Source organism: Faecalibacterium prausnitzii (assembly GCF_019967995.1).
Lineage (GTDB): Bacteria > Bacillota > Clostridia > Oscillospirales > Ruminococcaceae > Faecalibacterium > Faecalibacterium prausnitzii_E.
In genome coordinates, this window is the sequence record NZ_CP065377.1 from 627476 (window position 1) to 1082777 (window position 455302).

A 455302-nucleotide genomic window follows, 5' to 3' on the forward strand; every position below is an offset into this window, starting at 1 on the left:
CCTTTGAAAAACCGCTTTTCGGCGGTCTTCTGGGGGCGTACGAATGAGCTGCAAGGCGCAGGCAGATGCAGACACCCAGCAGCCTCAAGAATATAATATCAGTGTTTTTTGCAAAAAGCAAGAGGGAACGGATGGATTTTACACAAAGGCGGGAAAGGTTTCTTAGTACAAGTGTCCAATTTTTGGAGAAAAAGCTTTTTCCGAAAAAAATTTCAAATCAGGGCTTGACAGGCATGACAAACTATGGTATCCTGTTGTCACGGCAAGGTTAGTTAAATCTAACCAAGGCTGCGAAACCCTCTGCAAAGGGTTCCGATTCCTCCATTCCATACTCTCTTTTTCTTTTGGCAGGGTGCGGCATTCTGGTTTGCTCCGCCCCTCCTGCGCGGCAAAGGCGGCTCTGGTACAGCGGCCTTTGCGAAAACAGAAAACAAAAACGGGACGCACAGCTTGACCACCTGTGTGCCCCGATTTTTGTTTGTAACGGTCTATTTCTGTGCATCCATCCGGTCCAGATGTTTCTGGGCAAACAGCGATGCCACGGCGGAGAAGCCGAAGACGAAGTAGTAGCTGGCGATGCGGAAGAGCATCAGGGTGCTCATGGCCTCGCCGCGTGTCATGAAGGAGCCGAAGACGAGGAGAAAAGCCGTCTCGATGGAACCCATACCGGCCACATTGGGCAGGGCATTGGAGAGGAAGAGCATCAGGCTGGCGAGCAGCTGCACCTGCCAGAAGCTGAGGCCGCAGGGCAGACCCATGAACCGGATGCAGAGATAGGGCAAGGTGTACATCAGAAAGAGCTTGAGGGTGTGCAGCGCGAAGATCTGGACGCAGCGGCCCCTGTCGGCGAGGAGGTGGCGGCTCTCGGTGCCGAGGGTGTCCAGCTGCTCCAGCCATTTTTCCCGGCGGGTCTGCCAGGAGTCCGTCCTGGGCAGGCAGCCCAACGCCCAGCGGGCCAGCCGCTGGATGAGGGGCGATACGCAGACCAGCACCAGCGCCACGATGATGGCGGCCACCACGGCATAGGCCATGGGCAGATAGTTCATCACGCCGGAGGTGTTGGCGGCGAGCCACCGGTGCTGCAGCAACAGCATCACGGTGGCGTAAAGCAGAACGGTGGTCTTGTGGAAGACGTATTGCAGGGTCATCAGGCCCACGCCGGGGCCAAGCGGCAGGCCGCTGCGGTAGAGGTAGTAGGACTGCATCGGCATGGCACCGGCACCCAGACAGATGACGTTGCCGAAGGTGCCCATGAACGACGATTCCAGCGCCTGCCGCACGGTGAAGCCGGGCATCCGGCTGCGGATGATGACCCGGCTGACCAGACCTTCCAGCACCGGGTAGGTCAGGCCCACGGCCAGCACGAGCAGTACCTGCCAGAGGCGCAGCTGTGCCAGCGCGGCAGAGATCTCGGCCCAGTGGCGCTGGAAGATCCAGAAGACGATGCCGGTGAGCACCACCAGAACGGTGAGCGAGAGGATCGTTTTTTTGCGGGACGGCTGCTGCGGGGTGGACTGGTCCATCAGAGAAGGCTCCTTTCGAAATCGTTGGTTGCAGTATACCACAGCAGCCGGAGCGGTTTGTGAACTTGTACGAAATTTTTCTCGTCAATTTGAGCGAAGTGATAAAAAAATCCTCCGTACAACCTCTCAGTCTCGCTCACGCTCGACAGCTCCCCTGGTAGGGGGAGCCTCTGGCGAAACCATTGACTTTGCGAGGACTGCCAAAGCCTCCCCTACAAGGGGAGGTGGCATTGCGAAGCAATGACGGAGAGGTTGTATGAAGGAAAAGTTAAAATTTTAATGTTGTTCCGTCAGCTCTTTCACCGCAGCGGTGAGAGTGTCGGCGAAGGATTGCTTGGAATAGTGCTTCTCATAGAGCCTGCGGCAGCCGGCCCGCATGGCGGCGAGCTTCTCCGGGTGGAGGATGGCCCACTCCAGAATGGAGGCCAGCTTTTCCGGGTCGTCGTCCGGGTAGGTGAAACCATCCACCCCTTCGGTGATGAGACCGGCGGTGCCGGTGTGTTCCGACACGATGGAAGGTTTGCCGAAGATGAGGCCCTCGGTGACGAAGGTGGGCATCGGGTCGTCGCGGGAGGCGCAGACGAGGCAGGTGCACTGCTCCATCAGATTCTTGATCTCATCCCGGCTGAGCCGCTTGCAGTAGAAGACGTTGGCCGGGTGTTCGGTGGTCAGGGTGCGGACGGCGTCCATCATCTCCTGGTCGGCAGCTTTGCCCACGAAGAGGAAGGTTGCTTTTTCCCGCACGGCGTCGGGCAGCAGGCGGATGGCCTTGCAGAAGATGTCCTGCCCCTTTCGGCGCTCGAACGAGCCGACCGTGGCGAAGAGGGGCTTGTCGGCGGGATAGCCCAGGTCGCAGCGGGGGAAATCCTCAGCGGCATAATCCGGCAGGCCGTAGATGAGGGGGCGGATGTCGAACTGGGGGCGGACCGAGTGCATGGCGGCGGCAGCGTGTTTGCCGACCGAGTAGAGCTGCACATTGGGCGCAATGTGCTTGGGGATCTGGTGTGCGATGTGGGGGTAGCCCGCAAAGGCATCGTGGAGCCACCAGAGCACCGGCACCGGCGCGTTGCTCAGGGCGCGGATAACGCGGGCCTCGACCACGGTGTTGGCCAGCACGAAGTCGGCGCAGAGCGCCAGCCCCCAGAGGGTGTTCGAGGAGGTGCAGCCCGCGCGGGTGATGACGGCGGCTCCGGCATCCACGAAGAGCTGGAGCGAGCCGGAATCGTCCGGGCCGAGGACCACGACCTCATAGCCCATGCTGCGGAGCACCGGCACGGCGCTGACCAGCACGATGGGAGCACCGGTCATGTCCAGCACATGGCTCATGACGAAGGCCCGCTTGCCGGAGGCGGAATAGGCATCCTCGGCGCAGATGTCCCGCTCGTAGTGGAGCAGGGCCTGCGGGATGCAGACCGGAGCCTGGCAGAGCTGCGCGGCCAGAGCCAGCAGCTCGGTGACGCTTTCGGGGTCCCGCGCGGCGGCGCGGCAGCGGGCCAGCAGGCCGCGGCTGACGAGGGCGAACTTGTTCTCGGCCAGATGCCCATGGCTCTGGTAGAGGGCCGTCTGCCCCGAAAAGCCGAAGACCGCATTGCAGACGGCGTAGTCCGCGCCGTCCCGCAGAGCCTGGGCGAAATAGGTCAGGGTGGTGGAGAGGCAGGCAACGTCCTCGCTGACGAGGAGCACACCGGCCACGGCGTCGGTCAGTTCTCCGGCCAGATGGTCCACCAGACGGAATTTGCGGTGGAGCTGGTCCTGCAGAGCCTGCGCCAGAACGCGGCTGCGCAGCGGCGCATAGACGAGCAGGTAGGTGCTCTGGGTGTCGGTGTAGGTCTGCTTTGCCAGCTGTTCCCGCTGCAGGGAAGTGTAACTGTTGTACATGCGCGTCCCTCCCGGCTCAGTGGCGGAACAGCCCCAGCAGGCGGCGCAGGGGCCGTGTCAGCTTCCAGCTGCTGCTGTTCAGGACGCCTTCCAGCGAAGTCTCGTAGGCCTGACGGCGGACTTCCGCCTCGGCGTTCTTCTGGTGCAGTTCGCCGATCTGCTGCTGCAGCGCGGCAATGGCCTGCTGCTGTGCGGCGATCTGGTCGTTGAGACCGGCGATGTGCTGGGCCTCGCTGTCTCTGGTCTTCTGGCAGAACCGGAGGCCCTCCAGCACGGTGTTGAAGAGCGGCTTGTCGGCCAGTGTTTCCAGCGGGCAGTAATGGTAGGAGACGCCCAGCTTCATCCCGGCGGGGAAATGGGTCACACCGTCCAGCAGATAGTTGGGGTCGCGGTCGAGGAAGAGGGTGCTGTCGCTGGGCAGAGTCAGGCCGTTGACCGGGCGGCAGAGCACCCGGTCGTCCGAAAAGCTCAGATTGGTGATGCAGCAGGGCAGTTCGCCCGGATCGAGCCGCAGGGCGCGGGCGGTCACGGGCAGCTCAAAGGTCGCGATGACAACACCCGTCAGCTCGTCCACCTCATAGTCCGGGGCGGTGAGGGTGTCTTTCTCCGAAAAGCCGAAGCCCGCATCAAAATAGAGGGTGGGCTGCAGCAGGGCGGGGGAGTCGGTGTGCTTCTCGTTCTGGGGATGGGCCGCAAGGTAGGATTGCACTTCCTGTTCCAGCCCAAGGCAGCGTTCTGCCAGGCGGGAGACACCCTCGTCCGAGAGTTTGAGCTGCTGTTCGAGATCCGCGATGCGGGCCTGCAGGGCAGCCGTAGAGGCAGGAGCTTCGTTGTTCATAACCGGATTCTCCTCATTTTATATAAATTCACTTCAGCGGGGAGACCCCGCAAAAATTCAGTGTCTGGCCGCATAACGCCGCGGTGCCGGGTCCGCACGTCGGGAGGCCGCATTCCGGGCAGCGGTGCGCTGGAGCTTCCAGTCGCGGCGGCGGAGCAGCAGCTCGCAGATCAGCAGGATCGAACCCATGGACACCGCAAAGTGGGTCGCAAGGCCCAGAGCCTCCCGGCCCGCAAACTTCTGCGCCATCAGATACCAGGGGATGGCGGTGAGCTCCACGGTGTGGACGCAGAAGATGTACAGCGACCGCTGGCCGATGGCCTGCACACCGTGGGTGATGAAATTGTCCACATGGCGCTGGAAAAAGAGCAGCAGCGACAGCATCCCCAGACCGGTCATCACATCCAGCAGGATGCTCACGGGGCCGAAGGTCCATTCGGCCATCGAGACACAGTCGGTGCTCTGGGTGGCCAGCACAAGGCCCGCCACAGCCAGCGCCGAGGCGATCATGCTGAGCTTGAGCTTCCAGGACAGGGGCTTGTCGAAGAGCTTGTGCTGCTTGGCCAGATACCCGACGTAGAGCGCCGGAACCGTGACCATGCCCTGGCCGATGCAGAAGGGGACCTCCCAGGTGATGCAGATGCCCCAGCCCAACAACATGGTGCCCAGCACGGCCCAGGGTATGTATGGTTCGGGGAAGATGTTCAGGATGACGTCCAGCAGGATCCACGCGATCATCAGCGAGAGCAGATACCACATCGGCCCGCAGGAGAAGAAGGTCTGCCCGGCGTAGAGGGAGGTATGGGGCAGGCCCAGCGCAAAACCGCCGAAGACCTTGAGGGTCTCTCGGACAGCGCCCTCGACTGAGCCGAAGGTGAGATAGTGGATGAGAAAATGGAAGAACGTCGTGGCAAGCCCGGTATAAAGGTAGGGCTTGAGCAGCGTTTTGAACTGCTGGTCGATGCACTTGCCGATGGACCGCTTGCGGAAACCGTAGCCGCTGGCGATGTAGAACGCCGCCATCAGGGACTCCCGGTAGGCGAACAGATAAAAGGTCATGGGCGTGATGGTCGTCGTGGCACCCACCGGATACAGCTCGGCGGAGTGCGCGAACACGATGGTCAGCATTCCGATGCCCTTGAGAAAATCAAACATGCCCAATGAATTGGCTGTGCGGGGTTTGGTACCCTCCATGAAATGCCCTCCTTTGCGCCGAGATCACCGGGGGAGTGGCAGATGCCGAATTCGGGCGCAAGATGTTAAAAGTTACAAAATCGTTATAAATAAGTATAATGCTTTTTTGAGGTTCTGTCAATCAAAGACGGACAGCCTGCAAAAAGCCCTCCTGGTGCAGAAAAAGTGTACCACACCCGCTGACCCTGCGCAATGAATGGGAGCAAATCCCATCTGTCTGCACAAGTTGGACGCAAGTTTATATTGCATGTTTGTGCAATTAAAACTTGCATTCAGCTCCGGAATGCGGTATACTGAGAACCATAGCCCCCAAACTTTGCCAAAAAGCGGGATTCATTGGGAAAAACGTCAAACAGATAAGGAGCGTATAAAATATGACCAGAGAAGAGTGCTGCGCCGTTGTTGCTGAAAAAGACATGCCGAGGACGGTCTATGATATGATCGTTGCCATGCAGGAAAAATACGCCGAGCGCCCGGCATTCCGCTGGGTGGACGACGCCACCAGGACCGTGCAGGAGAAGACCTACGGCCAGTTCGTGGAGGACATCCGCAGGATGACCAGCTATCTGCAGGCAAATGTTGCCGATGTGAAAGGCCAGCGCATCGTCATCCTGAGCCGCACCAACTACGAGTACGGTGTGGTGACCTTCGGCGCTGTGATGGCCGGTGCCGTCATCGTGACCCTGAACCAGAAAAAGACCTGGCCGGAGCTGGAGTATGAGCTGGGCCTGAGCGAGCCTGCTCTCATCTTTACCGACGGCATCGACTACGGCTATGCCGACGAGCTCAAGGCCGCCTACGGCGACAAGCTCCGCCCCATGAACGCCTATGAGGGCAGCGCCCCGGCCGAGCTGGCCAACCGCATCGACACCAATGCCCTGATGATGCTGATGTTCACCTCCGGTACCACCGGCCGCAGCAAGGGCGTCATGCTCAGCGAGAAGAACTACTTCAGCGCCGTGCGGATGTATGTTGCTGGCCAGGTGGCCGTTATGAGGAAGGCCCAGGAACTGGCCCCGAAGGATATGGACAAGCCCTTCAGCCACTTCACGCTGGTGCCCATGTTCCACCTGTCCGGCTTCATCTGCTACTTCGCCTACGGCATCCATGGCTGGACCCTGAACCTCTGCGCGGACCCGCGCGACGTGCGCCGCGATATGTCCATGATGCACAGCGACGCTATGTCCACCCCGCCGGTGCTGGTGGAGATGATCTACAACGAGATCCGCCGCGGCAATCAGGACAAGCTGAACGGCCTGTGGAACCTGAGCTGCTCTTCCGCCATCCTCGACCCGGAGATCCTGAGCTACCTCATCGCCCACGGCTTCTACATCAACCAGTGCTACTCCATGACCGAGCTGGCCGGCTATGGCCTGCTGAACATCGCGCAGGAGGGCGAGCACCTGCGCGCTCTGGGCAAGCCGGACGGCTTCTGCGAGATCAAGCTGGATGAGACCGGTGAGATCTGCGTCCGCGGTGATGCCGTCATGCTGGGCTACTACAAGGACCCGGAGGCTACCGCCGAGGCCATCGACAAGGACGGCTGGCTCCACAGCGGCGATCTGGCCCGCGTGGACGAAGACGGCTTCTACTACATCACCGGCCGCAGGAAGAACCTCATCATCCTGGACAGCGGCGAGAACGTCAGCCCCGAAGAGCTGGAGAAGCTGCTGGGCAAGTGCGCTGACATCAAGGAGTGCGTCGTCAAGGAGATGGGCAAGAAGATCGGTTCCGTCATCTGCTGCGAGCCGGACAAGGAGCAGAACGTCCGCGCCTTCGTCACCGAGCTGAACCGCACCCTGCCGCTGTACAAGCGCATCAGCGCGGTGGAGTGCACCGCAGAGCCGCTGCCCCGCAATGCCATGGGCAAGCTGCTGCGTAAGTAAGAGCGCATTTGTAGAAAATCTGTAAAGCTGTACGGCGAAATATTGCAATTCCCCTGAAAAACGGGTATTATAAAACTGCATGACGTCGGTACAGGCCGGGACCAGAATGGGGAAACCGGGCCGCGCGGGGCATCCCCTTGCGCTGTGACGCTGAAATCCATCATGGAAAGGAAGATTTTTTGATGCAAAGAGCAGAAATCGTGTCCCAGATCCTCGCGATCCTGGAGGACGTGGCAGAGATCAGCCCGGAGGACGTGAGCGAAGACAGCGTCCTGATGGACGACCTCGACCTGTCCTCGATGGAGATCCTGACCATTGTGGCGGATCTGGAAGAGACCTTTGGTCTGCGCATCCCCGAAAAGGAGCTGCGCAACTTTGTGACCATCGCGGACGTGGCAGATTATCTGGCGGATAACGCGGGGTGAACTGATTGAACGAGACGCAGTGCGCCGTTTTTCAGGGCATCGTGTATTATTACCGCGCCAATCAGGTGATCTGCCGCTATCAGATCGCCCTGCACGACCCTGTGGACCCGGCGCTGCTGCAGCGGGCCCTGGACGAGGTGCGCCCTCTGGCGGGGTGGTACTTCCAGAAAGTCGTGTGGGAAAAGCGGGAGGCGCATCTTGCGCCGAACGATGCGCCCTGCCGGGTGACCGTGGGAGAAGCCGCCCCTGCCATCCCGGAGGCAACGAACGATTATTTGTTTTCGCTCCACTGCGAGGGAACGACCATCTACTTCGACTGGTTCCATTTCCTTGCGGACGGACGCGGATTTTCACCGTTCATGACGCTGGTGCTCCGCGCCTACTGCAACCTGCGGTACGGCACAGCCTTTGCGTGTGAAATGCTTGCCGAGGACCCGCCCTATGACCCGGAGCTGCTGCTCAAAGAGTTCCCGGAGAGCCAGAAGGCGGGGGCCGAGCAGAACCAGCCCATCGACATCTTTGAGGGCAAGCCCGACCGCATCCGGCTCCGGCTGGACCGGGCCAGCCTCATCGAGGCGGCGGCGCGGGAGAGGGTCAAGCCCTTCACGGCTCTGATGGGCATCGTCTGCCAGGGCTGCGGGCAGTATCTGGAAAAGGACGAGCTTCTTTACAGCTTTGCCGCCGACCTGCGCGAGACGATGGGCCTGCCCAATGCCCGCTACAACTGCATCGTCACCTATCAGCTGCCGCTGAAGGGGGCGGCGGGTGCCCGGCTGAGCGCTTTTGCCAAGGCGCTGGATGCCGCCATCCGGGAGCATCTGAAGCCGGAACGTCTGCGCTACCGCCTGGCCGAGCAGATGGGCTTCGTCTGCCGGGTGTTCCAGCAGAAGGCTCCGCTGAAGATCAAACAGCGCATCTTCCAGATGGGCGAGTACCTCAGCGGGAGCCCGGCGGATTTCTGGGTGAGCTATCTGGGCGACCCGTTCACCCCGCGCAGCTCGGAACTGGAAGCCTACGTGGAGGATTTCCAGACCTGGGTGCTGCCGGACGGCGCGTCTCTCGCCATGGAAGTGACCAGTCTGCACGGTGTGCTGACCGCCTGCATCGAGAACAAGGTGCATCGCCCCGGCCTTGCGCAGGCGCTGGCCCGCGCATTTGCCGCCGAGGGCGTCACGGTGCTGGAAGCAGCGGAACTCGACGAACAATAAAAAAGGTGTTGCTGCGAATTTCTTGCAGCAACACCTTTTTGGTTTTCAGAAGGAACCGCCCGACGAGCCGCCGAAGCCGTCGCTGTCGGTGGTGGAACCGCCGGAGTCGCTTTCGGGCTGGGGCGGGTCGTAGACCTCGACGCGGTCGGTGTGGGTGTAGCGGTCGGTCTTGACCCGCAGTTTGAGCCCGGCACCGATGTAGTCGTCGGCCTCGGTCTTGAGCTGGGCCGTCTTCATCCGGCTGTACAGGATGCCGCAGACCACGGCGGCGATGAGCATCGGGATGCCCACCACGATGAGGATGCCGATCAGGCCGAGGCCGCCGTCCGGGTCGTTGTCGTAATCCAGCGGCTCGCCGTTCTCGGCGTAGAAGTCCAGTGTGCTGGCGCAGAGGTCGATGTAGGTCTGGGCAGCATCGGCGTAGTCGCCGTCCGACAGCAGGGGCACGACCTCGTCTTCCAGCTGCTCGATGCGGTAGTCGGTAAAGGCGGTGACGCCCCCGCCGTAGGTGATGGTGACGTACTTGCGGGAGCCGAGAGCGATCATGAACAGGATGCCGCTTTTTCCGCTGCCGGAGCCAAGGGCGTTCTGCACATAATAGTTCTTGGCGTAGGCGCGCTGGTCGGTGTCGCCGATGCTGTCCACCGTGAGGAAATAGACGTCGCAGTCATGCCCGGCGGAAGCGTCCTCGGCGCTGGATTCCAGCTGGGCAAGGGTGTCGGCGTCGAACAGGCCGTACTCATCCCGCACAAGGGGCGCGTCGGCCAGTGCCGGGCAGGCGAGACAGGCCGCAAGGACCAGAGCGGCAAGGAATGCGCAGAGGCTGCGCAGGCAATGGGTGTGAGGATTCATTCTGCGCACCTCCTTATAAGTAGAGCAGCCAGGTGAGAAAGGCCATCAGCGGCAGGCTGATGGCGGCGAACCACGCGGCCACTTTGGCTTTGTCCACAGGCAGGTCGCCGATGAGCCGCCCGGTCTGGCCGTTCATCGCGAAGAGAAAGTCGTTGTCCTTCCAGCGGGTGTGGAGCATCCAGACCGGCAGCAAGGCGTAATGCGCCTTGAGCTTGCTGAGGTTGATGTCCTCGTGCAGGGTGTTGACCTCCGAATAGCCGTGGGTGGTCTCGTGCAGGGCCTGGGCTGTGGAGTTCAGCATCCGGGTGCGGGCCCGCTCGGCGCAGGCGTCGGAGTCCTCGTCGTAGCGGTCGGCCAGAAAGCCCGGCAGATACGCAGTGGAAAAGGGCTTCAGTTCGCTGTAATCAAACGGCTCAATGGCGTCCATGTGGGCGTTGGGCATCTTGCTGGAGCCGTCCACCGGAACGCGGGTGAAGACGGCGGTGCCCTCGCGCCGGACGTCGTAGTGCTTGGTGGTGGTCACGTTGTAGTCGCCCTCGCGGTGGCTCTCGGTCGTCAGGCCCTCGTAGCTGCCCCGCGCATCGGCCTCGGCATCGTAGAGCCAGAAAGGGACATAGACGCCCTGCAGCTCAGCGATGTGGTTCTGGCTCTTGAACGCCTTGGGCAGAAAGGCTTTGCCTTTATAGTAGTGGGTCAGCTGGGCGATGGCGGCATTCTTGTCCAGCTTGAAGGGCAGGATGTACTCCGGCTTGAGCTTGCCGGAGAGCTTGCCGCCCAGCACGGTGGGGTTGCCGCAGTAGGGACAGTTGGTGGCGGCGGTGGTGGCGTCGCAGACAAGCTCAGCCCCGCAGGTGGTGCAGGTGTAGCTGGTCAGGCTGGCGGCCTCCATCTCATCCCAGACAGGAGCGGCTGCTTTGCGCCGCGCCGCTTTTTTCTGGTCTGCCTCGGCGGCGGAGTCGGCCTTTTTCTGCTTGGCCGCGTACTGCGCCTCGATGTCTGCCACCTCATACGCCGAGCCGCAGTAGTCGCAGACGAGCTTGCCGGTGGCGCTGTCGAAATGCAGGGGGCCGGTGCAGGCCGGGCATTGGTAATTCGTTACTTTATCAGCCATTCAGGATGCCTCTCTCATGCGCCGAAGGGGCTGCCGCATTCCGGGCAGAACTTCGGCGGGTGGGCCGGGTCGGCAGGGGTGAAGCCGCAGTTCGGGCACTTGCCTGCGGGCTTCGGCTTGCCGCACTCGGAACAGAATTTGCCGCTGTTCTTTGCGCCGCAGCTGCACACCCAGACGGTGGGCGCTTCGGGCCGGGGCTTGCCGCAGGCGGTGCAGAACTTGCCGGTGTTGCCGCTCTGGCCGCAGGAGCAGGCCCAGCCGGAAGCCGGGGCGGCCGGCGGAGCGGGCTGCTGGGCCCCCATCTGGTAGAGGGTCTGGGCGTTGACACCGCCCGCTGCTGCCGCCTGATTGACCCCCATGAAGGCCATGGCCGGGCCGGCGGCGGTGTTGGAAGCAGCCGCCTGCATGGCAGCGGCCTGTGCGCCCACCAGATGAGCGGCTGCGCGGGTGGGGTCCATGAAGGCGGCACTGCGCTGCAGGTCCTTGATCATCTGTTCGTCTTCTTCGCTGGCCTTGACGCCGGACACGCCCAGCGAGACGATCTCGATGCCGCGCAGCTTGCTCCACTTGGCGCTGAGGGCCTGGTTGAGGGCATCGGCCAGCTCGGTGGTGTGGGCGGGCAGGGAGGAGTAGCGGATGCCCTGCTCGCTGATGCGGGCAAAAGCAGGCTGCAGGGCGGTCATCAGCTCGGTCTTGAGCTGGCCGTCCAGCGCGTCGCGGGTGTAGGCGTTTTCCACATTTCCGCAGACGTTGGTGTAAAACAGGATGGGGTTGACGATGCGGTAGCTGTACTCGCCAAAGCAGCGGATGGCGATGTCGAGGTCGATGCCGGCGCGCTGGTCCACCACCCGGAAGGGCACCGGGTTGGGGGTGCCGTACTTGTTGCCCACCAGCTCCTTGGTGTTGATGTAGTAGATGCGCTGGTCGGCGGCGGCCTGCCCGCCAAAGCCGAACCGCTTGCCCATCTCGGCAAAGACGCCGTCGATGTCCTTCAGCCCGCCGCTGAGCAGGGAGGGCTGGGTGCCGGTGCTGTAGGTGTATTCGCCCGGCTCGGCGCACAGCTCTACCACCTTGCCCTGCTCCACGATCAGGGCGCACTGGCCCTCCGCCACGGCCACGACGGAGCCGTCGGAGATGATGTTCTCATTGCCGTGCTTGTTGGCAGAGCGACGGTCGGTGCGCTTCTGCCCCTTGACGGCCAGCACTTCGGCCGGGAGGGCATCGCAATAGAAAAACTCTTTCCACTGGTCGGCCATCACGCCGGAGGCCGCGTTCATTGCAGCTTTTACAAGACCCATATTCCAAATCTCCTTTGAAGTGGTTTTGGTTGCGGAACTGTTCCTAGTATAGCACAGAAGCACTGCAAAAGGAAACTGCCTCTTGCAATTTTGGCGCGATGGGTGTAGAATACTCCCGACAACAAAATACAGGGGAGCTCGTCATGCGGGCTGAGAGGAAGTGCTCAAACTTCGACCCTTTTACCTGATGCGGATAATGCCGCCGTAGGAAGTCATCACGATGCGTTTTCACAGGGGCTTCCGCAGAGGGAGCTCCTGTTTTTGTTTTCTGCCGCAGCCGCCTTGTGGGCGGCTCCGGGCCGAGGGGGAGCGCCCTGGGCCTTGAATCGACGCGATGGGAAGCCGTGTTCCGGCGTGAGAGGAGACCAGAAAGTCTCGACCGCTTTGCAATAGGAGGAATCCTCATGAAAGCACTCTCTACGAAAAAGCTGGCTCTGGCCGGGATGCTCTGCGCCCTGGCCGTTGTGGGCAGCGTGTTCAGCTTCCCCATTTTTGGCAGCAAATGCGCCCCGGTGCAGCACATGGTCAACATCCTGTGCGCTGTGCTGCTGGGCCCCTACTACGGCATCGGCGTGGCCTTTGTGGCCTCGCTGCTGCGCAACCTGCTGGGTCTGGGCAGCCTGATGGCCTTCCCCGGCAGCATGTTCGGTGCCTTGCTGTGCGGCATCGTCTACCACAAGACCGAAAAGCTGCTGCCCACTCTGGTGGGTGAGGTGTTCGGCACCTCCATCCTGGGCGGGCTGTGCGCCTACCCGGTGGCCATCCTGCTGATGGGCAAGAGCGCGGGCGATATCGCATTCTATGCCTACATCGTGCCCTTCCTCGTCTCGACCGCAGGCGGTGCGGTCATTGCAGGTGTGCTGCTGGCCGCGCTGCAGCGCTCCGGCGCTCTGCGCTCCATGCAGACCAGCCTGAGCTGAGGAGGGCACCGTGACAGCGTTTGGAGCTCTTTTCGACCGGGTGCGGGAAACCTCGCCCCTCGTCCACTGCATCTCGAATCTCGTCAGCGCCAACGACTGCGCCAACATTGTGCTGGCGGCCGGGGCGTCGCCCATCATGGCGGATGACCCGGAGGAGGTGGAGGAGATCACGGCGCTGAGCCGGGCCCTCTGCCTGAGTCTGGGCACCCCGAGCCCCCGCAAAGCCGAGGCCATGGTCAAAGCGGGCCGCACCGCCGCCCGGCTGGGCCTGCCGGTGGTCTTTGACCCGGTGGGCGTGGGCGCATCGCAGTTCCGCCAGAGCATCGCGGCCGAGGTGCTGCGGGAAGTGCCCGTCACCGTGCTGCGGTGCAACGCCTCGGAGCTGCAGGCGCTGAGCGGGCTTGCGCAGGTCTCACGCGGGGTGGATGCCGGCAAGACCCTGCCGCCGGAGGCCCTGCGGCCGCTGGCTGAGCAGTTTGCCGCGCAGCACCACTGCGTCGCGGCAGTGACAGGGGCCGAGGACATCGTGACGGACGGGAAGACGACCCACATCCTCCGCAACGGCACTCCGCTGCTGCGGCGGGTGACCGGGGCGGGCTGTATGCTGTCGGTCCTGACGGCGGCTTTCGTGGGGGCCAACCCCGACCGCCCGCTGGCCGCGGCGGCGGCCGCCGTCTGTGCGATGGGCCTTTGCGGCGAGACTGCCGCTGCCCGCCTGACCGGCGAAGAGGGCACCGGAACGCTGCGCATGTATCTGATGGATGCCGTGTCCAACCTGACCGGCGAACAACTTGACCAAGGAGCAAACGATGAACTGTACTGCTGAGATGTTGCGGCTCTATGCCGTGACCGACCGCGCCTGGGTGGGCGAACAGACCCTGCCCCAGCAGGTGGAAGCTGCCCTGAAGGGCGGAGCCACCTGTGTGCAGCTGCGGGAAAAAGATCTGGGCGACGCGGCCATTCTGGCAGAGGCGCTGGAGATCTCCGCCCTCTGCAAACGGTACGGTGTGCCGTTCATTCTGAACGACAACGTGGCGCTGGCCAGGCAGTGCGGGGCCGACGGTGTGCATCTGGGGCAGGAGGACATGGACCCTGCCGAAGCCCGGCGCATCCTTGGCCCGGAGGCCATCATCGGCGTGTCGGCCCACAATGTGGCCGAAGCCAGAGCCGCTGTGGAGGCCGGTGCGGACTATCTGGGCTGCGGGGCCATGTTTGCGACCGCCACCAAGACGAATGTGACCGCCCTGCCCAAAGAGACGCTGCGGGACATCTGCGCGGCGGTCCCCATCCCGGTGGTCGCCATCGGCGGCATCCATAAGCAGAATCTGCTCAGCCTCGCCCACTGCGGCGAAGCCGGTGTGGCGCTGGTCAGTGCCATCTTCGCGGCTAAGGATATCGAGGCTGAGTGCAGGGAATTGAGAGCATTGGTAGAACAGTTATAAAGTTGTCCTTCGTACAACCTCTCAGTCTCGCTCACGCTCGACAGCTCCCCTGGTAGGGGAGCCTCTGGCGAAACCGGAGACTTTGCAAGGACTGCCAAGGCCTCCCCTACAAGGGGAGGTGGCATTGCGAAGCAATGACGGAGAGGTTGTAGGGAGGAAATTATAATCTCGGCAGACCGGGGGCACCACCTTCTGCCGGAACAGACTTCATGCAAAGGAGCTTTGACATGAACACCGCAGGGTTTGTCTGCGGAGGCGCCGGAAACCACCCGTTTGATGGGCGAAGTCCGGCTCTTTCGTAACGATAGAAAAAAGAGCAAGAGCGTATCGACTTGTCAAACTGGAGGTAACAAGATGCAGAATTACACCACACAGATGGACGCGGCCCGCAAGGGCATCGTGACCAAGGAAATGGAGATCGTCGCCCAGAAGGAGTACCGCACCACGGAGGAGATCCGTCAGCTGGTGGCCGAGGGCAAGGTCGCCATCCCGGCCAACAAGCACCACACCTGCCTGAACCCGGAGGGCATCGGCAGCATGCTGCGCACCAAGATCAACGTCAATCTGGGCGTCTCCCGCGACTGCAAGGATTACAACATCGAGATGCAGAAGGTGATGAGCGCCGTGAACATGGGCGCAGAGGCCATTATGGATCTGTCCAGCCACGGCAACACCCAGCCCTTCCGCCAGAAGCTGACCCACGAGTGCCCGGTCATGATCGGCACCGTGCCGGTGTATGACTCGGTCATCCACTACCAGCGCGACCTCGCCACCCTGACGGCGCAGGACTTCGTGGATGTGGTCCGCCTGCACGCAGAGGACGGCGTGGACTTCGTCACCCTGCACTGCGGCATCACCCGCAAGACCATCGAGCAGATCCGCACCCACAAGCGGAAGATGAACATCGTCAGCCGCGGCGGCTCGCTGGTCTTTGCCTGGATGTGCATGACCGGCAACGAGAACCCGTTCTACGAGCACTTCGATGAGATCCTGGACATCTGCGAGGAGCACGATGTGACCGTCTCGCTGGGCGACGCCTGCCGCCCCGGCTGCCTGGCTGATGCCACCGACGTCTGCCAGATCGAGGAGCTGGTCCGTCTGGGTGAGCTGACCAAGCGCGCCTGGGCCCACAACGTGCAGGTCATGGTCGAAGGCCCCGGCCATGTGCCCCTGAATCAGGTCGCCGCCAACATGGAAGTCCAGAAGAGCATCTGCATGGGTGCGCCCTTCTATGTGCTGGGACCCCTCGTCACCGACATCGCCCCCGGCTACGACCACATCACGGCCGCCATCGGCGGCGCAGTGGCAGCAGCCAGCGGTGCAGCTTTCCTGTGCTATGTGACCCCCGCCGAGCATCTGGCACTGCCCAATGTGGACGATGTGAAGCAGGGCATCGTGGCTTCCAAGATCGCCGCCCATGCCGCTGACATCGCCAAGGGCATCCCCCATGCCCGCGACATCGACGACAAGATGGGCGATGCCCGCCGTGTGCTGGACTGGGATGCACAGTTTGCCTGTGCCATCGACCCGGAGACCGCCAAGGCCATCCGCGACGCCCGCCTGCCCGAAGACGACCACAGCGACACCTGCTCCATGTGCGGCAAGTTCTGCGCCGTCCGCAGCATGAACAAGGCTCTGGCCGGTGAATACATCGACATCCTGTAAGTTCTTCCTCTTTCAATAGAAACACAAAGCCCCCTGCACGCGGTATGTGCAGGGGGCTTTGCTGTTGGCTGGCGGTCAGTCTTCGAGCTGCGGTGCAGAAGAAGGCTTCTGGATGAGGTTCGTCATGCTCCGGAGGCTGATGCCGATGGTGGACAGGTTGTGCAGCATGGCTGAAGCGGCAGGCTGCAGGATGCCCAGAGCCCCCAGCGCGATGAGGGTGGAGTTGAAGCTGAGCACGAAGCGGTAGTTCGAGCTGACGCGGTGCTGCAGCGCATTGGCGATGGTCTTGAGGGTGACCAGCTCTTCCAGGCTGTCGGCCTTGATGGTGACATCCGCGATCTCGCGGGCGATGGCAGCGCCGGAGTTGATGGCGATGCCGATGTCCGCAGCCGAAAGGGCGGGGGAGTCGTTGATGCCGTCGCCGATCATGACGACGGTGTGGCCCTCAGCTTTGGCCTTCTGGACGAAGTTGGCCTTGTCTTCGGGCAGGACTTCCGCGAAGAACTGGTCCACGCCCACCTGCCGGGCAATGGCCTCGGCGGTGCGGTAGCTGTCGCCGGTCATCATCACGGCGTTCCGGATGCCCAGCTTGTGCAGCTGGCGCAGCACGGAAGCGGCTTCGGGGCGGAGGGGGTCTGCGATGCAGATGACGCCCACCAGCTGGCCGGAAGCGGCCATGTACAGGTGCGAATACTCGGCGGGCATCTGGTCGAACTTTTCCTGCTCGTCAGCGGGAACGATGCAGTGCTCGTCCTCAAAGACGAAATGGTAGCTGCCGATGACCACCCGCTCGCCGCCGACCCGGCTGGCAATGCCGTGGGCCACGATGTATTCCACTTCGGAGTGCATCTCTTCGTGGGCCAGACCCTGCTCTCTGGCGGCGCGGACCACCGCGTTGGCCATGGAGTGGGGGAAATGCTCTTCCAGACAGGCGGCCAGACGGAGCACATCGTCCTTCTCGCTGTTGCTGAAGGGGATGATGTCCACCACCTGCGGGGTGGCGCGGGTCAGGGTGCCGGTCTTATCGAAGACGATGGTGTCGGCCTTGGCCAGCGCTTCCAGATACTTGCCGCCCTTGACCGTGATGTGGGCTGTGCCGCACTCCCGCATGGCGGAGAGGACCGCCAGCGGCATCGAGAGCTTGAGCGCACAGGAGAAGTCCACCATCAGGATGGAGATGGCGCGGGTGACGTTGCGGGTGAGCGCATAGGTGACGACCGTGCCGGCCAGACACCAGGGCACCAGCTTGTCGGCCAGCTCCAGTGCGCGGTTCTCGGTGCTGGATTTGAGCTTTTCGGATTCCTCGATCATGGCCACGATCTTGTCGTAGCGGTTGGCGCCGCCTGCGGCCTTGGCGAGGAAGACGCATTCGCCCTCCTCCACGACGGTGCCTGCATAAACGGTGGCACCTTTTGCCTTGCGCACCGGCATGGATTCGCCGGTCAGAGCGGCCTGGTTGACCATGGCCTCGCCTTCGATGACGGTGCCGTCCAGCGGCACCATGTTGCCGGAGCGGACCACGATCTCATCGCCGGGCTGAACTTTGGTCAGGGGCAGGAGCACCTCGGTGCCCTGACTGCGCACCCAGACTTTGTCCACATTCAGAGCCATGCTGCGGGCCAGGTCGTCCAGACTCTTCTTGCGGGTCCACTCTTCCAGCAGAGAACCAAGGTTCAGCAGGAACATGACGGAACCGGCGGTGCTGAAGTCGCCGCGCAGGACGGAAACGCCGATGCTCAGAGCGTCCAGCACCTCGACTTCCAGCCTGCGGCGGAGCAGACACCGGACCCCTTTCCAGACAAAAGCGATGGAGCGCCAGACTGTGTAGGCGGCGCGGATGGGTGCGGGCAGGAACAGCTTGCGGAAGAAGTGGCCCGCCACGAGGTCGCACATCTTCTCCTGATACTCCTGATTGAGCTTCCGGCTGTCGGCGGTGGTGACAAGGGCGTCCAGCTCCGGCTGGTCGAATTTGTAGCGGCTCAGCGCCTGGACTGCATCGGCGCGTCTGCCGCGGTAATACAGGACCACATCGCCGGTCCGCTCGTAGACGGTGGCCTTCTCGATGGCATCGTGGTGGTTGAGATAGGCTTCCAGCACATCGGCGCGGTGCAGGGTCATCCGCACATTGCAGACATGCACGCGCATCCGGCCCCGGCCCTCATGTAAAATGGTGCATTTCATGGTTACGTTATACCTTCCTCAATAGAAAGAGCCGCCCGCAGGCGGCTCAAGCGCTCAAAAATTATTCAGCGTCCTCGGCGGCAGCAGCCTCTGCGGCTTCGTCCTCGATGACGGCGGCCTCTGCCTTGGCGGCGCGGGCCTCGTTGATGGCCTTTGCGTCGGCCAGGATGTCACCGGCCTGCTCCTGGACCTTGTTGACGGTCTCCATGGTGGAGTCCTTCATGCGCAGGACGGCTGCGGTGGTCTGGGTGTAGACCTTTTTGGCATCGCTGCTGGACAGGATCTTGAAGCCTGCCGAACCAAACACAACGCCGCCGACGAACAGTGCGATCTTTTTCACATCTACCATAATCGTTTTCCTACCTTTATTCATGTTATTGCAAGCCCCGGATGGGGCGAAAAACCGAACAGCCTTGCTGTTTCTGCGGATATTGTAGCACGGATTTTGGAATTTTCAAGGGATTTTCAAAATGTTAATCTATATAAACTTTTTACGTACCGTAGTTTGAAATGCCTATCCCTAGGTGGATTTTCCGCCGGACTACAGTTTGTAATCAAAAACAAACCGGCAAGCGCCGCTCAGCTGCCCCAGAAGCAAAAAGGCCCCGGCTCCGCCAAGGGCCGCAAAGGGCCGGAAGCGGGGCAGGGCCAGCATCAGGCAGTAGGTGAAAGCAAACAGGATCAGAGCAAGCGTCATGCGTTCTCCTCGTGGTCGGCGGGGGCGTCCGGGCCGTCGTGGTCGGCATCGATCATCCGGTAGCCCACGCCGAGTTCGTTCATGATGTAGTTGTTGTGGCCGGGGCGGCTGCCCAGCTTGCGGCGGATGTTGGCCATGTTGACCTGCAGCTTTTTGGTGCTGCCGCAGTCGGTATCGCCCCAGATGGCCCGGACGATGGCGGGGTAGGTCATCACCCGGCCCGCATGTTCGGAGAGGAAGGCCACGATGTTGTATTCGGTCTGGGTCAGCTTGATCTCCTCCCCGCCCACATAGACCTTGCGCCGCTCGTACTGGATGAGCAGGTCCTGCGCCTGAAAGACGCCGGTGGGGTTGGAGCTGAAGCGGTTGAGCCGCAGTGCGGCCCGCACCCGCGCCAGCAGCTCGCCGGTGCTGAAGGGTTTGGTGATGTAGTCGTTCGCGCCAAGGTCCAGCGCTTCGATCTTGTCTGCCTCGGTGGTGCGGGCCGACAGCACGATGATGGGCGTCATGAACTTCTGGCGCACATAGTGGATGAGCTCGCGGCCGTCGCGGTCGGGCAGGCCCAGGTCCAGGATGATGAGGTCGGGCAGATAGGAGGTGAAGATGGATTTGCCCAGCTCACAGGTGGGGGCTACATAGGTCTTGTAGCCGTTGGTGTCCAGCAGGGTATAGATGAAGCTGCAGATGGTGGGTTCGTCTTCAACGATGAGGATCTTGAATTTGTTGTTGCTCATTTCAGATGTTTTCCTCCAGATCAGTGGATTCGTCCGTGGATTCGGTCTCCAGCCAGAAGCGGATGGTGGTGCCTTCGCCGGGGCGGCTCTCGGCCTTGATCTCGCCGCCGTGGGCCTTGACGATGGCCGCGCACACCGCAAGGCCGATGCCCATGCCGTGCTTGCCGGGGCTGGCCGTGTCGTCGGCGGGCAGCATCCGGGTGAACAGCCCTTTCAGCCGCTCTTTGGGGATGCCGCAGCCGTCATCCGAGACTTCAAAGATGGCGTGGTCGCCCAGCGTAAAGACCCGGAGGGTCAGCCTGGTCATTCCCTCGGCGTGGAGCACGGCGTTTTCCAGCAAGTTCATCAGCACCTGCGAGATGAGCATCGAGTCCATCGGGATGACCACGAAGCTGTCGGGCAGGTCTACCGTGACGTTCACGTCCGGGTAGTGCTTCTGGAACCGCACCAGCACGGTGTCGATCAGCTCTTCCAGCACGGTGGGGGTCTTCTGCACCGAGACGGTGCCGGTGTCGAACCGGGTGACCGACAGCAGGTTCTCCACCATCCGGTTGAGCCACTGGGCGTCCGAACAGACTTCGCCGAGAAGTTTTAATTTCTGCTCTTTGGCCAGCGAGTCATAATTTTCAATGACCGTGGAGCAGGCACCGTAGATGGAGGTGAGGGGCGTGCGCAGGTCGTGGGAGACCGCGCGCAGAAGGTTGGCGCGCATCTTCTCGGTCTCGCTCTCCATCCGGAGCTGCTCCTGCAGCTTGATGCGGGTGGTAAGGGTGCTGGTCATGATGGAGACGACCAGCATCACCAGCGCGGAGAACAGGTTCTCCGGCAGGGTGAAGTTGAAGGCAAAGTAGGGCGAGCGAAAGGCAAAGTTGACCGCCAGCACACACAGCAGCGAGGCGGCCAGACCCCACAGATAACCATCGGTATACATCGAGATGAGAAAGACGGCCAGCACGAAGACCATGGAGGCTACGCCGTCGATCCGTCCGCTGAGCACCTGGATGCCGGACACCACCAGAAAGGCCGACGTGATGCCGGACAGCATCACCAGTGCATCGTGCCTGCGGGTGGAAGATCTCATAGAAATGTCTCCTTTCGGATGGATATTCGTTCGGTGTTCAAAGTATACCACACCGGCGGCTAAGAAACAGCAAAGGAGTCGGGAACAGGTGCCGAATGCCGCAGAGCCTGCCCCGATCATAGCACAAAAAGCGGAACGGTGCGAGCGCGGGCCGGGTTTTGCTGTTTGACATTTCCGCTGCAAAAGCATATCATAAAGGTACCTATTATAGAGAGGATGCAGAACACGATGTTTTACTTTGAGAACGACTACTGCGAGGGAGCCCATCCGGCCATCCTGCAAAAGCTGATGGAGACCAACTTTGAAAAGGTGTCCGGCTATGGCACCGACCCCTACTGTGCCAGCGCGAGGGAGAAGATCCGCGCCGCCTGTGCCTGCCCGGAAGCGGATGTGACCTTCATCTCCGGCGGCACCCAGACCAATGCCATCGTCATCGCGTCGATGCTGCACCGGTGGGAAGGGGTCGTGGCAGCTTCCACGGGCCATGTCAACGGCCACGAGGCCGGGGCCATCGAGTACACCGGCCACAAGGTGCTGGGCCTGCCCCACAAGAACGGCAAGCTGAACGCTGCCGACGTCCGCGACTTCTGCGCCACCTTCTACGCAGACGGCAACCACGACCACATGGTCTTCCCCGGCATGGTGTACATCTCCCACCCCACCGAGTACGGCACCCTTTACACCAAAGCCGAGCTGCAGGCGCTGCACGACGTCTGCCAGATGTACCACATGCCCCTCTTTGTGGACGGTGCCCGCCTGGGCTACGGTCTGGCGGCGGAGGGTACGGACGTCACCCTGCCCGACCTGGCCCGGCTGGCGGATGTCTTCTACGTCGGCGGCACCAAGGTGGGCGCCCTCTGCGGCGAGGCCGTCGTCTTCCCCCATGGGGCACCGGCACATTTCATGACCATGGTGAAACAGCAGGGCGCTCTGCTGGCAAAGGGCCGCCTGCTGGGGCTTCAGTTCGATGTCCTCTTCACGGATGACCTGTACCAGACCATCAGCCGGAACGCCATCGCCACGGCCAACGCCCTGAAGCAGGGGTTGGCCGCTAAGGGCTACCGCTTCTTCCTGGATTCGCCCACCAACCAGATCTTCATCGTTTTCTCCAACGAGCAGCTGGCGGCGCTGGAGGGCAAGGCCAAATTCGGCTTCTGGGAGAAGTTCGATGACACCCATACCGTCATGCGCATCGCCACCAGCTGGGCCACCCGGATGGAGGAGATCGACGGCCTGCTGGCCCTGCTGTAAGTGTCAAACATCGGTCCGTCTCTTTGTGCAGGATGCGGATTGCAATTTCCGGCACAGTATGATATCTTTATTCAGATGAAGGTCGCGCTGTGTGCAGCGCAGAAAGAAGGGTAATGATATGGGCTTTTTTGATAAGTTGTTCGGCGGCAAGAATGCAGCCGAGACGAAATTCAAGGGCGAAAAGAAGACGGTGATGATGCCGCTGGCAGGCAAGGTCATCCCGCTGGAGGAGCTGCCGGACGAGACGTTCGCATCGGCCATTCTGGGCGGCGGCTGCGGCATCGAACCCACCGGGGATACCGTTTACGCACCGTTTGACGGCACCGTCACACAGGTGCCCGAAAGCCTGCACGCGGTGGGCCTGATGAGCGATGACGGCATCGAGCTGCTCATCCATGTGGGCATGGATACCGTGGAGATGAAGGGCAACGGCTTCACCTCTCTGACGAAGGAAGGCTCCAAGGTCAAGGCGGGCACCCCGCTGCTCAAGGTCGACCTCGACGCCATCCGCGCCGCCGGTCATCCCACGGCAACGGCCATCATCGTGACCAACGGCGACGACCTGTCCGAAATGTCGGTCGTGGCCTCCGGCGACACCGCCATCGGTGTGCCGCTGCTCAAGTTCAAGGCATAAGTGTTCCCACCCGGAAGAGCTTCTTCCGGGTGTTTTTTTTTTGCGGTCAGCGTCTTAAAAGTATGACTATTGAAAGAAAATACCGAATTTGGTCTGTTTTTTTCTTGAAGCGGGGAACGGCTTATGATAGGATAGATAAAGTGCGGGCCTGGGCCCGGTATCACCAAGGATTGTGAGGAAAGGTATTATGGAAACGAAAAAACCTGGTATGTCTTTAGCAAAACGAATGGCCATTTCGCTGGTCTGCGGCCTGGCGGCGGGCCTCGCCTTCATGTTCCTGCGCGAGAGCCTCATCTCCGGCGGGAAGAGTGAAATCTGGACCACGATCAACGAGCTCCTGTTCCAGGATATCACCGCAGAGGGCGCAGAGCGCTCCTTCGGCATCTTCTATATCATCGGCCAGCTCTTTATCAAGGCGCTGCAGCTGGTCATCATCCCGATGGTGTTCACCTCCATCGCGCTGGCCATCGGCAGCATTGCCGACACCCGCACCATGGGGCGCATCTCGGCCAAGACCCTGTTCTGGTTCCTGCTGTGCTCTTTCCTGGCTTTGCTGCTGGCCAGCAGCGTGGGCTACATCACCTTCTCGATGGGGCTGTTCAACACCCACATCGAGGGCCTGACCGAGGCCACCGGCTCCACCGGCTCCAACCCGCTGAACGTGGTGCTGAACATCATCCCCTCCAACATCATCACGGCCTTTGGCAGCAATGGTGCAGTCCTGAGCGCCGTCTTCCTGGCAGTGGCCACCGGCCTGAGCATGAATGCGCTGGGCGAGAGCCGCACCGCCACCCTGCGCCGGCTGCTGGGCGAGGTGAATGACGTGGTGGTCGTCTTCCTGAACTTCATCGTCAGCAAATTTGCTCCTTTTGCCGTCTTTGTGCTGCTCACCCGCACCTTTGCCATCTACGGCATCAACTACCTCAAGCCGGCACTGGTCTATGTGGTGGTCACGGTGATCCTGCTGCTGGTCTTCCTGGTGGTGGCCTACCCGCTGGTGATCGCTCTGGGTGCCAAGCTGAACCCCATCACCTTCATCCGCAAGATCGCCAATGTGGCTGTGTTCGGTTTCTCGACCTCGTCCAGCGCCGCCACCCTGCCCCTGAACATCAAGGTCTGCGAGGAGGAGTTCGGCGTGGATGAGAGCATCGCCTCCTTCGTGCTGCCTCTGGGCATGACCATCAATATGGACGGCACCGCCATCATGCAGGTCATCGCCACCGTCTTCATCGCGGGCTGCGCCGGTTATACAGTCACTCCCGGCCAGCTGGTGGTCGTGGCCCTGCTGGCTCTGCTGGCCTCGGTGGGCACCCCGGCTGCTCCCGGTGCAGGTGCCGTCATCCTCTTCACCATCCTGTCCGGCGTGGGCTTCGTCAACGACGGCGCTCTGCTGGCCTACTCCCTCATTCTGGCCATCAACCGTCCCATCGAGATGCTCGTCACCTCGCTGAACGTCGTCGGCGATGCCGTCGCCAGCATCTGTGTCGCCAGGAGCGAGGGCCTGCTGAAGGAAGAGGTCTACAACAAGTAATGGGATGAGGCTGCGCCCCATCTGAAATCGAAAAAGGCTCCGTCCCCCTCGCTGCCTCAGCGAAACGGGACGGAGCTTTTCTTGTGTTTTGCCGAGAACAGCGTCCGTGGCAGCTCATTTCTTCAAAATTGAAATATTTTACGGTTTTATCACGAAATCGTCCTCATGGTCTGGCCGAAAAAATGGTATTATGGATGCAGACAAAAAATTTGAGAAAAGGAGAATTTCCCATGGCACAATTCGTGAACCTGAACCCCGGCTCCCTGCGCGAGCTGCACATTGGCAACGAGCGGCTGGTCTCCTACAACGTCGAGATGACCGAAGTCACCGGCGGCACCTTCTGGAAGGCCTACACTCCCGCTCAGATCGCGGGCACAGAGCCGTTCGTCCTCAAGGGCGGCTTCCTCGGCAACGCGACCGCAAGCACCGACCTGATGCAGTATTATGATCCCATCGACCTCTCTGACAAGAAGCTGCGCAAGCTGGCCAAAGAGATCGGCCCGGCCTGGGTGCGCGTGTCCGGCACCTGGTCCACCAAGACCTATTACGACTTCGACGGCCACACGAACGGCGTCATCCCGGAGGGCTACAACGCCATCCTGACCCGCGAGCAGTGGCTCGGTGTGCTGGATTTCTGCAAGGACATCGGCGCAAAGCTCCTGATCTCAGTGGCTGACTGTGAGGGTCTGCACCACGCCGACGAGCCCTGGAACCCCAGCCAGGCAGAGCAGATCTTTGCCCTGAGCAAGGAGTACGGCAAGGCCATCGACGCGGCTGAGTTCGTCAACGAGCCCAACCTGCTGGCTATGTCCGGCTGCCCCAAGGGCTACACTACCGAGCAGTATGTCCGCGATCAGGACATTTTTATCCGCTGGCTGCATGAGAACTACCCCGACTGCCCCTTTGTCGGCCCCTGCTCCACCGAAGGTGTGCTGAAAAAGCACGGCGAGAAGGCACAGGGCGGCGGAGTCGGCGATATCCTGCCCCAGTGCTCGACCGACGACCTGATGAAGGGTGCCCAGGAGAAGCTGGACGTTTACAGCTACCACTATTACAATGGCGTGTCCGAGCGTCTGGAGCCTGTGATGCCGTTTGCCCACTGGAAAGCCGACAAGGCACACACCGAAGAGTATCTGGCGGTCGCCTCCAATATGGCAAAGTTCCACGCCGAAAAGCGGGACATCTACTGCCCCGGCGGCGAGATGTGGGTCACCGAAGCAGGCGACGCGGGCGGCGGCGGCGACACCTGGGCTTCCACCTATCTGGATGTCTTCCGCACCCTGAACGAGCTGGGCAGCTTCTCGGTCGTGACCAGAGGCATCATCTTCCACAACACCCTGGCCTCCAGTGACTACGGCTATCTGAAGCCCGAAGTCTTTGACCCGCGCCCCAACTACTTCGCGGTGCTGCTCTGGAACCGCCTGATGGGCACCACCGTCTACGACGCCGCGGAGCCTATCCGTGAGGGTGCGCACGTCTATGCCCACTCCCGTGCGGACGGCAAGCCGGGCAAGGCATATCTGGTCATCAACAACAGCCTGACGGATACCACCACCGTCACCCTGCCGAAGGAAGCGGAGGTCTACCAGCTCTCCGCCGAGACCCTGCGCTCCCAGACCATGCTCTGCAACGGCAAGGCGCTGGTCCTTGGCGAAGGCGATGCGCTGCCGGAGATCACCCCGGCAGCAGCTCCGGCGGGCGAACTCGTTCTGCCTGCTGCGACCTGCACGTTTATTGTGCTGTGATCCTTACATTGTAAAATAGGATGAACGAAGCCCCACGATATTGCAATATCGTGGGGCTTCTTGTCAACCGTCGGAATCTGTGGTATCCTGTAATTGCCGTTCCCCCTGCCCCTCCACTGGGAAGGAGGTGAACTCGATGAATGCGGTAATTTCTTTCGCACTGTCCGTCGCAGCAGGTATTGTATCGTACTATATCTGCAAGTGGCTTGACGAACAGTTCTTTATGAACGGCAAGCACTGACCCAACGCAGCAAGAAGCCCTTCGGTACTCGCAATACCGAAGGGCTTCTTGTTTGCTTTCATGAACTCCATGAATGCAATCTCTTTCGCATTCTTATTATATGCAATCCGGGCGAGTTTGTCAAGAAGAGCACGAACGCCACGATATAGCAAAACGCGCGCGGGAACTCAAGAGGTTTCGTTCGGTTTCGTTCAGACCTGATGAGCGGCGATCCACTGCTCCATTTCCTCGGCGATGGCCTTGATGGAACCATCGGTGAAGGGAACCTTCAGACCGGCCGTCTCGCACAGTTCTGCGTAGCTGGCCATACCGGCGCGGCGCACCAGTCGGAGGTAGCGCTGCCAGGCGTCCTTGTGGTCCTTGAGGCTGAGCAGGAAGAACTGCAAAGCGGCCATGGTGGACAGGCAGTAGTCGATATAATAGAACGGGCACTCATAGATGTGGAGCTGACGCTGCCAGCCTGCGCCGCGGCCGTAGAAGGGCAGGTTGTCGAAGTCAATCCAGGGGCGGTACTTGTGTTCCAGCTCCAGCCAGACGGCGTTCCGCTCGTCGGGGGCCAGGTCGGGATTCTGGTACATCCGGTGCTGGAATTCATCCACGATACAGCCATAGGCCAGGAAGAGGAAGCTGTCCTCGGCGTGGAGCAGGGCGTATTTCTCGGTGTCCTTGCCGAAGAGCAGATGATGCCAGGGGGCCGTCAGGAACTCCATGGCCATCGAGTGGATCTCGGCGCTCTCCATACCGGGGCATTCCAGGTCGGCGGGGACTTTCGGGTCCCGCTCGGCCACATAGCCCTCAAAGGCATGGCCGCACTCGTGGGTCAGCACGTCCACGTCGGCGGAGGTGTTGTTCCAGTTGGCAAAGATGAAGGGAGCCTTGTAGGCGGGCAGGCTGGTCATATAGCCGCCGGACATCTTGCCGGGGCGGCTCTCGACATCGAACAGCTCGTTGTCCTGCATGAAGTCGATGAATGCGGCGGTCTCCGGGCTCAGCTCATGGTACATGGTGCGGGCGGCGGCCATCCGGGCGTCATAGCCCTCGATGGGCCTGGGGTTGCCGTCCCGGAAAGAGACCGGCAGGTCGGTGAAGGTCAGGTGCTCGATGCCGGTGCGCTTTTTGCGCAGCTCGATGACCTTTTTCAGCTGAGGGACCACATCGTTGGCCACCTGGTCGCGGAACTTCCGGATCTCTTCCGGGCCGTAGCCGATGCGGTTCATCCGCACGTAGGAAAGCTCACTGTAATCGTGGTAGCCCAAGATCTTTGCCTGCTCGTTCAGGTTCTTGACGATCTTGGTGTACAGCTCGTCCAGTTCGGCGCGGTGGGCGTCGAAGTAACCGGCCTCGGCCTCGTAGGCGGCGCGGCGGACGGCGGGGTCCAGATTCTCCTTATAAGGGCCAAGCTGGGGGATGGTCAGCTGCTTGCCGTCGAACGCGACCAGTGCACCGCCGTAGACCTGCTGGTACTGGCTGACCAGCGCGTTGTACTCCTTCTGGAGGTCGATGGTGCGGTCATCCATGCCCAGCACGGCGTTCTTCATGCCGGCCACGCAGGTGGTGCCGAAGGCCTCGGTCAGGGCATCGACGTGGGGGTTGGCCAGGAAGGCCCGGCTGATCTCCACGCTGGCGTTCTGCACGGCAGGGCCGTTGGCATCGAAGAAGTCCTGCTCAGCCTTCCAGGCGGCATCGCGGGTGTCGCAGGTGTAGTGGATGGAAGCCAGGTTGGCGGCGGTGTTGTAATCGGCAAATGCGCGGCTCTGCTCGTAGTAGACCGCGACCAGCGCTTCGCCGGAGGCAGCGGATTCGGCTTTGGCGGCCAGCTCTTTGCAGCGGGCCAGCAGCGCGTCGATGTCCGGGCGGGTGTAAGTCATCTCATGGAATTTCATAGACGGATACGTCCTTTCTGTATTAAGTTTGTTCCATCTTATCACGTTTTGCGCTGACAGTCAAAGAAAACTGTGCATGGCTTGACTTTTCACCACAGGCGCGTATAATAAAAGTGATGAATGTAAACGAGTTTCCATGGAGACTCACAACAGCAAGCAAGAAGCCCCCCGGAGCGGCAACTCCGAGGGGCTTCTGCTTTTTAGTGCTTACCGCTCTTGAACAGGTCGTCAAGCCACTTGCAGACGTAGTAAGCGGCTACGCTTGCTGCGACGGACTGGATGAATGTAAACACTGCTTCCATGGAGCTCACCTCCTTTCCATGAAAATGGGCCGGAGTGGAGCGGCACTTACAGGATATCACAAACTTCGACCAAAAGCAACGCAGGCAAGAAGAATGACATTTAGGCAGAACTCCCAAAAAAGAATGCCTCAAATTGTGAAATCTGTGGCAGAGGTGCGATTGAAACCGCCCGAAAAAAGGCATATAATAGCAGTATCAACAGAGTAAGACCATGCGCGTTAAGTGCCGCATCAACGGGGAGTTGTGCTGCGGACGAAGGGAGACCCGCGGTGCATGGTCTGCATCCCGCTGCTGCATGGACTTGGGTGCAGGCGAGACCGGCTGCGGCCCTGCCTGGAAGTGAAACTTGTTGGATTCACGCCCTCCTTTGTGCGGTTCGTCACAGGGGAGGGCGCTTTGTCTTCTCCTGCATCATCCGGAATGGAGGATCAACGATGAATCATTCCAAATTGTCCGTTCGTACCCTGACGATGCTGGCCCTGCTCACGGCCATGAGCATCATCTTTGCCCGCGTGTTCACGGTGTCCACCGGATTCCTGCGGTTCAACCTGGGCGCTCTGCCCACCCACCTGGCAGCAGTCTGGTTCGGCCCGGCGGGCGGTTTTGTCGTGGGCGCACTGGCCGACATGATCGGCGGCACCCTGTCCGGCTATTCCATCAACCCGCTCATCACGCTGGGAGCCGGTTCAGTGGGTCTGGTGTCCGGTCTGCTGTACCGGTCTCTGCATGAGATGCGCCTGGGCCTGCGGCTGCAGATCAGCATTCTGGCAGGCCATCTGGTGGGCTCTGTGGTCATCAACTCGCTGGCCCTCCACCTCTTCTACGGCTACCAGTGGGCGCTGCTGGCTGCCCGCATCCCCAATGCGCTGGTGCTGAGCGTGGTGAACACCCTCCTCGTCCGCATCCTGCTGGAAAACAAGGCGCTGACCGCTCTGGTCCGAAAAGCATAAAAAGCATAAACCAGACCCTCTCTGTCTGCATAGATGGAGAGGGTCTCTCTGAAGGAACGTGGCATCATGAACTATGAAGAAGCAATGCAATACATCCACGCGGTGCAGTGGGCGGGGCATAAGCCCGGCCTGACTCGCACCCGCACCCTTCTGGCTGCGCTGGGCGACCCCCACAAGCGGCTGAAGTTCGTCCATGTGGCGGGCACCAACGGCAAGGGAAGCACCGCAGCCATGCTGGCGTCCTGCCTGCAGGCGGCGGGGTATCGGGTGGGGCTGTACACCTCTCCCTTCATCAACCGGTTCAATGAGCGCATTCAGGTGAACGGCGAGCAGATCAGCGACGAGGAACTGGTGCGCCTGGTGGAAACGATCCGGCCCGCCGCAGATGCCATGGCCGATGTGCCCACCGAGTTCGAGATCATCACAGCGCTGGGCATGCTCTGCTTTGCCGAGCAGCACTGCGACATCGTGGTACTGGAAGTGGGTCTGGGCGGTGCGCTGGATTCCACCAACGTCATCGACCCGCCGGAGTGTGCGGTCATCACGGCGCTGGGCATGGACCATGTGAAGGAGCTTGGCCCCACCATCGCGGACATCGCAGCGGCCAAGGCGGGCATCCTCAAGCCGGGCAGTCCGGTGGTGAGCTACGGCGGTGTGCCGGAGGCCGACGCCGTCATCGCCCGCACGGCGGCAGAGCAGAACGCCCCGCTCCATGTGGTCGATTTTTCGAAGCTGACGGTGGAGGGCGGCGACCTGGACGAAGTGACCTTTGACTTCGACGGCCTGAACGGGGTGCGCCTGCCGCTCATTGGCAGCTACCAGCCCCGGAATGCCGCCGTCGCCATCACGGTGCTGCGGGTGCTGCGGGAAAAGGGCTGGAACATCCCGGAGGAGGCCATCCGGCAGGGGCTGGAGACCGTCCGCTGGCCGGGCCGGTTCGAACTGCTGCGGCACACGCCCGCCTTCCTGCTGGACGGCAGCCACAACGCCCACGGGATGCGGGCCACGGTCCAGAGCCTGAACGACCGTTTCCCCGGCCAGAAATTCGTCTTTCTGCTCAGCATCATGACCGACAAGGACGTGGACGAGATGCTGGAGCTTCTGCTCCCGCTGGCAAACCGGTTCGTGACGGTGGCAGCGCATACCCCGCGCGCCATGCCCGCCGAAACGCTGGCGGAGCACATTCGGGTGCGGGGCGGCACGGCGGAGCCTGCCCCGTCCATCGAAGCCGGAGTGGCCCGCGCAGTGGAGCTGGGCGGCACCGGCCCTGTCTGTGCGCTGGGGACGCTGTACTTCTCCGGCGAGGTGCGGGAAGCCTTTCGGAAAATTCAAACGTGAACCTTCGTACAACCTCTCGGTCTCGCCGCTTGCGCTCGACAGCTCTCCTGGTAGGAGAGGTGGCAATGCAAAGCATTGACGGAGAGGTTGTATCAGCGAAAACTTAAAAACAACAACGAAAAAGCGCTTCCCCATGCAGGTTGGGGAAGCGCTTTTTCTGTCCCGTACAGGACAGGGTAAATGATAAGAAGGTAAATGAAGAAAATAGCAATATAAATTAGAAGGATGAACACAAGAGCCGTGGGGGCAAAGCGCGTCGCAGCCGTTGTATCCCACTGCCACTCTTGTTGGATACAAGATAGCACTTTTCGAAGCAAAATGCAAGAGGTTTTTTGAAAAAAGTTCTGGAAATCGAACAAAAATCTGATATTTTGTCACAACGCACAAAATTGGCGGGACATTCTCGGCAAAACTGATAAAACAAGCTCCCCTAGCACCGGGAACATCCGCAAAAACACGTGGGTAGGGAAAGAATCTGCAAAACCCGCAGATGGATTCTTTACAACCGAAACCGGGTGTGTTAAGATGAATACAAGCATGTTAAAATGCGGTACTGCGGCCTGCAAAGACGGCAGGAGGGGAGCAGGGCCTTTTTGCGCCCGGCGGCCCGGAAAACGAAACGTGAGGAACTCTATGGAACGAACGATCACCAAAGAAAAAATCCGGTTCGGCGGGCGGGAGCCGCTGTTCACCCAGAAAGAGCTGCTGCTTCTGACCGGCCCGCTGCTGGTGGAGCAGCTGCTGGAAGTGACGGTGGGCATGGCGGATACGATGATGGTCTCCCGCTGCGGCGAAGCGGCCATCTCCGGCGTCAGCCTGGTGGATATGATCAACAACCTCATCATCGTGCTGTTTGCGGCGCTGGCCACGGGCGGTGCGGTGGTGGTCAGCCAGTATCTGGGGGCCAGAGAGCAGAAGCATGCGGATGCCAGCGCCGGTCAGCTCATCCTGCTCAGCGGCCTGTTCGGCGCGGCGGTGGGCGTCGTCTGCTTTGTGATGGCCCGGCCCATGATCCGCCTGTTTTACGGCTCGATCGAAGCCGATGTGCTGGACGCCGGTGTGCGCTACCTGAAGGTCATTGCCCTGAGCTATCCGTTCCTGGCGCTGTACAATGGCGGGGCCGCCCTGTTCCGGAGCATGGGCAACTCCAAGATCTCAATGCAGATCAGCCTGTTGATGAACGTTATCAACATCGTGGGCAACGCCGTCTGCATCTTCGGTCTGAAAATGGGCGTTGAGGGTGTTGCGTGGCCCAGCGTCCTCTCCCGCGTGGTGGCAGCGGCTCTGATCCTGCGCAAGTGCTATCATAAGGAGACCGGCAATGTGCTGAGCGTTCCCAAAACGCTGCGGCTGGATGCCGGGCTGTCCCGGCGTATCCTGGGCATCGGCATCCCGTCTGCCTTTGAGAATAGTTTATTCGAGGCAGGCCGCATCCTTGTGGTCAGCATGATCTCGACGTTTGGCACGGTGCAGATCGCCGCCAACGCTGTGGCCAACAACCTTGACGGCATGGGCGTCATCCCCGGCAAGGCGATCAGCCTGGCCATGATCACGGTCGTGGGCCGGTGCATCGGCGCGGGGGATCACGAACAGGCCATCTATTACACCCGCAAGCTGCTGCTCTGGGCGTACCTTACCATGAGCCTTTCCAATGGCGCGATCCTGCTGTTCGTGAAGCCGCTGGTGGGCATCTATGCACTTTCCGGCGCGACCATGGAACTGGCCGTTCTGCTGGTGCAGATCCATGCGGGCTGCGCCTTGTTCCTGTGGCCGACTTCCTTCGTGCTGCCCAACGCGCTGCGCGCTGCCAACGACGTGAAGTTCACAATGGTGGTATCCATCCTCAGCATGGCGTTCTGGCGGCTGGGCTTCAGCTACCTCATCTGTGTCCGGATGGGGCTGGGCGCGGTCGGTGTCTGGATCGCCATGGTGGTGGACTGGGTCTGCCGCGTGACCTGTTTTGCCGCCCGCTTCCACAGCGGTGCATGGAAGACGAAATATCAAGCATAACATCAAAGGAGCGATGTGATGAAACTCATCAGCTGGAACGTCAATGGCCTGCGGGCCTGCCTGACCCACGATTTTGCCGCGAGCTTTGCGGCGCTGGATGCCGATATCTTTTCGGTGCAGGAGACCAAGATGCAGCCCGGTCAGGCGGATTTCGCCCCGGAGGGCTACACCGAATACACCTATTCCGCCGAGAAGAAGGGCTACTCCGGCACGGCCTGCTGGTGCAGACAGCCGCCGCTGGCGGTGACGACCGGCATCGGCATCGAGGAACACGACCATGAAGGCCGGGTCCTGACGCTGGAATATCCGGCGTTCTACCTCGTCAACTGCTACACCCCCAACAGCCAGGACGGCCTGAAGCGGCTGGACTACCGGATGACCTGGGAGGATGCGTTCCGGGCCTATCTGCTGGCGCTGGATGCGAAAAAGCCGGTCATCCTCTGCGGCGACCTGAATGTCGCCCACACCGAACAGGACATCAAGAACGCGAAGACCAACCGGATGAGCGCGGGCTTCACCGACCAGGAGCGGGCCAAGATGACCGAGCTGCTGGAGGCCGGGTTTGCCGACAGCTTCCGGGTCCTCCACCCGGACGAGGTGAAATACAGCTGGTGGAGCTACCGCTTCCATGCCCGCGAGAAGAACGCAGGCTGGCGCATCGACTACTTTATCGTTTCCCGCCGCATTGCCGACAAGATCCGCGCGGCGGAGATCCACAACGAGATCTTCGGCTCCGACCACTGCCCGGTGGAACTGGTCATCGACCTGTGAGCTTCCATTCATTTTGAATCAACAAAGGAGAGTATCCATGCTCAAGAACTATCTGCTCGTCTTCTTCGTCTCGATGGTGCCCGTGGTGGAGCTGCGCGGTGCCATCCCCATCGGCCTGGGTCTGGGTCTGCCGGTGCTGCCCACCTACGTCATCTGTGTGCTGGGCAATATGCTGCCGGTGCCGTTCATCTATCTGTTCGCCCGGCGGTTCCTCATCTGGGGCTACCACAAGCCGGTCATCGGCCCCATCTGCCGGTTCTTCATCGTCAAGGGCGAAAAGGGAGGCCGCAAGCTGGAAGAGAAGGCCGGCAAAGGTCTGACCGTGGCGCTGCTGCTCTTCGTGGGCATCCCGCTGCCCGGCACCGGTGCCTGGACCGGTACGCTGGCGGCGTCCATCCTCGACATGAAGTTCAAGGATGTCCTCATCGCCTGCATGGGCGGTGTGCTGCTGGCCGGTATCATCATGGGCCTGGCCAGCATGGGCGTTCTGGGTGCGGCCAGCAGCCTGTTTGCGGTATGACCCTCTCAGTCATCGCTGCGCGATGCCAGCTCCCCCGAAGGGGGAGCCCTTGGCAGGCCGGGCAAACCCTGCTGTTCGCATGGGCCCAATTTGGCGCAAGGCAGCGGGCCCTGTCCGAATGGGCAGCGGCTGCGGGACAATGCTTGAACAAAGAACTCTTGTCAAACTGCCGTGAATCGAGACAGCAGAGCCCGGCCGTTCTCAAAATCAAAAAACCTTGCTCATCCAGCGCAGCCACCACCGACTCGCCAGTGGCTCCCCCTTCGGGGGAGCTGGCAAACCTGACACGGTTTGACTGAGAGGGTGAGGCTGGCAATCTTGCGCGAAATGTGTTAGAATAAACAGCAATGTGTCTGTTAAGACAAAAGAAAGGACGAACCAACCATGGATCAGGCTTTGAACCAGAAGATCGACGCATTCATTGCGGCGAACAAGGAGCAGTGGCTCAAGGATATTGAGGCACTTGTTTCCATCAACAGTGTGGAGAGCACCCCCGCAGAGGGCGCACCCTTTGGCCAGGGTGCACGCGCAGCGCTGGATAAGACGCTGGAACTGGCCGCAGGCATGGGCTTTGCCACCCGCAACTGCGAAAACTACATCGGCTATGCAGAGCTGCCCGGCGCAGACGCCGAGAAGTATCTGGCCACCATCTGCCATGTGGACGTCGTGCCCGAAGGCAACGGCTGGACGGGCGACCCGTTCCAGATGGAGGTCCGGGACGGCTGGCTCATTGGCCGCGGTGTGGCCGACGACAAAGGCCCCATGATCACCATCCTGTATGCCCTGAAGTTCCTCAAGGAGCAGGGCTATTCGCTCAAGTACCCCATCCGCGCTCTCGTCGGCGACAACGAGGAGACCAGCATGGCCGATGTGAAGTATTACCTCAAGCATTACCCGGCCCCGGTCTTCTGCTTCACCCCGGATGCGGAGTTCCCGGTCTGCAACGGCGAAAAGGGACACTTCGGCGCTGAGCTGGTCAGCCCGGTCTGCAACGGTGAGATCAAGGATTTCGTGGGCGGCGTGGCCAACAATGCCGTGCCGGACCGTGCCAGCGCGCTGGTCGAGACTGACATCACCAAGCTGAAGAACGCCCCCAACATCACGCTGGAGCCGGAAGGCAACGGCGTGCGCATCCGCGGCTGGGGCAAGTCCGGCCATGCAGCGACCCCGCAGGGCACCGTCAATGCCATCGGTCTGGTGGTGGACTACCTGCTGGACAACGGCCTGTGCAACGAGGCCGAGCGCGCCTATCTGGAAGCGCTGAAAAAGCTGCACTCTTCCACGGCCGGTGAGGGCATCGGTGTCGCCTGTGCCGACGGCCCCTTCGGCCCGCTGACCGTCATCGGCGGACGCATCTTCATGCGGGAGGGCAGATTCGTGCAGACGCTGGACAGCCGCTATCCCACCTGCACCACCGGCGACCGGATGGCAGAGCAGATCCGTGCGGCCATCGGCGAGGGCGCTTCCCTCGAAAACGTCGAGAGCGCGGAGCCGTTCTACATCGGGGCCGACACCCCTGCCATCAAGGCCTGCATCGACACCTACAACGAGGTCACCGGGGAGAACGCCACCCCGTTCACCATGGGCGGCGGCACCTACGCCCGCCACTTCCCCTATGCGGTCAGCTTTGGCCCGGAGCACAACGACGTCAAGCTGCCTGCTTTCGGCGGCCCGATGCACGGTGCCAACGAGTCGGCTCCCATCGACAAGCTGCTGGAGGCCATGAAGATCTACATCGTGGCGCTGCTGCGCCTTGAGGAGATCGACTTCTGATGGCGGCGAAGGTGCTTGTCATCGACGGGCAGGGCGGCGGTCTGGGCCGGCAGCTGGTGTCTGCCCTGGCAGCGGCCTGCCCGGAGGCAGAACTGACTGCTGTGGGCACCAACAGCCTGGCCGCGAACGCCATGCTCAAGGCGGGGGCTTCCCGCGCTGCCACCGGCGAGAACGCGGTGGTGGTCAACTGCCGCCGTGCAGACGTCATCGTGGGGCCCATCGGCATCGTCATTGCGGATGCCCTTCTGGGCGAGATCACCCCGGCCATGGCGGCTGCGGTCTGCCAGAGCGGGGCCAGAAGGGTGCTCGTGCCCATCAACCACTGCGAGAACTACGTGGTCGGTGTGCCGGATCAGCCCGTCAGCCAGCTTGTGGCGGCTGCGGCCCAGAAAGTGCAGGAACTTTGTTCCGCGATCGGTTGAGCGGACTTTTTTCAAACTTCTTGAAACAGGGAAGGCCGCATGTTAAAATAAGAGCGGAAAAGCTCTGGAGGAAATGCGGATGGAAACAAAGTGTGCAAAGCTGCCGCGGGTCAGCATCATCGTTCCGGTCTACAAGGTGGAAGCCTATCTTCGGACCTGTGTGGACAGCATTCTGGAACAACACTATGAGAATATCGAGATCATTCTTTTGGACGATGGTTCGCCGGACCGCTGCCCGATGATCTGCGAAGAATATGCACAAAAAGACTCGCGTATCCGGGTAATCCATCAGGAGAACCGGGGTCTGCCTGCGGCGCGGAACACGGGCCTGCGGGCAGCAAGCGGGGAGTGGATCATCTGTGTGGATTCGGATGATCTGTGGAAATCGGATCTGCTGGAATCGGTCATGGCGGTTGCGAGCGATGCAGTGGACCTGATCGCCTTCAGCTATATGCCGTATCCGGAAGGACAGCCGCTGCCGCAGCCCAGCCCGCTTCGCACGGGAACCTACCGCACCGGCGGGCGGGAACTGCTGAACGCGCTGCAGCTCGGTCTGCTGGATGAATATCACCGCGCCGTGCCGTATTATTTCGGAGCCTGCTGGATCGAACTGGTGCGGAGAGACTTTCTGGAAGAAAACCATCTCTATTTTGATGAGAGCCTGAAGCAGTGCGAAGATATGATCTGGAACCTGAACCTGCTGGAACGGGCGCATTCCGTGGGGCTTCTGGACAAAGACCTTTACTATTACCGGCTGCGTCCGGACTCCATGTGCCATATTCACGACAAGCGGCTGCCGGGCTATCTGGATACAGTCGATCAGCGGGTCGTGGAATTTGGTCAGCGGGAAAAGAAGGACGCAGACTTCTGGGCGGCCTACGATATCTGGCTCATGAAGACGTATGTTCGTCTGTTGGATAAGTGCTATTTCAACCCCGCAAATCCGGACGGCCCGGTCCAGGCCTGGCGCGCCTGGCGGAAGATGATCGACGACTGCCCGACGCTCCGGCACCTTTCGAAAGCGCCCCTCAAGGAATTTTGGAACAACCGGAAGCGTTATGTCCCACTGTTCTTTTTCCGGTTCCGGGTGCCGCTGTATCTGATGACACGGCTCACATACGGGAAATTGCAACGGCACGATCAGGGGTATGCGGACAGAGCCCGCCGCCGTGCGGAATGAGTTCCCATGTCGGCGCTTGAAAACACATCTTGACGGAAAAAAACATCCTGACCGGACGGATCCGGGTCAGGATGTTTTTTGCTGCGGCAGGATGCCGGTTATTTCGGGCTGCGTTTCCGAATGTCGTGGATGGTCGGCGGAACATCGCCCTGCGCGGCCTTCTCCATGGCACTGATGCGGCGGTCGAGGTCGGTGATGCGCTGGGCGACCACATCGGGCAGATCCTGCTGGTCGAGGTCGTCGGCGGGGTTGACAGCCTTGTTGTTGATGCGGACCACCTCGGCGGGTACACCGACGGCGGTGCAGTTGGCGGGCAGGTTCTTCAGCACCACGCTGCCCGCGCCGATGCGGGCATTGTCGCCGATGTAGACCGGGCCAAGCACCTTGGTGCCTGCGCCGATCAGCACGTTGTTGCCCAGCGTGGGGTGGCGCTTGCCGGTGTCCTTGCCGGTGCCGCCCAGCGTGACGCCGTGGTAGATGGTGCAGTTGTCACCGATCTCAGTCGTCTCGCCGAAGACGATGCCCATGCCGTGGTCGATGAACAGGCACCTGCCGATCCGGGCACCGGGGTGGATCTCGATGCCGGTCTTATGCCGGCCGCGCTGGCTGACCCACCGTGCCAGAAAAAAGTGCCCGCGCTCATACAGCCAGTGCGCGATGCGGTGATAGACCAGAATGTGAAAGCCGGGGTACAGCAGAATGACCTCCAGCACGCTGCGCGCGGCGGGGTCCTTGCGCTGGATGTTCCGTGCGTCCTCCAATAAACCCATGTGGGGAACCCTCCCTTTTCCAATGCCGCCCGCGGCGGCTCTCTCGTTTGAGTATTATGATAACACATCTGAACTTTAATGTACAGCATTTTGCTAGGGATTGCGGCCTCAAATTTCCGGTTCGGAGGGGGATTTTGGTTTTTCGGTAGAGTAGCTAAAATTTGCTGAGTTCGGCCCGAAACCTTTTTACAAAGAAAAAAGCCCGGAAGCATTGACACATTTCGCGCTTCTATGATAAAATATAACGAAACAAAATGCACGAACAAAGGAGACGCCGACATGCTGTCAAAAATGAACGCAAAACTGGAAAATCAGTTTGCTGCCTTTTTTGCAGTGGGTTCCGTGTTTCCTTTTTTGCGTGATTCGAACTTTTCCATTTGAGGAAAAGTTCTTTTTTTTGCCCAATCGAGCGCACACCAAAAACAGGGAGGTATCGTACCATGCTGCTTGTAAACGCTGTCAACACGGAAGGACGCCCCATGGAGCTGTTCGTCAGGGACGGAAAGATCGCGGCGGTCGGCCAGGATCTGGAGGCTCTGGCCGGGGAGAACGAGGTCGTTCTGGATGCCGGGGGGCTTACCGTGCTGCCCGCCTTCGTCGATCTGCACTGCCACTGGCGCACACCGGGCTTTGAATATAAGGAGGACATCGAAACGGGCAGCCGTGCAGCGGCTGCGGGCGGCTACACCTTCGTCAACCTGATGCCCAACACCAAGCCCGTCTGCTCTTCGGCTGCGCAGGCCGCAATGGTGGAGCAGAAGGCCGCAGAGGTGGGCCTGTGCGATGTGAACCAGACCGTCTCCATCACCGAGAACTTCGATGGCAAGACGCTGGACCACCTCAAGACCCTGCCCGCCAGCGTCCGGTTCATTACCGAAGACGGCCACGGTGTGCAGGACAACGCCACCATGGCGCGGGCCTTCGCCATCTGCACCCAGCGGGACATCACCGTGATGAGCCACGCCGAGGATATGGAGATCAGCCCCTGGGACTACCGCCTGGCCGAGGACATCGAGACGGTGCGCAACTGCTGGCTGAGCGAGTATTACCAGACCCGGCTCCACATGTGCCATGTGTCCACCCGCGGTGCCATCGAGGCCATCCAGATGGCCAAGCTGCGCGGGGCCCCCGTCACCTGCGAGGTGACCCCCCACCACCTGTGGTTCACCAAGGACACCTGCGACTACCGCGTCAATCCGCCCATCCGCACCGCAGACGATGTGGCCGCTCTTGTTGAGGCCATCCGCACTGGCGTGGTGGATGCCATCGCCACCGACCACGCACCCCACTCGGAAGAGGACAAGCTCAAGGGCATGGCCGGTATGGTGGGCAGCGAGACGGCCTTCGGCGTCTGCTACACCAAGCTCTGCAAGGAGGAGGGCCTGCCGCTGGAGCTGCTGGTCCACCTGATGAGCACCCGCCCGGCAGAGATCCTGGGTCTGGCCAAGGGCCAGCTGGAGCCCGGCTACGATGCCGACTTCGTGCTGGTGGATCTGGACACCCCCTATACGGTGGACAAGGACAAGCTCCACTCCAAATCCCACAACTGCCCCTTTGATGGCGCACAGCTCTACGGCAGGGTCTTTGCCACCGTCAAGGGCGGCGAGCTGACCTATCAGGCAGAAGCGTAAAAATAGAATCTCAAAACAGCATTCGCTGTTTTGAGATTCGCCTACATACATAAGAGTAAGAGAGCAACGGAGGAACCAACTATGACGAACATGGACAAACTGTACGAAGCTGTTGAGGCGCGCGGCCCGGTCTGCGTCGGCCTGGATACCGACTTCAGTTATCTGCCCGCGGACTTTGTGGACAGCACCCTGTCCAAGGGCGAGAACATCGTCCGCTTCAACAAACAGCTCATCGAAGCCACCAAGGCGGTCGCCGGCTGCTACAAAGTCCAGATCGCGTACTACGAGGCGCTGGGTCTGGACGGCATGAAAGCCTATGCCGACACCCTGAAGGCCGTCCGTGAGGCGGGTGTGCCCGTCATCGCCGACATCAAGCGCGGCGACATCGCCAAGACTGCTGAGATGTACGCCATGGGCCACTTCACCGGCGACTTTGAGGCCGACTTTGTCACCCTGGCCCCCTACATGGGTCTGGATTCCATCAGCCCCTATCTGCCCTACGCCGAAAAGCAGGGCAAGGGCATGTTCGTGCTCTGCCGCACCTCCAACGGCGGCGCCAAGGACTTCGAGTATGAGAAGCTGGCCGACGGCCGCCACGTCTACGACCTGGTGGGCGACAAACTGAACGCTCTGGGCAAGGACTACATGGGCGAGCACGGCTACTCCTCCATCGGTCTGGTCATCGGCGGCACCCACATCGAGGAGGCCACCGAGATCCGCGCCAAGTATCAGGACAGCTTCTTCCTCATCCCCGGCTACGGCGCACAGGGCGGCAAGGCCGAGGATATCGCCCAGTATCTCACCAAGGGCAATGGCGGTGTGGTCAACTCCAGCCGCGGCATCCTGCTGGCTTACAAGAAGCAGCCGGGCACTGCCTTTGACGAGGCTGCCTATAACGAGTGTGTGAACATGAAGGAGGCCATCGCCCATGCGTGCAGCCTGCTGTGAAGCCACCGTTCTGAGCCATGAGGTCATCGCGGCAGACATCCGCCTGCTGCGCGCCCTCTGGCCGGACCGCGAACATCTGCCCCACGCAGGTCAGTTCTTCACCCTGCGTGCCTGGGGTGCCGACGAGGCCCCCTTCCTCTCCCGGCCCATCAGCGTCCACAAGTGGGAGCCGGAGACCCAGACCATCGAGTTTCTGTATCAGGTCATCGGCGAGGGCACCCACAAGCTGGCCGCGCTGAAAAAGGGCGATACCTTCCAGCTGACCGGCCCGATGGGCAATGGGTTCGACATCCCGGCGCTGGCCGGACAGTATCGAAAGATCGCTGTGGTGGGCGGCGGCATCGGCACCGCGCCGATGTATCAGGTTACCCGCGAACTGGCCGCAGCAGGCGTCCGGCCCGATGTCTTCTTCGGCTTCCGGGATGCGCCCTACTGCATGGAGGAATACCGCTCCATCGCCAACCTCGTCAAGGTGTCCACCGACACCGGCGCGGTGGGCTTCCACGGCTTTGTCACCCAGCTGTATGACCCGGCGGATTACGACGCCGTCCTCGTCTGCGGCCCGACGGTCATGATGAAGAACGCTGCCCGCCTCTGCGCGGAGAAGGGGACCCCCTGCTTCGTCAGCCTGGAAAAGAAGATGGCCTGCGGCATCGGGGCCTGCCTCGGCTGCACCTGCGAGACCAGGGGCGGCGAAGGCAAGAGCGTGTGCAAGAATGGCCCGGTCTTTGATGCAACGGAGGTGTTCTTCTGATGGCAGATCTGAAAACGAACCTGTTGGGCTTTGTGATGAACAGCCCCATCATCGGCGCATCCGGCACGGTCGGCTACGGCGTCGAGTATGAGGAACTGGCCGATTTTTCCAGGATCGGCGGCATCTCCGGCAAGGGCCTGACCCTGCACGGCCAGTATGGCAACAAGGGAGAGCGCCTGTGGGAGACCCCCTCCGGCCTCATCAACAGCATCGGCCTGCAGAACCCCGGCGTCCAGCACTTCATTGACGTGGAACTGAACGAGATGCTGGAGCTGCGGCAGAAATACGGCACGGTGGTCATCGCGAACCTCGGCGGCCACAGCGAGGAAGAGTACGTCGAGGGCGCTGCGATGCTGAGCGACAGCGCCGTGGATATCGTGGAGCTGAACATCTCCTGCCCGAACGTCAAGGTGGGCGGCATGGCCTACGGAGTCAAGGCGGAAGCAGCCGGTGAAGTGGTCCGGATGGTCCGCGATGCCTGCAAAAAGCCGCTGATGGTCAAGCTCAGCCCCCAGGCCGAGAACATCCCGGAGATGTGCAAGGCCGTCGAGGCAGCCGGTGCGGATGCCATCAGCCTGACCAACACCTTCCAGGCCTGCGCCATCGACCTCGAAAAGCGCAAGCCGGTCTTCAACAATATTTTCGCGGGCCTGTCCGGCCCGGCGGTCCGCCCCATCGCACTGCGGATGGTCTGGCAGGCTGTGGGTGCCGTGAACATCCCGGTCGTGGGTCTGGGCGGCATTGCCACCGGCCGCGACGCGCTGGAGTTCATCATGGCCGGTGCCACGGCCGTGCAGGTGGGCGCTGCCAACTTTGCGAACCCCCGCGCCATGGAGACCATCGCCGAGGAGATGGCCGCATGGATGGACAAGAACGGCGTCAAGACGCTGGACGAGATCCGCGGCTGCGCCCGCAGCAATGGATAAAACTTTGGATTAACCGCATAAAAATGCAAATATTCACAAGAAACAGAAAATCAGTGAATAAATTTGCGTTTCCATAAAAAGCGTGGTACAATACTGCGTGATCGTACGAAAAACACGAACTGCAACAAAGAGAGGGAGAAGTACAATGAGTGAAGCACTTGAGATCCTGAAGAGCTGTGACGCATTCCTGGAGGGCCATTTCCTGCTCTCCTCCGGCCGCCATTCCAGCGCCTACTGCCAGATGGCCTATCTGCAGCAGTATCCCGACCGCTGCGCCGAGGTCATGAAGGCCGTGGCTGACAAGGTCAAGGAGCTGGACGTGGATGTCATCGTCGGCCCGGCCATGGGCGGCATCGTCTACGCTTACGAGCTGGCCCGCCAGACCGGCAAGCGCGCCATTTTCACCGAGCGCGTTGAGAATGTGATGACCCTGAAGCGCTTTGCCATCCATCCGGGTGAGAAGTGCCTGATCGCGGAGGACGTTGTGACCACCGGCATCTCCTCTCTGGAGACCAAGCGCGTCATCGAGGAGAACGGCGGCATCTGCGTGGGCATCACCTGCGTGGTAGACCGCACCAAGCCCGAAGCTCCGTCGCCCATCCCCATCGTGGCAAGCGCCCTCAAGCTGGACCTGCCCAACTACGCACCCGAAGAGTGCCCCATCTGCAAGGAGGGCAAGCTGCCGCTGGTCCATCTGGGCAGCCGCAAGATGAAGCAGGAAGCGAAGCAGACCCTGTAAGGCCGCGCATCTGTGTTGAAACAAGGAGTACCTATGAACGCATATCTTCTTTTGGCGAACGGCATGGTCTTTGCGGGCCAGTCGGTGGGCGCAGAGGGCGTCACCGTGGGCGAGGTCGTCTTTGCCACCGGTATGGTCGGCTTTGAAGAGACCCTGACCGACCCCAGCTATTATGGCCAGATCATCACCCAGACTTACCCCCTCATCGGCAACTATGGCATGAACCAGGGCGACATGGAGTCCGATCGCATCTGGGCCAGGGGCTACATCGTGCGCGAAGCCTGCACCACGCCCTCCAACTGGCGCTGTGAGGAGACGCTGGACAGCTTTTTGAAGAAAAACAACACCATCGGCATCGAGGGCATCGACACCCGCCACCTGACCCGCATCATCCGGGAGAGCGGCGTGATGAACGGCGCCATCCTGACCACCTTTGACCCCGCAGACCCGGCCAACAAAGCCGAGACGGACAAGCTGCTGGAGACCATCCGCGCCTATACCGTGACCGATGCGGTCAAGAACGTCACCTGCGCAGCGCCCGAAGTTTTTAACGAGAAGGGCGAGACCCACATCGTGCTGATGCACTACGGCTGCAAGCGGAACATTGTGCGGTGCCTGGTCAAGCGTGGCTGCAAGGTCACGGTCATGCCGGCCTTCGCCACCGCCGAGGAAGTGGCAGCTCTGAATCCGGACGGCATCATGCTGTCCAACGGCCCCGGCGACCCCGCCGAGCCGGTGGAGGTCATCGAGAACCTCCGCCATATCTTCGAACTGGGCATCCCCACCTTCGGCATTTGCCTGGGCCACCAGCTCTCCGCTCTGGCCGCCGGTGCCAAGACCATGAAGCTCAAGTACGGTCACCGCGGTGCCAACCAGCCCGTCACCGACTTTGAGTCCGGCCGCACCTTCATCACCAGCCAGAACCACGGCTATGCAGTCGTGGGCGACGAGCTGCCCGCCGAGATGGGCGAGGTAGCTCAGGTGAACGCCAACGACGGCACCTGCGAGGGCATCAAATACAAAAAGTGGAACTGCTTCACCGTCCAGTTCCACCCCGAAGCGAACGGCGGCCCCAAGGACACCGAGTTCCTGTTCGACCGCTTCCTGAACAACGTCAAAGCAGCAAAGGAGGCACGCTGAAATGCCTAAGGACCCCAGAATCAAAAAGGTACTGGTCATCGGCTCCGGCCCCATCATCATCGGTCAGGCCGCCGAGTTCGACTACTCCGGTACGCAGGCGTGCCGCGCACTGAAGGCAGAGGGCATTGAGACCGTTCTGCTCAACTCCAACCCCGCCACCATCATGACCGACCCTGACGTGGCCGACCATGTCTACATCGAGCCGATGACCCTCGAAGTCGTGGAGCGCATCCTGGAGATCGAAAAGCCCGACTCCGTGCTGCCCAACCTGGGCGGTCAGATGGGCCTGAACCTCTCGATGGAGCTGGCCCGCTCCGGCTATCTGGACCGCACCGGCATCCGCCTGCTGGCCTGCAAGCCGGAGACCATCGACCGCGCCGAAGACCGTGAGCTGTTCAAGGAGACGATGGAAAAGCTGCACCAGCCCATCATCCCCTCGGAGGTCGTTGAGACGCTGCAGGACGCACTGGCCTGCGCCGACCGCATCGGCTACCCGGTCATCGTCCGCCCCGCCTTCACCATGGGCGGCACCGGCGGCGGCATCTGCGAGACCCGCGAAAAGCTCATCGAGATCGGCACCAACGGCCTGCGCCTTTCCCCCATCCATCAGATCCTGGTGGAAAAGTGCATCGCCGGCTGGAAAGAGATCGAGTACGAGGTCATGCGCGACCACAAGGGCAATGTCATCACCGTCTGCAACATGGAGAACCTGGACCCCGTCGGCATCCACACCGGCGACTCGGTCGTCGTGGCGCCCTCCCAGACCCTGACCGACCACGAGTATCAGATGCTCCGCACCGCTGCGCTGGACATCATCACCGAGCTGGGCATCGAGGGCGGCTGCAACTGCCAGTTCGCCCTCAAGCCGGACAGCTACGACTACGCGGTCATCGAGGTCAACCCCCGCGTGTCCCGTTCGTCTGCACTGGCTTCCAAGGCCACCGGCTATCCCATCGCCAAGGTGGCCACCAAGATCGCCATCGGCTATACGCTGGACGAGATCACCAACGATGTCACTGGCAAGACCTGCGCCTGCTTCGAGCCTGCGCTGGACTACATCGTGGTCAAGTACCCGAAGTGGCCCTTCGATAAGTTCGTCTATGCCGACAAGTCTCTGGGCACCCAGATGATGGCGACCGGCGAGGTCATGAGCATCGGCAACAGCTTCGAGGCTGCCATGATGAAGGCCGTCTCCTCCATCGAGCTGGGCATGGATACCCTGACCCACAAGCCCTTTGAGGAGCTGACCGATGACGAGATCGTGGCACACCTGCATGTGCAGGATGCAGAGCGCGTCTTCTGCGTCTACGAAGCCCTCAAGCGCGGCATCGACCACCAGACCATCTGGAACATCACCAAGATCGACTGGTGGTTCCTGGATAAGATGCAGCACCTGGCCAACCTTGAAAAGGGCCTGGCCAACTGCCACGGCGTTCTGAGCGCTGCGCAGTACAAGGAGGCCAAGAAGTACGGCTTCCAGGATAAGACCATCCGGCGTCTGGCCGAGGTGGACGAGCTGCCCATCGCGAACTACCGCGCCGGTTTCAAGATGGTCGATACCTGTGCAGCCGAGTTCTCGGCCAACACGCCGTATTTCTACTCCACCTACGACGGCGACAACGAAGCCGCTGCGTTCATCGCGGAGAAGGAAGCCGCTGCCCCCGAAAAGAAAAAGAAGGTCCTCGTCTTCGGTTCCGGCCCCATCCGCATCGGTCAGGGCATCGAATTCGACTACTGCTCGGTCCACTGCGTCTGGACGCTCAAGAAGCACGGCTGCGAGGCTATCCTGGTCAACAACAACCCGGAGACCGTCTCCACCGACTTCGACACCGGCGACCGCCTGTACTTCGACCCGCTGAACCCGGAGAGTGTCGATAACATCATCGCCACCGAGAAGCCCGACGCCTGCGTCGTCCAGTTCGGCGGTCAGACCGCCATCAAGCTGGCCAAGCACATGGACGAGATCGGTCTGCCCATTCTGGGCACCCCGGCGGATGCCATCGACGAGGCCGAGGACCGCGAGCGCTTCGACGAACTGCTGGAGCGCTGCGGCATCCCCCGCGCCCCCGGCCGCACCGTCTTCAACCTGGAAGAGGCTCTGGCGGCTGCCGACGAGATCGGCCTGCCCGTCCTGATGCGCCCCTCCTACGTGCTGGGCGGCCAGAACATGATCGTCGCCTACACCAAGGCCGACGTCATCGAGTACATGGGCGTCATCACCGAGCACGTGGATATGGATCACCCCGTCCTGCTGGATAAGTACATCATGGGCACCGAGTGCGAAGTGGACGCCATCTGCGATGGCGAGAACTTCCTCATCCCCGGCGTCATGGAGCAGATCGAGCGCACCGGTGTCCACTCCGGCGACTCCATCTGCGTCTACCCGGCCCAGCATCTGACCCAGGCCGAGATCGACACCATGGTCGATTATACCGGCCGCTTTGCCCGCGAGCTGCACGTCACCGGTCTGGTGAACGTCCAGTACGCGGTCTCTAACGGCAAGGTCTATGTCATCGAGGTCAACCCCCGCTCTTCCCGTACCGTGCCATACATCTCCAAGGTCACCGGTGTGCCCATGGTCGATCTGGCTGTCCGCTGCTGCCTGGGCGAGAAGCTCACCGACATGGGCTACGGCACCGGCCTGCACCCCAACGCCCCCTATGTGGCGGTCAAGGTGCCCGTCTTCAGCTTTGAGAAGCTGCACGGCGTCGATACCCAGTTCGGCCCGGAGATGAAGTCCACCGGCGAGGTGCTGGGCATTGCGCCCAACTTCCACGACGCCCTGCTCAAGGGCCTGATCGGTGCGGGCTATACCTTCAAGACGCCCGGCCCCGCTTCCTGCTGCATCTTCACCGTGAAGGACAGCGACAAGCCGGAGTTCGTGGACATCGCCTGGAAGCTCAAGAGCATGGGCTACAAGCTCTACGGCACCTCTGGCACCTGCGCCTGGCTCAACAAGCACATGGTCCCCTGCAACGAGGTGCGCAACATGTCCGGCGAGTCGCCCAACATCGTGGACCTGCTCCAGAGCGGTCTGGTGGACTATGTCTTCTCCACCAGCGCCAAGGGCCGCGACCCCAAGCGCGACTCCGTCCGCCTGCGCCGCAAGGCCGTGGAGCTGAGCATCCCCTGCATCACCGCCGTGGATACGGCCAATGCGCTGGTGGAATGCCTGCGCAGTGAACACGAGCTCAAGAATATCCCTCTGGTGGATATTGCAACGCTGTATCATAAGAATTGACGGTCTGAATGTAACTCGTGCGCAAAAAGATGCGTTTCGTGCGCAATCCATCGTAATGAAGGGCCGCATTTGTTATAATCAACAACGCAAAATTTGCCAAAAGACGTTACTTTTGGACGTTCCAGGAGGATATCGATAAAAATGACTCGTTCCCAGATGATTGAGACCGTGGCGCGCAAGACCGGCTTCACCGAAGCACAGGTCGAGACCACGATGGACGCTTTGTTTGACCAGATCGCAGACTGCCTGCGCGCAGATGAAAAGGTGACCATCGCCGGCTTTGGCCGCTTCGAGATGCGCCCCCGCAAGCCGAAGGCTTACACCAACCCCAAGACCAAGGTCTCCAGCCGTTTGGAGTCCACCTCCATCCCTGGCTTCAAGGCCAGCGGCCGTTTCAAGCAGAAGCTCGAAGCAGGCCGTGCCGCTGACAAGAGCGTCGAAGAGACTGCCTGATCCCTGCAACAGAGATCTGCATCCAAGAGCTGTGCTCCCAAATGGGGGCATGGCTCTTTTTGTTACTGACAAGCGCGGCATTTCATGGTATACTGTAAGAAAATCGGAACGGAATGGAGAAGGATCATGCTGTACAGTGAACTGCATTGCAGCGAAGCCATCCACAAGGCTGTGGAGCAGATGGGCTTTGCGGAAATGACCGAAATTCAGGAAAAGACCATCCCCGTCATGCTGGCGGGGCGGGACGTCATCGCCAAGGCTCCCACCGGCACAGGCAAGACCTGTGCCTTCGGCATCCCGGTGGCCGAGCAGATCGACCCGGCCCAAAAGGTGCCGCAGGCGGTCATTCTGGCCCCCACCCGTGAGCTGGCCCAGCAGATCGCCGACGAGCTGACCGCCCTCACGGCCTTTATGCCGGGCGTTGCAGTCGCCTGCGTCTACGGCGGCGCCAACATGGAAAAGCAGGCCAGACGCCTTGCAGAGGGGTGCCAGATCGTGGTCGCCACCCCCGGCCGCCTGATGGACCATTACAAACACCACAGCATCGACCTCTCCCACGTCACCCAGATCGTGCTGGACGAAGCCGACGAGATGCTGAACATGGGCTTCTATAAGGATGTCCGCCACATCATCGAGCTGATGAAGGCCCGCAAACACCTGTCCATGTTCTCGGCCACCATCAGCCGCGAGGTCATGGACATCGGCTGGCTGTACCAGCACAACGCTGAGGAGATCACCGTCCAGCCCAGGGAGGAGAGCCAGCCCAAGATCACCCAGTACATGCTGGAGACCTCCGGTCGCAACAAGCTCTCCGACCTGGCCCAGATCATCATCGGCGAGGGTTACAAGCGGGTCATGGTCTTCTGTGATACCAAGTTCAATACGGCCACGCTGGCCAACCAGCTGGCCCGCCTCGGCTTCTCGGTGGACTGCCTCCACGGCGACCTCTCCCAGAAAGAGCGCAACCAGATCATGCAGAACTTCCGGGACGGCAAACTGGCCATCCTCGTGGCCACCGACGTGGCGGCCCGCGGCATCGACGTCTCGGACGTGGACGCCGTCATCAACTACGACGTCCCCGGCGACAACGAACATTACACCCACCGCATCGGCCGCACCGGCCGCGCCAAAAAAGAGGGCGTCAGCTACCTGTTCTATGTGCCGGAGGAAAAGAAGCGGGTGCAGGAGCTTCTCCGCCTGACCCGCAACACGGAACTGTGCACCCCGGTCCACTTCGATTTCAACCATGAGCGGATCGTGGTGGAGAAACAGGCCGACCATGCCGATCGGTTCCAGATCAAGTGCTATTTTTAAGCGCGAAAAGTCTTTCTCTCGGCGAGGGGAAGACTTTTTTGCTGAAACCCCTTGACCTTCCCCTTTCTGGAAGGTGTAAAGTAGGTGCGTAAGGAGGCCGCCGAGCGATGAAGATCAACGAAGTAGAAGCTGCCGTGGGCGTGACCAAGAAGAACATCCGCTTTTATGAGGAAGAAGGGCTCATCAGCCCCCGGCGGGAACCCGGCAACGGATACCGCAGCTACTCCGAGGCGGACGTGGAGCGCCTGCGCCGCATCAAGCTGCTGCGCAAGCTGGACGTCCCGCTGGCAGAGATCCGCCAGATGCTGGAAGGGGAGTGTACCCTTGCCGACGGCATGGCCCGCCAGATGGAACGTCTGTGCGCCCGCCGCACCGACCTCGACGAAGCCATCAGCTTCTGCGAGCGATTGCAGCGGGAACCCGGCAGCCTCAGTGAACTGGATGTGGAGCAGACGCTGGCGCGTCTGTCCACAAAAGAGGAACAGGGGGTGTCCTTTGTGAACATTGAACAGGTAGACCGGAAAGCCGAGCGCATCAAAGGGGCGCTGGTGGGCGCAGGTCTGTTTACCGCGATCATGCTGCTGACCATGGGCATTATCGCGTGGACCATCTGGATGGACCCGCAGGATATGCCGCCGCTGCCGCTGCTGGTGCTGCTGTTCGGCATCCCGGCGGGCTGCATCCTTGGTACGCTGAAGGTTTTGGCAGACCGGATCCGAGAGATCAGAAAGGGAGAAGAAGATGCTTATCGTAACTATTAACGAAGTCCCCGGCAAAAAGATGGAGGCCCTGGGCGTGGTGCGGGGCAGCACGGTGCAGAGCCGCAACTTCGGCCACGACATCATGGCCGGGTTCCGCACCCTTGTGGGCGGCGAAGTCACCGACTATGCCGAGATGCTCACCGAAGCCCGGCAGATCGCCACTGGCCGCATGGTCAAGAACGCCGAAGAGCTGGGCGCGGATGCTGTGGTCGGAATGCGGTATGCGTCCGCCAGCGTCATGCAGGGCGCAGCGGAAGTCATTGCGTATGGAACGGCGGTGAAGTTCGTATGAGCAGCAGAGAAAAACAGAGTTTTGGAATCTACTTTTTAACGGCATTCGGTCTGGCCTGGCTGTGTCAGGTGTATGCAAGCATGCAGCTCCTTCAGGGCAATGCTGCGGTATACCGTGCGCTGCTGTCCGTGAGCATGTTCTGCCCTCTGGCGGCCGTGCTTGCGGCGAAAAAAGTCTATCTGCATCAGCCCACCGGCATCGGCTGGAAGGTGCAGGGCAAGCGCCGCTATTGGCTGGCTGCCTGGTTTGGCCCGGCGGTGTTCACTGCGCTGGCAGCGGTGCTCTATTTTGCCGTGTTCCCGCATCGGCTGGACGTTTCGGGCAGCTGGCTGGTGGCGGCTTACGGCGGCGAGATGGACGCCCAGACTTTAAAAAGCCAGCTGGGGGTATCCAATGTCAGCTACATGTTGCAGACCGGCCTGCTTGCCGTGACGCTGGCTCCGCTCATCAATATGTTTTTTGCCGTGGGCGAGGAAGCCGGGTGGCGCGGATATATGATGCCCTGCCTGAAGGAACGGTTTGGCCTGCTCAATGGCCGTCTGCTGGGCGGTGTCATCTGGGGCGTCTGGCATTGGCCGCTGATGCTGCTGGTGGGTTATGAGTACGGCACGGACTATCTGGGCGCACCGGTACTCGGCCTTGTGGTATGGTGCGTGTTCTGCTTTGCCATGAACAGTCTGCTGGATCTTCTCTATGAAAAGACCGGCTGCATCTGGGTGCCGGCCATCGCGCATGGTGCATTCAATGCAGTTGCGGCATTGTTCACGGTGCTGACCTACCCGGCAGATGCCTATTATAATGTGCTGGGCCCCACGCCCATTGGTCTGATCGGGCTGCTGCCGGTGCTGGCAGCAGCCGTCTGGCTCACGCTGCGCGAGATGAAACAGGAAGAGAAAAGCTGAATCCAGGCTCCATGTCTGCATCCTCCGATGCTAGGCGTGGAGCTTTTCTATATAATAGGAAGAAAGCTTGAAACAGCAGCACATTGGCAGCAAAAAAGAGAGACCGATCTGATCCGGACGCAGCAATTTGAAGTTTTTTGAAAAAACTTGTAAAAAAGTGTTGACATCCACCCCGGTGTATGGTATTATACTTGAGCGCCAAGCGCTGAGACAAAAGAATGACTTCTGAAGTCCCAGCTGAGAAGCGAAAGAAAAGAACCAATAGACGCCGAGAAGTTCCGGTTTGTTCCGAGAAACTTGAAGCAGTCCAAGTTCAAAATGTTCGAAACGCTTCAAAAAAGTGCTTGACAAAAAATCACTTCTGTGATAAAATGATTAAGCCGTCAGCCAGTCGGCTGAGGCGCACAGGACCTTGAAAATTGAACAATATCGAAAAACTTGTAACGGAACCTATTTTCGTGTTGGAAAAACACGTAAAACAATTCCAAACAAAGTAATTCACACAGGACGCAAGCGATTGCGTGCTGAGCGAAGAAGATTTAACACTTTTTAAGTGATAAATATCATTTATAAAGAGTTTGATCCTGGCTCAGGACGAACGCTGGCGGCGCGCCTAACACATGCAAGTCGAACGAGAGAGAAGGAGCTTGCTTCTTCGATCGAGTGGCGAACGGGTGAGTAACGCGTGAGGAACCTGCCTCAAAGAGGGGGACAACAGTTGGAAACGACTGCTAATACCGCATAAGCCCACAGGTCGGCATCGACCAGAGGGAAAAGGAGCAATCCGCTTTGAGATGGCCTCGCGTCCGATTAGCTAGTTGGTGAGGTAATGGCCCACCAAGGCGACGATCGGTAGCCGGACTGAGAGGTTGAACGGCCACATTGGGACTGAGACACGGCCCAGACTCCTACGGGAGGCAGCAGTGGGGAATATTGCACAATGGGGGAAACCCTGATGCAGCGACGCCGCGTGGAGGAAGAAGGTCTTCGGATTGTAAACTCCTGTTGTTGAGGAAGATAATGACGGTACTCAACAAGGAAGTGACGGCTAACTACGTGCCAGCAGCCGCGGTAAAACGTAGGTCACAAGCGTTGTCCGGAATTACTGGGTGTAAAGGGAGCGCAGGCGGGAAGACAAGTTGGAAGTGAAATCCATGGGCTCAACCCATGAACTGCTTTCAAAACTGTTTTTCTTGAGTAGTGCAGAGGTAGGCGGAATTCCCGGTGTAGCGGTGGAATGCGTAGATATCGGGAGGAACACCAGTGGCGAAGGCGGCCTACTGGGCACCAACTGACGCTGAGGCTCGAAAGTGTGGGTAGCAAACAGGATTAGATACCCTGGTAGTCCACACCGTAAACGATGATTACTAGGTGTTGGAGGATTGACCCCTTCAGTGCCGCAGTTAACACAATAAGTAATCCACCTGGGGAGTACGACCGCAAGGTTGAAACTCAAAGGAATTGACGGGGGCCCGCACAAGCAGTGGAGTATGTGGTTTAATTCGACGCAACGCGAAGAACCTTACCAAGTCTTGACATCCTGCGACGGTGCTAGAAATAGTATTTTCCTTCGGGACGCAGAGACAGGTGGTGCATGGTTGTCGTCAGCTCGTGTCGTGAGATGTTGGGTTAAGTCCCGCAACGAGCGCAACCCTTATGGTCAGTTACTACGCAAGAGGACTCTGGCCAGACTGCCGTTGACAAAACGGAGGAAGGTGGGGATGACGTCAAATCATCATGCCCTTTATGACTTGGGCTACACACGTACTACAATGGCGTTAAACAAAGAGAAGCAAGACCGCGAGGTGGAGCAAAACTCAGAAACAACGTCCCAGTTCGGACTGCAGGCTGCAACTCGCCTGCACGAAGTCGGAATTGCTAGTAATCGTGGATCAGCATGCCACGGTGAATACGTTCCCGGGCCTTGTACACACCGCCCGTCACACCATGAGAGCCGGGGGGACCCGAAGTCGGTAGTCTAACCGCAAGGAGGACGCCGCCGAAGGTAAAACTGGTGATTGGGGTGAAGTCGTAACAAGGTAGCCGTAGGAGAACCTGCGGCTGGATCACCTCCTTTCTAAGGAGTCAGGCAGGAAGAAAGCATCGAAGATGGTTTCTTCCTGGAACAGGTGACAGAGACAAGCAGAGTAGATATTGTTCGATTTTGAGGGCCCTGAAAAGGGAACTCAAAGACGTACCTTGAAAACTGAATAATAACTGCGAAACAAAGATTATAGTAAGTTCTTTTTAAGAAATATTACAATTTCAAAAGGAAGGGTAACATAATCTTCGTTGGCAAGAGAGAATCAAGAGGATACCAAATGTTCTTAAAGAACGTTTGAAAGGTCAAGCGAACAAGGGCGCAGGGCGAATGCCTTGGCACTGGGAGCCGATGAAAGACGTGATAAGCTGCGATAAGCTTCGGGGAGCTGCAAATAAGCATTGATCCGGAGATTTCTGAATGAGGAAACTCACCTGGGTTCATACTCAGGTACGATCTACTGAACTTCAAAATAGGTAGATCGAGGGAACCGCCTGAACTGAAACATCTAAGTAGGGCGAGGAAGAGACATCAAACGAGATTCCGTAAGTAGTGGCGAGCGAACGCGGAAGAGGGCAAACCGGGAGTCGAAAGACTTCCGGGGTACGGACTGCATTTAAGACTTGAGTTGTTAACCGAACGGCATGGGAAGGCCGGTCAGAGAGTGTGAGAACCACGTAGGTGAAAACGACAAGAGCTGAGCAAGTTCCAGAGTACGGCCAGACACGTGAAACCTGGTCGGAAGATGGGGGGACCACCCTCCAACCCTAAATACTACCCAGTGACCGATAGCGTATAGTACTGTGAAGGAAAGGTGAAAAGCACCCCGGGAGGGGAGTGAAAAAGAACCTGAAACCCTGTGCCTACAAGCACCTAGAGCACGTCAAAGTGTGATAGGGTACTTTTTGTAGAACGGTCCGGCGAGCGATTGTATGCAGCAAGGTTAAGGTCTTCAGGACTGGAGCCGAAGCGAAAGCGAGTTTGAAAAGGGCGTTAAGTTGCATACAATGGGCCCGAAACCGGGTGACCTACCCATGGTCAGGTTGAAGTGGAAGTAAAATTCCATGGAGGACCGAACCGACCTCCGTTGAAAAGGCGGCGGATGAACTGTGGGTAGCGGAGAAATTCCAATCGAACCCGGAGATAGCTGGTTCTCCCCGAAATAGTTTTAGGACTAGCCTCAGGTTAGATATCTGGAGGTAAAGCACTGAATAGCCTAGCGGCCGAGAGGTTAGCGAAGCTTATCAAACTCAGAATGCCAGAATATTGATGCCTGGGAGTCAGACAGTGTCAGATAAATGTCATTGTCAAAAGGGAAACAGCCCAGATCTACAGCTAAGGTCCCAAAGTCAGGTTAAGTGGAAAACGATGTGAAGATACGCAGACAACCAGGATGTTGGCTCAGAAGCAGCCACTCATTCAAAGAGTGCGTAATAGCTCACTGGTCGAGCGTCTTTGCGCGGAGAATTTAACGGGGCTAAACCTGGCACCGAAGCTTAGGCAATGTAGCAATACATTGGGTAGGGGAGCGTTGTATACGCGGCGAAACAGTAGCGCAAGCGGCTGTGGAGTGTATAGAAGTGAGAATGCCGGAATGAGTAGCGCGAATGCAGTGAGAATCTGCATGGCCGAAAGCCTCAGGTTTTTGGAGGAAGGTTCGTCCGCTCCAAGTTAGTCGGGAGCTAAGGTGAGGCCGAAAGGCGTAGCCGATGCACAGACGGTAGAGATTCCGTCACCACCAAAAGAGTTAAGCACAGGGACACATAAGAAGTCTCAGAGCCGGGTGTTGGTTCCGGTAGAGATCGAGGGAAAATAGTACCGAAGTCTGGGATGGAAGATGGCGAGAAAAGCTGTGTGGATTTCTGAGGTGCCCGTACCGCAAACCGACACAGGTAGGTAGGAAGAAGATTCTAAGGCCAACGGGAGAAGGGTTGTTAAGGAACTCGGCAAATTGACCCCGTAACTTCGGGAGAAGGGGTGCTCCAGAGATGGAGCCGCAGAGAATCGGCCCAAGCAACTGTTTACCAAAAACACAGGTTTGTGCTAAATCGAAAGATGACGTATACGAGCTGACGCCTGCCCGGTGCTGGAAGGTTAAGAGGAGATGTGCAAGCATTGAATCGAAGCCCCAGTGAACGGCGGCCGTAACTATAACGGTCCTAAGGTAGCGAAATTCCTTGTCAGGTAAGTTCTGACCCGCATGAAAGGCGTAATGATTTGGGCACTGTCTCAACAGCCCGCCCGGCGAAATTGTAGTACCGGTGAAGATGCCGGTTACCCGCGACAAGACGGAAAGACCCCATGGAGCTTTACTGTAGCCTAATATTGGGTTTCGATGTTGCATGCACAGGATAGATGGGACTCTGGGAAGTGATTGCTTTGGCGGTCATGGAGAGGACGTTGGGATACCATCCTTGCGATATTGGAATTCTAACCTGCGGCTCTGAATCGAGTCGGGGGACATTGTTAGGTGGGCAGTTTGACTGGGGCGGTCGCCTCCTAAAGAGTAACGGAGGCGTTCAAAGGTTCGCTCAGCTTGAACGGAAATCAAGCAAAAGAGTGCAAACGCAGAAGCGAGCCTAACTGCGAGACTGACGGGTCGAGCAGTAACGAAAGTTGGAGTTAGTGATCCGGTGGTATGTGAGTGGAAATGCCATCGCTCAACGGATAAAAGTTACCCTGGGGATAACAGGCTGATCTCCCCCAAGAGTCCACATCGACGGGGAGGTTTGGCACCTCGATGTCGGCTCATCGCATCCTGGGGCTGTATTCGGTCCCAAGGGTTTGGCTGTTCGCCAATTAAAGCGGTACGCGAGCTGGGTTCAGAACGTCGTGAGACAGTTCGGTCCCTATCTGTCGTGGGCGCAGGATATTTGATGGGAGCTGTCCCTAGTACGAGAGGACCGGGACGGACGTACCTCTGGCGCACCAGTTGTTCCGCCAGGAGCATAGCTGGGCAACTACGTACGGATCGGATAAACGCTGAAAGCATCTAAGCGTGAAGCCGACCCAAAGATAAGATATCCCACTGATTTGATCAGGTAAGATCCCTTGAAGACTACAAGGTTGATAGGCACGATGTGTAAGTGGAGTGATTCATTCAGCAAGTGTGTACTAATAGATCGAGGGCTTGACCACAATTCGCTTGAGACTCAAAGAGTCAACGAAAAAATGTTAGCAGTGATTATTCAGTTTTGAAGGCACGTCCTTCTAGAAACACTGGACAAACAGTAGACCGTATGGTATACTGAACCAGTCATATAGTCGGTGACAATGACGGTGAGGTCCCACCTGTTCCCATTCCGAACACAGTAGTTAAGCTCACTCGTGCCCAAGATAGTTAGCTGGAAACGGCTTGTGAAAATAGGTAGTCGCCGACTTGATCGAAACGCTCTAAGAGAAATCTTAGGGCGTTTTTTGTTGCACAAAAATGCGGTATGATCTTTAGCAGAAATGCGAATGCAGCAGGGCTTGACAGAAGCACTACTATGTAATACAATGTAGACAAGCTACTACGTAATACAAAATAGCAGAAAGGAGGAGTCCCCAGTGGAAAACAACACACAGCTTCTCAAGGGTATTTTGGAGTTCTGCGTTCTGAAACTCATCAGCAGAGAGCCGACCTATGGCTATGAGATCGTGATGAATCTGAAACAGGTCGGTTTTTCAGACCTGAGCGAAAGCACACTGTATCCGCTGCTGCTTCGGTTGGAACAACAGGGAAAGGTCACAGTAGAACGCAGACCTTCCCCCAAGGGGCCAAGTCGGAAATATTACGTTGTAACGGAGGAAGGGCGGCTGGCGCTTTTTGAGTTTCGGCAGGATTGGAGACAGCTCTGTCAGCTGGTGGAAAAAATTTTTAAGGAGGAGCCAGATGAATAAGTATTTTGCATTGCGAAAGGCAAACCGGATGCGTACCAGACTGCTGACAGAAAAAAGTCAGGAGCAGCTTAAGGAAGTAATCCGCTATCTTCGTCGGGTCAGCTGGGACTCCTGCGGTATTGAACTTGTGCACAACGATCTGCTTGATATTTCCATCCAAGCCAATGCGGAAAATCAGGAACTGTTCGATTCGATTTCGGATGCAAAAACCTTTGTGGAGGAGGTCAAGCCAAGTTTGAAAACACTGAGAGCTGCGGATTACTTCTGGTTTCTTGCACCGCTGTATTTTTTCTTTGAGTGGGGCGTGGAAGGGCTGCTGCTTTACCCGGTAATTGGCGATTGGGTTTTTGAACTTTCTGTAGGCTATCTGATGCAGCTTGTTGTTGCAGTGACGGCTTTTTGCGCACTGTTCCGCCGGATGATGGAGCAGGTAGGCTTTCCGCCGCGAGATCATTGGCTGAAATATGCTACATGGCTAGTGCTTTATATCGTGACCCTGTATGGAACGGGCTGGTTCTTTACCCAGGTCGCGGGTAAGATCGTACTGCTGCGGCTTCCGATCCTTAGCTATTCGATTTTTTGTCTGCTTCTGGGTGCAGGACTGTATGCAATACATTTTTGGAGATATGGAAAAGACCCGCGTCTGACGGCTCGTCTATAAAGAAAAAATAAAGCAAAAAAGAAAAAGCGGTCCCGCGGCACTGTGCATAACAGTGTGACGGGACCGCATAATTTATTGGGTGGTGTACCGGTTACGATACGAGTGCCTGCTTAGCCCTTGCCGGCGCAGCCGAACAGCTCGATCTTCTCCTTGCACTTGTCGATGATGGCCTGAGCGCCGGGAGCCAGCAGCTTGCGGGGGTCGAAGCCCTTGCCCTGCTGATCCTTGCCAGCCTCGATGTACTTGCGGGTGGCCTCAGCAAAGACCAGCTGGCACTCGGTGTTGATGTTGATCTTGGAGACGCCCAGGCTGATGGCCTTTGCGATCATCTCGTCGGGGATGCCGGTGCCGCCGTGCAGGACCAGGGGGATGTTGTTAGTGGCCTTGTGGATGCGGTCCAGAGCCTCGAAGTCCAGACCCTTCCAGTTGGCCGGGTAGACACCGTGGATGTTGCCGATGCCAGCTGCCAGGAAATCAATACCCAGATCGGTGATCTTTGCGCACTCCGCAGGGTCTGCGATCTCGCCAGCGCCCACGACGCCGTCCTCGACGCCGCCGATGGAACCGACCTCAGCTTCGATGCTCAGGCCCTTGGAATGTGCCAGAGCGACCAGCTCCTTGGTCTTCTCCACGTTCTCCTCGATGGAGTAGTGGCTGCCGTCGAACATGATGGAAGAGAAACCGGCTTCCACGCAGGCCTTGCAGCCTTCGTAGGTGCCGTGGTCCAGATGCAGAGCAACGGGAACGGTGATCCCCATGGAATCGACCATTGCGCTGACCATCGCAGCAACGGTCTTGAAACCGGTCATGTACTTGCCGGCACCCTCGGAGACGCCCAGGATGACAGGGCTCTTCATCTCCTCGCAGGCGGTCAGCACAGCCTTGGTCCATTCCAGGTTGTTGATGTTGAACTGGGGCACACCGTAGTGGCCGTCGCGTGCCTTGATGAGCATTTCGGTTGCATTTACCAACATTATTCATTACCTCCGCAAATTCATATTATTGGGGTGAAAAGTCGTTTGAGAATGCGACTTTGCGTATCCCTTAACGAACCTGTAAGGCTAGTATACCCCAAACAAACTATAAAATCAATCCAAATTTTCAACATGGTTTCCCGTTCGTCAAAATGATGTTGGAGATTGTGGCAAAATGCGGGAACGAGACGTTCAAAAAATAGTCATATTTCCGACTTGAATTTTACAAAAAGTACGGCGGCTTCTGTACGGAAAATTTCCTCACGGTTGAAAACCAGGTGGAAAGTGTGGAATTCCACCCGGAAAGTGGGCGCAGATGCTTGATTTTTGAACACTTTCAACGGAGTTTTCAACATGTGGAAAAGAAAAGCCTGTTTTACAAAGTGTATATGGACTCGAATGTGGAAAACTTTTGCCGAAAAAAATATACCGATAAAATGACAAGGGGGCTGCCCTCTGCCGGCCGGAACAAAATTCAGGCGGGAAAAAAGGGGAATCCTATGGCAAAGGCGGGGCGGTTATGTTATACTTTACTATGACACTCTGTCGAATTTCGTAAACAGTGAAACAAAAAGGGCCTGTCCCTTTTCGATAAATGGAAGGAGAACACAATGGACGAACAGAAAATGCCGCGCCGCCCCCGCCGCGCTGCGGAGGACACGCCGAAGAATGAGAGCCTGGTCTACGGCAAGAACCCCGTGACCGAGCTGCTCAAGAGCGGCTCCGGCGTGGATACGGTGCTGCTGGCCGAGGGCATGGCCCCCGCTGTGGCGGCGTACTTCACCGCCATGGCCAAGGAGGCCGGGGCCACCGTCAAGCGGGTCCACCCCAACAAGCTCCGCTTGATGACCGGCACCGAGAGCCACCAGGGTGTGGCTGCGTTTGCCAGCGAGATCGAGTATGCCACGGTGGAAGACCTGCTGGCGGCGGCCAAGGCGAAGGGGGAGCCGCCCTTCCTCGTGCTGAGCGACGGCATCGAAGACCCCCACAATCTGGGTGCGGTGATGCGCAGCGCACTGCTCTGCGGTGCCCACGGCATCGTCATCCCCAAGCGGGGCGGCGCTTCCGTGACCCCCACCGTCATCAAATCCAGCGCCGGTGCTGCGGAGCGCCTGCCCGTGGCCCGTGTGGCCAACATCGGCGAGACCATCCGCCGCCTGAAGGACCAGGGCGTTTTCGTCTACTGTGCCGATATGGACGGTGTGCCCCTGCGCAAGAATAACCTCACCGGCCCCATCGCGCTGGTGCTGGGCAGCGAGGGCAGCGGCGTCTCGCAGCTGGTGAAAAAGCTCTGCGACGGCGTGGTGCGGCTGGATATGGCCGCACAGGGCACCGGCGTGGACAGCTTCAACGTCTCGGTGGCGGCTGGCATCATTTTGTATGAGATCCAGAGCCAGCGGGCAGGCGAATAAACGCGGACTGCTCCGCAGAGATTGAGCAGGGAGGTACAACGAATGGCGAAGAATGATGCCCGTAAAAACGGCTTTGAAAAAACGAACCCGGAGGACCTCGCAGCCAAGGAAGAAAAATTCCGCACTTTTTTCAGCACCAGTGTGGCGCAGGTGCCCGATGAGATGAAGCACCGGGATGACGAAAAGCAGGAGCCTGCAAAGCAGAAGACCCAGAGCAGCATCCTGGGCCGCATCCTGGGCCGCGCCAAGGAGGAGGCAGAGCCTGCCCCCGAAAAGCCTGCCATGCCGCAGGAACTTCCGCCGACGGGTGAGATCCGGCTGGGCGGGGAGGACGAGGCCGCGGAGCCGAAGGCCGATCTGGAGCTGGCCGCAGACTTCTTTGTGGCAGAGGAGCCGGAACCGCCGGTGCAGCCTGCCCCGGCCGCCCCGGCCAGCCGGAAGTCGGCTGCCGAAAAGCAGCCCGCCCCGCAGCCGCAGCAGCCGAAATATGAGAAGAACTATGTGCGCGGCCCACTGACCCCGCAGGAGCAGAAGGAACATGCCGAGATGCAGGAACTCAAGGCCCTGCTCTTCCCGGCCCCGAAACCGGCCCGGCCCGAAGCGGACACGCCCGCCCCGCAGGAGGTGCTGGGCGTCGAGACCGCCGCATTGGAGGCCGAGGAAAAGGCCTGCGCGGCCCTGCCGAAGATGGTCTTCGCCGAGGACCGGACCCGCAAGCCGGAGCCGGAAGAGGCCCGACCGGAGCCGACCCAGCCGTTCCGCTTCTTTGGGGAAGGCGACGACGAAGCCACGCCTGCGGCCCCCACGCGGGAGACGCCGCCCAGCATGGACGACAGCATGAGCATCCCGTTGGTGGGCCTTGAGGAGGAGCCGGAAGCGCCGGTCTCCGCACCGGATGCCGCGCCCGCCGAAGCTGCCCAGCCTGCGGAAGCGGCTGCAAAAGCCGCACCCGGCGACGCATCCGCAGCCGAGACGCCTGCGGCCCCGGCAGAGGAAGCTGCCGCAGAGCCTGCCGAAGAATCTACCCCCGAAACCGTGGACGAGAAGCTGCATAAGATGAGCGCAGAACTCACGCTGCGCTGTGTGCTCAGCGGCATCCTGGCTGTGGTGCTGCTCCACTTCGGTCTGACGGCGGCGGGCCTGCTGGCACCCATTGCCTCGCTGGACCCGGTCGTCGCTCCGGCGGCATTCTACGCCGCCAACCTGCTGGTGCTGGCTGCGGCGCTGGCCGTGGCCTACCCCGTCCTGCGGGACGGTCTGAGCGGCCTGAAAAAAGACCGCCGCCCCAGTGCAGACACCATGCCCGCGCTGGCCGCCTGCGGTGCGGCGCTGGAAGCTGCCATCGCCCTGCTCAACGCCAGGAGCTACCAGACGTCCAGCTGGACGCTGCTGTCCGGCATCGCGGCGCTGGGGCTGTTCATGGCCCTGCTGGGCAGCCGGGTGCAGCTGGCCGCTGTGAAAAACGGCTACGACCTGGCCACCAAAGACCCGGCCGGGCTGCAGGGGGCGTTCCGGGTCAAGGACAAAGACCTGATTCGGATGCTTGCCCGCAGTCTGGACGAAAAGGACCCCTGGGTCCTGCTCAGCCGCCCGGTCCAGTGGGACGACGCCCTGCTGGAACAGAGCTTTGGCGAGCGCGCCAGTGAGCGCCGCGCCCGCAAGACGTCGTACATCCTGCTGGGGGCTGCGGTGCTCAGCGGTCTGGCGTTCCTGCTGTTCGGCGGCGGGCTCAACGGCATGGCTGCGGCCATGACCGCCATGCTCTGCATGGGCGCTCCGCTCTCCTCCACGCTGGTGGCCGGTCTGGCCACCCTGCGGCTGCAAAAGAGCGCCGCCGCTGCCGGTGCGGTCATTCCCGGCTGGGCCGCGATCGAAGAACTGGGCGGTGTGGATACCGTGCAGGTGGACGCCGACGAGCTTTTCACTGCGGACAGCGTGAATCTGGAGGATATCCGCATCTTCAAGGGGGGCCGCATCGACCGCGCCATCCTCTATGCGGCCAGCATCCTGAACCAGAGCTGCGAGACTCTGCGCGGCCTGTTCCGCCAGATCATTGAGGACCGCACCGACATCCTCTACCCCGTCAAGGATCTGGAGACCCACTACGGTCTCGGCTTTGCGGCCTGGTGCGATAACAACCGTGTCCTGATCGGCAACCGCACCTATATGGAAAAGGAGGGCGTTCCCGTGCCCGAAACGGAGTACGAGGAAGAGCACTCCCAGCATGGGACCTTGCAGATCTTGTATCTGGCGGTTTCGGGCAATCTCCACGCCATGTTCGTGCTGCGCTCCACAGGCGGGCGGAATGCGGCCCGCGGGCTGGAAGTGCTGCAGAAGGAGAACATCCGCCTTCTGGTCACCTGCAAAGACCCCAGCCTGACCGCCAGGCACATCACCGACGCCTACCATCTGCCGGAGGGCATGATCACCCTGCTGGAACAGGACCAGTGCGATGCCCTGAACGCCGCCCCGGCGCAGCCGGAGAACGCCGCCCGCTGCTGTATGCTGCACGATGAGGGCTTCGTCAGCCTCATCGGCGGTCTCCGCGCCGCCGAGCAGGCCCAGAACGCCGAGACGGCTGCCACCACGGTGCAGCTGGTGTCGGTCTGGTTCTCGGTGGCCATCGGTGTGCTGCTGACCTATGCGGGCAGCATCGGCACCCTGTCTGTTGCCGCCGTGCTGATGTATCAGGCTGCGTGGAGCGCCCTCAGCCTGGCAGTCTGTGCGCTGAAGCAGCACTAATTGAAAATGATTCTCAAAATAAATAGGAATTATTCTTGATTTTGAGCTCAAATTCTGTTATAATACTCTCAGAAGGAACGCCCCGGTTGCAGCCGGAGGCGAGCACATACACACAACAATAAAGGAGAGCATGGATTATGGAACTCAAGGGCACCAAGACCGAGAAAAACCTGTGGGAAGCATTTGCAGGCGAGAGCCAGGCCCGCAACAAGTACACCTTCTTCGCCAGCGTAGCCAAGAAGGAAGGCTACGAGCAGTTGGCCGCGATCTTTGAGGAGACGGCCGCCAACGAAAAGGAACACGCCAAGATGTGGTTCAAAGCCCTGCACGGCGGCTCCATCCCCGACACCATGACCTGCCTGGAAATGGCAGCGGGCGGCGAGCACGACGAGTGGAACGAGATGTACCCCCGCATGGCGAAAGAGGCCAAGGAAGAGGGTTTCCCCCAGTTGGCTGCTCTCTTCACCATGGTGGCACAGATCGAAAAGGAGCACGAGGAGCGCTACCGCGAGCTGGCCGAGAACCTGAAGAACAATCAGGTCTTCGCCCGCGAGGAGCAGCAGGTCTGGCAGTGCCGGAACTGCGGCTACACCTACATCGGCAAGTCCGCACCCCTGAAGTGCCCTGTCTGCGCACATCCCCAGAGCTATTTTGAGCTGAAGAAGCACAACTACTAAGAACCAGCCGAAGAGGCTGCGATACTCCTTCCGTCATCGCTTGCGCGATGACACCTCCCTCAAAGAGGGAGGCTTTTCCGGCCTACCGCCACGCCAAGGCCCCCTCTCCGAGGGGGCTGGCACGGCAGCGCCGTGACTGGGGGAGGTTCGCAGCCTCTTTTTTTTGTTGCAATCCCACCGGAAATGTGTCATAATCGGAAAAAAGATAACAGAGGGGAGAGAACAGGATGGCATATCGGGCAGCGGTGTGCGACGACAGCGCAGCGGATGCGGACTATGTGCGAGGCATCGTGGCGCACTGGGCAGAGCAACGGGGCGTCGCGCTGGAATGCCGGGCCTTTTCCTCGGCGGAACAGTTCCTGTTCTGCTACGCAGAGGATAAAAACTTTGATTTATTACTATTGGATGTAGAAATGCCCGGCGCAGACGGTGTCACGCTGGCCAAAACGGTCCGGCAGGAGAACGAAGCCGTGCAGATCGTCTTCATCACCGGCTACTCGGATTACATCGCCGAGGGCTACGACGTGGCCGCGCTCCATTACCTGATGAAGCCGGTCCGCCCCGAAAAGCTCTGTGCCGTGCTTGACCGCGCGTGGGAGAAGCACCGCCGGAACGAGCGCTGCCTGAACCTCGAACGTTCCGGCGAGATGATCCGTCTGCCGCTGTACGAGGTGCGGTATCTGGATGTGCACCAGAACTATGTGACCGTCCACGCCAGACAGGACTATACCCTCAAGCGGACGCTGGCTGAGTTCGAGGCAGAGCTTGATGAGCAGTTCTTCCGGGTGGGGCGGGGGATGATCCTGAACCTGAAGCAGATCCGCCGCGTGACCAAAAAGGAGGTCGTTCTGGCGGACGGCACAGTGCTGCCCCTGCCGCGCGGCAGCTATGAGCCGCTGAACCGGGCCATCATCGAGAGGACATGAGGCAGAGGAAGGGAAAACAGATGCTGAAACTTTTTTCAAGGCTTTTGGATCACCGCATCGAAGCCTACCAGCGGGAGCTTATCGAGACGCATTACAAAGAGGTGGATAACATGTACCGCCAGATGCGGGGCTGGCGGCACGATTACCGCGGCCACATCCAGACCATGAAGGTCCTGGCGGCGCAGGGGGATCTGGAAGGCATCCGGGCCTACCTTGACCAGCTGGACACCGACCTGAACACCGTGGACCTTGCGGTCAAGACGGGTAACGCCATGGCAGATGCCATCCTCAACAGCAAGATCTCCCTCGCGAAGAGCCGGAACATCCCGGTGCAGATCGACGCCCACATCCCGGTCCGGCTGAAGATGAGCGAGCTGGACCTCTGCTGCATCCTCGGCAACCTGTTCGACAACGCCATGGATGCCAGCGCCGCCCTGCCCGAAGCCGAGCGCCTCATCCGGGTGTATCTGGATATGAAGGGCACCCAGCTCTACATCTCGTTCACCAACTTCACGGCCAGCCAGAAGCAGACAAAACTTGCCGGGCGGTTCGCCACCACCAAGGGCGAGGGCCACGGCTTCGGTCTGGTGCGCATCGATGCCATCGTCGAAAAGCTGGACGGCTACCTCAGCCGCAACAGCGAGGATGGAGCCTTCACGACGGAAATTTTGATCCCGCAAGTATGAAATTGGAAGGTGTTCCGTTGTACCAAGGAAACCATTGCAATTCATCCCCCAAAATGAACCGTTCGTCCCCGATCTGTGCCGGGGACGATTTTTTGTGGTAGGATAGGCCCAGACGAACGAAAGGGGAATCCCACATGGAAACGGGAACGAACAAAACGAAGCAAAAACCAAAATACGACCTCTGGCAGATCACGGCCTATATGCTGGGCGTGGCATGGCGGGGCAGACATTGGACGGTGTTCACGGTCGGCCTCTCGCTGGCGCTGGTCACGGCGGGCAGGACCATCGCGGAGCTGCTGTTTGCCCCGGCGGTGCTCCGGGTGCTGGAACAGGGGATGGCGCTGGGCCGTCTGCTGGCGGTCATTGGCGGTTTTTCTGTGCTGCTGGTCGCACTGACCTTCCTGCAAAGTTATCTGAGCGAACGGAATCTCTTTGGAAAAATGAACGTCCGGGTCGATATCCTGGACCTTTCGGCCCGCAAGCGGGCCGGCACCTCCTACCCGAACCTGCTGGACAAGCGCTTCCTGGATCTGAGCGCCAAGGCCGACCGGGCCGGAAGCACCAACAATGAATCCGTCGAAGCATTCTGGGTGAGCTGGGGCGAGATCCTGACCAACCTCTTCGGCTTCGGAGCCTACCTGCTGCTGTTGTCCGGCCTGAACGCCTGGCTCTGCCTGCTGGTCTGCGCCACATCGGTCATCAGCTATCTGGCGTCCCGGCGGATCAACGAGTGGGGCTACCGCCACCGCGAGGAGGAAGCTGGGTATGTGAAGCGGCTGGCCTACGTGCAGAAGGTCGCCACCGACCGGCAGTACGGCAAGGATATCCGCATCTTCGGCCTGCGGGAGTGGGTGGAAGAACTCTGGGAGAGCACGATGCGGCTCTACCACGGCTTCCTGCTCCGGCGGGAGACGGCCTATCTTTGGGCCAATGTCATCGACCTGGCCCTGCTGCTGGTGCGCAACGGCGCAGCCTATGCCTACCTGATCTGGCTGACGCTGGAACAGGGCCTGCCGGTCTCGCAATTCCTGCTCTATTTCGGCGCGGCCACCGGCTTTGCCCAGTGGGTCAGCGGCATTCTGGAAAAGTTTGCAAAACTGCACAAGCAGTGTCTCGACATCTCTACCGTGCGGGAATTTCTCGAATATCCGGAACCGTTCCGCTTTGAGGACGGCCTCCCGCTGGAAAAGCGGCTGGATACCCCCTATGAGCTGCGGCTCGAAGGGGTCAGCTACCGGTACCCCGGCGCGGAGAAGGACACCATCCACAAACTCGACCTGACCGTCCGCCCCGGCGAGAACCTCGCCATCGTGGGCCTGAACGGTGCGGGTAAGACCACGCTGGTCAAGCTGCTCTGCGGCTTCCTCGATCCCACCGAGGGCCGTGTCCTGCTCAATGGGCAGGACATCCGCCCGTATAACCGCCGGGATTATTACAAGCTGTTCGCGGCGGTGTTCCAGGATTTCTCGGTTTTGTCGGCCACCGTGGCCGAGAACGTGGCCCAGTGCCGCACCGGCATCGACGAGGCCCGCGTCTGGCACTGCCTGGACGAAGCGGGCCTGACCGAAAAGGTGCAGAGCCTGCCCAAACAGCTGGAAACGCAGATCGGCCGGGAGGTCTACGAAGACGGCGTCGAGCTGTCCGGCGGGCAGACCCAGCGGCTGATGCTGGCCCGTGCGCTGTACAAGGATGCGCCTGTGCTGGTGCTGGATGAACCCACCGCCGCGCTCGACCCCATCGCCGAGAACGACATCTACCAGAAATACAACGAGATGACGGCAGGCAAGACCAGCCTGTTCATTTCGCACCGGCTGGCCTCCACCCGCTTCTGCGACCGCATCCTCTATCTGAAGGACGGCCGGGTGGCCGAGGAAGGCACCCACGAAGAGCTGCTGAAACGGGGCGGCGGCTACGCCGACCTGTTTGAGGTGCAGAGCCAGTATTACCGGGAGGAGAACGAAGCATGAGCGCATCGAACAAAACGATCACCATCCGGCAGGGGTGCCGGTACGCCTGGCGGGAGTGGAACATCTTCTGGAAGCTGTCGCCGAAGTTTTTCTATGCTACCTTTGCCAGTGCCGCCCTCACGGCGCTGAGCCCTTATGCCACGGTCTGGCTGTCGGCCCAGCTGGTGGGCGAACTGTCCGGCGGGCGGGACCCGCACCGGCTGATGGTCTGGGTGCTCTGGACCCTGGGCACGACCGCCGTGCTGACCCTTCTGCGCGCAGCGGCGCTTCACTGGAAGGAAGCGGAAACGGACGACCTCTGGCAGCGGCAGACCCGAACGTATATGGACAAACAGATGTCCCTCGACTACGTGGATGAGGACAGCCAGCGGGTCTATGACATGTACAGCCAGATCCAGCAGGACGCCAGGCTATCGGGTGCGGGCGGCACGATCTGCATTTTGCTGGTGGAAAAGATCGCCACGGCACTGTTCCAGATCTTGGGCGGCGTGGTGCTTTGCTGGGGGCTGTTCACCGCGGCGGTGCCGGATGGGCGGCTGGCCTTTCTGGGGCACCCGCTGTTTCTGGCGGCGTTCTGGGCCGTGATGGTCTGCACCGCCTGCCTGTCGCCCGTGTTCGCGGGGCAGGCGGCCAAATATGAGCCGCTGCTGCAGGAGTCCGGAAAGCTGGGCAACCGGATGTTCCACGTCCAGTTCACCCTGCCGGAAGAGCCGAAGAACGCCCCCGACCTGCGGATGTACGACCAGTACCAGAATGTCGTCAGCGGCTATATGGTGGGTCTGTGGGATGACTTCGCGAGGCTGCGCCGGGGCGCGATGGGAATCTTCCTGTCGGCCTCCTCGGCGGTGCCGGCGCTGCTGATGGGGCTGGTCTATCTCTTCGTCTGCCTCAAGGCCTGCGGCGGGGCGTTCGGTCTGGATGCCGTGACGCAGTACCTTGGTGCGGCCGCCAGCCTGTTCCAGGGCGTTGTCACCCTTGTGAACATGCTGGCCGAGATGGAGATCAACGGCGTCTATATGAAAAACATCTTCGATTACCTCGACCTGCCCAACAACATGTATCAGGGCAGCCTGACCACCGAAAAGCGGAGCGACCGCCAGTATACGGTGGAGTTCCGGGATGTCTCCTTCCGTTACCCCGGCAGTGCGCAGTACGCCCTGCGCCACCTGAACATGAAGTTCAAAGTCGGCGGGCGGCTGGCCGTGGTGGGGATGAACGGCAGCGGCAAAACGACCTTCATCAAGCTGCTCTGCCGCCTGTACGACCCCACCGAGGGGGTCATCCTGCTGAATGGCATCGACATCCGGAAGTACCGCTACGACGAGTACATGGACATCTTCTCGGTCGTCTTTCAGGATTTCCGGCTGCTGGCCCTCCCGCTGGGCCAGAATGTCGCGGCCCGCACCGGATACGATGCCGCCCGCGTGACCGATTGCCTGCAAAAGGCGGGCTTCCGCGACCGGCTGGCGGCGATGCCGCAGGGGCTGGACACGGCGCTGTATCAGGAGCTGGACGAGAACGGCGTGACCGTCTCCGGCGGTGAGGCGCAGAAGATCGCCATCGCGCGGGCTTTGTACAAGGATGCGCCCTTCATCATCCTGGATGAACCCACCGCCGCGCTCGACCCCGTGGCCGAGGCGGAGATCTACGCCAAATTCAACGAGATCGCGGGGGACAAAACGGCCATCTACATCAGCCACCGGCTGTCCTCCTGCAAGTTCTGCGATGAGATCGCCGTCTTCGACCACGGCGAGGTCATCCAGCAGGGCACCCACGAGCGCCTGCTGGCCGACACCGCCGGAAAATACTATGAGCTGTGGAACGCGCAGGCCCAATATTACACGGAGGAACCGGCATAAAGACACGGTCTGGATGGGATTTTTTGCACAGTTTTTGCTGCAAAAAACTATGCGTTTCCACAAAAAGCGGCTCGAATTGTGAACTCTTAGGGCGAACGGCTTGAAAAGAATTTGCATCCTGTGTACAATGAAACGAAAGTGAGAACGATCATGACGCGGAAAAAGTACCTGTGTGCGGCACTCCAATTCTTTGAAGCGAAAAAGGAGGGACGTTCGACCCTATGAGACATTCTTTTCACCCGATGGGACGGGCGCTCTGTGCCCTGCTGCTGGGGGCAACGCTGACCCTCTCGCCGCTGGCGGCGCAGGCAGCGCCCCGCGCGGAGAACCGTTCCGCAAAGCTCGCGCTGGAAGTGACCGAGATGGAGCTGGAGATCACGGCGGACGACCCGCGCCCAAAAGCCTACCTTTATACCGGCGGGCAGAGCGATTATTACTTCATCGTCTGGATGAGCAGTAACCCCAGTGTGGCCACCGTGGACGGTGACGGCAAGGTGACGGCCCGCAGTGTGGGCAAGGCCACCATCACCGCCATCTCGGACCACGGCGACCGCGCCGCCTGCGAAGTCACCGTTACCCGCAAGGGGGAGGAGGCCGAGGCGCAGAAACCCACCCTCAGCGAGACCAGTCTGGAACTGGTGCAGCAGTACGATGCCCTGCACCCTACACAGCAGCTCACGCTGACCAACAGCGACCATTCCTTTATTTATGTGTACCAGTGGCGCAGCAGCGACCCCAACATCGCCTCGGTCGATGACAAAGGCGTCGTGACGGCCCAGAAGCCGGGCAGCGCCACCATCACGGCGTTTGCTTCCAACGGGCAGGCGCTGCGGTGCGCCGTCACGGTCACATCCGAGGTCGGAAAGGTCACACTGAACAAGACGGACCTGCTGTTCAAAACGGTGGGCAGTCAGGAGGCCCTGTGCGCCACGGTGGCCGTGGAGAGCGGCGGCAGTGTGCCCATCACCTGGGTCACCAGCAATCCGGGCGTTGCCACGGTGGACACCAACGGTGTCGTGACGGCTGTGGCCGACGGCGAGGCAAAGATCACCGCCCTTTCGCCCAGCGGCCGATACGCGGTGTGCAGTGTGGTCGTCGGCCTGGCCGGGGACAAATACGACACCGAAGAGGACCTGGCCGACGAGCTCAAGCTCCCGGACCCGTATGTGGCCGTCCGGCTGAACCGGCTTTCCTGAGCATAAAAATAAGCCGCGCCTTCGCAGGTGCGGCTTATTTTCATGCGGTCAGATCTCGTTGCCGGAGTCAAGAGAAGATCCGAAATTTCACGAAAAATTTTTTACACCCCCGGCAGGAACAGCATCGTCCCGCGGGCGGCCATCATGGGCTGGAACGCGCAGCTGAACAGCCCGCCCGCCACGGCCAGCACCAGGGCGAAGAGCAGCAACAGCAGCACCAGACGGGGAGCGTGGGAAGACCTGCGGGGACCTTGCTTGCGCTGCATGGCACATCCTCCTTTCCGGAACATCATCTGCCCCAGCCTATGCACCCGCTGCGCCGATTGTGCACTGGGGCGAAGTGTGGTACACTAAAGGGGAACGATACGGAGGACTTTTTATGCTGACCATTACTCTGCTGGGCACAGCGGCCACCATGCCTCTGCCCGACCGCGCCTTGACGGCGGCAGTGGCCGAATGCGGCGGGCACAGCCTGCTGTTCGACTGCGGCGAGGGCACCCAGACCGCTGCCCGCCGCGCCGGGGTCAACCTGATGAAGCTGGACGCCATCTGCCTGACCCACTACCACGGCGACCATATCTTCGGCCTGCCCGGCCTGCTGCAAACGCTGGGCTGTCAGGGCCGCACCCGGCCGCTGACGATCTTTGGCCCGGCCGAGGGGATGGAGCCGGTCTGGGGCGCCATCCGCGCCCTGACCGGCCCCCAGCCCTATGCCATCCGGGCTGTGCCGCTGGGCACCGACCCCGTCCGGCTGGAAACGCTGGCCCCCGGCTGGCCGGTGGGGGCCGAACTGCTGCCCTTCCGGACGAAGCACCGGGTCCCCAGCCGGGGCTACCGGCTGGACCTGCCCCGCGCAGGCCGCTTTGACCCAGCCAGAGCCAGGGCGCTGGGGGTGCCGGTGCAGCAGTGGAGATTGTTGCAGCGCGGGGAGCCGGTCACTCTGGAAGATGGGGCGACCATTGCACCCGGACAGGTGCTGGGCGCACCCCGCAGAGGGCTGCGGTTCGTGTTTTCCGGCGATACGGCCCCCTGCGCCGCGCTGGAACAGGCCGCACAGGATGCCGACCTGCTCCTCTGCGACGCCACCTACCCGGACGATGCGCAGCAGGCTCAGGCGAAACAGTATGGGCACAGCACCTTTCGGCAGGACGCTGAACTGGCGGCGCGGGCCGGGGCACGGCGGCTCTGGCTCATGCACTATTCGCCCATCATCACCGACCCGGAAGCCGCCCGCCCGGCGGCGGAAGCGGCCTTCCCGTCGGTGGAATGCGGCGTGGACGGACAACAGATCATTTTGCGATACGACGAGGAACCTTCATGACAGCTGAGACCATTTCCTTCCCGCTGGACCCCGGTGCAGCGGCCCTGCTGACGCGCCTCCATACGGCGGGCCATGCCGCTTATGCGGTGGGCGGCTGTGTGCGGGACAGTCTGCTCGGCCAGACCCCGCACGACTGGGACCTCTGCACCAGTGCGACCCCCGAACAGGTGCTGGAGTTGTTCGGGGAAGCGCACTGCATCCCGACGGGATTGCAGCACGGCACCGTGACCGTCAAACACGGCGGGGAGCTGTACGAGATCACGACCTTCCGCACCGAGGGGGCGTATTCCGACGGCCGCCACCCGGACCACGTCGCCTTTGTGCCGGACGTAAAAGAAGACCTGGCCCGGCGGGATTTCACCATCAACGCCATGGCCTATAACGCCGAAGAAGGGCTCATCGACCCGTTCGGCGGGCAGAGCGACCTTGCCGCCGGCATCGTGCGGGCGGTGGGGGAGCCGCAGCGCCGGTTCGAGGAAGACGCCCTGCGCATCCTGCGGCTCTACCGGTTCGCGGCCCGGTTCGGCTTTGCCATCGACCCAGCCACCGGGCAGGCGGCCAGAGCGCTCTGCCGCCATCTGGACTGCGTGTCCGAAGAGCGCATCGCGGAGGAGCTGAGCCGTCTGCTGGCAGCTCCGGCACCGGGAGCTTATCTGGAAGCGGAGGTACTGGCGGTTATCTTCCCGGAACTGGATGCGGCAGAGCTTCCGGAAAGCCGACGCATCCTCGACGCGCTGGAGCCGGGCATGGAACACGTCCCGGTCCGGCTGGCGGCGCTGCTGTGCCCGCTGGGCGAAGCCGGTGCAAGAGCGGCGCTCAAACGGCTCAAGTGCTCCAACGCCCTGAGCGGTACGGTGGCGACGCTGGTTCGGGAGGCAGCTGCCGGGATGCCCGGCGCTGCGCTGACGCTGACGGCCAAACGGTTTTTGAGCCGCTATGACCTTGCCACGATTACGGATCTGACGGCCCTGTGCAGTGCCCAGCATCCGGAACAAGCCGAAGCGTTCGCCGCGCTGCAACAGGAAGCCGCGCGGCTGGTGGAAACGAACGCCTGCTGCCGCATCAACCAGCTGGCCGTGAATGGCCGGGACCTGATGGACGCAGGCATCCGGCCGGGGCCGGGGCTGCGCCGGGTGCTGGACGCTCTGCTGGAACAGGTGCTCACTGGGCAGCTCCCCAATGAGAAAGCGGCACTTCTGGCCGCAGCGGCGCAGGTCGCTGCGTCTTGACAAGCGAACGGACGTGCGGTAGTATAATACTACTGCTTTTGTATGTTATAACATGAGGAACAAAATGACAGAAACACAGAATGCAAACCGCTCCGGTGCGCTCATTGCGATGAGCGGCGGCGTAGACAGCTCGGTTGCAGCCTGGCTGATGCAGCAGAAGGGCTATGCCTGCACCGGCATCACGATGCGGCTCACCCGCAACGAGACGCTGGGCCAGTCCGGCTTTCACACCTGCTGCTCGGAAAAGGACATCGAAGATGCCGCCGAGGTGGCGTATGCGATGGACATCCCCTATGAGGTGCTGGATTTCACCGCCGACTTCCGGGAAAAGATCATCGAAAAATTCATCCGGGTCTATGAGGCGGGCGGTACCCCGAACCCCTGCATCGACTGCAACCGGTATATGAAGTTCGACCACCTTCTCTCCTGGGCGCGGGAGCATGGGATGGAGTATGTGGTCACAGGCCACTATGCCCGCGTGGAGCAGGACGAGGCCACCGGCCGCTGGCTGCTGAAGAAGGGACTGGACGAAGGAAAAGATCAGAGCTATGTGCTTTACAACCTGACGCAGGAGCAGCTGGCCCATGTCCGCCTGCCGCTGGGGGCACTGCACAAGAGCGAGGTGCGTGAGATCGCGGAGCAGCAGCATTTCATCAACGCCCGCAAGCACGACAGCCAGGACATCTGCTTTGTGCCGGATGGCGACTACGAAAAGTTCATGGAAGATTTCACCGGCAAGCACTACCCGGCAGGCGATTTCCTCGACGAGGCGGGCCGCAAAGTGGGCACCCACAAGGGGGCCGTGCGGTATACCATCGGCCAGCGGAAGGGTCTGGGCCTTGCCATGGGCGCACCGGTCTATGTCTGCGCCAAGGATATGCAGGCCAATACGGTCACGGTCGGCCCGGAGAAAAGCCTGTTTGACCGCATCGTCTACGCCGAGGAGGCCAACTGGATCGCCATCCCGGCGCTGACGGCCCCGCTGCGGGTCACGGCCCGCACCCGGTATCATCAGGTCGAGCAGGCCGCGACCGTCTACCCGGCGGGCGAGGATCGGTTCCGGCTGGAATTTGACGAGCCGCAGCGCGCGCCTACGCCAGGGCAGGCGGTGGTGCTGTATCAGGGCGATGTGGTCCTGGGCGGCGGCACCATCGTGCGGGTGGAAAAGTGACCCGCTCCCCGGTGGGAGCGCATGATGAAGCAACCGAAAACCGGCTGCGCCGGGCAGGCGCGGCAGGACCAGAGAAGTGGAGAGTATCGATATGCAAGATCAGTATTCCCGCACCCAGCTGCTGCTGGGCAAGGAAGCCATGGAAACGCTGCACCATTCCCGCGTGGCAGTGTTCGGCATCGGCGGCGTGGGCGGCTATACCGTTGAGGCACTGGCCCGCAGCGGCGTGGGTGCGCTGGACCTCATCGACGACGATAAGGTCTGCCTGACCAACCTGAACCGCCAGATCGTGGCCACCCACAAGACGGTGGGGCAGTACAAGGTGGATGTGGCGGAACAGCGCATCCACGAGATCGACCCCAACATCAAGGTCACGACCTACAAGACCTTCTTCACCCCGGAGACGCAGGACCAGTTCGATTTCACCCAGTACGACTATGTGGTGGATGCCATCGACACCGTCACCGGCAAGATCGCGCTGGTGGTCAAGGCAAAGGAGGCGGGCACGCCCATCATCTGTGCCATGGGCGCAGGCAACAAGATGGACCCCACCCGCTTTGAGGTGACGGATATCTACAAAACTTCCGTCTGCCCGCTGGCCAAGGTCATGCGCACCGAGTGCCGCAAGCGGAAGATCAAGCACCTGAAGGTCGTCTACTCCAAGGAGCCTGCCATGACGCCCATCGAGGATGATTCCATCAGCTGCAAGAATCACTGCATCTGCCCGCCGGGCACCCAGCGCAAGTGCACCATCCGCCGCTCCGTCCCCGGCTCCAATGCCTTTGTGCCGTCGGTCGCCGGCCTCATCATCGGCGGCGAGGTCGTCAAGGACCTCATCGGTTTCGTGCCTCTGAAGGGGTAAACCCTCTCAGTCTCGCAAACATGCTCGACAGCTCCCCCGAAAGGGGGAGCTTTTGTTTTATAAAAAGTGCGCGAAGCAATGACGAAGAGGGGAAAATCCTTGCATAAAACAAATTTGCAAATAAATTGCAAATTCCTCTTGCAATTTGCGCCGAAACCATGTATAATCTCCCTTGCACGAAAACGCAATCAATTTGCAATTTACAAAACTGAAGCGCCATTCTGGTGCAAGGAGAACCCCGTATGGAACTGTTTTTGGATGTTTTGGGCGAGAGCCTGGTCGATACGGCCAAGATGCTGCCCTTTCTGTTTTTGGCCTATCTGTTCATTGAATACGTCGAGCACCGCCACGGCGAGAAGATCGAGGCCGTGCTGGAACGCAGCGGCCGCTGGGGGGCCATCCCGGCGTCGCTGCTGGGCTGTGTGCCGCAGTGCGGCTTTTCGGCCATTGCGTCGAACTTTTATGCCTCCCGCGTCATCTCGCTGGGCACCCTCATCGCGGTGTTCATCGCCACCAGCGACGAGGCGGTGCCGCTGCTGATCTCGATGCCGGCGTACTGGGATAAGCTCGTGCTGCTGATGGTCATCAAGGTGCTGTACGCCATTGCGGTGGGTCTGGTGCTGGACTTTGTGCTCCGCGGCATCCTGCCCAAGTCTCTGCGGGGCGGCTACACCGGCAGCGCCGATGAGATCGACTGCCATGAGACCCACGACGATGAGGAGGGGCATGAACGCCCCATCTGGCAGGCCGCGCTCCGCCATACGCTGGAGATCTTCGTCTTCATCTTCGGGTTCAGCCTGCTCTTCGGCCTCATCGTCGAGGGCGTGGGCGAGGATGTGTTCGCGGACGTTCTGGGCCAGATGGGCTTCTTCCAGCCGGTGTTCTCGGCGCTGGTGGGCCTCATCCCCAACTGTGCGGCCAGCGTTCTGTTGACCCAGCTCTATGTTGAAGGCGCCCTCCGCTTTTCCAGCCTGGTGGCGGGCTTGTGCACCGGCGCGGGCGTGGGCCTGGCGGTGCTCTGGCGGGCGAACCCCTCCTGGAAGCAGAACCTCTTCATCACCGGCCTGACCTGGGCCTCCGGCGCTGCCGTGGGCGTGGGCATCCAGCTCGTGGTCGCGCTGGTGGGCTGAGCCGGATTTATTATTTGATCTGCCGTCCTGAAATTGCTCAGGGCGGCTTTTTGTGGTATACTGGAACATATCATAAAAGCAAGGGAGAACACCATGCAATATCAACTTCTGGCAAGTGATTTCGATAACACGCTGGTCCCCTTCGGGGAGCCGAAGGCCCACCCGGCGGTGGTCCGGGCCGTGAAAAAGATGCAGGCGGCGGGCGGCAGGTTCGTGCTCAGCACCGGGCGCGGGTACTGCGTCGTCAACAAAGAGCAGCTGGGCGGCATCCGCTTCGATTACGCCATCACCTGCAACGGGGCCTGTGTCGTGGACAAAAACGGCACCGTCGTGGCCGAACATCCGCTGACCAACGAGGAAATGTACGCCCTCGTGGATTTCTGCGAGGATTACAACTACCCGTTGCAGTTCAACTACCGGGATGCCTATTACGCCTACTGCGAGTACGATGCGCTGAAGAGCTTCTACGATTCCCTGCCGAAAAGCGGCCTGACCTGCCTGGATGGTGAGGACCAGGACCGCCACCTCATCGACATGCCCCACGCGGCCTTCGTGGTCATGCCGCCGCAGGAGCTGTCCCGCTTCCACGAAAAGTTCGGCCACCTGGGCCTGCACTTCATGCAGACGGGCGGCGTCGGCCGAGACGGCTGGTGCTGCTACGACGTCGTGCGCGGCGGCATGGATAAAGGCGTGGGGCTTTCGGACCTGTGCGAGAAGATGGGCCTGACCCTGGCCGACGCCGTGGCGGCGGGCGATTCCGCCAACGATGTGGGGATGCTGAAGGCGGCGGGCCTCGGCTGCTGCATGGCCAACGGCACCGCCGACGCAAAGGCTGCGGCCGACCGCGTCATCGGCGATGTGCGGGAGGACGGCCTGGCCGCGCTCATCGAGGAACTCTGGTTCGACGGCCCGAAGGCTGTGCCCTCCGGCCGCGACCTTGGCTCGGCCTGGGACGCGATGGAAAAGGCAGGCGTGGCGGAATGAGCTTTGCGCCGGTCTACAGCGAGCACAGCCGCGCCCTCATCCTCGGCACCTGGCCCAGCCCGAAAAGCCGCGAGATGGCGTTCTATTACGGCCACCCGCAGAACCGCTTCTGGCCCATGCTGGCCGCGCTGACCGGGGAAGCCGTGCCCGCGCGGGAGGACATCGAGGCCAAAAAGCAGATCATCCTCCGCCATGGTCTGGCGTTGTGGGACACGCTGGAGCGCTGCACCATCACCGGGGCGTCGGATGCGTCCATCCGGGATGTGGTCCCCAACGACATCGCAGGGCTGCTGGAAAAAGCGCCCATCGAGGCGGTGTTCTGCAACGGGGCGACGGCCTATAAAATTTATACCAGATATCTGGAACCCATCAGCGGGATCCCGGCGGTCAAGCTGCCCAGCACCAGCCCCGCCAACGCCGCCTGCCGCCCCGACCAGCTGAAAGAGATCTGGGGGAACGCTTTGGAACGCTGGATCTTGCCTTGAGCGCGAAGCCCGACTGTGCAGGAGCCGCAGGCGACAACGCACAGACCTGCCCGGCCTGCCAAGGGCTCGCCCTATGGGAGAGCTGGCATCGCGGAGCGATGACTGAGAGGGCAAGCCATGAAATCTTGATTTCAAAGCTGTAAATTATTCGTGAAACGCTTGCGTTTTTCCCAAAAGGCTTTATTATGGAATCATACAGGGAGCCGCAGGCTCCCGGACAAGGAGTTCGAAACATGAGCAAGATCATTCGCACCTCAAAGCCCAGCGTTCTGCCGTGGTATGCGGCGGCGCTGGTGTTCGTGGTGCTCTGCGCGGTGCTGCCGGTGTATCAGCTCTGGGCGCTGCTGGTGTCGCTGGGCGGTGCCTGCGCGGCGTTCGGCGCGGCAAAAAAAATCTGCCCGCCCCGCGTGGTGGAACACGAAGTGCCCTTCCACACCGGCGTGGACGATGTGGACGCCATGCTCACCGGGATGCAGAAGCAGCTGGATACCCTCCACGCCCTGAACGAGGCCCTGCCGGACCCGAACCTCTCGGCGGCGATGACCCGGATGGAAAAAGCGGGCCGCTCCATCGTGGAGACGGTGGAGGCCAGCCCCGCCAAGGCCAAACAGGTGCGTCGGTTCGCCAACTACTACCTGCCCGATGCCGTGAACGTGCTGCAGCAGTACGCCAGGCTGGCCCGACAAGGCGTCAAGGGCGAGAACGCCGCTTCCATCCGCGCGGAAGTGGAGCGCAATGCGGCGTCCATTGCCACGGCATTTGAAAACCAGCTCGATGCCCTCTATGCGGCGGAGAGCATGGACCTCTCGGCAGACCTGACCGTGCTGCAGAACATGCTCAAGGGCCAGGGCTTATAACGGAAGACCGGCGCAGGCCGCCGTGCGGCAGGCGCTGTTGGAACTGGAAAGGACGGAATCAACAATGGCTGATAACAATACCCTGAATTTTGACCTCGATGCCCCCGCAGTACCCACTCTGACGCTGGACCCCGCTCCCGCTGCTGCGCCGGTGGAGGAGAAGAAGGAAGCCCCCGCCCCCGCCGCACCGGAAGTCCGGCTGACCCCGGAGGAGCAGGCGATGGTGGATTCTTTCGCAGAAAAGATCGACATCACCAACAGTCAGCAGGTGCTGCAGTACGGCTCCGCCTGCCAGAAAAAGATCGGCGACTTCTCCGAAGCCGCCCTCTCCAAGGTCTCCACCAAAGATCTGGGCGAGGTGGGCGACATGATCACCGACCTCATCGGGGAGCTGAAGAGCTTCGACGCCAACGAAGAACAGCAGAAGGGCATTTTGGGTTTCTTCAAGAAGAAGGGCGACCAGCTGGACAACCTCAAGACCAAGTACAGCAAGGCCGAGACGAATGTGGAGAACATCCAGTCCATGCTGGAGGGCCATCAGGTCCAGCTGCTCAAGGATATCGCGATGCTGGATAAGATGTACGACCTGAATATGGCCTACTTTAAGGAGCTGAGCATGTATATCCTGGCCGGCAAAAAGAAGCTGGCCGAGGTCCGCGCCAACGAGCTGCAGCAGGCCATGGACAAGGCGAAGACCTCCGGCCTGCCCGAAGATGCCCAGGCTGCCCGCGACCTGGCCGACCAGTGCGAGCGCTTTGAAAAGAAGCTCTATGATCTGGAGCTGACCCGGAACATCAGCCTGCAGATGGGCCCGCAGATCCGTCTGCTGCAGAACAACAACACCATGATGGCCGAAAAGATCCAGTCCACCATCGTGAACACCATCCCCCTGTGGAAGAACCAGATGGTGCTGGCACTGGGTCTGGCCCACACCCAGAAGGCCATGCAGGCCGAGCGCGCCGTCACCGACATGACCAACGACCTGCTCAAGAAAAACGCCGAGGCCCTCAAAATGGGCACCATCGAGACGGCCAGGGAGTCCCAGCGCGGCGTGGTCGATATCGAGACGCTGCAGCAGACGAACAAGAGCCTCATCGAGACCCTCGACGAGCTGAACAAGATCCAGAACGAGGGCCGCGCAAAGCGGGTGGCGGCTGAGCAGGAGCTGACCCGCATCGAGGACGAACTCAAGACCAAGATGATGGAGATCCGGAGCTAAAATGGCGAACGCAGATTTTTCCCAGAATCAGAATCCCAACCCCGGCGGCTTTGACGCAGGCAGCTACCGCGAGGCGGCACCGAAGACCGAAACGGCCCGCCTGACCCCGGCACAGCAGAAGCTGGCCGGGCTGGAAGCGGCCCTTCCGGCGGCGCTGCGCACCCAGGGCGCGGCCCTTGCGCTGAGCGTGGTGGTCATGCTGGCGGCATTCTTCGGCTTTGGCGGGGCCAAGCTCAAGGCCAAGGCCAACGAAGCCGCCAAGTGGTACACCGTCGGTGTTTCAGCCGATGGCGGCTACACCCTGAGCGAAGAGCTGACCACCCGCGCCAACACGGCGGCGAACATCCTCACCACCGGTGTCAATACGCTGGGGGCCGACAATACCGAGGTGCTGGCGGCGCAGGACGCGCTGAGCGATTTCAACGCCTGCCTGGAAGCCGTGCAGAACGGCGGAAAAAAACAGTCCCTGACGGCGCTGCCCTATTATCAGGGCAGCACGATGCAGGCACTCTATCAGGCCGATGCGGCGCTGGGCGCGGCCATCGACCAGCTCTACGCAAAATTGCAGGAGCAGGCCGCCGACCCCATGAAGATGGGCGCGGTGCAGGGCCAGTACGGTCAGTTCAACAGCGCGGCTACCATCATAGGCAACCTGACCTATAACGAAAAGGTCTACGCGTATCAGAAGGACACCGGCGGCTTCCCGGCCAGTGTGCTGAAAAGCCTGTTCGGCGTCAAGGAGGTGGAACCTTTCGCATGAAAACGATGAAACGATTTGCTTCCCGGCTGTGTGCTGTGCTGCTGGTCCTGACGGTCGGCGTTACGGCGCTGGTGCCCGCTGCCTTTGCGGCCAAGGCCCAGCTGCCCAGCCTGCCCAGCGACCAGTGCGTCGTGGACGATGCCAATGTCCTGAGCGACAGCACCACCACGACGATCGAGAACCTCAACGCCCAGCTGACCGAACAGTGCAGCGGGGCACAGATCGGCGTACTGACCGTGGAGTACACGGGCAGCGTCTCCACCGAGGACTACGCCGTGCAGGCCGCCAACGCCTGGGGGCTGGGCAGCTCCAGCAACAACAACGGTGTGCTCATCCTTCTGGTGATGCAGTCCCAGCAGTATGCGGACGGCGACTATTATCTGGCGACAGGCGACGGCTTCCGCAACACAACGCTGGAAAAGCAGGCCAGCGCCATTGCGCAGACCATGGAGGACAGCTTTGCGGCGGGCGACTATGACGCCGCCGTGACCACCTGTGCCCAGAATGTGGCCAGCACCATTGCCGACATCTACGGCGTGACCCTGAGCGGCACGACCGGCAGCACCGGCACGGTGGGCAATGGCAATACGGGCAGTTACAAGGATCCCTATTACGATGCCCCGGCGGCATCCTATCAATCGCCCTTCGTGACGCTTCTGTCCGTTCTGGTCATCCTGTTTGCCCTGAAGGTAATCTTCAGCGGCATCCGGTATGGCATGGGCGGTGGCTTCGGCCCCTTCTTCGGCTTTGGTCTGGGCTACGGTCTGGGCAGCCGGCGCCGCCGCAGACCTCCGTATGACGACTGGGGCCCCGGCGGCCCGCGCGGCCCCAGAGGCCCCCGCCCGCCCCGTCCGCCGCGCGGCGGCGGGCCGCGTCCTCCCCGTGGGGGCGGCGGCTTCGGCGGTGGTTCCTTTGGTGGCGGCATGGGCGGCGGACGTTCCGGCGGCAGTTTTGGCGGCGGGAGCTTCCACGCAGGCGGCGGCTCGTTCCATGGCGGCGGCGGTGGCCGCGGCAGATAAGCAAAAAAATGGCTGTGCAGCCGGGCTGCACAGCCATTTTTCGTTCGGTTGAGATTACTTGGTGCCGTAGATACGGTCGCCTGCGTCACCCAGGCCGGGCACGATGTAACCGTTCTCGTTCAGGTGGTCGTCCTTGGCACCCAGATAGATATCGACATCGGGGTGTGCCTTGTGCAGGGCCTCAATGCCTTCCGGAGCAGCGATCAGGCCGATGAACTTGATCCGCTTTGCGCCGTGCTTCTTGATCTGGCTGATGGCGTCGATGGCGCTGCCGCCGGTGGCCAGCATCGGGTCCAGGACCAGGACGTCGCGCTCGGCGATATCCTGGGGCAGCTTGCAGAAGTACTCCACGGGCTGCAGGGTGGTCTCGTCGCGGTACAGGCCGATGAAGCCGACCTTTGCGGCGGGCAGCAGGGTCAGCATACCGTCCAGCATACCCATGCCTGCGCGCAGGATGGGCACCAGAGCCAGCTTGCGGCCAGCCAGGACCTTGGTCTTTGCCATGGTGATGGGCGTCTCGATCTCGACCTCTTCCAGAGGCAGGTCACGGGTGGCTTCGTAGCACAGCAGGGTCGCGATCTCGCCAACGAGGTCACGGAACTCCTTGGTGCCGGTCTGCTTGTTGCGAAGCAGGCTGATCTTGTGCTGCAGCAGGGGATGCTCAACGATCATAGGGGTCATAATAAACGCTCCTTTTTTATTGGATAAAACCTCTCCGTCTCGCCTTCGGCTCGCCAGCGATGACGGAGAGGTCGAACGGACAGGTTTACCGGTTCTCGATCGCCATCAGCTTGGCGATGCGGTTGGCGTGGCGGCCGCCCTCGAACGGGGTGTTCAGGAACAGGTCCACCAGCTGGCAGGCCAGGCCGGGGCCGACGACGCGGCCGCCCATGCACAGGGCATTGGCGTCGTTGTGGCGGCGGGTGTACTCACAGCTGAAGCTGTCGGAGCAGCAGCAGGCGCGGATGCCCTTGACCTTGTTGGCGGCCATGCTGATGCCGACACCGGTGCCGCAGAACAGCAGGGCCTTGCTGCACTGGCCGCTCACAACGGCGTCGCAGGCGGGCAGGGCCATATCGGGATAATCTACGCTGGCGGTGCTGTGGGTGCCGAAGTCGATGTACTCCAGCCCCAGCTCGTCCAGATGAGCCTTGACGGCTTCTTTCAGTTCAAATCCGCCGTGGTCAGCGGCGAGAGCAATGGGTTTTGCCATGGTCTTAGTCCTTTCCATTATCCGTTTTGACGTTCTGGGCGGCTTCGGCGGCAAGGCGCTCGGCGCGTTCCCGCTCGGCCTGGCTCAGCCGGTGGTAATCCGGCAGAAGGGCTTCGGGCAGGACGGCTTCGCCCCGCTCGGCCATCTGCTTTGCCACCAGCGCAACGGCTGCGGCCCGCCCGCCCCGCAGGGCAGGCGGCACACAGAGCACACCCGGAACATTGCTGTATTTATTATAGCACAGAGATGCGCCATCACCAACAAAAAACAGGGGCTTTTTGCAATTTTCTACAAATTGGGCAAGGTCAGCCACGGCGCGGGCGTCATCGTCCAGCAGCCGTGCGTGAGTGGCCAGGTCGAACGCAGCGCTGTATACCTGTGCGCGGCGGGCATCCAGTGCGCAGAGCACGGTGCCCTCGCCGGTGTGGGCTGCGGCCAGCGCTTCCAGCGTCGAGACCGGGGCGCAGAGCGTTTCGCGCGGGAAGGCAAGGCCCTTGACCGCAGCCAGCCCAATGCGCAAGCCGGTGAAGCTGCCGGGGCCGGCATTGACGCCGAACAGGTCGATGTCCTTGCAGGTCAGGCCGCAGAGCCGGAGACAGCCGTCGATGAGGGGCATCAGCGTCTCGCTGTGGGTCATCCCGGCATCCAGATAGCACTCATACAGCAGGCGGTCGCCCTGCATCAAGGCCACGCCGACGGTCTTTCCGGCGGTGTCCACGGCTAAAATGTTCATAGTTCGACCCCCTCGATGGTGATGCGGCGGGTGGTATCGTCCAGCCGCTCGATGTGGATGCGGATCGGGTCTTCCAGCGCCAGCAGGTCGGCGAAGTTCTCGCTCCACTCGGCGGCGACGATGGCCCCCTGATCCAGATAATCGTAGAACCCGGCCGCGCACAGGTCGTTCTCGGTGGAGATGCGGTAGAGGTCAAAATGCGCGAACGGGCGCGGGCCGCGGTAATAGTTCACGATGGCAAAGGTGGGGCTGCTGACCGGGTCGGTGCAGCCAAGGCCCTCGGCCAGGCCCTCGCAGAAAGCGGTCTTGCCTGCGCCGAGACCGCCGGTAAACGCGATGAGGGAGCCGTCCGGCAGGGCAGCGGCCAGCCGCCTGCCCAGTGCCACGGTCTCCTCCCGCGAAGTCGTGATGAATTGAGACATAAGATGCACTCCCATCTGGAGGCTCAATCCGCCCCGGCGGACCGGAGGCGGGACTGAGGGTTTGAAAAAGAGGATGGCAGATTTCTGCCATCCCCCAGTATACTATAAATCGCCTCAAAGTGCAACGCTTACGCGGCCTGCTGCACGGGCGTCTCGTCGGCAGGCTCTTCGATGATGGGCAGGGCCGCATCGGCATCGCCCAGCAGCATGGTGTAGGCCGCCGCCGCATGGGGGCGCTTGCCGCCCTGCGCGGTGTACCAGACGAGGTCATCTGTGCCATAGGTCGCCTGCGCGTGTGCTACGGCCTGCCCGATGCTCTGCCCCAGGATGAGGTAGTTGACCGTGTCCCACAGCATACTGCGGGAGTAAACGGTGTAGACATTGTTGACATAGCCCACCACAGCGGAGGCTCCGCCTGCCAGCAGAGCGTTTGCCATCGAGAGGTCGATGCTGTCGTCCACACCCAGGAACTCGCAGGTCTCGGAGTAGACGAGGGTGTCCTTCAGCTGGCCGAAGCGGTAGGCATTCTTGAAGAAGCCCGCTGTGACGCAGTACCGGCCGTTGATCTTGATGACCCGGTGGGTCAGCAGGTCAAAGCCGTAGAAGAGATCCCGCGTCATGCTGGATTCCTCCGTCAGCAGGATGACCGGTTCGGTGCGCAGCTTCCGGAACAGGCCGCGCGCGTAGGTGTAGTAGGCACCATGGGCGCTCAGGATGCACAGGTCGTACCGGTCCATCCGGCGCAGGTCTGCCACTGTGACCATCGTGTCAATGCGGGTGTTCAGCCCCATGGCCGTCCAGAAGCCTTTCATATAAGAGTAATAAGGATAGCGGGAGCTGTTGACCGTGTTGTCGAAGGCATAGTAGATCATGGCCGAACCAAGATTTCCGCGGGGGGCATTGGACATCTCCTGCAGATCGACCGAGGGCATCTGGGAGAGGGTCACAGCGGCGTTTTCCTCCTCCGGGTCATCCACGAGGATGCCGCCCTGCACACCGCAGCTGTAGGAGAAGCTGACCATGCCGTTCGCTTCGTCTATATAGATCGAGCGCACCGAAACAAGGCCCTGTTCCGCCAGCTGCCGGAGCTGGGCCTGTGCGGCGGCAAAGCGCTCGGCGCGGGAGAGCGCAGCAAAATCGCCGCTGTCCGTCAGGGCCGCAACGGCGCTGTCCGCCTCCTGCATCTGGGCCGCATCCTCGCGGGTCAGGGTGTTGGAAACAGCCAGGTCGTCCGCACCGGCTGCCAGTGCGGCAGTGGGGAAGAGGGCAGCGAGCAAAAAGCTCAATGCGCAGAGCGCAGATAAAAATCGTTGAACGGGTGCTTTCATGCAAAAAGTCCTCCAGAGGGCCTGCCCGTCGGCAGGGCTTCCACGTCCATTGTAGAGGGTCTGTTCTGCTTTGTCAAGGCCGGCCGGCAGGATTTTGCAAAGCTGTCACAGCCGCACGAAAAATCTGTGAAAAATACACCCCGTCTTGCGCAGAATCACGCATTGCTGTATAATACACTAAAATGGGGGAGCAGCGGAAAAAAGCTCCCCCTGCTGGAACACGAAAGGGCGGTGCTTCTTTGGAGAGCATTCAACGATATTTCAAACGAACGGATAAAGTGTACCTGCTGCTGTGCATTTTCAGCAGCGTAATGGCCTGCGTGGCGCTGTCGTCCTGGGCGGCGAAGCAGGGCAATGGATTTGCCGTGGATGAGATCACGGGCCAAATCACCGGCATCGGCGACTACCGCCGCGCACTGGTGCAGGGCGTTTCGGCCCTCGTTGGCATCGCGGTGGCGCTGCTGCTGTCCAATGTCGACTACCGCAGCCTCGTCAAAGTGTGGCCGGTGCATGTGGCCCTGACCTGGGGTCTGGTGCTGCCGACGCTGTTCATCCGGAACGTGACCGTCGGCCCGCTGACCATCGGCTACAATGCAGGCGACACCGACAACTACTCCTGGTACAAGCTGGGCGGCTTCACCCTGCAGCCCACCGAGCTGGCCAAGATCAGCTTCATCCTGACCTTTGCGATGCACCTGAACAATGTGCGGGGGCACATCAACGAGCCGAAGGAGCTGGGCAAGCTGCTGCTGCATCTGGCCGTCCCCATCCTCATCATCCATGTGCAGGGCGACGACGGCACGGCCATCATCTATGCCATCATCGGGTGCAGCATGATGTTTGCGGCGGGCCTGAGCTGGAAGTATATCATCGGGGCGCTGGCGGCAGCGGGCATGGCAATGGCAGCGGCCTTTGCCTTTTTCAGCGATAAGATCGGCAAGGGCTACCAGTGGTACCGCATCCTGGCTGTGCTGGACCCGGAGAACAAGACCGGCTGGGCCCCCAGCGAGGCCGTCTGGAAGAACATCATCTACCAGCAGCAGCGCGGTGAGATCGCGCTGGGCAGCGGCGGCATCTTCGGCAACGGCCTCTTTGGCGGCGGTTATTACAGTGTGCCCAACGCCCACAACGACTTCATCTTCAGCTGGATCGGCAACGTGACGGGCTTTGTGGGCTGCTGTGTGGTGCTGGGGGTGCTGTTCGCCATCGTCATCAAGACCTTCTTGACCGGTGCCCGCAGCGAAGATCTGCTGGGTACCTTCATCTGCGCCGGCATCGGCGGGGCGCTCATGGCCCAGATCGCGGTCAATGTGGGGATGAACCTGCGCGTCCTGCCCGTCATCGGCGTCACTCTGCCGTTCTATTCGGCGGGCGGCAGCTCGGTGATGATGCTGTATATCTGCGTTGGGCTGGTGCTGTCGGTCTATATCCACAATACGAAAAAATTGTTTGGTTGATTAGGAAAAAGGAAAAGAGAGTTTATGGAAATATCTGCGGAAATGACCCTGCGGGAAAAGGTGATGAAGTACGTCAAGCAGTACGTCCTCATCACACTGAGCATCTCCATCATGTCGGTGGGCGTGTACTTCTTCAAGTTCCCCAACAACTTCGTCTTTGGCGGCGTGACCGGTACGGCGGCTCTGGTGGCCAAACTGACCCCGATGTCGGCCTCGGCTTTCTCCTCGGCGGCGAACCTCGTGCTGCTGGTGGTGGGCCTCATCTTTCTGGGCAAAGAGTTCGCCATGACCACGGGCTATGCGACCTTTGTAATGTCGGCGGAGCTGATGGTTTTTGAAAAGCTCTGCCCCCTCAGCGGCCCGCTGTCCGACCAGCCCATGCTGGACCTGCTCTTCGCCATTGCGCTGCCGGCCATCGCCTCGGCACTGCTGTTCAATGTGGGCGCGTCGTCCGGCGGCACCGACATCATCGCCCTCATCGTGGAGAAATACACCCACATCCACAGCATCGCGGTCGCGCTGTTCATCACCGACCTGTTCATGGTCATCGCGGCCTGCTTCGTCTTCGACCTGTACACGGCGCTCTATTCCTTCGTAGGTCTGACGGTCAAGTCGCTGGTCATCGACGCTGTGCTGGAAAAGATCAAGATGTGCAAGGCCATCCTCATCGTCTGTGATGAAAAGAAACCCATCTGCGATTTCGTCATGCGCAAGCTGATGCGCGGCGCGACCTATACGCCCTGCTTCGGTGCCTACACCGATAAGCCCCACTACATCATCTACACCACCCTCACCCGCCACGAGGCCGACCAGCTGCAGGAATTCATCCACAAAGAGCATCTGAACGCCTTCATGTCCATGCTGAGCACCACCGAGGTCTTCGGCAAGGGCTTCAACCACGCATAAGAGAAAATAATCCTCCGGACGCTGATGCAGTGCGCTGCACCGGCGTCTTTTTTTTGGCCGCGATCCGGTGGGCCGCTGAATCGGTATGTACCACATCGAGGATGGAAGTGTAGAGTTTCTATAAGGACCAGACAAGGGGAGGGCCATGCGCCTTCCCCTTGCTTGTTTTTGCCGGTTATAGTATACTGACCCTGAAATCAAAACAGCGGAGGGGACAACGATGGTACAGGTAGATCTCATCACCGGCTTTCTGGGAGCCGGAAAGACCACATTTTTGCGCCGGTACGCGGCGTATCTGGTGGCACAGGGGCACAATGTCTGCATTCTGGAAAACGACTTCGGCGCCGTGAACGTGGACGCCATGCTGGTGCAGGACCTTCTGGGCGACCACTGCGAGATCGAGACGATCAGCGGCGGGTGTGACTGCGACACCCACCAGCGCCGGATGCGCACCAAGCTCATCTCCATGGCGATGCGCGGCTTTGACCGGGTACTCGTGGAGCCGAGCGGCATTTTTGACGTGGACGAGTTCTTCGATGTCCTGCGGGACGACCCGCTGGACCGGTGGTATCAGCTGGGCAATGTCATCGCCATCGTGGATGCGCTGCTGCCGGAGACCCTCTCGGCGCAGGCCGATTATATCCTGGCGTCCGAGGCGGCCAACGCAGGGAGGGTGGTGTTCAGCCGGAGCCAGCTGGCTGACGCTGCGGACATGCAGGCCGCACAGGAACATCTGCGCCGTGCATTGACCGCCTGCAAGTGCAGCCGGAGCTTCCAGCCCGGCGAGTTTCTGACCAAAGACTGGGCCGACCTGACGGATGCCGACTTCGCGGCCCTCGACCATTGCGGCTATCGGCAGGCCAGCTGCGAAAAGCTGCATTTTGACGAGCACAGGGCCTTTGGTTCGGCCTATTTTCTGGAATTGGGCCTGCCGCGGGAGCAGCTGGAACGGAACATCCCGTCGCTGTTCACCGACCCTGCCTGTGGCCATGTGCTGCGGGTGAAGGGCTTCGTGCGGGATGCAGGCGGCTGGGTGGAGCTGAACGCCACCGCCGACGGCCTGACCGCTGCGGGCATTCCCAATGGGCAGGAGGTGCTCATCGTCATTGGCGAGGGGCTGGAGAAGGAGAAGATCGAAGAGAAGCTGAAACGGTGAGGTATGGCCCTCTCAGGCGCTTCGCGCCAGCTCCCCCAGCGGGAGGCGGATGACCGCTCTGGCTCCATGGGGGTGGTTCTGTTCGAACACGGCAGTTCCGCCGTGGGCGGCGGCGATCTGCTCCACGACATGCAGGCCGAGGATGTGGGGAACATCCTCAGAGGATTCCGGCTCTTTGAGCGCGGCCAGCACGGCGGGCGGGTAGCCGACGCCGTCGTCGGTGAAGGTCAGGCAGAGCTGACGGCTGCGGACCTCGGCACACAGGCAGACGGTCACCGGCTGCGGGTTGTGCCGGACGCTGTTGCTGAGCAGGTTTTCCACCAGCCGCCCCAGAAGGGCGGGGTCTGCAGAGATTTGGGCCTGTTCGGCATCGAGGGTCTGGGTCAGCGAGAGGTCGCACTGGTCGGCCAGGGGGCTGTCGCAGAACTGGGCCACCAGCTGCCGCAGCAGCGGGCCGACGGTCAGCAGCTCCCGCCGGAGGGGCTGGGCTCCATATTGGAGCTTGCTGGTCAGGTTCAGATCGTCGATGAGGGTGCGCAGCCGCTCGCTCTGGGTGCGGATGCCGCCGGCTTTCTGCCGTGCCGGGGCGGGCAGGGCTGCATCCTGCTCCAGTTGCTCGGCCCAGCCTAAGATCAGCGCCAGCGGGGTGCGCACATCGTGGCTGACGCCCGCGATCCACTGGGTGCGGGCATTGTCCCGCCGGGCAAGGGCCAGCAGTTCTCTGGCACCCCGCCAGCTGAGCAGAAAGCAGACGGCCAGCCCGGCCGCCAGCATCCCAAGCAGGCAGGGGAGGAGGAGCCCGGCAACGTCGGTCAGCATCCCCGGCGAGGTGTAGACCGTGTACTTCCACATGCTGCCCGGCTCCGTACCGGTCACGAACAGCCCGTAGTCCTCCGTCCAGCAGAAGACCGGGTAGTCGTCCAGATACCAGCGCGAGAACCGGGCCACATCGCTGGAGGTGTAGCGGCGGTCGAGCGTCCGGGGCAGTGCATAGCTCCAGATCACCCGGCCGTCGGCGTCCAGCACCATGGCCCAGGAGTAGCCGTCCATCCATTCTTCGGGGGTGTGCTGCGGGCCGAAGGCAAGGCCGTCGGCAGTCTGCACCATGGAATCGGCAATGTTGCTGTAAGAGTATTCCCGCTTGGGGCGCTGCCATTCCCGCCAGAGCACCCAGCCCAAAAAGCTGTTGCCCAGCACGAACATCAGCAGCACGATGCCCACCGCCGCCAGCAGATACCGCCGGAGAAGGCGCGAAAAGGTTTTCATGAGCGTACCTCCCCGGCCAGTTTGTAGCCGATACCCCGCACGGTGCGCAGAAACTGCGGCCTGCCGGGCAGGGGCTCCAGCTTTTCGCGCAGGTGGCGGATGTGGACGTTCAAACTGTTTTCACAGCCGTAGTAATCCGCGCCCCAGACGGCTTCGCACAGGGCGTCATAGGTCACGATGTGGCCCCGATTCTCGGCCAGCTTGCGCAGCAGAGCCAGTTCGGTGGCGGTCAGGGGCAGGGCGGAACCGTCCGGAAGCTGGACCAGCGCATCGTTGAGCTGGACGATACGGTCCCCCAGTGTCAGCTGCTGCGAAGCGCCCCGCGCCAGCTCGGTGCGGTAGACCCGCTGCAAAATGTGCTGTACCCGCAAGAGAAGCTCCTGCATGAGGAAGGGTTTGGTCAGATAATCGTCTGCGCCAAGGCCCAGCCCGAACAGCCGGTCTGCATCGGCATCCCGTGCGGAGAGGAACAGCGCCGGGACATCCGCTCTGGCCCGCAGCGCCCGGAACAGCGAAAACCCGTCGCCGTCCGGCAGGTTGATGTCCAGCACCATCAAGTGGGGCGGTGCGGCGTCGAAGGCAGCCCGCGCAGCGGCACAGGTGGCTGCGGTGCGGATGTGGTGATACCCGGCTCCGCTCAGCTGTTCGCAGAGCAGGCGGAGCAGGTCCGGGTTGTCGTCCACCAGAAGAAGTTCGGCATCATAGATGGAAGTCATAGCGTTCGTGTTCCTTTGTGCATTTTTTCTTCACTATACCACAAATGGCCCGGCAGAGCAGCGCTTTGCCGAAAATTTAAGGCCAAATTAAGCTCGGCTTCCGGGTGGATTAAGGCAGCGGGTGTATCCTGAACGTGTTCCGAACAACAGGAAACACGAAAAGGAGCGGATAGCATGAAATCTGTGATCGAAACGCACGACCTTTGCAAAAGCTACCATGGTCACCCGGTGGTGGACCATTTGAACCTGACCGTCCCGCAAGGGTGTGTCTACGGCTTTTTAGGCCCCAACGGTGCGGGCAAATCCACCACCATGAAGATGCTGCTGGGGCTTGTGCACCCCACCGGCGGCAGTGTGGAGCTGCTGGGGCACACCCTGAACGAATCGAGCCGCATGGCCCTGCTGCGGCAGACCGGCAGCCTGATCGAATCACCGTCCGGCTATCTTCACCTGACGGCGCTGGAGAATCTGGCCATCGTGGCCGACTTAAAAGCCGTGGACCGGAAGGACATCGACCGGGTGCTGGACATCGTACACCTGACCAAAGACGCTGACCGGAAGGTGGGGCAGTATTCCCTTGGCATGAAGCAGCGGCTGGGCATTGCCATGGCGCTGCTGGGCAGCCCCAAACTGCTGATTTTAGACGAGCCCACCAACGGTCTGGACCCGGCGGGCATTCAGGAGATGCGCAGCCTCATCGCCGCCATGCCGCAGACCACCGGAGCCACCGTGCTGATCTCCAGCCACCTGCTGGGCGAGATCGAGCAGATGGTGGATCAGGTGGGCATCCTGAACCACGGCAAACTGCTGTTCGAGGGTTCTTTGCAGCAGCTGCAAAAACACAGCCGGGGCGGCATTCTGCTGCGGGTGCTGGATGTGTCAAAGGCCCTTGCCGTGCTGAACGAGCAGGGGATGCAGGCAGCAGCCCGGACGGAGGAGCCGGACGTCGTTCTGCTGCCGCCGCAGGACGATGCCGCGCTGGCGGCACTGGTCTGTGCGCTTGCCGAACGCGGGGCAGGTGTCGTGGGGCTGACGGCCCAGACAAAGAGCCTTGAGGATATCTTCCTCAGCCTGACCCAGACCAGCGGGGAGGTGGCGTGAGATGGCGGCTTTCCGTGCAGAACTGCAAAAAGCCCACCGTAGGCACGACCTTGCTCTCTGCCTGTTCATCCCCGGCATTGTCGTGCTATGGGTGGGCGGCCTTGCCCCGGCAGACCCGGAGGAGCTTGCCAACGGTTACAGCGCCCTGCTTTACAGCCTGCCCGTCATTGAAGCCATTCTGATGCCGGTGATGATGGCAGTTCTGGCCTCCCGGTTGTGGGATATGGAGATCAAAGGCAACACCGCCAAGCTGCTCTACACCCTGCAAAGCCGCCGCAGCCTGTTTGCAGGCAAAGCGGTCTTTGGGGTGCTGGAGGTGCTGTTGGTCACGGTGCTGGAGCTGGCCTGCGTTCCGGTGCTGGGGCGCGTTCATGGTTATACCGAAGCCTTTCCCACTGGGCAGCTGGTCTATCTGTTCGTCTGCACGCTGGCGGTGGACGCAATGCTCTTCTTTGGGGAATTTCTGCTGATGCTGTGGGTGGGCAATCCCCTGCCGGCGCTCTGCGTGGGCATTGTAGGGGCGCTGGTTGGGCTGTTCTCTGCTTTTATGCCGCCGCTTGCCAGTTACTTTGTACCCTTTGGGTACTACATCCCTCTGAGCGCCTACGAAGTGGCGAACTGGGACAAGGCTACCCACACCGTCACCTACGGCACCCGCCCCTTCAACTGGGGGCTGTTGGCCTTCACCCTTGCGCTGGGCGCTGTGCTGTTTGCCCTTGCGTGGCGCAAGGTACAGGACGAGGAGGTATAAAACCATGCTGAAACGCTGTATTCTTGCGGAGAACCGCAAGCTCCACGCATCCCCCATCTGGGCCATGTTCTTTGTGCTGCCCATTCTTTCCGCCACCTATGGCACGTTCAATTATCTGCAAAATCTTGAGATCCTCACCGACGGCTGGTACAGCCTTTGGACCCAGCACACCCTGTTTTATTCCATGCTCTTCTTCCCTGCCATGGTAGCCACCTATGCTGCCTACTTGTGGCGGCTGGAACATCTGGGGCACAACTGGAACCTGATCATGGCAAGCCCCGTACCGCCGCTGGACCTGTTTGCCGCAAAGTTTGCGGTGGTGACAAAGCTTGCGTTTCTGACCCACGGCTTTGTGTTCGCGCTGTTCGTGTTCTGCGGCAAGGTATTTGCCCATCTGCCCGGCTGGCCGCCGGTTCGGCTGCCGCTCTTTCTGCTGCGGGGGTTGCTGGGTGCGTTGGCTGTTATTGCTGCGCAACTGGTGCTGGCCATGGTCATCCGCAGCTTTGCCGTGCCCATTTTTCTGGGGTTGCTGGGCGGCATTACCGGCATCTTTATCAGCTCCAAGGGTCATGGGCTGTTGTGGCCCTATTCCCTGATGCAACTCGGTATGAACTCCAACAAAAGTGCGGATGCTCTGGCTGGCAGCTACGGGCTGTTTGCAGCCAGCTGTCTGGGGTGGCTGGTGGTGTTCTTTCTGCTGGCGCATCTTCTGCTGCGCAGATGCGATGTCCGGGCCTGAGCGGTCTGCGGCGGAATGTTCACAAAATCTGCTTGAAAAGAACGGTGAAATCGGGTAGGATAATACCATTCAGAAGGTGAAAGGAGCGAACGTGATGCGGACGCTGAAGGATCTCCTCAAACGGCTGCTGTGCTGGGCGCTGCTGCTGGCACTGCTGGTGCTGGCTGCGGCGGGGGCTGTGCTGGGGGTACAGGGATGGAAACTCTACCGTGCCACCCAGCCCGGACTCCCGGCGGCGCAGCTGTACGAGACCCTCTCGGCCCGCCCCGGATTCACCACCTGCGATGCCATCCCCCAGACCTACATCGACGCCGTCATCGCCGTGGAGGACAGCCGGTTCGAGCTGCACCACGGCGTGGACCCGGTGGCCATCGTCCGGGCGCTGTGGACAGACCTGCGGACCCGCTCGCTGGCCGAAGGCGGCAGCACCCTGACCCAGCAGCTGGCAAAGAACATCTACTTCACGCAGGAGAAGCACTTTGCCCGCAAGGCGGCGGAACTTTTCGCGGCGCTGGACATCGAAAAGCACTGCTCCAAGCAGCAGATTTTTGAGATGTACGTGAATACGATCTATTTCGGCAGCGGATGCTACGGCATCGCCGAGGCGGCGGAAGGCTACTTTGGCAAGACGCCTGCGGAGCTGACCTCCGCCGAATGCGTCCTGCTGGCGGGCCTGCCCAATGCGCCGTCCGCCTACTCGCCCCATTCCAGCCCGGAGCTGGCGCTCAAGCGCTCGCAGGTGGTGCTGGACCGGATGGTCTCCTGCAAAAAGCTCACAAAGACCCAGGCCAGAGAGCTGCAGGATGAGATCGCCGCGCTGCCGGTGCTGGCAAGAACCTGACAAACTACAAAAACTCCCCTCAGCCATCCACGGCCGAGGGGAGTTTTTTGCGGAGATGCTTTCTTATTCCGGTGCCTTCATGCTTTCGACCATGCTGATGTTCCGGACATGGCGGCGCATGAGGCGGCAGACGACGACGGTGAAGAAGAGGGTGAGGGCTACGCTGAACAGGTAGCTGCGGGGTGCGATGGAGCGGATGAACATCATCTGGTCCATCTCCACGGTGCGGACGATGAACTGATGCAGCGGCACGCCCAGCGCAAGGCCCGCCAGCGACCCGATGAGGGCCAGCAGGTCGATCTCGCGGAAGATGTAGCGGTAGACCTCGTTGTCGAAGAAGCCCAGCACCTTGATGGTGGCCAGCTCCTTTTTGCGCTCGCCAAGGTTCACGCTGATGAGGTTGTAGAGCACCACGGCGGCCAGCGCAGCGGCACAGACGATGATCAGGATGACCACATAGTTCAGGCAGCCGATGAGGTTGTCGAACATTTCGGTCGTGTCCTCCATGAAGGAGACCCCGCTGACGTAATTGCAGGCCAGCAGGTCGGTGCGCAGGGTGTTGCGGTCGTCCGAGGTGGGGCAGTCGGTCTGGCCGTAAACGGTGTTCCACTCCGGCAGGGTGCCGCCCGTCAGCGTCCGGAGCTGCGCCTGCGAGAGGTACAGCCGGGTGAAGACGTAGTTCTCGGTGATGCCGGTCAGGGTCAACGTTTTGCGGCTGCCATCGCTGGTCTCCACCTCAAAGGTGTCGCCCACCGCAAGGCCCAGGCTCTCGGCGGTCTTCTCGGTCAGGATGGCACTGTTATCGTCAAAGGGGATGGCCTTGTGCCCCTGCCGGGTGCGAAAGGTGAAATATGCGGTCATCTGGCTCTCGTCTTCTGCCGTCACGATGCTTACGGTCTGCTTGTCGCCGCTGGCATTGTAGAGGGTCACGCTCTTGTTGTAGAAACGGCCCCAGCTGGTCACATCGGCGCTGGAATCCAGCACATCGCCCAGACCGTGTTCCACGGAAAAGGCTCTGGTGTCGCTGTACGAGATGGTCAGGTCGCTGTGGTTCAGCTCGGTGGTCTGGCGGTTGAGCATGGGCAGGATGGAATCCTGGATGCCAAAGCCGATGAGCAGCAGGGCCGTGCAGCCCGCCACGCCCAGCACGGTCATGAAGAAGCGCTTCTTATACCGGAACAGGTTGCGAGCCGTGGTCTTCTGGGAAAAGCTCATGTGCTTCCACAGCGGGGTGATGTATTCGAGGAAGATGCGCTTGCCGGCCACCGGTGCGCGGGGCAGGAGCAGGGCGGCGGTCTTCTCGCGCAGGCTGGCGCGGCAGGCCTCCCAGGTGGTGATGCCGATGACGGCCGCACTGAGCAGGACGCTTCCCACGGCCATGCCGGGGTAGAATTGCAGGGTGAAGGTGGGCAGGCGGAACACCATGGTCTGATAGGCCTGCCAGATGATGGTGGGGAAGACGACGAAGCCCACCGCCATGCCCAGGATGCTGCCCAGGATGCTGGAGGCCAGGCCGTAGAACAGGTACTTGCCCGCAATGGCTGTGTTGGAGTAGCCCAGCGCTTTCAGGGTGCCCATCTGCAGGCGGTTCTCGTCCACCATGCGGGTCATGGTGGTGGAGGCCACCAGTGCCGCCACCAGGAAGAAGAACACGGGGAAGACCCGTGCGATGGCGTCCATCCGGTCGGCATACTGCTCAAAGGTGACGAAGCTCATGGTGCTGTTTCGGTCGAGGACGTACCACTCGCCGTTCTGGATGTCAGAGATCTGCTCTTCGGCATCGTCGATCTGCTTCTGGCCGTCCGCGAGCTTCTGCTCCGCCTCGGCTTTCTGCGTTGCGTATTCAGTGCGGGAGGCGTCCAGCTGCTCTTTGCCGGTATCGTATTCGGCCCAGCCGTCATCCAGCCGGGTGCGGGCATCGGCGAGCTGCTGTTCGGCGGCAGCAAAGGCGGAATAGGCAGAGGCGGTGCCGGTGGAAAGCCCCAGCTGGCCCTGCATCAGTTCCAGTTTCATCTTCCGCAGAGCGGCTTTGGCCTCGGTGACGAGTTCCGTATTGGAAAGGCTGGGCGAGGAGAGGAGCCCCTGGGCATACATCTGCCGCTTGCCCTCGTCCAGCTGCTGCTGGTAGCCGTTGAGCTGGGCATAGATGCTGTCGTAGGCGGCCTGTGCCTTGGCGAGGGCATCCCGCAGCTCCGTGTATTCTTCGTCGGCGGGTTCGGCCTCGTCGAGCGCTTTCTGCGCGTTGTGGAGCGCGGCTTCGGCATAGGTCAGCAGCGGGTCGGCCACCTGCTTCAGGTTGACCAGAAGCTCGATCTGCTGGAGCTGATCTTCAAATTCCAGGATCTGCTCCTCGCCGTCCAGCACTTTGTCCGCACCGCTCTGCATGGTGTCGGGCAGGGCGGCTTTCTGCTGGGCCAGCTGCGCTTTGCCGGAGGTGTACTCTGCTTCGCCCTGCTCCAGCTGCGCTTTGGCGGCGGTGAGCTGGGCTTGGGCCTCGTCGAGCTTCTGTTCGGCCTGTGCAAACTGGCGTTCGGCCTCTGCTTTCTGCTCGTCGTAGGTCTGCTTGGCATCGGTCAGTTTGGCAGTGGCGTCGTCGATGAGGGCTTCCCGGCGGGTGGTGCACTGTGCGCCGCTGATGGAGGTCAGCCGGTCGGCGACGGCATCCACGGCCGTCTGGTATTCATCGGAATAGTTGTCATACTGGTCGGCATTCTTGACCTTGATATAACAAACGGTGTAATAATCGGCAGTCAGCTGACCGTCCGAGACGTAGACGATGGCGTCCAGAACGCCGTCGCCGGCGGTGGAAGTCTCCTGGTCGGAGGAAAAATGCAACGGGTCTTGCACCTGCCCCACCACGGTATAAGAGGTGCGGGCGAGGCCGTCGGTGCCGTCCGGCAGGGTCAGCGTGGTGCCGATGGGGATCTCTTCCCCGTGGCCCATGACATGCACGACGCATTCGTCGGCAGCTTCGGGCATCCGGCCTGCCAGCAACAGCGGGCGGTTCAGATTCTCGGCCGTGTCGGCACCGGGGTCTGCCGGGAGCTGCTGGATGCGCAGGACAGCGGGCTGGTCGGTGCTGGACCAGCGGCCCTCGGTGTCCAGATACTTCACCGGCTGGACCGCTGTGACGCCCTCGGTCGCGGCAATGGCGTCGATGTCGTCCTCGGAAAGGCCGAGGGTGGAGAGGACGCGCAGGTCGAATACGTTCTGCTGTACGTAATATTTCTGCCCGGCGATCCGCATACTGGGTGCAAAGCTGGCAAGGCCCGTCAGGATCATCACGCCCAGTGCCACGATGCCGAACAGGGACAAAAACCGGCTCAGGTTGCCCCTGAGATCCCGGAGGATGTTTTTTCGATAACTTTTCTGCACAAGAATCACCACTCGATCTGTTCCACGGGCACAGGGTGCTCGTTGATCTGGTTGGACAGGATCTGCCCGCTCTTCACCTGGATGATGCGGTCGGCCATGGCCGTCAGGGCTGTGTTGTGGGTGATGACGATGACGGTGCGGCCCGTTTCGCGGCAGGTGCGCTGCAGCAGGGCCAGCACCTGTTTGCCGGTCTTGTAGTCCAGCGCACCGGTCGGCTCATCGCAGAGCAGGAGCTTCGGATTTTTGGCGAGGGCGCGCGCAATGGAGACGCGCTGCTGTTCGCCGCCCGAAAGCTGGGCCGGGAAGTTGTTCAGCCGCTCGCCGAGGCCGACGCTTTCCAGCGTGGCTTTGGGGTCCAGCGGGTCGCGGCAGATCTCGCTGGCCAGTTCTACGTTTTCCAGCGCCGTCAGGTTCTGCACGAGGTTATAGAACTGGAAGACGAATCCGACGTCATACCGCCGGTATTGGGTCAGCTCTTTCTCGGAGAACCGACTTACATCCTGCCCGTCGAGCCAGACGTGGCCCTCGTCGCAGGTGTCCATGCCGCCGAGGATGTTCAGCAGGGTGGTCTTGCCTGCACCGGACGGCCCGACGATGATGCAGAACTCGCCCTTGTCCACGTAAAAATTCAGGCGGTCCGCTGCGGCGATGCGGACACTGCCTGTCTGGTAGTATTTGGAAACATTTTCAAATTCCACGAAGTGTTCCATAATGCTTCTCCTTGCCTTGGGAAATCAAGTTTATTCCAATATAACTATACCATAATTTCCACAGGTTGGCGGGAAAAATCGCCGCAAATTTTCAAAAACTTCATAAATTTGTAGTATCCCAGAGGAGGTCAGCCAGCGCTTCGATGCGGCACTGCGCAAAGTAGGCCTCTTCCAGAGGAATCCACCGACGGACAAAGTTTTCGTAGCGTTCGCCTTCCCGCGCCTGCAAACGGCGGGCCTGTTCTTCTTTGGAACAGGTGACGAACACTTTGAGGTCATAAAAGTCTGCAAGAATCGGGTGGTGGCTGTAGCTGCCCTCCAGTATATAGAGCGGTGCGGGCGGTACGCACTGTTCCGGCAGATAGGCACCCTCCCGGCAGGAGTACGCCCGGCTGCGCACCGCGGCCCCGGCCTGTGCCGGAACGAGCACTTCCTCCCGCAGGCGGGCCAGGTCCATATTGGCGCAAGGCGTTTCGGCCCAGTCCGGGATGCGCTGTGCCGGGGGAAGATAGTAGTCGTCGGTATGGAAGACGGCGCTGCCCGGAAACTGTTCTGCCAGCTGTGCCGCCAGCGTCGTTTTGCCGCTGCCGCAGCGGCCGTCCAGCGCGATGAGCACGGGCCGCTCCGGGTGGGCCTCCAGCAGGGAGGCGATGGTCTGGGTGAGAGAAGTCATATTCATAGGTCTTTTCTGAAGGTCAGATTTTTGTATTCTGTTTTCGTTCCGCTGCGGCGGAAGGTTCCATTTTCGGAAGGAGCAAAGCCCAGTGAGCACATTACACCGCAGGAACTGGCATTGTCAGCGGCGACATCGGCAAGAAATGTCTTGACGCCGTTCTGGATGCCAAAATCGACCAGTGCACCGACCATTTCCTTGGCGTAGCCCTTTCGCCAGCAAGTAGGATGGATGCAGTACCCGATATCCCAGCAGCGTCCGTTTTCCTTAATGACGGCGCAGCAGGTGCCGATGGCTTGGCCGGTGACTTTATCCTCTGCGATGACATAGTAGCAGTCAGCGCTGTCATTCAGATGCCGCAGAAGTTCCATATACTCATTGAGATTGTCGATGGTGTCCAGTGCTGGATCGGTCAGGTATTTTCCGGTAATAGGGTCGCCCCAGATACAGAGTGCAAAACCGGCATCTTTGGCCTCCTGCGGGCGCAGGCGCAGCCGGGCGGTTTCAAAAGGAATAAAATACATAAAGAACTCCTGAAAAGTTGCGTTCTTGACAAATCGTAAGAAATTGACTATACTACAAATAGAAAAGGCGCTGTCTGCAAAGTGGTCAGCTCCTTTACCGGCAAGTGTTAAAAAGTAACGACCGCTCTAGTTGGGGAACTGTGAGGCGGTCGTTACTTTTTATTGCGTTTGGAATAGTGCTTGGCCTTGGGCTTGTCCCGAAAGACATCCTTTGAGATCATCCAGGTTACCTGCGTAACGCCGATGACAACGTCTGCAATCAAATGCAGTATGTTCACAACAGTATTCAAAACATCCATGTTGGACTCCTCCGTTCAGGTTGGGTGTGGTTGACATGCAAACATCCCGGAGAAGATAAAAAGCAGACCTCCTCCGGATTTGACACCGGAAAGAAGCCCGACCACCTGCAATGCAGACAGCGCACCACTATTTCTAGTGGATGGTATCATTATAACACGGATTTCGACGCTTTTCAACGAGCGCGGCGCTCCGGCGGCGCGGCACAAAAAGAGGAAACGAAAAACTTTTCAAAAACCCTTGACACCTCTCCGAAGCTATGGTAAGATAATGCCACGTTAGAAATAACTAACCACAAGGCGGTCCGCAACAGGAACCGCGTTCTTTTTGAACTTGAGGTTAGATGAATCTAACCATGAAGCTCTGCATAGTCTGGATGCACAGCGGGAATGCTTTTCTTAAACCAAGCAACGGAGGAAAACCGGCCATGGAGCGTAATTTTGAGACCGTGATGATCGAACAGTGCTCGCCGGTGCTGGCAGGCCTGAAAGCCGCCGGGCTCTTCCGCTATGAGACGCAGGACTGCAAAGACCTTGCCGAGCGGGTGCGCGGCTGGAACGCACGGCTGGGTGAGAAGGGTCTCCGGGTCCGGGTTCTCAAGGGCTGTGCCCGCACCCACCGGTATCTGGTCTATGTCTACCGGGAGAACCGCCTGCGCGAAGTGCTTTCGGATGAGAATGTCCGCACATTTCTGGTGCAGGAAGGCTACCATCTGCCCGAAGGGGCGGACGACTGCGAACCGCTACTGCGGCAGCTGTCGCGGCGGTTGTGCTGCGAGGCAGAGTTTCCGCATGAGATCGGCGTATTTCTGGGCTACCCGCTCACCGATGTGGTGGGCTTCATCGAGAATCAGGGCCGCAACTTTACCTGCTGCGGCTGCTGGAAGGCCTATGGCGACCGCGATGCCGCCGAGCGCCTGTTTGCCCAGCTGAACAAGTGCACCAGAGTATACCTGCGCCTGTTCCACAGCGGCACCCCGATCTTCCGCCTTGCCGTGGCGGCCTGAAACTGACATTTCCTACCAATACTCTCTTTTTATCCTGGCGCCTGCCGGAGACACCACGCCCCGGCGGGAAAGATCCTCCTTTTGACACGCGGCCGCCCGTTGCAGTCTGACCCCTGCACCGGGCGGCTGTGTCATATCCGGACAAGTGCGTCGGATGGACGGTGGTACGTTGATTGCGGAGAGAAAACCTGACGCTCCGAAGAAACACAAACGGCTGGAATGTTCGCGATCGTTCTTGTTCAAAATAGCAAAAATTGAACAAAACAGGAAGAAACAATCTGTTTGTTCCTACGAACTAACTTCAAATTATGAAAAAAATATTGACAAGAAAGGTTAGTAAGCGTAAACTATCCATGCTGATAGTCGCGACTGACTAACCGGCGTCGAAACTTCCCCCGACCGGAGGAACCTCACAGAACGCTGTGCGGGATGTGAAACATTGTGACATAAGGGAGTGGACGAAAGATGATGCCTTTGACGATGGCCAAGGCGGGCGAGACCGTCACCATTCAAAAGATCACCGGCAAGGACGAGGTGCGTCTGCATCTGGCAGAACTCGGCTTTGTGGTGGGCAGCGATGTGACTGTGGTCAACGAGATCGCGGGCAACCTGATCGTGCAGGTCAAGGAAAGCCGCCTGGCGCTCGACAAGACGATGGCCAACCGCATTCTGATCGGCTAAACAGCGGCAGCGCTGTTTGGGACCTGCTCCGACACTGGAATGGTCTCTGAAGAAAAGACAAGTAGAGGAGGATTTACATGAAGACTTTGAAAGACGTCAAGGTCGGCGAAACGGCCACCGTGGCACGCCTGCACGGCGAAGGCCCGGTCAAGCGCCGCATCATGGACATGGGCATCACCAAGGGGGTCGAGATCTATGTCCGCAAGGTGGCACCTCTGGGTGACCCCATGGAACTGACCGTGCGCAACTACGAACTGAGCGTGCGCAAGGCCGACGCTGAAATGATCGAAGTGGTTTGATCCGAACAGAGAGGAAAGGAACACAATGAGCATTAAGATCGCATTGGCCGGCAATCCGAACTGTGGCAAAACGACCCTGTTCAACAATCTGACCGGCTCCAACCAGTACGTCGGCAACTGGCCCGGTGTCACTGTCGAGAAGAAGGAAGGCAAGCTGAAGGGCGAGAAAGACGTCATCATTCAGGACCTGCCCGGTATCTATTCGCTGTCTCCCTACACCCTGGAAGAGGTCGTCTCCCGTACCTATCTGGTCAAGGAGAAGCCCGACGTCATCCTGAACATCATTGATGGCACCAACATCGAGCGCAACCTCTACCTGACCACCCAGCTGATCGAGCTGGGGATCCCGGTGGTCATGGCGGTCAATATGATCGACCTGGTCCGCAAGAACGGTGACAAGATCGACCTGAAGAAGCTGAGCAAAGAGCTGGGCTGCCAGGCCGTCGAGATCAGCGCGCTGAAGGGCGAGGGCACCGAAGCGGCCGCCAAGGCTGCCATCGCCGCTGCCAAGGCGGGCAAGGCCTCCGAGGAGTTGCCTCATGTCTTCACCGGCAGCGTGGAGCACGCCATCGCACACATCGAGGAGTCCATTCAGGGCAAGGTCGATGACCACTTCCTGCGCTGGTACGCCGTCAAGCTGTTTGAGCGCGACGACAAGGTCCAGGACGAGCTGAAGCTCGACAAGAGCCTGCTGGCTCACATTGATGACCACATCAAGGATTGCGAGAATGAGATGGACGATGACGCCGAGAGCATCATCACCAACCAGCGCTATGCCTATATCAACACCGTGGTCGAAAAGGCTGTCAAGAAGAAGGCCCGCGTGGAGCACCTGACCGTTTCCGATAAGATCGACCAGATCGTGACCAACCGTGTTCTGGCGCTGCCCATCTTCGCACTGGTCATGTTCCTGATGTACTCCCTGTCCATGGGCACCTCCATCGCGGATGGCGGCTGGTCCATTGGCACCTTTGCGACCGACTGGACCAACGATGTTCTGTTCGGTGAGATCGTGCCGGATGCGCTGGGCGGCTTTTTGGAGGGCATCGGCGTGGCAGGCTGGCTGTACGGCCTGATCATGGACGGCATCGTCGCCGGTGTCGGCGCAGTTCTGGGCTTCGTTCCCCAGATGCTTGTGCTGTTCTTCCTGCTGTCCATCCTGGAGGACGTCGGCTATATGTCCCGCGTCGCCTTCATTATGGACCGTATCTTCCGCAAGTTCGGCCTGTCCGGTAAGAGCTTCATCCCCGTGCTGGTTGGCACCGGCTGCGGCGTGCCCGGTGTTATGGCTTCCCGTACCATCGAGAACGAGCGTGACCGCCGCATGACCATCATGACCACCTGCTTCATCCCCTGCGGCGCTAAGATGCCCATCATCGGCCTCATCGCAGGTGCTCTGTTCGGCGGCTCCTCTGTGGTCGCAGTCTCCGCATACTTCATCGGCATGGCAGCCATCATCTGCTCCGGCGTGATCCTGAAGAAGACCAAGCTCTTCGCAGGTGATCCCGCTCCCTTCGTGATGGAGCTGCCCGCATACCATGTGCCTGCATGGAGCAACGTGTTCCGTGCAACCTGGGAGCGCGGCTGGTCCTTCATCAAGCGTGCTGGTTCCGTCATTCTGATTGCAACCGTCGCCATCTGGTTCCTGCAGGGCTTCGGCTTCGAGAACGGTGCCTTTGGCATGGTCGAGGATCAGGACAACTCCGTGCTGGCTGCTATCGCTACCAAGATCGCCTGGATCTTTGCACCTCTGGGCTTCGGCAACTGGCGTGCAACCGTCGCTTCCGTCTCCGGCCTGATCGCAAAGGAGAACGTCGTCGGCACCTTCGGTGTTCTGTATCACTTCGGCGGCGAGCTGTCTGAGAACGGCGATGAGATCTGGGCTGCGGTTGCACAGGATTACACCGCTCTGTCGGCTTACGCCTTCATGATCTTCAACCTGCTGTGCGCTCCCTGCTTCGCTGCAATGGGTGCCATCAAGCGTGAGATGAACAACGGCAGGTGGACCGCCATCGCCATCGGCTACATGTGCGCTCTGGCTTACTGCGCTGCGCTGGTCGTGTATCAGCTGGGCGGCATCATTTCCGGTGAGGTCGGTTTCAACTTCTTCACCATCGTTGCAGTCGTCATCCTGGTGGCCTTCATCTATCTGCTGGTCCGCCCCAACAAGTACACGGGCATCAATGAGGTCAGCATCGACACCAAGAAGCTCACGGCAAACAAGTAAATTGGTTCTGTTTTGAGAGGAGTGCATTGTTATGATGGAATTTCTGGCAGCAAACTTCAATCTGCCGACCATTATCGTGGCGGCGATCGTGTTTGGCTGTGTGGGCTGGATCACCTGGCACTCCCACAAGCACGGCGGCGGCTGCGGCGGGTGCTCCGGTGATTGCGGGCACTGCAACGGCGGCTGTCACTGAGGAAACCGCAGGGCGCGGGTCGAAAAGCAAATCGGCCCGCGCCCTTTTTTAGAAAAATAAAAGTTAGCTTTGGATAACATTTCCAGGCCTCTCCGGCAATGCGCTGCCGTGCCGGAGAGGTTGAATATTCCGATGAAAAGAGTGTGATAAGCATGGAACTGACACCGGCGCATCTGCGGTATCTGCTGGCGATCTATGAGGTGTCGCAGACCCATCTGGACATCTGCTCCCGCAGCATTGCGGAAAAGCTGAACGTGACCAAGCCCTCGGTGGTGCGGATCATGAACCTGCTGATGGACCATGGCATGATCGTCAAGGAGCACTACGGCAAGATCTACCTGACCGACCGCGGCATCTTTGTGGCCAGAGCAGTGAAGGAACAGCTGGAAACGGTGCTGGCAAACTTCCCGCCCGTGAAGATCGACCTGACCGAGGAGGAGCGCTGCACGGCCGCGCTGGCCCTGACCTCGGCACTGCCGGAGCGGGCCTTTACCGGCGCATACGACCGCATGTTCGGCCCGGACGCCAGCGAAGACACGGAGGCGGTATCGTGATCAACAAAAAGCTGATCGCCTTTGACCGGGGTGCCATGCGCTTTGTGGGCGCGAACGTGGCGTTCCAGTGGCTGGGGATGCTCTGCAACATCATCTTTGTGCGGGTCATTGCCCAGCTGGTGGGAGCCGTCTTTGCGGGCGGGCTGACCCACGAGATGCTGCGGCAGGACTTTGTGCTCTGCCTGTTCACCATCCCGCTGCGGTATGTCTTCACCCTGCTGGCATCCAGCATGAGCGACTGCGCCTCCAAGGATGTCAAGCGCACCCTGCGCAGCAAAATTTACGAAAAACTCACACGCCTGGGCGCGGGTTACAGCGAGACCGTCGCCACCAGTGAGGCCGTCATGCTGGCCAGTGAGGGCGTGGAGCAGATCGACACCTACTTTGCAAAGTATCTGCCTCAGTTGTTCTACAGCCTGCTGGCCCCGGTCACCCTCTTCGTGCTGCTGGTGGGCGTCCATGCGCGGTCGGCCATCATCCTGCTGTGCTGTGTGCCGCTGATCCCCATGTCCATCGTGGCGGTGCAGAAATTCGCCAAAAAGCTGCTGGACAAATACTGGGGCGAATACACCACCCTCGGCGACAGCTTTCTGGAAAACATCCAGGGCCTGACCACCCTGAAGATCTACCAGGCCGACGGCTGGAAGCATGAGGAGATGAACCGGCAGGCCGAGCGCTTCCGGAAGATCACGATGAAAGTGCTGACCATGCAGCTGAACTCCGTCACCCTCATGGACCTGATGGCCTATGGCGGCGCGGGGCTGGGCATCATCAGCGCGGTGACGGCGTTTGCCAAAGGGCAGATCACCCTGACAGCGGCGCTGACCATTCTTCTGCTGGCGGCAGATTTCTTCCTGCCGCTCCGCTTGCTGGGCAGCTACTTCCACATCGCGATGAACGGAGCAGCCTCGGCGGAGAAGATCTTCCGTCTGCTGGCGGCGGACGAGCCTGCCGACGGCACACAGGAGGCAGGGGAGGATACCACCCTGAAGCTGGACCATGTGACCTTTGGCTACGAGAACGACCGCACCATCCTCCACGATGTCTCGCTGTGCATCCCGCAGGGCAGCTTCGTCTCGCTGGTGGGCGAGTCCGGCTGCGGCAAAAGCACCATTGCGGCCATTCTATCCGGTGCCCGCACCGGGTATACGGGCAGCGTGACGCTGGGCGGTGTGCCGGTGCAGATGCTCCGGGAAGAGAGCCGCCTGCGCACCTTGACGGTCGTGCCGCACAATGCGGCCATCTTCAGGGGAACGGTCGGTTCCAACCTGCGGATGGCAGCGCCCGCTGCCGATGACGCTGCACTTTGGGCCGCGCTGGAAGAGGTGAACCTTGCCGCGTTCTGCCGCAGTCAGCAGGGGCTGGACACCCCGCTGCATGAGGGCGGCTCAAACCTGTCCGGTGGTCAGCGCCAGCGTCTGGCCATGGCCCGTGCGCTGCTGCACGACTCGCCCATCTACCTCTTCGACGAAGCCACCTCCAACGTGGACGCCGAGAGTGAAAACGACATCATGGCGGCCATCCGCAAGCTGGCGGGGAAGAAAACGGTCATCCTCATCTCCCACCGTCTGGCCAATGTGGTGGACAGCGACTGCATCTACGTCATGGACGGCGGCCGCATCGCCGAGCAGGGAAAACACGAGGCCCTGCTGGCCGAAGGCGGTGTCTACAGCCGCCTGTACAACGCCCAGAAACAGCTGGAAGACCTTGGGGAGGTGAGCGCATGAACGCACCGAAAAAACGCAGTCCGTTTGCGATCGTCCGGCGGCTCATCGTGCTGGTCCGGCCGATGCTGCCTGTGATGCTGGCTGCCATCGCGATGGGTGTGGCGGGGTACTTCTGCGCCACCTTCATCACCATCTTCGGTGGCTTCGGCCTGCTGGCCGCCGCCGGGCTGGAAAGCCCCATCCCCTCGGTGGGCACCGTCTTTGCCTGCATCTTAGTGTTTGCGCTGCTGCGCGGTGTGCTGCGGTATGCCGAGCAGGCATCCAACCATTATATCGCCTTCAAGCTGCTGGCCCTCATCCGCGATCGGGTCTTTGGAGCGCTCCGCCGCCTGAGCCCCGCCAAGCTGGAGGGCCGCGACCGCGGCGACCTCATCAGCCTGATCACCGCCGACATCGAACAGCTGGAAGTCTTCTATGCCCACACCATCTCGCCGGTCTGCATCGCGGTGGTCTGCGTTGTCGGCATGACCTGCTTCACGGCCCGGTATCATCTGCTGCCGGCGCTGGTGCTGCTGGCGGGCTACCTGCTGGTGGGTGCGGCCCTGCCTGTGTGGTCGGCCAGACGCGGTGACAAAGCCGCCCGCGCCTACCGCCAGACCTTCGCCGACACCAACAGCTATATGCTGGAAAACCTGCGCGGCCTGCGGGATACGCTGCAATATCAGGACACCGCCAACCGCGCCGAGGGCATTGCGGCCCACAGCGAGGCGCTGGGGGAGAAGCAGAAGGCGCTGAAGTACCGCGAGGGCGTGACGGTGGGTGCAACCAACACCCTTATCCTGCTGACCGTTCTGGCCGTGCTGGGGGTCAGCCTCCAGCTGTACCAGAACGGTGCGCTGGATGCCGGTGGGGTGCTGGTCTGCACGCTGGCTGCACTGAGCTCTTTCGGCCCGGTGGTGGCGCTGGCCAACCTCGGCGCAAGCCTGACCCAGGTGTTTGCCAGCGCCGACCGTGTGCTGGACCTGCTGGACGAAGAACCGGTCACGGCAGACGTGACCGATGGGGCCGACACGGCCTTTGCCGGTGCCGAGGCCCGGAAGGTCCGCTTCGCTTACGCGGACGAGGAGGTCCTGCACGACCTGAGCCTGACCATCCCCGAACGGAAGATCGTGGGCATCACGGGCCGCTCCGGCAGCGGAAAATCCACCTTCCTGCGGCTGTTGCTCCGCTTCTGGGATGTTTCCGGCGGCAGCATCCGCTTTGGTGCGGAGGACATCCGCCGCGTGAATACCGCTGCACTGCGGGCACAGGAGAGCCTTGTGACGCAGGAGACGGAACTGTTCGACGACACCATCGAAAACAATATCAAAATTGCCCGGCGCGATGCCACCCGTGCCGAGGTGGAAGCGGCCTGCAAGAAGGCGGCGCTGGACGGCTTCATCCGGAAGCTGCCCAAGGGCTACGATACCCCGGTGGGCGAGCTGGGCGGTGCCCTCTCCGGCGGCGAGCGCCAGCGCATCGGCGTGGCCCGCGCCTTCCTCCACGATGCACCCTTCCTCCTGCTGGACGAGCCGACCTCCAACCTCGACAGTCTGAATGAGGGCATCATCCTCAAGGCGGTGCGGGACGAGTGCAGGGAAAAGACCGTTCTGCTGGTCTCCCACCGCAAGTCCACCATGGCCGTGGCCGATGTCAGCTTCTCGGTCGAGAGCGGCCGGCTGAGCTGAAGAATAGCATGAAAAAACGCCCCGAACCGTGTGTTCGGGGCGTTTTTATGTTCGGGATCAGCCGTTCTGGATGGCCTTCATGATCTTCTTGGCAATGTACTTGTGGCCGGAGACGGTGGGGTGGCCGTCCAGCTCCGTCTGAGCGTAGGGCACCGCCACGTAGTCGATGTCATAGACCTCGGCGAGCTGCTTCTGGAACTTGTTGAGCTTATTGAAATAATTGCTCCAGCTGGGCAGCAGGGGAACGGGGTTGGTGGCACCGATGAGCAGGATCTGTGCGTCCGGGTTCAGGGCGCGGACGGTCTCGACAACGGAGCGGATGTTCGCGGTGCTGACGGGGTAGGCGTCGGAGCAGATCTTGTTCATGCCGGAGGTGACGAGGTTCCACACCGCGTCCGTCTCGCTCTTGGTGAGCTTGAGCTTCTTCATGCTGGCCTGGAAGGCGGCCCTGGTCTCCGGGTCCTTGCTGCGCAGGTTGCCGCTCAGCACGATGGAGGCGAGGTCTTCGCTCTTCCAGTTGGTGGCGTTGCCGATGGCAACGACCGTGGGCACGAAGGCATCATTGGAGCCCATCTGGATGGAGATGATATCGGCCTCCTTGAGGTACCCCAGAATCTCCGGATAATCGTACTGGCAGCCGGAGAGCGTGTTCATCTCGCTCATCTTGCCGGTCTTGACCAGCTCGACGAGGTCGGCGCTCATCAGGCCGGGCAGGCCGAGGTTGATGGCGTGGTCGCGGTCCAGACCGAGGGTCTGGGCGACCTGGCCCACATAGCAGGTATCCGGGTAGCCCTTGAAGTTGTAGGAGACGTCCACACCCATCAGGTTGTGGGAGTACTGCACGCTGGTCAGGCCGACACCGGCGCAGATGCTGTCGCCCAGTGCGACATACAGGGGCTGCTTTTCCTCTTCAGGCTCCGCCGTCTCGTCGGCAGCTTCGCCCTCGGCGGGGGTCTCCTCTTCGGTGGTCTCAGGCTTCTGTTCTGCGGCGGGCTTGCGGAAGAGGGAGTTCTCCTCTTCTTCCACAGCCTCCGCGGCAGCGGGTTCGGGTTCAGACCCGGTCAGCGGCTCTTCTGCAAAGGCAGAGATGCTGAACCCGGCAAAGAGCATAGCCGCCGAAAGGGCAAGGCTGATGAGTTTTTTCTTCATGGGGACAGGGACTTCCTTTCTATCAGTAATCGCGGGAGGTGATCTCCGTTTCGAGCTTGCGGTAATCGAACTTGCCCACAGGGGTCATGGGCATGGCGTCGAGGAACTTGTAGCCCACGGGCTGGACGTATTCGGGCAGCTCCTCAGCGCATATCTGGCGCAGCTCCTTGATGATCTGGCGCTTTTTGGTGGAAGCAGCGGCCTCCGGCTTCAGCACCACAAAGACGAAGGGCAGGCGGCCCTGCACATGGTCCTTGTCGGTGCAGCCCACCACGGAACACTGGTGGACGGCGGGGTGCTGGCTGATGACGTTTTCGATCATCGAGGGGAAGACCTTGAAGCCGTCGTGGCGGATGATGAGGCGTTTGATGCGGCCATCGAGGTAAACGAAGCCGTCCGCATCCATGTAGCCCACGTCGCCGGTGTGGGCCCACACCGTGCCGTCTTCGTGGGTGCGCAGGATGTTCGCGGTCTCTTCGGGCTTGCCGTAGTAGCCCTTCATCATGGAGGGGCTGCAGATGCACAGTTCGCCCCGCTCGCCGATGGGCAGTTCCTTGGTGGTGCCTGGCTCAAACACCGACACAAGGGTGTTCACCATGGGGATGCCCACGCTGCCGGGCTTGGTGATGGTGCCGGCGGCGATGGTGGCAGCGGAGGAGACCTCCGTCATGCCGTAGCCCTTGGCAAGGGGGTACTCCACGTTGTGGGCAGCAAGGAAGTCGTTCACCGTCTTTTCTGCGCCGATGGAGATGGAGTCGCCGCCGGCGGCGTAGTTGCGGATGAAGGACAGATCCTTGTTTTTCAGCTTGGGGTCAGCGGCCATCTGCTGGTAGTGAGAAGGCACACCGAACATGTGTTCGGGCTTGTGCTTCAACAGAAGGCTGCCGAGCTTGGTGGGGTCCAGATTCGGGATGATGACGACCTTCAGCCCCAGGGCCAGCGGCATGTGGACGCCGCAGGCGTAGCCATAGGCGATGAAGGGGGGCATGACGTTTAGGAGCGTCTGCCCCTTCCGGAACAGGGCATGCCATGCGGCAAACTGCTGCGCGATGGCGTTGAAGTTCCGGTCCGTCAGCATGACGCCCTTGGGGGAGCCGGTGGTGCCGCCGGTGTGGACCACCACACAGGCATGGTCGGGGTCATAGGGCTCGCCGGATGTGCTGGCGTCCTGCCCGTTTGCGATGAACTGCTTCCACATCAGGGTATTGGAGTCGTACTTGTTGCGGTCGGGATTGGAGACCTTGTAGCCGATGGCCAGCGGCAGGGGCAGCGAGTCGGCCGGGGAAAGCACAATGACCCGCTCCACATGGGTGCGCCGGGCGGCCTGACGGCAGCGGTCATACACCACGTTCAGGCAGATCAGCAGATGAGAATCCACTTCCTCAATGTACTCATGGATGCCGTCGGCGCTGTACCGGGGGTCCACCAGATTCAGGGTCGCACCGATGCGATCGGCGGCGTAGAACGCATAGATGACCTCAGGGGTCATCACGCTGACCACGGTGATGATATCACCCTTTCGGACGCCTGCCGCCCGGAAGGCAGCAGCGGTCTTCTTGGTGTTCACGATGAGGTCTGCATAGGTGAACTTCCGGCCATAATATTCAAGGGCCGTTTCCGACAGGCGGTTCTTGTTCTGCTGCCGGACAAAGTCGAAAGCAGAACATTCCGGCATCGGCTGGTCGATGTAATTGGGGTCGTAATATTTGAGCCACGGGCGAGCCTGTGACGCATAGAGAACCTTGCTGGTCGTTGTCATAAAACCTATCCTTTTGTTAAAAATTGTACAATGCGTTCCCTGCTATTGTAGTAAAGACACCGGCAAAAGTCAAGAAACAAAGGGTGAACAATGCCCCGACAGCCTAAAAGATTTGAGAGAGTTTACAATTCGCGGATCCACTGTGCGGCTTCGGTCGCATTGCAGAGCACGAAGTGATTGGGCCGCAGTTCCTGCCACTGCGGGGGCTCGGCGGTGTAATCGTGCATGGCGGGGTCGTAGACCAGCAGCTTTTTCTTCCGCTCCAGCCGGGGGTTCGGCATGGGGATGGCCGAAAGCAGGCTGCGGGTATAGGGATGGATGGCGTGATTCACCAGCTCTTCGGCGTCGGCCAGCTCCACGATGTCGCCCTTGTGGATGACGGCGATGCGGTCCGAGATGTACCGCATGACGGACAGGTCGTGCGCGATGAACAGGTAGGTGATGCCACGCTCCTTTTGCAGATGGCGCAGCAAGTTGAGCACCTGGGCGCGGATGGACATATCCAGTGCAGAGATGGGCTCATCGGCGATGATGAACTCCGGCTCCACGATGAGGGCGCGGGCGATGCCGATGCGCTGGCGCTGGCCGCCGGAGAACTCGTGCGGGAAGCGGGAGGCAAATTCGGGCAGCAGGCCGACATCCAGCAGCGCCTGGCGGACTTTTTCTTCCCGCTGGGCAGCAGTCAGGTCGGGCCGGACGTTCATCAGGCCCTCGCCGACGATGTAGCTCACCTTGGCGCGCTCGTTCAGGGAGGACTGCGGGTCCTGGAAGATCATCTGGATCTCCTTGATGACCTGCTGGTCCAGCGCGTGGGAGATTCTGCCGTTGATCTTCTGGCCCTTGTACAGGATCTCGCCGCCGGAAGTGGGCAGGATGCGCATGATGGCACGGCCGATGGTGGTCTTGCCGGAACCAGACTCGCCCACCAGGCCGAACGTCTCGCCCTTGTAGATCTTGAAATTGGCGCGGTTCACGGCGCGGTAGGCTTTTTTGCCGGAACCATAGGTCACTTCGAGGTCTTTGATCTCCAGAAGCGTTTCACGTTCCTCTGCCATTTTACATCCCCTCCTCTTTCAGCAGGCGGACCGCCAGCGGCGGCTCCACCTTGGGTGCCCGCGGGTCCAGCAGCCAGGTCTTGGCCTTGTGGGTGGGGCTGATCTCAAAATACGGCGGGCGCTTGACGAAGTCGATCTTGAGCGCCTGCGGGTTGCGGGGCGCAAAGGCGTCGCCGTGGATCTCGGTGAACAGGTTCGGCGGGGTGCCCTGGATATTGAACAGGTCCTCGCCCTTGATGCCCATCTGGGGCATACTGGACAGCAGTGCCCAGGTGTAGGGGTGGCGGGGGTCGTAATAGATCTCGTCCGAGGTGCCGATCTCGATGATGTCGCCTGCATACATGACGGCCACCCGGTCGGCGATGTTGGCCACGACACCGAGGTCGTGGGTGATGAGAACGATGGTCAGGTTGTACTTGACCTGCATCTCCTTGAGCAGCTGCAAGATCTGCGCCTGGATGGTCACGTCCAGCGCGGTGGTCGGTTCATCGCAGATCAGGATCTGCGGGTTGCAGGCCACCGCAATGGCGATGACGACGCGCTGGCGCATACCGCCGGAGAACTCGTGCGGGTACTGGCCGAAGCGGACCTCCGGGTCGGCGATGCCGACATCCCGCAGGTATTCCAGCGTCTTCTCTCTGGCGGCCTTGCCGCGCAGGCCCTGATGCAGCTCCACGGCTTCCATGATCTGGTCGCCGATGGTCTTCAGCGGGTTCAGGCTGGTCATGGGGTCCTGCATGATCATGGCGATCTCGTGGCCGCGCACCCGGAGCCAGTCCTTTTCCTTTTTCAGGTCGGACAGGCGGATGGGCGTTCCGTCGTCGGCACCGAAGTAGTCGATGGTGCCGCTGGAAATAGAGCCGTTGGCGTCCAGCAGGCCCATGAAGCTCTTGGTGAACACGCTCTTGCCCGAACCGGACTCGCCCACGATGGCGAGAACCTCGCCGTGGTAGATGTCCAGGTCGATGCCGCGGATGGCGTGGAGCGCTTTTCCACGCAGGTTGAATTGGATGTTCAAATCCTTGACTGAAAGGATCAGCTGATTCTTTTCCATCTTCTGTCCCTCCTTACTGCATGTGGTTCTTCGGGTCGGCGGCGTCCGAGAAGGCGTTGCCGATGAGGTAGAACGCGATGGTGACAAAGCTCAGGATGATGGTGGGGTAGAGCAGCTGATACCGCAGGCCCGCCTGCATCATGACCTTGCGGCCGTCGTTGATGAGGTTGCCCAGCGAGGGCGTCTCCACCGACAGGCCCAGACCGATGTAGGTGATGAACACCTCGCTGCCAATGGCGGCGGGGATGGTCAGCGCCATGCGCAGCATGATGACCGACACCAGATAGGGCAGCAGGTTGCGCAGCACGATGCGGGAGGTGGGGGTGCCGATGCAGCGGGAGGCAATGTTGTAGTCGCGGTCGCGGATGATCAGGATCTGGTTGCGGATGAAGCGCGCCATGGCGATCCAGCCCGTGAGCGACATGCCCAGGATCAGCGTCTGGATGCTGGGGGAAGCCACGTAGGAGATCAGGATCAGGATGATGGTGGAGGGGATGTTGTCGCAGATGTTGTACAGCTCGGTGAAGAAGAAGTCGAGCTGGCGAACATAGCCCCACAGCACACCCACGGTGATGCCCACCACGGCCTCGATCATGGCCACGAAGAAGGCGATGGTCAGGCTGGTGCGGGCACCGGCCCAGATGCGGGCCCACAGGTCCTGGCCGATGGCGTTGGAACCCCAGATGAAGCCCTGCTGGCCGGGGGCGATGTTGCGGTACTGGATTCCGGTGGCGGGGTCCACCTCACAGAGGTTGGGGTCCACCTGGCCGGGCAGATGGGGCTGCACGAAGGCAAAGGCCACCACGGCCACCAGCGCGATGAGGAGCGCCACGGCCATCTTGTTCTTGAAGAAGGCGCGGAACGTGCTGCCCCAGTAGCTGTAGTTGGAGTAGGCCGTTGCCTCGGCCTGCTCTTCGCTGAAGCCGGCAGGGGTGAACAGCTCATCTTCCGGCAGGCTGGCCCAGACAGCGGGGCCGTCCTTTTGCAGCTTGTTCAGGTCGTTTTCCAGCACAGCTGCCTTCTGGTCTTTCATGTGGAACAGCATTATCGGCCACCTTCTTTCTTGCCAAAGCTGATGCGGGGATCGATGAGCACCATGAGCAGATCGCCCAGGATGAGGCCGATGATTCCCACGCAGGCGTAGAGCAGCACGATGCCCTGCACCATGGTGTTGTCGTGCCGCTGCACACAGGTCACCAGCAGGCCGCCCATGCCGGGGATGCTGTACAGGCTCTCGATGTAGATGGAGCCGACGACGGTGTTCAGGAAGGCCGACGGGATGTACTGCACCAGCGGGACCATGGCGTTGCGGAAGATGTGGTGCAGTGCGATGTTGCTTTCGCTCACGCCCTTGGCCAGTGCCAGGCGGACGTAGTCCTTGTTGCTCTCATCCACCATGTAGCGGCGCAGCCACATGCCGTAGAAGGCCACGTTGCCCAGGCTCATGGAGCAGATGGGCAGCACCCAGTATTTCCAGTTGGAGGCATCGAACAGCAGGCCGACGCCCAGCGCGGTGGTGCCGTACATCTGGATGTACAGATAATACACGGCGGCAGGCACGGCCTGGATGAGCACGATGATGGCTGTGCCGATCTTATCCGGCCAGCGGTTCTTGAACCGGCCCATGAACAGGCCCATCGGGATGCCGACGACCAGACTCAGCAGCATGGAGAAAACACCCATCTGCACCGAGATGGGCAGCTTTTTGGCCAAGATGCTGGTCACAGACGCATTGACCTTATAAATATGGCTGACGCCGAGGTCGCCGTGCAGTGCATTCCACCAGAACCGCCCGATCTGCACCGGCAGCGGGTCCAGCAGGCCCATGGACTGGAGGCCCGCCTGGATCTGAGCCTCGGTCATTTTTTCATAGTTTGCAAAGTAGCCTTCCACGGGCATCAGCCGCAGCAGGCAGAAAACGAGCGTCACGATGACGAACAGGGTCAGAATCGAGCGCCCGATGCGTTTTGCCAGATATTTCAGCATATCTGTGCGCACCCCTCTTTCGTTTTTAGCGTTCCGTCTGCGTGGCAGACACACAGCGGATAGAAATAGAATACATCAAAAAACCACTTTTGGAAAGTGATTTGGAGGGATTTTGAAAAAACTTTTTGCACAGAGTGCCCATTTGACCCGTTTCGCGGAAGAAAATAAAACACCGCGCCCCAAAACAGAGCGCGGTGAAAGCGGGAAGTCGGAGGAGCTTATGCGGCCAGCGCCGTTTTGATGGCGTTCATCACGGCTTCGGGGTTCTCGCAGCAGACGAGAATCACCTCGCCGGTGGGAGCAGTGGAGATATGAGATGACGCGGCAATCTGGTACTGGTCTTCCAGATAATGCTCCATGCTCTGCATCTGGCTCTGGACGTAGGCATCCAGGGCTTCGGATACGGCCTGTTGTTTGCCCTCGGCGGGCTTGACGATGGCGATGCCGTAGCTCTGCACCATCATGCCGGAAACAGAGGCGGCAAAGTCGGTGTACATGTCCTCTTCGAGGTTCAGCAGGGGGAGCAGCATGTTGCGGATCTCTTCGTCCAGCTGGGAGGCGTCATAGCTGTCGCTGTAGCCGTACTGGGCGGTGAACTTGCCGTCTTCGCCGGGGGAGAAGATCATATAATATTCGTTGTCTTCGTCCGGGCGGGCGTCGTGGAGGATCTTCGTATAGTCTTTGGGGGCAGCGTCGGCCTTGTCGGACTTGCTGCAGCCCACCAGAGCGAACAGAGCGGCCACAGCCAGCAGGGCGGCGAGGAGGCGTTTGGTCATGGACTTCATAGGCTGGATTCCTTTCGTTGCAAAACAGTGTGCGGGGAGTCCCCGCGCGTATCATTAGGATGCCCGCCCCGCGCCGGTCTATGCGGGCGGCGGAAGGGCCTTGTACTGGATATACGAACCGCCGGGGCAAAAAATTGCATTCGGCCCCGGCGGCGGATGAAATATTTTATGGGATGGGTGGTCTTACAGCATCATTGCTTCCAGGTCGCCGTGGTTGACGGGGGTGGAAAGGATGATCTGGGTACTGGTAGTGCCCAGCTTCTGGAACTGTAAAATGAGGTGCTCCAGCTGGGGCATGCTGCCGCAGCTGACTTTGATGAGGAAGGTGTAGGCACCGGTGACGTGGTAGCATTGCAGCACTTCCTTGCTGTTCTGCATCAGTTCCACCAGCTCGTCCCGGTGGCTGGGCGTCACGGACAGGCTGATGAGGGCGTCCACGTAGACCCGGTCGGCCGGGCGGTTGAGCACTACGGTATAGCCGCTGATGATGCCGTCGGTCTCCAGTTTGTGGATACGGCTGGAAACGGCGGGGCTGGTCAATGCGACCTGTTCGGCGATCTCCTTGACCGGCATCCGGGCATTTTTGGCGAGCAGGGAGAGGATCTTGCGGTCTAAATCATCCATGGGGAAGGTCTCCTTTTTTGAAATATGTTGGAATCCATAAAAATTTTTGAAAGTAAAGTTTTAATGTTGTAAAAATAGCACAAACATCGAAAAAGCGCAGAAAAAATCTGACTGCGTTAATTATATAAAGTTTTGACCAAAATGTAAAGTGCAAAATTAAAGCAAACGGCAAAAAATTTGTTTGACAAGAAAAGAAAAATGGGTATAATACATATCGCAGGGGGAAAACGGCAAGAATACTGTGCTCCTGCCACTGAAGATGTGATTCCCAACTTTATATACTTTCCCACCCCTCTATACACAAAAACCCGCTGCCAGGCGGGTTTTTGTGTTTCTGGGGCTTTTTTGCGTTCCGGGAACAAAAGAGTGCGGGTGCAGTTTTTCAATGCGTCTCTTCCGGGCTGGTCAGCAGCTTCTGGAACTTGCGCGCGGCGGTGTTCAGCGGGCGGTGGTGGTCGTAGACCAGGCAGATGGAGCGCTGGGGGATGATCTCCCGCAGATGGAGCTGGACGATCTCGCCCCGCGCCAGCGGCTCGGCCGCCATGGATTCCGGCACAAAGGCAAGGCCCAGCTCGCTTTTGACCAGCGTGAGCATCTGGTCGGTGGTGGCGGCCTCGGTGTCGGGCCGGAGCACCGCGTCGTGGTCGAGGAAGAACTGCCGGTAGAAGCTGCGGGTCATGCTCTCGTCGCTCAGGGAGATGAGCGGGTAATTTTCCAGTTCCTTTAAGGAGAGGTTCTGGCTGGCCAGGGCCGTGAAGGTCCTGCCGCCCACCAGCACTTCGTAAAACGGTTTCAGCTCCACCCGCTTCAGCCCCGGTTCCACCTCGGCCGGGGTGGAGACGATGGCAAAATCCACTTCGCCGTTTTTCACGGCCTGCACCGCCTGCGGGGTGGAGTGGTTCGAGATGCGCAGCCGGATGCCGGGGTATTCGGTGTGGAAGTCCCGCAGCTTTTCGGAGAGGTAGATGTTCAGGGCCGTCTCGGTGGCGCTGATGCTGATGGCACCGTGCTCCAGCGTGGCGCTGGCGCTCAGCTCCTCCTCGGCATCCTGGATCTGCACCGCCGCCGATGCAATGCGGGAATAGAGCATCTCGCCCTCCGGCGTCAGGGTCACGCCCCGGTTGGAGCGGATGAACAGCACACAGTTCAGCTGGCTTTCCAGCCGGTTCATCGAGTGGGTGATGTTGGGCTGGTTGTTGCCCAGCACCCGTGCCGCCTTGGTGAAATTCTGGTATTTTGCAACATAATAGAAGATCTTGTAGTATTCCCAGTCCACGTACATGAGATGTTGCCCTCCTCCATGTAAAAATCATATTGCAGCCATGTGCAGGATACGTTTTACATATTCTTTCCCTGCTCGTATAATAGCACTGCAATCGAAAATTGCAAGAGGAAATCTGAAAATTGTATGGTCAGCCCATCAGGGCGCAGACCATTGGGAAGAACGAAAAGAAGGTTATAACAAATCATGCTGACCGCTGTTACTGGAATCAATTGGGGCGATGAGGGCAAAGGCCGCGTCATCGACCTGCTGGCTGAAAACGCCGATGTCGTTGCCCGCTATCAGGGCGGCAACAATGCCGGGCACACCGTCGTTACTGAAAAGGGCAAGTTCATCCTGAACCTTCTGCCCTCCGGCATCCTGCACCCGGATGTCACCTGCGTGCTGGGCACCGGTATGGTCATCGACCTCGACCACCTCTCGAATGAGATGCAGGCCATCGAGGCCCGCGGCGTGGAGATCGGCCCCAAAAACCTGAAGCTCTCCGACAAGGCCACCATCTCGATGCCCTGGCACAAGGTGCAGGATGGTCTGGAAGAAGACCGCCTGGCCAAAAAGGGGAGCGCCTTCGGCTCCACCCGGCGCGGCATCGCCTACGCCTACAGCGACAAATACCGCAAAAAGACCCTGCGTCTGGGCGACCTGCTCCATCTGGACGAAGAGCGCACCCAAAACCGCCTGCACATGATCCTGGATTCCAAGAACATGGAGCTGGCAGGCTGCTATCATCAGGAAAAGATGTCCTATGACGCGCTGCTGGACTGGTGCAGGACCCAGGCCGAGCGATTCGCACCGTTCATCTGCGACGTGGGCGCCTTTTTGCAGCAGGCCCACGACAGCGGCAAGCGCATCGTGCTGGAAGCTCAGCTGGGTGCCATGCGGGACATCGACTACGGCATCTTCCCCTTCACGTCCAGCTCCAATACGCTGGCCGCTTATGCGCCGCTGGGGGCCGGCATCCCGAATTGTCGGCTCGACCATGTGGTCGGCGTGCTGAAAGCCTACTCCACCTGTGTGGGGGCAGGCCCCTTCGCCGCAGAACATGCTATGGACGAGGACTGGAACGAGCAGTTGCGGAAGGCAGGCGGCGAATACGGTGCGGCCACCGGCCGCCCCCGCCGCGTCGGCCCCTTTGACTGCGTGGCCAGCCGCTACGGTCTGGCCTGCCAGGGAGCGGACAAGATCGCCCTGACCAAGCTGGACGTTCTGAGCAGCATGAACGAGATCCCGGTCATCACCGGTTACAAGTTGGACGGTGTGGAAGTCCCCCGCTTCGACACGCTGTCTGACCTGGACCGGATGGAGCCGGTCGTCACGATGCTGCCTGGCTGGAACACCGACCTCTCCGGCTGCAAGAGCTGGGACGAGCTGCCCAAAGAGGCAAAAGGCTATGTAGAGTTCCTCGAAAAGCAGCTGGATCATGAGATCCAGTTCATCTCCACCGGTGCCGAGCGTGAGAAGTTCGTGCTGAAAGGAGAATGGCTGTGAGACATTTCATTGAGCCGAACAGCTTTTCTCTGGACGAACAGCTGGCCCTCCTCGACCTTGCCGACCGGATGGAGGCAGACCCCGCACCCTATGCCCATCTCTGCGACGGGCGCATTCTGGCAACGCTGTTCTATGAGCCGTCCACCCGCACCCGGCTCTCGTTTGAGTCGGCCATGCTGCGGCTGGGCGGCAAGACGCTGGGCTTTGCCGGGGCGCAGCTGTCCAGCGCCAGCAAGGGCGAGACGGTGGCCGATACGGCCCGCGTCGTGAGCAACTATGCCGACATCATCGCGATGCGCCACCCCAAAGAGGGCGCACCCCTGCGTGCATCCCTGTATGCACGGGTGCCCGTCATCAATGCAGGCGACGGCGGGCACGCTCACCCCTCCCAGACTATGATCGACCTGATGACCATCCGCCAGCGCAAAGGGCGGCTGGACCATCTGACCATCGGCTTCTGCGGCGACCTCAAATTCGGCCGGACGGTCCACTCCCTGACCGCTGCGCTGAGCCAGTTTGAGGGGAACCGGTTCGTCTTCATCTCGCCGGAGGAACTGCGCATTCCGCAGTACGTCAAAGACGAGACGCTGACGCCGCTCCACCAGACCTACAAGGAGACCGCCGACCTCGAAGCCGAGCTGCCCACCCTCGATGTCCTCTACATGACCCGCATCCAGCAGGAACGCTTCTTCAACGAGGAAGATTACCTCCGGCTGAAGGGCTGCTATTCCCTGAATGCAAAGCTGCTGGAGCAGGCTCCGGCTGATATGCCGGTGCTCCACCCGCTGCCCCGCATCGACGAGATCAAGCTCGATGTGGACAACGACCCCCGCGCCGCCTACTTTGACCAGGTGCACAACGGTGTGTACATCCGCATGGCCATCATCCTGGCCCTGCTGGGCATCCCGGACCCTCTGACGGGAAAATCGGTGCTGAATGCCTGAGCAGGCAGCAGGAAACAAAAAAATCTCCGCGCAACTGCGCGGAGATTTTTTTGTTGAAAGCAATGTTACAGCATCTTGGACAGGAACGCCTTCAGGCGGGGATGCTTGGGGTTGGCGAACAGCTCCTGCGGGGGCTCGTCCTCCTGGACTTTGCCGTCGTCGATGAAGATGACGCGGTTGGAGACCTCGCGCGCAAAGCCCATCTCATGGGTGACGACCAGCATGGTGATGCCGGTGTGGGCCAGCTCCTTCATCAGCTCCAGGACCTCGCCGACCATTTCGGGGTCCAGCGCGGAGGTGGGCTCATCGAAGAGGATGACGTCCGGGTCCATGGCCAGGGCACGGGCAATGGCGATGCGCTGCTGCTGGCCGCCGGACAGGCTCTTGGGGTAGGCGTCGGCCTTGTCGGACAGGCCGACGCGGGCCAGCAGCTCTTCAGCGCGCTTGTCCGCTTCCTGCTGGTTCTTCAGCTTCAGCAGGGTGGGGGCCAGGCAGAGGTTCTGCTTGACCGTCAGGTGCGGGAAGAGGTTGAAGTGCTGGAACACCATCCCCATCTTCTGGCGGACGGCATCAATGTGGCTGTCATCAATCTCGACGCCCTCAAACTTGATGGAGCCGCCGGTGGGGATCTCCAGCCGGTTCAGGCAGCGCAGGAAGGTGGACTTGCCGCAGCCGGAAGGGCCGATCAGGCAGACCACGTCGCCGCGGTAGATGTCGATGTCGATGCCCTTCAGGACATCGAGGGTGGGGGTGGGCTGCTTTGCGCCCTTCTTCATGTCGCCGCCGTAGGTCTTGGTCAGACCGCGGACTTCCAGAATCTTATCGGTCACCTTGAGCCATCCTCCTCTCAAACTTCGTCAGCAGCCAGGTAAACAGCATGACGAGGATCAAATAAACAAGTGCAACGCCGCACAGCGGGAACATGGCCTCGTAGGTGCGGTTCATGATGCCCTGGGCCGCATACAGCAGCTCCTTGCCGCCGATGACGGTGATGAGCGAGGTATCCTTGAGCAGGACGATGAACTCATTGCCCAGAGCCGGCAGCACGGCGCGGATGGCCTGCGGGATGATGATGACCACCATGGTGGTTATGTAGTTCAGGCCCAGGCTGCGGCCGGCTTCCATCTGGCCGGGGTCCACAGCCATCAGGCCGCCGCGGATGATCTCGGATACATAAGCGCCGGAGTTGATGCCCAGCGCCAGCGCACCGACCATGGTGAAGTTGCGGCTGTTGGCAAAGATGACCATGCTCATGATGAGCAGCTGGACCATCATGGGGGTGCCGCGGATGATGGTGGTGTACACCTTGCAGATGGCGTTGAAGAAGCCCAGCACCGGGTTCCTGCGGCCGGAGCGCTGCTGGTCGTGGGCCACACGGATCAGTGCGACCACGCTGCCCAGCACCACACCCATCGCCAGTGCGATGGCCGTGACCAGAAGCGTGGTGCCCACGCCCTGAACGTACTGCACCCAGCGGTCCTTCAGGATAAATGCCTGATAAAATTTGTAGAAGAATTCCTGCCCGAAGCTGAGCTTCGTGCCGCTGTTGAGCAGCTCTTTCAGCAGTTCATATTGTGCGGCCATTCGCATCCTCACTTTCCTGTTTTGTCAGATTTTTGTAACCTTCTTTTTCCAAAAAAGGGGAGGGGCTCCCTTAGAGCTTCCTCCCCGTGGTGCACGGTCGCGCGGATCACTCAGCGGTGATGTACTTGTCCACGATGGACTGCAGGGTGCCGTCAGCCTTCAGCTCTTCCAGAGCAGCGTTGATGGCATCTTCCAGAGCAGAACCCTTTGCCATGCCGATGGCGTAGTCTTCCTCAGCATAGCTGGTGTCCAGGATGACCAGACCGGGGTTGGCAGCAACGTACTCCTTGGCGGGTGCGTTGTCGATGACGACAGCGTCCACCTGGCCGTTGTTCAGAGCCTGCACAGCGGTCAGGCCGCTGTCGTAAGCCACGACGTTCTCATCGCCGAAATCATCGGAGCAGTAGATGTAGCCGGTGGTGCCGCGCTGGGTGCCGATCTTCTTGCCGGCCAGATCGTCGGGGGTAGCGATGTCAGAGCCTTCGGGAACGATGATGGACTGGATGCCAGTAGCATAGCTGCCGGAGAAATCCATGACAGCCTTGCGCTCGTCGGTGACGGTGACGCCAGCCATGACGATGTCGGCCTTGCCCTGCTGGACGCTCAGAAGCGCAGCGTCGAACTCCATGTCGTCGATCTGAAGCTCCAGACCCAGCTTCTCAGCAATGGCCTGTGCGGTGTCCACGTCGATGCCCTCGAACGCACCGGTGTCGGTGGTCATCTCATACGGAGGGAAAGTAGCGTTGGTGGCCATGGTCAGCTTGCCGGCCTCAACGGTGGTCAGCTCAGCAGCAGCGCTGGAAGAAGCTGCCTCGGAGGAAGCAGCAGAGCTTGCGGTAGAAGAAGCGGTGCTGGAAGAGGAACCACCGCAGGCAGTCAGAGCCAGAGCGGCAGCGGTCAGACCAGCGGCAGCCAGGAAGCTGCGACGGGTAATCTTTTTCATATTCAAACACTCCTCGATTGATTGTATAATCTTTCATCTCTCTGCGGTGATGCGATTCATCGAAACATCAGAGAACGGGTCTAGTATAGATTGCACAAAGAAAAAAGTCAAGCGTTGTGCAAAAATTCGATAAAAATGAAACCGTTTTGAGAACACTTATGCAATCATACCGTGAAAATGAATGAATATATGCAAAAACCTCTCTGCTATGGCTCCGAGCCGCAGGCTCAACGGAGAGGTTGTGCGAAGAGAGACCTTACAAATACCGTGCGATCTCCTCAGCACTCCGCTTCGGCACACAGTAGTCCTTCTGGCCGTCCAGATAATACTTCACGCCGGTCTCCCCGGTCAAGGGGACGATGTGGGCTTCGTGGGTGGGGTAGCCGAACGCCACCATAAAGGCCAGCTTTTCCGGCTCCTTGATGTGGAGCAGCTCGGTGAGGGCGGGCTTGTTGATGGCACCCATGATGCAGCTGCCCACGCCCTTGTCCCACGCGGCCAGCGTCATGTTGGCCAGCGCGATCCCGGTGTCGGTGTTCAGGTCACCGGGGATGGCAGTGTCCTGCACGACGGCGATATATAAAGTGGGCAGCTCGTCAGCCTTTGGGGTGCCCTGCTCCGGGGGCAGATAGGCGGCCCACTTGACCAGCGGCTGGACTTCGGCCACATCTTCGGGTTTGTTCACGACCACCAGACGCACGGCCTGACGGTTGGCTCCGCAGGAGGAGAGGCGGACGGCTTCGATGATGTCCTCCACCACATCCTGCGGGACGGCTTTCTGCGCAAAGCGGCGGTAGGTGCGGCGGGCGAGAAGTTTTTCCATAACAGACATGAGAGCGTCTCCTTTCGATCGTTCTGAGAACAGTATAGCGCGAACGGCCCGCCTGCGCAAGCACCGGTTAAAAAGGAACAATTGACAGTGTTTTCCACCAAATGGTATAATGAAGGCACTAAAAACAGCGTGAAAGCGAAAAAACAGACCGCATTTCACCGCGCAGCTCTGCCAGATCGGCAGGGAGAAAGGAACTGCTATGAGAAAACGAATCATGAAAACGCTCGCAATGCTGGGGCTTTCTGTCTGCATCCTGGTGGGCGGGGCCGTATCCGGCGTTGCAGAGGAACCGGCCCGGAAGGAGTGCAAGGAGAACGAGCACAAGTGGAAGACCTTCGTGGAGTATCGTGAGGACTGTGTGCCCACCGACTTCACGCTGGAGGGAAAGACCTTCACCCTCTGCCCGCACTGCGGCAAGGAGGGCAGAAAAGACCCCGTACAGCGCCTGACCAAGGTGAAGAACACCTTCTCGAACTTCTCCAACCTCGAAATCTATGAGGGCAGCCTGCAGGACGGCCCGAAGATCATGACGGTGGCCTTCTATTACCAGACTTGCATGAACAAGGTCGTCTGCACCAAGTGCGGCAAGGTCAAGAGCAACACGGTCGTCACCGATGCCCGTGTGATGGACTCGGACGTCACGGCGAACATCGAGATTCCGGCTTCTGCGGTGCAGGGGTACACCCTGCAGCAGGTCCATGCCGATGGAAGCAAGACCCCGGTGCAGGTCAGTTACAGTGAGAACGGCCAGAAGGCGTTCTTCCAGCTGAACATGGCAGGCGGCGCACAGCTGCTGCTGCTCTCCTGATGAACAAAAACGCTCCGGCATTGTGCCGGAGCGTTTTTTTGTTCATCTCTTGGGGCGGGTCTTGAAGCGGGGCAGCGGAAGCCCCAGCACCAGCGCGATGCCGATGGCAAGGGCCACGGCGATCTTGAACGTCGAGATGCCGTTGGCCAGAGCCAGAGCGTTGTTGCCCTGGATGAAGTAGTAGGCGGTGTAGTAGATGCCGGCACCGGGCACCAGCGGGAAGATGCCGGCCAGCAGAAAGATGGTGACCGGCGTTTTGAGCACGATGGCGAAGATGCGGGCCAGCAGCGTCAGCGGGATGACGGCCAGCAGCGAGGCGGCAAAACTTTCCAGCCCGAAGAGGACGGCCAGCTCGTAAATGAACCAGCCCATCGCGCCGACAAGGCCGCAGTAGGGCAGGGTGCGCTTGGGGGAGGCGAAGAGAACGGCAAAGCTCAGGGTGCCCGCCCCGGCGATGAAGAACTGGGCCACCAGCTGGCCGATCTGCTCGCTCGTCAACAGAAGTTCTGTCATGCGGCCACCACCCCCGTCCATGCGGCATAGGCCCCCAGCACCAGACCGGTGCCGATGGCGATGCTGGCTGCGATGAGCAGCGCGTCGATCATCCGGATGGTGCCGGAAAGATAATCGCCTTGCACAAAATCCCGGATGCCCATGGTGAACGCGATGCCGGGCGTGAGGATCATCAGGGTGCCGATGATGGCATGGCTGGCCTCGGTGTGGAGCAGGTGGCAGCCCAGAATGCAGAGGATGGTGATGAGCGAAGCGGTGGAGATGGTACGGAACCCGCCGCCTATGGGGTGCCGCCCGCAGAACAGCAGATAGGCGTTGGCCGCACAGCCCGCCACCGCAGCGACCAGCGCGGCCTGCAGGGTGCCGCCGAAGATGAGCGCGAAGCAGAACGCGCCCGAAAGCCCGGCCAGAAGCTGCACCCGGCCCTTCGGGAAGGGAATGTTCCGCGCCTGCACCAGGCGGCTCTCGGCTTCGTCGATGGTGGTCACGCTGCCCTCTGCGATCTGACGGGACAGCTGGTTCACCGCAGCCACCCGGCCCAGATGGGTCGTGCGGGTGGGCACGTTGCGCACCTCGCTGATCTCGGCCGTGCCGGCACTGGCAAAAATGCCGTTGGTCAGTACATATACATGAAATTCCCGCAGATGGAAGCTGCGCGCCATGATCTCCATGGTCTGCTCCACGCGGAAGACCTCCGCGCCGTTTTCCAGCAGCGTCTGCCCGGCCGCCATAATGAAATCCATGATGCGGCGGCGCTCTTCTGCGTCGGGATACAATTCCCTGCCGTTCATTGCGTCTCTCCTTACTGTGCCGCAAAGGGCATACGTTCTTGATTTATAAGATAGCATGTCTTGCCCTCTCAGTCAACGCCTTTGGCGTTGCCAGCTCTCCCGCAGGGCGAGCCACTGGCGAACCGGTCTTGGCCGTGCTGACTGCACAGGTCCATGCTGCCGGAAGGCGACGGGCCTTGCTGCTCAGGCAAACGGCTGCTGACAATGAGGACAGGGCCCAGCCGTTCAGGAGCCGCAGGCGGCGGTGCGCAGGTCTGCCCGGCCTGCCAAGGGCTCTCCCTTTGGGAGAGCTGGCCGCAAAGCGGCCTGAGAGGGTATTCCCTACCAAAAAACTTCGTTGAAAGGGTTGACAAATGCCGAAAAGGGGATTAGAATAAAACCAATATCACAAAAATGGCTGTGAAGAGAAGAGTAGGTTTTCGCATTGATCCTTCCAGAGAGCCCGGTCGGTGGAAAAGGGCAGGAAACAGGGAACCGAAAATGGTCTCGGAGCTGCGGGGGCGAAGCGCAAGAGTGCTAAGTCCGCGACGGGAGCGCCCGTTACAGCGTCCGGCTGTAAGCAGTGGGAGGAGAAAGCCGCTGCCGCAGCATCGAGGCCGGGCCCGTGAGGGCGCGGTGAACCAAGGTGGTACCACGGAAGTTTTATGCGCTTTCGTCCTTGTGGGCAGTTGCCCGCCGAGGACGGAGGCGCTTTTTTCGTACTTCCGGCTGCACAAGGCGCAGAAAAATGTGCTGCGCAGTGCAAAAAAATTATGGAACAACAAGAGAGGGAAAACATTATGTCTAAGATTTCGCGTCGTGATTTTCTGAAAGTGACCGGCATCGCTGCCGCTGCAGCTGCCCTGACCGCCTGCGGCGGTTCTTCTTCCACCGCAAGCTCCGCTGCCGCCTCTTCCGAGGTGGTCAAGAAGCTGGATAAGATCAGCGTGGCCGTGCCCAACGACACCACCAACGAGGCCCGCGCTCTGGCTCTGCTGGAGAAGAACGGCTTCTTCAAGGTCAAGGCGGATGCTGGCCTGACCGCCACCAAGAACGACATCGAGGAGAACCCGTTCAACGTCAACATCGACGAGGTCGAGGCTGCACAGGTGCCCAGCGTTCTGCAGGATGAGGACTACGCCGTCATCAACTCCAACTACGCCATCTCTGCCGGTCTGAACCCCGTGGAGGATGCACTGGCCATCGAGGACGGCTCTTCTGCTTACGTCAACGTTCTGGTCTGCAAGGACGGCAATCAGGAGTCCCCCAAGATCAAGGCTCTGGCCGCTGCTCTGGAGAGCCAGCAGGTCAAGGACTTCATCGATGAGAAGTATGCAGGCTCCGTCGTCTTCGTCGTGGAGAACCCCACCGACGGCTACGACTCCACCGTGGACTACGATGCACTGAACGGCGAGACCGTCAGCTGCGCCGCAACGCCGGCTCCCCACTGCGAGATCCTGGAGATCTGCAAGGACATCCTGGCCCAGAAGGGCATCACCCTGGATGTTCAGGAGTTCGATGACTACATCCAGCCCAACAATGTCGTCGAGGACGGCCAGATCGACACCAACTACTTCCAGCATCAGCCCTACCTGGACGACTTCAACCAGGAACACGGCACCCATCTGGTCACCGTGGCCGGTATCCACGTCGAGCCCATGGGCATCTACGGCGGCAAGCAGAGCGACCTGTCTCCCATCGAGGGCTAAGCTCTCCATCTGATTCAAAGGAGCATTTCCGTGATCGAGATCAAACATCTTTCCAAGACCTTCCAGATGAAGGACGGCGCGGTCAACGCGCTGAGTGATATCAACCTGACCATTCCGGATGGTTCCATCTACGGCATCATCGGCATGTCCGGTGCGGGCAAATCCACGCTGGTGCGCTGCATCAATCTGCTGGAACGCCCCACCGAGGGCAGCGTCGTCATTGACGGCGTGGAGATGGAAACGCTCTCGCCCGCCGAGCTGCGCGCCCGCCGCCGGGAGATCACGATGATCTTCCAGCAGTTCAATCTGCTGATGCAGCGCAGCTGCCTGAAGAACATCTGCTTCCCCATGGAGCTGGCCGGGGTGAAGAAGGCCGACGCCGAAAAGCGCGCCCGCGAACTGCTGGAGATGGTGGGCCTGCCCGACAAGGCCAACGCCTACCCGGCCCAGCTGTCCGGCGGCCAGAAGCAGCGCATCGCCATTGCCCGTGCACTGGCGACGAATCCCAAAGTCCTGCTCTGCGACGAGGCCACCAGTGCGCTGGACCCCAACACCACTCACTCCATCCTGACCCTCATCAAGGACATCAACCGGAAGCTGGGCATCACGGTGGTGGTCATCACCCACCAGATGAGCGTTGTGGAAGAGATCTGCGATCACGTTGCCATTCTGGACGGCGGCGTGGTGGTCGAGCTGGGCGAGGTGAAGGAGATCTTCGCCAACCCCAGGACCGCTGCGGCCCGGCGTCTGGTGGCACCCAACGGCGGCAGCGCGGCCCGTGACCTGTCGAGCTTCGCGCCCGACGACCATGTGGTCCGTGTGACCTTCAACGGCTCGTCCGCCGCAAAGCCGCTGGTGGCGAGCCTCGCGGCAGAAAAGGGCATTCTGGTCAGTGTACTCAGCGCCGATACCCGCGACCTGAGCGGCCAGTGCTACGGCAGCATGCTGCTCAAGCTGCCCAAAGACACAGAAGAAGCAAAACAGGCGGCTGCCTACATGCGCAGCCAGCCCGGCGTGACGGTGGAGGAGGTGACCGGCGAATGAGCATTGCAGATTATGGCTTTGCCATCTGGGAGACGTTCTATGTGACGGTGCTCTCCACGGCCTTTTCGCTGGTCATCGGCCTGCCGCTGGGCGTCCTGCTCGTGGCCGGGGATAAGGACGGCGTTCTGCCCCTGCCCGGCTGGCTGATGCACCTGCTGAATATCATCATCAACATCCTGCGCAGCGTCCCGTTCCTGATTTTGATGATCTGCGTCTTCCCGCTGACCCGCCTCATCGTGGGCACGACGGTCGGCACCAAGGCCACCATCGTGCCGCTGGTGGTCGCAGCCTTCCCGTTCGTGGCGCGTCTGGTGGAGACCAGCCTGCGCGAGCTGGACGAGGGCGTGGTGGAAGCGGCCCAGAGCATGGGCGCAACGCCGTTCCAGATCATCACCAAGGTCATGATCCCGGAGTGTCTGCCGGGCCTCATTTCCAGCATGACCACGGCCCTGACCACCATTCTGGGCTACTCGGCCATGTCCGGTGTCATCGGCGGCGGCGGTCTGGGCAAGATCGCACTGTCCTATGGCTACTACCGCTACCAGACGAACATCATGATCGTCTGCGTCATCCTGCTGGTGCTGCTGGTGCAGGTCTTCCAGACCGTCGGCACCCTGTGGGCCACCCGGAGCGATAAGCGGCTGCGCAAGTAAAAAAAGCTGCCCTTCGGCAGGGAAAAATTTAACGTTTCAATTCCCCGCCGGAGGTCTGTCTTCCGGCGGGGAATTGTGCTATTCCGACCAACCCAGTAAAGGAGTATGTAACAATGAACCGTGATACCATCTGTGTGCAGGGCGGTTATACGCCCGGCAACGGCGAGCCCCGCCAGATCCCCATCATCCAGTCCACCACCTTCAAATACGCCACCAGCGAGGATATGGGCAAGCTGTTCGACCTGGAGGCCGACGGCTATTTCTATTCCCGTTTGCAGAACCCTACCTGCGACCTGGTGGCCAAGAAGATCTGCGAGCTGGAGGGCGGCACGGCCGCGATGCTGACCAGCAGCGGTCAGGCCGCCAACTTCTTCGCGCTGTTCAATCTCTGTGAGGCGGGCGACCACATCGTGGCGTCCAGCACCATCTACGGCGGCACCTTCAACCTCATCTCCGTCACCATGAAGAAGATGGGCATCACCGCAACCTTCGTAGACCCGCTGTGCAGCGAGGAAGAGCTGGACGCCGCTTTCCAGCCCAACACCAAAGTCGTCTTTGGCGAGACCATCGCCAACCCTGCCCTGACCGTGCTGGACATTGAAAAGTTTGCAAACGCTGCACACGCACATGGGGTGCCGCTCATCGTGGACAACACCTTCCCGACCCCGGTCAACTGCCGCCCGTTCGAGTGGGGCGCGGACATCGTGACCCATTCCACCACCAAGTACATGGACGGCCACGGAGCGGTTCTGGGCGGTGCCATCGTGGACAGCGGCAGATTCGACTGGATGGCCCACGCCGAAAAGTTCCCCGGTCTGTGCACCCCGGACGACAGCTATCACGGCATCACCTACGCCGAGCGCTTCGGCAAAGAGGGAGCCTTCATCACCAAGGCCACGGCCCAGCTGATGCGCGACTTCGGCTCCATGCAGTCGCCCATGAATGCCTACATGCTGAACCTCGGTCTGGAAAGCCTGCATGTCCGGATGCAGCGCCACTGCGACAACGGCATGGCCGTGGCAAAGTTCCTGGAAGCACACCCCAAGGTGGCGTATGTGAACTACTGCGGTCTGGAGTCCAGCCCCTACCATGCGCTGGCCGAAAAGTACCTGCCCGACGGCAGCTGCGGCGTGGTGTCCTTCGGCCTGGCCGGTGGACGCGAAGCTGCCAGCATCTTTATGAAGTCCCTGCGTCTGGCCGCCATCGAGACCCATGTGGCCGACGCCCGCACCTGCTGCCTGAACCCGGCTTCCAGCACCCATCGCCAGATGACCGACGAGCAGCTGAAGGCTGCCGGTGTGCCGGCCGAGCTGGTCCGGATGAGCTGCGGTCTGGAAAGCAGCGAGGACCTGATCGCGGATATCGCACAGGCGCTCGACAAAATCTGATCCCGAAGGAGAAATCGTCATGCCCCTGATCATCCCCAAAACGCTCCCCGCCTACGACGCCCTCTATGAGGAGAATGTCTTCGTCATGCACCGGGAGCGGGCGGCCTCCCAGCACATCCGCCCGCTGGAGATCCTGATCCTGAACCTGATGCCGACCAAGATCGCCACCGAGACCCAGATCGCCCGGCTGCTGGCCAACACACCGCTGCAGGTCCACATGACGCTGCTCCAGACGGCCAGCCACGCGGCTACCCATGTCTCCACGGCGCATCTGGAGGCCTTTTACAAGACCTTCGATGAAGTGAAGAACGACCGCTACGATGGCATGATCATCACCGGCGCACCGGTGGAGACGATGGCGTTTGAACAGGTGGATTACTGGCCGGAGCTGTGTGAGATCATGGACTTCAGCGAGACGAATGTCTACTCCACTTTGCATGTCTGCTGGGGCGCACAGGCGGGCCTGTACTATCACTACGGCGTCCGGAAGGAGATCCTGCCCCAGAAGATGTTCGGCGTGTTCGAGCACCGGGTCACCCGCCCGTCGAACCCGCTGGTCCGCGGCTTCGATGAGGTGTTCTACGCCCCCCACAGCCGCCACACCGGCATCTCCCGTGCGGATGTGGACCGCTGCGAGGCACTGCGCATCCTTGCCGAGAGCGACGAGGCCGGGCCGTTCCTCATGAGCACCGAAAACGGGCGGCAGATCTTCGTGACCGGCCACCCGGAGTATGATAAGTACACGCTGGATGCGGAGTACAAGCGGGATGTGGCAAAGGGCCTGCCCATCGCCATCCCGAAGAACTACTACCCCGGCGACGATCCGGAGCAGCCGCCCCTCTTCCGCTGGCGCGCCCATGCGCACCTGCTGTATGAGAACTGGCTGAACTATTACGTCTACCAGAACACGCCGTATGACCTGGGGGCCATGGAGCGGGTGAAACACGAAAAATAAGAGCACTGGTCCAAAGGAGGATGCTGCAATGGGAATCGAAACGAACAAATGGGGCTTCCGGGTCGGCAGACTGCCGCACGGGCCGCGGAACAAGATCAGCGATGTGCCGGGCGTGACGGTGGGGCACTGCACACTGGCGGACGGCAATGTCCAGACCGGCGTGACGGCTCTGCTGCCGCATCCGGGCGATGTGTTCCACGATAAGGTGCTGGCGGCCAGCCATGTCATCAACGGCTTCGGCAAGACGACCGGCCTGGTCCAGATCGACGAGCTGGGGACGCTGGAAACGCCGATCCTGTTCACCAATACCCTCAGTGTGGGCACCGTGGAGACGGCACTGGTGAAGTATATGCTGCAGCGTAATCCGGATATTTGCGAGACCACCGGCAGCGTGAACCCGGTCGTCTGCGAGTGCAACGACAGCGGCCTGAACGACATCCGGGGCCTGCATGTGACCGAAGAGCATGTCTTTGCCGCGTTGGCCGACTGCCGGGCCGATTTTGCCGAGGGTGCCGTCGGAGCCGGGCGCGGGATGCGCTGCCACGGCCTGAAAGGCGGCATCGGGTCGGCATCCCGGCAGGTGGAGCTGGACGGGAAGACCTACACCATCGGTGCGCTCGTCCTCTCGAACCATGCCGTTTTCGACGACCTCGTCGTGGCGGGGACGCCCATCCAGACGTTGCTGGATGCGAAGATCCCGCCTCATGAGGACAAAGGCTCCATCATCACGGTGCTGGCTACGGACATCCCGCTCAGCGAGCGCCAGCTGCGGCGGCTCTGCCACCGGGCGCTGGTGGGCCTGTCCCGCACTGGCTCCTACTGCGGCAACGGCAGCGGCGAGATCGTGATCGCCTTTACCACGGCCAACCGGATGCCGCATTACGCCGACACGGCCATCCTGCCCATGGCCATCCTCCACGACGACGCCATCAACCCGCTCTTCCGTGCGGTGGCAGAATGCGTGGAGGAAAGCGTTCTGAGCAGCCTGCTCCACGCCGAGACCGTGACCGGAAATCACGGCCGGACGGTGCGCTGCCTGACGGAATTGCTGTCCCGATAAAAAACGAATGCCCTTCCGGACTTGCTGCCGGAAGGGCATTTTTGCGCTTATCTGTATTTTTTCCGGGTGGGCTTTTTCTTCCGCACACTGTAACCGAAGGTGCCCAGCTTTTTGCCGAGGCTCAGGTACTCGCCGTGGCTGTAGACGATGAGCCGGGCCTTGTCGAGGCAGAGCTTGCCGTTCTCGTCCAGCAGGCTCTCGTCCACATCGCAGGCTACGACCTCTGCCAGAAAGAGGTCGTGGCTGCCCAGCGGAATGACCTGCGTGACCCGGCATTCGAGGTTGACCGGGCTTTCTTCGAGGATGGGGCAGTCGGTCAGGACCGTGCCGGGGGCTGCATGGAGCCCGCAGGCGGCGAATTTGTCCACATCCCGGCCGCTTTTGACGCCGCACCAGTCCACCGAACGGACCAGTGCCTCCGTGGGCAGGTTGATGGCGAACTGCCCGCTCTCCCGGATGAGGTGGTGACTGAACCGCTCCGGCCGGACGCTGATGGATACCATGCTGGGCTGGGTGCAGATGGTGCCCGTCCAGCCGATGGTGATGAGGTTGGGGGTCTCCAGCCCGCCGCAGGAGACCAGCACCGGCGGTTCCGGGTTCAGCAGGGTGCTGCCTTTCCAGCTCTGTTTGCTCATCCGTGATACTTCCTTTCATACGGGGCCCAGGTGCGCTCGCTGATGATGTAGCGGGGGCGCGCCTTGGTCTCCATGTAGATCTTGCCGATGTATTCGCCGATGACGCCCAGGCAGATGAGCTGGACGCCGCCCACGAAGCAGACGATGCAGATGGTGGAGGCCCAGCCCGCCACCACGCTGCCCAGCGCCGCCTGCACGATGGCCCAGATGACGCCGATGAAGCTGATGAGGCTGACGACGATGCCTGCGCCGGTGATGAGCCGGATGGGCTTGTTGGACAGGCTGGTGATGCCGTCAAAGGCCAGTGCCAGCATCTTGCGCAGGGGGTAGTGGCTCTCGCCGGCCAGACGCTCGTGGCGCTCGTAGCTTACGGTCGCACTGGGAAAGCCCACCAGCGGCACCATGCCGCGCAGGAAGATGTTGACCTCTTTATAGTCCGCAAAGCTCTCCAGCACGCGGGCGCTGATGAGCCGGTAGTCGGCGTGGTTGAAGACGATGTCGGCCCCCAGAGCGTTCATCAGGTGGTAGAACCCCTCGGCGGTGAACCGCTTGAAGAAGGTGTCGGTGTCGCGGCGGCTGCGCACACCGTAGACCACCTCGGCACCGTCCAGATACTTCTGCACCATCTCGTCCATGGCGTTGATGTCGTCCTGCCCGTCGCAGTCGATGGAGATGGTGACGTCGCAGTCGCTGGCTTTCGCCTCCATCAGCCCGGCCAGCACGGCGTTCTGATGGCCGCGGTTCCGGCTCTGGGAGATGCCGATGAAGTGTTCATCTTCCTTTGCGAACCGGCAGATGAGCTCCCAGGTGGAATCGCGGGAGCCGTCGTTGACGAAGAGCACCCGGCTCTTGTCGCTGACAAGGCCCTTTTCGGCCAGCGACTGGAGCTTCTGCAAAAACATCGGGGCCGTGATGGGCAGGACCTTTTCCTCGTTGTAACAGGGGATGACGATCCAGAGAATGGGTTTGGACATGAAATGTTACCTCGTGTTATGGATTGTACGCAGGAACGGGCCGTCAGAGCACCATCTGCCGCAGCGCATCCGGCTGCAGCAGCTTGAAGCTGGAACGGTAGGTGTCCAGCAGGCCGTCGCGCTGCATCAGGCTCAGCTCCCGCGAGAGGGCGCTGCGGTCGCAGTTGAGGTAGTCGGCCAGCTGGATGCGGGAGAAGGGGATGGAAAAGGTCAGGCTGCCCTGCTGCTCAGCCTCACTGAGCAGGTAGGCGCAGACCTTGGCCCGCAGGCTTTTCAGCACCAGCAGGTCCACCCGGCGGGAGAGCAGGAAATACTTGTCGCTGATGGTGCGCACAAGGTTCTGCAGCGCCTGCTGGTGGGCGGCGCTGCCGTCCGAGAGGAGCAGCCGCTCATAGGGGAAGAGCAGCACCTCGCAGCTGGAAGCTGCCACCACGGTGACGGGGCTGTCCAGACTGGAGCCGCCCAGCACATCGCCGAAGACACCGCCCGGCCCCATCCGGGTGATGGGCACACGGGCCCCGCCCGGCGCAGGGCGGTAGGCTTCGATGCTGCCGGTGAGCACGATGCCCACCCGGCGGCTGGGCATCCCCGCCTGCACCAGGGCTTCGCCCTTGCCGTAGCTGCGGATCACCGCACCCAGCTCGCTCAGCAGAACGCGGAGCGCGTCGTCTTCGATGCCGGTGAAAAGAGAGGTCGATCGTAACAAAGGAAGAATGTTTTCCATAGCCGTCCTGTGAGGTTTTCTCCGGGCCCTCACCGCCCACTGGCGATTCCGTTGCGCGTGCAACGGTATTTTTGGCTCTATTATAGTAAACTTGAGCCTGTAAAGCAAATGTTTTTCGAAAAATTTGCAAATTTGTTCACGATTGGAACAGATCAAGAGAGGAAGGAACAACACAATGATGAAAAAACTGACATCCCTGCTGCTGTCGGCGGCGCTGCTCGTCGGGATGCTGGCCTGCGGGGCATCGGCCAAGACGAACACCACCGTCCGGGTGGCCGGCCTGAAAGGCCCCACCACCATGGGTCTGGTGAATCTGCTGGCCATGGAACAGAACGGAACGGCTTCCCAGAACTACGACCTGCAGCTCTACGGTGCCGCCGATGAGGTCGTGCCCAAGCTCATCAAGGGCGAAGTGGACATTGCCGCCATCCCGGCCAACCTCGCCGCCACCCTCTACCAGAAGACCAGCGGCGGCATCCAGGTCATGGCCGTGAACACGCTGGGCGTGCTGTATGTGGTGGAAAAGGGCGACACCGTCCACAGCTTTGCAGACCTGAAGGGCCGCACCATCCTGTCCACCGGTAAGGGGACTACCCCGGAGTACGTGCTGCGCTATCTGCTCCGGAAGAACGGCATCGACCCCGACAAGGATGTGAAGATCGAATATTACAGCGAGGCATCTGAGGTGACTGCCCAGATGGCTGCCACGAAGAAAGACGCCATCGCCGTGCTGCCCCAGCCCTATGTGACGGCCGCCCAGATGAAGGACAGCAGCCTGCGCGTCGTGCTGGACCTGACCAGGGAGTGGAACAAGGTCTGCGACACCCAGCTCATCACCGGCGTGACGGTGGTGCGCACCGCCTACGCAGAGGAGCACCCGGAGGAGGTCATCAACTTCCTGAAGGACTACCAGAAGAGCGTGGATGCCGCCAACGACGACCTGGACGGCACCGCCGCACTCTGCGAGGAGGTCGGCGTGGTGGCCAAGGCAGCCATCGCGAAGAAGGCGCTGCCCAAGTGCAACATCGTCTACCGCATCGGCGACGAGATGAAGGCAGACGTCAACGCTTATCTGCAGGTGCTCTATGACGCTTCGCCCGCCGCCGTGGGCGGCAAGCTGCCGGATGCAAACTTCTACTACACCGAGGCCACGGTGGCCAAACGTGTGCAGAAGGCATTCCAGCGCCTGGTCAACTCGCTGAAGTAAACAGGACTTCTATAAAAAAGTGCCGTGCAGCCGCACGGCACTTTTTTATGGGAACAGGAACCCGACCAGCAGCCCCGCCGCTGCCGGGACGACCCAGCCGAAGCCATAGGATCCCAGCGGCAGGGCGGTGACGAAAGCGGCGGTGAACGGCAGGGCCGCAAGGACGCTCTGCACGGCCGTCAGTGCGACGGTGCAGACGTAGACGCTCCGCTTCTGGAACGCTTTGGGCAGGAACGACAGCGCGATGAGCACGATGGCTGCCGGATACAGTGCGCCCAGAACCGGGGTGGACAGCCGGATGATGCCCGCCAGCCCGATGTTGGAGATGAGCATACTGGCGGCGGCGAAAAAGCCCGCGAGGGCCGGGTAGGGGATGCGGGGGAGCAGGGTGTGGAAATACTGCCCTACGCAGGAGATGAGCCCCACACAGGTGTTGAAGCAGGCGATGAGGAAGATGGCCGCTAAGAGCAGCTGCCCGGCCCGGCCGAACAGGGCGCTGGCAAGGGCAGAGAGGACCTCGGCGCCGGTGGTGCAGTCCGGCGCGGCGGCACCGGTCAGCGCGCCCACATGGCCCAGCATGGCGTAGATGACCAGCAGCAGCCCGCCCGCGAGGAAGCCCGCCCGGATGGTGTTCTGACGGATGGCGTTTTCTTCGGTGACGCCGAGGGCCTGGATGTTGAGCGCGAGGACAGCCCCGAAGTTCAGCCCCGCAAGGGCGTCCATGGTCTGGTAGCCGCCCAGGATGCCTTCGAATGCAGGCAGGCGGGCATAGGCGGCGGCAGGGGGGCCGTACTGCGCGGCCACAGGGTGGAGCAGACAGCCCGCGAACAGGACGAAGATCAGCGCGATGAGGGCCGGGCAGAGGACGCGGCCCAGCCGGTCGGTGAGTTTTTCCGGATGGAGCGCCACGAGGAACGCCGCCGCAAAGAAAACGATGGAGTAGCTCAGCTGCAGGCCGCGCCCGCCGCCTACCAGAGGCACCAGCATCTCGAATGAGGTGCTGGCCGTGCGGGGGATGGCGAGGCATGGCCCGATGGAGAGATAGACCAGAATGGTGAACACGAGGGAAAACTTCGGGTGGACCCGGCTGGCCAGCTGGTCGAACCCGCCCGCTCTGGCCACGGCCACCACGCCTGCGATGGGCAGGCCGGTGGCGCTGACGGCGAACCCGGCAAAGGCAGGCCAGAAGTTGGAACCGGCCTGTGCGCCGAGATGGGGCGGAAAGATCAGGTTTCCGGCACCGAAGAACATCGAAAACAGCGTAAAACCGAGGAGCAGGCGCTGCCTGACGGGGAGCTTCTGCATGGGGGAGGGTCTCCTTTCCGGGCGGGATGCCCGATGAACTACTTTACAGTATAGAAGCGAAAACTCCTCACGTCAAGAAAAAGAAAGGTGAAGAATTGTATTCTATCACATGATATGCTATCTTATAAAAGAAAAAACAGGGAACGGGAAGGAGCGGACGAACGCAATGAAACAAACGAAAAAAAGCCGCCTGGCAAAGTGGGCGGCGGCGGGGTTCTGGCTGGCGGTCTGGCAGGCTGCGGCCATGGCCGTGGGGCAGGAGGTCTTTCTGGTGTCGCCGGTGCAGGCGCTGGGCACCCTGCTGGAGCTGCTGCCCCAGGCAGAGTTCTGGCAGCGCATTGGCTTCAGCGCCGGGCGCATCCTGCTGGGCTTCGGGCTGGGGGCGGTGTCCAGCGTGGTGCTGGCCGTGGCCGCCGGGCGCTGGGCGTGGGTGGAAGCCCTGCTCGCGCCGGTGATGCAGCTGGTGAAGGCGACGCCGGTGGCGAGCTTCATCATTCTGGCACTGGTGTGGGTCAGCGGAAGCTCGCTGTCGGTCCTCATCAGCTTTCTGATGGTGCTGCCGGTGCTCTACGGCGCGGTGCGCACCGGCATCGGGAGCGTGGATGTGCAGCTGCTGGAAATGGCAAAGGTGTTCCGGCTCCCGCTGGGGCGTCGGCTGCGGGCCATCTGGCTCCCGGCTGTGCTGCCGGCGTTCCGGCAGGGGTGCAGCGTGGCACTGGGCATCTGCTGGAAGAGCGGCGTAGCGGCGGAAGTCATCGGCCTGCCCGACGGCAGCATCGGCGATGCGCTGTACCGGGCCAAGATCACCCTGTCCACCGGGGAGCTGTTCGCCTGGACTTTTGTCATCATCCTGCTGAGCGCAGTGTTCGAAAAGCTGTTCCTGGCCCTGCTGGACAGAGCTGTGGCCCGCGTGCTGGGGGAAGAGGGTGTGTAAAATGCAATACAAACTGGAAATTTCGAATCTGACAAAACGCTTCGGAGAAAAAACGCTCTTCGAAGCGCTGGACCTGACCGTTACCGGCCCGGTCATCCTCTGGGCACCCAGCGGGTGGGGCAAAACGACCCTGCTCCGCATCCTCATGGGGCTGGAAGTGCCCACCTCCGGCACCGTGACCGGCGTGGGGAAGGTGGGGGCTGTCTTTCAGGAAGACCGGCTCTGCCCCCAGCTGAACGCGATCCAGAACGTGGAACTGGTGCTCCCGGAGGGAAAAACGAAATACAGAGAGCAGATCCGCGACGATTTTTTACAGATCGGATTGGATGAAGCCGCCCTCTCGCTTCCGGCACGAAAGCTGTCCGGCGGGCAGAAACGCCGTGCGGCCCTGCTGCGGGCACTCTGGGCCGAGAGCGACACCCTGCTGCTGGACGAGCCGTTCACCGGCATGGACCCCGACACCATGAAAAAAGCCGCAGCGCTGCTGAAGGAGCGCTGCGGCGAAAAGGTCGTTCTGCTGGCCACCCACGATCAGGAGGCCATTCAGGAGCTAGGCTGGCGGGTGATGGAATTATAACAATTCTGCCAGGATGCTGTTTTGCACGATCAGCCCGGCGGGGGTCAGCGCGAGGGTGCGGCCGTCGAAGGACGCATAGCCGTTCTTGACGCAGTTTTTGACAAAGGCAAGCTGCGAAGTGGAAAATTCCTTCCCGAAGCGGGCCTTGTACTCCGCCAGGTCCAGCCCCTTGCGCAGGCGCAGCTGTAAAATGAGATAATCCTCTGCGCCGCAGCCGCCGTCCAGAATGGGAGCGGCAGTGTCGTGAAGAAAGGCTTCGGTGTCGGCGGGGTAATAGAACCGCCTGCCGCCCATGCAGGAGTGCGCCGCCGGGCCGAGGCCGAGGTAGTCCCCGCAGTCCCAATAGATGAGGTTGTGCTTCCCCTCATAGCCGGGTCTTGCAAAGTTGGAGATCTCGTACTGCTGGTAGCCGTGGTGTTCCAGCTGCTCGACGGCGTAGAGATAAACGTCCGCCGCTTCGTCCGGGGAGGGCAGCCCCTCCGGCGGATGCCGGCCAAACGCGGAGTCCGGCTCGATCTTGAGCAGATAGGCCGAGATGTGGGTGGCACCGCCGCTCTCGATCAGTTCCAGCGTCTCGTCGAACTCCGCCTGCGTATAATGGGGCAGGGCCAGCATGATGTCGCCGCTGATGTTCTCGAAGCCTGCCCGCCGCGCGGCTGCGAATGCCGCCCGCGCCTGCCGGGCCGTGTGGGGGCGGCCCAGCGTTTTCAGCTGGCTGTCCCGCGCGGACTGGACGCCGAAGGAGATGCGGTTGATGCCGGCTTCCCGGAAGGCACAGAGCGATGCCTCGGTGACCGTTTCCGGGTTGGCTTCCAGCGTGACCTCGGCACCGGGGAGGGGAGACGCTGCCGCGATCAGCCGGGCGGCATCCTCCGGGGCCAGCAGGCTGGGGGTGCCGCCGCCGAAATAGAGGGTGTCCGGGCGGAGTGGGGCATCCGGCGAAAAGCGGTGCAGCTCCCGCAGCAGGGCGTCCACGTATGCCGAGGGGACGCCCCGCTGGCCGGGTGCGGAATAGAAATCGCAGTACCTGCATTTGGAAAAACAGTAGGGAATGTGGAGATAAAGTCCAAGAGACACGAAATATCACAGCCTTTTTCATGAAACGTTCATTTCTATGCAGTATACTATATTTCGTAGACCGGGGCAAGGCTCCGGAACAAGATGGGAGGATCTTACCATGGATTACAGAAATTATGACCGCGGCTATGCGGAGCCTACGATGAGCGCATCGGACTATATGACCCGCACCTACCGCTGGATGGCCAGCGGGCTGCTCATCACCTTTGCAATGGCCTATATCACCGCGACAACTCCGTTGCTGTATCTGGTCGATTCGCTTTACCTTGTGCTCACCATCGCTGAGCTGGCCCTCGTGTTCGTGCTCAGCTCCCGTGTGCAGACCATGTCGGTGCAGGGGGCAAGGGCGACCTTCTTCGGGTACGCGCTGCTCAACGGCATGGTGCTCAGCTACTACTTCCTCGCCTTCTCGGTGGGGACGCTGATCTTAGCCTTCCTTTCCACGGCGCTGTACTTTGGCCTGATGGCCGTCTACGGCACCACTACCCATAAAGACCTGACCGGCTGGGGCCCCCGCCTGATGATGGCACTGGTGGCCATGCTCATCACCGGCTTTGTCGGAATGCTGTTCGGCTTCGGTTTTGGCGGCTCGGTGCTCTACTGCGGCATCGGCCTGGTGGTCTTCATGCTGCTGACCGCCTACGATACCCAGAAGCTACAGCAGATGTACAGCTACTACGCTGCCGACGCCGAAATGGCGGAAAAGGCTTCCATCTACGGTGCGCTGACCCTGTATCTGGACTTCATCAACATCTTCCTGTATGTCGTCCGTCTGCTGGGCAACAACCGCCGCCGCAGCTGACGATCCTAAAAAATAAGGGATGTGCCCGGCGGGCACATCCCTTATTTTTTATAGGAACAACTGAATAAACCCTGCGCAGCCATCGCACACTACAATCAGAATTTGGACCGTACACAAACGATGATTGGAGTAACGAACCATGGAACAACTCAAAAGATTTCTGCGGGACAAGGGGTTTGCGCTGGCGCTGCTGGCCTGTCTGGTGGCCGCGGCTGCGGCGGGCGTCTGGGCCGTGCGCACCGTCCGGGACGAGCTGAAAGAGAACCTTGACGGCCTGAACGAGCCGGACAGCACATCGACCCTGCCCGGCATCGACGAAGACCTGACGATCATCCCGGAGGAGGAATATCCCGAATGGCAGCAGCCTACTACGCCCGCCGCAAACAGTGTGGCCAATGTCCCCAAGGCCGACCCGGCCCCCAGAGCCGGGTCTTCAGCGTCGTCTGCTGCCTCGTCTGGGCAGGCGTCTGGCTCTGGTTCGGTGCGCGAACCCTCCGCCTTGCAAGGCGCATCCTCGCCTGCCAGCAGTTCGGCAGCGCCTGCTTCCACGCAGCCCATCTTTGGCAGAGTGTTGAACGCCTACAGCGGCGATGAGCTGGTGTACAACAAGACGCTGGGCGACTGGCGCACCCACAACGGCATCGACTATGCAGCCCGCGAAGGCGAAGCAGTTCCTTCCCCGGTGGACGGCAGCGTGGTGCTGGCTGGTGCCGATGGCAGCTGGGGGCCGGTCGTGGCCGTGAAGGACAGCGCGGGCCGTGTCTGGCGGCTCTGCGGTGTGGCCAGCCCCAAGGTGAAAGAGGGCGACACCGTGTCGGCCGGGCAGGTGCTCGGCACCGTGGGCAGCGTGAGCTGCGAGTGCGCCGAGGAGAGCCACCTGCATCTGGAAGTGAAGCAGGGTGACAGCTATCTGGACCCCGCAGCGTGCAGGAACTGAATCAGCGGCCCGCCGGAGGAAAAAAGCCCCCGGCGGGCCTTTTTTGTGTGGGGATTTCCAGCAGTTCCGGGCCGGGAAGCGATTGCATTTGGAAGCCGATTCTGGTATGATATAATAGAACAAGTTTCGACAGAGCGTGAACACAGGAGGAAGCAGGATGGCAAAGGTGTTGATCGTGGGCGGCGGTGCGGCCGGGCTGATGGCGGCGGGTGCTGCTGTGCGGCAGGGGCACGAGGTGACGGTGCTGGAGCACATGGAAAAGCCCGGCCAGAAGATCCTTGTCACCGGCAAGGGCCGCTGCAACGTGACCAACGACTGCACAGCGGAGGAGTTTCTGCGCCATGTGCGGACCAATCCGCGCTTCCTGTTCTCCTCGCTGTGGGCGTTCCCGCCAGCCAGAACGATGGAGCTGTTTGAGGGGCTGGGCGTGGAACTGAAGGTCGAGCGGGGCCGCCGGGTGTTCCCGGTGTCAGACCGGGCCGAGGAGATCCGTCAGGCGCTGCTGCGCTACGCCGAGGAGGCCCGCATCGTCCGCGACGGGGCCCAAAAACTGCTGCTGGAGCCGCTGGCCCCGGCTGAGGAGGCTGCCCCTGCGGTGCCGGAGAACCCGCGCCACCCCAAAAAGAAAAAGCCTGGTGCGGCCTGCCGCTGCGTCGGGGTGCGGGGAACCTCCGGCAGGGAGTACCGCGCCGATGCCGTGCTGGTGGCTACGGGCGGCCTGAGCTACCCGACAACCGGCTCCACCGGCGACGGCTACAAACTGGCCGAGCAGGCCGGGCACACCATCGTGGAGCCGGTGCCCAGCCTGGTGAGTCTGGTCAGCCATGACCCGGACTGCAAGAAGATGATGGGGCTGGCCCTGAAAAATGTGACGCTGACCCTGTTTGAGGACGGCAAGGCCATCTTCGACGAGCAGGGCGAGATGCTGTTTACCCACTTCGGCATCAGCGGCCCGCTGACGCTGAGCGCATCCAGCCACCTCGGCGACATGAAAAAGCACCGCTACCATGCGGAAATCGACCTGAAGCCCGCCCTGAGCGAGGAGCAGCTCTACGATCGCATCACCCGCGATTTTGCCCTGTTGGCGAACCACGCGGCGCAGGGGGCGCTGGTCAAGCTGCTGCCGTCCAGTATGCAGCCGGTCATGGTGGCTCGCTGGGGCATCGACCCGACCACCAGAGCCAACCAGATCACCCGCGAGCAGAAGCGGGAGCTGGTGCAGCTGTGCAAGCACTGGAAGGTGCCCATTGATGCCCGCGGCGACCTGGCCCATGCGGTCATCACGTCGGGCGGCGTGTCGGTGCGGGAGGTTGACCCCAAGACCATGCAGAGCAAGAAGGCGCTGGGCCTCTATTTTGCAGGCGAGGTGCTGGACGTGGACGCCTACACCGGCGGCTACAATTTGCAGATCGCGTTCTGCACCGCACAGAGTTTTGCAAATAATTTATAATTTATATAGAAGGAGACATACACATGATTTCTGTTGCGATCGATGGGCCTGCAGGTGCGGGCAAATCCACGCTGGCGCGCCGTCTGGCGGCTGAGCTGGGCTACATTTATGTGGATACCGGTGCGATGTTCCGCACCATCGGCCTGTATGCACTGCGCGCGGGCAAAGACCCCAAGGACAATGAGGCCGTCAATGCACTGCTGCCGGAGATCTCGCTGCGGCTGGATTCGGTGGACGGCGAACAGCACATCTACCTGAACGGGGAGGACGTCAGCCGGCTCATCCGCACCGATGAGGTGGGCATGGCGGCTTCGGCTGTGGGGGCCAACCCGGCAGTCCGCGCTTTCCTGCTGGATCAGCAGCGCGATATGACCCGGACCCAGAACGTTCTGATGGACGGCCGCGACATCGGCACGGTGGTGCTGCCCCATGCGACCGTGAAGATCTTCCTGACCGCTGCCCCGGAGGCCCGCGCCAGACGCCGCTGGAAGGAGTATCAGGAGAAGGGCGTGGACATCTCCTTTGAAAAGGTGCTGGAAGATGTGAAGCAGCGCGATTATCAGGACACCCACCGCGAGGCTGCCCCGCTGAAGCAGGCCGACGACGCCGTTCTGCTGGACACCTCTGAGCTCAACTTTGAGCAGAGCCTGGATGCCATGAAACAGATCATCGCATCCAAGGTCTGAGAGGAGCGCAATGGTACTCTATTATATTTTGCTCCCGCTGGCGTGGATCGTGTTCCACATCGGGTTCCGAGTGGAGTGCATCGGCCGGGAGAATCTGAAGAAAGTCCGGACGAACGGCTGCATCATCGCACCGAACCATGTTTCCGCCATCGACCCGGTGTTCGTGGTCATCACCCGGTTCTGGGGGCGGCGGATGGTGGTCTTCGCCAAGAAGGAACTGTTTGAGATCAACGTGCTGCTGACCTGGTTTTTCCGCTGGATGGGGGCGCTGTGTGTGCGCGGCACCCGCGAAGAGCTGGATGTGATCGACCAGACGGTGGAGGCCTGCCGGAACGGCGGCACACTGCTCATCTTCCCGGAGGGCACCCGCGAAAAAGAAGGAAAGCTCCTGCAGCCCAAGAGCGGCCTGTTCGTCATTGCGGCGCAGGCGGCGGTGGATGTGGTGCCGGTGCGCATCCTTTACGACACACCGGACGGCAGGATGAAGCTGTTCTGCAAGGTGAAGGTCGTCTACGGCGAGCCGATGCCCGCCGCACAGTTCGCCATGGAGAGCCGCCGCGACCTGAAGACCCTGCGGGCCAACAAGCAGGCGCTTCTGGACGCATGGGAAGATTTGGGCCGACCGTGAGTGAAGCCGATCAAGACAGGAGGATAACATGGAGATTCGTTTGGCGAAGACGGCGGGCTTCTGCTTCGGTGTGAACCGGGCGGTGGAGCTGACGTATAACCTGCTGGATGAGGGCCACAAGGTGGCAACGCTGGGGCCGCTCATCCACAACCCGCAGGCTGTGGCCGATATGGAGCGCCGGGGGGCGCTGGTGGCCGACACGGTGGATGACATCCCCACCGGGTACGAAGTCATCATCCGCAGCCACGGTGTGCCCCGCAGCATTTACGACACGCTGGAGCAGCGCGCCCTGGTCTACCACGACGCGACCTGCCCCTTTGTGAAGAAGATCCAGAACATCGCCGCCAGGGCCGAGGCCGAGGGCGCGGTGCTGCTGGTGGCAGGCGACAAGACCCATCCGGAGGTGCAGGGCATCGTCGGACATACCGGGGGAGAGGTATTTGTGTTCAGTGATCTGGACGAGTTGAAGGCCTGGAAAGGCCCTTCGGACCCCTCAAAACCCATTTTTGCGGTTGCACAGACCACATTTCAGGTAACAAAATGGCAAGAAAGTTCGGAGTTTCTCAAAAAAGCCTATACAAACGCCCGAATTTTTGATACAATATGTAATGCGACGTGGGCGAGGCAACAGGAAGCGGAAGACCTCAGCCAGCAATGCGACATCATTGTTGTCATTGGCGGTCATCATTCTTCCAATACCCAAAAGCTGGTACAGGTCGCCGCAAAGCACACGCGAGCCGTAACGGTCGAGACAGCGAGCGAACTTCGGCCTGAATGGTTTGCGAATGTTAAAACGGCGGGCGTCACAGCAGGGGCTTCAACGCCATCGTCTATTATTGAGGAGGTACTTAACAGTATGAGCGCAGAAATCAATGACAGCATGAGCTTCGAGGAGATGCTGAACGCATCCGAGGAGAAGCGTGTTCATGCAGGCAGTATTGTGAAAGGAATCGTGACCAGCATCTCTGCCAACGAGATCCAGGTGGATATCGGTGCGAAGCAGACCGGCTTTGTCAAGCTGAGCGAGCTGACCGATGATTCCTCCGCCAAGGTCGAAGACCTGGTGAAGGTTGGCGATGAGCTGGACCTCATCGTCGAGAAGGTTATGGACCAGGACGGCGTCATCCAGCTCTCCCGCAAGAAGCTCGCATCTCGCAAGGGCATGGAAGAGATCGCCAAGGCAGCAGAATCCGGTGAAGTCGTCGAGGGCGATGTCACCGAGTTCAACAAGGGCGGCGTTGTCGTCAACGTCAAGGGCGTCAAGGTGTTCGTTCCCCGTTCTCAGGCCACGATGCGCCGCGACGAGGACTACACTGCTCTGGTCGGCCAGCACGTTCAGCTGGTCGTCACCGAGTGCTCCGGCCGCAAGATCGTCGGCAGCATCAACAAGGTCACCGCTGAGCAGAACAAGGCAAAGCGTGAGGAGTTCTGGGCAAATGTCGAAGTGGGCAAGAGCTACACCGGCGTTGTCAAGAGCCTGACCTCTTACGGTGCATTCGTCGATATCGGCGGTGTGGACGGCCTGTGCCACATCAGCGAGCTGAGCTGGAACCGCATCAAGCATCCCTCTGAGGTCGTCTCTGTCGGCGACACCATCGAGGTGTATGTGAAGGATATCGACCGTGAGAACCACAAGGTCTCTCTGGGCTACAAGAAGGCTGAGGACAACCCCTGGGAGCAGCTGAAGAACAACTACCCCATCGGCAGCACCTTCCATGCTCCGGTCGTCTCTCTGACCAAGTTCGGTGCTTTCGTCCGCATCCTGCCGGGTGTTGACGGTCTGGTCCACATCAGCGAGATCAGCAATGACCGCGTTGAGAAGGTCTCCGACGCACTGAAGGTCGGCGATATGGTCGATGTGAAGCTGCTGGATGTCGACTTCGACAAGAAGCGCATCAGCCTGTCCATGAAGGCTCTGCTGAACGAGGACGCTGAGTAATCAGCCCATCGTGAAGGCAAACGCCTGACACAATGCGATCAACAGCCCCGTTGCCGGGATAACGGCGGCGGGGCTGTTTTTTATCCCCTCGCAGGCAGGCCCTGCGGTTGAGGAAACGTGAGTTTTATGATAAACTGGATCAAAAAGCACTGGGAAGTGCTTTCCTATCTCATCTTTGGTGTGCTGACCACCCTGCTGAACATTGTGCTGTATGCGCTGTTCAACAAGCTGTTCGGCTACACAGCTGCCAACAGCTGGGGCAATGTGCTGGATAACATCATCTGCATCCTGTTTGCCTACTGCACCAACCGCGCCTTTGTGTTCCGCAGCAAAACGCAGGGCAAGGCCATGGCGAGGGAATTTGGTGCATTCGTCACCTGTCGTCTGGGTACAATGTTGCTGGACACTGCAATTATGCTGGTGCTGGGCAATCTGCTGGCTGCGCAGGGTGCCGCGCTGATGGACGAGCTGATGCAGGGGGTGCTGAGCGTGGTGGCCCACTGGCTTGGCCCGGATACGGCCATCCAGATGGCAGCCTCCTATGCAGGCACACCGGCGGGGGTCACGGATGGCTCTGCCGCTATTGCCGTCATCGGCGGTGCAGACGGCCCCACGGCGATCTTCGTTACCAGCCGCTACAATGCGCAGGCACTGTGGGGCCTTGCCGTGAAGATCTTTTCCAATGTACTGGTGATCGTGCTGAACTATGTGTTCAGCAAGTTGATCATTTTTAAGAAAAAGTAAGGTTCTACCAATCAAAACATTTAGGAGGTACGGTTTTATGAAGCGTGGTCTGAAAGGTTTTGCATTTCTGGTTTCCGGCCTGGTGCTGGGCATCATTGGTGCAACGGTCTCTGCAACTGCAATTGCCCTGAGTGCTGTCGGCATGGCAAAGGTGCGCCGTGCCAGCAAGTAAAAAGGAGAAACAAACATGACTCGTGAAGAAATTCTCTCCCATGTGGACCATACCCTGCTGAAGCCGGAGGCGACCTGGCCCCAGATCCAGGTCATCTGCGACGAGGCCGTGGAAAATCACACGGCTTCCATCTGCATCAACACCTGCTATGTGAAACAGGCCGTGGAGTATCTGGCCGGCCGCATCCCGGTGTGCTGTGTCGTCGGCTTCCCTCTGGGGGCTATGGACACCGAGTCCAAGGCATTTGAGGCAAAGAAGGCCATCGAGAACGGCGCGTCTGAGGTGGACATGGTCATCAACATCGGCCGCCTGAAGAACAAGGAGTACGACGCCGTCCGCGAGGACATCCGCGCCGTCAAGCAGGCCGTGGGCGACAAGGTGCTCAAGGTCATCATCGAGACTTGCCTGCTGACCGACGAGGAAAAAGAGAAAATGTGCGACATCGTCTGTGAGGCGGGGGCGGACTATATCAAGACCAGCACCGGCTTCTCCACCGCAGGCGCGACCTTCCACGACGTGGAACTGATGGTCAAGGGCGTACATGGCCGCTGCAAGGTCAAGGCTGCCGGCGGCATCTCCACCGTGGACGATATGGAAAAGTTCCTCGCGCTGGGCGCGGACCGTCTGGGCACTTCCCGCGCGGTCAAGCTGCTGAACGGCGAACAGGCAAAGGGTTACTGAGTTTTTTTCAACAAAAGCACAGCGAAAGCTGTGCTTTTGCTGGTCAAACCGGTATTCTTGATCAATTTTGGAATGTTGTATAAAAAGAGTCAGACTGTTCTTGACATTTCGACGAAGAGATGATAAGATATTACGCAGAAAACAACTGAATACCGACTTATCAAGAGCGGCTGAGGGGACAGGCCCTGTGAAGCCCGACAACCTGTGCAAGAGCATAAGGTGCCAAATCCTGCGGGAAACCGAAAGATAAGAGTGCAACGCTCAGAGCTTCGGTTCTGAGCGTTTTTGTTTGCGCAAAAAATCTTGATGCCGTGTAGGAAGCTGTGAATGGATCACCACATTTTATGGAGGACAACTTTTATGGCAAGACATCTGTTTACTTCTGAGTCCGTTACCGAAGGACATCCCGACAAGATCTGCGACCAGATCTCCGACGCAATCCTGGACGAGATCCTGACCAACGACCCCGACGCCCGCGTGGCCTGCGAGACCTGCGCTTCCACCGGCCTGGTGCACATCATGGGCGAGATCACCACCAACTGCTACGTGGATTTCCAGAAGATCGTCCGCGAGGTCGTCTCTGAGATCGGCTACACCCGCGCAAAGTACGGCTTTGACGCCGACACCTGCGCTGTCATCTCCAACATCGACGGCCAGAGCCCCGACATCGCCCTTGGCACCAACGATCAGGTCGGCGGTGCAGGCGACCAGGGCATGATGTTCGGTTATGCCTGCGACGAGACCCCGGAGCTGATGCCCATGCCCATCTCGCTGGCCCACAAGCTGGCCAAGCGCCTGACCGAGGTGCGCAAGAACGGCGAGCTGGACTATCTGCGCCCGGACGGCAAGAGCCAGGTCACCGTGGAGTACGATGAGGACGGCAAGCCGTTCCGCGTGGATGCCGTGGTCATCTCCAGCCAGCACAGCGACTCCGTCAGCATGGAGCAGCTGCGCGCCGACGTGATGGAAAAGGTCATCAAGGCCACCATCCCCGCAGAGCTGCTGGACGAGAACACCAAATACTACATCAACCCGACCGGCCGCTTCGTCGTGGGCGGCCCGCAGGGCGACTCCGGCCTGACCGGCCGTAAGATCATCGTCGATACCTACGGCGGCTATTCCCGCCACGGCGGCGGCGCGTTCTCCGGCAAGGACCCCAGCAAGGTGGACCGCAGCGCTGCGTATGCGACCCGCTGGGTGGCCAAGAACATCGTGGCTGCCGGTCTGGCCAGCAAGTGCGAGGTGCAGGTGGCGTATGCCATCGGCGTGGCAAAGCCGGTCTCCATCATGGTGGATACCTTCGGCACCGGCAAGGTCGCCGACGACAAGATCGAGCAGGCTGTGGAGAAGGTCTTTGACCTGACCCCCGCCGCCATCATCCGCGACCTCGACCTGCGCAAGCCCATCTACCGCAAGCTGGCCGCCTACGGCCACATGGGCCGCGAGGATCTGGGCGTGAAGTGGGAGAACACCGACCGCGTGGAAGCACTGAAGGCCGCTGTGGCAGCGCTGTGATCGGCATAAGAAACTGAAAAAACGGTCCGGGACCTTTCCGCTGGGAGAGGCCCTGGACTATTTTTTGTGTCGAAGAAGGTGGGTTTGTATGAAAAAACTGTGGTTTTTGTAAAAAACTCACAGAGTCCTACGGATTTTGGAATAACAGATGTGCAAGGCGCAGAAAATCCGCTGATGGGGGAACTTTTGGGTGTCGAAACGGAGATTTTGTGATAGAATAGAGACAGATATGGACTTCAGCAGTCCTGTTGTCGGCTTGGTTTAAGGAACATGAAGGAGTTGTAACAATGTCTAACGAAGTTAACCCGATGGCATTTTTTCAGGAGCCCAGCGTTGCAGATCTGCGTCTGCTGGCCTGCCCCGGTGCAGAGGAGCTGACCGCCCTCATCGACAGACACCTTGTCGAGTGGGCAAAGTCTGCCGGTGTGGAGAAGGATAGCTTCATCATCCCCTGCGAGTGCCCCCGCTTCCAGAGCGGCGACGCAAAGGGTCTGGTCAAGGAGTCCGTCCGCGGCGACGATATCTTCATCGTTGTCGATCCGGGCAACTACAGCGTGACCTACAACCTGTTCGGCTACGAGAACCACCTCTCTCCCGACGACCATTTCGCAAACCTGAAGCGCCTCATCCAGGCCGTGGCCGGCAAGGCACACCGCGTGTCGGTCATCATGCCCAGCCTGTACGGCGGCCGCCAGCATCGCCGCGTCGTCCGCGAGAGCCTGGACTGCGCTGTGGCCCTGCAGGAGCTGCAGACCATGGGCGTGAAGAACATCATCACCTTTGATGCACACGACCCCCGCGTCCAGAACGCCGTGCCCCTGCTCAGCTTCGACAACGCGATGCCGACCTATCAGGTCCTCAAGAGCCTGCTGAAGAAGAACCCGGAGATCAGCTTCGACAAGGAGAAGTTCATCGTGGTCAGCCCCGACGAAGGCGCAATGAGCCGCAACATGTACTTCTCCAGTGTGCTGGGCTGCAACCTGGGCATGTTCTACAAGCGCCGTGACTATACCCGCGTCGTGAACGGCCGCAACCCCATCGTGGCCCACGAGTATCTGGGCGATTCCGTGGAAGGCAAGACCGTCTTCATCGCGGACGACATCATCGCTTCTGGCGAGAGCATGCTGGAAGTTGCCGGCAACCTGAAGAAGCGCGGTGCTGGCCGCATCATCGCCAACGCCACCTTCCCGCTGTTTACCAGCGGTCTGGCAAAGTTCGACCAAGCCGTGGCGGACGGCACGCTGGACTACGTGGTGGGCACCAACCTGACCTACCGTCTGCCGGAGCTGCTGACCCGCGACTGGTACGTCGATGTCGATGTTTCCAAGTATGCTGCCTACTTCGTGGTAGCGCTGAACCACGACATGTCCGTTTCCAGCATCATTGACCCCATCAAGAAGATCGAGGCTCTGCTGGCAAAGCGCGGCTGATCAAACGCAAACCAAAAGGGAGGCTTCCTGCGAAGGAGGCCTCCCTTTTTAGCGTCCGGAAAAGGGTCTGGTTTTACAACGTCCCGTCCTTCAGGCAGCGCACGAGGGCGGGCACTTCGTAGAGGAGCATGAGGACCCAGCCAACGGCGTAGCTGTAGGGCAGCGCCTCGATGTCCATGTGGAGGATGAGGACGAAAACGGCGGCAGCGGCCACACGGCCTGCCATGTTGAGCATACTGCTGTTGAGGGTGATCTTCAGGTCGCCCAGGCCGCGGAAGCCGCCCTGCACACCGTTGGTGAGGGCAGGCATCAGGTAGAACAGGGAGACGAGCCGCAGAAAGCGGACGCCCAGTTCCACGACTTCGGGCTGGTCTGCAAAGAGGCGGATGATGGGTTCGGCGCAGACGTAGCAGAGGACCGTGATGCAGACGGCGTAGACGGCTTCGATCTTCAGGCCGCAGAAGAAGCCCCTGCGGACGCGGTCCTTTTTCCCGGCACCGCGGTTCTGGGCCATCAGGGTGGTGGCGGCGTGGCCGATGTTCTGCTGGGGGATATAGGCGAAGTCGTCGATGCGGCTGGACGCGGTGAACGCGGCCATGGCGTTGACGCCCATCGTGTTGACGATGGCCTGCACCGCGATCTTGCCCAGCTGGACCGTGGCCTGCTGCATGGCGCTGGCCCAGCCGTAGCTGACGGTCTTTTTCAGCAGGGAGCTGTCAAAAATGAGCCAGCGGCGGCCAAGCTGCAGGACGGGGATCTTCCAGCGGATGTAGACGAGGCAGAGCGCACAGCAGGCGGCTTCGCTGAGGACGGTGGAAAGCGCACAGCCTTCCGAGCCCCAGTCCAGAACCTCAACAAAGAACAGGTCGCCCGCGATGTTCAGCACCGAACTGACCATCAGAAAGTAGAGGGCGCTTTTGCTGTCGCCCAAAGCGCGCATGGTGGCGGCGAGGAAGTTGTAGAAGAAGGTGAAGATGAGGCCTGCAAAGACGATGCGCAGGTAGTTCACCGCGATGGGAAGGATCTCTTCCGGGACCTGGAGCAGCCGCAGCAGGGGGTTCGCCAGCAGGATGCAGACCAGCGAGAAGGCCAGCGAGAATACGGTGCCCGCGATGGCGGTGGTGGAGACCTGGCGCTCCACGAGCTTGTTGTCGCCTGCACCGAACGCGGTGCTGACGAGGATGCCTGCCCCCAGGCACATGCCGTTGATGAAGAGGATGGCCAGCGTCATCAGCGGGTTGGAGGTGCCGACAGCGGCCAGGGCGTCTTCGCCGACGAACTTGCCCACGATGATGCTGTCCACCGCGTTGTAGGTAAGCTGAAACAGGTTGCCCAGCACGAGGGGAATGGTGAAATTCACCAGCAGCGGTGTGATGCTGCCGGTCGTCATATCTTTTGTCATGGTAGATGCTCTTTTCTATGGTAAATTTCAGACGTTCCTTCGTACAACCTCTCAGTCTCGCATCCGCTCGACAGCTCCCCTGGCAGGGGAGCCTCTGGCGAAACCGGTTGCTTTGTGGGAACTGCCAAGGCCTCTCCTACTAGGAGAGGTGGCATTGCGAAGCAATGACGAAGAGGTTGTAAAGAGGAAAACCGTTTCATTAAAAAATCGTTTGCCGTCCGCTGAGGATGACGAGAGCCGAACGGCTGGTGCCCTTGGCCAGTAGCTGCGCGGCGGCGTGGAGGGCGGCACCGGCGCTGAGCGAAGCAGGGATGGCGTCGGTGATGAGGACCTTCTGTGCGGCGCGGGCGGCGTCGGAGCGGGTGACGGCGGCGACGTTGTCCACCACGTAGGCATTGTAATTTTTGGGGATGAAGCCGAAGCCCATTTCCGGGATGCCGTGGCCGCCTGTGAACCCGCCGCTGAGAGCCTGGCTCTCAAACGGCTCGACCGCCACCATCCGGACGTCGTTCGTCCAGGCCTTGAGCGTTTCGCCCACGCCGGTGATGGTGCCTGCGCTGCCCACGCTGACCACGACGCTGTCCACAAGGCTCCTGCCCTCCCGCGCGATGGCTTTGGCGATGGCGGGGCCGGTGACGCGGCGGTGGTATTCGGGGTTGTTGTCGTTGGCGAGCCAGTTCATATAGTACCAGCCGTTCTCCGCAGCCTTGCTCTCGGCCAGCGCCCGCGCACCGGCCAGACCGTTCCGGGCCGGGGAGTGCAAAATCTGGGCACCGAGGCGGAGCAGATACTCCTGCCGCAGGGCCGGGGCATCTTCCGGCATGGCGATCACGATGGGGTGCCCAGCGGTGCGGCTGGCCAGAGTCAATGCCGCCGCAAAGGCACCGGTGGAAGCCTCGATGATGGGCTGGCCGGGGGCCAGCGCGTGCTGCTCTGCCGCAAGGGCCAGCATCCCTTCGGCCAGCGCATCGCGGGACGTGCCGGTAGGGCCGTCAAAGTCCAGGTAGGCGTACAGCCGCCCCTTCAGCCCGCAGGCAGAAAGGTAGCCCCGCAGCTCCACGATGGGGCAGGGCAGCAGGGTCTGGTAAAAGTTTGGATAAATGGCCACGAAATTCCTCCTTCGGTGGGATACATTATAATAATCCTAACGCAAAGCGGGCGGGGCGTCAAGCCGCACTTTGGCAAAAATGGAGAAAATCCGCGAAAAAATCTGGCAGAGTGATGAAGAAAAGCCTTGACAAGGGGCGAACAGTCTGCTATACTCCGTATGTAAAGCAAAAAAACTTTACAAACGATGGAAGGTCAGGGCAGAAACGCACAATGGCAAAAGATTTTGAGATGGGCTATCTGCTCGATTTTTACGGCGAAGTCCTCACGCCCAAGCAGCGCGAGATGCTGAACCAGTATTACAACGACGACCTTTCGCTGAGCGAGATTGGGGAAAATTTCGGCATCACCCGCCAGGGCGCACGGGACGCCATCAAGCATGGCGAGACCACCCTGAAGGAGCTGGAAGCCAAAGTCGGCTTCGCGGCCCGCTACCGCCGGGTGCAGGAAAAGCTGGAAGAGCTGGAACAGCTCGTCGTGGATGCACGGTTCGAGTGCACCGGCCCCTACGCGAAACTCACCACCACCGAGTATGCAGCCACTTTGACCAAGATGCTGGGGATCATCCGGTCCATGGACGAGGTCAACGAGAGCTGATGCTCAGATCATTCTGAGAGGAGCACCGCACATGGCATTTGAATCTTTGACCGACCGCCTTGCCGGTGTGTTCAAAAAACTGCGCGGCCACGGCAAACTGACCGAGGCCGACATCAAGGCCGCGATGCGCGAAGTCCGGATGGCCCTGCTGGAAGCCGACGTCAACTACAAGGTGGCGAAGGAGTTCTGCGCCAAGGTCTCGGAACGTGCGATGGGGCAGGAGGTCATGGAGAGCCTGACCCCGGCCCAGCAGGTGGTCAAGATCGTCAACGAGGAGCTGATCGCCCTGATGGGCGGCGAGGAAGCCCCGAAGCTGATCGTCAAGAACAAGGGGCAGACCATCATCATGCTCTGCGGCCTGCAGGGCAATGGTAAAACGACCCACGCCGCCAAACTGGCCAAATACTTCATCAAGCAGGGCCGCCGCCCCATGCTGGTGGCCTGCGATATTTACCGCCCGGCCGCCATCGACCAGCTGAAGGTCGTGGGAAAACAGGCCGGGGCACCGGTCTTTACGCTGGACGGCGAAAAGCCGCCGGTCATCGCCAAAAAGGCGCTGGCCCATGCGAAGGACTACGGCAACGACATCCTCATCCTGGATACCGCCGGCCGCCTGCAGATCGACGAGGTCCTGATGCAGGAGCTGGTGGACATCAAGGAAGCCGTGCCTGTGGATGAGACCCTGCTGGTCGTGGACGCCATGGCCGGTCAGGACGCCGTGAACGTCGCCAGGACCTTCAACGAGACGGTCGGCATCGACGGCATCATCCTGACCAAGACCGACGGCGACACCCGCGGCGGCGCAGCCCTTTCGGTGCTGTCCGTCACCGGCAAACCCATCAAGTTCCAGGGCACCGGCGAAAAGCTGGATGACCTCGAAGTCTTCCATCCCTCCCGCATGGCCAGCCGCATCCTCGGCATGGGCGATGTGCTCAGCCTCATCGAGCGCGCACAGGATGCCGCCGACGAAAAGGCCGCCGAAGAGACGGCCAAGCGGATGATGGAGAACAAGTTCGACATGAACGATATGCTGGCCCAGTTTGCGCAGATCCGCAAGATGGGCGGCGCGGGGGCCATGCTCAGCATGATGCCCGGCATGTCGGGCATCGACGCCAGCCAGGTCGACGAGAAGGCCTTTGACCGCATCGAGGCGATGATCTACTCGATGACGAAGGAAGAGCGCGAGAAGCCCTCCATCATCAACCCCAAGCGCAAGCGCCGCATTGCAGCGGGCAGCGGCACCAAGGTCGAGGACGTCAACAAGCTGCTCAAGCAGTTTGAGATGATGCAGAAGATGATGAAGCAGTTCAAGAAGAGCCCCAAGGGCTTTGCCCGCCGCCTGGGCGGCATGATGGGCAATCCGAACGCCTTCCGCGGCCTGAAATAATGTTGGTATACACCCCGCTGGGGTTGTACAGATAGATTTTTAGAACACCCCGCACTGGGGCACAAACAATTTTTGGAGGATATTTACCATGGCAGTTAAGATTCGTCTGCGCCGCGTCGGCGCCAAGAAGGCTCCCTTCTATCGTGTTGTTGTTGCTGACAGCCGCTTCCCCCGCGACGGCCGTTTCATCGAGGAGATCGGCACTTACGATCCCAACCAGGAGCCCTCTATCGTGAAGATCGACGCCGAGAAGGCAAAGGCATGGATCGCAAACGGCGCACAGCCCACCGATACCGTTCGCGTGCTGCTGAAGAAGTCCAACATTCTGTAAGTAGGAGGGCGGACTCATGCAGGAGCTGTTGCTGGCAGTTGCCCGCGGTCTCGTGGAGGACAAGGACGCCGTCAAGGTCACGGTGGACGAGCCCCGCGAGGACGGCACCATCGTCTACCACCTGAGCGTGGCAGAGGGAGATATGGGCCGTGTCATCGGCAAGCAGGGCCGGATCGCAAAAGCCATTCGTGTGGTGATGCGCGCGGCTGCTGTGCGGGTCGATGAAAAGGTCCTTGTTGAGATCGACTGAGCACCCTACGGGCCCTTTGCTGCAAGGCAAAGGGCCTTTTATTATAGAAGAACGAAACCTCTCCGTCATTGCTGCGCAATGCCACCTCTCCGAATAGGAGAGGCCTTGGCAGCCAGAGGAAGCGTTCTCTTTGTGCCGAGGGCTTCCCGATCGGGGGAGCTGTCGGGCGCGAGCGAGACGGAGAGGGGGAACAGGAGAAAACGATGCAGCAATATCTGGAAGCAGGCAAGGTCGTGACCACCCACGGTGTGCGCGGTGAAATGAAACTGGAGCTTTGGTGCGACGGCGTGGCGTTCCTGAAAAAGGTCGGCAGGCTGTATGCTTCGGCCCAGGGCGGCAGGTGCTACAAGATCGTGTCCATCCGCCCGCAGGGGCAGATGGCGCTGCTCCAGCTGGAGGGCGTCAACGACATGGACGCCGCCCGTGCGCTGCGGGGGCAGGTGTTCTATTTTGACCGCAGCGATGCCACTCTGCCCGCCGGGCGGTGGTATGTGGCCGACCTCATCGGCTGCGAGGTGCGGGATGCCGACACCGGCAAGGTGTACGGCGTCGTGACCAGCGTGGACCACCCCGGTGCGCAGGACATCTACACCGTCAAGGCCCCCAACGGCAAAGAATATCTGTTCCCCGGTGTGGACGCCTTTTTGAAAGAGCGGAACCCGCCGGAGGGGTACATCCTCGTCACGCCCATCCCCGGATTGCTGGACGACGACTGCGACAGCGAGCGGGAGGAGGAGTGAGCCATGGGAATGCGTGTGGACATCGTGACCCTCTTCCCGGAGATGTGCCAGCAGGTGCTGGATGCCAGCATTTTGGGCCGTGCGGCAAAGCGGGGCTATATTGAGACCCACTGCCACCAGATCCGGGACTATACCCTGAACAAACAGAAGCAGACCGACGACTACCCCTACGGCGGCGGCTGCGGCATGGTGTTGTATGCCCAGCCCATTGCGGACTGCCTGCGGGCCGTTCAGCAAGAAGTGGAGGCACAGGGACGCCCCAAGCCGCATATTGTATTCTTGACGGCAGGCGGTCAGCGCTACACCGAAGAACATGCCCGGCGGCTGGCGGAATACGACAATCTGACCCTGGTCTGCGGCCACTACGAGGGCATCGACGAGCGGGTCATCGACGCCTTTGCCGATGAGGAGATCTCCATCGGCGACTATATCCTGACCGGCGGCGAGCTGGCAAGCCTTGTGGTGGCGGACAGTGTGCTGCGGCTCAAGCCCGGTGTGCTGGCCGAACAGAAGGGCTACGAAGAGGAAAGCTATTGGGACGGTCTGCTGGAATATCCGCAGTACACCCGGCCGGAAGTCTGGGAGGGCCGCGCGGTGCCTCCGGTGCTGCTGGGCGGCGACCACCAGAAGATCGACGCATGGCGGGGTGAGCAGAGCCGCACCCGCACTCGGCTGCGCCGCCCGGAGCTCTATGAGGCGTGGTGCAGGACCCACCCCATCACCGAGCTGCCCAAGTGGAAACGGGGCGAGAATGTCCGGCTGGTGAAGACCGAAGAGCAGTTCCGGGCCGCTGCACAGCTCTTTGCGGAGGGCCGCCGCACCATCTGTGCGGATGTCTGGACGGAAGAGGGGCTGGCCGTATGGACGCCGGAGTTTTTTTACAATCAGCTCAAAGAAGAAAAAACAAACGGCTGGGCGTTCTATCTGCACTTGACTAAAGAGGTGCCGGACGGGATGGTGGCCGTGAACCACAAGACCGGCCAGATCGAGCACCTGTTCGTGAGCGCCGCAGCGCGCGGAAAGGGCATCGGCCAGAAGATGCTGGACTTTGCCCGCAAAAAGCTGCCGGAGCACGAGCATCCGACCCTGACCGTACTGGATGCCAACACCCGTGCGCTGGCGCTCTACCGCCGGATGGGCTGGGTAGTGTGCGGTGTGGAAGCCGTGTTCGACCCCGCCAAAGACAGCTTTGCCGCAGTGCACAGCGAGCTGCTGGTGATGCGGTACGAGGGCTGAAAAAAGCTGCCGAAGCCTGCAAATGTCCGCCGACAGTCGAAAAAATGTTGAAAACTTTTGTATTACCCCGCCAATGACAGGGGAATAATTTTGGTATCTTTGTATAAATGGCGAAAAAAGCCCCCAGTATCATTGGGAAAACCGCCAAAAATGTGTCGAGGGGCTGTACAACGGTTTCGCCTTGCGCTAAAATAGGTACAACGCAACAGGCACAAAACATGATTGCATCCCGAAAACGATAAGATAGGAGCGTTTTACTATGTACGTCAAAGAAGTTACCGTTGAAAATCAGGTTGGTCTGCATGCTCGTCCGGCTACCTTCTTTATCCAGAAGGCTAACGAGTTCAAGTCTTCCATCTGGGTCGAGAAAGAGGAGCGCCGCGTGAACGCGAAGAGCCTGCTGGGCGTTCTGTCTCTGGGCATCGTGGGCGGTACCACCATCCGCATCATCGCGGACGGCGCGGATGAGCAGGCTGCAGTCGATGGCCTGATCAAGCTGGTCGAGTCCGGCTTTGCAGAGTAATTCGAGCCTTTGATCTTTTGAAGCGGTGGGAGTATTTCCTGCCGCTTTTTTGGTAGGATGAGAAGAAGGAGGCATGTGCCGTGAAAGGATCGACAACGAAGCTGCTGAAGAAAGTGAACGACATCTGCGAGGAGGGCACCATCTGGAAGGTGTTCTTCGGCCTGTTTGCGGCGCTGCTGGCGGCAGACCTGCTGCTGCCCGCCCTCACCGAGGAAAAGCCGAAGCTGTGGTGCTCCATCCTGGCCGGTGCGGGCATGGGCAGCGCCTGTTATAACATCCGGAAAGCCAGACGCATCCGGGAAGAAAAACAGAACCACGAGCACGACGAAGAAGAATGACGAAAGCAGAACTCTACCAGAAAGCCTGTATGCTGCCGCTGCTGCCCGGTGTGTATATCATCCGGGATAAGACCGACACCATCATCTATATCGGCAAGGCCAAGCGGCTGCGCATCCGGGTGAGCCAGTATTTTCGGGAGGGGGTCCCCCACGACAACAAGGTCAGCCAGATGATAGCCCACGCCTATGCGTTCGACGTCATCGTCTGCCAGAGCGAGTTCGAGGCGCTGGTGCTGGAAGCCAGCCAGATCAAGGCCCACACCCCCAAATATAACATCCTGCTGAAGGACGACAAGGGCTACAGCTATATCAAGGTGACGAAAGAGCCGTGGCCGCGTCTGTCCTTCACGCTGCAAAAGGAGGACGACGGCGCAGAGTATCTCGGCCCGTACACCTCCAGCTTTGCGGCCCGGCAGATGGCGGAAACGGCGATGGATGCCTTTCTGCTGCCCCGGTGCAATAAGCGCTTCCCGCAGGACTGCGGCAAAGGGCGCCCCTGCCTGAACGCCCACATCGGCAAGTGCATGGCGGTGTGCAGCGGCAGGATCAGCTGCGAAAACTACAATCAGGCCGTCAAGAGCGCGGTGCACCTCATCCGCTACGGCAAAAAGGACATCCTGAAAACGCTGAACGAGCGGATGCAGGAAGCGTCTGACCGGCTGGAATTTGAGACGGCGGCTCTGCTGCGGGATCAGATCAACGCCATCACCAAGGTGACGGCGGGCCAGAAGGTGGTCGTGGACCCGGATGTGGAGATGGACGTGGTGGCGCTGGCCGGGACCCCCAGCAGCGTCTGCGCGGCGGTCCTGCGCTTCCGCGAGGGGCGGCTGACGGACAAGCGGGAATTTCTCTTCCACGATACCGCCGACATCGCGGCGGTGCGGGAGGAGTTCCTGCCCCGCTATTATCTGGACGATGAGCAGATCCCCAAGGTCATCGCGGTGGACGAGCTGCCGCCGGACAGCGATGCACTGCAGCAGGCCCTGAACGAAAAGCGGGGGAGCGAGGTGCAGCTGTATGTCCCCCAGCGGGGCGACAAGGCGCACCTGGTCGAGATGGCCCACACCAACGCCGTGGAGCGTCTGGCGCGGGAGAGCGGCCGCTATGCCCGCGAGGAAAAGCTGCTGGATGAGATGGCACAGGTGCTGGGTCTGCCAAAGCCGCCCCGCACCATCGAGAGCTACGATATCTCCAACTGGGGCGACGGTTCCAGCGTCTGCGGCATGGTGGTCTTCCGGGACGGCAAGCCCTACAAGACGGGCTACCGGAAGTTCAAGATGCAGACGGTGCTGGGCACCGACGACTACGCTTCGCTGGCCGAGACGGTCTCGCGCCGGGCGGCGGCCTACGAACGGGTTCATGAGCTGGCCGCCCATGGGCAGGCCAGCGAGGATTACTTCGGCGAGAAGCCGGACCTGCTGCTGATGGACGGCGGCAAGGGCCAAGTCAGCGCGGCCAAGGCGGCGCTGGCGGGCACCAAGCTGGCGGATGTGCCGCTGTTCGGCATGGTCAAGGACGACCACCACCGCACCCGCGCCATCGTGGACAGCGAAGGCCGGGAAATCGCCATCAACATGAACCGGGGAACATTCACCTTCATCACGGCCATCCAGGACGAGACCCACCGCTTTGCCAATGCCTACCGCAAGCAGCAGATGAAGAAAAAGAGCTATTCTTCCACCCTGACCGAGGTGCCCGGCGTTGGGCCGAAGACGGCCAGAGCGCTGATGGCGCAGTTCAAGAGCGTGGGGGCAGTCCGGGAAGCAACACCGGAACAGCTGGAGAACACGCCCGGCGTGGGGAAGCAGATGGCAAAGAGCATTTACGAGTATTTTCATACCTGACGCAAAAGAGGACGGCCCGCAGAGCGGGCCGTCCTCTTTTGATGATGTGATGTTAATTTTCCGAGGAGATGTCCTGACCGAAGTATTTTTCGCTCAGCTCCTTGAGGGTGCCGTCGGCGCGGAGCTCGTCGATGGCGTTGTTGATGGCTTCCAGCAGGGTGGCGCTGGCATCGCCCTTGCGCAGGGGGATGGCCACGTGAGAGGACTCCTCGGTCTGGGCGACGATCTTGAAGTCGGCGTCCGGATGGACGTTCAGATAGTCGTAGAAGGAGACGTCGGCGTTCAGGGTCGCGTCGATGCGGCCGGCGGTCAGCAGCTGGATGGTCTCTTCCAGCGTGTCGATGCCCTGCACAGTAGCGCCGTAGCTCTCGGCCAGCTCCATATAGGTGGAGGCCAGGCTGTTGGCGGTGGTCTTGCCCTTCAGGTCTTCGAAGGTCTGGATGGTATCATTGTCCTTCTTGACGGCAAGGGCGGTGTGGATGTAGCCGTAGGGGGTGGTGAAGTCGTAGGTCAGAGCGCGCTCGTCGGTGACTTCGACGCCGTTGCAGACCATGTCATAGCGGCCTGCATCCAGACCGGCGAACAGGCTGTCCCAGTCGCTCTCGACATATTCCGGTTCCACGCCCAGCTTCTCGGCGATGGCGCGGGAGACTTCGACATCGTAGCCGACGAGGGTGTCGCTCTCGTCGTGGTAGCTCCAGGGCTGCCAGGCACCTTCCAGTGCCACGATGAGCTTGCCGCTGGCCTGGATGGCGGCAAGCTGGTCAGCAGCCTCAGCGGATTCGCTCTTGGAACTCGAATTGCTGTTCGAACTGGGCGCGTTGGAAGAGCAGCCGGACAGGGTGAGCACACCGGCAGCAGCCAGAACGCTCATCAGGGAGATAAAGGTTCTTCTTTTCATGGTATCATATCCTTTCGAAAATAGGAGAATCAAATGGAATAAATTATGCGTGCTGCGAGATCTTCTGCAAAAATTCGCGGGTGCGCTCCTCCTTCGGGTTCGCAAAGAACTCCTGCGAGGGGGCCTGCTCCACGACGACGCCGTTTTCCATGAAGACGGTCTTGGAAGAAACGTTCCGCGCAAAGCCCATCTCGTGGGTGACGACCAGCATGGTCATCCCCTCCTCGGCCAGCTGGCGCATGACCGAGAGCACTTCGCCCGTCAGCTCCGGGTCCAGGGCCGAAGTGGGCTCATCGAAATAGATGATCTCCGGGTCGGTGGCAAGGGCGCGGGCGATGGCCACCCGCTGCTGCTGGCCGCCGGAAAGCTGGCGGGGATAGGCGTCTGCCCGGTCGGCCAGACCGACCTTTGTCAGCATCTTCCGGCCGATGGCGTCCGCTTCTGCCTTGGGCATTTTACGGGCCACGACTAGCCCTTCGGTGACATTTTGCAGGGCGGTCTTGTTCCGGAACAGGTTGTAGTTCTGGAAGACGAAGGCCGTCTTTTTGCGCAGGCGGGCGATGTCGGCGCCGGAGATCCTGCTGAGGTCGAAGGTCTCGCCGTCAAAGGTCAGGCTGCCGCTGTCGGTGGGCTCCAGAAAGTTCAGGCAGCGCAGAAGGGTCGTCTTGCCGGAACCGCTGGGGCCGAGGATGGCGACGACGTCGCCTTTTTCCACGGTCAGGTCCACGCCCCGGAGCACGTCCAGTGTGCGGATCACCCGGCGGGCATGGCCGCGCGGGAACGGCCCGATGTGAAAATGTGGTTTTTCGTCATAGGTGCGAAAGGATTTGTGGATGTTCTTGATCTCTAACATGGCCATGATGCGTTCCCCTTTCTCACTGGAAGCCGTGGGCGTTCAGCTGACGCTCCAACAGGCTCTGCAGCTTGGTGACGACCGTGCAGAACAGCAGATAGACCACGGCGACCTCGCAGTAGATGGGCAGAAAAATGTAGGTGCGGGCGGCAACGCGCTGGCCGGCCATGAACAGTTCGGCGACCGTGATGTTCGATGCCAGCGAGGTGTCCTTGATCATGCCGATGAGCGAGTTGGACAGGGCAGGCACCGCCGTGCGCAGCGCCTGCGGCAGCACGATGCGGCGCATGATCTGCCACCAGGTCATGCCCACGCAGTAACCGGCTTCCAGCTGGCCCTGGGGCACACTTTCCAGTGCGCCGCGCATGGTCTCGGCGCAGTAGGCCCCCTCGTTGATGGCAAAGGCGATGACGGCTGCCGGGAAAGCGTCCAGCATGATGCCGACGCTGGGCAGGCCGTAGAAGATGATGAACAGCTGCACCAGCAGCGGTGTGCCGCGGATGACCCAGATGTAGAACCGGGCCAGCTGGCGCAGCACCGGCACATTGGCGTACTGCACCAGCGCCACCACCACGGCCAGCACCATGGCAAGGCTGAAGGAGATGAGGGTCAGCGGGATGGTCATGGTGAGGCCCGCCGACAGGATGCGGGGCAGCGCTTCCCACAAAACGTTGGCTGTGCGGTTGGAAAGAATGGCTTCGAGCATTTGAAAAAACTTCCTTATCTGAAAAAAAGAACCTGCGGAGGTTTGATGAGAGACCTGAAAAGGAGCGTTCGGGCAGGGAATATCCTATAATTCCTACCAGAATACTATAACATGTTTTTCCAATCGGCGCAATTCGTTTGGGCAAATCCCCTGTTATTCCTAAAATCGCGGGGAAACACGCGCTAACTTTGTGCAGTCTGGCAAGGAGTTGACGTTGCAGGCGGTTTCGTGTACAATGAGACCAGACGAGCCGCCCACTGCGGCGCACAACAGGCCCGCGACGAAAGCCGCGCGGCAGATTCGGAGGATTTGAACGTGACGAAACAGAAAATCGGTATCCTGGGTGCGGGCACCTGGGGCATGGCTCTGGCACGGATGCTGTGCGTGAGCGGGAACGATGTGCTGGTCTGGTCTGCCATCGAAAAGGAGATCGACGCCCTGTCGAGCACCCGCGTGCACCCCAATCTGCCCGGAATGAAGATCCCGAAGGAGCTGCGCTTTACCAAGAGCGTGGAGGAAGTGTGCCGGGACAAGGACATCCTGCTGTTTGCGGTGCCGTCGGTCTTCGTGCGCTCCACGGCTGCCAAGGCCCGGCCCTATGTGGCCGAGGGGCAGATCATCGTGGATGTGGCCAAGGGCATCGAGCCGGACACCCTGTACACCATGACGGAGGTTCTGGCCGATGAGCTGGGCCGGGAGGGCGGCCCGAAGAAGGTGCACCTGGTGGCGCTGTCTGGCCCCACCCACGCCGAAGAAGTGGCCATCGACCTGCCCACCACCATCGTCTCGGCCAGCCCGGACGTGGAGGCGGCACAGTTCGTGCAGGAGGTGTTCTCCAACAGCGTCATGCGCGTCTACACCAACGAGGACATCAAGGGCGTGGAGCTCAGCGGTGCCATGAAGAACGTCATCGCGCTGGGCGTGGGCATCTCCACCGGCCTGGGCTACGGGGACAATGCCCGCGCTGCCCTCATCACCCGCGGCATCGCGGAGATCGCCCGGCTGGGCGTGGCCATGGGCTGCAACGTCCACACGTTCGCGGGTCTGGCGGGCATCGGCGACCTCATCGTCACCGCGACCAGTATGCACAGCCGCAACAACCGTGCCGGCATCCTCATCGGCAAGGGCGAGACGCCGGAACAGGCCGTCAAGGAAGTCGGCATGGTGGTCGAGGGTATGAACGCCCTGCCCGCCGCGCTGGAACTGGCGGAGCGGTATCAGGTGGAAATGCCCATCGTGCAGACTGTGAACGCCATCGTCAACGAGGGCATGGGCGCGGCAGAAGCCGTCCGCACCCTGATGGACCGCGACCCCAAGAACGAGCTGCCCAAGGGGTACGAGAAGTAAACCCACAACGCAAACAAAGACTGCTGCATTCCTCATTCCGGCATCGCAGAGGCGGTGCCCGGAGCGTGGAAAGGTGCGGCAGTCTTTTTGTTTTGCCGAAAAATTCAAAAAATATCTCAAATATTTTACCAAAATAACACCCGAAAGGGTAGTAAGACGAAACGGTTTCTGGTATACTGACCTTGTATGAAAGTTTATGAGGGGGAGTTTTTATGCCTTCGACCTATGCACACCGCTGCTTTGGCGCGGATGTTCTGACCCAGCTGCCGGAAGCGCTCCAGAAGAAGATCGAGCCGTACCGTGCGCTGTACGATATGGGCCTTCACGGGCCGGACCTGCTGTTCTACTATAAGGCGCTGCAGTCCAACCCGGTGAACCGGCTGGGCAATGCCATGCACGAGCAGCCGGGCACCGTCTTTTTTGAGCGGGCGCGCGGCGTGATCCGGAACGCCAAAAACCGGGATGCCGCGCTGGTGTATGCGCTGGGGTACATCTGCCATTTTGCGCTGGACAGCACCTGCCACCCTTATGTGGAGCAGTACGTCCGCACCAGCGGCGTGAGCCACTGCGAGATCGAGACGGAATTCGACAACCAGCTGCTCCGCCGGGAGGGCCGCGACCCGCTGCACGACCTGACGGCCAGCCACATCCAGCCCAGCCGCATCTGGGCGAATGTGGTGGCACCCTTCTATGAGGGCGTCACGGTGGATGAGGTCTATCGGGCCATGACCGGCATGGTCTTCGTACACAAGATGCTGCTGGCTTCGAACCCGGTCAAGCGCTGGGTGGTGCTGACGGCCATCCGGGCAGCGGGCAAATGGGAGTTCATGCATGGGCTGGTGGCGAACCCGCAGCCGAACCCGCAGTGCACCGAGAGCGGAAAGCAGCTGGATGCGCTGTACCAGAGCGCCATCCCGCTGGCGGTGCGGCTCATCAACGAGTACGTGGCCGGGCTGGACACCGATGCGCCGCTGGATGCGGCTTATCAGCACACCTTTGGAGAGAATTGAGAGGGACTATGGAACAAAACAAAAAATTCAGCCTGACCGGGCTGGAACGCGCATGGATCTTATACGATGTCGGCAACTCGGCCTTTGTGCTGCTGGTGGCGACGCTCATCCCCATCTTTTTCAACGCTCTGGCGGAAGAAGGCGGCCTGAGCTCCGTGGAATATCTGGCATACTGGGGCTATGCGGCCTCGGCTGTGACCATCATCACGGCGGTGCTGAGCCCCATCCTCGGCACACTGGCCGATACGCGGGGCTTCAAAAAGCCCATCTTCATCCTCTGCCTGGTGGTGGGCGTGGCCGGCTGCTGCGCCATGGGCTTGGCCAAGACCTGGCTGCCCTTCCTGCTCATCTTCGTCTTTGCGAAGGTGGGCTTCTCCGGCAGTCTGGTGTTCTATGATTCGATGCTGAGCGATGTCACCACCCCGGACCGGATGGACGTAGTCTCCTCCCGCGGGTATGCGTGGGGCTACATCGGCAGCTGTGTGCCCTTTGTGGTCTGCCTGGCGCTGGTGCTGGGGTCCGGGGCCATCGGCCTGAGCCAGATGACGGCGCTGAACATCGCGCTCTTCATCACGGCGGCGTGGTGGCTGGCAATGACCCTGCCCCTGCTGAAAACCTACCGGCAGCTGCATTATGTGGAGGTGGAGAAACACGCCATCCGGCAGAGCTTTGCCCGCATCGGCCACACGCTCCGCCACTTGCACGAGGACAAGCAGGTGTTCTGGTTCCTGCTGGCGTTCTTCTGCTACATCGACGGCGTCTACACCATCATCGACATGGCCACGGCCTACGGCACTGCGCTGGGGCTGGACACCACCGGCCTGCTGCTGGCGCTGCTGGTGACCCAGATCGTGGCGTTCCCGTCGGCGCTCATCTTCGGGCGGCTGTCGGCGAAGTATCCGTCTACCACCCTCATCCCGGTCTGCATCGCGGCCTATGCGGGCATCGCGCTGTTTGCGTTCTTCCTGACCCGGCAGTGGCAGTTCTGGGTGCTGGCCTTCGTCGTGGGGATGTTCCAGGGCGGTGTGCAGGCGCTCAGCCGCTCCCACTTTGCCAAGATCATCCCGCCGGAGAAGTCGGGCGAGTATTTCGGCCTGTTCGACATCTGCGGCAAGGGGGCATCCTTCCTGGGCACCATGATCGTCAGCGTGGGCAGCCAGCTGACCGGCAGCGCCAATGTGGGCGTCGGCTCGCTGATCGTGCTGTTTGTTGTGGGCTTTGTGCTGTTCCGGGTGTCTTGCAAAGAGGGAGTTATTACGGAGTAATGTACTCTTTTGCGCACGGTCTTTATGAATGCGCATGACTCCTATCAAAATCGGCCCTGCCGGAAAAATCGGAAAAGCGTTTGCGCCGACTGGCGCACCGCCCGATTTTTCTGGTTGGGCCTTCTTCTTTGGGGTCACTAGGGGCGAGTAGCCCCTAGTTCGTGCCTCCCGCGCCTCGAAAGTAGCGGGTGCTTTTCTGGTTCTCTTTTGGCACGCAAAAGAGAACATTCCCGTATTGTTTGTTGCGTCTTACAGGGAGGCGTGATACAATAAACAAAAATCTATTTGAAAAAGGAGAATCCCAATGAAGCAATATCCCGGTTATACCGTCGTGCGCTGCGAGGACTGCCCCGAACAGCACGGTACCCTGACCGTGCTGACCCACGATGTCAGCGGTGCGACCATCCTGCTGGTGGAGAACGAAGATGTGAACAAGGCGTTCGGCATTGGCTTCGGCACCTTCCCATCGGATGACACGGGTGTGTTCCACATTCTGGAGCACTCGGTGCTGGCGGGCAGCGAAAAGTACCCGGTGACCTCGCCGTTTTTGCAGCTGCTCAAGAGCAGCATGGCGTCCTTCCTGAACGCGATGACCTTCCCGGATAAGACGGTCTACCCCTTCGCCACCCCCAACGAGACCGACTTCCGGAACCTGATGGACGTCTACCTGAACGCGGTGTTCTGCCCGCTGGCCATGGTGGACCGGGCTGTGTTCGAGCAGGAAGGCTGGCACCGCGATGCCGACGGCACCGTGAGCGGCGTCGTCTACAACGAGATGCAGGGCGCGCTGGCCTCCCCGGATGCACAATTGCAGGATGCGCTGGAGCGGGCAATGTTCCCGGATACGGCCTACGGCTTTGTGTCCGGCGGCGACCCGGCCTCCATCCCGGCGCTGACCTATGAGAAGTACCAGCGGGTGTACCGCCGCCATTACAGCGCCGACAACTGCTGTGTGACCCTGTACGGCAGGATGGATATGGCCGAAAAACTGGCCTTCCTGGATGAACACTACCTGAGCAGGATGCCCAAGGGCACCAGCCAGCCCAGACTGACGCTGCAGGACGAGCAGCCGGGCGTCTGCGTGAACATCCCGTACTATACCGAAAAGCCGGAGGCCGACCAGGTGCAGTGTGCGCTGGCCTGGTACACCGGCGCATTTGCCGACCGGGAACGCCAGCTGGGCGTGGAGATCCTGCTGGATGCGCTGCTGGGGTCGAACCAGTCGCCGCTGAAGGCTGCGCTGCTGGAACAGCAGCTGGGGGCCGACATCGACATCGGCTTTGATGACAGCACGTTGCAGCCCACGCTGGAACTGGTGCTGCGCGGTGCCACCGAGGAGACCGCAGGCCGGTTTGCGGCCGGGGTCCGGAGCGCCGTGGACGACATCCTGGCCGAGGGCATCCCGGAAGACCTGCTGCTGGCCAGCCTGAACGCGGCAGAGTTCGCCTCGCTGGAGCGGCCGGGCAGCCTGCCCGACGGTGTGCTGGACGCCATCCATGCAGCGACCGGCTGGCTCCACGCCGGGGACCCGACCCTGCTGCTCCACACGGACCAGCTCTTCGCCGCCCTGCGGGAGAAGATGGCCTCCGGCTGGTTCAACGACTTGCTGCGGGAGCTGTTCGCGGCTGCGCCGGTGCAGGTCATTCAGGTGCCGACCCTGCCCAAGGCGGAAGAACCCGATGCAGCCCCGGCCCGTACCGACGGCAAGCTGGCACTGGACCATCCGCTGACGGTGGCAGACCTGGGCGAGGGCAGCCCCAGCGCCGAGGGCGCTGTGGGCAGCGTGGCCGGTGCGGAGCTGCTGCACCATCCCTCCAAAGGCAGTTTGTATCTGAACATTTACTATGACCTCGGCGGGCTGACCACCGAAGAAGTGCAGTATCTCGACCTGCTGACCGATGTGCTGGACGAGCTGGACACTCCGCGCCACACGGCCCGCGAGCTGAACACCCTGCGCAGCACCTGGCTGGGCGACAGCCAGGCCTGCATCAGCTTCTGGACCGGGCGGCAGGCGGGGAACCCCTGCCACGCAAAGCTCACCCTGAACATGAGCCTGCTGGAGCGCAGTCTGGAAAAGGCTGTGGAACTCGGCGGCGAGTGGCTGTATGAGACCCGGCTGACCGGCGCAAAGGCCGAAGCGGCCTTCGCCCGTGTGCTGAGCCAGCAGAAGCTGAACATGGAGCAGCAGTTCCTCCAGATGGGCAACCAGTACGCCGCCGTGCGCGCCGGGAGCCACTATTCGGTGGAGTATGCGCTGAGCGAGGCATGCAGCGGCGTGACAGGGTATCACTTCCTGTGCGCGCTGCTGGAACAGGCCGACTGGGCCGACCTGGGCCGGAAGCTGGAAGCCGTGCGGGAAAAGGTGCTGCACCACGCAGCCCTGACAATCAGCCTGCACGGCAGCGAGGATGCCCGGAAGCAGCTGGAAGCCCTGCTGCCCGGCAGTGCCTTTGCCGAGGGAATGCGTTCGCCCGCCCGGCCCTACACCCAGGCGCTGACGGCTCCGGTGAACGAAGCCTTCATCATCGACGGCGGGGTGAACTACGACATCCTGACCTGGCCGCAGGAGCGGAAGCCGGAGCGCCGGGTGCTGGCCCGCGTGATGAGCTACGAGTATCTGTGGCACCACATCCGCGAGGTGGGCGGCGCGTACGGCACCGGCATGGTGACCCGCGCCGAGACGGAGTATCTGTATACCTACCGTGACCCGCATCTGGCCGAGAGCTACGAGACCTTTGCAAAGGGCCCGGCGGAACTGGCCGCCCGCGCGTACACCGAAAAGGACCTGACGGATTCCATCGTGGGCACCGTCTCCGAGATGGACAAGCCCATGAAACCCAGCGCAGAGGCGCGGGACCTTGACCGCCGGTACTTCTGCGGCATCACCGACGCGATGCTGGCCGCAGACCGCAAGGCCCTGTGCAGCGTAGACGCTGCCGCGCTGAAGGCCATGGCCGCAGAGCTGGGCACCGCGATGCAGCACGGCACCCGCGTGGCCTTTGGCAGCAAGGAGGCTGTGGAAGGCGCAAAAGGCCTGTTCGACCGCATCGAGACGCTGTAACACAAGATAAAAGAAGAGATCCCCCGGCGGCTGGAACGCTCTGAACGGAGAGCGGCCCGGCTGACCGGGGGATCTTTTGCTTTTTTACGGAGCGTCGTCCAGCGTTTCGGCGATGACATAGCGGGGGCGGCGCTTGACTTCGTCGTAGATCTTGGCGAGGTAGTAGCCGATGATGCCGAGGCTGAACATGAGCAGTGTGCCGGTGAAGAGCTGCAGCAGGATGACCGTGGTGAAGCCTTCGAGCGCTTCGCCTGCAAGATAGCGGAATAACGCCTCACCGCCCACCAGAAGGGTGGCAATCAACATCAGAAAGCCCATCAGGATGACGAGGTAGAGCGGGGCCGACGTGAAGGACGCCAGGCTGGAAATGGCGTAGCGGATGAGGCTGAAGGCAGACCAGCTGCTCTGCCCGGCAGTGCGGGGCTGGACGTCGAACTCCACCCGCGCCGTGCGGAAGCCCACCCACGCCGAGAGGGCGCGGTAGAAGGTGTCCCGCTCCGGCAGATTCAGCAGGACGAGCACGGCCTTGCGGTCCAGCAGCTTGAAGTCGGAGCTGCTGCGCAGGTCGGTCTTGGCCGCCTTGCTGATGAGCCTATAGAACCAGCGGGCGGCGGTGCGGTGGGCGGCGCTTTCGGTGCCGCGCTCGCGCTTGACGCCCTCTACGACTTCGATGCCCTGAGCCCAGAGCCGGTACATTTCGGGGATCGTTTCTACGGGGTGCTGCAAGTCACAGTCCAGCGTGACGCAGCAGTCGCCGCGGGCGGCCTGCAGCCCGGCGTACAGGGCTGCTTCCTTGCCGAAAGCGCGGGAGAAGCGGATGCCGCGCACCTGCGGGTACGCCTGCGCCGTCTGGCGGATGACGTCCCAGCTGTTGTCGGTGGAGCCATCGTTGACGAAGAGCACCTCGTAGCGGATGTGGGCGGCGGTGAGGACCTCGGCCAGCCGCCGGGCCATTTTGGGGATGTTCTCCGCTTCGTTGTGGGCGGGGAGGATGACGGAGAGAAGCGGTTCAGCGGCCAAGGTGTTCGACCTCCTTTCGGCTGAGGGTGTGCAGGGCATGGGCCTCGACCGCCCGGCCCTCGGACAGGTAGAAGGGGTGAAAATCAGTCTTCTGCGGGTCAAAGAATGGCCCGCCCGGCTCCACGCCGCCGGGGTGGAAGAGCAGCTCGACCGGCTGGCCGCGTTTCTGCGCCAGACGGAGGTACTGCGGCAGCACGGCCCGGACGCGGTCGGCGTCCATGTGGCCGGAGAAGAGGATGCCGCAGAACAGGGCCGTGGGGATGCCGCTGCGGCGGAATGCGGGGCGGTCCAGCAGCCAGCAGCCGTTCAGCACGGCCTGCTTGACGGCATTGACGGCGGAATAGCTGCCCCAGAGCCGGGGACAGCCGACAAAGGGCGACAGCGGCTCGGCCGGGATGCGCAGATGCTCGACCGGGAGATGGTGGTCGGCAAGGATATGCAGCAGCGTCCGGAAGACCAGCGGGATCATGTGGGTGTGCTGGTGGCTGTCGATGCGCAGGGGCGTCCCGGCGGGGAAAAGGGCGGCATAGGCGAGGAGTTGACGCTCCAGTTCCCGGTAGAGCTGGGCGGCAAAGGCCCTGCGCCGGGGCGTCAGCGAGAGGCGCAGCAGCCCGGTGAAGGAGTTGCAGAAGCTGCCGTCCGGCCGGACGAGCAGCGGGATCTCCGCAGCGGGGGAAAGGGCTTTGCCCTCCACCAGGTTGAGGTGGACGGCCAGCTTCAGCCCGGAAGGGCGCAGCGCGGCGACGGCTTCTTCCAGCGAACCGTTGGGCACGATGCTGACGCTGTTCAGGCAGCCGTGGGTCTGGCAGTCCCGGATGAGGGCGTCGCCGTGGGCGGTCATGCCGTAGTCATCGGCGTGAAAATAGAGGATGGGAAGTTCAGTCATCTGCATCGATCCCCTCTCCCGCCCGGATGACGATGGTATCGCCCAGGACTGCGACCGAACCGGTCTGCGGCCAAAGGGGCATCTGACGGACTTCGTCCAGTGTAAGGAGCTGCTGCTTTTCTGCACGGGTGGCAAAGGCGTAGTCGGTGGAGCAGTAGTCGTTCAATGCAGCTGTGAGGACGCTCTGGCCCATAGACTGCTTGTCAGCGCGGAGAATGAGGCCGGCCGTGTAGCCGGTCATTTCCGGGGAGAGGTCGGCGGAGTAAGCCCTGGAATCGGGCAGGTGGCCGATGACGGCGATTTGGGTGCAGGCGTCCGCGCCGTCCAGCTGCTCGATGCGGTCTGCAATGCGCAGAAGGGTGCCGTAGGAGCGTTCATAGCTCATCTGGGACAGGTGATAGCAGACATTGGCCAGCACGATGCAGTAAAAGACGATGGCCCCGCCCACGAGGAGGATGGCCCAGCTCCGGAGCGCGGAAGCGCGCGGGGAAAGACCGTCCAGCCGCTCGTAGAACAGCACGAAGCACAGATAAAAGGCGGCGTAGCCCATGGTCATCAGGTTGTGGTAATCGACCCAGGGGTTGAGGAAATAGAGGGCCGCGGCCCCCAGCGGCAGTGCGGCCAGATAGACGAGCAGGAGCCAAAAGCGGGCCGGGTCGTGCCAAAGGGCCTGCTGTACGAGGGTGGTCAGCAGGAAAACGGCCAGCAGGGCAAAGACCAGAACGTTGAGCACAAACCAGACCGTGAGGCCGTTGTGCAGGTCAAAGAAGAAGCGGAAGAAGCGGGTGATGCAGCCATGCAGAGCCGACCAGAGATGGAGCGAACCGACGGTGTCGAAGCCCTGATAGTCGGACAGGGCGGTGCCGGAAAAAGCCAGAACCAGCTGCAGGGCCACAGCATAGACCGCTCCGGCCAGCACACCGCCTGCCAGAAACCGCCCCGCACTGCGGAGGGACGCGGCAGCGCTGCGGCGGTGAAAGAGCAGATCGTCCAGCAGCCAGACCAGAAGCAGGGTGATGGTGACGGTCAGATAAGCCTGATAGATGCCCACGGAGAACCACAGGCAGGCTGCCCCCGCGAAGAAGGAACGCCGACCCGGCCGGGTGAGCAGAAGCACACTGAGGCAGGCGGCCAGCATGGCCAGACAGTAGCCGTCGGCGACGTATTCATAGGCAAAGGTGGAGGTGACGGTGGGGAAGACCGCGATCAAAGCCCCGGTCAGCACCAGCGCCACCGGATTTTTCAGGTGCAGCAGCGCCGCCACGCAGACCGCCGAACCAGCCAGGAACAACAAGCCCAGCAGCAGGTTCAGCCATGGCAGGTCGTAATAGGAGCTGAGCCCGCAGGCCAGCGAGAGAAAATAGCGGCCATATTGCAGCATCTGCTGGGCATCGTACCGGAAGACGAGGGAATCCCAGTTGGGGAGCCAGTTGGCCATTTTATAAAAGTGCGCGAGCAGGCCGAACCCGAAGGCGGAGAAAAACACGAGCCGCCATTCGGGCCGGAACCTGCGGGCAAGCTGCGCAGGCAGCTGATCGGGGTGTACCATAAAAAACCTCCGAAGGTCGGAATGGAACGAATTTTAGATATAGTATAAACCATTTGAAAATTATACGCCAGCCCATTTTTATGCTTTTCCTTAAAAAATTGAGGGCAGATCCCCCTGCTTGCGGAAAAAGAACGCTGACAGGGGGATTTTTACACGGCGAGATTGTACAGAATGGAAAACAAATTTGAAAAATTACAGATTGGGCCTGCGAAAGGTTGCACTGTTGCGAAAAGATGATTGGTGGTATTATGTTGTCAAACCAAAACGAAAGGATGTGAAATGAACCGAATGGCGCAGAAGATACGACCTTCGGCGGGCAAGGGGCTGGACAACCTGCACCGCGCCACGGACACGCTGAGCACGATGCTGGCGCAGGAGGTGAAGGAGCTGAACACCCGTCAGAAAGCGGCCCGCCGCGACGGTGCAGAGGCGGCCGGGACCATGAAGGGCCTGAAGGAAGCCACTGCGGTGCTCAAAGATCTGGCCGCTGTGGCCAAGGCGCTGAACGAACAGGGCGCAGATGCAGAGGGCCGGGAGTGCGGCGTGGTGCTGCTGCCGCCGGTGGAGGATGTATGAAGACAGGAACGAATGTGCCAGTCGTCTGGCGGCCCCAGCCCCGGCAGAGGGAGTTCATGCGCAGACCGGAGCCGGAGGCTCTCTACGGCGGCGCGGCAGGCGGCGGCAAGAGCGATGCGCTCATCATCGAGGCGCTGCGGCAGGTGCAGATCCCGCACTACCGGGGGCTCATCCTGCGCAAGACCTTTCCCCAGCTGAGCGACCTTGTGGACAAGAGTCTGGTCTACTACCGCCGGGCCTTCCCGGAGGCGCAGTACAACGCCACGAGCCATGTGTGGGTCTTCCCCAGCGGGGCAAAGATCTACTTCGGCTCGATGCAGTACACCAAGGACCGCACGAATTATCAGGGCAAGGCCTTTGATTTCATCGGCTTCGACGAGCTGACCCACTTCGAGTGGGAGGAGTACAGCTACATGATGAGCCGCAACCGCCCCACCGGGCCCGGTACGCGGGTGTACCTGCGGGCCACCACCAACCCCGGCGGCGTCGGCCACGGCTGGGTCAAGGCACGGTTCATCACCCCGGCCCCGCCCGGCACTCCCATCGTGGAAGCGTTCCCGGTGCGGATGCCGGACGGGACGGAAAAGGTGCTGCAGCGGGCGCGGGTGTTCATCCCATCCAGCGTCTTTGACAACCCGGCCCTGCTGGAAAACGACCCGGATTACCTTGCAAGTCTGGCCTCTCTGCCCGAAGCGGAAAAGCAGGCCCTGCTCTATGGCAGCTGGGACAGTTTCTCCGGTCAGGTGTTCACCGAGTGGCGGAACGACCCCGCCCACTATCAGGACCAGCGCTGGACCCATGTGATCGCACCGTTCCCCATCCCGAAGCACTGGAAGATCTACCGCGGGTTCGACTTCGGGTTTTCGAAGCCGTTCTCGGTGGGGTGGTACGCGGCGGATGAGGAAGGGCGGCTCTACCGCATCAAAGAGCTGTACGGCTGCACAGGCCGCCCGAACGAGGGGCTGCGGATCGACCCGGTGGAGCAGGCCCGGCGCATCCGGGAGGTGGAGCAGAACGACCCGCAGCTGCGCGGCCGGGTCATTCAGGGCATTGCAGACCCGGCCATCTTCGACGAGAGCCGGGGCGAGAGCATCGCCGCCATGATGGAGCGGGGGCCGAACTTCCTGCACTGGATGCCCGGCGACCACACCCGACTGGCCGGTAAGATGCAGTTCCACTACCGGCTGGCGTTTGACGGAGAGGGGCGGCCCATGTTTCAGGTATTCGATACTTGCAGGCACTTCCTGCGCACCATCCCGAATCTGGTATACGACGAGAGCAACGTGGAGGACATCGACACCCGGCAGGAAGACCACATTTACGACGAATGCCGGTATGTTCTGATGGAACACCCCATCTCGCCGCCCCGGCGCACGGCCCGCCCGCCGGTGGGGGACGACCCGCTGGAACTGCACCGGCAGGCAAGGTTTTATCGGATCTAGAAAGGAGTAGATTTTGGATATCGTGGAAGAAAAACTGCCCATCGGGCCGGAGGAGGTCGCAGAGGCGGCGGCTGTTCTGCAAAAGTACAAGGCAGGCAAGGCAGCGCTCGACAAACGGCTGGTGGACAACGAACTGTGGTTCCGGATGGGGCACTGGAAAAATTACCAGAACCCGATGATGGAGGGCAAGCCCCAGCCGTCCAGCGGGTGGCTGTTCAACTCCATCGCCAACAAACACGCCGACGCGATGGACAACTACCCGGCCCCGAATGTGCTGCCTCGCGCGGCAGACGACGAACAGACTGCGCGGGTGCTTTCCAGCATCCTGCCGGTGGTGCTGGAACAGGCCGATTATGAGCAGGTGTACAGCGACACCTGGTGGCGCAAGCTCAAGCAGGGCACCGGCGTCAAGGGCGTCTTCTGGGACCCGGAAGCGCACGGCGGCCTGGGCGAGATCGCCATCCGGCCCATGAATCTGCTCATGCTCTACTGGGAGCCGGGCGTGGAGGATATCCAGACATCGCCGAACTTTTTCTCGCTGCGGATGGAGAACACCAGACAGCTGGAGACCCGCTGGCCCCAGCTCAAGGGCCACAGCGCCAGTGTGCTGGATGTGCCCCGGTTCCTCCACGACGGCGGGCTGGACACCACCGAAAAGAGCGTCGTGGTGGACTGGTACTACAAAAAGCCGGACGCCGAGGGCCGGGTGCTGCTGCACTACTGCAAGTTCTGCAATGGGGTGGTGCTCTACGCCAGCGAGAACGACCCGGCGCTGGCCGGGCGCGGATTCTATGACCACGGCAAGTATCCGTTCGTGTTCGACCCGCTGTTCATGGAGGAGGACAGCCCGGCGGGCTTCGGATACATTGATGTGATGAAGGAGTGCCAGACCGCCATCGACCGGATGAACCATGCGATGGACGAGAACGTCCTGCTCGCCTCGAAGCAGCGGTATGTGCTGAGCGACACGGCCGGTGTGAACGAAGAAGAACTGGCAGACCTCTCGCGGGATATCGTCCATGTAGTGGGGCGGCTGGGCGACGACAGCTTCCGCCCCTTGCAGACGGCGGGCCTGCAGGGCAACAGCCTGAGCTACCGCAACAGCCGCATCGAGGAGCTGAAGGAGATCTCCGGCAACCGCGATATGACCCAGGGCGGCACCGCTGGCGGGGTGACGGCGGCTTCGGCCATTGCCGCCTTACAGGAAGCAGGCTCGAAGCTGAGCCGGGATATGCTCAAGAGCGCATACCGCGCTTTTGCCAGGGAGTGTTACCTCATCCTGGACCTGATGCGGCAGTTCTACGACGAAGAGCGGGTCTTCCGCATCGTGGGGGCCGCAGGCCAGAACGAGTTCGTGCCCTTTTCCGGGGCCGCGCTCCGCCCGCAGCCGGCCGGCACCGTGGGCGGGGTGGAGCTGGGCAGCCGCGAACCGGTCTTCGACATCGTGGTGAGCGCCGAGAAGAAATCGACCTTCAGCCGTCTGAGCCAGAACGAGACCGCCAAGGAGTGCTATCAGCTGGGCTTCTTTGCCCCGGCCAACGCCGATGCAGCTCTGGCAGCGCTGGAGATGATGGATTTTGAGGGCATCGAGAAAGTCCGCCAGCGGGTGCGGCAGAACGGTACGCTGGCCATGCAGCTGGCCGTTTTGCAGAGCCGGTTGACGGCGCAGGAACAGCCGGGGAAGGCCGCTGTGACCGGCCCCGCAGACAATTTGAGCACAAAGGCCGCGGCAGATGCCATGGGCCTTGGAAAGGAGAACCGATGATCCGTGTGATCTACAGTGAACTGGACGGCCCGGAGGGCCTGACCCTGCGGCTGGAAGCGTCCGGCCACGCGGGCTATGCCCCCGCCGGGCAGGACATCGTCTGCGCCGGTGCCAGCACCCTGATGCAGGCTCTGGTGAGCCTTCTGGCAGGGGAAAAGACCGCCCGCAGCGATGCCTGGGATAAGCCGGAAGGCCCCCGGCTGGCTGTGACCGCCGCCGCCCCGCAGGAGCCGTGGGTAGAGGGGGCTTTTGAGCTGGCCAAGGCCGGGTTTGCCCTGCTGGCCGAGCGCTACCCGGACAACCTCCGCTTTGCAGACCTGAGCCGCCGGGGCGAAGCGGCCATGATGGACCTGCAACTGTTCGCAGAGGGCGGCGAGACCGGCGGCGCAGGGAGCGCCCCGGCCCTGAGCGAGGCACAGGCCCGGCAGGCCGTCGCCTCCGGCACCCTGAAGCCGGGCCGGGAGGAGGCAGCGCCGCCGGAGACCCCGAAGGAGGAAATCCCGAAGACAAACCCCGACCCGGAAGCACCCTGTCCAACCCCGGAACCGCCCCGCCCGCCGCTGCCGGAGCATCTGCCGGGCCGACAGGCCGTGGCCGCCCTGCACAGCCGCTGGGCAGCCGAAGAGGCAGCGCTGCGGCAGGTGGTGCCGGAGTTCTCGCTGAAAACGGAGCTGCAGCACCCGGAGATGCGCCGTCTGATGCAGCTGCCGGGGATGCGGATGGCGGACGCCTACCGTCTGGCCCACTACGAGGACGCGCTGCGCCAGACCGCCCATGCCGTGGAGCAGGGCGTCGTGGAGCGCATCCGGCAGCGGGCGTCCCGCCCGGCAGAGAACGGCACCCGCCCCGGCAGCGCCGCCGTGACCGGGGCGGATGTTTCCCGCATGACCCGCGCCCAGCGGGAAGCGCTGGAACGCAAGGCCCTCCATGGGGAAGTCATCACGTTCTGAACGCAGCTCCTCTGGCAGGGGAGCGCGAATCGAAGAAGTCCGTATGTTACACCGCAAGAAAGAAAGGAAAACCGTATGAACGACACTGCAATGAAGTTCGACCTCCAGCTGTTCGCCGACCCTTCCGCCGCGCTGAACAATACCTCCGGCACCATGACCGCCGAGATGAAGACCTTCTATGAGAAGCGCCTCATCGACCAGGCCGAGCCGCGCCTCGTCCACGACCAGTTTGCGGATTACTACCCGGTGCCCCAGAACGGCGGCAAGACCATCGAGTTCCGCAAGTACGACAGCCTGCCCAAGGCCACCACCCCGCTGACCGAGGGTGTGACCCCCAACGGCCAGACCCTGAACGTGACCACCATCACCAGTGACCTGCACCAGTACGGCGGCTGGACCCCGCTGACCGATGTGCTGCAGATGACCGCCATCGACAACAACGTCGTGCAGGCCACCCGTGTGCTGGCCAGCCAGGCGGGCCGCACCATGGACAGCATCACCCGCGATGTGCTGGCGGGCGGCACCAACGTTCTCTATGCGCCCAAGCAGAGTGCCGACGGCACTGAGACGGCCGTGACCAGCCGCGCCGGTCTGGACAAGACCTGCACCCTGACCCCGAAGCTGTTCTTCCAGGCGGCGGCCCAGCTGGGCGCGATGAACGCCGACCCCATCGGCGACAGCTACATCGCCATCATCCACCCCTATGCCGCCTACGACCTGAAGACCAGCCGGGAGTTCATCGAGGTGCATAAGTATGCCGACCCGGAGGCCATGTTCCGCGGCGAGATCGGCAAGCTGGGCAACATCCGCTTCATCGAGACCAGCGAGGCCAAGATCTGGAAGGACGCCACCTGCCCGGCCGGTCTGGCCGTGTTCGGCACGCTGGTGCTGGGTGCCCACGCCTATGGCGTCACTGAGCTGGAAGGCGGCGGTCTGGAGCACATCGTCAAGCAGCTTGGCTATGGCGACGACCCGCTGAACCAGCGCGCTTCCGTGGGCTGGAAGGGGATGCGCGCCGCCGAGCGTCTGGTGGAGCAGTACATGATCCGCATCGAGAGCGTGTCCAGCTACTCGGCCAATGCGGCGGCGAACTGACCCTCTTCTTTGGCGGGCTGGTTCTGGCCCTGCGGGACGAGAAAAACGCAAGATACAAAAAACAGGCGGGCCCTGCGGACGGAGGGCAGAAAGGAGTTTCTATGAGCGAGAAAAAGGCAGTGCGCATCAAGCTGTTCAAGGACAACAGCCGCTATAAGGAGGACCTGTTCGTCAGCGTCAACGGCGTGAACTACAAGATCCGCCGGGGCGTGGAGGTGGAGGTCCCGCCCGAAGTGGCGGAGGTGCTGGAACACAGCCAGATGCAGGACGAGCGGACGGCTGCCCGCATCGCGGCAGCTGAAAACGCGGCCCAGTGACCTGAGAAAACAGCGGCCCGGCCGGGAACATCGCCCTGCCGGGCTTTTTTCAAAAACGAAAGGAGTTTTGCAATGACGGTAGAACAGGCATTGGCGCGCGCACGGGAGCTGCGGCCGGGATGCAAGATCTCGGACGAGACCTGCCGCCGCTGGCTCTGCGAAGAAGATGCGCTGCTGCGCCAGCAGCTGTTTGAGAAGAGCGGGGCCGACGAATACGCCGCCGCAGGGGCCGACCTCGCGTGGAGCGGGGAGGCGCTGCCCGACGACACGGTGCTGCTGGTGCCGGTGCCCTTTGATGCGCTGTATCCGCACGTTCTGTGCGCCCGCATTGATGCGGCTCTGGGCGAGACCGACCGCTATGCCGGGGAGCAGGCCCAGTGCAGCGGCCTGCTGAGCGAACTGGCTGTCTGGCTGCGGCAGAAGCACCCGCCCCGCTGCCGGGCGCAGTGGCGCTGGTGAGGAGGTGGACGCGATGAGCGGAACGAGCCGTGCGGCGGCAGCGACCAGCCGCACCCTGCTGCGGGCCTTTGGCGGCCTGAATGAGACGTACAGCTGCACCGAGGCCGAGGCGGGCAGCAGCAAAAATTTCAGCAGCCGGGACTTCCCGGCGCTGAGCACCCGCATCCCCCGCCGCAGGCTGCGGAGCGTCGTGCAGATGAACGGCATCTACCACCTGAACGGTCTGCTGGTGGCGGCGGGGAAGAACCTCATTTACAACTCGGATGAGACCCCGCAGGAGGCCGAGTTTTTCTGGAATGCGGTGGCGGACAGCAAAAAGAAGATGGTGGGCATGGGCACCAAGGTCATCATCTTCCCGGATAAGATCGCCTTTGACACGCGGGACCGTTCGGTGACGAAGCTCGGCGCCGTGTGGGACAGCGGCGGTGCCGATGTGGTGCTGACCCCCTGCGATGCGTCCGGCAAGACCTATACCGTTTCCGGCAAGGGCACAAAGGAGCCGGAAAATCCGGCGGACGGGCAGCTGTTCCTCAAGGTGAACAACATCCAGAAGCCGTACAGCAGCGAGAGCGTGCTGGAAGTCTACAACGAGGCTTCGGGCAACTGGTCGGCCATCGAGCTGAAGTGGTGCCGGATCGAGGCGGTCGGCATCGGGAAAGACTTTGCCATCTGGGATACCGTGACGGTGAGCGGCGTGGAGGACGGCGATGACCTGCACTGGAAGGAGCTGAAAGGAGACCGCATCGTCACGGCGCGCGGCGACGACTGGGTGCAGGTGCAGGCCGAGCCGGGCGGCGATTATTTCTACGGGACCCTGACCAAGGGCCGGGAGATGCTCCGCTGGACCGGCATCGACGGCAAAGGCGCGACGATGGAAGGGAACACCGATGCCTTCCGGCTGGAGCGCCGGGTGCCGGACCTGGACTATCTGACCGAGTGCGACAACCGGCTGTGGGGCTGCGCGCAGAATGAGAACGTCATCTACGGCTGCAAGCTGGGCGACCCTACCAACTGGTTCTCCTACCGCGGCATCGCGGAGGACAGCTATGCGGTCACGGTGGGCAGCGACGGGCCGTTTACCGGCGCGGCTACCTGCCTGGGGTCGGTGCTGTTCTTCAAGGAGAACGCTCTGCACAAGCTCTACGGCTCCAAGCCGTCGGATTTCCAGCTCAGCTCCCTTCGCTGCCGTGGGGTGGCCCGGAACGCGGCCAGCAGCCTCTGCGTGCTGAACGAGACACTTTACTATCTCTCGCCGGACGGTGTGATGGCCTGGGACGGGAGCATCCCCACCAAGGTGTCTGAAAAACTGAACACGGCCCGGCTCTCCAACGTGCAGACGGCGGTGGGCGGTGCGCTGGATGGCCGCTATTACCTCTATCTGGCGCGGGACAGTGGCCGGGAAGGAGACGCGCTCGAAGAGCGGCTCCTCGTCTACGACACCGAGCGTGGCCTCTGGCAGGAGGAAGACGGCTGCTCCTACGCCATGGCCAGCACCGGCGGGCAGCTCTACCTCTGGGATGGGCACGACATCTGGGCCGCCGACCCCAGCCGTGAACGGGACTGGAAGACCACCGAGGGCGTGGAAGAGACGGTGGACTTTGAACTCATCACGGGTGCGTTCGGGATGGACGCGGCCGAGGACCGGTATCTCTCCCGGCTGACGCTCCAGATGGATGCCGTATGTGCCAGCACCGTGGAGCTGGCGATCTGCTACGACGACGGCCCCTGGGAGAAGCTGGCACAATGGGCCGTGGCCGGGAAGCAGAAGCGGTTCGACCTGCACCTTGCGCCCCGCCGCTGCGGCATGTTCCGGCTGCGGCTGACCGGCAAAGGGCAGATCACCCTGCGCAGTCTGGCGCGCACCCTTGCGACGGCGCGGGGCAGACTGATGGAACAGGAGGCATGAAAGGATGGCAAGCATTTCGGGCCTGAGCAAGCTGGGCCTGCCGAAGCTGAGTGAGAAGATGGACCCGGAGGATGCCCGCGCACTGCGGAACTACCTCTACCAGATGCAGGAGCAGCTGCAATACGTTCTGAGCAATCTGGACGTGGAGAACGTCTCGGACGAGCTGGGGGCCAAGCTGCGGAAACTGCAGTAAGAAAGGAGACTCTATGGCAAGCGACAAGAAAAAGAACTACTCCACCGAGGGGCTGAACAGCCGCCAGGAGGTGCAGGATGCACTGGCGTCGGCGGGGTATCAGCCCTCTGAGCAGGTGACGAAAGCAGAAGCAGCCCTGAAAGCGCAGCAGAGCGCTGCCCCCGGCGACTACCAGAGCCGGTATCAGGACCAGATCGACCGCACCCTGAACGACCTGAACGCGCGGAGAGCGTTCCACTACAACTACGCGCAGGACCCGCTGTATCAGCAGTATGCGCAGGCGTACACCCAGAACGCCCACAACGCCAGCGCCGATGCTGCCGCACAGGCCGCTGCGCTGACGGGCGGCTACGGCTCCAGCTATGCGGCCAGCGTAGCCCAGCAGGCCTACCAGCAGCAGATCGGGGCGTTGAATCAGGCCATCCCGACGCTGTATCAGCTGGCGCTGGACACCTACGACAGCGGCGGCGATGCACTGGTCTCCCAGCTGGACCAGCTCAACACGCAGGAGCAGAACGCGCAGGGGCTGTATCAGCAGAAACTTTCGGACTATTACACCCGGCTGGAACAGCTGGGCAACGCCTACAACACGGCCTATCAGCAGGACTACGGCCAGTATCAGGACTACCTGAGCCGTCTGGACACCCTGTATGGCAACTACGCCGCGCAGGAGCAGGAGGCCGCTGCCCAGAAGCAGCAGCGGTTCAACAATGCGGTCACGGTGCTGGGCCTCATCGGCGACGCGGTGCAGATCGCGCTTTCCGGTACCACGGGCCTCGGCTCGCTGGCGGGGTCGCTCGTGAACACCGGGTACAACATCTACGCGAACAACCGTGCCTATGAGGCAGACCGTGCGGATACGGCCTGGAACCAGCAGATGCAGGAAAAGCAGGTCCAGAACGCGCAGGCGCAGCAGAAGTACGACAACGACTTTGCGCAGCAGCAGTATCAGGATAAGCTCCGCCAGCAGCAGTTCAATAATCAGGTGACCAGCGAAAAGTTGAACATCGCCAAGGGCGAATGGGCCCTCAAGCAGTCCAAGGCGGCCCAGCAGGCCCAGAAAGCCAGCGCGGCAGCGGCCCAGAGAGCGGCAGCAGCGGGGGCTTCGGGCACGTCGGGTCCGGGCAGCGGGAACCTGAACGTGGGCAAGAGCGGTGTGCTGGGCAGCACGGCGGTGCCCTACACCGCCGCCCGCCTGCGCAGCCAGGGCCGGAGCGATGCCGCCATCCGGACGGAGCTGCTGAAGGAAGGCTACAGCAGCAAAGAAGTCGGGGAGATCATGAAGCAGCTCAACAGCTGAAAAAACCAGCCGCAGCGCAGAAGTGGGGGCTTCTGTGCTGCGGCTGGGGTCGTTTTGGAACGGTGAAAGCAGAAAAACGCGGGGCCGTGCTGTTCGAGTCCCACAAGGCACGGAATGCGGAGCCACGGTAGACATTCCTAGTGGTCTAGGACCCGCGGGCTAAGCGACAGCCCGCAGGGCTGATCGCTTACGGTGCTTACGCACCGCCGCCCTGTTCGAGTCCCACAAGGCACGGAATGTGGAGCCACGGTAGACATTCCTGGTGGTCCAGGACCCGCGCACTAACAAACAGCCCACTGGGCTGTTTGTTACCCCGCCGCTGGCGGGGCCGTGCTGTTCGAGTCCCACAGAGAAACATGAAAGAAAAAAGACCAAGAATCGTTTGATTCTTGGTCTTTTTGATGAGAGGGTGCCTTGTGGGACTCGAACCCACGGTCTCCAGATCCACAATCTGGCGCGTTAACCGACTACGCTAAAGGCACCACATAATGCGCCCGAAGGGACTCGAACCCCCGGCCCACTGCTTAGAAGGCAGTTGCTCTATCCACCTGAGCTACGGGCGCACGTTGTTATCCCATTGGGTTCCTTATCTTGGGCAGGCCACCGTCGGAGGCGGGCTGCGAGAAGTATAATACCATACCCATCGGGTTCTGTCAAGCAAAAAAGTGGATTTTTTTGAAATTTTTCGGCCGGGCGGGTCGAGCAGCTCTCAGAGCAGCCGCATTCCGACGATGCCAAGCGAAAAACCGAGCAGGGCACCGGCGATGACGTCGCGCGGGAAATGCACCCCGGCCAGCACCCGCAGCACACAGATGGCCACGGTGACAGCGACCATGACGCCGCCGACCGCCGGATAAAAAGAGAGCCACACGGCTGCCAGCACGGCCGCGCTCAGCGCGTGGCGGGAAGGGAAGGATTGGCCGCGGGTCTCCTTTTCCACCAGCGGGGTGAAGCCGGGCTGCTCATACGGGCGGGGAAAGTTGAGCTTTTTGCGCAGCAGGGTGCCGCCCAGAAAGACGAACCCCGGTACCAGAATGGCGCGGGCGATGCACTGCATGAAATCGAGGGCGGTCTGGTCCAGCCCGCCCCGCAGCAGCCGGAACCATTGGAGGTTCAGCAGCACCAGCAGCACCGGGTAGCAGACGAACGGCACCGCCGGGAGCCAGTGGTTCAGCAGGATGACGAGCCGCTTTGCCGCCGGGTGGGCGTTCAGCCAGTGCAGGATTTTCTGATAGCGTTCCGGTGTCATGGTGCAGGCCTCCCTTGGTCAGAAACAGGTGTCGAGATATTCTTCCACATCGAACGGCTCCGGGGTGGAATCCTTGCGCAGGTAGAGCGGGTGGTGGGGGTGGCCCTTCTTGCTCCGCTTGCCGAAGGTGACCCACGGGATCTCCCGCTCACGGGTCAGGGCCACCATCTCCCGCATCAGGCCGGGCAGGTAATCCCGCTTTTCGATCAGGGTGCCCCAGGCCGCCCACATGGTCGGCTCGGTCTCGGCCAGCACGGCCCGGAGCCAGCGCAGGTTCTCGTCGCAGAGGGCGCGGTCGGGGACCTTGTCCATATCGTTGGGGTCGGTGGCACGCTGGGGGTAGACGTTGAACATGATCCAGCTGTCGAAGCCGTTGGCATTGGCCAGCCGTTCCACGCTTTTCAGGGTGGGGTCCAGTGCGCCGGGCTGCGCGGTGCTGGGGTTGATGCCGATGCAGACCAGCGGGTGTCTGCCCACCCGGCCCAGCACATAGCGGTAGGGCAGGTAGGTGTGGGGCTCATAATACCAGATGCCGCCGGGGTATTCGCCTGCTTCCAGACGGGGAAGCTGTTCCGTTTGCATAGTCATTACCTCTCAAAATACGCTCTTCCTTTCTATCGTACCTGAAAATTTGACTGAAATCAACTCCTTCGTGGGAGAAAATCTCCCACAAACCCAAATTTCATGGTATACTGTGTTTGGAGCCGTGTATGCTCCAAAGAGTGGAAGAAACCCTTCATTTCCCTGGAAGGAGTCTTGCTATGCTAGAAGATTACAGAAATGCGCTGCGTGCGGGCCAGCGTGCATACCGTGCCTGCGTCGCGCGGGGGCAGTCGCCTTATCTGAAAGTCCTGGATGAGATCCTGAACGGTGTGGACATCGTGGCGCAGGAGCCGCTGGGGCTGGTGGACATCCCTGCCGAGAGCATCGTGGGCACCAAGACCAGCGGCCGCCACACGGCGTTTGCCGCCAACTTCATGCCCCTGCTGGATGATGACACCGAGTTCGCCGCCAAGTGGTCGAACCTCTGCGATGCCCATCTGGAAGAGGGCATCCATACCCCCATCATCGCCTACGAATACCTGAACCGGTTCTATGTGCAGGAGGGCAACAAGCGGGTGTCCGTCCTCAAATATTATGAGGCTGTCACCGTCCCCGGCACCGTGACCCGGCTCATCCCGGCCCGGAACGATACGCTGGAAAATAAGATCTACTACGAATTTCTCGATTTTTACAAACTGTCCAAGGTGAACAACGTGCGCTTCTCCAAACTGGGCGGCTATGCAAAATTGCAGACTTTGGTCTGCAAGGCGTCGGGCGAAGCCTGGACGGACGACGACCGGCTGAATTTTTCGTCGCTCTACACCATGTTCAGCCAGCAGTTCTATGCGCTGGGTGGTTCGGCGCTGGACCTGACGCCGGGTGACGCCCTGCTGGTCTACCTTTCGGTCTACCGCTATTCGGACGCCTGCCAGTCCACCCCGGCGCAGGTGCGGGAGAACCTCTCCAAGCTGTGGGATGAGATTAGAATCCTGACCGAGCCTCACGCGGTAACGCTCTCGCTGGAGCCGAACCCCGCCAGCGAGCCGCTGCTGAGCAAGCTGAATATCTTCAGCCAGAAGCCCAGCCAGCTCAAGGTGGTCTTCCTGCACGAATACAACGCCAAAACGAGCGCCTGGGTGCGCGGCCACGAAAAGGGCATCGAGGCCCTCAAGGCAGAATTTGGCGACCGGCTCGTCATCACCAACCGGGAAAACGTGTCCCCGGAGGTGGATGCGGAACAGATCCTGGAAGAAGTGGCCCACGACAATGCGGATGTGGTGTTCACCACCAGCATCCGGATGCGGCCTGCCTGCCTGAAGGTGGCGGCCCAGCACCCGAAGACCAAGATCCTGAACTGCTGCCTGAACACCCCGCACCCGCTGGTGCGCACCTACTACCCGCGCACCTTTGAGGTGAACTACCTGCTGGGGATGCTGGCGGGTATCCTTTCCAAGACAGACCGGGTGGGCTATGTGGCCGCGAACCCGGTGTACGGCATCCCGGCGGCGGTCAACGCCTTTGCGCGCGGGATGCGGGCCGTCCGGCCGGACGGCCATGTGGTGCTCCGCTGGGCCTGTGTGCCGGTGGAGGGCCAGCCGCTGGATTTCTCCGACCGGGAGGACATCACCCTGCTCTACGCCCGCAGCAGCAATGAACCGGCGGACAGCAACCGCGACTTCGGCCTCTGCCGCCGCCTGCCGGACGGCAGCCTGAAGCCGGTGGCGCTGCCGGTGTGGAAGTGGGAGACCTTCTACATCGGCATCATCCGTTCGGTCTTCAATGGCACCTGGGGCAGCGAGGCCAGCGGCAAGGCAGTCAACTACTGGTGGGGCCTGCAGAGCGATGCCGAGCGGGTGGACTATTATGAAGAGCTGGCCGGCGGCACCCGCCAGCTGCTGAACATCATCGAGGAGAACCTGCGCAAGCATGAGCTGGCCATCTTCCCGTCGGGCGGGCTGTATGCGCAGGGGCATGTGAAAATGGTGCCGCAGGGGGATACCTACACGCCCAAAGAGCTGATGGAAATGGACTGGCTGGGCGAATGCGTGGAAGGCGCACTGCCGCTCTACGAAGACCTCGACGTCAAAACGCGCGGCCTGATGGAGATCAATGGTCTGGGCAGCCTGAAAGGGATGCCGCTGTAACGAGCAAAAAATTCAACAGAATGGAGCATTGCGGACGTGAAGATACTTGCGATTTCGGATACCCCCTCCAAAGCACTGTGGGATTACTGCACACGGGAGCGGCTGCAGGGGATCGACCTGATCCTTTCCTGCGGCGACCTGCCCAAGAAATACCTGGAATACCTGACGAATTTCACCTCGGCCCCGATCTTATACGTGCACGGCAACCATGACGGCAGCTACCGCCACGGCGAGCCGGGCGGCTGCATCTGCGTGGACGATGAGGTCTACGTCTGGAAAGGGCTGCGCATCATGGGGCTGGGCGGCTGCATCCGCTACAACCGGGACGAGGATGCCTACCAGTACACCGAGCGGGAGATGCGCCGCCGGGTGCGGAAGCTCTGGTTCAAGGCCCACCGCGCGGGCGGCATCGACCTGCTGCTGACCCATGCCCCGGCAGGCGGCCTGAACGATGGCTTTGACAAGGCCCACAAGGGGTTCGACTGCTTCAATGACCTGCTGGAAGAATACCAGCCCAGGTGGTTCGTGCACGGCCATATCCACCTGAGTTATGATGCAAAGCTGCCCCGCGTATGCAGCTGCGGACGCACGACGGTCATCAATGCGACCGAGCGGTATGAGTTCGAGATCCCGGACCCGGACCCGCAGGCCCGGCGCAGATTTTTCTGGAAAAATCCCGCCTTCCCGACGGAAGAATGAAAAAAGGAGAAGCCCTATGGAACAAACGGAACGACTGGCCCGCCTTGACGCATTGCAAAAGAAACTCTATGCCTATGCCTGCGCGGAGAACTCCCTCTATCTGGACGCCGTGACGGTGGCCCCGAAGAATACCGCCGAGGGCCGGGGCGTGGCTCTCGGCATCCTGGCCGGAGAGCACCAGAAGCTGTTGACCGACCCGGAGACGAAGCGCCTGCTGGATGAACTGGCTGCGGCGTCCGGCTCGCTCGATGCCCTCCACAAGCGCGAGGTGGAGCTGCTGCGCCGCGAGAGCGGGAAACTGGCCCGCATCCCGGCGGACGAGTATATGGCCTACACCGAGCTGACCAACCGCGCCAGCGATGTGTGGCACAAGGCCAAGGAGAACGATGATTTTGCTTCGTTCTGCCCCGTTTTGCAGGAGCTTGTGGATTACAACCGGAAATTTGCGGGCTACTACGATGCAGCCAAGGCTCCCTACGACGCCTTGCTGAACGAGTATGAGCGCGGGGTGGACACCCGGCAGCTGGACGCCTTCTTTGAGACGCTGCGGGATGGCATCGTGCCGCTTGTCCGGGCCATCAGCGAGAAGCCCCCGGTCGATGACCGCTTCCTGCATCTGGAATATCCGGTGGAGCGGCAGAAGGCCTTTGCCGACTACATCATGGAGGTCATGGGCATCGACCGCGGCCACTGCGGCCTCGGTGAGACCGAGCATCCCTTCACGCTGGAGTTCAATAACAAGGATGTCCGCATCACCACCCATTACGATCTGCACAACGTGGCCTCGTCGATGTACTCTGTTCTCCACGAGGGCGGCCATGCGCTGTACGAGCTGGGCATCCGGGACGACTTGCAGTACACCTGCCTGGCCGGCGGCGTCAGCATGGGCGTCCACGAGAGCCAGTCCCGCTTTTACGAGAACCTCATCGGGCGTTCCCGCGCGTTCCTTGAGGCCATCTACCCCAGGGTGCAGGCGTTCTTCCCGGAGCAGCTGGGCGGGGTGAGCGCCGAGCAGTTCTACCGGGCCGTGAACAAGGTAGAGCCGAGCCTTATCCGCACCGAGTCGGACGAGCTGACCTACTGCCTGCATATCATGGTGCGGTACGAGATTGAAAAACAGCTCATCGGCGGTACGCTGCGGGCAGAGGAAGTCCCGGCCGAGTGGGCCCGCCTGTATCGGGAATATCTGGGCGTGGAGGTCCCCAATGACCGGGAGGGCTGCCTGCAGGACAGCCATTGGTCCGGCGGCTCCTTCGGTTACTTCCCGTCGTACGCGCTGGGCAATGCCTACGGCGCGCAGATGCTCCGCAGGATGGAGCAGGCGTTCGATGTGTTCGGGCAGGTGGCAAAGGGCGACCTCTCCGGCGTGACCGGCTGGCTGCGGGAGCATGTGCACCAGTACGGCCAGCTGCTGGAACCGGCCGACGTGGTCCGGAATGCCTGCGGCACCCTTGACCCGCAGGTGTACCTCGATTACCTGACCCGAAAATACACAGAGCTGTACGCGCTGTAAGCTGTAAAAAACAAACACAAAAGCGGCACCGGATGCAGTTCCGATGCCGCTTTGTTGTTTCACAGTGGAGCCATCACAGTTGTGGGAACGGATGGGACACAGCCGCTCAGAGAGGGAGCTTGCCGCTGACTTTGTTCACGACGTAGTAAGCAGCTTCCTCTTCGGGCTTGATATACACCTTGCAGGACTGGACGCCGACCTTGTGGGTCAGGCGGTAATCGGCCTTGGCACGGTCCACCAGGTCGGTGATGTTGTACTGCTTGCCGCCGTGCTCAACGTAGACTTCCGGTGCCAGCGGCGGACGGCCGCGATGCGCCGTTTTGCCGGTCTTGGCAGTGGTTTTGGCGGCCTTGTCCGCTTTGGCCGTCTTACGCGCAGTCTTTTCCACAGCAGGAGCGTCTGCGGCGGTGGAGACAACGTTTTTTTTCTCAGACATGGATTCAACCTTCTTTCTCAAAAATATCTGCGCTGTACACAGCGCTGGATGACCCCAATGAAAAGAATCGATTTCAAACGGTCACATATAATTATATAATAGTGACTTCGAAATCATTTGTAAAGAGGTTTTTCGAAAATAGGTCTGATTTCAGCAAGAATCTGCGTAAGAATCTGAAAAAGAATTACTCTTTGCATAGCTCTTCGGCACGGCGGACGATGGGGGAAAGCAGCGAAGAATCCCAATCTTCCGCAAGGGCAAATAGATCGTCACAGATCTCCTTCCGGATGCGGTCGGTGCTGCGCCGCTGGGCAAGTGTGAACAGCGCAGCCAGGAGCCGCAGCTTCAGGGTGCGAAGCTCCCCCGGTGCATCCCACAGCCGGGCCAGGTCGTAGTTGTCGGTGTTGCCGCAGCGCATGGTGCAGGTGGTGCAGTTGGGCGCGACCCGGTGCTTCTCGGTCTCGACGATGTCCTGCATCCGGCGCAGAGCGTCCTCGGCGGTGTCCGCCCTGGCCGCCTGCCGCAGCCCGGCGGCCAGAACGTGGTCGGTGTCTTCGGTCTTCGGTTCGTTGACGGTGGCGCGCGCCAGCCCGATCAGCGCACCCAGCAAACGGTCCCGCTGGCGCTGTGCAGCCGTCGCAGGAGCAGAAAGCAGTAAATCCATAGATCCTCCTTTTGATCGGGGAATTCTCCCCGGAATGGTGCATTCAGTATACACGAAAAAACCGAAGCTGACCAGAGATCGGGCCGTTTTGGAAAAAATATTTTTCCGGCTTGATTTTGCGGCAGAAATAGATTATAATATTACTGTTCTGTATGGAATCAGCCGGTGTGTCGGAATGGCAGACGAGGGGGACTCAAAATCCCCTTCGTGATTTTCCGTGTCTGTGCGAGAAATTCACGAGTGTACGTTGGGTTTTGAGGGTTTGTCGGAGCGAGATTTCTTACATCCCTCCTGAACATCCCTCCAATCTCCAGAAACCGGTACTAATGTCCCAAAATTGAATATAAGCCGATGTGGCGGAATGGCAGACGCAAACGACTCAAAATCGTTCGGGAAACCATGTGGGTTCGAGTCCCACCATCGGCACTTCATCATAAAACAGCTTAGGAACGAAAGATTTTAGGCTGTTTTTCTTTTTTGCCCATTTTTTATACTTTGGCGTTTTCTGGGAAGATATTGACGATTGCATTCGCCGAAGATACCTTACTGGAGAAATCCAGATGTGTATAAATGTTGCTTGTCGTGCTGATGTCGCTGTGCCCCAGCCACTCCTGAATCTCCTTCAGGCTCACGCCATTGGCATAGAGCAGACTGGCGCAGCTATGGCGCAGATCGTGAAAGCGGATACGCTTCATCTGGTGTGCGACCAGAAAATCCGGGAAATGTTGGCTCAGGAAATCGGGCCGAATCCGTTTTCCCATCGGGTCTACATAGATATAGTCAAGATAATCGGTGCAATAGCTTTTGCCGCAGACCTTCCGATTCTGCTCCTGCTCCTTTTTCATTTTATTGAGCATCTGCTCACAGGCAGGGATTAGGGGAAGTGTCCGGCAGCTCGACTTTGTTTTTGTCTTATCTCGTGCGATTTCTGTTAGCGTTCCGTTGACCTTTGCGGTCACAACCGTATGCTGAATGCTGATTTTCTTGTTTTCAAAGTCAATGGCATCCCATTTCAAGCCAACAACTTCACTGCGCCGCAGGCCGTAGAATGCAGCCATGATAACGCCAAACTCCGAAGGGTCACCTTGAATCGCTTTGAAAAGCTGCTCCAGTTCTTCACCACTGTAAATCTCCGACTTGAACTTTTCCTTACGAGGACGTTCAACGCGATCTGCCGGGTTGGAACGGATCATGCCGATTTGAAAAGCGTACTGCAAGCATTTGCGGATGTTGGCGTGATAGTGAATGACGGTGTTTGCCGTAAGGCCACGATCCAACTCATGCTGGTAGAAGTCTTGGATGTATTTGGGATGCTGTTCCATATCCTGCAATGTATAGTGGAGCGGTTCAAAATATGGGACGATCTTGTGAACGATTGCTCTTTCATAGCTGGTATAGGTTGTGATTTCCACTCGTGACTTCATCATTTTCAACCAGTCCGTGATGAAGTCGGTGAAAAGTACCGGGGAGTTATCAAGGCAGGGGTCAACTTCTTTGATGGGGCTGACCTTCAGCCAATTATTGTCAACGGCATATTGTAGGGCATCGGTCAACTCCTTGTGCCAATCCAGAAGCTGCTGTACACTGGCCTCCTCCTGCTGACGCTCATAGCGGAAGAACGTTTCCAGATCGCGCGGAGAGAGTGCTTTCAAAGACAGCCGCTTCTTTTCAAAGTATGGGACAACTACTCTTCCCAGATCATAAGCATATCTGCCATAGGTTTCGGGCGGAAGGTTCATCACGCTTTCCCGAAGCCAGCGGTTCAGATATTCCGATACCGGCAGGTCGGAAACCTGCTGCATCGTTTCAGGGTTAAACTCTTTTTGTGTTTTACGCAACAGAGATTCAGCTCTTTTTTTGTTTCCTTTAACAGGAAGTCCTGTGCTGATGGATTTGGTTCTGCGCTTTCCATCTGTGTCTTTCCAGCTCAGAATCATCTGATACATACCGTTTTGTTCTCTTAAATGTCCGGCCACATTTGTCATAGTTATGCTCCTTTCTGTTCGCAGCCAAACGTCCTTTGCTTAGGCATCATAAGTTTAGAAGATTCTGGAGTGTTTTGCAAGGATGGCACAAGGGAGTTTGAAAGGTGCATCCCTCCAAGTTGCCGATCCTGATCGAGCAGGTACTCTACCACGCAGAGTTTTGGTATCTTATAGCTGCGTCCTACACGCGCCGAGTGGATCTTATTCTGCTTGACCAACAGATACGCATTCTTCCGGCAGATGCCAAGCATTTCCTGAAGATGCTCCACCGTCACCACATCCGGGTAGTCCTTGAACATCGTCAGATACCTCTCCGTCTTTCGGTCAGGCTCTTCCTGAATCAAAGTGCAGGCTGCGATCTCGCTCATTCCTGTCCTCTCTTTCTAGTTCAATATGTCGATTATTCAGCAGAAAATACTATATGTAAAGTGTGATGGTCTTTTTCGGGGACCATCTCACTTGCCAAAGGAGATATTTGAGCTTAGAACTTCATCGGCAGTGCGTCTTTCCTGCACTTGCCGTTGTAGGTGGTGTAGATGGGGTAAACGTACCGCCGCCAGCCCGGAAGCTTGGCGGGGTTATCCCGGCTGACACGGTAGAGCTCCATGGGATGGACGCCGCTCAGCGCACGGACAAGCCGCTCCTCGCTGTACTGCCCATGATACAGCTGCACAAAGTACATCACGCCCCGCAGGACAGCCGCCCGGAAGGAATCCGGTTTGCCCTCCCACGCTTCCACGATGTGCCGCAGAGCTTCGCAGTAGATCTCTTCGCCCAGCTGGTCGTACAGCTTCAGCGCCGTGCCCACGCAGCCGATGCGGTAGTCGCTCAGCTGCATACTGTCGTAGTTGAGGGAAAGCCCCGCCCGGTTAGTGGCTGCGACAAACGCCTTGGAAGGCGCATCGCCGCCCACCACCTTGGCGCGCAGCTTGATGCCCGCCGACAGGGGTGCGGCGTGACCGTTCTGCTCGGCAAAGAGCAGGGCTTCCTGCTCCATCGTCAGACCGGTGTAGACCTTGCAGAGGATCGGGCGGTCCTCGCCGCCGTTGAGGAGGATGCAGCCCTCGATGGTGTGCTGCCCATCCATTACATAGTACCTGCCGTTGCGGAAGCTGACCTTCGGCTCGTTAACGATGTACTCGTTGAAGTCCCTTGCAATCAGCTCCACCCTCTTGCGCTCTACGCCCCGCTGGTAGATCTCGCGGGGATAGATCAGCTTGCTGCTGTGGATGACCGAAAGCTGGTACGGCGGGTTGATACCAATGAAAGTATTGTTGTCGTTCAGGCGCATCGCATTTCCTCCTTGATTCTCCAAATGTACTTCTCGGCTTCCTCTAAGATCTCAGTCACCTGCTGCTTCCGCTTCGGGCTGGTGAGCAGGCTGGGATTGAAGGTGAAGCTATATTCGAGCCGCTGGATCATGGCATGAACCGCGGATTGCAGTTCGGTGTACAGCATCATTTCCTCGATGCTTCCGGCGTTCTCAAAGGACGACCGGATGGGCGTATAGGGGTAGACAGGCGGTTTGCCATCCACCACCTCAGGCGGCGCATAAACCGCCGTAGAGCGCCGGATAGGCTCTATCTGCTGGATGCTGCCCATAGGGTTCAGCGCAAGGCTGATGCGAACCGCATCATCCACCCGGCGCATCTCCTCTGGGGTCAGATGCCCCAGATACTTCAGTGCCCGGCTTTTGTCGATGGTGAAGATCTGCTCTGCCTGCACAACGGACGGCATATTCAACCCTGCGTTTTCCAACAGGCAGTGGGTCGGCTGGTTTACTTTCTTTTCCGCCTTGCTTGTCATGGTCGCAACGATCAGGGTCGGAGAGTGATAATTGCCCACGTCATTCTGAAGAATGACCACCGGGCGGTCACCGTGCTGTTCCGAGCCGGTGCTCGCCCCGAAATGGGTGAAGAAGATGTCTCCGCGTTGGAATTTCCAGTTTTGCTGCAAAATTGTACCTCCATGTTGTTATGTGCAAAGCCCGCTGCCGGATGTTCCGCAACGAGCTTCGTTCAAGGTATGGTGGTATGGTTGGGTCAGCGGTGCATGACCACATAATCATAGCCGCGCCGCATCTGGCAGACGGTGCATGTGTCCATGCTCCGGTCTGGGCTGGGTACAAGCGCGATTTTGAAAGCCTTTGCATCCACAAAGTGCCGCAGACAGGTACCGCAGAGAGTTCGGATGGACTTGACCATCTCAGGGGTCAGCTCCATCTCCTCGTAGATCTCCTGCTCGCGCACCGTGGGGTTCAACTCGTCCATAAAAGTGTCCTCCTATGTATCAAAAGTGGATATTCGGGTAAAGAATAAATAAGAATACGTAAAAACGGGAACTGCCGGATGCGTGGAACGTACCCGGCAGTTCCCGGATCAATATGATTAAAGGTCTCGCATATTCGCCCTCGGCTCCCTGCGAGTGGGGCATGAACATCTGGCAGCGGACTTGTACCGCTTCATTGGCATTTCAGCCACCCCGTCTGCTTTGTGACCGGGCCGCGAATTACGGAAGTATCATTATCGGAGTACCAGATGACGGAACTATTCAGTTTTCAAGGTCCCTGAGGTCGGACGTTTCGCCCTGCGGTGAGTGCCGCTTGGGAAATTGTCCTCTCACTTGGTAGCCGACGAAAATGGTCAAATTATAACCAAAAATCAAAACTTCTTCAAAAAAATAGTGATTTTCATTATTCTCTTATGAATTGCAGGCTGTGAGATATTAAAAACTTTAGAAATTTCGCTCTCGTTGTAACCTTCATAGGCGTAGAGCGTCAAAAGTTTGAGGTCATCTTCCGATAAATTTTCAAGAGCAGACAGCAACCGTTCGTTCTCGATTTCACCGATCCATGCAAATTTGCTCTTAGTTTCGTGATAGGTATCCGTTGTGGTAATGACCTCCTGATAGCGCAACATCAAGGGAGATGCTTCTTCCTCGGAACCTTCATACGCAGGAGCCGTGAATTCCTGCGTCCGCTCAACGAAGGTACGTTTCGAATTGAACTGCTGACGGTCATAGTCGTACATCTTCTGGATGGCCTCTTCCGTCATTCCCGCAACTGCGTACTCGATGCGCAACTTTTCCCAGTGTGCTTCAAACTTCTTCAACTCATAGCCTTTATTAAAAGACATCGTAAACCTCCAAATTTTCGATAAATCGTAAAAAGTCGAAAATTTGGAAGGCTACGGATATTTCGCCGCTTGGGGCATCCACGAAAAACGGACAAACATAAAGCCTGCTCCTTTTTACGGGAGCAGGCTACCTGAAGGCTAAAAAATAGCCGGACAACCAACTAACAGAGCGGTTCTAAAGCAGAATCACTCTATCAGCTGTTGCCCGGCTATTTGGTGCGCGTTTCATACATTGCCTTGCGGCAATGGCCCGTTGCTCGGTGACGAACAGTCCATATTCAGGGTGCAATGCACCCGATTTTTGAAATTGTGGTTTGTCTAAAAAAGTCAGCGTCTGCGGTAGGCTAAGTCAACTGTTGCTATGTTACCGCACTTGAGGCACTTTATGCTGATAGAGCCTGAACAGCTCTCGGTTTTTTGGTAGAGCTTGTGTCCGCAAACCGGACAAAACCTCCAGCCAATGCTGAATTGTGCCTGCTGTATATTGTTCAGCGGTTTACTCTTAAAAGAGCGATTATTTGACCAAGTCATATTATTCTCCAAATCGAATGACGTCCAATGGATGGCAGTGGATGGGTTTTCCGTTGATGACCTGCATCTGCTGTAATCTGATCCTGATCGCAGACCACGATACCCCGATCCGTGCAGCCATCTCCAGAATTCTTTCATAGTTCGGGTCCGATGCGGATTTGTACAGGATTCCATTTGGCAGGCACAGCGCTGCACGTTCTATTTCGGCGTTGACCAGAAATGTTGGCATCAGCAGCTCCGCTGCAAGGGTATTCGCCTGCCATTCTTCCCATGAGGGCTGTCCGTTTCGTTCCCGATAGGCAATGTGCCCACGGCACTTGACTGCTTTTCCGTAGTCGTTCGGAAACAGGTCAGCCAGTATATGGTGCGCCGCTTCATGCGCTATCGTGAAATTCCGGCATCCGGTGCAGCTGTCTGACGCAAGGGCGGAATCGATTACAACGTCCTTCGGCATGAACACCTCCACAAGCTTTGTCCCGTCCCCCAAGGTTACGGTAAAACCGCATTTCTGGAAAACAGTCAGTCCTAGAATACTTCCATCGCTGCATAGCGGCAGCATTTTCACATTCAGCCCAAGAACAGAACTTGCGAGCCGTTCAGGGTCAATGGGTTCTGGGTCATCTTTACTGATCCCGAAACGGGTATAGTACTGGTCGATATACTTACCCGCTATGTGCGAAAGATCTGCGCGGGATAAGTATCTTGCCATTACGAAGCACAGCTTTCCGGCACGGAGCAGTAGGCTTCCACGAACCACTTGCCCCGTTCAAGCCAAAGATTCCGCTTCTGACCGCAGATCAGGCAGGTGAAGCAGTGACCTTTTCCGCCTAGGCGTGATGTCCCATGTTTGACTGCCAAGACACGATCAATTCCATAAGTGTGAGCCTTGTCATAGTTTATGGCAAGAGGGCGGATCTTACCGTCAGGAGTAAAACGAACGTCCACTTCGACGTATCTTTTCTCACGGCGAAGGTTGTAATCACCACACATCAGAATTCCTCCTTTTTGCGGATTTATCAAAACACGGCGTGCATTACTTGCGAATCATACTGCGTGCCACGAGCTGTTTTTCGTTCAACAGCGGAACGGACACTGTATGTTTTTTCCACTCATCCATAGAGCAGGTCACTGCTTTGCACAGACGGCATTTTGTCCAGCCACCGGTTTCATCAAGATCCACATCATAATTCATGGTTCCGCACATTGGACATCTTACATTTTCTTTTCTCATAGTATCACCTCGCAAAAAAAACGCCAAACAAACACAATCCCATGCGAAAATAACACTAAAAGGCTGTTATTTGTGGATTTGGTTTGATTATACACCCACTTTATGGAGATGTCAATTGCGCATTTGTCGCCATTTTAGAGATTTCCTGTTGATTTCTTATATTTTCTATACTATAATAGAGCTACCGGATCACAAAGGAGTGTTCTTGTTATGAAAAAGAAAACCACGCTCACCAAAATGCACATAGCCCCATCCACAGTGCGCTATGATGCAGTCGCTGCGAGGGATAGCAATGAGGTTGGTCAGATTCTCGCAGGCACACGAAAAAGAAATGGCTATTCACTTGTAGCTTTCTCTGAACTTCTCCGTCACTATGGCGTCGATGTCAGTGATAAAGGAATCAGCAAATGGGAAAAAGGCTATACCACTCCTAGCATCTACCAACTAGTTGCAATCTGCTACGCATTGAACATCAAGGAGGGTCCTTCCTACTTTACAAAGAACTTCCAGAAACCCGCCCTTCTAAATGACATCGGGCAAAAAAAAGTCGCTGAGTACGAAATGGACTTGATTGCATCCCGACGCTACCAGCCAGACGCAGAAGAGCCCGCGGAAATCGACTACATAATGATGCCTGTATCAGAGTTGCCAGTATCGGCAGGTCTAGGAGCTTTTCTTGAGGGTGAAATGTTCCAGCAGATACAAGTGCCTGCCAGTAGCGTTCCGGCTGGTGCCGAGTTCGGGATATATGTTAGCGGTGATAGTATGGAGCCACGCTATCATAACGGACAGATTGTATGGGTGAAGCGCTGCGAAGAACTTGAGTGCGGGGATATCGGGATATTCGTATATGATGACTGTGGATATCTGAAAAAATACGATGAACATACCCCAGACAAATCCCAAGCAGAGTTCCTTACCGACAGCTATGGCGTGGTGCATAACCAACCGGTTTTGGTTTCTCTTAACACCAAATATTCGCCGATCCTTATATCTCCAGAGCAAAGATTCGAGGTTGTTGGAAAAGTTTTGAACTAAAAAGATGGGAGGAGTTTTTGTGGATACGATCAAGCGTGTTCAGGATTTGATGCAAGTGCGTGATATGAATCTATGTGTATTGGCAAAGAAATGCGGAATATCGTACTCCACGATTCAAACCACCGCCCGTCGGGGAGGGCAGTTAAGCGTAGAGACGATTGAAAGAATTTGTCAGGGTTTAGGAATTACATTAAAAGACTTCTTCGATTCCTCCTACCTGTAAATATAGGGGCAGCAAAAAAGCCGTTCGCCACGCTGGAAAATCTGCGTGGTGAACGGCTTTAATACTGCTTCTATTTATCCTTTGGTAATCTCCAGATAAACACTAATCTCCATGATTGTTACCATTGAAGGAATACATTTGCGACGATCTTCGGGCATACCGAATAAGATTTGCATTGGCAGTTGAAGACGGCTCATGTTACCTATTGCAATTCTGACTATTTGGAAATATACTTGTAAGTATCAAATTATTTCACTTTATGGGAGGAAATTATTATGGCAAGACCCAAGGGAAGCAAGAATAAGGCTCGTACTGTAAAGGCCAGCGTTGATTATGTAGCAGTCATTGCAGAAAAGGCCGCAAAAAAAGAGAAAATCGAATCTGAGGTTGCTACGTTGACTGCAAATCTCGATGATCTGAAGACGCAGCTGAAAGCCAAGAAAGCAGAATTGAAAGCCGCCACCAAGGAACTTGCCAAAGCCGAAAACAAAAAAGCTGCCGCCGAAGCAAAAGCAGCAGAAGAAGCAAAGAAGGGCGAAGCAGAAGATGTGCTGAAGAAGCTGCTTGCCAGCGGTATGACGGCTGAAGAAATCCTTGCAAAGCTCCAGTAATGCAATATGATGAACTGGACAAGCTGCTGAAGTAAAGGAAGGGGCTGTTGCACAAGGATAAAACCGGTGTAACAGCCTCTTTTTCATTCATGCTGCAATTTTTTCAGCTTTTCAAACGTATCTAAATTAAAGTGGTATATCATCTTCCTATTTCACAAATCCTTGCCGTTTTCAGACAGGAGGTTGCTTTTATGAAAGTATCTGCCGACTATCGTATGCTCGCTCTCGATGCCCTGCGCGGAAAATGGAAAACTGCTGTTTTGACAGGTATTGCCGCCAGTGCGCTCGGTGCTACCATTGTGAGCAGTTCCAACAGTGCCGTATCCAATTCCAATCAGGCAAAGGACATCCATTTTGAACTGTTCTCCCAGCCCAACGGCGGTCGGCTGCTTGCTGTTCTGCTTGCCGGCATTGTTCTGTGGGCAGTCCTCCAACTGATCGTGGGCGGTGCAGTTCAACTGGGATATGCTCATTTTAATCTGAACCTTGTAGATGGAAATGATGCTGCCATCTCGGACTTGTTCTCTCAGAAAGACCGTCTGTGGGATGGCTTCTGCATGAAATTCCTGCAGGGTCTGTACATCGCCCTCTGGTCGCTGCTGTTGGTGATTCCGGGAATCGTGAAAACATACAGCTATGCGATGACACCTTACATCATGTCCGAGCATCCTTCGCTGACCGCAAATGAAGCGATCACAGAATCCCGGCGGATCATGAATGGCAACAAATGGCGGCTGTTCTGTCTGGATTTCAGCTTCATTGGCTGGGAGCTGCTCTGTTCGGTGCCACTGTATGCCGAGGGTTTTCTGGTTCTCAAATATTTCACCGGTTCAGAGGCTCTGGCGATTTCTCTTGTTCTTCTGCTGACAATTCCATTGAGCATTGGCTTCTTTTTTGTACACCCCTATGAGGAAGCTGCATGGGCTACTTTCTACCGCGATATTACCGCAGCACCTACCGAACCGGATGAAGCATATTGACTTTTATATTAAAATTATCGTTGTAGTTCCCTTCATCGGCTATGACTCTAAATGGCCGGATCAGAGTAAACATAGATTGAAAAAGCTGATCCAAAACGCAAACGATTCTATTGTTATTTCACACTCTGCGGATGTTTCCAGTTATAAAAAAAGAAATTATTATATGGTCGATCATGCAGAGTACCTTATCGGTGTGTTTGATAATCAGAAAAAGCTGCGCTCAGGTACAGCACAGACCGTCAACTATGCCTTGCATCAGGGAAAAGTAATCACTCTGATCCATCCAGACACTATGGAGATAACAGCCCCTGCGCCTTAACAAATTCACAAAAATTTTTCATTAGCATTTCCAACAAAATATTTTCATTGAAGGGGTGCTGTGATATAATAAGATATAAAACTACGCTCAGAACAAATGGTGCCGCTATGAACAAATATATTGGACAGCAATTTGCTGCTTTAAGATACGAAAAAAATATTTTGGTTGTTGAAGAAACTACATCTGCTGGTGGATGCGGCTCCTTCAACGCGGCTTCTTCATGTCCTGCGTCAGCCTGTCTTTATGACAGTGCGGCGTGGGGCTTTTTTATTGCCTGAAAGGAGTATGAGAACATGAGTCTGAAATATACCTGCCCCAGCTGTGGAACCCCATTGGGTTATGAGGGATTGTGTTGGAAATGTAAGTGCGAGCAAGAACGGCAAGCTGCTCTGGCCTGGATGCCGGAACAAATTGTCGAAAAACAAAGAAACTTGATACAGAACATCCAGAGGCTGGCTGATATGGAGGACCCAGAGTTCGCCGACTTTTGGCAGCTGCTTGGCTACCATGATGCCATCACCCCGGAGATTCAGCGAGTGGCACTGGCCGCAGAGGTGTTCTGGCCCTGTGAGATCTATTATCATGCTCCCGCCGATGTGCGGGATGGTCTGATCCATGCGCTGTTGTCCGCAGAATATTCCAGCGCGGCCTCCAACCTGATGAGTTGCCTTGCTATGCAAGGAGATGACAAGGCAATGGAGACTCTGCTGGAGCTGGAGCGAAATCCCCGGCCCTGGCGCAAGGGCCTCTATGTAGACCCATCCAGCTATGCGCAGATCGGAGGCTGGACCTTCGACAAGGAGGGCCAGAAAATCCAGCTCAACTTCGATACCTGCTATCCTATGGTCAAAGGAACCACCAGCGAGAAATCTCCCGTCCGCATTGGCCGGGCACGGGAGGACACATGCCCCCACTGTGGCGGACGCATGGTGGACATGCTGGTGCTGGATGGCCGGGATGAGCGGCTGAAATTTCTGGGGTTGGATGGTATTCTGACTGCCACCTGCTGCCCCAACTGTGTGGGATTCTTGAAAGGTCCAGCCTTTAACAGTTTTACCCTGGATGGCGGCGTGGAAGTCTTTCCCTCCGAGCTCTTTGACGGGGCGGAGAAAACGGATTGCTATGTCAGTCTCGAGGACTACAAGGCCCTCACGGAAAATCCCTTTGTGCTGGGCGAAGCGCCCGTGCCCCTGTTTTACGGTGCGGCCTGCCAGGATGTGAACACGGTGGGTGGCTTTGCCAACTGGGTACAGGACGCGGAATATACGACCTGCCCCCACTGCGGGAAACCTATGAAATATCTGGCCCAGATTCAGTGGGATACGGTGTTTGACTGTGCAGAGGGCACGCTCTATGTGGAATTCTGCCCGGACTGCCATATCGTGTCCATGCAGCACCAGCAGACCTGAAAAAGTCGCACAGTATGAAAAGAGAAATACCAGCAGGTATTTGCGTAAGGAGGCGTCCACTATGTGCGAGCACTGCCGAAACATTCAAACATGGAGAAAATTTGACGCCCCAAAGGACTATCTGGCCTGTATTGCTTACATTCAGCAGTTGGTGTCGGAGGGGGAATTTGAACTGATGCAAGAGGAATCCACCTGCCCACTGGAGAAGGTAAAGACAGAGGATGGCTGGGCGGATGAAATCATGGCCCACATGATCCGGTGCAAGCACTGCGGCCAGATCTTCACCTGTGTGGTCAACACCTGGCGAGGCAGCGAACACTTCAGAAAAGGCAAGGGATAACACAGAAAAGGCGGTGAAATGATGAATCAGACAGAAGAAACAAAACTGCTGGAGCAGACTGAGGAGTGGAATGATGCGGACGAGTTCTCACGATGTATTGAGGCCATCGAGGCTATCCCGGAGCAGGAGCGAGATTATTTGCTAACCGTCAAGTTGAGTCGGGCTTACAGCAATCTGGCGGTCCTGGGAGATCATGGAGAGCACGGAACCGACAGTGAAGTGGACGGAAATCTCATCCAGCACGCCATCCGACTGCTGGAGTCCGTTCGCACCCAGGGAGAAAACGACCCTTACTGGAACTCCCGGATGGGCTATTCCTGCCTGATGGCATACAGCTCCGCAGCCATCGCCTATGAATACGCAAAACGCTGGCTGGCCCTGGCCCCGGATGACCCAGCCGCCCAAAAGCTGGTTCGGGACTGCGAGGAATATCTTGAGGAGGAAAAAGCCTTGGAAATAGATTTGAAAGAACGGGAGGAATTTATTCGGCGGGAAACTCCCGATGATGAAAAGGGGGTTATATGTAAATGAACAGCGAACAGATCACAGTATTTTTGCAAGAGCATTGGTATATTGCCTCGGTGCTCATCGGGGCCGTGATTTTAATTGGAGCGACCCGCAACTGGAACTGGCTCTGCGACCCCACTGGTACGCGGGATGCCCACCGCCACAGCAGAGGATACCGGCGGGTGGTGTTCTTTCTGTTGGGTGTTCTCCTGATTGTGGTGAGTATCTGGGGATTTGTGCTGAAATTGAAATAGGAGGAGAAAGACTATGATGACTGAGAAATATCCCACCTGGCTCATCGGCCATGTGAAAGAATGGGCGGAGAAGCGTTTGCCCACCGTGATACTTTGTTCCACCACCGGCAATGAACTGCTGGAGGTTTGGTATTACGGAGATCTGCTCACGGTGAAAGGAGAACCCCAATCCTATATCATAGATAGCGACGAGGCCCCCGGACTGGTGACAGCCCGTGACCCGGAGAGCGGCGAGGAGTTCGTCATCTTTGACGGTGGACGGCATGGCTACGACAATATGTTCTGCGATGAACATGATCCATCCGAGCTGGAGCACCGCCCCCTCAAGCGGTATGAGATCCCCGCCTCCAAGTTGGTGCTGGAGCTGGGGTACAGCATTGACTATGAGGACGAAAAAGAGAACTTTGAACCGGATGAGGCGGATACCGTGGAACTGATCAACGGTGAACGGATGCCGTGGGAGCAGGCCAAGCGGGACGGCATCGACTATATCGCCCTTTACTATGTGAACGAGAAAGGAAAACCAGTCCAGATCCTGGACGCAGAGCTGGCCTGAGTATACCGCAGCCAGATGACGGGATAAAGGAGGGCGACAGCGTGATCGGGACAGATGAAAACCGGGCGGTGCTCCATGTGGAGGTCATCTTCTGGAGCGGCAAACGAAAAATACCACCCAGCCTGGTCAGCGGAAAGTATTGTCCCCATTTTGTGGTCACAGGAACTACAGAATATTTGGGTGTATGCTTTCTGGACGGAACCGAGTGTACATTTGATACACCAGCTTTGGGAAATGCCCAACCCCTATATCCAGATACCATTGACTATGCCCCGCTGGAAAACAATGCGGAATTTTTGATCTATGAGGGAGCCAATGCCGTTGGCAAGGGCCGGGTGCTGGGCCGAACCGTTCCCTATAAAGTGAAACAACAACGAAAGTAGGTGCCTTATGTACCAAATTGCATATATTGGCCGCTGGGAGACCCTCCCGGAAACGGCTGCCGCCATTTGTGACTATGACACTTCCAAGCTGGAGGTACTGCTCCAGGGCGGTCTGGATTTAGATGTTCCCATCCAGCTCAGCGAATATATCAAGCTGATGCCGCTGGAGATCGCGGTTTTTCGGAATGATGTGCCCATGATCCACTTCCTGCTGGAGCATGGAGCTGATCCCGGTCTGGCAGAGGAACAGCCCCTGCTGCTCACTGCCGCCCGCTGTTGTGGGCCGGAGGTGGTGGCGCTCTTTGCTGGACAGGCCGCAAAACTCAGCCCGAAGCAGAAAGAGCGGGCCTTCCAGGAAGTGCGCTGGGGCAATCGTCCGGAGAATATCCTGGTGCTAGAGCAAGCCGGGATCACAGTGAACAAGTTTGGCGGCGAGGCATTCCGGGCCGCTGTGTCTGAGGGCAATGCCAAACTTGCCCAGCTGCTTCTGGAAAAAGGGGCAGACATCAATTACCACAAGCCGGACATGGTGTTTCCGAACGCCTCTACCCCTGTCACCGAGGCCGCCCGCTCCAACAATTTCTCCATGGTGCGCTGGCTGGTGGAACAGGGAGCGAATATCACCCTTGTTGACAAATACGGCGACCGGCCTTACAGTGTGGCAGTTCAAAACAAGAATCAAGAGATGGCCGACTACCTGAAGGCGCTGGAGCCGGAGGACTGGCACAACGAACAAGAAAAGGTCCGGCAGCTTATGCCCTACAAGCTGCCTGCCAAGTTGGTGGAATACTTGAAAACCGGCCCCCTGCGTTTGGAATTCCCGGAGCAGGAATGGGTGAAATGGGCGGAGCTGTACCCCTACATGGATGTACAGGAGATGACCTGGAAACGGAAAAAGTTGCTCTCCCTTATGGCGAAAATGGACAATTACAGCGACTATCTGCTGCTGTGGAGCCCCAGGGACAAAAAGCTGTGGTATCTGGACATTGAGCATAAGGAGTTTCATCCGTTAGCCAAATGGGAGGAATTTATTGCTGATCCCGGAAAATATCTCAATGGAATGATTGAGGGCGAGTTTGAGGAATAAGGAGAGAAGCAAAATGGAACAGGCATACTGCACCGCAGTTTTCTGGCGCGGCGGAGAAAAGATTGATCTGAATGGACTAAAACCAGATGCGGTACGGTGTCTGTCTGTGACGGGAGAGCGGAAGGTGAATCTGTCCTTCCTGCGAGATTATCCCAATCTGGAGGAACTGACCCTAATGGAAAAGTGTGAGGGTGTAGAAGTTCTCTCCGGGCTAAAGCAGCTTCATACACTGTCTCTATGGCTGTCGGCCCCTGTTTCCTGGGACAATGTTTCTCTCCCCGGCCTGCGTGTCCTCCACCTGCGTGGGGAAAAGAATGGCGACATCACCCCACTTCTCACCAGCATTACCTATCTCCATTTGGAGGAAATGCGGAAAACGGAAGATATTGCCCCTTTCCTGACTCCAGCGACCCGGCTTCAGAAACTCTATCTCCAGGCACTTCCAGCTGTGCAGGAACTACCGGCTCTGGAGGGGCTTCCTTCCATTTATGCCCTGAAACTCTATGAACTGCATAAACTCAGCGATTTGTCCGCCCTATCTCTCAGCCATTTGCGCTACTTTGCCGCCTCTCTGATTGCGGATAAACTCTCCGCTCAGGCGCTGGCAGATGCTGTGATGGCGATTCCCAATCTGGAGGCAGCCGCGCTCCAGCTGGCTGATCGCTCCGAGCGGCGCTATGGCGGTGTCCAAAAAGCCTTTGCCGCCGCTGGGAAGTCCCCACTGCTGCGGGAGGAAATCAGTGCTTTGACCACATGGCTGTCGCTGTAACACAACGGAAAGGAGGCGACCAGATTGTGTGAGAATGCGAAAATTCTTTGTCCTTACTGTTTGACAAGAGAAATTGATCCGGCACAGGCGATATGCTCTGTTTGTTATTCAAAAGAGGATAAATTGGAACGAGGCAGTTGGGATGATCTGCGGAAGCGCAAGAATACCGATGAAATCCAGATGTTTACCATAGCCAAGAAAGTAGATGAAGCGTTCCAGGTACCAGAAAATAAAGCCTATGCCTGTAGAGAGAAACACGAAATGATTCAGGCTGAGGCTTTGGAGCGGGAAATGGAGGCTTTTCACCGGCGGCGAATTCTCTGTATGGCGGAGATATTTTCCAAGATTGATTGTAGCAGCCTCTTTCCCAGCTACATAGAACTGGATACCTATTTCAAGAATGTGCGGGATTATGCCCATCAACGCATTGCTGCAGAACAACTCAGAGAGGTTTGGGAGTATCTGCGGTCACAGATTCCATGGAAATCCCTATCCAGTCAGCAGATGGATCTGGGGGCTGAACTTCTCAACTTTTGGTGCGGAGAAGATGAGTTGGATTGGGGCTATTCTCAATATTTTGAGATTGCAGCAGGTAATCTCAAACCGTTTATTGCAATGACCTTATTCACAGAGATTCTGTGTAAGCATTTTCCAGATGTAATGTCTGCGCCAGTCAAGCGGCTGAGCAGCAAACTTTGAGGCACTAAAAAGGGGGTACTTTTATGCCAGACTGGGCACAAATCATAGATGATGCCTTGGACATTCTGAAATTTGATGGAGCCGTACAGGACACTCTGGCGGAACTGCGAGAAAAATGGGGCGCGCAGGTCCCGGCGCTGCTGGATGAACGCTTTGATGCCGTTGGCGTTCAGTATATGAAGCTATCCCATGAAAAAGGGGCGGCGGCATTGGGGCAGGAGCTGTCTGCCTTCGGCTGGGCACTGTATAACTTGGACGATGAGGACGAGTATCTGTTTGCCTTAATCCCAGAAGAAGAACGCAGCGAATGGGAACGCTACTGCAAAAAGCAGGGGCAATATTGCCACCTGATGAAACAGCAAGGGCGAAAATGGGGCGACCATGCCAAGGAGCAGGACCCTGGGAAGCTGATGCCCTGCGAGGAATACATACTTCAGGATGAGTACGATTATTTCTTCAACTCCCTGGCGGGTGATTTTGCGGCGGGCGAATGGAAAAACCAGGATGCAGAAGAATGGAAAAACGGCTGTGTGGCCGATCTGCGCCAGCGTCCGCCGCAAGTAATCCGCTCCCACAGCTTGCCGCACCTTGGGTGCCTTACCTATTCCCCGGAACATGAACTATATGCTGCATCGAGGGCCGCTGGCAGCGGGACGATTGGCCGGGCATTACTGAGCAAGAATCCAGCCACGCTCAACTGGGCCGAACCGTCCCCCATTGGATATGACGGTCCACCCCAGACCCTGTGCTGGGCTGACCATTCCCTCTGGGCGGGTGATCCCACCAACGCTACACGGATTGAACTCACCGACCGGGGCACCTGTCAGGATGTGAAAAACTGGCCCCTGCCGGAAGATGGATGGAGCACCAAATACCATTGTGGCATCGTGACAGACGGGCTGGGCCGGGTCTACTTTTCCAACGAGTGGTACAAGGGGCAGATTTACCGCTGGGAAAACGGCAAGGTAACAAAACACACCTTCTCTCTGGACGGATACGACCATCTCTCCGAGGCCGTTCCCGTTCCCGGCACAGGCCGCATTACCATGATCCACGCAGTCAGTGGCAAGTGGCGGATGGAAGAATGCCTGCTGGAACTGGATATGGACACCGGGCGGTGCCGAATTGCCCCCCTGCCTGGAATGGGCGAGGGGCTGAAACTTCGCTGGTTTACCGGGGACTGGCTGCTGGTGCAGGGAAACGGCGAGATCCTCTCCGATGACTTTGCCCAGCTCATCAATAGGAACACCCGTGAAGTGCTGCGTATCCGTCCGGGAATGTTCGGCGGGGAGAACATGCAGCACATTGGAATACTCACCGATGGCACGGTGGTCATCGTCACCCGGCGGGATAGGGTTGGGCCGGTATTTCGTTATCCCATCGACTTCTGGGGCTTCCTTCGGACGGCAAACAAGCCCAAAAAGCTGGAATGGCGAGAGTACAAAGAAGTATACCCGAATCTGCCCTTCTTTCTACCGTCCAAGACCACGGAGCGAAAAATTATTATCAAAAAAGACAGCCTGACCATCCTGGGGTCGGTGTTTACGCCGCCGTTTACCCTGTCGCAGCTGGCGGAAAAATTGGGGCCTGCCCGCATTGTCCTGCAAAATGGAACACGGAAAAGCCCCATTACAGGCCGAGAGAGTCCCTATACCCAGGCACTTGCTTTGTGGGACGAGCTTGGACTCCAGGGCTGGTTAGATGAAGATGAGCAGACCATCAAAACCCTTGGTGTCCGGGTAGCGGCACAGGGAGAGTATGCGGTTCGGCAGACATTTGACGGAACGGTTTGGATCGGGTCCAAGGACTACCGGGAGGCCAGTTGGAAGGATTTCGCCGGATTTGCCCATACCCTCAAATTAGGCGGCTTTACCGTTTATACCCGCTTGCCGGGTCCTGTTTCAGAGGAGCAGTCAGCGCAGAAAGCAAAGCTGGAGGCCCTCTCCGCCATGGTGCAGATCAGCTGGAAAGAGCCAGAGCAAAAGGCAGCGAAAGCGCAGAAATACAAGTTATCCAAGCCGACTGAACCAGTGCTCACCTTTACCAGCTTCAACTTCAAGCTGGCGGTCATGGAAGTCCTGATGTACGAGAAAGGCTTACTGGCTCCTAAACTGGATGCCCATGAGTTTGCCAGAGAGTATAGCCGACGCAAGATCGACATTGACGCGGAAGGGTATGAACCCATCCCAGAGATTCGGAAGTGGCTGGAGAAATACCCTGTCCCGGAGCGGTTGGCCCCGGAGGTCACAGAAATCGAGATGGATGGCGGCAGCGAGATTTATACCCAGCTCTGTCCGTTCTGGGATGGCGAGGATGGAGCCTTTGATCTTAATACCATTACGGAGGCGGAACTGCGCCAGTTCCCCAATCTCAAACATATTACCCTCATGTCCTCCAAGCCGGAACAGGTGCTGCCCGTTCTGGAACGGTGCGGTATCAAGGTAGACTTGCTGTGAGGTGAAAGCATGAAAGCGAAACTAAAAGTGATAAAGAACTGGGAGTTTGAGGAATTTGAACTGACGGGAACTTCCTTCAAATACAGCCCGACTGGATGCAAAGGTATGGTAGCCCGCAGCGAGGATGAAATTGTGTTTTGGACCTATCATCTCGTGCAAAAGTGCAGCGGCGTTTTGTGGGTCAAAGGCGAAGTTTCCAGGTGGATTCCCAGCCCGGAGCCGAAAGAGCAGCAAGATGTTTGGGAAGATCCTGTCTTGCTCTCATGCGACAGAGGAATACTGTTGGTTTGCCCGGCCAGTAAATCCCTTTGGTGGATGCCGCAGATGGATGGAGAGTGGATTCCGATCCCCATGGATAACTGGTGTGCCCAGGGTATTCCCAAGCCGGTGGCAGTCACCGGAAGCCAGGGCGTTTTCCCTATTGTGTGCCGAGTGGACAACTCCGCTGATGCGACCAACAGTTTTACCAGCCTGACGGTAGACTTTGAAACCATGACTGCACACTGGGCAGAAAGCGGCTCTTGCGTATACAGCAAAGCAGGAACCCGACAGACCCATTTGGCGGCGGTAGAGCGAGCTGGCGGCAATTTTGTCCAGGCAGACTTTCACTACAACTATCCTATGATTGGCTCCATACTGGAACAGAACGGACAGTTTTATGCCTTTTTGGAAAGCAGCACCATCAATCCGGCGGGTCTTTCTCTCATGGGCTACTATTGGTATCTGGAACTGGAGGAAAACGGACTATTCAAAAAGAAACTGTGGGGCAAAGATAATTTAAGCCGCCTGCCCGGAAAACACGGGATGCGCGGAAAATTCTCCGGTGACAGGACTTGCCTGATCCTATCTCCCATTTTTAAGAATGATGACTGGAAGGGTAAACAAAAGGTGCTGCGCCTTTCGGATTTGGTGCTGATCGACCTTGCCATGCCCCGTGGATACGCTTCCTTCCATGTGCTGGATGTATGGGGAAATCGGGCATTTCTCAGCGATGAGAAAGACAAGCTGGTTCTTTGTGAAATGACCTTGGAACAGTTATGAGGTAAACCAATGGAATTATTTGCAAAAAGAATGACTTGGGAGCTGGACAATGAGGAAGGACTGTCCTGCCTGTCCTTTGAACTGGAGGATGGCTACTTTACACTCTCCCGCAAGACCGGCGCGGAAACACTCCGCTTGGAAATGAATGATCCAGCCAATGGTCAGTTGATTGACCCGGACTGTTTTGAATATGCCCTTGATAATACCAGGTTTCGTCTAAATATCGTGCGGAACAACCGAAAAGTTCTGCGGTATCTGGAAGAACACCACATCAACACGGAGTTGTATGGAGAAATCGTCCTTCACTACACTCCTCTCAGCAAGCCACAGCTTGAATCATTATCTGCCGTGGTTCTCAGACTGTTTTTCGGTGAACTGCTTTTTTAGGCGGAAACAGAAGTGTCGTTGGCAGAAATCATGCGAGGGGATAACTATGGTTAAAATTCATCGTATTTGGTTCAATACGGAGAGAATGGACAGAGAGGATCACTACAAAATCACATTATTCAGTCGCCCTCGTGTATCTATTCATGTGGACGAGTACATTTGGAGTTTCATCGAAGAAAACATTGTGAAGCCACACAAGCTTATGCGCAGTGAGAAGCATGGGTATCTGTTGGACATTTCGTTTGACCAGTTTGACCCAGCAAAACACCGATATTATCCGCTTTCCCCGTACAACGGGCCGCTTCGGGAAGGTGTCGAGATGGACAGCGCAAACAGAAGCTATTTCCGTGAGGATTTTGTAGGCGGCAAGGAGCGGACTACCTGGTTCTCTCCCAATAAAATATGGACAAACTGCGGCGACAAGGTCCTGAATGTGGACATCAAAGCCGCCAATGTAAGCGAGAGCATCACCCCCAGAGAATACGCAGACTTGCTGTTCGATGGGATTGGGGCAGCATTGGTGTTTAACTTCAAAAGGCTCAAGCGCGAGGAGTTTGATGGGCTGAAGCCCAAGATTGACTGGAGCATCGTAGAAAGCTTCCCCTTTCCCGCACCCTTTGAGGAGCAGCGGTACATTGGGGATGAAGGCGAAATTCATGTGTATTCCTGGGATGGCCGAAAGGAAACGACCCTTGTTGGTCCCTATTCCGTGCGGGAGTTGTATCTGGAGCATTTCGGAGAATCGTGAGGAGGAATTTTGCCGTGCAAGTTTGGTCAAAGGTGGATTTTGGTACCGGAACGGTCACCTTTCTGGATGACACACGAAAAGAAGATATGCTGCAAGTGGAATATCCAAACAGTTTCTTGCTGGATATGGGCTGGTATCAGGACAGATATATCATTTCTATCATTCAAAATTTTGATTGGACGCATCCAGTCCAGCAGTATGAAACAGCAGAAAGGAATCAGCTTCCCAAGCTGTTGACGGAGGCGGTTCGCCTTGTGGAAAAGGAATCACAGTCTGCCGGAGCAAATTGAAAGAGGACTTGATATGAACGAGAATTTATTTCGACCACAATTTGATACATTGAAACTGTCCGATAAGCTCTGGCTGATGCAGACGCTGGCGACTCGTTATAATTTGACATTCAAAGAACTATACGCCTTTTCCCGCTGGAGACAGAGCTGCACTACCGGCCTGTTTGAAAAAGGTGGCCGGGAGTTTGTCTTTGTCCCAGGCGATACCGTGATTCTTGGCTGGGAGGGCTTTATCCAAGGAATGGACAAGGCCAACCAAGAGGAACTGGCGGATATTTTTGCGGAAATCGAATATGAGGGCACTGCGGAGGAATTTCTTCGGCAAGGTATGACCCCAGTACGCCAGATGACCATTGGCCCCATGTTTGTGGGCAGAAAACTGGAGGAGATTGGCTGGGAAAGTGTACCCATGAACGACCCTCGCATCACCGCCCACCCTGAGTGGCTGGAGAACTTGCAGAGGTGGGCGGGTCAGGACAGCCAGAGCTTTGAAATACACGAAACGGTCCGCTTTGAACGCAATGCTGATAGCTGGCGAGCGTGGCTGTGCCATCCAATGACCTACCCAGAGTTTCAGCGGTCCCTGTTGTGGGAGCTGGCAGCCAGCCTTCCCACGCCGGATGAGTGGGCCTACCTGTGCGGCGGCGGATGCCGAACCCTGTTTCCCTGGGGGGATGGACTGGACTACAAGATGAAACTACACCACTTTGAAAGAGAGGAAGAACAGGGTAAGTCATACGACATAGAGCAGGCTAACTTCTTTGGCCTGTCTATTGCCTACGACCCCTATAAGCGAGAGTTGGTAGACGGGAAAACATTGACCACCTGCGGCGGCGACGGAGGCTGCAATATCTGCGGAGGCATGGGTCCTTTGCTTGGATATTTACCCTGTTCCCCTCATTGTAAACCGGAGGTTCGGGAAGATAATGAGATTCACAATGACTATGACTTTTTCCGTCCTGTTATCCGGGTGCAGACATCCGGGTGGAGAATGGTAATAGATAGAGCGCAAGAGTAAGGAGGTAAACTATGGAATGGCCAAAGCGGGCACGAACAGCGGATTGGGAAAACGGTGTCCTAACTTTAGATGGAGAAAAGAAATTTGATATTCCGGAGCTGACCACAGAGATCATGGAACGGCTGGCCGGTTACACCCTGGTGGGATTCCATGTGAAAGGGTATCCGGTGACGGATGAACTGCTTGCCCCCTTTGCCGGGCATAAAAGTATGGTCAACTTCGGCGTGGAGAACAGCGCCCTTACCGACGCCTGTTTCCCCGTTTTTTCCGCCATGTCCAAGCTGCGCATCCTGCTGCTGACCGGGAACTCCGGAATCGACGGAAGCGGCCTGTCCGCCCTGCAAAGCTGTAAGCTGGACCTGCTGGCCCTTGACCACACTGGGCTGGATGATGCCGGTCTGCTCCAGGCGGCTTCCATCCCCAAGCTATCCCATATCTGGATCGACCATACTGCTGTCACTTATGAGGGCTTGCTGGCTGTCGCCGGCAACAACTACATCAAGCCGGTGGTCCATGTGCAGTTCACCAAGGAGCAAATGGAACACTTCTCTCAGTTCCAGCGAGAAAAGGCCAAAAAGCCCGTCCAGCTGGATGAGCAGGCAGCGTCGGAATGCCGCAGGGTGTTGTCTGCCTTCTTTGCCGAGATGACAGAATGGGAGCAGTACATGGAGCAGGCTGGGTTTGAAGATCCCGAGGCTGTGCCCCGCCTGCTGGCGATCTGGGAGAAGTATGTGAGCGAAAAGCCCCGTCCGGGCTATCTGCCTCTGGACCTCTCATACAGTGCCCAGGGCACCTACAAGGGGGAAGAATTCCTTGACGCGGAACAGATCACTAAGAACAAGCTCTACATCTACACCAGAGAGAAAAATACCAGCTTTGACCGCCGCTTTCTCATGAAGCGCGTGGGCGAGGGTTGGATGATTGACGCGGTGCAGGAGCGGCTGGACGGCTGGCAACGGACAGGATTGTAAGGGAGGCATAATGGATGATATATAGGTTTACGGAAGTATTAAACGATCTTGTTAATTATTTTCTCCTTGGTGACATTTTGTTGCTGGAGGACTGGAAGCAGGCAAATCATCTTTCAGATGATTTAGCGATGGAGTTTACCACAAACGAAAGCGGCGACAGGATATTTGCCGAAGGAATTGTAATCCCAATGACCGGTATTGAAAACTATCCCTATACCATATTGTTCAATCTCTCTGGTGATAGACCGGAGCTGTGCAAAGAAAGAAACCGATTGCAGCTTAGAAAAAGTGGCTATTCCCTCAAAGTAGATCATAATATGCTGATGCTTTTTACATGGCCAATATTGGAACAGTTTACGCCTGAAAAGGTGAAAGATCTGATTTCTTACTATAGAGTGCATAAGAAGCCGATGATTGAGCTTGCAAATGGCTGGTATCATATCGAGATTTTGGGTGGAGAAACCTTGCAGGACGGGGACTATGAACCTACATTTGAGTTTGTGATACAACCAGCCACAAATGAAGAAGCCACCATAAATGCAGATATGAATTTTAGCTTTGAAATTACAAGCTCTGCTTATTAGTGAAACCTATCCCTACCGAAGATGGAAAAGGAGATCATGATATGGATATTTTGAAGCAGTGCCAGAAGTGGCATGAGGAGGACAAACACCAGAAAATCGTTGACGCACTGGAGGCAATCTCTGCCGAGGAGCGTACCCCGGAAATGGATATGGAGCTGGCCCGCGCCTACAACAATCTGGCGGACTCCAGCGAGCCGGAGGGAAGGAAGCTGCTTCACCAGGCACTGGAACTGATGCAGTCCCATGAGGAGGAACTGGGAGATACTCATTCCTGGAATTTCCGTATGGGGTATGCCTATTATTATCTGGATCAGGAGGGCCGCGCTCTGCGGCATTTTGAAAAAGCTCTGGAACTGCATCCCGGTGATGATCCTAAGCTCAACACCCGACAGGACATGGAGGAACTAATTGACTCGTGCAAAAAGGGTATTTCTCTGCCGCAGTTCTGGGAGTGCTTCCGGGAACGGACAGAGAACTGGTGGGAAACCTTTGCCGAGATGGAAGCAGAGCTGCGCCAGATGATGGACGAGGACAAAGATCACACCCGCGGTGCGGAGATCGTGGCCCAAATGGAGGAAACCCTGAATTTGGTTTTTGACGAGATTTCCTTCGAGATGGGCTTCAACGGCGAGAAGTACGAGCTGATCCTCACTCCGGAGGGTGACAAGGTCAAGCTGTTTGAGCTGGTCTACTTCCAGAAGCACGCTCCCAAGGAGGTGCTGGAGCACTGGAACATCCTGGTGGGCCGTCAACCTTTTCAAAACATCGGTCTGCGAACCAATGATGGCTGGGAGATTTCCGGGGATGATGTGCAGATCTGGCTGGAGGAGCAGGGTGAAAACAGCTTCGCCATCTCCGCCTACTGTGAAAAGCTGCTGCCTATGCTCCGGGATGAGGAAGGCCGGGCCTGGTGGATGCTCACCACCTTCACCGACCAAGTGCTGGGCGAGATCCCCCACATGAGATACATAGACAGCTTTGATGTGCTGGAGGAACCCAAGGCAGAGCCGTCCTTCCTCCTGTCCCAGCTGCCCGACAAACTGCGGGAGCAGGGCCTGGAGCTCTCCACCGACCCGGAAGCCTATCTGGAGAGCTACCTTGGTTACAAAATGGAACCCAAACAGGACCCGGACGCCGATTGGCGGCTGGATGTAATGGCCGGTTCCACCTGCTGTGTGCCGCTCATCAACGGCTATCTGAATGCCGACAATGATTTTATGGACGATCTCCATGCCGACGGCGCGGTGGCGGGCTTCTTCTGCTATCCCCTGGATACCCTGCGGGAGGAGGAAGGCAGTCAGAAAATTTTCGACTTCCGGGACAAGCTGGAGGAAGTGCTCACCGGCGGGGATGGTTCGGAAGTGCTCACTCTCACCGGCGGGGCTACCGGCCTCTACTGTGGCTATGTGGACTTCATCGCCTGGGACATCCAAGAGGCGCTGAACATGGCGAAAGAGTTCTTTGAAGGCACGGACATCCCATGGGCCATCTTCCACACCTTCCGCCGTGAAGCCGGTTCTGTATCCCTAAAGCAACAAGATGATGGGACAGAAACTGAGAATCAGGATGACGAGTTGGACGAAACGCTGACGGGCATGGACTATATTCCTTACACCCAACAGAACGCCGAAGTATTCTTCGCTCAGCTGGAGCAGTGGAACGACGAAGACGAGTACACCCGCTGTATCCAGGCACTGAATGCCATCCCGGAGAACTGGAGGAACTACCGCACCGCCTACGCCCTGGCCCGTGCACTGGAGAACTACGCCATCATCGGGGACCATGACGAAGGTACTTTGAAATCCAAGGGAGACAAAGCCCTTCTGAGGGCCATTGAGGTGCTGGAGTCCGTCCGGGAGGAAGGCCAGGACAAGGCGGAGTGGAATATGCGGATGGCCTATGGCTATCAGTATCTCTACGGCCAGGAGGAAAAGGCCATTCCCTACGCTCAGCGGTGGGCAGAGTTGGACCCGGAGGATGAAAATGCCCCGGCAGTAATTCGGGAGTGTAAGGCGGAGATCCGGAAACGCCAGCGCAGCCGGAAGAAGAAGGCCAAATTCGTGCCCGGTGATACTCCATTTGAGGGCTTCGACCTCACCAACTTCTGGGATGATAATTGGTATGCACTGAAAGAATATGTCAGTGATCCGCCTTCCGATGAGCTGATTGCCAGCGTGGAGGAGGAACTGGGCTACAAGCTGCCCGCTGCCTACATCTGGCTGATGAAGCAGCACAACGGCGGCATTCCGGTGAACACCTGCTATCCCTGCGATGAACCTACCTGCTGGGCAGATGACCATGTGGCCATCACCGGCATTTTCGGCATCGGACGAGAAAAGAGCTGCTCCCTCTGTGGAGAGCTGGGCAGCCAGTTTATGATCGATGAGTGGGAGTATCCTGCCATCGGTGTGGCCATCTGCGACTGTCCAAGCGCCGGACACGATATGATTTTCCTGGACTACCGGGCTTGCGGTCCCCAGGGAGAGCCTGCGGTAGTCCATGTGGATCAGGAAAATGACTATAAAATTACCCATCTGGCAGATAGCTTTGAGGAATTTATCCGCGGACTGGAGCATGAATCCCTCTATGATCCGGATGAAGATGCAGAGGGTCTTGAGGATGACGCCGACGAGGAGGAAACCGACCATAAGGGTTCCTTTGCCGGATCTGTGCTCCTCTCCAAAGCAGAGTGGGACAAGGAGCAGTTGATTCGAGATCTGCGGGAAGAATGGGGTATCGTAGATGAGGAGCCGGATGAGGGCGACGAAGATGTTGAGAACAGCGATGACGCTGTGGTAATGCGGGTCGGCAATATGATGCTGATCGTGACACTATTCCACGGTCACATCCCGGACAATGAAGCAGAGATCAACGCCGAAAACAACTATATGTGGCCAGAGGCCGTAGAGGTGGCCAAAGCGCACAAGGCCCATATCATGGTGGCTGTGTTGGGCGAGGAGGAAAAACTGCTGGAACGGGGTAAGCTGTTCACTAAGGCGATGGCAGTGTGCTGCAAGCAGAAATATGCCACCGGTGTCTACACCAGCGGCGTGGTATTTGAGCCTCGTTTCTATGAGGGCCTTGCCGATATGCTCAAAGAGGACGAACTGCCCATCTTCAACTGGGTTTGGTTCGGCCTGTACCGGAGCGAGGGGGGCCTAAACGGCTACACCTACGGCATGGATGTGTTTGGCAAGGAGGAAATGGAGGTGTTGAACACCGACGCTGAGCCGGAGGAACTGCGGGACTTTTTGGCCAGCCTTGCCTCCTATGTGCTGGCGTGTGATGTGACACTGCAAGACGGCGAGACCATCGGTTTTTCTGCGGACGATAAGCACACCATCACCCGCAGCCCCGGCGTCTCCCTGCCGGAGGAACAGATGACCCTGAAGATCGGTTACGAGCCTATAAAGGGAGATCCGGAGGATGACAGCTGCGACCACTCAGACAATGATGACACGCAGGATGAGGAAGAATTCAGTAATCCCGAAGTCTACACCGAGGAGGAGATGGAAGCCGTCGAGGGGCACATTGAGCAGTATTTCGGCAAGTTCGAGAATGTGTTCCATGAGCTGGTTTCTCCCGACATCCATGTGGACATCTGCGTGGTGCCGCCCTCTGAGGAGCGGGACTACTGCACCCTGGTCACCATGGGCATGGGCGCTCACCGGATGAATGTGCCGGAGGAACTGGCGGAATATAAGCTGGAGCGGGCGGAGCTGGCCATTGCCCTGCCTGCGGACTGGAAGCTGGATCAGGAGTCCATGAAAGACGAAAAGTGGTACTGGCCCATCCGCCTGCTGAAATCCTTGGCCCGCCTTCCCATTGCCAGCGATACCTGGCTGGGCTTCGGCCATACCATGGACAATGAGGAGGATTTTGCAAAGGACACAAAGCTGTGCGCCGCCATTCTGACTGGTCCCCAGGATACCGAAGATGGCAGCGAGGTCTGCACTCTGCCGGGCGGCGAGGAGGTCAACTTCTATCAGGTGATTCCTCTCTACCGGGATGAATTGGAATATAAGCTGGCCCATGACGCGGACGCCCTGCTGGGCAAAATGAACGGCATCAGCTTTGTGGTGGAGCCTGATCGTCAGGATGCTATCACCCGTGGCACCCTTTCCAATGATGATTTTGACGGTGAGATGGACGATGCTTCCTATCATATCGAGAGCATTGAGGAGAAGGAACTGCCTATTGACCCCATCAATGCTTATAACCACATGGCCATCTACCTGCGCTGGTGTATGGAGAACGACCTGATGGGCGAGGACTTCTTGAAAGAATACAGCGAAGTGACCAAACAGGTCAAAGCTGATCCTGCCAATGTGGATCTGAGGGAGTTTATCCGGGATGAGCTGGACGGCTGTCTGTTCTCTGTGCTGTTCAATCAGCAAGGCCGTGCCTTTGCAGGCTATTACTACGGAGAGGGCGACAGCCCCTACTATCCTGCCGACATTGATGACTATGCCCTGAAATATTTTGGTCCGTCCCGATACCACTCCAATGAATTTCAACAGGAGGCATACTTATTCATCCCATTTGATGAGAAATACTATCAGACCATGGCTCAAGTGATTGAGGAACGCTTTGAAAACTGGCAGGGACAGGACTTCGACGAGGACACGCTGGAGCCTTCCGAGGTTGCTCAGGCCATCATGGAGTATCTGGACTGCGAGTGTACCTATTTCCCATCCATGGCAGATGATGACCCCATCATGTCGGCATACAGCTACGCCCAGCGGCTGGGGGTACGGGAGGGCTTTGTTCCCGTACTTATCCAGGCGGATGATGAAACGCTGTTGGAATGTCTGGTAATGAACGCCGACCCGGAGCATGATGCGGACTGCTATGAATTTGACCTCAAAACGGTAGAGGAGTACCGGAAGAAGATGCTCTCCGCTCCCATCAAGGACGGAAAGGCGGTTTTGGAGGAATTGACCGGCCAGCGCAAGGAAGAAGCCGAGGACGATGATCTGGACTGGGAGGAGGAAGTCCTGGGCGAGATGGAGGGCGGAGAACCCAACGACCGCTTCGCAAACTATTGGAACGATGATACCGGAATGACATATCCGCTCATTCTGGCTAAAATTCCGGTAAAGGACCCCTGGGAGATCTTCGCCTACCTGCCCTTTGGAAATTGGAATGAGTGTCCCGACACACCGGACCTGATGGCAGTGGCGAAATACTGGTTCGAGCAACATGGTGCCATCCCTGCCGCCATGAGCCACGATGAATTGGAGTTTGAACTTCCAACTCCGATCTCCAAGGAAAGAGCTATGGAGGTGGCTGTGGAGCAATATGGTTTCTGCCCAGATCTGGATCAGAATGAGGATGGAAGCATTGGCTCCTTGGCAGATGTCCTGTGGCAGTCCACCGTCTGGTATTTCTGGTGGGATTGATGGGAGGTGCGACCAATGACAGAATATCAGAAAACCTATATCGAACTAAAAAAACAGTTTGTTGCGACCAATGAAGGTCCGGACAGTGTCCGCGCTCTATATACCTTCAAGGAAGAACTTGAGCAGAGTGAGGATCAGCAGGCCAAAGAAGTGCTGGTGGATGTATATGACCTGCTGGACTTTAAGAAGGACGCCTACGAGCTGCTTTGCCAAATTGGAAATCGTTCCGATAAAAAGACCCTCAAGCGGCTGGGTACGCTGAAGGACTATGCGGAAAACTGGGGCAATCATTATGCCCTCCCCAAGCCCAAAACGCCGGAGGAAAAGCAGAAAGAAAAGGAACGGCAGGCCCAGCTGGGCCTGCCCGCCTTCCGGTATCACCCAAACCCTCTGGAAACTGGGGCTTTTGAGGAATCCGCAGACGGCGTTGTCTGCGACTGCTGTGGCAAGACGACCCATATTTTCTATACCAATCCGTTCTTTTCCGTGGAGGATATTGCATATCTGTGCCCGGCGTGTATCGCCAGCGGCGAGGCGGCCCGGAAATATGACGGCAGCTTTCAAGATGATTTCTCTGTGGACGATGGCGTAGACGATCCGGAGAAGCTGGACGAGCTGATCCACCGTACTCCCGGCTACTCCGGCTGGCAGCAGGAATACTGGCGGGCCCACTGTGGCGATTACTGCGCCTTTTGGGGCTATGTGGGCGCCAGAGAACTGCGGGCACTGGGTGTGCTGGAGGAGGTGCTGGACGACCCCATGTGGGACGAGGAGCAGAAGGGAATGATCCGGGAATCCGTCAATGGCGGGCATCTGCAATGCTATCTGTTCCAGTGCCTCCACTGCGGAAAACACCTGGTCTGGATGGATTTTGATTGAGGTGGCAACATGGAGAAGAAGGATTTTCCCAAGGGAACCAAGCCCCGTGAGATCTTCGTCTATACCTGTGAGCGGATCGCGGAGCCTTTGAACCCGCTGGGCTACAAATACCGCAAGAGCAAAAATGACATCTACAAAAAAGACGGCATCTTTGTGTTCTCCTTTTACTTTTCCCCCTCCATCCGCTTTGGCTCCACCACTTTTACTGCCTTCTTCGATGTGAGTTCCCCGGTGATTGCCCAGTGGCGCAGTGAGCAGGAAGGGACGGAGGAAACCTATGATGGTATCGTGGGTACCTCCATCGCCCGGCTGACCCACCGGTATGATGACTTCCCCCGCTATGAGGTATCTACTCTGCTGGAGCGGGAACGCTCTATCCAGGAAATTTCCGGGCAGATCCAGGACTATGCACTACCATTCTTTGCCCGGTTTTCCAATCTGCCCAAGCTGCTGGACGATGTGGAACAGGAGGGGTTCTTCCCCCATCGGAAGGGGTTCGATGTCCCTAAGCGGAATCGGGAGTTCATCGAATGCTTCCGGGAGTATCTCCAAAAGCAGTAGGAATCAGCAGAAAGGAAACAACACCTATGTCAAACAGTAGAGTATCCACTTGGAGTGGAATCCGGAACAAATTGGAGAATGACTACCTGTGCCCGGCACTCCGGGGCCACATCCAGTATTTTGCCACCAGTTACAGCAAAAGCGCCGACCATGAGGGCCGGGCCGCCATTCGTGTGGACGGCGTGGAAGTGCTGCGGAGCAACTACTACACCTATTTTGAAAATGTGTGGACGAAATTTCATCACTTGCGCTCCACCACGCTGAAAGATCACGACTCCGCAAAAGAGGCCATCAATCAGGCTCATGCCTATGCGCTGGAGCAGGGCACCTTTGACCAAAAGGTGTTCTATGAGGCGTTTGGGATCTTTGACAACCAGAGCATCGAGAAAAGCCTTGTCAGCGAGAATCCCCTTGTCCGTATCTTTGCCCTTCTGGATCGCAGGCTTGGCAAGCGCCGCCTGCTGGCTTTGGAGGACTCCATGGAGCAGGAACTGGACTGGGTGCGGGCTTTCTATGTGATCCGGTTGCAGGCCGAAGGGCTGATGGAAGCGAATAACATTTAGGAGGAACCACCATGTCACAGATCGCGTCCTTTTATCTGATAAAAAATAACCAGCGGCAGGAGTTGTCCGACGGTGACTGCTCCGGCGCGGTCTATATGGCCATCTGGGACTGGTGTGAGAGCGAACTGGATCTGGATGTCCGTTTTCCTGCTCCCCAGACGGAAGACACCCTGGACTGCGCTCTGCTGGAGGGAGAGCTGGCGTCTCAACTGCTGGCAGCTCTGCGGGAGCAGGATCTCCCGGAGCTGGCCGCTGAAATTGCCCCGGACTGGGATCTGCCCACCGAGGCGGTGCAAAGCGGACTTAATACGCTGCGCTCCCATCTGGAACTGGTGCAGGGCGATGCTGCTCTGCTGTATGAAATGACATGAGAACGGAGGGATACCATGCTGGCAAAGCGGTTTGAACACATTTTACATGATCTGGGCATGGCTGGGCTGGAACACCCTCTGTTCTACCATGCACCGGTGGGCATTCGTTTTAAGATCGGCGGGGAGGAACCAATCTATCTGGATAGGCGTGCGGCGAAGCTGAAAACCAACCCCGCTTATGTTCAGGGGGCGCTGGACCGAGCCGCCGCGATCTATCGGGCACTTCCGGCGGTGCCAGACCTTCTGCGGATCGACGGGTATCCCGATGAAGAACCCGCCGAGTCCCTGCTGACCGTTATCCGGCAGCGAGTGGGCCTCCCAGTTCCCGATGAACAACTTTCGGCCACAGAGCAGGATGAAGATGGGGATACCCATGCACAAGTGCAGTTTTACTGGGATCTCAGCAAGATCAGCTTTCAACCAGAGCTGCTTCTTCGGGAAATCATTCTGGGGGACATCGGCGGCTGGAACGGCTTTGTGTCCAGCGTCTATCTGGCTGGGCCGGGGCCGTTCCTCTACCATTTGTACGATGACCGTGGGCTGGATGTGCTGGGCGGCTCACAGAAGCTGCTATTGCCTCTCTATCATCAATTTCATGACTGGATTTTGGAATACGATCTGGAGAAGATTGACCAGATGTTCGCTCCAGCAAAAGAATGACTGCATAACAGAAAAGGAGACATTGCTATGGGACTTGATATTTACGCCGGGCCGCTGACCCGGTACTATTCTCACAACTGGAAAACTGTTGTTCAGCAGTGGGCGGAGGAAAACGGATACACCTTTAACCGGATCACCCCGGATGGAGAACCCGCCGACAACGAGGAGGAGCTGTCCCCGGCTGAGATCCAGGCGGCAGTGGAGGACTGGCGGGATCAGATCTTAGCCGCCATTTCCCAGCCGAACCAGCCGCACTACACTCCATGGCCGGAGGACAACGAGCGGCCCTATTACACCGATAAGCCGGATTGGGATGCCTTCGGCGCTATGCTGCTGGTGGCCGCCTGTCATACATACGAGGAACCGGTGCCTCTCACCGTGGAGAAGGACTGGGACTTCGGGGAGCATCCCCTGATTGCCCGCCTTGCATCGGACGAGGAGCGGGTGTGGTCCCTGCTTCGGGGCGCGACTTGGTGGCTTCCCCTCACCGACAGCTTTCTATTCCAAGGCCCTCTGCCCACCGATGATCAGACGATGATCGCCACCTTGGGCGGACTGCGGAAGGAGCTGGAAAAGCTGAACCAGCTGGCATGGCAGGCCGATGAGGACACTATCCTTGGTTGGGCAGACACGGAGGGATACCCGGTAGACGGAACCGTAGACTCAGATGGACAGTACAGCAAGGCAGACATCCCGGAACACACCCAGTATGACACCCAATCCTTGGCCAAGTTTGCCTTCTCCGTGTTCTGGCGGGCCATGCGGTTTGCCGAGGAGCAGCAGGTGCCTATCCTGCTTGACTATTAAAGAGAATTCGTCAGGGGGTGGAGACCGTGGAACAAAAACGGCCGGCAGATATAATTCAGGAACTTCTGGACTACCTGTGGAACGGCCTGGGCCTGGAGGAAAAGGGCTGGAAGCGTCTGAAAAAGGGCGACTTCAAAAAGAAAATGAAAAACGGGCTGACCTATCAGATCTGGTTTGACCGGAGCCGCTACAACTACATAGACTACGAAATCGGCCATGGGAATGTGGAGGTGGGCTTCACAGGCATTGACGATGATATCCACGTCGGAGCGGTTCATCAGGTCTTTCAGGATGCCAAACTGCTTTTTGGTACCAGCAGACACCAGATTTTCATTATCTATCTTTTTGTATTAAGGTCTACAGCAATCTAATCCCACGTTAAAACGAGAAAATGCTTAATTGTTCTCCTCAAAGTTCTCTACCTGTTCCATGACCTTTTTGAGAACTTCGGGGCTGTACTGCGGGGGATATCACGCTTTTCAAAGAACGAGCCGGAGTTGCGCGCAGCGCGCAGATAATCCCGGCAGTTAAACAAAATCTAATCAAGGTTGAGAGCTTTTTCTTCAGCCTTCGTCTTTGCCATGGCGTTTTTCTCCAATCTGAAAATTACAAATTGCGGACAAAAAGGACGCATTGTTGTGGCAAGCAGTGCAAGCTGGTACCAACTTGCAATTTTTGAATCCGATTTCTAAAAATCAAATTCAAAATGCTTGTTGGGCTGTGCCCAAACCCCTTGTGTTCTGCATCCAGTGGATGCAGGCTGCACATTTTTGAAAAATGCTTTTTAATCTGAGTGCCGATGCCTGTGGTATCGGCACTTTTTGCACAGATGGATTCCCGGAAGCAGAAAATAGTGCTATGCAGCACATCCGGGATTGTGCTATACTTGATTTACATAAACTTGTTTGTCCTAAAAAGTTGGAGGTGTTCATGGCAACACGAACCATTTGTTTTCCCATATCCGGCTATCCCTATTGCAGAGAACAGCCGGTGACATTCACATGGATAAAAGGCAGCAAGCGGCAGAATATCCGTGCCGTCCATGATGCCGTCCATACAACAGACCCTGATGTTTCGATTCTGGAAGTCAGCTCTGCATCCGTTCAGCCGGAGGGTGAAGCTGTTTCTTCTCTGCGGCTTTTGCTGCATCTGGATTCTGTTGCGCAGGATGTACCCATCAGCACGGTTTTTGAAGCCACCAAAGTGTTTGAACATGGTGGGCCATTCGCTGACCTTCTGACCTGTGAGCCACCCAAAGTCCATAAGGACACTCGGCTGCGAACCAGTGGAGAGCTGCTACGTTACTCTCTGGAAGGAAACGAGTATCCGACAGAGCCGTACATGGATTCGTTCTTTGAGTGGCTCTACTGCCGTGCGTTGAAGCAGTTCCCGGAAAAGGCGGAGCCGCTGAGCAGATATAATGCTTTTTCTGATATTGCTGCCGCAGCGGATTCTAAAAAGTATTATGGCGATTCCTCACGGGCGGCTGCGATTTATGTGGGACTTGCAGCGGCAGGAAAACTTTCGTGCATCGATTCCTATGAATTATTTATTGCTGAGGTCTATACGGAGCCGAAACCTTTGCCCAAGTCTGGAAAATCTGAGGCTGCTTCAAAAATGACACCCGAAGTTTCTGCACCAGCAAAGGAGACTCCGGCAGACGAATTGCCGCAGCCCGATAACGCAAATGCGGAAGTGATTCCGGACACTGCGCAGATGGAGCATATCCTTGAGCTGCCCAAAGCGACCTGTCTGCTTCTCTCTTTGGCAAAAAATGCTGGCCTTTCTGCAAATAGTTCCAGTGAGCTGACATATAAGGGAAAGGAATTCCTTCTTGACGCTTATCAGATAGCGCTGAAAAATAAAACGCTCCAAATCAATATCCAAAAGAACAAAATCACATTTCCGATGGAGGAACCGGACAGCGGATTTCATGCAGTTGGTGTGTTGACCCGTTCGCCTGCTTGGGAATACGGATGGAAGTTTAACTATCTGACTGAGAATACATCCGGTGCAGAAAAGTCCGAAGTTAAAGAAAAAATCCCTCCGAAGCCTTTGACCGCATTGGAGCATCTGGAACGCTGTGGGTATAGAATCGTTCAGCAGGTCGTACCGAAAAAACTTCCGCCGATTGCCGTTCAGCGGATGGCATGGAAAACAGGCGAAGCTCTTTGCGACCCGGTAGTGGTGGATTTCTTGCAGTTTATTCGGACACATATGCAGAGTGACGGCTCTTTTTCGTTTCGTATCCCAAAGGGTACTTCCAAGAATTCGTTTGCCACACTTTCGGAAATCGCTCAGACGTGGGATAAAATGGGACTTTTTGCATCCATTGTGATCTATCCGCAGAATATCGTCTATGAGCTTGCGCAAAATGAGACTGTCCGGCATTTCCTGAGCGGGAAGTGGCTGGAACTTTTTGTGGAGCATCAGGTTCAGCAGATTTTGAATCGCTATCAGGAGGAGCAGGGCGCAGAAGTTTCGCTTTGCTCCAATGTGATTCTTTCAGAAGCGGCATCCGCAGGGAGCACGCATGAACTGGATGTTGCGTTTTCCATCAACGGAAAATTCTTCTGGGTGGAAGCCAAATCGTCCAGCCGAAGCATTGATTATGGAAAATATGCTGCTCTGTGCGAAAAGCTGAAAGTAACCTCCGACCGACTGCTTTTGGTCAACAGCGATTTGTCCGTTGAGGAGTGTGAAGGCGTTTCTTACTTCTGGAATTATCGTGTTGCAAATTGTGCAACGATTACGGGGGAATTGGAAAATATGGTTGCCAAACAAATTGAAACTGCCGGAAAAGCCGTTCCAAGTACAGACTGAGCAATAAGCAAAAAAGACCCTGAGAACCCTGCCGGATAAGCGGCAAAGTTCTCAGGGACTGTTTTATCGGATCTGCTCGACTTGCTTGGAGTCCTTTTCCTCCGCAAAGAACAGTTCCACATTCTTCTGTGCTTTTACGATTTCCTGCATCTCATCCCGTGTCTTTCGGTACTCTGGGTAGAGTGCTTTTTTCTTGGTGAGCAAAGCCGAATACTCTGCATTCAGGTCTTTCACTTTGGGCAGCTTTTTCAGGCCGGATTCATTGAAAGCGGCTTTCGCCGTCTTATGCAGCGTGACTTCTTCCCGGTGCGCTTCCAAAAATTTGGAGCTGTACCCGGATTTGCGGTAAGCATCGTATACAGGCCGGGTCTTGGCATAGTTGACGATGTGCGCCCGGAGGACGGCGATTTCTGCCATACGCTTCTCGGCGGCCTTGATGGAATCGCCCAGTTTGTGATAGCGAGAAAGTGCAGCATCAGCACGCTCTTTCAGGTCATCCGCACTGCCGATTTTCTGCTCCTGCAAAAAAATCAGCGTTTTGGACATCTCTTTCAAGTTGTACTTCTTCGCCCAGCGTTCGTAGCCGCCACCTTTGCCCTCGGCAAGTTTTGCTTGAATGTCAACCAGCAACTGGAACGGCTGCTCTTTGGGAGGTTGCTTCTGATGTGGGCGGTGTTCGGCTTTTCCGGCAATGACTGCTTTGATTTCATCCTCGCTGTACCCGGCACCCAGTGTCTTTAACCGGATAAAGCGTTTCTGCCGTGCGCCTTTAACGGAAGTGTATTTGCCGCGTTTGATTTCATAGCCCTGCTGTTCCAGCTTTTGCAGAAAATCTTCGTAGTCGGTGGGCTTCTGCTGCAAAATCTCGTCGATTACACTGCACAGCCGGTCGCGGTTGCTCTCCTTTGGTGGGTAAGTGATGCGCTTCTGCCGTTCCCGGTAAGGCTTCTTTTCAATGACTGACAGCTGATGCTCCAGACAAATCAGGTCGCTCAACCGCTGCACTGCCAGACCGGAAAAGAAAAAATCCCGGAATTTTCTTGTGCCGTCCAGAGTGGTCGAGTTATAGATAATGTGATTGTGAATGTGTTCCCGATCGGTATGCGTTGCAACGATAAAAGCGTGTTTGCCTTTCAGAAACCGGGAGGCCAACTCATAACCGATGCGGTTTGCTTCTTCAGCCGTAATTTCACCAGGTCGGAAAGATTGCCGTATCTGATAGGCGATAATGTTACTTTTTTGGCTGCGCCCGGTGGCCTGCTCGTACAGCTTTTTTGTGAGCATGAACTCCTCGTCCACAGTAAGCGGGCTGCATTGATAGCTGCTGACAAGTTCGCCTTTTTCAGTCTTGTCGGGATTCTGCGCATAATCAGTGCGGTCTTTCAGGCAGGCGGCGATAGATTTTCCTTTGTGCTGATGCAGTGCGATCAGACGAGTAGCAGCCAGAGCAGATCACCTCCTAAATGAAAAAGCCGCCCGAAGGCGGCAAGAAGATTCAAAATCAAATCAGGTCCCGGAGCCAACCGCTGAATTTCTCAACGCCCTCCACCATTGCAGTTGCGCCGACAAAAAGGACAAAGCAGAGAAATTCGGCAACCAGCAGAATCAGAAATTGATCCCAAGTCTGGCGGTAGACGGTGTAGATGCCGCAGCCAAAGATATACAGCATCAACGGCGCGACAACATAGCTGGACAGAGTAAGCAGCCACTTTGCCATCAGAGCCAGAAAAGCCACGAACAGAGAGATCGGGGCAAGCATCATCTTGAATAAAAACCTCATATCAAACACCAGCCTTTCTTTTTCGCCCCTATTATAAAGGTATCGCCCCTTGCCTTGCAAGGGTGTCAACCGTTATGTAAACCCGCAGCCTCCTACTGCGGGAAATTTTTTAGAGTTCGGTGAGTTTGGCGAGAAGTTGCTTGCCAATAGCTATCAGCTCATCCAACCGACTACGCAAGTCCTCTAAATCGGCGGCATAGAGCTGCCCGCTTTCACTGGCCCGTTTCGCCACCTGATTCAGGTTGTTGCTGCAATTCTGAAGAAGGTACGCCATCCGACGCAGCTGTGGTAAATCAAGATTCAGGCAGTAACCATCCAGAGCCATTTTTCGCAGATAAGAGCCAATGCTCAAAATACCGCAACTTTCCATCTTCTGACGAATGCGTTCCAGTTCGACTTTGCTGACACGAAAATGGATCTGCTGGTCACGGTGCTCCGTCACCGGGCATCACCATCCTTATCCAAGTAAGATTTGAATGGTCGGACAGGCTCCACTTTATCAGCCTTTTCTTCCAGAGCTGCCAGCACAGAGGGGCGGGCATCCGGCTTTTCTTCCGCTTCGGGTTCTGTCCGGCTGGACTGATGCTCCATGTTCAACAGCGCATCCAATTCTGCAAGGCGGGCAGATTTGGTTTGCAGTTCTTCCTCCTGCGCAAACGGCTTGGCGATTTCAACCTCTGCGGCCTGCTTCTGCTGTTCCAGAGAATCCAGTGCGGCATCAGCATCGGCAATGCGGTCGGCAAAATTGCCGATGGCATTGTCCAGACGGACGATGTTGCCGCGAGGGTCATCGCCCAGCGGTACCGGATAACTCAGCTCGCCGCGGAGAACGATTTGATGCTCATTCTTGAAACTGTCAAAGCGAATGTTCAGCTCAAAGCCGCGATAGGTGCCCAGCAGCATCATATCCGCATTCGGCATCTCCTTGCAGGCGAGCATCAGCCGCTCACCAGCGGCTTTTTTCTCATCGAACACCATGCCCTTGATCGTCATGCCGCAGAAGTTCTCCTTATCCTGCGGGTGTGCGTCTGCGATTTGGGCATCGTTTTTCAGAGCCGCAATACGGTTCTTCGCTTTCTGAATTTCCTCCGGGTAATGCTTGAGCAGCTTATCTTCCAGACGATATTTCTGGTTCTGGTAATCCGAGCGCAGCACCTTGAGCTTTGCTACCTGCACATCCAGATCCATCTTTTCCCGGATGCGCGGGTCGCCTGCGCATAGGGCCTTGACCTCGGCATACGAAAGAGCCTGCTCATCCACATCATCACAGGAGCGCATCGGAGATTTGCTCGTCATGATCTGCGAAATAAACTTCTGCTTGTTTTCCAGCGTTTGCCAGAGGTAGGCGTCGAATGTCCCCTCCGTGACGTAATTATAGACGTAAACTTGTTTGTTTTTGTTGCCCTGACGGATGATTCGGCCGTTGCGTTGGGTCATATCGGACGGTCGCCAGCCTACATCCAGATGATGCACGGCCACCAGCAGGGTCTGGACATTGGTGCCTGCGCCCATCTTTGCAGTGCTGCCCAGCAGGACACGCACCTTGCCGCTGCGGACTTTGGAGAACAAATCCGCTTTCTTACCTTCAGTATCAGCGTTGTGGATGAACTCGACCTCCGATTCCGGCACCCCGGCGGCAAGCAGCTTTGTGCGAATATCATCGTAGACATTGAACGAGCCGTCTCCCTTGGGCGTGGACATATCGCAGAAAATCAGCTGCGTCAGATTATCCTCTTTGGTTTCGTTCCAGATACGCAGAACATTGTCGACGCAGGCATTCAGCTTGCTGTCCGGGTCATCCGGGGTGAGCGGATTCATCAGCCGCTGGTCAAGGCCGGTTTTACGTCCGTCCGAGGTGATCTTCAGCATATTGTCCACCGAGGGGTCAACCGCACCGCTATGCACCTCAGCAGCACGTTCGCTCAGGGATTTCACCATGTCCTGCTGGATTTCCGAGGGTTTGACCACGACAGTTTCAAACTTGGCTTCCGGAACAGGCAGATGCAACTGGTCGGAAGTCTTGATGTCCGCTGCCTCCTTGAACATATTCATCAGCTCCGGCAGATTAAAGAACTTGGCAAAACGTGTGCGCGCACGGTAGCCGGTTCCTTCCGGCGCAAGCTCAATGGCCGTGGTGGTCTCGCCAAACGTAGAAGCCCATGCATCAAAGTGGGTCAGTTGTTTCTGCTGGAGAGTGCTGTACTGCAAATAGCGCATCAGTGTGTACATTTCCGTCATGGAGTTGCTGATGGGCGTTCCCGTTGCGAAAATCACGCCGCGCCCGCCAGTCACTTCATCCAGATAACGACACTTGCCGAACATATCGCTGGACTTCTGTGCTTCGGAGGTAGAAAGGCCAGCAACATTGCGCATCTTGGTGTAAAGATATAGGTTCTTGTAGTTCTGGCTCTCGTCCACAAATAACCTATCTACGCCTAATTGTTCAAATGTGACCACATCATCCTTGCGGTCGGTGGACTGTAGCTTTTTCAGTTTCACCTCCAGTGTTTTCCGTGTCTTTTCCATCTGTTTCACGGTAAAATGCTCACCGGACTGTTCTTTGGCCTCTGCAATGGCTTTTTCGATTTCCTCGATCTGATCTTCGATGATCCGTGCCTGCCGTTCCGCAGAAAGAGGGATTTTCTCAAACTGCGAGTGGCCGATAATGACGGCATCGTAGTCGCCGGTTGCGATGCGGGCGCAAAAACGCTTTCGATTGGCGGGTTCAAAGTCTTTCTTGCTGGTAACGAGCAGCTTTGCATTGGGGTATAGCCGCAGGAACTCGCTGGCCCACTGCTCGGTCAGATGGTTGGGTACCACGAACAGGCTTTTCTGACACAGGCCCAAACGCTTAGATTCCATTGCCGAAGCTGCCATCTCAAAACTTTTGCCGGCACCCACCTCGTGGGCGAGCAGGGTGTTCCCACCATAAAGCACATGAGCAACTGCATTGCGCTGATGTTCCTGCAGATTGATCTCCGGGTTCATACCGACAAAATGGATATGGCTTCCGTCATACTCGCGGGGCCGGGTACTATTGAACAACTCGTTATACTGCTTCACCAGCAGATTCCGCCGCTGCGGGTCTTGCCAAACCCAGCCTGCAAAGGTATCCTTGATGGCCTGCTGCTTCTGCTGGGCAAGCATCGTCTCCTTCTGGTTCAGGACACGCCGCTCTTTACCGTCCTCCTCAATGGTATCATAAATGCGGCAGTCCCGCAAATTCAAGGTGTCCTCCAAAATCTTGTAGGCGTTGGCCCGGTGGGTGCCGTAGGTTTCGGTGGACATGATATCATACATTCCGGCGGCAGATTTGTTGCCGATGCGCCATTCGGACGTAAATGGAGAGTAGCGGACTTGGATCAGGTTGTTATAGCGGATGCGGTAGGGCGGCTGAAAAGTCTCCATCATAAACTGCTGCACAATGGCGGGATTCAGCCATGTGGCACCCAGTCGGATGTCGATTTCTGATGCTTCAAGGTCCTTCGGCTGCGCTTTGGTCAAAGCCTCCACATTGATCTTGAACTCCGGGTGGCTTTCAGCGGCAAGCTGAGCCATGCGCAGTTTATTCCGCACATTGCCGGAAAGATACTCGTCCGCAGTCTGCCAGCCTGCTTCCGGCTCATCTGCATCCGCAGAAGGGTCTTTGAAAATCACGCCTTGCAGCTCTGTGGTAATACGCTCATAATCGCCGGGAGAGCCGAGAAGTTCCGCCATATAGGGCAGATCAACACGGCCATGTTCTCCAATGGACACTGCCAGTGCTTCGCTGGGGGTGTCCACGCTGGTGACGGTGCGCTCCGGGCGAATCGTTCGCTTGGTGAACATATCCGCCTTGCTTTTGAGCTGTTTATTCTCATCGAGATTTTCCAAAGAGCAGAGCAGATAGTAGGAACTGTCATCATCGAACAGGCGGGCATTTTTCTTGTCGTTGATCAGCCCGTATTTTGCGGTAAAGGCATCGTAGGCGGCGTTCAATTTTGCTTGCGATGCCTTAATATCCTCGTCCGGGAAGTCCAACTGCTGGTCAATCAGTTCGTTGACGATTTGCCGCAACTCCACCATACCAGCTACACGGCCTTTGGCATTATCGGACAACTCCACCTGCGTCATAATCGAATTTTCTCGGTAGTACACCTCACCGTCCACCACGGCATAGGAGAAATTCTTTACATCTGGGTCAGCGGGGAGCGTCTTGCGCTCGACTTCTGCATCCGCAACATCTGGTGTTTCCACCTCGACTTCAACATACTGGCCCTCAATATGCTGTACCGCTTCGGCAAGCTGGTCGGCCAGCACTGCGCCCTCGATGGGGGCAACCGTCAGTTCCTCCCGTCCGTATTGGGTGCTTTCGGTGGTCAGTTCGCCCAGAATCATCTCCGGGTGGTCCACGAAATACTGGTTGATGGCAAAGCCGTCCTCGGTCTTGCCAAGCTGCACCCATGCAGGTTCGATGTCCGCAGGGCGGTCACGCTTCTGCAAAAAGATAATGTCACTCACAACATCCGTGCCTGCGTTTGCCTTGAACGCATTATTCGGCAGACGGATAGCTCCCAACAGGTCAGCACGCTCTGCCATGTGCTTGCGGGCGGTGCTGTCCTTGCTATCCATGGTGTAGCGGCTGGTGACGAACGCCACCACGCCGCCCGGACGCACTTGGTCAATGGCCTTGGCGAAAAAGTAGTTGTGGATGCTGAATCCCAACTTGTTGTACGCCTTGTCGTTGACCTTGTAGTTGCCGAAGGGCACGTTGCCCACCGCCAGATCGTAGAAATCACGGCGGTCTGTGGTCTCAAAGCCCGCCACGGTAATGTCGGCCTGCGGGTACAGCTTTTTGGCGATGCGCCCGGTGATGGAATCCAGCTCTACGCCGTACAGACGGCTGTCCTGCATGGTGTCCGGCAGCATACCGAAGAAGTTGCCCACGCCCATACTAGGTTCCAGAATGTTACCGCTGCGGAAACCCATGCGCTCCACCGCATCGTAGATACCACGGATCACGGTGGGGCTGGTGTAGTGGGCGTTCAGGGTGCTGGAACGTGCGGCGGCATACTCGTCCTCGGAGAGCAGCCCTTTCAGTTCGGCGTATTCCTTTGCCCAACTATCTTTGCCGGGGTCAAAAGCGTCTGCCAGACCGCCCCAGCCCACATACTGTGAAAGCACCTGCTGTTCCTCGGCGGTGGCACCCCGGTGCTCCTCCTCCAAACGAAACAGAGTTCGGATGGCTTCGATGTTCCGGGCATATTTCTGCTTTGCACCGCCCTCGCCCAAATGGTCGTCTGTGATGCGGAAGTTCCCGGCAGGCGCAGCGTTCAAGGCTTCATCCAAGGCAGCGGCATCCGGGAAGGTCTGCACCTCTCCGTCCATTACAGCAGAGATGGGCAGTTCGTCCAGTTCTTCGTCAGACGGCTCCGGCTCGTCCTTGTCTGCTAAAAATTTTGCGTGTTCGACTTTGAGCCACTCGGCGGCTTCTCTGTCTGCAACTTCTTTTTTCAGATTTTCCAGATAAGATTCTGCCTGCTTCTCGTTAGAAAACTGTGGAACGGCGTGATTGGTTTCATAGTAGTCATCATAAAGATCATCCCAGATAGCAAAAAGCGGCATTTTACCGTCAACGACTTTTCGGACAGAGAAACGTTCGTATTCAGGCACTTCGGATTCCTTGGCGATGGCTTCTGCCTGCGCCAGCATTTTATCCACACGCTGAGCAGTCGCACTCTGTCGCAGCCCCTGCTCAAACTGCTGCTTGTTAATAACCTCATTGTCCCAAGACTGCCCGTGCGCACTGGTGTCGATGCGCACATCGGTTTCGCCAACATAGCCGATGGTACCTTCAATCGTTCTGGTGGGCAGGTCTACCACAACTTCATCCCCGACATTGTAGTTGGATGCTTCCTGTCTGGTAGCACGCTGTTCCTTTTCCTCATCTGTCAGATAGCGGTCGGACTGAATCATAAGGTCGATATACTTTTCCACCTGCGCCCATTTCAGGGTGATTTTCTGGTGGTCGGGATAATGAACAAATTCCAGACCCTTCCAGTCGTGGTTGACGAAGCCTCGACTGCCATCCAGATAATCGTGGGAGTGCCCACCGATGCCGTACTCCTTTGCCAGTGCTTTGGCACAGAGTTTGCGGTCAGGCTGGGTCTGGTACAGCGCAATAATGCGCTGTTTGCCGCCTGTAAACCCTGAACCATGCCGCCGCAGCTCGTTCTCAATTTCAGCCTGCGACAAAACAAAAGCGGAGGGCGTTTTTTCGCTCTCCGCTTGGTCGATCTTCTCAATTTGCTGGGCTTCGGTGGGGATGTTCGCATCCAGAAAACTTAGCTGTAGATCAGCTCCGTCATCACCAGTTCCTCTGCCTGCGCTTTCAGACTGTTCATGTGCTGCACCCACATCAGTTGGTTCTGCGCTTTGTCCGGGGCTGGGTCCTGCTTCAGAAGCTGCTCCATGGTCTGCTGCATCCGGCTCTCTGCTGTCTGCTCCAGTTCCATCAGATGCGGGTACAGCGTCCCGTTCAGGAGCATCGAATTGTACAGTACCGGGCGATACTGCATCAGGTACGTCCGGCGCAGCCTGCCGTACTTGCCCAGCGGCTTCCGGGGCTGGTTCAGGGTTAGGTTCGGGAGCTGGTAGTCCCCGACGGTCGAGTAAGTCACGTTCCTGCTGTTCGTATTCATATTGGCTCCTTTCTGCATTGCGGCGGCGAATGGTTGTTTTTACGGTGCGCTCGATGTTACGCAGCACCTCCCGGCTCATGTCGCTGACGGCTGCGCCGAGGGCGTAGACACTATCCGGGGTGGAAAAATTGTAGATTGCCTGAAAATCGTCCTTGTCGAACCACCCGGCAGGCTCAATGCCGCAGCGTTCCAGCAGCGTGTAGGTGACGCTGATGGCGGCGGCAGACTTGAACTGCATCTCCACCCCGGCTTCATCATAATCCATCAAGAGCGAACCGTCAACGATGGCACGAATGTCCCCGCCGTTGTTGTCCCAGTAATCCGCCACCAGTTTCCCCGCAACATCCGCAAGCTGCTGGCTGACACGCTCGCCGCTGATGCCGTAGGTCTTGCTCAACATTTCCGAAACCGGCTGCACCAAATCGGGACCGAGCTGCCACACCTCCGGGTCACGGGAATTGCGGCGCACCCCGGTGTCGCTTACGTCAAAGACGTAGTGCAGCCGGGGGAAGCCGCTGGATTCGTCCAGCAGAGCGATGCCCTTGGCACCTCGGCGCACATAGCGGTTCATCCGATTGTTCCAGATGTCGAAGTCGGCGCAGGCGGTGGCATCCGGGCGCTGGGCGTAGATCATGAGCTGGTCGGCAAAAGGGTACTTGTACAGCCGGGATGCGGTGGTCAGGTAGTCCGTCCAGCTTTCCCAATACCGGGTCAGGCCGTTGGCCGTGCGCTGGGCAAGGGCGAGATATTCTTCGGTTTTGCTTGGCATTTTTGCCTCCTTTTTTAGATTTTAGGGTATAAAAATAGCGGGCAACCATTTTGGGGTTGCCCGCTGGAAAGTGTATTGAGATAAGATTATTTGCTATTGTCCTTTATGTACTTCATAACGCAGCACCCCATCACGATGACGGGAAGCACGGTTCGTAAACCGAGGTCGCCGACCCGCACATTTACATCAATCACAAGCCCTGCAAACCATGCCGCTAAAGTGAAAACAGTTGCCCATCCATAACTCATGAGAATTCATCTCCTTAATCTATAAAGTTACAGCTTCATAATGAGAAAATGTTTTGCGAACATCAAACACGCCAATGACTTTATTGTATTTTTTGCATAGAAAAGCGTTTGGTATCTTTGTCTGTCCTAATAAAATGCTGGAATTGCCAATACTGTGCCATTCCTGATAGGAAATTCTTCTAAGTCCTTTTTTATCAAACTCGTCTTTTGGAACCCACCCAACTGAGATACCAGCGGAAATCAATCCTCCCGCAAGCATTTCTTCTCCACAAATAGGACATTTCATATCAGCGTCTCCTAATCAATAGTACACTAAAAGATTTGATTTCACCACTTGATCTTAAATGGAATCAGTTCGCCAGAAACAATCCCAAAGAAATACAAAAGCCCGATTTCGATAGCAACACAGATTATCAGCAGAAGATTTGCAAGAGCTTTACTGTCGCTCAATTGTTCAATATTTTTTCGGTATTGGACAAAGACCCACATTTCAGAGGTGAAAAACAAAATGTAAAGGAGGCTGCTCCGAAAAAAAGCCATCATATTCGATAGCGCATAATTGATAAGAATAAGATTTATGGAATGAATAGCGACATCCAAAATCTTTGGGAATTTTCGTTTCATACACAGACACTCCAAACCTACAGTTCGGTTTCCACCGCAAGCTGCTCCTGTTTTTCTTTTTCGTCAGCGATTTGGACGTCAATATCTTCGCGCATCTTTTTCAGAAGTGCGAGGACTCGCTTGATTTGACCCTTGGTGTTTTCCACCCTGCTCTGTGCCTGATTGATGTGATCCAGAACTGCTCAGTCTGCAAAGAGGCCGTCAAAGAAGAAATCCGCAAATTTCAAAAAGCTGTCCACCGTAACCTGAAGGTCTGCGGTGATTTCAACATCGGAAAGTTCAGTTTTGAACCGCCGCAGTTCCACTTGGAGCTGTTCGATTTGTTCCTGTGCATCGTCCAGTTCCTCATACTTGGCAAGATCGGCCATCAAACCGCCGCCCATTACGTCCCATGTACTCCAGCCCTCGGCTTTGTCGAGGGTTTCCAGAACTTCATTGACCGTATGCAGGGCGGTCTTTCCGGCGTTGATAGCTTCCAGCAGCTCCCGTTTTTGGACTTTCAGCGCGGCAATACGGCTTTCGCTTTCCGCAACCTGCTGTGCGGCAGGGTGGGCAGATGCTTTGATGCTTTTGATTTTTTCGGAAAGAGCAGCTTGATACTGCCTTTCGCAATCGGACAGCCGTGCCAACCTATTTTGAATTTGTGCTAAATCAGCATCAACGGAAGAAAGGTCATGGAGAGCCGCATCGTACTTGACACGGGCTGCATAGGCTTCCTGCCGTTCTTTGTCCAGCTTTTCATCCATCTTTCCGATGACCTGATAGAAAAATGCGGCAAGGCTGTGTCCCTCCAGACGGTCCACATCAGCCTGCTCTGCCAGCTTGGATTTTTCCAGCATTTTCAGGCGGTCAGCAAGCGTATCTCTCTGGGCGGTCAGTTCTTTCTGCTTTGCTTCGCAGCTTTTCTTTTCAGCGACCTGCTGCCAAAGCTCTTTCAACGTAGAATCATTCATATGGAATGTCCTTTCCCGGAATTACGTTTCTTCATTCAGAAGCTGGTTCAAAAAATGCTGCCGATTATTTACAAATGTTTTGGTGATAACGTAGCTGTCCGTATCTTCGTACTGACAAGGATGAATCGTGCCATTGTCGAAGCTAAAAATCTCAGCATCAGGCATTCCGAGGAGAATGGGTGAATGTGATACGATAATGAATTGCGCCCCTTCTTGGGCACACCGATAAATGTTGATCAGTAACGTGAGCTGCCGCTGCGGGGATAAAGCGGCTTCCGGCTCGTCAAAAATATAGACTCCATCTGCACCCATGTAGTCCTGCGCAATGGCGAGGAAACTTTCACCGTGTGATTTTTGGTGATAGCCTTTGGAGGGATGATCGTCATCGGAATAGTCGATTTCCTTGGTGGCTACATTATAGAAACTCTCTGCTCGGAGAAAATACCCGAACTTTGGTCTGCGATACCCCTTGGAAATCGTCATAGCCTCACATAGTTCCGAATGGGAGTTGTATGTGGAAAATGAATAGTTCTTCGTTCCACCCTCTGCGTTGAAGCCGTAAGCAACAGCGATTGCTTCCAGAAGCGTAGATTTTCCACTTCCATTTTCGCCAACAAAGAACGTAATGGGCTTATGGAATGTAAAAGTGTCGATTCCACTGATGGCAGGAATCTGACGAACATAATTGTATGGGCGAACTCTGTTCCAGTCGATGGTCAGCCCTTGGATAAACAGATCGTTCATACAGCACTCCATACTATATAATGTAAGAAACACTTAGCTCCGCTCAAACCCAAGATAGCGGGTGCCCTGAAAACTCAGCTTTCCAATGTCGCCCTCCACAAGCATTCCGTAGTCCGAACCACTTACGGTAAGCTCCATGCGGTCGCCGCTCTCTACCTGAAAGGTCACATAATAGGTTGTGAACGTATGCGCCATCGTATTGTCTGTATGGTGGCGAGAAACTTCCGTGCGCTTTGCCACAACCGTTGCCGGAACAGTCAGCCGCGGCGAATGGTTGTTTTTATTCCATGTGCTGATATTTCCGATGATGGTGTATAGGATCATACCCAAAACCACAAGGAACAGGGTGGGAAACAGAATGCTGAACAGCATATCAAATCCAGCGTAAAACATTTCACTCCTCCAAAATTTCTTCCAGCAGGTCCTTTACATCATCCAGAAAAGATTCTTCTCCGAGGGTGTTCACCTTGAAGAACACCGTTTGACTGCCTCCTGCGGTGATGGCAGACAGCCGAATCGGGCTATCTCCATTCTGGAACATGGTCAGTGTCAGACTCAGGCGGTTGCCGCCCATCATGCTGTACCGTTCAAACACACGGACACTGCACCGGGCATCGCCCTCTTTGAAATCACTGCCTGCCTCTAAATCTGCCGACCAACTGCTGTCCGGGATTTCTTGTTCCAGCTTCCGAAGCAACTTGTCAAAATTCTTGTTTCGGATGGTCTTTTCAAAGATTGCCATAATGGTTCCTCCGTTCTGACAATTAAAAATCAGTCCCTTATTTTTGATACGAGCAGAGCCACAGGAAAATTGCGGAGAAATCGCTTGAAGAGAGGAATTTTGTCTAATTTGATTATAGCATATCTTTTGGAAGAACAAAATACTTTATGTACGCCGCCCGCAGGCGGCAAAAGTCAGTCCGGGGGAAATTCCAGTTCGGCAAATTCCGCATCGGTCAGCAGTTTCAGCTTTTCGATAACACCCTCGGACAGTTCCCGCAGGGCGGTTTCATCCGGCATCAGGTAGCACTGCATGAGCCGCAGTTCGTGGATAAGCCCCAGTCGGGTGCCGGTGTTGTAAAGCATCATCAGCATGAGTTCTTCATGGTCAAAGTTCATGTTCAGTCCTCGCTTTCCGGCTTCCAGTTGGGTTACACTCCGGGGCATCGCACTTTTCCTTGAGATTCATCAGCACCGAAGGGCGTTCCGGCTGCTTGTCCAGAAACCCCTGTAAATCTTTGAAGCCGATGCTGTCCACATAATGCACAGACACCTCGCCATTGCGTTTAAGTGCGATCACATCGCTGACCGACAGGCTGTGCCCCTCAAAATCCTGCGGACGGGAGAGGTTGAACATCTGAAATAGTTCTTCCAAAACCTCGTTGTTCGGCACATCCTGCCACATGGCGGGCAGATCAGCATAGTAGGTGACCTCGTAATGCTCCGGGTCTGGCGTTTTGCCCCGACGATGCAGTTCCCGCATGGAAGCAAATCTTTCATCGAGGATTTTTTCGTCATGCCGCAGCTGCATCACCATATAAACATCGCACCCTGCGTTCAGAAACTTCTGCGGGATGTCCGTCATGGGTTCATCGTCAAAATTCTGGTTCCATTTTTGCTGCATCATCCACCTCACAGTTCCGGTGCAGAACGTGCAGAGGATTTTGGCGCAGACGTATCACTTGCCAGTTCTGCCAGCTTTTCCAGTGTGGAAGGGCGATGGTCTGCACCCAGTTCCTCGGCTTCCGCAACCTTATCCATGACGGCATCGTAGTCCTGCAACAGCCGCCGCCCCTTTTCCATGTGGTGTGCTTCCAGAATCTGCTCACGGGCTTCCTGAATGGTCAGTTCCGGGGCATCCAACTGCCCGCCGTCCATCACGGAAAAATCGCTGTGGTAAATGGTGTAGTCCCATCCATCCTCACAGGACTGGATGGCAAGATAACCTTTGCCACCCAGTTCCCATGCGGCCTGCTCGTCCTGTGTCTGAATTTCGGGGTAGAAGTCTGCATGGTTCCGCTCCATGACCTCGGCAAACTGGCAGATGTGGAACACATTGCCCAGACCGCCCATGTCAAAGTGATAATCATCCAGATGTTCCACCCGTGCCGTAAAACTGCGCCCATCCGGGTAATCCACCTGAATCACTCCGCCATCGGGAATGCGGTAGAGGTCGTCATAGTGGCTGTTGATGAGACGAATATCCTTCGGCAGCGTTTCCGGCTCCCAGATGCGCCGCCTGCCGATGCCCGCCTGTGGGATGTTTTCGAGGATATTTACGCTTTCCTGTTGGATGGCCTTACGGTCATCGTCCGAAAGTTCAAACAGATACCAGTTCCGGGCGGCAGGGATGGTGTTTTGTCCATCTGGCGGCAGATTCTTTTCCGAGATCTGCCCACTTTCCAGCGGCTCGCCAGTTACCTTGTTATAAGTGGCAAAGCCGACCCCTGCACCGTTTTCCCTGAGATGCAGATAGCGTTCATCGTTGATAAGGTAGACCGCTTCTTTTATCTGCTCCATCAGCACCCACCTTCAAATTCCAGCGAAAACTTGCTGCGGCCATCGGCTTCACAGGACAGCAGCACGGTGGCATTGTAGGTCTTGCCCTTGGCACTCTTGCAGTCCTTCAAGCGGACACGACCATCCCGCAGCAGCTTGTCCGCCACATGAGCGTCCAGCCGCTTGCCCAGACGCTTGAAGAACGCATTGTCCTTCCACAGAACGAAACGGCACTCCCTGTTCTCACAGAACCAGCCCTTTTCACGTTCCACGACAGGCTTCCCACAGTTCGGACAGACACCAATAATCTTGCTTTTCATAAGTGCATTCGCTCCTTTTTTCATTTCCGTGTTCTTTACCAGTTCGGTAATCATCGTATTGATCTCAGTCATAAATTCACCCGGCTCCATTTCGCTGCGCTCAATACGCAGCAGCTTCGTTTCCCAATCGGCGGTCATTTCCGGGGATTGGATCTCTTCGGGCATCACAGTAATGAGGGCTTTGCCCTTGTCCGTGGGCAGAAGCACCTTGTTTTTCTTGGTGCCCTTGCGTTCCAGAAAACCCTTCTGCACCAGTTTTTCGATGGTGGCGGCTCTGGTTGCCGGGGTACCGATGCCCTGACGCTCCACGCCCTCCGGCATACTGTCCGCACTGGCGGTCTCCATAGCGTGCAGCAGGGTGTCCTCGGTAAAGTGCTTCGGCGGGGACGTTTGACCCTCCTTCAGCTCTGCGTTAAGGATGCCGCACTCGTTTTCTGCCGCATTGGGCAGGGCGGTGAGTTCCTGTTTTCGGTTCAGGATGTCGGCAAGCACCTTACGTTCCACCGCTTTCCAGCCTTCTTCCAGAACCTCCTTGCCCTTGGCGGTAAATTCCTCCCCGGCACATTCGGTGGTCAGCAGGGTTTCCAGATACCGGAAGGGCTTGCTGACTGCCATCAGCGTCCGGGCGATGATGAGCTTCAGAACGTTCTGCTCGCCTTTAGGCAGCGCTTCCAGATCGGCTTGCAGCATACTGCGGGTGGGCAGGATGGCGTGGTGGTCGGTGACTTTTTCCCGGTTGACGGTGCGCCGTGTCCGGGGTACAGCCTCGTCCACATCTTCTGGGGTAATGTCAAAAAAGCCTTCCAGTTCCTCGGTCAGCACCTCCAGCATTTCCTCGTCATCGTCGGTGATATAGCAGCTATCAGTCCGGGGATAAGTGGTAAGTTTCTTCTCATACAGGCTCTGCACATAGTCCAGCGTCTGCTGTGCGCTGTACCCCAGCAGGCGGTTGGCGTCCCGCTGAAGGGTGGTCAGGTCGTACAGCGGCGGCGGATTCTCGGATTTTTCCTTGCGGGTGATGCGCTGGATCGTTGCCACCATCTCCCTTCGACAGGCTTCCAGCAGGTTTTCTGCAACGGATTTTTCAGGAATGCGGCGGCTGGATGCCGTGCATCCGCTGGTCAGTTCCAGATCCACCGTGTAGAACTTTTCCGGCACAAAAGCGGCTATCGCAGCCTCCCGCACCACCGTCATGGCAAGCACCGGAGTCATGACCCGACCGACCGCTAAAGGTTGACCGTACAGACATGAAAAAAGCCGGGACGCATTGATGCCGACCATCCAGTCGGCACGTTCCCGGCAAAGTGCTGCGTTGTACAGCGCATCGTATTCAGTTGACGGTTTGAGATGGGCGAACCCCTCTCGGATGGCGTTTTCCTCCATGCTGGACAGCCACAGGCGGGAAAAGGGCTTTTTGCAGCCCGCTTGCTGGTAGACAAGGCGGAAGATTAGTTCGCCCTCACGCCCTGCATCTGTAGGATAGTTCTCGGAGGTGACTTTTCTGACTTTGTTACTCGATGGCATCCAATGGGCCGATAAAGCGGTAGAAAATCTGGATTTTCTGGACGTATTCGCCATCGACCTTTTCCGCTCTGGATACCAGAATCTTGTCAATCAGCTGATGCAGAATCTTATAGTTCAGTTCGGTGATACCAGCGTACTTGCTGACTTCATCAATAAAATCCTGAATCTTGTCCAGCTGATCGTGTTCAGCACGGCCTTCCCGCTCGTACTGCTCAATCTTCTCGGTCAGTTCAGCCTGTTCTTTGTCGTAGCGATCTGCAAGCATTTGAAAACGTTTCTCCGGGAGAAGTCCCTTTGATACGTCCTCATAAAGTTTTGCATACAGGTCTTCGATTTCTGCGATTCGTGCTTTACACTGCTTCAAATCCCGTTTGTGCTGCGCCCGGTCAGAGGACACCCGGAGGTGCATCTGATTTGCAATCTTCTTCACAAGGGCTTCCCGATTGCTCACAGCGGCCTTTGCGTGTGCCTGAATGTCCGCAAAGACAGCTTCATGCAGAACACGGGCTTCCAAATTATGCGAGTCACAGGCTTTCGCACCATATTTCCGATAAGTGCTGCAACAATAAAAGGTCTGATCCAGAACACTGTTACGTTTGCGCCTGTGCTCGACCTTGACTAACATCGTTCTGCCGCAGTCTGCACAGCGGACGATGCCCTTGAAGATATTGTCGTAGTCGGTCTTATCGCACATAAAACTACTGGAACGGCTGTAAAGGATTCGCTGCACGTTCTCCCAACGGTCTTGTGGGATGATTGCTTCATGTGTATTCGGAACGATAGCGCGTTCTTCAAACGGAATATAACGCCGCTTTTTGGATTTCATGGACACGGTGGGCTTGGCTTCGTAGATGATGTGTCCGGCGTAGACTGGGCTGTGCAGAACCTGACTGATATAGGCACTGTCCCAATCATACATCTTTTCATCATCAATAAAGCGGCCAAACATCTCTTTCTTGTAGTAACACGGCTTCAAGACTTTTTCATCGTGGAGCCGCTTGGCGATGCGGTGAAGCCCCAGCCCTTCCTCTGCCATTGAATAGATATACTCAACAACGGGGGCGGTGTTCGGGTCGATCACAAGGTGATTGTGGTCGGCAGGGTCTTTCTGGTAGCCAAACGGTGCGCCGCTGGAGATATACTTTCCACTTTTCTTGCGTGTCCGAAGGGCACTCTTGATCTTTCGGGAAGTGTCTTTGGCGTACATTTCATTGATGATGTTTCGGAACGGGGCAATATCCATCTGAGATTGCTCGTTGGAATCATAACCATCGTTGATTGCAATATAGCGGACACCGTGTTCAGGAAAGAAGATTTCCATATACGTTCCGGTTTCGATGTGGTTGCGTCCAAGTCGGGACTGGTCTTTGGTAATGACTGTTGCCACCTTTCCTTCCCGGATATCATCCAGAAGTTCCTGAAAGGCAGGGCGGTCAGAGTTCGTACCGCTGTAACCATCATCAACATAGTACTGGCAATTCCCGAAACCGTTGCGTGTGGCATACTCCATAAGCATTGACTTTTGAGTGCGGATGCTCAGGCTTTCGCTGTTTGAACCGTCATCTTTTGACAGTCGGCAGTATAAAGCAGTTACTTTTTTGTCCTTTTCCATGTGTACCTCCATAATGGAAAAGAGACCTCATCAATCACATTGTAGCGGATGCTGCGTGACGATGCAAGCCCTTTTCCGCAGTAAAACGTCCAATTAGCCAGCGGCGAGATACGATTCGGCAGTTTTACGAATTTCTTCTTCCACAAGCCGCTGAAAAAGCGTATTCATCGGCACATTGCCGATATAATGGCGTTCCACGATCAGGCGCACGGACTTCGGACTTCTCGGCGCACGTTTGCGTGTGGTGGGCTTCTTCTCAGATTTTTCTTTGTTCAAGGGCAGACCTCCTCATTCATGTGGTGCAAATACGGAAAGGAATGGATGGATTCTATTCGTTTTTCTCTTTTTGTTTTATTACGTTGGTTAGGTGAAAGTTTTCTTCGATACAGTCTTAAAGGCTGCTATACTGCATAGGAAAAATATCTTTTGCAGATGCCATTAAGAATCTGCATCACAGAATCGTGATTTTGGCGGTTCTTGAATCGTGAAAAACGCAGAACTATTCAACATTTGGAATTTTCACAAAGATGTGATTGGGCGAAGAAAACCGCGTTCGTCTGCGCTCAATCAATCCCGCAGCGTCCAATTCCTTAAGCGCACTGGAAACACTGACAGTGCTGCGCCCTAGCTGCTCAGCCAAAGAGCAAATCGTAAAAATGACAAACACGAATCCACGTTCATCTATCCAGAGATTTTTCTGCGAGAGTGTGGCACGGTCGAGTAGCAACACATAAGTCATTTTTGCAGTCTGACTCAGGTCAAGTTCCAAAAGGAAGCGTGGGTATGGGAGAAACGGCGGCAGCGGAGTTTGCGTGGTAAGATATTCTGAAATGTTGATCACCTCCAGCTGAAGCAGAAATCAGGAACAAAGAGTATGTAACGAGAATTGGAGGGTTCCAATTCTCCAGTCGCAGAAAAGCACGAAACAAGTGCTCAACTGCGTTAATAAGTTAAGGTCTCCCATATTGGTCCTCGACTTCCCTAGGAGTGGGGAATCGTCCGGCGGCGGGCTTGCACCGCACCATTGGCATTTCAGCCACCCCGTCTTCGTTATGACCGGGCTGCGAGTTACAGAAGTACCTTTTGTGAAGTACCGGACGATTGAACTATTCACTTGTCAAGGAACATATGGAAGATTTCTGGACTTTGACGGACGAAAAACATCCTTCTACTTGGTAGCCGATGAAAAAGGCCATTTCGTAGCATTGCAAGCAATTTTGTAAACAAAACGTCATAATAGTCCGAGAATGGTCTTGAAAAAGATGCCCTACACTTGGTAGGCATCGAGAACGCCTGTTTCGTAGCATTGGTGAGAAACTTGTAATTGAATTGTAATTCTTGAGACCAAATCTCCGCTTTTGAAAAAATCCTCTCAATAGGTAGGCAACGAAAACAGCCCAAAGACAACCATCTTTTTGAGAATTAACAAAAAGGTCACAAATGACCGGCTTTCAAAGAGGCGCTTCTACTATTAACAGAAAAAGTGGCCTAAAATGGGGGGTGTTGGAGAAAATTTCTGCCTTAAAAGTACGCCTCTACTCACTAGCCAGCGAGAATAGCCAAAAGCCAGCAAAAAACAAATGAATTATGTACTTCTGCCACTGATTGCAACGGCATATCGGTGACAGAAAGATCGTTTAGAGCGATTCTTCGCGGTTTGGGGTGGTAGAAATCGTTTTGTAGTTGGACTTTTTCTGCTGAAGCTGCTCCAGCTGTTTCAGCACCGATTCCTTCTCCGGGGGCTTGCCGCCCGGTGTGGAAAGCTGCTGCTTATTCAGCACCATGTCGATATACTTGCGGATATTTTTCAGGGCAGAGACATCCGGCTGCAAGGTTTCCAGTTTGGTACGCAGTTCTGCGCTGCCGGATTGCAGCGCAGAAAATTCGGCATCCAATGCCGAAAAATCCACCGCTGTGCTGCCGTTCAGTTTCATCAGAGTGCGGACAGCTTTATTAAAGGTGTCCAGCTCCTCTTTGTGCTGGGCGGCATAAGCGTCCTTGGTCAACTTGAAGTTCTTCTTGATAAAGGTGTCGTGGATGGGCTTCAGCTTGGCATGGGCGGCGGCAGCATCCTTGATCTGGGCGATTGCCCGCATACGGTTTTCGTTCTGCTTCAACTGCCTACGGAGAGGGGCGGCGGTCTGGTTCAGGTTAGAAATTGCGGTATCCAGATCCTCGATGGTGTTCAGAGAATGGGCTTTCAGATAGTCCACCGCCCGTTTGACTTCCTCAAAGTCTCGGACAGTGCATTTCAGTTTTGCCTTGCCAGACCAATCGCTGCGCTGCTCGTTGCGGAGGTTGAAGTAATCCACCAGCAGGTCGGACAGCATTGGCTCCTTGGCTTGTTCCAGTGCATCCAAAAGAATCTGCTTCTTTTCATTCAGGTCTGCGATCCAGCGTTGCAGCCCACGAATCGCACTGCGGATGGACTGCATCAGGCTATTGGCGGCGCGAATATCCCGGTTCAGGTTGCCGAGAAAAGTTTCCACTCCACGCTTTTCCATCTGGTGTGCGGCGGGACCGAGATGCACGGTCGGTATCTGCTGGATGCCCTGTCGCTCAAAGGAGCGCAGGTCAACACGTTCCGGGCGGCCAGCCGCTTCCAAATAGCGGTTGGTAATGGTCTCCCAGCCATGCCGCCAGACCTCGGCATACTTCTGGTCGTTCCAGTCCACCGTGTTTTCCTTGTGGCACTTCCAGTTGCCGGAAGCGAGCCGGATGCGCTCACCGTTCTCGTCAAGGTCGTACACCTTTCTGGCTTTCGGGAGCCACTTGCCGTGTTCATCTATTGCCCGGAGCGTCAGCAGAATGTGAGCGTGTGGGTTTCCATCTCCCTTGTCGTGGATGGCAAAGTCGGCAATCATCCCTTTGGAAACAAACTGCTCCTGACAAAACTCTTTTATCATGGACAAATACTGCTCCTTCGGCACCTCCACCGGGAACGCCAGCACGATGCGCCGGGCAAGCTGGGAGTTCCACTGGTTCTCCACAGCTTCTACGGCGTTCCAGAGGGTCGCCCGGTCTGCATATCCGGGCGGCGCATAGGATGGCAGCATGATCTCAGCGTGGACAAGCTCTTTCTTCTTGTTGTAGAATTTTGTTCTCTGGTCGTACTCGCTGAACAGCCGTTCGCCGCTTTGGTAAGCGGCCCCGGCAACAGCGGACTGCCCTTGGCTGCGCTTGACGATGGTAATTTTGAAATGCGGACACGGAATAGGCATCACCCCCAAACAAAAAGACCGCCCAGCAAGATTGCTCTTGGTGAACGGTCTGGAATTGTATTCGGTTTTGCTCGCCGCCTTAGAACGGAGTGCCATGCGCTTCGATCTCAGGCGGGAGCCGCAAAAGGATAGCTGCAAAGCAGCGCAAGGAAAATGCAGTTTTCCTTGGGATGGAATCGGGCTGGCGCACAAACGCCAGCTTCGATTTCATCGAGCCGTCTGCAAGACCGCAATTTCACCGGAACGGTGTATAATTGCGCCCTTTATTCTAAAGGTTTTTGGACGTTGCTGCGTTCGTGAACATCATGCACCATCTTTGCAAGTGCCAGCACGACTTCAGGCTGGCGGAACGAGATTTTCAGCAGCTCCATCACCTGATCGTTGGTGAGTTCTTCCGGCGCAATCAGAAAACTTTCCAGCATTCCGGCACGGGTACACAGCCGATGCACACGGGCCTTGCGGGTCAGCTCCGGTATCTGGTGTTCCAGAATTTTCTCCCGGTGCTGGTAGTAGCGCAGCTGCTGTTCTGCTTTGGCTTTCTCGCTGCGGAGATAGGCGAGATCGGTTTTCGGTTGGGTCAATGGCATCACGCTCCTTTTCAAAAGTTGGTTGTATTCGACATTTTTATTGGTTCGTGGTACACTACACACAATCAATGTGAATAGAGGTGACTGCGTTGCTTGCGTTATATCTAAGTGTGCTTGATGATCGAAACTTTGAAGAAGATTTTACCGAGGTGTACAATACATACAAACGGCTGGTTTACCATACCGCTTACAAAATCATGGATGATTCGTATCTGGCAGAGGATGTGCTACAAGAGGTATTTTTGTACGTTGCAAAAAATTTTTCTAAAATTCATCGAGAAAACTGTCACGAACTCGCTGCTTATCTCGTTAGTTGTAGTAGAAGCCGTGCATATGATATGCTTCGCAAACAACGAGAAGAATTGCTGGAAGATGTCCCAAACGAACCAGATGCCGCTCCGGTGCCGGATGATGCAGCAGTTAGCACCGATAACATTGAACGTCTAACAGAACTGATTGGCCAAATGAAACCGATGTACCGTGATCCGCTACGCCTTTTGGCAATGGGATATACAAACCGTGAGATTGCAAAATCGCTGGGATTAACGGATGAAGTGGTACGAACACGGCTCTTTCGAGGACGAAAACTATTATGGAAGGAGATGAACAGCCATGAGTGAGCGGACAGACATTTCATTTGATGCGGCTTTGATGATGGCACTTCGTGCAGATGCGCAAAGAGAACTGGATTCGCTTCCAACGCCAAAGCAGTTTGAGGAAATCTACCCAGATACGTCCCAATGGGACGAACGAATGACAGAGGCCTTAAAGAAGAAAAAGCACCACCCAGTGTTGAAACGAGTACTAATTGCGGCATTGACACTCGTAATGCTGACGGTTGGTGCTCTTGCGGTCAGCGCTGATTTCCGCAGGGCAGTCTATACGATGATTCAAAAATTTCTGCCCATTGAGATGCAGCTGACTTATCAGGTGGATGGCGAACCGCTGGAGTGGCTCCCGGATGGATACAGCGACCATTATGTGCCGAACGGCTTTGAAATGGACGATGTGCAGAAATTTGAGCGAGCAGAAAACTTTTTACATGTTTACTCGTCAAAAGAAACAGAGGAAAGCTACACAGTCCGTTGCTCAATTATCCAGCCAGGGCAGCAGTCCCTGTTTGATAATGAGCATACAGTGTACGAAACCGTAAAGGTCGGAGAAGCAGATGGTGTACTTGGAACCAGTACGGATGAACATGGAAAGAATGTTTATACTCTAAGTTGGGAACATCGGGGGATTACACATACCGTTATGGGAAACATTCCATACGATGAGATTATGAAAATTGCGGAAGGTATCCGTTAAGAAAGCTGGACACTTGTGAGAGTTCACAAATGTCTGGCTTTCTTTTTGTCTGAACTTACAAAGATGGAAAATTTGAAAAATTTTCTCCTGAAAATTGAAACGAAGCGAATGCGAATTGCGTTGATTATACAAAGGCTCTTGATGGGAGCAAAAAAACGGAGGTGTATGTCTATGTCGAAAAAGCGTTTGTTGTCCATTGTTGTTTCAGCGGTGATTCTCTTGAGCTTTGCCTGCACCGCAATGGCCGCTGAAAAGTCTGAACGGTATGTAGGCGATAGTACGGTCAACGGATCTATTTACCAAACATACTATCAGGTTGATGCCCAGACTCGAACTGGAGTAAAGAAAATCAGCGTTTCAGGCGTTCTCTATGAAAAGGGGACAATTGGAACATGGCAAAAAGTAAGTAGCTGCTCAAACAGCAGCACGACCTCAACCTGCATGGTGAGCAGTAGCTTTAACACTAAGCCCGGAAAATCTTATAGGCTTGAGTATTCTGCGACCTTTAGCTATTCCGATGGACGGAGCGAAACCATTACCGGAAGTACCAGTAGATAAGTGGAGTTTGTTATATATTTCAGCAAGTTAGAAAGGTGTGAGGTAATTATAAAGGCGAGACCAACGCGAGTTATCCGATACCTAGCTATAGTCGCACTGTGCTTGCTTTTGGGCTTTATGCTTGGAAGAAAAAGCAAATATGAAAAACGAGATTATTTGAAACAATTCAAAATTGGAAAAGCAACATACTCTGAATCGTTGATATATGAGGCTTATGGCGGATTGCAAAATGATGGGATAATGTTAGCGGTATACTACGATGTGGATGCAGCCAAAATTATTCATCAACTCGATTCATGGGAGAAAATTAATGATTCTCCAACCATATCTTCTATATTAAAAAATGTGTCGTCATATTTTGGATTAGATTTTGTGATTCCTGAAATTGCAAGTGGAAATTTTTTTCTTTATGATAATAGTCAGCATAAGGAACTACGCTCGGAAGCCGAAATGAATACATTGCTTTTACATTCTGAAGATGTGAATTTTAGTCTCGTTGTCTGGGATGATGAGAAGCACACAATTTATATAGTAGAGTACAGAATTTAAGGAGGTTCGTTATGAAGAGGTTCGTATCATTAATTCTTTCAGTGTGTTTTTTGTTTTCGATAAATACTGTGTCTTATGCTGCTAACATAAGCAGCCGTAAAGCTAGCAATCCTGTTATTCAAAGCATGAATGATAAGTATCATGTTGATTTTTCGGGAATGTCGATAGATGAATTAAATAAGTTTATCGATAAGATGAAAGATGAAGATCAAACACGTGCATCTGGAAATTTGTTAAATAATACACAGCTTGCATGGTTGGCAGCTGCGCAAATTGCACGGGATAAGGGATATGAATGTGCGGCTCTTATGGTTGAATTCTCTGTATATAATATTGACTATTCTGAGAGTGTGACGGATTCTTCGACGCCATTGCTTGACAAGTTAAACACGACAACAGTTTTTAATAATTATAAAAACAAAGTACTTAATAGTGGCTTGAAAGATTTTAGTGGAGGAAGTTGGTCTTTTACAATTCAAAAGTCTGATAATGCAGATTTATTCTATGCATTGCATAGGGTAAGCACCTCTGGAACAGGCTTCATGATTGGTAATTCTATAATGTATTACTTGATTACCGTTCATGACACATTTGATTTTGCATATGACAACAACTATGACGACTTGTTTACTACTACAGTGAACAATTGGGCTTGGTTGTGCCAGCAGACGCATGTGTTGAATCCCATAGAGATAAATCTTAGCACGGCTATTGGATAAAAAATCAGTGGTATTTATTTTTTTGCGAAAGTAAAAGTTGAAATCTAAAATAAGGATGGCTCTAACGTATGAAAAATTTTACGGAGGTGTTTCCAATGCAGAGCAACTGATGTATAAGAAATCTTGTGTATACTCTAAAAGTAAAGAAGGAAAATTAAAATAGCTAGTGAAAAAATATCTCGTAGAATTTTTTTGAAAGCAAGTGGGATTGTGGCTCTTTCTTCAATGGAGCTTAACTCTGGGCTGACTGCTTTTGCAGATAATCAAAGTGATGGAAGCAAATCTCATATCGAGAGATACCATAGATACGATTTTGATACAAAAGAAGAATCTATAGAGGAAATTATAGTTGAAACCAATTCCTTCACGGATGGAGAGACAACTGCAGGCTATTTTCCAAATGGAAAGATTTCGGATATTGATCTATCCGATCTGTATGCGATTATCGGAAGCAATGATATCACTGTTGTTGATAATCCAACGGCAACACCATATTGTAGTACGGTATGCCTACAGATAACGACCAATAATGGAGGGACAAATTATGGTTCTGGATTTATGATTGGGCCTAATGCACTTGCAACAGCAGCACATAATCTATACAGTATAAAGGAAAAAGCCTACGTTAAGTCGGTAAATGTCGCACCTGCTCGATCTGATAATAGTAAACCTTTTGGAAGCGAAAATGTATCGGCAAGTTCGATGATTGTTAGTGATTCTTATCTTGCTGGAACAAGTTCGGAGGATTGGGCGATTATTACGCTCAAGAATAATTTAGGAACGAAAACGGGATGGCTTGGGTTACATTGGCAGTCTAGCAATTATTCATCATCACAGTTGGTGTATGCTTATGGCTATCCGAGCCAAATAAATGGTGCCGATGCGAGATATCGGATGTGTAAATCTTCTGGGTATATTAGAAGTCAGACTTCAAAATATCTCAAGGGCGATTGGGATTTGACAGGTGGCTTTAGTGGTGGTCCTCTTGTAGAATATATTTCTGGAGCTGGGTATGTAGCTATCGGAATCCATAAAGATGGAAGCACAATTGATGGTTCTTCATATCCAACTTCTTATACAGGGGCATTGAGAATAACACAATCGCTTTATACGCTGTTCCTTTCATACAGAGGTTGATAAAATGAAATGCAAACGGAAGATTATGGTTGGCATAGCATTTGTGGCAGTGGTTCTCTGCATTCTATTTCAATCGAATACATTCGGAAGAAAAAAATCGGAACTTATAATTGAAGAAGTTGACCTGAAGAACAATTGTATTTATGCGACTGCAAAAAATCAATTATATGATACGGATGACAATTATATAATTTATGGCGTATCAAACTACTTGAAAGGAAATCTTCAGTTGTCGTATCTTAAAGAAGGCGAAAGCATTCTTGTGATATCAAACGGTAAGGTGTTGCTATCAGATCCGTATCAATTTGATAAAATATACAGTATTCAACTGTTGCAATAGCGTTTCATTTTCTCAATAAATAATATAAGCTATTTACAGCTGCCTCCTCTGTTAAGTGGTGGTGCAGTGCTTATTCTCAATAACGATGCGATTGATGAAAATGATAGACCTTTTTGGAATTTAGAATTTTCTCAATAATCAAGCCCCCAAAATGGCAAACTTGAAATCATCGAGAGATACATAAAATATAGGGTTAAATCGACTTTCGTGTCGAAAAAACAAGTGCTAGAAATAGCAAAATCCATTGAATTTTAGAATGACATTTATAAGAAACCAGTAGATTTGCCTGATATTTGTGATTTCTTTGACCGTTGGGCCATTGATTTTGCACTACATTGATTTTGCACTACTATGAGCAAAGGAAAAACTTAAAATAAGCAAACAACCCGCCATTTGCAGCGACTGCAAGTAGCGGGTTGTTTGGCCTATTTTGAGGTTAGTCTTTCAGTTTGCCATGGTCACAGCCAAGTGAGAGATAATGCTCAATCTCACCACTCAGCACAAGCTGGACGCACTCCAAGGGCTTGTTGTATAGTAGCCAATCAAGTTCAGCTCGCTGTGCCGGGGTATTGCCGTATTCGTCCTCGATGGCAAGGCAGTCAATGGCAATGGCAGAGCCATCAGCGAACTGGGCTTCCGCTCGGTTGGTGTCCATATTATAGTGCCAAGAACGTGCTTTTTGAGAACTATTCTGGTCAAAAATTCGATTTTGTTTCATTTGAATGCCCTCTTTGATGCTTTTATGATTTAGTTTTTTGACGAGATGAGGTCTCTTTTTTCTTTCTCTTGAGTCACCCAACCGCACTATCCTGCATCCGTTGCACAGACAATGCTATCCACATCTGGGCGGTCCATCAGCTTTTGCAGGATACCAAACTGCTTTTTGGTGGACGCAGACACCAGATACTGCCACCTTTCCGGCAGGATGGGCAGATCTGCGATGCTCCACTTGACGTATTTGGCATCGTAGATATTGGGCGGAGCAAGCTCCACCAGATGACCCACGCACCAGCTTACCAGATAACCGTTGCCCTCAAGGTAGCCGTCCTGACGGTTGGTGGCACCGAGGACTTTGGCGTAGGACATGGCAACCGAGGGCTTTTCTGCTACAACTAGAATTGAAATAAGCGTTCCCTCCAATCTGTTTTCATTTGGATATGTACGGCGGCAAAATGCCGCCTTGAAATCAGATGGGTTCAGTGTCCTGCTCGTCCGGGGTTTCGTCCTCGTCCGGCACATCGGTAGGGATCTCAAAATCGCCCTTGTCCTCGGTGTAGTTTGCATCGGGGTCGAGGGCTTCTTTTTCGGCTTTTTTCTTCTGCATCTGCTGGTGATAGAAATAGAAGCCGCCACCTGCTGCCAGTGCAATCAGCACCACCACACCCAAAAAGCCGGATGCGATCTTTGTGACCTTGTTTTCCTTGGGCTGTTCCGTGCCGGATGCTGCCGCTTCTTCGGCGGCTTTTTTCGCTTCTTCCTCGGCTTTCAGCCTGTCCTGTTCCGCCTGCGCCGCTGCTTCTTTTTCAGCGGTATAAGCGTTCGCTTCTTCCTCCTCCATCAGGGAAAGAAGGTCGGCTTCGTCCACAAGGTTCATAAAGTGAACGGTCTGCTGCCCCTTGGCGTTGCGGTCAATCACCAGATAGAAAGTCGCACCCGACTTCGACACCAGCGTAATGAACTGCTGACCGCTGCCATCGGAATAGTCGGTGTGGTAATCGTCCACCAGCGTCAAGTTGCCCTCCGGGGTCAGGGCACCGGTCTCCTCATCGGTCACGGTGACTACATCTTCTTCATCGGTGGTAGAAGTCAGGACGGGCTGTTCCACTTCCTCCACAGGCTCACCGCCATAGGCAAAAGCGGGAGCCGCCATGCCAGCGCACAGTGCCACCGATACCAGCAGTGCGCCCAGTTTCTTAATCTTCATCTGCATCCTCCTTCTCGAAAGTTGCACCCACGGCAGACAGCGCAGCAGGGTTCGGGGTGGTGGTGGCAGACTGCCGCAGCAGGGCGGCGAGCTGTTCCGGCGTGACCTTTGCCGTCCGCACCATCTCGTTGACCTCGGCAGAATCTTCCTCCTGAATGCGCCGCTCCAGGATCTCGATGCGATTGTTCAGCTTGATGCGGCGTTCTTTCTCTTTTGCCAGCATCGCCCGCAGTTTATCCGATTTTTCGCTCATAGTAACTTCTCCAATCATTTTGAAAGCCGTCCGAACCCGGCGAGATGCTTCTCCCAGTAGGACGAGTGAATGTTTGCGTACTTGATGGGGTCTCCGGCACTGACCATCATGCCGTTGCCGAGATAGATTCCAGTATGGCTCATGCCGGGGGTGTCATAGGTGCCTTTGAAGAAAACCAGATCACCGGGCTTTGCATCGGCTTCGGAGATGTGCTGGCTCTTGTTCCACAGACCGTTGGCGGTAGTGCGCCCTACATCGTAGCCGTTCTGGTTGTACACCCAGCAGACATAGCCGCTGCAATCAAAACCGGTTTCCGGGGTAGAGCCGCCCCAGACGTAGGGCGTACCCACATACTTTTGCGCCTCCTTGTAGATGGCGGCAAATTCGCTGTCCGTCAGGGCTTCTGCCGGAACCTGATAATCAATACCGGGTGTGCCGGAGCCATCGGAGCCACCGGGCGGCAGTCCGCCGTTGAACAGATACGGTCTGCCGCCCAAGGTGTCCTGAAAGATCTCGTAGCGTTTCCATTGGTCGTTGTCCAGTTCCTCCCGGATGACCACCTCCAAGCCACGGTTCACCAACTTGGTGTGGAAAATCTTGTACTCATACGGCACTTGGGTAGGAACAGGGATACCTGCCGGACTGATGACCCAGACCGTCTTATACCGAATCTGCACCTCCACCCATGTGGTCAGCTTGTACTGCTTTTTGAAGGTCTCCTTCAGCTTGCCCTGCACTTCCGACCGGGTGTAATCATCATACAGAGTGGTCAGGAATGAAGTGAGCTGCCACGGGTCGTGTTCAATGGGGTCAAGGTGGTACTGGTACTCGTTGTAGCCGGGGTGGTCGGTGGGGGTGCGCTTGATCTTTTTATCCAGTTCCTTTTCCAGCTTTTTGTAGTCCTGCTCTGCACCCCAGATGTCCCGATCCTCGGCAGAGTATATGGTCTGCCCGGACACCTGTGTGCCGCCCGAAAAGAGGATACCGCAGGAGGAAAAGCCCGACATCACCATGAGGACGAGCAAAAGAAAAACGCCCACAATCACCAGAACGTGTGCGTTGCCTTTTGCGGCATTCACCAGCCCCTTTACGGCGGTGCTGACGGCAGTTTTGCCCTTTTCTACCGCCTGTTCCACGCCGGACCGGGCAGCAGATGCACCGTTGGATGCCGCTTTGCCACCTGCGGTCTGCGCCGCCGTACCCGACCGGGCGGCAGCATAGTAGCTCTGCCGGATGTCTTGCTTCTGCCGCCATCGGGAAAGCCAGTTGGAACCGCCCTCGCCGGTGCCGGATGCGCCTGTATCTTGTGCCGCAGTTGGCTTCTGCACGGAAGATTTTGCGTTTCTGGCACCCTTCTTGCCCTGCATCTTGGCTTTCCTCTTGAGCTTCCGGGCATAGCGGCTCTTGGAAATATCCCGGACATTTCCTGCCGCCTTTTCGCCCTCGCTCAGCGCCTGCGTGCCCACATTGTCATCCTCGTACTGGTCAACTTCGTGATGCGCCGCAGACCGGGCGGCATGGGCAGCGTACATCTCTCGCTTCTGCGCCTTACTCAACCGGCTCAGTTCGTCCGGGGTCAGTTCCGCCTTGCCAAACCGCAGATGCTGTGCCTTTTCCGCAGCTTTATCTGCATCGGTTTTCAGCTTTTTCTTTTTGGGCACCGTCTGCTCTACCTTGGCTTTTTTCGGGGGAGAACGGGTCTTTTTGGTAGACGATTCCTCTTTGATGTTCAGTTTCGGTTCACTCATTTCTGCGCGCCCTCCGAGACTTCACCCAACTTGGTGGTCATAATGCGGTAGAGTTCCAGATCGGTGGGGAAACGGTCCACAAACGGCAGAATGACATTGCCGAAAAACAGCAGCCCCTCGCCCTCGCCGGAGTGGGTCACGTAGGAAAGCTGATGGGGCGAAATATTGAGCTGCTTTGCGAGGATTTGCCGGTCTCCTGCCGCCTGATTCAGCATGATGATCATGTCGCTGTTCTCGAAAATATTCTCGACTTCACGGGAAGAAAGCAGGTCTTTCACGTTCTGGGTCAGCCCTGTGGGAATACCGCCCCACTTGCGGAAACGCTTCCAGATTTCCACGGAATAAGCGGCGGTCTGCTCCTCTTTTAAGAGGAGGTGCATCTCGTCCATATAATACCGGGTGGACTTGCCGCTGCTGCGGTTTGCCGTGACACGCCCCCACACCTGATCCTGCACAATGAGCATACCGAGCTTCTTCATCTGCTTGCCCAGCTCCTTGATGTCGTAGCAGACGATGCGGTTATTGACGTTCACATTCGTGCGGTGGTTGAACAGGTTCAGACTGCCCTTGACGTAGATCTCCAGAGCCGTGGCAACATGGTGGGCTTCTTTTTCGTCCTGTTGGAGCAGGGCATTGTACAAGTCCTCAAGGATGGGCATATTCTCCGGGCAGGGGTCCGCAAAATATTTGCGGTAAATCAGATGCACACAGCGGTCAATGACGGTTTTCTCCACCGGCAGCAGCCCTTCCTTGCCGCCCACCACCAGTTCGCACAGGGAAAGGATAAAGTCTGCTTTCAGGGACAGGGGATTATCTTCCTCGGAGTAGTTGGCATTGATGTCCATCGGATTGATGAACTGGGTGCTGTTGGGCGAGATTTTGATGACCTGACCTTTCAGCCGATTCACCAGCGGGGAGTAATCGGCTGGGTCAGCGGTGTTACCACCGCCTTCCCGCCTAAGAACCGTACGTGACAGTTTCCCATCATACGGCTCAAGCATTTCATCACTTTTTCAAGCGGTTCTCAGCATAAATTCGCTGACAGGCGCAATGAACGTAGCGCATATTACGAACATCTTTCACGCCAGTCTTTGCTTTTGGTGCAAGGTAGAAGATCTCTCTTTCTTCCGTTACATCCATCGGCATTCCGCAGTGGTAGCACAGCCCGTTCTGGTTTTTCCAAATCATCTTGAATTTTCCAGTCAGCCGGTGCATTCCTTTATCGAATTTCCTTTTTTGGAAATACGCCTCATTGAGGAACGGATTTGCAGTAGCTTTTATCTTGGTATGTCGCACAATGGCTGTGCTGTCCACCCGTATCAGCTCCTTGTTTTCCGTAGAGAACACCCAGTTCCGATTACCGACACGATGCCAGTATCTCGTGGAAATCCACCACTTGTTCTTCTTTGGGTGCCGTCTTTTAGCCCATCGCCACAGCAGTTCGTACAGGACGTAGTCCAGATGCGCGAACGCATCACTTGCGCATACGGACTGGTGGTAATTAGTCCAACCTCGAATTTGTTCATTCAACTTCATAATCAGAACATCTTGCTGCCACGCTTTTCCTCTGCGGAGAATCGTGTCAGAGATATTGGAAACGATAGCCTTGACCGCCTTTTGGGAAGGCTTGATAATCAGCTTTTCGTTATACTTTCTGAAGTTCCAGCCGAGGAAGTCGAAACCATCGTCAATGTTGGTGACAACGGTCTTTTCATCAGAAAGTTCCAATCCGCGTTCAGCGAGAAACTCTCGAATCAGCTCCTTTGCTTCAAGAGCCAGTTCAGGTGTTGCCGCTGTGACCACAAAGTCGTCTGCGTAGCGGACGAAGTTTACTTTGTGGGCATTCTTAAATCTTGAATCGACCTTACCGAGCGCGTTTGTGTGAAAGCGTTCGACCAGCTTCTTCTCGATACCATCCAGCGTCATGTTCGCCAGAATGGGGGAGATAATACCACCTTGCGGAGTTCCTTCCTCGGTAGGAAAGAGTTCGCGCTGATAGATAAATCCCGCCTTTAAGAACTGCTTCAAAATGTTCTTGTCCATGGGGATGTTCGCCAGAAGCCAATCATGGCTGATATGGTCGAAACAACCTTTGATGTCACCCTCCAAAACCCACTTCGGAGAAATGTGCTTGCGCGACAGTGCATTGAACAGATATTCGCAGGCATCCTGTGCGCATCTTCCTTTTCGGAAACCAAAGGATTTCCCATCTGCTGTTGTTTCCGCCACCGGCTCCAGTGCCAAAGCATAGAGAGCCTGCATTGCGCGGTCATACATTGTAGGAATGCCCAATGGACGCTTTTTCTTCTTGTCCTTCTTTTCGATATACACTCTACGGAGAGGACGCGCACGATACCCTTTATCTGTCAGCGATAGAACCGCTTTCATTTTCTTCGCCGGGGTGTTCCAAAGAACACCATCCACACCGGGAGTCTTGCGCCCATCGTTGGTAACGACACGCTTAACAGCCAGTGCTTTGGCGTAAAAGGAATGTGTCAGAAGATACTGAAGTCGTTTTACTGCGTTGTAGTTTTTTTGCTGAGTTGCCTTGACAATCCTGATTTGTAGCCTGTTGACTTCCTGCTCTGCCTTATGCCAGTCAATGTTTTTCCATTGGGCACTCAACATAGCTTCGTCCGACAGCTTCTCAGAAGTTTTACCTTCCGTCGTTGAATACTTATCGTTCACAGGGATACCTCCAATCTTGCCATGAAATACCCGGAATAAGTCAGCACCTTTTCAGGTCAGGGCAAATTTTGAACCCCTATGCTCACCGTTGCAGTGAACCGTTCGCTTTTTATTCCATCTCATACCCTCTGCACCGTTTCTCCCTCTTGCGAGGTCGATACCTTTATTAAAGGAGTGCATAGGGTTTTCCACGTTCCGCGTAATGCATAATTCATGAATGCCTTAGCCGCCATCTTTGAACCGGGAGGATTTGTGTCCATTTGCTTCGGGGTAGCGAAAGGCCCCTCGGCCACCTCCAACACCTTTTGGTGTAGGTGTATCAGCCTTATTTCACCTATTCCCTGTAACGATCCTTACGATGGTTCACATTACATTCGACATAGCATTCTTTACCCTAACGGTACGTCTGCTTTTAGGCTGGCAGATTTCCCATATTGTCCTGTGAGCTTCCCAACGCCGGCTTTTGACCAGTGCAGGTCACAGTAGGGTTACTCCAAATGGATAGAGTAGCGTTTACACGCAATATATTACGCGACTTCGTGTCGCACTTCGCCTTCGGGATCGTTCACAATAATATCATCATCCGTCACCAGAAAGGCGTTTGCAATTTCACGCTTTGCTGAGAAACTTTTGCCGGAGCCGGGAGTACCCAAAATCAGGCCATTGGGGTTCTTCAACTTCTTCCGGTCCACCATGATAAGGTTGTTGGACAGGGCGTTCAGGCCGTAATACAGGCTTTCTTTGCCAGACTGGTACAATTCCTGTGTGGTAAAGGGGATGAAGATGGCAGTGCTGCTGGTGGTCAGTCCCCGCTGAATCTCAATCTGGTTATCCGCCAGCGGCAGACTGCTCATCAAGCCCTGCTCCTGCTGGAAATCAAGGCGGCACAGGTTGCAGTTGTGCTTCTGGGCGATGGAGCTAGCCTGAAAGACGTTGTTTTCCAGCTCCTGCTCCGTGCGCCCGGTGTTCAACACCAGAAAAGTGACGAGGAACATCCGCTCGTTCTGGCTCTGCAACTCTTTGAGCAGGGCTTTCGCATCCCGTCCGTAAGTTGCCAAATCGGACGGGATGATGTCAATATCATACCCGGCACGGATTGCTTTTTTCTGCTCCTCAATCTTGCTGCGGTCCAGTTCCGTGATGGTGCGCTTCACCGTCTTGATGGCTTTGTTCTGGTCAACAGACTGGATGTGCATCGTAACGATCTGGGAAGAATCCATATCCAGAAAATCCTTCAAAAGCTGGTCGCTGATGTCGGATGCCGTGATGCTCAGAAAGCTGGCGGCGCAAAAGATACCTCCCATCTGGAAGGAGCGGCTGTTCTTGAACGCAAAGGCGGTAGGCGCAATGGCATCCTTCACGGAAAGCCCGCTTTTCACAAGGTCTTTCCAGTCAAAGTGAAACTTGCTTGCACCGTCCATGTTGAACATATCGTGCATGAGTTTCAGCCGCTGGGCACCGTTCAGGGGCTTTGCCTGCACACCCAGCCGATGAAAATTATTCAGCAGGTCATTCTGGATGTGGTCGAGCCGGGGCTTGACCTGCGCCATGCTTTCGCCCTCCACACCAAAGGTGATGAATTTGGTCTTGGTCAGACCATTATTGCCCTTGGCAAGCTGCTGGCGCAGCATCTGGCTGTACTCCGCACGCACATCGTCAAAGCCGTCCTTCTGGAACGGGATGCGGATGCTCTTTTCAAACTCGGTGCTGTCGGTTGCCATGTTCACAAAGGACAGCTCAAATTTGATGCTGGAATCGAAAAAATTCAGAAAACTGCACCATTCCTCGAAAATGGCGGTCTTGTCCTCCTGCTGGGCAAGCTGGTAGTTGATGTCCTGATACTGGATGGTACGAGTGTAATAGTTGGGCTTCACCCTGCAGGTGCCATCCTCAAACATCCGCTGCATGGGGATGGACTGCTGGGCGGTTCGGGGCATAGCAGGCTTTGCGTTCTGCCTGCGCTTCTGCGCAGACTGCGGCTTGCTGTGCTTACCGGTCTTTTTCCAAAACGGGATCATGGGTCATGCCTCCCTTCATCAAAATCGCATAGTAATTGTTAGTCTTGTAGGGGCGGATCTTCGGGCGGACAAACCGGGACTGCACATAGTACGACAGCAGCTTTTCCAAAGGCTGGCCGTTCTTTTCGTACATCCCAAGGAAGAACGCCGGCAGCATCACCGCCATCATACCGAGGGTGGCAGCAGTGTTGCCGCCGGAATCCCGGAGAACAAAAAACAGCGGCACTCCAATGAGAGCCGCTGTGCCAAAGCAGACAAGCTGCCGTTTGGTCAGGTTGAACGCCACTTTGGATTTGACCTTGGTCAAATCGCGGGGAACGGAAATATACGCAGCCAATCAAACACCTCCTTTAGTGCGCTCCGAGGACGGATTTCGTCACCGAGCTGGTCTTGAACAGGCTGAAACAGAGCAGAACGGTGTAGCCCACAATGCTCCAAATGGAGTTGATGGCATCCCCGGAAATCGCTACCGACTGTATCAGCACGGCGTAAATCGCCACGCAGATGAGGATGAGAAAGCCCTGAAAACCCAGTGCAAACAGGCATTTCAGATAGTTCTGCCCCATGTGGCTCTGCTCGTGGTTGCCGAAGGTCGCCATGGGGATGGGCGCAAGGCTCACCATGCAGTAAATTTCAATCATTCTTCCGTAGACGATGACGAAAATCACGATGGACAGGATGCGCATGGTAATGCCGATGAAGAAGGACTGCAAAAACAGCCCGAACAGGGGGCCGACATCCATCTGCATCAGGCTGGATTGCAGCATGGACAAGCCAATGTCGTTGACACGGGTATTTCCGGCAATGATGCTGCTGGAATCGGATACCACCTTTTGGGTGACATCGAACACCGCCATCACGATGTCAAAAGTATTGCTGATGAGCCACACCGAAATAGCAGTCTTAAAAATCCAGCGCATGATGAGGGCAGGCTCAAACTGTGCCATATTGTTGTGCTGGGTAATCATCTCGATCAGTTCGTAACAGGCGATAAAGGTCAGGATGATGCCTGCAATGGGCAGCACCACGTTCCGGGACAGCGATTCGATCATGGCGAACACCCGTGGCTCAAAGCTGGAGGGCTTGGTGCCCACCTGCTGTGCGATGTTGCCCACTTGGGTGTTCACATCATCAAACAAGCCGGAGAGATTGGACATAATGCCTGCCGTCAGGATGCCTTTGATCCAGTCGGCAATGGCTTTGAGAACGGTTTCCATTCAGTCACCGTCCTTAGCTGAAATGGTTGATAAGGGTCTTGAGGAGATTCAGGAGAAAAATAATGTGGGTCAAAAACTGCATAATAGCACCGCCTTTCATGGATGGGTGGATAAAAACGCGGCTTGGAGCACGGACATTTAATAAAACTGCAAGCTGCAGAGGGCTTTCCGCTGCTGCTCAAGCCGCCGTATGGAACAATGCCCTCATTTCATCTATCATTTTTGATTGATGAATGATAGATGAAATGATATGAGCAAACACAAAAAGTGTTCGACGGAAACAAAAAAGCCGACTGCTTTTCGGCAATCGGCAAATCATAATCAAAGCTATATAGCTGTTTTTATAAGTCGGCGAACAGGAACCTTATGATAAACATCAAGGATGCGTTTTTCTCCATTTCGCCAAAAGGGGTTCATATAATAACAATCGCATTCTTTACAATACCAAATGTATTCAGCTTCTCCGTTGATCTCTAATGTGAATGCCTTCATTTTTAGAAGCGGATGCCACGGGCAATGTTTCTGAAGCTTTTCTTTTTGACGATCAGCTTTGCAAAGTCCAAAAAGCTTACCACATTTTAGAGGGGGCGGATTAAACTTAAAACGACTATCAATGGGATTTTCTATATAATCATTGAAGTTTGATAATCCAAGTTGATTGAGAGGTCTATAATGAAGCCCTGCATTATGTTGATTTTTTGCCATTATAACAATCCTTTCTCAAGCAAGCATTTTGCCCTCCAGATAGGAGCAGCGGAGATAATCAGGATTGGTGTAGTATACGTTGGAATTGAAATCGGAGATCTCATCCGTGATAAACGACGAAAAAACATCCAGAATTGCCTGTGCAGCATCTTCATCTTTCATGGTGGACAGCACCAGCCCCTGATACAGCATTCCGATGGAGGTTGCAGAAGGGACCGTATAGCGGCACTCCGCAGCAGTATCAAAATCCCCATCCGGGATGTTGAGATCTTCAATCAGCTCATCTGAAACCTGCTCAAAGGACAGACAGTGGTTTACTTCTGCCAGCCGGAGCTGCCGTTCGATGCCGGCTTTTGTGAAGTGACGAATCACATCCTGCCGATGATTTTTGGTCTTACGGGCGATGGTCTCGATCAGGCTGCAAACGTAGAGAACATCATTTTTCTGCTTTTCGGTCATGGATGGATTCACTCCTCTCAAAGGTCAGGCAGTGCAAAGCGTTTACGGTATGAAAGCTGATCTGGTGTGTTGGATGCTTGAACTTCGCCAATGCCCAAAATGCTTCACGGCTGATCTGCCCGGACGTAAATCCATTGACATAGTCCCAGATGGTGTCATCTGCCATGGGACCCTCCACAATATCATAGGGATGGGTTTCGCCTGCACGACATTTTGCAATGAAATCCAGCCATTCGTCCGACATTTCAGGGAAACGCAGGATTTTCAGGTCAGGATTCTCTACATAGCGATAGACGTTCACAATACCATCGGCAGAACGGCGGTCTGCCCAGCGGTAGGCTTGTTGATAGCTGTTCGTGCAGTAGAATCCCCAAGAAAAGTCCTTTGTATACCGTGTGATGCGGATTTCGGGATAGACAACTTCTTCTTTACTGCCATGATACAATAAAATCTCGCTCATCTGCTTCACCTTCTCTATGTGAGATCGTTACTATGGCTTTCCTTATTATAAATATGTACCGGGCGGCAATCGCCGCCCGCTGTTCTTAACCGAACAGACCGCTCAGCAGGGGAATCAGGGTAATGCCCACCAGAGCAACGCCGCCGCCAGCCATGAGCTGCTTCATGCCCTGACTCTTGCTGCCGGGGTTGTCGTTACCATAACCTTCCAGCAGGTTGATGGCACCCCAAACGCCGAGACCGGCACCCAGAGCGACAACCAGAGTCTGAAGAACTTCGATAGCAGAGTTGAAGAATTCCATAGTCTTTTCTCCTTTATTATAAAGCGTTTCCGGTCGTTTGTACACACCCGAAATCTTGTAGTTTTACGTTGCATAACCGCAGCAAGGCTGATTTTCTGGTGCACCTTTCTGACCGGGATAAAAATAAAACCGCCTACCGGGTCAGGCAGACGGGAGCGAATCAGCATCCACCACGATGAACTCATCTCCGGGTTGGATTTTTTCTTTGCGGTTCAGATATTTTTCAATATCGAAGGTGTTTTTGGGGTCGTAGTCCGAGGTCAGCTTGTAGTTAGGGTGCTGGGTCAGGTCGTACTTGTCGCTCAAAAACGGTCTGACGCCACGCAACTGCAAAATACACTTGCCGCCGTCCAGCACCGCCAGCTCGTCCCGGCTCAACAATTCGTGGCCCATCTTTTGGAACGTAGTGCCGTAACTGGGGCTATTGCCACGGGTGTCTGAGGTGTTGAAGGCGTCGATGGTCTCCTTGCCCAGCATCTCGGACAAGTCTTTCAGGGTGGTCGGCTCACTGCCGCCGAGGAAAATCTGGCTGTCCATGTTGCCCACAATGGTATCCGCGTTATCCTTGTAAATGGCTTTCAACTGGCTTCTCGCCTGCAAAACAAGGCAGGCGGAGATCTCACGGCTGCGGATGGTGGCCACCAGCTTTTCCAGATTGGGAATCTGCCCGATGTTGGCGCACTCGTCGATGAGACACCGTACATGAACGGGCAGCTTGCCGCCGTATACATCATCTGCCTTGTCGCACAGCAGATTGAAAAGCTGGGTGTAGACCATGCTGATGAGGAAGTTGAAGGTGCTGTCCGTATCGCTCATGATGAGGAACAATGCCGTTTTCTTATCGCCCAGCGTGTCCAGTTGCAGCTCATCGTACATAGTGAGGTCACGCAGCTCTTGGATGTCGAAGGGGGCTAATCTGGCACCACAGGAAATGAGGATGGATTTTGCGGTCTTGCCGGCAGCCAGCTTGTAAAGTTTGTACTGCCGCCCGGCAAAGGAATTGGGCTTCTTTTTCGCCAGTTCTTCAAACAGCAGATCCACCGGGTTCTGATATTCCTCGTCATCCTCCAGCACCTGCATGGTGTTGAGCATTTCCAGCAGGGTGGCGAAATTTTGCTCCTCCACCGGGGCTTCATAATGCAGATAGGCGATCAGGGCAGTGAGCAAAAGACGTTCGCTTTTCTCCCAAAATGGGTCCCCACCGGACCCTTCGCCTTTGGTGTTGGTCATCAGGGTTGTGACCAGTTTGAGAATGTCCTTTTCGCTGTGGACATAGGCGAAGGGGTTATAGTGCATGGACTTTTTGAAGTTGATGGTGTTCAGGATTTTCAGCTTGTAACCGTTTTTCAGAAGTGCGTTCCCGCACTCGACCACGATACTACCTTTCGGGTCAGTGACCACATAGGAACTATGACATTGTAAAAGGTTGGGTTTAAGCCAAAATCTCGTCTTGCCGCTGCCGGAGCCTCCCACCACCAGCACATTTTTGTTCCGGGCGTTTTTGGGGTCCGGTGGGCGGTTGGACATCATCAGCCGTTCCGTTTTGGTCAGGATGATGTTGTCTGCAAACTTGGGTGCCATGAACGGCTCAATATCCTTGGCGGTGCCCCATGAAGCGTTTTGTCAAGTGCTTTTTTGAGTTATTGACGCAAATTATCGTGAAAGTGCGAAAGTGCAAAGTGCAAAGGGTCTGCGTTTTGCACTTTCAGCTTGCGGGCTCGGGTGGCTGCTTCTTCTTGATGAAGTTGTACCATTGACCGCCGACACGCCTTGCGCCTAAAATGCCGCCCATGTTGCGCTTGGCGTTCTGTACCGTCCTCTCGGATATTCCGGCTTCGGCTGCGGCCTTTACAATGTCCTCGCTGGCAAGCTCTTTCCCGTCTGCAAGCAGGTCAAGTATCAGCCTTTCAGCCTGTTCGGTTTTGGTGGCGTTGTTGCCGCCCGCGCCGGACAGCAGCTCGTCGGCGGTGATGTCGTATTCGCCTATCCATGAAAAGCCCGTTTCCGGGTCAAGGCAAAAGGCAACAGGCTTGCCCTCCGGCGCAAGGGAAGATTTGTCATGGACGATAACGCGCACATTCGGTTCTCGCTTCACGCGCCCGATCAGCAGGACGCTCCTTGCTGCGGCGCGGAAGTCGATAGAACCTAATCCCCGGTATGCGCTCTGCCCTCCGGCTGATTTGTTTAAGTGTCCGATAAGCACAACGGCGCACCCGGTACGCTCCGCAACATCGGCAAGGCGGCGAAAAATGGGGCGTATCTCGTTTGCCTTGTTCATGTCGGTTTTCTCGCCCACATACGCCTGTATGGGGTCAAGAATAATCAGCCGCGCCCCGTTCTGCGTGATTGCCTTTTCTATGCGCTCATCGGAGAGGGTAAGCTCCCGCTTGGCTTCATCAATCACAAGCACCCGGTCAAGGTCTGCGGCGGCTTCTATCAAGCGTGGCTTGACGGTATCGCCCAGCCCGTCCTCGGCGGTCTGGTAAATTACTTGGAATGGCGGCAAGGGCTTCATTCCCGGCAGCGTTCCCCCGGTGGTGCAGGCGGCGGCAAGGCGTAGGGCAAAAGTGGTCTTGCCCTCGCCGGGATTGCCCTGCACAATGGTTACTTTCCCAAAGGGAATATACGGCTTCCATAGCCATTCAACGGTCTGTGTGTCAACCTCGCTCATGCGGATAATCTCAACGGTTTCTTCCTGCGGCGGCTCTTTCAAGCCGTAGATTGCTTCCCGCAAATACTTCCCGTCTGTGATTTCTGCCCTGCGCGTCTGTACCTCATTCCAGTCTTTGAAAAGAGGGATAAGGCGGTGGACGGTCAAGCCCTCCGGCATAAGCTCCACAAGGCGGCTGCAAGCGTCGTTTCCGGCTTGGTCGCTATCAAGGCAGAGATAGACGGTCTGAATGTCTGGACGGTCAGAGAGGAAGCGTAAGAGGGCTTTCTCGCCTACGCCGCCCAACGATAAATAGCTCTGCTTCTGCCAGCCCTTTTTGAACAGGCAGAGGAAAGATAAGAGGTCTATCGGGGCTTCAAAGACAAAAAGCCTTTTGCCCTCGCCCCGGTAGCAGAAGTTAAAGGCTTTGTCGCTGCCTTTCACATCAAGCCGGAAGCTCCCGGCTGTGCCGCGCTGGTGGGCGTATCGCGGTATGCCGCTTTCATCTCTGCCGACGAATACGGCGTTATGGTGGGCGGCTTCCTCGTAAATATCCCCGGTGGAAAAGAAAAAGCCCGACACATCTTCATCAATGCGGCGGGCGGCTGTGAGGTAGTTCCTCGCTGTTCGGTTGTCGGTGCTGCGGGGTGGCAGTCGGAAGTCAGAGAGGGGCGCGGGGCTTGGTCTGTCCGGCGGCGGGGCTGTGCCTTTTTCGCCTGTCAGCAGTTCAACGGCTTCGGTGAAGCTCTTGCCGAAAAACTCCATGACAAAATCAATGGGTGCGCCGCCCTTGCTCTGGCTGTGCCTGTACCATTTGTTTCCCCGGATAGTCAAGCTGTCGTGCCGTTTCCAGCGGTATTCATTCCCAGCGCGAGTAAGCTGCTCTCCCTGTGATTGCAGGAAAGAAACAATGTCGGCTTGGTTGGCGCGGTCTATCTGTTCTTGGGTGTAGTACATAAAAGTTCAACTCCTTTCAGCGGTCTATATCATGCCGTTTGGCGCGGTTCTGTGTCTGCTCCGGCTGGTCGGCGCGGAGTGCAATATCCACGCACCTGCGGATTTTTTGAAGCTCGGCAACCTCGGCGCGGGTATCTTTCAGTTTGGTATAATCGCTGTCCCTCTGTGTTTTGAGGTCAGCATATTCCTGTTCCCATTCCGCAACAGGTAAGGTCTTTGTTCCTTTAGGCAGATTTGCATGGAGATAGCGGCTTGCTGCGTTCCATAGGGTCAGCTCGGCGCGGTGGGCTTCCTCGTACTTGTCGCGCTTGTTTGTCCAGCCGTTTTGCAGCTTTTTCAACTCATCGTGAATGGGCTTGTACTCTGTATAGTTCTTCCCGTATTCAATTAGCTTTTGCAGCTTCTTCATGCGTTCCTCGGCGGTTTTCATTCCCTCCCGGATTGAATAGGCTCTATCACTGACAGAGGAAAGAGAAGCGTCCAGCTCGTCAAGATTAGAGATACCATGCTCTGAGAGATAGTTGACCGCTGCCGCTATGGTTTTCAATTCATCGGTTGCGTGCTGCTGTTGCCAACGCTGCGAATACTTCCGGCTCTTTTCTCTCTGAACGCTCAAATATTTCATCAGCAGATTTGCAAGGCTGGGAGATTGCGGCGGCTGCTCCGGGGCGGTTTCCCGCGCTTTGAACAGGTCGGCAATCCACTCTTTGAGCTTCCCAATCTGCGCCCGGATTTCCCGGATAAGGCGGTTTGCCTTTTGGATATTTCGGTTCAGTTCGCCTTTCTCGGTGGCGATACCTTTCTTCTCCATCTGGCAAGCAGCCACGCCCATGTGGACGGTGGGTATCTCGTCTATGCCGCGCTCGGCGTTGCTGCGGTGGTCGATACGCTCCGGGCTTCCGTTCCTCTCCAAAAAGTCGTTGGTATAGTCAGCCCATGCCCTGCGCCACAAGAGGGTGTTGTCCTTGTCGTTCCAGCCTGTAAGGTCAATTTTGTGCGTCTTGTATCTGCCACTTGGCAAGCGGATACGCTCGCCGTTTTCATCAAGGTCATATTCCTTTTTGGATTTCGCTGTCCATGTGCCGCGCTCGTCAAGGGGGCGCATAGTCAGCATGATATGACAATGGGGGTTGCCGCTGTTGGTGTCGTGGATAACAAAATCCACACACATTCCTCTGGAAACAAATTGAGAGGAACAGTATTCCCGGACAAGCCGGATCTGTTCCTCTCTGGATAATTCTATGGGGAGCGCCGCGTCAATCTCTCTGGCAAGCTGGGCGTTCCCGGCTTTCTCGTAAAGCTCCACGCTGTTCCACAAGGTTGAACGGTCAGAGAATGAGGGTGGGGCATGGGGCGGCAGCATGATTTCTGTATGGACAACGCCGCCTTTGCGGGTGTAGTCGTGGGTCATTCCGTCCCACTCGTTTGTCAGCTTTTCGCCGCTTCGGTAGGCGGCTGCGGCAACGGCTGATTTGCCTTTTCCTCGGCTCACAATACCGATGTTCCAATGGTAAATGGCTATGGGTATCACCTCCCGGATAGGATAATAAAACCCGCAAAAATGGTACAGACACCAACGGCGGGTGTACTGTTTTTGTGGGTGTGCAGGGATAGCCGCGTAAGCGGCGCAAGGGGTGCAGCCCCTTGTTGCGGCAAAGTCGCCATATCGGAGCGCGGGGAAAGTTCCCTGTGCGGAGATGAGCCCTCGGCAGAGCGCACACGCCCGCAAGGGTGTATAAGTGCGCCCTTTGTTCCAAAGGGATTACTCCGCATTCCCGTCCCCGGCTCGTTTTTTCAAAAACTCCTGTGCTGGCTCGCTCATCAAGGCAAGCCGTAAAAAGGCTTTCGCGTCCTCGTCCGGCATGGCAATCAGCTCCGGCACAAGGCTCTCCATGAAGCCGCCGCGCTTACAAAGCCTGTGGTTTCTCGCCTTGCGTTCCTCGACGGATAGCTTCTGCTTGATGATTTTCTCCCGGTTTTCAAACTGCCGGATTTTCTTCTTGCCTTCCTCAATCTCGGCGGTCAATTCCTCACGGGTTTTCTCCCTCGGTTTCGTCATAGCTGGTCGCTCCTTTCTGCCCGTAGGCATGGAAAAAGGGCAGTCGATTTTCTCGGCTGCCCTTGTGGATAATATATTTAGTTTTAATAAGCAGAACTTATAATTTCAAAGCTTAAATTCATATCAGCATTTGCGGCTTTTTCTTCATTTTCTATTGGTTGTATCACAAATTCAAATGTAGGCTCATAGTCCCCGTCCTGCAAGGTTTCTCCACCCAAAATCTCGATATGATACCAGCCATTTGCAAGTTCGACAATTGGCTTTTTATTCTGTCTGTAATAAGAAATTAGAGTTTTCACTTTTTCGGGAGTAAACTGTTTTAATATGTGCCATGTAAAAAGCATAAGCATATTATTATCCACTTTGAGGGAATAACCACTCCTTCTAAACTGCAATCGGCTTTCCCCTTTGCACAACTCCGGTTTATCACCAGAGAGATTAAACAATACGGTATAAGGATAGTTTTCAATGCCACTCATGGGGATAACAATACCTTCACTAAAAGCCCTATCCCCACTTTCATTTGTGGTAAATTCCGTTGCCAAATCGTCTGAAAGATTATTGGCTCTTTTCCAACTTTCCAGTAGTAAAATGTCACCAAGAATAAAATAATTAACAAGATCGTTTAATACTTCCGTAAACTTATATATCATAGTAAACCTCCTCAAAATTTCGATTTGTTGTTCTTTTTTCAAGAGAAGTATAGCACAGGATTATGAACAAATCCACCTCATTTCAGTCTGCTGGCGGCATTGTTTTCCTTGGCAAACTGCCGCGCTGCTTCCCGCCGTTCCTCACTGTATGGGGCGGTCAGACGGAAAGAGAAGCGGCCTTTCTCAATATCAAACTCCATGCAGCCCGTTTCCGGGTCTGCGTCGGTCTGCTGGCAGATCGCCGGATAACGGCGGCTGTATGCAAGCAGACGCTTCTTCAAGGCGGTGTTGTGGGTGCGGATATGGATAAGGGGGTCTTTCTCGTCAAACCAAATGTCGGTGGTCTTTTCCTGCTTCGTAAGCCCTGTTCTCATAAACTCTCCTTTCTGCGCCCCTGTTACGCAGTAGGGGCATTTTTCGGGTGTTTTTCCCGGCTCTTGACTTGGGGGAAATGAGGATTTTCAAATAGAAACCGCCCGGACGGGGAATGGTTCGCTAGGGCGGCTGTTATCGCAAGATTTCTGTTTTTTCCGGCTCTTGACCGTCAGACGCGGATAAACGCGAGCTGTCGGCAAGTACCAGTTTGAGCAGCTTGTCGCGGAATGTTTCTGTGCTGCTGTGATTGAAAAACAACTCCGCAACAATGGTCTGCCCGTTCCTCTGGGTCGTGATGATACTGTCGGGGGTCTGTTCTGCCATAGGCGGCTCCTTTCTTTGGGCGCAAAAGAGGGATTTCCCGTAGTTCGGAAAATCCCTCTTGGTTGATGGTTATTCTGTTTTACTGTGTGGGCTGTGCGGCGGCTGCCTGCGCCTTTCTCCTTGCCCGGTATTCCCGCGCCTTGATACGGTCATACTCCCGCTGCTTTTCAAGGTTTCTCGCCCGGTACTCCCTTGAATACTGCCGGTGGTAGGCGCGGCTCTTTTCCTTTTTGGCTTCTTCGATTTCCTCCCGCATTTGCCGGATTTCCTGCTCGGTCGGCTCTGCAAGCTGTGTCACTTCATTCTCAAACTTGCCGATATAATTGAAATATATGCTGATGTGCTGGATTGCGTATCTCGCCCTTTTCTGGTCGCGCTCATGCACTTCAATCCGGCTGATAAACTCGTTTAGAATGGCGGGGGTAAGCTCGGTAAAGGCAGCATGGCGTTCCGTCAGCTTCAAAAACTTCTGCGCCCGTCCTCCCGCGTTCTCATAAGCGGACAGCTGCTCTTGGAGCGTGGCAAGCTCCGCTTTCAGCGTGTAGTATTCTTCCGAATACTTCTGCGACATCTGCTCATAACGGTCTTGCGGGATCGTGCCGAGGGCGTTGTCCTCATAGAGCTTGTTCAGCACCTTGTCAATCTGTTCAAGGCGCGTCGTGATTTGCGGGATACGCTTCTGCTGCTTTTTGGTCTGGTCGGTCTGCTGCATGGCAAGGTTCTTTTTCACTAAGGCTTCAAACTCCGCCCGGTTGCTGATAGAATAGTCCTCGATTTTCTTCAGTACTTCTGCGATGGTCTGCATGAGCAAGTCCGCGTCCATGATGTGCGGGGAATTGCATTTGGGGTTCTTGGCTTTTCCCTTGTGGTACTCGCTGCAAAAAGCAACGTGCCGCTTGCCGCCGTTCCGGTAATCAATACGAATGTGCATTTTTGCGCCGCAGTCCTTACAGAAAAGTAAGCCGGACAGAGGGTGGATTTCCCCGTCCCCGTTGGGGCGTCTGACGGGTGCGTTTTCCAAAATCCGCTGTACGGTTTCAAAATCGCTGCGGCTGATAATCGGCTCATGCACATTTTCTGTGATGTGCCATTGGCTCCGGTCTACATAGTGGTTATGTTTATCCCGGAAATGCTTTGTAGTCTTGAAGTTGACCACATCGCCGCAATACTCCTGCCGTGTGAGGATATTGGTCAAGGTGACTTTGTTCCACTTGCAGCGGTTATCCTCGTTGAGCGTCTTATTTTTACAGGTTCCCCGCCCTCGGTCTTTCATGTAGAAAGTGGGGGTTGGGATTTGCTCCTGTGTCAGATGTACGGCGATTTGGTTGCGGTTCTTCCCGCCGATAAACAGACGGAAAATCAAACGGACAACCTCGGCGGCTTCCTCGTCGATTATCCAAAAATCCTTGTTGTCCGGGTCTTTGACATAGCCGTAAGGGGCTTCGGTGACAATCGGCTTTCCACTCATGCCTTTGGTCTTAATGCCCGTTTTCACTTTCTTGCTGATGTCCTTTGCATACCACTCCGACATGATATTGATAAAGGGCGCAAACTCCAATGTGTCGGGCTTCTCGCTGTCAATGCCGTTGTTGACCGCGATAAAGCGCACATTGTTCCGTCTGAATATCTCCATCGCGTTGCCGACTTGGAGATAGTCACGCCCCCAGCGGGTAAGGTCTTTCATAATGCAGACACCGATTTTCCCGTTTTCCACATCGTCCATCATGCGGGAGTAGGCAGAACGGTCAAAAAACCTGCCGCTTTCGTCATCGTCGATGTAGTGCCGGATATTGGTTAGGTGCTGCCCTCTGGCATAGTTCTCCAAAAATATTTTTTGGTTCTGTATGCTGTTGCTCTCGCCGCCGTCCCTGTCCTCGTCGCCCACGGAAAGGCGGGAGTAAAGGGCTGTAATTTTGCTATAATCAGTCATGTGCATAACCTCCTGTGCGTCCATGTATGTGTCATTTACACTTAAAATTATGCACTCCACCGGGCAGAGCCGTACTCCATGCCGTGGCGGTACTTCTTGGCGTTTTTTCCACGCAAATAGACCGCCAGCCGTAACCCTGCACCGCAGCACAAGCCCACCAGCAAATCGAGCGGATGCAAGCTGGGCAGCGGGTTCGCAAACGCCACCGGAACGGTGCCCATCATCGCCATGATCTTATCCCCCAGCTCTTTGCCCTCGGCAAGCCGCCACGCTTCGCCAATGTTGGTTGCCACCAGCCCCAGCAAAATATAGGGCAGATACAGTGCCAGCAGCTTTGTCAGCTTTTTCGTGGTCACAGTCCACGCTCCTGTTCCTTATGCCGGACTTTGCCGGGGAGTTCTGCCGCCGCCTGCACCAGTTTATGCAGTTTTGCCAGCACCGAGGGGCGTTTGTCCTTGTTGAGCAGGGATGCCGAATATTCCTTGAACGCCGAATGGAAGGCTTCTGCGTCCGGGGCTTTGAAAAAGACCAGATACCGGGGCGGCACCTCGGAATTGTCCTTGCGGATAGCATAGTCGATGCCGTACTTTTTGGCATAGCGTTCCAGCCCACGGATGCCGGTCTTGCTGATCTCCACGCTGGACACACCCCGGTTTTGCCGCAGAAGGGTGCGGATGCTTTGCTTACCTTGGGATGCTTTGGACTGGTACAGCCGAAACGCCGCTTTTACTGCCCGCAGGACGGTCCGGGCGGACAGCTTTGTGGTGGAGATCATAATGTTGAATGATTTCTGTTCGATTTCTTCCTGCACTGCCGTCACCTCCCACGCAACAGGATGCTTTTAGCGGTCATGCTCTGCCGTAGGCTTGGTGCGAGACTTTTCTGCCGGAGGTTCATCGGGCACCGGCAGCACCAGCAGGCGGTTGCCCAGTTTCAGAAAGGCTTCCGGCTGATGGAAAAGCTGCTCGTACTTCTGTGCCAGTTCCGGGGTCAGGGATGCAAAATCCTCCTCGCCCAGTCCCACCACCAGAAAGGTCCCGGCAACGGCATCGTACATCTGCCCGTCCTCGTCCCGCAGGGCACGGTTCAACGGCAGTCCCATGAGCTTGCCGTCGTCATGGCAGATGATAGCCACCGGGTCTGCAAAGGGGTAAACAGCATCAATCGAGCCGCCCACAGCCTGCTGCAAGGCTTTCAGGTCGTTGTCAATCTCGACCTGCTGCGGTTGCTGTCCCGGCGCAATTTTCAGCACCGACAAGGTGTTCTCGTTCTGTTCCATTATCGTCCTCCTCGAATTTGATAGAAATCTCCTGCCCGGCATGGGCGGCGTTCAACAGAGCTGCCACGAAGAAGCCGAAAAAAGCGCCGGCTTCAAAAAATGCGAAACCGATAAAAAAGTTCAGCATGGCACACCTCACTCCATGCAGATGCAGGGCAACTTCTGGTCATCTGCCATCAGGGTGATGCTGTGGCTTGCCAGATACTTCTGGAACAGGTAGACCTCATCAATGGTCAGCGAGATGACCTCGCCATCCATGTTGGTGCGAACAAGAATCACCGGGCCGGTCAGGTAGTGCTTTCCGCCCATCTTCAGCACCTGCGCCGGGTTGTAGCAGAGCAGCAGCGAGGTGTTGGGAAGGTTCAGGCAGGCATCATCCTCCTCAAAGCAGGGCAGGATGCCGGGAGCCTCGTCCAGCGTGATGATGGTCAGCTCCATATCCGGGGCAATGGCAGCGAGATAGACTTCACCAGGCTTTTTTCTGCCGTTCAGAATCGTGTAGATGCGAGTATCAATGGTGACTTTCTCGGAACGGATGTGAGTGGTAGTAAAGTTCATAGACGTTTCCTCCAAAATTTTTGCAAAAATAAAAGACCCGGAACTGGGTCTTTTGGTTCAGTCTGCGATCAGCGCGCTTCTTCCTGCTTCTTCTGTTTTGCCTGTTGCTTTTTTAGTTGCCACTGGTCGAGCAGCTTGATGATGATGCTTTCCATCTGCCGGGGCGTGTAATTGCGTGGAAAGTATTTCCGCAGGGTTTCGTTTTTGATGGTCACGGTGTCCAGTTCGCTTTTCTTTTCCTCATTCATAATGTTGTAGACTGCATCATAGTCAAACTCACCCTGCTGCGCCAGCTTTTTTATCCGAATGGCTTGTGAAAGAGATGGTGCGTTCTGGGAAGCATCCATTGCTTCTAAAAAATCCTGTTGCTGTTTTTCGTCCAGATAGGACAGTTCTACCGCAGGGTTAAAAGAGATTTTTTTCTCGTCCACCATGTCGAGCAATTCAGGGACAAGGTTCGTCAGGCGCACAAAACGCTGGACTTGATTGCGACTTTCGCCTGAATCTTTTGCTACTTTTTCATCGGCTCTCAACTTCGTCCCAACTTGGGACGAAGTTAAATCTGACCTAGCACCTTGATTTTTTATTGCATCCAGCTTCATCTTGTACGCAAATGCCCGCTCGCTGGGCAGGATGTGTTCTCTCTGCAAATTGGAATCGACCATCAATATCGTGGCGGCATCATCCTCCATATTTCGCACAATGACAGGCACGGTGTCCAGATTTGCAAGCTCTGCGGCGTGTTTCCGACGGTGCCCGGAGATGATTTCATAGCCACCCTCCGGGCGTGGGCGGGCGATCAGCGGAGACAACACGCCGTACTGCTCTACGCTTTCTACGGTGCGCTGCATGGACTCGTCATCCAAGACCTTAAAGGGATGGTCTTTGAAGGGGAACAGTTCTCCAATGGGAATCTGCTGCACCTGCTCCCGCTGCTGTTCCTGTCGGGATTCTTCCGTGGAGAAAATGTCATCTGCCCCTTTCAGCGACACGCTTAAGCTGCTTTTCGGCATTCGCCAGCACCTCCTTCGTCAGAGATTGGTAGGCTTCTGCCACCTTACCTTTGGGGTCGTGCTGGAAAATGCTTTTGCCCACTGCACTGATTTCCGCAGCACGGACAGACCGGGGAATGGTCTGGTCGAACACCTTGATCTTGCTGCCGTAAGCACCCCGAATCAGGTTGTCGATCTGCTGTCCGTAGTTGGTGCGGCTGTCTGTCATGGTCAGCAGGATGCCCTCGATTTTCAATTTCGGGTTGATCTGCCGCCGGACCTTCTGCACCGTCTGTAAAAGCTGTTCCAGACCTTTTGCGGACAGATACTGCGCCTGCACGGGAATCAGGGTGGTGTCTGCCGCTGCCAAGGCATTGACGGTCAGCATCCCAAGGGAAGGAGTGCAGTCCAGCAGAATAAAATCGTACTCCCGCTTGGCACTGTCCAGCACCTGTTTCAACATCTTTTCCCGGTTCATGCAGTTGACGAGAGACACTTCCAGCCCTGCCAGTTCGATGTTAGCAGGGATCAGGTCAACGCCCTCTGCATGGTGCAGGATGCCTTCACCGGGCGGAATACTCTGATCGTCCATGGCTTTTGCCATCAGGGTGGAAAGGGTGGTGGGCAGTTCATCGGGCTGCTGCCAGCCCATGCTGATGGTCAAGCTGCCCTGCGGGTCAGCGTCCACCAGTAGGACTTTTTTGCCCTCCATCGCCAGCCCGATGCCCAGATTTTCACAGGTGGTGGTCTTGCCGGTGCCGCCTTTCTGGTTGACGATGGCTATTGTGGTTGCTTTCTTTGAAATTTTCATCACCTCCGCATCGCTAAGTCGTGGTTGGTTTGGTTCTGGTAGGAAAGTTGCATCGTGGTGGGTGCGTTGTACAGAGAAGCGAGCAGGTATTGTTTCATGTTTCGGATCGGGCTGCTGTTCTCTGCAAGGCACTTCAGCACAAAGCGGATGTGGTCGGCGTTCAACTTCATAAACCGACTGCATACCACCTCGGCGGGCTTATCGTCCCCAGCAATGTGCAGCAGCTTACGGTTGGTAGCGCAGGTGTCCACCAGCAAGTCTACGATCTGGTAGATAATGTCCTCGTCATCCGGGCAGAGCCGGAGCAAAAGGTCTATCTCCAAAGACTGAGAAAAATATTCTTCCAGTTGGGTGCGTTTGCTCATCCCATCCGCTTCTTCAGAATAGAATGGATCAGTCTCACTCATTTCAGTATCATTCTCTTTAGTCTTATTACATCGTGATTTTGAAGGGTCTTGACTTGCGTTTTTGAAGCCTCCAGAATCGTGAAAATCACGATTTTGGAATATTGATTTTGACGATTCTGCCGAAAAGTTCTTCACATACACCAAACTTGGCTTTCCCAGACCTCTGCGTTTTCGTTCAATCAGACCAAACTTTTCGAGTTCCCGGAGCAGCTTGGTCGCTTTGTTGTCTGCGCAACACAACGCCCTCTTGACATCCTCTATCGTGAAGATAATGAACACCCGGTTCTGCTCGTCCAGCCAGCCGTTTTTCACAGACAGGCTCATGCGGTCCAGCAGGATGCCGTACAGGGTTTTTGCATCGGTGGACAGACTCTGGAACCGTGGCTCCTGAAAAAGAGCCTTGGGAATGCGGTAGAACGAAAACAGTTCTCCGGCTTGTCCGTAAAAGTAGTCAAGGGTCATGTGGCTTTTTCAACGTTTTGCTCCAGCTTGTGTTCAAAAAATCAACCGCCTTTCGTTTGAAAATAAAAAGCGCACTCTTTTCTTATTGAAAAGTGGTGCGCTATGTAATATAATGGCTATATAATTTAGCTATCCAAAAGATAGTCGATGAGATATTCTTTCGGAATCATGAAAGATCGTCCGACTTTCAGGCAGCGAATTCTATGTTGATGGATTCTTCTGATGATGGCAGTCTGGCTTTTGAAACCGAGTAAAGTTGTTGCTTCTTCGACAGACAGCACATCAGGATAGTTCACAAATAATTTTTTATAATACTCTTTTGCTTGATTTTGATTCATTATCCTTGACTTTCCTTTCGTTTTGTGCCTAAGCAGAGGAGCGTTTTGCCCTGCATCCCTCCTGAACATCCCTCCAATTTCCATTTGGGTGGTCCAAACCGAAAAAACAGAGTAGAGGAAAAACGCATCGAAAAATCGTGGATATTTCAAATTATTGTTCGTTGAGGCGTGAATTTTGCCTTTGCACAGTGGGAACCAGATATCACTAGATATCACTGGATGACACCAGATGGAAGATGCGGATAAAAACTCAAAATCCCTTGTGCTAATAACACGTGTGGGTTCGACCCCCACCACCGGCATTGCAAGCAGCTCGAAATCGAAAGGTTTTGGGCTGCTTTTCTTTTTCTGCTCAGTTTCTTATACTTTGGTGTTTTCTGGGAAGATACTGACGATTGCATTCGCCGAGGACACCTTATCTCGTGCGATTTCCGTTACCGTTCCGTTGACCTTTGCGGTCACAACCGTATGCTGAATGCTGATTTTCTTGTTCTCAAAGTCAATGGCATCCCATTTCAAACCGACAATTTCACTGCGCCGCAGCCCGTAGAACGCAGCCATGATGACGCCAAACTCCGAAGGGTCACCTTGAATCACCTTGAAAAGCTGCTCCAGTTCTTCACCGCTGTAAATCTCCGACTTGAACTTTTCCTTACGAGGACGTTCAACGCGATCTGCCGGGTTGGAACGGATCATGCCGATTTGAAAAGCATACTGTAAGCATTTGCGGATGTTGGCGTGATAGTGAATGACGGCGTTTGCCGTAAGGCCACGATCCAACTCATGCTGGTAGAAGTCTTGGATGTATTTGGGATGCTGTTCCATATCCTGCAATGTATAGTGGAGCGGTTCAAAATATGGGACGATACCCCAGATAAGTCCCAAGCAGAGTTCTTTACCGACAGCTATGGCGTGGTGCATAACCAACCGGTTTTGGTTTCTCTTAACACCAAATATTCGCCGATCCTTATATCTCCAGAGCAAAGATTCGAGGTTGTTGGAAAAGTTTTGAACTAAAAAGATGGGAGGAGTTTTCGTGGATACGATCAAGCGTGTTCAGGATTTGATGCAAGCGCGTGATATGAATCTGTGTGTGTTGGCAAAGAAATGCGGAATATCGTACTCCACAATCCAAACCACTGCTCGTCGGGGAGGCCAGTTGAGCGTAGAGACGATTGAAAGAATCTGTCTGGGTTTGTTATGGCTCCCCATCGCCGCAGCAGTCCACAGGCGGTTTTGAAAGATAGATCTCCTTCATTTTCTGCTTAACGGCAGCAATAAAAAAGACCCCCGCAGCGTATGATTTGACGCCGCGGGGTTTCTCAATTGTTCGGTTTGTATTGCAGCACCTTCTGGGAGAACGTCCGGTCGAAGAACTGGATGAAGGGCCCAAGGCAGAACGCACAGATCAAGGTGCCAAGGCCCACAAGGCCACCCAGCAGCCAGCACAGCAGGGCGCTGAGCGCATCGGTGAAGATGCGGCACCCGAAGTACGGGCAGGGTGTGTAGTCCCGCAGACCGAGGGAAAGGTAATCGTAGGGCGCGATGCCGAGGTCGGCGGTCTGGTAGAGCGAAGCACCCAGCGCCGTGACCAGCACCGCCGCGATGACCCACGCCAACTGCACCGCCAGCGACGGCGCGTCGCCGAAGTGGGCGTGAATGGGGTCATAGAACGCCGTGACGATGTACCCGATGCAGATGCCGTTGACGAAGGTGCCAAGGCCGATGTACTTGCGCCCGAACCAGAATTCCAGCAGGAAAAACAGGATGTTCGTGCACAGGTTCTGGGTGCCCAGCGAGATGCCGAGCAGCTCCGCCAGCCGCATGTTCAGGGCGCTGATGGAGTCGTTGCCGAGGTGGGACTGCTTGAAAAGCGCAATGCCAAGGGCGATGATGACGATGCCCGCCACCATGCCCACCACCCGCCGGGCAGTCGGTTTGCGCAATGCGGTGCCGTTCATAGGGAATTCTCCTTTAGCGTTTCTTTTCCCCTATTATACGCCTGCTTTGGGCGGGAGACAAACTATTTATGGAAAGATACAACGATATACGGGGGATCCGCCTTACCCCTTTAATCTTACCTCAATCCGTTCTTTCTCCAGCCCCTCCCCGATCACGATGAGCACTTCCTGCCCCTTGGGGATAGCGTTTGCCGTCAGGCCGTCGGCGGTGGCGTTCAGCTCCACCCAGCCGTTCTCGTCCTGCACGAAGCCTTTCGCCCGCAGCACATGGCCGCACGCGGGGTCGGTGAAGAGGGCCGGGATATTCTGTTCGAGCTGCTGGCACGAGAGGCCCAGTTCCAAAAAGTAGGCCGAACCAAAGGCCCTATGCGGTTGGCGTTACCCGCTTCTAATTATAGCAAAAGGAGGTTCTTTTTCTACCGTTTCGACGCTACGGCTCTTTTCTTCCACAAGCATAGCTTGTGGTTTTCTATATGAAGAAAGTTGCTGGAGAAAAAAATTCTCCAGCAACTTTGTCTTTGATGAATAAAGGAAATTTTTTGTTTAACTATTCTCACTATTATTTGATTTAGTGATTTTTTTCTTCTTTGGAGAAACCAGTTTGTGACCGGAATAAATGGACATACCCATACAAAGCAATGAAGAATAGGCAAAGTATTTATGCGCAGTCATAGATTTTTTGATTCCAGAATAAATGCATCCCAACATACAGAAAAGTGCGCCTAAGGACCAGTATTTATGTGATTTCATGATTTGATACCTCCTTTGATTTAACTGATTCAATTATAACGTTTTTTTACGAAAATGCAAGCATTACCGGGAACTCTTTCATGTGGATGCTGTGACTGCCGCTACGGTCATGATCGGTGGGCATTACGAACAAGGCTCACATGTAGAATTCGACTCCGAATATCGTCCAGCTCCACATGAGGACGGAAAATGTAGCAGCTTTTGAAAAAATTGCTTTTTTCTGCTCAAAGTGCTACAATCGGCATATACCGAATACAAAGGGAGGAAAGCTCCCATGCCAAGACCGCCACGGTGCCGTCAAATTTGTGGCGTACCACAGGTCGATACATTCTGTCCCAACGGGTGCGAGAATACCGAGCCGATCCTGCTGACGCTGGACAAGTACGAGGTCATCCGGCTGGTTGACTTGGAGCAGCAAACCCACGAGCAGTGTGCCGCTCAAATGGATATTTCCCGCTCTACCGTGCAGGAGATTTGCGAAAATGCACGGCGCAAGACCGCAGCGTGTCTTGTTCACAGGAAACCGCTGCACATCACCGGGGGAAACTACCGCATCTGCGGAGGACAGGAGGCAGCTCACTGCGGCCGTTGCTGCCGGATGCAGAGAGCCAACATGGAAAAATCAGGCAAAACTTGCAAAGGAGATTCCATTATGAAAATTGCAGTTACCTATGAAAGCGGTCAAATTTTTCAGCATTTCGGCCACACCGAACAGTTCAAGCTTTATGAAGCTGCGGACGGCAAAATCACCCATACGGAAGTTGTTGATACCAACGGCAGCGGTCACGGCGCACTGGCAGGCTTCCTGATGCAGAACGGCGTGGACACTTTGATTTGCGGTGGCATCGGCGGCGGTGCACAGGCGGCAATGGCCGAAGCAGGCATCAAGCTCTACGGCGGTGTCAGCGGGGACGCTGATGCGGCGGTGAGCGCATTGCTCAACGGAAATCTGGGCTACAATCCCAATGTTCACTGTGACCACCATGACCACGAGCACGGCGAGGAAGGTCACACCTGCGGTAACCACGGCTGCGGCAAGCATAGCTGCCATTGATATGGAACAAACACTGACACAACTTCCGTTCTGGTCATCCTTGACCGAACGCGAAATGGACACACTACGCCGAAGTGCCTTTGTTCGTCATTATAAAAAGGGTGCGTTCGTTCACAGTAGCGACAATGAATGTCTCGGAATGCTGTTTATTCTTTCCGGCGAGATCCGCACCTATCTTCTCTCTGATGAGGGGCGGGAGGTAACGCTGTTCCGCCTGTATCCGGGCGAACTATGCGTGCTTTCCGCCTCCTGCGTGATCAGTCAGATCACCTTTGATACGCAAATGACTGCCGGAATGGATACGGACGTTCTGATTATCCCTGCAAATGTCATTGCTGCACTCAAGGAGAAAAATCTCCATGTCCGCTGTTTTCTCTATGAACTGGCAACGAAACGGTTTTCTGATGTGATGTGGGCGATGCAGCAGATCATGTTCAAGGGGCTGGATCAGCGGCTGGCAGAATTTCTCTTTGCCGAAGCGGAACGTACCGGCTCCGACACGATACGTACGACCCATGAGCAGATCGCCCAGCACATCAGCTCGGCACGGGAGGCAGTGGCACGGATGCTCAAAAGCTTCTCGGAGGACGGACTGGTGGAGCTGAAGCGTGGTGCAATCACGCTGCGGGATAAGAACAGACTAAATCGTCTAAAATAAAAAGGAATGTGACTTCGTCACGGAATAAAATCATAGATTTGCTACAATAAAAGCAGAAAAGCAGAAAAGCAGGAAGGAGTATCCACCATGAAAGAAACGAAATACGCAGGAACTCAAACCGAAAAAAACCTGATGGCTGCCTTTGCCGGTGAGTCCGAGGCACGCAACAAGTACACCTATTTTGCATCCAAGGCCAAGAAGGAAGGCTTTGAGCAGATCGCGGCACTGTTCCTCAAAACCGCTGATAATGAGAAGGAACACGCCAAGCTGTGGTTCAAAGAACTGAACGGCATTGGCGACACCGCAGAAAACCTTCTCTCCGCCGCTGAGGGTGAGAACTACGAGTGGACGGATATGTACGATGGCTTTGCCAAAACTGCCGATGAGGAAGGTTTCCATGAGCTGGCCCAGCGTTTCCGCCTGGTCGCCGCCATTGAAAAGCATCACGAGGAGCGCTACCGTGCCCTGCTGCACAATGTGGAGATGGCGGAGGTCTTCGCCAAGAGTGAGGTCAAGGTGTGGGAGTGCCGCAACTGCGGTCACATCGTCGTGGGCGAGAAGGCCCCGGAGGTTTGCCCCACCTGCAACCATCCCCAGAGCTATTTTGAAATTCACGCAGAAAACTATTAAAGAAAAGGAGAATTATCATGGAGCAGAAGTTTTACATTTGCAAGCATTGCGGTAACATCATTGCCAAAGTTAAGGACGCAGGCGTCCCTGTCGTCTGCTGCGGCGAGCCGATGAGCGAGATCGTTCCCGGCACCACCGACGCTGCCGTGGAGAAGCACGTCCCTGTCTGGACGGTGGAAAACGGCATCGTCCATGTCAAGGTCGGCTCTGTGGAGCACCCCATGCTGCCGGAGCACTACATCGAATGGGTATCTCTCCAGACCAAGCAGGGCAATCAGCGTAAGGAACTGCATCCCGGCGAAAAGCCGGAGGTCTGCTTCGCGCTCTGCGAGGGCGATGAGGTCGAGGCGGTCTACGCCTACTGCAACCTCCACAGTCTGTGGAAAGCGTAATTCACCTTCTTAAAATCCGGTGCTCCAAAAAGCACCGGATTTTTTTATCAATGTAACCTCATCACAGAAAAAGACTTTGCCCTGCGGTATGATAAAGTCACAATCAAGAAAGAGCTAGCGAACATGAAAATCAAGCTCAATCCCGATCAGGAGATTGTCAATATGAAAAGGAACATGGCTTTTCGCTGAATGGAAAGCGAAGCTGACCCGGGCTGGGGCGGTCTGTAATAAAGCGATATTTTTTTTGAAATAATCTTGACAAAATTTATCAAGATTGATATGATGGTATTAACAAGCAAGCGAAAAGAGGATGTGGAGCATGATCATCACCAAAGAGACGGACTACGCGCTGCGCATTTTGCGGGTGCTGCTGGACGGGGAGAAGCATTCGGTGGCCGAGATGTCGGAAACGGAATTGATCCCCAATCAGTTTGCCTACCAGATTCTGCGCAAGCTCTCCGCCGGCAATTTGGTGCGGGTGAGCCGCGGCGCTCTCGGCGGCTGCGCGCTGTCCTGCGATCTGGACGCGACCTCCCTCTACGATCTCATGGGGGTCGTGGGGGAGCGGGGCATCCTGTGCGCCTGCATGGAGCCGGGATATGAATGCCGCTGGCAGGACAAGCATGGGCGGTGCGCCATCCACTGTCAGCTGGCGGCCTTGCAGCAAAAGCAGGACGAGGCGTTCCGTGCCGTGAGCCTGCGCAGGCTGCTGACCGGCGGATCCGATCCCCAAGATACAAGCGAGCTGTAAAATTTTAAAAGGAGGTACCCGTATGCTGTTTCAAACCACGTCGGCGCACGAAGAGCTGCGCGCGAAGATCCGGAGTTTTGCGGAGGAGGAGATCAAGCCCCTCGCATTTTTAATGGATCAGAACAACGAGTTTCCCGAGGAGGCTGTCAAGAAGCTGGGTAAGCTGGGCTGGATGGGCATTCCCTACCCCAAGGAGTACGGCGGTGCCGGTCTTGATGCCCTGAGCTACGCCATCGCGGTGGAGGAGCTGGCCCGTGTGGACGGCGGTACGGGCGTAATCCTCTCCGCCCACGTCTCCCTCGGCTCATGGCCCATTTTCGCCTATGGCACCGAGGAGCAGAAGAAGAAATATCTGGTTCCGCTGGCCAAGGGCGAGAAAATCGGCGCCTTCGGCCTTACGGAGACCAACGCCGGATCTGACGCCGGCGGCACGGAGACCACGGCGCTGGATAAGGGGGACTACTACCTCCTCAACGGCGGCAAGATCTTCATTACCAACGCCCCTAAGGCGGACACCTATGTGGTTTTCGCCGTCACCACGCCGGACATCGGCACCCGGGGCATCTCCGCTTTCATCGTGGAGAAGGGCTGGAAGGGCTTTGAGTTCGGCGACCACTATGACAAGATGGGTATTCGCTCCTCCTCCACGGCGGAGCTGATCTTCAACGACGTGAAGGTTCCCAAGGAAAACCTATTGGGCAAGGAGGGCGAGGGCTTCAAGATTGCCATGTCCACGCTGGACGGCGGACGCATCGGCATCGCCGCGCAGGCGCTGGGCATCGCCCAGGGCGCGTTTGAGCACGCGTTGAGCTATTCCAAGGAGCGCGTCCAGTTCGGCAAGCCCATCGCGGCCCAGCAGAGCATCGCCTTCAAGCTGGCGGATATGGCAACCAAGCTGCGCTGCGCCCGGTTCCTCATCTACTCCGCGGCGGAGCTGAAGGAGCAGCACGCGCCTTACGGCATGGAGTCCGCCATGGCGAAGATGTACGCCTCGGACATCGCGCTGGAGGTCACCAACGATGCCTTGCAGATCCACGGCGGCAGCGGCTACCTCAAGGGCATGGAGGTGGAACGGGCCTACCGCGACGCCAAGATCACCACCCTCTACGAGGGCACTAACGAGATCCAGCGGGTGGTCATCGCCTCTCATCTGTTGGGCAGGCTGGGCAAGAGCTCCGGCGGCGAGAGCCGTTCGGCGGCCAAGAAACCCGCGCCCATCACCGGCATTCGCAAAAAGACCATCTTCCGGGAGGGGGATGCTGCCCAGCAGGTGGCCGACCTTGTGGCGGCGCTGAAGAAGGATGGTCACGACTTCTCCGTGGGCATCCCTATGGATACGCCCATCCCGCAGGCGGAGCGGGTGGTCTCCGCGGGCAAGGGCATCGGGGAGAAAAAGAACATGAAACTGGTAGAGTCGCTGGCCAAGGCCGCCGGCGCGGCCATCGGTTCTTCCCGCCCTGTGGCGGAGACTCTCAAATATCTGCCGCTGAACCGCTATGTGGGTATGTCTGGTCAGAAGTTTACCGGCAATCTGTACATCGCCTGCGGCATCTCTGGCGCATCCCAGCACCTTAAGGGCATCAAGGACGCCTCCACCATCGTGGCCATCAATAAGAACGGTAACGCGCCTATCTTCAAGAACTGCGACTACGGCATCGTGGGCGATGTGGAGGAGATCCTGCCCCTGCTCACTGCCGCGCTGGATAGCGGCGAAAAGCTGCCCGCGCCGCCCATGGTAAAGATGAAGCGGCCCACGCCGCCGAAGCCCGCCCCCATCGGCGACCGCTACGTCTGCAGCGGCTGCGGCTACGAGTATGTGCCGGAGTTGGGCGACGAGGACGGCGAGATCGCGCCCGGTACGCTCTTTGAGCAGCTTCCCGCCGAGTGGGTGTGTCCCGAGTGCGCGGAGACGAAGGATCAATTTGTAAAGGCTTGAGGCCGTGAAGGAGGCAAGATAAGATGTATTGCGTGCGTAAAGTAACGAACGACCTCTACTGGGTGGGTGCCAACGACCATCGTCTGGCCCTGTTTGAAAACTGCTTTCCCATTCCTCGGGGCGTAAGCTACAACGCCTACTGCCTGCTGGATGAAAAGACGGTGCTCTTTGACACGGTGGACTGGTCTGCCTGCCGCCAGCTTTTGGAAAATCTGGCGTATGTGCTGGATGGCCGCGAGCTGGACTACCTGCTGGTCAACCATCTGGAGCCGGATCACGCCGCCTGCATCGAGGAGATCCTGCTGCGCCATCCCAAGGTGAAACTGATCTCCAACGAGAAGGCATTCATGCTCATGCGGCAGTTCGGCTTCCATGTGGACGGACATGAGTGCATCGAGGTGAAGGAGGGCGACACCTTCTCCTTCGGCAAGCACACCGTCACCTTTGTGGGCGCGCCTATGGTTCACTGGCCGGAGGCCATGGTAACCCTCGATGTCACCGAAGGCGTCCTCTTTTCCGCCGACGCCTTCGGCACCTTCGGCGCGCTGGACGGCAAGCTGTTCGCCGACGAGGTGGACTTCGAGCGGGACTGGCTGGACGACGCCCGCCGCTACCTTACCAACATCGTGGGCAAGTACGGCCCCCACATCCAGCTCCTGCTGAAAAAGGCCGGCGGCGTTTTGGATCAGATCAAGTACATCTGCCCGCTCCACGGCCCCGTGTGGCGCAAGGATCTGGGCTGGTTCATCGAAAAGTACGACACATGGAGCCGCTATGCCCCTGAGACCCAGGGCGTGCTCATCGTCTACGCCTCTATGTACGGCAACACGGAGAACGCGGCGCAGGCGCTGGCGACGTCGCTCTGCGATAAGGGCATGAGCAAGGTGGCGATGTACGATGTGTCCTCCACTCATGTCTCCCAGCTGATCTCCGAGGCATTTAAGTACAGTCACATTGTCCTGGCCTCTGTGACCTACAACCTCGGCATCTACCCCGCCATGCATGACTTCCTCATGGATATGAAGGCACTGAATCTGCAAAACCGCACCTTTGCCATCATTGAAAACGGCTCATGGGCGGTGAAGTCCGGTGACCTCATGCAGAAATTCGTCAACAATGAGCTTAAGAACATGACGGTGCTCAACGAGCGGCTCAGCCTCGCCTCGTCCATGGGCACGGACAAGCGCACTGAGCTGGAAGCACTGGCGGACGCCATTCTGGAGTCTATGAAGTAACTGGCAGGGAAGCCAAAACCAAGACAACAGACAACAAACAGCCCCGCCGCGTCGGCTGCAGAAAAACCGGCTTTCAAAAACAGAGCGGGCAAGCGTGATACTGCGCTTGCCCGCTCTTTGCCCAAAAGGACATGAGAAGTGACCGGAGAAGATGAGAGGGTCGAAATGGAGATCAGAAAACGAAACGGGGAGTCTGTTCCCTTTCAACAGGAGAAAATTTTCAACGCCATGAAAAAGGCGTTTGACGGACAGGGCAAGGAGATCGGGAGCAGAGAGATGGATGAGATCCTCGCCACCGTTCTCAAAAATCTCTCCGTCACAGTGCCGCTCACCGTAGAACATGTGCAGGACGAGGTGGAGCGAACGCTCATGGAGCGCGGACACTATGAGGTGGCCAAGGCGTACATCCTCTACCGCGAAAAGCGGTCTGCGCTGCGCCGTGTCCGGCATACCATCGCGCGGACGGTGGGGGATGACACGCTTGACGAGGTGCTGCGCCGCATCCAGATGGATTTTACCGAGGAAGTCTACTCCCTCGCGGCGCTTCAAATGAAGTTTGAGAGTTTCTGTCGCCTGGGCATGACGGAGGATGAGCGGGCTGAGGCACTGACCAAGGCGGCGGTAGAGCTGACTACGGCAGAGGCACCCAAGTGGGAGTTCATCGCGGCGCGGCTTCTGAACCACTCCTTTCGCTGTCGCAACGCACAGGAATGGGAGGGGCGCGGCGTCGGCGATCTCTATGGCAGGCTTCGCTATCTGACGGATAAGGGACTCTACGGTGACTATATCCTTGCCCACTATACCCACGAGGAGATTGCCATGGCGGAGGACTTTCTCTGCCCGGAACGGGACGAGCTGTTCACCTACTCCGGCCTTGACCTGCTGCTCAAACGCTATGTGATCCAGTCACGCAGCCGCGTGCCGCTGGAAACACCGCAGGAGATGTTTTTGGGTATCGCGCTGCATCTTGCTATGAACGAAGGCTCTGACCGCATGGGGTGGGTAAAACGCTTTTACGATATGCTCAGCCGTATGGAGGTCACGATGGCGACACCTACCATGTCCAACGCACGAAAGCCCTACCATCAGCTTTCAAGCTGCTTTGTGGACACTGTGCCGGACAGTCTGGACGGCATCTACCGCTCGCTGGACAACTTCGCAAAGGTCTCTAAATTCGGCGGTGGAATGGGGATGTACTTCGGTAAGGTGCGCGCTGCAGGCAGCACCATCCGCGGCTTTCAAGGGGCGGCGGGCGGTGTTATCCGCTGGATCCGGCTGGTCAACGACACCGCCGTGGCGGTGGATCAGTTGGGGATGCGGCAGGGCGCTGTGGCGGTTTACTTAGACGCATGGCACCGGGATCTGCCGGAATTCCTTCAACTGCGCACCAACAACGGCGACGACCGCATGAAGGCACATGATGTGTTTCCCGCCGTGTGCTATCCGGATCTCTTCTGGCGACTGGCGGAGGAGAACATAGACGCGCCGTGGCATCTCATGTGTCCGCATGAGATCCTCACGGTCAAGGGCTACGCACTGGAGGATTACTGGGGTACAGAATGGGAGAAGCGGTATCTGGACTGCGTCAATGACCCGCGCATCGAAAAGCGCAGCGTCACCGTCAAGGACATCGTGCGGCTGGTGCTTCGCTCGGCAGTGGAGACCGGCACACCCTTCGCTTTCAATCGCGACAGTGTAAATCGTATGAACCCAAACGGCCACACGGGAATGATCTATTGCTCCAATCTCTGTACGGAGATCGCGCAGAACATGGCACCCATCGAGCACATCAGCACTGAGGTGCACACGGAGAACGGCGACACAATTGTGGTGACGGCCACACGCCCAGGCGAGTTTGTGGTCTGCAACCTGGCGAGTCTGTCTCTCGGTAATCTGCCGGTGGAGGACGAGGCCTATATGGAACGCACGGTGGAAACGGCCATCCGCGCACTGGATAATGTGATCGACCTCAACTTCTACCCGTTGGAATACGCGCGGCTTACCAATCAGAAGTACCGCAGCATCGGCCTGGGCGTCAGCGGCTACCACCACATGCTGGCAAAGCGCGGCATCCACTGGGAGAGCGATGAGCACCTTGCCTTCACCGACGCAGTGTTCGAGCTCATCAACTACGCCGCTGTCAAGGCGGACACAGCTCTGGCGCGGGAAAAGGGTCGTTACGCGCTCTTTGAGGGCAGCGACTGGCAGACGGGCGCGTATTTTGAAAAGCGGGGTTATACCTCCGAAAAGTGGCGGGCGCTTGCGAAAACGGTGGCGGTGCAGGGAATGCGCAACGCCTATCTGCTGGCGGTCGCACCGACCTCCAGCACATCTATCCTCTCCGGCACGTCGGCGGGCATAGATCCAATTATGAAGAAATTCTTTTTAGAGGAAAAAAAGGGCAGCATGCTGCCCCGCGTTGCTCCGGAGCTTTCTATGGACACATGGTGGTACTATAAGGCAGCGCATCTGATCGACCAAAGCTGGTCGGTACGCGCCGCGGGCCTTCGCCAGAGACATATCGACCAGGCGCAGAGCATGAATCTCTATATCACCAACGACTATTCCATGCGTCAGGTGCTCAGATTGTATTTGGAGGCGTGGAGGGCCGGCGTCAAGACCATTTACTATGTCCGCAGCAAGGCCCTTGAGGTCGAGGCCTGCGAAAGCTGCTCGTCATAAGGAGGATAGCATGATGGAACTGAAGAAAAAGCCCCTCTTTAACCCGGAGGGCGACCCTGATGTGCGCCTGCGGCGCATGATCGGCGGCAATACCACCAACCTCAATGACTTCAACAATATGAAGTACGCTTGGGTCAGCGACTGGTACCGGCAGGCCATGAACAACTTTTGGATCCCTGAGGAGATCAATCTCTCGCAGGATGTGAAGGACTATCCCCGCCTGCTGTCAGCCGAGCGCAGCGCCTACGATAAAATTCTGAGTTTTCTTGTCTTTTTGGATTCCATTCAGACAGCGAACCTGCCTAATATCGGCGCCTACATTACCGCCAACGAGGTCAATCTCTGCCTGTCCATTCAGGCGTTTCAGGAGTGTGTCCACTCACAGAGCTACAGCTATATGCTCGACACCATCTGTTCCCCCGTGGAGCGCAATGACATCCTCTACCAATGGAAAACGGACGAGCATCTGCTGCGCCGCAACACCTTCATTGGGGACTGCTACAACGAGTTTCAGGAGCGGAAGGACGCTCCCACGCTGCTGCGCGTGATGATGGCAAACTATATTTTGGAGGGCATCTATTTTTACAGCGGCTTTATGTTCTTCTACAATCTCTCCCGAAACGGGAAGATGCCCGGCTCGGCGCAGGAGATTCGCTACATAAACCGTGATGAGAACACGCACTTGTGGCTGTTCCGCAATATCATCACGGAGCTGCAAAAGGAGCAGCCGGAGTTGTTCACCGCCGAGAGCGTACAAGCGCTGCGCGAGATGATGCGTGAGGGCGTGGAACAGGAGATTGCATGGGGGCATTATGTGATCGGCGACGACATCCCGGGGCTGAACCGGCAGATGATCAGCGATTACATCCGCTATCTCGGCAACCTCCGCTGGACGAGCCTTGGCTATCCCGCATTGTATCCAGGCTTTGAGAGCGAACCGGAGAGCATGGAATGGGTCAGCCAGTACGCCGACGCCAACATGGTCAAGACCGATTTCTTTGAGGCACGCAGTACCGCCTACGCCAAGAGCACCGCACTGATAGACGATTTATAAGAAAACCAAAGACATCAGAATAGGAGATATTACTATGAATTACAGCGCTATGATTCAAAATCGCAGATCCGTTCACGCATTCCGCGAAAAGGAAGTTCCGAGCGAGGCTATCGGCCAGCTCCGATCCTACTATGAAAAGACCTGCCCCCGTCTTGTCCCGGAGATTGCAACGGAGTTGATCGTCTTGGACAAGGATGCACAGCCGGCGCTGGAGAGCTCAGCGGGCTATAATCAATTTCTCATCGGAGCACCGCACTACCTGCTCCTTATGTCTGCCCCGCATTCCTATGCGGCCATCAACGCCGGCTACATGATGGAAGATCTCGTCCTCAAGCTGACTGAGTTGGACATTGACACCTGCTGGATGACCTTCACCGACAGCGACAAAATCAAACAGGCACTGTCTCTCGCCACCCCGTTAGAGGTGGCGGCAATCGTTGCCTTTGGCTACGGGGAAAAGACCGCAAAAAAGCTGCGGCTGAATATCCTAAGTATGTCTCAGATCGATGTGCGGGCCGAGCAGCAGTACTACGCGCCCAAAAAGGGTGTGCACGATTTGGTTCACATGGGGAGCTGGAGCAACAAGTCTGGGCTTGACGAGATGATGGACTTCTACGACGATATGCTCTGGCAGTCCATCTACGCCGCTTCGCTCTCCCCCAGCTATCTCAACCGTCAGCCCTATGGCTTCCTTGTGCAGGACCACAGCATCTATTTGGTGCAGCAGGAGGATGCCTACACCGATAATTTGGATGCCGCATTGGATCTCGGTATTGTCATGCTCCACTTTTCCGCCGTCGCCTCCCAGTGGGCGGGGCAGGTACGCTGGGAACTTTCACCTGCTGCGCCCGACGGCCTGCCGGAAGGACTTCGCTCCGCTGCGGTGTACCACATGTAACGACTCTGGGGGAAGCAAGGCAACGGTAAAATGCGCGACCGTCGATCCGCGGTTGAGCGTATGTTTCATTAGAAAAGAAGAACCTATCAGTTAGAGTCTGAGTAAGGAAAATAGGAGGTGTTTTTTATATGGCTATCCAAACGGTAACAGATGCCATCCGCTATGTAGGGGTGGATGATAACACATTGGCACTCTTTGAAAACCAGTACCCCGTCCAGCCTATGGGAGTGAGCTACAACTCCTATGTCATTCTGGATGAGAAGATTGCCGTGATGGACAGCGTGGACGCACGGGCAACGGAAGAATGGCTTTCCAATGTGGCGCGGGTGTTGGAGGGGCGCAGGCCCGACTATCTTGTGGTCACACACATGGAGCCGGATCATTCCGGCAGTCTCATGCGGCTGGCACAAAAGTACCCGGAGATGAAGATCGTGGGAAACGCGAAAACATTTACCCTGATCAAGCAGTTCTTCGGCACAGGTGCATTGTCGGAAGACCGTATGCTGGAGGTTGGCGAAAGAGATACGCTTTCCTTGGGTTTGCACCGGCTGCGCTTTCTGCTGGCGCCGATGGTACACTGGCCGGAGGTGATGACGGCGTATGAGGAAACGGAAAAAATCCTGTTCTCGGCGGATGCCTTCGGACGCTTTGGCTCACTGGAACGGACTGCCCGTGCCCCCTGGGTGCCGCAGGCCCGACGGTATTATTACAATATTATCGGGAAATATGGCGCACAGGTGCAGGCTCTGCTGAAAAAAATCTCCGCGCTGGAGATCAAAACAATCTGCCCGCTCCACGGTCCCGTGCTTACAGAAGGGCTGGAGGAGTGTCTGCGGCTCTATGATCTCTGGTCACAATGGGAACCAGAAGAATCGGAGAGCATACTGATTGCCCACGCATCCATCCATGGAAATACTGCCCATGCGGCGAAGACCCTCAAGGGTAAATTAGAGAAAAAAGGCGTACAGGTCAACATATGTGATCTCACTGTGACAGATCTTTCCTACGCTGTTGCCAGTGCGTTCTACTGCGGGAAGTTGGTTTTAGCCAGCGCCACCTATGACGGAGGACTGTTTCCGCCCATGAGGGAGTTTTTGGAACATTTACGGACAAAGGGATTCCGAAACCGCCGGGTTGGCCTTATTGAAGACGGCTCTTGGGCACCTGCTGCCGCGCGGCTGATGCGCACCAAATTGGAGGAGATGAAGGATATCCACCTTTACGAAACGGTAGTGTCTCTGCGTGGTGCATTGAACCAAACCAGCGAAGCGCAGATGGACGCTCTGGTGGATGAGCTCTGCGCAGAATAAGCTGCAACAAACCGCAGCTATTTTCGTACAGATGATGGTCTTACTCATCTGCTTTATGTCCCAAGGGCAGAGTACCGTCATCTCAGGTTGAGGTCACGATGTGGTGTGGGGCGAGACCGGAGTCTTGAGAATACCCAAACAAAGGAAAGGAGCTGACAGATATGGCAGCTATGAACATGAATCAGGAGCAGTTTGAGCAGGCAATCCGGGAGAAAAAGCCCGTTTTGGTGGATTTCTGGGCGCCCTGGTGCAGCTACTGCCGGAGAATCGGCCCCGCGTATGAGAAGATCGGAGAGGAATACGCGGACAGCCTCGCCGTCGGCAAGATCAACATTGACGAGGAGCCGCGGCTGGCGGGGGCCGAGGGGATCGAGGACATCCCAACTCTGGTGCTGTACCGGAACGGAAAGGCCGTGGATTCCATCATCGCGCCCGGCTCAAAGGCAGAAATCGACCGTTTCATTCAGGAAGCCTTGGCGAAATAACGGAGGGTTCAGATATGAACAACAATCATGTTTATGATATGCTCGTGGTGGGCGGCGGCCCGGGCGGCTACACCGCCGCCCTGTACGCGGCACGGGCGGGGCTGGACACCATCGTGCTGGAAAAACTGTCCGCCGGTGGGCAGATGGCCCTGACCGAGCAGATCGACAACTACCCCGGCTTTGAGAACGGGATCGACGGCTTCTCTCTGGCGGAGAAGATGCAAAAGCAGGCGGAGCGTTTTGGGGCACGCAGCGAATACGCGGAAGTTCTCCGCATGGATCTGACGGCGGTTCCCAAGCTCGTGGAGACCAGCGAGGGGATCTTCCGGGGGAAAACCGTGGTGCTGGCCACCGGCGCAGATCCCAGAACGCTGGGCGTTGCCGGAGAGACGGAGCTGTTGGGCCGGGGCGTGGCCTACTGCGCCGCCTGCGACGGGATGTTTTACAAGGGCAAAACGGTGGTCGTGGTGGGCGGCGGCAATTCCGCCGCGGCAGATGCCCTCCTTCTCAGCCGCGTGGCGAAAAAAGTGATCCTCGTCCACCGCAGAGACACCCTGCGGGCCACCAAGAGCTATCACGAGCCGCTGGCACAGGCCGAAAACGTGGAATTCCGTTGGAACAGCGTCGTTTCCGCGCTGCTTTCCGGGGACAGGCTGACCGGCGTCCGCCTGCGGGACACCGTCACCGGTGAGGAAAGCGTGGTGGACTGCGACGGCGTATTTGTCAGCGTGGGCCGACAGCCCGCCACGGCGCTGGCGGTGGGTCAACTGGCGCTGGACGGCGGCGGCTATATCGTGGCCGGAGAGACCACGGAAACCAGTATTCCCGGCGTTTACGCCGTGGGCGACGTGCGGACGAAGCCCCTCCGTCAGGTGGTCACCGCCGTGGCGGACGGCGCGGTGGCAGTCCACATGGCGGAAAAATATATCGCGGAAAACCGATAAGGGAGGTAGATTGAAAAAGCCATGTTTAAGGTCAGGCCGGATACGACCGCAGTGGGGATGCCGACATATCTGCAAGGCAAACTGCCAAAGTGATGGCAGATAAGATAACCCATGTAAGATCGGGAGATATGTTGTCTCTCCATATCCAGTCCACGCAACAGTGAGCAACTGAACGCAAAACACAGCCACAGATGTACTCTGCGGCTGTGTTTTTATGCGTAGTATTACCGCGTGACAAGCGGTTTTACTGTGACGGAGTCACATAATTTGAGAAAATCGGCTTCGAGGCAGCTTTTGGAGCACAAGCCCTTTGTGGTTGTTGACAGAGAAAAAAATATAGGTATAATAAAAGCAAAATAATAAGATTCATTCTTGCATTTGGAGAGTTGGCGGTATGCCAAAATACGCAGAGGAGATATTGACCGCCGCAACGGAGCTGCAGCAGCATCCCAAGGCGGAGCAGGTGTCCCTGGAGATGAAAAGGGAGCATCCCAGCATCGCTCTGGGTACGGTATATCTGCCCCCATTCCGGGAGCAGGAAAAGACAATCTTATGGAGGAGAAGTATCATGAACGCTAACGTATCTCTTCTGCTCAACGAGCAGATCAATAAGGAGTTCTACTCCGCCTATCTGTATCTGGACTTTGCCAACTACTACGCCGCCGTCGGACTGGACGGCTTTGAGAACTGGTACCGGGTACAGGCGCAGGAGGAACGGGATCACGCCATGCTGTTTTATCAGTATTTGCAGAATAACGGCGAGGACGTCACCTTTGAGGCTATCGCAAAGCCGGAGTGGGAACGAGGCGACCACATGGCCCCGCTGAAAAAAGCACTGGAACACGAGATGCTGGTCACCGCCAGCATCAATACCATCTACGCCGCCGCATACGAGGTCAGGGACTTCCGCACCATGCAGATGCTGGACTGGTTCATCAAGGAACAGGGCGAGGAGGAGAAGAACGCCGCTGACCTCATTACCAAGATGGATCTGTTCGGCGGTGACAGCAAGGGGCTGTATATGCTAAACAGCGAGCTGAAGGCACGGGTCTACACCGCGCCCTCGCTGGTGCTGTAAGCCCCGCGTGTCTGCGGGCTTTCGCATCAGGCAAAAGGCAGACTACATACAGGTGATATGTACCCGGTTTTCTGGACACTAGTTCAAAAATGAATAATTAAGCTTCCATCATGGATGCTTCCTTGAATTTAGAGGGAGGCATCCATTTTGTTTTCGCTTGGATCCTGCTGTTATTGTAATAGTCGATATAATCAGCAACAGCTTTGGAGAATGCTTCAAAGGAAGGATACTGATTCTTGATGAGTCACCCAGCGGTCTTGACGGGCAGAATTATGCGCCTGATCGCAGAAAGGCTGAAAGCGAGGTGCGGAGCGGCAGAACCATTCTCGTGATCACCCAGGACAGGGAGCTGATCGAGAGCTGCTGCGATAACATTGTGGAGGTTGAAAAACGATCATCATGAAACCGCCGAGGACTATTATGGGATATCCGCGCTGGAGGAATCGTTTTTCGCCCCTGCCGGCAGCTCCACCGCAATGGTAGTGCCCTTCTCCGAGCTTTCCTCCACCCAAACGGAGCCGCCGTGGAGGTCGGCGATCTCCCATACCAGTGAGAGCCCCAGTCCTGCGCCACCGTATTCCCGGCTGCGAGACTTGTCCACCCGGAAGAAGGGCTGGAAGATACTGCGCTGATACTCCTCCGGGATGCCGCAGCCGGTGTCGGAGACGCGGAGCAGAAGCTTTTCCAACTCCTGAGTGACAGAAACCCGTACCGAGCCGCCCTGCCGGTTGTACTTGACAGCATTCTCCGTCAGGTTGAAGATCAGCCGGTAGATCAGTGCATCGCTGCCGGTCATAATGCCGTCGCCCTCCGCCGTCAGCGTGACGCCGAGCTTATCTGAGAGCGGCGCAAGATCTGTGAAGATCTCCTCGATCATGGGAGCGAGCTGGATCCGCTCGTTCCGCGCCACCTGCCGCAGATTGCTCATCTCCAGCAGTGTCTTGGTCATCTGTATCAGCCGTTCCGTCTGCTCACGCAAAAGCGTGAGGAACTCCGCCGTCTCCGGTCGCATATCAGGATGCTCCGCGGAAAACAGCTCCAACTGTGCCTGCATTAGTGCCAGTGGCGTGCGCAGCTCGTGGGCGGCGTTGCCGGTGAACTGCCGCTGGGCGGAAAAGGCGTTGTTCAGCCGCTCCAGCATCTGGTTGAACGAGCGGCTCAGCTGCCGGAACTCCGAAATAGCGTCTTCATCGATCCTCATATCGGCAAGATTGTTCAGCTGCACCTGCTCCACCTGCGAGGCAAAGCTACGCAGGGGCTTGAGAGCGTGTCCGCTGACGAAATAGGCGAGGATGCCGCTGAGCAGCGTTACCGCCGCCGTGATGTACCAGTTGGTGGTGCGGAAGCGCCCCTGCACCCCATCGACGACGATGGTCAACTCCTCGTTGGGCGCTATGAGCTGCGGGTCAAAGCTCGCCGCTCCGCCATCATTCAGGATCACCGTGCCGCCGCCCTGTAAGCTGTCCGCAATGGTGTCCATATAGTACACACCGGAGGAGCACAGCAGTAAATTCATGGCCACGCAGGTGATGCCGATGAGCAGGACGGTCATCAGCGTGATGCGCCACTGCAAAGAAAGGCGCTTCATGCTTCCTCGCCTCCCATCAGATAGCCCTCGCCGATGCGGTTGCGGATGGGGTCATAGCCCAGCACGGCGCGGAGCTTTTTGCGCAGGGCGGAGATGTGGACGCGAATGGAATTGCTGAAGCTGTCCACGCTGTTGTCCCAAACATGCTCCATCAACTCCTCCTGACTCACGGGCCGCCCCTGATGCACCATCAGGTATTCCAGGATCCCCGTTTCCTTCCGGGTCAGCGTCAGCGTCTGCCCGTTGACGGCGGCGGTACGGGAGCGGGTGTCAAAGGTTAAAGCTCCGCAGCTTAGCAGCACATCCTGCTGGGTGAACTGCCGCAATGTCAGGCTGCGGATGCGGGCCTCCAGCTCGGCAAGATGAAAAGGCTTCGCCAGATAGTCGTTCGCCCCGGCATCCAGCCCCTGCACCTTGTCCTCCACTTCGCTGCGGGCGGAGAGGATCAGCACCCGCGTCTCCCGGTCGGTCTGCCGCAGGGTGCGCAGCACCGTCATGCCGTTCTTTTTCGGCAGATTCAGATCAAGAAGCACCAGGTCGTATCGTTCCACGCCCAGAAGCGCCAGCGCCTCTTCTCCGTCATAGCAGTAGTCCACGCTGTAGGCCAGCCGCCGCAGGCTGCGGACGATGGTCTCGCACAGGGCGCGTTCATCTTCAATTACTAAAAGGTGCATGAGAGCCCTCCTTTATATTTCTTCGTTTTTTGTGTTGCTTTCATTATAGCAGAAATAGATAAGGTTTGCGTTAAGTTTTCGTTCTTAACAGAGACTTTAACTCTCCCGTGCTATGATGGGGGCACAAAATCGGAAAGGGTGATGAAAAATGAGCTGCGGGAAAAAGGCAGCGGCGCAGATTGCGCTGCTGATGGCCGGAGCCGCCATGCTGTGCTACGGTGTCTGGCGAGGCGAGGTGGCGACAGTGCTGAGTAAAGCGATCAAATTATGTCTGGAGTGTGTGGGCATTGGGTAAAAAGTTTTCAGGCGTTTCACAGACCATGTCCCGCTTCCGGGGCTGGATTCAGGCGGGGGCGACGCTGCTGACCAACCTGCATCTGCCGAACTTTCTCAAGGGCGGACTGTATCAGGGGGCGGGGAAGACCGTCTGCGTGCCGGGGCTGAACTGCTACTCCTGTCCGGCGGCCTCCGGAGCCTGTCCCATCGGGGCGTTTCAGGCGGTGGTGGGGTCTTCCAAGTTCAGCTTCTCCTATTATATCACAGGCTTTCTCATTTTGCTGGGAGTCCTGCTGGGACGCTTTATCTGCGGCTTTCTATGCCCTTTCGGCTGGTTTCAGGAACTGCTGCACAAAATCCCCACGAAGAAGCTTTCCACAAAGAGGCTGAAGCCGCTGACATACCTGAAATACGCTGTCCTGCTGGTGATGGTTTTCCTGCTGCCGGCGTTCCTGGTAAACGATGTAGGCATGGGCGACCCCTTCTTCTGCAAATACCTCTGTCCCCAGGGCGTGCTGGAGGGGGCCATCCCGCTGTCCCTTGCCAATTCCGGCATCCGGGCGGCGCTGGGCAGCCTGTTTACATGGAAATTCGGTATCTTGTTGGCGGTGATCGTGCTGAGCGTGGTATTCTACCGTCCCTTCTGCAAGTGGCTATGCCCGCTGGGCGCGTTCTACGCCCTGTTCAACCGGGTGTCCCTTTTCCAGATGAAGGTGGACAAGAGTAAGTGCGTCTCCTGCGGGAAATGCGCCAGAGCCTGCAAGATGGACGTGGATGTGACGAAAACGCCCAACCATACCGAGTGCATCCGCTGCGGGATGTGTATCCGTGCCTGCCCGACGAACGCCGTGTGCTTCCGCTACGGCTTCGGCGATGGAAAAGAGAAAGAAAACGCAGCGACACTGCGAGAAAACAACAACAAAGCTTAAGGAGAAACGAATATGAACGCAAAGAAGATACTGGCTCTGATGCTGTGCGCGATGATGCTGCTCTCCCTTGCAGCCTGCGGCGCAAAGGGCAACGACAAGCAGGCGGATATGAGCGGAGACAGCTCCGCCATGACCGGCGAGCCGAAAACCGCCGAGGAGGCGCTTGCCCTGCACAAAAAGCTGATGGAACAGGAGAACACGATTCTCTCGCAGAACACTGCGCTCTGGGAAAAGGTTTTCATGGCAGCTGATAAGGGCATGACCTTGCAGGAGGACGGAAAAAATTACGGCGAGTTCCTGCTGGATACCATCGAGGGTGCCAAAGACCAGTTCACCGACGAAGAGTATGAGATGCTGAAGGAGTCGGCCACGGAGATCAGCAATATCGAGAACAAGCTGACCGAGCTGGAAAACAAGTACCCCGATATCATGCAGGAATCCATCGACGGCGATATGAGCGTGCCCGCAGGCAGCGACATGACCACGCCGCCTGATGACGGCAGCATGCAGAAATTCCCCGTCTTTGAGGGCAAGGACCTGGATGGCAACACGGTGAAGAGCGACGAGCTGTTCTCCGCCAACGCCGTCACCGTGGTGAATTTCTGGTTCACCACCTGCAATCCTTGCGTGGGCGAGCTTTCCGAGCTGGACGCACTGAACAAGGAGCTTGCGAAAAAGGGCGGCGCACTCATCGGTGTCAACACCTTCACATTGGATGGCGATGAAGCGGCAATTTCCGAGGCGAAGGATGTGCTTGCCAAGAAGGGCGCCACCTATCAGAATGTGTATTTTGACTCCGACGGTGAGGCGGGAAAGTTTACCACCAACATCTTTGCTTATCCCACCACCTATGTGGTTGACCGCAACGGCAATATCGTGGGGGACCCCATCGTAGGCGCCATCACGGAAAAGAAGCAGTCGGAGACGCTGCAAAAGCTCATCGACCAGGCTCTTGCCGCCGATGTGGGCTGACCCAAGATTAAAAAAAGCGCCTGCTGTGCGCCGCTGCATTGCCCATGGCGCTCGAAGGGTCGGAGTGAGTCCTGATTCCCCTGAAAGGAGGAAACGTGATGTATCGAAGCGTATTCTGCCAATACGGGCTCAACTTTCTGCTCAGTTCGTCATCTGCCACATGGGATGCGGATGGAACGGAATCCCGGATCAGCACATCGGCAGATACGTCCAGCACCTCGACGATTCGGATAAAGGTTTCCAGTTTAGGGATTTTTACTCCGCGCTCTAAGTCTCCAACATAATTTGCTGACAACTCGACCCGTTCTGCAAACTGCTCGATTGTCCATCCTTTTTCTTTGCGCTGCTCTCGTATTCGTTGACCCAAAAGCGTATTCATAGCGACCTCACATTCTAATTGTGTTTGTTACACACCAATAGCATACCTGTCGCAATTTTTGTTATACACAATCTATCTGTGCTTATTCAACGCCAGTTGGGTGATTTCAAAGTGGAAAATTTTTGCGCGTATCTTTGGTCAAAAAAGCAATGGTCTTTTGGGACGGCACATGGTACAATGGCAAACGTTGTGCCCTTGGCACATGAACGAAGGTAAAAGGAGCTGCTGAACGTGGATACGATCTATCTGCTACCCGGTGAGGAACGCTGCGTTGATTTTCGAGATGCCAATGGAGTCCCGAAGGTACACTACACTTACTGTTCCATCCGTGGCAAACTTTTCAACTGCACCTGCTGCACAAAGGACGAAGCCCAGCGGCTGTGTGAAGATTGGCTTATAAAACAGGACCGCTGCTATATAAACTAAAAATACCGCCGAGGACATCTTCCCAAAATGGGAAAAATCCCCGGCGGTATTCGTTTATCGGTGTGCTGCGGTCTGAGAACGTCCTTCTGCACAGCTTTCTGTCCGCATCAAAGGTATTTCCGCAAAGTCGGCACAAGAACATTCATATTGATCGGCTTTGCGATATGGTCGTTCATTCCGGCATCCAGTGCCGCCTGTCTATCTTCGGTAAAGGCATTTGCCGTCATCGCGATGATGGGGATATTTGCTTTTTGGGGGTCGTCCAGCCCACGTATTTTTCTTGCCGCATCATAGCCGTTCATCACCGGCATCTGGATGTCCATAAGGATCAACTGATACGTTCCGTTCGCAGCTTTTTCCAGCATATCCACACATTCCACTCCGTCTTTTGCGCGGTCTACCGTACAGCCTTCTTCCTGCAGCAGCTCGGTGGCGATCTCCGCATTGAGGTCGTTGTCCTCGGTCAGCAGGATCCTTGTACCGCACAGGCACTTTTGATCCGAAGGGTTTGTTTCTCGTTTCGCCTGTGTTTCATCCTCGGACGCAATGCGGCAGGGAATGGTGACGGTAAACGTGGAGCCAACACCGATTTTGCTCTCCACTGCCACGGTGCCGCCCATCAGCCCGACCAGCTTTTTCACGATGCCCATCCCGATGCCGCTGCCTTCCACCTTGCTGACGGTGGAGGTGCGCTCCCGTTCAAAGGGCTCAAAGATGTGCTTCTGGAACTCCTGCGACATTCCGATGCCGTTATCGGCAACCGTGATCACCATATTGCACCAGTTCTCTTTTTCGCCGGGCTTCTGCGTGATATCGCAGCAAATCGTGCCGCCGGCTCCCGTGTATTTGACCGCGTTGCTGACAAGGTTCGTACAGACCTCGGTCAGGTGCGGAATATCCACATAGACATACGGATGCAGCAGATGTGTTGTCACCGTAAGCGTCTGCCCCTTGCTGTCTGCCTGATTCTGGAACATCGCAATGCAGTTACGGAAATCCTTCTCGACATCCGAAACAGAATACTCCATCTCCGTCTTATCGTTCTCGATCCGGGCGAGATCCAGAACATTGTTCAGCAGCATCAGCAGGTTCTGTCCGCACACCTGAATGTTCTCCATGTATTTTTCCAGCTTTGCAGGGTCGTCCAGATGCCGGGAGGCAAGGTCTGCGTAACCGATAATGGCGTTCATGGGGGTACGGATATCATGAGACATATTGAACAGGAAGGTGGATTTGGCACGGTTCGCGCTCTCGGCGTTTTCCACAGCGACCTGCAATTTTGCATTCAGCTCCTGCGTATCGTTTGCGGCTTTCTTTGCAGCAACTTCGGCTTTGCGCGCCTTCCGCAGCAGCTTCAGGATCGTGAGCAGAATGGCTGCAACCACAATGCTGCTGACCAGCAGAACCCTAAAGAAGTTATCCTTTATAAACTCGCTCAGGGTAACCTTCCGCGCGGAGCTCTTATGCATCGCCAGAGAGCTGGTAAGCATATTGGCTGGCATTGCCTTGATCGTTTTGTTCAGGATGGACAGCAGGCTGCGGTTTCCGCTCTTGACCGCAAAGCAGGAATTGGCAGGGTTTGGCAGCGGAACGCTGTAAAAACCATGATTTTTGCTGTATTTCGCCTCACTGCCGACCCCTATGATAAAACAGTCTGCCTGTCCGTCCTTGACCAGTTTTACCGCATCCTCCTGTGTGTCGCAGTCCACGATCTCCCACTGCGGATAATAAAACGCAATATACCTTGTTAGGGAGATCTTGTTTTGGGGAACGGCAACGCGGTTCACTTGGTTTTCGATAAAGAGCTGTTGGTTCGTGACCACCATCATATTGGCGGTCCAAGTTGTGTTGGTTCTGGCAAGGCGATATTCTTCAGCCAGATTGGGACTCTGGTCGAAATGGAAGATCATGTCGATCTCGCCTGATTTCAGCGCATTGAGTTCCGCCTCTTTGTCGTCATAACCGACCAACTGAAATTCCAGCTCCTGATTTCCCAGACAATCTGCGGCAAACTGAATATAGTCCGTTATTGTTCCGGTAATCTCACCGGTGGCAGGGTCATAGGTGCTGACGCCGCTATCACTCGTCAGAAAGCCCATCCGGATCGCACCGTGCTTTCTGAGCCACGCCTTTTCCTCTCCCGTAAGGATGGGCTTATAATCCAGCGAGAAATACTTTTTACACAGATCCGCCGTATAAAAAGGAGCCTCTTCGTCCAACGCGTACATCGCATTGTCCAGTTCTTCCTTGAGATCCGGACGGTCTTTGTTGAACACATAGTAGATGCTGGATTTTCCCACGCGGGTTATGGTCGAGATGCCAAGCTCTGCCCAGTAGGATTCTTCCAGCGAAACAAAGCAGTCGATCTCGTGATTGGCCAGCTTTTGCTTCACATCCTCGTTGTTGGAGATGTTAACGTGCTGCGTTTTTATGCCGTGTTTTTCCTCCCATTCGGTCAGCATCACTTCCGGTTCCGTTCCCATTACAACGCCGATCTTTTTGCCGTCCAGCGTTTTAAGGTTGGGGGCGGAGATATCTGCGCGCGAGAGATCGGCGTAGAGGTAATATTTTTCCTCCCCCATCGGTTCGTCCGAAAACAGCATCTCCTCAGCGCGATCCTCCGTATAAGAAATACCGCCCATGATGTCGATTTCGCCGTTTTCAAGTTTTTCAAAGCAGTCTGACCAGTCGCAGGTCACATATTCGAACTGCCAGCCTGTATAGCCGGATAGTGTTTCCAGCAACTCGTAGCCGTAGCCCTTTCTTGCGCCCCTCTCGTTGCAATAGTTGAAGGTGTCCTCAAACGAACCAACGCGGACGACCCTTACAGGGGCGGTTTCTGCGGCAGCCTTCACAGGGAGCACAGCTGACAGCAACAGCAGCAGGCACAGCATTGCACAGACGCTTTTCCGCATCAGCGTCTGCATGGTTTCGCTCGTTCCAGAGTTTTTCATTTTATCCAATCTTTCTCCGCCCCAGACGGCTCATTCTAGCTTTATTTTCACTTCACCGATTTCAGGAAGGTGCTTGCAATATCATTCTCGTTCTGCTGTCAGTAGCTTTTTTGAATATATAGATATACTATTATATGGTATATATTGTAACATTATAACAAAAGCGTTTCAAGGCTTTTTTTTCGTAAAGAGCACTTGTTTTCTATGGAACGCTTTTACCCTGCCGCAAGCCACAGGATATAAGCTGCTCCGATGTACTTCATCACTCCCATTACATTTGGAAGCAAAGAATTAACCCCATATACGAAAATTGCGCATAAGATTTGTACTACATTTTGGCCTCCTTCTTTAGTTTTTAGGGTATAAAAATAGCGGGCAACCTTTTTGTGGTCGCCCGCTTGGGGGAAATATGTAGGTGTTAATCCGCTGGAGTTACGGCCTGTTCAAGTTACGCTCAATAACTTTGGTTACTTCTTCCATGTTAAGAGGCTTGGAAACATGACCGTTCATGCCTGCGTCCAGAGATGCCTGAACGTCCTCCGAAAAAGCATTTGCCGACAATGCGATGATGGGAATCTCTTCTGCATCCGAGCGGTCAGCATACATTGCTCGGATCGCCTTTGCCGCCTGATGTCCATCCATTTTAGGCATCATAATGTCCATCAGGATAATATCATAAGTGCCCGCCGGATGCTCTGCGAACAGATCAACAACTTCCTGCCCATCTGCTGCACGCGTTACTGTCATTCCCAAATCTTCCAACAGAATCGTGGCAAGTTCGGCGTTCAGATCATTATCTTCGGCCAGAAGCACCTTGATCCCTTTCAGGTCATTGTGCTGTACAAGCGGCTTTGTTTTTTCGACTTTCTCAGCATTTGTCAATTCCATGGGAATCTCTACGGTAAAGGTCGTACCGACGCCCTTCCGGCTGTCTACTGTGATCGTGCCGCCCATCAGTTCAATATACTTCTTTGAGATGGGCATTCCCAGACCCGTGCCCTTATACTGTGTCCGTACGCCATTTTCTTCCTGCGCAAATTCGTCAAAAATTTTTTTCTGGAAATCTTCGCTCATACCGATGCCGGTATCTTTGATCCGATAGCAAATTACGATGTGCTGTGCATCGGCTCCCGGACGGCTGCCTGCATCAAAACGGATGGTGCCGCCATCCTTGGTAAATTTCACGGCATTATTCAGGATATTGACCAGAATTTCCCGGATACGGACGGGTTCCGTCATGACATAGGGATTTTGCAGCGGTTCACGATGCACTTCAAAGTTCAGTTCCCGGTTCAGAAGCATCCCCTTCACGATCTCGATCACACTGTCTGTAACTGCGGTGATATTCGCCGGAACAGGGGAAAACTCCACCTTTCCGCTCTCGATGCGGCTCAGATCCAGCACATCATTCAGCAGGGACAGCAGATGATCCGAGCTTTCCTCGATCTTCTTCAGACAGTTGTGCATTTCCGGCACAGAATCCTGATGCAATGCAATATTTGTAAAGCCGATGATGGCGTTCATAGGGGTGCGGATGTCGTGGGACATATTGGAAAGGAATGTGCTTTTGGCTTTGCTGGCTGCTTGCGCCTGCTCTGCAAGGGCAGTCATTTCTTTCGCTTTCTGCTGGGCTGCAAGCTGTAATTTTCTGCGTGTTTGCAAGCGGTTCAAAATAACGATCAGCGTGACCGCCATCCACGAGATAAATACGATGATGGCGACAACTGTGACCGGATGCAGACGGATCATATCTGCAAGTGTCAGATTCGTTGCTTTATAAGTGGTGTACTGTGTTGCAAGGTCTTCCACAAGATTATCCGGCATTGCGTACATTGCTTTTGTCAGGATACCTGCCAGCGCATGGTTTTCCGTAGAGGAAACCACCATGCGGTAACTGAATGTGGGTTGTTCCAGCGGCATGTAGGTCATTGTACCTGTTGTGTCGCTGTTGACGAATGCCTGTGCCATGTAATAGTAGACAAAGGCTGCATCCGCTTTGCCATCGCGGACCGCTTCCATCATCTCCTGACGGGTACTGCACATCAGTTTTTCCGCACCGGGTGCCAGCACATCTTCGATCGATGTGGACGCGGTCTGATTGACTGTGGTGACAACATGGATCTTCCCATCAAAGTCTCTCCGCGTCACTCTTGCCATTCGCATCGTGATATAGGGAGCGGTCAATCCCCATTCTTTGGTCTCTGCGTAATTATCCGTATCCAATCGTGCATCAATACTGATGTTTACCGCATCCTTATTGCTTTGATATGCGATATACTCATCTCTGGTCGCAGGAACAAGAAACTCATACGAGAGTCCTGCATAGTCTGCTATCTTCCGAAAATAGTCCGGGAGAATGCCCTTTACTTCGCCATTTTCTGTATAGGAATAGGGATACCGGGTCGGGTCGCACAGAACATGAAGGGGGTTTTCCTTGGAATATTGGGCAATGATACGCTTTTCTTCTTCCGTGTACTCCAGATTTTTGGTATCGGTAGTTTCGTAGTTTTTGTTATAGAGGGTCGTTTTCCAGCTGCCTTCGGCAGCGTTCATCTGATCAATCGCATAATTTATCTTATTCAGAAGTTCAGTGTTTCCTTTTTTGACGATCACATAAAAATCACTGCTGCGAATTTTTCAAGGATGCGCTCATTGTTCATTTTGCGCAGGGAACTGGTGACAATGGCATCAACCGTTCCATTCTGAAGTGCCTCTGCTATCTCCTCAGCCGAATCGAAATAGACCGATTTGTAAGTGAAGCCTTTGGTTCGTGCATACTCCGCAAATTCATCGTTCCGGGAGTTTCCGCGCAGGAGTGCAACACGCATCCCATCGTAGGTACTATACTTTCCCTCAACGATGGTGCTATTATCGCTGCGGACAGTCAGGATACCATTGTTGGTTCCGATCGGACGGGAAAAATCAAATAATTCTTCGCGCTCAGGCGTTCTGCGGGCAGAAGTTACCATGTCGATTTCGCCGTCGATCAGCATCTGCTGCATTTCTTCCCAGCTTTTGTCATAGCCGACGTATTCATAGTCTACATCCCAGTAGCGCGCCATCAAGCGGAGAAAATCGTAGCCATAACCGCTGCGGTTTCCGTCCTCGTCCATCATGTGATAGCCGTCCATTGCAAAAAAGCCAACCCTCACACGCTCATGCTGGCTTACTGTTTCTGCTGCGCTTGCCGAAAGAGACAGCAATGCCGTCAGCAGAAGCATCGTCATTAGAATTGCCAGACCCCTGCAAGTTCTGGCTCGCTTTGTAACATTCATAACATGACCCCTTCATTTTTATAACTCTGCCGCTGGAAAATAAATAAACGCTTTCAAGGCATGGCGAACCCATGACTGAAAGCGTCATCTGACTTCATAAAGCGATATTTACGGACAGCAGAAAACAGCAATTTCTTACTGGCAACTGGCTGACCCGGTGGGTCCCTATAGCTTTGCGTCGCCGACTTGCGCCGGGTTTGCCTATGAACTTTCATAAAAAGTTTACCATAGAAATAAATCCTTGCCAAGACGTTTTTGAAAAAAAGTCGAAAAATGTTTTGAAACAGCAAACAGAGGGAAGTGATACACCATAGTCCGTCCAGCTTTCCCAGTACCGCGTCAGACCGTTTGCCGTGCGCTGGGCAAGGGCGAGATATTCTTCGGTTTTGCTTGACATTGCTGCCTCCTTCCGATTTTGAGCATAAAAACAGCGGGCAACCGTTTTGTGATTGCCCGCAGGTAGATGTATTGTATCTCTTTAAGATATATGGTACACTAATCCTGTTTCTGGATAGGAAAAAAGAATAGGAGTGTGTTACTATGGATTCACAGCATCCCAAACGGAGCGCCTTTTCCGGTAAGATCGGCTTTGTTCTTTCTGCTGCCGGCGCATCCGTGGGCCTTGGCAACATCTGGCGTTTCCCGTATCTGGCCGCAAAATATGGCGGCGGTATTTTTCTGCTGGTGTACATTGTGCTGGCCGTTACTTTTGGTTACACCATGATCGTGGCAGAAACCGCGCTGGGCCGCATGACCAAAAAGAGCCCGGTCGGCGCTTTCGGAGCATTTGGCAAGAGCGGTAAGCTGAAGTTTGGTGGATGGATCAATGCCATCATTCCCATTCTGATTGTACCGTACTATTCGGTCATCGGTGGCTGGGTCATCCGTTATCTTTCCGCCTATGTCAGTGGACACGGCAGTGAGTTAGCACAGGATGGCTATTTCTCCGGCTTTATTTCCAGCGGCCTGTCTGCTGAGGTATGCTTTCTCATCTTTACGGTTTTCACGCTTTCCATCATTTTTGCCGGTGTCCGTAATGGCGTGGAACGAGTGTCTAAGCTGATGATGCCCGTTTTGGTGGTTTTGTCTGTTGTCATTGCGATTTACTCGGTCACCCGTCCGGGCGCATTGGCCGGAGTCAAGTATTTCCTGATTCCCAACGTTGCAAACTTTTCATGGATGACTGTTGTCACCGCCATGGGGCAGATGTTCTACTCTCTGTCCATTGCCATGGGCATTCTGGTGACCTTCGGCTCCTATATGAAAAAGGATGTTTCCATTGAGGAATCCACAGAAAATGTTGAAATTTTTGACACTGCCATTGCAATCATGGCCGGTCTGATGATCATACCTGCTGTATTTTCCTTCTCTGGCGGTGACCCGAACACCCTGCAGGCAGGCCCTTCTTTGATGTTCATCACCATCCCCAAAGTATTTGAGAGTATGGGGTTCGGCCACGTTGTAGGCGTACTGTTCTTCCTGTTGGTTCTCTTTGCCGCTGTTACAAGTTCCATTGCCTTGACAGAGAGTGCCGTTTCCACCTTTGAGGATGAACTCGGCTGGAACCGACAGATGGCTACCGCCTGCATTGGTATTATCATGGTTGTCTTAGGCAGTCTGTCCGCGCTTGGCTACGGCCCGCTGGCCGGTGTGACGGTGTTCGGGATGCAGTTTCTGGACTTCTTCGATTTTCTGACAAACTCTGTTATGATGCCCATCGCCGCCATTTCCACCTGCGTGCTGGTATCCCGTGTCATCGGCGTAGAAAAAATCGAAGAAGAAGTCACAATGGACGGTAAGCCGTTCCGCCGCAAAAAGATTTTCAACTTTATGATTCGCTATCTTTGCCCTGTTTTTGCCGCCATCATTCTGATCAGTTCAGTGGCCAATACTCTTGGCTGGATTTCCATGTGACAACAAATTTTTGAAAAAGGCAGCTGTTTCTCTTTATTTAAGCGGAAACGGCTGTTTTTCTTTAATGAAAATTCCATGTACGCCGCCCGCAGGCGGCAAAAATCAGTCCATAGGAAACTCAACCTCCGCAAACTGCGCATCGGTCAGCAGCTTCAGCTTTTCGATAACGCCCTCGGACAGCTCCCGCAGCGCAGTTTCATCCGGCATCAGGTAGCACTGCATGAGCCGTAGTTCCTGCATCAGCCCCAGCCGGGAGCCGGTGTTGTAAAGCATCAGTTCTTCATGGTCAAAGTTCATGGGCATCCCTCGCTTTCCGGCAGGCGGCAGGGTTGCACTCCGGGACATCGCACTTCTCTTTGAGCGTTTGCAAAACCGAGGTGCGTTCCGGCTTTTTATCCAGAAACCCCGGCAGCTCCTTGAAGCCGATGCTGTCCACATAATGCGCCGAAATCTTCCCATCCTGATTCAGCATGATCACATCGCTGACCGACAGACTGTGCCCATGATAATCCGTCGAGCGGGCGCAGTTGAATTTCTGGTAAAGTTGTTGCTTCTTCTACAGACAGCACATCAGGATAGTTCACAAATAATTTTTCATAATACTCTTTTGCTTGATTTTGATTCATTATCCTTGACTTTCCTTTCGTTTTGTGCCTAAGCAGAGGAGCGTTTTGCCCTGCATCCCTCCTGAACATCCCTCCAATTTCCATTTGGGCGGTCCAAACCGAAAAAACAGAGTAGAGGAAAAACGCATCGAAAAATCGTGGATATTTCAAATTATTATTTGTTGAAGCGTGAATTTTGCCTTTGCACAGCAGGGGAGCAATCAGCCCTGCGGGCTGTTGCTCAGTGCGCGGGAGACCCCCACCACCGGCATTGCAAGCAGCTCGAAATCGAAAGGTTTTGGGCTGCTTTTCTTTTTATCCCCTCACATCCGGCCCGTCTTCACACGTTTGTCTCCACCGGGAAACTGCTGACGATGTGCTTGAGGGTGTTATAACGGAAGGTTCCGGTGCTTTTTTGTATCAAAATTATTTCAGGTCGAACCGGACGATGACCAGCCGATACCACAGATACGGCACCATGTTCCAGATCATCCACAGTTCCATCAGGATGTAGTTGGGCAGGTCTTTCAGGCGGAAGGGGCGCTTACCGAGCTGGCCGGAGCGGAGCAGGGCAAAGGCCTCGTGCATCCCTTTGTCCCAGGCCTCACCAAAGCCCTGCTTGTGGAATTTGTAGCACTTGAGCAGATAGCCCAGCGCCAGCGGGATGAAGTTGAGCAGGAGCATGAGCAGCGGCTCGTTCTTGAGCGGGAGCAGGATGCTGTTGCGGCCGCTCTGCTGGCTCTTGAAGGCGTTGTACTTGACGGCACCGGTGCTGGCGCCGCAGATGTGGTAGCATCTGGCCGCAGGGCAGAGCACATTTTGATAGCCTGCATTGTTGGCGCGCCAGCTGAGGTCCACGTCCTCAAAATAGGCGAAAAAGTTTTCGTCGAAGCCGCCGATCTCGTCCAGGATGCTCTTGCGGTAGAGCGATGCGCCGCCGCAGGCCGAGAAGATGCGCTTCGTTTTGGTGTAGCGGCTGGCCCGGCGGCCGTCGCCGGTCTTACAGGCAAAGCCCATCCAGGTGACGTAATCCCCGGCGTCGTCGGCCAGTTCGCGGTCGAAGTGGCGGATCATCAGGCTCTGCACGGCGAAGATCCGGGGGTCGGTCTCGGCGGTGCGGATGAGCTCCGCCAGCCACTGCGGTTCGGCGAAGGCGTCGTTGTTGAAGAGCACCACAAACTCGCTCTTGGCGCGGGCGATGCCCTGATTGACCGCATGGGAGAAGCCGGTGTTGCGGCCGTTCTCGATGAGGGTGAAGTTCGGGCGGGTGCAATAGCTGCGGGCCTGCTCCAGACTTTCGTCGGTGGAGCCGTTGTCCACGACGATGAGTTCAAAATCTTGTTCGGTCTGGGCATAGATGGACTCGATGGAGTCCCTGAGCCAGCCCTTGCCGTTGATGTTGGGGATGACGATGGTTGCTTTCATATCTACCTGCTCCTGCAAAGTTTCGGTTTCGTTGATCCTGTTTGAAAGTATACCATAATCTGCACAAAAAGAAAACGGAAAGAACCAACAGACTTTTGTACGAAAACCACAACAGACAAAAGCGCCTTTTGTGCAATCTGCTCCTGAATTGTGACCAAAGCGTGTAAAATATGAGAAAAAAGCCGAGCAACTGTTTACAAAAGAGTAACAAACTGGTATACTTTACGGCAGTGAATAACGACGCGATTCAAGGGAGATGGAACAACGTGGAAACTGCACCGCATCACGCATGGAAAAAACTGTCGGCGCTGCTCATGACGCTGGCGCTGATGATGACGCTTCTGCCTGCGGCTCTGGCTGTGGACTTAAACGTTGACGCTGGGTTCTACTTCAAGCAGAGCCGGGGCGGCACCTGCACACTGGCTTCGGCCGCGATGATGCTGCGCCGCCGCGCTTACCTCGATGGTCTGGACGGCTGGGTCGATGTGACCGAGAACAGCATCAAGAGCACGGCGTGGGCCGGTGGTCTGTCCCACAGTTTTACATACAATGCGATGCACGTTGGCTACGCCACCCTTCCTTCCGGCAAGGCGGCCAAGACCGAAGCCCTCATCCGGATCTTGCAGGAGCACCCGGAGGGCATCGTCTTATATGACCGCAGCCAGCCCCACGCGGTGCTGCTGACCGACTACACAGACGGCGTCTTCTACTGCTCAGACCCGGCGAATGGCGTCTCTGCGGGCCGCGTGCCGCTGTCCAGCGCCAGCATCTCGATCGCTGGGGCGTCCTGCTACTGGTACATCACTTCCGACGCCAACGACGACGGCGTCGGTCTGGAAGAGCTGGAGGCCGCAGTCGTGGCCGAGGAGACGGCTGCAGAGACGGCCACCGAGACCACCGTGGTGGAACAGACCCCCACAACGGAGACGACGACCCAGAGCAGCGTGTTGAGCTGGCTGGACAGTCTGTTCCAGTAAAAAATACCGAAAAACCGCCGGGTGCAGATCAGATGCACACGGCGGTTTTTTGTCGGCGCGGCTCACTGCCGCAGCTGGGTGCCGGGGAAGTAGTGGGCGAGGATCTGCGAAGCCGTCTGCCCCTGCTCGGCCAGCGCTCTGGCTCCCCACTGGCTCATCCCGACCCCGTGGCCGTAACCTCTGGTGGTGAAGAAAAAGCTGCCGTTCTGATACTGCACCGTGAAGCAGGCGCTCCGCAGGCCCAGCGTCTTCCGCAGCGCCGGGCCGGTCACGGTCTGGCCGCAGACGGGCAGGGAGGCCACGTAGCCGGAGGGAGTGAGGGAGGCATCCCCGAACCAGCCCTCCGGCGCGGAGAGGTCGGGCGTGAGGCCCAGCCCGGTCAGGAGCTGCTGCAGCTGTGCGGCAGAGAACGAGACAGTGTAGATGTAGTTGTCGGCGTTCTGGTCGGTGCTGCTGTCCACCGGGATGAGATAGGGGACGGCGGTGCCCCAGACGTTCTCGCTGGCTTCGGTCTGCCCGTTGGAGATGGCGAAATAGCTGGTCCCGGCGGGGGCATCCTCATAGTAGAGCACCTGCGTCAGGACCGAATCCACCAGAGCCGAGAGCCGGGCGTAGTTGGCCTCATAGGCCGTGCCCCAATAGCTGCGGAGAACGGCATCGGTCAGATAGCCCTGCCGCCGGGCCGGGTCGGCGGTGAGCCAGCCTGCGGCGTGGTCCTGTGCGTGGTCCCGGCAGTAGAGCACGTAGCTGTGGGCCGCGATGGCCTGGGCTTTCAGCGCCTCGTCCGGCCAGGTGATGGGCATTTCCGCCGCTACGGCCCCGATGAGGTAGTCCCGGCGGGGCACCGACACGACCGCGCCATCGCTCTGGTCGGCGATGAGGAAGGTCTCGCTGTCCCGGTCGGAGGGCGGCAGAGAGGCGGAATCGGGCGTTTCCGGTTCCGGGGCCGCGGCGGACGATGCCGGTGCCGAAGGCCCCAGCACGGTTTTGGCCAGCCGGTATCCGGCCAGCGGCAGCAGACTGCCCAGCACGAACAGCACGGCACAGAGCAGAAAAAAGGAACGTTTCATAGCAGCCCCTCCCGGACAGGCAGTTTCGTTTGGGCCAGTGTAGCAGGAACACGCGGAGAAAAAGCGCAGATTTCATCTTCTTCTTGAATTTATTTCACAAAAGCGCTATGATAGACATGTGCCATCAGCGCGGATGGCAGGGAAAGGTATAAGAAATTCGAAACAGAAAGGGGAATCTGCGCATGAACTATCAACATGCAGAAGTGGCAACGCTGGACCCGCAGACGATGCGGACACTCTGCGAAGAGTACATTGCCAACAACTACATCGACCCGGAGACCAGCGAGCGGCTGGGGGTCAAGCGCGGCCTGCGCAATCCGGATGGCACCGGTGTGCTGGCAGGCCTGACCAACGTGTGCGACGTCGTCGGCTACAAAAAGGACCAGGAGGGGCATGTCATCCCCATCCCCGGCAAGCTGATCTACCGCGGTGTCAACATCGAGGAGATCGTGGAAGAAGCCTACCGCAACGACCGCTTCGTCTTTGAGGAGGTCATCTGGCTGCTGCTGTTCGGCAGCCTGCCCACCCAGACCCAGCTGGACGATTTCTGTGCGCTGCTGGCCGAGCACCGCGCACTGCCCGATGGCTTTATGGACACCATGAACGCGCCTTCGCCCAACGTGATGAACAAGATGCAGCGCTGTGTGTTGGGCCTGTATTCCTACGATGAGCACGCCGAGGACCTGAGCCTGGAGAACATCCTGAACCAGAGCATCAACCTCATTGCAAGCATGCCCACCATGATGGTCAACGCCTACCAGATGAAGCGCCGCTATTACGATAAGCAGAGCATGTTCTTCCATCTGCCCAAGCCCGGCCAGAGCACGGCGGAGCACATCCTCAGCACCTACCGCCCGGACCAGAAGTTCACCCACGAGGAGGCCAAGCTGCTGGATATGTGCCTGCTGGTCCACGCGGACCACGGCGGCGGCAACTGCTCCACCTTCACCACCCGTGTGCTGTCCTCTTCGGGCACCGACACCTATTCGGCCATCGCGGCGGCCATCGGCGCACTGAAAGGCCCCAAGCACGGCGGTGCGAACCTGATGGTCAACCGCCAGCTGCAGGATATCCTGAAGCATGTCGAGCACCCCGACGATGACGATGAGGTCCGCGAGTATCTCCGCCGCATCCTCCGTAAGCAGGCGGGCGACGGCTCCGGCCTCATCTACGGCATGGGCCACGCGGTCTATACCATGAGCGACCCCCGCGAGGTCATCCTGAAGAACCGCGCCAGACACCTGGCCTACGAGAAAGGCTTTGAGGAAGAGTACAACATGCTGTGCAGCATCGAGCGGCTGGCCCCCGGCATCTTCGCTGAGGAAAAGGGCAGCACGAAGCCCGTCTGCGCCAACGTGGACCTGTTCAGCGGGCTGATCTACAACATGCTGGGCATCTCCGAGGACATCTACACCCCGCTGTTTGCCATTGCCCGTGTGCCGGGCTGGTGCGCCCACCGCGTGGAGGAGGTCGTCTTCGCCAACCGTATCATCCGGCCCGCCTACAAGTATCTGGGCGTGCGCCAGAAATATAAACCGATCGAGGAACGCTGATGAATCCATTACTCACACTTGTTTTTGTTGTAGGAACGGCACTGGCCCTTGGCCGGGGCCTGGATCTGGGCTTTTGGACCGACCTGGAAAGCGGCCTGTGCATCGCCGGTTCGGTCTGGCTGCGGTATGCTGCGCTGGGCATCGCGGTGCTGGTGAGCCTGTTTGCGGGCCGGAAACTGGCCTGTGAGCCGAAGAACTTGCAGGACCACTGCAAACCGTCCGGCATCGTCACGGCGATGGCAGGGGCATTCTTTACTGCCGCAGGATTTTTGCGCTTCGCCGTTGGAATGACTGGCGCAGGCTCGTTTGTTCGCGCGATACTGGAAATTCTGTGTGGCCAGTGGCTGGCCCGGCTGGCGAAGAGCTGGCTGCGGAAGGACTGGCAGCCGCCCGCAAAGAGCATGGCCTCCGGCATCTGGGGCACACTGGTGTTCTACTGGTGCGTTCTGAGCCGCTTCATGGAGAACAGCTCCAGCTGGCACCGCGTTTCACCCACGGCGCAGGTCTGGGTGCTGCTGGGAATGCTCGTCTTTCTGTCCCGTCTGGTGCGGGCGCTCTGGCTGCCCGAAACGTCGGATGGAAAAGCCCTGTGCACTTCCGGTCTGGCAGCCTTTGTCCTCGGCTTCTGCTGGGAGCTGCCCCAGACCCTGACGCTGGCGATGCCCTCACAGTTCGTCCTCACGGCGCTGCCCTCCATCTTTTTTGGTCTGGGCATGGCCTGCCTTGGGACGCTGGGCGTGTTCTGCACCGTGCGCACCGCAGGGCCTGCGGCCAGAAAGAAGTAAAGGACAGCACTCTGTTGGCTGAATTGCTGAAAACCGGCCCAGATAAGGGGCAAAAATCATACAAAAGCCAAAAAGTGAACAAACGAGTTGTTAATTTTTTAGCAGACACTTGAAACTTTTCGCGTTTTGGACTACAATAAAGATACCGTGAGATTATCCGATGAAAAGGGTAAGAACATTTAGGAGGTATTATTAACATGGCTGTTAGAGTTGCTATCAATGGTTTTGGTCGTATTGGCCGTCTGGCTTTCCGTCAGATGTTTGATGCTGAGGGTTACGAGGTCGTCGCAATCAACGACCTGACCAGCCCCAAGATGCTGGCTCACCTGCTGAAGTACGACACTGCTCAGGGTTCCTTCTGCGGCAAGATCGGCGAAGGCAAGCACACTGTCGAGGCTACCGAGGATTCCATCATCGTCGACGGCAAGGAGATCAAGATCTATGCTGTTAAGGACGCAAAGGATGCTCCCTGGGGCGAGCTGAACGTTGATGTCGTTCTGGAGTGCACCGGCTTCTACACCAGCAAGGAGAAGAGCATGGCTCACATCCAGGCTGGCGCAAAGAAGGTCGTCATCTCTGCTCCCGCAGGCAACGACCTGAAGACCATCGTCTTCTCCGTCAACGAGAAGACCCTGTCCGCTGAGGATCAGGTCATCTCCGCTGCTTCCTGCACCACCAACTGCCTGGCTCCCATGGCCGACACCCTGAACAAGACCTATCCCATCGTTTCCGGCATCATGACCACTGTTCATGCTTACACCGGCGACCAGATGATCCTGGATGGTCCTCAGCGCAAGGGCGACCTGCGCCGTGCACGTGCTGGCGCACAGAACATCGTCCCCAACAGCACCGGTGCTGCCAAGGCCATCGGCCTGGTCATCCCTGAGCTGAACGGCAAGCTGATCGGCTCTGCTCAGCGTGTGCCTGTTCCCACCGGCTCCACCACCATCCTGGTTGCTGTCGTCAAGGGCAAGGACGTCACCAAGGAGTCCATCAACGCTGCAATGAAGGCTGCTTCCTCTGAGTCCTTCGGCTACAACGAGGATCAGATCGTCTCTTCTGACGTCATCGGCATGCGTTACGGCTCTCTGTTCGACGCTACCCAGACCATGGTCGCTAAGATCGACGACGACACCTATCAGGTTCAGGTCGTGTCCTGGTACGACAACGAGAACTCCTACACCTCTCAGATGGTCCGTACCATTAAGTACTTCGCTGAGAACTGCTAATCACGCAGCTGCGTTAAAAATTGGATGATTTGTCGGCCGGAGTTTGTCTTGCTCAACTACGAACAAGCCTGATTTGGTACGACAACCATTTCTAACGATTTTTCACCCTTTCTTTTGTGGTCCGCCATGAAGGAAAGGGTGTTTTTTTATGTGTTTGAAAGATCTCCGCGATGAATTTATCTATGACTGTGAATGCCGCCATCTGGCTAAAGGCTCTGTGCGCAATTATAAGGCTGCGACCCGGTTTTTGTTGGAATATTTGGAGCTGAAGCAGATCACCGAGCTGGAAGACGTCCGTCCCCGTCACATCCGTGACCTGATGAAGGAGAAGCAGGACGCGGGCAGCACGTCCCGCTATATCAACGACCTGCTCAAGGTGTGGCGCACATGGTTCAACTATCTGGTCAATGAGGGCTATCTGGAGGAGCGGGACAATCCGGCCAAAAAGGTAAAGTGCCTCCGTCAGCCCCGGACGATCATTGATACCTTTACAGCGACTGAGATGAAGCGGATGATCCAGTTCTACGACGGCAAGGACTTTCTGGACGTGCGGAACAAGACCATCATCATGCTGCTGTTTGATACCGGGATGCGCTGCAACGAAATGATCCTGATGGAGCCGGAGGATATCAAGCAGGACTATATTTTGGTAAAGCACGGCAAGGGCAGCAAGGAACGGGTCGTGCCCAAGTCGCCCGCACTCTCCAAGCAGCTCGTCAAGTATTGCACACTCCGGGATGGTTACCTGAAGGAGCACCCTACTCGCTACAAGAACCTCTTCCCCAGCAAAAACGGCAAGCCCATGACCGATGAGGCCGTAGCACGGATATTGAAGCATGCCGCAAAAGAGGTGGGGATCTCGTCCTCGGTGCGGGTCAGTCCTCATACCTGCCGCCATACCTTCGCACAGATGCAGCTGAAGAACGGTCTGGACCTGTATAGTGTCTCCCGCCTAATGGGGCATGTCAATATCATGATCACCCAGCGCTACCTGTTGGGCATCAAGGATAAGGACATTGTGGATCGTGGCACCCAGACCAGCCCCTTGATGAACCTGTAAAAATTAAATCATACACTTCAAGAGTAGTTCCGCCGGGTGGTGGGACTGCTCTTTTTTGGTAGATGAGCATAAAAATACCCCCATTGCTCTGTGGAGAGAGAAATGGAGGGTGGAATCAATCTACGTCGGTATCCAGACTTTTAAGAAGCTCGGTAAAACTTGGCGTGGCATACTTATCGTTGAAGCTACTTGAACAGGACAGACTCATAAGCGCCTGATTCAGTTGAAAGATAGCCTTGTCGTTGGAATGCTTCAGCAGGAAGATGAACTCACGCCGCAAATCACCCTCAAACTGATGAGCCCTTATGGAAAGCAGAAGCTGTACAGCGACTTCCTGCCCAAGAGGGTTTAGCTGGTCGAATTCGCACAGGGAGTTGTATCTTTTATCGCCTGGATCAAACGGAAAATGGTCGTTCTTTTCGGTATTGCACGGGTTGTCTTCATCGGTGTTCTGCAGATTGGTAAATCCATCATCGGAGGAATGGCGCGCAAGGTATTCGTTGCGTGATGGATAATGCTCACCTAAGAGCTCAGTCATGCTGGGCACAGCGGAGCCCATTAATATTCCAACGGATACGTCCAGAGATTGTGCGATTTGCTCCAGCAGATTGAGGTCGAACCGTTCGCTGTCGCGATTCAACATGTTATATAAAGTGGTATAGGGGATATCAACCCTGCGGCTGAGTTCTTTGATGGAAATCCCCCTAGCTTCCGCAACGGCCTTAATGTTCTGGCAGACGCTCATTTTGAAACACTCCTTTCTAATAGGTATTTATATAATATCATAGAATTCTAAAACTGTCAACAATTGCAGGAGCAAAAAATTGAAAATTGGAATTTAAGACATTGTGAAATTCTCAAAATAAATATTTTTTCTCAAAAAGTCTTGACAAATGTACCTGATTGCGGTATGCTCACGACATGATATTGACAAAATTAGAATGCCTGTGCGGCTTTCCAACATTGACAATTCTTAAGAAGGGAAGAGTTCATCGTGAACAGAAATCTGGTTCCGTTCTTTGGGACGGGATAGGAAGATACTGCTGAAGCGGCCAGGAGTGGCAAGGCAGCAAAAGTGAAGGTCTGGTTGTCCTTAAGGACATAGCGTCCGGGCAGCGCCCTGCCAACAAGGGGACCTGAACATAGACTCTGGCAAAATAAACAAAAAAATTAATTCGGAGGTGTTGATGATGCTGAAAATTTGGAACGACTATTATCTGGATGCGAGCCGCGTGTGTTATACGTTGAAAAAGGCGCATACGAAGGCCGATGGCGGGGTGGAGTACAATATTTGTACTTATCATACAAGGCTGGAGGAGGCGCTGGCAGAGGCTGTAAGGCGCACGATCCGGGATGGAGTCGCCAGCGGGGAGCTGAAGGAATGGGAGCAGGTGCGTACCGAACTCCAGCGGTTGGAGAGCGAGGTACGGGGGCTGCTGCAGTCCATCTGCTCGGCGGACAAGCCTTTGACCCCGGCTCTGAAGAACGACCGAAACAACAAATGTGCATAATGCGAGGAGAACTGACATGATTGGACTTTACTTCAATGATGCGAATGTTCTGACCGAGAACCGTGAAGAGGAACAGTACGCAGAGGCGGCACTCAACAGCATTCTGGCTGGAAAAACGGCTGACACGGTGATGTGTATCCTGCCCTGCTTTTACGATGCTCCGCTGCACAAGGGGCTGCTGTACAATCTGGACGACGGTACAACGCTGCAGATCAGGCCTATTCTGAATGAGGAGGGCGAGCCGGAACTGTTCATCAGATGCGTTACAAAAGGCTGATGGAATGGCTCGATGCGCAGAAGGTCAATAACACCCCGGAGGTGCTGCATAATATGTGGGACCCAGAAGTTGCTCCGTACCCCGCCGTGGGAAAGCTGGAAAATACGATTATAAAAATGAAAAAGGAAATCAAAATGAGCTTTTTAAAAGATGTATTTCAGACCGCTGACGAGATCAAGCAGAGTCAGGAGAAGTTTAAGGATGCCGTAAATGTAAGCAATCGTCAGGCAGAGGCGCTTATTCGACCGTATTTGAGCGAAGCGCAGAACGAGATCCTATCTGAAATTCTGGAAGGGCTGGTTACGTCCGTTGCCGAGCACTCGTTCCAAATCGGCTACAGCAGCGCCATGCAGACGTTTGCAGAAGCGGCGGCAGCATTCGAGGCAAAGTCTCATGCGCAACAGTAAAACAAAAACCGCCTTACCTGCGCCAACAGGTAGAGCGGCTGTAGAGACGGGAAAAACATGTGTGTATTAAATCTCCCGCCCCTATAATAGCACAGAACAAAGCGTTTGACCAGAGCTTTTTTCTGGGGAGACGCTAACGAACCGGCGCATGGTCTGGCAAGATGGCTGGGCTGTGCGCCTTATATTTTTATAGGAGCAATATTATTTTATGACTGAAGAAACAAATGTTACCACTACACCCATGCAGCCTGTATCTCTGCCCAAAAACAAACCCAACGGTGCATTGTCTATCTTGGCGCTATTTGGGGATCTTACCGACATTGGCTTGGATCCCTGTGAAGCGTTGCCGCGCGTACCTGCTCCGATGACGAAACCGCAAGCAGCCGAACAGGAAATGATTTGGTCACTGGATGATATCCACCGGGAAGAAATGCTATTTGAACGGGCTTTACCGGCTTTGCCAGAGGACACACGCTACGTCTCACAGGCCATCGGCGACGTTATACAAAGCTGGGGAGTTGGCCGCTATGTGATCGATGCGGGTACAGGCGCGGGCAAAACAACTGCAATCATTGACTTATTGAAGAAGAATATGACGAGCTGCCCAAGATTCAATGTGGAAGATCGAAAGCGAATTCTATATCTTTGCAACCGGAAAACGCTGTGGGAGCAAATCGTCCAAGCCATTTTAGCGGATGGAGTCGAAAGAGATTTCCGAGATACAGACTTGATTAGATTGACGATGATCGAGTGTCTGAGTTTTGAGTTTGTAGAGGTGCAAACCTATCAAAAGCTCCAGAAGGACTATCAGGAAAACCCGGAGAAGACGCTGGAGCACATCAAGAACAGCTATACCTATATTGTCTGTGATGAGGCGCATTTCTTTGTGAACGACGCAAAATTCAATCATAAGACAAATCTGGCCTATCAGTGCATTGAGCAGCTGGTCCCGTGCAAAACGGTCATCTACATGAGCGCTACAATGGATCTGTTGATTCGGAAGTGGAAAGAGGAGGGCACGCTTCTTCCAGAAAACTACTACAGTATCCCCAGAAGAAAAACGTGTGCCTCAGAAATTCGATTTTATTACCGCGATGTCGAGCGCAAAGCTCTTTTGGACTCCATTCCACCGGATGAAAAAGTGATTGTTTTTGTATCGAGTCGTGCAACGCTTGAAAAAATGAAGCTGATATACGGTGATGCGGCTTCCTACTACTGCTCTGACCACAACAAGTCCGGCGCGATGGATACGCTGTATGATTGTGTCCGGCACGGAAAGCTTTTGAAGCGGATCCTTTTTACTACGACTGTCTTCTATAACGGTGTTGACATCAAAGACGAGACGGTCAAACATATTTTCATTGAGCAGTGGTTGCCCATGGAGGTGATTCAGGAGATCGGCAGAAAGCGGCCAGTGAGTGAGCAGGATATCTTTAAACTCTATCTGCGCGGCAAGGGAAAACGGGAGCTGGAGATGTGCCTTAAAGAGGCTACCTATAATCTTGAACCAGCGCTGTGTTATCGTGCAGGCGGGGAGACTTGGGAGAAGTTTTTGGCAGCTCCGGATGTAAACGAGCGAATCGGTGAGGAGTCCACTTTGTACTACGATCATCGAACAAAAGAGTACCATATCAACGAGATGAAAGAGATGTTCTTCCAGTATCAGAAAAGTGTCGCACTGAAAATGTTACAGGATGGATATCATGACGCAATTCTTAGTATGATTCGGAGCGATTTGGGTGGTCCTGTTCCAGAGTATAAGTCGGATAATGTGTCAGCCTACATTGCGGAACATCTCAATGAGCCTATGCTAAAGGATGAGCTAAAGGCAGCACTGATTCGCGTCCTAAATATTGTTCCGGCTAAAGGACGCTCTAGCCAAGAGACGATCGGCAAATTGCTTTTAAATCGAGAGCTTCAAAAATACAGGGTAGAGATTATAACAACAAGAGAAACAGCAGGGAAATGGCGGTTTAAGACAGTCTGGATGCTTGTGGAACTGAAATAATGATCGACAAAATGTGCAAAAACGCGTGCCGATACTATAGAAACTACACGAAAAATTGCACAATGTCACAAAGAAACAAAGAAGTAAGATGCGCATAAAATTCACTACACTATATAGTAAAGTGAAAAATATACGCATATCGATTATGGAAGTTTGGCTACTGATTTGAGTGGTCGGGCTTTTATTGTGGGTGATTAAGAATGGAGGCGTCTTTATTGACAAATCTATTTCTATCTGCGTGGAATGATAGCTGAGTGCTTTCGAACGTCCGAAGAATGAGGATGGGCGGAAACACTCGATTAGCATGAACACGCTAACGGAAATCTTGATGAAGCGAACCTGCGAGCTTTTTCAAGATTGGAGTTGAGGAGCGACAGCGAATGTATCACAATGATTCGATTCATCGTCAAAATATATGGTGCTTCTTCGAAAAGATCAAAATAATGTTGATTCTCAGTTTGTTGAGAAAACACGATGATGCGTCGATATTGAGAAACAAGTGAGCGTCTGCCCGGCGGATGGCGTCACAAATCGTTACGCTATCTGGATTGACACGATTGAAAAGTGCACTTGGATCAAAATGCGACATGTTATCGTTGATTAATATAAGGGCGTCTACACTGTGAACACCGTTTGATGGCCGGATTTTGGGCTGTCAGAGGGAGCCGCATGCCACGACCATCCTGCAACATGGCTCAAATTGATGCGGGTTCAAAGGATCAGTAGTCAAAGTGACTGATGAGAAGCATATTCTGTCGATGATACGATCAATAAACATTGGTCAAACTGGTAAAGGTTCAACTGTCGTCAAAATGGGGACACTTCAATAGAGCTCAGAGGAGGAGTCGGTATTTCGCAGTAGCCCTCGATTTGAGGGGTATACAAAACTCCGCATAGTACATGACGGCTTTCTATGACACTGTGTAGATTTTGACAAATAATTTTACGGTATTTCGCTTTTTTGCGATTAACTCTTACCAACCTGGTAACGGTTGAAATCGAATCAAGATACAAAAACACCCCACTGCTCGGCATAGAGTAGCGGGGTGTTGCTGTTGAAGGGCGCTTATTTCAGAATAGAAAGATCGTCATAGCGGGCGACACCATTATAGAGCAGCTCAAGCATAGCCACGGCAGAGGGGCGACCATTCAAAGGATAGCCAGCCAGTTCCTGAACGCGATCGGGGAAGAAATCCCATGCGACCTTGGATGCCCGGCGGACCGTGCTCTGGACTGCTCTGGGCCTGCGCAGAGTTTTGTCGGCAATGGGCGTGTAGATCTCTTTTTCTACGGCTCGCAGGCGGTCTTCATCTTCAGCAATCAGCGTTAGGGCTTGTGATAGAATCATGTAGGCGTTCATGTTGCGGGTGATCCCGACGTAGCGCAGTACATCATTGATACGGGCAGACAAATCGGAAGTAACCATTTTTGACACCATTCCTATTACATATATTTGAATCAGTTCCATCCTGTTCGAAATAAATGTAACGCAAAATATGCCAAACCTGGCGAAAAGCGTCCAAATGCGTCGTTAAGTGCTGAAATGTGTCGCAGCGGCACGGCGGCGGCGTGAATTGGCAGGGGTATAGTAGGGGATAGGAGAGTGGCGGCAGGGTGCTTGGCTATGGTATACAGTCTATAAAGGCGTTTGCCTTGGGCTGGGTGCTGTAGCGGCAGATTTCCATAACGCCACGCAGATTGTACATATAAAATTCACGTGTATTCATTCTATTCTTCTCACCAACTACCAACTTGGTAGTCGATGAAAGTGGGTCAAGACGTATCTACGTGTGACTTCCAACCTCATTTACCAAACGGGTAAACGAACTCAACGGATCAAGGCGCAATTTTCCGCGCTGATAGAATCACTATACACGACACTGTGCCAAACAGTACGCACCGGCAACGGCCTAAATTGGAGTGAGGTCGCTTAGACTGACCCCATCAAGAGAAAGATGTGCGCAGTTTTGAGCAGATGTAGATGGTGGACAAAAATGTTCTCTGTGCACACAAGTGGCTACGCTCAAAAATGAGCTGTCCTCCATGTTCTCCAAAGGTCGCAAATCACGACCTTATACATCTACCTTGTTTCGGGTGGTGGCATTTCCGACTTTCCCTTTTCCCCTGTAATCTGGGGAAGGATACCTTATTTTAGGGGATGCGTACTATAATTCCGTTGTATTTCACGACGCAAATGGATATGCTCAAAAGCAGTGAAAACAATAATCGAGCCGAAAATCCGACGGGGATGTGTGCTGTCTGATATTAAACGTCGCTCTTTAAGTTCACTTTCTGACTGAATACTGTATAAAATAGAAGGAGCCCTGCTACTCGTGTCTGAGCGGCAGGGCATTTGTGTTGGAGTTGGTTATTAAATTACGGCGGTTTTATGTTATGCCCCAGGACGTGCTGTGTTAGAGCTCAAAAATCTCAGTCGTGATTCTGGTCTGGTTTTCACCTAAAAGTTTACCATAAGCACGGTCAGAAATTCGTTTGAACTCTTCAGCTCGTTCTCTCGTCTGATAATTGAGTTCTTGTAGAATAGAGTTATTATCGTGGTCGATAATTTTGATGATGAACTTATTATTCTCAGCCATACCTTTTCCTTCCATCAGGCTGCAATTTCGGCGATGAAGTTCAGGATGCTGAATACCATCAACCCCAAACCGATGAGTGTAAGTATGGGGCCACAACCAATATTGCCTCCGCCGCTTTTATTGCTCATCATGCTGTACATCATATAATGGTCAAACCAATCGTGGTCACATTTGCGGCTCATAATAGCTCCTCCTGCGTTTTGAAGTGTGTTTACTTTTGCATTTTAGGTTTGCTGTACCTGAAGTCTACCAAACAATGTGTCCAATAAAGTGGATTTACAAGTGCACTTTTAAAAATGTGGAGCTTTTTTGCTGCTAGGCGCGCGAACTGATGGATGACCGCACCGTTGCAGGCAAAGAATCTCCGGTAAGGCCTCCGGTGGCGGGGCAAACCTCTCACTCAGTCAGGCCCAACAGATAATCGGTCGACATCTGATAGAATTGGGCAAGTTGGATCAGATGGGGGATTTCGGGACATTTATCGTGCTCCCATGCGTAGACTGCCCGGCGGGTCACTCCCATAGTTCGTGCAAGATCGGTCTGGGTATAGCCGTGCGTCAGGCGCAGGTACTGCAGGCGTTCTGATATAATGGTCATGGCGTTCTCCTTTATAAATAATGGGCGTCCTCTCACAGCCCAGCGAATCTCTGTCTTTACGAGTGCACTTTTAAAACCGGCACTACTCTCACTCGTGCCCTCGCTCTCTGTCTTGCGATGATTTAGTCGGCCTTCACGAACAGCTCCATGCAGTCTGCGCAGATGACCCGCACTTCCTTGGTGCTCCGGATGATGGTACCGCACTTGGGACATACCCACCGCCGGGTGCTGCTCTTGGCTTTGAGAGGTCTCGGTGCTCCAGTCTGACTGCTGCCGGGTGCCTTGCTGCCTGCTCCGGTGCCTGCCATATCCGACCATGCCAGCCGCTCACCCATCTGGATGTCCTGCCAGCCTTGGAAGATGATGAAGTCCAGCAGCTCTTCGGACGGACTTGTGATGGTCCAGCCATACTTTTCGTGGTGGTCGACGGTCAGCCCGTGTGTCTCTGCCTGCTCCTTAAAGCGCCGGTTATGATAGACCCCGTTGTTGCTGGTGTCCTTGATGCTGGTCTCCATGCAGTACTCGTGCACCATCTCATGCAGCAGAGTAGAAGCGGTCTCCTCGATGGGACGGTCAAGGGTAGCCGACGAAATATTGATCTCGTACTTGTTCTCGCCGCCTGCCTGCCAGACCTTGGAACAGGTGATGTGACCGTATGCGGACGGGGTCTTTTTCAGGCTGATGATGGGCTCAGGCAGCTTGCCTGCAAAGTAGTGCTTGTTGAGCTCGCGGAACATCTTTTCCAGCTGACCAGCAGCGCGGGAGGTTTTGACAGTCTGTTTCATGATTTTTCGAACCTTTCTATTGATAAAAAGGGCCGGGACAGGTATAATATTGGTGTAGCCCGCCCCGGCGGGTGTTGTGGGCTCTGTACAGCGCAAACTTTGGTCGGGGAGCGCTGTATGGGGCTCTTTTCAGGTGATGCTCAGTCGGGTGCCGGAGACCGTTTTGCTGTACTGGTCGTACAGGTCAGGAGCCACAGCCTTGATGGCTTTGCTGTCCAGTCGGGTGCTGGAGAAATCAGACAGACGAATTTTGTGGCAGCCTACTTCCAGATAGTTGGTGGAGCGCTCAGCCAGTGCCTCGCGGATCTGGATCTCCAGCTGTTCCTGTTCAGCCTGTGCGGCCTCGATCAGTTGGGCGGCCTCCTTGTACTGCTCGACAAGGGTCAGTAAAACGTTGATGCTCATGTGTGTACCTCTCTTCAAATCGTTGGTGAATGGTCGGATGTGAGAACCGGTGTTCCCGATGGTATAAGCATAAACTATTCACGGGAATATATCAAGATGGAATGTTGTACAACGATTTAGGAGCAAATTTGTGCAAAATGTATATTCACGAGAATAGGTAGCGGATGCTATAATAAACACTATAATGTACTGGAGGAAAAATCAATGGCAAAGACGAGTGCAGCACAACAGCGTGCAGTTCATAAATATGTGAAAAATAATTATGACCGTTTGGAGCTATCAGTGCCCAAAGGAGAAAAAGCGACTATCCAGCAGGCAGCGAAACAGGCGGGGCAAAGCGTAAACGCCTATATTTACGAAGCGGTATGCGCCAGAATGCAGCAGGAAAACGCCGCATCAGGCACTCCGGGGGTAGTTAAAAATCTGGAAGGGGACGCTGACCCGGTAGAATGAGATCGTTGTTCCATCTCCCCAGACCGAATTGAATCTAGCAGCAGAAGGCCTCTGTCTTTCACAGAAATGTGATCGGCGGGGGCCTTTTTAGCGCAAAAAATAACCTGACCTATGCAAAAGAGCACAAATCAGGTGGTGCGCTGCATTGATGGTTAATTATACCTATATATAATAGGGGAATCGGGGGAGAGAGTAAAAATTATATAGTGTAATGCGATACGTCTAGTCTGAACCCATGACCAATGCAACGGTATGAACCAGTTTTTTAGTGCGAAGGGGCGCTCTATTTAACGATTGTCGTTGCATTGAAACTGCTATCTCACCTGACCGTGCCATCCAGCGTGCTATGGACAACTATATGACCACACATTTTTCTGCCAGTGATTTCATCTGGTATTTTCAGGCGAAACTGGGCAATGTGTGGAAAAGATTAGGTTGAGTCGAAATTTTTTCTAAAACATAGGTGGATACAATTCCTCGGATTTCTATTGATTCCCAGATGTAACCATGATAGAATAATAAGAGAATTCAGACGGCCACGTAGAAGAACTGGTATCCTCCGTTTTGGGATGGGAGATACGCCTTGATTGCGGGTAAGGAGGTGAATCATGTGGGCTTGTGTCTGTTTGCGAACAATAATGTGATAAATCATACGGAAAACCAAATGATAGACCACAATAAAAAGCCCACTGCTGTTTACCTTGCTGGCATGATGCGCAAAGGTGAAAATGAAGTGGGCTTGTTAGGGTTTTACAAAAATGTAAAAATTTGCACTCCGATAGTACTGTGCGTGTGGAGCTTGAGCTGCAGTGTGATGTTCTGGTTTTTGCTGCGGTCACATTGCATTTGAAATGACCTTTGGCGAAACCGTCGTCCGAGGGCTTTTGTTTACCTGGAAATCAGGAGGTAAACGGTCTGTACGTCTTGGGAAAAGAGAAACAGCTATCTAAAAGGAAGGTGCTTGCGGGAACGGTGTGAGCTAAAGGGATTACTTTAAAACGAATAACGATAAGAAACGTATAGACAAGGATTTATGTGAGGAAAAATGGCTACGAATACGACCGGAATTGAGAAGAAAGTTGAAATTGACCGAAAAGAGAATCTGCACGCCCATCGGCTGTACTGGTTTGTCCGCCGTGCGCAGGATATTGTTCTGTCGTCGGTGACGCTGGTAGTGCTGTCACCGGTCATGTTGATTACAGCGATTGCTATTGTGGTAGATGATCCATCAGCTGGCCCAATTTTCTCGCAGGAGCGTATTGGCTGCAACGGAAAACCCTTCAAGTTTTACAAATTCCGCTCCATGTGCCCCAATGCAGAGGCAAAACTAGACGACCTGCTGGATCAAAACGAGATGGATGGCCCTGTGTTCAAAATCAAGGATGATCCGCGCATTACTCGTGTGGGTAAATTTATCCGCAAGACCAGCATTGATGAACTGCCGCAGCTATGGAATATCCTGAAGGGTGATATGAGCATAGTTGGCCCCCGCCCTGCACTTCCCCGTGAGGTAGAGCAGTACGGCGACTACGAAAAGCAGCGCCTTTATGTAACTCCCGGCTTGAGCTGTTATTGGCAGATTGCTCCGCACCGCTACGACCTCTCCTTTGAAGAGTGGATGGATCTGGATGTGAAATATGTCAAAGAGCGCAGCTTTTGGGTGGATTGGAAGATTATTTTTAAAACAATCAAGGTGTGCCTTTTGGGGCATGGAGCGTAATGAATAACCATTGCTGAAGTTACTTAAAAACCGATAATAGGCTCGAAAGGAATATAATTTATGGATATCAAGAAAGAATATGAACGCTGGTTGGCAAATGCCACCGCCGATGCCGATGTAGTGGCAGAACTAAGAATATTGGATGATTCCAAAATCGAGGACGCGTTCTATCGTGACCTCGCCTTTGGCACGGGCGGTCTGCGCGGCGTCATCGGCGCAGGAACCAACCGGATGAACGTCTATACCGTGGCAAAGGCTTCTCAGGGTCTGGCGGACTACTTGAAGAAGAATTTTGCAGAGCCGTCCGTGACCATCGGTTATGACAGCCGCATCAAGAGCGATGTGTTTGCAAAGGTGGCTGCGGGTGTGTTCGCGGCCAACGGCGTCAAGGTGAATATCTGGCCTGTTCTGATGCCGGTGCCTACCGTGTCCTTTGCGACTCGTTATCTGCACACCTCTGCCGGTGTCATGGTGACGGCTTCTCACAATCCCAGCAAGTACAACGGCTATAAGGTCTACGGTGCAGACGGCTGCCAGATCACTACCGAGGTTGCTGCGGAAATTCTGGCTGAAATCGAGAAGCTGGACATTTTTGCGGACGTCATGACCAGCGATTTTGAAGCAGGCGTGGCAAACGGCAGTATCCAGTACATCCCGGATGAGGTCTACACTGCATTCGTGGAGCAGGTCAAGAGCCAGTCTGTTCTGTTTGGCGAAGAGGTCAATAAGAATGTGGCTATCGTGTACAGCCCGCTGAACGGCACCGGTCTGAAGCCTGTGACCCGCACTCTGAAGGAGATGGGCTACACCAACATCACCGTGGTCAAAGAGCAGGAGCAGCCGGACGGAAACTTCCCGACCTGCCCGTACCCCAACCCGGAGATCAAGGAAGCCATGGCGCTGGGTATGGAGTATGCCAAGAAGTGCAATGCCGACCTGCTGCTGGCAACCGACCCCGACTGCGACCGTGTGGGCATCGCCGTCAAGAACAAGGCAGGGGAGTACGAGCTGCTGACCGGCAACCAGACGGGTATGCTGCTGCTGGACTATATTTGCAACCAGCGCGTAAAGCATGGCAAGATGCCTGCCGACCCGGTCATGGTCAAGACGATCGTCACCATGGACATGGGGGAACAGATTGCTACCCATTACGGATTGCGTACAATCAACGTATTGACTGGCTTCAAGTTTATCGGCGAGCAGATCGGCAAGCTGGAAAAGCAGGGCAAGGCAGACAGCTATGTGTTCGGCTTTGAGGAGAGCTACGGCTACCTGACCGGCTCCTACGTCCGCGATAAGGATGGCGTGGACGGTGCCTATATGATCTGCGAGATGTTTAGCTATTATGCTACTAAGGGCATCAGCCTGCTGGACAAGCTGGACGAGTTGTACAAGGCTTACGGATACTGCCTGAACACCCTGCACAGCTATGAATTCGACGGTAGCGCCGGTTTTGCCAAGATGCAGAGCATTATGCAGGCATTCCGCGGCGACATCAAGGAGTTTGGCGGCAAGAAGGTCGTTAAGCTGCTGGACTACGCACTTGGTTTGGATGGCCTGCCCAAGTCCGATGTGCTCAAGTTTCTGCTGGAAGATAACTGCTCCATTGTGGTGCGCCCCTCCGGTACCGAGCCGAAGCTCAAGACCTATATTTCTGTCAGCGCGGAAAACAAGGAAGCTGCAGAGAAGATTGAGCTGGAGATCTGCAAGAGTGCGGAAGAGTATTTGAAATAAGGAATAGGGGAGAAAATAAAAATGAATGTTATTTTGCTTTCTGGAGGTTCCGGCAAGCGGCTCTGGCCTCTTTCCAACGATGTGCGCAGCAAGCAGTTTATCAAGCTATTTAAGAATAATGACGAGTATGAGTCTATGGTGCAGCGTGTCTACCGCCAGATTGCTACGGTGGATGCAGATGCAAAAATCACCATTGCGACTAGTAAATCGCAGGCAAGCGCTATCAAGAATCAGCTGGGGGAAAAGGCTTCTATCTGCGTAGAGCCCTGCCGCCGCGATACGTTCCCGGCCATCGCACTGGCCGCAGCCTATCTGCACGACGAACTGGGTGTGGCAGAGAATGAGGCTGTTGTTGTCTGCCCGGTCGATCCGTATGTGGACAACACCTATTATGAATCCGTCAAAACCCTGCAGGAGCTGGCAGAGCAGGGTGGAGCAAATCTGACCCTGATGGGCATTGAGCCGACTTATCCCAGCGAGAAGTATGGTTACGTTATCCCTGAAAGTGGCGAAATTGTCAGCAAGGTTAAAGAATTCAAGGAAAAGCCGGATGTGGAAACTGCCAAGAAGTATCTAGCACAGAGCGCATTGTGGAATGCAGGCATCTTTGCATTCAAACTTGACTATCTGCTGGACAAGGCGCATAGCATGATCGACTTCGAGGACTACCGTGACCTGTTCAATAAGTACGATACATTGACTAAAATTAGCTTTGACTATGCTGTGGTTGAGAAGGAGTCCAGCATTCAGGTTCTGCGTTATAGCGGCGACTGGAAGGATGTCGGCACATGGAACATGATGGCTGAGGTCATGGCAGACAAGACCAAGGGCAAGGCTGTTCTGGATGAAACCTGCAAAAACACCAATGTGGTGAACGAGCTGAATATCCCGATCCTTTGCATGGGCTGCAAGGATATGATCATTGCGGCCAGCGGCGACGGCATCCTGATCTCCGATAAAGAGCGCAGCGGCTACATGAAACCCTATGTGGAAAAGATCGAGACCGAGGCAATGTATGCTGAGAAGTCTTGGGGTAGTTACACGGTCATTGATGTGCAGCCCGGCTCTATGACAGTTAAGATTTCCATGAGAGCGGGTGAGCACATGACTTACCACATGCATAACTACCGTGAGGAAGTCTGGACGGTTGTTTCTGGTAAGGGCAGGGCAATCGTTGACGGCATGGAGCAGGTGCTGCGTACAGGCGATGTGATCACCATTGCGGCAGGCTGCAAGCACACGGTTGAGGCTATCACTGCATTGGACATGATCGAAGTTCAGCTTGGTGATGAGATTAGCGTTGCTGATAAGATCAAATTCCCCATGGTGTAGGAACTAAGGGGTGATGGCTATGGAAATCATGAAATTGATTCCGACTGGCAAGGACTACCTGTGGGGTGGCACCCGACTCCGAGAAGAATATGGAAAGCAAATCGATTTGACCCCGTTGGCGGAGACATGGGAGTGCTCTGTACATCCAGATGGCCCTAGCTATGTGGCGAATGGAATCTATAAAGGACAGACACTGGCAGAGGTGTTGAGTGCTCACCCAGAATATCTTGGCACAAAGGTGGAAAACAGAGAACTGCCTGTATTGGTGAAATTCATCGATGCCAAGAAAGATTTATCTGTTCAGGTTCATCCCGATGATGCATATGCACGAGAGCACGAAGGCGACAACGGTAAGACCGAGATGTGGTACGTTGTGGACGCTGACGAAGGTGCACACTTGATTTATGGCTTTCAGCACAAGGTGACAGAGGAAATTCTTCGGAAAGCTGTTGAAACTGGAACATTGGATAAGCATCTGCAAAAAGTTGAAGTTCACAAAGGCGATACCTATTTTGTCCCGGCGGGAACCGTACATGGCATTGGAAAAGGCATTCTGGTGGCTGAAATTCAGGAAAGCTCGAACGTGACCTACCGTGTCTACGACTATGACCGTGTGGATAAGAACGGAAAAAAGCGTGAGTTGCACTTTGACAAGGCTGTTCAGGTCATGGATATGAATGTCGCGCCAGATGTGAGTCAGAAACCCAGAATCGTGAAATACTATTCCGGCTGCTCTCGTGAGCTGCTTTGCCGCTGCAAATATTTTGAAACAGAGCGGATTCAGGTTACGAAGGGCTTTGCCTTTTCTGTAATGGATACCTCTTTTCAGGTGCTGATGTGCCTGGATGGCTACGGCGAAGTGCAGACGATGGACGCAGAGCGGAAACCGATGCGATTCAGTAAAGGTGAAACGCTGTTTTTACCAGCAGGACTGGGCAGATGCTTGGTTGTTGGTGACGCAGAGCTAATTAAGGTTCGGTGCTAAAAAATTTTATAGGATGGAATTATGACCGTAAAGAATACTGAATTACCCCGCGAAAATTGTTGTGCGGAGAACAAACCCCAAAATGAGTTCAGTACAAAAGCGTACCTCTTTATAAAAAGACTTTTTGACATAATAACGTCGCTGGTTTTACTTATTTTGATTTCGCCGTTGCTGCTGGTTCTTTCGATTCTGGTCTATGTGGATGACCCGGGAAAAGTTTTCTATGGGCATGTCAGAATTGGTAAAAACGGAAAGCCTTTTAAGATGTGGAAATTCCGTAGTATGTACATGAATGCCGACAAAATGATTGATTTGCTTACGCCAGAACAGGCAAAGCAATATTACACAGAGTTCAAGATTGACAACGACCCGCGCATAACTAGGATCGGAAATTTTTTGCGGAAAACCAGTCTGGACGAATTGCCACAGCTTTTTAATGTGATCTGCAATGATATGAGTCTGGTAGGCCCTCGCCCACTGATCGAGTCGGAAATTCAGACCTACTATGAAGACACCCACGATGTACTTCTGGCTGTAAAGCCGGGTGTTACCGGATACTGGCAGGCTTATGCGCGAAATAATGCGACCTACCAAAGCGGCGAACGGCAGAAAATGGAAATGTATTATGTCCATAATGCATCACTGTGGTTGGACATCAAGATTCTGTTTAAGACCATCGGGTCGGTTTTGAAGAAGCAGGGGGCGCAGTAAAGAAACCATGAAAAAGATTTTACAGATATCCAACTACCAGTATCCGCATATTGGCGGCATTGAGCAGGTTGCAAGAGACATTGCCGATTCTCTGCTTGACGATAAGGAAATTGAGCAGAAGATGATTTGCTTTAACGAGGATGCACAAGATGGCGACTATCTATGTCATCGCAAAGAGACCGTGCACGATTCTGTGGATGGCGTGGAAGTGATCCGATGCGGTTGCTTTGCAAAAGTGGCATCGCAGTCGTTGTCGTTCACCTATCCACATGAATTAAAAAAGGTGCTGCAAGACTTTGCCCCGGATATTGTAATTTTGCATTATCCGAATCCCTTTGTTTCGAGCTTCTTACTGCCAATGCTCCCGAAAAACACAAAATTTATATTGTACTGGCATTTGGACATTACAAAGCAAAAAGTTCTTGGAAAGCTGTTCCATGGTCAAACGCTGCATTTATTGGAACGGGCGGACAAGGTAATAGCAACCAGTCCGAATTATGTGGATGGCAGCCCATATTTGAGCCAGTACCGCGCAAAGTGTGAAGTTATCCCCAATTGCATTCGGATGGAGCGGTTGACCCCTACTGCTACGATCTACAAAAAGGCAGAGCTAATTCGGAAGGAAAATGAGGGAAAAATCCTCTGTTTTGGTGTAGGACGGCATGTCCCGTACAAAGGTTTCACCTATCTTGTAAAGGCAAGCAAACTCTTGGATGATCGTTTTCGCATTCATATCGGCGGAAAGGGTGAGCTGACACAAGCGCTGAAGGAAGAAGCAAAGGACGACAACAAAATCCAATTCCTTGGTCGTGTAAGCGATGAGGACATGATCGCCTATTATCTGGCTTGTGATATTTTCTGCTTCCCGTCCATTACCAAAAACGAAGCATTTGGCATTGCCCTTGCAGAGGGTATGTATTTTGCCAAGCCAGCAGTCACCTTTACAATTCCAGGCAGCGGAGTGAACTATGTCAATCTGGCTGGCGTAACGGGTATCGAGTGCTCGAATGGAGATGTACAGGCTTATGCAGATGCATTGACAAAGCTTGCGAATGATCCAGAACTGCGAGAGAAATATGGCAAAGCAGCAAAGCGGAGAGTGGAAGAACATTTTATGTATGATGGACTGAAACGTGCCATTTGGGATCTGATTGCGGAAATGTAATGTAGGAGGAATATGGAAGCCTATGTAATAGATGGGTTGTTTTTGACCCAGAAAATCACCGGAATCCAGCGGTATGCGTATGAGATTACGATGGAACTTGATAAGATCGTTTTGAAAAATACCTTAGAAATTCTGGTTCCGGAGAGTTTTGAAAATATACCGGATCTAAAAAATATCAAAGTTGTGAGATACGGAAAAAAACATGGAGTGCTTTGGCAACAGATTGATTTTGCACGCTATGCGCGAATGCACAAAATGCAATGTATTTGCTTTACGAACATTCTGCCGTTGTTTTACCCGCATGGGATTATCACGATTCACGATGTAAGTTATAAGGCAAACCCGCGATTCTTTACTTCAAAGAGGGACCGTATTTCCGCTCTGTGGCATCGTTTGAATTACTGGTGCGCAGCACATTCCTCTATGAAAATTGTGACTGTATCTGAATTTTCAAAATCGGAAATAATCAAATATTACAAGATTGCCTCAGAGCGAATCACCGTTATTTACAATGCATGGCAACATATGAACCGAATCAAGGCGGCTTCGGATACATTTGAGCGCTACCCGCAGCTTGCAAAAGGTTCTTACTATTTTTCGATGTCAACTCTTGCAGCGAACAAGAATTTCAAATGGATTTTATACGCCGCTAAGAATAATCCAGATGAACAGTTTGCAATTGCTGGAGGTGGAAAGCTGAAAGGCGCTGCGGAAGCGGAGGGTTTTGCGGAACTGCCTAATATCCGTTTTCTTGGATATGTCAGTGATGAAGATGCAAAGACTCTGATGGCAAACTGCAAAGCCTTTTTGTTTCCGACTTTATACGAAGGGTTTGGTATTCCTCCACTGGAAGCAATTGCTTGCGGTGCGCCAAGAATTATTGTATCGGATACACCATGTGTGCACGAGATTTATGGAAATAACGCAGAGTATATTGACCAGACAAACTATAAGAATGCAAAGATTACAGAAGGTAAAATATGTGTTTCTGCAGAAATATTGGAGAAATATAGTTGGAAAAAGTCTGCCGAAAAATTACTAGAGAAATTATAAAATCATATGGTTAAAAATAAAAAACTTATTAAAACCTGCACAACGCTCGCAATATTTACGTCCTCTTTCGATATTTTTGCAATAGTCAATATTGGTGGATTTAACTTTAGATTTTGTCAGTTGATTATTTTGCCAGTCATTACACTTTATTTAATGAATGTAATGGCATCAAGGCGTTTCCTTGCGCCAAAAGGGTTTCGATATTTACTTATTTGGATTGTTTTGCAGCTTGTATTTTGCTTCCGGTCCCCAAGTTTGAAAAATGCATTTGGATACTTTATATGGTTGATTTTTAACGGTATAACGGTTCTGTCTACGTGCTATTTTTGTGAAAAGGCATATTCAAGAAAATGGCTGTTGAGAACTTATTTGCATTCATTTGTGTTTATGTCTGTCGTTGGGTTGATGCAACTTTTTCTTTATGCAATAGGCGTTGATTTCTATGTGGCTCAAAATTGGACTGGCCGGTTGGCACGAATTAATGGATTTTCTTATGAACCGTCTTATTATGCAACATACCTGATAATGGGTTTCGTTACTTATGCTAGTCTCCTTATTGCGAACGAGTATGTATGGATATCTAAGACGAAATTGCAACAAGGTTTTGTTTGGGTAACAATCGCACTGATTTTGTCATCCTCCCGTATGGGATGGTTGATGATAGCAGTTTTTATTGTGTATGAATTATCGTATCATTCCTTAAAAAAGGCATTGACAGGTGGGCGTATAAAAAAGAAAACATTCTCTTTTATAGCTTTAGCATTGCTTGTAGTGGCTTTTGCTGCTTTCGCCGTAGTGTACATTTTAAAATTGGATCTTTCAATGTTTGCCGCCGGGTTAGGAATTGGCGGTGGCTCTACGCATTCATCAGGACCAAGAATTGAAGGATTAACAAAATGTATTGAGATTTTCAAAAAAAGTCCTATCTGGGGATATAGTCTTGGTGGGGTAGACCCGATGATTGCTAGGTACGATGGAGAAGTATATTCAACGCTACACAATGGCGCGGCGATGAGTGTGGTTGGCGAAATTCTAGTTGCAAGTGGTGTCATCGGGCTGATTCCGTTTATTTTTTATTTTTTAGCGCTTCTTTTTAGAAGAACAAATTCGGCCAATATTACATACTCGAATGTAATAAGGGCATTGAGAGTTGCAATGGTATTTGAACTGGCAATTCTTTGTTTTAATCAAAATATATTGCGCCCATATACTTGGTGGCATATTGCCATTTTAAGTGCAGAAATGAAATCTACACAAGGAGATTAAATATGTCAAAGACAAAAATAATTGCTATGTATTTGCCACAGTATCATGAGATCCCAGAAAATTCAAAATTTTGGGGAGAGGGCTTCACAGATTGGGTAAGTGTGAAAAAGGCAGAGCCCCTGTATAAAGGCCACAAGCAGCCTAAGGTGCCACAAAATGAAAAATATTACGATTTGTCGAAAAAAGAAAACGTGGCATGGCAAGCGAAAATTGCAAGAAAATACGGAGTGGACGGTTTTGGGATTTATCATTATTGGTTCTCCAGCAAAAAACAGCTTCTAACAAAACCTGCTGAAATAATTTTGGAAAATAAAGATATCGATATTCCTTTTTTCTTTGCGTGGGATAATATTAGCTGGAAAAGAACATGGAGCAAATTAAAGGGAAATGACTGGTCTCCGATTGTCGATGATAAAGCTCAGCGAAAAAAGGATGAACCGGAAATTTTGATAGAATATGTTCTTGGCGATAAAGAAGAATGGAAGAAACATTTTGATTATTTGCTTCCATACTTCAAGGATAGCAGGTATATCAAAAAAGAAGGAAAGCCTGTCTTTGTGATATACAATTTTGATGAAAAGATTATTTCAATGGGAAAGTATTGGGATGATCTTGCGCAGGAAAATGGACTGAAAGGTGTTGAAGTTATTTACCGCTATGATCCAATAAAAATGATTCCAAGTAATCAGAAAACATTCACTTATGAGCCGCCATTCTCTGGATGGGGGACAACTGTAACACGAGTGATTTCTAAAATAGAAAGAGTATTAGGAAAAAACGGTCTTCAGATATACGAATATGATGGGGTCTGGAAAAAAATAATAGAAAATGCAAAGAGAAACAAGGATTCAAACATAATGTCTGGTGCGTTTGTTGAGTATGATGATACTCCACGGCGTGGAAAAAAAGGAAAAGTAGTCACAGGAGCGACACCACAAAAATTTGAAAAGTACATGGCAGAGCTGCTGCGAATTTCTAGCCGGCAGAACAAAGATTTCATTTTCCTTACGGCATGGAATGAATGGGGCGAGGGTGCGTATCTGGAACCAGATACCGAAAACGGTTATGCCTATTTGGAAGCTTTGAAACGTGCAGTTGAAAGCGTGAATGCAGAAAATGCTTGATCATACTATTTTAAGGGATTTTGTAAAACAAATTCGGCTGAACCATTTTAAGCGCAGTTGGCGGAAAGCAAATGCTGAAAATGATACCGTTCCAATGAATCACTTCCCGGCAGAATTGGTGAGCGTTGGAAAATGTTCTTATGGTGAGCTGAATGTTGTTACCTTCAACCGTTGCTCGAAGCTAAAAATTGGTTCTTATTGCTCAATTGCACAGCATGTGTACTTTATGCTTGATGTAGAACATCGTGTGAATACAGTTTCTACATATCCATACAAAGCAAAATGTTTGAGGCTGGGCGATGAAGCCTTTTCTAAAGGCGATATCGTTGTAGGCGATGATGTTTGGATTGGCTACGGTGCAACTATTATGTCGGGGGCTCATATCGGGCAAGGGGCGGTGGTTGCGGCAGGTGCAGTAGTAACAAAGGATGTGCCGCCGTATGCAATTGTTGGTGGTGTGCCTGCTAAGGTGATTAAGTATCGCTTTGAGACAGAAATTATAAAGGAGTTGTTGAGGATAGATTATAGCAAATTGAATGAGAAAATGATAAAAGAGCATATTGATGAGTTGTATACAGATTTAAAGAGTGTCAAGCAGATCAAGTGGTTTCCTCAAAGGGAGGAAAAGAATTTTGATAGGAAGTGAAATAGAATGCGCCCTGTAATTTCCCTGTGCTTACCAACAAATGGGGTCATTGAATGGGTCTTTCCGGTATTGGATAGCATTTATAATCAAAACGTAGAGAATGATTTGTTCGAAGTAATAGTAACCAATAACGGTAATAATCATCAGTTCGATATGATGATGCAGGAATATGCTGAAAAGCATGATAATCTTATCTATAAAAAAACTGATGCCTATATGTTCCATAATCAATTGGAGGCTTTAAAATTAGCGTCAGGCATTTATTTGAAGTTTGTGAATCATAGGGGAATCTTCCAAGATGGCTCATTAAAGAAAATGCTTAACATCGTTTTGGAGAACTTAGATGATAAACCAGTTATTTATTTTGGAAATGGCGTTTTTAAAAATGATGAATACATTCTAAATGACTTTGATTCGTTTGTTGGGACACTGAAGCGCTATGTTTCATGGACAACTGGTGTAGGAATCTGGAAAAGTGATTATGAAAAGATTCCAGATGATGTTCCGATTGATAAGATTTCGCCCCATTCGTGCATTTTGTTTTCAGAACGCAATAAGAAGAGATATTTAATAGAGAATTTTACGTTTTCTAAGGATATTGACACCAATGCGAGTAAAAAAGGTACATATGACTTGTTTAGAGCTTTTGCAGTTGAAGAGGTCACAATAGCACTTAATTTGCTTATCGATGGAGACATAACAGCTAGAACTTTCAAGGCTGTAAAGAAGGATTATGAAGCATTCGTTTCGGAACTGTATTATATGTATATTATAAAAAAGGAACCATGTTCTTATGATTTGAGTGGGTTTGACGATTCGATGGGGATTTTCTTTACCAAAACAGAAATATATATTGGGATTTTGAGTTTGATTTTTAAGAAGATGCTAAGAAAAGTAACAAAAATTGTGGAGGTAAAAAAATGATTCACTTTAATGTTCCGCCGTTTGTTGGTACAGAATTCAAGTATATGCAGGAGGCGGTTAACAACCATAAGATTTGTGGTGATGGTCCGTTTACAAAAAAATGCAATGAATGGCTTGAAAAACGTTTTAACGCAAAGAAAGTAATGCTTACTACAAGTGGCTCAACTGCACTTGATATGGCGGCTTTGTTATGCGGTATTAAGCCGGGCGATGAGGTTATTCTTCCAAGTTTTACATTTTCAAGTACAGCAAACTCTTTTGTCTTAGCCGGAGCAACACTTGTATTCGTAGATGTTCGACCGGACACAATGAATATTGATGAAACAAAAATTGAGGCTGCCATTACGGATAAAACAAAGGTGATTTGTCCGGTTCACTATGCTGGTGTCGCCTGTGAAATGGACACAATCATGGACATTGCCAAAAGACATCACTTGATGGTTGTGGAAGATGCCGCGCAGGGTGTTATGAGTACTTACAAGGGAAAAGCTTTGGGTACAATCGGCGATTTTGGTTGCTATTCTTTCCATGAAACAAAAAACTATTCTATGGGTGAAGGTGGCGCAATTGTAATTAACAATGCTGCCTATATTGAAAAAGCAGAAATTTTGCGTGAAAAAGGAACGAATCGCTCGCAATTTTTCCGCGGACAGGTCGCTAAATATAATTGGGTAGATTTCGGTGACAGTTATCTTCAGAGTGATTTGAACGCTGCATATCTTTGGGCACAACTCGAAGTGGCAGATCAAATCAATGAGAATCGACTTGAAACATGGAATAAATATTACACCGCCTTTAAGCCACTGGAGGAAAAAGGAATAGTACAGCTACCCATTATTCCAGAGGGCTGCGTCCACAACGCGCATATGTTTTACTTGAAGACGAAGAACTTGGAAATTAGACAGGCATATATCAAATTCATGAAAGAAAATGATATCTTGTGTGTGTTCCATTATGTTCCTCTACATAGTGCCCCGGCAGGCCTTAAATTCGGTCGTTTTGATGGCGTGGATGAAAATACAACTGCAGATAGCGATCGTCTGGTTAGGCTGCCTATGTACTATAACATAAAAAGTGATGACCTGAACAAGGTAATCGAAAAGACATTGGAATTCTTTAATAGTGAAACAAAGTAAGATGCAGACATACTGGTGGATGGATCAATGAATGATTATAAGTATCTGATAAAAAATATTGGAATCCTTACAATTAGCAACTTTGCTACGAAATTTTTATCTTTCTTCCTGCTTCCGTTGTACACAGGGGTCTTGTCGACGGAGGAATATGGCACGTTCGATTTATACAGCACCACTATATCACTTCTTTATCCGATACTATCTATTTGTGTTTCTGACAGTGTGATTAGATTTTTGCTTGAACGAAATAAAGATAAAGATTCTGTAATTTCAATTAGTGCGAAATATGTAGTCATATCTATTGTTGCCTTTCTATTTTTGTTTGCTGTTAATGTAATTACGAATACCGTTCCAGAATTGAATGCTTATAAGATACTTTTTGTTTTAGTGTATGTTGTTACAGTACTCAATTCATGGCTATCTGGTGTCGCAAGAGGTCAAGAAAGGATTAAGGATATATCACTTGCCAGCATCATTTCAAGCTTTGGCACAATTCTTCTAAACATTATATTTCTCGTGTGGATGAAATTTGGTATCGTAGGATATTTTTGGGCAACAATTCTAGGAACCAGTATGTCAATTATTTATTATGTCTATGTTACTAATATTTTTCATTCGATACATACGGCAACCAAGGACTATAACCTTGATAAAGAAATGCGAAAATATGGCACGGGACTGATGGTTAACTCAATCAGCTGGTGGGTGAACAATTCCCTAGACAAGTATATGGTTTTGTATATGTGTGGGATTGCCGCAAATGGATTGATCTCGGTAGCGTACAAGTTACCAACAGTTTTATCAACGATACAGAATTTATTTGAGCAAGCATGGGTTCTGTCTGCAGTAAAAAAATACAATAAGGAAGATGCTGACGGCTTTTTTGTTCGAACATATAATTTATATGGATTTATTATGGCTATAGCGGCATCTGCAATGATAATGTTTACAAAAGTATTGTCAGCACTACTATTCAAAAAAGATTTTTATGAAGCTTGGTCAATGATTCCGTTTTTTTCTATAGCCGTGGCTTTCAGCGCGGCGGCTGGCTTTTGCGGTGGTGTTTTTGCTGCTCAAAAGCGAACGGATATCATTTCAAAAACAACTTTTATTGGAGCAATTGTAAACACGATACTAAATGCAGTATTAATCTTTTCATTCGGAGTTATTGGCGGTGCGGTAGCTACGATGATTTCGAATGCGGTGGTTATGATTGTTAGATTGTTTTATGTGAAACAACAGATGAATTTTCAAATACGAGTAGTGCGTGATGCTTTGACGTATAGTATATTGCTTTTTCAGACGCTAATTCTGCTACTATGTAATTCCAAAATACAGTATGTGCTTCAACTGCTTCTACTTGTTCTTATCGTGCTATTGTACAATAAAGAAGTATTAGCTGTCTTGAAGAAAGTGGAGGTGCATAAAATATGAGGTCGCTTTTTGTATGCAATACGCCATATCAGTTATTCAATGTGATGAATCTGGCGCTCAATGACGTTCAAGGCACAAGGCTGGTTTCGGATTTGTTTATTGTTGCTAGATTTAGAGACGCAAAAAAAGTATACGATAGGGTAATAGCTGAACATACTTTTGAAAGTGTTTATCTGATAGATCCACGGAGCGGAGATACTTTTATCAAGGAATGTCGTGATAGTATTTTGATTTCGTTGGAGAAGAAAATTAAGAAATATCAAATTGACTCTTATGACTTCCTTGAAAAAAAATATGACCAAGTTTTTATTGCAGATGAAATGCCTTTTGGATTGTTGATGTGCCAATTTTATAAAAGTGCGTCTGTTTGGATATATGAAGATGGTTACCCATACTACTATAAAAATTTTTGGCAAGACTTATGTAGAGGACGTAAACAAAAAATTTTGAGCCTTTTTAATAGAGGGCTATCGACTATTCATCCGAAGGCTTTCTTTGTAAACAATGCGGAAATGTGCCAATCAAAGGTTGCAGAGAAGACTATTCAACTTCCAAAATGGAATGATCAAAACCCGGCTTTTCCTGCCGTTTGCAGATTGTTCGCTTTTGACTCGCAATCAATGGTTTCACAAAAAAAGGTCATTTTTCTGGAACGTCCCTTTGAAGAATGTCCCAAGTACAATGGCTTGTCTCCAGAAAAACTATTAATGGATCTTGACTTAGTCGAGGATTCGTTAGTGAGAATACACCCCCGGAGTGGAAGAAAATATAATGAGGTCTTGGTAGATTATGGCGATAATATGTGGGAATTGGAGTGCTTGTCCAATATAACGAATGAGCATATTCTTGTTGGCGATTGTTCGAATGCTCAGTTTTCTCCGAAAATATTAGCAAATAAAGAACCATATTTGATTTTTGCTTATCGTCTTTTTTACAGTTATCATGACTTGGAAGACCCGAATAATTATGAGAAACAAATTGATCGGATTAGAAAGGCATATAGCCGAAAGGATAAGATTCTTATACCAAAGAACGTAGAGGAACTTAGGAATGCGTTGACTTGGATTCTCACAAAGGGGAGTGATGAGATTATAGATTGAAACACATGATTTATAGGTCATATTTATAAGAAATATTTGGAGGTAATTTTATGAGTATTACAGCAATTATTCCTGTACGTGAAGGTAGCCGCAGATTAAAAAATAAGAATATTGCACCTTTTGCGGGAACGAATCTTTTAATCAACAAGATTAACCAATTGAAACAGGTGGATGAGATTACGGATATTGTCGTGTCCTCTGATTCCGATTTGATGCTTGCGATGGCTTCTTCTCAGGGAGTAAAAACACATAAGCGTGCCCCTGAATTTTGTGATGAGAAAACCAAAACATTTGGTGAGGTCGTAGCGCATATATGTGAGAGTGTTCCGGGTAATGACATTCTTTGGGCTACTTGCACAGCACCATTGGTCTTTCCAAAACACTATAGAGAAGCGGTCGCACTTTACTACAAGGCATTGGAGCAGGGATATGATTCTCTGGTTTCAATGGAAGAGTTTAAACGGTATTTGTGGGATGATAATGGCCCCGTCAATTATGAACTAGGAATTAAACATGTCCCTTCCCAGCAGCTTCCGCCACTGTATTTTGTGACTGATGGCATTTTACTTGCTCCGAGAAAAAAAATGATCGAGTGGAAATATTTCCATGGGCACAATCCTTATCGCTACATCTTAGACAAAAGAACAAGTATCGATATTGATGATGGGCTGGACTTAGCATGTGCGCGTGCTTGGTTGGATATGGATGAATCCGTTTCGCAGATTGACCCGTACATTGTGGGGGGGGGCAACATGTAACTGCTTCCTTTTGAGTGTGGCTGATTGTGCTGACACCGAAAAGGAGGTGGCAGCATGAAAACAGCATGTTTCATACCGATTAAAGCGAATTCGGAAAGAGTTCCAGGTAAAAACTTACGCGTATTGAATGGGAAGAAGCTGTACGAATACATATGCGAACATGTAAAAGCGGCAAATGTGTTTGATGATGTTTATATTGATACCAACAGTCAAGAAATATCAGAGTATGCAGTAAAAATGGGCTTTCATATCATCGAAAGAAAACCGGAACTTGCAACGAACACGGCAAACGGTAATGATTTGCTGGTATATCATTGCGAAAAATTTCCTGAGTATAATTATTATTTTCAGCTTTTTGCTACTGCTCCTTATATGCAACCTGAAACAATAAAAGAATGCTATAATACGCTGATCAGTAGCGAAGAGTTTGATTCTTGCTTTACGGCACTAGAAAATCATAGTTTCTATTGGTTCGCCAACACGCCGATCAATTACAGACCGGGTATTTTACCTAGGAGTCAGGATATGCTCCCGGTAATTGAAGAAACTACAGGGTTATATGGCATCTCTAAAGATAGCTTGGTAAGGTATCGGTGCCGCATTGGGAGGAAACCATACATGCACTATGTTAGTAAGTTCGAAGCTGTTGACATAAATACGGAAGAGGATTTAAGGGTTGCCGAGCATATTGGAAAAGTCATATTTGGATACGGAAGTAATGAAGTTGGTGAAGATTAAGTCTCTTGTTATTGCTACGGTTGCTACATGAAGGAACACGACGAGCTGATGAACAACACCGTGGTTACTACTGTCATGCCCTACTTTGGCCTGTATAAGGCTAAGAATGGCTGCCGTATCGGTGGTGAGCAAAGCGGACATATCATTTTCTCTAAGTATGCCAGTACTGGTGACGGCATCCTGACCAGTCTGAAGATGATGGAAGTCATGCTGGCCAAGAAGAAGCCGATGAGTGAACTGGCATCACCGCTGAAGATTTATCCCCAGGTGCTGGAAAAGGTCCGTGTCACTGATAAAAAGGCTGCACAGAATGATCCGGCTGTTCAGGAAGCAGTGAAGGCAGTCTCCGAGGCCCTAGGTGATATAGGATGTATCCTTGTCCGCGAATCTGGCACGGAGCCTGTTGTTCGTGTCATGGTAGAGGCACCTGACCACGATATCTGCCAGAAGTATGTGTCTCAGGTTGTGGAAGTTATCAAGAACAAGGGCTACGCTGTCTAACGCATATTTTGCCGATATAAATTTCTTGCTATCCAATATTTGTAATGCTATACTTATATTATAAATACTGAATGGAGGTGTCCCATATGCCCCGTCCCAAAGGAAGCAAGAACAAGCCCAAGACCGTAAAAGCAACTGTTGACTTTGCTGCGCAGCTCGTTGAAAAGCAGTCTGCAAGGGAAGTCGCTGCCGCCGAAATCGCATCTATCACTGCTAATATCGACACTCTGAAAGCTGACCTGAAAACTAAGAAAGCAGAGCTAAAATCTATCGACAAGGAAATCACCAGAATCGAAGCCCAAAAGGTCAAGGCTGAAACCAAAGCAGCGGAATCGGCAAAGAAAGCCGAAGCCGAGGACGTACTGAAAAAGCTGTTAGCAAGTGGCGTGAGTGCAGACGAGATCCTCGCAAAACTGAAATAATCTTATCAAAAATCCAAAACCGTGTGGACGGAGTTACAAAATCCCATCCATACGGTTTTCTAATGGAATAATTGCTTCATATCAAACAAAATGCATCCATTTCTCACTCCAAGCCTCAAAATCACTTCCGGTGAAATTTCAGCAAAAGAGACATCAGAGGAGCGCATCTGGGCAGAGCAAACGCCCCCGGCGGTGCTCCGGGCCCCGGACGCTCCGAACTATGTGTTCCGTGAAAATAGACTTTCCAATATGGGAAAAATGCATGCCGGATGTAAAATTGACGGAAACCTTGCAAATGACGCTGAAACGTGATATAATCGTGGTACGAACAAGCCGGTTTTGGTACGACAACGGTATGCTGTAGTACTGTAACTGTTGTTTCGAAATTATGAACGACTACAAAAAATGTGTGAAAATTTAGCGTAGCTACGACGACACCTATCAGGTTCAGGTCGTGTCCTGGTACGACAATGAGAACTCCTACACTTCTCAGATGGTCCGTACCATTAAGTACTTCGCTGAAAACTGCTAATCACAGCTCTACGCTCAAAAGTGCTTGAGATGCCGTGCTGAGTAACAGCCTGTGTTGACCTTTCTGGTACGAACATGCTGTGATAGGTGCGACAACAGGAACTTGAGTTCTACACCCTTCCTTTTGCGGGTCTCCGTGAGAGGAAGGGTGTTTTTGTTATGTGAGCTCCATCATAAACCAAGCGCCCCTTCCGATGTGGTCTGCCACAGGGAAGGGGCGCGTTTGAATGCGGGATATTTTATTTTTTGCTATTTCCCACCCGCATCTTGAAATCCTCATACCCGAACTTTACAAGCTCGCGGCAGGTGCCGACGGCGTCCATCGCCCAGATGGGCGGAAGGGGCATACCGTTGAAGGTGTTGTTTTTGCAGGTGGTGTAGATGGCCATATCCCCGAAGAGGAGACGGTCGCCCTCAGTGAGGGGGGCGTCGAAGCTATAATCGCCGATGACATCCCCGGCCAGGCAGGTCGGGCCGCCGAGCCGGAAGGTGACGTTTTTTTCACCGGGGTCGCCCGCGTTCAGCAGGGGCGGGCGATAGGGCATCTCGATGACGTCCGGCGTGTGGCAGGCAGCGGACAGATCCAGGATGGCAAGGCTGGTATCGCCGTTGCGCAGGGTGTCCAGCACCGTGGTGACGAGATAACCTGCGTTCAGCGCCCAGGCCTCGCCGGGTTCCAGATAGACCTGTACGCCGTACTTCGTCTGCGTCTCGGTGATGCAGCGCTCCAGCGTGGGCAGGTCGTAGCCGGGGCGGGTGATGTGGTGTCCGCCGCCAAAGTTCAGCCACTGCATCCGGGGCAGCAGGTCGCCGAAGCGGTCTTCCACGGTGGCCAGCGTCAGGGCCAGCGCGTCGGAATCCTGCTCACACAGGGTGTGGAAGTGCAGGCCGTCCAGCAGACCCGGCAGGGCCGGGTCTGCCTGCACAGCGGCGTCCCACTGGGCACGGGTGGTGCCCAGGCGGCTGCCGGGGGCGCAGGGGTCGTAGATCGCGTGGCCTTCCTGGGTCGAGCATTCCGGGTTGATGCGCAGACCGACGCTCTTGCCCGCCGCTTTGGCTGCCGGGCCGAATCTGGCCAGCTGGCGGGGCGAGTTGAAGACGATGTGGTCGGCGTAGTGCAGCAGCTCGTCGAATGCGTCGGCCCGGTAGGCGGCGCAGAACACGTGGTTCTCCTTGTCGGGCAGCGTTTCCCGGCCGAGGCGGCTCTCATAGAGGCCGCTGGCCTCGGTGCCCGCCAGATAAGGCGCCAGCAGGGGGTAGAGGTCGAAGTTCGAGAACGCCTTCTGTGCCAGCAGGATCTTGCAGCCGGTGCGCTGCTGCACCCCCAGCAGAAGTTCGCCGTTGCGGCGCAGCTGGGCTTCGTCCAGCAGATAGCAGGGGGTGGGCAGGGCAGACAGCGCGGTCTCGGAGAGGTTCGCCAGCCCGGCAAAGGGCGGGCGTGTGTCCCGCAGCCGCATCAGTCCACCAGAGCCGGGGCGTGGCTCTCAGAACGGGGCAGGCCGTACTTGTCCAGAGCGTCCAGATACGGGTCCGGATCAAACTCTTCCACCGTGTGGACGCCCTTGGTGGTCCACTTGCCGGTCAGCAGCATGAGGGCGCCGCACATGGCAGGCACACCGGTGGTGTAGCTGATGGCCTGCGAGCCGACCTCGCGGTAGCACTCCTGATGGTCGCAGACATTGTAGATATAGTAGGTCTTTTCCTTGCCGTCCTTCTTGCCGGTGAAGATGCAGCCGATGTTGGTCTTGCCCTTGGTGCGGGGGCCGAGGCTGGCGGGGTCGGGCAGGAGGGCCTTGAGGAACTGGATGGGCACGATCTCCTGCCCGTTGAACTCGATGGGCGTGGTGGACAGCATCCCCACGTCCTCCAGGCAGCGCATGTGGTCGAGGTAGCTCTGGCCGAAGGTCATGAAGAAGCGGATGCGCTTGGCCTCCGGGATGTTCTTGGCCAGAGACTCGATCTCCTCGTGGTGGAGCAGGTACATGTCCTTTTCGCCCACCTGATCGAAGTTGTATTCCCGCTTGATGCTCATGGCCGGGATCTCGACCCAGTGGCCGTTCTCCCAGTAGCTGCCGGGGGCCGAGACCTCGCGCAGGTTGATCTCCGGGTTGAAGTTGGTGGCGAAGGCGTAGCCGTGGTCGCCGCCGTTGCAGTCGAGGATGTCGATGGTGTCGATGGTGTCGAACTCGTGCTTCTTGGCGTAGGCGCAGTAAGCCTGGGTCACACCCGGATCGAAGCCGCTTCCCAGCAGCGCGGTCAGGCCGGCTTCCTCAAACTTTTTGGCATAGGCCCACTGCCAGCTGTAATCGAAGTAGGCAGAGAAACCGGCCTCCTTGCAGCGCTTCTCGTAGATGGCGCGCCACTCCGGGTCGTCCGTGTTCTCCGGCTCGTAGTTGGCGGTGTCCATGTAGTTGACGCCGCAGGCCAGGCAGGCGTCCATGATGGTCAGATCCTGATAGGGCAGGGCGATGTTCATCACGAGGTCGGGCTGGTAGCTCTTGATGAGGGCAATCACTTCGTCCACCTTGTCGGCGTCCACCTGGGCGGTGGTGATCTGGGTGGCAGTCTTGGGGGCCAGCTCAGCCGCGAGCTTGTCGCACTTGGACTTGGTGCGGCTGGCGATGCAGATCTCGGTAAACACTTCGGGGACCTGGCAGCACTTGTGGATGGCGACGGAAGCCACGCCGCCGCAGCCGATGATCAGAACTTTGCTCATGGTAGGTTTCTCCTTTGTTATCATATATCGCAGCGCAGAGCGAACGCCTGCGCGTGGTTTCGTCAGACCTGGAAGCCGGGCCAGCCCTTGTCGAGCGCGATCAGCAGCTCCCGCAGGACTTTGCAGGCCGTGGCCGTGGAAACGCCGGTGATATCCAGCGTGGGGGCCAGCTCGTTGAGGTCGGCACCGACGATGTTCGCCCTGGTCACAGTGCGGATGGCATCCAGCAGCTGCAAAAAGCTCACGCCGCCCGCTTCGGGGGTGCCGGTGCCGGGGAAGCAGGAGGGGTCCAGGCAGTCGAGGTCGATGGTCAGGTAGACCGGGGCCTTGCTGGCACAGAGCTGCTCGGTCAATTCGGCAAGGCCGGTGAAGTCGAACTTGTGCATCTCGGTGTGCTGGGCTGCAAACTCGAACTCGGCGCGGTCGCCGCTGCGGATGCAGAACTGGTGGATGTGCCCGTCGCCGACCAGCTCGTGGCAGCGGCGGAGGACACAGGCATGGCTGAGCCGGGCACCGAGGTAGTCGTCCCGCAGGTCGGCGTGTGCGTCGAAGTGGACGATGTGCAGGTCCGGGTACTTCTTCACGGCGGCCCGCACGGCCCCCAGCGTGACCAGATGTTCGCCGCCCAGCAGGAGCGGGAACTTGCCGTCCTTCAGGATTTCTTCGGCGCGGGCTTCGATGTCGGCCAGCGCCGATTCGCTGGAGCCGAAGCAAAGCTCCAGGTCGCCGCTGTCGAAGATGTCGAAGTCGGTCAGGTCGGCGTTCTGGTAGGGGCTGTAAGTCTCCAGCCCATAGCTCTCGTGCCGGATGGCGGCCGGGCCGAACCGGGCACCGGGGCGGTAGCTGGTGGTGGAATCATAAGGCGCACCGTACAGCACGATGCTGGCGGCGCGGTAGCTGCTGTCGCAGCCGATAAAGGTCTCAACGTTGGGTTGCATCAGTGTTCCTCCACTTCCCGCAGCATCTCTTCGAGGAAGGCGGGCAGATAAAATGCGCCGACATGGAGCCGGGCGGTGTAATAGCGGGTGCGCATGTTCAGCGCCTTCCATGCGTCGGCGTCGAGGTCGTCGATGGGGTGATATTTCTTGCTGGCAAAGCCGAACAGCCAGTACCCGGCGGCAAAGGTGGGGATGTGTGCCTGATACACCCGGCTGATGGGGAAGGTGGACGCGATGCGCTTGTGGCTGCGCTGCATGGCGCTGGCGTCCTCGGCGTAGAAGGGGCTGCCCTGCTGATTGACCATGATGCCGTCGGCCCGCAGCGCATTGAAGCAGCTGCCGTAGAACTCGCGGGTGAACAGGCCCTCGGACGGGCCGAACGGGTCGGAGGAGTCCACGATGATGAGGTCGTATTCTTCTTCGCACCGGCGGATAAACTTGAGCGCGTTCTCAAAGTAGATGTGCACCCGGCGGTCGTCCATCCGGCAGGCGTTGCCGGGCAGATAGGCGCGGCAGGCCTCCACGACCTGCGGGTCCATCTCCACCAGGTCGATCCGCTCCACCCGGTCATAGCGGGTCAGCTCCCGCACCACGCCGCCGTCGCCTGCGCCGATGACGAGGATGTCCCTGGCCTCCTTGTGCACGGCCATGGGCACATGGACGATCATCTCATCGTAGATGAACTCGTCCCGCTCGGTCAGCATGACGTTGCCGTCCAGCGTGAGCACCCGGCCGAACTCCGGGGTCTCGAAGATGTCGATGCGCTGATAGTCGCTCTGCTTGGAGTAGAGCTGCTTATTCACCCGGATGCTGTGTTTCACATCCGGGGTGTGAAATTCCGAAAACCAAAATTCCATGTTTTCCTCCTCAGGCCAGAACGTTCAGGTGTAAAATGTCGGGGTCTTCCGGGCCGGTCATACTGCAGCCCTTGGCCTTGGCGTACTCGATGTAGTTCAGGATCTCCTTCGTGATGCGCTCGCCGGGGGCCAGAATGGGGATGCCCGGCGGGTAGCACATGACGAACTCGCTGCAGACCATGCCCACGGTCTCGCGCAGAGGCAGGCTCTTTTTGGGCGCATAGAAAGCCTCCTGCGGGCTGGTGGCCACCACAGGGTCGATGTATTCCTGGCTGAGCAGGCCGGTGCCGTCGGTGCGGTAGCGGCGCTTGATCTCGGCCAGTGCGCTGACCAGCCGCTCCACTTCCTGCGGGCGGTCGCCGATGGAGAGGTAGGCCAGGATGTTGCCGATGTCGCCGAACTCAATCTGGATGTCGTACTCATCGCGGAGGATGTCATAGACCTCGATGCCCGCCAGGCCGATGTCCAGCGTGTGGACGCTGAGCTTGGTGGTGTCGAAGTCGAAGACCGAGTTGCCGTTGCACAGCTCCTTGCCGAAGGCGTAGTAGCCGCCCACCGCATTGATCTCCTCGCGGGCATACTCGGCCATGTCGGCCACCTGGTGGAAGACCTGCCGCCCCCGCTGGGCCAGATTGCGGCGGGAGATGTCCAGGCTGGACATCAGCAGATAGCTGCCAGAGGTGGTCTGGGTCAGGTTGATGATCTGCCGCACATAGCCGGGGTGGACGTTCGGCCCGATGAGCAGCAGGCTCGACTGGGTCAGGCTGCCGCCGCTCTTGTGCATCGAGACGGAGGCCATGTCGGCCCCTGCGGCCATAGCCGAGACCGGCAGCCCGCCGCCAAAGTAGAAGTGGGTGCCGTGGGCTTCGTCCGCCAGGCAGAGCATCCCGGCGTCATGGGCCATCTTGACGATGGCGCGCAGGTCGCTGCAAATGCCGTAGTAGGTGGGGTTGTTCACCAGAACGGCCACGGCGTTGGGGTGCTCCCGGATGGCCTTTTCCACCTGCTCCCGCTTCATGCCCAGTGAGATGCCCAGGCGCTTGTCCACCTCCGGGTTCACGTAAACGGGTACAGCGCCGCAGAGCACCAGCGCGTTCAGCACGCTGCGGTGCACGTTGCGGGGCAGGATGATCTCATCGCCCCGCTTGCAGGCGGTCAGCACCATGCTCTGCACCGAGCTGGTGGTGCCGCCCACCATCAAAAAGGCGTGGGCCGCGCCAAAGGCGTCGGCGGCCAGTTCTTCGGCCTCCCGGATGACCGATACCGGGTGGCAGAGGTTGTCCAGCGGTTTCATGCTGTTCACATCCACGCCCACGCACTGCTGGCCCAGAAAGGCGGTCAGCTCCGGGTTGCCCCGGCCGCGCTTGTGGCCCGGCACGTCAAAGGGCACCACCCGCATCTGCCGGAACTGTTCCAGCGCTTCGTAGATGGGTGCCCGGCGCTGGTCCAGCCGGAACCGTGTACGGTTCTCACTCATGTTCTTTTCCTCCGTCCCTGATCCCCTGACAAACAAAAAAGCGCAGGACCAACACCCAAAGGTGCAGACCTGCGCTTTGAAAAAGCGTTTGAATGTGCGCACAAAGCCCCCGGCGGCGAGCCGGAGCCGGACGGTGTGCAGGATCCAAAAGACGGGATGAGGAGAGTCTATATAGCAATTACACTTTTACTACTCTTATTGACCGTTTCACAAGTCTGCGCAGCGGGTGCGCAATTTCATGGCTGTAAAGGAACCAACTTATAAAATTCGAGCTCTTAACTCGATCAATAATGGCGGCGATGCCGCCGGTCGGCAGTGGACCCGGCTGTCCGTATGGCCTTAGCCCCGATGGGCGGTCCCAGGTAAATTGCTTTGAAAAGACTCCGACATGCTTTGTCTCTCAAAATCGAATGTTATCTTATCATGCCGGTTTCGCGCTGTCAATCCTTTTTTGAAAAAATGTGAAAAAAGGAATGAAAAAATACAGATTATGGAGAAGGCGGCAGGAACCGGGCAGACCAGACGGATTCGGTGCTTTTCGATACGCTTTGGCGGCGCAGATGGGGCAATTCTGCGTGAAAGGGGGTGTTTCGCGCGTGAAAGGCAGGTGCAGGGGGCGGAAAAATGTGGTACAATCAAGTTGCAAGGGGGGAGCGTAGCGATGGAGCTGCGGATCGCGATCGTTGAAGACCAGAAGTTTGAAGCCCAGCGGCTGGAGCGGCTGCTGCGGCAGGCGTGGGGAGATCCTGTCGTCTGCGACCTGTACGAGAGCGGCGACGCATTTTTGCACAGAGCCGCCGCCGGGCCGTATGCCGTGGTGTTCCTGGATATCTGCATGGAGGGCACGAACGGCATCGGGACGGCCCGGCAGCTGCGGGAAAAAGACCCGCATCTCCTCATCGTCTTTGTGACCTCGTCGCCGGAATACGTGTGGGAAGCCTTTCCGGTGCATCCGTTCGATTATCTGCTCAAGCCGTATAAAGAGGAAAAGATCCGGCAGCTGACCGCCGAACTGCGGCGGGTGCTCTGCCGCCAGGAGCCGGAGCTGGAGGTGCGCATCGCCCGCCAGACCGTGCAGCTGCCGCTGAATAAGATCCTGTATGCGGAATCCCAGAACCACTTCGTCCGGATCGTGACCGACGATGGCGAGTGCCGGGCCGCTGCCACCTTTGCACAGGTGGAGCAGCAGCTGAAGACGCAGGAGAACTTTCTTGTCTGCAACCGGGGCCTGCTGCTGAACATGGACAAGGTGCTGCGGTTCGAGGGCGACTGCATCGAGATGCTGGACGGTGCCCGGCTGCCCGTCCGCCTGAAGGATAAAAACAGCCTGTTTGCACAATTCACACAATATCAATTCCGCCACATGCAGCGGGAGTTCTGAGAGGAGAAAAACGCCGTGGATGCTGTGTTGTTCGGACGCTACTTTCTCGAATTTGCATTGTTGTATCCGGGGGCCTATCTCTGCCTGGCCCCGCTGCGGGACCACCTGAAGGCCCCAAAAACGACCTGCTGGATCGCGGGCGGTGCCCTCACGGCGCTGTGCCTTGGGTGTGCAGCGCTGTGCACGATCTCTGAACTGCCCAGCAACGTTTTCCTGCTCCCCATCCTCATCGTCTCGTTCCGGCTGCTGCGATGGCGGACAGAGGGAGTGACCGTCGGCCAGACGGCCTTCCTGTTCTCGATCTCCGCTGTCATGCTGGCGGTCTGTTCGCTGCTGGCCGTGGTGCTGAACGCCCGCGCCGAGACCGGAAACCAGCAGGAGGCCAATCTGGTCTCCACAGCGCTGCTGGCGCTGGGGCTCTCGGCGGTGCTGAGCGTCCTCTTCCATTTCACAGCCGTCCGGTGGAGCGCATGGCTCTTGCAGGAATATCACGGCGAAGCGTTCTGGCAGTCGGCGTGGCCGCTGCCGGCCATCTATGCGGCCTTCCTCATTTTCTGCATCCCGCTGGACCCGTCGGTCGTCCTGCTCAACCGGATCATGATCATTGCAGTGCTGGCGGTGTCCATCTCACTGCTGGGCATCTTCCTGCTGCTGTACGAGATGTACCGGGTGGCGCAGGAGTACACTCGGAACACCCAGCTGGACCGGGAAAACCAGCTGCTGGGCGTGGAATCCCGCCGTTATATGGAGCTGCGGGAATATATGGAGCAGACCCGCAGCCTGCGGCATGATTTCCGCCAGCACCTGCACGTCATCTCCGGCCTGACCGAGGCCGGGCAGCTGGACGAGCTGAAACACTACCTCAGCCAGTACGAGAGCGAGCTCAGCGAGGCCCGCCCCACCCTGTGCGCCAACCCCGCAGTGGATGCGCTGGCGGGCCACTACGACCACGAGGCCCGGCAGAAGGGGGTGCCCATCGAATGGAAGCTGGAGCTGCCCGTTCTGCTGCCCATGCCGGAAGCCGACCTGTGCATGATCCTGGGCAACCTGCTGGAAAATGCGCTCGATGCCAGCCGGAAGCTGACGCCGGACCAGCGGCAGATCCGGGTGATGGTCCGGATGCTCAGCCCTGCCATGCTGGGCATCGTGGTGGAGAACCGCTACGACGGTGTGCTGAAAAAGCAGAGCGGCATCCTGCACTCCACCAAGCACGAGGGGATTGGCATCGGGCTGGTCTCCATCGAGACCGCCGTCCACAAGTACAACGGCGATTTGACCGTAGAAACGAAGAACAACGTCTTCCGAGCCAATGTGCTCCTGAATTTATAACGAATCGACAACGCATCAATGGAAAATTGGAGGATCGACACGATGAAAATGACACGACGCAGCTTTCTCAGCGCATCTGCATTCACCCTGCTGGCCTGCGGCCTTGCACCTGCCGCCCATGCGGAGGAGACCAACAGCCTGTTGACCGGGCTGCTGGGCAGCAAGGCGGAGACCGCTCTTCCGCCCAAGCCTCTGACCGCCAAGGTCGTGGATGCCAACCCCTTTATGGGCTTCAGCGAGTCCAACATCCACCACGACTGCTACAACACCGACTCCACAGATGCCGTGCTGCCCATCGGCATCTGCCCGGAAGTCAATGTAGCGATGGAAAAGGTCAACCCCAATGCCTCTCCGGCCATCTTCTTTGACAATTTCGACAACCCCATCAGCCCGTTCCTGGGCGGCCTCGCCATCCGGGACCTGGATGCGGAAGAGGTGACCACGCGGGGCTTCTTCTCGCCCACCAAGCACGACGGCGGCGGGTATGTCATCCAGAGCTCTTATTCGTTCGTGGACGGGCGGAACCTCATCGTCTGCCCAACCAGCCACAACCACGTCCTGATGCTCCGCGCCGCCGACGAGAACGGCACCCCGCTGCCGGTGTTCGAAAAGGTGCTGGACATTGACATCAAGGCCGCAGCCGAAAAGGTGCTGGGCAGAACGCTGGACCAGAAGCTCCTTTCCGTCGTCTTTGACTACGAGGGCAACCTCTGGTTCGTGACAGGCGGTTTCCGCATCTACCCCAGCCGGGGCCAGCAGGGCGCGATGGGCTATGTCTCCCATGCCGCCATTGAGGCCATCCTGGCGGGCGGCACGGCCGACCTCGACCACGAAGTCCACGTCTATGCGCCCATCGCCGGGGAAGGTGCCGAAAACGGCATTGCCGCCTGCAAGGAAGGCGCGGTCATCCTGACGAACCTGGCCTGCTACCTGCTGCGGGCCAACAACGGCGTGGAGGTCGTCTGGCACACCGGCTACAACAGCGTGGGTGCCAAGGACAGCCATGAGGGCGACGCCACCACCGGCGGCGGTCTGGCCTGGGGCAGCGGCTGCTCGCCCTCCCTCAGCCGGGACCTGGTCTTCTTCACCGACAATCTGGACACCGTGAGCCTGCTGGCGCTGGATATCCACACCGGTGCCATCGTGGCCAGTCTGCCCGTCATCGACGAGCTGCCCGCCAATATGCCAGTCTCGGTGGAAAACTCCGCCATCGTCTACGACCACGGCACCGGCACCATCAGCACCATCGTCTGCAACTGGTTCGGCGCCGGCAGCCCGAACCTCGCCAAACCCGACAACGATTCCTCCATCCAGAGCTACGAGAACATCTACGACCGCAACTGGCTGATGAAGGGCAACAGCATGATCATGCCCGGCATCGAGCGGGTGGATACCATCCGGACCGACGACGGCTGGACCATGAAGAGCGTCTGGTGCCGCGACGACCTCAGCGACACCTCCATGATGAAGCTCTCCACGGCCACCGGTTATATTTACGGCTTCGTGCAGGATGTGGACAGCGGCATGTGGCAGTACATCGTGCTGGATTTTGAGACGGGCAGGACCGCGCTCACCGTGGACGTCGCGTCGCTGTACGGCTACAACAACATGGCCATCGGCATGTATGCCGGGCGGGACGGCAACAAGCTGTACTGCCCCACCGGCTACAAGGAGCTGCTCCGTTTGCAGGACCGCTTCGTCTATCTGCCGGAGATGCCCTACCGCAAGGTGGACCTGGATAAGACCCGCCGCACCGTCGTTTCGGCGGCAGAATTTGCCGCAGCAGGCGGGCAGGGCACCCCGGCGACCTGGCTGCACACCGTCACCTTTGATAACCTCCACCCCCAGACCATTGCCGCCATCCGGGTCAACGGCCTGACCGGCAAGGCCTCCGACTACAAGCTCTACGCCAAGGGCACCGATGGGCAGTATCACGCCTTTACGGGCAGCTGGTCGCTGGAAAATGCCTCCGGCCGTCTCCGCGCGCAGAAGGTGTACGAGATCCGCTTCGCCCTGCAGGACGGCGGCGACTTTGACCTGAGCACGGACGCAAAAGAAGTGACCGCAGCCATCCTGCTGGCCCGTTGACCCCCTGAAAACTGTCCTTCTCTCTTCTCGTTTGAAAACCGCCGTCTGCTTTTGGATTCGTTTGAGCAGACGGCGGTTCTTTTTGGTTGCACTTTGGCGGCAGAGCCTTTGAACGCTGCGTCCGGGAACCCTCGCAGACCGGCCCAAAACGAAAATCAAACAGAAATTTCACGATTTAGGGGTTGTGTTCCGGGGTGCAAAATGGTATGCTTGAGACACTTTGCAGCTTCCTGCGGGAAATTTCAGGGGAAGGGAGCGTCTGATAGAAGATGCAGAAACACACAAAACAGTTGATCGCAGCCGTTGCGCTGCTTCTTATTGCAGCGGTGCCGCTCGCACTGCACATCGCAAACGCAGACTCCACCGACGAGACTGTGGCCAGCGCTGCGGCCAGCAGTTCGGAAGCGCAGGCAGAAGCGCCGGTGTCCTCCAGTGCGGCCAGTGCCGCAGACTCCACCAGTGAGCCGGAGCCGCAGCCGGAAGAGGAGCCGGACGCATCCTCGGAGGAAGCGGACAGCAGCGCAGAGAGCGGGGACGCAAGTGCGTCCTCGTCCGAAGCAGCCGCTTCCTCGAAGCCCGCATCGAGCCACGCCGCTTCTTCGAAGCCCGCTGCACATTCGGCGGCGTCGTCCCACGCGGCATCGTCCTCGCATTCGGCCGCTTCGTCTCATGCGGCGTCGTCCTCGCATTCGGCGTCGTCTTCGACATCGGCCTCGTCTGGCAGCTCGCATACAACGGAGACCACGGATGCAAAGGTCAATGCGTATGTGCGGCGGCTCCGGAACCTGCAAAAACGCAGCAGCAAAAAACTGTATCAGACCGCGAGCAGTGCGTACAGTGAATATATGGAGCACCCCGTAGAAGAACGGAATCTGGCGTTGAAGGTCTCCATCGTGCTGGGGAAGACGATGGAATTGACCAAACTGCAGAGCGAATGCGACAAGGAGTTCAAGGAAATCGTCACGGAGCTGCGCCAATACCTGCGGGAAAATGGTTACGACCAGAGCATTGCAGATGCTGCGGAAAAAGAGTACAAAGAAGAAAAAGATGCGATGATCAAAGAGCTGACGAATGTGACCTACAGCCAGGTGACCGGCAAGGGCGAAGGCGGCAAGTGGCTTCAGGAACACGCGGACATGGGCCAGTAAGACAGAACATAACACAAACGCGCAGAGCGTGCTTCCCGAAGCGGGGAAGCGGCTCTGCGCGTTTTTCTGTACGTTTGGCACTCACAGCAGCTCCGGCAGCTGCCGGAGCACGAAGTGGTTCTTGCGGAAGGTGAGCAGCCCTTCGTCCCGCATCCGGCACAGCTCCTTGGAGAGGGCGCTGCGGTCAAGGTTGAGGTAGTCGGCCAGCTGCTGGCGGTTGAAGGGGAGGTCGAACTCCATGCCGCCCGCCTGAACGGCCTGACCGGAGAGGTAGGTCAGCAGCCGCCCCCGCACGGTCTTGGGGGCGGTGCAGAGGATGCGGCGGGAGAGGGCAAGGTTCTTTTTCATGGAGACACGGAGCAGATTCCGCAGCAGGCGGTCCTGCCAGCTGTGTTCGGCGTGGGGGCGGGAAAGGGCAGCCGTGTCCAGAAACAGTACTTCGCAGTCTGCCGCCGCGAGGACATCCACCATCAGCGGCTCCCCGCAGAACGCATAGGTCTCGGCAAAGGCCTGCCCCTCGCCCACCTCGCTGAGGATGCTTTTGCTGCCCCAGAGGTCGATGCTCTCGATGTGGACGGCACCCCGCAGCACGATGCCGATCTCATGCACGGTGTCGCCGGTGCGAAAGATGGTCTGGCGGCGGGCAAAAGCTTTCCGCCGCAGGCAGCGGCCGCGTTCCATCTGGTCGATGTCGGCCTCGGTCAGGCCCTGAAACAGAAAAATCGAGTGATAATCCATAAAAATCCCTCTTTGTGGTTACAACAACCGAATCTTTGCTGTCATTATAGTATACTGTGCACAGAAAAAGCAAGGAGGATTCTCTTATGATTCGAAAAATCATTCACATAGACGAGGAAAAGTGCAATGGCTGCGGTGCGTGTGTCACGGCCTGCCACGAAGGGGCCATCGGCCTGGTCAACGGCAAGGCCAAACTCATGCGGGACGATTACTGCGACGGCTTTGGCGACTGCCTGCCCGGCTGCCCCACCGGTGCCATCACCTTTGAGGAGCGCGAGGCTGCGGCGTATGACGAGCAGGCCGTGCTGGAGAACAAGCAGAAAAAGGCCGCTGCCGCTGCTGCCCCGGCACACTCCGGCTGCCCCGGCCACCAGATGCACCAGTTCGACCGCAAACCGGCCCCGGCCCCTGCGGCAGGCACCGCGATGCCCTCTCAGCTGGGCCAGTGGCCCTGCCAGATCAAGCTCGTGCCCGTGAACGCGCCCTACTTCAAGGGGGCAAAGCTGCTCATTGCGGCAGACTGCACGGCCTACGCCTATGCGAACATCCATCAGGAGTTCATGCAGGGCAGGATCACCCTCATCGGATGCCCCAAGCTGGACGCCGTGGAGTACAGCGAGAAGCTGACGGCCATCCTCTCCCAGAACGAGATCCGGAGCGTGACGGTGCTGCGTATGGAGGTGCCCTGCTGCGGCGGCCTCGAACACGCTGCCGTGACGGCCCTGAAGAACAGCGGCAAGTTCATTCCCTGGCAGGTGGTGACCTTCTCCATCGACGGCCGCATCCTGGACCGATAAAAAGAGAAAGCAAGAGCTGCTGCACGGCGGGTGCAGCAGCTCTTGCTGTTTAAGAGGCGGCTTTTTGAAGCACTTCTGCAAATTTCTCCAGTGCCTGACGGAGCTGGACGAAGTTGTCCACATCGGTGTCGCTCATCCGGGAGGTGGGGGCCACCACGGCAGTCTCAGCGGCGGTGACGGTGCCGCTGAGCGAGATGCGCACTTCGTGTTCGGGGATGGTCAGCAGGATGTGGAGCGGCGTCGTGCCGGAGAACAATTCCTTCAGCGGCAGGCCGACGATGCAGGTGAGGTCGGTCTCCCCGGCGGGCAGCTGGTAGTAGGTGTAGCCGTCCAGCGCCCCGGCGGGTGTGACCTTTTGCAGGGCTCCAAGCCCCAGTGTCAGGTTCGTCATGTCCTGCATCTCCACGGCGGAAAGCTCCACGCCCAGCAGGGAAGCCAGCTGGGTCTGGGAGATGTAGCTGCCCATGGACCAGTTGGGCAGCACCAGCCCGGCCAGCGGGGCCGCAGCCACGATCTCTCCGCGCAGGTAGGTGTAGAGCTGCCCGGCGTCGTACAGCGTCTCGTTCGCGTCGATGTACACCCGCGTGAAGGCGGAACCGCTCTTCTGGGAGGTCAGCGCGAACTGAATTTTTCCGGGTGCATACTGGCCGGAGACGGTGCCCTGCGTGGCCCCGACCTGTTCCAGCACCCCGTACAGCGCAGGCGTCCGGGAAGCCGTAGAGGTGACGGTGTAGCGGAAATCGAAGTCCGCCCCGGCCTGGATGGCCTTGACTTTGCGGGACAGCAGACCGTACACCGTGCCGCCCGCCGCCAGGCAGAGCGCCAGCAGGCAGAGAACCACCACGAGGGCGGCACGGCCCCGCTTGTTGTTTTTGGGAGCAGTCATGGAAAAACCTCCTTTATTTCGAGCAGGCGTTCACGAACGCATCGAACAGACCCTGCATGGCGGGATCTGCGTCGCTGAGCCATTCCGGGTGCCACTGGACGCCGAGGCAGAACCTTGCGTCCGGCTTTTCGATGGCTTCCACGATGCCGTCCTCGCTCAGCGCGGCGAGGGTGAAGCCGGGGGCGACCCGGTCCACGGCCTGATGGTGCTGGCTGTTGACGAGCACGGTGTCCTGCCCCAAAATGCGGGAAAGCAGGGTGCCCCGGCGGACGGTGACGGTGTGGACTTTGGCCCAGTGGTCGTTGTGCGGCAGATGTTCGAAGGGCTTGATGTCCTGATACAGGTCGCCGCCCAGCACGGCATTCATGACCTGGATGCCCCGGCAGATGCCCAGCACCGGTTTGTCTGCGGCCAGAAAGGCGCGCAGCAGCAGCGGCTCGGCTGCATCGCGGAGAAGATTCGGCTCGCCGCAGGCGGGGATGCGCGCCTGCCCGTAGAACTTCGGGTCCATGTCGCCGCCGCCGGGCAGCAGCAGGCCGTCGCAGGTCAGGGCGTCCTGCACTGCCTGTTCGGGGTCATTCAGCTCGACCCAGCGCATCCCGGCTCCGGCGCGGGCCAGACTTTCCATGTATTTGGATTGTGCCACGGTCGGCTCCGGGTCGGTGCTCATCCGCGGCATGGCGATCACAACACGCATATTCAACTGCCTCATTGTTTGCAGCCGCTGCCCGCGAACGCGGAGTCCGGCTGCCTTTGTAAAAAGCGGGGAATTGCCCGGTCTGCCAAGGGCTCTCCCTTTGGGAGAACGGTCTGCGAAGCGGACGAAGAGGGCAGGCCCGCTGACCGATAAAACAAAAACCCGGAACCATCGGTTCCGGGCATTTTGGCGGAAAGATGGGGATTCGAACCCCAGAACGCTTTTGACACGTTACACGATTTCCAGTCGTGCGCCTTAGACCAACTCAGCCATCTTTCCACATCTTCGATTTTCAGCGTTTCGGGCCGTGGCCCTCAGCGCTCCACTATAATACCTGAAAGAAGCACTTTTGTCAAGGATTTTTTTGAAAAAATTTCAGAAAATCAAAAAATGACACAGGCTCGAAGAAGAAATTCTGAAGGAAATGCCGCTGCCCGATAAATCCTCTTGACGCAAGCCCCAAACAGGACTATGATGAGGGCAGAGAGTGTGCGAAATGGGAAATTTCGCAGGGATTGGATGTAAATAGGAGGACGATCACAATGGATTATTCAGACGTTTTGAGCAATGCCCGGCAGAACATCGGCAAGTATTGCAAGGCCTGCCCGGTGTGCAACGGCGTGGCCTGCAAAAACCAGATCCCCGGCCCCGGTGCCAAGGGCGTGGGTGACACAGCCATCCGCAATTATAATAAGTGGGCCGACATCCGGGTCAACATGGACACCCTGTGCGAGAATGGCACCCCCGACACCCATGTGGAGCTGTTCGGCAAGAGCTTCCGCCTGCCCTTCTTCGCAGGCCCGGTCGGCGCGGTGAACCTCCACTACTCGGACGCCTACACCGACATGACCTATAACGATGTGCTGGTCCGCGCCTGCGCGGAGAACGGCATCGCTGCCTTTACCGGCGACGGCACCAACCCCGACGTCATGACTATGGCCACCCAGGCCATCGGCGCGGCAGGCGGCTGCGGTGTGCCCACCATCAAGCCCTGGAACATCGACACGGTCAAGGCCAAGATGGACCAGGCCAAGGCCAGCGGCTGCTTTGCCGTTGCCATGGATGTGGATGCTGCCGGTCTGCCTTTCCTGAAGAACATGACCCCTCCGGCGGGCAGCAAGAGCGTGGCCGAGCTGAAGGAGATCGTTGCACTGGCGGGCCGTCCCTTCATCGTCAAGGGCGTCATGACCGTCAAGGGTGCGCTCAAGGCGAAGGAAGCCGGAGCGGCGGCCATCGTCGTTTCCAACCACGGCGGCCGTGTGCTGGATCAGTGCCCGGCGACGGCAGAAGTCCTGCCGGAGATCGCAGATGCCCTCAAGGGCAGCGGCGTGAAAGTTCTGGTCGATGGCGGCATCCGCTCCGGCGTGGACGTCTTCAAGGCACTGGCTCTGGGCGCGGACGGTGTGCTCATCTGCCGTCCCTTCGTCACGGCGGTCTACGGCGGCGGCGAAGAGGGTGTCAAGTGCTACATCGACAAGATCGCCGGGGAGCTGGCCGATACCATGCAGATGTGCGGGGCACACTCCATCAGCGAGATCGCCCGCGAGATGGTGCGCATCTAAAGGTGATATGTACTCTTTTGCGCGCCAAAAGAGTACCAGAAAAGCGCCCGCTACTTCCGAAGCGCGGGAGGCACGGCCAAGGGGCTGCTCGCCCCTTGGAACCCCAAAGAAGTAGACAAACCCCTGAAAATCGGGAGATTCCCGCCTGCGGCGTGAAGATCTCTTTCCGATTTTTCAGGGGTTTGTTGATTTGCGGCGCTGCCGCAGATTCGCGGATGAATCGGCGTTATTTCAGCGTCCCATCCAGCACCTGCTGGTAGTACCACGGTTTCGGGGCACGGAAGACTTTGCCGGAAAGGTCGGCGAAGTCGGGCTGGGTGAAGCGGGGGAGGGCAAGCTCCCAGGCGCAGAGGGCCTGATACTTCAGCTTCAGTTCGCGGTTGGCGGAATTGTTGCCGTACTTGCTGTCGCCGAGGATGGGGCAGCCGATGCTGGCCATGTGGGCGCGGATCTGGTGGGTGCGGCCGGTGATGAGCCGGACTTTGAGCAGGGCCAGACGGCCGGAGACGGCGATGGTCTCATACTGGGTCTCCACATCCTTAGCACCGGGCTGCTTGTCCTCCACGATCTTGACGATGCCGCGGTCGGCATCCTTGAGCAGGTAGCCGCCGAGGGTGCCGTCCGGCGGCACGGGGCGGCCGAAGGTGACGCAGAGATAGGTCTTTTTGACCTCGCGGTTCTTGATGACCTCCAGAAACAGCTGCTCCGCCTCCGGCGTCTTTGCGAGGATGACCAGACCGCTGGTGCCGGTATCCAACCGGTGGCAGAGGGCGGGGGTGTAGAGGTCGTTCTCCTTATATTCGCCCTGCTGGTTGAGGTAGAGCAGCGCGCGGTTGAGCAGGGTGTCGTCCTCCGGGCCGTCCACGGCCAGACCGGCGGGCTTGTTCACCACCAGGATCTGCGGGCAGTCGTAGATGACCTGCGCCGGGCCGCGGGCGTTCTTCCAGGCCGGGCCTTCCACCCGCTTGTCGGCGTCCAGCACCTCGTCCAGAATGAACAGCTTGATCTCGTCGCCTGCCATCACGCGGGTGGAAAGCGGCTGCTTTTTGCCGTTCAGCTTGATCTTGTTCTCGCGCAGGGCTTTGTTCAGGCGGCCCGGATTCAGCGCCGGGAACTGCTGCATCAGATAATTGTCGAGCCGGGTGGGGGCAAGACATTTTACTTTTACGATCTTCACGGAAATTTTCCTCTCTATCTTGAAATAGAATGCGTCTTTGAATCGTTTTTATTGTAGCTGAACCGGGCCGTTCCGTCAAGCGAGCGGAACGGAAAAATTCCGGGTTGCTTTTTTTGTGAAAAGCGTGTATCATCGGATGCACAGAAAGAAGGGGTTCGTATGAGATTCTATTATAAAGTATGGATGCTTGCTGCGGCTCTGGCCGTCGGCGTAGGGCTGGCAGGCTGCGGGGCGTCCGCTTCTACGGCCAGCAGCCCGGCGGCTTCGAACAGTGCTGTGCCCGCTTCGTCCCGTGTGCAGGAAGAAGGCGTTGTGGAACCTGTCGGCCGTTTTACCATAGAAGACATAACGAAAACACCGGACACGATCACATTCGTTTCGGCGGATATTGCTTCTGAGGTCAAGGACGGAACCGTCACAGCCCGAATCTACAGCTATGATGCCTACGAGAAAGCCGACATCGATGCGCTGAAAGTAGGCGATAAAATTCGGCTCCACGTAGAATATATGACGGGAAATCAGTATGCCGAAGTGGAAGTGACCAGCATCGAGAAGAACGATCCGTATCATACTGTAACGATCAACGGTGGAATCGAACAGGAGGGTGGTCTGGACCTGATTTTAATGGATGGTTCGGAGTATTACCGTACCATAACATTTGATGACTATCCGGTTTACTATGAAGTCGGTGAAACAGAACTGAGTCTGGCAGACGATGTGGTGCTGAAAGACAGCTCCGCTGACCCGCAGGCCGACGCGGTGGAGACGACCGGTGCGCAGGCTGTGGCGGCTGCAATCAATGCAGACCCGGACAACTGGACGGTGTACAATACGACCCTTGTAGTACAGGAGGGCAAAATCGTGGAAGTGCGCCGCATCTGGGTGCCGTAAGGGAACGCGCAGCCTGCCCGACCTGCCAAGGACTCTCCCTTTGGGAGAGCTGGCGCGAAAGCGCCTGAGAGGGGCTTGACAAATGCCGCAACCATGCTATAATCTGAATTGAACGCAAAGGGGAGATTTGCCCGTTTGTGTGGAAAAACAGATTATGACAGATGGCAACGATGGGGTCAGAAAAACAGACGATGCCGCCCAGAGAGAACGCCCGCTTCGGGCTGCAAGGCGTTCCGGCAGAGGGTTTTTCAAGCCGCCCCGGAGCTTCCGGCGAAAAAAGCCGGACGCAGCGCAGCGTTACCGCGCACAAAGCGGCAGGGGGCAGAGTCTCCTGCAATTTGGGTGGTACCACGGAGCTTTCACACAGCCTTCGTCCCTTTGTTGGGGCGGAGGCTGTTTTTGTTTTCGCCTGTCATAAAAATACTGCGTCCGGAGGAGGACGCCGGAAAAACCACGAGGAGAGATACAGTTATGCAATGGACCGGTTTGAACGAACTGCGCGAAAAGTACCTGAGCTTCTTTGAAGGCAAGGGCCACCTGCGCCTCGACAGCTTCCCGCTTGTCCCGAAAGATGACCCCAGCCTGCTGCTCATCAACAGCGGCATGGCCCCGATGAAGAAGTGGTTCCTCGCACAGGAGGAGCCGCCCCGCCACCGCGTGACCACCTGCCAGAAGTGCATCCGCACCCCGGATATCGAGCGCGTCGGCATCACCGCCCGCCACGGCACCTTCTTCGAGATGCTGGGCAACTTCTCTTTCCAGGATTACTTCAAGGAAGAGGTCATCCCCTGGGCATGGGAGTTCCTGACCAGCGACGAGTGGATGGCCATCCCCAAGGATAAGCTCCACATCTCTGTCTACGAAGAGGACGATGAGGCTTACGACATCTGGACCAAGAAGGTGGGCATCGCCCCCGACCACATGGTCCGTCTGGGCAAGGAAGATAACTTCTGGGAGCATGGCTCCGGCCCGTGCGGCCCCTGCTCGGAGATCTACTTCGACCGCGGCCCGGAGTACGGCTGCGGCAAGCCGACCTGCGGTGTGGGCTGCGACTGCGACCGCTATATGGAGATCTGGAACCTGGTATTCAGCCAGTTCGATGCCGACGGCAAGGGCCACTACGAGCGCCTGGCACGGCCCAACATTGATACCGGCATGGGCCTGGAGCGTCTGGCCTGCGTGATGCAGGGCGTCGGCAACCTGTTTGAGGTCGATACCGTCCAGAGTGTGCTGCACCATGTGGAGCACATCGCGGGCAAGACCTACGGTGCCAATGCAAAGGACGACATCTCCATCCGCGTCATCACCGACCACATCCGCAGCTGCACCTTCATGGTGTCCGACGGCATCCTGCCCTCCAACGAGGGCCGCGGCTACGTGCTGCGCCGTCTGCTGCGCCGTGCCGCCCGCCATGGCCGGATGCTGGGCATCAGCCGCCCCTTCCTGGTGGAGCTGGTCGAGACCGTCATCCAGTCCAGCGAGTCTGCTTACCCCGAACTGCGTGAGCACGACGCCTATATCAAGAAGGTCATCGGCACCGAGGAGGCAAACTTTGCCCGCACCATCGACGCCGGCATGACCATCCTGAACAACATGATCGACGGCCTGGAAAAGGCCCACGAGCATCTGCTGAAGGGTCTGGACGTCTTCAAGCTGAACGATACCTTCGGCTTCCCCCTCGACCTGACCAAGGAGATCGCAGCGGAGCAGGGCATCGACATCGACGAGGAAGGCTTCCACACGGAGATGAAGAAGCAGAAGGAGCGCGCCCGCGCCGAGCGTCTGAAGAAGAACATCTCCGGCTGGAGCGAGGACCTGTTCGGCAGCCTGAACACGGAGCCGACCGTCTTCACCGGCTACGAGACCCTGAACGACACCGGCGTCGTGGTCGCCCTGAGCGACGAGGAGACCCTGACCGATGCCATCGCTACCGATGAGCAGGCCAAGGAAGATGTTCTGGTCGTGCTGGACAAGACCCCGTTCTACGCCGAGATGGGCGGCCAGGTGGCCGACCACGGTGTGCTGACCAGTGCAGACTGCTCCCTGCGTGTGCTGGACGTCAAGAAGACCCCCAAGGGCTACTACGTCCACACCTGTGTGCTGGAGAGCGGCATCGTCAAGGTCGGCGACCATCTGACCGCCAAGGTCGATAAGGAATACCGCATGGCCGTCTGCCGCAACCACACGGCTACCCACCTGCTGCAGGCTGCTCTGCGCGAAGTGCTGGGCGACCATGTGCACCAGGCAGGTTCCTATCAGGACGGCGGGATCACCCACTTCGACTTCACCCACTTCAGCGCAGTCACCGCAGACGAGCTGGCCCGCGTGGAGAAGATCGTCAACGACCGCATCTTTGACGCCATGGATGTCACCGTGAAGGAGATGCCCATCGACGAGGCAAAGAAGCTGGGCGCAATGGCCCTGTTCGGCGAGAAGTACGGCAAGGTCGTGCGCGTCGTCGATATCGAGGGCTGGTCCACCGAGTTCTGCGGCGGCACCCATGTCCGGAACACCGCCCAGATCGGCTGCTTCAAGATCGTCAGCGAGTCCTCTGTGGCTGCCGGTATCCGCCGCATCGAGGCCGTGACCGGCAAGAACCTGCTGCTGCGCGCCAACAAGCAGGAAACGATGCTGCACACTGTGGCGGCTGCCCTCAAGGCCAACAATGTGGCCGGTCTGCCTGCCCGCGCCGAGGCTGTCATGGCCGAGAACAAGGCCATGAGCAAGGAGCTGGACGATATGAAGGCGAAGATCGCTGCCTCCAAGGTCACTAGCCTGTTCGACGACGCAGAGGAAGTGGGCGGCGTGAAGATCGCTTCCGCTTACTTCACCGGCACCTCCGGCGACACCCTGCGCGGCATGTGCGATACCGTCCGCGACAAGGCCGTCAACCCTGTGGTGGCCGTTCTGGTCGGCAAGGCCGAGGATAAGATCACCATGGCCGTCACCGTCAACAAGATGGCACAGGAAAAGGGCCTGAAGGCGGGCGTTCTGGTCAAGGAGATCAGCGCCATCGCTGGCGGCAAGGGCGGCGGCAAGCCCGACTTTGCAATGGCCGGTCTGAAGGACGAGAACAAGATCGACGAAGCTCTGGCAGCCGTCAAGGGCATCGTCGAGAAGCAGCTGGGCTGAACATGAAAAAATAACCTCTCCGTCAGCGCCCCTGAAAAGGGGTGCTGCGCAGAGGAATAAAAAAATCCGAAAGGAGCAATTCCCATGGAAGATTGTCTGTTTTGCATGATCGCTGAGGGCAAGATCCCCTCGAAAAAGCTGTACGAGGACGATCAGGTCGTTGCTTTTTACGACATCAACCCGCAGGCGAAGGTGCATTTCCTGGTCGTGCCCAAAAAGCACATCGTTTCCGCCGCTGCGCTGACCGAAGAAGATGGTGCCCTGCTGGGCCACATCTTTGCCGTCATCGCAAAGCTCGCCAGGGAGCAGGGCCTCGACAACGGCTACCGCGTCATCTCCAATGTCGGTGAGGACGCCGGCCAGACCGTGAAGCACCTGCACTTCCATGTGCTGGGCGGCGAAAAACTGCCCGTCTGAGCCAAAACCAAACGGAACTACAAAGAGAAGGGGAATTGTTATGGCTGAAACCTATACGCTGAACGTCGCGGGCCTGACCCGTGAACTGACCATCTGCAAGGTCAATGACCACATGGACATCGCTGCTTTCATCATGCTGGGCGATACCGAACTGACCGTGGCCGCTGCCGCCGAGCTGCTGAAGAAGTGCCCGGAGTTCGACATCCTGCTCACCGCCGAGGCCAAGGGCATCCCGCTGGCCCACGAGATGAGCCGCCAGAGCGGCAAGCCCTACGTCTGCGCACGCAAGGGCATCAAGCTCTATATGAAGGAGCCGGTCGTCGTCGAGGACCAGTCCATCACCACTGCGGGCAAGCAGAAGCTCGTCATCGACCGCAAGGAGCTGGACAAGATGAACGGCAAGCGGGTGCTGGTCGTGGACGATGTCATCTCCACCGGCGGTTCGCTGAAGGCGCTGGATGCGCTGGCCGAGCAGACCAAATGCACCATCGTGGGTCAGGCCGCTGTTCTGGCCGAGGGTGATGCGGCGGAGCGCAAGGATATCATCTTCCTGGAGCCGCTGCCCCTCTTCCTGCACTAAATCATGAGACGCCCGCTCTGCCTCTTTTGCGCCGGTGCGCTGGGGGTGGAGTTGGTGTGCGCCTTTTTGCCGCAAGCATGGCTTTTGCCGCTGCTTGCGGCAATTTTTGTTTGCGGGCTCCTTGCCGCTGTGCTGGGCCGAAAGCCCCTGAAACTGGGCGGCATTCTGCTGCTGGCAGGGGCCGTGCTGGGCCTGGGGGCGGTGCTGCGCACCCACGCCCGGCTGAACGCTCTGCAGGCCGCCTATGACGGCACCTCTGTCACGCTGACCGCCGAGGTGGAGCAGGTCCGCAGCTCCTTTTATCCGGGCGTCATGGATGCTGTCCTCCGTGTGGAAACAGTGGACGGCGAAGCAGCGGACTTCCGCGTGGAATGCGCTGCCCTGCCGAGATGCAGCGCCGGGGAGCGGGTGCGCGGGACCTTTGCGCTGGAAGCACTGCCGGAAGGAGAACAGCGTTCCGCCTATGCCGACGGCATTGCATTGAATGCAGAACTTGCCGGGGGCGCGAAGCTGGAACGTCTGGGAGAAAGCCGCTCGTTCCGCGCCCGGACAGCCCGCCTGCAAAGCCGGTTGAGCGCTGCGTTGCGGCGCGGCATGGCGGAGGGCCCGGCGGGTGTTCTGGCTGCAATGGTCACGGGTGACCGCACCCATCTCTCCACCCGCCTCCGGAATGCGTACCGCGGGGCCGGGCTTTCCCATGTGCTGGTCGTCAGCGGAATGCACGTCTCCATCCTCTGCGGAAGTGTGCTGGCCCGGTTCCGACTGAAACGCAGAAAACTGCGCAGCTATGCCAGCTGCCGCCGGAATGCTCTGCTTCGGGCCGGGATGGCGGTGCTGCTGGTGGGAGTGACCGGCTTCACGCCGTCCGTCCTCCGGGCCGGGGCAGCCGTGTGGATCAGCGCGCTGGGCGTCTGGGTCTATGGCCCGGCGGATGCGCTGACCTCCCTCGGCGTGGCGGGTGTGCTGATGACCGCAGGCAACAGCTACGCGGTCTGCGACATCGGGTTTGAGCTTTCCTATGCGGCGGTGCTGGGGACGCTGGTGGGTGCCGCACTGGCCCGCCGCAGTGTAGAACGGCGGGAAGAAAAACGCCGCCGCAACAAAAAAACCGCCGGCAAACGCGGCGGAGTCCTTGCAAACTGTCTGCAGCAGCAGGGGGCAGCGGTGTGGGAGACGCTCTGTGTCTCCGGCTGTGCCTGCATGGCGACCTTTCCGGTGCTGGTGCTGCGGGGCCTGAGCACCAGCCTGTATGCGCTGGTCTCCAGCGCGGCCGTGCTCTGGCTGGTCGAACCGATCCTCTTGCTGGGGCTGGCGGCAGCACTCACCGGGCTGGCCCCGGCGCTGGAGCCGCTGCACCGGGCCACGGCGTTCGGGGCAGAAGTTCTGGTGGACCTGCTCGACCGCTGGGCCCTGTGGGTGTCCGGCTGGCCGGGTGCGCAGATCTGTTTTGATACGGCCTACGCGGCGCTCGTCTGCCTGCTGCTGGCCGCATTGCTGGGGCTGGCCTGGTACTGGAACATCCGGCTGCGGGCGGCGGTGCCCGCTGTGCTGCTCACAGCGGCGCTGGCCATCGGGGCCGGAAACGCCCTCAGCCGAGACGTGGTCCGCGTGGAACTGGTGGGCAGTAAAACGGCCCCGGCGGTCATCCTCTCGCAGAACGACCGGGCCGTCGTGCTCTACCGGGGCGGGCAGACCACCCGGAAGGCCGTGGAGACGGCGCTGGAACGCCGGAGCATCCGGACGGTGGAAGCACTGATCGACCTGCGGATGGACCCGCAGGAGCCTTGCACTCTCCGTGCAGAGCAGATCGTCCGGGCAGCCCGGCTGGCCGCGAATACGACCCAAATGCTCCGGACCGACACGGCGTCGCTGGAAGTCCTGCGCACACAGACCGGCTGTGCAGTGCGGTTCACCATCGAGGGGCAGTCGTTTGTGACCCTGAGCGGCACGGTGCGGTTTGCCCAGCCGCTGGAGGTGGACTGGCTGCTGGCGTCGATGGCCAGACCGAACGGTGTGCGCTATCAGGGCCTTCTCACCCGCAGCACAGACTACCGCTGGATGGACGAGGACGGCGGCGGGCAGGAGAAAACACTGCTGTCCTTCCGACCTGCATCGGCCTGGAAGAGCAGCCGCTCGCCCAGCGCAGGCAGGGCGAAACAGGCGGCGGGGTCCAGCTGACGCAGGGCCGCAGCGAACCGCAGCGGGTCCACGGTGTTGCCCTGCACCATGTCGTAATGGGTGGGGATGGTGCAGGCCGCGCCCAGCCGGACGGCCAGCTGAGCGGCCTCCTCGGCTTCCAGATTGCCGATGCAGTTGCGCTGTGTGCGGAAGAAGTCCTGCCCGTTGATGGGGGCCAGCAGCAGGTCGGGGCGGGGAAGCGCCTGCAGCGTTTCGTACAGATGGGGCGTCAGGTAGGTGTCGCCCAGGTGCACGACCGTAAAGCCGCCGAAGGTGAGCTGATACCCCAGCGCCATGCCGGGGTCGCCCGCATCCAGAATGTGCTCCGGGTGGGCGGCGGAAAAGGCCCGGACGGTGACTCCGCCCAGCGGCAGGATGGAACCTTCCTGCACCGTTGTGATGCGGTCTGCCGGGATGCCGTATTCGGTGGCGAGGGCAGAGCACCCGGCGGGCAGAACGAACCGGGCAGCGGGATGCCGGGCCAGCCCGCGCAGGGTATCTTTTGCCATGTGGTCGGCGTGGCCGTGGGTGCAGAGCACGAGGTCTGCCCGCAGTGCCTCCGGCGCAAAGGGGGCCGGGTAGCAGCGGCGGGAGCCGCTGGGGCCGGTCAGGTCGCTGAGCACCGGGTCGATGCAGACGACGGTGTCCTCGTACTTGAAAATGAACCCGCACTGGCCGATAGCCCAAACGGCCAGCTGGCTGGCGGGGAGCCGGGTGGATGAAATTTCGTTGAGCAGGGCCTGCCCGCTGCGGTGCCAATGTTCCATGGTACTTCTCCTTTTTTGAAATCGACAGCTTGAGATTTTATTATAGAGGAGCGGACGGCAATTTGCAAGGAAAACAGAGCAGGCCCGCCCCAAAAAGAACATCCGGCAGGGCAGCATCTTGCAAAGAGGCGCGGCTTCGTGCTAGAATGAAAGCGCAATACAAAACGAGGGGGAACGAAGAATGAAGATGCAAACTGTGGCGGTGCTGGGAGCCGGTGCCGTGGGTTCGTATGTGATCTGGGGTCTGGCCGAGAAGCCGGGCATCCGGCTGGGGGTGCTGGCCGAGGGCGAACGCGCCGCGCGGCTGAAGGCAAACGGCATCGGCATCAACGGCAGGACCTACCGCCCGGAGGTCTGGGCACCGGAGGAGGCCCACGGGGTGGACTTTCTCGTGGTCTGCCTGAAATACGGTGCGCTGCCCGGCGCGATGGACAGCATCCGGAAGGCCGTGGGAGCGCACACGGTGGTCATGAGCCTGATGAACGGCGTGGACAGCGAGGAGCGCATCGCTGCTGAGGTGGGGGATGCGCATGTCATCCGCTCGCTCATCAAGGTGGCGTCTCATAAGGAGGCCGACGGCTTCCACTTTGACCCGGACGCCACGCTGGGCATCATCTTCGGCGAACAGGAGGCACCGTTCCAGAGCGAGCGGGTGCAGGCCATCGTGGAATTGTTCGAGGGGAGCGGCATCCACTACCGGGTCACGGAGCACATCCGGGAAGAGATGTGGGCCAAGTTCCGCCTGAACGTCTGCAACAACCTGCCACAGGCCATCCTGGGCGCGGGCGTGGGCTGCTACCGGGACAGCGTACACATGCAGGCCATCAGCGACGGTCTGCGCCGGGAGCTGGAGGCCATTGCAGCGGCCAAAGGCATCGACCTGCGCATCGCCGATGCCGCCGCCGGGCGGGGCAGTGCCGTGCCGCCCACGGCCCGATACTCCACATTGCAGGATCTGGACGCCGGACGCCACACCGAGATCGACATGTTCTCCGGTGCCCTGATGCGGATGGGTGCAGAGCTGGGCATCCCGACGCCTTACAACGAATACACCTACCACATGATCAAGGCGCTGGAAGAAAAGAACGATGGCCGGTTCGACTATACCGGCAGCGAGGCGGTCACCTGGGCAAAATAACGCAGACCGAAGCCCCCATCCCTGCGGTGCAGAGATGGGGGCTTCGTGCCGTTTAATCGAGGAAGAGCTTGTGCATGTGGTTCATGGGGCCGGAACCGCGGCCGAGGTCCAGCATGGCGGACAGACAGCCGGAAATGTATTCCTTGGCCCGCTCGACCGAGGTGTCGAGGTCATAGCCTTTGGCCAGATTGGAGGCGATGGCGCTGGACAGGGTGCAGCCGGTGCCGTGGGTGTTGGGGTTGTGGATGCGCTCTCCACGGAACCACTTCCCGCTGCCGTTCCGCCAGAGCAGGTCGTCGGCATCGTTGACCTTGTGCCCGCCCTTGCAGAGGACGGAACAGCCGTACTGCTCGCTGATCTTCCGGGCGGCGGCTTCCATCCCGGCGGCGTCGGTGATGACTAGGCCGGAAAGGATCTCGGCCTCCGGGATGTTGGGCGTGACGACCTCTGCCAGCGGGAGCAGCTGCTCCGTGAGGGCCTGCATGGCGTCGTCCCGCAGCAGCCGAGAGCCGGAGGTGGCCACCATCACCGGGTCCACCACGATGTGCTTTGCCTCATAGAAGCGCAGCCGCTCGGCGATGGTGCGGATGAGCGGTGCCGAGGAGACCATGCCGATCTTCACGGCGTCGGGGTAGATGTCGGGGAACACGGCGTCCAGCTGAGCGGCCAGAAACTCCGGCGTCGTCTCAAAGATGCCGGTCACACCGGTGGTGTTCTGTGCGGTCAGGGCCGTGATGGCACTCATGGCAAAGACGCCGTTGGCCGCCATGGTCTTGATGTCGGCCTGAATGCCGGCACCGCCACTGGAATCACTGCCCGCAATGGTCAATGCGGTTTTCATGAAATAAGACCTCTTTTCTGTAACATCAGGTGTCTGTGTTCAGTATACCATGCCGCGCGGAGAAAGAGAAGAGCTGCGCCGCTTTCTGCACAGAGATCCAATCTCTGCGGGCGGGGCGATTCTTGACAGGCGGGCGGCAGGGCGATATAGTAAGGAGGCATGGAACAAACAAACGATTTGTTTTTGGGAGGGAACTGAAATGAAAAAAATTTCGACCCTGTTCTGGACATTCCTGAAGATCGGCGCGTTTACCTTTGGCGGCGGCTATGCCATGGTCGCCCTGCTGGAGCACGAATTCGTCGAGGAAAAACAGTGGGTGTCCAGAGAGGAATTTCTGGATATGGTCGCCATCGCCGAGTCAACGCCCGGCCCCGTGGCGGTGAACAGCGCCACCTACATCGGCTATAAGATCGACGGCACCGCAGGAGCGGCAGCTTCCACGGTGGCCGTCTGCATCCCGTCCTTTGTGGTCATCTACTGCATCTCGCTGTTTTTTGACCGCTTTCTGAGCCTGACGGTGGTAGCCCATGCGTTCCGGGGCATCCAGGTCTGCGTCATCTACCTCATCCTCTCGGCGGGGCTGAAGATGCTGCGCCAGCTGGAACGGAATGCGTTCAACGTCTGCATCCTGGCGGCGGTCATCGCGGCCATGGTGGGCTGTTCGGTCGCGGCGGTGTCGTTTTCGTCCATCTACTACATCCTGCTCAGCGGGGCAGCGGGGGTGCTGCTCTATCTTGTGAAGAAAGCGGGTGCGGGAAGATGATCTATGTGCAGCTGTTCCTGAACTTTCTCATGATTGGGGCGCTCTCCTTTGGCGGCGGCTACGGGATGATCTCGCTGGTGCGGGAGACTGTGCTTTCGCATGGCTGGCTGACCGAGAGCGATTTTTTGAGCTTCATCGCAGTGTCGGAGTCCACCCCCGGCCCGCTGGCCGTCAACATGGCGACCTTCATCGGCTCCTCGCAAGGAGGGCTGCTGGGTGCGTTTTTCGCCACGCTGGGCGTGGTGCTGCCTTCGTTCGTCATCATTCTGCTCATCGCAGCGGTGCTGCAAAACCTGATGAAGTATGCGGGGGTGGAAGCGTTCCTCTCTGGGGTGCGGCCCTGCGTTGTGGCGATGATCCTGGCCACGGCCCTGACCATGGCGCTCTCCACGCTGGCGGGCTTCACGACCGTGGGCGGCGGGTTCTCCGTTTCGGCCCGGTCGGCGGCGGTGTTTGCCCTTTTGTGGGCGGTGCACTTCGCCTACAAAAAGGTAATAAAAAAAGCCCCCTCGCCGATCGGAATGATCGTTCTGGCGGCAGGGCTGGGCATCCTGTTCTGGGGCGTCTGACCCATTCGGGAGAAGTGTCAATAAAAAAACAGAATGCCGCCCCACAGGTGAGAGCCTGCAGGGCGGCATTCCGCTATTTGCAACGGAATCAGAACTTAGGCGGCAGTGGAAGAAGCAGCCACAGAGGAAGCAGCCTCGCTGGAAGCTGCCTCAGAAGAAGCTGCCTCAGAAGATGCAGCTTCAGAGGATGCGGCTTCGCTGGAAGCTGCCTCAGAGGAAGCAGAGACCGAAGCAACGGAAGAAGCCGCAGACTCTGCGGTAGAAGAAGCGGCAGTGGAAGAAGAGCCGCCGCAGGCAGTCATACCAACAGCCAGAACCAGAGCAGCAACGACAACAGCAACATTCTTGAGTTTCATATTCCAAAATCTCCTTACGATCTAAAAAATTCACAGCCAACCCCTCACAGGCGGGGTCGTTCTGCAAAATGATATTCTAGTCCGTTTGTCAAAAAAATCAAGGGCTTTTCGGCAAAGATTGCATTCACGAAGGAAAATCCACACATTTGTTAGAAATATTGCCCAAAAGTCAAGGCTTTTTTAGCAGACTGTCATTTTCACAAAATCTGCAAAACCAGGCAAAAGAAGGATGCACAAAAGCCGCTGCGCCAATGGTGCAGAAAAAAATTGAATGTCCGGTTTATGGGATGACATCAATGTATCATAAGAAGCAGAACAGGGAAGACCGTTCACCACATTCCTCTTTCCTGCATAGAACGGCGGGAAGGGGGAATGCGTTTTGAACGGGATCTTTTTTCTGTTGGCGACGGTCCTGTTGCTGCCAGCCTGCTGCACGACGGTGGGGGCGGCCGGTGTCTTTCTGATGCGGCCGACGCAGGAGCCGAAGACGCGGCGGATGCTCTGCGGCATGGCGGCGGGCATCATGCTGGCGGCCAGTGTGTGGAGCCTGCTGCTGCCGGCCATCCAGCGGGCGGAGGAAGGGCCGCTGCCTGCATGGCTCCCGCCCACGGCGGGGCTGGTCATCGGAGCAGTGGGCCTGCTGCGGCTGGAACAGGCGGCGGGGACGCTGCTGACAGGTGCCGGGGCCGGGCACTGCGGCCGGATGGTGCTGGCCGTGACCCTGCACAACCTGCCGGAAGGCATGGTGGTGGGTCTGGCGGCTGCGCTGGCGCTGTCCGGGGAGGTGGACGCCATGAGCGGCGCGCTGGCTCTGGCGCTGGGCATCGGGCTGCAGAACATTCCGGAGGGCGCAGCGGTCAGCCTGCCGCTGCTGCAAAACGGGGAGAGCCGGAAGCGGGCGTTCGGGGCAGGGCTGGCCTCCGGGCTGGTGGAGCCGCTGGGGGCGCTGCTGGCGCTGGCTCTGGCGGGCTGGGTGCAGGCCGCTCTGCCCTGGCTGATGAGCGCTGCCGCCGGGTGCATGGTCTGCGTGACGGCGCAGGAGATGATCCCCGAAGCCGTGGAGGCTGATGAGCCTGCCGGGGTCATCAGTGTGGTGCTGGGCTTTGCGCTGATGATGGCGCTGGATGTGGCATTGTGAGTGCGATGCACGAAAACTCCATCTTCCCGCAAACAAAAAACTCCCTCGTGAGAGGGAGCGGAAGGGTGCAGCTCAGGAGCCGGATTTTTCGATGTAGACGCTGGTGGAGGGGAAGGCGAAGTCCACGCCGTCGGCCTGCATGATGTCCATGATGTTCAGGTTCAGGTCGTTCTGCTCTTCGAGGAAGACGGCATAGGCGTTCGTCTGAAGATAGGCGGAAACCAGAATGTTGATGCTGGAATCGCCAAAGCTGGTCAGCCGGACGATGTTGCTGCCATTCTGGGTGTAGGGGCTTTCGTCCAGCATGGTCTTGAGGTCAGCCATCAGCTTTTCCAGCTGGGGGCGGGTGGTGTTGTAGGTGACGCCCAGCGTGAACCGATAGGGCCGCATGGTGCGCATCGCAGCGTTCTGCACCGTGGAAGAACAGATCTTGCTGTTGGTGACGATGCTGACCGTTTTGTCCATGGCGCGGATGCGGGTGGAGCGGAAGTTGATATCGATGACTTCGCCCTCGATCTCGCCCACGGTGATCCAGTCGCCCACCGAGAAGGGCTTGTCGAGCAGGATGACCAGACCGCCGAACAGGTTGCTGGCGCTCTCCTGTGCGGCCAGCGAAATGGTCAGACCGACAAGACCGGCACCGGCGACGATGCTGCCGATGGGAAAGCCGATGACCTGCGCGATGGTGGCAACGCCGAGCACGACCACCAGCACCTTGTAGGTCGTGTTCAGCAGGGCGAGCAGGGTCTTGTTGGAGCGGATCTCCAGGCTGCAGGAGGCTAGCAGCAGGTCAGCCACATCCGAGGCCTGATACAGACCCTCGCAGAACAGAAAGCTCATCACGACCTTGTAGGCCACGAGCAGGAATCTGGGCAGGCCGGTGATGGCCCACGGCAGGCTGGTCAGCGCAAGGTAGAGGCCGGTGAAGACGGCCATCCGTTCCAGCGGGCGCTCCAGACTGCGCAGCAGGATGGGGGTGGCGGCAAAATGCCAGCTGCGGGCCTGCAGGATGGGGAAGAGCTTCCTGCGCAGCAGCAGGGAGACCAGCGCCCCGGCGGCAAAGAGCAGCAGCGCACAGACACAGCGCGCCGCCAGGGCAAGCCAGCCTTCCAGATAGAGGGAACCAATCTCGAACGCGAGATCGCGGATGGAAAAGATCATGGCAAAAACTCCTCGGAAATAAAATATTACGCCCCAGTATACCATAAAGCGCGCGGAAAGGGCAACCGAAATTGGGGGTTGACAAGTGCAGCCCGGCGCGTTATACTCTGCCCAGAAAGTTCGTTTCAGGGCGGGGTGCGATTCCCCACTGGCGGTACAGCCCGCGACCACTCCCAAAGAGTGCTGACCCGGTGTGACTCCGGGGCCAACGGTATAGTCCGGATGCAAGAAACGGCAGACAAATCGAATTGTTTGCGCGCCCTGTTGCAGTGTTTGCTGCGGCAGGGCGCGTTTTTGGTTGTCTTCCCGGTTCCGGTACGGCGCGAAAAGGGCTTTCCAGTTCAATTGAGCGGGGCCATGCGCCCCACGGGAGGAAATTACCATGAAAAAAAACACGACCCACAACTTGACCGTAGCCGCCATGCTCAGCGCGGTGGCCTTCATCCTGATGTTCATCGAGTTCCCCATCCCGATGCTCATCCCGTCCTTCGTCAAGATGGACTTCTCCGATCTGCCTGCCCTGCTGGGTGCGTTTGCGCTGGGCCCGGTGTACGGCGCCGTCATCAGCTTCATGAAGAACCTGCTCCACATCGTCATCAAGGGCACCAGCACCGCGTGTGTCGGCGAGCTGTGCAACTTCATGCTTGGCGCGGTCTTCTCGGTCACGGCGGGCTGCATTTACAAGCACCGCAAGAGCCGCAAAACGGCCATCCTCGGTGCGCTGATCGGTGCAGCGGCCATGGCGGTGTTCAGTGTGCCGTCCAACTACTTCATCACCTATCCGGCCTATGTGCAGTTCTACCACATGCCGCTGGAAGCCATCCTCGGCATGTACCAGGCCATCCTGCCCTCGGCAGACAGCCTCATCAAGTGCCTCGTCATCTTCAACATGCCCTTCACGCTGGTCAAGGGCCTGCTGGATGCGGTGCTTTGCATGGTGATCTATAAGCCGCTGTCGCCCATCCTGCACGGCAGAAAGTAAAAAAAGGAAAAGACCCTCTCCGGCATTGCTTCGCAATGCCGGAGAGGGTCTTTTTAGGCTAAGGCTCCCTTTTCCAGCCACTTGCCGCGGGCAAGGCGGAAGAGGAAGAGCAGGCCGCGGATGCAGAGCTCACAGCACATGGAACCCCACACGCCCGCCAGCCCGAACCGGGGCGCAAAGAAGGAGGCCAGCGTCAGCCGGATGCCCCACATGCTGACGAGGTTCAGCACGAAGCAGGCGGTGCTGTCGCCCGCGCCCTGCATGGCACCGCTGGCCACGATGCTGGCCCCGAACATCGGTTCGGCAAAGGCTTCGATGCGCAGCACCCGCGCACCCAGCGCGATGACGGCGGCGTCGGCGGTGAAGATGCCCATCAGCGCCGGGGCAAACACCCACAGCCCCATGCCGGACAGCGCCATGATGCCGATGCCGATGCCGGTGCAGAGCCAGGCGAACCGCCTGGCCATGTCCTTCCGGTTGGCACCCACAGCCTGCCCGATGAGGGCGATGGCGGCATCCTGGATGCCGTAACCGGCCATGTAGCACAGCCCCTCGGCGCTGACACCGAGGCTGTTGGCGGCGATGGCCACCGTGCCCAGCCCCGATACGATGCGCACCAGCACCACCTGTGCCGAGGAGAGGGCTGCGCGCTCTGCAGCCAGCGGGGCACCCACCCGCCAGAGGTTGAGCAGGCAGGCGCGGGTGATCTTCCAGGAGCCGGGCTTCCGGATGCAGAGGGGGCCGTCCCGCAGCAGCAGGATGGCCAGCGCCAGCAGCCCGCCGATCACGTTGGAAAGGGCGGTGCCCAGCGCCGCACCCGGAACGCCCAGCCCGGCACCCCAGACGGTGACGCGGGTGCCGAAGAGGGTCAGCGTCCGGGTGGGGTTGATGAGGAAAAAGTTGAACACGACGTCCAGCCCGCAGACGAGGACGCTGATGAGGCCGGGCGTCAGGGCGTCGCCGGTGGCGCGGAGCATGGCGGCGTACATGCCCATGGCCATGGTGAAGGGGAGGGCGGCCGACCAGATGGCAAAGTAGGCGGAAGCGTTGGCCTGCAGCGAGAGGTCAGCGCCCAGCCAGCCGGGCAGAAAGCGGCTGATGCCGATGCCGAACCCTGCCGCCGCCAGACCCAGGATGAGGTTGAAGAGCATGGCCTGCCGCAGCACACCGCGTGCGTCGGCCTGGCGGTCGGCGCCGAGATACTGCGCGATCTGGATGGAAAAGGCAGTGTACAGCCCCACCAGGATGCCGTGGAGCAGCCAGGTGCTGGAACTGACGATGCCGATGGCGGCCGTGGCTTCGGCCCCGATGTGGCCCACCATGGCGGCGTCGATGTATTCCATGGCGGTGACGACCATCTGCTGCAAAATGGAAGGGACGCTCAGCGCCAGCACGACCTGCGCTGTTTCCCGCAAGGGGATGTCCTCCCCCCGGCGCATCCGGGAGGAGAGCTGTTCGAGTGAAAGTGTCATGGCTTCTCCTGTTCGCATAAAAAATGCCCCGCACAGGGGGACAGAGTATACCTATTATATAAGGAAGGACGAAAAATGTCAAACCGGCGTGTTTTGTGCGCAGGAGATTGATTTTTTCAGCCGGGCGTGATACACTTTCCTTACCTATGAGTGAAACAACAGGAGCGGCGCTGTGTGCGGCTCCGGGAAAGAGGAAAATCGTATGCTCCAACTGTTATCGGGCAGTCAGCGCACCGTGGACGCGCTGGGATTTTTGCTGGCTTTTGCGCTGACGGCGCTGATGGATTCGGTCTTCCGGGAGAAGCTCCCCCACGACCATGGCCGCGCGTTTGCGGTGAACGGCGAGCTTTCCAAAGGCAAGGCCCGCGGCTCCGGCCTCATCTTCGTGCTCTGCATCGCGCTGGTCACGCTGGCGGTGGTGCCGCTGCGCACCGAGTATATCATCTATACCGTGCTGCTCATCGCCTCCATGCTCTCCGGCTATTTTGACGATGCCTCCGAGGTGGCCTGGAACGAATACAAAAAAGGCCTCATCGACCTCGTCATCGCCATTGTGGCGGGTGTGACCTACCTGAACTTCAACAGCACCACCGTGAACTTTTTGCAGTGGAGCTTTGCCATCCCTTATCCACTCTACCTCGTGCTCATCGTCGTCCTCATCTGGGCCAGCATCAACGTGGTCAACTGCACCGACGGTGTGGACGGCCTGTCGGCCAGCCTGGCGGTGGTCAGCATCGGCACTTTCCTGCTGGCTTACGGCGAGGAACTGGGGGACTACAGCACCGCAGCCATCGTCTTCATCGGCGCACTGCTGGCCTATCTGTGGATGAATGCCAAGCCCTCCACCCTGCTGATGGGTGACGCGGGCAGCCGCGCCATGGGCTTCTTCCTCGCGGTGCTGGCGCTCAAGAGCAGCCACCCGTTCTCCTTCCTGCTGGCGGCGCTGGTCTTCATCGTGGACGGCAGCCTGGGCATCCTGAAGATCAGCTTCAAGCGGTTTTTACACATCAGCATCCTCAAACATACCCTGACCCCGCTGCATGACCATGTGCGCAAGCGGATGGGCTGGAGCGATGAGCAGGTGGTGGCCCGCTGGCTCATCCTGCAGGCGGTGGCTTCGGCCTGGCTTCTGCTGTTGACCCGGTAATCGACAAAAATAAAGGTCTGACTTTGTGCAACTTTACAAAACACGGAAATCTGCGCGGAAAAAGTTGTTGCAGTTTTCAGATTGAAAGCGAACGGAAAAAACGCTATACTTTAAGCATCGAAAGCAAAGGCGCTTGGTGAACACTCACCGAGCGCCTTTTTTTCGTACCCTGCAAAGGCAAGGAGGCTTTTGAGGGAGATGAAGTAGGGAAAGGCGGAATCTTCTGTGATCAAACTGGAACATGTGGATAAACAGTCATCTCCCAGTTTCCTCCTGTTTGCAATTCTGAAAAAACAGAACACGCCCGGTCAGGCTGAGACAGCCGCCGGGCGTGTTCTGTTTCTTTTTATAGCAATCCCATTTGAAAAGCACATTGGATCGCGTTCGGAAGAGCATCCAGCGTTCATGCCTTGAATTTACGCAGGAAAAGCACCTCTCCACTGCATGAAATCATTGAGATACCGCTGCTTTATCTTCTGGCCACGATCTTCTGAGCGCCGCATAGGAAATAAGGAAGTTTGCAAGCCAACCTGCCGGGACTGCAAGCCAAACAAAGGCAATGCCAAAACGCGGTGCACAAATCAAAGCAACAGACAAGCGGATTGCAAGGTTTACCATATTTGCAATAAGAAACGGCCGCATGATCCCAAGTCCGCGAAGAACGCCATCCGTTGCCATCTTGATGCCCATGAAGATGAAAAAGTAACCAAGCCATCTCATATAATCACCGGACACCTGATAGGCCAACGCGGTTCCGTCTTTTCCCAAGAACAACGAGGAAATCTGTGTGTGCAGTGTTTCAATGACCACGAAAGCAAGAACGGCAAAGCATAGATCCAACGCCAGTGCAGCATGATAACCTTTTTTGATACGCTCAATTTTCTTTGCGCCAAGATTCTGGGATACAAACGGCGAAACTGCATTGCCGATGGATACGAAGATCAGCGAAAAAACATTTTCTACCCGCATCGTTGCCGCATACCCGGCAAGTGCCTGTGTGCCGAAGGGATTTACCACTGCCTGCACGATCATCATACCGATAGACACTGTGGACTGCTGCAAAACCGATGGTACCGCAATGCGAAGCATGGAATACAGCTCCTGCCGGTCGAACCTGCGAAAGGAGCTCTTGTATTGCCGCATCCGAGACAGAAAGATCAAAAACGAAAACACGGCAGAAATTCCTTGTGCGATCAAGGTCGCAAGGGCTGCACCAAACACCCCCAGACCAAGGCCAGCCACCATCCAGAGATCCATAAAAATATTCAGGATCGATGAGAATATCAGCAGTCCCAACGGAATTTTGGATTCACCGATGGAAGTGAACATGGTGGAAAGAATGTTGTACATGAATAGAAACGGGAAACCCACAAAGTAGACACGCAGATACAATGCTGCTTCTTCCAATATATCGGCAGGGGTCTGTAATCCGCTCATCATGAAATGGGAAAAGCAAAAGCCAAAGACACCAAGGACAACGCTTAAGATCAAAAAGCTGATCAGGGACGTTGACACAATGGTTTTCATTCTACCATAATTTCTTGCACCAAAATAGCGGCTTACAAGCACACCTGCGCCCACACCAGCACCAAGCGCCACACAAATAAAAACATTGGTCAGTGCAGCACAAGCACCAACAGCCGCAAGTGCCGAGGAGCCAACAAATTGACCAACTATTATGGAATCGGCCATATTGTATACTTGTTGAAAAAAGCTGCCAAGGATCATCGGCATCGCAAAAACAGTCAGCGCTTTCAGGGGTGGATCTGTGATCAAATATTCATCTTTCGACATGATTACATTCCTTCAAAAAATCGTTTATCGCAAATTTTATCGCAAGTCAAGAAATGAGCGCAACATTCAAACGGCATCTTTGCGATATGCAGTTTGCGGGTGTTGTTTGTGCATTAAAAACGCAAACTGCTATAAAAAGTTGAATTGCTATCGTTTGTTACAGCGTTTTTTCTGCGGCATCCACCACATGGCCGACCAGCACGGAGGTGGTCACGGTGCCCACGCCGCCGGGTACCGGGGTAATGGCCTCGACGAGGGGTTCTGCCTCGTCAAAGCGGACGTCGCCGCAGAGCTTGCCCTCTGCGTTGACGTGGATGCCCACATCGACCACGACCTGGCCTTCGCGCAGGCAGTCGCTGCCGATGAAGCCCTGCCGCCCCATGGCAACGACCACGATGTCGGCCTCTTTGCAGAGGGCGGGCAAGGCCTGGGTGCGGGAATTGCAGAGCGTCACCGTGGCGTTTTCCCGGTCCAGCATCATGGCGGCGGGCTTGCCGACCACGAGGCTGCGGCCCACGACCACGGCCCGCCGGCCGGAGAGCGGCACCTGATAATACTTCAGGATCTCCAGACAGGCCTGTGCGGTGCAGGGCGGGTAGCCGATGGCGGTGTTGGTGAACACACCGGCCAGCGAACCGTCCGTGATGCCGTCGATGTCCTTTTCCGGAGCCAGCGCCGCGCGGACGGCGCGGTCATCGAACTGCTTGGGTAGAGGGCGGAAGAGTAGACAGCCGTGGATGGACGGGTCTGCGTTGATCTTCCGGATGACCTCCAGAAGCGCGTCCTGCGCAGCATCTTCGGGCAGAAGGAACTGCTTTACGGCGACGCCCACCTTGCCGCAGCGGGTCAGGACACCTTTTTCGTAGGAAAGGTCGTCCGGGCGGGCACCCACGCGCACCACGGCCAGCGTGGGCACGATGCCCTTTTCCTGCATTGCAGCACAGCGGGCGGCATTTGCTTCGTTCATGGCGGCCACAACGGGCGCGCCCTTCAAAATCGTTGCCATCAGAATTACCCCCTCAATGAATGTGTGAGTTTCTCGTAGATCTGGTCGGCCTGCGGCACAAACTCCGCCAGCATGGCGTCAGCCTGTGCATTCAGGGCGGCGGCGTGGGCTTTGTCGGCCATCAGCCGGGTGTTGATGGAGACGTTGAGCCCGGCGGCCTGCAGGGCGGCTTTGCAGAACAGTGCGGCGCACCCGGCATCCGATACGGCCATCACACTGCCCTTTTCGGCGTATTCCGCCGCCAGCGCAATGCCCTCACAGCAGGCGGACATGATCTCCAGCGGCACAGCACAGGCCCCTTCCAGCGCGGTCTCCAGCACAGCGGCTTTGTGGGCCTGCTGCTCCGGGGTCTCTTTGGGCAGCTTGTAGGCTGCGGCCAGCGGTGCAAAGGCGTCGGCGTCGGCCTGCACCAGCCCTTCTAGCCGCTTGCGGAGGGCGGCGGCACGGCGGTTCAGGATGAGGATGTCCGCCTCCACGGCGGCATATTTTTTCTTGCCGACGGTCAGGCTGCCGACCATATTGCCAAGGGCGGCTCCGGCGGCACCCACCAGAGCTGCGGCTCCGCCGCCGCCCGGTGTCGGGGCGTTGCCGGCAAGGTCTTCTAAAAACGCTTCACAGCTCAAATTCATCAATTCCACGATAGATCCCCTCCTCTGTTACAAATCCGTCCAGCCGCTGGTCGTGCACGTCCACAGCGGCCTGCTCCACCCGCTGCACCTCAAAGGCAGCGCCAAGCAGTACGGCGTTCCGGCAGCGGGGCAGGTAGCGGTCATAGTAGCCTTTTCCCATCCCGACGCGGCGGCAGGCGGCATCAAAGGCCGTGCAGGGCACCAGCACCATGTCGAGCGCTTCGGGCGGGAGCAGCTGCGCCCGCTCTGGGATGGGGGTCCGGATGCCGTATGCACCTACCTCCCAGCCGTCCGGGCCGGGCACAGCGGCCGTCAGGGTGAAGCCCGCGCCGCAGATGGGATAGGCGACGGTCTTGCCTTGCTGCACGGCCTCCGCCAGCAGAGCGGACAGGTCTGCCTCCCCGCCGAAGGCGGCATAGGCAAGGAGCGTCCGGGCGTTCTGAAAGCAGTGCAGTGCTGCGATGCGGCGGCACAGCGCGGCGTCTGCGGCAGAACGTGCGGCGGCGGAAAGCGCCCGCCGTGCGGCAATGCCCGCTTTGCGCTGGGCTGCTTTTTGCAGGGAATGATCCATCTGCGGTTTCCTCCCTCGTTTCCGTCGGAGTTTGTGCAGGCTGATTCTGAAAAGCTGCACAAACGCGGGAACGGATTTTTATACAGATATAATAAACGCTGGCCGCAAAAAAAGCAAGGGTTTAGGCGAAAATATGGTTGCGCATGGGGGCTGATTTTGTTATCATAAAGAGGAGGGGAGCAAGGCTCACTTCGGAGCCGCTCTGCCCGGAACGATCTGTCAGAGAGGGGTAGTAAAAATGTACGATGAAATGATGGACACCATCGGTCTGGTGGGCAAGGCTGACCCGGAGCTGGCTGCGGCGATGGGCCGCGAGCTGACCCGCCAGCGGGAGAACATCGAGCTGATCGCCAGCGAGAACATCGTTTCGCCTGCCGTGATGGCTGCAATGGGCACGGTGCTGACCAACAAGTATGCCGAGGGTCTGCCGGGCAAGCGCTATTACGGCGGCTGTGCCTATGTGGATGAGGTGGAGAATATCGCCATTCAGCGCGCCTGCAAGCTGTTCGGGGCCAAGTATGCCAACGTGCAGCCGCACTCCGGCGCACAGGCCAACCTGGCCGTCTACTTTGCACTGCTGGACGTCGGCGATACCGTCATGGGCATGGACCTGTCGCAGGGCGGCCACCTGACCCACGGCTCGCCGGTGAACATGTCCGGCAAGAACTACCACTTCGTTTCCTACGGCGTCAACGAGGACGGCGTCATCGACTATGCGGCGCTGGAAAAGCAGGTCAGAACGGTGCGCCCGAAGCTCATCGTGGCGGGCGCGTCGGCTTACCCCCGCGCCATCGACTTTGAAAAGCTGGCCGAGATCGCCCACGGCTATGGCGCTTACCTGATGGTCGATATGGCCCACATCGCCGGTCTGGTGGCGGGCGGCTATCACCAGAGCCCGGTGCCCTATGCAGACGTTGTGACCACCACGACCCACAAGACCCTGCGCGGCCCGCGCGGCGGCCTGATCCTGACCAACAACGCGGTGCTGGCCAAGCGGATCAATTCCGCCGTCTTCCCCGGCACCCAGGGCGGCCCGCTGGAGCATGTCATTGCGGCAAAGGCCGTCTGCTTCGGGGAGGCACTGAAGCCGGAATTCAAGGAATATGCGCGCAAGATCGTGGAGAATGCACAGGCCATGGCGGCTGAGCTGCAGGCCCGCGGCGTGAAGCTGGTGTCCGGCGGCACCGACAACCACCTGATGCTCCTCGACCTGCGGGAGGAGGAGTGCACCGGCAAGGAGCTGGAAGCCCGCCTCGACAGTGTGCACATCACGGCCAACAAGAACACCGTGCCCGGCGAGACCCGCAGCCCCTTCGTGACCTCCGGCGTCCGTCTGGGCACCCCTGCCGTCACGACGCGCGGCATGGGCCCGGCAGAGATGAAGATCATCGCCGACTGCATTGCCGACTGCATCTGGCACTATGACGAGAAGCGGGACGACATCTCCGCCCGCGTTCTGGCGCTCACCAAGGCGTTCCCCCTGTACGAATAAGAACGGTCAAATTTCCGGCACCTGCTGCACATTCTGCGGCGGGTGCTTTTTGCGCTTGACAAAAGGCGCGCAGGCGTGTCATACGGATACGCGTGGTTGGATATTGCAAACCAAAAAGAATGCTGTGGCAGGGGGGGAAAGGAATGAACCGTGGGCGGCTTGTATCTTTTGCGGAAATCGGCTATAATGGGGCGGCAAAAGGATGAAAAAGGAGACAACACCATGTGGATCTATCTGCTGCGCCATGGCAGAACTGAATACAACGCCCAGAAACGGTATCAGGGCCAGCGGGACATCCCGCTTTCGCCCGAAAGCGCGGCCCAGCTGCGGCGGGCGGACTTTTCCCCGGAGGTCGTCTACGTGACGCCGCTGCAGCGCACGTCGCAGACGGCAAAGATCCTCTTTCCGGATGCAAAACTGGTGCCGGTGGAGGGGCTGAAGGAGATGAACTTCGGCCGGTTCGAGGGGCAGAAGTTCGTCCGTGTGGAGCAGGACCCGGAGTATCTGGAGTGGGTCCGGCAGAACGAAGCCAGCGCTCACCCGGACGGGGAGCGAAAGAGCGATTTCTGTGACCGCGTCTGCGCGGCGTTTGCCGCTCTGGTGGACAAGGCACTTGCCGACGGCGAGGAGCGGCTGGTCATCGTGGCGCACGGCGGCACCCAAATGGCCGCAATGGAGCGGTTCGCGGTGCCGCACAAGACCTTCCACGCATGGTGCGGCCCCAACGCAGGCGGCTATGTGCTGGACGCCTGCGACTGGAAGGCGGAACACATTCTGCACGTGGTGAAAACCGTCCAGTACACGGAGGAAAACGCATGATGGAGCGGGGATTGCTGCATCTCTATTGGGGCGATGGAAAGGGCAAGACCACAGCCGCCATGGGTCTTGCGCTGCGTGCATTGGGCAGCGGAAAGCGTGTGGTCATCGTGCAGTTCCTGAAGGGCGGCAAAAGCGGCGAGATCCCGCTGCTGGAGCAGCTGGGGGTCAAAGTCTACCGCGGCAAGGCCGGGCAGAAATTCGTCTTCCAGATGAACGACGCCGAAAAGGCGGCTACGCGGGCGCTGCAAAATGAGAACCTCCGGGCTGCCATGGCCCAGCCGGCCGATCTGCTTCTTCTGGACGAGGCCGGTTCCGCATGGGAACTGGATATGGTGGACAAAGAGCTGCTGCAATCGGCCGTTCTGAACCGGCCGGATGGGCAGGAATGCGTTCTGACGGCACACGCCGCGCCGCAGTGGATGCTGGATGCGGCGGATTACAGCACCGAGATGAAGTGCTGTCGCCACCCCTACCAGAAAGGCATCGCCGCCCGGCAGGGAATCGAATATTGAACAAGTGCCCCGCTCTCTGGAAAACCAGAGGGCGGGGCACTTTTGTCATACGGTGGCCAGCACCGCCAGGATGCTCTGCCAGTGGGGGTTCTGCGCGGCAGGGGCGGCGCGGCGCTGGGCCGGGCGCTGGGCCGGAGAACGGACAGCGTCCGCCGGGCGGGTGAAGGGCGAGCAAAGCTCCGCCTGCCACTGCGCGGCCAGCTCCATGGCCTGTGGGCAGTTTTGCAGGGTGCGGCGCTCGCTCCCGGCCAGAAAATCGCCCAGCCAGCAGAGCAGCGCGGCGAGCGGCAGGCAGTCAGCAGCCTGTGTGCTCCAATAGCACCAGTGTCCGCCGCGGCCCACAAAGCTGTCCACGGTGATGAGCGCCCCTTCGCGGGCCGACTGCGGCAGGGGAGGGCAGGAGGTGTCCGAAAGAAGTCGGAGCTGGTTCACGAGAAATTCCGTGCGGGCCGGGTCAAAGGCATCGTCCCGGATGCAGGCGGAAAAGTCCGCTGCGTCCAACAGGGCGTCCGCCTTGGTGGGGAAACGGCCGGTCATCTCGCCGGATGCGTTGTGGCACAACTGCCAGCCCTTGCGGAACAACTGGAAGTTGAGGTTGCGGCGGCCCATGGTGGAATAGAAGACCCGTGCGTGGCCGGATGCGTTCCGGCGCAGCTCGATGTAGGCGTCTGCACCGCCAAGGTCCTGCACCTTTACGCTCAAAATCAACGAGAAATCGCGCTTCTGTGCGGACATGACCTGGTGCATCTGCTCAAAGTAACGATTGGCATCCATAGCGGGTCTCCTTCCTCGTACAACCATTGATTCGTTCTTTTCTGGCTGTATTATAGCATAAGTTGTCACAGATTACAACTAAAAGTTTGAGGATTGCAAAAATATTTTTGCATATTGGGGAAAGAGATAAACACTATGGTTGTAACCAAAAGACCGGGGCCGCAAACATGCAGTCCCGGTCTTCCGGTGCGAGGAGTCAATCGCCCAGCTCGCGGATCTCGTTCTGGATGAGCTGCCCGGCCGCGCGGGCCAGCTGGTCCATGCCGCGGATGCGGGCCAGATCTTTGCCGTAGATGCGCTCGGCATCGGGGATGGAGCGGTCCTCGCCCATGAAGACAGCGGAGACCCGCAGCCCCTTGCGGCGAAGGGTGCGCACCTCGGCAGCGGCATCGTCCACACCGAAGGCCCCGCCGTAGTCGTGCCCCAGCGGGTTTTCCGAAGAGGGCGGCACACGGCGGCTGTCGTTGGGGGAGGCATCCGTCAGCAGGATGAGCAGATGACGCGGCGCGGGGCCGGGTGCAAAGTCCAACAGGTCGCCCGCGGCCCGCAGGGCCAGGCCGTCGCGGTTCCAGCCGGAGGCGAAATACTGGTGGATGTTTTGTAGGTTCTTGTCCGAGAAACCCTTGAGCACCCGCAGGACCGTGTAGCCTCGCAGGCTGGAAAAGCAGCTGACCCGCACAGGGATGCCGCAGGCAGTCAGGCTCTCGGCAAGGATGACGCCCTGCGCCGCGATGACCTCCTGACAGTGCAGGCGGGAGGCCGACGCATCCAGCAGCAGGTCTACGGTGAAGGCGGGCTGGTTCTCCTCCTCAGCGCAGCGGAAGACGCGGGCATCGTCCAGCACAGGGGCCCGCCAGACCCGCACGGGGTCCAGACTGCCGCTGCGGGCCACCCGCGCATGGGGTTGCTGGTGCACGAGGATGCAGTTGCGGATCTGTTCGGTCAGCCGCAGCACGACGCTGCGGTGCAGCTCCCGGTTCTTGGCGTAGTAGGCGCGGTTCCGGTCGGCCTGCAGCTGCGCCTGTTCGGCCAGATGCTTTGCCTCCGGGGTGGGGGCCTGTTCGGGGCTGGGGACACCGGCGGCGAACCAGAGATGGCACCCCAGATGATCGCCGGTGCAAAGCTCCTGCTCGGCCTTGCGCAGCCGTTCCGGCGGGTAGAGGGAGCGCCCGAAACAGCTCTCGATGTAGGCGCGGTCTTCGGCGGCGTTCTGCCGGAGGGTGATGCGGGCCAGCCGTTTGTCCACCGTCAGCCCGCCGCTGCCTGCGGCATCCACCGCGCTGGAATGTTCGACCATGACGCGGTCGGTCTTGATCATCTGGGTGGGGAGCGTTTTGGTGGCAAGCGAAGCCAGAAGCCCTTCGAGATGCAGGTGGAGCGCGGCTTTTTTGTGCACGGTGCCGTCAAACAGCTTCGCGCGGGCAAAGAGGGCCAGCAGGGCCGGTTTCAGCGCAGCCGGTTCCGGCGGCGTCTGCGGGGCCAGCGCGGCGGCAAGGTCGGCTTCGTAAGGGGTCATCACCGGCGGGCGGCGGCCCTGCACGGTGCGCCAGCGGTCTGCCTGCATGGTGTAGACGAGTTGGTTTTTGGCCATCCACTCCTGCCGGGAGAGCTTGTACTGGATGCCGAAAAAGTAGTCCGCATGGGCGCGGCGCAGCTCGGCCAGCACCGGGCGGCGGGGCAGCTCCAGCGCATAGGCTGCGCTTTCGAGGTAGAGCCAGGTCAGGTCGTCGAGTTCGGCCTCCCGGATGTCGCCATCCCAAAGCCCGAACAGGCTCCGGATGAGATCGTCGCCGTAATATTTGTGCACCAGGCCCACGATGCAGTTCATGTAAAAATCGATCGTGCCGTCGGTGTTGTGTGCAAGGAACAGCGGCTCAAACCCATAGGCACCGGCTGCCGCCCAGACCTGATTGGCTGCGCGCCGCTGTTCGGCGGTGTAGCTCTGCGCTTCCATCAGCGAAACAGCTTTGCGGCAGTGAGCTGCGCCGGGATGCGGGCGGCGATGACGTCCCGGATCAGCCCCTGCTCGTAGGAATCAAAGGCCTTGTTGGTGATGCCCATATCCAGCGCGGCCCCGGCCGGGACGCCCCGGCGGATCAGCCGCAGCGCATCCAGCATCCCGCGCAGATCGAGCGCCTTGGTGGAGATCTCCGCGCTGTCGCACTTTTTTTGCAGGTCGAGGAAGAGCAGGGCGAACTGGTGGACATAGTTTGCGTGCAGGTCGGGGAACTGGGCACGGAGCAGCTTTTCGAGGTTGTCCTGTGTGATGGTGGGCATCTGGATGACCACAAAGCGGGACGTCAGCGCCTCGTTCAGCTCACGGGTGCCCGCATAACCGTAGTTCATGGTGGCGATGAAGCGGGTCTCCTCGGCCAGCGGGATGCGCTCATAGCCGGGCACGTCGATGGCGCGGCGGAAGTCCAGCACGGCGTGGAGGACGGCCAGTGCCTCGTTTTTGGCCATGTTGATCTCGTCCAGCACGCCAAACCCGCCGCACTGGGCGCAGCGGTAGACCGGGCCGGGCCGGAACTTGACCGCGCCGCCCTCAAACGTATCCATGCCGATGAGGGAGGCAGCGTCCATGTTCACATGGAACGAGATGTCCCACGCAGGGCGGCCGAAGGCGGCGGAGAGGTTCTCGGCCAGCACATTTTTGCCGGTGGCTTTGCCGCCTGCCAGCAGCAGGTTCTCGCCGCAGAGCAGCGCGGCCAGAGCCTGCTCCCAGACGTCCTTACCATAATAGGTAAAAGCCGACACCGGGATGCGGGGGCGCAGCGCCTCGGCCAGCGGGTGGGCTGCGCGGTATTCTTCCACAGCGGAGAGCAGTGCGGGATCGACGCCCTCCTGCCGCAGGGTCTCAAGCAGATCAGACATGAACGACACCTTCTTCATGGGTTGGCAGTGCCAAACCGATTTTTCAGCCTTATCATAGCACAACCGCCGCCGTTTGTGTAGGGGCAGGCGGCTGGGAACCGGCAAAAATTCGCAAAGAAATTGCGGGGCCGATGAAATGGTGTTAAAATAGAGAAAAACGGAAGGGGACAACTGCCATGAGACACGAACACCGCCGCTGGAAGGTCTGCTTTGGGAAAAATTTCTGGGGAACACAGGAGGGAAACGACCCCGGCGAGGAACTGCGCGTGGACCGCGAATTTGAATGGCATGGGTACAAGTGGCGCATCCCGGCGGTCTACCGGTGCCGACAGGGATTGGTCGTGGACTTTGCGATGGAGGTGCCGCAGGAAGAACTGCGGGCCTATATGGAAAAATGGGGCCTGACCGAAGACGGCGAATGCAGCCGCACCCTGACCAGAGCCGAGGAACAGCAGATGGAACAGGAAAATCCGTTGAATGTGGGGTTCTGCGCGGAGCTGGAACTGAATGGGATGCGGCTGCATTCCAGAGATGGCTGCGGGGTGGGTTATCTTCCGGGAGAGATGGCCGGCGATGATACAGTCGCAGCGTTCCTGCGGCATTATGGGCTGGATGAAACGACGGTCTGGAAGTTCTGGCGGGAAAGCTACCCCTGGGCGACCCGGAGCCGGAAGAGCTGCCCGAAGCGCTTCCGTGTCCTGGAGGTGCGGCTGGAAGCGGAACTGGAACAACACCCGGCGGAACGGTTTCGGACCCCTGCGGTGGGCGGGTCGGTGACGCTGCACGAACCGGGAAACGCACAGACCTATCAGCTGACTGCATTGGATGTCCGGTCGGAAACGCTGGAACTTCCGGACTGTGATGGCTGGGAGTGGCCCAACCGCTTCTGTATGATGACCTACCGCCTGACCCCGGCTGCCGAAAATTTCTTCCTCTCCGACTGCGCTGATGGGGACCACCCGCGCCGCCGACCCCGGAATCTGCCGCCCGAACGGGCAGCGTTGGAAAAGAAGTATGGACTGGAACCGCAGGGGGAAGGGGATGCGGCCATCGCTGTCATTGGCGGGGCCGACGGCCCGACGGCGGTGTTCTGCACGGTGCGCGGGAGTGCAGATGAGGCAGAAGGTGTGGCTGCGGCGTGTTCCTCCTGCTATTTTGAACCGGTGGAGCCGGAACACATCACCTGGCAGGCGGCATTCTGCCGAAGACCCTGCGCCGCTGCCGTGGTTTCCCTGCTCGCAGCGCCCTGATGCCGCAGCACGGTGCGGGGGCGGCGGTTTCGGAAAACATGAAAATGCGAAAATTGCGCAGTTCCGATTGACAAAATGCTGTGTTTATCGTATAACCTATATAGAGAAAGTCTGCCCGGAAGGGCGTGGGGTCTCCCTGGTTCCGGCGCAGGGCGCTGCCCGGTATCGGCAAGACTGGAAAGTGAGGCAGCAACGATGAAGCAATTCCTGAAGCGGCTGATGCTCAGTGTGGTGACGCTGGCAATGCTCTGCTGCGTGACGCCGCTGGCATTTGCGGACAACCCCAACTATTATACCATCTATCTGGAGCGGCAGGGCGGCATCGGCACCCCGGAGTACGTCTTCGTCTACCGCATCAAAACTTCGGACGGCACGGAGGTCTACCGGACTTCCAGACTGCCCACACCCACCATGGAAGGCTACCTCTTCGATGGCTGGTATACGGATCTTGTGGGCGGCGATAAGATCAAGCCGGCTGAGTACGAGTTCCAGGAAGATGGGCAGACCCTGTATGCCCACTGGACGCCTGTGTCGCGCGAGTCCACCGCGAAGCCGGAGCCGGAGGCGGCCGAACAGCCCGCCAGCACCTTCCGGCTGGAGGACCACCTGGGCGAGATCCTGATCGTCGGAACGACGGTCCTGGTCGTGACACTGGTTGCGATGCACGGCTGAGTCGGCCTGCATTGCTGAAACACAAAAACGAATCGAATGTTTGAAAGAGAGGAATCCCTGTTATGAACGAAATCAAGATGCCCGCTGCTTTTGCCGCGATCGACGAGAACGAGATGGTCTACCTGAACGGTGGCTCGATCACCGATACCGGGGCCTGGAAGATCTTCCTGAATGTTGGCACCCTGTTCAACTACATCGCCCGCGTCTTCTCTGCTGGCAGCTCCATCGTCAACAACGTCAATGTCATCGTGACCACCATCCAGACCCTGAACAAATTCAAGCTGACCGGCACGAACTAAGAACGCCCCCCAAAAAAGAGCAAGACCTGCAGAGAGCTGTTTCCCTGCACCACAGGCGGACAGGCGCGGTATGCCCTGCGCTGCGTCCGGACGGACAGATGACCGGCTCCCTTGCAAAATGTACTCGCTTTCCCACCGGAAGGCGAGTATTTTTGTGTTATCCACACCGAGAGGAGGACGACACATGGGGGAAGGCGTTCGGGCAGCATTCGGGCTGGCCGGTGGGCTGGCGCTGTTTTTGTTTGGGATGGAGAACATGAGCCGGGCGTTGCAGCAGGCGGCAGGGGAGCGGATGCGGGGGTTTCTGCGCCGCGTCACCCGCACACCGCTCACCGGGGCGCTGGCGGGGCTTCTGGTCACGGCGGTGCTGCAAAGCAGCTCGGCCACCACGGTGATGGTCATCGGGTTCGTCAGCGCCGGGCTGATGGAGCTGCCGCAGGCCGTGGCCGTGGTGTTCGGGGCCAATGTGGGCACCACCATGACGGCCCAGCTGGTGGCGTTCCGGCTGGCGGACTGGGTGTTCCCCATCCTGTTTGCGGGGGTGCTGGTCTGGCTGCTGGCCCGGCGGGAGCGGACGCGGCAGCTGGGGCTGGCGGTGTTTTCGTTCGGCCTGCTGTTCGACGGCATCGAAGTTTTGTCCGGCGCGATGGCTCCGCTGGCCGAACACCCGGTCTTCCTCCGCTGGATGACGCAGGTGCGGCATACGCCGCTGCTGGGGCTGCTGCTGGGCACCGGGATGACGCTGGTGGTGCAGAGCAGCTCGGCCACCATCGCGGTGCTGCAGCGGGCCGCGCAGCAGGCCGGGCCGGACGGCATCCACAGTGTGCTGGGGCTGGCCGGTGCCCTGCCCATCCTGTTGGGGGACAACATCGGCACGACCATCACGGCGGTGCTGGCGGCGGTGGGTCAGCCTACGGATGCCCGGCGGACGGCGGCAGCGCACTGCTGCTTCAACCTGTCGGGCAGCGTGGTCTGCCTGCTGGCCCTGCCCTGGATGACAAGGCTGGTGGAGGCCGTCTCACCCAAGGGGCCGGAGCTGGAAGTGCTGGCGCGGCAGATCGCCAACGCCCACACCCTGTTCAACCTGCTGTGCACACTGGTGTGGCTCCCGCTGACGCCGGTGATGGTCCGGCTGGTCTGCAAACTGGTGCCGCAGCCCCAAAGCTCCCGCTGAAACGGCAAAATCGGCGGTTTTTCTGCAAAGAGAGCCGTTTGTCCATTGACAAGGGTTCCCGGCTTGTCGTATACTGACAATGCCTTGAAAAAAATGCCGCACACTGCGGTGCAAAAAAGAGGAGCGAAAGAATATGAAAAACAACAGCAGCATCAAAGCAGTGGTCGCCGTCGGCATCGGCGCAGCCCTGTTCTTTGTTCTGGGCCGGTTCGTGGCCATTCCCAGCCCGGTGCCCAACACCAACATCAGCCTGCAGTACGCCGTTCTGGCCCTGCTGGCCGCGATGTACGGCCCGGTGGCCGGCGGTCTGATCGGCTTCATCGGCCACACCCTGATCGACCTGTCCTGGGGCGGCAGCCCGTGGTGGAGCTGGGTCATCGCTTCGGCCTTCGTGGGCGTTGTGGTGGGCCTGTTCGCCAAGAAGCTGGACCTGCAGGAGGGCGAGTTTGGCAAAAAGAAGATGGCCGCCTTTACGGTCGCCAACATCGCAGCCCATCTGCTGGCCTGGGTCGTGGTGGCCCCGGTGCTGGATATCCTGATCTACGCCGAGCCGGCCAAGAAGGTCTTTGCGCAGGGTGCCTTTGCCGCTGTGTCCAACATCATCACCGCTGTGGTGGTGGGCGGCCTGCTGGTGCTGGCCTATACCAGGACCATCGCCAAGAAGGGCTCTCTCGACCAGGAGTGATCCCGGCCGGAGCGATCCTGGATGGAACCCGCAGCCTTTCCCTCGGCCATCCGCCGGAGGAAAGGCTTTTTGTTTGAACAGCTGAGGTAATTTGCCCATGGCAGAACGTAACGAACCCATCATCTCGTTCCGAGATTTCTCGTTCCAGTACCGCGCCCAGAAGCGTCCCACGCTGATCGGCATCGACCTGGACATCTATCCGGGGGAGCGTGTGCTCATCGCAGGCCCGTCCGGCAGCGGCAAAAGCACGCTGGCGGGCTGCATCAACGGCCTGAACCCCTTTTCGAACCCCGGCGTGTGCACCGGCACCCTGACCGTGGACGGCGTGGATGCGCCGCACAGCAGCATCTTTGAGCTGTCGGCCCATGTGGGCACGGTATTGCAGGACCCGGATGGCCAGTTCATTGGCCTGACCGTGGGCGAGGACATCGCCTTTGCGCTGGAAAACAGCTGTATGCCGCAGGAGGAGATGCACACCATCACCCGCCGCGCTGCGGAGCTGGTGGGCATCGAGAACCACCTCGGCTATGCACCGCATGAGCTTTCCGGCGGGCAGAAGCAGCGGGTCAGTCTGGCGGGCGTTATGGTGGATCAGGTCAAGATCCTGCTCTTCGACGAGCCGCTGGCCAACCTGGACCCGGCCACCGGCAAGCAGACCATGGAGCTCATCGACGAGATCCAGAAAAAGACCGACACCACTGTGCTCATCATCGAGCATCGGCTGGAGGACGTCCTCTGGCGGAGTGTGGACCGCATCGTCCTCGTGAACGAGGGCAGAATTCTGGCCGACCTCCGCCCGGACGCGCTGCTTTCCACCTCCCTGCTGACCGAAAACGGCATCCGGGAGCCGCTCTACCTGACCGCTCTGCGGTATGCGGGGGTGGACATCACCCCGGAAAAGCACCCGTCGCATGTGGACAGCCTCGTCCTGAACGAAGCCGACACCACGGCCCTGCGGAACTGGTTCACCGCCTATCCGCAGCCGGAAGCGGCCCAGGCTCCGGAACCGCTGCTGGAAGTGCGGGGCCTGTGCTTTGGCTACCAGAAGGGGCAGGCGACCCTGAAGAATGTCCGCTTCTCCATCGGCAAAGGGGAGATGGTCAGCATCGTGGGCCGGAACGGCGCGGGCAAATCCACGCTGTCCAAGCTCATCTGCGGGTTCGAGACGCCGGATGCGGGCGAGATCTTCCTCAACGGCAGATCGCTGGCCGAAGAGAACATCCGCCGCCGTGCCCAGCACATCGGCTACGTGATGCAGAACCCCAACCAGATGATCTCCAAGACCATGATCTACGACGAAGTGGCACTGGGCCTGCAGCGCTCCGGCCTGACCGAAGCGCAGATCCGGGAAAAGGTGGAGCAGACGCTCAAGATCTGCGGGCTGTATCCCTTCCGGAACTGGCCGGTGTCGGCGCTGAGCTTTGGCCAGAAAAAGCGTGTCACCATCGCCAGCGTACTGGCGTTGGACCCGGAGCTTATCCTGCTGGACGAGCCTACGGCGGGCCAGGATTTCCGCCACTACACCGACATCATGGAGTTCCTGCGGGGGCTGAACGCCCAGGGCGTCACGGTCGTGATGATCACCCACGACATGCACCTGATGCTCGAATACACCCAGCGGGCGCTGGTCTTCTGCGACGGTGAACTCATAGCGGACCGCAGCCCGGCGGGCGTTCTGTGCGACCCCGCCCTCATCCAGCAGGCCGCACTGAAGGAGACCAGCCTCTACACGCTGGCCAACCGCTGCGGCATTGCGCCCGCGCAGGAATTTGTGGAGCGCTTCATCGCGCAGGACCGGGAGGTGCGGGAACATGGCCGCTAAAACTGTTTTGAATTATCTCCCGCGGGAGAGCGTCGTTCACAAGCTCACCGGCACCACCAAGCTGGCGTTCTTTCTGCTGTTCACCTTTGCCAGCATGATTACCTACAACACCTGGGTTCTGCTGGTTCTGCTGGCGGTCAGCCTAGCCGCGTTCAAGCTGAGCCGGATCAGGTTCCGCGAGGTGCGGTTCATGCTGGTGTTCATGTTGGTGTTCCTGCTGCTGAACAACCTGTTCATCTTCCTGTTCGACCCCGACCAGGGTACGATGCTGTACGGCACCCGCACGGTGCTCTGCCACCTGTTCTGGCGGTATGACCTGACGGCTGAGCAGCTGTTCTATCTGTGCAACATCTCGCTCAAGTATTTCGTGGCCCTGCCCGTGGCCATCCTGTTCATCTCGGCCACCGACCCCAGCGAGTTTGCGGCCAGCCTGAACAGTATTGGCATTTCGTACAAGGTGGGCTACTCAGTGGCCATTGCGCTGCGGTACATTCCGGACATCCAGCGCGACTACCACAGCATCAGCCAGGCCCAGCAGGCCCGCGGCGTGGAGCTTGGCAGAAAGGAACCCTTCTTCAAGCGGCTCAAAAACTCCGTCAACATCCTGCTGCCGCTCATCCTGACCAGCCTGAACCGCATCGACACCATCTCCAACGCGATGGAACTGCGCGGTTTTGGCAAAATGAACAAGCGCACCTGGTACACCCAGCGGCCCTTCGTCCGCCGCGATCTCATCGCGCTGGGTGTCGGGGTGCTCCTGCTGCTCCTCAGCCTCACCGTGACCATCCGGTTCGGGCGGTTCTACAATCCGTTTGTGTAAAGAGCAGGCGGCTGGCTCATTGCCACCCTGGTGGCGAATGCGGTATAATCTTTGCAGGAACCACCGTAGAAAACAACCGTTTCATCCTGGTTATTCCAAGGCAGTGCGGGCAGTGCGCACAAGATACTCCATGGCCTCCACCGGGTATTGCCCCGCGGCAGTCTCCCCGGTGAGCATCACGCTGGAAGCACCGTCTGACACGGCGTTGTAGATGTCGCTGACCTCGGCGCGGGTGGGTACCGCCCGGCTGCACATACTGTCCAGCATCTGGGTCACCACCATAAAGGGCACCCCGGCAGACCGGCAGACCGCCGAAAGCTGTTTCTGGCACCGGGGCAGTTCCCACAGGGGCATGGCGTTGCCGAGGTCCCCGCGGGCAATGACCACTTCATCCACAAGAGGCAGGAACTCCGGCAGGGCCTGCACCCCCGCAAGGTTCTCGATCTTGGCGAAAATGCGGATCTGCCCGGCCCCGGCCTGTTCCAGCGCCCGGCGCAGGGTGCGGATGTCCTCGGCCCCCCGCACGAAGGGCAGCATCACCCCGGTAACGCCGCAGGCTCCCGCCAGCTGCAGGTTTTGCAGGTCTGCCTCCGTCAACGTGGGGGAGGCTACCGCCAGCCCCGGCGCCGCAAGGCTTTTGCGGCTTTGCAGAGTGCCGCCCCGCACCACGGTACACTGCAGGGCCGCGCCGTCGGCTCCGGCAACCTGCACAAGGAGCCTGCCGTCGTCCAGCAGGAGGTTCTGGCCCGGCCGGGCCGCCTGCACCAGCGCCGCCGGGCAGGGAACACCCCCTTGCCCCAGCCGGAGGCTCTGCCCCGGTTCCAGCACAAGGGGCTGGGTCAGTGTGCCGATGCGCAGCTCCGGCCCCTGCAGGTCGATGAGCAGCTGGGGGATGCCCACGGCGTGGATCATGTCCAGCCAGTCTTTGTGGGCCGAAAGGGGCCCGTGGGAAAGGTTCATACGGATGCCCGTCATGCCAGCTTCCACCATGCGCTGCAAGGTCTCCGGCTGGGCACAGGCGGGGCCGATGGTGCCATAAAATTCCAAAAGATCACCCGATTTCGTTTTTTCTTATTGTAACATGGAACCGGGCCGTTGAAAAGTGGTGTTGTACAATAAAAGTTGACACAGGGAACTCAAAGAGCCAATATCTGTCAACTGATATTGACAAGATCAAAATGAGATAGACGTCCCCGAAAGGGAGCCTATCTCATTTTTTGTTGTAAGCTGAAACTGCAATGAATCAGATTGCAGCAAGAACAGGATACAGGAAAGTGCAGCATGAAGTTTAAGAAGTTTGGTGCACTGCTGCTGTCGGCGGTGCTGTGCATCGGTATGGCCGCTCCCGCTTGCGCCTATGAGGGTGATACCGCCCCGGTGGAGGAGCCTGTTCTGCCGGAAGTCGTGGAGGAAGATGTTGTCACCGTCACGGACGAAACCTCTGGTGCCCTGACCCCGGAGGGCAACCTGACGCTGGTGGACGACTACCACACCGACTATTCCGATGGCAGCGGACAGCAGTTTATTACGCTGGTGTCGAAGTCCGGCAACACGTTTTATCTGGTCATCGACCGCAATGCCAAGGGACAGCAGACCGTCCACTTCATGAATCTGGTGGATGAAGCCGACCTTCTGACCCTGATGGAAGAAGAGGATGCCGAAGCCTATACTGCTGAAAAAGAAGCTGTGGCGCAGGCCGAACTGGAACGGAAGCTGGCCGAGGAAGAAGCGAAAAAGGCAGCGGAAGAAGCAACCGCATCCGGTGCTGAGCAGCCGAAAGAAAACAAAATTACAAAGTATGCAGCGGCCTTTTTGAGTGTGCTGGCATTGGTCGGCTTGACGGCGGGCGGCGGCATCTATGCCTTTATGAAGCAGAAACAGAAAAAGCAGGCAGAAAAAGAAGCCCTTGACCCCGATGCAGATTACACCGAGGACAAGGGCGATTTTGAGATTCCGATGGAGGATGAGCCGGAGGAACCCGGCGAGGAGGATAACGCAGAAGAATAATTTTACTGGCGGCGTTTGCCGCCTTACATATTGAAATTCAGATAATCCAAATCGGAACGATATAGTTATCTCGATCTATGATGCCGACTTTTGGCTTCATGCAGACAATAGCACCTTTCCCGCGTGGGACAGAGGCTTTGTCCAGCAAAGAGAACACCTTCGTCAATTCGGTGCCGGGATTCGAGGTCTTTTTGATTTCGATGGGATTCAGAACACCATCCTGCTCCAGAACAATGTCAATCTCTTTTGCATCTTTGTCGCGGTAGTAGTACAAAAACGGCTCTCTGCCGGTATTCAGATAGGTTTTCGCAATTTCGGAAACAACATAGTTTTCGAGGATTGCACCGTTCATGGCACCATACTCCAGAACTTCTGCGCTACTCCACTTGGTCAGATAGCAGACCAATCCCGTATCATAAAAATAGAGCTTGGGGGTTTTTACCAAACGCTTCAGAAGGTTATTGGAGTAGGGGTGCAGATAGAAGATGATACCCAGTGTTTCCAGAATGTGCAACCAATCTTTTGCCTGCTTCTGATTGATGTCCGCATCCTGTGCAATTTCGGCAACATTCAGCATCTGGGAGCAGCGCGCCGCAACCGCCGTCATGAAACGCAGAAATTTCAGTGCATCGATGGCATCTGAAAGCTCTTTTACGTCGCGTTCAATATAGGTAGAAAGGTAGCTGCTGTAAAAAATCTGGCTGTTGGTATTTTTTCCGCTTGCAATAGCGGGCATGGAGCCCCGATAGATACGCTCAAAGATATCTTTGGTATCTGCGGGCACAGCTTTTTCCTCGCGGTTCAGCAGAGCGTCCAAATCCACACGGAAAGGCTCGGTATCTGCACCGTTTATTTCTGACTGCGAAAGAGAAGTCATTGACAGCACTGCAACACGCCCGGCAAGTGATTCCTGTACCCCGTGCATCAGCTTGAACACCTGTGACCCGGTCAGCCAAAAGGCACCCGGCTCATGGTGAGTATCTGCATAGACTTTGATATAGGTAAATAGTTCCGGTGCATATTGAACCTCATCGATCAGAACCGGCGGCTTATGCAGCTGCAAAAACAATTCTGGATCATTTTTTGCGAGTGCCCGCTCGTTCAAATCGTCCAGTGAAACATATCCACGGGAAGTTCCTTCCATGAGTTTTTGCAGCATAGTTGTTTTTCCTACCTGCCGGGGGCCGGTCACAAGCACAACCGAATATTCCTGCGTGACCTGCTGCACAACTTTCTCAAGACTTCTTGTAATGTAACTCATATTGATTACCTGCTTCCAATTTCGGCTGATTTTTCTTATAATTTCATTTTAGCCGAAAACTTTGTCTTTTTCAAGTACATCTGGATGTTTTAATCGCATTATAAAAAGTTAGGAGTTGATGCTTATTGTCTTATCGCTTAGTAATCGCAGAAAAGCCCTCAGTCGGGGCTGCTTATGCAAAAGTTCTCGGTGCGACAAACTGCCAAGATGGCTATTGGGAGGGAAACGGTTATCTTGTCAGCTGGTGCATCGGGCATCTGGTAGAGCTGGCTCCGCCCAACGTGTACGATGAAAAGTATGTCAAGTGGAGCGTGGCCGACCTGCCCATCCTGCCGGAAAGGTGGCTGTACCTTGTGTCTGCGTCCACCAAAAAGCAGTTCGGCATCCTGAAAAAGCTGATGAACCGCCCGGATGTAGATAGTGTGACCGCTGCGACCGATGCAGGGCGCGAGGGCGAACTGATTTTTCGGCTGGTTTACCAGCAGACCGGGTGCAAAAAGCCTGTTTTCCGCCTGTGGCTGTCCAGCATGGAGGAATCTGCAATCCGAGAGGGTTTTGCTAATCTGAAACCGTCAACTGAATACGATGCGCTGTACAATGCGGCACTCTGCCGGGAACGCGCCGACTGGATGGTCGGCATCAACGCGTCCCGGCTTTTTTCATGCCTGTATGGTCGGCCACTGGCGGTGGGCCGGGTCATGACCCCGGTGCTTACCATGACGGTGGTGCGGGAGGCAGAAATTGCAGCATTTACCCCGGAAAAGTTCTACACCGTTGCCCTTGCATTTGCGGGCGGCGGTACAGCATCCAGCAGGCGGTTTTCGCAGAAAGCAGATGCCGAAGCTCTGCTCACTTCCTGTCGAAAGGAAGCCTGTGCTGTGGTACAGGATGCAGAACGCAAAGAAAAATCCGAAAATCCACCGCAGCTTTACGATCTCACCACGCTCCAGCGGGATGCCAATCGCTTGCTGGGGTTTACGGCGCAGCAGACCTTGAACTATGCGCAGAGCCTGTACGAAAAAAGATTGATTACCTATCCCCGCACAGACAGCCGATTTTTGACGGAGGATATGGCAGAATCACTGCCGGGCCTTGCATCTGGAACGGCTGCGATTTTTGGTGCAGAAGAAAAACTTCTGGTTCATGTGCAGCAGGTAATCAACGGAGGCAAGGTCACGGACCACCACGCGCTGCTGCCTACGGCAAGCGTGGCAAGGGCGGATCTTTCCGCACTGCCTGCCGGTGAAATGAGCATCCTGCGGCTGATTGCGGCACGGCTGCTCTGTGCCGTGGGAGAGCCGTACCGCTATGCAGAAACCGTTCTGACCACGATCTGCGCCGGGGAAGAATTTTCGGCAAAAGGCAAGGTGGTGTTGGATGAGGGCTGGAAAAGCATTGAGCACAGAGTGTTGGGTGATTTGCTGAGCAAAAAGAAAGAATCTGCGGCCTTGCCGGATGTGCAAAGGCAGAGCCGGTGCAGCATTGCAGGCGCAGAGCTGAAAGAGGGGCAGACATCCCCGCCGAAGCACTACAACGAGGACCTTCTGCTTTCGGCCATGCAGTCTGCCGGTGCAGACAGCATGGAAGACGATGTAGAACGAACCGGAATTGGTACCCCTGCTATACCAGAGCCGCTACGATTGAAAAACTGGTACAGAAAGGCTTTCTGGAGCGCAAAGGCGACCGGAAAAGCAAGATTTTGCTGCCTACGGAAAAGGGCAGGGCCCTTGTTACTGTCATGCCGGAACAGATTCAGTCGCCGGAAATGACTGCTGACTGGGAAAACAAGCTGCTGCGCATCGAACGCGGTGAAATGGAGCCGGAAGAATTTATGACTGAGATCAAAGAAATGGTTTCCTCGCTGGTGAATACCACCGAGGCAGTGAAAGGAGCAAATGCGCTTATGAAAAATAAAGTGATTGGTGCCTGCCCGAACTGCGGCACGAATGTTGTGGAGCGGGAAAAGGGCTGGTTCTGTGAGAACCGCGAGTGCCGCTTTGCGCTCTGGAAAGACAACGCCTACTTTAAGCGGCTGGGTAAGCATCTGGATGGCCGCGTGGTGGACAAGCTGCTGCGGGATGGCCGGGTGCGCCTGAAGGACTGCAAGAGTGCCAAGGGCAAGACCTACAATGCAACGGTTCTGCTGTCTGCCGAATCCGATGGCCGCAGCAAGTTTTCTCTGGAATTTGAGAACGGGGGCTGCTGATGAAAGATGACGCCGGAATCAAGGACAACGAAGCAGTTTATTTGATCAACGAGCAGACGTATGCTGGCGCAGCAGAAACAGCAGGTCATCAAGGATGCTTTCGCCAACTGGGTCTGGCAGGACCCCCAGCGGCGCATTTCGCTGGTGAAGCAGTACAACGAGTTGTTCAACTCTACCCGCCCCCGTGAATACGATGGTTCCCACATTCACTTTGTCGGCATGAACCCGGAGATCACCCTCCGGGAACATCAGCGCAACGCCATCGCTCATGTACTTTATGGCGGTAATACGCTGCTTGCACACGAAGTTGGCGCAGGCAAGACCTACGAAATGGCGGCGTCTGCCATGGAAGCAAAACGGCTGGGGCTGTGCCAGAAAAGCCTTTTCGTGGTGCCCAATCACCTGACAGAGCAGTGGGCAAGCGAGTTTCTGAACCTCTACCCTAACGCAAAACTTTTGGTAGCACGGCGCAAGGACTTTGAAACTGCCAATCGCAAAAAGTTCTGCACCCGCATCGCCACCGGCGACTACGATGCCGTCATTATCGGTCATAGCCAGTTTGAGCGTATTCCGCTGTCCTTTGAGCGGCAGGAGCGCATCATTCAGGAGCAAATTTATGAAACGCTTGCCGCCATCAATGAGCTGAAAGTCCACGCAGGCGAGAATTTCTCCATCAAGCAGATGGAAAAGACCCGGAAAACGCTGGAAACCAAGCTGGAAAAACTGCGCTCCGATGAGCGAAAGGATGATGTGATCACCTTTGAGCAACTGGGCGTTGACAGGCTTTTTGTGGACGAAAGCCATTTTTACAAGAACCTCTTTTTGACCACAAAAATGCGGAATGTCGCAGGATTATCCACCAGTGAAGCGCAAAAATCCAGCGATATGTTTGGCAAGTGCCGCTATCTGGACGAGATCACCGGCGGGCGGGGCGTGGTGTTCGCTACCGGCACCCCCGTGAGCAACTCCATGACCGAGTTGTACACGGTCATGCGGTACTTGCAATACAGCACCTTGCAGCAGAAAAAGCTGACCCACTTCGACTGCTGGGCATCTACCTTTGGTGAGACGACCACGGCCATCGAACTTGCCCCGGAGGGTACCGGCTATCGTGCCCGCACCCGGTTTGCCAAGTTTTTCAACCTTCCGGAGTTGATGGCGATATTCACAATCACATTATCTATAACTCTACGGCTCTGGACTGCAGCCGTAAATTCCGGGACTTTTTGCTGTCGGGGGTGGCCGTGCAGCGGCTGAGTGACCTGATTTGCCTGGAACACAGCCTGTCTGTGATTGAAATAAAGCCCTACCGGGAGCGGCAGAAGCGTGTACTTTACCCGCCAAAAGAAAGCAACCGCGATCAATTGTGCGGTGTGATTGACAGCATCCTTGCGGACAAGCCGGGCAGTTACGAAGAATTTTTGAAAAAACTGGAACAGCAGGGATATGAGGTCAAGCGCGGAAAATTCACATCGATCAAAGGTGCACGGCAAAAACGATTCATCCGGTTTCGGACTTTGGGGGCGGGATACAGTGAGGAAGAATTGAAAGCGGTCCTCGCCGGAGAAGCAGAGCATTGCCCGCGGAAAAAACATCCGGTGCAGGAACAGAAATTTCAGATGTTGGTGGATATTCAGGCAAAATTGGCTGAAGGAAAGGGAGACGGCTATGCGCGATGGGCGAAGCGGTACAACCTGAAGGAGATGTCCAGGACGCTGATTTTTCTGCAGGAAAACAAAATCGGGAGCATGGATGAAATGGAAGAACAGGTGCGTGCTGCAACGATGCGCTATCACGAACTGGGCGACTCCATCAAAGCTGCGGAAGCGCGGATGGCAGAAATTGCGGTAATGAAAACGCACATTATCAACTATGCCAAAACAAGGTCCATCCATGAGGCCTATCGAAAAGCAGGATACAGCAAGCGATTCTTGGAAGCAAATCGGGAGAGCATTGCGTTGCACAAGGCGGCCAAAGCGGCTTTCTATGAGGCTGGGCTGAAAAAACTTCCGAAGGTAAAAGAACTGAGCATCGAATATGTTGAGCTTCTGAAAAAGAAAAAAGCAGAATATCCGAGCTATCGGAAAGCACGAGAGAGAATGCAGGAACTGATGAAGGCGCAGAAAAACGTAGAAATGTTTTTTGTAGACAACAGGAGCGAACAGGAACAGCAGCAGACCCGATAAAACAAAAGTCACCGAGGATTCGATCCCAATCCGTTTTGGGAAAGAATCCTCGGTGGCTTTTTTAGTTTATATAGCAGCGGTCCTGCGTGACGAGCCAATCCTCACATAACAGCTGCGCTTCGTCCTTTGAGCGGCAGGTGCAGTTGAAAAGTCTGCTGTGCAAAGAACAATATAAAAGAAATGCGAAACAACGTTTCTTTGCTGCAAAGCATCCCTGGTGTTGGTAGTCATTCGGCAGCCCTTTTACTAGGAGAAATCGGAGATATCTCGTTGTTCAAGAAGCCGAAACAGCTTGCAGCATATTTTGGTTTAGACCCAACAGAGCGGCAATCCGGATCATTCAGAGGAACAAATAACAAGCTCTCAAAACGTGGCTCTCCCTATGCAAGAGCTGCACTTCACATGGGAGTGGTTAATTCAATTTGTAAGCGCGGAAAGGACTCTGCAGCGAACCCCGTACTGCTCAGTTATTATGAAAAGAAATGTAAAAACAAACCGGCAAAGGTTGCTCAAGCAGCGTCAATGCACAAACTGGTCTTTATAGTCTTTGCAGTCTTGCGTGACCAGAAGCCCTTCGAACTGAAAACGCCAGAGCAGCATGCTGTTGAACAGGGATTTGTAAAAGCAGCCTGAAGTTTTTGAGAGATTCAAGCCCTGAAACAAACACAGGGCCTTATTTGGTATGCGAAAAATTTGAATTTGGCATCTTTCACTGCCCTTGTTCTTCACTTGGTGTAAGCGATGGCAGGGCTATAAGTGATGAATACCGAACTCAAACCGTTCGATTTCGTTCTTATTTGCTACCTGTGCTATTGACTTTGCTTAATTGGTCTCCGGCTATGCGTCCTTTTAGGTTGTTATTCTGAATACTTCTTGAAATTTTCAGCTTGTTCCAAAACTTCTTTGTAGACGTCATCAATAGTTACAGGCGGATAATCAAACTCATCCAGCAGCAAAATCAGGTCAACTTGCAAATTTGCTTTGATATCATCACGGGTAGACCAATCGGTGTACTTAGCTTTATCATCGACAATAATTTTTAATGCGCTTTGATAGTTCAATCATCTTCTCGTCTGAGTACTCGAACTCGTACTTTTTAGCAACCGCCTTGAGGATGTCATAGAAGGCTTTTTCTTCATAGTCAATCCCCATACCTTTGAAGGAATCCTTTTCTTTTTTGAGTTCTTCAAGGAGCTTAGCAAGCTGTTCCGCTACATCATCAAAAACTTCGTTAGCGAAAGCCTCATCACGACGTCGATTATTGTACTCATCAACAACCTGCTTGAGACGATCCGAGAACTCCATGCCCATGATACGGTTGACTTTTTTATATTCATCAATCGCCTGAGAGAGAAGTCGCTGCAATACCTTGATTTTCGTGTTGGGTAGCGGGATTGCGTTTATCTTATCCAGATACTCATCGCTGAAAATATCAACGGAGATATGCTTTCCGGTTTCAAACAGTTCTTCTATACCATCTGATTGAATTGCACCTTCAAGCAGTTCACGGACGCGAGCATTCATTTGCGAAATATCAGGGGCGTCACCCTTTGTAAGTTTAAAAAGAATCGAACGCACAGCACAATAGAAGTGCAAATAGTCCTTTTCTTTATCAGAGATAAACATCTGCGGCTCATGCACAGCCCCGGTAAAAAGAGAGCTTTGTGCGATGGAGGTTTCCGGATGCTCTATGTCCGCCGCCGTTTTTCCCGTTGCTAACCGTGGGTCGGTCTCCCGTAAAAGCGCAAGAAGCTGCTCTGCCCGCCGGTCAACGCCCAGCGCGGCAAAGTCAGCTTCTTGCGTCGTATTTTGAATGAGATCAACGATCTGGTTGGTCAGCCCGATCTGGGCAGAAATGTCCCCACCGTTGTCCAGCACGTTATCCAAGCCCTTTTGAACCACATCTGCCAGATACTGCGCCAGCACCTTGGAGGCTTCCGCCTTGTCAATGGGCGCAACAGACTTGCGAGCCTCCGGAATCTCCGCAAGCTCGCCCGTCAGGGCATTGTTGATGACTTGTTCGTATAGACCATGGTGTAACATATAAATCCCTCACTAAAACTTGGCTATATATCCCAGCTCATAACGGTCAATACGGATATATTAGAAAACAAGGATACCCATCAACCAATCATAGATGCTTTTCACATAGCTATACTCGTCTACAGGAACACTATAGCTCTCTTTTGAAAGCTTATTCGAAATCGAATTGACTCGAAGAATCCAGTCTGTCTTCGGGTCCTTTCCTCCGACTAGATTGGCTTCCTCCGGGCGGACAAAAGTATCCTCGAAGAAGAGCGACCAGTTCTTGCCATTCAAGATAATCTGTTTGCATTCCGGAAGTGTAACATAATCCCAGATAGGAATGTCGATTTCTTCTCCTGTACTAGACACATGCACATACATTGCTTCATCGGCTTCACCTTTTGCTCTGGTATAAATATTCTTCGGTAGTCCTTTAATTAGCCAACTATCACCAAAATATTCTCCGAGGCGCTCAGAAATCAACAACTTAACCTTGGATTCTATTTCTCGTAGCATGGATTTCGTCTCTTCGTTATAGATCTTAGTTTCGTTTTGCCAGAACTCTTCCAATCCATCAGGCACAAAATCCGGCCTCATATCAGCAATTGCCTTCTGATATGCGCGCCAAAACCGGGTATCAGCACCTCCACCAAAGTAACCACGCAAATCCTTGCGCTGCTCAGCATTTAGGTTATTTATGTAGTCAGTCAAAGGCTTGAGATAGTATTGTATCAAGCCAAACATATCGTCAAGAGCCTGCGTTTTAGGCTGAATCATCCCCTTCTCCACAAGCATATTGACAACATCATCAATGACGCGAATAACCGCCTGAATGCCACGGTTCATGGTGAGCATTCCGCTATCCTGATCTCCCTTGTCCCATTCATCCAGACAAGTCTCTCTGATATACAGCAAACACTTCTCTATAAACGGATAGAACAAATCGCAAGTCTCTTGATTATCTTTGCAGTCGAAAGTACCTTCTTTTTGAAGAACATTCTTTTTGCCATAGCTGTCGAAGAATCTACACTTTTTCAGTGCAGACTGAATCGCTTCAACAGTAATGCATCGCGTGGGTGTGGACTCGTTTTCACCTATCACAATTCTCGAGTTAAGAGGCGATGTCGATTCTTCTCCCAGCATCTGCGCGATTTTAGATCGGAGAGCCTGCCGCTGCTCACTGAAATCAGGAGATTCCCAGAGCATGTCTGCATTCAGGGTCACTCTCAACGATTTCGGAACCGCTTTCTGGTTTTCATTAATATCCATGAACAGTTTAATCTGCTCACTTCTTTCCAGATCAACGAAAGCAACTACTGGAATGGTGTTTGTCTCGGCATACAGGGAATCCGAGTAGCCGTACAGACGATGTTGGCCGTCGATAATATACGCAGACCTATAGCGCTTGGGGATATGTAAAATACCGATCTTCGAAATTGTACTATCAACCTTAGAGGCGGACTGATCGAAAACCAATCCCTTTCCATTGGTATCTATACTGATGATAATCGAGTTTGGGAAATATCCACCATCATTAATGAACGACCGGACCTCTTGCAAACGCTTCTTTTTGATTAAACGCTGGTAGGTCGGCATCATATTCTTATTGGCTTCCGACCGATGCAACACATAGCCAATTTTCAAAAGCTTTTCAGGTTCAATTGAAAATGAATAGTAGGTGTATCCACCCATTTTACCTTGGATCGCAGGCACCTTATCATCCATATTTTTAATTTCTTGGTTTGCAAAAAGGCTACCCAAAAGCTGATATCTAGAACAAGAACCCAAATGTTTTGCCAAGTCTGTATAGTACTCGACAGTCGTGTCACTAAAATAGGCCATTCCGGCTTTGTCCAGCAACGCGAGATCTCGTCTATTCATGATGAAATTATGAGACGCCCAAATAAACTTCAGTTTCCGACCCGGGAATTGTTTAAGAACCTCTTTTCTAATCCCAGATATTTTGTCACTAAAAGCTGTTATTTCAGCGGCAAAACTTTTTTCGACGATGGCTTCTGATGCGTGGCAAAGCCCAACCAACGCAGTCTCATCATCAACTGCCAGAACGCCAATTCTTTCTTTTAGGTCATCATTGCTGAAATCATAAGAAATCAGAATTCCATTTTCTGCATTTAGACCATAAAAACCCATCCCAGCAAACATCAACCAAATTCGGTCTTCAAATTGCTCATCTACTGGTTTCTCCTTAGCAATCCCCACATGTTTAGGGCTCTTATAGTCTTTGCACTTTTCCCAACCAGCATCAATATACTCAGGGAGTTCCGAAGCTAAGATCTTTTGTGTCACGAACAGTTTTTTGTGGACACTTTTTGCCGTTGCCAACTGTTTGTCGTATACAACTTGGCTCCAATCCGTTCTAGCCATTACTTCGTACTCCTTTCTGGTATGTTCGTAAAAATATACTCTGGAACTTTTCCGCGATACGCTTTTTTGCCGCCAATCAAACTATTCCTCTCAAGTGTAACCATGCGCCCCTTGTCTTTAAATATCTCCAAAATGGTTTCGTGAGCGGCATTTGTCATAATGTAGTAGGCTCCTGCTTTTTTTATTTGGTCAATTAGCTTTGCCAGTCGGTGCTGATCATCAAGGGAAAACCAAGTTGAATTGTAGCCTACGAAGCCCGTATCTTCCTTAGAAACGGTGTAGGGTGGGTCCAAAAAGATCAAGTCTCCGGCAACTATTTTAGTACTTATATCCGAAAAGTCGTGACAAACAATTTCCATTCCTTCCAGTTTTTTCCCCGCTTCAAGCAGCCGCGTATAATTCACAGTAGCATTTTTATGACCATAGGGAACATTGTACTTTCCGTTCCGATTCACACGGTACAGTCCATTAAAAGAATTTGCATTCAAATACAAAAATCTCGCAGCCCGTTGATATTTCCCTTTTGGTTCCGTCGCGCGAATTGCATAGTAGCTTTCTTCGTCTGTTTCATATTCCTTAAGATACCGAATAACTCTTTCCGGATTATCCCTGACGGCACAAAAAGCGTTTATCAATTCGTCGTTAATATCCGACAAGCATCCCTTATTGGGTAAATCCAAAGAAAAGAAAATCGATGCACCGCCCATGAAGGGTTCGTAATAGTTGTTATAGTCAAGTCCTTCTGTTAGTTGTGCTACATATGGGACAAGCCATGATTTTCCGCCTGCCCATCGAATAAAAGACGTTATAGGTGCCATCAGTAGTTCCTCACCAACTCAATTAAGTAGTATTTTGCGCGCGTGTACGCTATGTAGTTCATATTCTCGGTTGTGTCAATACCGTGGATATAAAAGACCATGTTCGCTTCCAACCCTTTAAATGCATCTATAGAATACACGCTGATTTCATTCTCATTGCTAGGTGTACCACAAACAAATTTCCACTTTGCAATCCCGTCAGGAAATTCAGCCAACAGCTTTTCCTTGCTTTCGGTGAGAATTACTAAGGAATCATTTTTTAGATATTCTTCCTCAAGGTATCGCTTAAAAAGTGTTTCAAAAAGTAAAACCAATTGCCCATGCTCGTTAACAATTTCTGTCGTAGGTGTCGGACCTTCAACAGGGTTTGCAACCATATCTGTACCCAGATTGGTCTTCTCTGCAGTCCAATTATAGATATTTGCGGTATTCCTAATATTCTCCCGCAGCAAATACGGCAGTTCACCAATGCCAAACCCGTTTCCGAAGCTCTCTTCTCTCAAAACCTGAACGTCATCGAAGAAAACTCCTAAGCGAGAGCCTTCTGGATCATCCAAAAGCAATCTAATGATACTTGCCCATTCCTCTGTAAAATCCTGTGCTTCATCAACAAAGATCGCGTTGTACTTTTCATAGTCACCAATGAGGCCATGGCTTATTCCTTTGAACAGCGGCTCTTGATAACTGGTAATATCCTCAACAAGCATTTCAAAGAGTGAGCGAATATCTTTAACATCAACCGCATCCCCAATATGACTGTTTACCATACTGGCAAGTGGTTTTGATGCACAAACAAAAAGTACCTTGTGCCCATTTGATTCCGCTTCATCCTTGGCCATTTTCATTGCAATCCAAGTTTTCCCGGTTCCTGCTCCTCCGCGCATGTAGAATTGTTTTACATTTTTCAGTAGATATATGTAATTGTCTTGCACACGGTTGATCACACTCAGCTGCTGATCTTTGAACCGAATCAACGCGCCAGCTGCTGCAGAAATCGCAATTCTATCTCTTATGAGTTCAAGGAAAGCGCGATGTTGACTTGCTGGATAATAGCGCCGACCGTAAGAACTACCTGCCCATAGGCGGAACATCTTTTTAATGCGATCATAGATATTGTTCAGGTCATTGCTGTCAATAGTACACGTTCTATGACGATTACTTAACTCAAGTTCTTCTCCTATGGGATAGAAGGGAAAAATCACACCGGCACCATATATTCCTGAATACTTGGTGTTGTATTTCGAAGAAAAAACTTTGGAGAAGTAGTACATATTCTTTTCCGCCTGATCATACGGAGAAGAGTTTAGTTTACGCTCACCATGTTCCGCATCCGAAAGATACCAGTTATTATCTTCAATACGGATTCCGTTCCCGCCTTTTACTTCCAGACATAAAAAACCATAGTCAGGACTGGCAACAATAAAATCTGCTTCAGATTTCACGAGACGCCCCGCATAATAACTTGTCCAACTAACAGAATAAAAGACATCGAACGTATCAGGAAGCTGGTTTTTTAATTCTTGATAAACAATTCTTTCAGAATCCGTTGGCAAATACTCTGATATGTTTTTCGGATACATATTAGCCATAATTACATCTCCCAAAAACCAACAGTCGGGTTATCCACTCCGTCAATCGAATACAAATACTTCCTGCCAAGCTCGGCGTTGAAGTGATTGCAAGAAATCTCCGGAATTATGAGACATGCACTGCAAGCCGTATCATCTCGCTCCGTGCAGATTGGATCAAATACGCAATTTTTCGCCTCGTCAAAAGCCTTCTTCAAGAAAAACGCATAGTTAGATTCAGCCATTCCAGACAGAGCGCCGAGGGGGATTCCCTGACTAGTTTGTGCATAGATAAAGATGCTCGCAGTCTCTACAAGGATAATCTCTGTCAAAGAATTACTGGACAGACCACTTAGTTCTCCTGCCGCATTCATAAAGGCATGGGACATAGAGTGGAGCAGCGCAAAAACATTCTTAGTGATTTTTTCACTGTCATCGATTTCACCGAACATCGAAATCACATCGCTATGAACATATTGTGCAAACCACTTTTTCACAGAAACATCGTCGTCAAGATCCGGCAACTGTTCCTCACTGATGATGTTGTTCTCATACAACCACTCAACGATTTTTCGCTGGCTAATCTCAAACAGGATGCCTTCCGTATCCAGTTTGACTCCATAAACAAGATTTGCCGTTCCGTCTCTAGTTCTATCGTAGGCATTGAGCTTCAAGCGGCAATTCTTATTTGTGGAGTTCTTCGGATCAGCAACTCTTCTAGAATATCCATATGTACAGTTGATAATCTGAATATCGCAAGAAACCTGCATATTTGTGATACCCATCTTTTTGTTCAATGCTGTAACTTCCTCCGGAGAATCAATGAAATCCATATCAAGTTGACGCTGAATTGCTTCTTCTAGTGTAATGATTCGTTTAGCATATTTCAGCGTATCATACTGCATCAGCTTGAACGAGAAATGGCTCAGCCATTCTGCGTAGCCCACCGGATTTTCCGCTTTTTTTCTTGAAAACAGATCATCACACATTGCTACATACCGCTCAACACTTTTTGTGTTCGGCGCATTCTGAAGCATGTTATTTACAGCGCTTTCAAACATCTCAGGAGGAAGCATGCCCGCATCAATTAGGGCACGAACCTGCTGTTTTACATTTCGTCTCTGCGCATCGCTTTTAAATGCGTCACTAAATGCTAATTCAATGTTATTCAGAATCTCATCGTAGTCAGCGGTAGACAATTTGTCAAACCATCTACAGACGATCGTCTTTTGCGCATCTATGCCCTTCTTATAGAATTGACCATTCCGCTGATCAACCAGATTAATTACCTTCAGCGTGAAAGGCTTATAATTTCGGCCAGAATTTGCGTTGTCAGGCACCAATCTCGAATTGCAGTTCGGACAAATCTGAACAAACTCTGCAGGTTTTTCCGAGTTGCCGCTCCTATAAAACATTTTATATTGCGTTTCATTGGGGCGGAACTTGAAATTCTTTACCCCCTGCACATGCGGAATCTTTATGGGCTGTGCATATCCGCATTCGCAGGCATAGATCATTTGGAGTTGCTTGACTGCCCACTTTCCACAATCAGGATTTTTGCATTTCCATGTATACTTATCAACCGCATCAGGATTACGAAGATCGCTCACTGCACCACAGGAACTACAGTAAAACACCAACGGGGATATTTCACCGATGATATCAGGGATTCCTTCGTTGCACGCGGTTTCAACAATTGCAAACGAATGAGTATCTGGTGAAAGATCAAACGCGCTGATGTCACCACCTCGATCACCAAACAGTTTTACTTGGCGTTTAATTTCACCTTCGATAAAATCCTCATATATATCAGACATCTTGATATAATTCCAATTTTTTATCTTAGCCGAAACAGCTCTCTCAGAATCATCTTTTTCGGATATCCACATTTCCGGCAAGAACCTATATACAGCTTGAGTTTTGCTTCTCTTCATAATCTCTTACCTCAAATCTTAATCTCGATCTGCTCTTCTGTATCACGTAAGCTCGTCATTGGCGTTTTCTTGCCGTGCGAGAACTTTCCTATTGCGTCCGAAAGGGAAAGTTCCTTTGTGAAATTTCCATTTTTAATTCCAGAAAGAATGTTGACCGCTTCTTCGGTGATGATTTCTTTATATGCCAGAGACATTTTTTCCTGTTCATTGCATCCGTAAGCTGCAATAAGTTTAGAAACTGCATCATCAACGTCGATTTCTCCGGAACGAAGCAACTTCTGTACTTTAATTGCATTATGCAGACTATCCGAATTGGTTTTAATTGTGTAATACTGCCTAATCAAGCCTGCAAGCAATCCGGGCAAGGTGCTATAGATCGCATTTTTTGCCCATCTGTTGATTGGGACAGCCTCAACAAGATCGTCCCTGTTCTGATGGAAAATAACAAAATTTTTCAGGTAGGATCTATCGCGCACCCTCATTAGTCGAATGATATCCACGACAATACCCGTAAACTTACGACCAGTACGCGAATATGCTTGGATGTATTCGGCATTGTTGTTTGGCATTCCAAAGAAGTACATCACGTTAAAGGAATCCTCATCCACGCCATGAGAAATGGTACTTGTTGCGAGCAGGAGGTTGGTACTCTCGAAGTTCTTTCTGTTCGCCTGAATATCGAACAACGTTTTTCTTACGGTTTGGAAGTCCACATCACTGGTCATCTGTTCAATAACATACTTAGGAACACCCTTTGCCTCCAAATAGTTGTTAGCCTGGTTCTGGAATGCGTTCTCAAGTTCCATTGCGTCTTGCTTGCGATTATTGTAGACCAATTCAATCCAATAGTCGTACAGCATATCTCGATACTCATCAATGCTCCCAGAAAAACCGACAGCGCAGAGTTTTTCGTAGCTTTCTTCCAAGAATTGAATCATTCTATACACGACAAGTCGCATGATATAAACCGATTCCCACATGCCGTCAGTAATCGACCGTCCATAGGGGGCATATCCGATCAAAATGCGTGTAATGTCATTATTATCGGTGTAGGAATAGAAATCTTCGCCTGCTTCTGCTGAAGGATATTCACATGGAAATCTCCGTCCATCCATGTGATACAAATGCCAAATATGGCTCTCATACATGGAGATAGTTGCTGTTGCGCCAACAAATCGGATTAGCTTGCGCTGCGCCTCTGGAACCAGTTCCTTTGCATAATAGCTCAAGAACGACTCGTAGTGCGCATCAAATGTCCCCAAACTTTCCTTTACAAGATGCATCTCATCTTGAATAAAAAGAGTCGGGATGGGATCTTTTAGCAATCCTACGTTTTGAAGCACATGTACGCCGCATGACGCGCAAGAGCATTTTGCATTTCCCGTAAATCCATGTACCGGGCATTTTTTCTTCACTTGACCAAACAGCATCTTAAAGTCATTGCTTGTGCCAAGCATAGCCATCTTATCAATCGTGCTGACCACAATGGAAGGCAGATAGCGATAAATTTCGTTATCTACAATCATGAGCGGCAAAACCATGATGGGGCACTCTGGATTATCACAAACATGCTCCAATCTCCAAGTGTCACGATTAAATCTTAGATTTACGTGTTTTTTACCACAATAGGGGCACGTATCAATGAAGCGATAATACTCATTTAGCGTTTCAGAATCACTTTCAAGAATAAGGTCTTTTGTCTTATTCTTATCTCCGCGCTCACTTAAACGTTCAAAGGAGTCTATCTTATTCGGTGTATTTCCTTTGCCCACAAAGAAGCCGACTTGGAACGGTGTTTTGTGAGCCAACTCCCCGCTGGACTCTCTTACAACATTCGCTTTCATGACGATCATAAGCACACGATCAAGCTGTTGCACTGCAAGCAGTCTCAGCGGATACTTAAGAAATGCAGTAATGCCGTCGTTTTTTCCGCGCAGGCGGTCAAAGAACATGTTGAACACGCATGCGCCAAGAAACGCTTCTGTTTTACCACCGCCTGTCGGGAAGTAAAGCAAGTTCGCGGTTTCAATGTCCGCTTCCGCAATATTGGGATCATTTTTATACTCGCTGCGAATCATCTCGCAGATAAGCGAAACGATAAAAACGATCTGGAACAAACGCCAACCGCTAATCTGTCTGTGTTCACCAGCGAGTTTCGTCATAAAGGTTTTGTTCATATAAACAAACGCCTTTTTAACAAAATCCCTGTACTCAATCTGATCAATGCCCTTCCTAAAACGGCCAATTTCATGCTGATAGTTCTCTAATGCATCTTTAAACCGTTCTTTTGCATTGACCGTTTGGAACCTTGTATGATTGAACTCGTAGACACACTTCTCATAATCCGATTTCATTTCTTCGTAAATAACAGTCAGATTGCCAACAGGATCCTGAATAAGTTTTTCAAATGTAACATACTGTGTTAACGCATCTTTGGTCTTCAGGCGCATTTGATAATATCTCGGAATATTATCAGTCCGAATGGAGTTGTCCTCTTCATGATAGGCTGCAGAAGTGTTTTCTGCAACGACATGCACCATGGGACGCTTTCTGTAGCTGTTTTTAAAATAGTCCAGTTTGATATTCTGAAACTCGACACTATCATCTCCAACCACATCAATACCAGCATTGAAAACTTTAGGCAAATATCCGATGTTGCTCTTGCCATTCACGGGAGTCTTATTAACCATTTGCATCAAGAATCGATAGGAATCCCCTTCATCGGTAACGGTGCAATAAATGTCAATATCCCATCGAGGGTTTACACGTTCTTCGCTTCCACCTGTAACAAGGTAGAAACGTTCCTTATCGACCAGATCAAAAAATGTAACACGGTCACTCTTAATAACTTTTATTTCGCTGATGATTCTATCCGACAGAGCCCTTAAGCGTTCGTTGATTTTCTGCTCCAAATGAAACTTTTTATCACTAATAGAGTCAAGCCGGATTGATATACCATCACCCATCTCGTCTTCAACCCGCACCTTTTTGTAGGTCAATGGAAGACTAAACCGCAGGTCAGGATAGCATTCACAGAGCTGCTGCATTTCGGTATATTGAACGTTATCCTTTTCAGAGTATTTCTGAAGCAAGTAATCAATCGTCTTGTCATAATCCGGCTCGACCGTATAAAACAACAGTCCCTTGGGAATCACACGAATAACACCTGAAGAATTCTTCTTGACGATAAACGAAATACTTATGGACGGTACACTTTCAAAGCGGGTACTATTATTCTCGATATACCCACCATCAAACTTCTCTTCCATGCGGTTCTCAGCAAGCATGCCGACCATAACGCGATCTGCCGGAGATTCATCCACAAAGGTCTCTTCAATATCATCACCAGCGATCCTTTCGATATATCTAGAGACTATGTAATCAGCAAGTATGTTGTAATCGTTTGCCATACTATTTCTCCTCCCAGCACATGCAAATGCCATATAGGGTAATTACTTGTTTGACTTTGTCCACCACGCAGGCTTGTAAGACGACGCTTTTCCCGCGCCATATCCGCCAGCCACTCCAAATAGTCGCTCTGCTTCCGTCACGTACGGTGCTAATTCTTTTCGCTCTCCCAAGATCCACAAACAACCATTATTTGACCTGCAATCTACAGCTTTGAACCCCTTGCTCACGAAGAAATCCTTCAAGCTTTTGGGCTGAGTTTTACCTGCTTGTACAGTAGATCCTTGTTTTGCAGGAGAGTTTGCCACATCTTTGGGGATAAGCGTATCATTAGCAATAATTTTCGTAATCTTATATGTCAAAGAAACTCCTGCAAGTTTAAAGGTTTCACCGACCTTTTTCCCTATAATTCCTTTTTGCTTAGGGTACTTTGCAAGATCAACCATCACGGTTGTGTCCTTTTTTGTTTCCTGAATTACTGCCTTAATGGTTACATGATCGACTACTTCATTAAGCAATCTTTCTTTGATGGTGGCTGAAGCTGTACGTTTGGTTACAGTATTCCGTTTGTTTCCCGTACGAACACCAGTTGATGGTGTACCGCTCTGCGTTGAAGACTGCGGTAAAGGTGTTCTATCTGGCACTTGCTTAATAATTTCTTCCATTGGTGTACCAGGCTTCAGATCGCTAATTACATACAAAACATCTCGGGCTCTTGAACAGGCGGTATATACTGCTCGCATCTGGCTCTGTACCGCAGTTTGCTGCTCTTCCGGCATATTTTTGATAGCGCTCCATGTCTTTATTTCACTACCCACTTGTCCGTTGAGATTGACATAGTTATACGGGAACAAGCCAGCCAAAATAACAGCCTTAAAATCCAATCCCAACGAGGACTCAATGGTAGAGATAACTACACCCGTAATGTCTCCGGGTTTTTTCTTCACAAAGAAACCATCTTTCTCGTTAATGATCATCGAATAAGAAATGCCTTCCTCGTCAAGCCCTTGCTGAAGCCAATAGAGGAAATGGTAGTTCAAATAGGGAACTTTTCTAAACGGGAATAACACAGCTATGTCTGAGTAACTAATCCTATACGTTGTTGCAATTTCTTTAATTGCTGCAATTACACTCGTTTTGATACTTGTCCGTTGAACCCCGGTCCTAACTTTAAGCGCAATTGTTGGATTTGTGCCGACTTTGAACGAGTTATATTCATACTCCAAAGAGTTAATTAGATCCAGCATTGACAAACGCGTATTCATGTGCTGCAACATATGTGAAATATACTCGCCTATCTCTTGACTATTTCGGTAATTTTTTTCGATGTAGCGAACACGTCCAGTGAAGTCAAGCTGGATCCCATTCATCCGTTTCCACGGGGCATCACCTTTTCGACTTAGCGCACGAACTGCTTGATTCAAATCGCCTGCCATTAAAAACACACGATCATCGTCATCTTCCAAAAGGCGATAACATAGCTCGAGATAAAGAGGATCAAAAATCTGCACCTCGTCAATAAAAATCGCCTTAAATCGAAGCTTCACCTTTCCTTGTTTCACCATGTCTATGCATTTTTGAATTTCTTCTTCTGTTGCAATGTTTGATGCGCAATGAGAGTGTAAGCATTCCTCATAAATCTTTTTTACCAACTTATGGAATGTCATGACAAACAGTTTGATATCTTTGCCAAAATTAGCACAACTGCGCTTGAAATTATAAGAATCGGCTAAGTTGCTGTTATAGCATGTGAGGAGTACGTTGGATCCTTTGTACAGACTTGCATACTTAAACGCTTTAGAAAGAAGCAGAACGCTTTTTCCTGCGCCGGGGTTTGCCAGAATGACTCGATGACCTTTACCCATGTCGTTAACAACGCCTACCTGGTACTCATCGAGGAAGAATGTTTTATATTCCAGTTCCTTTCCGGTAATGCGCAGATCAGCTTCGGTTACCAATGTTTTCTTTTCGGCAACGCAAACATTTATGGTCTCATTCAGCACGACAGTGTATTCGGGAGCCAAACGTTCGAAAATCGCTCGACATTCTAGTTCTGACAGAGACTTAAACGTCTTATCGTATGCCTTGCGAATACCCGCAAATATTTTCAAATCTTCAATTCTTTTTTCTTTGCCGTCAGATGTGATTGGTCTAAACGAATCAAATGCTGCATAATTTCGTAGTTGCTGAAGGTCATCCTTCGACACGGTAGTCTTTCCTACCACCTCATCCGGAAACATAACAATATGTTTGTATGGGAATTTAAGTGCTTTCTTTTCTCCGTTACGAACAATCAAAAGCTTGGAATCCAAAAGGCGTTCATAGATTTTACCTTCGACCATTTGGACATAAGCGATATACGAAGACACCGGCATTGCATTAATCATTCCGGAGTAAATCGAGAACGTGACAAGCCCTTCGCTGGGAGAAATATACATTCCCAGCTTCACTCTTTCGCCGCTTAAGCCTACAGGGTCTATACCAACCACCATATGGCCATTTTGAAAATTGCGTGCAGCATATCTAAGGATCCCTTTTTCCGCTTTTGTAATATGATCCTTTCGTTCATAATCCTGCGGCCACAAGCGAATTGCCATTTCTCCCACCTCTTGGTTTCACGAATAAGATTTACTTGCAGTTATGGATATTGCTCAATCTCCACTCACAAACTCCATCACATCTCCGATATTGACATCTAACGCAACGCAGATTCTATTGAGCACGGACAGCGTAACCTCTTCATCCCGCCGCAGCCGGGTCATGGTGTTCGGCGCGATGCCTGCCGCTTTGCGCAGATCAGCTTTGCTCATCTTCTTATCGACGAGCAGTTTCCAGAGCTTATTATACGAAATAGCCATTCCTGTTCGACCTCCGGCCACAAATAATGTTTTTATTATACATCTTTCTCGAACACAAGGCAAGAGAGCTTCGCATCATGTTGCGAAACTCTCTAATTTCAAAAACAGCTTGCATGCAAGACTCTTACGCATAGATCGTTCGTATATCTTGGCAGCAGTTTTACTTCTCATTTTCCGCTCGGCATCAATATCATAAGGGCTTGGGATTATCCCAAAATCGCCGCGTGCACGGACAGCGGCTGTGCTTGCTAATCCACCAAATCCCAGTTTTCTCTGTCCCAACGCCGCTCTTTCTCTCCGCCGAAATCTGTGCTATACTGTAAGAAAATCGGTGGAAGGAGGACTCTCTTATGGCGCTCAAACGGGTATTTGCCGGGTTTTATACACGGTACGACGGAAAGCCCATCTTCGTTGTCCGGGTGCTCAAAGACATCGACACCAGCGAGTTCATCGTGGTCTGCAAGGACGCCAGCTTTGCCAAAGAAGACAACGAGCATTACTACCTCATCCGGTACACCTCCTTCTGCGAGCAGGTCGAAGCCGATGGTGTGCTGCGGGATAAATACGTCCGCCAGACCCGGCGCGAGATCGACGAAGGCACCGTCCGCGAAGTGTATGAGGACGGCTTTCCGGAGCCCAAGAGCAAGCCCTTCACTTATGTTGATGACGAGTACGCGGAGTGCGCCATCCGTTGCAGCAGAACCTATAGAAGGCAACATTGTCAACAAACTTCTCACTACATTTTTCAGCAATAGCTTTCCTTTGTGCCTCAAACTTGTCACTGGCGAACTTTAAGAAAAAGAGGCTGAGAACAACGTGTTTGTATTCTGCTGGCTCGACAGAACCACGAAGTTTGTCAGCCGATTTCCAAAGGGCTTCTTCCATGGAAATTTCTTTCTTGGATTTAGATGTAGCTCGTGCCATACCATGATCCTCCTATTTCTTTATTCCTTACTAAGAATAGCACACTTTTCATCCAAAAAGTAGGACGTCAAGCAATTTCCTTTGAAAGGATCATTTCATCCAGCTTGTTTTTGAAGTCGGTCTTGGTAATCTTCAGCCCATTGGAACCAAGACGTACCACAGGCGGATAGCCCTCGTCGTTTTCCAGTGCTGCAATGATGCTGCCGGAATCCCCCTTGCCAACACCGCTGTGCGGCATAGGACCGACCATGACCAGCGCATATTGAGGCTTATAGTACATCTTCTTGAAATTGAAGGTTTTAGCATCCTCATAGTCAAGATAGAGTTCAAAGCGGTTTTTATCCAGACCCAGCCTTTTAGCAATAGAGAGCAATACGTTTGCCTTAACATCGGACTGACCGCTCACAATGATCTTCCCAGTTGGATACACCTGATAGTCCGATTGCTTTTGAAGCAGGTACTCCATACCCAGCATCTTGAGAAAGATCTCAAGCTCACCGGTGCGATTCAGCATGGAAAGGGCACCGGGCAGATGGTCGTCCAGCTCCTGCCGGATATTATCCTCCAGTTCGAGCAGTTCTTCTACGTCAAGCATCGTTTTCTGCACTCTCCTCATCAAAAACATGGTGGAGTTTGTCGATTGCACGTTCAAGCCGGAGCTTGAGCATAGCGATTTCATCTTGTGCTGCCTGATACTTCTGTGCGATGCGATTTTGTTCTTCCATAGAGGGCAGCGGAATCAGAACTTTTTTCAGCTTGTCTACGCCTATATTCGGAATGGTGGCACCAACGGTGATGTTTTTCAGGGTCGCAATGCCTTGCTCGCTTTCGAAAAATGCCTTGACGTAGTAAGGGTTAGCCCGGCTTTTGTCCAGCTCAATAATATACAGATTGCCGTTTGCCAGAATCCGCTGATCCTCCCTGACAGATGCAACGGCAACCTTGTACGGATAACCATTTTTCGACAGGATGAGATCGTTGTTCTTCAAACAGTATTTCTCATATTTGGGTTCGATGCTGGATAGATACGGCAGCTTGTCATCGATTATGCCGTTCTGAATATTTGCCAACATCAAATACTGCATATTAGTCACTTCGTTGGACACCATCGTATCGAGCTGGCTGGCAGTGCAGGGGGCACCACGGCTGATGCTGCGGATGACACTTTCAAAAGGAACACCATTTGCAAAGGCTGGAACGCACTGCATATAGCGTTCCAAACTCAGGTTATAGTCGTTCTCACGAAGTTCATCAATGGAAACTTCTCGGCTATAATCCGAATCCGTGTGCATCGCATCCACAATAGTTGCAATGTCATCCTCACTGAACAGATTCTGCCGCCGTCCCATCATGCAGATCTGGGAGGCGTCGATCATGCGCACACGCTCATTATTATGGCTGAGCACGATCAAGGTGGTGCCTACATTCGTATAGGAGAACATTTTGGTTGGCAGTGTGATAACGCACTCGATTAGTTTGCGTTCTACGAAGTATTTTCGCATAGGAGTATCAATGCTATTCCATGTGCTGCCGTTTGTCATAATGCCAACGGCTTTTCCTTCCTCGGCAAGCAAATCGCAGAGCAACGCATTGAAAATCCAATCAGACGAAGTTGCCTTCGACAAACCCGGATACTTTCTGGAAAGACGCTCCATATACTCGGTACCTTCTCCCAGATACCGCAGCTTCATTCCAAAAGGATAATTGGAAAAGATTTTATCGAACTTTGGCGTAGGATTGTCTTTTACAAGATTGAAGACATCGCAAAGCTGTACATGAACGTCCGCACCGAGCAGTTCGACACGGATCTTTGCGATTGCCCCCCGTTCCTCGTTAATCTCATAACCGTAGTAGTGCGCTTTATTCTGATTTTGTGCTTCGGCAACAAGAAAAGAACCAATGCCACAACCAAGGTCTGCTACACGTTCGCCATCCTGTACGCACAAGATGCTTTGCGCCAATTTTATAATCGAATGAGGCGTTGTCATCGCCGTCTTCGATTCTTCCTCGTCTCCGGGGAATAGTGCTACCCATGCCAATTCCTCCGGTGTGTAATAATTGACCAGCCGCAAAAGTTGCTTCCACGCTTCCTCGGAGAGATGTGCCTTTGCAAAGCAGCGAGTATCCTCGTCAATGTCCAATTTGCCGTTGTAAATATCTTCGAGCGTAATATTGTCCATGTGGGAAATATCCTGAGACACCTTGTGAAGAAGGTATGCCGCAAGATATACGTTTCCTTCGGGGCGAATGCCTGACTGGACGAGACATTGTGCAATCTCCGCTGGAATCTGGGAGATTTTCATCTGCTTCTCGTTGTTATAGAATTCATTTTCAACAATCGACATGGTTGCCTCCAATCTTGTGGTTATTGTTAACCAAACACATCTTCTGGCGTTAGTATAGCATTTCCAGGATACAAAGTCAATGGTTTCAACCAATCTTTTTCTGATTATTAAAAACCATGGAGAGACGCGCTGCTACTCCCTACAAATAAATAAAGATAAAGAGTGCATGGGACATACAAGAACCCGCACCAATAGTTGTAGAACCTGTGCATTGCTTTCGTTTGGTTGCAGGAGTAAAATAAAAATGATTTATTATAGATTACCAGCGCCTCTATAAAGTGATAAGGCTTAAAATAACAGGAGGCCATCATGGAGCCAATGAAAGCAACCAGTGTCAACAGCCGTGCGGAGGAGCTGTTTGTGCAGCTTTTCTGTGAAGCTTTTGGCCCGGAAAAGACCGAAAATTTGCAGGTCCAGTACCCCTTCGTGGACATCTATGGTCGGCATCGCTATATCGACTTTGCGCTGGAATCGCCTGAATCTAAGATTGCAATCGAAATTGACGGTGAGACCTACCACAACCCCAGCAAGGTATCCGAAAACAAATACGCTGACGACCTCCTGAAACAGAACAGCCTGATCTATGACAACTGGAAGGTATATCGTTGGATCTACAGTCAGTTGGAAAAGCAGCCGGAGAAGGTCAAGGATGAGCTGATTACTTTCTTAGGCACCAGCCCTATGTTCAAGGCATTTGAAGCAGACCTGCCGGTGCAGATGGGGCAGACCATCGAGCTTCGGGACTACCAGCAGGAAGCCACCGAGAACCTGCAAAAGATGCGAGAGAACGGCAAAACCATTGCGCTGCTATACCATGCAACCGGCGTAGGTAAAACCATCACGGCGGCAACGGATGCCAAGGCAGTGGGCGGACGCACGCTGTTTCTGGTCAACGCCCTGAAGCTGGCATCGCAGGCAAAAGAGACTTTCGCCAAGGTCTGGCCGGAAGCGACTTTGGGAGAGTACACCGGAAGTCAGAAGGATATGAGCCAAACGGTCATTTTTGCAACGGTGCAGAGTATCTCCAAGGATCTGGAAAAGTTCTCGCCTACGGATTTTGACTACCTGATTGTGGACGAATGTCACCATGCTGCGGCCAATACCTACCAGAAGATCTTCACCTACTTCCATCCGAAGTTTATTTTGGGGCTGACCGCTACCCCGGAACGCAGCGATGGCGAAGATATGCTGGAACTGTTCCAGAATGTCGCCCACAAAATGGATCTTAAAACTGCCGTAGAGCGTGGTGTACTGGTGCCGATTCGCTGCATCCGGGTCAAAACCAACATTGATCTAACCGATGTGCGGATCAATGGTATCAAATACAACTCGCAAGATCTGGAGAGTAAGCTGTTCATTCCGGAGCGCAATCAGTTGATTGTTGATACCTATCTGAAGTACGTGAATGGCAAGAAGACTGTGATTTTTTGCGCAAGTGTAGATCATGCGGCGGAGATTGCGAAGTTGCTGCGCGACAATGGGGTGAAAGCAGAGGCTGTTTCCGGGCGTGACCGGGTAGAAATCCGGGATAAGATCCTGAAAGATTACGAAACCGGTTCTACGAATGTTCTTTGTGCCTGTGACTTGCTGAATGAGGGCTGGGATAGTCCTCATACCACAGTGCTGTTCATGGCACGCCCCACAATGTCTAAAACAATCTATATGCAGCAGCTTGGGCGAGGCACCCGCCGCTGTCCGGGAAAAGATGACCTGCTGGTGATTGATTTTGTAGACAACGCCAATATGTTCAATATGCCCTACAGTCTGCATCGGGTGCTGGATATTTCAAAATATCAGCCCATGGCCTATGTGCTGGCCCCGGAGAACAAGCGGAAGCTGGATCAGGACATGCTGTTCAAGGGAGAAAAGCCGGAAGCGTGGCTGGATGTGCCGATTGATGTAGACGACTACGAAATCATCGACTTGTTCAATTGGCAGAACAGCGTCAAGAATATGATCTCGTAGATTGAGTTTGTTCGGATGGTAGATGTGCAATCCGAAACGGTAGATCGTTATATCAAGGATGGAAAAATCAAGCCGGATCTTTCTGTCCCGTTTGGCGACAAGCGGATGTTCCACTATTTCCGCGAAGAAAGCGTCCGAAACATTGCCAAGCAGTACGGCTGGGATCTCATCACGCCGCAGAATATGGCAGATAAGTTCATGAAATTCATTGAAACGATGGATATGAGCTTTTCCTATAAGCCGGTCCTGCTCAAAGCAATTTATGAGTACATGGACAGCAATGGCAGAGTTGCCCTGCCGGATGTGGTGGATTACTTCATTGACTTTTATGAAGACCGCAAGGCGCATGGGATGATTGCGGAAAAGCCCAACAGTATCTACCAAAAGGGTGGCTATACTAAGAAGGATGTGGAGAAGAACATTCTGTCCAATCCGTTCAAGCGTTTTGAAGACATGCGCTTTCTGATGCGCTGCAAAGATGTAGAGACCGTTGAAGTGAATCCCATCATCTTCCGCAAGCTGACACGGGAAGACTGGCTGCATATTGTGGACGTCTGCGACAAGAGCCTTGAAAAATATTATATGAGGTTCAAAAAATAATTAGAAAGGATGTTTATTGGACATCACTTTTTGTAAGATGCCTTCAGAAGAAGCAATAACAGACTTTTGAAGGAGGACAAAACAATGTCAAACGGTGATTATGGTTACTTCGGCAAAGGTGATACGGGCTATGCCCAGTACATGACGGCGTTCAACCGCAACTTCGGCGATTCGTCTGGCGGCGGTGGTGGTGGCGGAAACCACAACAACAATGGTGGTGGCGGCGGGGACGGCAGCGGATGCGGCTGCCTGATCGCTATTGCAGTGGTCGTGGTGCTGATCCTGATCGTCTTGGGTGGCTGAATCAATCCCTGCAGGTGAAACACAGGTTTTCCCTGTGGGGATTTTTCGAATCTGCTTGTAGAAAGCAACGGTCTATGGTAGGATGAAACCAAAGATACACAGGAGGGCTTACACATGGTTTTGCTGGTTGTGGATACACAGAAAGGTATCGTGGATGAACGCCTGTATGCGTTTGAAAAGTTTGTCAGCAACATCAGGGAATTGATCCGGACTGCCCGCGAACAGGGAATCGAGGTCGTCTATGTCCAGCATGACGATGGGCCCGGTACAGGCTTTTCCATCGGGGACGATGAATTTGAGGTCTATTCCGGGTTTGCGCCACTGCTGACTGAAAAACGATTCGTCAAGACTGTATGCAGTGCGTTCAAAAAAGAGAGCGGCCTGCTGGAATATCTGACGGAAAAGGACGAAAAAGATGTGATGGTCTGCGGCATCATGACCGACTTCTGCATCAATGCAACGGTGGAGGCGGGCTTTGAGCATGGCCTGCACATGATCGTTCCTGCCTATGCAAATTCCACGCAGGACAACGAGTATATGACAGGGGAGCAGAGCTACCACTATTACAATGAATTCCTCTGGCCGGACCGCTATGCCGATTGTGTGCCCATGGACAAGGCGCTGGAGCTGCTCAAAAAGTGAGGTGTTTACAATGATTTCCGAAAAGGTTAAAAGTCAAATTCAAGTGGTGCAGGGGAATATTACCAAACTGGACTGTGACGGCATCGTGAATGCGGCCAATCGCAGTCTGCTGGGTGGCGGCGGTGTGGATGGTGCCATCCACCGGGCAGCAGGGCCGGAACTGTTGGCGGAGTGCCGCACGCTGCACGGCTGCCGCACCGGCGAAGCAAAAATCACTAAGGGCTACCGGTTGAAAGCAAAGTATATCATTCATACAGTAGGGCCGATTTATTCCGGCACAGCAGAGGATGCCGCGCAGCTGGCGGACTGCTACCGCAATTCGCTGAACCTTGCCAAAGAGCATGATGTCCATAGCATTGCGTTCCCGGCAATTTCGACCGGCGTGTATGGCTACCCGCTGGAAGATGCCACGGAGATTGCGGTCAAAACAGTGGCACAGTGGCTGGAAGATCACGCGGATTACGCCATGCAGGTGATTTTCTGCTGCTTCGATGCCCGGACGGAGCGGGTGTATCAGGCAAGGCTGTAACCGGAAGAGGTGTGAGAGATGTGCTTTTTCAAAAAGCTGTTTACAGGGATCGGTTTTACGGCAGGATTTCTGTTCTTCGGATGCTTGTCAGTGATTGTGTATGCGTCCCGTGGACGGCATAAACCCTGCCATCGGCGCAGCAGCTTTTGGAACACATTGGAGCGCTACCTGATTTTTTCGTGGATCTGTGAAGGTGTGCGCAGCAGCCGGAAACGAGCGGAGACGTCCTATTATCAGCGCACAGGCAGCGATTTCTGGCAGACTCAGAAACAAGCCCGACCGGAAAGCGTTAAAAATGCTGTTCCTGCGGTGAAAACACCAAGGCCGGAGTCAAAAAGCACGAGCACAGGTGCAATGCGGTCGGTAAAACCAAAGAGAACGGAGCGTCCTTCTGCGGCACAGAAAGCATCGGCAGCACAAAGCGGTGCCAAAAGCGTGTCGGTGCCGACAGCGGCAGGGCATAGTGCATCAGAGGCTGATGCAGAAAAGCACAGCGAACGGTCAGAGCCTAAGCCAGAACCCAAGCAGAAGCATGCTGCGCAACAGCCAGAAGCCAAAGAAGTACATCAAAAGTCCGCACAGCAATTGGAAGCAGAACGGCAGCAGAAACTGGAAAACCTGCGTGTTGCAATGCAAAAACAGATTTGCACCATTCATGCAGACGTGAAACTCCCGACGGACGGTCAGAATGACGGCAGAGCGGTGGAGCAGAAGCTGCATATCTTGTTGTACAAGTCCACGCTGACAGAAAATGACCTGAATCAAGCACTGGATGAGCTTCGGACGGAGCGCAGACGGCAAAAGGCAGAGTATCAGGGGGCACCGTTTGCGGATGTGTTTCTGGTGAACCTGATTTTGTCTGATGAGGATAGTGAGCGGGCCTGCATCGTGGATGTGGGGGATACCGGCATGAGCTATGTCATTCCGTGGAGCAGCATCCCGAAAGACCTGCAGGAACCGCTGCACCGCTATGTATCGGAAGTGGAAGGAAAGCTCTGCGGCTACTGCAAGGAAGAACTCTGCAACAGTGAAAGCGGCAGGATGGTCGTGGAACTGTATCTTGGTAAACAGGATGGGCATGGCTCCCGAATCCTGTACTGAAAATGGAGTAAAGATTGAAATACAGAGAAATCGCAGACGGCATTTTTGTTGACCGTCCCAACCGCTTTATTGCCCATGTGGGAGTGAATGGAGCAGTGGAAACCGTCCATGTCAAGAACACCGGGCGGTGCAGGGAACTGCTGCTGCCCGGTACTGCGGTGCGGCTGGAAGTGTCGGACAACCCGAAACGCAAAACAAAATACGACCTTGTGGCGGTACACAAGCAGGGCCTCGGCTGGGTCAATATGGACAGTCAGGCACCCAATAAGGTGGTAGGGGAGTGGCTTGCAAAACAGGGCTACGACTATATCAAGCCGGAATTCACCTATGGGAAGTCCCGCATCGACTTTTACATGGAGAAGGGCGAACAGAAGTACCTGCTGGAAGTCAAAGGCTGTACACTGGAAGTGGACGGCATCGGCTATTTCCCGGATGCACCCACCGAGCGGGGTGTGAAGCACCTGCACGAACTGACACAGGCACAATGGGCGGGATATCAATGCGCTGTGGCCTTTGTGATTCAGATGGAAGGCATCACCGAGGTGCGGCCAAATGTCAGCACACAGCCGGAGTTTGGCACGGCACTGGCCGAAGCAAAGGCCGCAGGTGTGCAAGTGCTGTTTTTGCTCTGCCATGTAGGGCGGGATAGTCTGGAAATCGTGGAGCAGAGGGAAGGGTGAAGACGGCAGAAAAACGCTTTGCGTGATTTAGTTACAGAAATCATAAATAGGAAATGTTATCATATAGATACAAGAAACACACCGATAACATTCCAATGGAGGATTTCGATATGAAGGCAAAGTTTTACATCTGCAATCACTGCGGCAACCTCGTCACTACCATCCATAACGCAGGCGTTCCGCTGGTCTGCTGCGGGGAGAAAATGAAAGAGCTGGTTCCCAATACGGTGGAAGCCAGCGGCGAGAAGCATCTGCCGGTGGCAGAGCTTTCCGGCAGTCGTCTCACGGTCATAGTGGGCGCGGTGGAGCACCCCATGGCGGATGTTCACTATATTCAGTGGATTTTTGTGGAGACTGAGAACGGCGGGCAGATCCGCTATCTGAATCCGGGGCAGGCTCCCAGCACTGTTTTTGAACTGGGCAGTGAAAAACCGGTGGCCGTTTACGCATACTGCAATCTGCATGGGCTCTGGATGACGAAACTCTAATACAATCAATGCAAACGGGGAGTGATTTGATGTCACTCCCTGTTTTTTGATGAGAACTTTATGCGGTTCTTTTGGTTCGGAACTGTGTATAAATGGGATGGATAAAATGAGTAGGCACACTATATGCGTTTGTTGAACGTTGATAGCGTTCAATTTTTTGCGTGGAATCGTGAAAATGAGACCTGTGAAAAACGTAGAAAATTTGATATGGTTGCGCTGCAAACTAAGACATATTGATGCTTTTGAAACGAGTTTATAGTGAAATATGTGTAATTCGAGTGCAGATATTCATTCTTGTGAGTTTGTTGTGTGAATTTGTCACGTTCCGCCGCAAAAAAGGACTTGACGGAAAAAATACTCTGTGGTAATTTATGAGCAAATTCGCTTTTGTGAAATAAAGTCGAATTTGAATCCGCATGCATTATCCTGGTATGCGGAAAAAGAGAAAGCATCTTTATCGCAGGGAGGATTGCAAACAAAACCCAGTTCCTCCGCCCAAACCGCTGCGTAGCAGCAGAAAGGACGACCGAATATGAGTTATGACAAAGTGCAAGTCGGCAACAGAATCCGCGGAAGCCGCCTCGAAAAAGGCTGGACGCAGGAACGGCTTGCAGCAGAAGCTGAAATTTCAGTGCAGCAGCTTCGCGCATTGGAAAAAGGACAGCGCAATTTGGGCGTAGACCACTTGGGACGCCTGTCGGATGCAATGGGAGTCAGCAGTGATTTCCTGCTGAAAGGTTGTTCTGAAAACAGTATATTGGTTTGCAAGATGCTGGATGACCTCAAGAAAAAATTGCAGCCACCAAAGCAAATCGCAGAAAAATGAGCGGTTTTGTTGCTGAAACAGTATGTTTTAGTGCTTTACAGTGATGAAAACACTTGCTATAATATCGCCATGGCGCAGGTTTCAGTTGCGCAAGAGGGAAAATTGCCTGAAATGCATTAAAGGCTGATAATACTCCGTGAGCTGCTCACAAGAGCAGCTCCATCGAGTCGCGGTCATTGTGCATTTTCAAGCTAAAAACAGGCCGGGACTCGGAAAAGGAGTCTCGGCCTGTTTGTGTTGAGTAGCTTGAGCGAGCGACAACCACCAGCTCCGCTGGTGGAGAAGAAAATGCTTTAGCTATAAGATTCGAGCGAAGCGAGATGACAAAGAAATTGTCATCTTAGAAGATGCACTTTATGATACTGCTCGTTAGAGCAGTAGGGCAAGTAATGCAGATGAAAGATGCTTGCTCGTGGCCCCTTGCAGGGGCTTTGCTAGTATTATGCCCTTTTAGGGCTTACTCAAGCCACCGGCTCAGCCGGTGGTTTTGACTTCCGGCGCAAAGGAAAGGATTGAACAATGCCATTTGATGCAAAAGAATTCGGCGGACGTATCCGCGATTTGCGGAAAAAGAAGGGGATTACACAGGAACAGCTGAGTATAATGCTGAACATTAGTGCGAACCATCTTGCAAAAGTTGAAACGGGAAGCCGCTGCTGCTCGATTGAGTTGCTGCAGGATCTTTCGTCCTGCCTGAATGTCAGAACGGACTATCTGCTGAACGGAGACGCACCGCATAACAACCATCTGAGGGAAAGACTGACGTTTCTTGCACAGGAATTAGAAAAGATTACGGCGGACCTCCCGGTATGGGGATAGGAAAAAGCAGAATCCTCTTTTTCAATGCCCAAAAGCGTGGTAGAATAGGTAAAAGATTCAGTATCTGAAAAACGGAGCGCGCAACAATGAAGATTCTGGTCAGCGCTTGCCTGCTGGGCGAAAACTGCAAATACAGCGGCGGAAACAATTACAATCAGGCGGTCTGTGATTTTGCGCGGGGGCATCAGGTGATTTCGGTCTGCCCGGAGGTGCTGGGCGGCCTGCCCACACCGCGGTGCCCGGCGGAAATCGTGCAGGGCGTTGTCACGAACAAAGAGGGCATCAATGTGGACCGGGAGTTCCGGGCAGGTGCAGCGAAAGCCCTTGCCATTGCAAAAGAAAATGGGGTGGAGCTTGCCATCCTGCAATCCCGCAGTCCCAGCTGCGGCGTGAAGGAAATCTACGACGGAACGTTTTCCGGGACAAAGATTCCCGGACAGGGTGTTTTTGCCAAGATGCTGATGGACGAAGGCATCCGTGTTCTGGATGCCGGGGAATTGCCTAAAATTATCTTGAAAAATGAGGACGGAAAATGTCAATCAGACTGATTTGCAGCGACATTGACGGTACGCTGCTGCAATACGGAAAAAAGAAACTGGAAAGCGAGATTTTTGAACAGATACGGGAGCTGCACCGGCGTGACATTCTGTTTTGCCCGGCATCCGGTCGGCAGTATACCAGCTTGTGCAAGCTTTTTGCACCGGTGGCAGACTGCTGTGTGTTTCTCTGCGAAAACGGCGGCGTGATCTATAAGGACGAACAGTGCATCGCCAAGAATCCGATGCCGCGTGCATTGGCCGAAGAAATCGCCAACGACCTGTGGACCCGCAGCGACGGGCAGGGCGAAGTGATGCTTTCCGGCCAGAATACTGCATACCTGATGGAGCGGGGTCTGGGAATGCTCAAGCGTATTCAGTTCATCGGGAACAACTATCAGATCATTCATGCCCCGTCTGAGGTGCCGGAGGAGATCACAAAAGTATCGGTGTATCTGCACGAAGGCGTAGAATCTTACACGGAACGGTTTGTCCCACGATGGAAAGAGGCGAACTGCGCTGTGGCAGGGCCGTACTGGATCGACACCACCTTTGCCAACAAGGGCATCGGTGTGCGCAGCATCTGCAAGACTCTGGACATCGCCCTTGCCGATGTGATGGCTTTTGGCGACAATTATAACGATGTGTCGATGCTGGACATTGTGGGTGTGCCCTACATTATGGATGGTGCCGCCGCACCGCTGCGGGAAAAGTACCCGAACCATACACCCTGCCCAGAGGATGTGCTGCGGGAGTTCTTGAAGCAAGCGTAAATTTGGAACGCGCACGTTCCAAATTTGAAATGATACGATACAAGCTGCACGGCTCTGCTGGAAGAACTGCGCTGACAGGAGAATTTTATGACAGAGCGTTATTGTGAAGGTGAACGGTTTGCTGACCTGTCGTTCACCGAGGAGACTTTTGAGGACTGCGACTTTACCGATTGCGTATTTGCGGATTGCTCTTTTACCAAGTGCGAACTGGATCATACCACGCTGAACGAGTGCAAATTCGTGCGGTGTGAGATCACAGGTCTGCGCAGTACCCATTCCTCGGTGCAGTCGCTGGATTTTGAGGACTGCCGCCTGAATGAAATCGAGTGGGCACCGCTGATGTCCAATGGTGCCTTCCCGGACCCCATTCACACGCTGAAAGAGTGCAGTCTGAAATATAACACCTTCACCGAAATGAACTTCAACCGCTTCGACTTTTCGGATGGCAACGAAATTGTCGGCTCAATGTTTGCCAAATGCGAGATGCAGTTGGCGAATTTCAAGGGCGTGGAACTTCACGAAACGGAATTCTACCAGTGTGACCTGCGCAAGGCGGATTTCCGGGATGCCGCCGGTTATAAGGTGGACATTCTGGGCAGCCGCCTGAAGGATGCGAAATTTTCCCTGCCGGAAGCGGTGAATCTGCTGGCAGATTTGAAGATCAAGCTGTCGTAAGAAGGAGGAAAAATGCGTCAACTCATCATTGCCCGAAAAGATCTGCAGATGTCTCCCGGTAAGCTGGCGGCGCAGTGCTGCCACGCTTCGCTGGCATTCCTCACCGACCCCATCGGTATGGGACGGGGCGTGGAACCCATCGAGAAAGACGGAGAAATTACCGGCTATCGGGCAGAAATCATGTTGGAGAAAGCAACCTATGAAGAATGGTTCGATGGTTCGTTTACCAAGACCGTATGTGGGGCAAAGAACCGCAATCAACTGCTGAAAGCAAAAACAATTGCCGAGGAATTGGGCCTTGTGGAAAACAAAGACTTTTTCCTCATCCGGGATGCCTGCCACACCGAGCTGGAACCGGAAGAATTTGATGAAAACGGAGAGGGCATGACCCTGACCTGCATCGGTTTCCGCCCGCTGCCGGATGAAATTGCACACCAGATCAGCCATAAATTTCATTTGTATTGATTCCTGATAGAACTCCTTTATTTTATAAGCATTTTCCGCAATCGCTGCAGCCGTTGCAGATCAACTTGCTGCCGCAGGTCTCGCAGTTTGCGCGGAAATGGGGCACATAGAGATCTTCCTGCGGGATGGGGTAGCCCCAGTCGTCCACGAGGTCAAAATGAATGGGCCTGCCCTGAAAATTCATGCCGGATTTATAAGCCATCCGGCTTTGCAGCTGCTTGCTGGGCAGGTGGTAGCGCCTGCCGTCCTTGATGAACACGGTGCCGGTCTCGATAAAGCAGAAGGTCACGTTGGCATCCACGCATTCCTGCCGGAGAGACTTGACCCAATCAAAATTGCAGGGGCGGGCACCATCATAGTTTTCGCCGCCGCAGATGACCTGCTCGATCTGCCCGGCGGAAAGGTACTGCCGGATGCTTACTGGCCCGATGAAGGGCGCGCACATGATGCCCTTGTGCTTGAAGGGCAGGTCAAACAGAATGGGAATGCGCTCATCGGCGCGGCGCTGATTTTCACAGGTGACGTTGAAAAAGATGTTGTCCCAACCGCTGCCCCAGTCCGGCGGCAGGCACTCCCGTACCCGCTGCGGCCGTTTGGTGAGCAGAAAAAACACCACATCGCTGCGCTGGCGCATGATGTCCCACGCCTCAACCCGCCACGGGTCGGCTTCTTCCAAGAAGAAATCCGAGGTCATGCAGACCCGGATCTGCTCACCACTCTGGATTTTGTAGTGTCCGGTGCGGTCTTTCTGGAGCGGATAGGAAAAGCCGCTTTTCGTTTTGTAGATCTCGGCTCCGTTCTGGTCCCGCATCCGGTCGAGAAAATACATGTAGCAGTTCTGGCAGCCCTCGCTGCACTTGACGCAGCCGTGCCATGGATTCCAGATGTCGTGCAGGAAGCTCACCTTCTTTCGGTACCTATTATTATAATAGCTGCGCGGACAGGAAACAAGAGCACCCCTTGCACCGCCCCGCCGGATGTGATAGGATGAAGAAAACCATGTGAGGGAGGAACCACCATGCCGTTTCTGATGATCCGCAACGACATCACCAAAGTGGCAGCGGATGCCATCGTCAACCCGGCGAACCGAAACCTTTTGCAGGGCAGCGGCACCAGCCACGCTATCTATCAGGCAGCAGGGGAGCAGGAGCTGACCGCCGCCTGTGAAGCCATCGGGCATTGCGATTTGGGCAGGGCGGTGTGCACCCCGGCGTTCGGCTTGCCTGCAAAGTATATCTTCCATGCGGTCTGCCCGGCATGGCACGGCGGCGGCTTTGGCGAAGCGGAACAGTTGGCCGATGCGTACCATTCTGCGCTGGAACTAGCAGCAGAACACCACTGCGAGAGCGTGGCTTTTCCGCTGCTGTCCAGCGGAAACTACGGCTACCCCAAGGAGCAGGCCTTCCGCATTGCGGTGGACACCATCACACAGTACGTCATGGAGCACGACCTGACCGTGTATCTGGTGCTTTACGACCGGGGCTCGCTGGCCGTGAGCCGGAAGCTGTTCGCCTCGGTGGAGGAGTACATTGACGACCACTATGTAGCACAGAACGATGAAAGCTACGGATTTGGCCGTCGGCGCAGGGAATTGTCAGAGCGGCGGAGGCTTCTGGAAGAAGATGCCGCCGTGCCGATGCTAGGTGCAGTTCCGGCACCCGCCGCGGCACCCAGGACAGCCCGCAGTCTGGAAAGCCTGATGGATAATCTCGGTGAAAGCTTCACCACCCGGCTGCTGCGGCTCATTGACGAGCGGGGGCTGAAAGACTCCACCGTGTACAAGCAGTCCAACATCTCCCGGCAGCATTTCTCCAAAATTCAGTGCAATCGCGACTACAACCCCAAAAAGAAAACGGTGCTGGCCTTTGCGGTTGGGCTGCACCTGTCCGAAGATGAAACCATCGACCTGCTCAAGAGTGCGGGCTATGCCTTTTCGGATGGCTCCAAGCGGGACTGGATCGTGCGGTATTGCCTGGAACACAAAATCTATAACATCAATCAGGTCAATACGCTATTGTTTGAATACGATCAGGAACAGCTGGGTGCGTGATTTGTCGCCTGCCCGTTGACCTTTTGTCCTCCGGTTTGTGGTATCCTTTTGCCAACGAAAGCGATACACCACAAAACGGAGGGCATTTATTATGAAGAAAAATCTTACTGAGCTTGTTTTCATTCTGGACCGCAGCGGTTCCATGGGCGGGCTGGAGTAGGACACCATCGGCGGGTTCAATGCTATGCTGACCCGGCAGAAGGAGCAGGAGGGCGAGGCCAACGTGACCACCATCCTGTTCGACCATGAGGTGCAGCTGCTGCACGACCGTTTTCCGCTGAAGGCTGTTGCGCCGCTGACCGAAAAGGACTACTACGTCCGGGGCTGCACGGCCCTGCTGGATGCCATTGGCTACGGCGTGGAGAAGATGGCGAACATTCAGCGCCATCTGCCGGAGAGTGAGCGCGCCGAAAAGGTCATCTTTGTAATCACCACGGACGGGCTGGAAAACGCCAGCAAACGGTTTAGCTATGAGAAGATCCGCCGGATGATCGAGCGGGAAAAAGAGCAGTACGGCTGGGAGTTCCTGTTCCTCGGTGCCAACATGGATGCTGTGAAGGAAGCTGCCCGCTTCGGCATCTCGTCCGACCGGGCCGTGCGGTTCGAGAATGACGCACAGGGCGTGGCGGTCAACTATCACGTTGTCAGCGAGACGGTCTCCCGGATGCGGGAAGCACCCTGCTGCGCGTCCATCGGCGCAGAGTGGAAAGAACAAATCGAAGCTGATTTTCAGAAGCGGCATCATAGGTAAAGGAGGAAACAGCCATGTTAGGAGCAATCTTGGGTGACATCGTGGGCAGTCCCTATGAATTTGACCACAACAATTACAAGCACAAGGATTTTCCGCTGCTGAGCGAGAAATCGCACTTCACCGATGATACCGTCATGACCGCTGCGGTGGCAGTTGGTCTGATTGACGGAAAGGGTCTGCCGGAGAGAACATTTTGTGCAGTGCAGCATGAAATGCGGTTCTGGGGCCGTGAATATCCCCATGCCGGTTACGGCGGGATGTTCCGCCGGTTATGACCTGACCCGTACCTGCGATGAAATTCGGCCGGGCTATCACCATGTGGAGACCTGTCAGCAGACCGTGCCGGAAGCAATCATCGCTTTTCTGGAAAGCGTCAGTTTTGAGGATGCACTTCGCAATGCAGTTTCTCTGGGCGGCGACAGCGACACCCTTGCCTGCATCACCGGCGGCATTGCCGAAGCTTTTTACGGGATGCCGCAGGAACTGCGGGACGAGACTTTGAAACGTCTGCCGGAGGATATCCGGGAAGGATATGAGCTGTTTCGGTGGAACATCGGCCAGAGATAAGACATTCGGAGAACCAAGGAGCAGATACAACACACTCGTGATGTGAAGTATCTGCTCCTTGGTTTTTAATAAGACTCGATGAAGGGCGTCTTGCATCGGCCTGAAAAATCCGATATACTGAACCCAGAGAGTATATCGAATTTTTTGGGAAAAGGAGAGAACGGTATGGAACATCTTTATGAAAAGGCACTGGAAAGTGCGGAATATATCAAGACGCACACGAAAAAGCGCCCGGAATGCGGTGGCACGTGCCATGTACAAAAAACACGGTTATACGGAAATTGGAATTGTCCCGACGGTGTTCAATGGCATTGAGGACGTCCAACTGGTGCTTCTGGAAAAATATCTTGGGAAATGAGGATGGAAAGAGTAACGAACCATACCCCCGCCCGGAGGATGTGCTGCGGGAGTTCTTGAAGCAGAACTGAATTTTGCACGCATGTGTACAAAAAAACAAAATGATACGATATAAGGAAATATTTTGATATGACAAAAGTGCTTTTTATCTGCCATGGCAGGATTTGCCGGACATGAAAAAACGCTTGTAAATCAAGCGCTTTCTGTGTTTCAACCTCAGTTTTACCAATGATTTACCAATATTTCTGGAGAGTTAGGCTTGCAGTATAGTTGATTAAATGTATTAAAAGAGTCGTTTTAGACGAACAAAAAGAGGCATCGGATGCGATCCGATGCCTCTTGCTCAATACTATTCTATTTATCTGCGTCCGAGAAGTTTGCGGAGACTCTGGGTTTCTACAATTCTGTAGTTGGAAAGCCAAAGCTGCTTATCCTTACCGGCCAGCTGAGGGTTAGTATAGGTCTCAAAGGTGTTCTGAACAATGGATGTGCCGACTTCGTTCCAGATGTCAATTGGATTGAACAGCCAGGAAACAGCTCCCGTTGCCTCATCAAATTTCAGCAGACTACGGAAAGCACCAAAAATGGGGTAGATATAGCCACTGGAAACAGAATACTTTGTGGGAGTGGCGAGAAACTCCGTTTTTGTCGGAGTGTCAAGAGATTCGATGCCTCTCACGCTTCCAAAACGCGGATTTGCAACGCCCTGCGCCTTCTTATAATCCCTATACTTTTCAGGAAGTTCGCGTTCGATAACATCATAAAGCTCTACCAGTAGAGGAATTTGCCCGGTCAAAGACTTATAAAAAGGAGATTCAAATGCCTGCTTATAGCGCTTAAATACCTGTGTTTTACCGGAATAGCTCTGTACCGGGGCCGCATTGTCATCAGGATATTTGTCGATATCAAAGGCGTAGAGCAAGCGGAGCAGTTCCGAAACGTGAATAGGTTTATCCTCATTATCTTTGTAAGCAATCAGATCTGCATATGCCTGACCTGCAATGGAGGCTTTAATATCGTCGAACTTGTCGTCGAGATTGAATAGTGCCATATCAGAAACCTGAACCGACGTGTTGCGAGCATCGGAGAGGCGCGTGATATTCTGCACATTGGTGATGACTTCAACACGAACAAATTTGCGAATGTCTTCAGGAATTTCGTCGCGCTTACGCATGATGGCGGTATAGGTGTGGCCGCCGTCAAGAATGCCGTAAAGGGACTTGTCGTTTTCGTCATTCTGATCACCAATGTCAATGGTTACTTCCGAATCAGTGCTATTAAAGGTTAGCGTTTTGGCGGCGATGACGATACCGCGGTTGTTGATATAGAAATCAGTTTCCGGCTCCACTACAGCAGTGAGCAAGCTACGAGCCACATTGGTTGTCATCTTTGGTTCACGCGGATTGACATCGAGAGGAATATTAGAGGGAAGCTCCTTCATATCCACCAGCAGATAATAAATGGTTTCGAAGGTGCTTTCATCTTTGTCTCCCTTACGATAAGGGGATGCGAGGGTACGAAGAGCCTCAACTTTAAACTTTAAATTGGCCATTTTATGGCCTCCTTATATTTTCTTCTCGAGGGCTGTTGCCCTGAGAACAATTTTAGTATATCATATACTCAAAAATAAACAATGCACCATGGTGCATAATGGAGAGATATATGGCTGAAAAAGCAAGACAGAGTGAAGCTCTAACAAAAATAGGAAAAATGTTTGAGCAGAAACGAAAGTCATTAGGAAAACAGTACAAAAGCCGTGAACAATTTATCTATAATAGAAGTGACGAATTGTTCGGCTCAGAAGATTGGATTTCGCTTCGACACCTTTGCAATATAGAACACGGAAGGAATTGGATTAGTATAGAAAAACTAATTATGCTTGCCGATGCTTTGGAAGAAAATCCTGTCGATTTGTTTGCTGAAATAGTTAAAATATATCGAAGTTCTAAAAATTGACTGACTTTTGTGCAGATACTGGCGCAACTTGGATATGATATTGAGCTTACCTACATACAGAAATAGGCCGGTTCGCAAAAAATACAAACTTTATTATAGAAATATCACGAAAGGATTATTTGATATGGACAAAGAAACGATCATCATTGCATCTGAAGATGTGGAAATAATTGATGCATCTGAATATAAAGAAGAACTATCGGAACATTTTGGGCGAGTTCCAGAGGTGGCGAAACCTCTGCTCAAAGGAGCAAAGACAGTTTTTTCCCAAATAGAGAAGTCATTATATACTGCACCGGCCTTTATTAACGCCGTTAAAGCGGCAGTGCCGGATGTGACATTGCAGGCGATGCTGACAGATGAGCAGAAGCAGCAGATTGCAAAAGGAGCCCTTAAGTTAATGACGAAAAAAGATGGCTCGCTCATGGCAAACCTTATTAGCCCTGAGACAAAGAAAATTGTGGCTACCCACAACCGCCCTGAGGGCATCAAAGGCGCGTAGGCCACGGCGGCAGCGATTTTTCTGGCCCGTACCGGCCACAGCAAGCCGGAAATCAAACAGTATGTGGAGCAGACCTTCGGTTATGACCTGAACCGTACCTGCGATGAAATTCGGCCGACCTATCATCATGTGGAGACCTGTCAGGAAACTGTGCCGGAAGCAATCATTGCTTTTCTGGAAAGCGTCAGTTTTGAGGATGCACTTCGCAATGCAGTATCTCTGGGCGGCGACAGCGACACCCTTGCCTGCATCACCGGCGGCATTGCCGAAGCTTTTTACGGGATGCCGCAGGAACTGCGGGACGAGACTCTGAAACGTCTGCCGGAGGATATCCGGGAAGCATATGAACTGTTGTGCTTTATGATTGCTAAGATGATATAAAATGCGATAATACGACTGAATTGTGAAAAGATTGCATGGAATTTCATAAAAGTATTATTCTTTCATGAATTTTAGCACTCTTCTATTGACACTGCTAACGCATGGTGCTATAACAGTGGCGTGCTCAGGAGGAAGGGCAAAAGGAGAACCGCAAGGCTCCCCGGAAAGCCTTTCCGAATAAACAACATAAAGATTTTTTACCCGACCCGAACGCCGGGATTGGAGGAATGATTTATGTTTATGCCGACTGTTTTCCATGAAAACCTGTTCGATGATTTCTTCGATCCGTTCTGGAATGACGCTGCACTGGAACGTATGATGAACCGTGAGGCTCGTGATACCTTTGGTAAGCGCGGTGCAAACATGATGAAGACCGATGTCAAACAGACGGACAACGGCTACGAGATGGCCGTTGACCTGCCGGGCTGCAAGAAGGAAGACGTTCAGATGGATCTGAACGACGGCTACCTGACCATTCAGGCAGTGCGCAGCCACAGCAATGACGAAAAGGATCAGAAGGGTCGCTATCTGCGGCGCGAATCCTTCTCCGGCACCTGCGCACGCAGTTTCTACGTGGGCGATGTGAAGAAGGAAGACATCCACGCAAAGTTCGAGGATGGTGTCCTGCACGTCGAGCTGCCTGCTCCTCAGCAGACGAAGGCTTTGCCTGAGAACCCGAATCTGATTGCAATCGAGTAAAACGCCGGTCGTGTGCGCCAAAGCACAACGCACATAAGATGCCCCCGGAGAGCCGCAATAAGCCCTCCGGGGGCATTTTTGTTTCGCTATCTTTTCCGTAAGGGAAAATCATGGTATACTGAGAACAGCAACTCGGAATTTATGGAGGTACTTCACTATGGAATACAAACGCTTTGGCGGTAAGCTCCTTGTCCGCATCGACAAAGATGAGGAAATCGGTGAAACAAATTTGATTTTAGGGGGACAAAGATGAGTGATGTAAAAGGAAAGACCGGCGCAGTCCTGAGGGAGACGGCAGTCCTGACCGGGGCGGTGGCGATCATTGCGGCGGGCGTTTTCTTTTTTCTGGTGCCGAGCCATACATCCGTCAGCAGCATTTCCGGCTTTGGCATCGTGCTGTCCAATTTTGTGCCGCTGCCCTTGTCGGTCATTACGATGATCCTGAACGTCGTGCTTCTCATCATCGGGTTCTTTACCTGCGGCAGAGAATTTGGCGCAAAGACCGTATACACCAGTGTGCTGCTGCCGGTGTTTCTGGGGCTGTTTGAAAAGCTGTTCCCGGAGTTCGGCTCGATGACCGGCAGTCAGGAGCTGGACGTGCTGTGCTATATTCTGGTGGTCAGCATCGGGCTGAGTATTTTGTTCAACCGCAATGCATCCTCCGGCGGGCTGGATATCGTGGCAAAGATCATGAACAAGTACCTGCACATGGAATTGGGAAAAGCCATGTCTCTGTCGGGAATGTGTGTGGCGCTTTCCGCGGCCCTGGTCTACGATAAAAAGACCGTGGTGCTGAGTATCCTCGGTACTTACTTCAACGGCATCGTGCTGGACCATTTCATCTTTGATAACAGCATCAAACGCCGCGTCTGCATCATCACCGAAAAAGAGGAGGCGCTGCGTCAGTTCATCCTCCATGACCTGCACAGCGGTGCGACCATGTACAAGGCCATCGGTGCATACAATCTGGAAAAGCACAACGAGATCATTACCATCGTGGACAAGAGCGAATATCAGAAGCTGATGAACTTTATCAACCGGGAAGACCCCAAGGCTTTTGTTACCGTTTACAATGTGTCCAGCATGCAGTATCAGCCCAAGATCTGATCGGCGGAGAGCTGCGTGGTATACTCAAGTCCGGAAATATCAAAGCGCATGGAGGTAAAAAGCATGCTGACCTATACCTATGTTTCAGAGGGGACGTTTGCCCTGATGGAAAAACCAAAGCCGGTGCTGCAGCACGAGCGAGACGCCATTGTAAAGGTGACCCTTGCCAGCATCTGCTCCAGCGACCTGCACATTAAGCATGGCAGCGTGCCCCGGGCGGTGCCCGGTATCACCGTAGGGCACGAGATGGTGGGCATCGTGGAAGAAGTGGGCAGTGCGGTGACCAATGTGAAACCCGGCGACCGGGTGACGGTGAACGTGGAGACCTTCTGCGGAGAGTGCTTTTTCTGCAAAAAAGGCTTTGTGAACAACTGCACCGATCAAAACGGCGGCTGGGCGCTGGGTTGCCGCATCGACGGCGGGCAGGCCGAGTATGTCCGGGTGCCCTTTGCGGATCAGGGACTGAACAAGATCCCGGACGGCGTCACCGATCGGCAGGCGCTGCTGGTGGGCGATGTGCTGGCCACCGGCTTTTGGGCGGCACGCATCTCGGAGATCACCCCCGAGGATACCGTGCTGATCCTCGGTGCAGGGCCGACCGGCATCTGCACGCTGCTGTGCGTCATGCTGCACAGCCCCAAGCGCATCATCGTCTGTGAAAAGGACGCAAGCCGCCTGCAGTTCATCCGTCGGCACTACCCGCAGGTGCTCACCGTGCAGCCGGAGGACTGCGCCGCCTTTGTGCGTGCCCACAGCGACCACGACGGGGCCGATGTGGTGCTGGAGGTGGCAGGGGCAGACTCTACCTTCCGGCTGGCATGGGAGTGTGCACGGCCCAACGCCGTTGTGACGGTGGTGGCGCTGTACGATAAGGCACAGACCCTGCCGCTGCCGGAAATGTACGGCAAAAACCTCACCTTTAAGACCGGCGGCGTGGACGGCTGCGATTGTGAAGAAACGCTGCGTCTCATCGCAGAAGGCAAGATCGATACCGAACCGCTCATCACCCACACCTACCCCCTGCGCCGGATCGCAGAGGGCTACGAGCTGTTTGAAAAGAAACGGGACGGCGTGATCAAGGTGGCAGTGGAGTGCTGACGGTCTGCGCCAAGTCACACACGCACATAAAGTGGCCCCGGAGAGCTGTAACAAGCCCTCCGGGGCCATTTTTGTTTCCCGACATCTTTTCCGCAGCGGCAAGGCGTGGTAGAATAAGGGCAGAACCAATCCACAGGTGAGAAAATCGAACTTTAGAGAGAGGAGATGTTTCTATGCAGTCTGATGAGCTGAAACGCAGGATCTCGGCAGGCAGAGGAGATGCTTTGGCCGATCTGGTTTTGAAAAATGCCAGAATTGTCAATGTGTTTACCGATGAGATCGACACCGCTGACATTGCCATCAGCGGAAATTCGATCGTGGGCGTGGGAACGTATCATGGCCGGAAAGAAGTTGATCTGCGCGGCAAATATGTCTGCCCGGGCCTGATCGATGGGCATATCCACATCGAAAGCTCCATGCTCTGTGGTCCGGCTTTCGAGCAGGCAGTGCTGCCCCACGGTACCACTGAGGTGGTCACAGACCCACACGAGATCTCGAACGTTGCGGGGCTGGAAGGCTTGGATTTTATGCTGGAAACGACAAAAAATCTGACCCTTTCGGTTTATTTCATGCTGCCCTCCTGTGTGCCGGCCACGGATCTGGATGAATCCGGCGCGGTGCTGAACGCAGAACAGCTCCGGCCTTACTACGGCGATCCCCGTGTGCTGGGGCTTGCGGAACTGATGAATGCCTACGGGACGGTGCGCTGTGACCCGAAGATCCTGCAGAAGATCCGCGACTGCACCGAAGCGGGAAAGATCGTGGATGGACACGCACCGCTCTTGAGCGATAAGGACCTGAATGCTTATATTGCGGCAGGCGTTCAGTCCGATCACGAGTGCTCCAACATCGAGGAAGCCATGGAAAAACTCCGGCGCGGACAATACATCATGATCCGGGAAGGAACGGCTGCCAAAAATATGGAGGCCCTGATGCCGCTGTTCCGGGAGCCCTATTGCAGCCGCTGTATGCTGGTGACGGATGATAAGCACCCCGGTGACCTGCTGGACAGCGGCCACATCGATTCCAACATCCGTAAAGCGATCCGGCTGGGCGCAGACCCGGCAGTGGCCGTCAAAATGGCAACGCTGGTCCCGGCACAGTATTTTGGGTTCAAGCAGCGCGGTGCCGTAGCATCGGGGTACCGGGCAGATCTGGTTGTGGTTCCTGATCTGGAATCCTTTACGGTCGAACAGGTTTACAAGAACGGCACGCTGGTGGCCGAGCACGGAAAAACGCTGAAACCCGCACCGCTTGACATCGACCGTGTGAGATTTTCCCACGTTATGGATTCCTTTGATCTGGATGAGATCACACTGCAGGACCTGGAACTTCGGGAAAGCGGGGAGCAGGAGCGTGTCATCTGCCTGAACCGGGGCGAGCTGCTTACGGAGGAAAAAATCATCCAGTTCCAACGGCATCCGGGCAAAGCTCCCGGTGTGGACCCGGAACACAACGTCGTAAAACTGGCCGTTTTTGAGCGGCATCATCACTCCGGCCATGTGGGCATTGGCTTTTTAGGAAACTTCAGCCTGAAATGCGGAGCCGTTGCATCGAGCATCGCACATGATTCCCATAACCTGATCGTGGCAGGGGACAACGATACCGATATGATGTTGGCCGGCAACACTGTGCGGAAAAACAAAGGCGGACTTGCGTTTGTGGCAGATGGACAGGTCGTGGCAGAACTTGCGCTTCCGGTGGCCGGATTGATGAGCACCGAAAGTGCAGAGAGCGTTGCGGCGAAAATGCAGGCGCTGAACGATGCCCTCAAGGCACATGGTGTAGCGGAAGATATCGGCATCTTTATGACCCTCGCCTTCGTCAGCCTTCCGGTCATTCCAAAACTCAGACTGAATACCTATGGCATCATCGATGTAGCGCAGCAGAAAGTCGTTCCGGCTGTTTTTTAATACGCGATAACAAAAATGCTGCCGGAGACCGACCCGAATGGTCCGTCTCCGGCAACAGAACAGTTCGTTCCTACTCTTAGAAGCGAGCCGCATCAAGAGAAAAATTGACGGAAATTCTTATTTGATAAATTGGAATTTCGGGAGGTAAAGAGCAATGAAAAAAGCTATTATTACGATGATTGTGGTATTTGCATTCGTTATCTGGCCATTTGGTGGTGTATGGCAACTCTTGTCTGGCGTTATCGGCGGTGGAGTCCAAGAGTCCTTTATCTATCCGATTTATGGCGGAATCGTTCTTCTGGCAGGTCTTATCGTTGTTTGTACTGAACTCATTCTGGAAGAAATCAAATCGTTAAAAGACGATATAAAAGATAAAAAAGAAAGATGTTGACAAATTCGCGTTTATCAAGGTGAACATTTAAGTATTAAAAACGGGAGTGAAAACAAATGATGACCATTGCACAGATCATGGAAAAGATGATCGCCTTTTCCGAAGGGAATATCCATGACATCACGCACCTGAGCTGTGTGTGGACCTATGCTAAAACCATTGGTGAGCTGGAGGGGCTGGACGCAGACACGCAGTTTATTCTGGAGGTGGCGGCCATCACCCACGATATCGCCTGCCCGCTCTGCCGCAAAAAGTACGGCAACACCAATGGTAAATATCAGGAGCAGGAGGGTGCCCCGCTGGTGCGGGAGTTCTTGGCGGATACCGGCATGGCAGCAGAACAGATCGACCGGGTGGCCTATCTGGTAGGGCACCACCATAGTCCGGCGCAGATCGACGGCATTGACTATCAGATTCTGATTGAGGCAGATTATATCGTCAATGCGTCCGAAAGTGGGTACGGCCGGCAGGCAATCCGAACCTTTATGGAACATACGATGAAGACGGCAGCAGGTATCCGGCTGACAAAAACAGTGTTTGGAGTGTAAAAATGATTCAGAAGCATTGCTTTGAATGCGGTACGGCATTGATTGAAAAAGAACTGGAAGAAGAGGGCATTGTGCCTTATTGCCCGAAATGCCAACAATACCGGTTCCCGATGTACAATGTGGCAGTCAGCATGATTGTTGTGGATGAGGAAACCGGGAAAATTCTGCTCATCCAGCAGTACGGCAAGTCCTCTTATATTCTGGTGGCTGGATATGTGAACCGCGGTGAGGCAGAAGAACACGCCGTGGTGCGGGAAGTCCGGGAAGAAACCGGGTTGGAAGTAGAGCACCTCCGGTTCAACCGTACCAAGTTTTTTGAGCCGTCTAACACGCTGATGTGCAACTTTACGGCTTTCGTCAGAACCGCAAAGGCGCTGCATATCAACCACGAAGTGGACCGCTGCAAGTGGTTCACCCCACAGGAAGCCAGAGAAAACATCCGTCCCAACAGCCTTGCAGCGGAATTTTTGAATGCGTATCTGGACGAAGTGGGGAATAAGCCGATGGAGATGTGATTCGTGGCTGTGCCACGGGAATTTTGACGGAAAGTATGGAAAAAGTTGGTTCGGCCTGTTTCGGTTGACTTTTTTATAAAGAATCGGTATATTGATACTATGTAGTATCAATAAGTATCAACTGCGAGGTGGACAGAATGGATGGGGCACAGTTTGCCAAAATGCTTTCAGATAAGCATTTGTTTGAACTCAATCGGATGGAATACAAGTACTCGACTGTCAGCGTCAAAGAATTTGCCGAATTGCTGCGGCAAAACTTTGCGCAGCCTCTGCCGTTGACTGATTTTTCTGGAAATAAGTTGTTTTACCTGCCGAACCTCGCGCAAATTTCAACAAATGGTATGAAGCAGTTGCTCTCTGTCCCGGTCAGTGGACAAAACTTCGGTTTGTCGGCGATGACCGAGGAAATTTATGCGACTTTTCAAATTGAAAGTATCCGCTCGACCCGCAGCAGTATCCGTTATATCCTCGATGGTTATGCCCCTCGTGATGAACAAGAAGCCCGCATCTATGGTATGAAGCGCGGACTGGAGTTTATCGTGAATCGTCAGAATAGGATCACCGAGGAGAATCTGCATCACCTATATCAGATCAGCACAGGGGATTATCTCCCGGATGAAGATCGATTACTGCCAAACCACTTTTATCGGCATGGCGAGGTTTTTATTGTGGGCGGTGAAGAACCCAGACCGGGACTTCCGGCAGAGCGGCTTCCCGGTGCCATGAAATGTCTTGTCGATTTTGCGAATGCCAATGACGGCATCAATGAGCTGCATAAGGCTGCCATTCTGCACTTTGCCTTTGCGCACTACCACCCCTATTTTGACGGGAATGGACGCACCGCACGGCTATTCCACCTCTGGTATCTTGTTCAGCAGGGCTATCCTGCGGCACTGTTCACGCCGTTTTCCCGATACATCGCTGAAAACAAGGGCGTATATTACAAAGCCTACGAACGCGTGGAGAGAAATGCTCTGATTTCCGGCTATACGGATGTGACTCCCTTTCTGTTCTACTTCTGCAATGAGGTCTATAACCGCCTGCAGGTGGATGCAGTCCCGCCGAAAACTGATCTTGAGGTATATCAAACTGCTCTTGCGGAAGGAAAAATCACAGAAAAAGAACGGCTGCTCTGGGAGCATGTTCTGTCTGCTTATGGTGCAGAGGAGTTTACCACAAAGCAGCTGGAAAAGGATTTCCGAAACGCTGCGTATGCAACCATTCGGACGTTTGTGATGAAATTCCATGAGATGGGGCTGCTTACTGCAAGAAAAGCAGGAAACAGGGTGTTCTATCATGTCGGTGGGACTTCTGACGGTCGGCCATTATAATGAATCCAAAAGGAGTACGTTATGAAAACGATTCGTGTTGTGGCCGCTGTGATTTGCGACTCCATGCAGGAAAAGCGCAAAATCTACGCTACCGCCCGCGGTTATGGTGACTACAAGGGTCAATGGGAGTTTCCGGGCGGCAAAATCGAGCCGGGTGAAACCCCGCAGCAGGCTCTGAAGCGGGAAATTGAAGAAGAACTGGACACGGAAATCGCCGTGGAGGATTTAATTGGTACAATCGAGTACGAGTATCCGGCGTTTCATCTTTCCATGGACTGCTTCTGGTGTGAAGTGGTTTCCGGCGAGCTTGTGCTGAAAGAAGCGGAAGCTGCGCGGTGACTGACAAAAGATGACATTGATTCCGTTCCGTGGCTTCCGGCGGATCAGACCATTTTGGATATTATCAGAAGTTCAATGCAGCCAGTGAAACCACTCCATACCAGCGAATATGACAACGAACCTCTGCAGAGATGCTGAGGATTCCCGGAATGAAAGATGAACTGGGCCGTCCCATGACGCTGCTGGTGAAAGCCGCTACGGGAACAGCAATGGTATCAGACGATCACTACAGCGAAACAAGGTGGGCAGAGCATAAAAAGTTGGTGTGCAGAGAATTCTCCTTTATCATCCTGCCTGCCGCATAAGAGCGGCAAAAATTTTTCTGACAGGTTCAGTATAATCCTTAAAGTTGACTTCAGGTCAAGAGCTTTTTTGAATTTATAACAGTCGTGTCGAAAGACATCCCGTCTGAGGGCAAAGCGAAGGTTTTGCTTTTCAGGCGGGATTTTTTTGCTTTTTGGGACTGTTGTATACAATACATGGACTAAGAGGGTGGGTGACTTGGACTACGAGTCCATAAACTTTTGCTCGAAAGTACGATACACTATTGTCACGGCAGCGGCCCACCTCCGAAAGGGAGCGGGAGCCGCAGCCGGGCGGACCTTGAAAATTGAATATGCAGCTTCAGGTACTTCCAGATAATGATACTTCCGTAATTCGCGGCCCGGTCATAAAGAAGACGGGGTGGCCGAGAGGCCAATGGAGTGGTGCAAATCCAACGCCTGATTGTTTCCCTTTCTCAGGGGTGCCGGGGGCAAATTAAGAGAAACCATACAAAACCTTTTCCAAACGCCGTTCGAGGGTAACCACGGACGGCGTTTTTATATATCAGCGAAAAGGAGTACGCAAATGAACCGCAAGACCACAAAAAAGGTGGATGAATCCACCCTGACAACTTTGTGCGCCGTCTGCCGAGAGGCATTTTTGGACGCAAAGGGCGTCCGGCTCCGCAGAGCCGACCCCAGGCAGCTCGTCAAGGATGTCTGCACGTATTGCCAGACACGATATGGGTTTGACTACTACGTTCAGCCCGTTGTCCGTAAATCGAAAATGACCGGAAAGGAGAACCGACGTGAAACTGAGCCAGCTTAAAATTGACCCGGAGTTCCAAAGCAAAATTCCGCCGCTGCAGTTTGAGGAAGAACAGCAGCTTGAGCAGAACATCATTGCCGAGGGTCGTCTTCTGAATCCCATCATCACATGGAATGGCTACATTCTGGATGGGCACACCCGCTACCGCATCCTGAAAAAGCACGGCTTTATCAAGTTTGAAGTGGAAGAAATCCAGCTTGCGAACAAGTACGAAGCGCTTGCATGGATCTGCAAAAATCAGCTTGGCCGCAGAAATCTCAGCCCAGAACGAAAGAAGTTTCTTCTGGGCAAGGAGTATGAATCAACCAAGCTGGCAGTGGGCGGGCAGCCCGGAAATTGCAATAAAGTAAATCGATGTGATCAAAATGATCACATCGATTCAGAAAAACGCACTTGCGAACGAATCGCCGTAGAACATGGTGTTGGGTCTGCGACGGTACGACGTGCCGAAAAGTATTCACGAGGCATTGATGCTGCGGAAGAAGCGGTGCCCGGTGCGCAGGAAGAGATCCTGACCGGGCATATCAAGGCGACGGATGAACAAATCGTAGCGCTTGCTTCAATTCCAAAGGAAGAACGCCCGGCAATTCTTGAGGAACTCAAGAAGAAAAAGAGTGACCGTGATGATACGGTCCTCGAACGTCTGAAGCCGAGCAAGCCACCACCGAAGCCAAAGTCTGCACCGCAGAAGAAAAAGCCAACGGCAACGGAAAACAACACGACGTCGCAGGCAGAACAGCCGGAAACGCCGGTACAGGAAACGATCACCGAGTCCCCACCGGAAGAGGAAATTGAGCCGACCAGCAATGCGCCACCAAGTTTTCTTCAGAGCATACAGGGTCATAAACGGCACTTGTCCGAAGAAGACAAGGCCCGACTGCAGGCCTCGGTGGATGCCCGTTACCAGGATAAAGCAGCAGCAACCGGCTCCATCATGCTGTGCGAACTGCAGGGAGCAACGGAAGAGTTTATCTTTCGGTGGAATGTTATTTTCCAGGAACACCCGGATGTTCTGACCGATAAAACCTGTCGAAAAACCATTTTTGAACTGCTTGACCGGATGACAAACTATCTGAAAACCATAAAGGAGGAAAAGTTATGATGAATTCCAATCTGAACCTGAACACTTTGCCTGAATGCAAGTTTGCCTATCAGATGGTAAACAGTGCACTGCTGATCCCGTGTATTGAATATCAGCGTATGCTGCGGATGGAGAAGGTTTCGCAGATCGCGGAAAACTTCTCGGAGTACATCGCGAACGAGCCGAAGGTCAGCTACCGGGATGGGCGCTTCTATGTTTTTGATGGGCAGAACACGGTGGAAGCCCGTCGAACCTGCAACGGTGGCAAGGATGTGACGATTCGCTGCAAAGTCTTTTACGGCCTTACCAAAGAAGACGAAGCAACGCTGTTTGCGATTCAGACCGGCAATGCTACATGCCTGACGGCGGGCGAACGCCTTCGTGCAAATCTGGTGGCCGAAAACCCGGATGCACTTTACTTTGTGGGGATCACGTCGAATGCCGGTGCGGAATTTGCCTATGACGGCATCCGGGCACCCTGGAAAATCTACTGCATCGGAACGGCATACGAGCTGTACAAGCAGTATGGCTGTGAGCGCTACGTCGAGATGCTTCACATCATCAACGAGGCGTGGAAGGGCAATGTGGATTCCTACCTTGCCGGTGTAATCCGGGGTGTGGCCCGCTTCATCTCCGTATACGAGGGCGAGTACAGCCGGGAGCGGCTGGTGCAGCAGCTGGCAAGGACACACCCGAAAACCATCACGCAGCTGGCTCAGAAAGACACCGGAAGTTCTGCAAACCGCCACATGCGGCAGATTCTTCGTATCTATAACGGTGCCAGCCGTGAGATGAGTCTGCCGCTGAAAAACTGACAGTTTCGTTTTACCTCCTGAACAACAGCCGTCGTGGTATCCGTCTGCGGCGGCTGTTTCTTACATAAAAAGGAGGTTGATTTTTATGTTACCGAACAATTGGAGATATCTCAGAGGAGACATCTACTATGCAGACATGGAGCCGCATATCGGCTCGGAACAGGGCGGGAAACGCCCTGTGGTAGTTCTGCAGAACAACATTGGAAACCGTCATTCGCCTACATTGATCGTTGCAACTGTTACTACCCGGACGGAAAAGAAGAAAAACCAGCCCACCCATGTGCTGGTGGATTCTAACCCGGCCTTTGAAGAACCGTCCATGATTCTTCTGGAGCAGATCTTCACGATCGATAAATCCCGCATCGAACGCTTTATGGGCTATGCCAGCAAGGCTGAAATGCTCCGCATTGATATGGCTTTGCTGGTCAGTCTGGCTCTGAACGTTCTGAGCGGAAACCGCAGCGAATAGCGGACAACCAGTAACCCGTAAAAATGAGGTGATAGCGATGTAACCGGAGGTGAGTGAGCCATGCGAAAGAGTGCCCCCATTGAAGTGGTGGTACATTACCCCAAAACGAAAGAGGGATGGGACGAACTCGGAAAACGGGTCGCAACCGCCCACGCCAACTATGTGATCGAAAAAATCGACCGTCTGAACTGCCCCACATGGCAGAAGCTCGAATTGCTGCAGGCGGTGATCGATACTACCAAAGGAACCTACAAACCCAAAGAACACCAAAAGCCCGGCTGGCAGCCGAGCCGATAAACAAAGCCCCACGCTCAACATATGCTTTTCTGCTCTGACCAGAGACGGTCAGATTCAGAGGCAGTGTTGAGCGTGGGGCTTTTTGTGTTACATAAGTTTTTGGAATTTTGCTGACAAAATAAAATCATTGATTGTTGGCGGCCAATATGGTATTCTTTTTGCAAGGGAAGGTGAAGTGCATGAATCGTCGCAGCGTGAAAATTATGAGAAGAAAAGCCGGGGGAACAGCAGGGAAGAATGCAGAAAAGTATTCGGTCAATCTCCCGGCAGTGTGGCTTCGTGCGATGGGAATCCAGAAAGATAACCGGGTAGAACTTTCTTTTGACGGTGAAAAAATCACCGTCCGACCGCTTGCATCCACAGACCCGGAAGTGTTTCGCAGAAATGCAGAACAGAAAGGTCATCGGCTGAAAGAATACAGGTACTATGACGGAGATGTTCTGTGTACCGTGATCCTGGCAGATTTTACAGCGGAGCAGATCTGCATCGAAAACAAAGTTGACGAAATACTGGATACTGCGTTTGGTGTGAACGAAATGCCCTCGTGGGAAGACTTCCTGGCCTTTCTGGCAGACCGATGCATTCCGAAAACACAAAAGGGCTTGGATTACTATCTGGATGCTGTTGGCGTTCCGGAATATGACCCGGTTCTGCTTGTTGAAAAGACGCAGGGAAGAATGGCGGAGGATCACAAATGGCTGGAAATTATTTGACGCTGCATACCAACGACAGGGTTGTGGTGACGACTTCGCGCGGAAATCAGGAAAAATGGTTCGATGCGGAGAAAAATCTCTGGTATAAGGTGGATGATGGCTGCTTTGAGGCACTGGCTGAAGCCGTTTCCAGTGAAGTTCTGCGCAATTTCACGAATGCGGCTCGGCTGCCGGGAATCTCCGTGGCAAATTACTGGGTCGATACGGCTGAGGTTCATGGCTTGAAACGAGTGGTTTCGATACGATCCTCGATAAATATCTATGCTATTACCCAAAACAGTTCCGCTTTTTGCTGAAAGAGCGTATCGAAACCGTCCTGATGGAGCAGCAGAAAAAGCTTTTTGAAAAGTAAAAGCTCTTGCGTCCCGTGAAAAAAGAAGGTAATATAAATACAGAGCAAGACACAGAACGCAGGGAGGGATGAAAACCATGTTTTACGAGATCATGCACCGGGAAAGCTGTGTGGCACAACTCAGCACGACAGGGGAATGCAGGGTCTGCCTCGAGGATTTCATGCCCTATGATCTGGTTCTGGTGGAATCGGATGATTTTGACGAGCGCATCAATAATGTAACGAACTTTTACTATTGGTGCGCCTCCCGGATGTTGACGTTGGATCGCACCTACGCCAAGGAAATCCTGAACAGTATCGGTGCATCTCAGAGTGTTACGGACAGGGAACGAGCACAGATTGCATTATCCTACCATTGTCTGTCTTTGCTGGATGTGTTCTGGGTGAAAGAAGAAAACGAGAAGATTCGATTCGAGGATATCAACCTTTTTGCACACTCCTTAAGCAATGCGCTTGTGGATATTGCGCTGCGGGGGCACCAAATGACGGTGACAAACGCCCATCTTCTGGCAAATGACCTGTCTACGGGCGGCTTGTACCCCAAGGCGTGGGTGCGAAAAGAGGATGGCTTCTATCTTTACAAGGATGGTGGCAGGGAAGCGGTGGAACGTGAAGTGCTGGCAAGCAAAATCTGCCGGTGCTTTGACTGCCATCAGGTACTGTATGAGCAGGGGATGTTTGAAAATGAGCCGGTTTCTATCAGCAAAATCATGACATCTCAGCGATACAGTCTTGTGACCTATGCAGCCTATGACGTCTACTGCACGAACCATGATTGGAACACGCTGGATAAGATCTTAGAGTTGGATGCTCCCAGCTACTATATGATGAACATTCTGGATTATCTGGTGGGCAATACCGACCGTCATTGGGAAAATTGGGGTCTGCTGGTAGACAACGAAACCAATCAGCCCATCCGTCTGCATGACCTGATGGACTTCAACCGGTCGTTTCAGCAGTACGACACGCCAGAAGGCGCAAACTGTCTGACCGTGGGAAAACGCCATCTGAGCCAAAAAGATGCTGCAGTGGAAGCGGTGCGGAACATCGGACTGAACCAAGTCCGTCAGGTGGAGCACACCGTATTCTCCAAGCATCCGGCATGGAAAGCAACGTTTGAAGAACGACTGCGTGTTTTACGGAACGCCATGTAAGTCAGAGCGAAT

Annotated in this window: 446 protein-coding genes, 4 tRNA genes, 3 rRNA genes, 15 pseudogenes, 5 riboswitches and 1 other annotated feature; of the genes and pseudogenes, 282 read left to right on the forward strand and 186 right to left on the reverse strand. The window is 56.0% G+C overall.

Going from position 1 to position 455302, the window contains the following annotated elements:
• Positions 1-488: 488 nt before the first annotated feature.
• From I5P96_RS03025 to I5P96_RS03040, 4 genes are all read right to left on the reverse strand, one after another.
• On the reverse strand, positions 489-1523 hold the full coding sequence (locus I5P96_RS03025) for a YbhN family protein (protein WP_223383045.1): 1035 nt from the start codon (positions 1521-1523) through the stop codon (positions 489-491).
• 276 nt (positions 1524-1799) lie between these two features.
• A complete protein-coding gene (locus I5P96_RS03030; protein WP_223383047.1) occupies positions 1800-3401 on the reverse strand; it encodes a glycosyltransferase family 4 protein in 1602 nt (533 codons plus the stop codon).
• Positions 3402-3417: 16 nt separating this feature from the next.
• Positions 3418-4239 carry a hypothetical protein gene (locus I5P96_RS03035; RefSeq protein WP_223383049.1) on the reverse strand — a complete coding sequence of 274 codons (822 nt, stop codon included), beginning with the start codon at positions 4237-4239 and terminating at the stop codon, positions 3418-3420.
• A gap of 57 nt (positions 4240-4296) precedes the next feature.
• Positions 4297-5433: an acyltransferase family protein gene (locus I5P96_RS03040; protein ID WP_223383050.1), complete on the reverse strand. Its 1137-nt coding sequence runs from the start codon at positions 5431-5433 to the stop codon at positions 4297-4299.
• A 374-nt stretch (positions 5434-5807) separates the two neighbouring features.
• Here I5P96_RS03040 and I5P96_RS03045 point away from each other — a divergent pair, with 374 nt between their 5' ends.
• The 3 genes from I5P96_RS03045 to I5P96_RS03055 all read left to right on the forward strand — a co-directional run bounded on the left by I5P96_RS03045 (position 5808) and on the right by I5P96_RS03055 (position 8952).
• Positions 5808-7319 carry a class I adenylate-forming enzyme family protein gene (locus tag I5P96_RS03045; RefSeq protein WP_223383051.1) on the forward strand — a complete coding sequence of 504 codons (1512 nt, stop codon included), beginning with the start codon at positions 5808-5810 and terminating at the stop codon, positions 7317-7319.
• A 182-nt stretch (positions 7320-7501) separates the two neighbouring features.
• Entirely contained in the window at positions 7502-7744 is a 243-nt protein-coding gene (locus I5P96_RS03050) for an acyl carrier protein (RefSeq protein ID WP_223383052.1), read from the forward strand.
• Positions 7745-7749: 5 nt separating this feature from the next.
• The gene (locus tag I5P96_RS03055; protein ID WP_223383054.1) at positions 7750-8952 is read left to right on the forward strand and encodes a hypothetical protein; all 1203 of its coding nucleotides are present in this window, start codon (positions 7750-7752) and stop codon (positions 8950-8952) included.
• 45 nt (positions 8953-8997) lie between these two features.
• Here the strand turns inward: I5P96_RS03055 and I5P96_RS03060 are convergent, their stop codons facing one another.
• Genes I5P96_RS03060 through I5P96_RS03070 form a run of 3 tightly spaced genes read right to left on the reverse strand, consistent with a single transcriptional unit; the run spans position 8998 to position 12213 of the window.
• Complete coding sequence (locus I5P96_RS03060) at positions 8998-9804, reverse strand: TPM domain-containing protein (RefSeq protein WP_223383055.1); 807 nt, start codon at positions 9802-9804, stop codon at positions 8998-9000.
• 13 nt (positions 9805-9817) lie between these two features.
• Complete coding sequence (locus I5P96_RS03065; RefSeq protein WP_223383057.1) at positions 9818-10915, reverse strand: Trm112 family protein; 1098 nt, start codon at positions 10913-10915, stop codon at positions 9818-9820.
• A 14-nt stretch (positions 10916-10929) separates the two neighbouring features.
• Positions 10930-12213: an SPFH domain-containing protein gene (locus I5P96_RS03070; protein WP_223383059.1), complete on the reverse strand. Its 1284-nt coding sequence runs from the start codon at positions 12211-12213 to the stop codon at positions 10930-10932.
• A 120-nt stretch (positions 12214-12333) separates the two neighbouring features.
• Positions 12334-12441, forward strand: a riboswitch (TPP riboswitch).
• A 176-nt stretch (positions 12442-12617) separates the two neighbouring features.
• On the opposite strand from I5P96_RS03070, the gene thiW reads away from it, so the two are divergent.
• The 4 genes from thiW (at position 12618) to thiC (ending at position 16240) form a co-directional block, all read left to right on the forward strand.
• Complete coding sequence (thiW, locus tag I5P96_RS03075; RefSeq protein WP_097791352.1) at positions 12618-13133, forward strand: energy coupling factor transporter S component ThiW; 516 nt, start codon at positions 12618-12620, stop codon at positions 13131-13133.
• Between the two features lie 10 nt (positions 13134-13143).
• Positions 13144-13959 carry a hydroxyethylthiazole kinase gene (gene thiM / locus I5P96_RS03080; RefSeq protein WP_223383062.1) on the forward strand — a complete coding sequence of 272 codons (816 nt, stop codon included), beginning with the start codon at positions 13144-13146 and terminating at the stop codon, positions 13957-13959.
• The gene (gene thiE / locus I5P96_RS03085) at positions 13943-14575 is read left to right on the forward strand and encodes a thiamine phosphate synthase (protein ID WP_223383064.1); all 633 of its coding nucleotides are present in this window, start codon (positions 13943-13945) and stop codon (positions 14573-14575) included. The genes thiM and thiE overlap by 17 nt, the downstream gene beginning before the upstream one ends.
• Positions 14576-14929: 354 nt before the next feature.
• Positions 14930-16240: a phosphomethylpyrimidine synthase ThiC gene (gene thiC, locus I5P96_RS03090; protein WP_097791349.1), complete on the forward strand. Its 1311-nt coding sequence runs from the start codon at positions 14930-14932 to the stop codon at positions 16238-16240.
• 75 nt (positions 16241-16315) lie between these two features.
• On the opposite strand, the gene I5P96_RS03095 is transcribed toward thiC, so the two are convergent.
• The 5 genes from I5P96_RS03095 to I5P96_RS03115 all read right to left on the reverse strand — a co-directional run bounded on the left by I5P96_RS03095 (position 16316) and on the right by I5P96_RS03115 (position 20933).
• Entirely contained in the window at positions 16316-18421 is a 2106-nt protein-coding gene (locus I5P96_RS03095; protein WP_223383066.1) for a heavy metal translocating P-type ATPase, read from the reverse strand.
• A gap of 61 nt (positions 18422-18482) precedes the next feature.
• Positions 18483-18770, reverse strand: a complete 288-nt coding sequence (locus I5P96_RS03100) for a DUF6110 family protein (protein ID WP_223383067.1) — start codon at positions 18768-18770, stop codon at positions 18483-18485.
• A 192-nt stretch (positions 18771-18962) separates the two neighbouring features.
• The gene (locus I5P96_RS03105) at positions 18963-19118 is read right to left on the reverse strand and encodes a hypothetical protein (RefSeq protein ID WP_223383068.1); all 156 of its coding nucleotides are present in this window, start codon (positions 19116-19118) and stop codon (positions 18963-18965) included.
• Positions 19115-19852, reverse strand: a complete 738-nt coding sequence (locus I5P96_RS03110; RefSeq protein WP_118553968.1) for a response regulator transcription factor — start codon at positions 19850-19852, stop codon at positions 19115-19117. The genes I5P96_RS03105 and I5P96_RS03110 overlap by 4 nt, the downstream gene beginning before the upstream one ends.
• 1 nt (position 19853) lies before the next feature.
• Positions 19854-20933, reverse strand: a complete 1080-nt coding sequence (locus I5P96_RS03115; protein WP_118553967.1) for an ATP-binding protein — start codon at positions 20931-20933, stop codon at positions 19854-19856.
• Positions 20934-21161: 228 nt separating this feature from the next.
• Here I5P96_RS03115 and I5P96_RS03120 point away from each other — a divergent pair, with 228 nt between their 5' ends.
• From I5P96_RS03120 to I5P96_RS03135, 4 genes are all read left to right on the forward strand, one after another.
• Entirely contained in the window at positions 21162-22184 is a 1023-nt protein-coding gene (locus tag I5P96_RS03120) for a threonine aldolase family protein (RefSeq protein ID WP_223383069.1), read from the forward strand.
• Positions 22185-22302: 118 nt separating this feature from the next.
• A complete protein-coding gene (locus I5P96_RS03125) occupies positions 22303-22818 on the forward strand; it encodes a PTS glucose transporter subunit IIA (RefSeq protein WP_118553965.1) in 516 nt (171 codons plus the stop codon).
• Positions 22819-23005: 187 nt separating this feature from the next.
• A complete protein-coding gene (locus tag I5P96_RS03130; RefSeq protein WP_118553964.1) occupies positions 23006-24349 on the forward strand; it encodes a dicarboxylate/amino acid:cation symporter in 1344 nt (447 codons plus the stop codon).
• 230 nt (positions 24350-24579) lie between these two features.
• A complete protein-coding gene (locus I5P96_RS03135; RefSeq protein WP_223383070.1) occupies positions 24580-26094 on the forward strand; it encodes a beta-glucuronidase in 1515 nt (504 codons plus the stop codon).
• 432 nt (positions 26095-26526) lie between these two features.
• Here the strand turns inward: I5P96_RS03135 and I5P96_RS03140 are convergent, their stop codons facing one another.
• Positions 26527-28218, reverse strand: a complete 1692-nt coding sequence (locus tag I5P96_RS03140) for a M3 family oligoendopeptidase (RefSeq protein WP_223383071.1) — start codon at positions 28216-28218, stop codon at positions 26527-26529.
• Positions 28219-28717: 499 nt separating this feature from the next.
• Positions 28718-28813, forward strand: a riboswitch (THF riboswitch).
• Positions 28814-28954: 141 nt separating this feature from the next.
• Between I5P96_RS03140 and I5P96_RS03145 the strand changes: the two genes are divergently transcribed.
• The 8 genes from I5P96_RS03145 (at position 28955) to I5P96_RS03180 (ending at position 37484) form a co-directional block, all read left to right on the forward strand.
• The gene (locus tag I5P96_RS03145; protein WP_118553961.1) at positions 28955-29470 is read left to right on the forward strand and encodes a folate family ECF transporter S component; all 516 of its coding nucleotides are present in this window, start codon (positions 28955-28957) and stop codon (positions 29468-29470) included.
• 66 nt (positions 29471-29536) lie between these two features.
• Entirely contained in the window at positions 29537-30808 is a 1272-nt protein-coding gene (locus I5P96_RS03150; RefSeq protein ID WP_223383072.1) for a bifunctional folylpolyglutamate synthase/dihydrofolate synthase, read from the forward strand.
• A 633-nt stretch (positions 30809-31441) separates the two neighbouring features.
• A complete protein-coding gene (locus I5P96_RS03155) occupies positions 31442-32818 on the forward strand; it encodes an MATE family efflux transporter (RefSeq protein ID WP_223383073.1) in 1377 nt (458 codons plus the stop codon).
• An 18-nt stretch (positions 32819-32836) separates the two neighbouring features.
• On the forward strand, positions 32837-33589 hold the full coding sequence (locus tag I5P96_RS03160; protein WP_097791336.1) for an exodeoxyribonuclease III: 753 nt from the start codon (positions 32837-32839) through the stop codon (positions 33587-33589).
• 37 nt (positions 33590-33626) lie between these two features.
• Complete coding sequence (locus tag I5P96_RS03165; protein WP_097791335.1) at positions 33627-34109, forward strand: COG2426 family protein; 483 nt, start codon at positions 33627-33629, stop codon at positions 34107-34109.
• Between the two features lie 384 nt (positions 34110-34493).
• A complete protein-coding gene (locus tag I5P96_RS03170) occupies positions 34494-35882 on the forward strand; it encodes a Sapep family Mn(2+)-dependent dipeptidase (protein ID WP_223383074.1) in 1389 nt (462 codons plus the stop codon).
• Complete coding sequence (locus tag I5P96_RS03175; RefSeq protein WP_223383075.1) at positions 35882-36304, forward strand: DUF3842 family protein; 423 nt, start codon at positions 35882-35884, stop codon at positions 36302-36304. Before I5P96_RS03170 ends, I5P96_RS03175 begins: the two co-directional genes overlap by 1 nt.
• Before the next feature lie 79 nt (positions 36305-36383).
• Entirely contained in the window at positions 36384-37484 is a 1101-nt protein-coding gene (locus I5P96_RS03180) for a glycosyltransferase family 2 protein (protein WP_223383077.1), read from the forward strand.
• 98 nt (positions 37485-37582) lie between these two features.
• Here the strand turns inward: I5P96_RS03180 and epsC are convergent, their stop codons facing one another.
• Positions 37583-38254, reverse strand: a complete 672-nt coding sequence (gene epsC / locus I5P96_RS03185; RefSeq protein WP_118553953.1) for a serine O-acetyltransferase EpsC — start codon at positions 38252-38254, stop codon at positions 37583-37585.
• A gap of 440 nt (positions 38255-38694) precedes the next feature.
• On the opposite strand from epsC, the gene I5P96_RS03190 reads away from it, so the two are divergent.
• The 17 genes from I5P96_RS03190 to I5P96_RS03270 all read left to right on the forward strand — a co-directional run bounded on the left by I5P96_RS03190 (position 38695) and on the right by I5P96_RS03270 (position 57939).
• Entirely contained in the window at positions 38695-39885 is a 1191-nt protein-coding gene (locus I5P96_RS03190; protein WP_223383079.1) for a dihydroorotase, read from the forward strand.
• An 81-nt stretch (positions 39886-39966) separates the two neighbouring features.
• Positions 39967-40833 carry an orotidine-5'-phosphate decarboxylase gene (gene pyrF, locus I5P96_RS03195; protein WP_118553951.1) on the forward strand — a complete coding sequence of 289 codons (867 nt, stop codon included), beginning with the start codon at positions 39967-39969 and terminating at the stop codon, positions 40831-40833.
• Positions 40814-41587, forward strand: a complete 774-nt coding sequence (locus I5P96_RS03200; protein ID WP_118553950.1) for a dihydroorotate dehydrogenase electron transfer subunit — start codon at positions 40814-40816, stop codon at positions 41585-41587. Before pyrF ends, I5P96_RS03200 begins: the two co-directional genes overlap by 20 nt.
• A complete protein-coding gene (locus tag I5P96_RS03205) occupies positions 41587-42513 on the forward strand; it encodes a dihydroorotate dehydrogenase (RefSeq protein WP_097791327.1) in 927 nt (308 codons plus the stop codon). Before I5P96_RS03200 ends, I5P96_RS03205 begins: the two co-directional genes overlap by 1 nt.
• 145 nt (positions 42514-42658) lie before the next feature.
• Complete coding sequence (gene pyrE, locus I5P96_RS03210) at positions 42659-43252, forward strand: orotate phosphoribosyltransferase (RefSeq protein WP_223383081.1); 594 nt, start codon at positions 42659-42661, stop codon at positions 43250-43252.
• Between the two features lie 33 nt (positions 43253-43285).
• Positions 43286-44392, forward strand: coding sequence for a carbamoyl phosphate synthase small subunit (locus I5P96_RS03215; RefSeq protein WP_223383083.1), 1107 nt, complete (start codon positions 43286-43288; stop codon positions 44390-44392).
• A 1-nt stretch (position 44393) separates the two neighbouring features.
• Positions 44394-47633, forward strand: coding sequence for a carbamoyl-phosphate synthase large subunit (carB, locus tag I5P96_RS03220; RefSeq protein ID WP_223383089.1), 3240 nt, complete (start codon positions 44394-44396; stop codon positions 47631-47633).
• 141 nt (positions 47634-47774) lie between these two features.
• Positions 47775-48086, forward strand: coding sequence for an HU family DNA-binding protein (locus I5P96_RS03225; RefSeq protein ID WP_055190838.1), 312 nt, complete (start codon positions 47775-47777; stop codon positions 48084-48086).
• Positions 48087-48212: 126 nt separating this feature from the next.
• Entirely contained in the window at positions 48213-49400 is a 1188-nt protein-coding gene (locus I5P96_RS03230) for a DEAD/DEAH box helicase (protein WP_223383090.1), read from the forward strand.
• A 107-nt stretch (positions 49401-49507) separates the two neighbouring features.
• Entirely contained in the window at positions 49508-50161 is a 654-nt protein-coding gene (locus tag I5P96_RS03235) for a MerR family transcriptional regulator (RefSeq protein WP_223383092.1), read from the forward strand.
• Complete coding sequence (locus I5P96_RS03240; RefSeq protein ID WP_097791320.1) at positions 50142-50453, forward strand: heavy metal-binding domain-containing protein; 312 nt, start codon at positions 50142-50144, stop codon at positions 50451-50453. Before I5P96_RS03235 ends, I5P96_RS03240 begins: the two co-directional genes overlap by 20 nt.
• Positions 50450-51355, forward strand: a complete 906-nt coding sequence (locus I5P96_RS03245) for a CPBP family intramembrane glutamic endopeptidase (RefSeq protein ID WP_223383094.1) — start codon at positions 50450-50452, stop codon at positions 51353-51355. The genes I5P96_RS03240 and I5P96_RS03245 overlap by 4 nt, the downstream gene beginning before the upstream one ends.
• 566 nt (positions 51356-51921) lie before the next feature.
• Positions 51922-53432 (forward strand): 16S ribosomal RNA (locus I5P96_RS03250).
• Between the two features lie 267 nt (positions 53433-53699).
• Positions 53700-56534, forward strand: a 23S ribosomal RNA gene (locus tag I5P96_RS03255).
• 125 nt (positions 56535-56659) lie between these two features.
• A 5S ribosomal RNA gene (gene rrf / locus I5P96_RS03260) occupies positions 56660-56776 on the forward strand.
• The 16S, 23S and 5S rRNA genes sit together here, the layout of an rRNA operon.
• Before the next feature lie 169 nt (positions 56777-56945).
• A complete protein-coding gene (locus I5P96_RS03265) occupies positions 56946-57278 on the forward strand; it encodes a PadR family transcriptional regulator (RefSeq protein WP_118553648.1) in 333 nt (110 codons plus the stop codon).
• Complete coding sequence (locus tag I5P96_RS03270) at positions 57271-57939, forward strand: hypothetical protein (RefSeq protein ID WP_223383095.1); 669 nt, start codon at positions 57271-57273, stop codon at positions 57937-57939. Before I5P96_RS03265 ends, I5P96_RS03270 begins: the two co-directional genes overlap by 8 nt.
• Before the next feature lie 110 nt (positions 57940-58049).
• Here I5P96_RS03270 and fba read toward each other — a convergent pair whose 3' ends face one another.
• The gene (gene fba, locus I5P96_RS03275; protein ID WP_223383096.1) at positions 58050-58913 is read right to left on the reverse strand and encodes a class II fructose-1,6-bisphosphate aldolase; all 864 of its coding nucleotides are present in this window, start codon (positions 58911-58913) and stop codon (positions 58050-58052) included.
• A gap of 611 nt (positions 58914-59524) precedes the next feature.
• On the opposite strand from fba, the gene rlmB reads away from it, so the two are divergent.
• From rlmB to I5P96_RS03315, 8 genes are all read left to right on the forward strand, one after another.
• Positions 59525-60325, forward strand: coding sequence for a 23S rRNA (guanosine(2251)-2'-O)-methyltransferase RlmB (gene rlmB / locus I5P96_RS03280; RefSeq protein WP_097792007.1), 801 nt, complete (start codon positions 59525-59527; stop codon positions 60323-60325).
• Positions 60326-60367: 42 nt separating this feature from the next.
• Complete coding sequence (locus I5P96_RS03285) at positions 60368-63067, forward strand: cell envelope biogenesis protein OmpA (protein ID WP_223383098.1); 2700 nt, start codon at positions 60368-60370, stop codon at positions 63065-63067.
• A 137-nt stretch (positions 63068-63204) separates the two neighbouring features.
• Entirely contained in the window at positions 63205-63744 is a 540-nt protein-coding gene (rbr, locus tag I5P96_RS03290) for a rubrerythrin (RefSeq protein ID WP_263291088.1), read from the forward strand.
• 227 nt (positions 63745-63971) lie between these two features.
• Positions 63972-64670, forward strand: a complete 699-nt coding sequence (locus I5P96_RS03295) for a LytR/AlgR family response regulator transcription factor (RefSeq protein ID WP_223383099.1) — start codon at positions 63972-63974, stop codon at positions 64668-64670.
• A gap of 20 nt (positions 64671-64690) precedes the next feature.
• Positions 64691-65356 (forward strand): sensor histidine kinase, encoded by a 666-nt coding sequence (locus tag I5P96_RS03300; protein ID WP_223383101.1) that lies wholly within the window; start codon positions 64691-64693, stop codon positions 65354-65356.
• 134 nt (positions 65357-65490) lie between these two features.
• Positions 65491-67323, forward strand: coding sequence for an ABC transporter ATP-binding protein (locus tag I5P96_RS03305; RefSeq protein ID WP_223383102.1), 1833 nt, complete (start codon positions 65491-65493; stop codon positions 67321-67323).
• The gene (locus I5P96_RS03310; RefSeq protein ID WP_223383103.1) at positions 67320-69182 is read left to right on the forward strand and encodes an ABC transporter ATP-binding protein; all 1863 of its coding nucleotides are present in this window, start codon (positions 67320-67322) and stop codon (positions 69180-69182) included. Before I5P96_RS03305 ends, I5P96_RS03310 begins: the two co-directional genes overlap by 4 nt.
• A gap of 221 nt (positions 69183-69403) precedes the next feature.
• On the forward strand, positions 69404-70378 hold the full coding sequence (locus tag I5P96_RS03315; RefSeq protein ID WP_223383105.1) for an Ig domain-containing protein: 975 nt from the start codon (positions 69404-69406) through the stop codon (positions 70376-70378).
• Positions 70379-70479: 101 nt separating this feature from the next.
• On the opposite strand, the gene I5P96_RS03320 is transcribed toward I5P96_RS03315, so the two are convergent.
• Positions 70480-70671, reverse strand: a complete 192-nt coding sequence (locus I5P96_RS03320; protein WP_223383107.1) for a hypothetical protein — start codon at positions 70669-70671, stop codon at positions 70480-70482.
• Between the two features lie 86 nt (positions 70672-70757).
• On the opposite strand from I5P96_RS03320, the gene I5P96_RS03325 reads away from it, so the two are divergent.
• The 11 genes from I5P96_RS03325 to I5P96_RS03375 all read left to right on the forward strand — a co-directional run bounded on the left by I5P96_RS03325 (position 70758) and on the right by I5P96_RS03375 (position 81415).
• Entirely contained in the window at positions 70758-71699 is a 942-nt protein-coding gene (locus I5P96_RS03325) for a ribonuclease Z (RefSeq protein WP_223383108.1), read from the forward strand.
• Positions 71696-72928 carry a CCA tRNA nucleotidyltransferase gene (locus I5P96_RS03330; protein WP_223383110.1) on the forward strand — a complete coding sequence of 411 codons (1233 nt, stop codon included), beginning with the start codon at positions 71696-71698 and terminating at the stop codon, positions 72926-72928. The genes I5P96_RS03325 and I5P96_RS03330 overlap by 4 nt, the downstream gene beginning before the upstream one ends.
• 64 nt (positions 72929-72992) lie before the next feature.
• Entirely contained in the window at positions 72993-74099 is a 1107-nt protein-coding gene (mnmA, locus tag I5P96_RS03335; protein ID WP_223383112.1) for a tRNA 2-thiouridine(34) synthase MnmA, read from the forward strand.
• A gap of 91 nt (positions 74100-74190) precedes the next feature.
• Positions 74191-74961: a ThiF family adenylyltransferase gene (locus I5P96_RS03340; protein WP_223383118.1), complete on the forward strand. Its 771-nt coding sequence runs from the start codon at positions 74191-74193 to the stop codon at positions 74959-74961.
• A 242-nt stretch (positions 74962-75203) separates the two neighbouring features.
• Positions 75204-76091, forward strand: coding sequence for a putative manganese transporter (locus tag I5P96_RS03345; RefSeq protein ID WP_118553635.1), 888 nt, complete (start codon positions 75204-75206; stop codon positions 76089-76091).
• Positions 76092-76184: 93 nt separating this feature from the next.
• Positions 76185-77075 (forward strand): HAD family hydrolase, encoded by an 891-nt coding sequence (locus I5P96_RS03350; RefSeq protein ID WP_223383120.1) that lies wholly within the window; start codon positions 76185-76187, stop codon positions 77073-77075.
• Positions 77072-77560, forward strand: coding sequence for a DNA-deoxyinosine glycosylase (locus I5P96_RS03355; protein ID WP_223383122.1), 489 nt, complete (start codon positions 77072-77074; stop codon positions 77558-77560). Before I5P96_RS03350 ends, I5P96_RS03355 begins: the two co-directional genes overlap by 4 nt.
• A gap of 233 nt (positions 77561-77793) precedes the next feature.
• Positions 77794-78417: a 5-bromo-4-chloroindolyl phosphate hydrolysis family protein gene (locus I5P96_RS03360; protein WP_223383124.1), complete on the forward strand. Its 624-nt coding sequence runs from the start codon at positions 77794-77796 to the stop codon at positions 78415-78417.
• A gap of 64 nt (positions 78418-78481) precedes the next feature.
• Complete coding sequence (locus I5P96_RS03365) at positions 78482-79636, forward strand: toxic anion resistance protein (protein WP_097791993.1); 1155 nt, start codon at positions 78482-78484, stop codon at positions 79634-79636.
• A 1-nt stretch (position 79637) separates the two neighbouring features.
• Positions 79638-80396 carry a LemA gene (locus I5P96_RS03370; protein WP_223383126.1) on the forward strand — a complete coding sequence of 253 codons (759 nt, stop codon included), beginning with the start codon at positions 79638-79640 and terminating at the stop codon, positions 80394-80396.
• Positions 80393-81415, forward strand: coding sequence for a TPM domain-containing protein (locus tag I5P96_RS03375; protein ID WP_223383128.1), 1023 nt, complete (start codon positions 80393-80395; stop codon positions 81413-81415). The genes I5P96_RS03370 and I5P96_RS03375 overlap by 4 nt, the downstream gene beginning before the upstream one ends.
• 54 nt (positions 81416-81469) lie before the next feature.
• Here I5P96_RS03375 and upp read toward each other — a convergent pair whose 3' ends face one another.
• From upp to I5P96_RS03400, 5 genes are all read right to left on the reverse strand, one after another.
• Positions 81470-82096 carry a uracil phosphoribosyltransferase gene (gene upp, locus I5P96_RS03380; protein WP_097791990.1) on the reverse strand — a complete coding sequence of 209 codons (627 nt, stop codon included), beginning with the start codon at positions 82094-82096 and terminating at the stop codon, positions 81470-81472.
• Between the two features lie 85 nt (positions 82097-82181).
• Positions 82182-82628: a ribose 5-phosphate isomerase B gene (gene rpiB, locus I5P96_RS03385; protein ID WP_097791989.1), complete on the reverse strand. Its 447-nt coding sequence runs from the start codon at positions 82626-82628 to the stop codon at positions 82182-82184.
• A gap of 4 nt (positions 82629-82632) precedes the next feature.
• Positions 82633-83361, reverse strand: coding sequence for a tRNA (adenosine(37)-N6)-threonylcarbamoyltransferase complex dimerization subunit type 1 TsaB (gene tsaB / locus I5P96_RS03390; protein ID WP_097791988.1), 729 nt, complete (start codon positions 83359-83361; stop codon positions 82633-82635).
• Positions 83358-83783 (reverse strand): tRNA (adenosine(37)-N6)-threonylcarbamoyltransferase complex ATPase subunit type 1 TsaE, encoded by a 426-nt coding sequence (gene tsaE, locus I5P96_RS03395; protein ID WP_097791987.1) that lies wholly within the window; start codon positions 83781-83783, stop codon positions 83358-83360. Before tsaE ends, tsaB begins: the two co-directional genes overlap by 4 nt.
• 128 nt (positions 83784-83911) lie before the next feature.
• Positions 83912-85111 (reverse strand): C25 family cysteine peptidase, encoded by a 1200-nt coding sequence (locus I5P96_RS03400; protein WP_223383133.1) that lies wholly within the window; start codon positions 85109-85111, stop codon positions 83912-83914.
• Positions 85112-85350: 239 nt separating this feature from the next.
• On the opposite strand from I5P96_RS03400, the gene I5P96_RS03405 reads away from it, so the two are divergent.
• From I5P96_RS03405 to I5P96_RS03415, 3 genes are all read left to right on the forward strand, one after another.
• Positions 85351-86568 (forward strand): FtsW/RodA/SpoVE family cell cycle protein, encoded by a 1218-nt coding sequence (locus I5P96_RS03405; protein ID WP_223383134.1) that lies wholly within the window; start codon positions 85351-85353, stop codon positions 86566-86568.
• A 24-nt stretch (positions 86569-86592) separates the two neighbouring features.
• Positions 86593-87474, forward strand: coding sequence for a YitT family protein (locus I5P96_RS03410; RefSeq protein WP_223383136.1), 882 nt, complete (start codon positions 86593-86595; stop codon positions 87472-87474).
• A gap of 220 nt (positions 87475-87694) precedes the next feature.
• Positions 87695-88630 (forward strand): GTP-binding protein, encoded by a 936-nt coding sequence (locus tag I5P96_RS03415; protein WP_223383138.1) that lies wholly within the window; start codon positions 87695-87697, stop codon positions 88628-88630.
• A gap of 12 nt (positions 88631-88642) precedes the next feature.
• Here I5P96_RS03415 and I5P96_RS03420 read toward each other — a convergent pair whose 3' ends face one another.
• Together I5P96_RS03420 and I5P96_RS03425 are read right to left on the reverse strand one after the other, a co-directional pair.
• Complete coding sequence (locus I5P96_RS03420) at positions 88643-89896, reverse strand: sensor histidine kinase (protein WP_223383140.1); 1254 nt, start codon at positions 89894-89896, stop codon at positions 88643-88645.
• A complete protein-coding gene (locus tag I5P96_RS03425) occupies positions 89893-90612 on the reverse strand; it encodes a response regulator transcription factor (protein ID WP_223383142.1) in 720 nt (239 codons plus the stop codon). Before I5P96_RS03425 ends, I5P96_RS03420 begins: the two co-directional genes overlap by 4 nt.
• A 174-nt stretch (positions 90613-90786) precedes the next feature.
• On the opposite strand from I5P96_RS03425, the gene I5P96_RS03430 reads away from it, so the two are divergent.
• The 4 genes from I5P96_RS03430 to I5P96_RS03445 all read left to right on the forward strand — a co-directional run bounded on the left by I5P96_RS03430 (position 90787) and on the right by I5P96_RS03445 (position 94044).
• Complete coding sequence (locus tag I5P96_RS03430; RefSeq protein WP_223383143.1) at positions 90787-91713, forward strand: ABC transporter ATP-binding protein; 927 nt, start codon at positions 90787-90789, stop codon at positions 91711-91713.
• Position 91714: 1 nt separating this feature from the next.
• Entirely contained in the window at positions 91715-92464 is a 750-nt protein-coding gene (locus I5P96_RS03435; protein ID WP_223383145.1) for an ABC transporter permease, read from the forward strand.
• Positions 92465-92468: 4 nt separating this feature from the next.
• A complete protein-coding gene (locus I5P96_RS03440; RefSeq protein ID WP_223383147.1) occupies positions 92469-93203 on the forward strand; it encodes an ABC transporter permease in 735 nt (244 codons plus the stop codon).
• A gap of 94 nt (positions 93204-93297) precedes the next feature.
• Positions 93298-94044 carry a transglycosylase domain-containing protein gene (locus I5P96_RS03445; RefSeq protein ID WP_223383149.1) on the forward strand — a complete coding sequence of 249 codons (747 nt, stop codon included), beginning with the start codon at positions 93298-93300 and terminating at the stop codon, positions 94042-94044.
• Between the two features lie 63 nt (positions 94045-94107).
• On the opposite strand, the gene I5P96_RS03450 is transcribed toward I5P96_RS03445, so the two are convergent.
• From I5P96_RS03450 to I5P96_RS03470, 5 genes are all read right to left on the reverse strand, one after another.
• On the reverse strand, positions 94108-97419 hold the full coding sequence (locus tag I5P96_RS03450; protein WP_223383150.1) for an FtsX-like permease family protein: 3312 nt from the start codon (positions 97417-97419) through the stop codon (positions 94108-94110).
• Positions 97420-97424: 5 nt separating this feature from the next.
• Positions 97425-98129, reverse strand: coding sequence for an ABC transporter ATP-binding protein (locus I5P96_RS03455; protein ID WP_223383151.1), 705 nt, complete (start codon positions 98127-98129; stop codon positions 97425-97427).
• Positions 98130-98229: 100 nt separating this feature from the next.
• Positions 98230-98808, reverse strand: a complete 579-nt coding sequence (locus I5P96_RS03460; RefSeq protein WP_223383153.1) for a uridine kinase — start codon at positions 98806-98808, stop codon at positions 98230-98232.
• Positions 98805-99326 (reverse strand): GNAT family N-acetyltransferase, encoded by a 522-nt coding sequence (locus tag I5P96_RS03465; RefSeq protein ID WP_097791968.1) that lies wholly within the window; start codon positions 99324-99326, stop codon positions 98805-98807. The genes I5P96_RS03460 and I5P96_RS03465 overlap by 4 nt, the downstream gene beginning before the upstream one ends.
• Before the next feature lie 152 nt (positions 99327-99478).
• Positions 99479-99625 (reverse strand): hypothetical protein, encoded by a 147-nt coding sequence (locus tag I5P96_RS03470; protein ID WP_187116981.1) that lies wholly within the window; start codon positions 99623-99625, stop codon positions 99479-99481.
• Positions 99626-100050: 425 nt separating this feature from the next.
• On the opposite strand from I5P96_RS03470, the gene I5P96_RS03475 reads away from it, so the two are divergent.
• From I5P96_RS03475 to I5P96_RS03510, 8 genes are all read left to right on the forward strand, one after another.
• The gene (locus I5P96_RS03475; protein WP_223383155.1) at positions 100051-100629 is read left to right on the forward strand and encodes a DUF3793 family protein; all 579 of its coding nucleotides are present in this window, start codon (positions 100051-100053) and stop codon (positions 100627-100629) included.
• 465 nt (positions 100630-101094) lie between these two features.
• Complete coding sequence (locus I5P96_RS03480) at positions 101095-101310, forward strand: ferrous iron transport protein A (protein ID WP_097791966.1); 216 nt, start codon at positions 101095-101097, stop codon at positions 101308-101310.
• Between the two features lie 77 nt (positions 101311-101387).
• Positions 101388-101609, forward strand: a complete 222-nt coding sequence (locus I5P96_RS03485) for a ferrous iron transport protein A (protein WP_015565615.1) — start codon at positions 101388-101390, stop codon at positions 101607-101609.
• 25 nt (positions 101610-101634) lie between these two features.
• Positions 101635-103836: a ferrous iron transport protein B gene (gene feoB, locus I5P96_RS03490; RefSeq protein WP_223383156.1), complete on the forward strand. Its 2202-nt coding sequence runs from the start codon at positions 101635-101637 to the stop codon at positions 103834-103836.
• A 31-nt stretch (positions 103837-103867) separates the two neighbouring features.
• Complete coding sequence (locus tag I5P96_RS03495) at positions 103868-104029, forward strand: FeoB-associated Cys-rich membrane protein (RefSeq protein ID WP_097791964.1); 162 nt, start codon at positions 103868-103870, stop codon at positions 104027-104029.
• A gap of 152 nt (positions 104030-104181) precedes the next feature.
• The gene (locus I5P96_RS03500; RefSeq protein ID WP_118553615.1) at positions 104182-104583 is read left to right on the forward strand and encodes a metal-dependent transcriptional regulator; all 402 of its coding nucleotides are present in this window, start codon (positions 104182-104184) and stop codon (positions 104581-104583) included.
• Entirely contained in the window at positions 104580-106310 is a 1731-nt protein-coding gene (locus I5P96_RS03505; RefSeq protein WP_223383158.1) for an ABC transporter ATP-binding protein/permease, read from the forward strand. Before I5P96_RS03500 ends, I5P96_RS03505 begins: the two co-directional genes overlap by 4 nt.
• A complete protein-coding gene (locus I5P96_RS03510; protein WP_223383160.1) occupies positions 106307-107977 on the forward strand; it encodes an amino acid ABC transporter ATP-binding/permease protein in 1671 nt (556 codons plus the stop codon). Before I5P96_RS03505 ends, I5P96_RS03510 begins: the two co-directional genes overlap by 4 nt.
• Positions 107978-108034: 57 nt before the next feature.
• Here I5P96_RS03510 and I5P96_RS03515 read toward each other — a convergent pair whose 3' ends face one another.
• The 9 genes from I5P96_RS03515 to I5P96_RS03555 form a co-directional block, all read right to left on the reverse strand.
• Entirely contained in the window at positions 108035-109126 is a 1092-nt protein-coding gene (locus I5P96_RS03515; RefSeq protein WP_223383169.1) for an SGNH/GDSL hydrolase family protein, read from the reverse strand.
• A gap of 22 nt (positions 109127-109148) precedes the next feature.
• The gene (locus I5P96_RS03520; RefSeq protein ID WP_223383172.1) at positions 109149-110885 is read right to left on the reverse strand and encodes a class I adenylate-forming enzyme family protein; all 1737 of its coding nucleotides are present in this window, start codon (positions 110883-110885) and stop codon (positions 109149-109151) included.
• A 122-nt stretch (positions 110886-111007) separates the two neighbouring features.
• Positions 111008-111940 carry an ATP-binding cassette domain-containing protein gene (locus I5P96_RS03525; protein ID WP_223383173.1) on the reverse strand — a complete coding sequence of 311 codons (933 nt, stop codon included), beginning with the start codon at positions 111938-111940 and terminating at the stop codon, positions 111008-111010.
• Position 111941: 1 nt separating this feature from the next.
• A complete protein-coding gene (locus tag I5P96_RS03530) occupies positions 111942-112994 on the reverse strand; it encodes an ABC transporter ATP-binding protein (RefSeq protein WP_223383176.1) in 1053 nt (350 codons plus the stop codon).
• 13 nt (positions 112995-113007) lie between these two features.
• A complete protein-coding gene (locus I5P96_RS03535) occupies positions 113008-114039 on the reverse strand; it encodes an ABC transporter permease (protein WP_223383178.1) in 1032 nt (343 codons plus the stop codon).
• Positions 114039-114980 carry an ABC transporter permease gene (locus tag I5P96_RS03540; protein WP_223383180.1) on the reverse strand — a complete coding sequence of 314 codons (942 nt, stop codon included), beginning with the start codon at positions 114978-114980 and terminating at the stop codon, positions 114039-114041. Before I5P96_RS03540 ends, I5P96_RS03535 begins: the two co-directional genes overlap by 1 nt.
• Positions 114981-115198: 218 nt before the next feature.
• Complete coding sequence (locus I5P96_RS03545; RefSeq protein WP_223383182.1) at positions 115199-115765, reverse strand: DUF4358 domain-containing protein; 567 nt, start codon at positions 115763-115765, stop codon at positions 115199-115201.
• Positions 115766-115948: 183 nt separating this feature from the next.
• A complete protein-coding gene (locus tag I5P96_RS03550) occupies positions 115949-116389 on the reverse strand; it encodes an Lrp/AsnC family transcriptional regulator (RefSeq protein WP_055189621.1) in 441 nt (146 codons plus the stop codon).
• A gap of 382 nt (positions 116390-116771) precedes the next feature.
• Positions 116772-117671 (reverse strand): LysR family transcriptional regulator, encoded by a 900-nt coding sequence (locus I5P96_RS03555; RefSeq protein ID WP_223383184.1) that lies wholly within the window; start codon positions 117669-117671, stop codon positions 116772-116774.
• A gap of 186 nt (positions 117672-117857) precedes the next feature.
• Here I5P96_RS03555 and I5P96_RS03560 point away from each other — a divergent pair, with 186 nt between their 5' ends.
• Both I5P96_RS03560 and pyrB read left to right on the forward strand, forming a co-directional pair.
• Complete coding sequence (locus I5P96_RS03560; RefSeq protein WP_223383185.1) at positions 117858-119159, forward strand: adenylosuccinate synthase; 1302 nt, start codon at positions 117858-117860, stop codon at positions 119157-119159.
• Positions 119156-120103: an aspartate carbamoyltransferase gene (gene pyrB, locus I5P96_RS03565; protein WP_370569310.1), complete on the forward strand. Its 948-nt coding sequence runs from the start codon at positions 119156-119158 to the stop codon at positions 120101-120103. Before I5P96_RS03560 ends, pyrB begins: the two co-directional genes overlap by 4 nt.
• A gap of 65 nt (positions 120104-120168) precedes the next feature.
• On the opposite strand, the gene I5P96_RS03570 is transcribed toward pyrB, so the two are convergent.
• The 4 genes from I5P96_RS03570 to I5P96_RS03585 all read right to left on the reverse strand — a co-directional run bounded on the left by I5P96_RS03570 (position 120169) and on the right by I5P96_RS03585 (position 123462).
• Positions 120169-120921 carry an amino acid ABC transporter ATP-binding protein gene (locus I5P96_RS03570; RefSeq protein ID WP_411703514.1) on the reverse strand — a complete coding sequence of 251 codons (753 nt, stop codon included), beginning with the start codon at positions 120919-120921 and terminating at the stop codon, positions 120169-120171.
• 1 nt (position 120922) lies between these two features.
• The gene (locus tag I5P96_RS03575; protein ID WP_223383187.1) at positions 120923-121687 is read right to left on the reverse strand and encodes an amino acid ABC transporter permease; all 765 of its coding nucleotides are present in this window, start codon (positions 121685-121687) and stop codon (positions 120923-120925) included.
• A 106-nt stretch (positions 121688-121793) separates the two neighbouring features.
• Entirely contained in the window at positions 121794-122630 is an 837-nt protein-coding gene (locus tag I5P96_RS03580; RefSeq protein ID WP_223383189.1) for an ABC transporter substrate-binding protein, read from the reverse strand.
• Between the two features lie 256 nt (positions 122631-122886).
• Positions 122887-123462, reverse strand: coding sequence for a nitroreductase family protein (locus I5P96_RS03585; RefSeq protein ID WP_223383191.1), 576 nt, complete (start codon positions 123460-123462; stop codon positions 122887-122889).
• A gap of 214 nt (positions 123463-123676) precedes the next feature.
• Here I5P96_RS03585 and I5P96_RS03590 point away from each other — a divergent pair, with 214 nt between their 5' ends.
• Positions 123677-124270 (forward strand): hypothetical protein, encoded by a 594-nt coding sequence (locus tag I5P96_RS03590; RefSeq protein ID WP_223383192.1) that lies wholly within the window; start codon positions 123677-123679, stop codon positions 124268-124270.
• Positions 124271-124312: 42 nt separating this feature from the next.
• On the opposite strand, the gene I5P96_RS03595 is transcribed toward I5P96_RS03590, so the two are convergent.
• Both I5P96_RS03595 and I5P96_RS03600 read right to left on the reverse strand, forming a co-directional pair.
• Positions 124313-124783: a threonine/serine exporter family protein gene (locus I5P96_RS03595; RefSeq protein WP_223383193.1), complete on the reverse strand. Its 471-nt coding sequence runs from the start codon at positions 124781-124783 to the stop codon at positions 124313-124315.
• Positions 124780-125574 carry a threonine/serine exporter ThrE family protein gene (locus tag I5P96_RS03600; RefSeq protein ID WP_118553598.1) on the reverse strand — a complete coding sequence of 265 codons (795 nt, stop codon included), beginning with the start codon at positions 125572-125574 and terminating at the stop codon, positions 124780-124782. The genes I5P96_RS03595 and I5P96_RS03600 overlap by 4 nt, the downstream gene beginning before the upstream one ends.
• Before the next feature lie 390 nt (positions 125575-125964).
• Positions 125965-126237: a binding site (T-box leader), on the forward strand.
• Between the two features lie 116 nt (positions 126238-126353).
• On the opposite strand from I5P96_RS03600, the gene I5P96_RS03605 reads away from it, so the two are divergent.
• The 6 genes from I5P96_RS03605 (at position 126354) to I5P96_RS03630 (ending at position 132362) form a co-directional block, all read left to right on the forward strand.
• A complete protein-coding gene (locus I5P96_RS03605; RefSeq protein WP_118553597.1) occupies positions 126354-127262 on the forward strand; it encodes a MetQ/NlpA family ABC transporter substrate-binding protein in 909 nt (302 codons plus the stop codon).
• Between the two features lie 30 nt (positions 127263-127292).
• A complete protein-coding gene (locus tag I5P96_RS03610) occupies positions 127293-128306 on the forward strand; it encodes a methionine ABC transporter ATP-binding protein (protein WP_207686503.1) in 1014 nt (337 codons plus the stop codon).
• A complete protein-coding gene (locus I5P96_RS03615; RefSeq protein ID WP_118553595.1) occupies positions 128303-128959 on the forward strand; it encodes a methionine ABC transporter permease in 657 nt (218 codons plus the stop codon). Before I5P96_RS03610 ends, I5P96_RS03615 begins: the two co-directional genes overlap by 4 nt.
• A 113-nt stretch (positions 128960-129072) precedes the next feature.
• Positions 129073-130347 (forward strand): O-acetylhomoserine aminocarboxypropyltransferase/cysteine synthase family protein, encoded by a 1275-nt coding sequence (locus I5P96_RS03620; RefSeq protein ID WP_223383194.1) that lies wholly within the window; start codon positions 129073-129075, stop codon positions 130345-130347.
• A gap of 19 nt (positions 130348-130366) precedes the next feature.
• Complete coding sequence (gene metA, locus I5P96_RS03625) at positions 130367-131302, forward strand: homoserine O-acetyltransferase MetA (protein ID WP_223383195.1); 936 nt, start codon at positions 130367-130369, stop codon at positions 131300-131302.
• Between the two features lie 28 nt (positions 131303-131330).
• Positions 131331-132362: a P1 family peptidase gene (locus tag I5P96_RS03630; protein ID WP_223383197.1), complete on the forward strand. Its 1032-nt coding sequence runs from the start codon at positions 131331-131333 to the stop codon at positions 132360-132362.
• Between the two features lie 47 nt (positions 132363-132409).
• Here I5P96_RS03630 and I5P96_RS03635 read toward each other — a convergent pair whose 3' ends face one another.
• Genes I5P96_RS03635 through I5P96_RS03645 form a run of 3 tightly spaced genes read right to left on the reverse strand, consistent with a single transcriptional unit; the run spans position 132410 to position 134677 of the window.
• Positions 132410-132997 carry a flavin reductase family protein gene (locus I5P96_RS03635; RefSeq protein WP_223383199.1) on the reverse strand — a complete coding sequence of 196 codons (588 nt, stop codon included), beginning with the start codon at positions 132995-132997 and terminating at the stop codon, positions 132410-132412.
• Entirely contained in the window at positions 132994-133971 is a 978-nt protein-coding gene (locus I5P96_RS03640; RefSeq protein ID WP_118553593.1) for a glycosyltransferase family 2 protein, read from the reverse strand. The genes I5P96_RS03635 and I5P96_RS03640 overlap by 4 nt, the downstream gene beginning before the upstream one ends.
• A 43-nt stretch (positions 133972-134014) precedes the next feature.
• Positions 134015-134677 (reverse strand): Crp/Fnr family transcriptional regulator, encoded by a 663-nt coding sequence (locus I5P96_RS03645; RefSeq protein WP_223383201.1) that lies wholly within the window; start codon positions 134675-134677, stop codon positions 134015-134017.
• A 196-nt stretch (positions 134678-134873) separates the two neighbouring features.
• On the opposite strand from I5P96_RS03645, the gene I5P96_RS03650 reads away from it, so the two are divergent.
• Positions 134874-135902 carry an ABC transporter substrate-binding protein gene (locus tag I5P96_RS03650; protein ID WP_223383720.1) on the forward strand — a complete coding sequence of 343 codons (1029 nt, stop codon included), beginning with the start codon at positions 134874-134876 and terminating at the stop codon, positions 135900-135902.
• A gap of 45 nt (positions 135903-135947) precedes the next feature.
• On the opposite strand, the gene brnQ is transcribed toward I5P96_RS03650, so the two are convergent.
• On the reverse strand, positions 135948-137207 hold the full coding sequence (gene brnQ / locus I5P96_RS03655; RefSeq protein WP_223383203.1) for a branched-chain amino acid transport system II carrier protein: 1260 nt from the start codon (positions 137205-137207) through the stop codon (positions 135948-135950).
• 166 nt (positions 137208-137373) lie between these two features.
• On the opposite strand from brnQ, the gene I5P96_RS03660 reads away from it, so the two are divergent.
• Both I5P96_RS03660 and I5P96_RS03665 read left to right on the forward strand, forming a co-directional pair.
• Entirely contained in the window at positions 137374-138141 is a 768-nt protein-coding gene (locus I5P96_RS03660; protein ID WP_223383205.1) for an ABC transporter permease, read from the forward strand.
• 1 nt (position 138142) lies between these two features.
• Positions 138143-138718 (forward strand): ATP-binding cassette domain-containing protein, encoded by a 576-nt coding sequence (locus I5P96_RS03665; protein ID WP_223383207.1) that lies wholly within the window; start codon positions 138143-138145, stop codon positions 138716-138718.
• Here the strand turns inward: I5P96_RS03665 and hemW are convergent.
• On the reverse strand, positions 138713-139795 hold the full coding sequence (gene hemW, locus I5P96_RS03670; protein ID WP_223383208.1) for a radical SAM family heme chaperone HemW: 1083 nt from the start codon (positions 139793-139795) through the stop codon (positions 138713-138715). The two genes, I5P96_RS03665 and hemW, sit on opposite strands and share 6 nt — an antisense overlap.
• Before the next feature lie 100 nt (positions 139796-139895).
• On the opposite strand from hemW, the gene I5P96_RS03675 reads away from it, so the two are divergent.
• The 12 genes from I5P96_RS03675 (at position 139896) to I5P96_RS03720 (ending at position 150779) form a co-directional block, all read left to right on the forward strand.
• Complete coding sequence (locus tag I5P96_RS03675; protein WP_223383209.1) at positions 139896-140597, forward strand: Bax inhibitor-1/YccA family protein; 702 nt, start codon at positions 139896-139898, stop codon at positions 140595-140597.
• Positions 140598-140736: 139 nt separating this feature from the next.
• Complete coding sequence (locus I5P96_RS03680) at positions 140737-141534, forward strand: M23 family metallopeptidase (protein ID WP_223383211.1); 798 nt, start codon at positions 140737-140739, stop codon at positions 141532-141534.
• 157 nt (positions 141535-141691) lie between these two features.
• Positions 141692-142984: an NAD(P)/FAD-dependent oxidoreductase gene (locus I5P96_RS03685; RefSeq protein WP_223383212.1), complete on the forward strand. Its 1293-nt coding sequence runs from the start codon at positions 141692-141694 to the stop codon at positions 142982-142984.
• A 23-nt stretch (positions 142985-143007) separates the two neighbouring features.
• On the forward strand, positions 143008-143670 hold the full coding sequence (gene cmk / locus I5P96_RS03690) for a (d)CMP kinase (RefSeq protein WP_118553584.1): 663 nt from the start codon (positions 143008-143010) through the stop codon (positions 143668-143670).
• Between the two features lie 10 nt (positions 143671-143680).
• Positions 143681-144298, forward strand: a complete 618-nt coding sequence (locus I5P96_RS03695; protein ID WP_223383214.1) for a lysophospholipid acyltransferase family protein — start codon at positions 143681-143683, stop codon at positions 144296-144298.
• A gap of 28 nt (positions 144299-144326) precedes the next feature.
• Entirely contained in the window at positions 144327-146237 is a 1911-nt protein-coding gene (locus I5P96_RS03700) for a bifunctional 4-hydroxy-3-methylbut-2-enyl diphosphate reductase/30S ribosomal protein S1 (RefSeq protein WP_223383215.1), read from the forward strand.
• A gap of 126 nt (positions 146238-146363) precedes the next feature.
• Positions 146364-146981 (forward strand): GtrA family protein, encoded by a 618-nt coding sequence (locus tag I5P96_RS03705; RefSeq protein WP_223383219.1) that lies wholly within the window; start codon positions 146364-146366, stop codon positions 146979-146981.
• A 37-nt stretch (positions 146982-147018) separates the two neighbouring features.
• The gene (locus tag I5P96_RS14170; protein ID WP_005944717.1) at positions 147019-147153 is read left to right on the forward strand and encodes a hypothetical protein; all 135 of its coding nucleotides are present in this window, start codon (positions 147019-147021) and stop codon (positions 147151-147153) included.
• 15 nt (positions 147154-147168) lie between these two features.
• Positions 147169-147834: a deoxyribose-phosphate aldolase gene (deoC, locus tag I5P96_RS03710; protein ID WP_207686515.1), complete on the forward strand. Its 666-nt coding sequence runs from the start codon at positions 147169-147171 to the stop codon at positions 147832-147834.
• A 154-nt stretch (positions 147835-147988) separates the two neighbouring features.
• A riboswitch (SAM riboswitch) is annotated at positions 147989-148087 on the forward strand.
• Positions 148088-148194: 107 nt separating this feature from the next.
• A complete protein-coding gene (gene metK, locus I5P96_RS03715; protein WP_118553579.1) occupies positions 148195-149349 on the forward strand; it encodes a methionine adenosyltransferase in 1155 nt (384 codons plus the stop codon).
• A gap of 84 nt (positions 149350-149433) precedes the next feature.
• Positions 149434-149562: a hypothetical protein gene (locus I5P96_RS14175; protein WP_263286873.1), complete on the forward strand. Its 129-nt coding sequence runs from the start codon at positions 149434-149436 to the stop codon at positions 149560-149562.
• A gap of 74 nt (positions 149563-149636) precedes the next feature.
• Positions 149637-150779, forward strand: a complete 1143-nt coding sequence (locus I5P96_RS03720) for a ribose-phosphate pyrophosphokinase (RefSeq protein WP_207686517.1) — start codon at positions 149637-149639, stop codon at positions 150777-150779.
• A gap of 73 nt (positions 150780-150852) precedes the next feature.
• Here I5P96_RS03720 and I5P96_RS03725 read toward each other — a convergent pair whose 3' ends face one another.
• Together I5P96_RS03725 and I5P96_RS03730 are read right to left on the reverse strand one after the other, a co-directional pair.
• Positions 150853-152181: an MATE family efflux transporter gene (locus I5P96_RS03725; RefSeq protein ID WP_223383221.1), complete on the reverse strand. Its 1329-nt coding sequence runs from the start codon at positions 152179-152181 to the stop codon at positions 150853-150855.
• A gap of 199 nt (positions 152182-152380) precedes the next feature.
• On the reverse strand, positions 152381-153289 hold the full coding sequence (locus I5P96_RS03730) for a pyridoxal-phosphate dependent enzyme (protein WP_097791920.1): 909 nt from the start codon (positions 153287-153289) through the stop codon (positions 152381-152383).
• A 212-nt stretch (positions 153290-153501) separates the two neighbouring features.
• Here I5P96_RS03730 and I5P96_RS03735 point away from each other — a divergent pair, with 212 nt between their 5' ends.
• The 9 genes from I5P96_RS03735 to uvrC all read left to right on the forward strand — a co-directional run bounded on the left by I5P96_RS03735 (position 153502) and on the right by uvrC (position 160534).
• Positions 153502-153885, forward strand: a complete 384-nt coding sequence (locus tag I5P96_RS03735) for a sigma factor-like helix-turn-helix DNA-binding protein (RefSeq protein ID WP_097791919.1) — start codon at positions 153502-153504, stop codon at positions 153883-153885.
• 31 nt (positions 153886-153916) lie between these two features.
• Positions 153917-155272 carry a signal recognition particle protein gene (ffh, locus tag I5P96_RS03740; RefSeq protein ID WP_097791918.1) on the forward strand — a complete coding sequence of 452 codons (1356 nt, stop codon included), beginning with the start codon at positions 153917-153919 and terminating at the stop codon, positions 155270-155272.
• 88 nt (positions 155273-155360) lie between these two features.
• The gene (gene rpsP, locus I5P96_RS03745; protein ID WP_097791917.1) at positions 155361-155603 is read left to right on the forward strand and encodes a 30S ribosomal protein S16; all 243 of its coding nucleotides are present in this window, start codon (positions 155361-155363) and stop codon (positions 155601-155603) included.
• Positions 155604-155619: 16 nt separating this feature from the next.
• Positions 155620-155853, forward strand: coding sequence for a KH domain-containing protein (locus tag I5P96_RS03750; protein ID WP_005920371.1), 234 nt, complete (start codon positions 155620-155622; stop codon positions 155851-155853).
• A 203-nt stretch (positions 155854-156056) separates the two neighbouring features.
• Positions 156057-156593, forward strand: coding sequence for a ribosome maturation factor RimM (gene rimM / locus I5P96_RS03755; protein ID WP_118553575.1), 537 nt, complete (start codon positions 156057-156059; stop codon positions 156591-156593).
• Between the two features lie 3 nt (positions 156594-156596).
• On the forward strand, positions 156597-157829 hold the full coding sequence (trmD, locus tag I5P96_RS03760; RefSeq protein ID WP_223383223.1) for a tRNA (guanosine(37)-N1)-methyltransferase TrmD: 1233 nt from the start codon (positions 156597-156599) through the stop codon (positions 157827-157829).
• A gap of 259 nt (positions 157830-158088) precedes the next feature.
• On the forward strand, positions 158089-158352 hold the full coding sequence (locus I5P96_RS03765; protein ID WP_005920365.1) for an HPr family phosphocarrier protein: 264 nt from the start codon (positions 158089-158091) through the stop codon (positions 158350-158352).
• Between the two features lie 80 nt (positions 158353-158432).
• Positions 158433-158690 (forward strand): hypothetical protein, encoded by a 258-nt coding sequence (locus tag I5P96_RS03770; protein ID WP_223383225.1) that lies wholly within the window; start codon positions 158433-158435, stop codon positions 158688-158690.
• Positions 158687-160534: an excinuclease ABC subunit UvrC gene (uvrC, locus tag I5P96_RS03775; protein WP_223383226.1), complete on the forward strand. Its 1848-nt coding sequence runs from the start codon at positions 158687-158689 to the stop codon at positions 160532-160534. Before I5P96_RS03770 ends, uvrC begins: the two co-directional genes overlap by 4 nt.
• Before the next feature lie 52 nt (positions 160535-160586).
• On the opposite strand, the gene I5P96_RS03780 is transcribed toward uvrC, so the two are convergent.
• From I5P96_RS03780 to I5P96_RS03790, 3 genes are read right to left on the reverse strand one after another with little or no spacing between them, the layout of a single operon-like run.
• Positions 160587-161435, reverse strand: a complete 849-nt coding sequence (locus I5P96_RS03780; protein ID WP_223383228.1) for a transporter substrate-binding domain-containing protein — start codon at positions 161433-161435, stop codon at positions 160587-160589.
• Between the two features lie 43 nt (positions 161436-161478).
• Positions 161479-162294 (reverse strand): amino acid ABC transporter ATP-binding protein, encoded by an 816-nt coding sequence (locus I5P96_RS03785; RefSeq protein ID WP_118553570.1) that lies wholly within the window; start codon positions 162292-162294, stop codon positions 161479-161481.
• Positions 162295-162310: 16 nt separating this feature from the next.
• The gene (locus I5P96_RS03790; RefSeq protein ID WP_223383230.1) at positions 162311-162994 is read right to left on the reverse strand and encodes an amino acid ABC transporter permease; all 684 of its coding nucleotides are present in this window, start codon (positions 162992-162994) and stop codon (positions 162311-162313) included.
• A 315-nt stretch (positions 162995-163309) separates the two neighbouring features.
• On the opposite strand from I5P96_RS03790, the gene I5P96_RS03795 reads away from it, so the two are divergent.
• From I5P96_RS03795 to I5P96_RS03810, 4 genes are all read left to right on the forward strand, one after another.
• The gene (locus I5P96_RS03795) at positions 163310-164341 is read left to right on the forward strand and encodes an NAD(P)H-dependent glycerol-3-phosphate dehydrogenase (RefSeq protein ID WP_223383231.1); all 1032 of its coding nucleotides are present in this window, start codon (positions 163310-163312) and stop codon (positions 164339-164341) included.
• A gap of 212 nt (positions 164342-164553) precedes the next feature.
• On the forward strand, positions 164554-165351 hold the full coding sequence (locus I5P96_RS03800; protein ID WP_223383232.1) for a zinc dependent phospholipase C family protein: 798 nt from the start codon (positions 164554-164556) through the stop codon (positions 165349-165351).
• Between the two features lie 8 nt (positions 165352-165359).
• Positions 165360-166616, forward strand: coding sequence for an MFS transporter (locus tag I5P96_RS03805; RefSeq protein ID WP_223383234.1), 1257 nt, complete (start codon positions 165360-165362; stop codon positions 166614-166616).
• Positions 166617-166920: 304 nt separating this feature from the next.
• On the forward strand, positions 166921-169677 hold the full coding sequence (locus I5P96_RS03810) for an insulinase family protein (RefSeq protein WP_118553565.1): 2757 nt from the start codon (positions 166921-166923) through the stop codon (positions 169675-169677).
• A gap of 84 nt (positions 169678-169761) precedes the next feature.
• Here I5P96_RS03810 and I5P96_RS03815 read toward each other — a convergent pair whose 3' ends face one another.
• Genes I5P96_RS03815 through I5P96_RS03825 form a run of 3 tightly spaced genes read right to left on the reverse strand, consistent with a single transcriptional unit; the run spans position 169762 to position 173132 of the window.
• Positions 169762-170697: a glycosyltransferase family 2 protein gene (locus tag I5P96_RS03815; protein ID WP_223383236.1), complete on the reverse strand. Its 936-nt coding sequence runs from the start codon at positions 170695-170697 to the stop codon at positions 169762-169764.
• Positions 170687-171589: a carbohydrate deacetylase gene (locus I5P96_RS03820; RefSeq protein WP_223383238.1), complete on the reverse strand. Its 903-nt coding sequence runs from the start codon at positions 171587-171589 to the stop codon at positions 170687-170689. The genes I5P96_RS03815 and I5P96_RS03820 overlap by 11 nt, the downstream gene beginning before the upstream one ends.
• Positions 171576-173132, reverse strand: coding sequence for a glucosyltransferase domain-containing protein (locus I5P96_RS03825; protein WP_223383245.1), 1557 nt, complete (start codon positions 173130-173132; stop codon positions 171576-171578). Before I5P96_RS03825 ends, I5P96_RS03820 begins: the two co-directional genes overlap by 14 nt.
• 279 nt (positions 173133-173411) lie before the next feature.
• Between I5P96_RS03825 and I5P96_RS03830 the strand changes: the two genes are divergently transcribed.
• The 10 genes from I5P96_RS03830 (at position 173412) to I5P96_RS03875 (ending at position 183135) form a co-directional block, all read left to right on the forward strand.
• Positions 173412-173708, forward strand: a complete 297-nt coding sequence (locus I5P96_RS03830) for a BREX-1 system adenine-specific DNA-methyltransferase PglX (RefSeq protein WP_223383247.1) — start codon at positions 173412-173414, stop codon at positions 173706-173708.
• Positions 173705-175150: a terminase large subunit domain-containing protein gene (locus tag I5P96_RS03835; RefSeq protein WP_223383249.1), complete on the forward strand. Its 1446-nt coding sequence runs from the start codon at positions 173705-173707 to the stop codon at positions 175148-175150. The genes I5P96_RS03830 and I5P96_RS03835 overlap by 4 nt, the downstream gene beginning before the upstream one ends.
• A gap of 10 nt (positions 175151-175160) precedes the next feature.
• The gene (locus I5P96_RS03840) at positions 175161-176915 is read left to right on the forward strand and encodes a hypothetical protein (RefSeq protein WP_411703515.1); all 1755 of its coding nucleotides are present in this window, start codon (positions 175161-175163) and stop codon (positions 176913-176915) included.
• Positions 176912-177865: a ribosomal-processing cysteine protease Prp gene (locus I5P96_RS03845; protein ID WP_223383251.1), complete on the forward strand. Its 954-nt coding sequence runs from the start codon at positions 176912-176914 to the stop codon at positions 177863-177865. The genes I5P96_RS03840 and I5P96_RS03845 overlap by 4 nt, the downstream gene beginning before the upstream one ends.
• Positions 177866-177940: 75 nt before the next feature.
• Positions 177941-178960, forward strand: a complete 1020-nt coding sequence (locus I5P96_RS03850) for a N4-gp56 family major capsid protein (RefSeq protein WP_223383252.1) — start codon at positions 177941-177943, stop codon at positions 178958-178960.
• A 101-nt stretch (positions 178961-179061) separates the two neighbouring features.
• Positions 179062-179277 carry a hypothetical protein gene (locus I5P96_RS03855; RefSeq protein ID WP_097791897.1) on the forward strand — a complete coding sequence of 72 codons (216 nt, stop codon included), beginning with the start codon at positions 179062-179064 and terminating at the stop codon, positions 179275-179277.
• Positions 179278-179349: 72 nt separating this feature from the next.
• Positions 179350-179736, forward strand: coding sequence for a hypothetical protein (locus I5P96_RS03860; RefSeq protein ID WP_223383254.1), 387 nt, complete (start codon positions 179350-179352; stop codon positions 179734-179736).
• A gap of 13 nt (positions 179737-179749) precedes the next feature.
• A complete protein-coding gene (locus tag I5P96_RS03865; protein WP_223383255.1) occupies positions 179750-181642 on the forward strand; it encodes a hypothetical protein in 1893 nt (630 codons plus the stop codon).
• Between the two features lie 4 nt (positions 181643-181646).
• On the forward strand, positions 181647-181835 hold the full coding sequence (locus tag I5P96_RS03870) for a hypothetical protein (RefSeq protein ID WP_097791894.1): 189 nt from the start codon (positions 181647-181649) through the stop codon (positions 181833-181835).
• Between the two features lie 13 nt (positions 181836-181848).
• Complete coding sequence (locus I5P96_RS03875; protein ID WP_223383256.1) at positions 181849-183135, forward strand: cell envelope biogenesis protein TolA; 1287 nt, start codon at positions 181849-181851, stop codon at positions 183133-183135.
• A 408-nt stretch (positions 183136-183543) separates the two neighbouring features.
• Here the strand turns inward: I5P96_RS03875 and I5P96_RS03880 are convergent.
• The 4 genes from I5P96_RS03880 to I5P96_RS03895 form a co-directional block, all read right to left on the reverse strand.
• Positions 183544-183617 (reverse strand) — tRNA-His (locus tag I5P96_RS03880).
• 7 nt (positions 183618-183624) lie between these two features.
• Positions 183625-183698: transfer RNA gene (locus I5P96_RS03885), tRNA-Arg, on the reverse strand.
• A gap of 146 nt (positions 183699-183844) precedes the next feature.
• Positions 183845-184384 carry a phosphatase PAP2 family protein gene (locus tag I5P96_RS03890; RefSeq protein ID WP_223383257.1) on the reverse strand — a complete coding sequence of 180 codons (540 nt, stop codon included), beginning with the start codon at positions 184382-184384 and terminating at the stop codon, positions 183845-183847.
• Between the two features lie 18 nt (positions 184385-184402).
• Positions 184403-184966, reverse strand: coding sequence for a DUF1643 domain-containing protein (locus tag I5P96_RS03895; protein WP_223383258.1), 564 nt, complete (start codon positions 184964-184966; stop codon positions 184403-184405).
• A 179-nt stretch (positions 184967-185145) separates the two neighbouring features.
• On the opposite strand from I5P96_RS03895, the gene I5P96_RS03900 reads away from it, so the two are divergent.
• The 3 genes from I5P96_RS03900 to I5P96_RS03910 are packed head-to-tail and all read left to right on the forward strand — an operon-like array spanning position 185146 to position 189283.
• Positions 185146-187071, forward strand: a complete 1926-nt coding sequence (locus I5P96_RS03900) for a BMP family ABC transporter substrate-binding protein (RefSeq protein WP_223383260.1) — start codon at positions 185146-185148, stop codon at positions 187069-187071.
• Between the two features lie 36 nt (positions 187072-187107).
• Entirely contained in the window at positions 187108-187770 is a 663-nt protein-coding gene (locus I5P96_RS03905) for a metallophosphoesterase (protein WP_223383262.1), read from the forward strand.
• Between the two features lie 16 nt (positions 187771-187786).
• Positions 187787-189283 (forward strand): carboxypeptidase M32, encoded by a 1497-nt coding sequence (locus tag I5P96_RS03910; protein WP_223383268.1) that lies wholly within the window; start codon positions 187787-187789, stop codon positions 189281-189283.
• A 106-nt stretch (positions 189284-189389) separates the two neighbouring features.
• Here the strand turns inward: I5P96_RS03910 and I5P96_RS03915 are convergent, their stop codons facing one another.
• Together I5P96_RS03915 and I5P96_RS03920 are read right to left on the reverse strand one after the other, a co-directional pair.
• Positions 189390-189719, reverse strand: coding sequence for a DUF6465 family protein (locus I5P96_RS03915; protein WP_097793145.1), 330 nt, complete (start codon positions 189717-189719; stop codon positions 189390-189392).
• A 184-nt stretch (positions 189720-189903) separates the two neighbouring features.
• Positions 189904-190383 carry a hypothetical protein gene (locus I5P96_RS03920; protein WP_223383269.1) on the reverse strand — a complete coding sequence of 160 codons (480 nt, stop codon included), beginning with the start codon at positions 190381-190383 and terminating at the stop codon, positions 189904-189906.
• Between the two features lie 347 nt (positions 190384-190730).
• Here I5P96_RS03920 and I5P96_RS03925 point away from each other — a divergent pair.
• A tRNA-Leu gene (locus I5P96_RS03925) sits at positions 190731-190809 on the forward strand.
• Positions 190810-190871: 62 nt separating this feature from the next.
• Here I5P96_RS03925 and I5P96_RS03930 read toward each other — a convergent pair.
• The 9 genes from I5P96_RS03930 to I5P96_RS03970 all read right to left on the reverse strand — a co-directional run bounded on the left by I5P96_RS03930 (position 190872) and on the right by I5P96_RS03970 (position 197264).
• A complete protein-coding gene (locus I5P96_RS03930) occupies positions 190872-192368 on the reverse strand; it encodes a tyrosine-type recombinase/integrase (protein WP_097775163.1) in 1497 nt (498 codons plus the stop codon).
• Positions 192369-192370: 2 nt separating this feature from the next.
• Positions 192371-192736 carry a helix-turn-helix domain-containing protein gene (locus tag I5P96_RS03935; RefSeq protein WP_113993110.1) on the reverse strand — a complete coding sequence of 122 codons (366 nt, stop codon included), beginning with the start codon at positions 192734-192736 and terminating at the stop codon, positions 192371-192373.
• A gap of 113 nt (positions 192737-192849) precedes the next feature.
• Positions 192850-193659, reverse strand: a complete 810-nt coding sequence (locus I5P96_RS03940; RefSeq protein ID WP_097775162.1) for a DUF6551 family protein — start codon at positions 193657-193659, stop codon at positions 192850-192852.
• Positions 193650-194324 (reverse strand): type II toxin-antitoxin system PemK/MazF family toxin, encoded by a 675-nt coding sequence (locus I5P96_RS03945; RefSeq protein WP_223383271.1) that lies wholly within the window; start codon positions 194322-194324, stop codon positions 193650-193652. The genes I5P96_RS03940 and I5P96_RS03945 overlap by 10 nt, the downstream gene beginning before the upstream one ends.
• An 86-nt stretch (positions 194325-194410) precedes the next feature.
• Complete coding sequence (locus I5P96_RS03950; protein WP_097775161.1) at positions 194411-194638, reverse strand: hypothetical protein; 228 nt, start codon at positions 194636-194638, stop codon at positions 194411-194413.
• 390 nt (positions 194639-195028) lie between these two features.
• Positions 195029-195502, reverse strand: coding sequence for a sigma factor-like helix-turn-helix DNA-binding protein (locus I5P96_RS03955; protein WP_223383273.1), 474 nt, complete (start codon positions 195500-195502; stop codon positions 195029-195031).
• A 532-nt stretch (positions 195503-196034) separates the two neighbouring features.
• Positions 196035-196742 (reverse strand): ImmA/IrrE family metallo-endopeptidase, encoded by a 708-nt coding sequence (locus tag I5P96_RS03960; protein ID WP_097784816.1) that lies wholly within the window; start codon positions 196740-196742, stop codon positions 196035-196037.
• Entirely contained in the window at positions 196742-197023 is a 282-nt protein-coding gene (locus I5P96_RS03965; protein WP_097775158.1) for a hypothetical protein, read from the reverse strand. Before I5P96_RS03965 ends, I5P96_RS03960 begins: the two co-directional genes overlap by 1 nt.
• A 43-nt stretch (positions 197024-197066) precedes the next feature.
• Positions 197067-197264, reverse strand: coding sequence for a hypothetical protein (locus I5P96_RS03970; protein WP_097775157.1), 198 nt, complete (start codon positions 197262-197264; stop codon positions 197067-197069).
• A 210-nt stretch (positions 197265-197474) separates the two neighbouring features.
• Here I5P96_RS03970 and I5P96_RS03975 point away from each other — a divergent pair, with 210 nt between their 5' ends.
• From I5P96_RS03975 to I5P96_RS04130, 32 genes and pseudogenes are all read left to right on the forward strand, one after another.
• On the forward strand, positions 197475-198302 hold the full coding sequence (locus tag I5P96_RS03975; RefSeq protein ID WP_154274768.1) for an XRE family transcriptional regulator: 828 nt from the start codon (positions 197475-197477) through the stop codon (positions 198300-198302).
• Positions 198303-198321: 19 nt separating this feature from the next.
• A complete protein-coding gene (locus I5P96_RS03980) occupies positions 198322-198525 on the forward strand; it encodes a helix-turn-helix domain-containing protein (RefSeq protein WP_223383275.1) in 204 nt (67 codons plus the stop codon).
• A 275-nt stretch (positions 198526-198800) separates the two neighbouring features.
• Complete coding sequence (locus tag I5P96_RS03985) at positions 198801-199136, forward strand: hypothetical protein (RefSeq protein ID WP_015565819.1); 336 nt, start codon at positions 198801-198803, stop codon at positions 199134-199136.
• A 191-nt stretch (positions 199137-199327) separates the two neighbouring features.
• Positions 199328-200116, forward strand: coding sequence for a DUF975 family protein (locus I5P96_RS03990; protein WP_015565820.1), 789 nt, complete (start codon positions 199328-199330; stop codon positions 200114-200116).
• Positions 200117-200123: 7 nt separating this feature from the next.
• Positions 200124-200435 (forward strand): annotated as a pseudogene (locus tag I5P96_RS03995) (SLOG family protein); the annotation flags it as partial.
• Positions 200436-200542: 107 nt separating this feature from the next.
• Entirely contained in the window at positions 200543-200713 is a 171-nt protein-coding gene (locus tag I5P96_RS04000) for a hypothetical protein (protein WP_008723379.1), read from the forward strand.
• Between the two features lie 15 nt (positions 200714-200728).
• Positions 200729-201844, forward strand: coding sequence for a hypothetical protein (locus tag I5P96_RS04005; RefSeq protein ID WP_223383277.1), 1116 nt, complete (start codon positions 200729-200731; stop codon positions 201842-201844).
• A 61-nt stretch (positions 201845-201905) separates the two neighbouring features.
• Positions 201906-202184 (forward strand): hypothetical protein, encoded by a 279-nt coding sequence (locus tag I5P96_RS04010; RefSeq protein ID WP_024739416.1) that lies wholly within the window; start codon positions 201906-201908, stop codon positions 202182-202184.
• 18 nt (positions 202185-202202) lie between these two features.
• Positions 202203-202715, forward strand: coding sequence for a hypothetical protein (locus I5P96_RS04015; RefSeq protein ID WP_223383279.1), 513 nt, complete (start codon positions 202203-202205; stop codon positions 202713-202715).
• Entirely contained in the window at positions 202712-202945 is a 234-nt protein-coding gene (locus tag I5P96_RS04020; RefSeq protein ID WP_015563522.1) for an immunity 17 family protein, read from the forward strand. Before I5P96_RS04015 ends, I5P96_RS04020 begins: the two co-directional genes overlap by 4 nt.
• Before the next feature lie 13 nt (positions 202946-202958).
• Positions 202959-203501 carry a hypothetical protein gene (locus I5P96_RS04025; protein ID WP_006773020.1) on the forward strand — a complete coding sequence of 181 codons (543 nt, stop codon included), beginning with the start codon at positions 202959-202961 and terminating at the stop codon, positions 203499-203501.
• 41 nt (positions 203502-203542) lie between these two features.
• Entirely contained in the window at positions 203543-203884 is a 342-nt protein-coding gene (locus I5P96_RS04030; protein WP_006773019.1) for a hypothetical protein, read from the forward strand.
• A 7-nt stretch (positions 203885-203891) separates the two neighbouring features.
• Complete coding sequence (locus I5P96_RS04035) at positions 203892-204971, forward strand: ankyrin repeat domain-containing protein (RefSeq protein ID WP_223383282.1); 1080 nt, start codon at positions 203892-203894, stop codon at positions 204969-204971.
• 13 nt (positions 204972-204984) lie between these two features.
• Positions 204985-205740, forward strand: coding sequence for a hypothetical protein (locus tag I5P96_RS04040; protein WP_223383284.1), 756 nt, complete (start codon positions 204985-204987; stop codon positions 205738-205740).
• Positions 205741-205764: 24 nt separating this feature from the next.
• A complete protein-coding gene (locus I5P96_RS04045) occupies positions 205765-206439 on the forward strand; it encodes a hypothetical protein (protein ID WP_223383286.1) in 675 nt (224 codons plus the stop codon).
• Between the two features lie 23 nt (positions 206440-206462).
• On the forward strand, positions 206463-208895 hold the full coding sequence (locus I5P96_RS04050) for a DUF6892 domain-containing protein (protein WP_223383289.1): 2433 nt from the start codon (positions 206463-206465) through the stop codon (positions 208893-208895).
• Between the two features lie 9 nt (positions 208896-208904).
• Positions 208905-209936, forward strand: coding sequence for a hypothetical protein (locus I5P96_RS04055; RefSeq protein WP_223383291.1), 1032 nt, complete (start codon positions 208905-208907; stop codon positions 209934-209936).
• A 9-nt stretch (positions 209937-209945) separates the two neighbouring features.
• Positions 209946-210323: a hypothetical protein gene (locus I5P96_RS04060; protein WP_015565829.1), complete on the forward strand. Its 378-nt coding sequence runs from the start codon at positions 209946-209948 to the stop codon at positions 210321-210323.
• 46 nt (positions 210324-210369) lie between these two features.
• Positions 210370-211071 carry a hypothetical protein gene (locus I5P96_RS04065; RefSeq protein WP_015565830.1) on the forward strand — a complete coding sequence of 234 codons (702 nt, stop codon included), beginning with the start codon at positions 210370-210372 and terminating at the stop codon, positions 211069-211071.
• Between the two features lie 14 nt (positions 211072-211085).
• Positions 211086-211361: a hypothetical protein gene (locus I5P96_RS04070; protein WP_223383293.1), complete on the forward strand. Its 276-nt coding sequence runs from the start codon at positions 211086-211088 to the stop codon at positions 211359-211361.
• 13 nt (positions 211362-211374) lie between these two features.
• Positions 211375-212379: a hypothetical protein gene (locus I5P96_RS04075; protein WP_015565831.1), complete on the forward strand. Its 1005-nt coding sequence runs from the start codon at positions 211375-211377 to the stop codon at positions 212377-212379.
• A gap of 11 nt (positions 212380-212390) precedes the next feature.
• Positions 212391-213350 carry an NTF2 fold immunity protein gene (locus tag I5P96_RS04080; protein ID WP_223383300.1) on the forward strand — a complete coding sequence of 320 codons (960 nt, stop codon included), beginning with the start codon at positions 212391-212393 and terminating at the stop codon, positions 213348-213350.
• Positions 213351-213364: 14 nt separating this feature from the next.
• Complete coding sequence (locus I5P96_RS04085; protein WP_005928002.1) at positions 213365-213934, forward strand: hypothetical protein; 570 nt, start codon at positions 213365-213367, stop codon at positions 213932-213934.
• Positions 213934-219336, forward strand: coding sequence for a suppressor of fused domain protein (locus I5P96_RS04090; protein WP_317850510.1), 5403 nt, complete (start codon positions 213934-213936; stop codon positions 219334-219336). The genes I5P96_RS04085 and I5P96_RS04090 overlap by 1 nt, the downstream gene beginning before the upstream one ends.
• A gap of 15 nt (positions 219337-219351) precedes the next feature.
• A complete protein-coding gene (locus I5P96_RS04095; RefSeq protein WP_117948556.1) occupies positions 219352-220215 on the forward strand; it encodes a CbrC family protein in 864 nt (287 codons plus the stop codon).
• 9 nt (positions 220216-220224) lie between these two features.
• Positions 220225-220776, forward strand: a complete 552-nt coding sequence (locus I5P96_RS04100) for a DUF4304 domain-containing protein (RefSeq protein WP_006059611.1) — start codon at positions 220225-220227, stop codon at positions 220774-220776.
• Between the two features lie 26 nt (positions 220777-220802).
• On the forward strand, positions 220803-221339 hold the full coding sequence (locus tag I5P96_RS04105; RefSeq protein ID WP_006059612.1) for a hypothetical protein: 537 nt from the start codon (positions 220803-220805) through the stop codon (positions 221337-221339).
• An 11-nt stretch (positions 221340-221350) separates the two neighbouring features.
• A complete protein-coding gene (locus I5P96_RS04110; protein ID WP_006059613.1) occupies positions 221351-221710 on the forward strand; it encodes a hypothetical protein in 360 nt (119 codons plus the stop codon).
• 15 nt (positions 221711-221725) lie between these two features.
• Complete coding sequence (locus I5P96_RS04115; protein ID WP_008723402.1) at positions 221726-222370, forward strand: DUF3885 domain-containing protein; 645 nt, start codon at positions 221726-221728, stop codon at positions 222368-222370.
• 27 nt (positions 222371-222397) lie between these two features.
• Positions 222398-223177 (forward strand): hypothetical protein, encoded by a 780-nt coding sequence (locus I5P96_RS04120; protein WP_006059615.1) that lies wholly within the window; start codon positions 222398-222400, stop codon positions 223175-223177.
• 26 nt (positions 223178-223203) lie between these two features.
• Positions 223204-223425 (forward strand): annotated as a pseudogene (locus tag I5P96_RS04125) (spondin); the annotation flags it as partial.
• A gap of 682 nt (positions 223426-224107) precedes the next feature.
• Entirely contained in the window at positions 224108-226000 is a 1893-nt protein-coding gene (locus tag I5P96_RS04130; protein ID WP_199663712.1) for a DUF6977 family protein, read from the forward strand.
• A 63-nt stretch (positions 226001-226063) separates the two neighbouring features.
• Here I5P96_RS04130 and I5P96_RS04135 read toward each other — a convergent pair whose 3' ends face one another.
• The 5 genes from I5P96_RS04135 to I5P96_RS04155 form a co-directional block, all read right to left on the reverse strand.
• Complete coding sequence (locus I5P96_RS04135; RefSeq protein WP_117533926.1) at positions 226064-227446, reverse strand: relaxase/mobilization nuclease domain-containing protein; 1383 nt, start codon at positions 227444-227446, stop codon at positions 226064-226066.
• Between the two features lie 55 nt (positions 227447-227501).
• The gene (locus I5P96_RS04140; RefSeq protein WP_117506243.1) at positions 227502-227780 is read right to left on the reverse strand and encodes a hypothetical protein; all 279 of its coding nucleotides are present in this window, start codon (positions 227778-227780) and stop codon (positions 227502-227504) included.
• 109 nt (positions 227781-227889) lie between these two features.
• On the reverse strand, positions 227890-228222 hold the full coding sequence (locus I5P96_RS04145; protein WP_117506238.1) for a plasmid mobilization protein: 333 nt from the start codon (positions 228220-228222) through the stop codon (positions 227890-227892).
• On the reverse strand, positions 228219-233942 hold the full coding sequence (locus tag I5P96_RS04150; RefSeq protein WP_371316250.1) for a DEAD/DEAH box helicase family protein: 5724 nt from the start codon (positions 233940-233942) through the stop codon (positions 228219-228221). The genes I5P96_RS04145 and I5P96_RS04150 overlap by 4 nt, the downstream gene beginning before the upstream one ends.
• 161 nt (positions 233943-234103) lie before the next feature.
• Complete coding sequence (locus I5P96_RS04155) at positions 234104-234460, reverse strand: TnpV protein (protein ID WP_207666269.1); 357 nt, start codon at positions 234458-234460, stop codon at positions 234104-234106.
• Between the two features lies 1 nt (position 234461).
• Here I5P96_RS04155 and I5P96_RS04160 point away from each other — a divergent pair, with 1 nt between their 5' ends.
• Positions 234462-235247, forward strand: a complete 786-nt coding sequence (locus I5P96_RS04160) for a hypothetical protein (protein WP_207666270.1) — start codon at positions 234462-234464, stop codon at positions 235245-235247.
• 68 nt (positions 235248-235315) lie between these two features.
• Here the strand turns inward: I5P96_RS04160 and I5P96_RS04165 are convergent, their stop codons facing one another.
• The 17 genes from I5P96_RS04165 to I5P96_RS04240 all read right to left on the reverse strand — a co-directional run bounded on the left by I5P96_RS04165 (position 235316) and on the right by I5P96_RS04240 (position 247561).
• Complete coding sequence (locus tag I5P96_RS04165) at positions 235316-235477, reverse strand: hypothetical protein (protein WP_015565631.1); 162 nt, start codon at positions 235475-235477, stop codon at positions 235316-235318.
• 19 nt (positions 235478-235496) lie between these two features.
• The gene (locus I5P96_RS04170; RefSeq protein WP_117948549.1) at positions 235497-235763 is read right to left on the reverse strand and encodes a PF20097 family protein; all 267 of its coding nucleotides are present in this window, start codon (positions 235761-235763) and stop codon (positions 235497-235499) included.
• Between the two features lie 41 nt (positions 235764-235804).
• Positions 235805-236101: a hypothetical protein gene (locus I5P96_RS04175; protein ID WP_223383305.1), complete on the reverse strand. Its 297-nt coding sequence runs from the start codon at positions 236099-236101 to the stop codon at positions 235805-235807.
• A 17-nt stretch (positions 236102-236118) separates the two neighbouring features.
• Entirely contained in the window at positions 236119-236247 is a 129-nt protein-coding gene (locus I5P96_RS14180; RefSeq protein WP_263286887.1) for a hypothetical protein, read from the reverse strand.
• 36 nt (positions 236248-236283) lie between these two features.
• Positions 236284-237054 carry a hypothetical protein gene (locus I5P96_RS04180; protein WP_223383307.1) on the reverse strand — a complete coding sequence of 257 codons (771 nt, stop codon included), beginning with the start codon at positions 237052-237054 and terminating at the stop codon, positions 236284-236286.
• 21 nt (positions 237055-237075) lie between these two features.
• The gene (locus tag I5P96_RS04185) at positions 237076-237798 is read right to left on the reverse strand and encodes an AAA family ATPase (RefSeq protein WP_005921747.1); all 723 of its coding nucleotides are present in this window, start codon (positions 237796-237798) and stop codon (positions 237076-237078) included.
• Between the two features lie 33 nt (positions 237799-237831).
• Entirely contained in the window at positions 237832-238191 is a 360-nt protein-coding gene (locus I5P96_RS04190; RefSeq protein WP_223383308.1) for a DUF2500 domain-containing protein, read from the reverse strand.
• Between the two features lies 1 nt (position 238192).
• The gene (locus tag I5P96_RS04195) at positions 238193-238540 is read right to left on the reverse strand and encodes a DUF6054 family protein (protein ID WP_223383310.1); all 348 of its coding nucleotides are present in this window, start codon (positions 238538-238540) and stop codon (positions 238193-238195) included.
• A 173-nt stretch (positions 238541-238713) separates the two neighbouring features.
• Positions 238714-238917 carry a transposon-transfer assisting family protein gene (locus tag I5P96_RS04200; RefSeq protein WP_015537699.1) on the reverse strand — a complete coding sequence of 68 codons (204 nt, stop codon included), beginning with the start codon at positions 238915-238917 and terminating at the stop codon, positions 238714-238716.
• Positions 238907-239422: a YodL domain-containing protein gene (locus tag I5P96_RS04205; protein WP_117533914.1), complete on the reverse strand. Its 516-nt coding sequence runs from the start codon at positions 239420-239422 to the stop codon at positions 238907-238909. Before I5P96_RS04205 ends, I5P96_RS04200 begins: the two co-directional genes overlap by 11 nt.
• Positions 239423-239430: 8 nt before the next feature.
• Positions 239431-240318 (reverse strand): LPD16 domain-containing protein, encoded by an 888-nt coding sequence (locus tag I5P96_RS04210; RefSeq protein WP_117533912.1) that lies wholly within the window; start codon positions 240316-240318, stop codon positions 239431-239433.
• Positions 240318-242141 carry a DNA topoisomerase gene (locus tag I5P96_RS04215; RefSeq protein ID WP_118553528.1) on the reverse strand — a complete coding sequence of 608 codons (1824 nt, stop codon included), beginning with the start codon at positions 242139-242141 and terminating at the stop codon, positions 240318-240320. The genes I5P96_RS04210 and I5P96_RS04215 overlap by 1 nt, the downstream gene beginning before the upstream one ends.
• Positions 242128-243753, reverse strand: coding sequence for a recombinase family protein (locus tag I5P96_RS04220; RefSeq protein ID WP_223383313.1), 1626 nt, complete (start codon positions 243751-243753; stop codon positions 242128-242130). Before I5P96_RS04220 ends, I5P96_RS04215 begins: the two co-directional genes overlap by 14 nt.
• A 93-nt stretch (positions 243754-243846) precedes the next feature.
• Positions 243847-244029: a hypothetical protein gene (locus I5P96_RS04225; protein WP_005945116.1), complete on the reverse strand. Its 183-nt coding sequence runs from the start codon at positions 244027-244029 to the stop codon at positions 243847-243849.
• 223 nt (positions 244030-244252) lie between these two features.
• Positions 244253-244594: a replication initiator protein A gene (locus I5P96_RS14260; RefSeq protein ID WP_005924687.1), complete on the reverse strand. Its 342-nt coding sequence runs from the start codon at positions 244592-244594 to the stop codon at positions 244253-244255.
• Between the two features lie 796 nt (positions 244595-245390).
• Positions 245391-246968, reverse strand: a complete 1578-nt coding sequence (gene mobQ / locus I5P96_RS04235) for a MobQ family relaxase (RefSeq protein ID WP_044954172.1) — start codon at positions 246966-246968, stop codon at positions 245391-245393.
• 269 nt (positions 246969-247237) lie between these two features.
• Positions 247238-247561 carry a DUF3847 domain-containing protein gene (locus I5P96_RS04240; protein WP_055191833.1) on the reverse strand — a complete coding sequence of 108 codons (324 nt, stop codon included), beginning with the start codon at positions 247559-247561 and terminating at the stop codon, positions 247238-247240.
• Between the two features lie 80 nt (positions 247562-247641).
• Here I5P96_RS04240 and I5P96_RS04245 point away from each other — a divergent pair, with 80 nt between their 5' ends.
• The 6 genes from I5P96_RS04245 (at position 247642) to I5P96_RS04270 (ending at position 251832) form a co-directional block, all read left to right on the forward strand.
• The gene (locus I5P96_RS04245; protein WP_223383315.1) at positions 247642-248181 is read left to right on the forward strand and encodes an RNA polymerase sigma factor; all 540 of its coding nucleotides are present in this window, start codon (positions 247642-247644) and stop codon (positions 248179-248181) included.
• Positions 248174-248869, forward strand: a complete 696-nt coding sequence (locus I5P96_RS04250; protein ID WP_005924698.1) for a DUF4367 domain-containing protein — start codon at positions 248174-248176, stop codon at positions 248867-248869. The genes I5P96_RS04245 and I5P96_RS04250 overlap by 8 nt, the downstream gene beginning before the upstream one ends.
• Positions 248870-249040: 171 nt before the next feature.
• The gene (locus I5P96_RS04255; RefSeq protein ID WP_223383317.1) at positions 249041-249427 is read left to right on the forward strand and encodes a hypothetical protein; all 387 of its coding nucleotides are present in this window, start codon (positions 249041-249043) and stop codon (positions 249425-249427) included.
• Between the two features lie 156 nt (positions 249428-249583).
• On the forward strand, positions 249584-249976 hold the full coding sequence (locus I5P96_RS04260) for a hypothetical protein (RefSeq protein ID WP_223383318.1): 393 nt from the start codon (positions 249584-249586) through the stop codon (positions 249974-249976).
• 11 nt (positions 249977-249987) lie between these two features.
• Positions 249988-250695 carry a hypothetical protein gene (locus tag I5P96_RS04265; RefSeq protein WP_015536562.1) on the forward strand — a complete coding sequence of 236 codons (708 nt, stop codon included), beginning with the start codon at positions 249988-249990 and terminating at the stop codon, positions 250693-250695.
• Positions 250696-250905: 210 nt separating this feature from the next.
• Complete coding sequence (locus I5P96_RS04270; RefSeq protein ID WP_005924705.1) at positions 250906-251832, forward strand: trypsin-like serine peptidase; 927 nt, start codon at positions 250906-250908, stop codon at positions 251830-251832.
• A 776-nt stretch (positions 251833-252608) separates the two neighbouring features.
• On the opposite strand, the gene I5P96_RS04275 is transcribed toward I5P96_RS04270, so the two are convergent.
• The 32 genes and pseudogenes from I5P96_RS04275 to I5P96_RS04430 form a co-directional block, all read right to left on the reverse strand.
• Positions 252609-252890 (reverse strand): DUF6061 family protein, encoded by a 282-nt coding sequence (locus tag I5P96_RS04275; protein WP_015536560.1) that lies wholly within the window; start codon positions 252888-252890, stop codon positions 252609-252611.
• Between the two features lie 89 nt (positions 252891-252979).
• Positions 252980-253291 (reverse strand): annotated as a pseudogene (locus I5P96_RS04280) (toprim domain-containing protein); the annotation flags it as partial.
• Positions 253292-253358: 67 nt separating this feature from the next.
• Entirely contained in the window at positions 253359-254102 is a 744-nt protein-coding gene (locus I5P96_RS04285; RefSeq protein WP_117477594.1) for a DUF4366 domain-containing protein, read from the reverse strand.
• A complete protein-coding gene (locus I5P96_RS04290; RefSeq protein ID WP_097785686.1) occupies positions 254086-254349 on the reverse strand; it encodes a DUF4315 family protein in 264 nt (87 codons plus the stop codon). Before I5P96_RS04290 ends, I5P96_RS04285 begins: the two co-directional genes overlap by 17 nt.
• Positions 254350-254363: 14 nt before the next feature.
• On the reverse strand, positions 254364-256097 hold the full coding sequence (locus tag I5P96_RS04295; RefSeq protein WP_117477593.1) for a C40 family peptidase: 1734 nt from the start codon (positions 256095-256097) through the stop codon (positions 254364-254366).
• Positions 256094-257029 (reverse strand): annotated as a pseudogene (locus I5P96_RS04300) (VirB4-like conjugal transfer ATPase, CD1110 family); the annotation flags it as partial. The pseudogene I5P96_RS04300 and the gene I5P96_RS04295, both read right to left, overlap by 4 nt.
• Positions 257030-257102: 73 nt before the next feature.
• On the reverse strand, positions 257103-258785 hold the full coding sequence (ltrA, locus tag I5P96_RS04305; protein WP_223383320.1) for a group II intron reverse transcriptase/maturase: 1683 nt from the start codon (positions 258783-258785) through the stop codon (positions 257103-257105).
• Between the two features lie 548 nt (positions 258786-259333).
• A pseudogene (locus I5P96_RS04310) lies at positions 259334-260803 on the reverse strand (VirB4-like conjugal transfer ATPase, CD1110 family); the annotation flags it as partial.
• The gene (locus tag I5P96_RS04315; protein ID WP_117506352.1) at positions 260775-261140 is read right to left on the reverse strand and encodes a PrgI family protein; all 366 of its coding nucleotides are present in this window, start codon (positions 261138-261140) and stop codon (positions 260775-260777) included. The pseudogene I5P96_RS04310 and the gene I5P96_RS04315, both read right to left, overlap by 29 nt.
• Positions 261141-261153: 13 nt before the next feature.
• Entirely contained in the window at positions 261154-262020 is an 867-nt protein-coding gene (locus I5P96_RS04320; RefSeq protein WP_117506353.1) for a VirB6/TrbL-like conjugal transfer protein, CD1112 family, read from the reverse strand.
• Positions 262021-262347: 327 nt separating this feature from the next.
• A complete protein-coding gene (locus I5P96_RS04325) occupies positions 262348-262725 on the reverse strand; it encodes a hypothetical protein (protein ID WP_133303651.1) in 378 nt (125 codons plus the stop codon).
• Between the two features lie 15 nt (positions 262726-262740).
• Complete coding sequence (locus tag I5P96_RS04330) at positions 262741-263184, reverse strand: hypothetical protein (protein WP_015565208.1); 444 nt, start codon at positions 263182-263184, stop codon at positions 262741-262743.
• Positions 263162-263644 carry a DUF3990 domain-containing protein gene (locus I5P96_RS04335; protein WP_117477590.1) on the reverse strand — a complete coding sequence of 161 codons (483 nt, stop codon included), beginning with the start codon at positions 263642-263644 and terminating at the stop codon, positions 263162-263164. Before I5P96_RS04335 ends, I5P96_RS04330 begins: the two co-directional genes overlap by 23 nt.
• A gap of 85 nt (positions 263645-263729) precedes the next feature.
• The gene (locus tag I5P96_RS04340) at positions 263730-263945 is read right to left on the reverse strand and encodes a Maff2 family mobile element protein (protein ID WP_055186938.1); all 216 of its coding nucleotides are present in this window, start codon (positions 263943-263945) and stop codon (positions 263730-263732) included.
• A gap of 141 nt (positions 263946-264086) precedes the next feature.
• Positions 264087-265565, reverse strand: a pseudogene (locus tag I5P96_RS04345) (VirD4-like conjugal transfer protein, CD1115 family); the annotation flags it as partial.
• A gap of 85 nt (positions 265566-265650) precedes the next feature.
• Positions 265651-267552: an AAA family ATPase gene (locus I5P96_RS04350; RefSeq protein WP_223383323.1), complete on the reverse strand. Its 1902-nt coding sequence runs from the start codon at positions 267550-267552 to the stop codon at positions 265651-265653.
• Between the two features lie 16 nt (positions 267553-267568).
• Complete coding sequence (gene mobQ / locus I5P96_RS04355) at positions 267569-269083, reverse strand: MobQ family relaxase (protein ID WP_223383324.1); 1515 nt, start codon at positions 269081-269083, stop codon at positions 267569-267571.
• Between the two features lie 231 nt (positions 269084-269314).
• Positions 269315-269611, reverse strand: a complete 297-nt coding sequence (locus I5P96_RS04360; protein ID WP_117534724.1) for a DUF3847 domain-containing protein — start codon at positions 269609-269611, stop codon at positions 269315-269317.
• Between the two features lie 83 nt (positions 269612-269694).
• On the reverse strand, positions 269695-270264 hold the full coding sequence (locus I5P96_RS04365; protein ID WP_117534723.1) for a hypothetical protein: 570 nt from the start codon (positions 270262-270264) through the stop codon (positions 269695-269697).
• A gap of 77 nt (positions 270265-270341) precedes the next feature.
• Positions 270342-270638: a hypothetical protein gene (locus tag I5P96_RS04370; protein WP_118077997.1), complete on the reverse strand. Its 297-nt coding sequence runs from the start codon at positions 270636-270638 to the stop codon at positions 270342-270344.
• 133 nt (positions 270639-270771) lie between these two features.
• On the reverse strand, positions 270772-270963 hold the full coding sequence (locus I5P96_RS04375) for a transposon-encoded TnpW family protein (RefSeq protein WP_006060444.1): 192 nt from the start codon (positions 270961-270963) through the stop codon (positions 270772-270774).
• Positions 270964-271042: 79 nt separating this feature from the next.
• Positions 271043-272917, reverse strand: a complete 1875-nt coding sequence (locus I5P96_RS04380) for a recombinase family protein (RefSeq protein WP_118605264.1) — start codon at positions 272915-272917, stop codon at positions 271043-271045.
• A 32-nt stretch (positions 272918-272949) separates the two neighbouring features.
• Positions 272950-273249, reverse strand: a pseudogene (locus I5P96_RS04385) (conjugal transfer protein TraG); the annotation flags it as partial.
• A complete protein-coding gene (locus I5P96_RS04390; RefSeq protein ID WP_349150798.1) occupies positions 273246-273704 on the reverse strand; it encodes a PcfB family protein in 459 nt (152 codons plus the stop codon). The gene I5P96_RS04390 and the pseudogene I5P96_RS04385, both read right to left, overlap by 4 nt.
• A gap of 30 nt (positions 273705-273734) precedes the next feature.
• Positions 273735-274172, reverse strand: a complete 438-nt coding sequence (locus tag I5P96_RS04395) for a DUF3846 domain-containing protein (RefSeq protein ID WP_117475930.1) — start codon at positions 274170-274172, stop codon at positions 273735-273737.
• The gene (locus tag I5P96_RS04400) at positions 274099-274299 is read right to left on the reverse strand and encodes a hypothetical protein (RefSeq protein WP_117475931.1); all 201 of its coding nucleotides are present in this window, start codon (positions 274297-274299) and stop codon (positions 274099-274101) included. Before I5P96_RS04400 ends, I5P96_RS04395 begins: the two co-directional genes overlap by 74 nt.
• Before the next feature lie 8 nt (positions 274300-274307).
• Positions 274308-274730: a hypothetical protein gene (locus I5P96_RS04405; protein ID WP_097839639.1), complete on the reverse strand. Its 423-nt coding sequence runs from the start codon at positions 274728-274730 to the stop codon at positions 274308-274310.
• 68 nt (positions 274731-274798) lie between these two features.
• The gene (locus I5P96_RS04410; protein ID WP_117506355.1) at positions 274799-275743 is read right to left on the reverse strand and encodes a ParB/RepB/Spo0J family partition protein; all 945 of its coding nucleotides are present in this window, start codon (positions 275741-275743) and stop codon (positions 274799-274801) included.
• Positions 275700-276533, reverse strand: coding sequence for a ParA family protein (locus tag I5P96_RS04415; protein ID WP_117506356.1), 834 nt, complete (start codon positions 276531-276533; stop codon positions 275700-275702). Before I5P96_RS04415 ends, I5P96_RS04410 begins: the two co-directional genes overlap by 44 nt.
• Positions 276533-277402: a DUF6017 domain-containing protein gene (locus I5P96_RS04420; RefSeq protein ID WP_120021024.1), complete on the reverse strand. Its 870-nt coding sequence runs from the start codon at positions 277400-277402 to the stop codon at positions 276533-276535. The genes I5P96_RS04415 and I5P96_RS04420 overlap by 1 nt, the downstream gene beginning before the upstream one ends.
• A 125-nt stretch (positions 277403-277527) precedes the next feature.
• Positions 277528-278043, reverse strand: a complete 516-nt coding sequence (locus I5P96_RS04425) for a helix-turn-helix domain-containing protein (protein ID WP_223383326.1) — start codon at positions 278041-278043, stop codon at positions 277528-277530.
• Between the two features lie 57 nt (positions 278044-278100).
• A complete protein-coding gene (locus I5P96_RS04430; protein WP_223383328.1) occupies positions 278101-278565 on the reverse strand; it encodes a tyrosine-type recombinase/integrase in 465 nt (154 codons plus the stop codon).
• A gap of 241 nt (positions 278566-278806) precedes the next feature.
• Here I5P96_RS04430 and I5P96_RS04435 point away from each other — a divergent pair, with 241 nt between their 5' ends.
• Positions 278807-278980 carry a helix-turn-helix transcriptional regulator gene (locus tag I5P96_RS04435; protein WP_223383723.1) on the forward strand — a complete coding sequence of 58 codons (174 nt, stop codon included), beginning with the start codon at positions 278807-278809 and terminating at the stop codon, positions 278978-278980.
• 82 nt (positions 278981-279062) lie between these two features.
• Here I5P96_RS04435 and I5P96_RS04440 read toward each other — a convergent pair whose 3' ends face one another.
• From I5P96_RS04440 to I5P96_RS04450, 3 genes are all read right to left on the reverse strand, one after another.
• A complete protein-coding gene (locus tag I5P96_RS04440; protein WP_097771470.1) occupies positions 279063-279701 on the reverse strand; it encodes a YczE/YyaS/YitT family protein in 639 nt (212 codons plus the stop codon).
• 102 nt (positions 279702-279803) lie between these two features.
• Positions 279804-280043, reverse strand: coding sequence for a GTP-binding protein (locus I5P96_RS04445; protein WP_005921342.1), 240 nt, complete (start codon positions 280041-280043; stop codon positions 279804-279806).
• Positions 280044-280244: 201 nt separating this feature from the next.
• Complete coding sequence (locus I5P96_RS04450) at positions 280245-280451, reverse strand: DUF6219 family protein (RefSeq protein ID WP_082210884.1); 207 nt, start codon at positions 280449-280451, stop codon at positions 280245-280247.
• A gap of 274 nt (positions 280452-280725) precedes the next feature.
• Here I5P96_RS04450 and I5P96_RS04455 point away from each other — a divergent pair, with 274 nt between their 5' ends.
• The 14 genes from I5P96_RS04455 (at position 280726) to I5P96_RS04520 (ending at position 295558) form a co-directional block, all read left to right on the forward strand.
• Positions 280726-281505, forward strand: coding sequence for a DUF134 domain-containing protein (locus I5P96_RS04455; protein ID WP_223383330.1), 780 nt, complete (start codon positions 280726-280728; stop codon positions 281503-281505).
• 1 nt (position 281506) lies between these two features.
• Positions 281507-282163, forward strand: a complete 657-nt coding sequence (locus I5P96_RS04460) for a Crp/Fnr family transcriptional regulator (protein ID WP_223383331.1) — start codon at positions 281507-281509, stop codon at positions 282161-282163.
• A gap of 87 nt (positions 282164-282250) precedes the next feature.
• Positions 282251-282793, forward strand: a complete 543-nt coding sequence (gene rbr / locus I5P96_RS04465) for a rubrerythrin (RefSeq protein ID WP_005946411.1) — start codon at positions 282251-282253, stop codon at positions 282791-282793.
• 17 nt (positions 282794-282810) lie between these two features.
• A complete protein-coding gene (locus I5P96_RS04470) occupies positions 282811-283185 on the forward strand; it encodes a desulfoferrodoxin family protein (protein ID WP_005946408.1) in 375 nt (124 codons plus the stop codon).
• A 319-nt stretch (positions 283186-283504) separates the two neighbouring features.
• Entirely contained in the window at positions 283505-283936 is a 432-nt protein-coding gene (locus I5P96_RS04475) for an RrF2 family transcriptional regulator (protein ID WP_118604601.1), read from the forward strand.
• Positions 283937-283958: 22 nt separating this feature from the next.
• Positions 283959-285872 (forward strand): acyl-CoA dehydrogenase family protein, encoded by a 1914-nt coding sequence (locus I5P96_RS04480; protein ID WP_112146297.1) that lies wholly within the window; start codon positions 283959-283961, stop codon positions 285870-285872.
• 23 nt (positions 285873-285895) lie between these two features.
• Positions 285896-287107 carry an FprA family A-type flavoprotein gene (locus I5P96_RS04485; protein WP_120081539.1) on the forward strand — a complete coding sequence of 404 codons (1212 nt, stop codon included), beginning with the start codon at positions 285896-285898 and terminating at the stop codon, positions 287105-287107.
• Positions 287108-287272: 165 nt separating this feature from the next.
• Positions 287273-289789 (forward strand): ribonucleoside-diphosphate reductase subunit alpha, encoded by a 2517-nt coding sequence (locus I5P96_RS04490; protein WP_223383332.1) that lies wholly within the window; start codon positions 287273-287275, stop codon positions 289787-289789.
• A 10-nt stretch (positions 289790-289799) separates the two neighbouring features.
• Entirely contained in the window at positions 289800-290843 is a 1044-nt protein-coding gene (locus I5P96_RS04495) for a ribonucleotide-diphosphate reductase subunit beta (protein WP_098924544.1), read from the forward strand.
• A 34-nt stretch (positions 290844-290877) separates the two neighbouring features.
• On the forward strand, positions 290878-291741 hold the full coding sequence (locus I5P96_RS04500; RefSeq protein WP_118552764.1) for a nitroreductase family protein: 864 nt from the start codon (positions 290878-290880) through the stop codon (positions 291739-291741).
• A 128-nt stretch (positions 291742-291869) separates the two neighbouring features.
• Entirely contained in the window at positions 291870-293051 is a 1182-nt protein-coding gene (locus I5P96_RS04505) for an FprA family A-type flavoprotein (RefSeq protein ID WP_223383334.1), read from the forward strand.
• 161 nt (positions 293052-293212) lie between these two features.
• Positions 293213-293536, forward strand: a complete 324-nt coding sequence (gene trxA, locus I5P96_RS04510; protein WP_005921771.1) for a thioredoxin — start codon at positions 293213-293215, stop codon at positions 293534-293536.
• Between the two features lie 14 nt (positions 293537-293550).
• Entirely contained in the window at positions 293551-294480 is a 930-nt protein-coding gene (trxB, locus tag I5P96_RS04515) for a thioredoxin-disulfide reductase (RefSeq protein ID WP_097784862.1), read from the forward strand.
• Between the two features lie 568 nt (positions 294481-295048).
• A complete protein-coding gene (locus tag I5P96_RS04520; protein ID WP_263291089.1) occupies positions 295049-295558 on the forward strand; it encodes a ferritin in 510 nt (169 codons plus the stop codon).
• 97 nt (positions 295559-295655) lie between these two features.
• Here I5P96_RS04520 and I5P96_RS14265 read toward each other — a convergent pair whose 3' ends face one another.
• From I5P96_RS14265 to I5P96_RS04535, 3 genes are all read right to left on the reverse strand, one after another.
• Positions 295656-295799 carry an IS3 family transposase gene (locus I5P96_RS14265; RefSeq protein ID WP_223383725.1) on the reverse strand — a complete coding sequence of 48 codons (144 nt, stop codon included), beginning with the start codon at positions 295797-295799 and terminating at the stop codon, positions 295656-295658.
• A gap of 177 nt (positions 295800-295976) precedes the next feature.
• Positions 295977-297146, reverse strand: a complete 1170-nt coding sequence (locus I5P96_RS04530) for a sensor histidine kinase (RefSeq protein WP_223383336.1) — start codon at positions 297144-297146, stop codon at positions 295977-295979.
• Positions 297143-297820, reverse strand: coding sequence for a response regulator transcription factor (locus I5P96_RS04535; RefSeq protein WP_223383337.1), 678 nt, complete (start codon positions 297818-297820; stop codon positions 297143-297145). Before I5P96_RS04535 ends, I5P96_RS04530 begins: the two co-directional genes overlap by 4 nt.
• A 148-nt stretch (positions 297821-297968) precedes the next feature.
• On the opposite strand from I5P96_RS04535, the gene I5P96_RS04540 reads away from it, so the two are divergent.
• From I5P96_RS04540 to I5P96_RS04550, 3 genes are read left to right on the forward strand one after another with little or no spacing between them, the layout of a single operon-like run.
• On the forward strand, positions 297969-298115 hold the full coding sequence (locus tag I5P96_RS04540; protein WP_223383338.1) for a CD1871A family CXXC motif-containing protein: 147 nt from the start codon (positions 297969-297971) through the stop codon (positions 298113-298115).
• Between the two features lie 25 nt (positions 298116-298140).
• Positions 298141-299025 (forward strand): 4Fe-4S binding protein, encoded by an 885-nt coding sequence (locus I5P96_RS04545; RefSeq protein WP_223383726.1) that lies wholly within the window; start codon positions 298141-298143, stop codon positions 299023-299025.
• 12 nt (positions 299026-299037) lie between these two features.
• Complete coding sequence (locus I5P96_RS04550) at positions 299038-299997, forward strand: TlpA disulfide reductase family protein (protein WP_223383340.1); 960 nt, start codon at positions 299038-299040, stop codon at positions 299995-299997.
• Positions 299998-300004: 7 nt separating this feature from the next.
• Here the strand turns inward: I5P96_RS04550 and I5P96_RS04555 are convergent, their stop codons facing one another.
• Positions 300005-300376: a helix-turn-helix domain-containing protein gene (locus tag I5P96_RS04555; protein WP_223383345.1), complete on the reverse strand. Its 372-nt coding sequence runs from the start codon at positions 300374-300376 to the stop codon at positions 300005-300007.
• A gap of 231 nt (positions 300377-300607) precedes the next feature.
• On the opposite strand from I5P96_RS04555, the gene I5P96_RS04560 reads away from it, so the two are divergent.
• Positions 300608-300802, forward strand: coding sequence for a DUF3873 family protein (locus tag I5P96_RS04560; protein ID WP_044959886.1), 195 nt, complete (start codon positions 300608-300610; stop codon positions 300800-300802).
• 107 nt (positions 300803-300909) lie between these two features.
• Here I5P96_RS04560 and I5P96_RS04565 read toward each other — a convergent pair whose 3' ends face one another.
• The 4 genes from I5P96_RS04565 to I5P96_RS04580 all read right to left on the reverse strand — a co-directional run bounded on the left by I5P96_RS04565 (position 300910) and on the right by I5P96_RS04580 (position 307428).
• A complete protein-coding gene (locus I5P96_RS04565; protein WP_223383346.1) occupies positions 300910-303756 on the reverse strand; it encodes an ATP-binding protein in 2847 nt (948 codons plus the stop codon).
• A 432-nt stretch (positions 303757-304188) separates the two neighbouring features.
• Positions 304189-306369, reverse strand: a complete 2181-nt coding sequence (locus I5P96_RS04570; RefSeq protein ID WP_223383347.1) for an ATP-binding protein — start codon at positions 306367-306369, stop codon at positions 304189-304191.
• Positions 306366-306983: a substrate-binding periplasmic protein gene (locus tag I5P96_RS04575; RefSeq protein ID WP_223383349.1), complete on the reverse strand. Its 618-nt coding sequence runs from the start codon at positions 306981-306983 to the stop codon at positions 306366-306368. Before I5P96_RS04575 ends, I5P96_RS04570 begins: the two co-directional genes overlap by 4 nt.
• 185 nt (positions 306984-307168) lie before the next feature.
• A riboswitch (cyclic di-GMP riboswitch) is annotated at positions 307169-307243 on the reverse strand.
• Entirely contained in the window at positions 307243-307428 is a 186-nt protein-coding gene (locus I5P96_RS04580; RefSeq protein ID WP_223383350.1) for a hypothetical protein, read from the reverse strand. (Overlaps the previous riboswitch by 1 nt.)
• A gap of 143 nt (positions 307429-307571) precedes the next feature.
• On the opposite strand from I5P96_RS04580, the gene I5P96_RS04585 reads away from it, so the two are divergent.
• Positions 307572-308945: a sodium-dependent transporter gene (locus tag I5P96_RS04585; RefSeq protein ID WP_223383352.1), complete on the forward strand. Its 1374-nt coding sequence runs from the start codon at positions 307572-307574 to the stop codon at positions 308943-308945.
• A gap of 102 nt (positions 308946-309047) precedes the next feature.
• Here I5P96_RS04585 and I5P96_RS04590 read toward each other — a convergent pair whose 3' ends face one another.
• The 4 genes from I5P96_RS04590 to I5P96_RS04600 all read right to left on the reverse strand — a co-directional run bounded on the left by I5P96_RS04590 (position 309048) and on the right by I5P96_RS04600 (position 310975).
• The gene (locus tag I5P96_RS04590; RefSeq protein ID WP_223383727.1) at positions 309048-309242 is read right to left on the reverse strand and encodes a transposon-transfer assisting family protein; all 195 of its coding nucleotides are present in this window, start codon (positions 309240-309242) and stop codon (positions 309048-309050) included.
• The gene (locus I5P96_RS04595; RefSeq protein WP_263286931.1) at positions 309232-309438 is read right to left on the reverse strand and encodes a YodL domain-containing protein; all 207 of its coding nucleotides are present in this window, start codon (positions 309436-309438) and stop codon (positions 309232-309234) included. The genes I5P96_RS04590 and I5P96_RS04595 overlap by 11 nt, the downstream gene beginning before the upstream one ends.
• A complete protein-coding gene (locus tag I5P96_RS14185; RefSeq protein WP_263286890.1) occupies positions 309338-309571 on the reverse strand; it encodes a hypothetical protein in 234 nt (77 codons plus the stop codon). Before I5P96_RS14185 ends, I5P96_RS04595 begins: the two co-directional genes overlap by 101 nt.
• A gap of 405 nt (positions 309572-309976) precedes the next feature.
• Positions 309977-310975: a glycosyltransferase family 2 protein gene (locus I5P96_RS04600; protein ID WP_207686189.1), complete on the reverse strand. Its 999-nt coding sequence runs from the start codon at positions 310973-310975 to the stop codon at positions 309977-309979.
• A 266-nt stretch (positions 310976-311241) separates the two neighbouring features.
• Between I5P96_RS04600 and I5P96_RS04605 the strand changes: the two genes are divergently transcribed.
• Entirely contained in the window at positions 311242-311952 is a 711-nt protein-coding gene (locus I5P96_RS04605) for a hypothetical protein (RefSeq protein ID WP_223383354.1), read from the forward strand.
• A gap of 62 nt (positions 311953-312014) precedes the next feature.
• Here I5P96_RS04605 and I5P96_RS04610 read toward each other — a convergent pair whose 3' ends face one another.
• On the reverse strand, positions 312015-313022 hold the full coding sequence (locus I5P96_RS04610; RefSeq protein WP_223383356.1) for a SpoIID/LytB domain-containing protein: 1008 nt from the start codon (positions 313020-313022) through the stop codon (positions 312015-312017).
• A gap of 182 nt (positions 313023-313204) precedes the next feature.
• Here I5P96_RS04610 and I5P96_RS04615 point away from each other — a divergent pair, with 182 nt between their 5' ends.
• The 4 genes from I5P96_RS04615 to I5P96_RS04630 all read left to right on the forward strand — a co-directional run bounded on the left by I5P96_RS04615 (position 313205) and on the right by I5P96_RS04630 (position 317649).
• A complete protein-coding gene (locus I5P96_RS04615) occupies positions 313205-314575 on the forward strand; it encodes a citrate synthase (RefSeq protein ID WP_223383358.1) in 1371 nt (456 codons plus the stop codon).
• Positions 314575-315360, forward strand: coding sequence for a hypothetical protein (locus I5P96_RS04620; RefSeq protein ID WP_223383360.1), 786 nt, complete (start codon positions 314575-314577; stop codon positions 315358-315360). Before I5P96_RS04615 ends, I5P96_RS04620 begins: the two co-directional genes overlap by 1 nt.
• Before the next feature lie 197 nt (positions 315361-315557).
• Positions 315558-316589, forward strand: a complete 1032-nt coding sequence (gap, locus tag I5P96_RS04625; RefSeq protein ID WP_097791882.1) for a type I glyceraldehyde-3-phosphate dehydrogenase — start codon at positions 315558-315560, stop codon at positions 316587-316589.
• 148 nt (positions 316590-316737) lie between these two features.
• Entirely contained in the window at positions 316738-317649 is a 912-nt protein-coding gene (locus tag I5P96_RS04630; RefSeq protein ID WP_223383364.1) for a tyrosine-type recombinase/integrase, read from the forward strand.
• Positions 317650-317764: 115 nt separating this feature from the next.
• Here I5P96_RS04630 and I5P96_RS04635 read toward each other — a convergent pair whose 3' ends face one another.
• Positions 317765-318394, reverse strand: coding sequence for a helix-turn-helix domain-containing protein (locus tag I5P96_RS04635; RefSeq protein ID WP_223383366.1), 630 nt, complete (start codon positions 318392-318394; stop codon positions 317765-317767).
• A gap of 442 nt (positions 318395-318836) precedes the next feature.
• On the opposite strand from I5P96_RS04635, the gene I5P96_RS04640 reads away from it, so the two are divergent.
• The 4 genes from I5P96_RS04640 (at position 318837) to I5P96_RS04655 (ending at position 321852) form a co-directional block, all read left to right on the forward strand.
• The gene (locus tag I5P96_RS04640; RefSeq protein WP_223383367.1) at positions 318837-319160 is read left to right on the forward strand and encodes a hypothetical protein; all 324 of its coding nucleotides are present in this window, start codon (positions 318837-318839) and stop codon (positions 319158-319160) included.
• Positions 319161-319176: 16 nt separating this feature from the next.
• The gene (locus tag I5P96_RS04645) at positions 319177-319437 is read left to right on the forward strand and encodes a hypothetical protein (RefSeq protein ID WP_223383369.1); all 261 of its coding nucleotides are present in this window, start codon (positions 319177-319179) and stop codon (positions 319435-319437) included.
• Positions 319437-319844, forward strand: a complete 408-nt coding sequence (locus I5P96_RS04650; RefSeq protein ID WP_223383371.1) for a hypothetical protein — start codon at positions 319437-319439, stop codon at positions 319842-319844. Before I5P96_RS04645 ends, I5P96_RS04650 begins: the two co-directional genes overlap by 1 nt.
• Before the next feature lie 208 nt (positions 319845-320052).
• Complete coding sequence (locus I5P96_RS04655; RefSeq protein WP_223383373.1) at positions 320053-321852, forward strand: DEAD/DEAH box helicase family protein; 1800 nt, start codon at positions 320053-320055, stop codon at positions 321850-321852.
• A gap of 1066 nt (positions 321853-322918) precedes the next feature.
• On the opposite strand, the gene I5P96_RS04660 is transcribed toward I5P96_RS04655, so the two are convergent.
• The 6 genes from I5P96_RS04660 to I5P96_RS04685 form a co-directional block, all read right to left on the reverse strand.
• Positions 322919-323278 (reverse strand): sporulation initiation factor Spo0A C-terminal domain-containing protein, encoded by a 360-nt coding sequence (locus I5P96_RS04660; protein ID WP_223383375.1) that lies wholly within the window; start codon positions 323276-323278, stop codon positions 322919-322921.
• A gap of 988 nt (positions 323279-324266) precedes the next feature.
• Complete coding sequence (locus tag I5P96_RS04665) at positions 324267-324449, reverse strand: hypothetical protein (RefSeq protein ID WP_223383377.1); 183 nt, start codon at positions 324447-324449, stop codon at positions 324267-324269.
• 14 nt (positions 324450-324463) lie between these two features.
• Positions 324464-324631 (reverse strand): hypothetical protein, encoded by a 168-nt coding sequence (locus I5P96_RS04670; RefSeq protein ID WP_223383379.1) that lies wholly within the window; start codon positions 324629-324631, stop codon positions 324464-324466.
• Positions 324632-324845: 214 nt separating this feature from the next.
• Positions 324846-325046: a helix-turn-helix domain-containing protein gene (locus tag I5P96_RS04675; protein WP_223383381.1), complete on the reverse strand. Its 201-nt coding sequence runs from the start codon at positions 325044-325046 to the stop codon at positions 324846-324848.
• Between the two features lie 122 nt (positions 325047-325168).
• A complete protein-coding gene (locus I5P96_RS04680; RefSeq protein WP_223383382.1) occupies positions 325169-325831 on the reverse strand; it encodes a SprT-like domain-containing protein in 663 nt (220 codons plus the stop codon).
• A gap of 129 nt (positions 325832-325960) precedes the next feature.
• The gene (locus I5P96_RS04685) at positions 325961-326236 is read right to left on the reverse strand and encodes a hypothetical protein (protein WP_223383384.1); all 276 of its coding nucleotides are present in this window, start codon (positions 326234-326236) and stop codon (positions 325961-325963) included.
• A gap of 204 nt (positions 326237-326440) precedes the next feature.
• On the opposite strand from I5P96_RS04685, the gene I5P96_RS04690 reads away from it, so the two are divergent.
• From I5P96_RS04690 to I5P96_RS04780, 19 genes and pseudogenes are all read left to right on the forward strand, one after another.
• Entirely contained in the window at positions 326441-326689 is a 249-nt protein-coding gene (locus tag I5P96_RS04690; RefSeq protein WP_223383386.1) for a DUF1778 domain-containing protein, read from the forward strand.
• A 1045-nt stretch (positions 326690-327734) separates the two neighbouring features.
• Positions 327735-328409: a sugar transferase gene (locus I5P96_RS04695; protein ID WP_223383388.1), complete on the forward strand. Its 675-nt coding sequence runs from the start codon at positions 327735-327737 to the stop codon at positions 328407-328409.
• A 60-nt stretch (positions 328410-328469) separates the two neighbouring features.
• Positions 328470-330143 carry a phospho-sugar mutase gene (locus I5P96_RS04700; protein ID WP_223383390.1) on the forward strand — a complete coding sequence of 558 codons (1674 nt, stop codon included), beginning with the start codon at positions 328470-328472 and terminating at the stop codon, positions 330141-330143.
• A gap of 21 nt (positions 330144-330164) precedes the next feature.
• A complete protein-coding gene (locus I5P96_RS04705; RefSeq protein ID WP_223383391.1) occupies positions 330165-331475 on the forward strand; it encodes a sugar phosphate nucleotidyltransferase in 1311 nt (436 codons plus the stop codon).
• Positions 331476-331494: 19 nt separating this feature from the next.
• On the forward strand, positions 331495-332460 hold the full coding sequence (locus I5P96_RS04710) for a type I phosphomannose isomerase catalytic subunit (protein WP_223383393.1): 966 nt from the start codon (positions 331495-331497) through the stop codon (positions 332458-332460).
• Between the two features lie 21 nt (positions 332461-332481).
• A complete protein-coding gene (locus I5P96_RS04715) occupies positions 332482-333171 on the forward strand; it encodes a sugar transferase (RefSeq protein WP_223383395.1) in 690 nt (229 codons plus the stop codon).
• Between the two features lie 7 nt (positions 333172-333178).
• The gene (locus I5P96_RS04720) at positions 333179-334336 is read left to right on the forward strand and encodes a glycosyltransferase (RefSeq protein ID WP_223383397.1); all 1158 of its coding nucleotides are present in this window, start codon (positions 333179-333181) and stop codon (positions 334334-334336) included.
• A 12-nt stretch (positions 334337-334348) separates the two neighbouring features.
• A complete protein-coding gene (locus I5P96_RS04725; RefSeq protein WP_223383405.1) occupies positions 334349-335389 on the forward strand; it encodes a glycosyltransferase family 4 protein in 1041 nt (346 codons plus the stop codon).
• Positions 335390-335395: 6 nt separating this feature from the next.
• The gene (locus I5P96_RS04730; RefSeq protein WP_223383407.1) at positions 335396-336655 is read left to right on the forward strand and encodes an O-antigen ligase family protein; all 1260 of its coding nucleotides are present in this window, start codon (positions 335396-335398) and stop codon (positions 336653-336655) included.
• Positions 336656-336657: 2 nt separating this feature from the next.
• On the forward strand, positions 336658-337779 hold the full coding sequence (locus I5P96_RS04735) for a glycoside hydrolase family 99-like domain-containing protein (protein ID WP_223383409.1): 1122 nt from the start codon (positions 336658-336660) through the stop codon (positions 337777-337779).
• Positions 337763-338425 (forward strand): CatB-related O-acetyltransferase, encoded by a 663-nt coding sequence (locus tag I5P96_RS04740; protein WP_223383411.1) that lies wholly within the window; start codon positions 337763-337765, stop codon positions 338423-338425. Before I5P96_RS04735 ends, I5P96_RS04740 begins: the two co-directional genes overlap by 17 nt.
• 6 nt (positions 338426-338431) lie before the next feature.
• Positions 338432-339349: a hypothetical protein gene (locus I5P96_RS04745; RefSeq protein ID WP_223383412.1), complete on the forward strand. Its 918-nt coding sequence runs from the start codon at positions 338432-338434 to the stop codon at positions 339347-339349.
• Positions 339346-340485: a dTDP-4-amino-4,6-dideoxygalactose transaminase gene (gene rffA, locus I5P96_RS04750; RefSeq protein WP_223383413.1), complete on the forward strand. Its 1140-nt coding sequence runs from the start codon at positions 339346-339348 to the stop codon at positions 340483-340485. The genes I5P96_RS04745 and rffA overlap by 4 nt, the downstream gene beginning before the upstream one ends.
• A gap of 27 nt (positions 340486-340512) precedes the next feature.
• Positions 340513-341919, forward strand: a complete 1407-nt coding sequence (locus I5P96_RS04755) for a flippase (RefSeq protein WP_223383414.1) — start codon at positions 340513-340515, stop codon at positions 341917-341919.
• Positions 341916-343019, forward strand: coding sequence for a hypothetical protein (locus I5P96_RS04760; RefSeq protein ID WP_223383415.1), 1104 nt, complete (start codon positions 341916-341918; stop codon positions 343017-343019). The genes I5P96_RS04755 and I5P96_RS04760 overlap by 4 nt, the downstream gene beginning before the upstream one ends.
• 50 nt (positions 343020-343069) lie before the next feature.
• Positions 343070-343777 carry a cytidylyltransferase domain-containing protein gene (locus tag I5P96_RS04765; protein ID WP_223383416.1) on the forward strand — a complete coding sequence of 236 codons (708 nt, stop codon included), beginning with the start codon at positions 343070-343072 and terminating at the stop codon, positions 343775-343777.
• A gap of 54 nt (positions 343778-343831) precedes the next feature.
• Positions 343832-344515, forward strand: a complete 684-nt coding sequence (locus I5P96_RS04770; RefSeq protein ID WP_223383417.1) for a cytidylyltransferase domain-containing protein — start codon at positions 343832-343834, stop codon at positions 344513-344515.
• Between the two features lie 9 nt (positions 344516-344524).
• Positions 344525-345016: pseudogene (locus I5P96_RS04775) on the forward strand (phosphoglucosamine mutase); the annotation flags it as partial.
• 86 nt (positions 345017-345102) lie between these two features.
• Positions 345103-345438, forward strand: a complete 336-nt coding sequence (locus I5P96_RS04780; protein WP_223383418.1) for a hypothetical protein — start codon at positions 345103-345105, stop codon at positions 345436-345438.
• Positions 345439-346208: 770 nt separating this feature from the next.
• Here I5P96_RS04780 and I5P96_RS04785 read toward each other — a convergent pair.
• From I5P96_RS04785 to I5P96_RS04805, 5 genes are all read right to left on the reverse strand, one after another.
• Complete coding sequence (locus I5P96_RS04785) at positions 346209-347426, reverse strand: carboxynorspermidine decarboxylase (protein WP_223383419.1); 1218 nt, start codon at positions 347424-347426, stop codon at positions 346209-346211.
• The gene (locus I5P96_RS04790; protein ID WP_097793184.1) at positions 347426-348685 is read right to left on the reverse strand and encodes a saccharopine dehydrogenase family protein; all 1260 of its coding nucleotides are present in this window, start codon (positions 348683-348685) and stop codon (positions 347426-347428) included. The genes I5P96_RS04785 and I5P96_RS04790 overlap by 1 nt, the downstream gene beginning before the upstream one ends.
• Positions 348686-348747: 62 nt before the next feature.
• The gene (gene speB / locus I5P96_RS04795) at positions 348748-349623 is read right to left on the reverse strand and encodes an agmatinase (protein WP_223383420.1); all 876 of its coding nucleotides are present in this window, start codon (positions 349621-349623) and stop codon (positions 348748-348750) included.
• Positions 349623-350480 (reverse strand): polyamine aminopropyltransferase, encoded by an 858-nt coding sequence (gene speE / locus I5P96_RS04800; protein ID WP_207686217.1) that lies wholly within the window; start codon positions 350478-350480, stop codon positions 349623-349625. Before speE ends, speB begins: the two co-directional genes overlap by 1 nt.
• A gap of 10 nt (positions 350481-350490) precedes the next feature.
• On the reverse strand, positions 350491-351957 hold the full coding sequence (locus I5P96_RS04805; protein ID WP_118552667.1) for an aminotransferase class I/II-fold pyridoxal phosphate-dependent enzyme: 1467 nt from the start codon (positions 351955-351957) through the stop codon (positions 350491-350493).
• 661 nt (positions 351958-352618) lie between these two features.
• Here I5P96_RS04805 and I5P96_RS04810 point away from each other — a divergent pair.
• From I5P96_RS04810 to I5P96_RS04825, 4 genes are all read left to right on the forward strand, one after another.
• The gene (locus I5P96_RS04810) at positions 352619-353338 is read left to right on the forward strand and encodes a LytR/AlgR family response regulator transcription factor (RefSeq protein WP_223383421.1); all 720 of its coding nucleotides are present in this window, start codon (positions 352619-352621) and stop codon (positions 353336-353338) included.
• Positions 353339-353353: 15 nt separating this feature from the next.
• Positions 353354-354667 carry a sensor histidine kinase gene (locus I5P96_RS04815; RefSeq protein WP_223383422.1) on the forward strand — a complete coding sequence of 438 codons (1314 nt, stop codon included), beginning with the start codon at positions 353354-353356 and terminating at the stop codon, positions 354665-354667.
• Between the two features lie 42 nt (positions 354668-354709).
• The gene (locus I5P96_RS04820) at positions 354710-356755 is read left to right on the forward strand and encodes a hypothetical protein (protein ID WP_223383423.1); all 2046 of its coding nucleotides are present in this window, start codon (positions 354710-354712) and stop codon (positions 356753-356755) included.
• A gap of 269 nt (positions 356756-357024) precedes the next feature.
• Positions 357025-357903, forward strand: a complete 879-nt coding sequence (locus I5P96_RS04825) for a hypothetical protein (protein WP_223383424.1) — start codon at positions 357025-357027, stop codon at positions 357901-357903.
• An 81-nt stretch (positions 357904-357984) separates the two neighbouring features.
• Here the strand turns inward: I5P96_RS04825 and I5P96_RS04830 are convergent, their stop codons facing one another.
• Entirely contained in the window at positions 357985-358641 is a 657-nt protein-coding gene (locus I5P96_RS04830; protein ID WP_223383425.1) for a Crp/Fnr family transcriptional regulator, read from the reverse strand.
• An 86-nt stretch (positions 358642-358727) separates the two neighbouring features.
• On the opposite strand from I5P96_RS04830, the gene I5P96_RS04835 reads away from it, so the two are divergent.
• Positions 358728-359438 (forward strand): ATP-binding protein, encoded by a 711-nt coding sequence (locus I5P96_RS04835; protein WP_223383426.1) that lies wholly within the window; start codon positions 358728-358730, stop codon positions 359436-359438.
• Between the two features lie 49 nt (positions 359439-359487).
• Here the strand turns inward: I5P96_RS04835 and I5P96_RS04840 are convergent, their stop codons facing one another.
• The 3 genes from I5P96_RS04840 to I5P96_RS04850 form a co-directional block, all read right to left on the reverse strand.
• The gene (locus I5P96_RS04840; protein WP_223383427.1) at positions 359488-360324 is read right to left on the reverse strand and encodes a hypothetical protein; all 837 of its coding nucleotides are present in this window, start codon (positions 360322-360324) and stop codon (positions 359488-359490) included.
• 13 nt (positions 360325-360337) lie between these two features.
• The gene (locus I5P96_RS04845) at positions 360338-361021 is read right to left on the reverse strand and encodes a gamma-glutamyl-gamma-aminobutyrate hydrolase family protein (RefSeq protein WP_223383428.1); all 684 of its coding nucleotides are present in this window, start codon (positions 361019-361021) and stop codon (positions 360338-360340) included.
• Positions 361022-361208: 187 nt separating this feature from the next.
• Positions 361209-361300 (reverse strand) — tRNA-Ser (locus tag I5P96_RS04850).
• 263 nt (positions 361301-361563) lie between these two features.
• Here I5P96_RS04850 and I5P96_RS04855 point away from each other — a divergent pair.
• Complete coding sequence (locus I5P96_RS04855; RefSeq protein WP_223383429.1) at positions 361564-362583, forward strand: alpha-hydroxy-acid oxidizing protein; 1020 nt, start codon at positions 361564-361566, stop codon at positions 362581-362583.
• A 226-nt stretch (positions 362584-362809) separates the two neighbouring features.
• Here I5P96_RS04855 and I5P96_RS04860 read toward each other — a convergent pair whose 3' ends face one another.
• Positions 362810-363760 carry an RluA family pseudouridine synthase gene (locus I5P96_RS04860; RefSeq protein ID WP_097793198.1) on the reverse strand — a complete coding sequence of 317 codons (951 nt, stop codon included), beginning with the start codon at positions 363758-363760 and terminating at the stop codon, positions 362810-362812.
• Between the two features lie 159 nt (positions 363761-363919).
• Here I5P96_RS04860 and I5P96_RS04865 point away from each other — a divergent pair, with 159 nt between their 5' ends.
• The 5 genes and pseudogenes from I5P96_RS04865 to I5P96_RS04885 all read left to right on the forward strand — a co-directional run.
• The gene (locus I5P96_RS04865; RefSeq protein ID WP_223383430.1) at positions 363920-364651 is read left to right on the forward strand and encodes a hypothetical protein; all 732 of its coding nucleotides are present in this window, start codon (positions 363920-363922) and stop codon (positions 364649-364651) included.
• A 471-nt stretch (positions 364652-365122) separates the two neighbouring features.
• Positions 365123-367783: an alanine--tRNA ligase gene (gene alaS, locus I5P96_RS04870; protein ID WP_223383431.1), complete on the forward strand. Its 2661-nt coding sequence runs from the start codon at positions 365123-365125 to the stop codon at positions 367781-367783.
• A gap of 84 nt (positions 367784-367867) precedes the next feature.
• Positions 367868-368200, forward strand: coding sequence for a histidine triad nucleotide-binding protein (locus tag I5P96_RS04875; protein ID WP_097793200.1), 333 nt, complete (start codon positions 367868-367870; stop codon positions 368198-368200).
• 40 nt (positions 368201-368240) lie between these two features.
• Positions 368241-368780: a phosphoribosyltransferase family protein gene (locus tag I5P96_RS04880; RefSeq protein ID WP_097793201.1), complete on the forward strand. Its 540-nt coding sequence runs from the start codon at positions 368241-368243 to the stop codon at positions 368778-368780.
• A 627-nt stretch (positions 368781-369407) separates the two neighbouring features.
• Positions 369408-370286: pseudogene (locus tag I5P96_RS04885) on the forward strand (ComEC/Rec2 family competence protein); the annotation flags it as partial.
• A 542-nt stretch (positions 370287-370828) separates the two neighbouring features.
• Here the strand turns inward: I5P96_RS04885 and I5P96_RS04890 are convergent.
• Positions 370829-371725 carry an MBL fold metallo-hydrolase gene (locus I5P96_RS04890; RefSeq protein ID WP_223383432.1) on the reverse strand — a complete coding sequence of 299 codons (897 nt, stop codon included), beginning with the start codon at positions 371723-371725 and terminating at the stop codon, positions 370829-370831.
• A 181-nt stretch (positions 371726-371906) separates the two neighbouring features.
• Here I5P96_RS04890 and I5P96_RS04895 point away from each other — a divergent pair, with 181 nt between their 5' ends.
• Complete coding sequence (locus I5P96_RS04895) at positions 371907-372863, forward strand: ketopantoate reductase family protein (protein WP_223383433.1); 957 nt, start codon at positions 371907-371909, stop codon at positions 372861-372863.
• Positions 372864-372915: 52 nt separating this feature from the next.
• Here the strand turns inward: I5P96_RS04895 and thiD are convergent, their stop codons facing one another.
• Positions 372916-373704, reverse strand: a complete 789-nt coding sequence (gene thiD / locus I5P96_RS04900; protein WP_223383434.1) for a bifunctional hydroxymethylpyrimidine kinase/phosphomethylpyrimidine kinase — start codon at positions 373702-373704, stop codon at positions 372916-372918.
• Between the two features lie 199 nt (positions 373705-373903).
• On the opposite strand from thiD, the gene I5P96_RS04905 reads away from it, so the two are divergent.
• On the forward strand, positions 373904-374467 hold the full coding sequence (locus I5P96_RS04905; RefSeq protein WP_118552654.1) for a chromate transporter: 564 nt from the start codon (positions 373904-373906) through the stop codon (positions 374465-374467).
• On the forward strand, positions 374464-375036 hold the full coding sequence (locus tag I5P96_RS04910) for a chromate transporter (RefSeq protein WP_223383435.1): 573 nt from the start codon (positions 374464-374466) through the stop codon (positions 375034-375036). The genes I5P96_RS04905 and I5P96_RS04910 overlap by 4 nt, the downstream gene beginning before the upstream one ends.
• 95 nt (positions 375037-375131) lie before the next feature.
• Here I5P96_RS04910 and I5P96_RS04915 read toward each other — a convergent pair whose 3' ends face one another.
• Positions 375132-375392: a hypothetical protein gene (locus I5P96_RS04915; RefSeq protein WP_118552652.1), complete on the reverse strand. Its 261-nt coding sequence runs from the start codon at positions 375390-375392 to the stop codon at positions 375132-375134.
• 508 nt (positions 375393-375900) lie between these two features.
• Here I5P96_RS04915 and I5P96_RS04920 point away from each other — a divergent pair.
• Positions 375901-376530 carry a ZIP family metal transporter gene (locus I5P96_RS04920; RefSeq protein ID WP_118552781.1) on the forward strand — a complete coding sequence of 210 codons (630 nt, stop codon included), beginning with the start codon at positions 375901-375903 and terminating at the stop codon, positions 376528-376530.
• Positions 376531-376602: 72 nt separating this feature from the next.
• Here I5P96_RS04920 and I5P96_RS04925 read toward each other — a convergent pair whose 3' ends face one another.
• On the reverse strand, positions 376603-377691 hold the full coding sequence (locus I5P96_RS04925) for a mechanosensitive ion channel family protein (RefSeq protein WP_118552651.1): 1089 nt from the start codon (positions 377689-377691) through the stop codon (positions 376603-376605).
• Between the two features lie 117 nt (positions 377692-377808).
• Positions 377809-377929, forward strand: a riboswitch (FMN riboswitch).
• Between the two features lie 144 nt (positions 377930-378073).
• On the opposite strand from I5P96_RS04925, the gene I5P96_RS04930 reads away from it, so the two are divergent.
• On the forward strand, positions 378074-378673 hold the full coding sequence (locus tag I5P96_RS04930) for an ECF transporter S component (RefSeq protein WP_112145826.1): 600 nt from the start codon (positions 378074-378076) through the stop codon (positions 378671-378673).
• 53 nt (positions 378674-378726) lie between these two features.
• Here I5P96_RS04930 and I5P96_RS04935 read toward each other — a convergent pair whose 3' ends face one another.
• Positions 378727-380145: an MATE family efflux transporter gene (locus I5P96_RS04935; protein WP_223383436.1), complete on the reverse strand. Its 1419-nt coding sequence runs from the start codon at positions 380143-380145 to the stop codon at positions 378727-378729.
• Between the two features lie 202 nt (positions 380146-380347).
• Between I5P96_RS04935 and I5P96_RS04940 the strand changes: the two genes are divergently transcribed.
• On the forward strand, positions 380348-381292 hold the full coding sequence (locus I5P96_RS04940) for a phospho-N-acetylmuramoyl-pentapeptide-transferase (protein WP_097793212.1): 945 nt from the start codon (positions 380348-380350) through the stop codon (positions 381290-381292).
• Between the two features lie 225 nt (positions 381293-381517).
• On the forward strand, positions 381518-381706 hold the full coding sequence (locus I5P96_RS04945; RefSeq protein ID WP_223383437.1) for a hypothetical protein: 189 nt from the start codon (positions 381518-381520) through the stop codon (positions 381704-381706).
• Positions 381707-381742: 36 nt separating this feature from the next.
• Here the strand turns inward: I5P96_RS04945 and I5P96_RS04950 are convergent, their stop codons facing one another.
• The 4 genes from I5P96_RS04950 to I5P96_RS04965 form a co-directional block, all read right to left on the reverse strand.
• Complete coding sequence (locus I5P96_RS04950) at positions 381743-383086, reverse strand: MATE family efflux transporter (protein ID WP_223383438.1); 1344 nt, start codon at positions 383084-383086, stop codon at positions 381743-381745.
• 157 nt (positions 383087-383243) lie between these two features.
• Positions 383244-384092 (reverse strand): bifunctional 5,10-methylenetetrahydrofolate dehydrogenase/5,10-methenyltetrahydrofolate cyclohydrolase, encoded by an 849-nt coding sequence (locus I5P96_RS04955; RefSeq protein WP_223383439.1) that lies wholly within the window; start codon positions 384090-384092, stop codon positions 383244-383246.
• Between the two features lie 5 nt (positions 384093-384097).
• Complete coding sequence (locus I5P96_RS04960) at positions 384098-384730, reverse strand: cyclodeaminase/cyclohydrolase family protein (protein ID WP_411703470.1); 633 nt, start codon at positions 384728-384730, stop codon at positions 384098-384100.
• Positions 384705-385292 carry a 5-formyltetrahydrofolate cyclo-ligase gene (locus tag I5P96_RS04965; protein WP_223383440.1) on the reverse strand — a complete coding sequence of 196 codons (588 nt, stop codon included), beginning with the start codon at positions 385290-385292 and terminating at the stop codon, positions 384705-384707. The genes I5P96_RS04960 and I5P96_RS04965 overlap by 26 nt, the downstream gene beginning before the upstream one ends.
• Positions 385293-385530: 238 nt before the next feature.
• Between I5P96_RS04965 and glyA the strand changes: the two genes are divergently transcribed.
• From glyA to I5P96_RS04980, 3 genes are all read left to right on the forward strand, one after another.
• Positions 385531-386784 (forward strand): serine hydroxymethyltransferase, encoded by a 1254-nt coding sequence (glyA, locus tag I5P96_RS04970; protein WP_223383441.1) that lies wholly within the window; start codon positions 385531-385533, stop codon positions 386782-386784.
• 222 nt (positions 386785-387006) lie between these two features.
• Complete coding sequence (locus tag I5P96_RS04975) at positions 387007-387603, forward strand: histidine phosphatase family protein (protein WP_223383442.1); 597 nt, start codon at positions 387007-387009, stop codon at positions 387601-387603.
• Entirely contained in the window at positions 387600-388115 is a 516-nt protein-coding gene (locus tag I5P96_RS04980; RefSeq protein ID WP_223383443.1) for a cob(I)yrinic acid a,c-diamide adenosyltransferase, read from the forward strand. Before I5P96_RS04975 ends, I5P96_RS04980 begins: the two co-directional genes overlap by 4 nt.
• A 45-nt stretch (positions 388116-388160) precedes the next feature.
• Here the strand turns inward: I5P96_RS04980 and I5P96_RS04985 are convergent, their stop codons facing one another.
• The 3 genes from I5P96_RS04985 to I5P96_RS04995 form a co-directional block, all read right to left on the reverse strand.
• Positions 388161-388889 (reverse strand): hypothetical protein, encoded by a 729-nt coding sequence (locus I5P96_RS04985; RefSeq protein WP_223383444.1) that lies wholly within the window; start codon positions 388887-388889, stop codon positions 388161-388163.
• 196 nt (positions 388890-389085) lie between these two features.
• On the reverse strand, positions 389086-390843 hold the full coding sequence (locus tag I5P96_RS04990; RefSeq protein WP_118552641.1) for a hypothetical protein: 1758 nt from the start codon (positions 390841-390843) through the stop codon (positions 389086-389088).
• Positions 390843-391763: an AAA family ATPase gene (locus tag I5P96_RS04995; RefSeq protein ID WP_223383445.1), complete on the reverse strand. Its 921-nt coding sequence runs from the start codon at positions 391761-391763 to the stop codon at positions 390843-390845. Before I5P96_RS04995 ends, I5P96_RS04990 begins: the two co-directional genes overlap by 1 nt.
• A gap of 176 nt (positions 391764-391939) precedes the next feature.
• Here I5P96_RS04995 and I5P96_RS05000 point away from each other — a divergent pair, with 176 nt between their 5' ends.
• The 7 genes from I5P96_RS05000 (at position 391940) to I5P96_RS05030 (ending at position 398485) form a co-directional block, all read left to right on the forward strand.
• Complete coding sequence (locus I5P96_RS05000) at positions 391940-393013, forward strand: sodium ion-translocating decarboxylase subunit beta (protein ID WP_223383446.1); 1074 nt, start codon at positions 391940-391942, stop codon at positions 393011-393013.
• Positions 393014-393208: 195 nt separating this feature from the next.
• Positions 393209-393685: an InlB B-repeat-containing protein gene (locus I5P96_RS05005; RefSeq protein WP_223383447.1), complete on the forward strand. Its 477-nt coding sequence runs from the start codon at positions 393209-393211 to the stop codon at positions 393683-393685.
• A gap of 62 nt (positions 393686-393747) precedes the next feature.
• Positions 393748-393984, forward strand: a complete 237-nt coding sequence (locus I5P96_RS05010; protein WP_223383448.1) for a hypothetical protein — start codon at positions 393748-393750, stop codon at positions 393982-393984.
• 184 nt (positions 393985-394168) lie between these two features.
• On the forward strand, positions 394169-395158 hold the full coding sequence (locus tag I5P96_RS05015; RefSeq protein ID WP_223383449.1) for a Na/Pi cotransporter family protein: 990 nt from the start codon (positions 394169-394171) through the stop codon (positions 395156-395158).
• A 133-nt stretch (positions 395159-395291) separates the two neighbouring features.
• Positions 395292-395843 (forward strand): ECF-type riboflavin transporter substrate-binding protein, encoded by a 552-nt coding sequence (locus I5P96_RS05020; RefSeq protein ID WP_223383450.1) that lies wholly within the window; start codon positions 395292-395294, stop codon positions 395841-395843.
• Positions 395844-395940: 97 nt separating this feature from the next.
• On the forward strand, positions 395941-397665 hold the full coding sequence (locus I5P96_RS05025) for an ABC transporter ATP-binding protein (protein WP_223383451.1): 1725 nt from the start codon (positions 395941-395943) through the stop codon (positions 397663-397665).
• Entirely contained in the window at positions 397655-398485 is an 831-nt protein-coding gene (locus I5P96_RS05030; RefSeq protein ID WP_223383452.1) for an energy-coupling factor transporter transmembrane component T family protein, read from the forward strand. The genes I5P96_RS05025 and I5P96_RS05030 overlap by 11 nt, the downstream gene beginning before the upstream one ends.
• Before the next feature lie 90 nt (positions 398486-398575).
• Here I5P96_RS05030 and I5P96_RS05035 read toward each other — a convergent pair whose 3' ends face one another.
• Complete coding sequence (locus I5P96_RS05035; protein ID WP_207686251.1) at positions 398576-399532, reverse strand: pyruvate kinase; 957 nt, start codon at positions 399530-399532, stop codon at positions 398576-398578.
• Between the two features lie 234 nt (positions 399533-399766).
• On the opposite strand from I5P96_RS05035, the gene I5P96_RS05040 reads away from it, so the two are divergent.
• Entirely contained in the window at positions 399767-400492 is a 726-nt protein-coding gene (locus I5P96_RS05040; protein ID WP_223383453.1) for a DUF4366 domain-containing protein, read from the forward strand.
• 37 nt (positions 400493-400529) lie between these two features.
• Here I5P96_RS05040 and I5P96_RS05045 read toward each other — a convergent pair whose 3' ends face one another.
• Entirely contained in the window at positions 400530-401753 is a 1224-nt protein-coding gene (locus I5P96_RS05045; protein ID WP_097770650.1) for an ATP-binding protein, read from the reverse strand.
• Positions 401754-401878: 125 nt separating this feature from the next.
• Here I5P96_RS05045 and I5P96_RS05050 point away from each other — a divergent pair.
• From I5P96_RS05050 to I5P96_RS05065, 4 genes and pseudogenes are all read left to right on the forward strand, one after another.
• Positions 401879-403959 (forward strand): annotated as a pseudogene (locus tag I5P96_RS05050) (DNA topoisomerase 3).
• Positions 403960-404022: 63 nt separating this feature from the next.
• Positions 404023-405126 (forward strand): annotated as a pseudogene (locus tag I5P96_RS05055) (SNF2-related protein); the annotation flags it as partial.
• Positions 405123-406145: pseudogene (locus tag I5P96_RS05060) on the forward strand (relaxase); the annotation flags it as partial. The pseudogenes I5P96_RS05055 and I5P96_RS05060, both read left to right, overlap by 4 nt.
• A gap of 180 nt (positions 406146-406325) precedes the next feature.
• Complete coding sequence (locus I5P96_RS05065) at positions 406326-406778, forward strand: transposase (protein WP_223383454.1); 453 nt, start codon at positions 406326-406328, stop codon at positions 406776-406778.
• Between the two features lie 224 nt (positions 406779-407002).
• On the opposite strand, the gene I5P96_RS14270 is transcribed toward I5P96_RS05065, so the two are convergent.
• The 9 genes from I5P96_RS14270 to I5P96_RS05105 are packed head-to-tail and all read right to left on the reverse strand — an operon-like array spanning position 407003 to position 421141.
• Positions 407003-407206, reverse strand: coding sequence for a DUF3387 domain-containing protein (locus tag I5P96_RS14270; RefSeq protein ID WP_263286901.1), 204 nt, complete (start codon positions 407204-407206; stop codon positions 407003-407005).
• Complete coding sequence (locus tag I5P96_RS05070; protein WP_263286902.1) at positions 407169-408188, reverse strand: DUF3387 domain-containing protein; 1020 nt, start codon at positions 408186-408188, stop codon at positions 407169-407171. The genes I5P96_RS14270 and I5P96_RS05070 overlap by 38 nt, the downstream gene beginning before the upstream one ends.
• Positions 408189-408248: 60 nt before the next feature.
• Positions 408249-410555 carry a DGQHR domain-containing protein gene (locus I5P96_RS05075; protein WP_223383455.1) on the reverse strand — a complete coding sequence of 769 codons (2307 nt, stop codon included), beginning with the start codon at positions 410553-410555 and terminating at the stop codon, positions 408249-408251.
• The gene (locus tag I5P96_RS05080; RefSeq protein ID WP_223383456.1) at positions 410555-411373 is read right to left on the reverse strand and encodes a DNA adenine methylase; all 819 of its coding nucleotides are present in this window, start codon (positions 411371-411373) and stop codon (positions 410555-410557) included. The genes I5P96_RS05075 and I5P96_RS05080 overlap by 1 nt, the downstream gene beginning before the upstream one ends.
• Positions 411373-412962, reverse strand: coding sequence for a nuclease-related domain-containing DEAD/DEAH box helicase (locus I5P96_RS05085; protein WP_223383457.1), 1590 nt, complete (start codon positions 412960-412962; stop codon positions 411373-411375). The genes I5P96_RS05080 and I5P96_RS05085 overlap by 1 nt, the downstream gene beginning before the upstream one ends.
• A gap of 2 nt (positions 412963-412964) precedes the next feature.
• Positions 412965-414875, reverse strand: a complete 1911-nt coding sequence (locus I5P96_RS05090; protein ID WP_223383458.1) for a Zn-binding domain-containing protein — start codon at positions 414873-414875, stop codon at positions 412965-412967.
• Positions 414876-414886: 11 nt separating this feature from the next.
• Positions 414887-418285, reverse strand: a complete 3399-nt coding sequence (locus I5P96_RS05095; RefSeq protein ID WP_223383459.1) for a DEAD/DEAH box helicase family protein — start codon at positions 418283-418285, stop codon at positions 414887-414889.
• Positions 418286-418327: 42 nt separating this feature from the next.
• Positions 418328-420880: an AAA family ATPase gene (locus I5P96_RS05100; protein WP_223383460.1), complete on the reverse strand. Its 2553-nt coding sequence runs from the start codon at positions 420878-420880 to the stop codon at positions 418328-418330.
• A 54-nt stretch (positions 420881-420934) separates the two neighbouring features.
• A complete protein-coding gene (locus I5P96_RS05105; protein ID WP_223383461.1) occupies positions 420935-421141 on the reverse strand; it encodes a helix-turn-helix domain-containing protein in 207 nt (68 codons plus the stop codon).
• 350 nt (positions 421142-421491) lie between these two features.
• Between I5P96_RS05105 and I5P96_RS05110 the strand changes: the two genes are divergently transcribed.
• On the forward strand, positions 421492-421896 hold the full coding sequence (locus tag I5P96_RS05110; RefSeq protein WP_223383462.1) for a hypothetical protein: 405 nt from the start codon (positions 421492-421494) through the stop codon (positions 421894-421896).
• Here I5P96_RS05110 and I5P96_RS05115 read toward each other — a convergent pair.
• From I5P96_RS05115 to I5P96_RS05125, 3 genes and pseudogenes are all read right to left on the reverse strand, one after another.
• Positions 421847-422065: pseudogene (locus I5P96_RS05115) on the reverse strand (type I restriction-modification system subunit M N-terminal domain-containing protein); the annotation flags it as partial. The gene I5P96_RS05110 and the pseudogene I5P96_RS05115 sit on opposite strands and share 50 nt — an antisense overlap.
• Positions 422066-422132: 67 nt before the next feature.
• Complete coding sequence (locus tag I5P96_RS05120) at positions 422133-422660, reverse strand: hypothetical protein (protein ID WP_223383463.1); 528 nt, start codon at positions 422658-422660, stop codon at positions 422133-422135.
• The gene (locus I5P96_RS05125) at positions 422653-424410 is read right to left on the reverse strand and encodes an N-6 DNA methylase (protein WP_223383464.1); all 1758 of its coding nucleotides are present in this window, start codon (positions 424408-424410) and stop codon (positions 422653-422655) included. Before I5P96_RS05125 ends, I5P96_RS05120 begins: the two co-directional genes overlap by 8 nt.
• Before the next feature lie 318 nt (positions 424411-424728).
• Here I5P96_RS05125 and I5P96_RS05130 point away from each other — a divergent pair, with 318 nt between their 5' ends.
• The 14 genes from I5P96_RS05130 (at position 424729) to I5P96_RS05190 (ending at position 434812) form a co-directional block, all read left to right on the forward strand.
• Positions 424729-426375, forward strand: a complete 1647-nt coding sequence (locus tag I5P96_RS05130) for a DEAD/DEAH box helicase (protein WP_317850511.1) — start codon at positions 424729-424731, stop codon at positions 426373-426375.
• A 15-nt stretch (positions 426376-426390) separates the two neighbouring features.
• The gene (locus I5P96_RS14235) at positions 426391-426975 is read left to right on the forward strand and encodes a hypothetical protein (RefSeq protein WP_317850512.1); all 585 of its coding nucleotides are present in this window, start codon (positions 426391-426393) and stop codon (positions 426973-426975) included.
• An 84-nt stretch (positions 426976-427059) separates the two neighbouring features.
• Positions 427060-427278: an HFLK protein gene (locus I5P96_RS05135; protein ID WP_158388827.1), complete on the forward strand. Its 219-nt coding sequence runs from the start codon at positions 427060-427062 to the stop codon at positions 427276-427278.
• 114 nt (positions 427279-427392) lie between these two features.
• Positions 427393-427920 (forward strand): isochorismatase family protein, encoded by a 528-nt coding sequence (locus tag I5P96_RS05140; RefSeq protein WP_223383465.1) that lies wholly within the window; start codon positions 427393-427395, stop codon positions 427918-427920.
• Positions 427921-427930: 10 nt separating this feature from the next.
• Entirely contained in the window at positions 427931-428449 is a 519-nt protein-coding gene (locus I5P96_RS05145) for an O-acetyl-ADP-ribose deacetylase (protein ID WP_223383466.1), read from the forward strand.
• An 18-nt stretch (positions 428450-428467) separates the two neighbouring features.
• A complete protein-coding gene (locus I5P96_RS05150; protein ID WP_223383467.1) occupies positions 428468-429550 on the forward strand; it encodes a hypothetical protein in 1083 nt (360 codons plus the stop codon).
• A gap of 14 nt (positions 429551-429564) precedes the next feature.
• Positions 429565-430230 carry a DNA/RNA nuclease SfsA gene (sfsA, locus tag I5P96_RS05155; RefSeq protein WP_223383468.1) on the forward strand — a complete coding sequence of 222 codons (666 nt, stop codon included), beginning with the start codon at positions 429565-429567 and terminating at the stop codon, positions 430228-430230.
• 110 nt (positions 430231-430340) lie between these two features.
• Positions 430341-430718, forward strand: a complete 378-nt coding sequence (locus I5P96_RS05160; protein WP_223383469.1) for a desulfoferrodoxin family protein — start codon at positions 430341-430343, stop codon at positions 430716-430718.
• A gap of 532 nt (positions 430719-431250) precedes the next feature.
• Positions 431251-431544, forward strand: a complete 294-nt coding sequence (locus I5P96_RS05165; protein WP_156068850.1) for a helix-turn-helix domain-containing protein — start codon at positions 431251-431253, stop codon at positions 431542-431544.
• A 519-nt stretch (positions 431545-432063) separates the two neighbouring features.
• Positions 432064-432363, forward strand: coding sequence for a helix-turn-helix domain-containing protein (locus I5P96_RS05170; RefSeq protein WP_223383470.1), 300 nt, complete (start codon positions 432064-432066; stop codon positions 432361-432363).
• Between the two features lie 86 nt (positions 432364-432449).
• Positions 432450-432911 (forward strand): DUF523 domain-containing protein, encoded by a 462-nt coding sequence (locus I5P96_RS05175; RefSeq protein WP_223383471.1) that lies wholly within the window; start codon positions 432450-432452, stop codon positions 432909-432911.
• Positions 432896-433672 carry an HAD hydrolase family protein gene (locus tag I5P96_RS05180; RefSeq protein ID WP_223383472.1) on the forward strand — a complete coding sequence of 259 codons (777 nt, stop codon included), beginning with the start codon at positions 432896-432898 and terminating at the stop codon, positions 433670-433672. Before I5P96_RS05175 ends, I5P96_RS05180 begins: the two co-directional genes overlap by 16 nt.
• Positions 433673-433759: 87 nt before the next feature.
• Complete coding sequence (locus I5P96_RS05185; RefSeq protein ID WP_223383473.1) at positions 433760-434347, forward strand: pentapeptide repeat-containing protein; 588 nt, start codon at positions 433760-433762, stop codon at positions 434345-434347.
• A gap of 12 nt (positions 434348-434359) precedes the next feature.
• Positions 434360-434812 carry an aminoacyl-tRNA hydrolase gene (locus tag I5P96_RS05190; protein ID WP_223383474.1) on the forward strand — a complete coding sequence of 151 codons (453 nt, stop codon included), beginning with the start codon at positions 434360-434362 and terminating at the stop codon, positions 434810-434812.
• Positions 434813-434834: 22 nt separating this feature from the next.
• On the opposite strand, the gene I5P96_RS05195 is transcribed toward I5P96_RS05190, so the two are convergent.
• Positions 434835-435716 (reverse strand): DUF5131 family protein, encoded by an 882-nt coding sequence (locus I5P96_RS05195; RefSeq protein WP_333562979.1) that lies wholly within the window; start codon positions 435714-435716, stop codon positions 434835-434837.
• A gap of 114 nt (positions 435717-435830) precedes the next feature.
• On the opposite strand from I5P96_RS05195, the gene I5P96_RS05200 reads away from it, so the two are divergent.
• The 5 genes and pseudogenes from I5P96_RS05200 to I5P96_RS05220 all read left to right on the forward strand — a co-directional run bounded on the left by I5P96_RS05200 (position 435831) and on the right by I5P96_RS05220 (position 438495).
• Entirely contained in the window at positions 435831-436862 is a 1032-nt protein-coding gene (locus I5P96_RS05200; protein WP_223383475.1) for a macro domain-containing protein, read from the forward strand.
• Between the two features lie 91 nt (positions 436863-436953).
• Positions 436954-437613: pseudogene (locus I5P96_RS05205) on the forward strand (vWA domain-containing protein).
• A 14-nt stretch (positions 437614-437627) separates the two neighbouring features.
• On the forward strand, positions 437628-437888 hold the full coding sequence (locus tag I5P96_RS05210; RefSeq protein WP_223383476.1) for an ADP-ribosylglycohydrolase family protein: 261 nt from the start codon (positions 437628-437630) through the stop codon (positions 437886-437888).
• The gene (locus tag I5P96_RS05215) at positions 437842-438180 is read left to right on the forward strand and encodes an ADP-ribosylglycohydrolase family protein (RefSeq protein ID WP_223383477.1); all 339 of its coding nucleotides are present in this window, start codon (positions 437842-437844) and stop codon (positions 438178-438180) included. Before I5P96_RS05210 ends, I5P96_RS05215 begins: the two co-directional genes overlap by 47 nt.
• 165 nt (positions 438181-438345) lie before the next feature.
• Complete coding sequence (locus I5P96_RS05220; RefSeq protein ID WP_223383478.1) at positions 438346-438495, forward strand: hypothetical protein; 150 nt, start codon at positions 438346-438348, stop codon at positions 438493-438495.
• 400 nt (positions 438496-438895) lie between these two features.
• On the opposite strand, the gene I5P96_RS05225 is transcribed toward I5P96_RS05220, so the two are convergent.
• Complete coding sequence (locus I5P96_RS05225) at positions 438896-440089, reverse strand: AIPR family protein (protein ID WP_118552621.1); 1194 nt, start codon at positions 440087-440089, stop codon at positions 438896-438898.
• 110 nt (positions 440090-440199) lie between these two features.
• Here I5P96_RS05225 and I5P96_RS05230 point away from each other — a divergent pair, with 110 nt between their 5' ends.
• The 21 genes and pseudogenes from I5P96_RS05230 (at position 440200) to I5P96_RS05325 (ending at position 455290) form a co-directional block, all read left to right on the forward strand.
• Positions 440200-440493: an XRE family transcriptional regulator gene (locus I5P96_RS05230; RefSeq protein WP_223383479.1), complete on the forward strand. Its 294-nt coding sequence runs from the start codon at positions 440200-440202 to the stop codon at positions 440491-440493.
• A 124-nt stretch (positions 440494-440617) separates the two neighbouring features.
• On the forward strand, positions 440618-440995 hold the full coding sequence (locus I5P96_RS14275; protein WP_411703483.1) for a hypothetical protein: 378 nt from the start codon (positions 440618-440620) through the stop codon (positions 440993-440995).
• Between the two features lie 63 nt (positions 440996-441058).
• Positions 441059-441376 (forward strand): ADP-ribosylglycohydrolase family protein, encoded by a 318-nt coding sequence (locus I5P96_RS14280; protein ID WP_411703485.1) that lies wholly within the window; start codon positions 441059-441061, stop codon positions 441374-441376.
• A 234-nt stretch (positions 441377-441610) separates the two neighbouring features.
• Positions 441611-442075, forward strand: a complete 465-nt coding sequence (locus I5P96_RS05240; protein ID WP_223383480.1) for an Hsp20/alpha crystallin family protein — start codon at positions 441611-441613, stop codon at positions 442073-442075.
• Positions 442076-442324: 249 nt separating this feature from the next.
• Positions 442325-443182, forward strand: a complete 858-nt coding sequence (locus tag I5P96_RS05245) for a YitT family protein (RefSeq protein WP_223383481.1) — start codon at positions 442325-442327, stop codon at positions 443180-443182.
• Between the two features lie 63 nt (positions 443183-443245).
• Positions 443246-444280: an alcohol dehydrogenase gene (locus tag I5P96_RS05250; RefSeq protein WP_097782528.1), complete on the forward strand. Its 1035-nt coding sequence runs from the start codon at positions 443246-443248 to the stop codon at positions 444278-444280.
• 173 nt (positions 444281-444453) lie between these two features.
• On the forward strand, positions 444454-446193 hold the full coding sequence (gene ade / locus I5P96_RS05255; protein ID WP_223383482.1) for an adenine deaminase: 1740 nt from the start codon (positions 444454-444456) through the stop codon (positions 446191-446193).
• A gap of 154 nt (positions 446194-446347) precedes the next feature.
• Positions 446348-446584: a hypothetical protein gene (locus I5P96_RS05260; protein WP_118552617.1), complete on the forward strand. Its 237-nt coding sequence runs from the start codon at positions 446348-446350 to the stop codon at positions 446582-446584.
• Between the two features lie 56 nt (positions 446585-446640).
• Positions 446641-447132: an HD domain-containing protein gene (locus I5P96_RS05265; RefSeq protein WP_223383483.1), complete on the forward strand. Its 492-nt coding sequence runs from the start codon at positions 446641-446643 to the stop codon at positions 447130-447132.
• 2 nt (positions 447133-447134) lie between these two features.
• Positions 447135-447647: an NAD(+) diphosphatase gene (locus I5P96_RS05270; protein WP_223383484.1), complete on the forward strand. Its 513-nt coding sequence runs from the start codon at positions 447135-447137 to the stop codon at positions 447645-447647.
• A 137-nt stretch (positions 447648-447784) separates the two neighbouring features.
• Entirely contained in the window at positions 447785-448978 is a 1194-nt protein-coding gene (locus I5P96_RS05275; protein WP_223383485.1) for a Fic family protein, read from the forward strand.
• A gap of 21 nt (positions 448979-448999) precedes the next feature.
• Positions 449000-449455 (forward strand): annotated as a pseudogene (locus I5P96_RS05280) ((deoxy)nucleoside triphosphate pyrophosphohydrolase).
• An 11-nt stretch (positions 449456-449466) separates the two neighbouring features.
• Positions 449467-449622 carry a hypothetical protein gene (locus I5P96_RS05285; protein ID WP_223383486.1) on the forward strand — a complete coding sequence of 52 codons (156 nt, stop codon included), beginning with the start codon at positions 449467-449469 and terminating at the stop codon, positions 449620-449622.
• A gap of 544 nt (positions 449623-450166) precedes the next feature.
• A complete protein-coding gene (locus tag I5P96_RS05290; protein ID WP_223383487.1) occupies positions 450167-450409 on the forward strand; it encodes a hypothetical protein in 243 nt (80 codons plus the stop codon).
• Positions 450390-451511 (forward strand): hypothetical protein, encoded by a 1122-nt coding sequence (locus I5P96_RS05295; RefSeq protein ID WP_223383488.1) that lies wholly within the window; start codon positions 450390-450392, stop codon positions 451509-451511. The genes I5P96_RS05290 and I5P96_RS05295 overlap by 20 nt, the downstream gene beginning before the upstream one ends.
• A complete protein-coding gene (locus I5P96_RS05300; protein WP_223383489.1) occupies positions 451508-452305 on the forward strand; it encodes a DUF6551 family protein in 798 nt (265 codons plus the stop codon). The genes I5P96_RS05295 and I5P96_RS05300 overlap by 4 nt, the downstream gene beginning before the upstream one ends.
• Before the next feature lie 85 nt (positions 452306-452390).
• The gene (locus tag I5P96_RS05305) at positions 452391-452774 is read left to right on the forward strand and encodes a type II toxin-antitoxin system PemK/MazF family toxin (RefSeq protein ID WP_097785024.1); all 384 of its coding nucleotides are present in this window, start codon (positions 452391-452393) and stop codon (positions 452772-452774) included.
• A 60-nt stretch (positions 452775-452834) separates the two neighbouring features.
• Positions 452835-453071, forward strand: a complete 237-nt coding sequence (locus tag I5P96_RS05310; RefSeq protein WP_005922522.1) for a hypothetical protein — start codon at positions 452835-452837, stop codon at positions 453069-453071.
• 179 nt (positions 453072-453250) lie between these two features.
• Positions 453251-453784, forward strand: a complete 534-nt coding sequence (locus I5P96_RS05315) for an AbrB/MazE/SpoVT family DNA-binding domain-containing protein (RefSeq protein ID WP_223383490.1) — start codon at positions 453251-453253, stop codon at positions 453782-453784.
• The gene (locus I5P96_RS05320) at positions 453766-454080 is read left to right on the forward strand and encodes a hypothetical protein (protein WP_223383491.1); all 315 of its coding nucleotides are present in this window, start codon (positions 453766-453768) and stop codon (positions 454078-454080) included. Before I5P96_RS05315 ends, I5P96_RS05320 begins: the two co-directional genes overlap by 19 nt.
• A 133-nt stretch (positions 454081-454213) precedes the next feature.
• The gene (locus I5P96_RS05325) at positions 454214-455290 is read left to right on the forward strand and encodes a hypothetical protein (RefSeq protein WP_411703491.1); all 1077 of its coding nucleotides are present in this window, start codon (positions 454214-454216) and stop codon (positions 455288-455290) included.
• The last annotated feature ends 12 nt before the right edge of the window (positions 455291-455302 follow it).

What these genes read in the sequence shown, in the direction of transcription:
- I5P96_RS03025 (WP_223383045.1), bottom strand. Translation starts at nt 1,523, where the DNA reads ATGGACCAGTCCACCCCGCAGCAGCCGTCCCGCAAAAAAACGATCCTC.
- I5P96_RS03030 (WP_223383047.1), bottom strand. Translation starts at nt 3,401, where the DNA reads ATGTACAACAGTTACACTTCCCTGCAGCGGGAACAGCTGGCAAAGCAG.
- I5P96_RS03035 (WP_223383049.1), bottom strand. Translation starts at nt 4,239, where the DNA reads ATGAACAACGAAGCTCCTGCCTCTACGGCTGCCCTGCAGGCCCGCATC.
- I5P96_RS03040 (WP_223383050.1), bottom strand. Translation starts at nt 5,433, where the DNA reads ATGGAGGGTACCAAACCCCGCACAGCCAATTCATTGGGCATGTTTGAT.
- I5P96_RS03045 (WP_223383051.1), top strand. Translation starts at nt 5,808, where the DNA reads ATGACCAGAGAAGAGTGCTGCGCCGTTGTTGCTGAAAAAGACATGCCG.
- I5P96_RS03050 (WP_223383052.1), top strand. Translation starts at nt 7,502, where the DNA reads ATGCAAAGAGCAGAAATCGTGTCCCAGATCCTCGCGATCCTGGAGGAC.
- I5P96_RS03060 (WP_223383055.1), bottom strand. Translation starts at nt 9,804, where the DNA reads ATGAATCCTCACACCCATTGCCTGCGCAGCCTCTGCGCATTCCTTGCC.
- I5P96_RS03065 (WP_223383057.1), bottom strand. Translation starts at nt 10,915, where the DNA reads ATGGCTGATAAAGTAACGAATTACCAATGCCCGGCCTGCACCGGCCCC.
- I5P96_RS03070 (WP_223383059.1), bottom strand. Translation starts at nt 12,213, where the DNA reads ATGGGTCTTGTAAAAGCTGCAATGAACGCGGCCTCCGGCGTGATGGCC.
- thiW (WP_097791352.1), top strand. Translation starts at nt 12,618, where the DNA reads ATGAAAGCACTCTCTACGAAAAAGCTGGCTCTGGCCGGGATGCTCTGC.
- thiE (WP_223383064.1), top strand. Translation starts at nt 13,943, where the DNA reads ATGAACTGTACTGCTGAGATGTTGCGGCTCTATGCCGTGACCGACCGC.
- thiC (WP_097791349.1), top strand. Translation starts at nt 14,930, where the DNA reads ATGCAGAATTACACCACACAGATGGACGCGGCCCGCAAGGGCATCGTG.
- I5P96_RS03095 (WP_223383066.1), bottom strand. Translation starts at nt 18,421, where the DNA reads ATGAAATGCACCATTTTACATGAGGGCCGGGGCCGGATGCGCGTGCAT.
- I5P96_RS03100 (WP_223383067.1), bottom strand. Translation starts at nt 18,770, where the DNA reads ATGGTAGATGTGAAAAAGATCGCACTGTTCGTCGGCGGCGTTGTGTTT.
- I5P96_RS03105 (WP_223383068.1), bottom strand. Translation starts at nt 19,118, where the DNA reads ATGACGCTTGCTCTGATCCTGTTTGCTTTCACCTACTGCCTGATGCTG.
- I5P96_RS03110 (WP_118553968.1), bottom strand. Translation starts at nt 19,852, where the DNA reads ATGAGCAACAACAAATTCAAGATCCTCATCGTTGAAGACGAACCCACC.
- I5P96_RS03115 (WP_118553967.1), bottom strand. Translation starts at nt 20,933, where the DNA reads ATGAGATCTTCCACCCGCAGGCACGATGCACTGGTGATGCTGTCCGGC.
- I5P96_RS03120 (WP_223383069.1), top strand. Translation starts at nt 21,162, where the DNA reads ATGTTTTACTTTGAGAACGACTACTGCGAGGGAGCCCATCCGGCCATC.
- I5P96_RS03125 (WP_118553965.1), top strand. Translation starts at nt 22,303, where the DNA reads ATGGGCTTTTTTGATAAGTTGTTCGGCGGCAAGAATGCAGCCGAGACG.
- I5P96_RS03130 (WP_118553964.1), top strand. Translation starts at nt 23,006, where the DNA reads ATGGAAACGAAAAAACCTGGTATGTCTTTAGCAAAACGAATGGCCATT.
- I5P96_RS03135 (WP_223383070.1), top strand. Translation starts at nt 24,580, where the DNA reads ATGGCACAATTCGTGAACCTGAACCCCGGCTCCCTGCGCGAGCTGCAC.
- I5P96_RS03140 (WP_223383071.1), bottom strand. Translation starts at nt 28,218, where the DNA reads ATGAAATTCCATGAGATGACTTACACCCGCCCGGACATCGACGCGCTG.
- I5P96_RS03145 (WP_118553961.1), top strand. Translation starts at nt 28,955, where the DNA reads ATGAATCATTCCAAATTGTCCGTTCGTACCCTGACGATGCTGGCCCTG.
- I5P96_RS03150 (WP_223383072.1), top strand. Translation starts at nt 29,537, where the DNA reads ATGAACTATGAAGAAGCAATGCAATACATCCACGCGGTGCAGTGGGCG.
- I5P96_RS03155 (WP_223383073.1), top strand. Translation starts at nt 31,442, where the DNA reads ATGGAACGAACGATCACCAAAGAAAAAATCCGGTTCGGCGGGCGGGAG.
- I5P96_RS03160 (WP_097791336.1), top strand. Translation starts at nt 32,837, where the DNA reads ATGAAACTCATCAGCTGGAACGTCAATGGCCTGCGGGCCTGCCTGACC.
- I5P96_RS03165 (WP_097791335.1), top strand. Translation starts at nt 33,627, where the DNA reads ATGCTCAAGAACTATCTGCTCGTCTTCTTCGTCTCGATGGTGCCCGTG.
- I5P96_RS03170 (WP_223383074.1), top strand. Translation starts at nt 34,494, where the DNA reads ATGGATCAGGCTTTGAACCAGAAGATCGACGCATTCATTGCGGCGAAC.
- I5P96_RS03175 (WP_223383075.1), top strand. Translation starts at nt 35,882, where the DNA reads ATGGCGGCGAAGGTGCTTGTCATCGACGGGCAGGGCGGCGGTCTGGGC.
- I5P96_RS03180 (WP_223383077.1), top strand. Translation starts at nt 36,384, where the DNA reads ATGGAAACAAAGTGTGCAAAGCTGCCGCGGGTCAGCATCATCGTTCCG.
- epsC (WP_118553953.1), bottom strand. Translation starts at nt 38,254, where the DNA reads ATGGGTTTATTGGAGGACGCACGGAACATCCAGCGCAAGGACCCCGCC.
- I5P96_RS03190 (WP_223383079.1), top strand. Translation starts at nt 38,695, where the DNA reads ATGCTGCTTGTAAACGCTGTCAACACGGAAGGACGCCCCATGGAGCTG.
- pyrF (WP_118553951.1), top strand. Translation starts at nt 39,967, where the DNA reads ATGACGAACATGGACAAACTGTACGAAGCTGTTGAGGCGCGCGGCCCG.
- I5P96_RS03200 (WP_118553950.1), top strand. Translation starts at nt 40,814, where the DNA reads ATGCGTGCAGCCTGCTGTGAAGCCACCGTTCTGAGCCATGAGGTCATC.
- I5P96_RS03205 (WP_097791327.1), top strand. Translation starts at nt 41,587, where the DNA reads ATGGCAGATCTGAAAACGAACCTGTTGGGCTTTGTGATGAACAGCCCC.
- pyrE (WP_223383081.1), top strand. Translation starts at nt 42,659, where the DNA reads ATGAGTGAAGCACTTGAGATCCTGAAGAGCTGTGACGCATTCCTGGAG.
- I5P96_RS03215 (WP_223383083.1), top strand. Translation starts at nt 43,286, where the DNA reads ATGAACGCATATCTTCTTTTGGCGAACGGCATGGTCTTTGCGGGCCAG.
- carB (WP_223383089.1), top strand. Translation starts at nt 44,394, where the DNA reads ATGCCTAAGGACCCCAGAATCAAAAAGGTACTGGTCATCGGCTCCGGC.
- I5P96_RS03225 (WP_055190838.1), top strand. Translation starts at nt 47,775, where the DNA reads ATGACTCGTTCCCAGATGATTGAGACCGTGGCGCGCAAGACCGGCTTC.
- I5P96_RS03230 (WP_223383090.1), top strand. Translation starts at nt 48,213, where the DNA reads ATGCTGTACAGTGAACTGCATTGCAGCGAAGCCATCCACAAGGCTGTG.
- I5P96_RS03235 (WP_223383092.1), top strand. Translation starts at nt 49,508, where the DNA reads ATGAAGATCAACGAAGTAGAAGCTGCCGTGGGCGTGACCAAGAAGAAC.
- I5P96_RS03240 (WP_097791320.1), top strand. Translation starts at nt 50,142, where the DNA reads ATGCTTATCGTAACTATTAACGAAGTCCCCGGCAAAAAGATGGAGGCC.
- I5P96_RS03245 (WP_223383094.1), top strand. Translation starts at nt 50,450, where the DNA reads ATGAGCAGCAGAGAAAAACAGAGTTTTGGAATCTACTTTTTAACGGCA.
- I5P96_RS03270 (WP_223383095.1), top strand. Translation starts at nt 57,271, where the DNA reads ATGAATAAGTATTTTGCATTGCGAAAGGCAAACCGGATGCGTACCAGA.
- fba (WP_223383096.1), bottom strand. Translation starts at nt 58,913, where the DNA reads ATGTTGGTAAATGCAACCGAAATGCTCATCAAGGCACGCGACGGCCAC.
- rlmB (WP_097792007.1), top strand. Translation starts at nt 59,525, where the DNA reads ATGGACGAACAGAAAATGCCGCGCCGCCCCCGCCGCGCTGCGGAGGAC.
- I5P96_RS03285 (WP_223383098.1), top strand. Translation starts at nt 60,368, where the DNA reads ATGGCGAAGAATGATGCCCGTAAAAACGGCTTTGAAAAAACGAACCCG.
- rbr (WP_263291088.1), top strand. Translation starts at nt 63,205, where the DNA reads ATGGAACTCAAGGGCACCAAGACCGAGAAAAACCTGTGGGAAGCATTT.
- I5P96_RS03295 (WP_223383099.1), top strand. Translation starts at nt 63,972, where the DNA reads ATGGCATATCGGGCAGCGGTGTGCGACGACAGCGCAGCGGATGCGGAC.
- I5P96_RS03300 (WP_223383101.1), top strand. Translation starts at nt 64,691, where the DNA reads ATGCTGAAACTTTTTTCAAGGCTTTTGGATCACCGCATCGAAGCCTAC.
- I5P96_RS03305 (WP_223383102.1), top strand. Translation starts at nt 65,491, where the DNA reads ATGGAAACGGGAACGAACAAAACGAAGCAAAAACCAAAATACGACCTC.
- I5P96_RS03310 (WP_223383103.1), top strand. Translation starts at nt 67,320, where the DNA reads ATGAGCGCATCGAACAAAACGATCACCATCCGGCAGGGGTGCCGGTAC.
- I5P96_RS03315 (WP_223383105.1), top strand. Translation starts at nt 69,404, where the DNA reads ATGAGACATTCTTTTCACCCGATGGGACGGGCGCTCTGTGCCCTGCTG.
- I5P96_RS03320 (WP_223383107.1), bottom strand. Translation starts at nt 70,671, where the DNA reads ATGATGTTCCGGAAAGGAGGATGTGCCATGCAGCGCAAGCAAGGTCCC.
- I5P96_RS03325 (WP_223383108.1), top strand. Translation starts at nt 70,758, where the DNA reads ATGCTGACCATTACTCTGCTGGGCACAGCGGCCACCATGCCTCTGCCC.
- I5P96_RS03330 (WP_223383110.1), top strand. Translation starts at nt 71,696, where the DNA reads ATGACAGCTGAGACCATTTCCTTCCCGCTGGACCCCGGTGCAGCGGCC.
- mnmA (WP_223383112.1), top strand. Translation starts at nt 72,993, where the DNA reads ATGACAGAAACACAGAATGCAAACCGCTCCGGTGCGCTCATTGCGATG.
- I5P96_RS03340 (WP_223383118.1), top strand. Translation starts at nt 74,191, where the DNA reads ATGCAAGATCAGTATTCCCGCACCCAGCTGCTGCTGGGCAAGGAAGCC.
- I5P96_RS03345 (WP_118553635.1), top strand. Translation starts at nt 75,204, where the DNA reads ATGGAACTGTTTTTGGATGTTTTGGGCGAGAGCCTGGTCGATACGGCC.
- I5P96_RS03350 (WP_223383120.1), top strand. Translation starts at nt 76,185, where the DNA reads ATGCAATATCAACTTCTGGCAAGTGATTTCGATAACACGCTGGTCCCC.
- I5P96_RS03355 (WP_223383122.1), top strand. Translation starts at nt 77,072, where the DNA reads ATGAGCTTTGCGCCGGTCTACAGCGAGCACAGCCGCGCCCTCATCCTC.
- I5P96_RS03360 (WP_223383124.1), top strand. Translation starts at nt 77,794, where the DNA reads ATGAGCAAGATCATTCGCACCTCAAAGCCCAGCGTTCTGCCGTGGTAT.
- I5P96_RS03365 (WP_097791993.1), top strand. Translation starts at nt 78,482, where the DNA reads ATGGCTGATAACAATACCCTGAATTTTGACCTCGATGCCCCCGCAGTA.
- I5P96_RS03370 (WP_223383126.1), top strand. Translation starts at nt 79,638, where the DNA reads ATGGCGAACGCAGATTTTTCCCAGAATCAGAATCCCAACCCCGGCGGC.
- I5P96_RS03375 (WP_223383128.1), top strand. Translation starts at nt 80,393, where the DNA reads ATGAAAACGATGAAACGATTTGCTTCCCGGCTGTGTGCTGTGCTGCTG.
- upp (WP_097791990.1), bottom strand. Translation starts at nt 82,096, where the DNA reads ATGACCCCTATGATCGTTGAGCATCCCCTGCTGCAGCACAAGATCAGC.
- rpiB (WP_097791989.1), bottom strand. Translation starts at nt 82,628, where the DNA reads ATGGCAAAACCCATTGCTCTCGCCGCTGACCACGGCGGATTTGAACTG.
- tsaB (WP_097791988.1), bottom strand. Translation starts at nt 83,361, where the DNA reads ATGAACATTTTAGCCGTGGACACCGCCGGAAAGACCGTCGGCGTGGCC.
- tsaE (WP_097791987.1), bottom strand. Translation starts at nt 83,783, where the DNA reads ATGTCTCAATTCATCACGACTTCGCGGGAGGAGACCGTGGCACTGGGC.
- I5P96_RS03400 (WP_223383133.1), bottom strand. Translation starts at nt 85,111, where the DNA reads ATGAAAGCACCCGTTCAACGATTTTTATCTGCGCTCTGCGCATTGAGC.
- I5P96_RS03410 (WP_223383136.1), top strand. Translation starts at nt 86,593, where the DNA reads ATGGAAATATCTGCGGAAATGACCCTGCGGGAAAAGGTGATGAAGTAC.
- I5P96_RS03415 (WP_223383138.1), top strand. Translation starts at nt 87,695, where the DNA reads ATGGTACAGGTAGATCTCATCACCGGCTTTCTGGGAGCCGGAAAGACC.
- I5P96_RS03420 (WP_223383140.1), bottom strand. Translation starts at nt 89,896, where the DNA reads ATGAAAACCTTTTCGCGCCTTCTCCGGCGGTATCTGCTGGCGGCGGTG.
- I5P96_RS03425 (WP_223383142.1), bottom strand. Translation starts at nt 90,612, where the DNA reads ATGACTTCCATCTATGATGCCGAACTTCTTCTGGTGGACGACAACCCG.
- I5P96_RS03430 (WP_223383143.1), top strand. Translation starts at nt 90,787, where the DNA reads ATGAAATCTGTGATCGAAACGCACGACCTTTGCAAAAGCTACCATGGT.
- I5P96_RS03435 (WP_223383145.1), top strand. Translation starts at nt 91,715, where the DNA reads ATGGCGGCTTTCCGTGCAGAACTGCAAAAAGCCCACCGTAGGCACGAC.
- I5P96_RS03440 (WP_223383147.1), top strand. Translation starts at nt 92,469, where the DNA reads ATGCTGAAACGCTGTATTCTTGCGGAGAACCGCAAGCTCCACGCATCC.
- I5P96_RS03445 (WP_223383149.1), top strand. Translation starts at nt 93,298, where the DNA reads ATGCGGACGCTGAAGGATCTCCTCAAACGGCTGCTGTGCTGGGCGCTG.
- I5P96_RS03455 (WP_223383151.1), bottom strand. Translation starts at nt 98,129, where the DNA reads ATGGAACACTTCGTGGAATTTGAAAATGTTTCCAAATACTACCAGACA.
- I5P96_RS03460 (WP_223383153.1), bottom strand. Translation starts at nt 98,808, where the DNA reads ATGAATATGACTTCTCTCACCCAGACCATCGCCTCCCTGCTGGAGGCC.
- I5P96_RS03465 (WP_097791968.1), bottom strand. Translation starts at nt 99,326, where the DNA reads ATGTATTTTATTCCTTTTGAAACCGCCCGGCTGCGCCTGCGCCCGCAG.
- I5P96_RS03470 (WP_187116981.1), bottom strand. Translation starts at nt 99,625, where the DNA reads ATGGATGTTTTGAATACTGTTGTGAACATACTGCATTTGATTGCAGAC.
- I5P96_RS03475 (WP_223383155.1), top strand. Translation starts at nt 100,051, where the DNA reads ATGGAGCGTAATTTTGAGACCGTGATGATCGAACAGTGCTCGCCGGTG.
- I5P96_RS03480 (WP_097791966.1), top strand. Translation starts at nt 101,095, where the DNA reads ATGATGCCTTTGACGATGGCCAAGGCGGGCGAGACCGTCACCATTCAA.
- I5P96_RS03485 (WP_015565615.1), top strand. Translation starts at nt 101,388, where the DNA reads ATGAAGACTTTGAAAGACGTCAAGGTCGGCGAAACGGCCACCGTGGCA.
- feoB (WP_223383156.1), top strand. Translation starts at nt 101,635, where the DNA reads ATGAGCATTAAGATCGCATTGGCCGGCAATCCGAACTGTGGCAAAACG.
- I5P96_RS03495 (WP_097791964.1), top strand. Translation starts at nt 103,868, where the DNA reads ATGATGGAATTTCTGGCAGCAAACTTCAATCTGCCGACCATTATCGTG.
- I5P96_RS03500 (WP_118553615.1), top strand. Translation starts at nt 104,182, where the DNA reads ATGGAACTGACACCGGCGCATCTGCGGTATCTGCTGGCGATCTATGAG.
- I5P96_RS03510 (WP_223383160.1), top strand. Translation starts at nt 106,307, where the DNA reads ATGAACGCACCGAAAAAACGCAGTCCGTTTGCGATCGTCCGGCGGCTC.
- I5P96_RS03515 (WP_223383169.1), bottom strand. Translation starts at nt 109,126, where the DNA reads ATGAAGAAAAAACTCATCAGCCTTGCCCTTTCGGCGGCTATGCTCTTT.
- I5P96_RS03520 (WP_223383172.1), bottom strand. Translation starts at nt 110,885, where the DNA reads ATGACAACGACCAGCAAGGTTCTCTATGCGTCACAGGCTCGCCCGTGG.
- I5P96_RS03525 (WP_223383173.1), bottom strand. Translation starts at nt 111,940, where the DNA reads ATGGCAGAGGAACGTGAAACGCTTCTGGAGATCAAAGACCTCGAAGTG.
- I5P96_RS03530 (WP_223383176.1), bottom strand. Translation starts at nt 112,994, where the DNA reads ATGGAAAAGAATCAGCTGATCCTTTCAGTCAAGGATTTGAACATCCAA.
- I5P96_RS03535 (WP_223383178.1), bottom strand. Translation starts at nt 114,039, where the DNA reads ATGCTGTTCCACATGAAAGACCAGAAGGCAGCTGTGCTGGAAAACGAC.
- I5P96_RS03540 (WP_223383180.1), bottom strand. Translation starts at nt 114,980, where the DNA reads ATGCTGAAATATCTGGCAAAACGCATCGGGCGCTCGATTCTGACCCTG.
- I5P96_RS03545 (WP_223383182.1), bottom strand. Translation starts at nt 115,765, where the DNA reads ATGAAGTCCATGACCAAACGCCTCCTCGCCGCCCTGCTGGCTGTGGCC.
- I5P96_RS03550 (WP_055189621.1), bottom strand. Translation starts at nt 116,389, where the DNA reads ATGGATGATTTAGACCGCAAGATCCTCTCCCTGCTCGCCAAAAATGCC.
- I5P96_RS03555 (WP_223383184.1), bottom strand. Translation starts at nt 117,671, where the DNA reads ATGTACGTGGACTGGGAATACTACAAGATCTTCTATTATGTTGCAAAA.
- I5P96_RS03560 (WP_223383185.1), top strand. Translation starts at nt 117,858, where the DNA reads ATGCTGACCGCTGTTACTGGAATCAATTGGGGCGATGAGGGCAAAGGC.
- I5P96_RS03575 (WP_223383187.1), bottom strand. Translation starts at nt 121,687, where the DNA reads ATGGCCGCACAATATGAACTGCTGAAAGAGCTGCTCAACAGCGGCACG.
- I5P96_RS03580 (WP_223383189.1), bottom strand. Translation starts at nt 122,630, where the DNA reads ATGAAAAAGATTACCCGTCGCAGCTTCCTGGCTGCCGCTGGTCTGACC.
- I5P96_RS03585 (WP_223383191.1), bottom strand. Translation starts at nt 123,462, where the DNA reads ATGTCTGTTATGGAAAAACTTCTCGCCCGCCGCACCTACCGCCGCTTT.
- I5P96_RS03590 (WP_223383192.1), top strand. Translation starts at nt 123,677, where the DNA reads ATGAAAACGCTCGCAATGCTGGGGCTTTCTGTCTGCATCCTGGTGGGC.
- I5P96_RS03595 (WP_223383193.1), bottom strand. Translation starts at nt 124,783, where the DNA reads ATGACAGAACTTCTGTTGACGAGCGAGCAGATCGGCCAGCTGGTGGCC.
- I5P96_RS03600 (WP_118553598.1), bottom strand. Translation starts at nt 125,574, where the DNA reads ATGAACGGCAGGGAATTGTATCCCGACGCAGAAGAGCGCCGCCGCATC.
- I5P96_RS03605 (WP_118553597.1), top strand. Translation starts at nt 126,354, where the DNA reads ATGTCTAAGATTTCGCGTCGTGATTTTCTGAAAGTGACCGGCATCGCT.
- I5P96_RS03615 (WP_118553595.1), top strand. Translation starts at nt 128,303, where the DNA reads ATGAGCATTGCAGATTATGGCTTTGCCATCTGGGAGACGTTCTATGTG.
- I5P96_RS03620 (WP_223383194.1), top strand. Translation starts at nt 129,073, where the DNA reads ATGAACCGTGATACCATCTGTGTGCAGGGCGGTTATACGCCCGGCAAC.
- metA (WP_223383195.1), top strand. Translation starts at nt 130,367, where the DNA reads ATGCCCCTGATCATCCCCAAAACGCTCCCCGCCTACGACGCCCTCTAT.
- I5P96_RS03630 (WP_223383197.1), top strand. Translation starts at nt 131,331, where the DNA reads ATGGGAATCGAAACGAACAAATGGGGCTTCCGGGTCGGCAGACTGCCG.
- I5P96_RS03635 (WP_223383199.1), bottom strand. Translation starts at nt 132,997, where the DNA reads ATGAGCAAACAGAGCTGGAAAGGCAGCACCCTGCTGAACCCGGAACCG.
- I5P96_RS03640 (WP_118553593.1), bottom strand. Translation starts at nt 133,971, where the DNA reads ATGTCCAAACCCATTCTCTGGATCGTCATCCCCTGTTACAACGAGGAA.
- I5P96_RS03650 (WP_223383720.1), top strand. Translation starts at nt 134,874, where the DNA reads ATGAAAAAACTGACATCCCTGCTGCTGTCGGCGGCGCTGCTCGTCGGG.
- brnQ (WP_223383203.1), bottom strand. Translation starts at nt 137,207, where the DNA reads ATGCAGAAGCTCCCCGTCAGGCAGCGCCTGCTCCTCGGTTTTACGCTG.
- I5P96_RS03660 (WP_223383205.1), top strand. Translation starts at nt 137,374, where the DNA reads ATGAAACAAACGAAAAAAAGCCGCCTGGCAAAGTGGGCGGCGGCGGGG.
- I5P96_RS03665 (WP_223383207.1), top strand. Translation starts at nt 138,143, where the DNA reads ATGCAATACAAACTGGAAATTTCGAATCTGACAAAACGCTTCGGAGAA.
- I5P96_RS03675 (WP_223383209.1), top strand. Translation starts at nt 139,896, where the DNA reads ATGGATTACAGAAATTATGACCGCGGCTATGCGGAGCCTACGATGAGC.
- I5P96_RS03680 (WP_223383211.1), top strand. Translation starts at nt 140,737, where the DNA reads ATGGAACAACTCAAAAGATTTCTGCGGGACAAGGGGTTTGCGCTGGCG.
- I5P96_RS03685 (WP_223383212.1), top strand. Translation starts at nt 141,692, where the DNA reads ATGGCAAAGGTGTTGATCGTGGGCGGCGGTGCGGCCGGGCTGATGGCG.
- cmk (WP_118553584.1), top strand. Translation starts at nt 143,008, where the DNA reads ATGATTTCTGTTGCGATCGATGGGCCTGCAGGTGCGGGCAAATCCACG.
- I5P96_RS03695 (WP_223383214.1), top strand. Translation starts at nt 143,681, where the DNA reads ATGGTACTCTATTATATTTTGCTCCCGCTGGCGTGGATCGTGTTCCAC.
- I5P96_RS03700 (WP_223383215.1), top strand. Translation starts at nt 144,327, where the DNA reads ATGGAGATTCGTTTGGCGAAGACGGCGGGCTTCTGCTTCGGTGTGAAC.
- I5P96_RS03705 (WP_223383219.1), top strand. Translation starts at nt 146,364, where the DNA reads ATGATAAACTGGATCAAAAAGCACTGGGAAGTGCTTTCCTATCTCATC.
- I5P96_RS14170 (WP_005944717.1), top strand. Translation starts at nt 147,019, where the DNA reads ATGAAGCGTGGTCTGAAAGGTTTTGCATTTCTGGTTTCCGGCCTGGTG.
- deoC (WP_207686515.1), top strand. Translation starts at nt 147,169, where the DNA reads ATGACTCGTGAAGAAATTCTCTCCCATGTGGACCATACCCTGCTGAAG.
- metK (WP_118553579.1), top strand. Translation starts at nt 148,195, where the DNA reads ATGGCAAGACATCTGTTTACTTCTGAGTCCGTTACCGAAGGACATCCC.
- I5P96_RS03720 (WP_207686517.1), top strand. Translation starts at nt 149,637, where the DNA reads ATGTCTAACGAAGTTAACCCGATGGCATTTTTTCAGGAGCCCAGCGTT.
- I5P96_RS03725 (WP_223383221.1), bottom strand. Translation starts at nt 152,181, where the DNA reads ATGACAAAAGATATGACGACCGGCAGCATCACACCGCTGCTGGTGAAT.
- I5P96_RS03735 (WP_097791919.1), top strand. Translation starts at nt 153,502, where the DNA reads ATGGCAAAAGATTTTGAGATGGGCTATCTGCTCGATTTTTACGGCGAA.
- ffh (WP_097791918.1), top strand. Translation starts at nt 153,917, where the DNA reads ATGGCATTTGAATCTTTGACCGACCGCCTTGCCGGTGTGTTCAAAAAA.
- rpsP (WP_097791917.1), top strand. Translation starts at nt 155,361, where the DNA reads ATGGCAGTTAAGATTCGTCTGCGCCGCGTCGGCGCCAAGAAGGCTCCC.
- I5P96_RS03750 (WP_005920371.1), top strand. Translation starts at nt 155,620, where the DNA reads ATGCAGGAGCTGTTGCTGGCAGTTGCCCGCGGTCTCGTGGAGGACAAG.
- rimM (WP_118553575.1), top strand. Translation starts at nt 156,057, where the DNA reads ATGCAGCAATATCTGGAAGCAGGCAAGGTCGTGACCACCCACGGTGTG.
- trmD (WP_223383223.1), top strand. Translation starts at nt 156,597, where the DNA reads ATGGGAATGCGTGTGGACATCGTGACCCTCTTCCCGGAGATGTGCCAG.
- I5P96_RS03765 (WP_005920365.1), top strand. Translation starts at nt 158,089, where the DNA reads ATGTACGTCAAAGAAGTTACCGTTGAAAATCAGGTTGGTCTGCATGCT.
- uvrC (WP_223383226.1), top strand. Translation starts at nt 158,687, where the DNA reads ATGACGAAAGCAGAACTCTACCAGAAAGCCTGTATGCTGCCGCTGCTG.
- I5P96_RS03780 (WP_223383228.1), bottom strand. Translation starts at nt 161,435, where the DNA reads ATGAAAAGAAGAACCTTTATCTCCCTGATGAGCGTTCTGGCTGCTGCC.
- I5P96_RS03785 (WP_118553570.1), bottom strand. Translation starts at nt 162,294, where the DNA reads ATGGCCATGTTAGAGATCAAGAACATCCACAAATCCTTTCGCACCTAT.
- I5P96_RS03790 (WP_223383230.1), bottom strand. Translation starts at nt 162,994, where the DNA reads ATGCTCGAAGCCATTCTTTCCAACCGCACAGCCAACGTTTTGTGGGAA.
- I5P96_RS03800 (WP_223383232.1), top strand. Translation starts at nt 164,554, where the DNA reads ATGCCTTCGACCTATGCACACCGCTGCTTTGGCGCGGATGTTCTGACC.
- I5P96_RS03805 (WP_223383234.1), top strand. Translation starts at nt 165,360, where the DNA reads ATGGAACAAAACAAAAAATTCAGCCTGACCGGGCTGGAACGCGCATGG.
- I5P96_RS03810 (WP_118553565.1), top strand. Translation starts at nt 166,921, where the DNA reads ATGAAGCAATATCCCGGTTATACCGTCGTGCGCTGCGAGGACTGCCCC.
- I5P96_RS03820 (WP_223383238.1), bottom strand. Translation starts at nt 171,589, where the DNA reads ATGCAGATGACTGAACTTCCCATCCTCTATTTTCACGCCGATGACTAC.
- I5P96_RS03825 (WP_223383245.1), bottom strand. Translation starts at nt 173,132, where the DNA reads ATGGTACACCCCGATCAGCTGCCTGCGCAGCTTGCCCGCAGGTTCCGG.
- I5P96_RS03830 (WP_223383247.1), top strand. Translation starts at nt 173,412, where the DNA reads ATGAACCGAATGGCGCAGAAGATACGACCTTCGGCGGGCAAGGGGCTG.
- I5P96_RS03835 (WP_223383249.1), top strand. Translation starts at nt 173,705, where the DNA reads ATGAAGACAGGAACGAATGTGCCAGTCGTCTGGCGGCCCCAGCCCCGG.
- I5P96_RS03845 (WP_223383251.1), top strand. Translation starts at nt 176,912, where the DNA reads ATGATCCGTGTGATCTACAGTGAACTGGACGGCCCGGAGGGCCTGACC.
- I5P96_RS03850 (WP_223383252.1), top strand. Translation starts at nt 177,941, where the DNA reads ATGAACGACACTGCAATGAAGTTCGACCTCCAGCTGTTCGCCGACCCT.
- I5P96_RS03855 (WP_097791897.1), top strand. Translation starts at nt 179,062, where the DNA reads ATGAGCGAGAAAAAGGCAGTGCGCATCAAGCTGTTCAAGGACAACAGC.
- I5P96_RS03860 (WP_223383254.1), top strand. Translation starts at nt 179,350, where the DNA reads ATGACGGTAGAACAGGCATTGGCGCGCGCACGGGAGCTGCGGCCGGGA.
- I5P96_RS03865 (WP_223383255.1), top strand. Translation starts at nt 179,750, where the DNA reads ATGAGCGGAACGAGCCGTGCGGCGGCAGCGACCAGCCGCACCCTGCTG.
- I5P96_RS03870 (WP_097791894.1), top strand. Translation starts at nt 181,647, where the DNA reads ATGGCAAGCATTTCGGGCCTGAGCAAGCTGGGCCTGCCGAAGCTGAGT.
- I5P96_RS03875 (WP_223383256.1), top strand. Translation starts at nt 181,849, where the DNA reads ATGGCAAGCGACAAGAAAAAGAACTACTCCACCGAGGGGCTGAACAGC.
- I5P96_RS03890 (WP_223383257.1), bottom strand. Translation starts at nt 184,384, where the DNA reads ATGACACCGGAACGCTATCAGAAAATCCTGCACTGGCTGAACGCCCAC.
- I5P96_RS03895 (WP_223383258.1), bottom strand. Translation starts at nt 184,966, where the DNA reads ATGCAAACGGAACAGCTTCCCCGTCTGGAAGCAGGCGAATACCCCGGC.
- I5P96_RS03900 (WP_223383260.1), top strand. Translation starts at nt 185,146, where the DNA reads ATGCTAGAAGATTACAGAAATGCGCTGCGTGCGGGCCAGCGTGCATAC.
- I5P96_RS03910 (WP_223383268.1), top strand. Translation starts at nt 187,787, where the DNA reads ATGGAACAAACGGAACGACTGGCCCGCCTTGACGCATTGCAAAAGAAA.
- I5P96_RS03915 (WP_097793145.1), bottom strand. Translation starts at nt 189,719, where the DNA reads ATGTCTGAGAAAAAAAACGTTGTCTCCACCGCCGCAGACGCTCCTGCT.
- I5P96_RS03920 (WP_223383269.1), bottom strand. Translation starts at nt 190,383, where the DNA reads ATGGATTTACTGCTTTCTGCTCCTGCGACGGCTGCACAGCGCCAGCGG.
- I5P96_RS03930 (WP_097775163.1), bottom strand. Translation starts at nt 192,368, where the DNA reads ATGACAAATGTGGCCGGACATTTAAGAGAACAAAACGGTATGTATCAG.
- I5P96_RS03935 (WP_113993110.1), bottom strand. Translation starts at nt 192,736, where the DNA reads ATGAGCGAGATCGCAGCCTGCACTTTGATTCAGGAAGAGCCTGACCGA.
- I5P96_RS03940 (WP_097775162.1), bottom strand. Translation starts at nt 193,659, where the DNA reads ATGCGCCTGAACGACAACAATACTTTCATTGGTATCAACCCGCCGTAC.
- I5P96_RS03950 (WP_097775161.1), bottom strand. Translation starts at nt 194,638, where the DNA reads ATGGACGAGTTGAACCCCACGGTGCGCGAGCAGGAGATCTACGAGGAG.
- I5P96_RS03955 (WP_223383273.1), bottom strand. Translation starts at nt 195,502, where the DNA reads ATGTCTTTTAATAAAGGCTATGAGTTGAAGAAGTTTGAAGCACACTGG.
- I5P96_RS03960 (WP_097784816.1), bottom strand. Translation starts at nt 196,742, where the DNA reads ATGGCAAGATACTTATCCCGCGCAGATCTTTCGCACATAGCGGGTAAG.
- I5P96_RS03965 (WP_097775158.1), bottom strand. Translation starts at nt 197,023, where the DNA reads ATGTGTGGTGATTACAACCTTCGCCGTGAGAAAAGATACGTCGAAGTG.
- I5P96_RS03970 (WP_097775157.1), bottom strand. Translation starts at nt 197,264, where the DNA reads ATGAGAAAAGAAAATGTAAGATGTCCAATGTGCGGAACCATGAATTAT.
- I5P96_RS03975 (WP_154274768.1), top strand. Translation starts at nt 197,475, where the DNA reads ATGAAAAAGAAAACCACGCTCACCAAAATGCACATAGCCCCATCCACA.
- I5P96_RS03985 (WP_015565819.1), top strand. Translation starts at nt 198,801, where the DNA reads ATGGCAAGACCCAAGGGAAGCAAGAATAAGGCTCGTACTGTAAAGGCC.
- I5P96_RS03990 (WP_015565820.1), top strand. Translation starts at nt 199,328, where the DNA reads ATGAAAGTATCTGCCGACTATCGTATGCTCGCTCTCGATGCCCTGCGC.
- I5P96_RS04000 (WP_008723379.1), top strand. Translation starts at nt 200,543, where the DNA reads ATGAACAAATATATTGGACAGCAATTTGCTGCTTTAAGATACGAAAAA.
- I5P96_RS04005 (WP_223383277.1), top strand. Translation starts at nt 200,729, where the DNA reads ATGAGTCTGAAATATACCTGCCCCAGCTGTGGAACCCCATTGGGTTAT.
- I5P96_RS04010 (WP_024739416.1), top strand. Translation starts at nt 201,906, where the DNA reads ATGTGCGAGCACTGCCGAAACATTCAAACATGGAGAAAATTTGACGCC.
- I5P96_RS04015 (WP_223383279.1), top strand. Translation starts at nt 202,203, where the DNA reads ATGATGAATCAGACAGAAGAAACAAAACTGCTGGAGCAGACTGAGGAG.
- I5P96_RS04020 (WP_015563522.1), top strand. Translation starts at nt 202,712, where the DNA reads ATGAACAGCGAACAGATCACAGTATTTTTGCAAGAGCATTGGTATATT.
- I5P96_RS04025 (WP_006773020.1), top strand. Translation starts at nt 202,959, where the DNA reads ATGATGACTGAGAAATATCCCACCTGGCTCATCGGCCATGTGAAAGAA.
- I5P96_RS04035 (WP_223383282.1), top strand. Translation starts at nt 203,892, where the DNA reads ATGTACCAAATTGCATATATTGGCCGCTGGGAGACCCTCCCGGAAACG.
- I5P96_RS04040 (WP_223383284.1), top strand. Translation starts at nt 204,985, where the DNA reads ATGGAACAGGCATACTGCACCGCAGTTTTCTGGCGCGGCGGAGAAAAG.
- I5P96_RS04050 (WP_223383289.1), top strand. Translation starts at nt 206,463, where the DNA reads ATGCCAGACTGGGCACAAATCATAGATGATGCCTTGGACATTCTGAAA.
- I5P96_RS04055 (WP_223383291.1), top strand. Translation starts at nt 208,905, where the DNA reads ATGAAAGCGAAACTAAAAGTGATAAAGAACTGGGAGTTTGAGGAATTT.
- I5P96_RS04060 (WP_015565829.1), top strand. Translation starts at nt 209,946, where the DNA reads ATGGAATTATTTGCAAAAAGAATGACTTGGGAGCTGGACAATGAGGAA.
- I5P96_RS04065 (WP_015565830.1), top strand. Translation starts at nt 210,370, where the DNA reads ATGGTTAAAATTCATCGTATTTGGTTCAATACGGAGAGAATGGACAGA.
- I5P96_RS04075 (WP_015565831.1), top strand. Translation starts at nt 211,375, where the DNA reads ATGAACGAGAATTTATTTCGACCACAATTTGATACATTGAAACTGTCC.
- I5P96_RS04080 (WP_223383300.1), top strand. Translation starts at nt 212,391, where the DNA reads ATGGAATGGCCAAAGCGGGCACGAACAGCGGATTGGGAAAACGGTGTC.
- I5P96_RS04085 (WP_005928002.1), top strand. Translation starts at nt 213,365, where the DNA reads ATGATATATAGGTTTACGGAAGTATTAAACGATCTTGTTAATTATTTT.
- I5P96_RS04095 (WP_117948556.1), top strand. Translation starts at nt 219,352, where the DNA reads ATGACAGAATATCAGAAAACCTATATCGAACTAAAAAAACAGTTTGTT.
- I5P96_RS04100 (WP_006059611.1), top strand. Translation starts at nt 220,225, where the DNA reads ATGGAGAAGAAGGATTTTCCCAAGGGAACCAAGCCCCGTGAGATCTTC.
- I5P96_RS04105 (WP_006059612.1), top strand. Translation starts at nt 220,803, where the DNA reads ATGTCAAACAGTAGAGTATCCACTTGGAGTGGAATCCGGAACAAATTG.
- I5P96_RS04110 (WP_006059613.1), top strand. Translation starts at nt 221,351, where the DNA reads ATGTCACAGATCGCGTCCTTTTATCTGATAAAAAATAACCAGCGGCAG.
- I5P96_RS04115 (WP_008723402.1), top strand. Translation starts at nt 221,726, where the DNA reads ATGCTGGCAAAGCGGTTTGAACACATTTTACATGATCTGGGCATGGCT.
- I5P96_RS04120 (WP_006059615.1), top strand. Translation starts at nt 222,398, where the DNA reads ATGGGACTTGATATTTACGCCGGGCCGCTGACCCGGTACTATTCTCAC.
- I5P96_RS04130 (WP_199663712.1), top strand. Translation starts at nt 224,108, where the DNA reads ATGGCAACACGAACCATTTGTTTTCCCATATCCGGCTATCCCTATTGC.
- I5P96_RS04140 (WP_117506243.1), bottom strand. Translation starts at nt 227,780, where the DNA reads ATGAGGTTTTTATTCAAGATGATGCTTGCCCCGATCTCTCTGTTCGTG.
- I5P96_RS04155 (WP_207666269.1), bottom strand. Translation starts at nt 234,460, where the DNA reads ATGAATACGAACAGCAGGAACGTGACTTACTCGACCGTCGGGGACTAC.
- I5P96_RS04165 (WP_015565631.1), bottom strand. Translation starts at nt 235,477, where the DNA reads ATGAGTTATGGATGGGCAACTGTTTTCACTTTAGCGGCATGGTTTGCA.
- I5P96_RS04170 (WP_117948549.1), bottom strand. Translation starts at nt 235,763, where the DNA reads ATGAAATGTCCTATTTGTGGAGAAGAAATGCTTGCGGGAGGATTGATT.
- I5P96_RS04175 (WP_223383305.1), bottom strand. Translation starts at nt 236,101, where the DNA reads ATGAAACGAAAATTCCCAAAGATTTTGGATGTCGCTATTCATTCCATA.
- I5P96_RS04180 (WP_223383307.1), bottom strand. Translation starts at nt 237,054, where the DNA reads ATGAATGATTCTACGTTGAAAGAGCTTTGGCAGCAGGTCGCTGAAAAG.
- I5P96_RS04185 (WP_005921747.1), bottom strand. Translation starts at nt 237,798, where the DNA reads ATGAACGATCTGTTTATCCAAGGGCTGACCATCGACTGGAACAGAGTT.
- I5P96_RS04190 (WP_223383308.1), bottom strand. Translation starts at nt 238,191, where the DNA reads ATGTTTTACGCTGGATTTGATATGCTGTTCAGCATTCTGTTTCCCACC.
- I5P96_RS04195 (WP_223383310.1), bottom strand. Translation starts at nt 238,540, where the DNA reads ATGGCAATCTTTGAAAAGACCATCCGAAACAAGAATTTTGACAAGTTG.
- I5P96_RS04200 (WP_015537699.1), bottom strand. Translation starts at nt 238,917, where the DNA reads ATGAACTTTGACCATGAAGAACTCATGCTGATGATGCTTTACAACACC.
- I5P96_RS04205 (WP_117533914.1), bottom strand. Translation starts at nt 239,422, where the DNA reads ATGCAGCAAAAATGGAACCAGAATTTTGACGATGAACCCATGACGGAC.
- I5P96_RS04210 (WP_117533912.1), bottom strand. Translation starts at nt 240,318, where the DNA reads ATGGAGCAGATAAAAGAAGCGGTCTACCTTATCAACGATGAACGCTAT.
- I5P96_RS04215 (WP_118553528.1), bottom strand. Translation starts at nt 242,141, where the DNA reads ATGCCATCGAGTAACAAAGTCAGAAAAGTCACCTCCGAGAACTATCCT.
- I5P96_RS04220 (WP_223383313.1), bottom strand. Translation starts at nt 243,753, where the DNA reads ATGGAAAAGGACAAAAAAGTAACTGCTTTATACTGCCGACTGTCAAAA.
- I5P96_RS04240 (WP_055191833.1), bottom strand. Translation starts at nt 247,561, where the DNA reads ATGCCATTGACCCAACCGAAAACCGATCTCGCCTATCTCCGCAGCGAG.
- I5P96_RS04250 (WP_005924698.1), top strand. Translation starts at nt 248,174, where the DNA reads ATGAGTGAGCGGACAGACATTTCATTTGATGCGGCTTTGATGATGGCA.
- I5P96_RS04255 (WP_223383317.1), top strand. Translation starts at nt 249,041, where the DNA reads ATGTCGAAAAAGCGTTTGTTGTCCATTGTTGTTTCAGCGGTGATTCTC.
- I5P96_RS04265 (WP_015536562.1), top strand. Translation starts at nt 249,988, where the DNA reads ATGAAGAGGTTCGTATCATTAATTCTTTCAGTGTGTTTTTTGTTTTCG.
- I5P96_RS04275 (WP_015536560.1), bottom strand. Translation starts at nt 252,890, where the DNA reads ATGAAACAAAATCGAATTTTTGACCAGAATAGTTCTCAAAAAGCACGT.
- I5P96_RS04285 (WP_117477594.1), bottom strand. Translation starts at nt 254,102, where the DNA reads ATGCAGATGAAGATTAAGAAACTGGGCGCACTGCTGGTATCGGTGGCA.
- I5P96_RS04290 (WP_097785686.1), bottom strand. Translation starts at nt 254,349, where the DNA reads ATGAGCGAAAAATCGGATAAACTGCGGGCGATGCTGGCAAAAGAGAAA.
- I5P96_RS04295 (WP_117477593.1), bottom strand. Translation starts at nt 256,097, where the DNA reads ATGAGTGAACCGAAACTGAACATCAAAGAGGAATCGTCTACCAAAAAG.
- I5P96_RS04320 (WP_117506353.1), bottom strand. Translation starts at nt 262,020, where the DNA reads ATGGAAACCGTTCTCAAAGCCATTGCCGACTGGATCAAAGGCATCCTG.
- I5P96_RS04325 (WP_133303651.1), bottom strand. Translation starts at nt 262,725, where the DNA reads ATGGCAAAAAATCAACATAATGCAGGGCTTCATTATAGACCTCTCAAT.
- I5P96_RS04330 (WP_015565208.1), bottom strand. Translation starts at nt 263,184, where the DNA reads ATGACCGAAAAGCAGAAAAATGATGTTCTCTACGTTTGCAGCCTGATC.
- I5P96_RS04335 (WP_117477590.1), bottom strand. Translation starts at nt 263,644, where the DNA reads ATGAGCGAGATTTTATTGTATCATGGCAGTAAAGAAGAAGTTGTCTAT.
- I5P96_RS04340 (WP_055186938.1), bottom strand. Translation starts at nt 263,945, where the DNA reads ATGGAATTCTTCAACTCTGCTATCGAAGTTCTTCAGACTCTGGTTGTC.
- I5P96_RS04350 (WP_223383323.1), bottom strand. Translation starts at nt 267,552, where the DNA reads ATGTACTACACCCAAGAACAGATAGACCGCGCCAACCAAGCCGACATT.
- I5P96_RS04360 (WP_117534724.1), bottom strand. Translation starts at nt 269,611, where the DNA reads ATGACGAAACCGAGGGAGAAAACCCGTGAGGAATTGACCGCCGAGATT.
- I5P96_RS04365 (WP_117534723.1), bottom strand. Translation starts at nt 270,264, where the DNA reads ATGATATATAAGTTTACGGAAGTATTAAACGATCTTGTTAATTATTTT.
- I5P96_RS04370 (WP_118077997.1), bottom strand. Translation starts at nt 270,638, where the DNA reads ATGAGAACAGGGCTTACGAAGCAGGAAAAGACCACCGACATTTGGTTT.
- I5P96_RS04375 (WP_006060444.1), bottom strand. Translation starts at nt 270,963, where the DNA reads ATGGCAGAACAGACCCCCGACAGTATCATCACGACCCAGAGGAACGGG.
- I5P96_RS04380 (WP_118605264.1), bottom strand. Translation starts at nt 272,917, where the DNA reads ATGGACGCACAGGAGGTTATGCACATGACTGATTATAGCAAAATTACA.
- I5P96_RS04395 (WP_117475930.1), bottom strand. Translation starts at nt 274,172, where the DNA reads ATGGAACAGAACGAGAACACCTTGTCGGTGCTGAAAATTGCGCCGGGA.
- I5P96_RS04400 (WP_117475931.1), bottom strand. Translation starts at nt 274,299, where the DNA reads ATGCTGAACTTTTTTATCGGTTTCGCATTTTTTGAAGCCGGCGCTTTT.
- I5P96_RS04405 (WP_097839639.1), bottom strand. Translation starts at nt 274,730, where the DNA reads ATGAACTTTACTACCACTCACATCCGTTCCGAGAAAGTCACCATTGAT.
- I5P96_RS04410 (WP_117506355.1), bottom strand. Translation starts at nt 275,743, where the DNA reads ATGCCGAAAAGCAGCTTAAGCGTGTCGCTGAAAGGGGCAGATGACATT.
- I5P96_RS04415 (WP_117506356.1), bottom strand. Translation starts at nt 276,533, where the DNA reads ATGAAAATTTCAAAGAAAGCAACCACAATAGCCATCGTCAACCAGAAA.
- I5P96_RS04420 (WP_120021024.1), bottom strand. Translation starts at nt 277,402, where the DNA reads ATGACCCTTGACTACTTTTACGGACAAGCCGGAGAACTGTTTTCGTTC.
- I5P96_RS04425 (WP_223383326.1), bottom strand. Translation starts at nt 278,043, where the DNA reads ATGCCGGTGGTGGGGGTCGAACCCACACGTGTTATTAGCACAAGGGAT.
- I5P96_RS04430 (WP_223383328.1), bottom strand. Translation starts at nt 278,565, where the DNA reads ATGGAACAGCATCCCAAATACATCCAAGACTTCTACCAGCATGAGTTG.
- I5P96_RS04435 (WP_223383723.1), top strand. Translation starts at nt 278,807, where the DNA reads ATGCAAGCGCGTGATATGAATCTGTGTGTGTTGGCAAAGAAATGCGGA.
- I5P96_RS04440 (WP_097771470.1), bottom strand. Translation starts at nt 279,701, where the DNA reads ATGAACGGCACCGCATTGCGCAAACCGACTGCCCGGCGGGTGGTGGGC.
- I5P96_RS04450 (WP_082210884.1), bottom strand. Translation starts at nt 280,451, where the DNA reads ATGAAATCACATAAATACTGGTCCTTAGGCGCACTTTTCTGTATGTTG.
- I5P96_RS04455 (WP_223383330.1), top strand. Translation starts at nt 280,726, where the DNA reads ATGCCAAGACCGCCACGGTGCCGTCAAATTTGTGGCGTACCACAGGTC.
- I5P96_RS04460 (WP_223383331.1), top strand. Translation starts at nt 281,507, where the DNA reads ATGGAACAAACACTGACACAACTTCCGTTCTGGTCATCCTTGACCGAA.
- rbr (WP_005946411.1), top strand. Translation starts at nt 282,251, where the DNA reads ATGAAAGAAACGAAATACGCAGGAACTCAAACCGAAAAAAACCTGATG.
- I5P96_RS04470 (WP_005946408.1), top strand. Translation starts at nt 282,811, where the DNA reads ATGGAGCAGAAGTTTTACATTTGCAAGCATTGCGGTAACATCATTGCC.
- I5P96_RS04475 (WP_118604601.1), top strand. Translation starts at nt 283,505, where the DNA reads ATGATCATCACCAAAGAGACGGACTACGCGCTGCGCATTTTGCGGGTG.
- I5P96_RS04480 (WP_112146297.1), top strand. Translation starts at nt 283,959, where the DNA reads ATGCTGTTTCAAACCACGTCGGCGCACGAAGAGCTGCGCGCGAAGATC.
- I5P96_RS04485 (WP_120081539.1), top strand. Translation starts at nt 285,896, where the DNA reads ATGTATTGCGTGCGTAAAGTAACGAACGACCTCTACTGGGTGGGTGCC.
- I5P96_RS04490 (WP_223383332.1), top strand. Translation starts at nt 287,273, where the DNA reads ATGGAGATCAGAAAACGAAACGGGGAGTCTGTTCCCTTTCAACAGGAG.
- I5P96_RS04495 (WP_098924544.1), top strand. Translation starts at nt 289,800, where the DNA reads ATGATGGAACTGAAGAAAAAGCCCCTCTTTAACCCGGAGGGCGACCCT.
- I5P96_RS04500 (WP_118552764.1), top strand. Translation starts at nt 290,878, where the DNA reads ATGAATTACAGCGCTATGATTCAAAATCGCAGATCCGTTCACGCATTC.
- I5P96_RS04505 (WP_223383334.1), top strand. Translation starts at nt 291,870, where the DNA reads ATGGCTATCCAAACGGTAACAGATGCCATCCGCTATGTAGGGGTGGAT.
- trxA (WP_005921771.1), top strand. Translation starts at nt 293,213, where the DNA reads ATGGCAGCTATGAACATGAATCAGGAGCAGTTTGAGCAGGCAATCCGG.
- trxB (WP_097784862.1), top strand. Translation starts at nt 293,551, where the DNA reads ATGAACAACAATCATGTTTATGATATGCTCGTGGTGGGCGGCGGCCCG.
- I5P96_RS04520 (WP_263291089.1), top strand. Translation starts at nt 295,049, where the DNA reads ATGAACGCTAACGTATCTCTTCTGCTCAACGAGCAGATCAATAAGGAG.
- I5P96_RS04530 (WP_223383336.1), bottom strand. Translation starts at nt 297,146, where the DNA reads ATGAAGCGCCTTTCTTTGCAGTGGCGCATCACGCTGATGACCGTCCTG.
- I5P96_RS04535 (WP_223383337.1), bottom strand. Translation starts at nt 297,820, where the DNA reads ATGCACCTTTTAGTAATTGAAGATGAACGCGCCCTGTGCGAGACCATC.
- I5P96_RS04540 (WP_223383338.1), top strand. Translation starts at nt 297,969, where the DNA reads ATGAGCTGCGGGAAAAAGGCAGCGGCGCAGATTGCGCTGCTGATGGCC.
- I5P96_RS04545 (WP_223383726.1), top strand. Translation starts at nt 298,141, where the DNA reads ATGTCCCGCTTCCGGGGCTGGATTCAGGCGGGGGCGACGCTGCTGACC.
- I5P96_RS04550 (WP_223383340.1), top strand. Translation starts at nt 299,038, where the DNA reads ATGAACGCAAAGAAGATACTGGCTCTGATGCTGTGCGCGATGATGCTG.
- I5P96_RS04555 (WP_223383345.1), bottom strand. Translation starts at nt 300,376, where the DNA reads ATGAATACGCTTTTGGGTCAACGAATACGAGAGCAGCGCAAAGAAAAA.
- I5P96_RS04565 (WP_223383346.1), bottom strand. Translation starts at nt 303,756, where the DNA reads ATGAAAAACTCTGGAACGAGCGAAACCATGCAGACGCTGATGCGGAAA.
- I5P96_RS04575 (WP_223383349.1), bottom strand. Translation starts at nt 306,983, where the DNA reads ATGACGATGCTTCTGCTGACGGCATTGCTGTCTCTTTCGGCAAGCGCA.
- I5P96_RS04580 (WP_223383350.1), bottom strand. Translation starts at nt 307,428, where the DNA reads ATGTCAAGCAAAACCGAAGAATATCTCGCCCTTGCCCAGCGCACGGCA.
- I5P96_RS04585 (WP_223383352.1), top strand. Translation starts at nt 307,572, where the DNA reads ATGGATTCACAGCATCCCAAACGGAGCGCCTTTTCCGGTAAGATCGGC.
- I5P96_RS04590 (WP_223383727.1), bottom strand. Translation starts at nt 309,242, where the DNA reads ATGAACTTTGACCATGAAGAACTGATGCTTTACAACACCGGCTCCCGG.
- I5P96_RS14185 (WP_263286890.1), bottom strand. Translation starts at nt 309,571, where the DNA reads ATGAATCAAAATCAAGCAAAAGAGTATTATGAAAAATTATTTGTGAAC.
- I5P96_RS04600 (WP_207686189.1), bottom strand. Translation starts at nt 310,975, where the DNA reads ATGAAAGCAACCATCGTCATCCCCAACATCAACGGCAAGGGCTGGCTC.
- I5P96_RS04610 (WP_223383356.1), bottom strand. Translation starts at nt 313,022, where the DNA reads ATGAAACGTTCCTTTTTTCTGCTCTGTGCCGTGCTGTTCGTGCTGGGC.
- I5P96_RS04615 (WP_223383358.1), top strand. Translation starts at nt 313,205, where the DNA reads ATGAACTATCAACATGCAGAAGTGGCAACGCTGGACCCGCAGACGATG.
- I5P96_RS04620 (WP_223383360.1), top strand. Translation starts at nt 314,575, where the DNA reads ATGAATCCATTACTCACACTTGTTTTTGTTGTAGGAACGGCACTGGCC.
- gap (WP_097791882.1), top strand. Translation starts at nt 315,558, where the DNA reads ATGGCTGTTAGAGTTGCTATCAATGGTTTTGGTCGTATTGGCCGTCTG.
- I5P96_RS04630 (WP_223383364.1), top strand. Translation starts at nt 316,738, where the DNA reads ATGTGTTTGAAAGATCTCCGCGATGAATTTATCTATGACTGTGAATGC.
- I5P96_RS04635 (WP_223383366.1), bottom strand. Translation starts at nt 318,394, where the DNA reads ATGAGCGTCTGCCAGAACATTAAGGCCGTTGCGGAAGCTAGGGGGATT.
- I5P96_RS04640 (WP_223383367.1), top strand. Translation starts at nt 318,837, where the DNA reads ATGATGCTGAAAATTTGGAACGACTATTATCTGGATGCGAGCCGCGTG.
- I5P96_RS04645 (WP_223383369.1), top strand. Translation starts at nt 319,177, where the DNA reads ATGATTGGACTTTACTTCAATGATGCGAATGTTCTGACCGAGAACCGT.
- I5P96_RS04650 (WP_223383371.1), top strand. Translation starts at nt 319,437, where the DNA reads ATGGAATGGCTCGATGCGCAGAAGGTCAATAACACCCCGGAGGTGCTG.
- I5P96_RS04655 (WP_223383373.1), top strand. Translation starts at nt 320,053, where the DNA reads ATGACTGAAGAAACAAATGTTACCACTACACCCATGCAGCCTGTATCT.
- I5P96_RS04660 (WP_223383375.1), bottom strand. Translation starts at nt 323,278, where the DNA reads ATGGTTACTTCCGATTTGTCTGCCCGTATCAATGATGTACTGCGCTAC.
- I5P96_RS04665 (WP_223383377.1), bottom strand. Translation starts at nt 324,449, where the DNA reads ATGGCTGAGAATAATAAGTTCATCATCAAAATTATCGACCACGATAAT.
- I5P96_RS04670 (WP_223383379.1), bottom strand. Translation starts at nt 324,631, where the DNA reads ATGAGCCGCAAATGTGACCACGATTGGTTTGACCATTATATGATGTAC.
- I5P96_RS04675 (WP_223383381.1), bottom strand. Translation starts at nt 325,046, where the DNA reads ATGACCATTATATCAGAACGCCTGCAGTACCTGCGCCTGACGCACGGC.
- I5P96_RS04680 (WP_223383382.1), bottom strand. Translation starts at nt 325,831, where the DNA reads ATGAAACAGACTGTCAAAACCTCCCGCGCTGCTGGTCAGCTGGAAAAG.
- I5P96_RS04685 (WP_223383384.1), bottom strand. Translation starts at nt 326,236, where the DNA reads ATGAGCATCAACGTTTTACTGACCCTTGTCGAGCAGTACAAGGAGGCC.
- I5P96_RS04690 (WP_223383386.1), top strand. Translation starts at nt 326,441, where the DNA reads ATGGCAAAGACGAGTGCAGCACAACAGCGTGCAGTTCATAAATATGTG.
- I5P96_RS04695 (WP_223383388.1), top strand. Translation starts at nt 327,735, where the DNA reads ATGGCTACGAATACGACCGGAATTGAGAAGAAAGTTGAAATTGACCGA.
- I5P96_RS04700 (WP_223383390.1), top strand. Translation starts at nt 328,470, where the DNA reads ATGGATATCAAGAAAGAATATGAACGCTGGTTGGCAAATGCCACCGCC.
- I5P96_RS04705 (WP_223383391.1), top strand. Translation starts at nt 330,165, where the DNA reads ATGAATGTTATTTTGCTTTCTGGAGGTTCCGGCAAGCGGCTCTGGCCT.
- I5P96_RS04710 (WP_223383393.1), top strand. Translation starts at nt 331,495, where the DNA reads ATGGAAATCATGAAATTGATTCCGACTGGCAAGGACTACCTGTGGGGT.
- I5P96_RS04715 (WP_223383395.1), top strand. Translation starts at nt 332,482, where the DNA reads ATGACCGTAAAGAATACTGAATTACCCCGCGAAAATTGTTGTGCGGAG.
- I5P96_RS04720 (WP_223383397.1), top strand. Translation starts at nt 333,179, where the DNA reads ATGAAAAAGATTTTACAGATATCCAACTACCAGTATCCGCATATTGGC.
- I5P96_RS04725 (WP_223383405.1), top strand. Translation starts at nt 334,349, where the DNA reads ATGGAAGCCTATGTAATAGATGGGTTGTTTTTGACCCAGAAAATCACC.
- I5P96_RS04730 (WP_223383407.1), top strand. Translation starts at nt 335,396, where the DNA reads ATGGTTAAAAATAAAAAACTTATTAAAACCTGCACAACGCTCGCAATA.
- I5P96_RS04735 (WP_223383409.1), top strand. Translation starts at nt 336,658, where the DNA reads ATGTCAAAGACAAAAATAATTGCTATGTATTTGCCACAGTATCATGAG.
- I5P96_RS04740 (WP_223383411.1), top strand. Translation starts at nt 337,763, where the DNA reads ATGCAGAAAATGCTTGATCATACTATTTTAAGGGATTTTGTAAAACAA.
- I5P96_RS04745 (WP_223383412.1), top strand. Translation starts at nt 338,432, where the DNA reads ATGCGCCCTGTAATTTCCCTGTGCTTACCAACAAATGGGGTCATTGAA.
- rffA (WP_223383413.1), top strand. Translation starts at nt 339,346, where the DNA reads ATGATTCACTTTAATGTTCCGCCGTTTGTTGGTACAGAATTCAAGTAT.
- I5P96_RS04755 (WP_223383414.1), top strand. Translation starts at nt 340,513, where the DNA reads ATGAATGATTATAAGTATCTGATAAAAAATATTGGAATCCTTACAATT.
- I5P96_RS04760 (WP_223383415.1), top strand. Translation starts at nt 341,916, where the DNA reads ATGAGGTCGCTTTTTGTATGCAATACGCCATATCAGTTATTCAATGTG.
- I5P96_RS04765 (WP_223383416.1), top strand. Translation starts at nt 343,070, where the DNA reads ATGAGTATTACAGCAATTATTCCTGTACGTGAAGGTAGCCGCAGATTA.
- I5P96_RS04770 (WP_223383417.1), top strand. Translation starts at nt 343,832, where the DNA reads ATGAAAACAGCATGTTTCATACCGATTAAAGCGAATTCGGAAAGAGTT.
- I5P96_RS04780 (WP_223383418.1), top strand. Translation starts at nt 345,103, where the DNA reads ATGCCCCGTCCCAAAGGAAGCAAGAACAAGCCCAAGACCGTAAAAGCA.
- I5P96_RS04785 (WP_223383419.1), bottom strand. Translation starts at nt 347,426, where the DNA reads ATGCGGCTGCGGGACACACGCCCGCCCTTTGCCGGGCTGGCGAACCTC.
- I5P96_RS04790 (WP_097793184.1), bottom strand. Translation starts at nt 348,685, where the DNA reads ATGAGCAAAGTTCTGATCATCGGCTGCGGCGGCGTGGCTTCCGTCGCC.
- speB (WP_223383420.1), bottom strand. Translation starts at nt 349,623, where the DNA reads ATGCAACCCAACGTTGAGACCTTTATCGGCTGCGACAGCAGCTACCGC.
- speE (WP_207686217.1), bottom strand. Translation starts at nt 350,480, where the DNA reads ATGGAATTTTGGTTTTCGGAATTTCACACCCCGGATGTGAAACACAGC.
- I5P96_RS04805 (WP_118552667.1), bottom strand. Translation starts at nt 351,957, where the DNA reads ATGAGTGAGAACCGTACACGGTTCCGGCTGGACCAGCGCCGGGCACCC.
- I5P96_RS04810 (WP_223383421.1), top strand. Translation starts at nt 352,619, where the DNA reads ATGGAGCTGCGGATCGCGATCGTTGAAGACCAGAAGTTTGAAGCCCAG.
- I5P96_RS04820 (WP_223383423.1), top strand. Translation starts at nt 354,710, where the DNA reads ATGAAAATGACACGACGCAGCTTTCTCAGCGCATCTGCATTCACCCTG.
- I5P96_RS04825 (WP_223383424.1), top strand. Translation starts at nt 357,025, where the DNA reads ATGCAGAAACACACAAAACAGTTGATCGCAGCCGTTGCGCTGCTTCTT.
- I5P96_RS04830 (WP_223383425.1), bottom strand. Translation starts at nt 358,641, where the DNA reads ATGGATTATCACTCGATTTTTCTGTTTCAGGGCCTGACCGAGGCCGAC.
- I5P96_RS04835 (WP_223383426.1), top strand. Translation starts at nt 358,728, where the DNA reads ATGATTCGAAAAATCATTCACATAGACGAGGAAAAGTGCAATGGCTGC.
- I5P96_RS04840 (WP_223383427.1), bottom strand. Translation starts at nt 360,324, where the DNA reads ATGACTGCTCCCAAAAACAACAAGCGGGGCCGTGCCGCCCTCGTGGTG.
- I5P96_RS04845 (WP_223383428.1), bottom strand. Translation starts at nt 361,021, where the DNA reads ATGCGTGTTGTGATCGCCATGCCGCGGATGAGCACCGACCCGGAGCCG.
- I5P96_RS04855 (WP_223383429.1), top strand. Translation starts at nt 361,564, where the DNA reads ATGGATTATTCAGACGTTTTGAGCAATGCCCGGCAGAACATCGGCAAG.
- I5P96_RS04865 (WP_223383430.1), top strand. Translation starts at nt 363,920, where the DNA reads ATGAGATTCTATTATAAAGTATGGATGCTTGCTGCGGCTCTGGCCGTC.
- alaS (WP_223383431.1), top strand. Translation starts at nt 365,123, where the DNA reads ATGCAATGGACCGGTTTGAACGAACTGCGCGAAAAGTACCTGAGCTTC.
- I5P96_RS04875 (WP_097793200.1), top strand. Translation starts at nt 367,868, where the DNA reads ATGGAAGATTGTCTGTTTTGCATGATCGCTGAGGGCAAGATCCCCTCG.
- I5P96_RS04880 (WP_097793201.1), top strand. Translation starts at nt 368,241, where the DNA reads ATGGCTGAAACCTATACGCTGAACGTCGCGGGCCTGACCCGTGAACTG.
- I5P96_RS04890 (WP_223383432.1), bottom strand. Translation starts at nt 371,725, where the DNA reads ATGGAACATTGGCACCGCAGCGGGCAGGCCCTGCTCAACGAAATTTCA.
- I5P96_RS04895 (WP_223383433.1), top strand. Translation starts at nt 371,907, where the DNA reads ATGAAGATGCAAACTGTGGCGGTGCTGGGAGCCGGTGCCGTGGGTTCG.
- thiD (WP_223383434.1), bottom strand. Translation starts at nt 373,704, where the DNA reads ATGAAAACCGCATTGACCATTGCGGGCAGTGATTCCAGTGGCGGTGCC.
- I5P96_RS04905 (WP_118552654.1), top strand. Translation starts at nt 373,904, where the DNA reads ATGAAAAAAATTTCGACCCTGTTCTGGACATTCCTGAAGATCGGCGCG.
- I5P96_RS04910 (WP_223383435.1), top strand. Translation starts at nt 374,464, where the DNA reads ATGATCTATGTGCAGCTGTTCCTGAACTTTCTCATGATTGGGGCGCTC.
- I5P96_RS04915 (WP_118552652.1), bottom strand. Translation starts at nt 375,392, where the DNA reads ATGAAACTCAAGAATGTTGCTGTTGTCGTTGCTGCTCTGGTTCTGGCT.
- I5P96_RS04920 (WP_118552781.1), top strand. Translation starts at nt 375,901, where the DNA reads ATGGCGGCGGGCATCATGCTGGCGGCCAGTGTGTGGAGCCTGCTGCTG.
- I5P96_RS04925 (WP_118552651.1), bottom strand. Translation starts at nt 377,691, where the DNA reads ATGATCTTTTCCATCCGCGATCTCGCGTTCGAGATTGGTTCCCTCTAT.
- I5P96_RS04930 (WP_112145826.1), top strand. Translation starts at nt 378,074, where the DNA reads ATGAAAAAAAACACGACCCACAACTTGACCGTAGCCGCCATGCTCAGC.
- I5P96_RS04935 (WP_223383436.1), bottom strand. Translation starts at nt 380,145, where the DNA reads ATGACACTTTCACTCGAACAGCTCTCCTCCCGGATGCGCCGGGGGGAG.
- I5P96_RS04940 (WP_097793212.1), top strand. Translation starts at nt 380,348, where the DNA reads ATGCTCCAACTGTTATCGGGCAGTCAGCGCACCGTGGACGCGCTGGGA.
- I5P96_RS04950 (WP_223383438.1), bottom strand. Translation starts at nt 383,086, where the DNA reads ATGTCGAAAGATGAATATTTGATCACAGATCCACCCCTGAAAGCGCTG.
- I5P96_RS04955 (WP_223383439.1), bottom strand. Translation starts at nt 384,092, where the DNA reads ATGGCAACGATTTTGAAGGGCGCGCCCGTTGTGGCCGCCATGAACGAA.
- I5P96_RS04965 (WP_223383440.1), bottom strand. Translation starts at nt 385,292, where the DNA reads ATGGATCATTCCCTGCAAAAAGCAGCCCAGCGCAAAGCGGGCATTGCC.
- glyA (WP_223383441.1), top strand. Translation starts at nt 385,531, where the DNA reads ATGTACGATGAAATGATGGACACCATCGGTCTGGTGGGCAAGGCTGAC.
- I5P96_RS04975 (WP_223383442.1), top strand. Translation starts at nt 387,007, where the DNA reads ATGTGGATCTATCTGCTGCGCCATGGCAGAACTGAATACAACGCCCAG.
- I5P96_RS04980 (WP_223383443.1), top strand. Translation starts at nt 387,600, where the DNA reads ATGATGGAGCGGGGATTGCTGCATCTCTATTGGGGCGATGGAAAGGGC.
- I5P96_RS04985 (WP_223383444.1), bottom strand. Translation starts at nt 388,889, where the DNA reads ATGGATGCCAATCGTTACTTTGAGCAGATGCACCAGGTCATGTCCGCA.
- I5P96_RS04990 (WP_118552641.1), bottom strand. Translation starts at nt 390,843, where the DNA reads ATGGAAGCGCAGAGCTACACCGCCGAACAGCGGCGCGCAGCCAATCAG.
- I5P96_RS04995 (WP_223383445.1), bottom strand. Translation starts at nt 391,763, where the DNA reads ATGTCTGATCTGCTTGAGACCCTGCGGCAGGAGGGCGTCGATCCCGCA.
- I5P96_RS05000 (WP_223383446.1), top strand. Translation starts at nt 391,940, where the DNA reads ATGAGACACGAACACCGCCGCTGGAAGGTCTGCTTTGGGAAAAATTTC.
- I5P96_RS05005 (WP_223383447.1), top strand. Translation starts at nt 393,209, where the DNA reads ATGAAGCAATTCCTGAAGCGGCTGATGCTCAGTGTGGTGACGCTGGCA.
- I5P96_RS05010 (WP_223383448.1), top strand. Translation starts at nt 393,748, where the DNA reads ATGAACGAAATCAAGATGCCCGCTGCTTTTGCCGCGATCGACGAGAAC.
- I5P96_RS05015 (WP_223383449.1), top strand. Translation starts at nt 394,169, where the DNA reads ATGGGGGAAGGCGTTCGGGCAGCATTCGGGCTGGCCGGTGGGCTGGCG.
- I5P96_RS05020 (WP_223383450.1), top strand. Translation starts at nt 395,292, where the DNA reads ATGAAAAACAACAGCAGCATCAAAGCAGTGGTCGCCGTCGGCATCGGC.
- I5P96_RS05025 (WP_223383451.1), top strand. Translation starts at nt 395,941, where the DNA reads ATGGCAGAACGTAACGAACCCATCATCTCGTTCCGAGATTTCTCGTTC.
- I5P96_RS05030 (WP_223383452.1), top strand. Translation starts at nt 397,655, where the DNA reads ATGGCCGCTAAAACTGTTTTGAATTATCTCCCGCGGGAGAGCGTCGTT.
- I5P96_RS05040 (WP_223383453.1), top strand. Translation starts at nt 399,767, where the DNA reads ATGAAGTTTAAGAAGTTTGGTGCACTGCTGCTGTCGGCGGTGCTGTGC.
- I5P96_RS05045 (WP_097770650.1), bottom strand. Translation starts at nt 401,753, where the DNA reads ATGAGTTACATTACAAGAAGTCTTGAGAAAGTTGTGCAGCAGGTCACG.
- I5P96_RS05065 (WP_223383454.1), top strand. Translation starts at nt 406,326, where the DNA reads ATGCGAAACAACGTTTCTTTGCTGCAAAGCATCCCTGGTGTTGGTAGT.
- I5P96_RS05070 (WP_263286902.1), bottom strand. Translation starts at nt 408,188, where the DNA reads ATGTTACACCATGGTCTATACGAACAAGTCATCAACAATGCCCTGACG.
- I5P96_RS05075 (WP_223383455.1), bottom strand. Translation starts at nt 410,555, where the DNA reads ATGGCTAGAACGGATTGGAGCCAAGTTGTATACGACAAACAGTTGGCA.
- I5P96_RS05080 (WP_223383456.1), bottom strand. Translation starts at nt 411,373, where the DNA reads ATGGCACCTATAACGTCTTTTATTCGATGGGCAGGCGGAAAATCATGG.
- I5P96_RS05085 (WP_223383457.1), bottom strand. Translation starts at nt 412,962, where the DNA reads ATGGCTAATATGTATCCGAAAAACATATCAGAGTATTTGCCAACGGAT.
- I5P96_RS05090 (WP_223383458.1), bottom strand. Translation starts at nt 414,875, where the DNA reads ATGAAGAGAAGCAAAACTCAAGCTGTATATAGGTTCTTGCCGGAAATG.
- I5P96_RS05095 (WP_223383459.1), bottom strand. Translation starts at nt 418,285, where the DNA reads ATGGCAAACGATTACAACATACTTGCTGATTACATAGTCTCTAGATAT.
- I5P96_RS05100 (WP_223383460.1), bottom strand. Translation starts at nt 420,880, where the DNA reads ATGGCAATTCGCTTGTGGCCGCAGGATTATGAACGAAAGGATCATATT.
- I5P96_RS05105 (WP_223383461.1), bottom strand. Translation starts at nt 421,141, where the DNA reads ATGGCTATTTCGTATAATAAGCTCTGGAAACTGCTCGTCGATAAGAAG.
- I5P96_RS05110 (WP_223383462.1), top strand. Translation starts at nt 421,492, where the DNA reads ATGGCGCTCAAACGGGTATTTGCCGGGTTTTATACACGGTACGACGGA.
- I5P96_RS05120 (WP_223383463.1), bottom strand. Translation starts at nt 422,660, where the DNA reads ATGCTTGACGTAGAAGAACTGCTCGAACTGGAGGATAATATCCGGCAG.
- I5P96_RS05125 (WP_223383464.1), bottom strand. Translation starts at nt 424,410, where the DNA reads ATGTCGATTGTTGAAAATGAATTCTATAACAACGAGAAGCAGATGAAA.
- I5P96_RS05130 (WP_317850511.1), top strand. Translation starts at nt 424,729, where the DNA reads ATGAAAGCAACCAGTGTCAACAGCCGTGCGGAGGAGCTGTTTGTGCAG.
- I5P96_RS14235 (WP_317850512.1), top strand. Translation starts at nt 426,391, where the DNA reads ATGGTAGATGTGCAATCCGAAACGGTAGATCGTTATATCAAGGATGGA.
- I5P96_RS05135 (WP_158388827.1), top strand. Translation starts at nt 427,060, where the DNA reads ATGTCAAACGGTGATTATGGTTACTTCGGCAAAGGTGATACGGGCTAT.
- I5P96_RS05140 (WP_223383465.1), top strand. Translation starts at nt 427,393, where the DNA reads ATGGTTTTGCTGGTTGTGGATACACAGAAAGGTATCGTGGATGAACGC.
- I5P96_RS05145 (WP_223383466.1), top strand. Translation starts at nt 427,931, where the DNA reads ATGATTTCCGAAAAGGTTAAAAGTCAAATTCAAGTGGTGCAGGGGAAT.
- I5P96_RS05150 (WP_223383467.1), top strand. Translation starts at nt 428,468, where the DNA reads ATGTGCTTTTTCAAAAAGCTGTTTACAGGGATCGGTTTTACGGCAGGA.
- I5P96_RS05160 (WP_223383469.1), top strand. Translation starts at nt 430,341, where the DNA reads ATGAAGGCAAAGTTTTACATCTGCAATCACTGCGGCAACCTCGTCACT.
- I5P96_RS05165 (WP_156068850.1), top strand. Translation starts at nt 431,251, where the DNA reads ATGAGTTATGACAAAGTGCAAGTCGGCAACAGAATCCGCGGAAGCCGC.
- I5P96_RS05170 (WP_223383470.1), top strand. Translation starts at nt 432,064, where the DNA reads ATGCCATTTGATGCAAAAGAATTCGGCGGACGTATCCGCGATTTGCGG.
- I5P96_RS05175 (WP_223383471.1), top strand. Translation starts at nt 432,450, where the DNA reads ATGAAGATTCTGGTCAGCGCTTGCCTGCTGGGCGAAAACTGCAAATAC.
- I5P96_RS05180 (WP_223383472.1), top strand. Translation starts at nt 432,896, where the DNA reads ATGTCAATCAGACTGATTTGCAGCGACATTGACGGTACGCTGCTGCAA.
- I5P96_RS05185 (WP_223383473.1), top strand. Translation starts at nt 433,760, where the DNA reads ATGACAGAGCGTTATTGTGAAGGTGAACGGTTTGCTGACCTGTCGTTC.
- I5P96_RS05190 (WP_223383474.1), top strand. Translation starts at nt 434,360, where the DNA reads ATGCGTCAACTCATCATTGCCCGAAAAGATCTGCAGATGTCTCCCGGT.
- I5P96_RS05200 (WP_223383475.1), top strand. Translation starts at nt 435,831, where the DNA reads ATGCCGTTTCTGATGATCCGCAACGACATCACCAAAGTGGCAGCGGAT.
- I5P96_RS05210 (WP_223383476.1), top strand. Translation starts at nt 437,628, where the DNA reads ATGTTAGGAGCAATCTTGGGTGACATCGTGGGCAGTCCCTATGAATTT.
- I5P96_RS05220 (WP_223383478.1), top strand. Translation starts at nt 438,346, where the DNA reads ATGGAACATCTTTATGAAAAGGCACTGGAAAGTGCGGAATATATCAAG.
- I5P96_RS05225 (WP_118552621.1), bottom strand. Translation starts at nt 440,089, where the DNA reads ATGGCCAATTTAAAGTTTAAAGTTGAGGCTCTTCGTACCCTCGCATCC.
- I5P96_RS05230 (WP_223383479.1), top strand. Translation starts at nt 440,200, where the DNA reads ATGGCTGAAAAAGCAAGACAGAGTGAAGCTCTAACAAAAATAGGAAAA.
- I5P96_RS14275 (WP_411703483.1), top strand. Translation starts at nt 440,618, where the DNA reads ATGGACAAAGAAACGATCATCATTGCATCTGAAGATGTGGAAATAATT.
- I5P96_RS05240 (WP_223383480.1), top strand. Translation starts at nt 441,611, where the DNA reads ATGTTTATGCCGACTGTTTTCCATGAAAACCTGTTCGATGATTTCTTC.
- I5P96_RS05245 (WP_223383481.1), top strand. Translation starts at nt 442,325, where the DNA reads ATGAGTGATGTAAAAGGAAAGACCGGCGCAGTCCTGAGGGAGACGGCA.
- I5P96_RS05250 (WP_097782528.1), top strand. Translation starts at nt 443,246, where the DNA reads ATGCTGACCTATACCTATGTTTCAGAGGGGACGTTTGCCCTGATGGAA.
- ade (WP_223383482.1), top strand. Translation starts at nt 444,454, where the DNA reads ATGCAGTCTGATGAGCTGAAACGCAGGATCTCGGCAGGCAGAGGAGAT.
- I5P96_RS05260 (WP_118552617.1), top strand. Translation starts at nt 446,348, where the DNA reads ATGAAAAAAGCTATTATTACGATGATTGTGGTATTTGCATTCGTTATC.
- I5P96_RS05265 (WP_223383483.1), top strand. Translation starts at nt 446,641, where the DNA reads ATGATGACCATTGCACAGATCATGGAAAAGATGATCGCCTTTTCCGAA.
- I5P96_RS05270 (WP_223383484.1), top strand. Translation starts at nt 447,135, where the DNA reads ATGATTCAGAAGCATTGCTTTGAATGCGGTACGGCATTGATTGAAAAA.
- I5P96_RS05275 (WP_223383485.1), top strand. Translation starts at nt 447,785, where the DNA reads ATGGATGGGGCACAGTTTGCCAAAATGCTTTCAGATAAGCATTTGTTT.
- I5P96_RS05285 (WP_223383486.1), top strand. Translation starts at nt 449,467, where the DNA reads ATGAAAGATGAACTGGGCCGTCCCATGACGCTGCTGGTGAAAGCCGCT.
- I5P96_RS05290 (WP_223383487.1), top strand. Translation starts at nt 450,167, where the DNA reads ATGAACCGCAAGACCACAAAAAAGGTGGATGAATCCACCCTGACAACT.
- I5P96_RS05300 (WP_223383489.1), top strand. Translation starts at nt 451,508, where the DNA reads ATGATGAATTCCAATCTGAACCTGAACACTTTGCCTGAATGCAAGTTT.
- I5P96_RS05305 (WP_097785024.1), top strand. Translation starts at nt 452,391, where the DNA reads ATGTTACCGAACAATTGGAGATATCTCAGAGGAGACATCTACTATGCA.
- I5P96_RS05310 (WP_005922522.1), top strand. Translation starts at nt 452,835, where the DNA reads ATGCGAAAGAGTGCCCCCATTGAAGTGGTGGTACATTACCCCAAAACG.
- I5P96_RS05315 (WP_223383490.1), top strand. Translation starts at nt 453,251, where the DNA reads ATGAATCGTCGCAGCGTGAAAATTATGAGAAGAAAAGCCGGGGGAACA.
- I5P96_RS05320 (WP_223383491.1), top strand. Translation starts at nt 453,766, where the DNA reads ATGGCTGGAAATTATTTGACGCTGCATACCAACGACAGGGTTGTGGTG.
- I5P96_RS05325 (WP_411703491.1), top strand. Translation starts at nt 454,214, where the DNA reads ATGTTTTACGAGATCATGCACCGGGAAAGCTGTGTGGCACAACTCAGC.